The organism is Oceanobacillus picturae, from assembly GCF_000612865.1.
Lineage (GTDB): Bacteria > Bacillota > Bacilli > Bacillales > Amphibacillaceae > Oceanobacillus_B > Oceanobacillus_B jordanicus.
The window spans coordinates 230,687-692,059 of the sequence record NZ_CCAX010000001.1; the positions used below are offsets into that span (position 1 = coordinate 230,687).

Genomic DNA, 461,373 nt, shown 5'->3' on the forward strand with positions numbered 1-461,373 from the left:
TTGTTGATACGGATGCCGATCTACGAATTATTCGTAGACTATTAAGGGATATTAAGGAGCGCGGCAGAACACTTGATTCCGTGATTGATCAATATATTCAAAATGTCCGACCATCTCACCTGCAATTTATTGAGCCAACGAAGCGTTATGCCGACATTATTATTCCAGAGGGTGGGCAGAACCATGTTGCAATAGATCTTATGGCAACAAAAATTGAGAATATATTAGAAAAAAACAAGCAACTTAAGTAAAATTTTATATACTCAGAAAGACAAACTAAGGAAAATTTTAGAAAATAATAAGAAAAGTATTGAAAATATAAATAAAATCTGCCATAGTATTGTTTAGTATATTTTTACTTATCATGAGAATTATTCTCAATTGATATAGCTAATCATTTCCAAGGAAGTCAGAAAAGGAGTGTTTTTTTAATGGCAATAGAGAAAAGCTTTTATATGACACAAGAGGGGAAAGAAAAGTTAGAACAGGAATTACATCATTTAAAAACAGAGCGTAGACAAGAGGTTGTGGAACGGATTAAAGTTGCTCGTGACTTTGGTGATCTTTCTGAGAACTCCGAGTACGATGCAGCAAAAGACGACCAAGCCTTTGTTGAATCTAGAATTGCTCAAGTTGAAAAAATGATACGCAATGCTGTTATTATAGAAAATGATAACGATAACCCAGACATTGTTTCACTAGGTAAATCTGTAACGTTTCAAGAACTACCAGATGGTGATGAAGAAACGTATACTATTGTAGGTAGTGCAGAAGCCGATCCGTTTGAAGGGAAGATCTCGAACGATTCTCCGATGGCGAAAAGTCTTTTAGGACATGAAATAGGTACAGAAGTTTCAGTTGCAACACCTGGTGGGGACATTCAGGTTAAAATTACAAAAGTAGAATAGAGAAAAAGCGGGGTGCATCCCCGCTTTTTTTATGTTTTAAGGATTTTATAGTAGCATTTAACTACAGGTCAAACGCTTTTTCGTCACTTGAAGTAATTATAAAATACTCGTTTTCATAAGTATCCAGTTTCCATTGCTCCGCATCCTCATCGTAAACTAACTCCAATTCTCTACTACGCGTATATTCATCTTTCTCCCTGTCAGCTAGCAACCACCCAAGGTTTTCTACTGGTTCATAAAAAATATAGTGGGCTCTCATTGTAATTGTGTAGGCATCTAATTTCTCGTCAAATTCAGGGTTTGAGATTTTAGAGAGGTCATATTCTGCGCGTATAAGTTTACCTTGATATTCAGGATATTTTTTTGCAATATTTTTCTGTCTCTCCTTTAGTGTATCCTTCATTTTATTGGTAACACCAGTTTTCATTATGGATACGTCCTTTTCAGCTAATGCCTGATGGTATTCCGCAATTGTAGTATTAAGTTGTTCCATTATGTTTGTTTGCATTTCAGGCGTTAAAGCATTTACTGTATCAAGTCCAACATAATTACTTTCCAATGGCTCTTCCTCACTGCTTACCTCTCCCCATGGGAAATCTTTATGGAAAGAATAAGAAACGGATCCATCTGTTGGGAATATTCCCACGGTCTGTTCTCCCTCTTGTATTTCAATATCAGTTTTCTCCCCGTTGACAGCTAATGTATAGCCATCTAATAAGGATTCAACAGAAATCTCGCTTATTGGTAACTTAAAAGACTCTTCTACAGTGTCCTGTCTCATTGTAAAGAGTTCTATTTCAACTTTTTCCTCTACTTGAGAATAATCATTTTCAAAATTGGCCATTGCTTCATAGGATCCAGGCATAAACGGTCCGTATGTATCCGTAAAATCTTCTTCAGTTGATGTTCCTGCCACTTCTCCGTTAATAAGTAATTGGACATCTTTATTTGCTGTATTTAATTTTATAAATGCTGGAACGACTTGTAACTGGTAGCCATCAAATAGGAGCCATTCCTTACCATCTTGTCTAATATTAACGGTTCCATACATATCATCTAAGTAGGCTGTCCCATTACTCTTTTCCGGCGTAGACTTGATGAATTCTACCTGGTTATGTAGTCTACTTAAAAGCTCTTCATAAGCAGTAGGGTGATCCTTTAGATAAGTTATGAATAGAGCAGTATTCTCTTCTGTGATTTCAAGAGAATCGTGTGCTGGAGTCAACAAATCAGCTAACATGCCGGCATCTTCCTGTTCAACTGCCTCTTCAAACGAAGCTACAGTATTTTCTGGTGTGAATTTCCCCTTCGCTATAAAAAAGAAAACAGAAAGTACCGCAACGAGAACCAGAACGGGGACAATGATGAATAAAATCTTTTTACTTCTTCTTTTTGCCTTTACTTTTTGTTCTGTAATATCTGCTCCACATTCAGGGCAAAATTTACTCGTATTGCTTTTTAAAGCGGCACCACAATGGTTACATTTCACTTGATAAATCCCTCCTTAAACGAATTGTAATAGTATGTAATTAATCGTAACATATTCAAGTTGATTAATTATGAACCAATTTTACTGTTTAGAAGTTTTTTATCTGGGTATATATTATTAATCTCGAAAACACCTGGCACTTTCTAAAAGGGTAATAGGTAATGCTACTACACATTTTTTATTCTACAACAGGTATAAAACTTCAATTTTTCTCCTTTGAAATATTACATTTTTGTTACAATCCCGGTTTATTTTTACTTCAAAACAAAATTAGATAAAAAGAATCAGGCATATGGTCTCCATAGACTTCCATTAAATTACATTCTTGCTTTTTTGATTAATTATTCAAAATTATTAATTATTCAGTTAAAGACGGTTATTAAGTTAAAAACGCTTTTAATCCGAACGTTATTCCTTATATTTTATAAAATTATACGTTTTTTGGATTAAATTCTCTAAAATAAGCCAGAAAATTATCTTGAATTTAAGATAATAAACTAATGACAATGGGTAAATCGAACTGTTTTTGCTTATAGCTCTTAATTTCATGTTACAAATTTAGTAATATTTAGAAGTAACGAAGACGATAGTGAAATGACGGTGGTGAATGCATGAAAAAGTTACGTGTAGTCATATTGGATGATAATAAAGATTACTTGGAGTCATTATCCGCATTTATGCGGACCTCAGAAGAGACAAATCAGTTTATTGTAACGTGCTTTACGGAAGCTACTAATTTACACACATACATACATCAAGGTCAACAGATCGATATCTTATTGATTAGTACTTCTTTATTAACAGAAAATCTTCAAGTGAATCCTGGAACAACGATTATGACGTTAGAGGATGATGAAGTTAAAGGAGAAAATGGAACGAATGCTATATATCGATATCAAAGATTAAACCAACTCATATCCTCCATGTTAGCTATTTATTATGAGCACAATGAAGTAGCTGGAAGACTTCTGAGTAGAAGTAAGCAAACAAGGGTTATTGCATCTTATTCAACAAGTGGCGGAGCTGGTAAAACAACCGTTGCAGTAAATCTAAGTAAACAGCTTGCACTTACAGATGCAAAAGTTTTCTATCTGAATCTTGAGTTATTTAATTCAACAAGCCTGTATTTTACATCAGCAGAAGATAGACCATCTTTGCAAATATTTTATTATGTAAAGGCAGAGACAGAGCAACTTCGCTCAAAATTAGAAGCATTAAAAAAATATGATCCCTATTCCATGGTTGATTACTTCGATTTGGAAATAAGTGCTGATGAGATGCTGGAAATGTCCGAAAAGGATGTAGGTAAATTAGTGAACGGGATTGTAGAAACTGGTACTTACGATTACGTGGTAGTGGATCTTGACAGTTCATTGCATGAACGCAATATTGCCGTGTTGAAGGAAGCAGATCATGTCATCTGGACAATCGTGAACGATGTACAAAGTCAATTAAAACTTAAAAGCTTCTTTGCAGAGGAAGAGAAGTTAGTAGGGAAAGAAAATCTTGTGAAGGATAAGACGCATGTTCTTCTAAACAAACATATAGGAACGCCTGTGCAACATATTGAAGCTGCAGAAATGAGCATTGATGGTTATCTCCCTTACATTGAAACCTGGTCTAGTATGCAGTCAAGCTCCGAGATCTTAGGAAATGAGCTATTTAATCAGGAACTACAAGCCATTATTCAGGACAAAATCATCCCAGTAAGGGAGGGTGTCGCAATTGGAAACAGAGAAGGTAATTAAAGAACTAATCCAGCATTTACGCGAAACCCTTGATTTAATGCATTCTATCAAAAATGATGAGCTACGAGAATATGTAGAAGCCGCTGTTTTTGATTATGCAAGTGAACACAAGTTGAAATCTAGTGAGATAAAGTATCTTGTAGAACGAATTTACAATGCATTTAGAGGCTATGATGTTCTTCAACCATTAATAGACGATAGAAGCATTACAGAGATTATGGTCAATAACCATAAAGAAGTATTTATCGAAAAAGATGGCTCTACCTCTCAGGTAGACATACAGTTTGAGAGTGAACAAAAACTGGAGGATATAATCCAGGCAATTGTTTCTAAAGTGGATCGTGTGGTTAATGAATCTTCTCCAATTGTGGATGCAAGGCTTCATGATGGATCGAGGGTGAACGTGGTCTTACCGCCAATTGCATTAAAAGGACCGGTCATGACCATTCGGAAATTCCCGGAAAAACCACTTATGATTGAGGATTTAATTGAGAAGAACTCTATCTCGAAGGAAGCATCCGAGTTTTTACAAAAGCTCGTTGTCTCAAAATACAATATTTTCATTGGTGGAGGTACCGGTTCTGGTAAAACGACCTTCCTTAACGTACTATCTAACTTTATTCCACAGGATGAACGGATTATCACAATTGAGGATTCAGCAGAATTGCAAATCAAAAGTGTCCCAAACCTCGTAAGTTTGGAAACTAGAAATGCCAATACAGAAGGAAAGGGCGAAATTTCAATTAGAGATTTGATCAAATCTTCTCTAAGGATGCGTCCTGATCGGATAATTGTTGGGGAGGTTCGTGGTGCCGAGGCATTGGATATGCTTCAGGCCATGAATACAGGCCATGATGGCTCGCTTTCTACGGGTCATGCGAACTCAACGAAAGATATGCTCAGCAGACTGGAAACAATGGTGTTAAGTGGTGCATCTTTACCAGTAGAAGTTATTCGCCAGCAAATCAGCTCTTCTATCGATATTATGGTTCACCTCATGAGACTTAGGGACAATACGAGGAAAGTAGTCGCCATAAGTGAAGTGATTGGGGTAGAAAACGGTGAGGTCCTTCTCAACCCGCTTTATGAATTTGTTGAAGAAGGAGAAACGGATACAGGAAAAGTGATTGGGGAATTGCGGGCAACAGGTAATGACCTTCTGAATGAAACAAAAGCACAGTTGGCTGGAATTTCTGTTAATCAGGAAAGGCTGAGTGGGTGAACACATGACAGATATTATACTAATTCTCCTATTACTTTGTTTGGTTGGAGCCTATTTTTACACCGTAAGAAAAAGAAAAAAACAGGAAGCGGCAATACCGCTAGACAGTAAGCTAGCTGAGGCAAAAAACAAAGAATTGGAAATGCTGAAAAAAAAGCATTTCATGGAAAAACACAAAGAGAAGCAAAACAAAGAAGTAGAAGGCCATCTGGTTAATTACGCTGTTTATCGGCTTTCAGTGAAGGAATTTGTGTTTTACGCCGTTATAGCGGGAGCTTTTTTTGCCTTCGTAGGATACCTTTTTTATGAAAGTATAATCGCTGCTATTGTACTGGGAGCATTAGGACTACTCTATCCAAAAGTCCAACGGAAAACCTTATTAAACAAACGTAAAGAAAAGCTAAAAGTACAGTTCAAAGAAGCCATTGCCTCTTTGTCTTCTTCCCTAGCTGCGGGAAGATCCATCGAGAATAGCTTTCGAGAAGTGGTTACAGATCTGTATTTGCTCTACCCTGATCCTAATACATTAATCATTCGTGAGTTTGAGGTTATTAACCGACGTATTGAAAACGGGGAAACGATTGAGAACGCACTGCTTGATTTTAGTAATCGTTCCGACATGGAAGATATACAGAATTTCACTAACGTATTTATTACATGTAAACGTACTGGCGGGAACCTTGTAGAAGTAATTAGAAGAACATCAGACATTATCAGTGAAAAAATTGATATACAGCAAGAAGTTGCCGTTATGGTATCGCAGAAAAAATTCGAGTCCCGAATTATGAGTATTGCTCCTATAGGGATGATTCTTTTACTAAAATACAGTGCAGAAGATTACTTGGCCCCCATGTATCAATGGAGTAGCAGAGGTCCGGTATTTATGACCATCTGCCTTGGTTTGCTCGTTTTCTCATACTGGTATGGACAGCGAATCATGGATATTAAGGTGTGATAAGTATGGTTATTTACGCAATATTAACGTTTATTATAATTGGTATCTATTTTGGATTATCTTTAAAGGTCGGAAAACGCTACGATGTTGTGGTAGAAAGCTTTAAGAACCAATACCCGCTTTTATTTATGGCTCCCGTTTCTTTATATTTAATTGATCATTTTAAGATCATGGAGCGGTTATATAGTCAAATTGCTAAAATTCAACAGAAAATGATTAGTCTTTATGGCAATCGTACAGCATTACAGCATACAAGAATGTATGTCGCGCAATTAATTTCCACATCGCTTGTCTGCTTATTGGGAACATTTCTTTTCACATTGCTCTCTGAAGGAGATACGACGATCTTATTTGTCGGTATTATCTTTACGGTCATGATTCCATATGCGATGGTTGCTAAATTGGCCAGTCAGGAAAAGGAAAGAAAAGAGGATATTTTGACAGAGCTTCCTGAGGTGGTAAATAAAGTTATTCTCTTAGTTAACGCAGGGGAAACGGTACAACAGGCACTTATTCGTTGTGTTACCACAACCCAAAATCCAAACTCTCCGCTTATTCGAGAATTAACAGAGACAGTAAATAAGATGGTAAGTAATGAGCCATTCCACCAGGTCCTAAACGACCTAAGTAAAAAGTGTGGGATACAAGAAATTTCTATTTTTACTACAACCATTCTATTAAACTATCGAAAAGGTGGAAATGATTTAATACTTGCACTCCGAGAGTTGTCTCATGATTTATGGGAAAAGCGGAAAAACATTTCCAAAACAAAGGGTGAGGAAGCATCATCCAAAATGGTGTTTCCCTTAATCATTATCTTTGTAGCTGTCATGATTATAGTGGGTTACCCCGCGATTACAATAATGTAATCAGGTTATATATAAAATTTTAGGAGGAATCATAAATGAAAAAGTTTAAAAACGTTTGTAAGAAGTTTTGGAAGGATGAAGATGGTCTACAGACCTTGGAAATTATGTTGATTATTGCTGTTATCGTTGTTATTGCTTTGTTGTTTAGAGATAACATTACAGATTGGGTAGAAAGGCTTTTGGATTTTGGTGATGGTGAAATTAAAAAATTCGAAGGTGAAGGTGGAGAATAGAAGCTTTTATAACAAGAAAGGACAGCAATTTATGAAAACAGGCAGTCTAAGCTTTCGTAAGTTTAAAGAGAGTGAGAAGGGAAGCTTCACCATTGAAGCATCCCTAGTTTTCCCTATCCTTTTGATGCTCACGCTCTGTTTTATATTCTTTGCCCTGGTAATGTACCAGCAATCTGCCTTACATTACAGCGCCAATTCGGTAGCTGAAAAGCTTGCCTTTGTATGGAACAACAGCGACAAAGACATTAATACGGGTAAATTTGATAAGTATACTTCCTTTGATGGCGGAGATGGACTTTACTGGCGTGTTACAGATGACCAGTTCCTCTCGCAGTTCGGGATTGATTTCTTTTCAAATGGAGGAGCCAGCATTCCTATTGGCTCAGGGGGAGGCGGGGGCCTCCCGCAAGAAAAGCTAGGGAGAGTCTCGTCTGGTATTCTACCGGCGGGTGCAACTGGGGAAGTTAGGTATGAAAATAATCTGACAGGTAGCCAGATTGTCGTCCATCTAAATAGTCCTTTAAACTTCCCTTCTTATGTTACGAATTTATTTGGAATCGACCAAATAGAAGTGGAAGTGAGTCAATCTGTGGTTGACCCTACAGAATTTATTAGAACAACTGATCTTGTTATGTATGCAGTAAAATCACTGACAGAATACTCGAATTATATTACACAATTTATGTCTCGCAGGTAAGGAGGGTGACACTTGAAAAGCAGGTTCAAAGCGGCGTTTCGTCGCTTCGTTATAAAAGAAAATGGAGCTGTTTCGATCTATGTAATTATCGTTACCCTTCTATTATTTTTATTTAATGCTGTACTAATAGATTTTGTACGTATTATGGTAGCAGAGTACCAGGTAGACCAGGCTTCGAAATCAGCAATTAGGTCCTCGTTTTCTTCGTTTAATAAAGATGTCCAAAACAAAGGATTGTTTGTGGTAAACGAAGGGGCAGAATCACCTGACCAGATCTTTTCAGAAGTATTTGAGAAGAACCTGACTGTTGATGAAGGAAGCTATTATAAATTTGTCGATACCCGGGTGGAAGATGCCTCATTTGAAATGAATGATCAGCGTACTTTTTCCAACACGGAAATTGTAAAACATCAAATATTAGAAGATATGAAATATACTGCACCAATCGAGTTTGGAAAGATTATTGTAGATGGTATACTTCCATATACTTGTACGATGATGGAAGCAGAAATTTATGTTGACATTTCAAAAGATATTAATGATTTGATTAAAGACAGAGATGAGGAAATGAATCAAGCTGTTACACATTTGAGAAATGCGCATCAGGATTTAGAGTCAGTAGAAGGCAAGCTTAACAACAATTCATCTTCCACCTATCCAAATGTAAATAACTTAAATGATGCCAAGAAGCATTTTCCTGAATACTTAGAGGAAGAAGACGGGGAATTTGAACAGGATTTAAGAAGGCTGCTAACCGATATTCGCAGTGCTGCAGATGATGGGCATGGAGATCTGGAAAAGGCTAGAAAAGCTCTTAGAGATGCTCAAACCATTAATAATTCAATTGAGAAAAAAATATCTGATACAAGAAAAGAAGTAGAAGAAAAGTATACTAACCTTTCTAATGGTGATTGTAGTCAGGAAGCTATGTCCGAGGTGGAAAATGAACTTGATGGTTTGACAGAGCAAATCAACGATTACGTTATAGAGGATAGCTTTTTTACAACTGCACTACAAAGAGCGGATGATGCAATGGAATCTGTAGACTGGGGATCCCCAGGAAGTTCATCATCATTACGCCCGTATGTTCAATACCAAATCACTCACTTTGACGAACTTTTGTTAGGGGAAGATATAGCATTTACCCCGGTAATGAACAGAATTCAGTCACATTATAGAACAGCACTTGATGATACGAAGGATGCCCGTAATTACGCAGATGATAATTATGAAGAGACAGATACGGGCGATACAGGGGATAGTGGTGGGCTTTCTGACGCTTTTCAAGCTTTAAATACGTTAAAAGATATAATAAATAAAGGGAATGGCCTAGTAACAGATACTGAAAAGTATTCAACACTTCAAGGGTTAGTAAATGATTATGGTTCCTCATCAGAAGCAAGCACAGGAGATTTAGATATGGATGATCCAGAGGAAGGTGCCTCTGATGCGTTTGATATGATTGGAAGTCTTTTTCATAATCTTGGTGATATAGCGTTGGAAATGCGTGATCATGCCTATATTAATGAATATATTTTAACAAGATTTAAGGCAGATGATACCCTCGGTGTCATGGAGGGATCAAGCTACCCAGATAATTTTCTATTTATAAATAGAGAAGTAGAATACATTCTATATGGACATCATGTGACAGGAGCGAATTATTTAAATGCTTTACTTGAACTGTCAGCCACCAGATTTGCTTTTAACTTTGTCTCAGCGTTTACACAACCTGCAATCAAGGTAATACCGCATCCTCTTCCTAAGTTTCTATCTGCAACTAGTTGGGCCTTTTCAGAAACAGTAAAGGATATTAGGAATTTGACGACTGGCAATGAAGTACAGTTATTAAAAATTAGAGGGGTTAAGCCGTTTGCAACTGATTATAAGTTTTATTTAAGGTTGTTTTTATTTCTTCATCAAGATCCAAATGATGAAAGAATTAATCGAATTCAAGCAGTGGTGGATGACAAAACAGGTGAAGATATTATCGACGCTCCCACTTATGCAACCGGAAAAGCAGAAGCTTCCATAGATCTATGGTTTATACCATCTGTAATAGATATGTTAGGGGCTACAGGTGTTTTGGAAGGGAAAGTGCGTAACGGCAGGTATTATATCGAGGAACAAATAGATTACTCATATTAAAAGATAAACTAAATGGAGGAATGAGATAAATGAAACGAATAATGTTAAGTATAAGCATCCTTTTCCTATTAAGTCTTCTGTTAGTAGCCTGTAACAGTGATGAGGAACAGCAAGAAGCAGGGAATGAAAATGATGAAGTATCAGAAAGCGAAGATGTAAGTGAAGAAACAGATGAAGAGGAATCAAATGAGAGTAATCAAAAGGATGAAACTACTGAAGGCGATTCTGAGAAAGCTAATAGTGATAATGGGGAGATCTCAACGGAAGATCAACTGGATCTTAATATTGGCGACACTGCTAAGGTAGAAAATAATTTCACAGAATTTGAGGTTACATTAGATGCTATAGAAGTCACAGAAGAGGCAGGGGACACTCCGTCGGAACAAGGAAATTACGTCATAGTAGATTTAACTGTTAATAATTTAAGTGACGACCCTTTAACAGGCGAAGATGCATTCGGTAGTACCAGTCTAGAAACAAAGGAAAACTCTAGTGGATTCACCTGGTTTTATATTGATGGCGTGGTCGAGGCATGGGATAGCGAAATAGCACCAGGTGAATCGCAATCTGGCTCTCTCTTATTTGATGTAGCTAAGAGTGAGGAGTATATGTTGACAATGGGACAAAACCTTGATGGTTTATCTAATTATGTAACTTATACATTCACACCAGATGAAGCCAAGTAGTTAGTAGAAAACGAAGCGCTTGAGGAACTATTCAAGGAAATAGTTCCTCTCAGCTGCTTCTGCTCGGAGGCGCTAAAATTGCACGTTAGAAATGAGAATGGAAGTATTACATTAGAAGCTGCTCTTGTGTTACCTGTTTTTATGCTTTTTATTGTTTTTATGGCTTCTATAATTCGTATCTCTATAGCAGAGATTGCTTTAAACAAATCAGTAAATGAGACTTCCAAAATTATAGCTACACATGTTTACCCTGCAACTATATTGGCTGAAGAGGCCAGTAGTCTGGTTTCAGGAAAACTTTCTGGTTTAACTTTAGGAGAAATTAACTTAACAGATGTGGAAGAGTTGGTTGGCACCTCTATGAGAGAATTTTTAGATCTAGATGTATCCGGGGCCAATTTCCTAAGCGATTTAGGGACGTCCGCCATCTCCCCAATCATTAAAGATAAATTTGCCGAAAATATGAATGCCGACTCAGGTAGTATTGACAATTTAACCGTTGAAGTGGAGATGCCAGGTTCGCTTAATGGTGGAGAAGATTCATATCTAGGTATTACAGCCAGCTATGATCTGGATCTTATTGTTCCATTTGTGGAAAAAACAATTACTATCAAAAAGCAGGCTTATGAAAGATTATGGGTTGGCGGGTATTAATAAATCTTCACACAACAAAGTGGGTAGGGGAATCAATTGACTGACATTATACAATATCTATTATTTATTTTTATTATTACTGCATTCATTTGGGATGTGAAATATCAACGAATTCCAAATTGGCTTACCCTCGGAGGTATGTTGTTTGGAATGGTTTTTCATCTCATCAATGGGGCAATTCAAGGCTTTTTATTTTCTGTATCTGGTCTATTAGTAGGTGGAGTAATATGCCTTGTTCTGTATGGACTTAAAGCAGTTGGGGCAGGTGACGTAAAATTGTTTTTTGCAATAGGTGCATTTGTAGGCATAGAAATAACCTTATATATACTTATGTATTCCATCATTTTTGGAGGTCTAATCGGCATTGTATTATTAGTGCTATCAAGAACGAGCCTATACAAAGTCTATAACAGAGGTGTTGGGAAGTTAAATAAGTTATTTGGTAAAAGTTGGGGATTGTTAAACAAAGAAAAGAAAATAATTACATTTCCCTTTATGTATGCTGTACTACCAGCAATCATTACAACTTACTATTATACATTTTTTTAAACGCTTTTACATTAGTCTAAATAAGCTTAAAAGGGAGCATTACGATGACAGAAATAATAGATTTTTTGTCAAATATAGCCTCGAAAATAATGGAATTTATTTTGGTAGCTTTTTTCTGGTTAGCCGATGTACTGGCCAACCTGTTGATAAAGATTGGTTTAGTTGAAAAGGAAAGTGATGCAATAGTTATTGGTATCATTATAATGTTTATTATCTTCGTCATAATTATGGGTGCAACTATAGGGTCCAAATACCATAGTCGAGGCCCTTATGATGGCGGAGGGGATGATTGACTGCATATAAATTTAACAAACACTTGTCATATAAAACTTATTCAATAAGCCAGGAGGGAAAAGAATGGGTGAAATTTATGGCCTTCACTATGATTATTCGAATCATAACGGTCAATCAATTGTGTTCACAGAAAAAAATGGTAAAAGTATTACTTCGGGAGACTTAAATGAGGTTCAACTGAAGATGATTCAGTCTAATTCAATACCACATTTGCTTTCCCTTTCCGTAGAAAATATGGACTTGAAAACGAAGCTATTTTACGATCTTACCTCAAAAAGTAAGCTGACATCTTATTTTCAAAAAAAGAACGCAACAATGAATGACTATTATCAAGTGTTTCTGTCTATTATATCTACTTTGGAAAGCTGTTCTTCCTATATGCTAGATCAAGAGAAATTTATCCTCAAACAGGATTTTATTTATATTGGAAAGAACCCCGGTGATATCTATATCGCCTATTTGCCTGTGAAAAAATTAGACAAAGAGACCAATGTTACAGAGGATATGAAAAAACTTTTAACCGATGTTGCTGGAGAGGTAGAAGGGCTTCAAGGGAACGAGTTTAAAAGCATCTTGAACTATATTAAAAACGATGGTTTTAGTGTAAGTGGTCTGAAAAAGCTTTTGTTAGAGTTAATCTCCTTACGGTCAAATGTGAACCATTCTAGCCAGGTTAGTGGATTTTCGAATGAAGCGGGAATAAATGAGAATCCGGTCCATTCATCGTCCAATACACAGCAACCGTCCAGCAATAATGGAACTAAAGTAACTACCTCACAAAATGAACAGTCAACTGTGACTCAAACTCAGTTTAAAACAAAAAAGAAGCTGCCAAAACTAACATCAAGAGAAAAAGTCTATATATTCTCTGGGACGTTATTAGCCTTAGCTTTAATATGGAAGCTATACGATTCAGTGACTACACAGGCTATGCTAGGAGTAAGCAGTGGACTTTCTATTATCATTGTAGTTGCAGTTGTTACTTACATTAAATGGTGGCGCCCTGGAGTGAAGCCAATAGAAACACAAACTTCGAATCCAGTCAAAAAACAAAAAGGGAATGGCAAACAGTCACAGCCAGAGACGCAACAACCCCAGTCAAAGCCATATAGCCAACAAGCACCTGTTAGTTTCCAACAACAGGCACACTCACAGCAACCAGCATATGCAAGTCAACAGTTAGCCGCTGCAACAGCAATGGATACCACACTATTGACAACCCCATCGGATGATACGGTGTTATTGGAAGATGAAGCTAATCTATCGGCCACATCAACTGCTCCATCAAATGTAACAGCTATATTATCTAAAACTTCCCCTGATGGACAGGAGGAAACAATTGAACTGAATCGAAATAACTTTCTTATTGGTAGAAATGCAGACGCTGTAAGCTATGCGGAGGAAGCAACCGGGGTATCCCGATTACACGCAGAAATTATCCAGATTGATTCCACTTCTTATGGCATAAAGGATTTAGGGTCGAAAAACGGCTCGAAGCTAAATGGAAATACCATGGTCCCATACAAGGTGTATGCACTTCAGGAAGATGATGAAATTATGCTTGGAAAAGCCACTTATATTTTTAAATGGAGTCATTCCTCGTGAGCAGAAGATGGCAAACTGGTAAAGCTACACACAAAGGGACTAGAAAAAATAAGAATGAAGACTCCTATCTGCATCGTCATGCCATTGATAGCGAAGGAAACGAAATTGCGATGTTCGCTGTGGCAGATGGGATGGGTGGCTATGAGGTTGGAGACACCGCCAGCAAATTAGCAATATCTTTTTTTCAAAGATGGTGGGATAAGCGCATCATCAAACTATTAAAAAAGCGAGATATTATGGAACGAATTGCCCGAGAGGGTGCATCGACCATGAAACAGATAAATACTTCAATTAAAGCAACGAGTTTGCATACAGGGAAGAAGATGGGAACGACACTCTCCTTGCTCATTATGTTTAAAGGCCAATATGTTGTTCTCCATGTTGGGGATAGTAGGATTTATCAGATGAGAGGCTGGAATTACGGGTTACAGCAATATTTTCATCATGCTAACCAGGAGGACCTTACTAGTCTCCTGCAAGAACAGAGCACAGAAATTTTGGAATCAAACCCTGAACTAGTGAAGCTAACAGAGGATCATTCATGGGTGGAAAGACAAGTAAAGGATGGAATCTTAACAGATGAGGATGCCCGCAATCACCCGAAGCGAAATGTATTGACACAATGTCTTGGAATAGAGGATGAAATAAACCCGCAAATAAAAATAGGGCAATATCAATCAAGTGATATGTTTCTTGTATGTTCGGATGGTTTTCATTCCTTGTATTCTAATGAAGAGATCTTAACCATGTTAATAAATCTGGAGAAGGAATACACAAATCTACAAATGATGTGTGAGTACTTAATAAACTTTTGTAATTTTTCCAATGCTGAAGACAACATTACACTCATGCTTATTCGGAACTTATATGTGGAGAAAACAGAAACAAAAGGAAAACGAAATTTGTTATCAATACTGGGAATGAAATGATAGTGGAGGCATGGGGTGTTAACAATGAGTAAACATAATATCTTCGTGAAGCCAGGTGACATTTTGCGTGAGAAATACAAGGTAGTAGAGCACATAGCAACTGGTGGTATGTCAGAGGTATATCGCGTCCAAGAGGTGAACAATTCATTTCAAGAGTGGGCTGTGAAGATCTCAAATATGTCTAGTAAGCTATCGAGAAAGCTGATAGATGAGACAAAGCTATTAAGTGAACTAGATCACCCTATTTTGCCGCGTGTGGCTGACTTTTTTCAGGATGATAATTATTTCTACCTTGTGTTGGAGTATGTGGAAGGTGTATCCTTAGCAGAATTTCTGGAAGACGACTCTAATGAACTTAAGCTTGAGGATATTGTAAACATTGGGGTACAGCTCTGTGATGTATTATATTACTTACATACTCGCAAACCTCATCCGATTATATATCGTGATCTGAAGCCAGGAAATATTTTATTAAAAAAAGATGCTCAGATCACATTGATTGACTTTGGAATTTCTCGTAAATACCAGGAAAAACAGATGAGGGACACTGTTCAGATTGGAACAGTAGGTTTTGCAGCGCCCGAGCAATTCGAAAAAAAGCAGACGGATAAACGTACCGATTTATTCTCTCTTGGAGCATTGCTTTACTATCTTTTATCTAAAGGGAAATATGTGTATATCACACAAGAGCCAATAAAATCACTCAATTCATCTATCCCGAAAAGTCTTGAGACCTGTGTTGGCCAACTTGTTGAATTGGATCCCGAAGACAGACTGCAGGATGTTAGAGAGGCGAAGATACTCTTATTAAAAGCTAGAGAAGAATGGGAACATCGAAAATCAAAACAGTACTCAAAAAAGAATCTTTTGCCATATGTAATTGGTTCTTTAGCCGTAGTTGCAACAATTATATTATTTTCTTTGTAAGGAGGCGAAAAAATGAGTGAGTATAGTAAGCTACCATATGGTCGGATAATGGAGAACGAAGGGTTGGTTACATATCAGATTTCCAGAGAAGAGACGAACATTCAAGATGTAGAACAACTTGAAGAATTAAAACGCGATGAACTGCTGTTTTTCTCATGCCAGCATTATCAAGTAAAGGAAGATCTTGTTACCATCTTTTATAAGAAAAAAGCAGGATATGTATGCTTGGACCAAATTAAGACGATGGACGACAAGAAGAAGAAAAAGGTGACTGATATACTCTTGCAAACAGAGAGCTTAGTTGGTACACAATTCAGCACTTTTCTACATCCTTCAAACATTTATGTAAATGAGCGAGGGGATGTAAACTTTGCACATCGAAGTATCCGGTCTGTTTTACCACCAGAGGAATTTACTGAGCAAGGCTTATTAAACGAGCTAAAGCCAATATTAATAGCATTACACAGCAATCATACTTTTGAAGAAATAGTTGAAGATAAGCAGCTTTTGGTGTCAGGAAACAATAGCTTACTGAATGCAATTAATGTAGCCACTTCTATCGACCAACTTCGTAAGCTCTTTGCCACACATGTTCCAGCTGGCTCTTCAGAAGATAAGAAAACCCATAATGTTAGTCATAAACCAACAGAAGTGAAACAACCGAAAAAGATAAAACTATCCCTTATGTCAGGTGTGCTAATTGGTGTTTTAATTGGCATGCTCGGGTTGTACCTTATTAAAGTGGTACCTTTAGCAGATTCAGCCAGCGCTCTTGAGAGTGAAATGAGTGAGCAAGAGAATAGTTTAACGGAAGAAAATCAGGAGCTTCAAGAGCAGGTAGATCAAAACCAACTTATTATAAAAGGATATCAAGAGGCAATGGCAGGCAATACAGAAGCAGCAATTACCAACTTGGAGAAAGTTAATAGTCCTGACAAAAATGCTGAGCAAACGTTAATCGAGCAGTATATCAAGTTGAATACGGTAGAGAGTTTGACAAAAGCTGCTGGAATGGGCGATGCCTATCAAGCTGAAGTCGTAGAAAAATTAGCTCAGCTTGAAAGTGATGAAGCAAATGACGTCATTCTATCACTAACTTCCAGTGCACCAGAAGTATTAATTGAACAAGCATGGCTAGAGAAAGATTATGAAACAGTATTAGAAGTATATAAGCAAATTTCCGACAATGGTCATGCTAAACTCTTAGCTGCTAATAGCTATCTTGAACTTGAAAACAATAAAGAAGCAATGAAGTTAGGAAAAGAGCTTAAGAACAAACAGGTCCAAATTGGTAGCTTAGAAATAGAAAAGAAAAAAGCAAAAGATAACAAAGATATGGACAAAGAAGAAAAAGAAGAGAAATTGGATGAATTAAATAAAAAGATAAAAGAATTGAAGGATTAATAGCATATGCTGTGTAGGTTAGTTGAAACTATACAGCATTTTTCTGATTGCGAAAACCATTTTATTACATATCTAGAAGACTTATAACAACTAAAAATTAACGTTACGTTAAAAAAAAGTATAGAGGTGGTAGAAATGAAGAACGGACTAACAAGTGTATTACTAATCGTAGTTATTACTTTCATTTTAGGTGCTTGCGGGAATGAAGAGGTTACAAAACCCAATGAAGCTGAACAAAATTTAAATGAAACGATTGAAGGAGAACAGAAAGATAATGAAGAAGGCGAGGATTATGGTACTTCTAGCACTCACGATGAAGAAGATACTGACAGAAGCGTTCGGTTCGAAACAAGTACCGAAGACCAGTTGGATTTGAGAATTGGTGACAAAGGTAAATTTGATACAGATTTAACTACCTTTGAAATAACCTTAAATGGCGCAGAAATTATCGATGAAGTCGATGATATTTCATCTCAACTAGATAGTTTTATACTATTAGATATAACGTTAAAAAACACTGGGGAAGAAACTTACACGGCTCAAGATTTACTTTACGGTTTAGAGGTTACAGCTTACTTGGATTCAACTGGCTACCAAGATTATTCAGAAGACTTCGAGAGTGTGAAAGGGTTGGAAGGTGACATATCTCCAGGAGAAGAGTTGTCAGGTGAATTTATTACAGAAATACCTAAAGCAGAAGAATATTTTTTCCACTTAAGATCTGGGATCACAGGTACTGGTGCAAGTAATGAGGTTGTCTGGACTATTCCTGCAGAAGAAGCAAGATAAATAACAAATTGGAAAGGTGGATGTTGATGAGAAAGAACTTGATTATAGGCATAACACTATTATTATCCATCGTGCTGACTGCATGTAATGGAGAAAACGATGAAGCAAACAGCGAAACTGCAAATAAGTCAATTGAGAGTAATAGTAATAACTCGATGGAAGGATCTGAAAAAAGTGGTGAAGATAATAAAAATGATGATACTACAAATAATGAGACCACTAAATCAGTAACAAAGGATCAACTAGAATTAGGCATTGGGGATACGGGGAAATTTGATACTACCATAGGTAAGTTTGAAGTAACGTTAGATAAAGCCAAGGTCTTGGAAGAACTCGATGGAGAAAGCTCTCAATTAGATGTCTTAATCTTAATGGACCTAACTGTTAAGAATACGAGCGATGAAACGCAACTAGTAGAAGATCTCTTAGAAAGTACCGTTGCTTCAGATGATGTTGATGCGACAGGTTCTTCTAATTCAGCGGAATACTTTGATAGTGTTGAAGCATTAAAAGGCGAACTTGCCCCGGAAGAAGAAATATCAGGTCAATTTATTGCTGATGTATACGAAAGTGATGAATACTATTTAATGCAGAGGGCAGGGACTCAAGCTGCAGAAACAAGTAATCAAGTGATCTGGACTATTCCTGCTGAGAAAGCTGAATAACAGAATGACTAAGAAACCTGTAGAGGTGTTTGGAGTTAACTTCTATAATACTGCAAAATCTCCATTTAAAACTAAATACATAACTATCTGAGGTTAACTAATTTAAAAAACAGATACACATTAAAGGGAGTGGAAGACTTGAAAAAGAGGTTAGTTGTTTTATTCGTATTATTGGTAATGGTATTCAGCGCATGTAGTAATGAAGAAGGAAGCTCAAATGAGGAAGAACAAAAATTGGATGAGAGTATAGAAGGAAATAACAATGGAGAAGAGAAAGAAGAAGAAATAGATAATGATACTTCAGAAGAAGACGAGGATTCAGAAGGTGTCAGTGGGGGATTTGAAACGCAAACAGAAGACCAATTGGACCTGACAATTGGTGACACAGGTAGGTTTGATACAGACTTAACTACATTTGAAATTACGCTAGAGGATGCTGAAATAATAGAAGGAGAGTTGGATGGAGTAGAGCCACAATTTGATAGTCTAATTTTGTTAGATATCACTTTAAAGAATACAGGAGAAATGGTTTATCCAGTTCAAGATCTTATGTATGGATTTGAAGCCACAGATTATTTAGAAGGTACTGGAGTGCAGAATGCAGCGGAGTTTTTTGATAGTGTTAAAGAAATGACTGGTGAATTAGCACCAGGAGAAGAAGTATCAGGTCAATTTATTACAGATATACATGAAGCAGAAGAATACTATTTCCGCTTAAGGTCTGGAATAACAGGATCTGGAGCAAGTAATGAGGTGATCTGGACTATTCCTGCAGAAGAAGCTAAAAAATAAAAAGACTTGTAAACTCTGCTGTTGAATTTTTAATACTATAATTCTGTTAGTTGAAATAATTTGTACATAAATATAACTGTTGCAAATCACCGAGGTAAGTAATAAGGAGTGAGAAAGTTGAAAAAGTCCTTAGTTGTTTTATTAGTATTAATCACGTTGATAATTAGCTCATGTAGTAATGAAGAAGGTAGCTCAAGCTTAAATGAGGAAGAACAAAATTTGGATGAAACTATAGAAGAAAATAATAATGGAGACGAGAAGGAAGAGGAAGAAGAAATAGAAAATGATAATGATAGTTCAGAAGACGAATTAGAAGGTGTCAGTGGAGGTTTTGAAACACAAACAGAAGATCAATTGGATCTGATAATTGGTGACACTGGTAAATTTGATACAGACCTAACTACATTTGAAATCACATTAGAAAATGCGAAAATTCAGCAAGAAGTAGAAGGTAAAAAATCTGAACTCTATGGCTATATAATTCTGGATATTACTGTAAAGAATACGGGTGAAACCTCTCAACCTGTACAAGATTTACTATATGGGTTTGAAGTTACGGATAATCTCGAAATGACTGGATATCAAAATTATTCCGAAAGTTATGAAAGTATAGATCATATGACTGGGGAATTAGGTGAAGATGAGAAAGTTTCTGGACAGTTTATTACAAAAATTTACGAAGCAGAAGAATACTATTTCCGCTTAAGATCAGGAATTACAGGCTCTGGTGCAAGTAATGAGGTTATCTGGACTATTCCTGCAGAAGAAGCAAGATAAACACTATAAATACGAAGGTGGGTACTTATGAAAAAGAGTTTTGTAATTTCGACAATACTGATACTAACTATCGTAATCACTGCCTGTAATGGAGAGAGCGAGGAAGCAAATAATAATGAACCAAATGAGAACTCAACACCAGCTGAAAATGAATCAACTAAAAGTAATAGCAGCATCACAACTGAAGACTCTGAAACAAGCGAGGAAATAAGTGATAATGAAAAAACTACAGACAATGAGACCTCTGAACAGACTATAGAAGATCAACTCAATCTAGCTATTGGAGATACTGGTACATTTGATACTACATTAGGGACTTATGATATCACGCTTAACTCTGCTAAAATAATCGAGGAAGAACTTGATGGAGAAGCTTCGCAATTGGATAATTTGATACTTTTAGATATAACGGTTAGAAATACAAGTGATCGTAGTTTACAAGTAGAAGATTTGCTTGCTAACTTGGAAGTCACACATGATTTAGAAGGAACAGGTTCTTCTAACGCAGCGGACTATTTTGATAGTGTAGATGAAATAGCTGGCGAGATCGCTCCTGAAGAAGAGGTGAATGGACAGTTTATAGCAGATATTTCAAAAGAAGAGAAATATTTTTTCAGAAAAAAAGTCGGCAATATTGCTGCGGAGACCAGTAACCAGGTTATCTGGACTATTCCTGCAGAAGAAGCAAAGGAGTAACCTTATTATTGGAACTGTAATAAAACACGAGTAAAAATTACTTTTGTAATATCCCTATCATATTATTCTATCTTAAAAATATGATACTATAGTAGAGTAAACATAGGGAGGGAAGACCATGAATGATTTCGATAAACATTCCAGAGTTGATAAATTTGAAAAAAGAAGGAAGAATACAAAATCTATTTCTGTTCTAATGATAGCAGGTTCTCTTCTTGTTATAGTTTTGCTTGGTATGTGGATTTTTGGTGGTGGTGACGAGCAAACGTCAGAAGAAGAATCTACCAATACGGAATCAACAAATGAATCAAATAATAATGACACTGAAGAATCAAATGAAGAGCAAACCGAAACAGATGAAAACAATTCCTCTAATTCAGATGAACAAGCAAATGAAGCCAACGAAGAAGAATCAGATGCTGAAACGGATGAAGAAGAGAGCCAGTCTGCAGAAGATATTGAAACAGAACAGGTTGAACCTTCTGGAGATAATGTAAAAGAAGCTTATACTGGAAACTGGGAACCAATTGGAACAGAACAAGAAGGTCCCCATACAACGAATTACAGTGACGGCTCACAGGATAGACAAGAAATTGTAAGAGCTGCTGCCCTGGCAACAGGACTTAATGCTAGTACGTTGACTACACATTGGGTCGGAAATGGTGGGGATCAGAAAGTAGAGACTACTGTATATAATGAGGATCAGTCAGAGATCTATCGTGTTTATTTATCATGGGTTGATAATGAGGGGTGGCAACCAACCAAAGTAGAGGCCTTGAACAACTTACCACCTATTAACTAATCGCACAAATCGGAGGCATAATCATGACAATAGGTATTATAGGAGCAATGGATGAAGAAGTTGCATTACTTTTGCAAAATGTATCAAACCAAAATGAGGAAACCATCGCCGGATGTAAATTTGTAAAAGGACAAATAAACGGAAAAGAAGTTGTCATTCTTCAATCTGGTATAGGAAAAGTGAACGCAGCAATGGCGACGACCATTATGCATGAAAGATACGAACCTTCGCATATCATCAACACAGGTTCCGCAGGTGGATTTGCTGAGAAATTGGAAGTAGGCGATGTTGTTATTTCCACTCAGGTAGTACATCATGATGTCGATGTAACGGCTTTCCAATATGCATATGGCCAGGTGCCTGGCATGCCGGCTATGTATGATGCCGATACAGAGCTTGTATTAAAAACAATCTCTTCAGTAAAAGAAATGGGCTTAAATTATCAAGAGGGGATCATTGCAACAGGTGATTCCTTCATGCAGGATCCAGAACGAGTAGCGTTCGTTAGAGAGAAATTTCCTGAGATGATCGCAGCAGAAATGGAAGCAGCTGCAGTCGCACAGGTTTGCCATCAATACGGAAAGCCGTTTGTTGTTATTCGTGCACTATCAGATATTGCTGGCAAAGAATCATCTGTTTCCTTTGACCAGTTTCTTGAGAAGGCAGCGAAAAATGCAGCTACTTTAATTATGACCATGCTCAAAAGTATGTAATTTGTCCAATATTTACCTTCCAAAAGGATGCATAATTTATGTTATGATGCGTTATAGAGGAGGGGACGTATTGGATCAACAAAAGAAATTAGAGTTGAAATGGAAAGATTATCAGCGTTTTACTGCAGTTCTACTAATATTAAGCAGTTACCTATATATGGGTGCCATCATTAATACGTATATGCAACCCTCAAGCAATGGGGATATGCTATTCGTATTGTCACTTGCTGGTATTATAACGGGAATAATTTTAGCGGTTAAGCAACTTAATATAAAGAAAGAAATAGAGAATGAGCGCTGATTCATATCAGCGCTCATTTTTTAACTTCTACGTTCTTTACGGTAATATTCATGAAACACTTTCATTAGGGCCCGCTTTTCAATACGTGATACATAACTTCTTGAGATATTCAGCATCTTGGCAATTTCTCTTTGGGTCATTTCTTTATGATCATTTAAGCCATAACGGTAGATAATGACTTCTTTTTCCCGTTTATCCAAAATTGTAAAGTATTCCTGCATCTTGGCAATTTCCATATTTAACTGGATGTATTCGATAATATTATCGTTTTCAGCCTCTAGAATATCAATAAGGCTGATTTCATTTCCTTCTTTATCCTGCCCGATCGGATCATGGAGGGAAACATCTTTTTTTACTTTCTTTAATGCTCGTAAGTGCATTAAAATTTCATTTTCGATACAACGGGCTGCATATGTCGCAAGCTTTGTGCCTTTATCAACAGAAAAACTCTCCACGCCTTTGATTAAACCAATGGTACCTATGGATATCAAATCTTCTACATCTTCACCTGTATTCTCAAACTTTTTAACGATGTGTGCCACTAAGCGTAAATTATGCTCGATAAGCTTGTTACGAGCAGTCTCACTTCCTTCTTTCATTTCTTTCAAATATTTTATCTCATCTTCTGGGGGAAGCGGCTGGGGGAAGGCATGGTTTTTCACATACGAGACAAAGAAAAGGGTTTCTTTTATTAGAAGAGCAAGCACGCTTAATATTCCGGACAAATATATCCACCTCCTAAAAGTGCCGGCTGGGCTATTGCCTATAATTCGATTTTATGTAGATAAGGGGCTTTTCGTGTCTGTCCTTCTAAAGATAATTAGAAAAACTCGCATTCGCTCGTCTATTAGAGAATGTGTACGTTTTTCTTATACTTGGGACTTCAAAATTTTAACTACGTCGACATTGCTTCCTAGCTGAAATTTTATACTTTTCTAACGTGTAAAAAAAGCACTTCCCGAAAGAAGTACTTGGTATTTCATTTATTATATTTTCGGTTTAAGCACTCTGTTACTACCGTTTCATCACTATGGGGGTGTTTTGTATTTCCTGTGATTTGGTAATGCTCTTTACCTTTCCCCGCAATGATTAGGATGTCACCAGGTTCGCTAATCTCTACCGCATGTTCAATAGCCTCTTTACGCTCGGCAATCATACCATAATTCTCGTGTTGCATTCCTTGTTCCATATCTTCAAGGATACTTGTAGCATCTTCGTTCCGTAAATCATTAATAGTTAAAATGACGATGTCTGCTGTGGATGCTTCTTTGGCCATAAGAGGCCGTTTTTCTTTATCTCGGTCGCCGCCTGTTCCAGCTACATAGATAAGGCGATTTCGTTTAAATGTTGAGACGGATGTAATGGAACTCCGGATAGCATCAGGCGTATGCGCATAATCAATAAAAACCTTAAGTGGCGCATTGTGCTTTACTTTCTCCATTCTTCCCTCAATTGGATTAATCGACTTGAGTAGATTCACGGCTGCTGACACCTGGATACCTTTGACGAATAAAGTAGATAACGCTGCAAGAACATTATATACATTAAACTCTCCGAGTAATCTAGTCTCTACAGGATAATTTCCTTCAGGGCTCTGAAGGGTAAACAAGGTCTTATCCTCAAAATATTGGATTTGTTTGGCTTGAAAATCGGCTTCTTCTGATATTCCATATGTCAAGACCTCAGCTGGTGACATGTTTTCATAAATTTTTGACCATGCATCGTCTTTATTTAGGATGGCATATTTACGTTTTGTTGCATCATTACCTAATTGGGCAAATAATAAGCCTTTAATATATCCATACTGTTCCATACTTTGATGGTAATCAAGATGGTCTTGAGTTAGATTGGTAAAGATAGCTATATTGAAATCAATGCCCCATACTCGGCCCTGCGCTAACCCATGTGAAGATACTTCCATAACTACATCTTCGACTCCAAGATCCTCTGCCTCTTTTAACAATTTCTGATTTCCTAACACATCACAGGTCGTATTGTCCGTATGTTTGACTCCACCATTAATTGTAATTCCGTTTGTTCCAGCTAGAGCCGTTTTACGCCCTGAATTTTCAAGTAACTTATTTATAAGTGTTGATACACTTGTTTTACCATTTGTTCCAGTAACCCCGATAATATCCATATCTATAGAGGGGTAGGAGTAAAATCTATTTGCGAGATGAGCAAGTGCTTTAGTAGTATTTGGTACGATAACTAGTGTTGTGTTGGGTAAATCCATGTCAGGTTTCTCTTCCGCTACTATAATAGTTGCACCACGATCAATAGCATCTTTTATGAAGTGGTGGCCGTCAACGGTATACCCCTTTATGCAAACGAACATCGAACCATCTTCCACTTTTCTTGAATCCTGCTGAATTGATTGGATGTGTAGTGGAAGGGGGCCAACTATTTGTTTGACATGGAGACATTCTAGTAAGTTTTCTGTATTCATTGACCGTCACCTCTAATTCTTCTTATTACTTATTTTATCCGTATGTAACATTTTCTATTTATATCTACTGAATAGATATCTTGAATTTTTTAAGAAAAAAAGCAACTAGTTATAGTCGCTTTTAACTTTTATCTGATGATTGTTGCTTGATATACGCATCTTTCGCTTCCTGATATGCATCTCCTCGATTTTTCAGGACTGGTTTTACCCCATTAGCATGTGCGGCTCTTCCGATCATGTGGGCCGATACTGGTGCCGTTAAAAGAATAAATACAATTGCAAGTAGTAATTTACCACTCACAATGGAGTGTGCAGCGTAGAGATATAAGAACGCTGCGATTAATATAAAAGCAATGCCTAAAGTGGAGGCTTTGGTAGCAGTATGCAGCCTCGTATAAACATCTGGAAATCGCACAATCCCTATGGAGGAAGACAGGATGAAGAATGTACCTGCCAACAGGGAGATGATAACAAGAATGTTAATGATAATATTAATCAACGTCTCTATCAATGATAACACCCTTTTCTAAATATTTTGCAATGGAAAGTGTTCCAAGGAATGCAAGAATTCCAACCAATAAAATAACATCATTTAGTTTGGATGTTACCAGATAGACTGCCATGATCCCGGCTAAGGCCATAATGTTAATTCCGATTGCATCTAGCGCAACAGCACGGTCCGGTTGGGTTGGACCGACAATGACCTGATAGAGAAGCAATAGAAGTGAAATAGCTATACCTGCAAAACTGATGGTGACAGCTATGTCTAGAATATTTTCGGTGATGGATAAAACCTCCGTCATCTTGACACCTCCAGAATTGCTTTCTCAAATGTATTTTTAATTGAAGAAATGGCTTCCTCGCTGTCTTGTATGTGCATTGCATGGATAAATATTTTCGTGTTATCACGAGAAATAGCTACGGATAGGGTACCAGGCGTTAAGGAAATTAGATTTGCTAGCAACGTAATTTCCCAATTGCTTTTTACATCAATAGGCAATGCAAAAATACCTGGCTCAAAGTCCTGCTTCGGTTTGTATACAAGTTTTACAATTTCCCAGTTTGAAGATAACAATTCTTTTATAAAGAGGAGGAGCAGGGCTCCAATCTTAAAAATTCGCCTCAGATAAAAGGTATCAGGAACAAAACGGCGCAGAAGGAAAAGCAAAAGTATACCTAACAAGTAACCAGCAATAAAGCTGGGAGCAGAATACGATTCACTTAAGAACATCCATAAAAATGCGATGATTAAATTTATAACAATCTGAAATGCCATTAGTTCACTACTCCTTTAACACAGAATCAATATAAATTTGCGGATCCATCAGGTATGCAGCTATTGAGTCTGCAATAGGGTAGAAATATTCAGCTCCGACGCCCATTATGACTGAAAGAGCTAGCAAGAATACAATCGGAGCTACCATCCCTTTGGTAGATTTTTTCTCTATTGGGCCCATTGCATCTTTGTCACCCCAGAAAGCATGGATGAAAATTTTTGCAACAGAATATAGGATAAGCAGACTTGTTAAAAGTCCGATAAGGATGATAATGATATGCTCACCCTCAAACGCTCCTTGTAATAATAGAAGCTTTCCAATAAAGCCACTAAACGGTGGAATACCGGCTAGCACAAACGCTGCAATAAATAAGAGCCAACCTAGTAGGGGATAAGTATGAATAAGCCCTCCCATTTTCTTTAAGTCAGATGTACCTGCAACATAGGCGATAACACCAACAAGTAAAAATAATGCTGATTTAATAATCATATCATGTACTAAATAATAGACGGACCCACTTATAGCTGTCTCGTTCATAACTCCTATCCCAAGGAGTATAAACCCAATTGCTGGAATTATATTGTATGCAATAATTAGTTTAATATTGGAAGTTGAGAGCGCTCCGATTATACCGAAGACCATCGACAACCCTGCAAACCAGATAAAGACTTCGTGGGTTAAGTCCACTCGATGGACGAAAATTAGTGTGAAAACACGGAAGATCGAATAAATACCTACTTTTGTTAACAGGGCACCGAATAAAGCAGAAATAACTGGATTCGGAACGACATACGATTTCGGAAGCCAGTAGTAAAGGGGGAATAAAGCCGCCTTTGTAGCAAAAACAAAGAATAGTAGGATACCTACAGTTGTTAGTATTCCTTGTTGATCTGCTTCTTGAACGCGCTGCGCTATCTGTGCCATATTAACGGTCCCAACTGCACCATAAACGAAGGCCACTGCCGTAACGAAAAGCATGGAGGAAAATAAGTTAATAAGTAAGTACTTTAGTGATTCCCTTAATTGTACTTTGTCACCACCAAGTACAATAAGTGCATAAGATGCCATTAACAATACTTCAAAGAATACAAATAGGTTAAATAAATCGCCAGTAATGAAAGCCCCTGAGACACCCGTGATTAAGAAAAAGAAAAAGGGATAAAAATAGTAATTTTCTTTTTCTCCAAGTCCGGCAGAAGGGGCATAAAAAGCACAGGCAACTGCAATGATGTTCGTAGTCATCACAAGGACAGCTGCAAGGGAATCCATTACAAGGACAATACCGTACGGTGCTACCCAGTCACCTGTCTCGAGTATAATCGTACCATTCTTTAAAACTTCCCACACAATGTATCCACTTAAACCAAGCCCAATTAGAGAAAAAACTTTTGTTAAGGTACGGGAAACGTTCACTTTAGAATTGAAAAATATTAACACAATGGCTGCCACGAGTGGCAGGATGATTGGTAGAACTGCTAAATTACTCATTTGCCTTACCCCTTAATTGTTCCATATTATCTGTTTTGTTTTCCTGTGTCGTCCGGTATGCAAGTACGAGAAGCAGACTGGTCACACCAAAGCTGATTACAATGGAAGTTAAAATTAATGCTTGGGGAAGGGGGTCCGTGTAGTCGGAAACCCCTTCCGTAAGAATCGGGGGCTGCCCTGTTTTTAGCTTTCCCATTGTTAAAATGAACAAATGGGCACCATGAGATAGAAGAGCAGTTCCGATTACAATTCGTAGTAATTGTTTTTGCAGTAAATTGTAAATAGCCGTTGCAAATAATATACCTGATAAGATAAGGATGATTATTTCCATTATTCTGCCTCCTTGTTTTTCTTAAGTTTAATGAGGCTAAAGATGGCGAGTGCAGCAATACCTAGAACTGCAATCTCGAATAAGGTATCCAGTCCACGCATATCGACTAGGATAACGTTCACGACATTATCACCGCCTCCTAGTTTGTAGGAGGTTTTTAGGAAGTAATCCGAAATGGAGTCAAACCAGTTCGTGCTATAGGCAGATATACCAATTAAAGTCATCATGGCACCAAACCCAATTGCCAATACAGCATTTAAAGTTTTGGATCCACTTGAATCGTCTGTTTTTCTTAACTTCGGCAAATGGTAAAAACATAGAATAAACAATGCTACTGTAATGGTTTCTACAACAAACTGTGTAAGTGCTATATCCGGTGCTCGGTAGATAACAAATAGTAGAGCAACCCCATAACCAACCACTCCAAGTATAAGAAGAGCAGCCATATTATGTTTTGTAAATATCGTTGCGATGGCAGCCGCGACCATGATAATGACAATAGACACTTCAATAATGGTAATGTCAGCAAGGTTATTTGAGCTAATTGTAAATCCATCTGTTAGCAACATAAAGCCGGTTGTCACGATAATCATCGTAGCGAGAATCAAGGACATGTACAGCTTTAATGAACCAGTCATATATGAATTCGTAATACCTGCAGAGTAGGTATCCAGCTTGTTAACAAGACCGTCATAAACTCGGTTAAAACTTAACTTGCCAGGTAGAACTTTGTAAACGCCACTCCACTTTTTCCTTGTTAGGAACAACACGATTCCAAGAGCAACAACGATTAGAGACATATGAAGTGGAGTGAAATCCCAACCGTGCCAGAAACCAATTTTATGGTATTCTGCATTACTGTTAACCGCTTCTGCAGCATGTTGAATGAAAGGTGCATTAACCATGTTAGGAAATAACCCAATTAAAATTACACCAAGGACGAGAATAATTGGTGATAGTAACATTCCAACAGGTGCTTCATGTGGTTTCTTCGGTAATTGATTAAGCTTTTTAGGTCCTGTGAAAACACCAAAAAAGAAATACATAGAGTATACAAAGGTGAAGATACTTCCGAGAATAGCTAAATAAGGAATTAGTTCAGCTAATAAAGAAGCACTCTCCAAATCCAAGGTAGCTTCAAAGAACAATTCTTTACTATAAAAACCATTTAGGAATGGGAACGGAACACCTGCCATAGAAAATGTTCCAAATATAGCCAACGTTGCAGAGATAGGAAGAAGTGTAAACAATCCACCTAATTTCCTAATATCCCTTGTGCCTGTTTCATGATCGATAATTCCTGCGATCATGAAGAGACTTCCTTTAAATGTGGCATGGTTTAAAATATGAAAGACCGCAGCAAAGACTGCCGCTGGTGTTCCAAACCCTAGCATTGCCATGATCATACCTAGCTGACTAATGGTTGAAAATGCAAGGATTGCTTTTAGGTCTGTCTGTCTCACTGCCATGTATGAGCCCCAGCAAAGTGTTACGATTCCAACGAGGCTAACTGTAATAAAGAAACCTTCATAACCAGAGAATATTGGAGAAAACCTTGCTATCAGGAAGATTCCTGCTTTAACCATGGTAGCCGAGTGAAGATAGGCACTAACCGGAGTAGGAGCTTCCATAGCGTCTGGTAGCCAGATGTGAAATGGAAACTGAGCGGATTTAGTAAAAGCTCCAAGCAGAATTAATGCAAGAATTAATGGGAGATAATTACTTGAAAGTATGACATCTGTTTGGCTGATCATCTCTTGAATACTTGTTGAGCCTGTTATAACGGAGAGCAGAATGAAACCGCCGAACATGCTCAAACCACCAAAAATGGTAATTAGCATTGATTTTAATGCACCATATCTCGATCTTTCTTTAAAATGCCAATAACCAATTAGCAGGAATGAAGAAATTGATGTTAACTCCCAGAAAGTATATAAGACAAATACATTATCTGAAAGAACAACTCCAAACATTGCCGTCATAAAGAGCAATAAGTAAACGTAAAAATGTCCTAGTCGTTCTTTTTTATCCAAATAGAAGATAGAATAAAGGACAACAAGTGATCCTATCCCGCTTATCAATAAAACAAATAATAAGCTCAACCCATCAAGATAGAAATCCAAATTAATTCCTAGAGAAGGGATCCAATTGTAGGTTTGTCGAATAGGTGTAAAGTCTTTTCCTACAAGTCTAATAAAATACAGAAAGATAAAGAATGGCACAAAGAAAGTGAATATCCCAGTATGTATCTTATTTTTAGCCTTGCTGAGTGTGGGAATAAAACAAGCAACAAGAAGTGGTATTAAAACAGCAAATATCATCTAACGGTATTCCTCCTTATAAAATCTTAGTTGTATCTCTATGTGTAAATTCTCTGCTCTTCCATTGAGTAATTGGTTTTAATTCAAAATCTACTAGACCCTTATATTTTCTCCAAACACATTTTTAATACAAATGATGGTCTGCTGTAGGCTATGTAAGTTCCAATATTCAAGGATTAGTTTAACACAATATAAATTTAAGAAAAATAAATAACCCCTGTTATTTCGCAAAATAATAGGGGTTAACGCGTTTCTTCATATTTAAATATAAAATTTTTTAGACAGGTCTTTTTTCTGTGATTTTATGGGACAATCTCCTTCTGTGAATTTCCTCTTCAATTAAGTTTAGAAAGTCAGGGCTCAAATTTAATTCATTTGCTGTGTAATAAGATTCAATTAATAGTTCATCTGACAAATGTTCCATCAACTCAGCCCTCCTAAAGTTTGTAATTTTCCCAATTAGGTTATTAATAACTTACCACTTTATATATGGCAGGACAAGGCGAAAGTTATCTACAAACCCTTGTAGATAAGGTGTGTATAATTACTTTTTTATATCGACAAATGTTGTTACAACAACTTTTCTTATGTTAGTAAAGTTATCCACAATTGCGGATTTTAGGGATATTTGTCGAACGATTCTTGGAATATTTATAGCTATCTACAAGATTCAACACAGATATGTTTCGTTTTTATAATGAAAGGAAGACGATTTATGCAAAATTCCATGAAATTCCTCTAAAGAACTTTTTCTTTTAATTCACACTGCATTCTATGCCCAAGTGGTGAGAAGAAAATGGATCTAACTCCCAGTAATCGTCCGATCCTTTCCAATTCCTTTTTGTTCATACCCTCATAGTATTACCAAGCAAACAAAAGAAATCCCCCACAGATTGAAGTTTTAGTTTATGGAATGTTATTATAGAATGGTTTATAATGGTGATTCGTATGAAGTTCGAACTGATGATTGAGAATATGAGGTGTGAAGGTTGTTAAAAAAGTTTTTGCCGAACGAACATGTGAAAAGCGTTTTTGATATTAATCCAGAAGTTTTAAAAAGCAAAGGTATTAAAGGTATTATTACAGATCTCGACAACACGCTAGTTGCTTGGGATGTGAAGGATGCTACTCCGGAAGTAATCGAATGGTTCAAACAAATGAAAGAAAATGACATTAAAGTAACGATTATTTCAAACAATAAGCAGGAGCGAGTCAAAGTATTTTCTGAGCCATTGGAAACGCCATTCGTTTTTAGTGCTAGAAAGCCTTTGAGTAAAGCCTTTAAGTCGGTAGCAAAACAAATGGGAATGAAGAAAGAAGAAATTGTAGTGATTGGTGATCAGTTGCTAACAGATGTTTTAGGTGGGAACTTTGCTGGTTTCTATACCATTTTAGTTGTACCGATAGTTCAAACAGATGGAAAAATAACGAAGATTAACCGGAAGATTGAACGCAGAATATTACATTATATGAGGAAAAAAGGAAAAATCACCTGGGAGGAATAGGGATGGAAGAATTATATTGTCAAGGTTGTGGTGTCCTTATTCAAACGTCAGACCCACAAGCCCCTGGTTACACACCAGCATCTTCATTGGAAAAGGAGAACATACTCTGTAAACGTTGCTTTCGATTGAAGCATTATAATGAAATTCAGGACGTAGCTATTACAGACGATGATTTCTTGAAGATGGTTAGCTCGATTAGAAGTGCGAATGGGCTGGTAGTACATGTTGTAGATATATTTGATGTGCATGGCAGCCTGATTAAAAGTCTACCAAGAATTGTAGGAGATAATCCCATTGTATTGGTCGGTAATAAGGTAGATCTGCTGCCTAAATCAACAAACAAGCGAAAATTGGAACAATGGCTTCGGTCTTCGGCCAAGGATGCTGGTATTAATGTCAAGGAAGTTTGCTTAATTTCCTCAACAAAGGGATACGGTATGAAGGACCTGACTGAAGTTATTGAGGAACAACGTAAAAACCGAGATGTATATATAGTAGGGACGACTAACGTTGGGAAATCCACGTTTATAAATCGCTTGATTAAACAATCGACCGGGTATGGAGAAGTAATTACCACTTCTTATTTCCCTGGCACAACCCTTGGATTCATTGAGATTCCTCTTGATGATGAAACATCATTAATCGACACACCTGGTATTGTGAACAGGCAGCAAATGGCCCATTATGTATCTGAACAAGATTTAAAGCTTATTACACCGAACAAGGAAATTAAGCCAAGAGTGTATCAATTGAACAGTGGGCAAACTCTTTACTTTGGCGGATTGGCTAGATTGGACTTCGTAAAAGGAAAACGAACTTCCTTTGTATGTTATTTCTCTAATCAAGTTCCTATACACCGAACAAAATTAGAAAATGCAGATGAATTATATGGACAACATATTGGGGAGTTACTGTCACCACCTGATCAAAAGACATTAGAGGTTCTACCAGAACTAAAAGAGAATGCTTTCCGGCTAACAGGTGGAGAAAAGACGGATATCGTATTTCCTGGCCTGGGTTGGGTAAGTGTGATCGCAGAAGATGTAACAGTTGCGGCTCACAGTCCAAAAGAGGTTTCCGCCTCTATTAGAAAATCATTATTATAGGGGGGAGCTTATGGTATATCGTCTTGGGTTAATTGGATACCCGATTGAACATTCTCTTTCTCCATGGATTCATGAGTCCTTTATGAATCAAGTTAGAGTAAATGGTAGCTATAGACGAATAGAAATTTCGCCAGATACGAACTTTCAGGATGAGATTTCCATGCTAAAACAGGAGAATTTAAATGGCTTTAATATTACAGTCCCTTATAAGCAGAAGATTCTTCCCTTTTTAGACCAGGTCGATCCCGGAGCAGCTGATATTGGTGCTGTTAATACAGTTTGTGTTAAGGATGGGGAATGGATAGGATATAACACAGATGGCATGGGTTATTTACGTTCGCTTGTAGAAGAATATCCAGAAATAATAAAACAGGATAAAGTACATGTCTTACTACTTGGTGCAGGTGGGGCTTGTAGGGGAATCTATCATGCTTTTGTGAATGCAGGTTTTACAAACGTCGATATTGCAAATCGGACAATAGAAAAGGCAGAGGAAATTGCACTTCTTCAAGGTGGGGGAACCGTGACAGAAGTGTTCACATTAGAAGAGGCAACAAGACTCACTGGACGGTACGATCTCATTATCCAGACCTCTTCAGTGGGGATGAAACCAGAGACGGATACATCAATTATTCCATTAAACCAAATAAAAAAGGGCGCAATCGTAAGCGATATCGTTTACCAACCGATTAAGACTGCTTTTTTACAGCAGGCTGATGATCTTGGAGCGAAACTCCACTACGGGCATACCATGTTATTGTACCAAGCACAGTATTCTTTTGAAATTTGGACAGGCAAGCGCGTACCGATTGGTGAGATGGATAGGGAATTAAAAACAATATTGGAAGGATGATACGATGTTAACAGGTAAGCAGAAACGATTTTTGCGGGCTGAGGCGAATCAGCTTAAGCCTATTTTCCAAGTAGGAAAAGATGGGGTAAATGAAAACATGATAGAGCAAATAGGAGATGCACTTGAGAAGAGGGAATTACTAAAGGTAAGTATTTTACAAAATTGCCTTGAGGATAAGCATACTGTTGCGGAAAAACTAGCAGAGGGAACGGGAGCGGAAATTGCTCAAATAATTGGAAACAATATTGTGCTTTACCGCGAGTCTGAAGAGAACAAGCAGCTTTTACTTCCCTAATGAAGGGGTGTTTAAAATGAAGAAAGTAGGTATCCTAGGAGGAACGTTTGATCCTCCGCATCTCGGTCATCTCATGATTGCTGAGGAAGCGCGTGAAAAACTTGAATTAGAGGAAGTTTGGTTTATTCCTTCTTTTACTCCGCCACATAAAGCGGATCTAGGCACAACTGCAGATGATCGTATGAAGATGGTTAATTGTGCAATTAGTAATAATCCTTTTTTTAAGCTGAATACAATAGAAATAGATAGGACAGGAAAATCCTATACAATTGATACCATCAAGCGTTTAAAGGAAATACATCCTGATCATAACTTCTATTTTATTATCGGCGCAGATATGGTGGAATATTTGCCGAAATGGTATCAAATTGAAGAGTTAGTTAACTTAGTACAGTTTGTAGGAGTAAAAAGAGCAGGATCGACATTAGATACAGATTACCCTGTAATCATCGTTGATGTTCCTAGTGTTGACATTTCTTCAACAGATTTGAGGCAAAGGGTAAAATTCAATCAACAAATCACTTATCTAACCACAGAACGTGTGCAAGCGTATATTAAGGAGAATCATTTATATGGAAATTAGGAAGGCGAAGGAGCTTGTAGAGCCTCACTTAACAGAGGCAAGGTTTGACCATTCACTTCGGGTAGCAGAAACAGCGCGCTATCTAGCTGATCTCTATGGTGGTTCAAAGGAAAAGGCGGAGTTAGCAGGAATTTTACACGATTATGCTAAATATCGTCCTTTAGAAGAAATGGAACAGCAAATCAAAGCATTTAACCTGCCTAACGATTTATTGGACTTTCATTCTGAGCTATGGCATGCACCAATTGGAGCAATTTTGGTTGAAGAGGAATGTGGCCTAAAAGACGAAGATATTAAGGGTGCTATCAAATACCATACAACTGGAAGAGCCAATATGACGAAGTTAGAAAAAATTATTTTTTTGGCTGACTATATTGAACCTGGAAGAAGCTTTCCTGGCATAGAAGAAGTTAGAGAGTCCGCGAAAACAAATTTGGAGCATGCCTGCTGGCTAGCAGTTCGAAATACAATACAATATTTAATAAGAAAAAATGCTAAAATCTACCCGGATACATTCCATGCTTATAATGATTTAAGCAGTCACATAAACGGAGGTAATGAATGAATGGAAAATAAGGAAATTGTAAAATTAGCAGCAAAGGCTTGTGATGACAAGCGTGCAGAAGATATTACGGCACTTGATATGAATGAGGTGTCATTAGTTGCAGATTACTTTTTAATTTGCCATGCAAACACAGAAAGACAGGTTCAGGCAATAGCGCGAGGCATTAAAGAAGCGATGGATGAGGCAGGTGTAGCTGTTAGTCGAATTGAAGGCCTAGAACAATCCAGATGGGTACTTGTTGATTTAGGTGACGTTGTATGTCATGTGTTCCATAGAGAAGAGCGTGTTTATTATAATCTTGAAAGACTCTGGGGAGACGCAGAACGCCTTCAGTTTGATCATGAGGGCTAGATAGATGGCCTATAAACAGATGGCTAACGTATACGATCGCCTCATGGAGAGTGCACCGTATGATGCCTGGCTTGAATTTACGAAATACATCTTTAAAGAATATGGAAAATCCGTTCAAAAAATCGCTGATTTAGGTTGTGGCACTGGTGAGATAACCAAACGACTTGCGATGGAGGACTATCAGGTGGTAGGTGTTGATTATTCCTCTGATATGCTAGCATATGCGGAACAAAAGTGTAGTAATGCAGGCCTTAAAGTCCAGTGGTTAAATCAGGATCTAAAAGAATTACAAGGCCTTGGGGATTTGGATGCAGCTATAAGCTATTGTGATGTAATCAACTATATTACAGAGGAAAATGATTTAACAAGCGTCTTTCAAGGAGTGGCGGATAGCCTTAAAGAAGATGGGCTGTTCGTTTTTGATGTGCATTCCATCCATCAAGTCGAAAATAACTACGTAAACCAAACCTTTGCAGATGTACTGGAAGATGCTTCCTATATTTGGTTCTGTCATCAAGGAGAGGTACCTGGTGAAATGTTTCATGAGTTGACTTTTTTTCAGTCGCAAGAGGACGACACATATGTACGATTTGATGAAACGCATCACCAACGTACATATGAACCGAATTTTTATATAAATTTATTAAAGAGGACTGGCTTTAAAAACATAAAAGTACATGGTGATTTTCAGCAAATTGATGAATTTGACTTGGAACATGCAGAGAGAATCTTTTTTTCAGCTGAAAAAGGGAAGGATAGTTAAACTATCCTCCTCTTTTTTTGTTTGAAGGAATACGAAAGTTGGTATCGAATATAAAAGATATCCCCTAATTTTAATGAAAGGAGATGGAAAGCGTTGTTAAAAACAGTAAAAAAAGCGGGGATCTTTATTGTCGCGGCTGCTGTTATGATCCTGTTTCTGTTTCTCTCAAGAGATAATTCTACTACAGCTGATAAAACCCTCAATCAAGTGAACCCCTCCCAAACGGATGATCCTCCGGACGATACTGAAGATGCCTTTGTCGAGGATGTTTCAATCTATGTCGATATTAAAGGAGCGGTAAACAATCCTGGTGTCTTTGAAGCTAATCCAGGGGAGCGAGTCAATGATATGATACAAAGAGCTGGTGGCTTCACAAATGAAGCTGATCAAACTCAAGTAAATCTTGCACAGAAGGTACATGATGAGATGAGTATTATTGTCCCGACAACCGGAGACGTTATTGAAAATGTGTTTAATAACGAGATAGGCTCAGAAAAGGTACATCTTAATTCGGCTAGCAAAGAAGAAATTGAGACACTGAGTGGGATTGGTCCGAGTAAAGCAGAGGCGATCATTGCTTATCGAGAAGAAAATGGACTTTTTCAATCGTTGGAAGATTTACTTAACGTTTCGGGAATTGGTGAAAAAACAATCGAACAGTTAGAAGATTCTATTCAAGTGCCATAACCACTTTATCCCGATGCAACCGTCCGTAAGACTCCCACTTCCAAACATGAAGTGAAACTGTAAGTTTATAGTGGGAATAAACGGACGCTAACACCCCGATTCGTTCAACTAACAATCAGTGGGGGAAGAACAAAAACCCCCACTGATTGGAGTTTCACTTTATTGACGAACAGAAATAACGAAAGGTAAACTACTAATAGCATATTGAAAAAGGGGACTTAATAATGGAAAGAATATCGTGGGATCAGTATTTCATGGCACAAAGTCAGCTACTTGCATTGAGAAGTACCTGTACTAGATTGATGGTAGGTGCGTCCATTGTAAGAGATAAACGAATTATTGCTGGTGGCTATAATGGGAGTGTCTCCGGAAGTATCCACTGTATTGATGAAGGCTGTTATGTAGTCGATGGCCATTGCGTACGAACTGTGCATGCGGAAGCAAATGCTTTATTACAATGTGCTAAATTTGGGGTGCCAACCCAAGATGCGGATGTCTACGTGACTCATTTCCCATGCCTCCAATGTTCTAAGCAATTAATCCAAGCAGGTATTAAAACGATCTATTATAAAGAAGATTATCGAAACAATGAATATGCCATTCAGCTATTTAAAGAAGCTGGCGTTTCTGTGAAAAAGGTTGCCTTGGATTACTTAGCTGTAGATTTAAATTATCAAGAAAAACAAAACTATGTTGACGAGTTGCTTGCTATGTTGTCGGATAGTACCGATCATAAGGAATTTGAAAAACTAAAAGAGAAAGCGGATGCCTTATTTTCCGCAACAACTAGTAGGGGTTAAGCTTGAAAGGAAACTGGCATATCGTAGCGATTGCTGTCACGGTTAGTATTATCACCGTTCTGACATCGAATTATCTCTTTGTTGCCTGCTATATTATATGGCTTGGATACTTATTATTTCAAAGAAGGCTGAGGAAGGTTGCGTTACTTCTGGGGTCAGCCTTCCTTTGCTTTTTTCTCCTCTACATTCCAAAGATCCAAGATTCCCAACCTGGATTCTCAGAAACCTCGCTTCCTGAACAAAGCTTTATTGGTCAAATTAACGGGCCGATCGAAAAGAAACCAACACACATCCAATTCACCTTTGAAGATAACGCCACTAATCAACGTTTCCTCGTTATGTACTTCCAAAATGATGCTTCAGAAACATTAAACTCATCTCATTTAAAGTCTGGCGCTACTTGTGAATTTCTGGGGGTTCCAGAACGCCCTAATCCGAGTACGAATCCTGGAGAATTTAACTATCGGGACTATTTAGCTTCGAAGAAAATAACGTATCAAGTAAATTTAAACGCTTTACATGACGTTATCTGTACAGGCCAAGACTTATTTCACCGCTTTTACACCTTACGTGAAAATTTATCCACCTATATAGATAAACGAGTATCTTCAAATACGAGTGCCTGGATGAAGGGCTTAGTACTGGGAGATGATTCCGCAATCCCTGAAGATACCATTGAACTTTTTCAACGATGGAGTCTATCTCATCTTTTGGCAATTTCAGGTTTACATGTTGGTTTATTTGTGGCATTTTTGTATTTCGCCCTACTAAAACTCAATTTGCTTACAAAAGAAAAAGCACAGTGGCTTATACTATTTTTACTTCCTGCCTATGCAGTAGTAGCTGGAGGAGAGCCTTCGATTTGGCGTGCAAGCATGATGGTACTATGTTTTATCCTCTTAAGAAAATTTAAGAGAGCCTTTAGTTACACCGACGTCCTTAGTTTTGTGTTTCTACTATTTGTTTTAATCAATCCTTATATGGTTTACCATGTTGGGTTTCAACTTTCATTCCTCGTTACGCTAGGATTACTTCTCTCACAAAAATGGCTTTCTAATTCAAATTCACTGATAGAACAAGGGTTAAAGATTAGCTTTGTAGCCCAAATGATGATCCTTCCATTGTTGTTCCATCATTTCTACACTTTTCAGCCGCTCTCTCTCTTGGTCAACACGCTTGTCGTTCCATATTTCTCTGTTCTGATCATTCCCTCCATGTTCCTTTTTCTTCTCATTTCTCCTTTCCCGATTATCAATGTCTTCGATAAGTTATTTTCAATGGCGCAAAATGTACTTTTAACTTTGCTTAGGTTCTTTAACGAGCATGTTAATTATCCATGGACAATGGACGGAATGGCAATTGAGTTTGTTGCTGTCTATTACGGGTTATTTTTTGTTTTTATGTATTATGTACAAAACAAAGACAATAAAAATGCATTTATCGCCGGCTCAATTGTTGTGATTTTTGTTTCGTGCTTTGTAGCTATACCCTATTTCTCGCCGTATGGAGTGATTACAATGCTTGATATTGGGCAGGGAGATGCATATGTTGTTGAATTGCCATACCGCAAAGGAGTTTTTCTAATAGATGCGGGCGCTGGTGTATCGTTTCCTGAACGAACACCAACCAACTCGAAATATAAACAAATCATTCAGCCCTATTTAAAATCGAGAGGGGTTACCAAGCTTGATGCCATTATAATAACGCATAAGGATATTGATCATTCCGGTAGTGTCCAATATTTGGCAGAGGAGTATAAGACAGATCAGATTATAGTGAGTGATTATTATGAGATTGATCAGAGCTCAAAAGAATTATGGAACCAGAAAAATATTGCAGTTCAGCGTGTTAAACAAGGTGATCAACTTAATTTGGGAGGACAACAGCTACATGTGCTGGCACCTATGAGTGATAAAGGATCTCCAAATGAAAATTCAATCGTACTACTAGCAGAATTTGGAGGGCAATCGTGGCTATTCACAGGTGACATTGGCAGAGAGGAAGAAAAGGAGCTTATGCGTTCTTACGAGCATTTATCTATTGATGTATTAAAAGTTGCGCATCATGGTAGTAGTTCATCATCGGATGATGCATTTTTAGACCATATCGAGCCAGAAATCGGGTTGATATCAGCTGGAAGGAATAATAGGTATGGCCATCCAACTGAGGAAGTCATTGCTGGATTGGAGAATGTTGAAGCTACGGTCTTACGAACTGATAAAGATGGAGCGGTACAGTTTGTATTTACCCAAGAAGCAGGAACCTTTTATAAATTTCTACCATAGGATAACATATGACCAAAAGCGCAGCGTAAGGTTTAGAAGCAAAGCTAGCCTGATGGTGCTACTTTCATTAAAGAATGCTACGTGCTCATTTTATAACTCCAAGAAAAAAGAGACTGTATCGGAGCAGTCTCTTGGTTAATCAGCACGGCACATTGCTGACTACTTATTACTTTATTCACGTCTAACGGCCGGCTACGCTGATAATGACACCGATCGCAAAAATTAAAGTGAAGAAAATAAATGAAAAAGCAAAGCCTTTAATGGAATCAACTACATCATTGTTTTTGGATTGTACATTCTTTTCAAAATCATTCACTTTTACCCCTCCTATATCACCATTTAGTATAAATTAAAAACGTTAAAAAATCCACTTATGGCTAAATATTTGTTACAGACAATTTATACGTCTCCAATTATAGAAAGACTTAACAACCATACTTTAAGACATGATGGATACTCTATAAAGGAGAACAAATATCGTTTTGCTGATAGTTCCTAGGCCTTGAAGCAAAGCGTTTATATAGATATCGGAGGGAAATAATGAAGTTTATTTCCCTCTAAAAATTCCTTGCTATTCCACCTTTGAAGACGTACCATTATGGTATACATAGTAGTGGAGTGAGTGGAATGAGTTATCTGGAAGTCATGAAAAGTTTGAAAACAGAAGTTACTCCGGTTTATATGATTTACGGAACGGAAACATATTTTATCGAGAAACTTAAAAAGGAACTAATAAAGCAAGTGTTGGGCCAAGAGAAGGAAAATCTTTCGATATATGAATTAGATGAGACACCAATTCAAGAAGTCGTTACGGATACGGAAACCTATCCTTTTTTTGGTGGTAGGAAGTTAGTTTTTGCAAATAATCCAGTCTTTTTAAAAGCAAAGCCTGATAAATTATCCTTTGAACACGAGGTAAGTACATTAGAAAGATACCTTTCTAACCCTGTTGATTACACGGTTCTGGTGATCATAGCACCATATGAAAAAATCGATGAACGAAAGAAAGTAAGTAAGCTACTTAAAAAGCAAGCAACAGTTGCAGTATGTAACCCGGTAAAAGAGTATGAAGTCAATAAATGGATTAAAGACTTAGCTGTTCAATTTAAAGTGAGCATTGCTCCTGATGCATTGGAAATTTTTGAATCAGAGTTGTCAACAAACCTGCAGATGCTAGAGAATGAATTGACGAAGTTGGCTTTATATGTAGGGGAGAATGGGGTTATTACCAGGGAGATTGCAGAACAGTTAATTGCACATACTGCAGATAACTCATCTCTTCGTTTGGTTGATGCTGTAATAGAAGGAGATTTGTATAAGGCAATCTCTATTTCTAAGGATTTGCAGAAATTGAAAGAAGAACCAATTGCCCTAATTGGGTTGCTTAGTTTTCAGTTTCGCACCATCTTAAGAGTAAAACTGTTAAAACAGAAGGGGTATACACAGTCCCAGATGCAAAAGCAACTTGGTGTACACCCTTATGTTATTAAAATTGCCTTAAGCAGGGAGAAGAAATTTCAGCTTCATGTGTTGCAACGTATAATGGACAAGCTTGCTAATGCAGATGCAGCAATGAAAGTTGGCGGAATGGAAAAAGAGCTTACTCTGGAGCTTCTGCTCTATGATTTAGTGCAAATAAGATGATGGGCTCAGTGGGGAACTTTGGTCTAAGTAACGAACTATGTTTTGGAAAGTAAAAAAACGATCCTTAGGGGATCGTTTTTTATTTGGTCTATTAAGCACCAATTGTATTAACTTTTTTAGTCAAACGGGATTTTTGACGATCACCGTTATTTTGATGAATAATTCCTTTTTGAACAGCTTTGTCAATATGCTTAATTGTTGTTTGTAAAGCAGTTTTTGCGTTTTCCGCATCATTTGCTTCTACAAGACGTTCAACACGTTTAATCTGAGAACGCATTTCTGATTTCTGAGCGTTATTTTGCAAGCGTTTTTTGCTGCTTGTTTCTACGCGCTTCATTGCAGATTTAATATTAGCCATTATTTCACCTCCTAAAAGAACTTCAACTTACATTCCAATTCTAATGTATCCCAATCTAATTTAAGCAAAGGCATTGGCCTTCATTACTTTGTTAGTGGACAAGAGACATTTTACCAAAGGAACCGATTGTTTTCAATAGCTTTGTTGTCTTCTTCGTCAAATTGTATGTTTTAGGTGAATTTGTTCATTCTAATTACTAATGAGTTCTGAAAGGATGAGAGACATGAAGGAGCAACAAGATATCGTATTTCAAGTCCGTACAGACCTTGCTATTGAAGCAAAGGATATGTACGTGGAAAAGGATCAATCAGATGAAAGAAAGCTAACAGGGGTGACCATTAAAGAGAGAGAGCAAGACAACATAAAGATATCCTATGTTGATATAGACGAAGAGGGGGCCAAAATGCTTGGAAAGAAACCTGGTTCATACATTACCATTTATGCTGATGGCGTAAAAAAACAGGATACAGCCAGGCAGGAAGCAGCGGCTAAAATTTTGGCGAAGGAGTTAGAAGAACTAATTGCCAAAAATAATATAGGGCCCGACAGTACTGGTTTAATTGTTGGGTTAGGAAATTGGAATGTTACCCCAGATGCGCTAGGGCCGATGACAGTTGAGAAAATACTTGTGACGAGTCACTTGTTTAAGCTTCAGCAGGAAACGGTCTCTGAAGGATATCGCCCTGTTGCTGCAGTTACGCCAGGAGTGATGGGTGTAACAGGTATAGAAACGAGTGATATCATCTTTGGAATTGTAGAGAAATTAAAACCGGATTTTGTTTTAGCGATTGATGCATTAGCTTCACGCTCTATTGAAAGAGTAAACGAGACAATACAGCTATCTGATACTGGGATTCATCCAGGTTCAGGAGTGGGGAATAAAAGGAAAGAACTAAGTAAAGATACACTTGGTGTTCCGGTAATGGCAATAGGTGTTCCGACAGTAGTAGATGCCGTAACTATTACGAGTGATACAATCGATTATATTTTAAAGCATTTTGGTAGGGAATGGAATGAGAAAGACAGACCCTCTAAGGCGCTCGTACCGGCAAGTATGAACTTTGGGGCCAAAAAATTTACGGAAGAAGACCTTCCAGATGAAAAACAGAGGCAAACCTTTCTTGGTATTGTCGGCACACTGTCTGATGAAGAAAAGCGGAAATTAATTTCAGAAGTGCTGACACCGATTGGTCATAATCTGATGGTAACACCAAAAGAAGTAGATGGATTTATGATTGATATGGCAAGTGTTATTTCTAATGGCGTTAATGCTGCGCTTCATGAAAAGGTCAATGTCGACAATTTCGCTTCCTATTCGAGATAGTGAAAAATCTCTCTATTAAAGTCATTGCATTCTAAAAGAATTAGTTCTACTTCCGAAACACAGCTCATAGAGTGAACTATAGAGTTGGATTTCGGGAGGTTAGATGTATGCTGCGGAGAAATAGAGGGATACAGACTTTATATAAAAGAGGTGGGCTATATTTGCTCGGTATCATCGTACTATTTATTAGTATCGGGATACTCACCACCATAAAGCCAGCTTACCGCTTATCATCAGAAGTCATTACCAATTTGACCAGTGATATCGATAGCTCTACCTTCCTCTATCTACTTGGAATGGAAAATAGAGTCTATAGAGAAGCATATCCAGATGACAAAAGGATGCCAAATATATCTTCAGCATTATTGCAAGTTGCAACTAGTGTTAAACCAAATGATCCAAGGAGCCTCCTTGGCAATGAACTGCCTGGATTTTCGGAGTTTGACAGCCGTATTCTAATCGCTGGGGAAGGAACTAACTATACAAATTTACCGATGGAATCATCTCCTCCATTAGAGGATGTTCTAAAAGATCGTGATGCAGTAGTCAAAGAAACTGAAGAAGACGAAGAAGTGGACAAGGAGCAAAACGAGGAAACAAAAGATACGCCTACCACTGGTGATCGAGATGTGGTTTATATATATAACACGCACAACAGAGAGTCCTTTTTGCCGCACCTTCCTGGTGTGACAGATCCAAATCAGGCGAGTCACAAAGAAGTTAACATAACGATGGTAAGTGATCGTCTTGCCGAATCATTAGAGAAAAATGGTATTGGAACCAGTGTAGATGATAGTGACATTATGAGTATACTGAATGGCAAAGGCTGGGGCTTTGGAAAGTCATACGACGCTTCTCGAGAAGTGGCAGCTGAGGCGCTGGCAACAAATAAGGAGATCCAATATGTCTTTGATTTGCATCGTGATTCGATAGGAAGGGAAAAAACAACCAAAAAGTTAAATGGAGAGAATTATGCCCGAATTATGTTTGTAGTGGGATTAGAGCACCCAAATCATGAAAAGAATCTAAAAATCGCCACAGAACTTCATCACCTCATAGAGAAAAAATATCCTGGTCTAAGCCGTGGGGTAATTACGAAAGCTGGCGCAGGTGTGAATGGTATATATAATCAAGATCTTACGGAAAATGCGCTGTTAGTAGAGGTTGGTGGAGTGGAAAATAATATGGATGAGCTTTATCGATCAGCCGATGCAATTGCCGATGTTTTTAGTGAATTTTATTGGGATGCCGAAAAAGTGGATGCCAATGCGGAGGGAGAGTAATCGATGTTACGTTCAATCGTTGTCTTGTTATTGCTCGCTGTCTTTTTCCTTACGGGGATGCTATATGGCTTGAATAAGGACGAAGCAATCATCCTTGAAGAACCGAAGGCAGAACAGCTTGATGAATCAAAGGATGAGCTACCTGTTTCGGGGAATGAGAAAGAGAAAGAAGAGTCACCTGACAATTCTGCTACCTCTCTCCAAATGGAAGAACCAACAAATCTCACCCAAAAGACGGCCTCTATAATGGAGGCCGGGGTCAAAGGCTTTTATGAAGCAATTGTACAGATTATGTACCAAATATCACAGATCTTTTTTTAGGGGGGAGCAAGGATGCTTATAACATCTTTGCTTTTTTTGTTTGTACGAGGATGCTTTTCACACTTGCCTCCGTCCAATATTAGCGAGACTTTCTCAACTTAGCAAAGAAGATTTGCTATAGATTTCAGTCAGAGACTTTCTTTTCATTTTACAAGTAAAGGTGATGACGCTTTATTCCTATTTCGATATTTCTTGAATATAAGACAGGCTATTGCTATAATCAATGCTAGCCCTTATCGTTGTTAGAAGTGGAGCTTTTAAGAGGTTGCTCCATCCGAGTTATAGATTATTATTTGATAGTGAACTTAAAGGGATTCATAATCCTAATATAAAGTGAAACTTCAATTAGTGGGGGTTTTCATTCTTCTCCCACGGGTTGTTAGGTGAGCGAATCGGGGTGTTAGCGTCCGTGTACTCCCGCTAAACGGTTTTACTTCATGTTTTGAAATGGGAGTCTTACAGACGGTTGCACCGGAATAAATTACAGCGATAAATTTGGAACTATTATCTAATTTTAGATAATAGTGTGTAGGAGTGAACACCAATAATGGCAAAAAAACAGAGAAATGTCCGTAACTTTTCAATTATCGCCCATATTGACCACGGTAAATCTACGTTGGCTGATCGGATTTTGGAAAATACCAAAGCGATAACGCAACGTGAAATGAAGGATCAGTTACTGGACGCAATGGACCTTGAAAGAGAACGCGGTATTACAATTAAATTAAATGCAGTTCAGTTGGAATATACAAGCAAAAGCGGAGAAGAATTTATATTTCATCTAATTGACACTCCGGGACATGTGGATTTTACATATGAAGTTTCTAGAAGTTTGGCTGCCTGCGAAGGAGCGATCCTTGTAGTGGACGCAGCCCAAGGAATCGAAGCACAGACGTTGGCGAATGTTTATCTAGCATTAGATAATGAACTTGAAATAATTCCAGTCATTAATAAGATTGACCTCCCAAGTGCGGATCCAGACCGGGTGAAGCAGGAGTTGGAAGATGTTATCGGCATTGATCAGGATGACGTTATTCTAGCAAGCGCTAAATCAAATATTGGCATTGAAGACATTTTGGAAAGGATTACTGAAGCAGTTCCTGCGCCAGCGGGAGATGTGGAAGAACCCCTTCAAGCATTAATTTTCGATTCATTGTATGATCCGTATCGTGGGGTTGTTGCCTATGTATGTATTAAAGAAGGGTCTGTCAAAGTTGGAGACAAAATACAGATGATGGCAACCGGAAAAACATTCGAAGTGAATGAGCTAGGTGTTTTCGGACCGAAGCCTATTAGCAAAAAGGAACTTACAGTAGGAGATGTTGGTTTCCTAACAGCCTCCATTAAAAATGTTGGGGATTCTAGAGTGGGGGATACCATTACACTTGCTAATAGACCTGCTGCAGAACCATTACCAGGCTACCGCAGACTGAATCCTATGGTATTCTGTGGTCTTTATCCAGTCGATTCGAATGATTATAATGACCTTCGAGAGGCACTTGAACGACTTGAATTAAATGATTCTTCTTTACAATACGAGCCTGAAACCTCACAGGCATTAGGCTTTGGTTTCCGCTGTGGTTTTCTTGGTCTATTGCATATGGAAATTATTCAGGAACGAGTTGAAAGAGAATTTAATATTGATTTAATTACAACTGCTCCTAGTGTAATCTACGAGGTTGAGCAAACAAATGGGGAACTGATGGAGATAGATAATCCATCTTTAATGCCAGATCCTCAACAAATAAGTCAAATTCGAGAGCCATTCGTCAAGGCTACGATAATGGTACCTAATGAATATGTCGGTGCGGTTATGGAAATAACACAGAAAAAGCGCGGTCAATTTATTGATATGGAATATTTAGATGATATTCGCGTTAATGTAGTATATAACATTCCTTTATCAGAAATAGTGTATGATTTCTTTGATCAACTAAAATCTCAAACAAAAGGGTATGCATCTTTTGATTATGAGTTAATCGGTTATAGAGAATCTACCTTGGTTAAAATGGATATTCTTCTAAACGCAGAAACGATTGATGCGCTTTCCTTTATTGTTCATCGTGATTTTGCCTATGAAAGAGGAAAGCAAATTGTCGACAAATTAAAAGAACTTATTCCACGCCAGCAATTTGAGGTCCCTGTTCAAGCGGCGATTGGTAATAAAATCGTAGCCCGTTCAACTATTAAAGCAATGCGTAAAAATGTGCTAGCTAAATGTTACGGTGGGGACATTTCACGGAAACGTAAATTACTAGAGAAACAAAAAGAGGGTAAAAAACGTATGAAGATGGTAGGCTCTGTTGAAGTGCCACAGGAAGCATTTATGGCCGTCTTACAAATGAATGATGATTAATCGTAAAGGGAGGGAGAACTTGTGGGTGTTAAAGCCTGCGGGTTTCCCTTTTCCTTTTACACTGGAGGATTTACATTGAAAAACGAAATTCAATCGGTTTATATTCATATTCCGTTCTGTGAGCAGATTTGTCACTATTGTGATTTCACCAAGTTTTTCTTTAATGAAAAGCTGGCTACAGAGTATATAGAGGCGTTAGCAAATGAAATTAATACGAATGTGCCAGGTGAGAAAAACAAGATTAAAACAATCTTTATCGGCGGAGGAACCCCTACTGCATTGACTTTAACGCAGCTTACATCCCTTTTAAAAATTATTGATACAAAATTTGATGTTTCAAGTTGCGAAGAATATACGATTGAAGCAAATCCAGGTGATTTTGATGAACAAAAGATACAGCTTCTTGCAGCATATGGTGTCAATCGAATCTCTCTAGGAGTACAGGTGTTTGATGACCAAAAGTTAGAAGAACTGGGACGGCTGCATAAGATTAAAGATGTTTATCAAACTGTAGATAGATTAAAACAACATGGATTCTCAAATATAAGTCTTGATTTGATTTATGCTTTGCCGAACCAGACGGTAGACCAGTTCAAGGGATCATTAGAAGAAGCTATGTCTTTTGGACTTCCACATTTGTCTACCTATGCATTGCAAATCGAACCTAAGACAGTATTTTATCAGAAGCATAAAAAAGGGAAACTTCATCGCCCAGCACAGGAAGAAGAAGTAGACATGTACCATTTATTAAGGGAGACGACGAAAGCTTATGGGATTGAGCAATACGAAATAAGTAATTTTGCGAAACCAGGCTACGAAAGTAAGCATAATTTAACTTACTGGGGTAATGAATATTATTACGGCTTTGGGGCTGGGGCATATGGCTACCTACCAGGTAAACGATACGGGAATATCAAGCCACTTCCAGCTTATACAAAGCAAGCAATGAATGATGGGCACCCAATTCTTCATGTAGATACTATTACTAGGAAAGAAAGAATTGAAGAAGAAATGTTCCTAGGTCTTCGTAGAACAAAAGGGGTAAGTAAGAAGCATTTTCAAAATAAGTTTGGCATTGCCCCAGCAGATCTTTACAGTAAATCGATTGAGGAGCTTATTCGTAGAGATTGGTTGGCTGAAGATAAAGAATCGTTGCGTCTAACAGATGACGGTCTTCTTCTTGCAAACGAAGTATTTGAGCGTTTCTTACTTGACGATCCGGTTACGATATAAGAAATGAAGAAATCCAATCTTTTCAAAAATGTTGGTTCTTATGTGGAATTTTTAATTTGTGAGGCATGGTCGTTGACAAAAAAATTATGATTTGATAATTTAATATTAGAATTAGCACTCGCGGCAATAGAGTGCTAACAGGGGTGATCATCATGTTAACAGAAAGGCAGTTATTAATACTACAAGTCATTGTTGATGATTTCATCGAGTCAGCTCATCCTGTTGGGTCTAGAGCTATTTCAAAGAAAGAGCATATACCATTTAGTGCTGCAACAATTCGCAATGAAATGGCAGATTTAGAAGAGCAAGGCTACCTGGAAAAGACACATTCTTCCTCTGGGAGAGTCCCATCTGAAAAGGGTTATCGCTATTATGTTGATCATTTGATTTCTCCCGCGGGCCAAACTCACAAGGGAAATGTGATCAGCCATATGTTAAAGGATGGGTTTTTCGAATTTGAACAGATTGTTCAAATGTCAGCCGAAGTACTGTCTGAGTTAACCAACTATACATCCATTATTTTGGGGCCGGAACTATTCGAAACAAAGTTAAAGCAAGTACAGTTGATTACGTTATCAGCACATACAGCTGTAGCTATCCTTGTTACGAATACAGGTCATGTTGAACACAGATCGTTTTCCATTCCGGCTGAGGTAAACCCGTCAGATTTGGAAAGAATGGTAAACATCTTGAATAATCGGTTGCATGATGTACCTATTTTAAAGTTGCAAGAGATTTTCAACACAGAAATTGCAGCTATGATGAAGATGTATGTAGAGGATTTTGATCGATCCTATGATTACCTTAAAGCAGCATTTTTGTCAGATCACCCGGTCAAACTTTATATTGGTGGTAAATCCAATATTTTAAGACAGCCTGAATTTAATGATGTGGATAAAATCCGCTCTTTCTTTACCATGATGGATAAAGAAGAGGAAATAATTAGCCTGCTCAAACATACAGACCATGGTATTAATGTCTCGATCGGCAAAGAAAACGAAGTAGATGCCATTAAAGATTTCAGCTTAATTACCTCCTCCTATCAGTTAGGGGATGGCCAGCTTGGAACGATTGCATTACTAGGCCCGATGAGAATGGAATACAAGAAGGTCATTTCGCTGCTGAACATTGTATCGAATGAAATGACAGATGCTTTGTACATGTGGTATAAAAACAATGAGTAAACAGGTGAAGGCAGACCATTTTATCTACCGTACATGAAGTGGTATAGTTTAACAGGATGATTTAATAGGAGGTGGCACATAGTGGAAAGCGAAGATAAAAACGTTATAAATGATAATGAAACCGAAAATAATGAATCAGAACATATAGAAGTGATTGATTCAGAAGAAAGTATCATGGAAGAAGCAGGAAATGCAGGAAATGCAGGAGAAAGTCCGGACCCCTTACAACAAGAAGTGGACAAACTAAAGCAAGAAAAAGATGAAGTATACGGACGCTTTTTGCGATTGCAGGCTGAATTCGATAATTTTAAAAAGAGAACACAAAAAGAAAAAGAAGCTGACCGTAAGTACAAATCACAAGACTTGGTAAATGATTTGTTACCAGCGGTTGATAACTTCGAAAGAGCCCTTCAGGTAGAAAGCTCTGAAGAAAATGCGGGGCTGGTTGAGGGGATTACAATGGTTTACCGTCAACTTAAGGATGCATTGAAGTCAGCTGGTGTGGAAGAAATTGAAACAACCGGCAAGGAATTCGATCCTAATCTTCATCATGCTGTAATGCAAATTGAAGATGCTGAATTAGAAGCAAATACCGTAGTCGAAGAGCTACAAAAAGGTTATATGCTTAAAGATCGTGTTATTCGACCAGCAATGGTTAAAGTGAATAAATAAAGAGAAGCGCAGTTAAGGAGGAAATGGAAGATGAGTAAAATTATTGGAATTGATTTAGGTACTACTAACTCATGTGTGTCTGTAATGGAAGGTGGAGAAGCAGTTGTTATTCCTAACCCGGAAGGCAACCGTACTACACCATCTGTTGTAGCTTTTAAAAATGGTGAACGTCAAGTAGGGGAGGTTGCGAAACGTCAAGCAATCACTAACCCTAATACGATTCAATCCGTTAAGCGTCATATGGGAACAGATTATAAAGTTAAAATTGAAGACAAAGAATATACACCACAGGAAGTATCAGCAATTATTCTTCAGCATATTAAATCTTATGCAGAAGACTATATTGGTGAGAAGGTAGAAAAAGCTGTAATTACTGTACCTGCTTACTTTAATGATGCAGAGCGTCAAGCAACAAAAGATGCTGGTAAGATTGCTGGATTAGAAGTAGAGCGTATCATCAATGAACCAACTGCTGCAGCACTTGCATATGGTATTGATAAAGAAGACCAAGATCAAACTATCCTAGTTTACGACCTTGGTGGCGGCACGTTTGATGTGTCCATTCTCGATATTGGTGATGGTACATTTGAGGTTGTTTCAACTGCAGGTGATAACAGACTTGGTGGAGACGACTTTGATAATGTAATTATTGATTACATGGTACAAGAATTCAAAAAAGAAAATGGCATTGATCTTTCAAAAGATAAAATGGCGACACAACGTCTTAAAGATGCAGCTGAAAAAGCGAAAAAAGATCTTTCTGGTGTGTCACAAACGCAAATTTCACTACCATTTATTACAGCTGGTGAAGCAGGGCCACTTCATTTAGAAATGAACATGACACGTGCTAAATTTGAAGAACTATCTTCAGAATTAGTTGAACGTACAATGGTACCGACAAGAAAAGCATTGCAAGATGCAGATCTTTCATCAAATGAAATTGATAAAGTTATCCTTGTTGGTGGTTCTACACGTATCCCAGCAGTACAAGAGGCAATCAAACGAGAAATCGGTCAGGATCCTTCAAAAGGAGTTAACCCTGATGAAGTTGTAGCACTAGGTGCAGCAATTCAAGGTGGCGTACTTCAAGGTGATGTGAAAGATGTTGTTTTACTTGATGTAACACCACTATCTCTTGGTATTGAAACAATGGGATCAGTCTTTACAAAATTAATCGAGCGTAATACAACAATTCCAACAAGTCATTCACAAGTATTCTCTACTGCTGCTGACAACCAAACAGCTGTTGATATTCATGTGTTGCAAGGTGAACGTGAAATGGCTGCTGATAATAAAACACTTGGCCGTTTCCAACTAACAGATATTCCACCAGCACCAAGAGGAGTACCTCAAATCGAAGTATCTTTCGATATTGATGCTAATGGTATTGTTAATGTACGTGCTAAAGATATGGGTACGAATAAAGAGCAATCTATTACCATTAAATCTTCTTCTGGTCTTTCTGACGATGAAGTAGAAAAAATGGTTCAAGAAGCAGAAGAAAATGCTGAAGCTGACAAAAAACGCCGTGAAGAAGTAGAGTTGCGTAATGAAGCAGATCAACTTGTCTTCACTACTGATAAAACAATTAAGGATCTTGGAGACAATGTATCTGACGAAGAAAAACAAAAAGCAGAAGCTGCAAAAGAAGAATTAAAAACTGCATTAGAATCTGATGATCTTGATCAAATTAAAGAGAAAAAAGAAGCATTGCAGGAACAAGTTCAACAGCTATCTGTTAAGATGTATGAGCAAATGCAAAAAGATGCAGAAGCTCAACAAGGTCAAGAAGGCCAAGAAAACAGCGGCGATGATGTAGTAGATGCTGACTATCAAGAAGTAGATGATGAAGAAGGTAAAGAAAATAAATAATGCAGGATATCTCGCTATAACATAAATATAGTGGGGAGAGATCTTACCCTGTAATCCAAAGTCAAAGTCAGGATTCTCTTGGCTTTGACTTTTTTACACATTGAGAGAGTAAAAAATTCACCTATATAGGTTTTTGTTATTTCAAGTGTTCAGATTCATTTTGTTGTAAATGCGGTTCTTTCAGAAAGCCAAAACCGATTTGCCATGCGAGTTAACTTGATGATATGATAAAATTTATGCAATAGTGTGTGTCGGGAGAGTGATGAAGTTGAGTAAGCGAGATTATTATGACGTTCTTGGGGTAAGTAAAGAGGCTCCAAAAGAAGAAATAAAGAAAGCTTATCGTAAATTGGCAAGAAAATATCATCCAGACGTCAATAAAGAAGCAGATGCATCAGAAAAATTTAAAGAAGCAAAAGAAGCTTATGAGGTGCTCAGTAATGAGCAGAAACGTGCACAATATGATCAATTTGGTCATGCAGATCCTCAAGGACAGGGATTTGGAGGATTTGGCGGTGGAGCACAAGACTTTGGTGGCTTCGGAGATATCTTTGATATGTTCTTCGGCGGCGGGGGTAGACGAAGAGACCCCAATGCACCGCAACAAGGCGCTGATTTACAATATACTATGGTTCTGGATTTTAAAGAGGCCATATTTGGCAAGGAAACAGATATTACAATTCCTAAAGAAGAAAACTGTGATACATGTAATGGGTCTGGAGCTAAACCTGGCACTAAAACAAAAACATGTTCGCACTGTAACGGTTCTGGACAGTTAAATATGGAACAGAACACTCCTTTCGGTAGGGTTGTAAACAAAAGAGTTTGTAATTACTGTAACGGTACCGGTAAAATAATTCCTGAGAAGTGTAATACTTGTGGAGGAAATGGAAAAGTCAAGAAGCATAAGAAAATCCATATTACAATACCAGCCGGAATAGATGAAGGACAGCAAATTCGAGTTTCTGGTAAGGGTGAAGCAGGCGTAAACGGAGGACCTCCAGGCGATTTATATGTCGTAGTTCAGGTGAGAAGAGATGAATTCTTTGAACGTGAAGGAGATCATATTTTCTGTGAACTGCCACTAACCTTTGCACAGGCTGCACTTGGTGATGAAGTAGAAGTGCCGACGGTTCATGGAAATGTAATGCTTAAAATACCAGCCGGAACCCAAACAGGAAAAACTTTCCGTATGAAAGGGAAAGGGGCACCGAATGTTCGTGGTTATGGACAAGGTGACCAACATATTAAAGTCAAAATAGTTACTCCTACCAAGTTAACTGAAAAACAAAAAGAATTATTAAGGGAATTTAATGATATAGCTGGGAATGAAGCTACAGATGAGCAGGAGAGTTCTCTATTCCAGCGATTTAAAAAAGCTTTTAAAAGTGAATAACGGTGCATTAAGCACCGTGTACATATTATGAGAATAGGAAAGATTGAAAGCTGTTGCTTCTAAAATAAAGTTTCTTAATTTCTCAAGAGAAATGGGTGAGCGGTAATGAAATGGTCAGAGGTCTGCATTCATACAACAAATGAAGCAATTGAGCCAATATCTAACATTCTTCATGAAACAGGGGCAAGTGGCCTGGTGATTGAAGACCCAATGGACTTAGTGAAAGCACATGCGACTCCATTTGGGGAAGTATTTGAACTTGACCCTTCTGAATATCCTGAGGAAGGAGTCTACATTAAGGCATACCTTCCAGTTAATAGCTTTTTTGGAGAGACAGTTGAAGAGATTAAACAGGCGATTAATGAATTAATGCTTTATGATATTGACCTCGGAAAGAACCAAATCTCTCTAAGTGAAGTAAATGAGGAAGAGTGGGCTACTGCTTGGAAAAAGTATTACAAGCCTGTTAAGATCTCAAAAAGAATTACGATTACACCAACTTGGGAAGAGTATGAGCCCGTATCTAGTGATGAGATTATCATTGAGTTAGATCCAGGGATGGCTTTTGGTACAGGTACCCACCCAACTACGGTCTTAAGCATCCAAGCCTTAGAGCAATTTTTGGCAGAAGGAGATAACGTGATCGACGTTGGTTCAGGTTCAGGTGTGTTGAGTATTGCTGCTGCTTTGTTAGGAGCAGAAAAAGTAGATGCCTTTGATTTAGATGATGTAGCGGTGACGAGTACACGATTAAATGCCAAGCTAAATAAGTTAGGAGAGAAGATACATACAAAGCAAAATAATCTTCTTGACCATGTGAACGACCAGGCTGACATCATTGTTTCGAACATACTCGCCGAAATTATTGTACGCTTTGTTGATGACGCGTGGAGAAACTTGAAACCAGGTGGCTACTTTATTACTTCAGGAATAATTCAAAATAAAAAGCAACTTGTAAAAGATAAATTAGAGGAACAAGGCTTCACAATTATCCAAGTCAATGAGCTAGAAGACTGGGTCTCCATTGTAGCAAGAAAAGCATAGAGCGCCGCTAAGAAACTTAGCGACGGGAGTGAATTAACTGAGATAAAGGAATCATGCCCCTGCAAAAGGGGTATGTCGGCGTTGGCCGCAAAGGCCGTTTTTAGTCGACCCACTTAAATCTCGAACTGATGATGACTTTCACCTTCCAGGCATAAGTGCGACTATGCTTCTGGTTAATACCATTCAGCAAGTCTTCTATATCGCAAGGCGATTTACGAAGTAGCCTAGTTTCTGGCGCGCGGAGCTAGACAATAAGAAAAGCATAGAGCGCCGCATAGAGTTAAATATAAGAAGAAAAGAATATTTACATGGAGGTAGGTGTGTAAGGCATGCAGCAATACTTTGTTCCTGAGGAAAATTGGCAAGCTGAATCCGTAACAATTTCCGGTGATGATGTCCATCATATTAACAGGGTTGTCCGTCTAAAAGCAGAAGATGAAATAATTTGCAGCCACCCAGCTGGACATGCCGCACGCTGCATTATAGCTTCCGTTGAGTCAGACGCTGTTCATGCTACCGTGATAGAGTGGCTAGACAATTCTGTTGAACTACCAGTTGATGTTACCATTGCGCAAGGCTTACCCAAAGGAGATAAATTGGACCTTATCATTCAAAAGGGAACCGAACTAGGTGCCAAGGCTTTTATACCTGTTCAGGCTAAACGCTCTGTAGTGAAGTGGGACGATAAAAAACGTCACAAGAAAAAAGAGCGGTTTGAAAAAATAGCGAAAGAAGCAAGCGAGCAAAGCCATCGAAACCTTATCCCTGAGATAAAAACAATTTTGTCACTATCAGAGCTAATCGACGAAAGCAAACAATATGATGTGAAAATTTTTGCCTATGAAGAAGAAGCAAAAACAACCAATTATCAATCGTTTAGTACGATTTTGCAGGGGATGAAAGAAGGGCAAAAATTGTTAGTGCTTATTGGTCCTGAAGGCGGTATTTCGGAAGATGAAGCAGAACAGTTAAAAGAAAGTGAATTTAGCCCAGTTCGTTTAGGGCCACGTATTTTACGTACTGAAACAGCTGCCCTGTATATGCTTGCGAGTGTTTCTTATCATTTTGAAGAATTGAGGTGGAATGAATGCCAACAGTAGCATTTCATACATTAGGGTGTAAAGTGAATCATTACGAAACAGAAGGGATTTGGCGAATGTTCATGGATAACGGCTATGAGCGAGTGGATTTCGACCATGACTCAGATGTTTATGTAATTAATACTTGTACTGTAACCAATACAGGAGACAAAAAAAGCAGACAGATAATTAGACGTGCAATTCGGAAAAATCCGGAAGCCATTGTTTGTGTAACGGGGTGTTATGCGCAAACTTCTCCTGGTGAAATCATGGAAATACCTGGAGTCGACGTTGTTGTCGGCACACAGGACCGTAAGAATATGATTAAATACATCGAAGAACATAAAGAGACTCGTGAACCAATTAATGGTGTCACCAACATAATGAAAAACCGTGTTTTTGAAGAAATGGATGTTCCTGAATTCACGGATAGAACACGTGCCTCACTGAAGATTCAAGAGGGTTGTAATAATTTCTGCACCTTTTGTATTATTCCTTGGTCTCGAGGCTTACTCCGTTCAAGAGATCCTGAAAGTGTAATTAAACAGGCCCAGAACTTAGTAGATGCTGGTTACAAAGAAATTGTGCTAACAGGAATTCACACAGCAGGGTATGGGGAAGACCGTAAAGATTATAACTTTGCAATGTTGCTTAAGGATCTGGAAACAAAAGTGGAAGGGTTAAAGCGTATCCGCATTTCTTCAATCGAAGCCAGTCAAATTACAGACGAAGTAATTGAAGTGTTAGATCAATCTGAAAAAATCGTTCGCCATTTGCATATTCCCTTACAATCAGGCTCAGATACTGTTCTTGCCAGAATGCGTCGGAAATATTCTAGCGATTTTTATAAAGAGAAGGTTATGAAAATACGTAAAGCCTTGCCAGGACTTGCAATTACATCAGATGTTATTGTTGGGTTCCCGGGTGAAACGGATGAAGAGTTTCAAGAAACCTATGCGTTTATTAAAGAAATTGGATATTCTGAGTTGCACGTATTTCCTTTTTCCAGAAGAACGGGTACACCTGCCGCAAGAATGGACAACCAAGTGGAAGAGGATGTTAAAAACGAACGTGTTCACAAACTCATTGAGCTATCAGATCAACTTGCAAAAGAATATGCTTCAGAATACGAGGACGAGGTACTTGAAGTAATACCTGAAGAGCGAGTCCATGATGAAAACAATCCGGAAATGCTTGTAGGTTATACTGACAATTATCTCAAAGTACGTTTTGAAGGAACGCACGATATGATAGGAAAGCTTGTTCGAGTGAAAATCAACCAATCCGGCTATCCATATAACGAGGGAACCTTTGTTAGGGTGCTGGAAGATGTCCCGACAGTAGCAGGGAAATAAAAAACCGGTCTGCGGACCGGTTTTCTTATTCGTTGTTTCTCATAAAATTAGATTTCTACTATGCTACATGATATTATGGAAGAAAAGCACGTGCTGCAAAAGAGGAAGGATGACACGATGAGTAAAAATTTAGCAAGCTATATAGATCATACCCTATTAAAACCGGCTACAACTCAAGAACAAATTGAAAAAATTGTGGAAGAAGCAAAGGAGCACCACTTTGCATCTGTTTGCGTAAACCCATATTGGGTTCCGCTTTGTTATAAGCACTTAAAAGACACGGATGTAAAGGTTTGTACTGTGATTGGCTTCCCACTTGGTGCTAATTCGACACAGACAAAAGTATTTGAAACAAAACAAGCTGTTATCGATGGGGCTACAGAGGTAGATATGGTAATCAATGTCGGTGAACTAAAAGCTAAGCATGATGACATAGTAAAAGAAGATATTCAAGCTGTTGTTGAAGAAGCTAAAGGAAAAGCGTTAACGAAGGTTATTATTGAAACATCATTGCTTACGGAGGAAGAAAAAGTACGTGCATGTAAGCTTGCAAAACAGGCCGGAGCTGATTTTGTTAAAACATCCACTGGTTTTTCTGGGGGTGGAGCATCAGTAGAGGATATTAAACTTATGCGCGAAACGGTTGGCCCAAATATGGGTGTGAAAGCTTCCGGTGGTGTTAGAGACCTAGCTTCCACGGAGGCGATGATAGACGCTGGTGCAACTAGAATAGGCGCAAGCGCTGGGATTGAGATCATTAAAGGTAAAACTGGAACTTCCGATTATTAAAGTTTTTATGCAAAAGTTTAACAGAATGTAAATAATTTGTTGACCAATAACTAGGAATATATTATACTTTAACAAGGCATGTGATAGCAGATTACATATGCCGGTACAATTCTTTTTTGTGCTTCGGAGGGAGGGAAATTAGCATGTCAAATACAACTCGCGTTCGTAAAAACGAGTCTCTTGAGGATGCTCTTCGTCGCTTCAAGCGTAGTGTGTCAAAAAGTGGTACACTGCAGGAATATCGCAAGCGTGAACATTATGAAAAACCTAGTGTTAAGCGTAAGAAGAAATCTGAAGCTGCTAGAAAGCGTAAATTCTAAAGTGGGTGCAAGAGCATGGGATTACTTGAACAGCTGAATCAAGATATGAAGCAAGCAATGAAGCAGAAGGATAAAGAAAAACTGAGCGTTATCCGTATGGTTAAATCTTCATTGCAAAATGAATCAATTAAGCTTGGTAAAGACTCAATTAGTGAGGATGAAGAATTAACAATCCTTTCAAGAGAGTTAAAGCAAAGAAAAGATTCCCTCCAAGAATTTAAATCAGCTGGACGCGAAGATCTTGTTAAAAAACTTGAAGTTGAAATCAATATTTTGCAAGAATATATGCCGAAACAGCTTACAGAAGAAGAGCTTGAGGTAATTGTTCAGTCAACGATTCGGGAAGTTAACGCAACATCTAAGAAAGATATGGGTAAAGTGATGAGTGCTGTCATGCCAAAGGTTAAAGGTAAGGCAGATGGCTCTCGGATAAACAAACTCGTACAACAGCATTTGGACTAATCTAAATATAAAAAATCCCTGCTAGCAATAGCAGGGATTTTTTATATACGAACTTTTCTTCTCAACCATAATATTTGTAACTTATATCAATTATTAATAGTCTAAGTAAGTTTGTTTAAAATTTACAAACAGTCTCGAATGTATGATACTATTTAAAGGAGTATAAAGAAAAATGAAACTTTACGCCTTACTATTCCGTATTTAAAGAGGAACCGTTTAGAGGAGGTGAATCCTATATTGTCAAGAAAGAGGCTGCTACCATACATAGTACTAATATTTACCGTTTTATTTTTATGTAGCCCTTTTATAAAAAGCATTGCTCATGCTGATAATGGGGCAGGTAAAACAGTTTATGTGATTCCTATTGAAAAGGAAGTAGAACGGGGTCTGGAAGCTTTTTTGAAAAGAACGACAGATGAAGCTGTTGAACAGGGTGCAGATCATATTATCTTTGAAATAAATACACCAGGCGGTCGAGTGGATTCTGCTGGTCAGATAGCAGGCCATTTGCAGGCGTTGGAAATTCCAACTACATCATTCGTAGTAAATGAAGCATTGTCCGCTGGCTCATACATTGCATTAAATACGGATACAATATACATGCGTCCACAAGCGACCATGGGTGCAAGTGGTGTTATTACTTCTGATGGAAATGCTGCAGATAAAAAAGCACAATCTGCGTGGCTTGCATCGATGCGAAGTGCTGCGGAGTCTAAAGGCAGAGATCCGCTATATGCAGCTGCCATGGCAGATCCAAGTATTGATCTATCCGAGTACGGTGCAGGAGAGGGAGAGTATTTAACCTTAACTCCAAGTATTGCAATAGAAGTTGATTATTCAGAGGGTACGGTTGATGACAGAGTAGAACTATTAAATGAGCTTGGTCTTTCTGACGCTACTATTGTTGAAAAAGAAACAACAATTGCTGAGGAGGTAGCTAGATTTCTGACCAATCCAATTGTCATTCCGATCCTACTATCTGTAGCCAGTCTCGGCTTGATTGTAGAACTTTATTCTCCAGGTTTTGGTGTGCCAGGATCCATGGGTATTATCGCGTTAATCTTATTTTTCTATGGCCACTTTGTAGCAGGTTTGGCGGGTATGGAAGCCATGATCCTTCTCCTACTAGGAGTTGTGCTACTAATTGTAGAATTTTTTGTCCCCGGGGGAATTCTTGGGTTATTAGGAATTGGCGCTATCATTGGATCTCTGTTGATGTCTGGGTACGACATTGGCCATATGTCTATGAGTATCGCAATAGCCTTTATGGTCGCTGTTATTGCCTCCGTCATTTTATTTAGAAGAATTGGCCTAGACAAAGGGGTCTTTCGCCATATTATTCTAAGAGACCAAACAACTACTGAACTGGGATATGTGTCGACTGCAAATCGCTTAGAACTATTAGGGCTGGAAGGTAAGACGGTTACACCACTTCGTCCTGCCGGTACAGCAGTGTTTGACAACGAGCGTCTCGATGTAGTGTCAGAAGGTAGTTTCATTGAAACAGACCGTAACGTGAAGATCGTTAAGGTAGAAGGAGCTCGTATTGTAGTTAGAGAAATCTAACTTTAATAAATAAAACAATTAACAGGAGGAACTTACATGGAAATACAAGATCTAATGCCGTTAATTATTATAGCGGTAATATTGATTGCTGTAGCAATTTTATTTACTTTCATCCCCGTGATGCTATGGATTAGTGCACTAGCTGCCGGTGTGAAAGTGGGCATCTTTACATTGATTGGTATGCGTCTTCGTCGCGTTGTGCCAAATCGTGTTATTAACCCATTGATCAAAGCACATAAAGCCGGGCTTAATGTGAAAACAAACCAACTTGAAAGTCATTACCTTGCTGGTGGTAATGTGGACAGAGTAGTTAATGCGCTAATTGCTGCTCACAGAGCAAATATCGAGCTTCCTTTTGAAAGGGGTGCAGCTATTGACCTTGCTGGACGTGACGTATTGGAAGCTGTACAGATGAGTGTAAACCCTAAGGTTATTGAAACGCCATTTATTGCCGGTATTGCGATGGATGGGATTGAAGTAAAAGCAAAAGCGAGAATTACAGTTAGAGCAAACATTGACCGTTTAGTCGGTGGTGCTGGTGAAGAAACTGTCATTGCTCGTGTTGGTGAAGGTGTAGTAAGTACTATTGGTAGCTCAGAAGCTCATACAAAAGTACTGGAAAATCCGGATTCCATCTCACATAATGTGTTAAATCGTGGACTTGATGCTGGTACGGCGTTTGAAATCCTTTCGATCGATATTGCAGACGTGGATATCGGGAAAAATATTGGAGCCATCCTGCAAACTGATCAAGCTGAGGCTGACAAAAACATCGCGCAAGCAAAAGCAGAGGAACGCCGTGCAATGGCTGTTGCTCAAGAACAGGAAATGGTTGCTAGAGTACAAGAAATGCGTGCTAAAGTGGTTGAAGCCGAAGCAGATGTTCCATTGGCTCTTGCAGAAGCATTGCGTTCAGGAAATCTTGGAGTAATGGACTATATGAATTACAGAAACATCGATGCTGATACTGACATGCGTGACTCGCTTGGTAAACTGTCTGATAATCACGATGAAAACGACCAAAACTAAGCGCTTTGGAAATAAAGGAGGCGTTTCATAAATGGATGCCATATCCAACTTAATGGAAGCAATTTTTGGTAATATTTTTATCATAATTGCCATTGTCGCCGGTATAATTGGCTTTTTCAAAAATGGTTCTGAAAATAAGGGGGAGCAACAGTCTCCCAATCAGCCCCGACCAACTTCAACGCCGTCGGGAAGAACGAATATGCCGAGCCAGAGAACATCTACTACTTCCACAAACTCTCAACAGAGCAGAGTGGACACTTCTTCTGTTGAGGAGAAGCATCAGAGCCAGCTTGATCAGTTGGCTGATAGGTATGCTACAACTACACGCTCTGCAAAAAGCATTCCAGATAATCTGCAGAGAAACACCTCGTTGAGGGAAGGAAAGGAAAAGAAAGAAGAACTGTTATCTACCAAACAAAAAAAGTTTAAGAAACGGTTCGACCGCAACCTCACAAAGCAAGGTGTCGCAAATGGGGTAATCATGGCTGAGATACTTGGACCACCAAGAGCTAAGAAGCCTTATCGAAGTGTAACGTCAGAAAGAAAATAAGAGATAATCCAGAATGAGGAGTATAACTTTCCTTGTTCTGGATTTTTTTATTGGAATTTTAACCTAGTGCAACCGGAGAAGAATGAAAACTCCCACTAATTGAAGTTTCACTATATTAGTAAATGCCCCATAAGACAAGTTGTTTTCTACGTTTCCAGTTCTTATTAAAGTATTGGAAACATAAATATGTAGAGGAGAGGGGGCTGCATCTGTGAAGAAATTGCAACAAGGGATTCGCCCATGGTTAATAAAATATCTTGCGCTTCCTTCTGATATAGTGCTTGAACTTCCACGCATCACCATTATAGGACAGTTACATGTCTACATTGAGAATCATAAAGGCCTGGCCACATATTCAGAAACGGAGCTTAAGCTGAAAATAAATAAAGGATTTATTCAAATAACTGGATCGGGCTTTGTATTAAAGATGATGCTACCGGAAGAAATCTTATTAGAGGGCACCATTCAAGAAGTGAAGTTTGTACCAGAATAACTAGGGTGTTAAGGGGGAAAAAATGAAACAGGTACAAGATTCTTATCTGACAGGTTATGTAACATTATCCGTCACAGGTGAAAAGCCTGAGCTTTTTTTTCAACATTGTACAAGCGCTGGTATAACGGTCTGGAATGTTAGAAAGAAAGCGCCTGATAGGTGTGATGGTAACTTAAAGCTACGTGATATTAAATATATTCGTAAACTTAATAAACAAACCAATTACAAATTAAAGTTTACCGATAGAAAAGGCTATCCCTTTTTGTTTCGAAGGTTTGTTAGACGGAAGGAATTATTGCTTGGCATGATCCTTAGCATGTTTCTTATTTTATTTCTCTCTAATATTATCTGGGAGGTAAAAATAACGGGGGTTCCTAAGGATATTGAAGAAAAAATTAGCAAGCAGCTACAAAGTGATGGTATACATCCAGGTGCTTGGATTTTCTCATTAAAGTCTCCGAATGAGATTCAACAGAAATTAGTTAAGGATGTTCCTGAGTTATTATGGGTAGGTGTGGAGCAAAAAGGGACAACCTTCTCTCTTGAAGGTGTAGAGAAAATCATTGTCGAAGAAGAAAAGCCTATAGGACCAAGGGATCTAGTAGCAACCAAAAAAGGGGTCATCAAGAAGATGTATGTCTCAAATGGGCTAGCAAAGGTTCAAGTCAACGATTATGTGGAACCTGGTGATAAGCTTGTTTCAGGTGTTATAAACGAAACAACTACAGAAAATAATGAGGAAGAAGATAAAAAGAAAGAAGCAAAAAAAGAGCTAGTGGCAGCTGAAGGTGAGATTATTGCAACTACATGGTATGAAGTGAACGTAACAGCTCCATTGGAAACAAGCTATGAGAGCTTAACAGGGAATAAAGAAAAAAAATTCTTCTTAAAAGCTGGGAATTTCCATTTGCCAGTATGGGGATTTGGCACACCAAATTACAAACATATTCATAGGGAAATAAACCAGAACAAGATCAAATTCTTAAAATGGGAGTTGCCTGTACAATTTGTTGAAACCACTTTGAATGAAAAAACGTATACTAGTGTAGAACGTTCTCAAGAGGAAGCGGTTAAAGCAGGAATAGAGCAGGCAAAACAAGAGTTGACACTCCAACTTGGCCCTGATGCCGTAATCGTTTCCGAAAAAGTTTTGCATGAAACAATCGAGAATGGTAAAGTTAAATTAAACTTATATATTAACGTTGAAGAGAACATTGCAAAAGCCCAACCTTTAACCCAAGGAGATTGATTATGTCAGAGAACCTAACGGAAATTGATTTACAACTCAACAGTCCAAATGAAGCATTAGCCTTGTTTGGGACAAACGATAAATATCTTCTTCAATTGGAAGAACAGTTAAATGTTTCTATTGTTACAAGGGGAGAAGTCGTTCGCGTATCAGGAGATGAGACCAATATTACGCTTGTTCAGAACATACTCTTAATCATGTTATCTCTTATTAGAAAAGGGTTAACCATTTCTGAACGCGACGTCGTATATGCTGTTGACCTGGCAAAAAAAGGTAAGATTGATCAGTTTGAAACTTTATTTGAGGATGAGATAACTAAAAATGTTAAAGGGAAATCCATCCGTGTCAAAACACTTGGTCAAAAGAAGTATATTGCATCCATTAAAGCAAATGACCTTGTGTTTGGTATTGGCCCAGCTGGAACTGGTAAAACGTATCTAGCTGTTGTAATGGCTGTACATGCTCTAAAAAATGGCAATATCAAGAAAATCATTCTAACACGACCAGCTGTGGAAGCTGGAGAAAGCCTAGGTTTCTTACCTGGTGACTTAAAAGAGAAAGTTGATCCATACCTTCGTCCGTTGTATGATGCTTTGCACGATGTTTTGGGAGCAGAACATACGCAAAGGTTAATTGAACGTGAAACAATAGAAATTGCTCCTCTTGCTTATATGAGGGGGAGGACATTGGATGATGCTTTTGTCATTTTAGATGAGGCGCAAAATACAACACCTGAACAAATGAAAATGTTCTTAACAAGATTAGGCTTTGGTTCAAAAATGGTAATTACAGGTGACGTCACTCAGATAGATCTTCCAAAAGGAAAAAAATCCGGATTACAGGCTGCTGCACAGATGCTTGATCAAGTAAAAGGCATTTCTTTTACTTACCTGGAGCAAACCGACGTTGTCCGTCATCCTCTTGTACAACGTATTATAAATGCGTACGAAAAAGGGGAATCAAGCTAAGTAAGACCCTGAGAAGGGTCTTATTCTCTATTCGTTTTAAAATACAAACTATACAGAACTACTACAAAGGGGTATTTCAGTTTTTCTATTGAAGTGGATGTGGGGGGGAGAAATTGAAAAAGAACAAAGGGTTAAATAAGAGGGTTTATCGAAGTTTAAGTAAGAACTGGTTTCTAATATTAATAGCTACAGTGCTGATTGCAGTTTTCTTCTTTTTCATAACATTGGGAAACGTACATACAGAAGTATACAATATAGAACGGTTTGCAAATGCAACGGAAACAATTCGTTCTCCAATCACCATAGAAAATGAACAGGAAACACAGAGAAAAACAAGAGAAACCGTCCAGTCTGTTGAAGACAGGTTCAATATCTCAGAAGAAATTACGGAAGAACGCCTATCATATACGAACGAGGTTTTTGAAGCGATTTCAAAGCTTGAAGAAGAGAAGTCCAATACCGAAGAGAATAATGAAGATGCAACAAGGGTACCGCTGACTAGTCAGGAAAAAGTGCAACGTTTAAAACAGATTCTTTCAGATGAAATTACAGAGGAGTTAAGTGATGCTACGCTATCAAGTCTAGTGAACATGCCTGAAGCGGAGCGTGAGAAAGGCAAAGAAGTACTCCTTGAAGCATTAAAAGCTACCTTTCAAACGGGTGTGAGAACAGAAAGCTTAGCAAGTGCAAGATCAAATGCCAAGGAAATTATTGCGTATTCTTCGTTTAATGAGGATGTTACAAAAGTATTATCAGAATTAGCAAACTTCGCTGTAGTGGAAAATTCTATCTATGATGCGGAAAGTACAAGCGAAGCACGTAAAAATGCTGCTAGTAGTGTAGAGCCGGTGATGATACGAGCTGGTGAAGTGATCGTGCGCGAAGGACAAACCATTACAAATGAAGTATACGAAGAAATGAAGCTTGTTGGATTGCTAAATAATGAGCGTAATATTTACCCAATCATTGGCTTAGGTTTATTGGTTACTTTACTATCCTGTTTTGTTGCATATGAAATGAATTGGGTTACAAGGAAGTTTCATGCAGATAAGCGCAAAATTGCTTCCATTGTGTTGATAAGCGTCATTGTTGTTTCCTTGATGAAAATTGTTAGCTTATATACGACACAAAGCAATCAGTTATTCTTTGTAGTCCCGTTGGCGACGGGCGTGCTGCTCATTAAACAATTAATCCATGAGCGATCGGCTATTGTTTTAAGCGTCATATATGCCATTTTGGGGAGCATTATTTTCAACTATCAAATCCCAGGCTCACTTAATATTGAAGCTGGTATTTATTTTCTGCTATCACAGCTAGCAGCTATCATTTTCCTAATGAATGTGAAGGATCGCTTGGCGATTTTGAAGGCTGGAGCTGGAATGTCAATCGTAAATATTGTAACACTACTATCATTTGTATTTCTATCCTTCGAAAAATATGCTCTTGGAGATATATTTATTCAAACAGCATATGGAATCGGAGCTGCTTTCTTGTCAGCAGTATTAACTATAGGGTTGTTACCATTTTTTGAGACTGTCCTTGGTATCCTTTCTGATATCAAGTTATTGCAGCTTTCTAGCCCTAATCAGCCCCTACTTAAAAAGCTTTTAACAGAAGCGCCCGGGACCTATCATCATTCGATTATGGTTGCTAATCTCAGTGAAACAGCGTGTGAAGCGATTGGAGCAAATGGTTTGTTAGCGAGGGTCGGGGCATATTATCATGATATGGGGAAAACTGTAAGGCCACATTATTTTATTGAAAATCAGCTAGCCATTAAAAACCCACATGATGTAATTAGTCCAAAGCAAAGTGCAGAAATCATTATTAGCCATCCATATGATGGAGCTGAAATGCTACAAAAGTATCAGATACCTAAAGAGATCATTGATATTGCATCCCAGCATCATGGAACCACATTACTGAAGTACTTTTATTACAAAGAAAAGGATAAAAATAAAGATGTGAAGGAATCCGACTATCGTTATCCCGGGCCCAAACCCCAGACAAAAGAAGCTGCCATTATTTGTATTTGTGATTCTGTTGAGGCAGCGGTTCGATCTTTAAAAGAACCGACTGAGGAAAAAATTGAGGATATTGTGGCCTCCATTATTAGGGATAGAATGACAGATGGTCAGTTGGATGAAAGTCCATTAACCTTACAAGATTTAAATTTAGTACAACGCACCATCTGTGATACACTCAAGGGGATATTCCATTCAAGAATTCAATATCCAATGAAGGAGGCAAAATAGTATGTATATAGATTTTCATGACAGTACGAATACAGTGAATAGTGATTATATTGATATGCTTCAACAACTTATAACATTTGCAGCAAAAGAGGAAAAAATCTCTACTGAGGCGGAGATGTCGATTAATTTTGTAGATAACGAAGAAATTCAGGAGCTGAACAGAAATTATCGACAAAAGGATGTACCTACAGATGTCATTTCTTTTGCAATGCAGGAAACGGTTGAAGGCGAGTTAAACATTGTTGATGATGAAATGCCACTTATTCTTGGTGACATCGTTATCTCTGTTGATAAGGCGAAAGAACAGGCAGAGGATTATAATCATTCATTTGAACGTGAATTAGCATTTCTCACATTGCATGGGTTTCTTCATTTACTAGGATATGACCACATAAGAAAAGAAGACGAAGTGGTTATGTTTAAAAGACAAGACGAAATTTTGGGTGCATTTGGTATTGAAAGATAATCAAAAGTCCATTGGCTTTAAATATGCATGGAACGGTATTATAAGTGTGGTGAGGTCGGAGAGAAATTTCCGAATTCACCTGCTTGTAGCTATTATCGCCATCACGGCTGGATTGGTCATGCAATTGAATCAGATAGAATGGTTATTTATTGTAGTAGCGATAGGGAGCGTTCTAGTGACGGAATGTGTAAACAGTGCAATAGAAAAAATGCTTGACTACCTTAACCCAGAGATTCACCCGAAAGCAAAGATAGTGAAGGATATGTCTGCGGGAGCTGTGCTGCTTTGCTCTATCATGGCGGTAGTGATAGGGCTGATTGTTTTCATCCCTAAAATAGTGGGTATATAAAGTCCCGAGGAGGGGCTTTTTTCACGTTGGTAAGTAAAAACATTTTATCTTGGAGAAAACTCTAATAAGCAAGAGGCAAACTCAAAATAGGAGTTTATTCGCTAAAAATCGAGCGAAACCCTGTTTTTCTAATTTAACGAATAATTATCAGCTTTTCAAAAGGAACTGACGTAATAAGAGAACGTGTAATATTCTTGCAGAAGATAGAAAGTTTTTAAAGGTTTTGTCGATTATATGAAAGTAGTTAGTATTTGTAGTATGATAATAAAAAGAAATCTCGTCTTGGAGGACACATCATGGAAAATTTCAAATCAGGATTTGTAGCAATCATCGGTAGACCCAATGTAGGGAAATCAACGTTTATGAACAAAGTAATTGGACAAAAAATTGCTATTATGAGTGACAAAGCGCAAACCACAAGAAATAAGATTCAAGGGGTACTCACACAGGATGACGCCCAAATTGTCTTTATCGATACTCCAGGGATTCACAAACCAAAGCATCGCCTGGGTGATTTCATGGTCAAAACAGCGGAAAACACGCTTAATGAAGTGGATTCCATTTTATTTATGATTAATGCAAAAGAAGGGTATGGCAGAGGAGATCAGTATATCCTCGATATGCTCCAAAATGTAAATCGACCAGTCTATCTTGTTATAAATAAAATAGATCTGATTCACCCTGATGACCTTTTCCCTTTAATTGAGCAATACAAAGGGAAATTGGCGTTTGAAGAAGTCATCCCTATCTCGGCACTTGAAGGGAATAATGTGACCCATTTACTCGATGTTTTGAAAGGTAATTTGCCTGAAGGCCCTCAGTACTATCCCGAGGATCAAGTGACGGATCACCCTGAGCGTTTTATTATTACAGAATTGATCCGAGAAAAAGTATTGCAATTAACAAGAGAAGAGATACCTCATTCCATAGCTGTTGTCATGGAAAACATGGAAGAACGGGATAATAACTCGCTGTTTATTCAAGCGACCATTGTGACAGAAAGAAAGACCCAAAAAGGCATTCTAATTGGTAAACAGGGAAGCATGCTGAAAAATATTGGAAAATATGCTAGACAAGATATTGAAGCATTACTTGGATCAAAAGTTTATCTCGAACTTTGGGTAAAGGTAAAAAAAGACTGGAGAAACAAACAAAATCAGCTTCATGAATACGGGTTTAGAAGCGACGAATATTAAACATGGTAAATTTTTATACTAATTGTTTTAGCCTGTGTGGTCATTCTAATTAATGAGTTACATTTTCAAACTAAAAAGAAAGGTGGGGTTTCTTGTGATCGACTTAACCTGGAGAGTTTTTAGTCAAACGGGAAACATTGAAACCTATTTATTAATGAAAGAGTTGGAAAATGAACCAAACAATACTATTACTGGACAGACGGAGCAGGAAGAAACTTCAATGGATTCACAGCTTTAGTAAAAAAACTTGGGCACATTCCGTTAGAAAAGGGGAAGGTCTGTGTTAGAGAAAATAAATGGCTTCGTAATTAAAACGACGGATTATGGTGAAACCAATAAGATAGTCACGATCTTTAGTAAAAAGGTAGGCAAGTTCTCTCTCTTGGCAAAGGGTGCTAAAAAACCTAAAAGCCGAATGGCTGCCGTAACGCAGCCATTCATTTATGGAGAATTTTTCGTTTATCTAAACAGTGGGTTAAGCACCCTGCAGCAGGGAGAGGTACTTCATTCGCTGCGCGCGATACGAGAAGATATAGTAAAAACCTCTTATGCCGCTTATATCTCAGAATTGCTGGATAAATTAATGGACCAAAAAAGTCCGGACATCAATATATATGATGAATTCGAGCGGACTATGCATTGGATTGCAGAAAAAGAAGATCCTGTAATCCCCATAATGATGCTGGAAATGAAACTCTTTCAAAAAGGTGGTTTTGCTCCAACCGTTGACCGTTGTGCCAATTGTGGGCAAAAGCGAAACCCCTATGCTTTTTCAATACAAGAAGGTGGACTTCTCTGTAGACAATGTCGTTATTTAGATGACGCTGCAGTAGAGCTTCCGGATTCCGTCACACGGCTTTTGTATGTATTTTCAGCAGTTAATTTAGACCAAGTTGGATCTATATCGGTAAAAGAGGAAAATAAAAATCTCCTTCGACAGTTGTTGAACAGCTATTATGATGCATATGGAGGATTTTATTTAAAATCTAGAAAATTCCTCTCTCAGATTGACATGTTTTCATAATCATTCAACTTGACAAGATAGGAGTTAATGACGTATTATTTTTACATATTTCAATGTGAATAATAGCTACAGTGAAAGAGATTAGTACTTTTTGTAAACTGTGATCAGCGAATTCGGGATCGTGTAAGCCGAATGACAGTACATAAAGGAATGGCAACTCTGGAGTAGCTCCGATAAAGTGGCTCATTCTTGCTTGAGCAAATAGGGTGGAACCGCGGCTAAAACCCGTCCCTATGTCTACACAATAGACATAGGGACGGGTTTTTTGTACGTTAGGAAAGGAATTTTTTAGCCAAAAACAATGACATGACAATTGAGAAAACGGAGGTTTTGTGACAATGAATATTCAAGAAATGATTTTGACATTGCAAAAGCACTGGTCAGACCAAAATTGTATTATCATGCAAGCATATGATGTGGAAAAAGGTGCAGGTACGATGTCACCCATGACATTATTAAGAAGCCTTGGACCTGAACCATGGAATGTAGCATATGTAGAGCCATCAAGACGGCCAGATGACGGTAGATATGGAGAAAACCCGAATCGCCTTTATCAGCACCACCAGTTTCAGGTAATCATGAAACCATCACCTGATAATATTCAGGAGCTATATCTAGAGTCACTTAAAAAACTTGGTATTGATCCTTTAAAACATGACATTCGCTTTGTGGAAGATAACTGGGAAAACCCTACATTGGGTGCAGCGGGGCTTGGTTGGGAAGTTTGGTTAGATGGAATGGAAATCACACAATTCACGTACTTTCAACAAATTGGTGGTTTAGAAGCGAGTCCGGTTACAGTAGAGCTTACTTATGGCATTGAGCGCCTCGCATCATACATCCAGGATAAAGAAAATGTTTTTGACCTTGAATGGACAAATGGTGTAACAGTAAAGGACATCTTTTTCCAGCCAGAATACGAGCATTCTGTCTATACGTTTGAGCAGTCGAACACAGATATGCTGTTTCAGTTATTTGAAATGTACGAACAAGAAGCAAAGGTAACAATGGAGAAAGGTTTAGTCTTTCCTTCCTATGATTATGTCCTTAAGTGTTCACACACCTTTAATTTACTTGATGCCAAAGGAGTCATATCCGTGACCGAAAGAACAGGGTACATTGGAAGGATACGTAATCTTGCTCGAAGCATTGCAAAGGCATATGTAGCGGAACGGGAAAGACTTGGTTTCCCTATGCTTCAAAAGGAGGAGAAGTAAATGGCAAAGGATATTTTACTTGAAATCGGACTAGAAGAACTACCTGCCAGGTTTGTCGATGATGCAGAAACCCAACTAAAAGAGAAGACGGCCAGCTGGTTTAAAGAACAACGGATTGCTTTTAATTCTATTAATAGCTATTCTACTCCTAGAAGGCTTGCAGTCCACATTACAGGTGTAGCTGAAGAGCAGGAAACGATCGAAGAAGAAGCAAAAGGACCTGCTGAGAAAATTGCCAAAGATGAGAATGGTAATTGGTCTAAGGCAGCTATAGGCTTTACTAAAGGACAGGGGAAAGATATCTCCGATATTTATATCAAAGAAATAAAAGGAACAAACTATATTTATGTCTCAAAAGTTATTAAAGGAAAGCCAACATATGAGCTACTTCCGGCATTTCAGTCCATTATTGAGTCCATCCAATTTGGTAAAAACATGCGTTGGGGAACGCAATCATTACGTTATGCAAGACCGATTAGATGGATTACTGCTTTATTTGGCAGTGAGGTCATTCCATTTGAAGTAGCAAGTGTGGTTACAAGTAATGTCACATACGGCCACCGCTTTCTAGGAGATAAAATCACACTAACAAATCCAGAAGAGTATAAGGGAAAACTAGAAGAGAGTTATGTGATTGTTGATTCACGTGCAAGGGAGAAGATGATTCTAGATGAAATAGAGTCAGCTGAAGAGGAGAATGGTTATCAAATACCAGTCGATAAAGAATTACTTGCAGAGGTTCGAAATCTTGTTGAATACCCAACACTATTTATTGGATCTTTTGAAGAACAGTATTTAAAGCTTCCTTCTGAAGTACTCATCACTTCTATGAAGGAACACCAACGATACTTTCCAGTTAAATCAACGGAAGGCGAACTATTGCCTCATTTCGTAGGAGTACGTAATGGTGATTCAAACGGCTTAGAGACTGTAATAAAAGGAAATGAGAAAGTGCTACGTGCTCGTTTATCCGATGCAGCTTTCTTCTACAATGAAGACAAAAAGCATTCCATAGACTTTTTCCAAGAAAAATTGGGTAAGGTTGTTTTCCAGGAGAAACTTGGCACAATAGGTGATAAAACAAAACGCATTATCGGAATCACAGGTGAGTTAGCCAAACAGCTAGAAAGCGACGAAGAAATTACAAAGCAAGCATTAAGAGCTGCAGAGATCTGCAAATTTGACCTTATGACGAATATGGTAAATGAATTTACCAAGCTTCAAGGGATTATCGGCGAAAAGTATGCCCTCCACTTTGGAGAAAAAGATCAGGTTGCCAGTGCAATAAAAGAACATTACTTGCCTGTCCAAGCAAATGGTACACTACCTGATAGTCAGATTGGCGCAATGGTTAGTGTAGCAGATAAATTAGATACCATAGTCGGTTGCATTGCCATAGGACTTACTCCAACCGGCTCACAGGACCCATATGCACTAAGGCGTCAAGCTCTTGGAGTAATGCGTATTCTTGAAGCAAAAGGATGGAATATTACGCTTGAGAAAATGCTGACTATCACCTTACAGCTACTGAAGGAAACCGGTATTCAGATAAAAGAAGAAACCGATGTGCACAATGAACTACATTCTTTCTTTACTGCTCGCGCCAGCTTTATCTTGAAAGAAGTAGGAGTCGAACAAGATATTACACAGGCTGTATTGCATCAGGAAATTGGTAATGTGTCTTACACTATTTCAAAAGCGCAAGCATTGTCTGCAGTTAGAAATGATGAAGCATTCAAGCCAGTGCAAGAGGCGCTTGTCCGTCTTCTGAATCTTGCCAAGGAAGAAAAGCATGGTAATGTGGATACAAGTTTATTTGAAACAGATTCTGAAAAAGAATTGTATCAGCACTTCCAATTAGTGCAAGAGAAATATCAGGATAAAAAAGATAGGAAAGAGGCAAAAGCTGCATTAGATATTCTTTCTCCCCTTTCTGACTCTATCCATGAATTCTTTGAACATAACATGGTCATGGCCGATGATGAAAATATCCGTGCCAACCGCTTAGCACTTGTTGAGCAGATCGCAAAGCTGATTAGAGATTATGCTGATCTCGCGAATATCGAATGGAAGCAACATTTCTAGTCACATTTGGTACTACATTTTCTTTTTCCTTGTGTATAAGCTATAATATGATGCAAGTATGCAATATTGATCGCCAGGTGGTGGCTTGATGGAATTATCGAAAAGACAGGAACGCATTATAGAGATTGTAAAAGAAGCTGGACCGATAACTGGTGAAAACATCGCGGAAAAGTTAAGTCTAACACGTGCAACATTAAGACCAGATCTGGCCATCCTGACGATGGCCGGGTTTCTTGATGCTAGACCGCGGGTAGGCTATTTTTTCACAGGGAAGACAGGATCGGAGTTACTTACAGAACAAATCAAAAAATTTAAGGTTCAGCAGTTCCAGCATGTTCCGATAGTGGTAAAAGAAAGTGTGTCTGTGTATGACGCTATATCAACCATGTTTCTAGAAGATGTGGGGACATTGTTTGTCGTTGATGATCATTCTTGTTTAACTGGTGTTTTATCTCGTAAGGATTTATTGCGAGCAAGCATTGGACAGCAAGATTTAAACAGCGTGCCGGTACATATTATTATGACCAGGATGCCGAATATAACAGTCTGTAGAAAAGAAGATTTATTGATTGATGTTGCGATGAAGCTGATAAATAAGCAAATAGATGGAATTCCTGTTGTACGGGACACAGAAGCAGGCCTTGAAGTCATTGGCCGAATTACCAAGACTACTATTACTAAAGTATTTGTCGAGCTGATTACCAATGACCAAGTTTAATATATGAAGGGGGCATATGGATGACATTGGCACCGGTTGTATACGTTATTTCAGACTCTGTCGGAGAAACCGCTGAACTTGTAATCAAGGCGGGGCTTAGTCAGTTTAATAATGGAGAGTATAAAATACATCGGATCCCTTATGTAGAGGATACTGGTACGATAGATGAAGTAATGCAACTGACGAAAGAGAATAAAGGAATGATCGGTTTTACTTTAGTTGATCCAGTTTTAAGGAAGTACGTAAATGATCAGGCAGTGAAGATGAATATTGAAGCAATAGATATCATGGGCCCTATGCTTGCTTCTATGGAACGTGTTTTTGATAACTTGCCAAGGATGGAAGCAGGGCTGGTTCATAAACTCGATGAAGATTACTTTAAGAGAGTTGAGGCTATTGAATTTGCTGTTAAGTATGATGATGGGCGTGATGCAAGAGGAATTTCACGTGCTGATATCGTCCTGATCGGTGTTTCAAGAACATCCAAAACACCATTGTCACAATTTCTTGCTCATAAGCGGTTAAAGGTAGCCAATGTTCCTATTGTTCCAGAGGTTGATCCACCAGAAGAACTTTTTGAAGTGCATCCTGATAAATGTATCGGACTGCGAATTAGTCCAGATAAATTGAATGAAATAAGAAAAGAGCGATTAAAGGCACTCGGACTTGGTGGTCAGGCTACATATGCCAACATAGAAAGGATACACCAGGAACTACGTTATTTTGATGATGTGGTCAATCGGATTGGTTGTAAAGTAATTGATGTTTCGAATAAGGCTGTCGAAGAGACAGCAAATAATATATTACAATTAATTCAAGACTAGGGAGATAACAACTTAACATTCTATTCATTAGATAGGATGTTTTTTGTTACGACTTAATTATTAAATTAATGTGCTAAATTCTGGCTTTTTTGGTTAAAGTGTATTATAATCGTAATTTGTGTAAAGATATATATAGAAACAATCGTTCTATTTATATGACTGTTGCATATTCTGAAAAGTAAAACATTCAATTAAAAGAAGGATTCTTTATGGAATATGTAGAAATAGTGTAAAGCAAGCAACTATTAAGTTCGTTTTAATTCGTTTAACCTTGTTTTAGGATAGTCATTATTACGGAGCTTCATACCTGTATTTGGTGGAGTAAGTAAAATAACAAAATAATCGCATGTGTTATTTGCAACTAATCCTTCTAAGAAATACTTCTCAAATGAAGGAATTTTTTCTCCGTAAAGAAAAAATATTGTCGAATAATGAAGGATTTTCTTTCTTATGTGACGAATAGTAATGATAGTATGGTGATGACAATGGCAAATCAAATTCCCGAAACAGTAATCGAAGAAATTCGACAAGCTAATGATATTGTGGATGTTATCGGGGACTATGTTCAATTGAAAAAACAAGGTCGAAATTATTTTGGACTTTGCCCATTTCATGGAGAAAAGTCTCCTTCCTTCTCCGTTACACAAGAAAAACAGATATTTCATTGTTTTGGTTGTGGTAAGGGAGGCAATGTTGTAACCTTCCTAATGGAAATGGAAAGTTATTCTTTCTATGAAGCACTACAATTCTTAGCAGATAGGGCTGGCAAGGAATTACCTGACACGGAGATTAAAAAGGAATCCTCCTTATCTCAGGAAAGCCAGAGTGTTCTGTCTGCCTATGAGTGGGTTACAAAGCTTTACCATCACTTATTGCGATATGCGAAAGATGGCAAAGAGGGATACCACTATTTACAAGCTAGAGGGTTAGCTGAAGAGGCAATTGATGCATTTCAGTTAGGTTTTGCACCAAATGCTAAGGATTTTACTGCTGAATTCCTAGAAAAAAAAGGGTTTCATAGGCAAATCCTTGTCAAAGCAGGTTTAGTTTCGCTTCTGAATGATAATAGTGTAAGTGACCGGTTTCGGGGCAGGGTGATCTTTCCCATCCGAAATCATTTAGGGAAAACAGTTGCGTTTGGCGGGCGAGCTCTAGGGGAAGGTCAAGAACCAAAGTACCTAAATAGCCCAGAAAGTGATTTATTCCAAAAAGGTAAGCTACTGTTTAACTTCGATTTAGCTAGGAAGTACATTCGTAAAGAAGGCGAAGCAGTTTTGTTTGAGGGGTATATGGACGTTATATCCGCCTATCAGGCCGATGTCAGAAATGTAGTTGCTACAATGGGAACATCGCTGACGGAATATCAAGCAAAATTGTTAAAACGTTATGTGAACACGGTTATTATTTGCTATGACGGGGATAATGCTGGTGTCGAAGCAACGAGCAAAGCCGCTGATTTGTTGCGCACTGTTGGTTGTGAAGTGAAAATAGCAAGATTAAAGGATGGACTTGATCCAGACAGCTTTATTCAGAAATACGGCAAAGAAGCCTTCCAGAATGAAGTGATAAAAGCAAGTGAGACCTTTATCGCGTTTTATATGCGATTCCACCGGCAAGCGTATAATCTAAACCTTGAAGGTGACCGTATTAAGTATATTGAAAAAATGCTTGAGCAGCTTGCAATGATTGATAGTCCAGTGGAACGGGAATATTACTTAAAAGAGTTAAGTAAGGAATTTGACATATCACTGGATACTTTAGCTGGTGAGTTACAGACATACCAAAGTAGAAACGGCAGAGTGAAGGATAAGAGCGAAAAGAACAGATATACTAATAACGGTACAGCATCTGTTCGAAGCAAAAAATTACTACCTGCTTTTCAAAATGCTGAAAAAAAACTCATTTCATATATGTTACAGGATGCATCCATTGCGGAAAATGTTCGTGAAGAGCTTGGGGCGGCATTTAATGTGGATGAGCACAAAATTATTGCTACCTATTTATATGCTTTTTATGAAGATGGTCATACAGCTGATGTAAGTTTATTCATTGAACGGCTAACTGACCAAAAATTAAAGCAGATGGTGATTGAAATTGCAATGGCCCCTGTTTTTGAAGATATCAGTGATAAAGAGATCAACGATTATATAAGAGTGATTCGTACCCAAGCGAATGATGTGACGGACATTCAATCGTTGAAAAATCAACAAGTAATGGCTGAGAGGCAGAATGATCCATTAAAAGCAGCTCAGATTGCTAAACAAATTATGGAAATACGAAAACAGTTAAAGAATACGAATTAATTTAACGTAGTCTGGAAGGAGGGGGACTCATGGCCGAAAACAAGCCTTCAGAAACCAAAGAAAATAATGAGCCTGAACTAACCATTGAACAAGCAAAAGATCAATTACTTGAGATGGGGAAAAAGCGTGGTGTGCTGGCATATGAGGAAATAGCTGATCGCCTATCCAATTTTGTAATCGAATCTGATCAAATGGATGAATTTTACGAGTACCTTGGAGAACAGGGTGTCGAGATAATTGGCGAATCCGAAGAAGATCCGAACATGCAGCAAATTGCTAAGGAAGAAGAATTTAACCTTAATGATCTGAGTGTCCCGCTAGGAATCAAAATTAATGATCCTGTTCGTATGTACTTAAAGGAAATTGGACGAGTGGATCTATTATCTGCTGCGGAGGAAATTGACCTTGCAACAAGAATTGAAAATGATGAAGACGAAGCAAAGAGACGACTTGCTGAAGCAAACCTTCGCCTAGTTGTAAGTATTGCTAAACGTTATGTTGGACGAGGTATGCTGTTTCTCGATCTAATCCAAGAAGGAAACATGGGTTTGATGAAAGCTGTTGAGAAATTTGATTACCGAAAAGGATTCAAATTTAGTACGTATGCAACCTGGTGGATCCGCCAAGCAATTACGCGTGCAATTGCCGACCAAGCTAGAACAATCCGTATTCCGGTTCATATGGTTGAAACCATTAACAAGCTTATCCGGGTACAACGTCAATTACTACAGGACTTGGGTAGAGAACCTACACCAGAAGAAATTGGTGAAGAAATGGAACTCTCGCCAGACAAAGTTCGTGATATCTTGAAAATTGCTCAAGAGCCCGTATCATTAGAAACACCAATCGGTGAAGAAGATGATTCACATCTTGGCGACTTTATAGAAGATCAGGAAGCTGTGTCACCATCTGATCATGCTGCCTATGAATTATTAAAAGAACAGCTTGAAGACGTACTTGACACACTAACGGATCGTGAAGAGAACGTATTACGTTTACGTTTTGGACTTGACGACGGACGAACTAGAACGCTTGAGGAAGTCGGAAAAGTCTTTGGAGTAACACGTGAGAGAATCCGTCAGATCGAAGCTAAAGCTCTAAGAAAGTTAAGACATCCTAGCCGAAGCAAACGATTAAAGGATTTCCTTGATTAAATAGTGGTACGGTCATTGTACATGCTGCATGTTCAATGACCCCTCCTATTATTACAAGGAAAAACGCTCTTTTAGCATTCTTTTATAGGAGTGTGAGGGATGTCAGAGGATAGAATTGCTACAATTGTGAGAGAGATTAACTACTGGAAAGAACACCACCTGCTTCCTGATATATACTGTGATTTCTTACTTGCATTATATACCAATGGAGAAGGGGTTACAGAGACGGAAAATAACGCTAAAAAACGACATAAAAATAGCTTGCAAATAATTTTAGTGTCTATTTTGTTACCGTTCTCATTCTATGTAATTTATTTTACGCAAGTAGAACTGTTTTTGCAACTTGGTATGCTACTCCTTTTTCTATGCTATAGTGGCTGGACGTATGCCTCTATGAAAAACAGGTATAATGCACTCTATCATGCAGGTTTAATTACAAGCTTATTTCTTATCTTCTTAATAACGTTGACGCTTGGGAAGTTATTTCAATTCCACAATATTTATACTAGTTTGTTTTTTACAGTAAATTTCTGCTCCTGGATCTTAATAGGAAGACGTCAACGACTTAAATATTTAGTTTTTACTGGTATAGTTGCTCTATTATTTACTTGCCTTTACATTATTTTGTGAATTTTAATAGGTAAACTCTTTAAACAATTTGGTTTTTCGAGTAAAATATAAATAGTCTTTTCTAGCTAAATAGAACATGGGGATTACATAAGGAGGAAACGCAATGAGAAGAAACCCAGTTGTCCCATATGCATTAATAGCTCTATTGGGAATACTTGCTGTAATTGTTATATCTGTTATTGGTTTGGACCAACGTGAACAAATTCACCAGGCTGAAGAAGGAGAACAAACCGAAGAAGGCGGTGAGTCTTCTGAGGGAGAGTCTAGTGAAGGGGAAACATCTGACGACCCAGAAGCGATCTTTGAATCTAATTGTTCAAGCTGCCACGGTGCTGACCTATCCGGTGGGGTAGGACCGGATTTAACACAGGTAGGAAGCAAATTGTCAGAAGAAGAAATACATGATGTTATTATTAATGGTCGCGGTTCTATGCCAGCAGGAATGGCAACAGAACAAGAAGCGGAAGTCTTGGCTGCTTGGCTTGCCGAGAAAAAGTAGTTTTAACGATATGAAATCCAGATAGTTAAGCTTTCTGCCAATTACGACAGAAAGCTTTTCTTATTACCTAGAAATTACGATATAATAGAAAGTTGAGATAGTTATGTCATCTAATATTAATTTATCTGAAAGATTAAAGAAAGTATCTTCTCTATTACCAAAAGGAGCGTTTTTTGCAGACATAGGTTCGGACCATGCCTATTTACCGTGCTATGTATGCCTGCAGGATCATTCTTCTCAAGCGATTGCTGGAGAAGTAAATGTAGGTCCCTACGAGAGCGCAGTAAAAACAGTAAAGCAATTTAACATGAATGATCGTATAGATGTACGGTTGGGAAATGGATTGGCAGTACTTGAAAAAGAGGAAGTAGACCAATTAGTTATAGCAGGGATGGGCGGTTCACTTATTCGTAGTATATTGGAAGACGGTAGAGACAAGCTTGGTTCGGTTAAGCAAATTATCGCGCAGCCAAATATAGATGCGAGAAGTGTAAGAAAATGGTTTCTAGACAATGATTACATAATTGAAAATGAAGGTATTCTAGAAGAGAATGGTCATATATACGAGATATTATCCGCCAAACGAGACGATACGTCTTCACCTTACCAAGATGAGCTACTTGAAAGACAACTGCTCTTTGGACCATATTTGATGAAGGACCGGAACGTAGCGTTTTTTAAAAAATGGCGTCACGAGTATGAGAAGCTACAACGCGTTCTTTTGCAAATGGAGGGAGCAAAAGTGAAAGACGAGGTTAAAATAAAACAATTTACTCAAGAGTTAAAATGGATGGAGGAGATAATCAATGACGAAAACAAAGATCACTAATAAAAATGTTTTTGCTGCGATGGAAAGACTTGCTCCAAAATCACTAGCTTACGATTGGGATAATGTCGGTTTGCAAGTTGGCTCTTTTAGTACGCCTGTTAAAAAGATTATGGTAACATTAGATGTATTGGAAGAGGTAGTGGACGAAGCTATTGCAAAAAATGTGAGCTTAATCATTGCTCACCACCCATTGCTGTTTAAACCAGTCAAACAGCTCAATACAGATAAACCACATGGGCGTGTGCTGCACAAGCTATTACAACATAATATAACCGTCTATGCTGCACATACAAACTTGGATATTGCCGAAGGTGGAGTGAATGATGTACTTTGTGAGAAACTAAAAATAAAAAACACAAAGGTTCTTATAAAGGAAAGGACAGAAACACTTTATAAATTAGTAGTTTATGTACCTCAAACACATCAAGAAGAATTACGTGAGGTCTTAGGAAAAGCAGGAGCTGGTCATATCGGTAATTATAGCCACTGTACCTTTCAAACTATGGGGGAAGGGACATTTAAACCATTAAAAGGGACAAACCCTTATATTGGGTCCCAAGATAAAATGGAGTTTGTGCCTGAGGTTAAAATAGAAACCATTGTTCAAGAGAGTCTGCTTAATAAGGTTCTTGCTGCCACAATTGCCACACACCCATACGAAGAGGTGGCTTATGATATCTTCCGATTGGAGAATGAAGGAAAGAAATATGGCCTCGGCAGAGTCGGCACATTGGAAGCGGAACTAAGTCTACAAGAATTTAGTTCACTAGTTAAGAAGCAATTAGACATACCTGGGGTACGTGTTACCGGTGACCTTGACCGTCCGGTAAAAAAAGTTGCTGTTTTAGGCGGAAGTGGAGAAAAATATATACGGGCTGCACGTAACGCTGGAGCGGATACATTTATTACAGGTGACATGACCTTCCACACTGCTCAGGATGCTTGGCAAACAGGTCTTGCTATTATTGACCCGGGTCATTACGCTGAAAAAGTAATGAAAGAAGCTGTTGTTCAATATTTGGAAAATGAATTTAGAGAAAATGGTATTGAGCTATTGGCATCTACTGCCAACACAGATCCTTTCACGTTTATTTAAAATAAAAATATGTATAAAGGAGTTCTATTTGAATGGAACAAAACAACTTTAGCGAATTCTCTTTTCACCCAATCATGCAGAATGTTATAGAGCGATTGGGTTTCAAGGAACCGACAGAAATACAGAAAAAGGCTATACCATCTATTTTAAAAGGGACCAGTGTTATTGGACAGTCACGTACTGGTTCTGGTAAAACCCATGCTTTTCTACTGCCCATGTTTAATCAGATTGACACGAACAAGAAAGAAGTACAATTTGTCATTACTGCCCCCACTAGAGAGTTGGCAACACAGCTTTACGATGAAGTGAAACGTATTATCCATTATGCGGATAGGGAAAAGCAATGGGTTGCGAAATTATTAATTGGCGGAACAGATAAACAGAAAATGGCGGAAAAATTAAAACAGCCACCACATATTATTGTGGGAACGCCTGGTAGAATTCTTGATTTAGTTAAAGATGAAGCAGTATCCATTTATTCTGCAAAATCTTTTGTCGTGGATGAAGCAGATTTAATGTTAGATATGGGCTTTATTACGGATGTCGACCAATTATTGGTTCGGTCAGCAAAAGATATCCAACTTTTAGTATTTTCAGCGACTATTCCCCAGCGCCTACAGCATTTCTTTAGAAAATATTTAGAGAATCCGTTATATATAAAAGTTAAAGACCATTTTTCGCCTGAAACGATGGAGCATCAACTAGTTGCTCTTAAACACCGTGATGAAGCACAACTTCTTTTTGAAATTTCCAAAACAATTCAGCCCTATTTAGCCATTATTTTTACAAATGGAAAAGAAAAAGCGAACCAGTTGGCAGAGTCATTACAACAAAAAGGGTTAAAAGTTGGTCTTATTCATGGTGGGTTAGCACCAAGAGAGCGTAAAAGGGTGCTTAAAGAGATCCAAAATCTTCGCTATCAATACATCGTTGCAACAGATTTAGCATCACGTGGGATTGATATAAAGGGTGTCAGCCATGTGATAAATGCTCAGCTTCCAAAAGAAGAAGATTTTTATATTCATCGAGTTGGACGAACTGCTAGAGCTGGTATGGAAGGCACAGCGATTAGTATTTACCAGGATGATGATATAAAACTAATTCAAAAGCTAGAACAAAAAGGACTTACTTTCACTTATACTGATCTCCGAAAAGGGGAGTGGATGGAAGCAAAACCTTGGAATCAACGTAAACTTCGAACGAATACAACGACTGATGTGGAACAAGAAGCCTGGAAACGTGTTAAAAAGGCTAAAAAAGTAAAGCCAGGGTACAAAAAGAAAATGAAATATCAACAGACCAAGATAAAGAGAGAGATGACACGTAAAAACAAATTTAAAAAATAAAATAACGTGGAGAGGTGCTTAAGTTGTTGAAGATAGGATCACATGTTTCAATGAATGGGAAGAAAATGTTATTAGGATCAAGTGAGCAAGCAGTTTCCTATGGGGAGAACACGTTTATGATATATACAGGAGCCCCACAGAATACAAGAAGAAAGCGCATCGAAGAATTAAATATTTCCGAAGGGCTCGAACATATGAAGCAGCACGGAATACAAGACATTGTAGTACATGCTCCATATATTATAAATATTGGCAACACAACAAAGCCACAAACCTTTGATTTAGGTGTTAACTTTCTGCGTAGCGAAATTGATAGGACTGCAGCACTTGGTGCAAAACAAATTGTATTGCATCCAGGGGCCCATGTAGGTGCGGGGCCTGAACAGGCAATCAAGAAAATAGTCGAAGGTTTAAATGAAGTATTAGAAAAAGAGAAAGATGTACAAATTGCGTTGGAAACGATGGCTGGCAAAGGGTCTGAGATTGGACGCACCTTTGATGAAATCGCCAAAATAATTGATGGTGTCACCCATAATGAAAAGCTCTCTGTATGTATGGACACCTGCCATATCCACGATGCAGGATATGACATTGTTAATGATTTTGATAGTGTATTAAATGAATTTGATAAAATTATCGGAGTCGATCGCATTAAAGTTGTCCATGTAAATGATAGTAAAAACGAAAGAGGGGCACATAAAGACAGGCATGAGAACATCGGCTTTGGCCATATTGGGTTTACGGCTTTACATAAAGTCATACACCATCCGCAATTAGAAGAATTACCAAAGATTTTAGAAACACCTTTTGTTGGCGAAGATAAAAAAGATAAAAAAGCTCCATATAAACATGAGATTGACATGATTAAGTCCGGCAAATTTAATGATAATCTAAAAGAAGAAATAATGGGAAACTAACATGATTGGCAGGAACGCTTAAAGGAGCTTCCTGCCTTTTATTATTCAAATAAATGTTCAAGTCCATAGGAGGTAATAAGCTCTTTAAAAAGCTTGTGTGCCTTTTTGGCTGTGGCAACATCTGTTCTCTTAGCTAATTCTTGCAGCATTGTATTGCGACCTTTCTCCGTAAAGGGGTCTACACTATGTGATTTTAAGTATTGAGCTATAGAATTAGCTTCTTCTTCTGTGATCGTGAAACCATATTGCTTTGCGTATTTAAATAATTCCTGAGGTGAGAGTTGTTTTAATTTAGAAGTTATCATTTGTTTTATAAAAAAAGACATGTTGTTCCTCCTTTTGTTTTTGTTTTACCTCGTAGCTTATGCTCTAATTGCAGAAATCGTTAACAAAAAGTAATGCTCTCCAAAAAATACCATAGGTAATTCAGTTAAATATCCATAGACTAAGACTGCACCTCAAGTAAATAAAGGAGGTTTCCTTTAATATGGATGAGTTCAAATCTTATCAAAATAAGAACCAAGTTGAGCAAGCGCCAAATCATGGTGAAAACCGTAAAAATGAAGATTATGTTGGGGTAGAACCAGATAGCACCAGAGACGAAGAGTACGCTGCTGAATTAACCGCAGATGACTATAATGCCTCTTTAATGGAAGATGCTAATACAACCTCTGAGACGGAATCTGATGTGAATTACACATATGGATGGATTGCAATTGCGCTCTCAGTTATTTCATTTTTTGTATGGCCAGTTATTATGGGGGCTGCGGGTATTATTTTCGGTTTTGTCTCAAGGAGCAAAGGTGCAGACACATTGGGCAATATAGCAATAGCTGCAGGAACTATTTCAATCGCCATTACGTTATTTGTACTGCCATTTATTTAAATAACTGTATGGTAAAAAGGGCTGAGGGTATCAGCCCTTTTTTTCTTGTCATAGAATCTTTGTGGATACACTGTATTAATATGTATATGAGTTTTGTACTCATTCATAAACAGGAAAATAATAGTAACGGTCTACTTGTAAGTTAAATGGATCAGCTTCCGCATTAAGTACTTGAAAATCTTGTACAAAATTATCGACACTTACTTGGGTTAAAGTAGGGTTAATTTTCTCAATTATAGAAAGAACTGTTTCACCTTGCTGTACTTTTAATTGTTTGGCAGTATAATTTGTATTAGTCTCGTTATTTTCAGGAGCCGTAGGTAAACTTCCTTTTGTTAAATCTGTATAGACAGCTGCAATGAGGAATACACATAATAGAAAAAGTGTACATCTTTTTAAAAATGACATACATTTTGCCCCCTTTTTTGAAACTTAACCGCTCTGTCAAACGTACCATTAGATGTAGGGAGGAGGATTTCTCTTGGATATATTAAATCTAGAATGGATTGCACTTGTAATTACTGGTTTTGGTACTTTGTTTCTAATTGGTGAAGTACTGGTTAATATGCGTGGTTTTTTTGCACTATTGGGAATTGGATTTATTACAGTATATTTTGGTGCTTATGTTGAGACAGGTTCTGTTATTCTTATGCTTATTATCTACTTTATAGGATTATTACTTATCATCATTGATGGTAAACTTCTAAACGATGGCACGCTTGCCACCATCGGACTTGCAGCTATGTTAACAGCAGTGGCTTTACCTGCACCTAATTTGACGGCCGGTTTATATGCTGTATTAGGCGTGTTGCTAGGAACTGGAGCATCATTTCTATTTTTAAAAGTATTTAAACGTAGGGATATGTGGAATAAGTTAACATTAAAGGATCAGCTTTCAACGGAAGCGGGCTATAATTCGATAAATGAAACGTATGCCACACTTGTTGATCAGGAGGGTGTAACACTGACTGACTTAAGGCCAGTAGGGACAATTAGGGTTAACAATAAGGACTATAGTGCAGTGTCAAATGGGCAATGGATAACAAAAGGGACTTCAATCCGAGTAGCGATGGTTGATGGAACAAAAATTCTAGTTGAAAAACAATAATGTTACTATTAAAATCTTTTATGGACCATTCGGTTTGTAAAAGATTTTTTATTTGCCTATTGGTTGCATTTTAACAAGAGGAGTAGGGAACTAAATAAAAGGGAAGCGATAAACGGTTTGTAAATTTAATGTTAAATTTGTACGCAAATCCTTTACAAAGTATTTATATTTATTAATAATAGTCTAAGTGTGCGACAAATTTCTACATGAATGAAGGGTGGTAAAAGGGATTGGAATTAGATCTGCAAACACTGTTATTTGAATTTATCGGGGGATTAGGGATCTTTCTTCTTGGTATAAAATACATGGGAGAGGGACTTCAAAAATCGGCAGGAGATCGGTTAAGAAACATTCTTGATAAATTTACAAGCAATCCTTTTATGGGAGTTTTAGCTGGAATTATTGTAACTATCCTGATTCAAAGTAGTTCAGGTACAACCGTTTTGACGGTTGGTCTAGTAAATGCAGGTTTTATGACATTCAGACAAGCAATTGGTGTAATAATGGGTGCGAACATCGGGACAACCGTAACCGCGTTTATTATTGGGATTGACATTGGAGAATATGCACTGCCAATTATTGCGGTGGGCTGTTTCTTACTGTTTTTCTTTAAGAACACACTGGTTAATGCCATTGGACAGACTATATTTGGTTTTGGTGCCTTATTCTTTGGCTTAGAACTAATGAGCAGTGGTATGTCACCATTAAGAGAACTGGAATCCTTTCAGCAGTTGACTTTAAATATGAGTGATAGTCCAATACTAGGAGTGGTGATTGGAACAGTATTTACCCTAATTGTGCAAAGTTCAAGTGCCACTATTGGGATTCTGCAAGGTCTATTTTCAGAAGGTGCAATTGAGCTTAAAGCAGCTATACCTGTTCTTTTTGGGGACAACCTTGGTACAACGATAACCGCAGTTCTTGCGTCTATTGGTGCATCGGTAGCAGCAAAGCGTGCTGCATACACGCACGTTATTTTTAATCTGGTTGGTGCAACTATATTTATTGTTTTTCTCGGAGTATTCACCCAGGTAATTACTTATCTACAAGGACAATTTGACTTGAATGCGGAAATGACAATAGCATTTGCCCATGGTACTTTTAACGTAACAAATACGATTATCCAATTTCCATTTATCGGTGCATTAGCATGGCTTGTAACAAAAATCATTCCTGGAGAGGATACGATAGTTGAATATAAACCAAAGCATTTAGATCCTATTTTTATTCAGCAATCTTCCACCCTGGCATTGGACCAAGCCAAAGCCGAAGTTATTCGGATGGGGGAATATGCATCTCAAGGATTGGAAGAGACAAATCTCTATTTAAACAATCATTCCCAAAAACATTCAGATATGGCTATGCAGGTAGAGGGTGCTCTAAATAATCTCGACCGCAAGATTACCGAGTATTTAGTAAGTATTTCTGCAGGCTCTCTAACAGAGCTAGAGAGTAACAAGCATACTGCACTCATGGACTCTGTACGAGATATTGAACGGATTGGTGACCATTTTGAAAACATTATCGAGCTTATTGACTATAAGATTTCCAATAAAGTAAATCTTACTGATAAAGCGAATGAAGATCTTAACGAAATGTTTGAGCTGACAATTGCTACAGTGAAACAGGCTATTCGTTCTCTTGAAAAAACAGATCGTGAAGAAGCTCTGGCAGTTGTACAAAAAGAAGATGAAATTGATAAGATGGAGCGGAAGTTTAGGAAAAAACATATCATTCGAATGAACGAAGGGTTATGCAGTGGTTCTGCAGGGATCGTTTTCGTAGATATTATCAGCAATCTTGAACGAATAGGTGATCATGCCGTTAATATTGCGGAAGAAGTGTTAGGAGAAGAGTAAGGATGAGAAGAAGGGTCTGTTGAGGCTCTTCTTTTCTATTTTAGATGGCATCATTAATTGTTTAATGTTCAAAATAAAATAAAAATAATTTTATTATTGAAATCAAGTTAAGAAAGTGATATATTATATATTGTCGTTTCCGAGGACAAACTACATAGATTGTAAAAAAGAAAAAAATCTTTTAAAAAAATGATTGACAGTTTTTGTCGAACGTGGTAAATTATATCTTGTCGCCGAAACAATGTGTAACAAAAAAAGACAAGGTGATCGGGTTACAATGTATCCTACCAGTTATTACTAACAAGATAAACATGGCGGTGTAGCTCAGCTGGCGAGAGCGTACGGTTCATACCCGTGAGGTCGGGGGTTCGATCCCCTCCGCCGCCACCAATATCATAATTTTATGGCGGTCGTGGCGAAGTGGTTAACGCACCGGATTGTGGCTCCGGCATTCGTGGGTTCAATCCCCACCGGTCGCCCCATAAATATAAAAGCAAAGGACCCTTAGCTCAGTTGGTTAGAGCTATCGGCTCATAACCGATCGGTCGCAGGTTCGAGTCCTGCAGGGTCCACCATAAAAACTCGGAGGTATACCCAAGTCTGGCTGAAGGGATCGGTCTTGAAAACCGACAGGCGGGTCAAACCGCGCGGGGGTTCGAATCCCTCTACCTCCTCCATACATACTCAAACAAAAAGGAAACAATTTATAGTCAATTCCTTAATGGCTCGGTAGCTCAGTCGGTAGAGCAAGCCGTAACTTCATCGAAAAACTGCTATGTGCAGGCTTGCGAGGAGTGCGACTTCATCGAAATAGCATGCAACACGACGAGCACAGAACTACGAAGCAACGCATCGAAACTTCTTAAACTGAAGGAAACAAAATAATAATATACTATAACAATGGCTCGGTAGCTCAGTCGGTAGAGCAAGGGACTGAAAATCCCTGTGTCGGCGGTTCGATTCCGTCCCGAGCCACCATTTTAAATGATATACAGGCGAAGGCCTGTTTTTTTGTGTTTTCAAAAGTTATCTACATAGAAGCTATGTAAATTTTGAGTAGAACTAGGGGGTTTGTTTTTTGAAGGCTATATTTGATACTCATGCATATTAGTTGCAACTGTATGCGTGCTTTGATACTCTTTCCATAAAGGGTGGATACATTCCTTTTAATAAACATATTTATTAGAGGAGGAACATTAATTATGGCAAAATTTGAATTACCAGAACTACCATACGCATACGACGCGTTAGAACCAACTATCGACAAAGAGACAATGAACATTCACCACACGAAGCATCATAACACTTATGTTACGAAGCTTAACGGAGCATTAGAAGGGCATGCAGATCTTCAAAATAAATCATTAGAAGACCTTTTAAGCAATTTAGATGCTGTACCAGAAAGCGCACGCACTGCCGTTCGCAATAATGGTGGCGGACATGCAAACCATACTTTATTCTGGAACGTATTATCTCCAAATGGTGGCGGCGAGCCATCAGGTGAGCTTGCAGATAAACTAAACAGTAAGTTTGGCAGCTTTGATAAATTCAAGGAAGAATTTGAAAATGCTGCAACAACTCGCTTTGGATCCGGCTGGGCATGGCTAGTTCTTAACAATGGAGAGCTTGAAGTAACAAGCACGCCAAATCAGGATACACCTCTAATGGATGGAAAAACTCCACTATTAGGTCTTGATGTTTGGGAGCATGCTTATTACTTGAAATATCAAAACAAACGCCCTGACTATGTATCTGCATTCTGGAATGTAGTTAACTGGGATCAAGTAAACAAAAACTACAACGAAGCAAAATAAAAATAGTCTTTAATTCAAAGAGCGCAAGGCTTAAAGCCCTGTGCTCTTTTTATATGGATTAGTAAAAAGCATACTGCATATCTCCATTACTTCTGTTCAAACTAAGAAAGGATTCATGAAGGAGTATGATTCATGCGGAAGGCTATACAATTTTACCAAGAGAAATTAGATATAAATAAAGATCTACTTTTTTTGCTTGTTATTGGCGGACTGTATTCTCTGGGAATATTCTTGTCCAATACTTTTGTTAACATATATTTGTGGAAGCAGTCGGGTGATTATATTACGATTGCCATCTACAACCTGGCCATATACCTATTTCAACCCGCTACATTTATTTTAGCGGGGAAATTAGCTAAAAAAGTGGATAGGGTGATCGTCCTCCGGCTTGGAGTAATCTTTCTGTCCATATTTTTTCTAAGTGTTCTTCTTATTGGAGAACAAGCTTCAAAGTACAATTTTTTATTAGGGAGCCTACTAGGGATTGGTTATGGCTTCTATTGGCTTGCTTTTAATGTACTAACTTTTGAAATTACGGAACCTGAAACACGTGACTTTTTTAATGGCTTCCTAGGGGTGCTTCAGTCCTTTGGTGGTATGATTGGCCCGTTGCTGGCCGGGATAATTATTGCTCGTATGGAAGCAAATATTGGGTACACGACCATTTTTACAATTTCCTTTATCCTGTTTATTTTGGCGGTCGCTTGTAGCTTTTTTCTTAATAGGCGAAGAGCTGAAGGAAGCTTTCACTTTAGAAGAATCTTACAGGAGCGTCATCATAATAAGAATTGGCGAAGAATCTTATATGCGCACACTTTTCAGGGACTTCGTGAGGGTATTTTTGCTTTTATTATTTCTATATGGGTTTTCTTGATAACCCAAAGTGAATTTTCACTTGGTATGTTTAACTTAGTCTTATCAGGGCTCTCTTTTGTGTTTTATTTCATCGCAACAAAGTTTATTAAAAATAAACTGCGCAAAAAAGCGATTTTACTTGGTGGACTAATTCTCTTTTTCTCCACCTTTATTATCCTGTTTAATTTAGGTTATGTCCAATTAATCATATATGCTGTTTTCATTGGAATTGCTTACCCGATTATTAATGTCCCATACGTTTCCATGACGTATGATGTGATTGGTAAGGCTTGGAAAGCCAAGGAGATGCGCGTAGAGTACATTGTTGTAAGAGAACTATTCGTGAATTTAGGGAGAGTTGGTTCTATTGTCCTCTTCTTGGGAGCAGTCATGCTGTTCCCAGCAAAGCAAGTGATACCTGTCTTGCTTATAATTCTTGGGAGCGGACACTTGATCATTTACTTTTTTGTTAAGAATATTTACCTCGGAACAAAGCAAAAGAAAGAGGTCTTAATAAAAGATCAAATAACAGATGAAAAAAACCGATAAATTCACTTAGATTATACTATCTGACATGTTATAATAAAAATATATGACTATTTTTATTATGGGGGAGAAGCGATGGGTAATAAGAAAAGAAAGAAAAAAGCACAACTTCCTTTCCGGATTAACATATTGTTCTTTGTTGTGTTTCTTATGTTTTCTGTATTAATTATGCAGCTCGGTGTTGTGCAAATACTTAATGGGGAAGCATTTCAGGAGGAAATTGACAGAACGATTCAAGATACCACAAAAATACCAGTTCCACGCGGGAAAATTTACGATACTAATCACAATGTGGTGGTCGATAATAAACCACTTTATTCCATTACTTATACCCCAGCAAAAGGGACACAGGCCGAAGATAGGCTAGAGGTCGCCGAAAAACTTGCAACGTTTATTTCAATGGATAGTGAAGAATATATCGATGGGATAACAGATAGAAACAAACAGGAATATGTATATCTACAAGACATAGAAAAGGCTGAGGATCGTGTAACCGCTGAAGAGCAAAAGGAGCTTAGTAATTCTGATTTCTATAAGCTTGTTTTAGAACGCATTCCAGAGGAAGATTTAAAAGGATTCTCTAAGCAAGAGTTAGAAGTGATTGCAATTAAAAAAGAGTTAGACAAAGCTTATTCTCTAACACCACAAATTGTTAAAAATGAAGATGTTACAGCCGAAGAATATGCCCAAGTAGCTGAACATCTCAGTGAGCTGCCTGGAATTAATGCAACGACTGATTGGGATAGAGAATATCCTTATAAGGACACTTTTAGAGACTTAGTTGGTTCTATTACTTCACAGGAACAGGGCATCCCAGCCGAAAGTGAAGACTATTACATGACTAGAGGGTATAGTAGAAATGACCGTGTGGGCAAAAGTGGTCTGGAAGAATATTATGAAGAATCTCTTCGTGGCAGAAAAGAGCAGATTCAATATACGACAACCAAGTCAGGAAGAGTTATTGACTCTAAAACAATTGTAGAAGGGGAACGAGGAAAAGATCTAGTACTCACAGTTGATATGGAGTTTCAAGAAGAAGTTGACAAAATTGTTCGTGAAGAATTAAAAGCTGCTAAGAGTAAGCATCCATACGCAAACAGGTATATGAAAGATGCCATGGCTGTTGTACTTAATCCACAAACAGGAGAAATACTAGCAGTTAGTGGCCAAAGTTATGATGAAGAAAATGATAAATATATTAGTAATCCCTTAAAAACATTGTATGACGCACATCGACCGGGTTCTATTGTCAAAGGTGCAACTGTATTAGCTGGGTACGAATCAGGTGTTATTTCACCCGGGCAAACTTTTAATGATCAAACCATTAAAATTGCGGACACACCTTCCAAAAGTTCTTATTCGAACTTAGGCCCAGTAAATGATTATGCAGCATTAAGAAAATCTTCCAACGTGTATATGTTTTATATTGCACTTAAAATGGGGGGAGAGAATAGATATCCTTTCCCTAATGATAGTAAGGCCGCTTTTGATACAGCGGCATGGCAACAAATACGAAATTATTTTCAGCAATTTGGCCTTGGAGTAAAAACCGGTATTGATTATCCTTACGAAAGTACGGGTTATGTTGGGGATAGCTCATATGATCCTGGTCTCTTAATGGATTTTGCAATCGGCCAGTATGATACTTATACAACAATGCAAATGGCGCAATACGTATCAACTATTGCCAATGATGGATACCGCGTAAGTCCACATTTTTTGAAAGAAATTCGTGAACCAGGGGAATCTGATGAAAAGTTAGGCTCTGTATCTAAGAGTGTTAATACTAACGTTCTGAATCGTATTCAAATGGACCAAACATTAATTGAGCGTGTCCAAGAAGGGTTCCGACAAGCATACCAAGAATCGGGTGGTACAGCAGTTAGCTATTTCGGGGATAAAGATTATAACCCAGCCGGAAAAACTGGAACTGCTGAAAACGAAGTATATGAAGATGGGAATAAAACCGATGTAAACAATCTCTCATTAGTCGGGTATGCTCCCTTTGATGAACCTGAAGTAGCCTTTGCAGTAATTGCACCAAACACTGGAATAGTATCTAATCAATATAATATTAATAAATATATTGGCGAACGTATTCTTGATGCATATTTCGATTTAAAAGAAGAACGTAGCGAAGATAATGAGGAAGAAGAAAACTAAGTAGAAAAACAGCTCTCCTGCGGAGGAGGGCTGTTTTTTGTTTACGAAAATTTTACAAAGAGTAAATAGTAGCTTAATACTTACCTGTTACCCTTATAGTATGTTAGACAGAATAGGGGGGGATTCCATGGCAACACGTGGACAGTTTCACCATGAACTGGAAGAGATAAATAATGATATCATCCGGTTAGCAGATGCAGCCGAGGAAGCATTAGAGAATGCAATTAACGCATTATTTAACAAAGACACAGAGCAAGCTAAGGCAATTATTGAACAGGATCATAATATTGACAGGTTGGAAATTGAAATTAATGATAAAACCATTTTACTTATTGCTAAGCAACAACCGGTAGCAACAGACTTGAGAAGGCTCATTATTGCTTTAAGGATTGTAACAGATTTGGAACGTATGGCAGATAACGCAAAGAATATTGCCAATGCTACGATCTATTTAGGTGAATATAATGAGGTTGTATTACCAGAAGGTTTAAAGAAGATGCATGAAATTGCTAAAGACATGCTTCACACGGCTTTAAAAGCCTTTAGAGAAGAAGATATAACACTTGCAAGCAGTCTATCTGCGATGGATGATAAAGTGGACCGATTGTACAAATTAATTATCAGTGAATTGCTCGGTGAAACAGCAACGAATCCTGACAAAATTCAATATGTTATGCAAGTCTCCTTTTGCGCTAGATATTTGGAGCGCTATGCGGACCATATCACGAACATCGGGGAAAGTATTTTGTTCCTAGTTAAAGGTGAGAATTATAATTTAAATTAAAAGCAGTATGGCAGTTAAAACCTGCCATACTGCTTATTTTGTAATTGCCTCAGCTACTTCATAATGGCTCATGCCAGTGGTAAGTTCATATTCACCTATTTGTACTTTCAGGTGATAATCATTATCGATCAAGTATTCATTAAACTCTCCTGCATCATCAATAATATCGTTATTTTCTAATACAGAGCTGATATCAGATGAAGCCATTCCTTCTTGTATCTTTAACGTATAGGAAGTTTTTTCCTTTTCTTCTTCCTTTTCTGCTTTTTCGCTATCATTTTCATCAGAGTTTTCTTCTTTGGCTTTCTCAGTTGCTTCGTCTTCCTGATCTTTCGAGGCGTCCTCTTCTTTATTGGAAGATTCCTGTTCGGAATTTTCTTCTTTAGAAGTAGACTCAGCGGAAGCTGTTTTACTTTCATCTCCAACCGAAGCAGCAATATATTCTTCTTTATTTAAGACATAGTAGCCTTTTTGTTCAACAAGGTCGATTAGGTCCTCTGCAGCTAAATCCTCTACTTTCTCTCCACCGGTACTAAAAAAGAATATCCCGCCAAGTAGCAGTATACCTGCAGTAAATAACCCTATAGCAAACGATCGTACACTTTGTTTCATTGGTTTCTCCTTTTCAAATACAGATTGTTACCTTTTGATCAATTGCTTTTAGTTAAGTCTTCTGGATAGTTTTCAGTAAGTAATTCTTCTTCCAAAATCTTAATCTTCTTCTTCATTTGATATGTATCTTGCATTGTTGAAATAGAAAATTGCTCGAGCTGGCTTTCCAAATCTTCCAAACGGTCATTCATAAAGAAAGACAGAACGAATAACACAATAGCAACCACAAGAATAGCAATGACTGCGAATAACATTTTTCAACCTCCTTATTATCAGCAAATGCTTAATTTGAGTCATTTCGCTTTTATTCTACATTACTAGTTATATCATATAAACAAGCTCTAGACCATAGTAAATATATGGTTTCAAAACGAAAGCCGAATAAACAATGTTCGGTGGAATCATAGATTGAGCTAAATAATTTCCCGCTCCTATTCTATCATAAAGGCTTTTTAAAATAATAAATGTAATTGAAATGAATAATAATAATGAGAAATATGTTTGCCATCTAAATAAAAAAAGATGTGGCTGTAATCCACGTAAAAGAATTATAGTGAGTTAAAATATTTTTTGTTACTTCTTGATAGTTTGGCGAATTTCTGCTATTATTATTAAGTCTGAAATGAATGCTGAGCTGCCTATAAGCAAGTTTCTTATAGTTTGGAGGGAAAATTATGCGCGTAAACATTACATTAGCTTGTACTGAAACAGGTGATCGTAACTATATTTCAACAAAAAACAAACGTACGAACCCTGAACGTATCGAGCTTAAGAAATATAGTCCACGTCTTAAAAAACACACTTTACATCGCGAGACTAAATAGTTTTAAACGAAACTCCTGTCATTGATGGCAGGGGTTTTATTTCTATTTTAGGGAGCTGATTGTTTTGACCAAAGCAGAATTGCGTGCAAACTCGATAGAATTTTTAAAAGGGATTAGTAAAGAGGACAGATACATAACAGAAAAGAAACTTAAGGATCAATTAATTTCCAGTTCTATTTGGGAGCAAGCAACTACTATTGGGTTAACCGTCTCCCAAGCAATGGAGTGGGATACCAAGCCTATTATTGAAGAAGCTTGGAAGGCTGGAAAAACGGTGTGTGTTCCAAAATGCTCGCCAAAGGAAAAGATGCTTACCTTTTATAAGTTAGAGTCATTTAATCAATTAGAGGTAGTTTACTATAATTTGCTTGAGCCAAATCCAACTGTCACACAACCAGTGGCTAAAATGGAAATTCAGCTATTATTAGTCCCAGGTCTCGTTTTTGACAAACGGGGTTACCGAATTGGTTTTGGTGGAGGATATTATGACCGTTATCTTGCCGATTATCCAAATGTAACAGCTTCACTCATGCATTCTGAGCAACTTGTTGATCAAGTACCAGCAGAGTCCTTTGATATTCCAGTTCAACATATCATAACAGCAGAGAAATCTTGGTAGAGAGCAAATAAGCTAGATGTATAAATATTGATGAACCACCTCAAACTAAGTTCACCATCTAAAGAAAGAGAAGGTGAAAAGTGTATGCGAGTTACGACAATTGTTTTAGGAATATTAGGTATTATAGGTATTGTATATAAATGGCGATACAGAATCGTTAATACATTACTGGCAATTAGTTTTTTACGACGTCTTGCTGTTACCTTATCCATGAATATGCCAACTATTCGATCGAAAATATTACCTGGTTTGTTTGGAAAACAACAATCAAATGAGATGTAAAAAAAGAAGCTGCCATGTCAGCTTCTTTTTTGTAATTTACCAACAAAAAATCAAGAGCATGAAGGGACCTTTATCAGGATATGTATATGAAAGTTTGGTATGATGGAAAGGCAGGAGGGGAGACCATGTACTTAGATGAACAATTTTCAATGTATCAACTGGCACATCACTTGGTAACGAAACACCAGTTCGAGGTACTATATATAAATAATAAAGAGGAAGAAATTTGGCTAGAGCAAAATGTGAAGCGAAACTCCAATGTGATTAGACTTATACATAAAGGATTCGACTGGAAAAATCATTTACGTAATGATATAGCAATAACATTTCAACGATGTAAAGCATTGAGTAAAGTAATCACTGGAAAATTTATTACAATACATAATGTTTATTTTTCTTCACACCCACCAGTTGATGATTGGGAATTTCTAAAAAAGCCTATGCAATTAAAAGAGAAAAATGCCACGAAAATGAATGTCTATTATATTACTAACGAAAACACCCAAGAAGAAAAATCACGATTGTTAAGTTCCCTTGAAATGGATTCGACGTTAGAAGGGAAGTCCAGTGAAGAGAAGGAAACTGCTGTTTTAATCTATAAAAAGGCATTAGAGGATGCACTTTTTGCAAAGAAAAAAGAAGTGGATAATTTATTTTTTTATGGTAAACCATTCTTAACGTATTTGTTGTTAGCTATAAATATTATTTTATTTATTTGGTTGGAAGTACGAGGTGGCAGTGAAGATATTCACAATCTTATTGCATCTGGGGCAAAATACAATCCGGCAATTATTGAGGGAGAATGGTGGAGAATAATAAGCTCGATGTTTTTACATATCGGGGTTTTGCATTTAATGATGAATATGCTGGCTGTTTATTACCTAGGTTCCACTGTAGAAAGAATCTATGGATCAGCAAGATTTTTATTCATCTACTTCCTAGCAGGTATTGGAGGGGGACTTGCAAGCTTTGCCTTTTCCTATAATATTTCTGCCGGTGCTTCAGGTGCATTATTTGGTTTATTTGGCGCCTTATTGTTTTTCGGAGTAATATATAAGAAAGTCTTTTTTCAAACAATGGGGCGTGGCGTCTTAATCATTCTAGCTATTAATATTGTTTTTGGATTCTTAGTGCCTCAAGTTGATTATAGTGCACATTTAGGTGGACTTGCTGCAGGGTTTATTGCTTCTGCCATTATCCATTTGCCACACAAGAAAAAGATTGCACTCCAACTTAGCGCATTGGTAATCTATTTTTTACTGTTAAGTGGGCTGGTAGCTTTTGGTATCCAGCATAACGAAACTAGTCAAGAATATTATTTAATGCAAATAGATGAACTTTTACAGCGGGAAAAGTATCAGGAAGTTGTAGAGGTTGCTACTGAGGGACTGGCAAAAGAGGGAGAATTGGAGGCGAATCTCCTTTTTCAACGGTCGTATGCTTATATACAATTAGATCGATCAGAAGAGGCGGAGAAAGACCTTGAACAAACAATAGAAATTGACAATAGCTTGTCAGAAGCTCACTATAACTTGGCAGTGCTTTATGCGAATAAGGGAGATTTGACAAAGGCGAGAGAAGCAATTGAACGTGCTAGTCAACTTAAACCTAAAGATGAAAATATTAAAAGTTTATATGATCAATTAATGGAACAAAGTCCTTAAAAAGTATCTATTGTTTTTTCAACTAAGCTAGCAGTCAATAAGAGAATAAGGCATTCACTTAGAAAAAATTAGAGATGGGGGTAAATCTGTTGCAAATCGTAGAAATAAAAGATATAGCTGCCTATCAGGACGAATTGGCAACTTTGTTTCAAGAAGTAGTTGCTGAAGGTGCTGCACTTAATTATTTATATCCCATGCATTACGAAACAGCCATTCATTACTGGAAACATGTTGTATCGGAGCAGGTTCGATTATTTATTTGTCTCCTTGACGGTAAGCTGGTAGGTACAGTTCAGTTACACCTCGCAAATAAGGAGAATGGACTGCACCGAGCCGAAATTGCCAAGTTAATGACACATCCAGAAGCACGTAGGAAGGGTGTAGCGAGAAAACTCCTTCAGTCTGCCGAACAAGCAGCCAAGCATGAAAAAAGAACGCTTCTATTATTGGACACAGCCAAGGGATCTTCAGCTAATATGCTTTATCAATCAGAGGGGTATGAACTATACGGAGAAGTACCAGCTTATTCGCAGGATGCCTTCGGTAATTACAAAGATAATAACTTTTATTATAAGATAGTAAAATAGTGAAACCTTCATTTACGGAAGGTTTCCCAGCAAAGGATAGATTAACGAATCAGACCTACACTGGCAGTTGTCTCTTGCTTAGAATACTTGTATTTCCCTCGGATTTTTGGCGGGGAGCTTACTTCAAATCAAAGAGAGGATATTTCCTTAGAAAACCTATGGGGATAAACTAAAAAAGTGCCATAGGCACTTTTTTAGCTTTCAGTAAGACTGTACTTCTGTATAAGCTGATTTTTCCTTCCATTTAGCTCAAAAAGGACAAGTAAATGATCCTGGTCTTTACTAAAAAGAATAATGGGGATGTAGCTAGTAGGTTTTTTGTTGTTTTTCGTTGTGGCGGGTACAATATAATTCTTATAGAGACCCTCCCATAACTGCCCCATGATTTTGTCTGTTTCCTGCTGTGTTAAAGATGGTAGTGGTTTTGTTTGATAAGTAGCCAGGCTCGTCAAAGGGACGGATAGATAGTTGCTACTATCTATATCAAAATGAGTAAATAGTTGATTCCAATGGTATAAAAGCTGCTGACGGGTGGTTTTTTCCAAGAGGTTTTTCCACTCCACCTCATAATTATTCTGTGGTTTTTTAAATGATTCTAAAGCAGTAGTTGGAGAATCAATGACATATAGTTGATCTGCAGTTATTTGTTGCATACTATGAATGGATTTATCTTGTTTATGAATCTCACCGTGGTGAAACGTGATGGCTTGGAATAAGCTGCTGTCTTCATGGAATAACCGTTCTTTCATTATAATACTATCTGTATCTTGCTTCCATATACTTCTTAACCCACGTAGTCTCCCATTATCGAATAATAAAGAAGCGTCTTGCCTAAGATAGGTTGGAGCATCGCTTACAGAGGTTGCTGACCAAATAATTTCATATGAATCATTCCCATTTTCCGAAAACAGCGATATATCTGTTTGTACTTTCTCAAAACGTTGATCCTCTGTTATAGGAAAATAGGTTATGGCAGGCAATGTATGAATGTTTATTATATAAATGCTGACAGCAACACTTATTGAAACAATAATAATCGAAAGAAATCCCCATTTATTCATCAACTATTCACCCTCTAGAGTAGCTTGTCTAATCCATTGTATGAATTTTGGATAGAAGATATGTTAGATGTATAGAAAACAACCCACCTTGTCAAACTACCATTATGAAGAGAAAGAGAGTTGGGTGAGGATATGTCAGAAGAAATAAACAAAGAAAAAGTCATGTATACCAGCTATGATAAAAATGTAGAATATTTATCAAAAAGACTCGGTGTAGATAAAAGCTTTGATATTATACAACTGGATTTAGAGTACGCGGGAAAAAGAATGGCACTGTTTTTAATAGATGGATTTGCAAAAGATGACATTCTTCACCTTTTGATGAAGTTACTTGCTAAGTTGGAGCCAGAAGATATTGAACCAGATCCATTAGCCAAATTACTTAAAACGTATATTCCCTACGTAGAGATAGAACAGGTGGATGATCTCAACCTGGCTACTAAGCAAATACTTGCTGGTCCTTCCGCATTGATCGTAGAAGGTATCAATAAAGTAATCATGATCGATGCCAGAACATATCCCGCTAGAACCCCTGCAGAACCAGATTTAGAAAGAGTAGTACGAGGATCAAGGGATGGATATGTGGAAACGCTTGTATTCAATACGGCTTTAACAAGAAGAAGAGTACGTGATCGAACGCTAAGAATGGAATATACCCAGGTCGGGCGCCGTTCTTTGACAGATGTTTGTATTTGTTATATTGAAGATATTGCAGATATGGATAGAGTCGAACATTTGAAAGGCGTATTAGATAAAATCGATACAGACGGACTACCGATGGCTGAAAAAACAATAGAAGAATTTCTTAGTGGGCGTTATTGGAACCCATACCCAACAGTTCGATACACGGAAAGACCTGACACTGCTGCATCTCACCTGTATGAGGGACATGTATTGCTTATCATCGATGGCTCACCAAGTGTCATGATCACACCCGCAACGTATTGGCATCATCTGCAACACGCGGAAGAATATCGGCAGAAACCATTGGTAGGTGCCTATTTACGTCTAATAAGGTTTATTGCTGTATTCGCTTCAATTTTTATTCTTCCACTATACTATTTATTTTCTGTAAACCCTGAACTGCTACCAACTGGATTAGAGTTTATTGGTCCAAACCAAATGGGGGTTGTGCCTATAATTGCACAGTTTATAATTGCAGAAATAGGAATTGATGTCTTGCGCATGGCTGCCATTCATACACCATCTTCTTTAGCCACTGCTCTGGGACTAGTGGCAGCCATACTGATTGGACAAATTTCTGTAGAAGTTGGATGGTTCTCTAATGAAGTTGTTTTATACTTGGCCGTAGCTGCTATTGGAACTTACGCAACACCGAGTTATGAAATGAGTTTAGCAAATCGGCTCGTACGTATCTTTTTATTAATTTGCACTTCTTTGTTCGGTGTAATGGGATATGTAACTGGAATTACACTTTGGATTCTTTATCTTGCCAGAATGCAATCGTTTCATATACCTTACTTTTGGCCGTTCCTGCCTTTTTCCTATCGTCCATTTCGGGACATTTTTGTACGGACACCAATCCCATTAAAAAATAGAAGACCTCTCTTTTTGAACCCGCAGGACCCTGACCGCTAACAGGGTACTTGCGGTTTTTTATGAGAAATGAAACGAGTTATGCCGACATGGAACAAGGATAAGGTGTATTAGACTGTTTCCCCGGGGGTAACCGCCTTTAATGTAGTTCCTATTACAAAAAAAGTTTGCTATAATTAAATTTGGTGATTTTTATGAAAACAATTTATGATGTCCAACAATTACTTAAACGATACGGTACATTTGTATATACTGGTAATCGGTTGGGAGACTTAGAATTAATGGACATGGAACTAACTGAATTGTATAAGTGGGATTTTATTAATGGAGAAGATTATACAATGGCCAAGTTACTTTTGCGAAGCGAAATATCTAAAGTAGAAAAAGAAAAAAGGGGGAACGTTTAACATGACTGAGAGCAAATGGATTGTTGGTGTTGATGTTGGAGGAACGAGTGTAAAGATAGGTATTATTTCAGCAAAAGGGGATATTTATAAGAAATGGGAAATTAAAACAGATAAATCAAATGGTGGGCAGCGTATTATGGAGGATGTCTGGAACTCTGTCCAACAAAAGCTATCTGAATCAAATATCTCATCAGATAATATATTAGGGATTGGTTTAGGCGCACCTGGGTTTATTGACGGAGATACTGGATATATTTACGAAGCAGTCAATATTGGCTGGAAGGAATATGATTTACCAGGTCATTTGAAACAACTTTCAGGACTCCCAGTTTTTGTAGAGAACGATGCAAATGTTGCTGTGCTAGGAGAGAATTGGCAGGGAGCGGGTCGTCAAGAGAAAAATGTTATCGCCATTACACTTGGAACTGGTGTAGGGGGCGGCATTATTGCGAACGGTGAGATTGTAAACGGTGCAAATGGGATGGCTGGTGAGATTGGACATATGACGATTGAAACAGCTGGAAGACCTTGTAACTGTGGAAGAGCAGGTTGCCTAGAAACAATTGCTTCAGCCACGGGAATTGTAAGACAGGCGATGGAGTTAATTGAAGCTGGTAATAGTGAAAGTAAACTAGTGGAACATTTTGAAAATCACGGTGTCTTAACTGCTAAAGATATTTTCAACTATGCGTCATTGGGAGATCAAGAAGCTAGTTCTATTGTTCACTATACTGCCGATGTACTTGGTTTAGTTATAGCTAACATGGGTGCCCTCCTTAACCCGTCGAAAGTATTAATTGGCGGCGGCGTATCAAAAGCTGGAGACCAATTACTTGATGCGATTAAGGCATCATTTGAAAAATATGCCCTTGAAAGGGTAAGCTCCATTTGCGATATGAGGGTTGCAGAGTTGGGAAATGATGCGGGCATTATAGGGGCGGCCTTCCTTGTAAAACAAAAAGTTCTTCATGTTTCTTTCTAATTTTTTTACCTTTTCCTGTGAATTATTATAATCCGTCATTTTTTTATGTAGCTTTGAAACTTTTATTATATTCAATACGTCATATACTTATATGTGCTTTACAAAAAACATACATGAATTTCCTTGCGTTTATAATGTAAAGGCAGGGGAATTGATAAGTAGTGATAGTAATACATTCGTAATGTACAAATATGTTATTTTGACAACATTGAAAGGGAAAAGCAGGAGGAAACAAAGATGAATTTTATTCAAAAGAAAATGCCTTTTTTTATCATTGCGACTATATTATTTGGGATAAAAACATACATTGTTTACCGATTTATATTTAACATCGACCTTGAAAATATAATGCAAGCGTTGATCCTATTTATAAATCCATTTGTTTCAACCTTTTTGTTGTTTTCGATTAGCGTCTGGTTCAGCAAAAAATCAAGACAAATGAAGTATATACGGTATACAGCATTACTTGCTTCCCTATTAGTGTTTGCTAATATTGTGTTTTATCGATCGTTTGCTGATTTTATTACCATTCCCCAGTTATTACAGGGAAGTAATGCCGCTGACCTAGGGAAAAGTATTTTATCCTTAATGAGACCATATGACATTTTATTGTTTATCGACGTAGCAGTAATATGGCATTTAAGCAAAAGAAGAGCAGATAGTTTCATTATAGATTTTTCAAGGAGAGGAAAAGTATTTGCTTTAGCAATGTCTCTTGTACTACTCGCAGGAAACTTTTTTTTAGCAGAGATGGAGCGTCCACAGCTTTTCACGCGTGCATTTGACCGCGAATATCTTGTGAAAAATATAGGGCTATTTAACTACCATATATACGACATTGCAATTAATACAAAAGCAACTACACAGAAAGTTTTTGCGGACGGCAATGAAATCCCAGAAATTAAGAAATATGTAGAGAATAACGTTAAGGATGATCAAAAATCAGAGATGTTCGGGGTTGCGGAAAATAAGAACGTCGTCTTTATCAATGCCGAGTCTTTACAAAGTTTTGTAATCAATAATGAAGTAAATGGGGAGGAAGTTACGCCATTTTTGAATAGCTTAACAGAAGACAAAGACACGTATTACTTTGAAAATTTCTATCATCAGACAGAGCAGGGAAAAACATCTGATTCTGAATTCTTGATTGAAAACTCCCTGTATCCTTTGTCACGAGGGGCTGTGTTCTTTACACATGGACAAAATGAATACAATGCAATGCCTGAAATTCTAGGTCAAGAAGGTTACACTTCGAATGTTTTCCATGCGAATAACAAAAGTTTCTGGAACAGGGACCAAATGTACGAAAGCCTAGGTATTGATGCGTTTTATGGGAAAGAGGCTTATGAGGTAACAGACGATAATTCTGTGGGCTGGGGATTAAAAGATAAACCTTTTTTTGAACAATCTATTGAACATATTAAGACATTGAAGGAACCATATTACTCTAAATTTATAACGCTGACGAATCATTTCCCTTTTGAGTTAACGGATCAAGATAAGTCTATAGAATCTTATGATTCTAACTCAACTACTTTAAATAATTTCTTCCCAACAGTCCGTTATATGGATGAATCCATTGAACAGTTTTTCGAACAGTTAAAGGCTGCAGGATTATATGAAGATTCGATTATCATCATTATGGGAGATCATTATGGGATCAGCGCCAATCATAATAAAGCAATGAGTCAGTATCTAGGAAAAGAAGAAATTACTCCTTTTGATCATGTTCAGCTTCAGCGTGTTCCTTTCTTTATTCACATTCCTGGTCACGGGAAAGGGGAAGTACGTTCTGAGGTATCAGGGCAGATTGATGTTAAACCGACTATGCTAAGCTTGCTGGGGATTGAAAATGAAGATGATATATACTTTGGAAATGATTTGTTCTCAAATGAACGAAAAGATTATATTGCCTTAAGAAATGGCGATTTTATAAATGAAGATTTCGTTTATACAAGCGGTATTTGCTATGATCGCCAAACAGGTGAGCCAGTAGAAGGGGAAAGTGAAGTCTCTCTAGATGTTTCAATTGATGAAGAGGTGACTGCTTGTACTCCTATTGCGGATAAAGTAGATCGGGAACTTGCTTATTCAGATGACATGATTTACGGAGATCTATTTCGGTTTATTGAATTTGAGGATAAAGAAAAATAACAATAAAACGGAGGACCATGGACTGTTGAGCAGTCACAAGGAAACCTCCGTTTTTAAATAGGTTAATCTGATTAAATAAAAAAGTCCGGACGAGTTAAATACCCGTACGGACTTTTTGTTGTTCACCCTTATTTTAATTCATTCCCGAAATCTCAGTGATAAGCGTTGCTATAGAGAAAAATCCAAATGCAACAGCAGCTATTGCGGAAAAAGCTAGAGCGAAGAAATTTTTGTATTTAAGCTGACGAATAACAGATACAACTGCAAGTAGTGCAACCAATAATAATAATATTGCCAAAACGATATGCATCTTAGTTAACCCCCTTGTTCAGTTCATAAAATTGATAGTGACTACCGTTTATATTATTATGTAACTAACCCAATATATTATTTATTTTATAGTATTTCGTATCATTTGTCGAGAAATACATGGACTAAAAATTAATGAATAGCTATAACCAGTTGGAGGGATAGGAATGGAAGTAAAAGCGCTACCATTAGGGCCAATAGGAACAAATTGTTACATCATACATAACGAAGGAAATGCATTGATTATCGATCCAGGAGGAAATCCAGAAAAAGTAATGGCACTTATGGAAGACCTTATACTAACTCCGAAAGCCATTTTATTAACACATGCTCATTTTGACCATATAGGAGCAGTCCAAGAATTAAGAGAAAAATACCAAATAGATGTTTATTTACACTCTGAGGAAAAAAATTGGCTACAGGATGCTTCATTAAATGGTTCACTAGGTCTTATGGGGCAAGAAATAACCACTTATGAGGCAGAAAATGAGCTCCAAGAAGGAGATACGGAGATGTATGGCTTTACGTTCGAGATTAGACATACACCAGGACACTCACCAGGGAGCGTAAGCTTTGTTTTCCATGATCAGTCTATCGTGATTAGTGGAGATGTACTATTCAAGCAAGGGATAGGAAGAACGGATCTAACTGGCGGAGACATAAATGTGCTAGAAAACAGCATCCGAAACAAGTTATATAACCTGAGTGACGGCTATACTGTCTTTCCAGGTCACGGTCCGGAAACCACTATTGGGTTTGAAAAGCAACAAAATCCTTTTTTCCCTGACCATTAAAAAACAGGGCATCGGTCAAAATAATTGACTGGATGCCCTGCTTTTTAATGTCCGAAGCCTGGTACTAGTATAAACTCCGAGTACCATGTAAAGCCGATAAAAAATACCGTACAATAAGCCCCGAATAAATACATATACATACGCTCAGATAATTTCAAATAACTTACTGTAAGGAAAAATGCCGTTTGAACCAGGAAAAGAAGAGCTGCTCCATGCATATCACCGATAAATAACATGACGGTGAAAATGCCAGTCCAAAAGGCAAGCACGCGAAACATACGATCCATGCTTCCCCCTCCTTCTAGGTAACCTTTTCATTGTTATTATAAACGACCTTCTGCTACTTGTAAACGAATCTTGCTAAACAAAAGAAAGATTTGCAAAATAAAGGGAAATTTAGCCGTAAACGATTGCATCTGCATCGTTAATCCTTCCTTTGTTTAGTATAACCCACTCATACTAAATTATGATTTTTGAATTACCTAATCCAATATTCTGCTTAGCACAAGTGGACTTTCAATATTTTTTACAGCATTTCCTTTAGTTGTAATGGTAAAGGCCAATAAACAGGTAGCTTCATTAATTCGCTCTATATTAATAAATACCTCTCCATGTGGAAAATGATAGGAGGCGTGATCTGTTACATTTCCGGTAGCTTTAATCTCTTCAATCAGTAGTTGCCTTGAAGATTGAAAAAGTGTTTCTATTCTTGTTTGCTCCATTTGCATATCAGTCATGTGAAGTTCATTACGATAACCTGCAGTTCCGTGAAAAAGCAAAAGGAAAATGATTGAAAGAACTACCAGTACATAGGGAAGAATAAAACCCCTTTCATTCTTCATCGTACCATATGATCGTCTTTTCAAATGTTTCACCATCCTCCATCGTAACAAATATGGAAAATCCGTAAGCTGCTGGTTCAAAGCGGAGACTTGCTATATTTCTTAAATAAACCTCATGTCCCGTGCCGTTTACCCTGCGACGAATCAAGTTACCATATTTCTCAAGTGTGGTAGTCGATCCGCCGACAAGGTTGAGTTCTAATATCTTACCAGCATCTTTTAATTTAAAACTAGTTGCATTTTTTACATCGTCTTGTAGAAAGGTAAAGAATTGTTGGATAGAAAGCTCCTGTTCGTGAAGAGGTATGTCGGCAGCTTTCAGAAGGGAGGCAAGAAAAGGGAGGCTTAAGGCGAGAAAGCTAATTGCTAACAATGATTGGATCATGGTGAATCCACTACTTTTTTCTAGGAACACCATATAAACAGATTGTTTCTCTTTTTTCTTTAACATTCGTCCATTCGACACATCCTTTTATCAATTCACGCTCTTGCGTAAAATGGTATACGGCTTTCATTCCGTTTGCTTGAAAGGTTGTATGTTGAGATTGGGGGAGAGGACGGCCAGGTGACCATAGAAAGGGCTGTAGCTCATCAAATAATTCTTGGTTCATATATCGTCTGTCTGTAAGGGTCTCGCCTTCAAGTATTAGTAACTGAAGTAAGGGGATCACTGTAATAACAACACCTAATAGGATTGATACTGTAATAAGCACTTCAATTAAGGTAAAACCTTTATTGTCTCTCAAGATAAAATCTTCCCTTCCCAAATGGAAACACCATCCGATAGCTGTTTAGCGATGAGACAAGATAAAGTGTTCTTGGGTTTTTTATATTCCCATTATAATTGAAGGTGATATTTCTGTCTGTTCGTGTATCAATAGTCAGTCCTTTAGGATAGGCACGATTCATACTAGGTCGTCCATCTACTGTGATTCGATAGCTGTTTTCATTAAAAGTTATCCGATTCATCCCACTTGTTAGGGTGGAACGTTGCTGGATATATAAAACGTCAGACGCTAATGTTTTTAAAAATTGTTTTTCTTCCTGTTCTTTTAATACATTAAACTGTAGGGGGAAAGCGAGTAAAACTAAGGTTGAGATTATACCTAACACCATAAGCATCTCAATTAGTGTAAAGCCGTCCTCTTTCATATCAAAGCCCTACAAGCTAGGCGCTGTTACCTTGCCATCCGCATATCCTAAAGAAAGGTTATTACTACAAGTTGTTTGTTCTGTTGTTATATAATCTCCTTCTACAAGGATAGCAAGTGTAGCAGGATATTCTCTTTCATTTAAATAGTATGCATCAACCTGGGCTTGGACTAATGCTACAAGTGCTTCACAGCCTGTTGAGTTCACTTCTTCGCTCTTCCCACTAAGACTAGGTATAAAGAGTAATATTAATACCGAAATAATCATTAATACGATTAGCATCTCAATTAGTGTAAACCCACGCTCGTTTTTTAACATGATAAGTCTCCTTTTATATTGTTTTAATTAGTTCGTACATTGGCCACATGATTGTTATATAAATAAAAATAATGAAGCCTGCTAGTACGAGGAAAAATACTGGCTGGATATATGTCACAAGTCTAAGGGCTCTCCGCTTCATTTCTTCTGTTAATACTTCTGTAAACATATCAAGGTCTTTTGTTAAGTGCATTGAACTTGCATCTTGATTAAATAATGAAGATAGTTTTTTATCAAGAAACGGTAAAGAAGCTAGTAAGGAAGACATCGTATAGCCTTTTGATAGTTCTTCTTTTAAGTAAGATGCATAGAAAGAAATGATACGTTGTTTCTTTAATCCTGACATCTCCTGAACTATGTCATAATAAGAAATGCCTGTTTTAAGAAGAGAACTGAAATGTGCTGCAAAGAGTAGGGATGTCTGGGCCTTAATATAGATTCGACATAGGGGAAGGGATTGATAAATTTTGATAAGCGTATTTGTGGTTACTTTCCTCGTGTAAATTGGCCAAAGGAAAACAATGAACAATCCAATGAATGCCATTGTGACGAGGAGATAAACTACATAATCCACTAGGAGCATAAAGAGAACAAGGGTGGAAGAGGCGGAGGTTGATTGGAACAGACTCGAAAAGGAAGGAAGTACGATCTGTTTCATGAGAAATAACAGAATGCAAAAGATGAATAGAAGTAGTAGAGGATATCTAGTTATTTGTTTGATTTTATTGAAATAAAATATACGATCTCTGAATGTGTCTGCTGCCTTATTTATGCTTTCCTCTAAATTCCCCGTCGTTCTGCTCAGATAAAGGTGGCTGACTATATGCGGGTGGAATGCTGCCAATTCAAACGCTTCATCAATTGTTTTCCCAGCTGTTAATGCCTGAGTTATTGTGTCAGCTAACTTTATAAACCTATCTTCCCACTTGGTTCGCTCCAATGCAGGCATGAGAGGGTACCCTATCGATAATAGCCGATGCAATCTGGTTAGGAATGCCAATTGTAGCTCATGAGTAGGTTTGTAATTCTTTATAAACACTTTCGGAAATAAATCCATAAGCAAGAGCCTTCTTTCTTAAATGGTCGAAGGAATGAAGTCGTTCTACCATATTACTGCTTCTATTAAGAATCGACTCTTCCAACTGTTTTCCTTCAAGTAATTCCATAATAGCTCCGCGCCGCTTGGTTGTTCCGTTGATCTGTAAAGGCAGTAGCTCCAGTGAAGCTACGGCCAGCAAGGATTGCTCCAAGTCACTTTGTTTTAACCCCATTTCCAGCAATCTATGGATGGTCCCTGTGGTATTTTTGGCATGAAGCGTACTGAAGACTAAATGCCCTGTTAGAGATGCGTCAAATGCAAATTTAGCCGTGAAGGAATCACGTATCTCGCCAACCATAATAATATCTGGATCATGCCTTAGAGCTGCTTTAAGACCTGCTTGATAAGTAACTCCAGCCTTTTCGTTTACCTGAACCTGAAGCATATTATCCATTTTTCTTTCTATTGGGTCTTCTAAAGTGATGGTTTGGTAGGATTTTTCTTGAAGAATGGTCTGAAGTAATGCGTAAAGAGTGGTCGTTTTTCCACTACCTGTCGGGCCAGTAAATAGAATGATACCAGAACGGTTAGACACCCATTTTTTTAATTTTTGTAATTGGTAAGAAAAGAGAAAGAGCTGATCAAGTCTCAATAGATTTTGCTCGGGAAGTATTCGTATTGCTAAACTTTCATGTTCTTTTACAGGGAGGGTGGAGAGGCGAAGGGAAATTAATTTATCTATTGCTTGGTGGGTAAGTGTACCGTTTTGTGGTTTTCTAATCTCACCAATGTCCATACCTGAAGCAAATTTGTAATAAGAGAGTAAGGAACGATAAGTGAAAGTGGGGAGCGAAGTGTGATACACACGTTTGCCGTGAATTCGAAAATAGACATCTGTACCTGTTTCAAAAGGATAGAAGTGAATGTCTGTGGCTAACTGACGGAATGCTTCGTTGAAGAGCTTTTTGGATAGTGCGGTGGCGTGGTTCAAAGGACTCACCTCCTGCATATTATTGCACCATACCGATTAGATTCGACATGTTTAGTGAGATTCCTTCTTTTAATTAAATTTTTTTAGCATAAATCGTGAAGGGTTGGGACAAGCTGATCAAAACAAGATCTGTAAGGGTGATGAGCGTGTCTGGTAACGATTATTTAAAATTTATGACTGAACAGGTTGTAGCCTATTTGGATTTGCCGCAGGAGGAACGAAAAAAAAGGAAGAAGCAAGAAAAGGTTCCTAGGCCAGTATACAGCTCACGCTGGCTTGGTGTTTTGCCTTTCGCAGTCAAAACCTTTCTGAGAAAATAATTAAAGTAACATGCATAACACCGTTCTAATTTATCGCCACCAGAAAAGTTATTATTCCTTGTCTGGTGGCTTTATATATCCACTAACTCGAGCGCAAGTCTCTGGGGGAGCAAAGGGTCTAAAAAATATGCCTAACCTTAGAAGAAATTTTTGTTTAAATTATCTTTTCTTACTACGCAGCTCTCACATTTGGTTACACCTTGGAAAGATAAAACATGCCTCCATTTATAACCTCATAGGAGATAACAGGTCGATATCTCTCTTCAATCTCTGCAATTTCTTTTTCCATTGTTTCTGTCTCTATATCGTTTTGTTCTACATAAAAGTGTTTTAACGTGTCAATATCTTCCTTCATAGCTAAAAGGGAAGCTTGTGCCCACTCATGAGTTTGGTTCTCAATGTAGTTGTCTATTACAACCTCCATTCGCTTAAAACCACTGTTCAGACGAATAATTGGTGATATCGTATAACAATAGTCAGAAATAGTTTGCTGTAGAGGTATGGTTCGAAGTGTATTCATCATCTCTGCTCTCATTTCACCTGTCACCATTTGTAAACCTAGAGAGAATATTTCTTCTTTTTTCTGCTTGCCCTTATAACTTATTTTCAAATTGACGACAAGCCAAGGGTACATAGGGGTATTAACTTGTGTATTAACACGCTGAAAGAGCTTTGTGTACTTCTCATTTTGTTTTAAGTGACGAAGGATTTGTTGCAGGCGAGGACTGCCAAAATGAATCCATTCACCTTGTTCTTCTCTTTTGTCCGGGTTTGTTATAAATGTAAGTTGCTTTGGTTCACCTTCACGGCCCATCTTTTTAATATAATGCCAATAAAAAGGTCTGTTCATTAATGCTCGGTCCATCTGTTCGGTTAGTTGAACCTGCAGGATACCATTCTTATTACTGAGCAACTGACAATGATGGGCTCGGAAATAACCAGCTAGAAATTCATTTAAGTTTTCAATTGCCATATTGCTCCTCCTCAGATTCGGCATGGAACGTGTTTTTTAATACATGTGAAAGATTATCAAGCTTAATTTTTGCTTCACCCATGGACTCTGATTCGGAATAAATGGTTGCAATTTCTTTTTCCATGTTGGTTATTTCTAGTTCAGCTAATATATTATCGAGATGTCCAATAACCTTCTCAAATAGTTCTATTTTTTCATAAAGTAAGGTCATTATATGTTCCTCAATTGTTCCTCTGATGGCAAAATTATATATGTGGACGTCATTCTCCTGTCCATAACGATGGATTCTACCAATTCGTTGCTCCAATCGCATTGGATTCCATGGTAAGTCATAATTAATCATATAGTTACAAAATTGTAGGTTAATTCCTTCTCCTCCTGCTTCCGTTGCGATGAGCACTTGAGCATGGTTTTCAAACAATTGACGCATCCAATCTTTTTTTCCACGTTTAAAGCCCCCGCGAAATGGGACAGAAGAGATACCATGCTGTTGCAAATACCATTGCAAATACAATTGGCTAGCACGATATTCCGTAAACACAATGACCTTCTCGTCTCCAATATCCTTTATTAACTCAACCAACTTCTCAGCTTTCTTATGGTGTGGTAGTGCTTCGATTTTGCTGGTGATTGTTTGAAGTATCTCATTGGGATTATTTATGTCATTAAGTTTTGCTAATGAAAGGTAGCATGCCTCTCTTGAGGAACAGAACTCTCTTAAATAGGTTATTTTTGCGAAAGAGCTTTTGTGAATACTATTCTCCAGTAACTGGTATACTTCTTTTTCAGGTTCAGAGAATTCCAGCCAGACTGTTTCGATATTCCGTTTTGTGTTTTTAATGGTGGTTTCCGCTCTTGTGTTCCTAACCATCACCTTTTGAACTAATTGCTTAAGAAATAGATCGTCCTTCATCTTTGTTCTATCTTTGCCAAACTTAGAAAGGAAGTCATCATAATTACCAAGATGCCCTGGTTTAAGAATGGAGACGAGGTTAAATATCTCTACAAGCTTATTTTGCACTGGTGTAGCGGTTAGTAATAAACAATATTTCTTTTTTAAGGAACGTACAAATTCATAGTTTTTTGTTTTGTGGTTCTTTAGCTTATGTGCTTCATCTATCAGAATTAAATCATAATCAATATCAAGTATTTTCTCTCTATGTGGAGAACGCTTCGCTGTGTCCATCGATGAAATTAAAATATCGTATTCTTCCCATGCATAGTTTCTCCGATGACCTATAGCAGGTATGTAAAACTTTTCATTTAATTCTCTTTCCCATTGATTAACAAGGGAAGCGGGAACTAAGATTAAAATCTTTTTAACTAATCCCCTGATCATATACTCTTTCATGACTAAGCCAGCTTCTATCGTCTTTCCAAGTCCAACCTCATCTGCTAGTACGGCCCGCCCATTCATCTGTTCAATAACCTGTTGAGCCGTTGAAACCTGGTGACTCATAAAATTCATATGCGGTAAGAAATCGAGCGACCGGAGACCATGGAATTCAGGTGTCATCGAGGTTAATTCAGCTTCGTACGTCATTGAAAACAGTTCCCAAGAAGATAAGGCTTCTCCTTTTTCGAGCTCAGCTTGTAATTGATCGATATAGTTAGAATCCTTTTGGATTGATATTTTATTCATAAGATACTTCCTTTATAAATAGTTTATTAAGAGTTTCTTCATAATTTCTACTTTATAAAACATTTCTATGCTATAATGAATTTGAAATTAGAGCATTCCCTGTAATAAGTAGTACATAGTATATCCAACTTCAACTATTTCATAAAAGCGAATGATTACATGGGGAGAGATTATCGTTCCATTTCGTTGATCAATTTGGAAAGATAACGCCGAAGGAGCAAGCAAACATGCGAATCTCTCAGGCAAAAAGACTCTTGTAGGACGCACCTCTGGAGAGAGTTTACATAAGTAAACCACCCACGAAGCAAGTAGCTGTATGTACATAATAGGGACAGCTATGCAACTTTCTGGTCTAAGGACAGAGATTTCATTGATAACAGTGGAATCTCTGTCTTTTTTTGTACGCTTGGAATGAATGCATAATAGCAACCAAGTTTATAGAAACATTCATCGTCGCTAGAAGTAATAAATGTAAATTTTTTACTGAAAAATGGTGAAAAGGAGTGAAGATAATGACTGATTTACAGCGTACCCCATTGTATTCCGAGTATAAAAAAAGCGGGGCAAAAACAATTGATTTTGGTGGGTGGGACCTTCCAGTTCAATTCTCAAGCATTAAGCAAGAACATGAAGTTACAAGGACGAAAGCAGGGCTGTTTGATGTATCGCATATGGGCGAAATACACGTAACAGGACCAAAAAGCAAAGAATTCCTCCAGGGGATCACGACAAATGACGTTACAAAACTTGTTCCAGACAGAGCACAATATACACTAATGTGCTACCCAGACGGTGGAACAGTAGATGATTTTATTATTTATATGCTTGCAGAAAATGATTATCTACTCGTGGTAAATGCTGCAAACACGAAAAAAGATTATGAATGGTTAATAGAAAATAACACCTACTCAACAGAGGAGGTTTCGATTAGCAATGTGTCTGATGATTATGCACAAGTAGCCTTACAGGGACCATTGGCAGAAAGAATTTTACAGCAACTGACTGACACTGATTTAGGTGCAATAAAATTCTTCCGATTCGCACAGGACGTTAAGATCGGCAATATTCCAGGACCTGCCCTTGTTTCTAGAACAGGGTATACAGGGGAAGACGGCTTTGAAATTTATATTAATAAAGATTATGCACCAAATCTATGGAATCTTTTATTAGAAAATGGGACAGACCAAGGACTTGAACCAATTGGCCTTGGAGCAAGAGATACCTTGCGTTTTGAAGCAAATCTAGCACTCTATGGGCAAGAGTTATCCGCAACCATCACGCCAATTGAAGCTGGCTTAACATTTGCTGTGAAAGTGGATAAAGGAGACTTTATTGGTCGTGAAGTTTTAAAGAAACAATTAGAAGAAGGACCTGATCGTAAACTTGTCGGTATTGAAATGATAGATAAGGGGATTCCGAGACATGGTTACAAAGTTCTCTATGAGGGAGAAGAAGTGGGATTTGTGACATCTGGAACACAATCTCCAACTTTGAAAAAAAACATTGGTCTGGTACTAGTCAAACGAGAATTAGCTCAATTAGACCAACAATTGACTGTTCAAGTAAGAAACAGAGAATTAAGTAGTGTTGTAATTAAAACACCTTTTTATAAAAGAGAGAAATAGGGAGGGACCGAGATGGAATTTAGATATTTACCGATGACAGACTCAGACAAACAAGAGATGTTGGCAACAATTGGTGTGGACTCTACGGAAGAATTATTTGCTGATATACCAGAACAGATTCGCTTTAGAGGAAGTTTAAACTTAAAAAAGCCAGCTAATGAAGCACAATTAAAGAAGGAACTTGCCGATATGGCAAATAAAAATGTAAATCTTAAAACACATGCTTCTTTTTTGGGAGCTGGTGTTTATGATCATTATATTCCATCTGTTGTAGATCATGTAATTTCACGGTCCGAATTTTATACAGCTTATACGCCCTACCAGCCAGAAATTTCCCAAGGCGAACTACAGGCAATTTTTGAATTTCAAACTATGATATCCGAATTAACTGGATTACCTGTAGCCAATTCGTCGATGTATGATGGTGGAACATCTCTAGCAGAAGCGGTTAATTTAAGTGCAGCTCATACTAAACGGAAAAAAATTCTCGTTTCCAAAGCAGTACATCCAGAATCACGTGCTGTTATCGAAACGTATGCAAGAGGACCAGAACTCGAAATTGTGGAAATTGACTGTGAAGGTGGGTATACGAACTTACAGCAATTGGCAGACGCAATCGATGAGGATACTGCAAGTGTGGTTGTGCAATATCCAAACTTCTTTGGTCAAATAGAACCATTGGAAAAAATAAATGAGCTGGTAAAGAGTCAAACCAAAACAATGCTCATTACTTCAAGTAATCCACTTTCACTTGGCTATTTAACACCACCAGGGGAGTTTGGCGCTGATATTGTGGTAGGTGATACGCAGGTCTTTGGTATTCCTGCGCAATTCGGTGGGCCACATTGCGGATATTTTGCAACCACGGATAAATTAATGCGCAAAGTACCTGGACGCTTAGTTGGTCAAACTGTCGATGAGGACGGTGCCCGAGGGTTTGTTTTAACATTACAGGCAAGAGAACAGCACATTCGAAGAGATAAGGCTACGTCGAATATCTGTTCCAACCAGGCATTAAATGCACTTGCAAGCTCTGTTGCTATGAGTTCGATTGGAAAACATGGCTTAAGAAAAATGGCTGTTTTAAATATGAAAAAAGCTCGATACATGAAACAGAAGTTGAGAGAGACAGGCCTGCGAGTTGTTCACGAAGGAATGTTCTTTAATGAATTGGTAGTGGATATTGGGTCCAACGTAAGTGAAATTAATAAACAGCTTTTAAATAAAGGATTTATCGGTGGATATGATTTGGAAATGAACTATCCTGAATTAAAAAATCATATGTTGATTGCTGTTACGGAGAGCCGTACAAAAGAGGAGATAGACATCTTTGTGAAGGAATTGGGGGATTTGCATGAATAAGAAAGATTTTCCGTTAATGTTTGAACGTAGCAAGGAAGGACGTACAAGCTATAGTTTACCTGAATTAGATATCCCGGATTTTGATTTGGATGCTGATATAGAAAGTAATTATATCCGAACTACCCCAGCAGATTTACCTGAAGTAAGTGAATTGGACATCATGCGCCATTATACAGGTTTATCAAATCGAAATTACGGTGTGGATTCTGGTTTTTATCCACTAGGTTCTTGTACAATGAAATACAACCCAAAAATGAATGAAGATGTAGCACGATTTGATGGATTTAGTCATATCCACCCATATCAGGGAACAGAAAGTGTTCAAGGAGCGATGGAAATGATGTATGACCTGCAGTCTTCTCTTAAGGAGATTACAGGGATGCATGAAGTTTCTTTGCAATCAGCTGCCGGAGCTCATGGCGAGTGGACGGCCCTCATGATGATCCGTGCTTTCCATGAAGCAAATGGAGACATGAATCGAACAAATATTATTGTGCCAGACTCAGCCCATGGTACAAATCCTGCATCCGCAACAGTAGCTGGCTTTAAGGCTATAACGGTAAAAACGAACGAAAAGGGTTTAGTTGATTTAGATGACTTAAAACGTGTTGTGGATGAAAAAACAGCTGCACTTATGCTGACAAATCCAAATACGCTTGGGTTATTTGAAACAGAGATAATAGAAATGGCTGAGATTATACATGAGGCAGGAGGGAAATTGTACTATGATGGTGCAAACCTTAATGCCATAATGGGTTATGCAAGACCTGGGGACATGGGATTTGATGCCGTGCATTTAAACCTTCACAAAACATTTACAGGTCCTCATGGCGGGGGTGGGCCTGGATCTGGACCAGTAGGTGTATCGGAGGAACTTGCGGCCTATTTACCTAAACCGCTACTTACCAAAAAAGATGAAAAATATGTATTTGAATATGATCGTCCTTCTTCTATTGGTAGAGTAAAACCTTACTATGGCAATTTTGGAATCAACCTTCGTGCCTACACATATATTCGAACAATGGGTGCTGAAGGGCTTAAGAAAGCAAGTGAATATGCAGTTCTTAATGCAAATTATATGATGAGAAAATTGCAAAAGGAATATGATTTACCATATGACCAGCACTGCAAGCATGAATTTGTATTATCCGGGAAGCGGCAAAAGAAGCTAGGTGTTCGAACACTCGACATTGCTAAAAGGCTACTTGATTTTGGTTACCATCCACCAACCATTTATTTTCCACTTAATGTGGAGGAAGCGATGATGGTGGAGCCAACAGAAACGGAGTCTAAAGAAACTTTAGATGCGTTTATAGATTCCATGTTAGCTATTGCAAAAGAGGTAGAGAATAATCCAGAAAGAGTTCAGGAAGCCCCGCATAATACGATTGTGAATCGAATGGATGAAACGCTTGCTGCAAGGAAACCAGTTTTAAGATATCAAAAATAGAAGCATTTTCTATGGAAAGTAACTATCCGCCCGTAAAACGGGCGGTTTTAGTTTCGCCCTATAAGGGCACTTTACCAACGATGCCCCTAAAGGGGCTTCGAAATTGACCGTCAACCGTTTATATTCCTATCTATTTTTTAAATGGATCGACGTATTCACGTTTACTCATGTTGTCTCTTAGTCTATCCTCAGATTCCTGTTCACGAATGTACTTTGCCACCGTTTTTTGATTGAGCCCTACTGTACTGACATAGTAACCTTTTGCCCAAAATGTGCGGTTCCCATGATTGTACTTTGGTTTGCATGTCTGTCGTGAATCATTAAAGAGCTTTTACCTTTTAAGTAACCCATAAAGTAAGATACTGACATCTTTGGTGGTATCTTCAACAGCATATGGATGTGGTCGGGCATGGCATGAGCCTCGATAATTTCTACATCTTTCATCTCACATAAACGTCTTAAGATCGCCCCGATGTCTCTTCTTAACTTGCCATAAATTAATTTCCTTCTATACTTGGGTATAAAGACTAAGTGATACTTACAATTCCATCGGGTGTGTGATAAACTATTGTCACTCGACATGAGTAGTTCTCCTTTCTGTATATAGAGTCGGTTTGACGGCCAACTCTATTATATCGAAAGGAGATTTTTTCTGTTACAACTCTACAAGTTGAATTCTCACACAGGCAGAGCCTGTGGTTTTAAAACCAGTAATAAATAAAAATCCTGGGGTCATTTGTACCCCAGGATTTTTTTACTTGGCTTTAATTTTACCTGTCCATTTTTTGAATCCGCCTTTTAGCTGATAAATATCTGTATAGCCTTTTTTATTTAGAAGTTGAGCCGCACGCGCTGATCGTGATCCGCTTTGGCAGTATAGATATACAGGCTTGTCCGGCCTCATCTCAATTAAACGTTGTTTCATTTGTGTCAATGGTATATTTCTTGCGCCAAGGATATGCCCCTTGTCAAATTCCTGTGGCTCCCTGACATCGATTAATTGTGCTTTCCGATAGCCTTCTCTAAACTGTTGCTCTGTAAGTACCTTTAGGTAGTTTTTCTGTCTAAAGTAGCGAAATACGCCAACAACCAATAAAGCAACAATAGCGATTACTAAAAATTCCATGCTAGTTTTTCCCCCGTCTGTCCGTATACTTCTTCTCTATTATATGCGCAAACAGCTATTTTTTCAAAGTATTTTCGTTCTTATGAACCAAGTCAATAGAGTTGGTATATTTGCAACCACTTGTATAACAATATTATTTCATGTATCCTTTTATTAGAAACAGTTTTGCGTTAGATAAAAAAAGATTCTTGAAATGAGGAGAATACATGCCTACACCAAGTATGGAAGATTATATAGAGCAAATCTACAACTTAATGGAATCGAAGGGATATGCAAGAGTTTCCGATATTGCCGAAGCACTGGAAGTACACCCTTCTTCCGTTACAAAAATGGTACAAAAACTTGATAAAGATGATTATTTAAATTACGAGAAATATAGAGGCTTCATTCTTACAGCTAAAGGGAAAAAGGTTGGAGAAAGGCTAGTCTTCCGCCACGAATTATTAGAAGACTTCTTAGAAATCATCGGGGTTGAAAAGGAAAATATTTATGAAGATGTTGAAGGGATTGAGCATCATCTAAGCTGGAATTCCATTGACCGTATAGGTGACCTAGTGAACTACTTTAAGCAAGATAGTAAGCGGGTTAATCAATTAAGAGACATCCAAAAGCAAGCTGAGAAATAAAAAATAGTTCTATTATGTCATCCTTATGCTTAAAAATGTATAAACATCATTTGTCAGGCATAAGGGAGTGGTGTCATGAAAATCGATGGCGTTTTTTCAGGCGGCGGTGTAAAGGCCTATGGATTTCTTGGTGTCTTAGAAGTGTTAAAAAGTAAGGAATTGAAGCTTGAACGTGTAGCTGGGACATCGGCTGGCGCTATTGTTGCTTCTTTTTTGGCTTCTGGATTTGACGTCGATGATATTCGTTTGAAGTTAGATGAACTTGATCTTAAAATGTTCCTTGACCCGCCTCTCATTACAAAGTGGTTACCGTTTAGTAAGTGGGTATTTCTCTATTTTCAACTTGGCATTAACAAAGGGGACAAATTAGAAAACTGGTTATATAGCCAGCTTGCTGAGAAAAACATTTATACATTTAACGATATCCCCAGGGGGTATTTAAAAGTAGTGATAAGTGATTTGTCTCTAGGTAAGCTTGTCGTTATACCAGATGACTTGGAAAGAGTTTATGGTATCAACCCACTTCATTTTCCTGTAGCAAAAGCTGTCCGCATGAGCGCAGGATTTCCTTATTTTTTTATGCCTAAAAAGCTTCCAGGGAAAAGTAATACTAAAAGTATTATTGTGGACGGTGGGCTGTTAAGTAATTTTCCATTATGGATATTTGATAACCAAAAAGGAAAGCAGGATAGACCAATTCTCGGTGTTAAGTTAAGTGAGACTGTAGAAAATACAGAGCCTAGACGAATACGAAACGCACTGGATATGTTTCAGGCGCTTTTTGCCACAATGAAAATGGCCCACGATACACGTTACATATCTACAGCGCAAAAAAGAAACATTATCTTTGTCCCTGTAGAAGGAATTGGTGCAATTAACTTATCTATTAATGAAGCAACGAAAGAGAACCTTATAAATATAGGAATGGAAAGCGCTGAGGTTTTCTTACAAAAATGGCCAAAATAAAAATGACCCTACTACTTAGAAAGTAGCGCGGTCATTTTTTTTCTGTTTATTTCCTTCAATTACTCTAAGGTGAGAAGCTCGTTTTGACACTTTTTTTCTAGTCGGTGCTGCAACTGGTTTGGTTCCCTTTGACTGTGTTTGGAAAACGGGCCGATTGTCCTTGTATTTTGCTTTCGATTGCTTTACTGCCTGCTTGTATTTTTTCATGTCATCCGAAGTAGTTCGTTTACGCAAGAATAAAAAATAAATAACACCAAAAAAAACAATTCCAGTACCAATCATGACAAAGACGTTAGTAAAAAAACCACTTGCATTTGTCAAAAGTTGGGATACTAAACCAATGGCAGCTAATCCAATAATGAGATAAATAAATATGGAGATTTTTTTCCGTTGCATTGTTTTTCCTCCATTCTGTATTTAATTCCAATTCCTCCTTACGAAGTTATCGCACTATTTATCCCGGTGAAACCGTCCGTAAGACTCCCACTTAAGTGTGAGTAGACGGACGCTAACACCCCCGATTCGTTCAACTAACAATCAGTGGGGGAAAGAGTGAAAACCCCGATTAAAGTTTCTCTTTATTCTTAAAGCCTATTTTTTATATGCTCTTATTCTTTATTATTTCCTATAACACTAAAAAGTATTCAGTTTTACTAGAATGGTTTGTTTTTATTTTACTTGATTTTAATGTTAAAAACCAGTTACACAGGAAGAAAATATCATACTATTTTGGATTGCAGATACGCATATTGGTCATAATATTAAGCGAGGTGATCAAATGAGCGATATGAAACAATTGGATCAGAATAAAAGAGAAGAGCCCTTAACATTATTTAGCCGATCCGCAGTAACCGGATTTGTCGGTGGTGTATTCTGGGGGCTTATTGCTACAATTTTAGCCTACTTTAACTTTACAGAGGTTGCACCAAAATCATACGTGTTACGTTCATGGACAACAGCTACATGGACTGATGGATGGCTTGGCACCGTAATCACGATTATGATCCTAGGTGGTTTATCTGTTTTGGTAGCATTTATCTATTACCTTTTCATGCGGAAAATAAACTCCATGTGGATGGGGGCTGTTTATGGTGTGATTTTATGGGGGATCTTGTTTTTAATATTAGATCCAATTTTCACTAATATTAAACCTATTCAGAAATTCAATCAAGAAACCATTGTGACAACTATTTGTCTGTATGTCTTATATGGAACATTTATCGGATATTCATTATCTTATGATTACCATGATAAAGTAATGAAAGAGAAGAATGAACATAACAAGCAGGCATAACAGGCTAAATTGCAGAGCAAATGAACGTAAATACTTATTAATTACGAAGGTTTATGATAAACTGAAGTCATCCATCGTTTTACGTATAGAAATGTAATAGAGAAAGGGATGATTTTTAGTGGGGAAGCTAACAAAATTACGTGAATTGTTAGAAAAAAATGAGTTGGATGCAATTCTTATCACTAGTTCTATTAACAGACGATACGTGTCTGGATTTACTGGAACTGCCGGAGTAGCACTTATTAGTAAAGAGCATGCACGCTTTATAACAGATTTTCGTTACACTGCTCAGGCTACTGAACAAGCAACTGAATTTCAAGTTGTAGAGCATAAACAATTAATTGAACAAGAAATACGTGACCAGCTAAAGGAAATGGGTATTAAACATCTTGGTTTTGAAAAGGATCATGTAACCTTTGCCCAATATGAAAATTATAAAAAAGTATTTGATATTGACATGAAGCCTGTTAGTGGTCTTGTTGAAGAGATGCGGCTTATAAAAACAGCTGATGAATTAGCTGTGATGAAAAAGGCTGCAAAGATTGCGGATGATGCTTTTGTACATATACAGTCCTTTATTAAGCCAGGAGTTAAGGAAATTGATGTCTCGAATGAACTTGAATTTTTCATGCGTAAACAGGGTGCTATTTCCTCCAGCTTTGATATTATTGTGGCATCTGGATTTCGTTCAGCATTACCGCATGGCGTGGCTTCAAACAAAGAAATTAACTCAGGTGAGTTGGTAACGCTTGACTACGGAGCATGGTATGAAGGGTATTGTTCAGATATTACAAGAACCTTTGCAGTAGGAGAAATCAGTGAAGAACTCACTACCATTTATAATACAGTCTTAGAGGCACAGCTTCTTGGTGTAGCGGGTGTTAAGCCAGGTATCACGGGTAAAGAAGCAGATGCACTGACACGGGACTATATTACAGAAAAAGGCTACGGAGACTATTTTGGCCATTCAACTGGACATGGTCTTGGTCTAGAAGTACATGAAGGTCCTGGATTATCCTTTAGAAGTGATAAGAAGCTAGAAGCTGGTATGGTAGTAACGGTTGAGCCAGGAATTTATATTCCAGAGGTTGGCGGATGCAGGATTGAAGATGATATTATTGTAACCGAGACGGGTAATGAACGCCTCACACATGCACCAAAAGAATTAATACATTTATAAGTTGAGCTTTGATGAGGAGGAAAAAATAAGTATGATTTCAGTAAATGATTTTAAAACAGGACTAACAATTGAAGTTGACAATGATATATGGCAGGTTTTGGAGTTCCAACACGTAAAGCCTGGTAAAGGAGCAGCCTTTGTTAGATCTAAGCTACGTAATCTCCGTAATGGGAATATTCAAGAAAAAACATTCCGCGGCGGTGAGAAAGTAAGTAAGGCACATATTGAAAATAGAAAGATGCAATATCTTTATGCTTCAGGGGATGCTCATGCATTTATGGATACCAATTCGTATGAACAAATTGAGCTAACAACTGATCAAATCCAACATGAATTAAAATTCATTAAAGAAAACATGGAAGTATCTATTATTACCTATAATGGCGAAATATTGGGTGTAGACCTTCCAAATAACGTAGAGTTAGAAGTTATTGAAACAGAGCCAGGGATAAAAGGAGATACAGCAAGTGGTGGATCTAAACCAGCAAAACTAGAGACAGGCCATTCTGTACAAGTTCCATTTTTCATTAATCAGGGAGACGTGCTAGTAATCAACACCTCTGACGGAAAATATGTATCAAGAGCATAAATTTCAAAGCATGAAGAAATAAAAAAGAGGCTGTACCAATTCATTTTGGTACAGCCTCTTTTTTATTTTGTGCTGATATCTAGCATTAAACGACTTCGGTTTCACTTAAATAGACTTACTGTATGCTGAGCTACTTTCTAAGTCATAAACGTTTAACTTCATCATACATTTAGTAATAAGCTATCAAGCAAAGTGAGGAAGTTTTATATGAAAGAAATAATCCGGTTGTTTCCAGAAGGATTGCAAGCACCCCTTCAGAAACATATTGCTGGCAGGTGGAATGAACTTCAAGAAATACGATGTCGACTGAATAAGCAGTTAGAAATCATCCTAAACACCAGGAACGAATGGGATACAGCGATCACGCTAACTAAACAGGATTTTACCTATATGGTAAATCAACTTAGTGAGTTCTCTTTATATCGAATGGAGGACGAACTACGCGAAGGCTATATTACGATTGAAGGCGGACACAGAATCGGAATTGCTGGGAAAGTTAATACAATGCAAGGAGCAGTAAAAGCGATTCAGCATATAACCTTTCTAAATATTCGTGTAGCAAAGGAAAGAATTGGCTGTGCAGATAAAATTATGCCTTCTCTTTACCATCAAGACTATCTTAATACATTATTCGTTGGTCCTCCACAAACAGGAAAAACGACACTTCTCCGTGATACTGCAAGGCAAATAGCTTCAGGTTGGAAGAATATTTCAGCAAGGAAAGTTGGGATTGTCGATGAACGCTCCGAGATTGCCGGCTCAATCAAAGGGGTGCCACAACATAATATAGGTCCTAGAGCTGATGTCATGGATGCTTGTCCAAAAGCAGAGGGAATGATGATGATGATACGCTCCATGTCTCCGGAAGTCTTAGTCGTCGACGAAATTGGTAGCAAAAAAGATGTACAAGCATTACTAGAAGCGATAAATGCGGGTGTTATTATTATTAGTTCCATCCATGGAAAAAGCCTTGAGGAATTAAAAAAACGACCATCTTTGTACAATCTTTTTGAGCAACATGTTTTTCAACGATTTATTTTATTGGACAGGAAACAAATTCCTGGACAAGTTAGCAAAGTGTATAACGAGTATGGTGAGATTATTTCAGAGGTAACGGAGGACAGGCCACATGCAATGGATTGGGGCACTTCTTTTCGTCATAACAAGCACATGGGTAGGATTTGAGTGGAGTAGCAGACTTTCTAATAGACCAAAGCAAATAAGACAACTAAAGAATGCATTGCAAATACTTGAGGCTGAGATTTTATATAGTCAGCTTCCACTAAATGAGGCGTTCTTGGTAATTGCCAAACAAACACCTCAGCCAATCAGCAAGTTTTTTGACACCTTGTATTACGAATTAGAGCAGGATAAGCGCGACCTATTTTCTGTATGGGAACAATCAGTTAATGGGCTGATGAAGTACTCGAGTTTAGGCAGTAATGAGCAAGAAATAATCAAGCAATTTGGAAGAACCCTGGGGCAACATGATTTTCACCAACAACAAAAGCATATTCAACTCACGCTCAGTCACCTTGAACGCGAGTTAGAAGAAGCAAGGGATCACCATTTGAAATACGGCAAGATGGCGAAAAGTCTCGGCGTTTTGTGCGGACTGTTTGTTGTTTTACTTCTTTTATAAGGAAACACACGAAGCTCCAAATTAATGAGTATTGTGCGTTTGAAGTAATATTTTTCAACCAACATTGGAACAACATGATCGATCTTTATGGACACGCATTATTAGTGAAAGGAGCCAGTCCATGTTTACAGATGCATCCATTCTATTTCAAATAGCTGGCATTGGTATTATTGTTGCGCTTATTCATACCATTTTAAAACAGATGGGGAAAGAGGAAATTGCTCAATTTGCTACACTGATAGGTTTTATTATCGTACTCGTTGTGGTTATTAACGGACTATCAGATCTTTTCCAGCAAATTAAATCAGTCTTTCTCTTTCAAGGGTAATCGTTAATGGATATTGTACAAATCGTAACACTTGGTATCGTTGCTAGCATTTTATATATCATTTTAAAAGAGATAAACAGCTCCATAGCGTTTTTTGTCATTCTGATTACCGGCATAATCATCTTCTTTTCGGTCATCCAGCAGATTAGCAGTATTTTTCAGCTGATTCAATCATTGGGTACAAAAGCGAACGTGGAAGGTATGTATATGGATACCATTCTAAAAATAATAGGAATTGCTTATATTGCCGAACTAGGGGCGGGGATTACCAAGGATGCTGGGTTAGGTTCAGTAGCTGCAAAAATTGAACTGGCAGGGAAAATATTTATCCTTTTACTTGCGGTTCCAATTATTAGCGCTGTAATTGAAGCCATTATTCGCTTTCTACCTACAACGTAGTCAAATCCCTCCATTTCCTGTGAAGGGGGAAGTTATAGTGAATGAAGCCAAATAAGAAGTCGATCCTATTCCTAACCGTTTTTTTCTGTTTATTTTTTGGACAAGCCTCGGTAAGTGCATCACCTGCAGTTAACGTGGAAGATCCTAGCGATAAGGTACTTAAAGAAGTCTCCTTAACAGAGGTACAGAGTTATTGGACAGACTTGGTAAGTGAATATGGTGGTTACCTTCCAGAATTAGAGAAGACAAGTGTATATGAATTTATTAAAAATAACGGTGAACTTTCTATAAAAAATGCAATAAATGGGCTACTAGAATTTTTATTTCATGAACTGATTGTAAACGGAAAATTACTAGGTCTGTTAATTATGCTTATCTTATTTTCGGTACTTTTGCAAACAATGCATAATGCTTTTGAAAAGAGCTCTGTTAGTAAAATTGCCTACTTTGTGGTCTATATTGTTTTAATATTCATTGCATTGAACAGCTTTTATCTCGCTGTTTCCTATGCCAAGGAAGCCATTGACACGATGAGTAGCTTTATGGTTGCCTTACTTCCATTAATGCTTGGCTTAATGGCTACTTTTGGGAATATAGTATCCGTATCGTTCTTCCATCCAATCATTATTTTTCTAGTGAATTTTAGCGGTATTCTTGTCTCCACTATTATTTTACCGCTTTTATTTTTATCAGCACTTTTGCTAATTGTTAGTAGTCTTAGTGAGAATTATAAAGTAACACATCTAGCAAATCTCTTCAAAACAGTTGGATTGGGTATTCTTGGTGTATTTTTTACGATATTTCTTGGGGTTATGTCCGTCCAAGGCGCGACCAGTGCAATTCAGGATGGTGTCGCGATGAAAACTGCAAAATTTATTACAGGTAATTTTATTCCAGTCATTGGCAGAACATTTACGGACGCAGCGGACACCATTCTTAGTGCCTCTTTATTATTGAAAAATGCAGTAGGGTTAGTCGGGTTACTACTCATTATATTTATTGCTTTATTCCCTGCATTAAAAATATTTGCGATTGCGCTCATTTATAAAATTGCAGCGGCAATATTACAGCCGCTAGGCGATGGGCCAGTTATTTCAAGTATCAATACGATCAGTAAATATATCGTATACATTCTAGCATGCATGCTGGCTGTATCGTTTATGTTTCTATTAGCAATTGTGATTATAGTCATAGCTAGTAATTTAACGCTGCTTTTACGATAGGATGATGAAAAATGGATGCTTTAATCCAATGGGTTACCCAAATTATTATATTTGTACTACTAGCTACCATAATAGATTTATTAATGCCCTCCACCTCCATGAAGAAATATATCAAGTTAATTGTAGGATTAATTTTAATTTTGATCCTTTTAAAACCTGTTTTCTATTTGTTTCAAATTGATATTGGAAGCCAGTTAAACCGTTCATTTCAGCAGGTGATACAGCAGGGAAATGAGGGAGAAGATGTAGAAAGTTTGATCGAATTTCAAAAAAGTGAAATAGAAACATCTCAGTCTGCATATATTTTAGAACAAATGGCTGTCCAACTTACGGATCTTGCAGAGGATCCATTACTGGAGGACTATCAGGTCGAGATTACAGATATAAGCTTCTTGTTTTCTCAGGAAGATGAAATATCGTTTGAGGTTCTCGATGAAGTCATTGTTAGTATAAGAGAAATAGAAGAAGATGGGGAGGGAGCAGTGAGTATAGTTGAAGATGTGGTAATTAACACGGAAGAGCCAGCAGTCACAAAAGATAATGAAGAAGAAGAAAAACAAATAGTAAGTATGTTAAGAGATGTTTGGGATTTACAAGAGAAAGAACTGACCATCATTTGGGAGGGAGGGGCATCTTGAAACAACTACTTGATAAACTTTTTAAAAATGGAGCAAAAGGAACTTCGAAAAAGACAGGCTATATGCTTATTCTTGCACTTGGTGGTCTGATGTTAATCATTGTAGGCAATTTATTTACTTCTTCTAATGAGACACCACCACAGCAAGAGATAACGCACAACCTGGATGAAGAATCAGAAGAAACTGCTAAACAGGTTAAATCAAATGAGGACATGACCTCAGACATCTCCGAATTGGAAGAAAGTTATAAAAAAGATCTCGAATCCATGCTAAACAATATAAAAGGTGTATCTGAGGCTGAGGTAATGGTAAATCTTGAATCAACTAAAATTAAAGTCTATGAAAAAAATCTTATTTATGGCCAGCAATCAACCGATGAGTCAGACAAAAATGGTGGCACAAGAAAGGTACAGGACAGTACGGAAGAAGCACAGACCGTATTAGTCAGGCAAGGTGAAGGGGAAGTCCCATTGCTTATCCAAACAAAGAAACCGGAAGTAAGAGGTGTGTTTGTAGTCGCCAAAGGGGCAGACCACGCCTCAGTAAAGAAATGGATAATAGAGTCAACATCTCGCGTACTTGATGTTCCAACACATAGAGTATCAGTAATGCCAAAGAATTAAAGGGAGGAAGAAATAATGTTAAAAAAGCAAACGGTTTGGTTACTAACTATGTTGAGTCTCATGATTGTGTTGAGTGTGTATTACATGACTTCACCTGATAGTGAAGATCTGGCTTACCTAAATAATGGACAAGATGATTCAGAAGAAGCAGCATCAACTGATCCTACTGAGGATGAGGGAGAAGCAGATGGTAACCTAGATGAGACAGAAGTGGATAGCATCTCAAACCTTGGGGAAAATGAACTATTTACAACAATTAGAATGGAACTCACCGATCAACGAAGTAAAACAAAAGATCGACTTACTGATGTAGTTGCATCAAGTTCAAGCTCACCTGAAGAAAAAGACGAGGCACTAAAAGAGATTGACGTTATTGAAGAAGTTGAAACAAAAGAAACAATTCTGGAAGGAAGTATTGCAGAATCTGGTGAATATCCAGATGTTCTCGTTCGCTCTGAGGATGATAAAGTACACGTGCATGTAAGAGCTGAAGAACTATCACCGACTGAGGCAAATAACATTATGCAAATGGTAAGGGATGAATTTGATAGAGATGTGGTTGTAGATGTAAATTATCAGCCAGCAAGCAGTGAAGAAGAGTAATAAGGAAAACCGGACACTTTAGGTGTTCGGTTTTTTATGTTCCGTGAAGCGTTAGCAGCAGTTAGGCGAAAAGAAAATCTTTCTAAAAATATACAGCATAGTACTCCAGTTTCTTCCAAAGATCGTTTATACTTAGAAGCAGAAGGATCCCATAATAGTTTATTCCATCAAAGTAAATAAGAATAATAAATGTAATTTATGGAAAAAAGTTATCAAGAAAAGGGAATTTGTTTGCAAACCATGCTGATCGTTTTATTTCTAATACTTAATACTTACCAAATGATGCGGCACATTCAAGTTTTAGTGAAGATGAGAAAAAAAGCCATTTTCCCAGTTGAGGAGAAGGATATTATGGCGATCAGAAAACATCCAGTAAGGCCAGTACTCCGGTCAACTTATAAGGACCAGAAAAATGGTATCATAATATATGGAGTATTCCTTTTGTTTATGCTGGCATTATTTATATATACAGTATCTCTTGAAAACTGGCCACTACTTCTGACACCGGCTATTTCGCTTTTATACTTGCATAATTTATTCAATATGTTCTCTATTGTAAATGACGGTCTGTTGGTTGGAGGACGGTTTGTACATTGGAAAGACATAAAATCCTACCAGTTCAAACCAATTGATATCGACCATCGTTTCTATGGCCATACTAAAGAGGTAAACGAAGCAGGATATGAATTAGTCTTCAATCGACGTCTTTTTAGTTCCTACTGCATTGTGATATCTGAAGAAACAAAAGAGAAGATTACGGAGATTCTTAGAGAGTATGGGAAGGTGGCAGAAGAGCCGTTGAAGCCTCAAGAAGCATAGTAAAAGAAGTGTGTTTTTAGTCAAACCCTGTATTAACTATAATGGACTACGAAGAGTGCAATAGTTAAATTATCTTGATGTTTACCATACATTTATCGTACTATATTAAGAGGAGTTATTAGTACCTAATATTAAAGTTATAGAAATGAAAGGGTGCCTGTAAATATGTTAAAGGTAGAAGAAATACGTGAAATAATTAAACTAATTGATGAATCATCTATTGATGAATTTTCGTATGAAACGAACGGAACTACCGTGAAAATGAAGAAAAATAATGAGACTGGTGTCCCAGCAGTAACTGCGCCAGTGCCTAATGTATCAGCGCCAGTCGCAACACAAAGTGAAAAACTTGTTAATACAACAGAAAATCAAGCACCAACAGAAGCAGAAACATCAAACAATGAAACTGAAAGCAAGGATTATGACTATGAGATTGTTTCCCCAATGGTGGGAACTTTCTACATGGCACCTACGCCTGAAAGTGATCCTTTTGTGAAAAACGGCAGTAAAGTTGATCCTTCTACTGTTGTGTGTATTGTAGAAGCAATGAAATTATTTAATGAAATTGAAGCCGAAGTAAAGGGAGAAATCGTGGAAATTCTTGCAGATAATGGCGATCTAGTTGAATACGGACAGCCGTTGTTTAGAGTAACCACAAAGTAAGGGGATGTATGGTGTGATTAAAAGATTATTGATTGCTAATAGAGGAGAAATAGCTGTTCGGATTATTCGTGCTTGTAAGGAAATGGGCATTGAAACAATCGCTGTTTACTCTGAAGCAGATAAAGAAGCACTTCACGTGCAAATGGCAGATGAAGCATATTGTATTGGACCAACTTTATCGAAGGACAGTTACCTTAACTTTACAAATATTATGAGCGTGGCTACATCTACTAAAGTAGACGCCATTCATCCAGGATACGGTTTTCTAGCAGAAAATGCCGATTTCGCTGAGATTTGTAGAGCATGTAATATTACATTCGTAGGACCAACCCCTGAAGCGATTCAAAAAATGGGGATTAAGGATGTTGCAAGAGAAACAATGAATCAAGCAAATGTTCCGATTGTTCCTGGTTCTAATGGTATTATTGAAAATGAGGAGCAAGCGAAAGGGTTAGCTTTAGAAATTGGTTATCCAATTATTATTAAAGCGACTGCTGGTGGTGGCGGTAAAGGGATCCGTGTTGCACGAACAGAGGAAGAGTTAGTTAAAGGAATCCAGATTACCCAGAATGAAGCAGAAACAGCATTTGGAAATCCTGGTGTCTATCTTGAAAAGTATATTGAAGATTTTCGTCATGTAGAAATACAGGTGTTGGCCGACAGACACGGTAATGTAGTACACTTAGGGGAAAGAGATTGTACAATACAACGACGTCTTCAAAAGTTGGTTGAAGAATCACCATCTCCAGCCTTAACGGAAGAAATACGACAAAAAATGGGTGAAGCATCTGTGCAAGCTGCAAAGGCGGTTAATTATGAGGGTGCAGGAACCATTGAATATATCTTTGACAGAAAATCAAATGAGTTCTATTTTATGGAGATGAATACTCGGATTCAGGTTGAACATCCAGTAACAGAGCAGGTAACAGGTGTAGATTTGATTAAAGAGCAAATTAAAATTGCAAATAATGAAGAACTCTCTTTTAAACAAGAAGACATCCAGTTTAATGGTTGGGCACTAGAGTGTAGGATCAATGCAGAAAATCCGTTTAAAAATTTCATGCCATCTGCTGGGGAAATTAACATGTATTTAACGCCAGGTGGTCTAGGTGTTCGAGTGGATTCTGCGGCATACCCTGGTTATTATATTCCACCGTATTATGATTCCATGGTTGCTAAGTTGATTACATATGGTGCAACACGTAAAGAAGCGGTTGACCGTATGAGAAGAGCACTTGATGAATTTGTTATCGAGGGAGTTCATACAACAATCCCGTTCCATCGTCAACTAATGGAACATGAAATTTTCATCGAAGGTGATTTTAATACAAAGTTTCTAGAAGATCACCCAATCCTCGAAAAAGGTGAATAGAAGAAAGTATTAATAAAGGAGTGATGAGACGATGAGTGAACAGCCTTTGTTAAATGTGAGTGATGATACGAGCCTTGGTGGTGTAGAAATTGCGCCTGAAGTAATAGAAGTAATCGCTGGTATTGCAGCTGCCGAAACCGATGGATTATATGCAATGCGTGGAAACTTTGCATCCGGAGTAGCAGAACGTTTCGGAAAAAAAGCACATAGTAAGGGTGTCAAAGTAGAGCTGACAGAAAGCGGCATTCTGATTGATATCTACGTAATATTGCATTTCGGCGTCTCCATTCCACAGGTTGCTCAAAATTTACAGACAAATATACGTCAAACACTGATGAACATGACAGCATTAGAAATTGATGAAATAAATATTCATGTTGTTGGCATACAGATGGATATTAAAGAAGAGCAAGACAATTCCGAAGAATAGGGATATGCTTTAGACAGGATCAGAAAGGAACTTCTTCTGATCCTGTTTTTAATTTTACTTAGCCTAATGGCGCTAAGTTGTTTTGGACGTGTGGATTAATAGTTTGATTCTAGCATTGGAATTTCAATCATGTTATGATTTGTAGGAGATAAGGATAAAAGGAGCTAATATAGAATGAATAGACATGCAGCAAGGGAGAAAGCATTTCAAATACTCTTCCAATTGGATATTAATGATAATGAACCGAAACAGGCTATCGCTGAGTTTCTTGAATCAGAGGAGAATGATGCTTTTTTAACATTGCTCGTTGAAGGAGTAGCATCACATAAAACGGAATTGGACGAGATCATTTCCGAAAACTTAGAGAACTGGAGTCTACAACGGATCGCTTCTGTTGAAAAGACAATTATTCGAATCGCTGCATTTGAGATGAAGTATCTCGAAGACATTCCAGTTAATGTATCCATAAATGAAGCCGTGGAACTAGCTAATACATACGGCGATGATAAATCTGGTAAATTTATTAACGGTGTACTATCTAAAATAAATAAATAAAGGGGAAGTAATCAATGGCTGCAGAAATAATAAGCGGAAAAGACTTAGCACACGAATTGAGACTGGAAATGAAACAGAAGGTATCAGAGCTAAATGATCGTGGTATTTATCCCAAACTAAGCGTTATTTTGGTTGGTGACAATCCTGCTTCAAAAAGCTATGTTAACGGCAAAAAGAAAGCGTGTAAGGAGACAGGGATCCTTTCGGATGTAATCGAAATGGATAGTGACACGACGGAGGCACAATTGCTGCAGCAAATTGAACTACTTAATGAAGACCCATCCGTTCACGGTATTCTTGTACAATTACCACTTCCTAAACAAATCCGGGAACAAAAGGTAATTGATACAATTTCCTTTGAAAAAGATGTAGATGGTTTTCATCCCATCAATATTGGCCGGATGATGACTGGTGAAGATGCATTCTTACCATGCACCCCGTTCGGCATTATTACAATGCTTAAATCAAAAAACATTCCTATTGCTGGAAAGCATGCAGTTGTAGTAGGACGAAGTAATATTGTCGGAAAACCAGTAGGTCAATTATTGTTAAATGAACATGCTACTGTTACATATTGCCATTCAAGAACATCCAATTTACAGCAATTGACACAACAAGCGGACATCCTTATTGCGGCAGTTGGCAAAATAAATGCGATTCGTGCAGAGCATATTAAGGAAGGAGCTGTTGTGATCGATGTAGGGATAAATCGATTGGAAGATGGATCCCTGACAGGAGATGTAGATTTTGAGGCAGCAAAAGAGAAGGCATCTTACATTACGCCTGTTCCTCGTGGAGTTGGTCCAATGACGATCACAATGTTGCTTGAAAATACGATCAAAGCTGCAAAAGGGCTGGCATAGACGTGAAAGACAAGTATTTAACTGTTACTGCATTAACTAGATATTTGAAGCGTAAAATGGATACAGATCCTCACTTAAGAAATGTATGGCTAAGAGGGGAAATTTCTAATTTCAAGCAACATAGTCGTGGACATATGTACATGACAATTAAAGATGAACAGGCCAGAATGCAGTCTGTCATGTTTGCTGGCAATAATCGGTCTTTAAAATTCAGGCCAGAAAATGGAATGAATGTGCTAATCAAAGGTGAAATAAGTGTCTATGAAGCCCATGGACAATACCAGCTTTACATACAGGATATGGAACCGGATGGAATAGGGGCATTATATCTTGCCTATGAGCAGTTAAAAGAAAAGCTAAGCAAGCAAGGCTACTTTAACCCAGAATATAAAAAAGCTCTGCCGCTTTTTCCTGAGCGTATTGGTATCATAACATCACCAACAGGTGCAGCGGTTAGGGATATTATCACCACAATTAAAAGAAGATATCCCATTGCTGCATTAACCGTTATCCCTGTTTTGGTCCAAGGACCTAATGCTGCTAAGTCAGTAGTGGAAGCAATAGAAACAGCAAACAATAGACTCTCCCTTGATGTGCTTATTGTAGGCAGGGGCGGTGGCTCAATTGAAGAACTTTGGTGCTTTAACGAAGAAATAGTGGCAGAAGCTATTTTTAAGTCAACGACCCCTATTATATCGGCGGTTGGTCATGAAACAGACACAACGATTAGTGATTTTGTTGCTGATTTACGTGCTCCAACCCCAACTGCTGCAGGAGAAATTGCCGTACAATCTCAGGATGAGTTGTTTGAAAGCATTAGGAAAAATAGAAAAACGGTACAAAGAGAGCTAGAAAGACTACTAACTACCCACCAGAAAGAGTTGAAGCAATTAAAACAGTCATATGCTTTCAGGTACCCTGAACAGCTTATTAAACAAAAGGAGCAAGCACTAGATACTGCAGTAGACTCTTTAACAAAAGGGGTATCCAACCAGGTTAGAACCCTGCAAGAGCGTTATCGGAATTTGCATAATCGCATTGCCCTCCAACATCCAAATGAAAAAATTAACCGTGCAGGTGACCGTCTTATTGAGATGAAAAAACGGCAAAATGCTAGTATGTCTCAAATATTACAGAGAAAAACCACCGAGTGGAGTAGTCTAATTGACAAATTGACCTTGCTTAACCCGTTAGAGACGATGAAAAGAGGATTCGCCCTTCCATACAGTTCAAAGGGTGAATTAATTAAGTCCGTTAAAGATGTTGAGAAAAAGGATTATATTGAAGTAACATTAGCAGATGGTAAATTAAACTGTCAGGTACAGGATATTGAGGAGGAGAGCAATGACAGATAAACAAGAACTTTCATTTGAAGAGGCAATGAAGGAGTTGGAAAGCCTAGTTGAAAAATTAGAAGAGGGAGATGTCCCATTAGAAAGAGCCATCACGTATTATCAGGATGGAATGAAGCTTTCTAAACTTTGTAATGACAAGTTAAAAAATGTGCAAGAAAAGATGACAACTATTATGAATGAGCAAGGAGATTTAGAACCTTTTCATGTAGAGGGGGAAGAGTGATTTTGACGGACTTAAGTTTATATATCGATCGTAATAAGGAACTGGTTCAAAAAGAATTAATAAACCAGCTTGATCAACAAACAATTCCTGAGGTACTTAAAGAATCTATGCTATATTCTGTGGAAGCTGGCGGGAAAAGACTTAGACCAATCCTGCTATTAGCAAGCTACGAGGCTTATGCGGATAAACTTGAGAAGGCCTTGCCAACTGCTGTTGCCCTTGAAATGATTCATACCTACTCCCTTATCCACGATGATTTGCCAGCTATGGATAATGATGATTTTCGGAGAGGGAAACCTACGAACCATAAAGTCTTCAATGAAGCCACAGCAATTTTAGCTGGTGACGCTCTTCTTACATACAGTTTTGAAATAGTGGGAACTGATACAGGTCTCTCTGATGAACAAAGAATTCGCTTAGTCAGAATGCTTGCACAAGTAAGTGGTCCTACTGGGATGGTAGGTGGACAATTACTTGACATGGAAGCAGAAGATCGCGCGGTTTCTCTAGAAGAGTTAGAACGGATTCATACATTAAAGACAGGGGAATTGTTAAGGTTTGCTGTCTTTGCAGGCGCATATATTGCTGGTGCGAATGAAAAACAACTTGCAGCATTAGAAAAATTCGCATATTATCTTGGTCTTATTTTCCAAGTGCAGGATGATATTCTTGATGTCACAGGAGACCAAGAAAAACTAGGAAAGCCTGTTGGAAGTGATGAAGAAAATCAAAAGAGTACTTATCCAAAATTACTGGGACTTAAAGGTGCTCAAAATAGAAAAGACTACTATGTAATTGAAGCAAAAAAAGCATTGCAGCTTGCTGGAGCTGAAGGCTCGACTCTAATGGAATTAACCGATTATTTTAGCAATCGTGATTATTAATTTTTCCTTTTTTAATAAACCGTACAGTAAATCAGCAGCAGTATGAAACTTACTGGAAAAACAGCTTAAATAAATGAAAAACGTGCGAGTTTGTGCTATAATAATATTATAAAAGGAATGGTGCAGTATTCTAGTCAGTCTTCCGTTTCTGAAGGCGGGCCTAAAAATTCGCCAAAGGGCACATCGATGAAGTTCCTTGTGTAGGCTTGAGGCGCCCAGCCTTGGGTTTATGCTGGGAGTTAAGGTTTTTGGGCGATCCACAAAGGCATGTGGGCGTTGACCCGATTACCGCGGAGGCCCATCTCTGTAGTAGCGACTAAGCCTAGGAGCTATTATGGAATGGGGTATGAACCTGCACAATATGGTAAGGGACATCATATTTGCAGCGTAGCCTGCCTTGAGTGGTGTTTGAGGGGATTAGAGTCATAGGTAGCAACTCATATGGCCAATGGGTTGACTATTTTCATCTCTATGAAATCAGCACTGCAAAAGAGGCTAGGGGACGGTTAAAGGCTGCTGAGGAAATCTCCTAGACTGTTCGAAGACTTTTAAAAGGGATTATAGTGTGGACTAAGTGGTAATCCAGTCTAGCAATTGGTGACAATGCTAAGATGATTTTAAAGGGGAACCGCCTACATGGCAACATGAGGTAATCATCTGGGAAAACCTACTGGACCTAAGCCACAGTTTTTACCTTTTAAATGACCATTCCTTACTACATATTTTAACAATAAATCGAGGTATGAAATGAATCCCAATATAAAGCGTTCTTTGAAGTTTAGCTTAACCATTGCCGTTATCACTTTTGTGCTAGCGGCTATTTTTTCAGTTATCTCTTCCTCTATTTTAGGAGGGGTAGTTTGGTTTGTAGGATTGTTCATTGTCCTATTAATTGTTCTCATCGGTATTTTATTTGATATGATGGGGATTGCAGCAACAGCAGCAGATGAGACACCTTTCCATGCAATGGCAGCAGAAAGGGTACCTGGAGCTAAGGAAGCAGTTATGATCGTAAGGAATGCTGACAGATTTGCGAGTTTCTGTAATGACGTGATCGGAGATATCTCCGGGATTGTCAGTGGTACGGCTACAGCTATCGTGGTTTTACAGATCGCCAACCTGTTTGGCGAAGGTGATGGTTCTACCCTACAAATTATTCTATCAGTTGTCTTAACAAGTATTGTAGCTGCATTAACAGTAGGTGGGAAAGCATTAGGGAAATATTTTGGGATTAATGCCTCCACAAGAATCATTTTTTTTGCTGGGAAAGTAATATCCCTAGTGGAAAACAAATTAAAAATCACTGTGTTTTCTAACACTACAAAAAATAAGACACGTAATAAAGGACAGACAAGATGACAAAAACAAGATTAGACATACTATTGGTTGAACGGAATTTAATTGAATCTAGAGAAAAGGCAAAGCGAGTCATAATGGCGGGATTGGTTTACTCGGAACAGGAACGCCTTGACAAGCCTGGTATGAAAGTCGATAGTACTATTCCCCTTACTGTAAAAGGTAAGCTTATTCCGTATGTCGGAAGAGGCGGACTAAAGCTTGAAAAGGCTTTAAAATACTTTGGTATATCAGTAAAGGATAAAATAATGGTGGATGTAGGTTCTTCTACAGGTGGTTTCACAGATTGTGCATTACAAAATGGGTTGAAGCGTAGCTATGCAATCGATGTTGGCTATAATCAACTTGACTGGAAGCTACGAAACGATGATCGTGTCGTTGTAATGGAACGAACTAATTTTAGATATGTCACCAAGGATATGCTTCAGGAAGGTACTCCTAATCTTGCTACAATTGATGTTTCCTTTATATCGCTAAGACTTATCTTACCTGTACTGCGCCAATTGCTTGCAGAAAATAGTGATGTAATCGCGTTAATTAAACCGCAATTCGAAGCGGGAAGAGAACAAGTGGGGAAAAAGGGAATTGTTCGTGACAAGAAAGTCCATAAACAGGTATTAAAGGATATTATCCATTTTGCAACAGAGGAAGAGTATGAATTAATTGACCTTACATATTCTCCTATTACAGGTGGAGATGGTAATATAGAATTTCTTGCGCACTTTGGCTGGCGAAAAGAAAAGGAAGGAATACCTGAGTCTCCTGTCGAAATAGAAGAGGTAGTAGAGCATGCACACCATGAGTTCCATACATCACAAGAAAAATAACGGGCTACTGATGTAGGCCGTTTGAGTTTATCCCGGAGCAAGCGTCCGTAAAACTCCCACTTCGAAACATGAAGTGAAACCGTTAGTTTTTAGTGGGAGTAAACGGCCGCTACCCCCCCGATTCGTTCAACTAACAACCAGTGGGGGATGAACAAAAACCCCCACTGATTGAAGTTTCACTTTATAGAAAATGAAGAGGTGTTATATGAGTAAAATACAACGTCATATTAAAATACGTGAGTTAATAACAGAAAATGAAATCGAAACACAGGATGATCTAGTTGATCGTCTAAAGAGATTAGACTATAAAGTCACCCAAGCAACGGTTTCACGTGATATAAAAGAACTCCATCTAGTAAAGGTACCTGCTTCCAACGGAAAATATAAGTACAGCCTTCCAGCAGATCAACGATTTAACCCACTAGATAAGCTAAAAAGGCTCGTCATGGATGCTTTTGTGAAAATTGAACATGCGAGTCATCTGATTATCCTTAAAACACTCCCAGGAAATGCACAAGCAGTTGGCGCTTTAATTGATAATTTGGATTGGGAAGAAATTATGGGGACAATTTGTGGTGACGATACATGCCTAATAATTTGCAGAACAGAGGAGAATGCAGCACTAATTAAAGAACGATTTTTAACGATGCTCTAATGATTATTTCTAAAATGGAGATGAATGTTATATATGTTAACAGAATTATCTATTCGGGATTTTGCAATTATTGATCAAATATCCATAACATTTAATGAAGGGCTAACTGTGCTGACAGGAGAAACGGGTGCTGGTAAGTCTATTATCATTGATGCAGTTCAATTATTAGCAGGTGGCAGAGGATCTGTTGAATTTGTTCGCCATGGAGCAAAAAAGGCTGAGATTGAAGGTTTATTTACTCTAGATAGAAAAGAGCACCCCATCTATCAAGTGGGCAGGGATTTTGGTATTGAGATATCTGATGAACAAGTCGTTCTTCAGCGGACCATTACTTCGAACGGTAAAAGTATATGCCGGGTCAATAGTAAGCTTGTGACTTTAGGTATACTGCGTGAATTTGGAAAAACATTAATCGATATTCACAGTCAGCATGAAACACAGTCTTTAATGGACCCTGAAAGCCATTTAGAATTACTTGACCTTTATGATCCGGAAGCGATGAAAGCTACCAAGAAAGAATATAGCTACCTTTATGAACGTCTTAGTAGTTTAAAGACAAGGTATAAAGAATTAAGCGAAAATGAACAAGAAATGGCACACCGTTTAGATCTACTGGAGTTCCAGCTCCAAGAGCTAGAACAGGCAAACTTGGAACCGAATGAAGATACGGCACTTGAAGAGGAACGAATGTCTTTAGCTAACTTTGAAAAAATTTATACTGCTTTGCAAGATGCTTACAATGCATTATACGGTGAACAAAAAGGACTTGAATGGGTCAACACTGCCCGCACAGCCTTAGATGTAAGCAGTAATTTTGATTCGTTTATTAGTGATAAAGCGGAGGAAATTTCCAATCATTATTATGCCCTGGAGGAATTAACCTATTCTTTGAGGAACTATAGTGAATCACAGCAATATAATCCGGAAAGGCTAAACGAAGTAGAATCCAGATTAAATGAAATCAACAGATTAAAGAAGAAATACGGACCTACCGTTAATGATATTCTTCATTATATGGCGAAGATAGAAGAAGAAATGGAGGAAATCACCAATAAAGATTCCCATCTTGCTAAACTTTCCGAACAAATAGAGGAAGTGAAGAAAGATGCATATCTTGAGGCCAAACAGTTGCATGACATGCGAGTAGAGAACGCGAATGCTCTAATGGATGAAATTAAGAACGAGTTAAAAGATCTATATTTGGAGAAGGCGACCTTTTCAATATCCTTTCAACAAACGAATCACGATGAAGCTAAATTCGGTGAGCAAAAGTTGCATAAGAATGGCTTTGATAGAGTGCGCTTTTTAATTTCTACAAATGCAGGCGAGCCGTTGAAAGATCTTCATAAAGTAGCATCAGGTGGTGAATTATCACGGATTATGTTGGCGCTTAAGAAAATATTTGCCAAACATCAGGGTGTAACTAGCGTTATATTCGATGAAGTAGATACAGGAGTAAGCGGACGTGTGGCTCAAGCTATTGCAGAAAAGATTTATCAAATATCAAGTAGTTCTCAGGTGTTATGTATAACTCACTTGCCACAAGTAGCAGCCATGGCTGATACCCATAAACTCATTGAAAAAGCTGAGAGTAACAACCGTACTGCTACAAAAGTTGAAGAATTGACGACTGATCAACAAGTGGTGGAATTGAGTAGGATGATTACTGGCACAAAGCTTACTGAAACTGCCAAAGACCATGCAAAGGAATTACTTGACATGGCTCTTACATTTAAATCCAAATAAAAAGGATATTTTTTCTTAAAAAGTCAGATGCTATAATAACTGGCTTTTTTATTTTGCTTTAATTAAGTCTTCCGGAACTAATAAGATTTTAATACATATGCAAATTTCTTCCAACCTGTTGTCAATACATACGAGAAAAGCTCCTTTATAAAAGGTTATACCAAAATTAAAGGTGATAAAAAAGGAAATGTTACACATCTTGCTTAGGTTTCACCAGTTTAAAACAAGTCTTGTTCGGTCAAATTAGAAGTACAGAAATAAATAAGTTGGTATGGGTTAGGAACGAGGAGAGTGAATGGAAACTTGAAACCACAAGAAAATAAAATACGACTATGGGTTGGCTCGATATTGTTTGCTTTCGTATTATCCATACCCTTTATATCCCCTGTAAAGCAGTACCTATCCATTCCCGATGAAATCGTTACTTTTCATAACGAGTCTCCGATTGAACTGCCTAATTTAGGAGAAAAATCGCACATTGCCTCAAGCAGTCAAGCTGTACAGGCCGTAGATAGTTCTGTTTTTGAAACGAAAGATTCTGGAAATAGTCAGCTGATGTATGAAGTTGCAGGCTTGCCAATAAAAAAAGTTGATGTCTCTGTCTTAGATGATATGAAAGTAATTCCAGGAGGGCAATCTATTGGGGTACAACTTCACACCCAAGGTGTTTTGGTTGTTGGACATCACTTGGTAAACGTCGCAGATAAGTCATTATCTCCAGGAGAAGAAGCAAAAATTAAGGTAGGCGATATTTTGTTGGAGATTGATGGGAAACCGATAAAAGAAATGAAGGAAGTAAGGCCATTTGTAGAAAAAGCTGGTCAACAAAATAAGTCATTAGATGTAAAAATAAAAAGGGGCAAGGAAATAATTGATACGAAACTGACTCCAGTATTAGACGATAAGGAAGAAGATTATAAAATCGGTCTATATATCAGGGACTCGGCAGCCGGAATTGGTACAATGACGTTTTATGAACCAAAATCGAAGAAATATGGTGCTTTAGGGCATGTTATATCAGATATGGATACGAAAAAACCTATTGAGATACACGACGGTACCATTGTAAAATCAACTGTTACGGCTATAGAAAAAGGAAATAATGGTGTCCCCGGTGAAAAGCAAGCAAGGTTTTCTGTGAAGGAAAACCAAATTGGATCCATCACAAAAAATACACCGTTTGGCATATTTGGTAAGTTGGAAGAGACCATTAAAAATGGTAAAAACGACAAACCTCTGCCAGTAGCTTTATCACACGAAGTAAAAGAAGGTCCAGCAAAGATACTGACCGTACTTGAAGACGAAAAAGTGGAGGAATTTGATATTGAGGTAGTAAGCTCTGTACCTCAAAAATTCCCGGCAACAAAAGGTATGGTCATTCAGGTAACGGATAAGGAGCTCCTGAAAAAGACAGGAGGGATTGTGCAGGGCATGAGTGGGAGTCCTATCATACAGGATGGTAAGATTATTGGGGCTGTTACGCACGTTTTTGTCAATGATCCTACATCAGGATATGGGGTTCATATTGAATGGATGCTTCAAGATGCAGGGGTTAATATTTATAAACAAACTAGGGAAGAGCAAAAGGCGGGCTAAAGTAGTGACTTGTATGGATTAATTCCATTCAAGTCACTTTTTTTGTAATTAACAGAAAACATAACGCCATTATGATATACTTACATTGAAAATATTATTCGACAAATTATGTATAACTTTATCGAATAATATCGTAAATCGTAGTAAAACTTTGATATTTTTAGTATTTGCAAAAAAAGCCAAAGTTTTTTAAATAAATAAAGGATATTTAGAAGTTGTGTAGAATAAGTAAGAATAAGAAGAGTTACTACATAAAGGAGGAGCTTTTGAGTGGATAAAATATCAGTATGTTTGGTCGATGATAACAGGGAGTTAGTGCAGTTAATGGAGGATTACTTTGAAGAGCAAGAAGATATCGAGGTAATTGGTACAGCATTTAATGGCAGAGATTGTCTTACAATGTTAGAAGACCATGAACCCGACGTGTTAATATTAGATATTATTATGCCACATGTTGACGGTCTTGCCGTTTTAAATACAGTTCGTGGAATGGATGGCAATAAGCCAAACGTAATTATGCTAACGGCATTTGGGCAAGAGGAAGTAATGAAAAAGGCCGTAGATTTAGGTGCATCCTATTTTATATTAAAACCATTTGATCTTGACAATTTAGCTGATCAGGTTCGTCAGGTTCAAGGAACAAACTCAATGCCTTCTGCCGCCAAAAAGGTGGTACGTAAAGAGAAAAAGAAGCAAGACCTTGAAGCTAGTATAACCAATATTATTCATGAAATTGGTGTGCCAGCACATATTAAAGGCTACATGTATTTGCGAGAGGCAATTACAATGGTATATAACGACATAGAATTACTTGGTTCTATCACCAAGGTTCTTTATCCGGATATTGCTAAGAAATTTAACACAACAGCCTCCCGTGTTGAGAGGGCGATTCGTCATGCGATTGAAGTAGCTTGGAGCAGGGGAAATATAGATTCAATTTCCGCTTTATTTGGTTATACTATCTCCATTACAAAAGCAAAGCCAACCAATTCCGAATTTATCGCGATGGTTGCAGATCGTTTGAGATTAGAGCATAAAGCGAGTTAAAATAACTTGATAAAAGAAAAAGATGATTCGCCTGCTAGCGAATCATCTTTTTTCTTTAAAGAGTTAAGTGAGTCTGCAAATTATTGCAGTGGTATACTACTTAATCAAAAAACACATGATATAGCGATTCTACAGAACGGTTAAGGTCCTCTGCTTTTATCCCAAACATCATAGAAACCTCGGAAGAACCCTGGTTAATCATTTCAATATTCACATTTGCACTTGCAAGCGCGGTAGTTGCCTTTTGTGCAACACCAACAGTGCTGACTAAGCCTTCACCTACCACCATAATCATGGCTAAGTCCCTGTGCATGATGATCGTATCAGGATGTAGCTCATCGTATATACGCTTCGTTATATTAGCTTCTTTCTCTTTTGTTAGCTTGCTATCACGTATAATGACGGACATATCATCAATACCAGAGGGTGCATGCTCAAACGAGACTCCTTCATCCTCTAAGATGTTCAATAGTTTTCTACCAAAGCCAATTTCTCTGTTCATAAGGTATTTACTTACATACAAACTGCTAAACCCGGTGTCACTTGCAATACCAACGACACACTTTTCATCTTGTTTTTTCTCAGCTACAATATTTGTTCCTGGCAAGTGTGGTTTATTTGTATTTTTAATACAGACCGGAATCTGTTCTTTAAAAGCTGGTATAAGTGCTTCATCGTGAAAAACAGAGAACCCCGCATAGGAAAGTTCCCGCATTTCTTTATATGTTAATGTCCTAATTTCCTTTGGGTTTGCTACAATGGTTGGGTTAACCGCATAAACGGAATCCACATCTGTAAAATTTTCATAGAGGGTTGCTTTTACTCCTGCTGCCACAATGGATCCCGTTATATCAGAACCACCTCTAGAGAAAGTCATCAATTCGCCTTGCTCTGTGTATCCGAAAAAACCAGGTATAACTAATATTCCGACTTTTTCACGTAAATTGTATATTCTTGCAAAGCTATCATCCAGAATTTGTGCATTACCTGGGTCATTACTCACAATAATGCCAGCATCCTTTGGGTTAATATAAGAAGCAGCTAACCCAATCGAACAAAGATAAGCGCTAAGAATTTTTGCCGAACTATCTTCCCCAATAGACTTTAGGGCATCTAGTTTGGAGATTGAAGATGTGTCTTGACCTATTACGGATTTAATTGTTTGTTCAATGTCCTCTAACAGAGTTATATCAAGCGAAAGTTCTTCTGTTATCTCTCTAAACCGATCGATGACTCTCTCATAGCATTGCTCATATGATTCACCATTTATGTATGCTTCACCGAGCTGAATTAACAAATCGGTTATTTTTACATCATCAGGTGTCCTTTTACCTGGAGCAGAGACGACAATAATTTTTCTTGCGGGGTCCTCTTGAATTATATTACCCACTTTTTGAAGTTGGGTTGCTGTTGCCATCGAGCTTCCCCCAAATTTTGCTACTTTCATAAAAAGCCTCCTGAATCAATAATTTTTATATAAAATAATAACACATATCAAGAAATATGGACACTAAAAAATTTACCGCTTTGAGCTAGAAGTTTAAAGGTAGAACCTTGTCCCCATAAAAAAAGATGGCTACTTGTCCATCTTTTTTGTTTGTTCTTTGCTTTTTTGTCTTTTCCGATCTCGATAAACAATAAAACCTCCGATAAAACCTAAGCCTGCAATGAAAAAGAGAAGACCGACGACAAATTGTATACCTGTATGTAGGAAAATAGGATAGAATTCAGAAAAAAGTGCGTCTCTCATAAGTTTAATGCCAAATGCGGCAATAATACCTGGAATAAAGAGAACAATTAAAGCAAGTGATCTACTCATATGGTGATTTCTCCTTGGATATCTTATTGCTTTCTATTATATCAGAGGTTGTACGCTAAATGTACCCTTAAGGTATTTGCCAAATTATGCAGGATAGCGTATTATAGAACTGTGCAAATTAATGCAAGGTGGGATGAGATGAAGCGTGTACTTATCGTTGGGGCAGGTAAAGGCGGTAGTATTCTGTTAAACATACTATATCAGGCAAACCAGATGAATATTGTAGCAGTAATTGATGTTGACAAACAGGCTGAAGGTTTAGAAGTTGCCCAAAAGTATGGAATTGAAATAGGTCATGACTGGAAAAAGTGGATAGATAAAGATATAGATATTGTGATTGAAGCAACAGGTAAAGAACAGATACTGGATGAAATCGTTGACAAACGTAACAGAAAAACTGTTGTGATCCCAGGAAGTGTTGCATACATAATTTCGGAGCTTTTTAACGAGAAAGAAGCCTTGCTTGAACGCATAAAGCTCCAGATGAACAATCAACATCTTATTTTAAATAACATTCGAGACGGAATGATTGTTGTTAATAACCAAGGTGTTGTTCAGTTTGTGAATAAAAGTGCTGAACAAATTGTTGGCCTAGCGAAAAAACAAGTAGAAGGGAAATATATCCAGACCGTTATACCAAATACTCGTCTGCCAAAGATTCTTCGTAATAAGCGTAAAGAGGTAAACCAAAAATTAACGCTTGATAACGGGAAACAGATCATTACTACGAGAATTCCTGTTATAGACGCTGAGCAAAATTTGGTTGGTGCGTTTGCTGTTTTTAAAGATATTACAGAGGTTGTGAACCTTGCTGAGGAAAATACGGACCTAAATGAGATAAAAACGATGCTTGAGGCAATTATTCATTCTTCTGATGAAGCCATCACCGTCGTGGATGAAAACGGGAATGGGATGATGATTAACCCTGCATATACACGAATCACTGGATTAAAGGAAGCTGATATAATCGGTAAACCGGCAACAGTGGATATTTCCGAAGGGGAAAGCATGCATTTAAAGGTACTCCAGACCCGAAGAGCTGTTAGAGGGGTTAGAATGAAAGTTGGCCCCGGACGTAAGGATGTTTATGTTAATGTAGCACCTATCATCGTGGATGGCAAAATTAAGGGTAGCGTCGGTGTTTTACATGATGTCTCAGAAATTCAATCACTTACCAGTGAACTAAGACGGGCCAGACAAATCATTCGTAACCTTGAAGCAAAATATACATTCCGAGACATTCTTGGGGATTCAGTAGAAATGAAGCTAGCTTTGGAGCAGGCAAAGGTAGGGGCAAAAACACCAGCAATTGTACTGCTAAGAGGTGAGTCAGGTACTGGGAAGGAACTATTTGCCCATGCAATTCATAATGAAAGTGACAGGAAGCATAATAAATTCATCCGAGTAAATTGTGCAGCTATTGCTGAATCAATTTTGGAAAGTGAGTTATTTGGTTACGAAGAGGGAGCGTTTTCAGGAGCAAAGCATGGTGGGAAAAAGGGCTACTTTGAAGAAGCAAATAACGGTAGTATTTTCCTTGATGAAATCGGGGAGCTATCATTAAATATGCAAGCGAAATTATTGCGTGTGTTACAAGAACAAGAGATTGTGCGGGTAGGTGGCACAGAGCCAATTAGCATAAACGTTCGTATTATTGCTGCGACAAATGTTAACCTTGAAAAAGCGATAATAAAAAAATCATTTCGTGAAGATCTCTATTATCGGTTGAACCGCCTTCCAATTTATATCCCTAGACTAAAGGAGAGGTTATCGGACCTGCCCGTGCTTGTTCAGCATATGATCTTAAAAATCAATGAAGATTATGGACGAAACATCCAATCGATTTCGGATGAAGCACTGAGTAAGTTAAAGAACTACCATTGGCCAGGTAATATTAGAGAGCTAGAAAATGTAATTGGACGTGCCATGATATACATGGATATGTCGCAGGAAGAGATAAAAGCAAAAGATCTTCCTGATCTTCAGTCAGCTCGGATAGAAACAGACACTCAGAATTTTATTCCAAGGCAAGGACAACCGCTCCAAGAGGCCATGGAAAAATTTGAACGTACTTATATATATGAAACATACAAACAAAACAACTTTAATAAGACAAAAACAGCTAAGGATTTAAAAATTTCCATTCGTAATCTTTATTACAAAATGGAAAAATATAAAATTGAAAAGAACGACATGCAATAGTTTGCATGTTTGCATGCTCGCGTCAAGTCAACAATACCTTGATTTCGCATTAATACGGCAAAAGAAAGTTGGCATGAAATTTGCTACATATTTAATGGGCAGACAGGAGGGCAAACGTGAAAAGTTTAGTTACGCTTATATCAACCAATCGAAATACAGAAAACAGAAAAACCGTTTCCATTGCAAATGCAGGAGATAAAGAAGTGTTACTGGCTGTACGTGATGCTTTAGAACAAGATTTATGTTCATTTATACTATTCGGTAGCGTGGAGAAAATCAAAGATGCAGCGAAAAAGGTTAGCCTTGATTTAGACAATCCTTTTATTATTGTTAAAGACACTGCAACACGTGAGGAAGCGGCACAAGCTGCTGTTAAGGCAGTTTCACGACAAGAAGCAGATGTTTTGATGAAAGGAAATATTGCCACAAATATCCTATTAAAAGCTGTTTTAAATAAGGAATTTGGACTCAGAACAGGAAACATTTTATCACATGTTGCGCTTTTTGAAATTCCTGGTCGTGAACGTTTGGTATTTTTGACAGATCCAGCAATGAACATCGCTCCAAATTTGAAGGAAAAAGCCGAAATCATTAAAAATGCTGTAATGGTAGCGAGAGGCATCGGTTTAGAGACACCAAAGGTCGCGGTTCTAGCTCCTGTTGAAACAGTGAACGAAGCGATGCAGTCTACTGTTGATGCAGCATTACTTACACAAATGCAAAAACGTGGCCAAATTAAAAATTGTATTGTTGATGGTCCATTAGCTTTTGATAATGCTGTTTCTACTGAAGCAGCTAAGCATAAAGGTATCCAATCTGAAGTAGCAGGGGATCCAGATATTTTGTTGGTACCGACAATTGATGTTGGCAATGCACTTTATAAATCATTTATTTATTTTGCAGGTGCAAATGTGGCAGCTATGGTTAGTGGTGCAAAAGCACCAATTGTTTTACCGTCGAGATCAGATGATGCAAAGAGTAAATTATACTCATTGTCTTTAGCTTTAGCTACTACAACTACTTTTTAGGAGGAATTTGTAATGGAAATATTTACTTATATGGAGAAATATGATTATGAACAACTTGTTTTTTGTCAGGATAAGAGCTCTGGATTGAAGGCTATTATAGCTATACATGATACAACATTAGGACCTGCACTTGGTGGTACAAGAATGTGGACATATAAATCTGAAGAAGAAGCGATTGAAGATGCACTTCGACTTGCTAAAGGCATGACATATAAAAATGCAGCTGCAGGATTAAATCTGGGTGGAGGGAAAACCGTTATTATCGGGGATCCGAAAAAAGATAAAAATCCAGAAATGTTCCGTGCCTTTGGTAGATATATTCAGGGGTTAAATGGTCGTTATATTACGGCGGAGGATGTTGGAACTACTGTCCATGATATGGATTTAATTCACCTTGAGACAGATTTTGTTACAGGAATTTCACCTGAATCAGGTTCATCAGGCAATCCTTCACCTGTCACTGCATACGGCGTTTACAAAGGAATGAAAGCAGCAGCTATGGAAGCTTATGGTAGTGATTCATTAGAAGGCAAAACAGTTGCTATACAGGGAGTAGGTAATGTTGCATACGCGCTCTGTGAATTCCTACATGAGGAAGGTGCGAAACTTATTGTAACGGATATCAATAAACAATCTGTTGAGAGAGCCGTAGAGGCATTTAATGCAACAGCGGTTGACCCGGATGACATCTATGATGTTGATTGTGATATTTATGCACCTTGTGCATTGGGGGCAACGGTTAACGATGATACAATAAATCGATTAAAAGCAAAAATTATAGCTGGATCAGCAAATAATCAACTTAAGTCTTCTAAGCATGGTGACATCATCCATGAAAAAGGTATCGTTTATGCCCCTGATTATGTTATAAATTCTGGCGGTGTTATTAATGTTGCGGACGAACTCGTTGGATATAATCAAAAACGGGCCATGAAAAAAGTTGAAACAATATATGATAGCTTAACTAGGGTATTTGAAATTTCCAGAACAGATAATATCCCAACATATGTTGCTGCTGATCGTATGGCAGAAGAGCGTATTGAAGCGAAAAAAAATTCAAGAAGCCAATTCTTACTAAATGACCACCATATCCTGAGCAGAAGGTAATCGTGTGTGCAATGGAGGGTAATAACTTGGAATCAAATTACAGAAACTTAGTCATTAATCCTGGCTCTACTTCTACTAAAATTGGGGTTTTTGAGAATGACATATGTATTTTCGAAAAGTCAATACGACATAGTGGGGAAGATTTAAGCCAGTATTCCAATATCATGGATCAATATGATTTTAGAAAAAACGTTATTCTTGAACAATTGGACTATGAAGGCATTAACATTTCCAAATTGAGTGCTGTTTGTGGCAGGGGTGGTTTATTACAACCTATTGAAGGTGGAACTTATAAGGTGAATGACATCATGCTACATGACTTGCAAACAGGTTATAATGGGGAACATGCTTCAAACCTTGGAGGGATTATCGCTAATGAAATTGCCAGTGGGTTAAACATCCCTGCATTTATAGTCGACCCGGTGGTTGTCGATGAACTTGCTGATATCGCACGATACTCCGGAGTGCCTGAAATACCAAGAAAGAGTATTTTCCATGCTTTAAACCAAAAAGCTGTAGCGAGAAAAGCTGCCCATGATGCGGAAAAAGCATATGAAGAGATGAATATGATTGTCACACATATGGGCGGTGGAATAACCATAGGGGCCCATAAAGGTGGCAAAGTAATAGATGTGAACAACGGACTACATGGGGATGGCCCATTTTCTCCAGAACGTGCAGGAACTGTTCCAGCAGGTGACCTCGTTTCCCTATGCTTCTCTGGAGAGTACTACGTTGATGAAATTATGAAAAAAATAGTAGGGCAGGGTGGCCTAATGGCATACCTTGAAACAAACGATGCAGTAGAAGTAGAAAAGCGAATTGCAACCGGAGATACATACGCAGAAGAAGTATATGAAGCGATGGCTTATCAAATCGCAAAGGAAATCGGGTCCATGGCTTCCGTTCTTCAGGGTAGAGTAGATTTAATCGTACTTACGGGTGGGTTGGCTTATGGGAAAACCTTCACCGAAATGATTATGAAACGGGTAAAGTGGATTGCTGACACAGTCGTATACCCTGGTGAAAATGAATTAGAGGCACTTAACGAAGGTGTTCTTCGAGTGCTTCGGGAGCAAGAAGAACCTAAAGTTTATCCTAATGATGACAAAGAGGAGCGATTCTTGTATGGCAAAAGAATATGATTTAGTCATTCTTGGCGGAGGAACGGGCGGCTATGTGGCTGCTATTCGTGCTTCCCAACTAGGAATGCAAGTAGCAGTCGTGGAAAAAGGAGAATTAGGTGGAACATGCCTGCATAGAGGCTGTATTCCATCAAAAGCTCTTTTAAGAAGCGCAGAGGTATTTAGACAGACAAAAGAAGCTGCCGAGTATGGTGTGGAAACGAAGGATCCGAGCTTAAACTTTAATAAAGTACAAGAACGAAAGAATAAAATTGTTGATACATTGCATAAAGGTGTACAAGGATTAATGAAAAAAGGGAAAATTGATGTTTTCCAGGGCTATGGCCGTATTTTAGGACCAAGTATTTTTTCTCCAATGCCTGGAACCATATCCATTGAATATGCTAACGGCGATGAAAATACTATGATCGTCCCTAAGAATGTTCTTATCGCAACTGGCTCTAAACCTAAATCACTTCCTGGATTGGAACTGGACGGGGAATTGGTCATGAGTTCTGATGATGCTTTAAAAATGCAAACTCTCCCTGAGTCTATTCTTATTGTTGGAGGCGGCGTTATTGGCGTTGAATGGGCTTCTATGCTGACTGACTTTGGGGTAAAGGTGACTGTCTTGGAATATGCGACACAAATCTTACCAACAGAGGACAAGGATGTTGCTTCAGAGGTTGAAAAGCAATTGAAAAAAAGAGGAGTAACGTTTGTTAAAGGTGCAAAGGTTCTTCCTGATAGTCTTGAACTTAACAGCAATGTAACTATTTCAGCAGAAAAAGCGGATGCCGTGGAATCCTATACTGCTGATAAAATGCTTGTGTCTGTCGGACGTGAAGCAAATACAACCAACATTGGAATAGAAAACACGGACATTGTATTAGAAAATGGCTTTATCAAAACAAATACATTCTTCCAAACGAAAGAATCACATATATACGCAATTGGAGATGTTATTGGTGGAATGCAACTTGCTCATGTGGCATCACATGAAGGTATTGTAGCTGTCGAGCATATGGCAGACGAAAAACCTCTTGCATTAGAATATGATAATATTTCTTCTTGTATCTATTCAAGCCCTGAGGCGGCAAGTGTAGGTCTAAGCGAGAAACAGGCTACTGAAAAAGGGTATGACGTAAAGGTTGGAAAGTTTCCTTTTAAAGCAATTGGTAAAGCATTGGTTCACGGGGAATCAGAAGGCTTTGTGAAAATAGTTGCAGACAAGAAAACCGAGGACTTGCTTGGTATCCATATGGTTGGTCCTCATGTAACGGATCTTATCTCAGAAGCTGGACTTGCAAAAGTGTTGGATGCTACACCATGGGAGTTAGCTCATACAGTACACCCGCATCCGACACTTTCCGAAATAGTTGGAGAAGCTGCTTTAGCAGTAGAAGGAAAGCAGATACATGGGTAAAAGATAGTTTTAATGAAAAAGGAGGCTATTAAGTTGGGAAAAAAACGTCATGAAGCGTTAGGATTGACTGATGATCAGGTTATTGAAATGTTTAGAACCATGCTGCTTGCTAGAAAATTGGATGAGCGTATGTGGCTTTTAAATCGTGCTGGTAAAATTCCGTTTGTTATTTCCTGTCAGGGACAGGAGGCCGCTCAGGTAGGGGCTTCCTTTGCACTAGATCGGGAAAAAGATTACACGGCACCATATTATAGAGATATGGGTGTGGTTCTAGCATTTGGTATGACCGCAAAAGAGTTGATGTTATCAGGTTTTGCAAAAGCTGAGGATCCTAACTCGGGTGGAAGACAGATGCCTGGACATTTTGGCCAGAAAAAGAACAGGATTTTAAGTGGTTCTTCCCCAGTAACTACACAAGTACCACATGCAGTAGGCGTGGCACTAGCTGGAAAAATGGAAAAGAAGGATTTTGTTTCTTTTGTAACTCTTGGAGAAGGTTCATCTAATCAAGGGGACTTTCATGAAGGATTGAACTTTGCAGGGGTACATAAGCTCCCTGTTATTACAATGGTAGAAAACAATAAATATGCGATATCTGTTCCAATAGAGAAACAAATAGCGAGCAAAAATGTTTCTGACCGTGCGATTGGTTATGGGATGCCTGGAGTGACGGTTGACGGTAATGACCCGTTAGCTGTATACGAAGCTGTTAAAGAAGCAAGAGAAAGGGCGATCAACGGAGAAGGCCCGACCCTAATTGAAGCAGTTTCATACAGACTTACTGCACATTCAAGTGATGATGATGATCGTCAGTATCGCGAAAGTGATGAAGTGGAAGAAGCAAGGAAGAAGGATTCTATTATTACTTTTGCTGCGTACTTAAAGGAAAATGGTGTGTTAAGTGATGAATCGGAAAAAGAAATGATAGACGAAATTAACTCTATTGTAAATGAAGCAACTGACTATGCTGAGAACGCAGCATATGCTGAAGCGGAACATGCATTAAAATATGTTTATGAAGAGTAGGGAGGGAATAGAAACATGCCAGTAATGTCGTATATTCAAGCAGTGACAGCTGCACTAAAAGAAGAAATGCAACGCGATGAAAAAGTATTTGTTTTGGGAGAAGATGTAGGGAAAAAAGGCGGCGTATTCCGCGCAACAGATGGACTTTATGATGAATTTGGAGAAGCGCGCGTGCTTGACACACCGCTTGCTGAGTCTGCAATTGCAGGTGTAGGGATTGGGGCAGCAATGTACGGAATGCGTCCAGTTGCGGAAATGCAATTCGCTGACTTTATTATGCCTGCCGTCAACCAAATTATCTCAGAAGCTGCAAAGATGCGCTACCGTTCAAATAATGATTGGAATGTTCCGATGACGATTCGTGCCCCATATGGCGGAGGAGTCCACGGAGCGCTTTATCATTCTCAGTCGATTGAAGCGGTTTTTGCTAATCAGCCTGGTTTAAAGATTGTTATGCCCTCTACTCCTTATGATGTAAAAGGACTGTTAAAAGCATCTATTAGGGACAATGATCCTGTCCTTTTCTTAGAGCATAAAAGAGCGTACCGGTTACTTAAAGGTGAGGTTCCTGAAGATGACTATGTACTCCCGATCGGCAAGGCAGATGTGAAGCGAGAAGGCTCTGATATAACCGTTATTACGTATGGTTTGTGTGTCCATTTCGCTCTACAAGCTGCTGAAAAACTTGCAGAAGAAGGAATCGATGCTCATATTCTAGATTTACGAACTGTTTATCCATTAGATAAAAAAGCCATAATAGAGGCAGCTCAAAAAACGGGTAAAGTACTTCTTGTAACGGAAGACAATAAAGAAGGAAGCATTATTGGGGAAGTAGCAGCTATTGTTGCCGAAAACTGTTTATTCGATCTTGATGCACCAATTAAGCGTCTTGCTGGCCCAGATGTGCCATCCATGCCTTATGCCCCAACTATGGAGAAGTATTTTATGATGAACCCGGATAAAGTAGAAAAAGCGATGCGAGAACTTGCAGAATTTTAAACTTGAAGGAGGATTGAATAATGGCTTCGGAAAAAATTAACATGCCCCAGTTAGGGGAAAGTGTAACAGAGGGAACAATAAGCTCTTGGCTTGTCCAAGTAGGCGACAAAATAAATAAATATGACCCAATTGCAGAGGTACTCACAGATAAAGTGAATGCAGAAGTACCTTCTTCTTTCACTGGTACCATTAAAGAGCTCGTTGCCGAAGAAGGGCAAACCATTGCAGTCGGTGATTTAATGTGCTACATCGATACAGAAGACGGTGCAGTCGATGCAACACAGGCTGTGAATAAAGAAACGGATGAAGCTCCAAAAGAAACGACAGAGGAACCGAATCAAGATCAATCCATGAAAAAACGTTATTCACCTGCAGTGCTCCGCCTAGCACAAGAGAATGATATTGATCTTGACCAAGTTACTGGTTCTGGTCAAAAAGGTAGGATAACACGGAAAGATATTGAAAACTACTTGTCAAATGGAAAACCAAAAACGACAAGCAGTAATCAAGAAGTTTCTTCTAAGCCTTCTCAAGCTCAGTCAGTGCCAGTTGTAGAAAAAGCTCCTTCTTCCGCACCTGTTTCAGATATGCAACAAGGAGATATTGAAATCCCTGTAACAGGGGTACGAAAAGCAATTGCGCAAAACATGGTACGATCTAAACAGGAGATTCCTCATGCATGGATGACTGTGGAAGTAGATGTTACAGATTTGGTCACATATCGTAACCAAATTAAAGATGATTTTAAGAAGAAAGAAGGATTCAGCCTTACGTTCTTTGCTTTCTTTGTAAAAGCAGTTGCTCAGGCTTTGAAAGAATATCCTCAATTAAACAGTATGTGGGCTGGAGATAAAATCATACAGAAAAAGGCAATCAACCTCTCCATTGCTGTAGCAAAAGATGAAGAATTATTTGTCCCGGTAATAAAGAATGCTGACGAAAAGAGTATTAAAGGAATTGCCAAAGATATTACTGAACTGGCAGGTAAAGCGAGGAAAGGTAAATTAACAGGGGACGACATGAAAGGTGGTACATTTACGGTAAATAATACTGGTTCGTTTGGGTCAATTAGTTCAATGGGTGTCATTAACCACCCGCAGGCTGCCATTTTACAAGTAGAATCGATCGTAAAGCGTCCAGTTATTGTCGACAATATGTTTGCAGCTAGAGATATGGTTAATCTATCTTTATCCCTTGACCATAGAGTATTAGATGGTTTAGTTTGTGGGAATTTCCTCTCCTATCTGAAGACAACGTTAGAAAATATGAATGAAAAGACAATGAGTATTTACTAAATCAGCGAGCATAGTATTTTGTTAATCTTAATAAATTGATAAATCAAGTGAAACTTGGTATGCTGTTTACAAGATTTGATAGAACTAATTTAACGTAAGGGGTTGGATTTCGTATGGATTTCAACATTTTTATGAATGATGTTGTCAATGCAGCACGTGAAGATATAACTGAAGCAGGATACGAAGAGTTGAAAACACCAGAAGATGTAGATCAAGCAGTTGCTCGTAAAGGGACGACCCTTGTGATGGTGAATTCTGTTTGTGGATGTGCTGGAGGAGTAGCTCGCCCAGCTGCAGCTAATTCTGTTCATTATGACAAACGACCAGATCATTTAGTTACTGTTTTTGCCGGTCAAGACAAGGAAGCTACGGAAAAAGCACGAAGCTATTTTGAAGGATATCCTCCTTCATCACCTTCCTTCGCATTTTTGAAAGATGGGGAGATTGTAACCATGTTAGAAAGACATGATATAGAAGGTCATAGCGCGATGGACGTTGTAGGCAGATTGCAATCCATATTTGATGAACACTGTGAAGAAATTTAACGCTCTTTTTGCTTGTTTTAATAAGCAAAAAGTGTATATTAGAAAGAGGCTGTCGCTATTTATTTAGGTCAGCCTCTTTTTTCACGTTTCATGCATAAGAGAAACGTGAATATTCGTTACAAAACGAATATGCCGTAAAGCATTGCGAGTTAAAGGAGTTATAAAAGTGAAGATCGGCTATAGAACGATAAAAACGGCAATAGGTACACCTCTTGCCATATCTATTGCTCAATTTCTTGGTTTATCAAATTTTGTTTCAGCAGGAATTTTAACTATTCTTTGTATCCAGCCCTCAAGGAAACAATCTTTTCTAAGTGCCTGGAACCGTTTTTTGGCTTGTGTACTAGCAAGTGTTTTTTCATTAGTATTCTTCGAGATCATTGGCTACCATCCTGTTTCAGTGGGTTTGATGCTAGCGGTATTTATACCGACGACTGTTTATTTGAAAATCACCCAGGGAATTGCTACAAGCTCTGTAATTATTTTAAATTTATATAGTGCCTCTGGGATAGATTTGAATTTTTTAACAGATCAGTTTGTCCTGATCATTGTGGGAATCGGTACAGGGCTATTGTTAAATTTATACATGCCAAGCTTGGATAAAAAGTTAAAAAATAAGCAAAACAGAGTGGAAAGTAACTTCCAGACTATTTTGTATGAGGTAGCTTTATATATCCGGAATAAAGAGATACATTGGGATGGCAAGGAAATATCCGAGACAGAACAGCTTCTTGAGGAAGCTTTTGATCTAGTAGAGCGGGACAAAGAGAATCATCTATTGCGAAACAAGCACCCATATAAGGATTATTTTTATATGCGACAGCGACAATTTGAATTATTGAAAAGGATGTTACCACTCGTAACGAAATTACCAAATAAAATTTCCATCTCTGAGAAAGTTGCTGTTTTCTTTGAAAGCTTATCAAAGGCTGTTCATCCAGGTAATACAGCCATCTTGTACTTAGAGGAACTAACTAAACTACAAAAAGAGTTTGATGAGGAAGAACTGCCTGAAACACGCGAGGAATTTGAAACCCGTGCTAATCTGTTTCGCCTTCTCCATGAAATAGAAGACTACTTAGTATTGAAACAGAAATTTAAAAAGAGCGACATCCAACATAAAAAAGAGGCAAAATCTAAAGCAAAAGCGTAATGCGCCGTTAAAAAAGTGTCGTTGCTATTTTTCTCATTAAAAAAGACTGAAATCCATTTGATTTCAGTCTTTTGCCGATTAATTATATAAACATTGCCAGTCCAGCAGTTAATGTTGAGAGTACCATTGCAATAATCATAATGTAAACGATGACTGTAGTCCTTCTTTGACGCTTTGATTTTTTTGCAGCCATTTTCTTTCCCCCTTTGAACCCTTCTGTTACTTGTATTTTATCGTGAAAACCGGATTTGGACAAGTAAAAGTTGAAAAGAACTAAATGTTGCAAAATATAAAGTTATCCTCCAAGAATTTGAAGCATATTAATCTTCTTATAGTAGAGAAAATTTTAGGAAGAAGCAGAAATAGGAGGGAGAACATTTTTATGGACTTTTGTGCGAGAACAAAAGCTACAGCCGACGACAGAACTATGTCTCTTCCACCAAAGATTTCTCATATTGCAATTGCAGTAAGAGATCTGGATAGAGCATTGCCCTTTTATACAGAAGTCTTAGGATTACAAGTTGTGAGCAAAGAAGAAGTACTCTCTGAAGGGGTTAGAATTGTTCACTTAGAAGCTGAAAATATTTTGATAGAATTATTGGAGCCAAGCCATACAAATTCCCCTGTTCAGTCATACTTAAACAAATATGGTGAAGGCCTTCACCATATTGCCTTTGAAACAAACGACATAGAAAAAGTACTTATAGACTTAAAAGCAAAAGATCTGCCAATAGTCAATGAAGGTGTGAAAAAAGGCGCTAGGAACAGTGATGTTTTATTTATCCATCCAGATGCTACAAATGGTACATTAGTTGAATTCTGCCAATATAGAAGGCGTAGAGAACAATGACCCCATCCAAGTACATAAAAGAGCTAGCTAGCAAACGAGAACAAGTGGAAACAGGTGGAGGAGAAAAGCGAACTTCAAAGCAACATTCTAAAGGGAAGTGGACAGCAAGAGAACGTCTGACCTATTTACTTGATCCGGGTAGTTTTATAGAAATCCAGCCTTTTTTAACAGAACGAAAATCTAGCAATGATTTAGAATCTTTAAATGGCGATGGGGTTGTTGGTGGCTTTGGTAAAATAGCTGGAAAGGCCGTATATGTTTATGCGCAAGATTTTACAGTATTAGGTGGATCTCTAGGTGAAATGCATGGGAAAAAGATAGCAACAATTCTTGACCTTGCTGGTAAAAATCGTCTTCCTATAATTGGTTTAATTGATTCTGGTGGGGCACGTATTCAAGAAGGGGTTTCCTCATTAGATGGATATGGTCAGATTTTTTACCGAAACGTCCTTTATTCTGGTGTTATACCCCAGATTTCTGTCATAATGGGACCAAGTGCGGGTGGGGCAGTTTATTCTCCAGCATTGACAGACATTGTCATCATGGTAGAAAAAATCTCTCAGATGTTTGTGACAGGACCTAAGGTGATGCAGGAGATTACAGGAGAGCAAATCACGGCCGAGGAACTGGGCGGCTCTTTTATTCACAGCCAAAAAAGTGGAAATGCCCATCTCACAAAACCAACAGAATGGGAAGCATTGGACGCGGTTAAGGAGCTTTTACTGTTTCTACCTGAGCAAAACCAACAAAAAACAAAGCCATTACCAATTAGTGAAGAAAATCATGAGCGACCTAAATTACTCGAATTGGTTCCCTCTGATAGCAAGACAGCCTATGACGTAAGGCGAATAGTTGAGCAAATAGTAGATGCGGATTCCTTTATGGAGATTCAAGACAAATTTGCAAAGAATATTGTAGTAGGTTTTGCTAGGGTGCATGGAATAGCTATTGGATTGGTTTGTAACCAGCCGAAGTATAAAGCCGGGGGACTGGACATCGATGCTAGTGATAAAGCAGCGCGATTTATACGTTTTTGTGATTGCTTTCATGTCCCTCTCATTACTTTAGAAGATGTTACGGGCTTTTTACCTGGGGTAAAGCAAGAGCACGAGGGAATTATTCGGCATGGAGCAAAAATTGCCTATGCCTATGCAGAGGCAACTGTTCCTAAAATCACGGTTATTTTACGTAAGGCATATGGTGGTGCTTTTGTCGCCCTTAATAGTAAATCGCTCGGTGCCGATGTAGTCTACGCTTGGCCGCAGGCTGAAATTGCTGTCATGGGACCAGAAGGTGCAGTGAGTGTTTTAAACAGTGATGAAATAAAGAAATCCCAAAACCCAGAGAACACTAGAGAAGAGAAGATAGTTGCTTATCGAGAAAAGCACGCTAATCCTTATAAGGCTGCTGCCTTAGGGATGATTGATGATGTGATTTTTCCAGAGAAAACGCGCATTAAACTTATTCAAGCTTTAGAAATGATGTATAATAAACAAGTGGAACGACCAGAGAAAAAACATGGTAACATGCCATTATAGTAACTATTGGAGGACTAAAATTTATGACTACAGTAAACCAGGAAAGATTAATCAACGAATTTTTTGAACTTGTCCAAATTGACTCAGAAACGAAATATGAAACAGAAATTGCGGCAGTACTGAAGCAAAAATTTACAGACCTTGGTGTTGAGGTAGCGGAAGATAATGCATCAGAAGTGACTGGCCATGGAGCTGGAAATCTTATTTGCACCTTAAAGGGAACGAAGCCAGGAGTAGATCCAATTTATTTCACTTCCCATATGGATACAGTAGTACCAGGTAAGGGAATTAAGCCTTCAATTGAAGGTGACTATATTGTTTCGGATGGAACAACAATCCTTGGAGCAGACGATAAAGCAGGCTTAGCGGCAATGCTAGAAGCAATCCGTGTACTTAAAGAGAACAATATAGAACATGGAGATATTCAATTTATTATTACTGTTGGTGAAGAATCAGGATTAGTGGGGGCAAAAGCATTGAACCCAGAACACATTAATGCGAAGTATGGCTATGCACTGGATAGTAATGGGGATGTAGGAGATATTATCGTCGCTGCCCCAACCCAAGCAAAGGTTTTCGCCGTTATAAAAGGAAAAACAGCTCATGCAGGTGTAGCGCCTGAAAAAGGAATTTCCGCTATCACATTAGCAGCAAAGGCTATTGCTAAAATGCCTTTAGGACGAATTGATGAGGAAACTACAGCTAATATCGGGCGCTTTGAAGGTGGCAAGCAGACTAATATTGTCGTAGATCATGTGGAAATTCTTGCTGAGGCAAGATCTCTTGTACCAGAGAAAATGGAAGCGCAAGTTGCCAAAATGAAAGAAGCATTCGAAAAAACGGCACAGGAACTTGGTGGTTCAGCTGATGTTCAGATTAACGTTATGTATCCAGGGTTTAAACAAAAGGCAGGAGACCAGGTCGTTGAGGTAGCTCGTCGTGCAGCAAAGGCAGTAGGACGTGAAAGTAAACTATTACAAAGCGGTGGTGGAAGTGATGCCAACGTAATAGCTGGTCATGGCATCCCTACGGTTAACCTTGCTGTGGGATATGAAGAGATTCATACGACTAACGAACGTATTCCAGTAGCAGAACTTGTGAAGATAACAGAGCTTGTCGGATCTATTATAACAGAAGCAGCTAATGAAGCGTAAAGGTAGATTGAACAGCAATTACTTTCGACAACCTCGTTTTATAACTAATTCTGAGAAACCCTTTTGAGGTGAAGCCTTAAGAGGGTTTCTCTTTGGATGGTTCATTTGGAGGAACTGGGTCATGCCGGTGTTGACCCAGGACGGGTCGTTTTTAGCCGGCGTTCTTTTGACTCAGCGCTCTTCGCTTTTCTTGTGTTATAATTGTTAAAGATAATAATAAAGGGTGTATGAAATTGACAGCAAACAATCCTCACAAAGGACGGGTTATTTTCCATATAGATATGAACTGTTTTTATGCCTCTGTGGAAGCTGCTTACAACCCGGATTTAAAAGGTAAAGCCTTGGCTATTGCGGGTAATCCGGAGGAACGGAAAGGGATTGTTGTGACAAGTAGTTATGAAGCCCGTGCAAAAGGTGTTAAAACAACCATGACAATTTGGCAGGCAAAAAGGAATTGCCCTGAACTCATTGTGATGCGTCCAAACTTTGAACGGTACCGCGCAGCATCAAAAGCGCTATTCCGTATTCTATCAGAGATCACGCCAGATGTTCAGCCTGTTTCCATTGATGAAGGGTATATGGATATAACCCATGTAACCAGTGATCTTACTCCATTACAAATAGCCGATTCATTACAAAAAAGAGTACTTGATGAATTAGACTTACCCTGTAGTATTGGGATTGCACCTAATAAATTTCTAGCCAAAATGGCCTCCGATATGAAAAAACCATTAGGCATAACGGTTTTAAGGAAAAGGGAGCTGGCTTCAACACTTTGGCCACTTCCCATAGGGGAAATGTATGGCGTGGGGGAAAAGACAGCAACGAAATTGATTGAAAAAGGAATAAAGACTATTGGTGATCTGGCAAATTATAATACGTATGAATTAAAGCAAGTACTCGGTATAAATGGAGAACGACTAAAAAACAGAGCAAATGGAATAGATAACAGACCAGTTGATCCAGATGCCATTTTTGAATTTAAAAGCATTGGAAGCTCACAAACCTTACCTTATGATACTGTTGATGAACAGGAAATAAGAAGGCTACTTGCAATTCTTTCAGAGAACGTAGAGCGCAGAATGAAAAGAAAGAATGCAGCAGGACAGAGTATACAATTAATGATAAGATACCAAGATCGTAAAACGATTACACGGAGTAAAAAGCTTTATCGGTATATTGATGGAAAAGATGAAATTATGTATGAAGCAGAAGAACTTTTCCATAAGCATTGGAATCAAGAGCCTGTTAGATTGCTCGGCATCACGCTTCAAGATGTGGAAGTGAAAAAGAATATTGCAAAGCAATTAGACCTGTTTACGTATGAAAAAGAGGCAGGGAAAGAAAAGCTCTATGAAGCAATAGAAGGATTAACAGAGAAGTATGGCGAGGATGTATTTAAAAAACTAGAAGCGGTTAAAGAAGATCAACCAAGAACTAGTTTTCAAAAAGACTTTCTTGATGACTATAGAAAAGAATAGCTCCCATTTTCACTAGGTGAAAAATGGGAGCTTTCTTGTGTTACTTCATGATTCGTTTGATTACAGCTTTGCCAAGTTTACTTCCAGGGTAACGGAAAGGCACATCAAATTTAGTTGATTGCTTTAGAATACTTTTTTGGTGGGAAAATGTCTTAAAGCTAGATTGACCATGGTACTGGCCCATTCCACTATTGCCAACACCTCCAAATGGTAGATGGGGGTTTGCTAAATGAAAGATTGTATCATTAATGCTTCCACCACCAAAAGAAAGATATTGAATGACCTGCTCTTGCGTCTTAATATTTTCACCAAAATAATAAAGTGCCAGTGGCTTTTCCTGCTTACTAATCATTTCCACCGCTTCTTCTACGTTTGTGAAAGATAGAACCGGCAAAACAGGTCCGAATATTTCCTCCTGCATAACGCTGTCTTCCCATGATATTTTATCAAGAATAGTTGGTTCGATCATAAGTGATTGTTTTTCTGCATTTCCACCATGAAGAAGGGTACCATCTGTTAGATAACCTAAAATCCGTTCAAAATGTCTTTCATTAATGATTTTAGTATAATCAGGATTATTTAAAGGTTCTTTTCCATAGAAGGACTTAATATATTTTTTCATTGCCTTTAACAGCTTAAATTTAACTTTTTCGTGAACATAGACATAATCTGGAGCTACACAAGTTTGACCAGCGTTTGTAAATTTACCCCATACTATACGTTTTGCAGCCAAATTGATATTAGCATCCTTATCTACAATGGCTGGACTCTTACCACCTAGTTCAAGTGTGACAGGGGTAAGATGTGTGCTGGCTTGCTTCATCACAATCTTTCCAACTTCTGTGCTACCAGTAAAGAAAATGTAATCAAAACGCTGGCGTAGCAGTTCTTGATTCGTTTCTTTTTCACCTTCAATAACCGTGATGTAAGAAGGGTCAAATGTTCGTTTTATCATACTTGCCAATAAGGAGGAAGTTGCTCTAGCGTGCTCCGACGGTTTTATTACCACACAATTTCCCGCAGCAATAGCACCAATTGCTGGCGCGAGCGCTAGTTGGAGTGGGTAGTTCCATGGCGAAATAACTAAGCTAACGCCATAAGGCTCGTGCACGATGTAGTTTTTCGTTCCTTTATGGGTAATAGGAGCAGTAACTTTCGTTGGCTCCATCCAATTCATTAAGTTTTTTAAAGTAAAATCGATTTCCGAATAAAGGAAACCAATTTCAGTTGTATAGGCTTCGTGCTCAGATTTGTTCAGATCTGATCGCAAGGCATGATATACTTCTTTTTCATGCTTTTTAAGCATCCTTTTTAAGCTTTCTAGTGATGCTTTACGAGTCTGATAGTCTCTTGTATTTCCATTTTGATAAAAAGCTCGCTGTTCTTCTACGATTTGTTTGATTGTAGTGATGTTGATCTCCCCCTTATGAATGTGCTGTGATGTCTAGTTTGAAGAAGTCCGTAGCAAGCTCTGTATTGGAAAATATTTGCTTTGCTTCTTGGAGCAAGCGATGGTTATCTTCACCTTGGTAACGAGATGAAATATGTGTCAACACTAATTTCTCAACATTAGCTTGCCTTGCGGCTTCGGCTGCTTGTGTAGTAGTAGAATGGAAATAATCCCATGCCATCTGTTCCTTTTCCCTTTCAAAGGTAGCTTCATGCACAAGGACATTCGCATCTTTTATGAATTCATGGTGTGTTGCCATCGCACGAGTATCTCCAAGTATAGCTAGAACTCTTCCAGATTTGTTTGGCCCAATAAAATCTTCACTTATTAGCCGCTGTCCGTTAGCGATATCCACAAAGGGGTTCTCTTTTATTTGGCTATAGATGGGACCAGGGTGAACGCCATGTGCTTTTAGCCGATCTACAAGAAGTTCTCCTGGTCGGTCCTTTTCTACAATACGATAACCATAACTGGTTATACCGTGATCGAGCTGTTTGGCAAACACGGTGAACTGATCGTCTTCATAGATTTTCCCTTCAGCAATTTCCTGAATTTCGATAGGGTAACGTAAATGGGTTCCACTGACCTTTAAAGAAGTAGTAACAAAATCCTTTAACCCCTCTGGTCCGTATAACGTGACTTTTTCTTCGCCTCCTTGAAAAGATCTACTGCTTAGAAGACCTGGTAAACCGAATACGTGGTCGCCATGTAGATGGGTAATAAAGATTTTATTAATCTTTCTAGGCTTAATCGAGGTGTTTAGTATTTGATGTTGGGTTGCTTCACCGCAATCAAATAGCCAAACACTGTTTTGCTCTTGTAAGAGAGTTAAGGCTATGGACGTTACGTTCCGTTCCTTTGAGGGAACACCTGCGCCAGTCCCAAGAAAAACGAGTTCCATAAGTTATTCCTCCATGATTTACCAGCCACGCTCATATTGTTTAGGGGCAGATAGTTTTTCGTTTAATTCAGCAGCAGCCGTTCTTGGCCAATACGGATCTCTCAACAATGCTCTAGCTAGGAAGACTAGATCGGCACGTTCATTCTGCACAATTTCCTCAGCCTGCACGCCTGTAGTAATGAGACCTACAGCGCCTGTGGAAATGTTTGCTTCTTTTCTGATCGTCTCACAGCGTGGAATCTGATAGCCTGGATAGACAGAGATAGAAGCTGGCACAACACCACCAGAACTGCAATCAATCAACTCAATTCCTTGGTCACGCATTCTACGAGAAAAATAGACAAAATCATCCAGACTGTTTCCTCCCTCTGCGTACTCATCGGTAGATATCCGTACAAACAATGGGCCATTCCACGCTTGTTTTACTGCAGAAATAATTTCCTCGAGTAAACGGTAGCGATTTTTTCTATTACCGCCATAGGAATCTTCACGCTTATTAGTTAATGGAGAAAGAAATTGATTAATTAAATAACCATGAGCTGCGTGCAGTTCTATAATGTCAAAGTTTGCCTGTTTTGCTCTTTTGCTTGCAGCTTTAAACGCTTCGATCGTTTCCTTGATATCTTCTACAGTCATTTGTTGAGGTGTTTTATAGGAATCGTTGAAGGCTAGGGCAGAGGGAGCAAAGATGTTGGAATCTAATTGTGCTTTTCTACCAGCATGCGCCAGCTGTATAGCTGTTTTGGAACCATAATGATGAATCTGATGGTTTAAATTTGTAAGCCCTTCTACATGATCATCATCCCAAATACCAAGGTCCTGAGAAGAAATGCGACCTTCCGGTTGAACAGCTGTTGCTTCAAGCATGATTAATCCAACTTGGCCAACAGCCCGTGAAGTATAATGTGTTACATGGAAAGGAGTAACCTTGCCATCTTCTTCGCTACAGGAGTACATACACATTGGTGCCATTACAATTCTGTTTTTTAAGGTTACGTTTTTAAAGTTAATTGGTGAAAATAGTTTAGCCATGCTTTCTTCCTCCCGTTATAAAAGATCAGGTGAATAATCTACGATAATCCTTAGCAATATCTGGCACATCAGTAAAAATCGCATCGCATTCCTGGTTGAAACAGCGTATTAAGTGTGACGGTTTGTTCACGGTATAGACACGAACATTCAGGTGATGCTGTTTGCTTTTCTCCATTAATCGAGAATTTAGCAAGCGATACTTAATATGGATAGAGGAAGCGCCAAGATTATTGGCATACTTAGTAAAATATTTCATTCGCTTTGAATTTAAAAATGCAATATCGACCTTACTAGTAAGCTCATGCAACCTCTTTACGCTCTTTGGATTAAAGGTAGATAGTGTGGTACGATTTAATAACTGATAGTTGGTTAATAATTCTAGTACAATTTTTTCTAAGTCCTTATAATCTATTTTATTATTTTTTAGTTCAATATTTAAATGTAACGGTTTGTCTTGGACCCATTGTAGGAAATTTTCTAATGAAACTATTTTTGTTCCAATGAATTTAGTGGAGAACCAAGAACCCATATCGAGATTGATTAATTGTTGATAGGTTAAGTCCTTAACGTAGCCTTTTCCATCGGAGGTCCGCTTTACGTTTTCATCATGAATTAATACAGGTATTTTATCCTTTGTTAACTGAACATCTGTTTCGATACCATCAGCGCCAAGCTCAAGCGCTAGTTCAAAGGCTGGCATCGTGTTTTCTGGTGCGTATTTACTTGCACCTCGATGCGCAATAATTTTTGTTTGCAATGGTTTCACCTCTATATTTAATTGTGTTTTATTTTAGGGCAAAAGTCAATTTAGACAGGGGGATTTAAATTGAAAAAGTGGCAAACGAAAGAAGAGTTAACGGATTTACTTTGCTCCATAGTACAATATCAAAGTATAACTGGTTCAACTGCTGAGATTGCAATTGCGGAATATCTTTATCACATCCTATCCCAAAAGGAATACTTTCAAAAGAACGCATCTTCTTTGAATCTTCATCCGTTAGAAGATGGGAGGAGACTGTTAACAGCACTTGTGAAAGGAAAGAAAAAGAAAAAAGAAACAGTTATCCTGCTGAGCCACTTTGACGTGGTTGGTGTTGAAGATTATGGCTCACTTAGAAATTTGGCCTTTCATCCAAAGGAACTGACAAAGGAACTCTTCCAATCAAAGGATCAACTCCCTGAAAATGTTAGAAAGGATTTAGAAGCGGGGGATTGGTTGTTTGGGAGAGGGACAATGGATATGAAGGCAGGGTTAACACTTCAACTAGCAATGCTAGAACGAGCTATTGAAGGGGAGTTTGATGGGAACGTGTTGCTACTTTCTGTACCCGATGAGGAAGTGAATTCGAGTGGTATGCTTACAGCTCTTCCCGTGTTAAATCACTTAAAAGAAACCGAAGAAATAGAATATATTGCTTGTTTAAATAGTGAGCCTATGTTTAGCAAATACCCTGGAGATCCTGCTCATTATGTATACACTGGATCGATTGGAAAAGTGCTTCCTGGATTTTATTGTTATGGAAAAGAATCACATGTTGGGGAGCCATTTGCAGGGATTAACCCCAATCTAATGATTAGTTTCTTATCACAGCAGATGGAATTAAATGAGGCATTTATTGAGCAGATAGAAGATGAGATCACGCCACCGCCTGTGAGTTTAATGCATCGGGATTTAAAAGGGGAATATTCTGTACAGACCCCTCAAGCTGCCATCGCAATGTATAACGTTCTTTATTTAAAACAAAGCTTTGAAGAATTAAACAAAAAGCTTCTGGTTAGTGCGAATCAAGCTGTAAAGCAAATTGAAGCATATGTAAAAAAGAAAGCTGAGCATTTTGCAACAGTAGCAAAGGACTTTACCATGCCCGCTTCAAAAGTAAGTGTATATATGTATGAGGATTTATACCAAGAGGCGGTTAATAGGTTTGGCCAAGAAGAAATAAATCGCCGGCAAAACCTGTTAGGAAGTCAACGGGAACAGGGAGACCGCGACTTTTCCACGTTATTAGTTCAGGAATTAGCAGCAATGTGTAATGACTTAGCTCCCATGATCGTATTGTTCTACAGTCCGCCATTTTATCCTGCCGTATCTTCCCACCAAGACCCGTATATACAATATGTTATGGAAGATATAAAAAAGTTTACAAAAGAAAAATATAGTATTGATTTAGTTAATTCCGAATTTTTCACTGGTTTATCTGACTTGAGCTTTGTAGGTCCTGTTACCTCTAATAGCAAAATAAAACAGCTTACAGAAAACATGCCACTTCAGCATAATGGTTTTGTCTTTCCCGAGGAAATGATGGAGCAATTAAAAATGCCTATTCTGAATATTGGACCATTGGGAAAAGACCCTCACCAATGGACTGAAAGGCTAGAGCTGAATTATAGCTTTAATTCTTTACCTACTATTATGTTTAGAGCCATCCAAAAGTTGCTGGCAAACTCCCCGAAAAGACAGTAAGCTAAAAATAGTGTAAAATAGCAATAATGAATAGCTATTCATTATTGCTGGGTTCGAGAACGAGGCGGCACACTATGCTTATCTTAAAGGGTGAAAATCATGAATATTATTGACAATACATTATATCAAATCACTGTTCCAACTCCTTTTGCAGTTGGGGATGCCCATGTTTATTTATTAAAAGGAGATGTGTTGTCTCTTATTGATGCAGGTGTAAAGACAAAAGAGGCTTATGAAGCACTACTAATACAATTAAAACAAATTGGCTATCATCCAAGGGATGTCGATCAGATTATATTAACTCACCATCATCCAGATCACACTGGATTGATTGAGGCATTTCCACGTGCTAGGGAAATAATGGCTAATAATCTTGTTGACCTATGGATTAGAAAAGATGAACAGTATTTCAATAGATATGAGGATTTCTTCAAAGAATATTTTAAGCAATGTGATATTCCTCAACGTTTTCAGGGTATAGGGAAAAAGTTACGGTCTTTATTAAGCTATGCTGGAGAGGGCCATTTAACCAAAACTCTTGAAGAGGGGGATAAACTACCAGGACATCCTGATTGGCAGGTCCTTAACACGAAGGGGCATGCACAGAGCCATGTGTCTTTTTATAGGGAGTCTGATGGAATTTTCATTGGCGGAGACCATTTATTGAAAAACATTTCTTCCAATCCTGTAGTCGAACCCCCCATACATGAAGGGGAACGTAGAGCATCTCCTATGCTACAGTACAGAGATAGCCTTCTAAAGTGTCTATCTATCGAAATCAGTCAGGTTTTACCAGGTCATGGAGAGATCTTTTCGAATGTATCGGAGATCGTCCAGTCTCGTTTTAATAAACAGGAAAGACGTGCTGCTAATGTATTAGCTTTCCTTCAAACAGGTAAACAAACTGCTTTTCAACTATGTCAAAAAATATTTCCGGTGCGTTATGAGAGCCAGATTGATTTGACTATGTCAGATATTATTGGCCAGCTCGACTATCTTGAAGCGAGTGGGCTTGTTAGCAAAAGTACAGAGGGGACGACAGAGTTTTATGAAGCAACGAAGGCTGCAAAATAAAAAAGTAATTGTTACTGGCGCCTCAAGTGGAATTGGGGAAAGCATCGTATGGCAGATCGCTGCAAGTGGAGGGATACCACTTCTAATAGCACGTTCCACTGCTAAAATGCAGGAGCAGTGTGATAAAATAAAACAAACTTTTAACACCGATTGTTATTACTATACTTGTGATTTATCGAATAAAAACGAAATGATGCGGACAGCGGACTTACTCTTACAGGACCATCCTATTATAGATGGACTAATCAATAATGCTGGTTTTGGCAAATTTCAGCTTGTTGAAGAAATTTCTATGCAGGACGTAGAAAGCATGTTTCAAGTTAATGTTATCTCTTTAATACACTTTACAAAAATGCTCCTCCCACATTTTCAGCAAAACCAACAAGGGCACATCGTAAACATTGCCTCGCAGGCAGGAAAAATATCTACTCCTAAATCGGCTGTCTATGCTGCAACGAAACATGCCGTTATTGGTTTTACTAATAGTTTGCGTATGGAAACTGCAAAAGATCACATTTTTGTTACAGCAGTAAATTTAGGACCTGTAGATACAAACTTTTTTACTCAGGCAGATCCTAAAGGGGCGTATAAGAAAAATGTTGGCCGTTATATGCTAGACCCTAATCGTGTTGCAAACAGAGTTACGCGCAACCTGTTCAAGCAGAAAAGGGAAATTAATATGCCTGGTTGGATGGAAGCAGGGAGCAGACTGTACCATGTTTTTCCTAGTATGATGGAGAAACTCCTTGAAACGCAATTTAATAAAAAGTAAACAAAGATCAATTGGAGGGAATAGTATGGAACTTCATATCACCCCAGCAGCAAAAGAGGAATTGGAAAAAAGAAACATAAGTCAAAATCGTTATGTTGTTCTCTGGTATGACACAGAGGGATGTGGTTGTGGTGTAAATGGCGTACCTACAATAAGATTTACTAATGGCTATACAAATGACTATTTTGAGATAGAAAGTGACAGCTTCCCTGTTTTAATACAGGAGCACCAAAAAGTATTTTTTGCTGAATCAATGAAGCTTGATGTAATAAATGGCATGCTTCGTTTATCGAGTCCTGAAGGCATCCTAAATCCATTTATCGCACCACAAAGCATATGTGAAATATAAAGTGAAACTTCAATCAGTGGGGGTTTTCGTTCTTCCCCCACTGATTGTTAGTTGAACGAATCGGGGTGTTAGCGCCCGTTTACTCCCACTAAAAACTAACGGTTTCACTTCATGTTTCGAAGTGGGAGTTTTACGGACGGTTACACCGGGATAAAACCCAGGGGATGACGTATTGACCATCCCCTGGGTTGATTTATACTATAGAAAGATAAAAGCTGTGTGATTATAGTTACCGATGGTTTTCATATTGAATAGGTTTAACAAGTTGTTGAATTTCCAAATAAGTTTCATTTGAAAGTTCTTCTAAGGAGAATCCAGTGTTAGCCTTTAGTTGTTCGATAGAACTTGATCCAAATACTGCACTGGCAACAGCTGGGTGTTTGAGTACATACTGTAGAGCAAGTTCTTGTAGGCCACCTTTAAACGTGAGCTTCGATAATGTCTCATAGTATTTCTGTAAGTCATCATAGGAGTGGGTGAGGTACCCTTCACTCCCTTTTGCCTCGATCTTTTGTTTAGCTTGATTACTCAACATTCCTTTGGCTAGTGGACCTCTTGCAAGTACACTGATTCCATTTGCGTGAAGTAGATCAAGTAGTTCCTCCTCGGGCCGGCGATCAAAAATACTATATTGCATCATAACAGCATCAATCGTTGAACGCTTTACATATTCACGAATAACATTAGGACGTATCGAGGAAATTCCATAACTTCGTATATAACCTTCTTCTTTCAAGCGTTCAAATGCTTCAATTGATTCATCTATTGGATCATCGAGCGTACCACCATGCAACATATAGAAGTCAATATAATCTGTCTGTAGACGACGTAAACTGTCTTTTACCCCTTCCGTTATATGTTTAGCTGATGGGTCCCAGTGCCAGTCTTTTGTTTCCTTATTAAAATGATTTCCTACTTTTGTAGTGAGAACAACCTTATCTCGGTTTCCTTTAATTGCTTTTCCTACGATTTCTTCATTTGTACCAAAATCATATAGATCTGCCGTATCAAGATGTGTTATTCCTCTCTCAAGTGCCATGTCGATTATATTTTTTGCCTTTTTTTCATCTGTACCAAGTGACATACAACCTAATGTGAGGGCAGAAATCATAATTCCCGATTTACCCAATTGATTTTCTTTCAAACGAATCATCCTCCCAATTTCATACTATTCCCATTGTAAAAAGTGCTTAAACACAATACAACTATTTTGCGGTGGGCTTTATAATATCTTATACTAACAGAAGAAACTTAACTAGATGCTTGTGCTGAGGGGAATCATACTAACGAAATAGTCGTGAATGAAAGAAACAACTTAAGAAAGAAGGATTATATATGAAGAAGTTTGAAGAAAAAACAATAAACACAACCTCTATTTATGAAGGAAAAGTCGTTGATTTGCGGGTAGATGAAGTAAGTCTTCCTAACGGGAGAACAGCGAAAAGAGAATTAATTAAACACCCAGGAGCAGTTGCAGTAATTCCAATTACAAAAGATAATAAAATTGTGTTAGTAGAACAATTTCGTAAGCCACTTGAAAAGTCACTGGTTGAAATCCCAGCTGGAAAAGTGGAAATTGGTGAAGCGCCCGAAGTTACTGCCAGACGTGAATTAGAGGAAGAAACAGGTTATACAACTAACGAGCTTTCATTCGTTACATCATTTTACACGTCACCCGGTTTTGCAGATGAATTAATGCATATCTATATAACGGATGAGCTTGAGAAGATGGATACGCCACCCGCAAGTGACGAAGACGAGTTTGTCGAGGTTCTTGAACTGACATTAGATGAGGCAAAAGAGCTTGTAGAGCAAGAAAGAATTCATGATGCTAAGACAAACTATGCAATTCTTTACTTGCATGCATTGGGGAGATAATCATGCTATCAAATTATTATGTTGACATGCATATTCATATTGGTAGAGATATGGATAATAGGCCAGTGAAAATAACTGGTGCAAAATCGCTAACGTTAACGAACATTCTTATAGAAGCAAGCAGGAATAAAGGGATGGGCATGATTGGTGTAATTGATTGCCATACCCCAGCGGTTCAGAGAGAAATCGACATGCTGATTAAATCTGGGGAAGCACGGGAATTAGAAGACGGTGGGATACAATTTGAAGGGGTTACCTTAATACTTGGATCGGAAATTGAAATATATGACGCTTCCTGTCAGGGACCGATTCATGTATTATGTTTTCTTCCTAATCTTAAAAGCATGTCTACGTTTACCGAATGGCTCACACAGCGAATGACAAATATTAATCTAAGCTCACAACGCTACTATGGAACTGGAAAAGAACTACAATACAAGATTAAAGAGCTAGAGGGTATTTTCATTCCCGCGCACGTCTTTACCCCGTTTAAAAGCTTGTTCGGAAAAGGAGTAAAAAAATCGCTGACCGAGGTATTTGATTCAGATCTAATTGACGGGATTGAACTGGGACTTAGTTCTGACACCGAAATGGCGGATCAGCTTGCTGAACTCCACGCCTATACTTTTTTAACAAACTCTGATGCACACTCACTGGCTAAAATCGCGCGTGAATATCAAGTAGTGCGAATGGAAAGCCCATCGTTTAAAGAGTTTCTATGGGCCTTACACAATGTGAAAGGACGGGCTATCTCTGCTAATTATGGTATGAATCCAGCGCTGGGCAAGTACCATCTTACAGTTTGTAATGAGTGTAACCAACATACTCCCTCAAAATCGGCCCATTGTATCCACTGTGGTTCTAACAAAATAACGAAAGGTGTGGCAGATCGAATCGATGAATTAAGTAACGGTATAGCGAATAAGCAGAACCGGCCACCCTACGTTTATCAAGTACCGCTTGAATACATTCCATTTCTTGGAAAGAAAACGTATGAGAAGCTGCTAAAGCGATTTGACAACGAAATGAATGTGATACACCGCGCTCCGTTAGAAGAAATGGAAGAGATCGTACAAGGAAAGATTGCCAAATCTATCATCCAAATGCGAGAGGGGAAATTAGGGATAAAAGCTGGTGGCGGTGGGAAGTATGGAAAGATAATTTCGGATGAGACATGAATTATAAGAAAGTAATAATAGTAAAGTGGTATTTTTAACAGGAATTCTTCATAGTTTTTAGTATAGCAGTACTCTTGAATGGAGGATTCCGATGTATAAAAATAGAGCTATTATTACAGACCACCTAAAAGATCATGCCACCATCTACTTGTTTATGATTATCCTGTTCATGACAGGGATCGTATTTGGTGCCATTCTTGTTAATAGTATGAGTGTCATTCAAAAACAGGATCTCATTTTTTATTTGGAACGTTTTTTCGGTCAACTTCACAATCAGCAGCTAACTGAAAATACAACCATCTTAAAAAATAGTTTCTTCTATCATGTAAAATATTTACTCTTACTATTTATCCTTGGGCTTTCCGTAATCGGTCTTCCGATTGTATGGATTTTATTGTTTATTAAAGGCCTTGTTGTAGGATTTTCAGTTGGGTTTATCGTAAATCAACTAGGAATGGATGGCTTTTTACTAGCTACTTTTTCCATAGCACCACAAAATATTCTAATTATACCTATATATATTGTTGCAGGTAGTTTAGCCATGATCTTTTCTCTCAAATTGCTAGGCAAATTATTTACTCGTAAAGTGTCGCAACCAGTCTTCCAGCCTTTTGGGAGATATGCTATGATATTTGGTTTTCTCTTGATTCTTTCATTCGCAGCTGCATTATTAGAGACCTATGTATCGAATGAGGCAATGACATATATAGTCAAATCATTTTACCAATAATAAAACTTAAACTATAATAATTATAAATATAAAATAATAATCAAATTATATTTTGACACGTTCTAATTCCATGCCTATAATAAAGATGGGATACGAGGGAGGGAACCTGCCATGGAACATCGCATAGACCAAATAAAAAAACAGCTCCATGCACAGAGCTATAAGCTTACTCCACAACGGGAAGCCACGGTTAGGGTTTTGCTTGAAAGAGAAGAAGACCATCTTAGTGCAGAAGATATCTATCTACTGGTAAAGGAAAAAGCACCTGAAATCGGTTTGGCAACAGTTTATCGTACATTAGAGTTATTATCAGAACTAAAGATTGTAGATAAGATTAATTTTGGCGACGGTGTGTCTCGTTATGATCTAAGAAAAGAAGGAGCAGAGCACTTCCATCACCATCTTGTTTGTATAGAATGCGGTTCAGTTGAAGAAATTGAAAATGACTTATTGGGTGATGTAGAGAAAATTGTGGAGCGAGACTGGGGATTTCAAGTAAAAGATCATCGATTGACTTTCCACGGCATATGTAGGAAGTGTCATGACGGAGCCACTACATTAAAAAAATAATCCGGGTGCCTTTTTTCAGCTGAAGAAAGGCATTTTTGATCGACTAGTAAATTATAAAATTTAGTTGCTGTGTTTAACTAAACAACTGAATCTGCCACGTCCAGCTCCAGCACCCAGAAACTAGGCGACTTCACGAAATCGCCCTACGATAAGTCATCATCGGTTCGTTACCTCACCGTGATTCCTTTATCTTAGTTGATTCGTTCCACTCGCTACGTCTCTAAACGGGCGCTTGCGCCTTTGTTCTTTGTTAACTATAAGTAAGCATTTACAAAAGCTATTAAAAAGGGTAAATTGTAGGCAGTGTTCTTTTTAAAACTTCTATGTTTCTATGTATAATGTTAATCTTTTTTGGCATATCTTCTAATAATAGAAGATAACAGAAGGGGAGTTATACATTTGAAACGATTAGTATGGGACACGTTAAAGGTTTTCATTATCTTTACTGCCTGCACCTGTTTATTTTATTTCGGGCTTAAAGCTATGCATACGGAGTATGAAGAATTTCATCGTTATGATCAACCGGATGGCCCTGCAGTTAAAGTGTTTCAACAAGAATCAAGTCTGCTAGACAGATTAAATCTATTTTTTCGCTTGGGGGAGTAATCGGATGCTGAAAGATGCTTTAGAGGATTATTATCATTTTTTGCGCATAGAAAAGGGACTTTCAGATAACACATTACAGTCGTATAATCGAGATCTTTCTCATTATCTCTACTATACGGAAAAAGTGCTAGAAAAAACGGATTGGAATCAAATAAGGCGCTCTGATATTGTCGGCTTCTTACATATTTTAAAGGATGATAATAAATCCTCCTCAACGATTGCCAGACATGTATCGTCCATTCGATCCTTCCATCAATTCCTCGTTAGAGAACAATTGGTTAACCAGGATGCTAGTCTTAATATTGAAACGCCTAAGAAAGATCAGAAGCTTCCTGACATTTTGTCATTAAAGGATATTGAAGCACTTCTACAAATTCCTGCTGCTACCCCGTTGCATATTCGAAACAGAGCGATGTTTGAACTGCTTTATGCTACAGGGTTAAGGGTGAGTGAACTTCTTTCTCTAAAAATTGGTGACTTGCATCTAACAATGGGTTTCGTCCAGTGTTTTGGAAAGGGATCGAAAGAACGGATTGTCCCACTAGGCAATGTGGCAATTAAAGCAATCGAGACCTATTTACAACAGGCAAGACCAACTCTAGTTAAAAATAAAAAGGATGACCAGGCTGTTTTCGTAAACCAGCATGGACGACCACTGAGCAGACAGGGTTTCTGGAAAATACTAAAAGCATCTGCACAAACTGCGGGGATAAAGAAAAGTATTACACCACATACATTACGCCATTCTTTTGCAACCCATTTACTAGAGAATGGGGCAGACTTGCGTGTAGTGCAGGAAATGCTGGGACATGCTGACATTTCTACTACCCAAATTTACACACATGTTACAAAAGCTAGATTAAAAGATATTTATGATTCTTATCATCCAAGAGCCTAATTACATTTTTAGTTGTCTGACATCCTACAAGTGGGTCGAATCACATATAAGTATACATAGCTAACGAAAATAAACATATAACAGCAGAAATATGGGAAGATAAAGTACAGGAGGTATCAATATGGGAAATTTTAAACGTGTATTTTTAATCGTAATGGATTCAGTTGGGATTGGTGAAGCGCCAGACGCTGAAAAATTTAATGACAAGGGTGCCGACACGCTTGGACATATCGCCGAGCATATGAATGGGCTTAAGATGCCGAATATGGGATCGCTTGGATTAAGTAATATTAGAGAAATTAAAGGAATTAATAAGGCAGAAAAGCCGAAAGCTTATTATACAAAAATGCAGGAAGCGTCTAATGGAAAAGACACGATGACAGGGCACTGGGAGATTATGGGTCTACACATCGAGCAACCTTTCCGTACTTTCCCTGAAGGTTTTCCTGATGAACTAATTAATGAATTAGAAGAGAAGTCCGGCCGTAAAATAATCGGTAACAAACCTGCATCGGGAACAGAAATCCTCGATGAACTTGGGCAGGAACATATGGACACAGGAGCTCTTATAGTCTATACATCTGCAGACTCGGTTCTACAGATAGCTGCACATGAAGCGATTATCCCAATCGAAGAACAGTACCGTATATGTGAAATAGCCAGAGAGTTAACACTTGATGAAAAATATATGGTTGGCCGTGTGATAGCTAGACCGTTCATTGGTTCACCTGGCGCGTTTGAAAGAACCTCTAATCGCCATGATTATGCACTAAAACCATTTGGTCACACAGTGATGAATGAGTTGCAGGATCAAAAGTATGACGTAATTGCGATAGGAAAAATTTCAGATATTTACGATGGTGAAGGTGTCACTGAAGCGATTAGGACGACAGACAATGAAGATGGCATGACTAAAATAGTGGAAAGCATGGACAAAGATTTTACTGGTATCAGTTTTCTAAATTTAGTGGATTTTGATGCCAAGTTTGGCCACCGCCGTGACCCTAAAGGGTATGGAAAGGCGCTAGAAGCGTTTGATTCCAGATTACCAGAAGTGTTAGACAAAATGAAAGAAGATGATTTGCTATTGATAACAGCTGATCATGGAAACGATCCAGTTCATCATGGAACTGATCATACACGGGAATACGTACCATTACTGGCTTATCATACCGGCATAACACAAGCCACTGAACTCCCGATAAGAAAGACATTCGCTGATATTGGTGCAACGATTGCAGCTAATTTTGAAGTAGCTACACCAGAACATGGAGAAAGCTTTTTAAAAGATATAATAAATTAAGGGGATGACATGATGAATCAAATGGAATTAAAAGAAGCTACAGCATTTATTCAAGATAAATTGGAAGTGAAACCAACACTAGGGTTAATCCTTGGATCTGGTTTAGGTGTGTTGGGTGAAGAGATAGAAAACCCAGTTAATATACCCTATGAAGAGATTCCGCATTTCCCTGTGTCCACTGTATCTGGTCATAAAGGCCAGCTTGTAGTTGGTACCTTAGAAGGGAAACAAGTTATTGCAATGCAAGGGAGATTTCATTATTACGAAGGCTACAGCATGACACAAGTAACCTTTCCTGTTCGTGTCATGAAACAACTTGGGATAGAGGCTGTTATTGTGACAAATGCTGCCGGAGGAGTTAATGAAACCTATAATCCTGGGGATCTGATGATTATCTCAGATCATTTTAATAATATGGGTGATAATCCACTAATCGGAAAGAATGATGATAGTTTAGGGGGACGTTTTCCAGATATGTCACAAGTTTATGATAGGGAATTTATTAAATGTGCCCTAGCTAGCGCTAATGAATTAGGGTTATCAGTACGTGAAGGTGTCTACGCTGGAAATACTGGTCCTTCCTATGAAACACCTGCCGAAGTTAAAATGCTACGTACGATTGGCGCAGATGCTGTGGGCATGTCTACGGTACCAGAAGTAATTGTTGCTGGGCATGCAGGGCTTCGTGTCTTAGGAATTTCATGTATCTCAAACATGGCAGCTGGTATATTGGATCAACCTCTGACCCATACAGAGGTGATCGAAACAACTGAAAAAGTAAGAGAAGACTTTTTACGCTTTGTAAAACTGATTGTTCAGACATTACCACTATCATAAAATGAGGTGAACAAAATGAGAATGTATGACATTATAGAAAAAAAACGAGATGGTCATGCACTGACAAAAGAAGAAATCTATTTCTTTATTGAAGGGTATACCAATGGAGAAATTCCAGATTATCAAGCAAGTGCGCTGTTAATGGCGATATACTTTGAGGATATGACTGTTGAGGAACGTGCAAATCTAACTTCCGCTATGGTCGAATCGGGTGATCAAATAGATTTATCTGAGATTTCAGGTGTAAAGGTAGATAAGCATTCCACTGGAGGGGTTGGCGATACAACTACGCTAATACTTGCACCGTTGGTAGCGTCTGTAGGTGTACCAGTAGCAAAAATGAGTGGAAGAGGGCTTGGGCATACTGGGGGAACGATAGATAAGCTTGAAGCGGTTCCCGGTTTTCACGTGGAAATAAGCAACGAGAAGTTTATTGAACTTGTAAACCAAAATAAAGTTGCTGTAATCGGCCAGTCAGGGAATCTAACACCAGCTGATAAAAAGTTGTATGGTTTACGCGATGTTACGGCAACCGTCAATTCCATACCTCTTATTGCCAGCTCTATTATGAGTAAAAAAATTGCATCAGGAGCAGATGCAATTGTGCTGGACGTGAAAACAGGTGCTGGGGCATTTATGAAAAACCTAGAGGATGCCAAAAAGCTTGCGGAAGCAATGGTTACAATAGGGAATCGAGTAGGCAGACAAACGATGGCAGTAATTTCTGATATGAGCCAACCGCTTGGGTATGCAATTGGTAACGCGCTTGAAATTAATGAAGCAATTGATACATTGAAGGGTCGAGGTCCTGAAGATTTAACCGAGCTTTGTCTTACTTTAGGAAGTCAAATGGTTGTTTTAGCTAATCAGGCTGAAAGTATGGAGGAAGCAAGATCGAAGTTAAAGGAAAGTATTGCAAATGGGAAAGCGTTTGAGCAATTTAAAACCTTCCTTGCTTCACAAGGTGGAGATGCATCTGTCGCAGATTATCCTGAAAACCTGCCACAAGCAGAGTACAAGATAGAATTACCTAGTTTATCAGCCGGTACGGTTTCTAAAATTATTGCCGATGATATTGGCACTGCTGCAATGATGTTAGGAGCAGGTAGAGCAACAAAGGATTCGGAAATTGATCTTGCTGTTGGGATTGTGCTTCATAAAAAAATCGGTGATAGTGTAAAAGAGGGCGAAGCGTTACTAACAATTCATGCTAATCAGGAAAATGTAGATGAAGTCCGCGCTAAACTTTATGATAGCATTGTAATAGCTACTGAAAATGTACCTGCACCAACGTTAGTATATGATACTGTTACAAAATAACTTTATAAGCAACATAGGAAAAGTTTTTTTCAGGAGCATGGCCTTATTTATATGGCCATGCTTTTTTATATTGTATATAGCTGACAACCAACCAACAATAATAGGTCAATTTCCAGTGGCTTGTATCCATCGTCAGTGAAACGTTAGCGCGTATAAATCCACTAATGATTGTCAATCCTAACTATATATTGATTGTTGGAGGGATAGCTATGAAAAAAATTGTACTACTAAGCATCATGCTTTTATGTGTTTTTGCAATGACTTTACCAGTAGCAGCAGAAGAAAAAAGTAGTGACAATAGCAAGGCAAACCTTGCTAAAGGTGCTGATTCAGCCATTTTACTAGAACGTGATACAGGAAAGCTTTTGTTCGATAAAAACGCCCATGAAAAGCTTCCTCCTGCGAGCATGACTAAAATTATGACATTGCTTTTAATCATGGAGCAGTTAGAGAAGGGAAGCTTAAAATTAGATGAGACGGTTCGAGTAAGTGAGCGCGCGGCCTCTATGGGTGGATCACAAATTTTTCTTGAAGCCGGAGAGGAAATGACTGTAAATGATCTGCTGAAAGGGATCGCAATAGCCTCCGGAAACGATGCTAGTGTAGCCATGGCTGAAAGAGTTGCTGGCAGTGAAGAAGAATTTGTCAGCTTGATGAATAAAAAGGTAAAAGAATTAAAACTCAAGGATACAAAATTTCAAAACACTACTGGTCTCCCTGCTGATGATCATTACAGTACAGCCTACGATATGGCGATAATTGCAAAAGAATTATTAAAATACGAATCTATAACAAACTACACTTCCGTTTATGAAGACTACTTAAGAAAAGGACAGGAAAATGAATTTTGGCTAGTTAATACAAATAAACTTGTACGATTTTACCCAGGTGTAGATGGGCTTAAAACTGGCTTTACCAATGAGGCAAAATACTGCTTAACTGCGACTGCTGAGAAAGACGGAATGCGGGTTATTGCAGTAGTAATGGGAGCAAAAACAACGAAAGAACGAAACGCATCGGTATCAGAGATGCTTGATTATGCTTTTAATAAATTTCAGACGAACAAGCTTTTCAAAAAAGGAGACGTAATCACAACACTCCGACTGACGAAAGCTGAGAAAAAGAAGAATGACGTAGTGGCTTCTGAATCCATTAGTACTTTACATGCAAAAGGGGATTCAGTTGATAGCATAACAACAGAGGTGAAAATGAAGCAAGACCTAGTCCTTCCTATAAAAAAAGGAGACCACGTTGGAACTTTGATCGTAAAAGATGGAGACAAGGTGTTATCTGAATCACAACTAACCGTAAAAGACACAATTGAAAAAGCCAGTTACTATACATTAATGAAAAGATCATTGCAGAAATTGGTGAAGTTTGACTGATATCCACTGATTTAGTACCTTTCCTTCTTCTTTTGTCATCATGCAGGAATTATTGCAAGGAATGGAGAAAAAGAAGTACATGAAGGATAAATAAGGAGGAATACAGATGGGTCTTCAGGCAAACTTTGCAGTGAAAGAAGAAGTACTAATCGTTCGATTGTCCGGAGAACTGGACCACCATGAGGCAGAAGGGCTGCGTGATCAGTGGAAGGATACAATGTATACGAATCCGGTGAAGCACGTCATTCTAAATCTTGAGGATGTAAGCTTCATGGATAGTTCTGGACTTGGAGTCGTATTAGGTAGATATAAAGAAGTGTTACAGTTAGGCGGAGAAATGGTTGTCTGTTCTGTATCGCCACCTATTAAACGGCTATTTGAGATGTCTGGTTTGTTTAAAATCGTTCGATTAGAGGAGAACGAATCATTTGCCTTAATGACTTTGGGGGTGGCTTCATGAGAAATGAAATGAGTTTGGAATTTTCTAGCATTAGTGAGAACGAGGCTTTTGCGCGTGTTACGGTGGGCTCTTTTATAACACAAATTGATCCTACAATGGACGAATTAACCGAAATAAAGACAGTCGTTTCCGAGGCTGTCACAAATTCCATTATACACGGGTATAATAATGATCCGAATCAAAAGATCTTTATTTCCTGTACTATCACAGAAGATGGAATAGAGTTGTCGATAAAGGATGATGGCATTGGAATAGGCGATGTTGAGGAAGCGAGACAGCCGCTGTATACGTCCAAACCAGATATGGAACGTTCTGGTATGGGATTTACCATTATCGAGAATTTTATGGATACAGTAGAAGTTATCTCCTTACCCAACGAAGGAACTACAGTTCATATGACGAAGCAACTCGCCAAAACAAAGTCTGTTTGTAAATAGGGGTGGGGTGCCTATGAATGTAAATGTTGAGCGCCAGAAGCGGAAAGAAACACTAACAGATGATCAGGTTAAAGAATATATTAAACGTAGCCAGCAGGGCGATAAACTGGCTAGGGATATACTAGTTGAAAAGAATGTACGTCTAGTGTGGTCAGTTGTACAGCGTTTTATTAATCGTGGTTATGATCCAGATGATTTGTTTCAGATTGGTAGTATCGGTTTAATTAAATCGATTGATAAGTTTGATCTCTCCTATGATGTTCGCTTTTCTACCTATGCTGTACCTATGATTATTGGGGAGATTCAACGTTTTATTCGAGATGATGGTAGTGTTAAAGTAAGCAGGTCTTTAAAGGAAACGGGTAATAAAATTCGAAGGAAAAAAGACGAACTAACAAAAAAATTCGGCCGTTCACCTACTGTTAAAGAATTAGCAGAGGCTATGGAGCTCTCGCCGGAAGAAATTGTCCATGCACAGGAAGCGGCAAAGTCACCCCATTCTATTCATGAAACCGTATTTGAAAATGATGGGGACCCAATTACCTTACTTGATCAAATTGCTGATCAGGATACAAGATGGTTTGATAGGATTAGCTTGCAAGAAGCTATTCGTTGCCTGAATGAGAGGGAGCGCCTAATTGTATACCTGCGTTACTACAAAGATCAAACACAGTCTGAAGTAGCTGATCGGTTAGGAATCTCACAAGTACAAGTCTCGAGATTAGAGAAGAAAATCTTACATGATATGAAAGTAAACTTAGACTTTACATCCTGATAGTTTTTAAAAAAAGTTGCACAATACGTATAGCTAACGCTAATTCCGAATAACCAATCGTTTCTTACGGGGGATTGACGCCTTGTAAGCAAAATTCGAGAGGTTGTTCGGTTTTTTGTGTCCATATTATACGCCTTGATTTATTTATATCAACATGCTTTTTTTAATTACCAATCATAAAAACCATTGTTCTGTAAATAATACATTATAAACGATTCTGGTAGAGGGTGATTAGCTGTGAGTGAGATGATTTACCTGAGAATGAAGAAGCGCTTAGAAGTTACGACACTAAAGGAATTAAAGCTAAAAGATATCGCTCATATTTCTGCACAACCAGTATGGAAGAAAAAGCTAGAATCCGTACCAATCTACCGTCTGTCTAAAAAGGACCAATCGATCGTAATAATTGATGGTTTTGTTATTATTGACCATTTAAGTCAACTGTTTGAAGATATGGAATTTCAGTTAATTGGCCCGGAGCAAACGATCATCCGCATTCTTAAAAAAAGTAAGTCGCCTAGCGTATTATTTGCAACAGTAGTCTGGCTCATTCTGTTTATTGGTACCGCAATGACGTTAATGAATTTTCATTATGATGTAAGCATGCAGGAGGTACAACAAAAATTACATTTTCTATTAACAGGTAAGGAAAATGAATATCCTTTATGGATACAAATACCATATTCTCTAGGATTAGGGTTAGGGATGCTACTGTTTTTTAATCACTGGTTTAACAGACGGTTTAACGAGGAACCAAGTCCGCTTGAGGTTGAAATTTATAAATATCAGCAAGACCTTGACAATTATGTCATTCAATATGAGAGCGAATTAAATGATCGTAAGCCTTTTGAGTAATCTAATACAAGTAGTTATCGGACTATCAAGCGGAATGGCTGTAGGAGGAGGTTTTGTTGCCTTTCTTACTGTTTTAGGCGTTATACCAAGATTAATACAATTGAGTAAAACAGGCAGAATGTTAAAAGTATACATTGGTTGTGTTATCACAGGCAGTTTGTTTGGGACCTATTTATCCTTTACATCGATAAACTGGGACCAGCCACTTATATTCTTAGTCATTTGGGGTCTTTTCCATGGAATATTTAATGGCATGCTAGCTGCAGCTCTAACTGAAGTTTTGAATGTATTCCCCATTTTATCTAAGAGGATTGGGATGGATGGCTATCTCTTGTGGATGCTAATGGCTATTTTATTTGGAAAAGTCGCAGGCTCGCTTTTTCAATGGATTTATTTTGTAAAGTAACTCTGCAGGTGGAAGGTGTGAAAGCATGCGTCAAAAAGATGATAAAATAGAAATTGCAGCAAATATAAAAGAAAACAAGGCTTATATGGAAAAGCGTCTTGGAATGGACGTTTCATTTGACCTTGGTTTTAGAGAAGTTATTATATTAAAAAGAAAAGTGCATGTTTATTATCTAACAGGGTTGTGTGACTCCATTATAATTCAGGACCTATTGAAGGAACTGGTTAACTTAAATGATCACGAATCCAACAGTAAGAAGCTACCTGAAATAATTGAAAATCGTCTCTTGCATCAACAAGTTGAATCGGTTAAAACGATGGATGAATCAGTAGATCAGGTTTTGTCTGGACTTATAGTTGTATTTATTGATGGGGAAAGGTTTGCCTATGTTGTAGATGTTCGTCATTACCCAGGACGGACCCCAGAAGAACCAGATACAGAGCGCGTTATCCGTGGTTCGAGAGATGGCTATACTGAAAATATTATTGAAAATACCGCCCTTACCAGAAGAAGGTTACGTGATGCAAGGCTTAGACACGAAATGCTTAAGGTAGGGGAAAGGTCCAAGACAGATGTCTGCGTAAGCTATGTAAAGGATATCGCAGATGAAGGGCTAGTCCATTTAATAAAGAAAAAAATACAGGACATCGAAATTGACGGAATTAGTATGGCAGATAAAACCATTGAAGAGTTTATCATTGATCGAAAGTGGAATCCATATCCTCTTGTCAGATATACGGAAAGACCAGATGTTGCTGCAAATCATTTACTAGAAGGGCATGTCCTCATTTTGGTTGATACTTCCCCGAGTGCGATAATATTGCCAACTACTTTTTTTCATCATTTACAGCATGCTGAAGAGTATAGACAGGCACCAGCGATTGGAACATTTGTAAGATGGATCCGTTTCTTAGCAATCCTTGCTTCCATGTATCTCTTGCCACTTTGGTTACTTTTTGTACTCGACCCTACGATCCTTCCGAAGGCACTTGCTTTTATCGGGCCGAATGAGGAAGGAAATATTCCGATTACGATCCAAATTGTAATGGCTGTTATTGGGATCGAATTTCTGAGAATGGCTGCCATCCACACACCGACTCCCTTATCCACTTCCATGGGTTTAATTGCGGCTGTGTTAATAGGACAAATAGCCATTGATGTGGGGATGTTTAGTCCAGAGGTCATTCTCTATGTATCGATCAGTGCGATAGGATCATACGTTACTCCAAGTTACGAATTAAGTGTTGCAAATAAAGTAGTCAATATTATGATGGTGATTTTCACCGGTTTATTTGGCGCAATTGGGTTTGTGATCGGGATAACCCTTCATATTATGTACCTTGTAAATCTAAAATCAATTAAGACACCTTATTTATGGCCTTTTTTGCCATTCAATCCAAAAGCTATGCTACAAATTATCTTCCGTATTCCTGTACCATACTCGAACAGCAGACCAAGTATAGTACATCCGAAAAACAACTACCGCCAGCCAACAAAAAAATAATCCACCTTTCCATTTTAGAAGGTGGAATGAAGACAATTGAATACTGTTACGAAAATGCCGAACGATCATTCGATACTTTTAGACAAAGTAGGAATATTGTTCGGTATCTTTATAGTCATTCATTCGCTTTGAACATAGCAATAGCAAAATGCGTAGCTTCAATAGCCATTACCAAACTACTTTTTTTATTTTTTTACATTTATTCCCGCCATTGCGATAAGTATTGCTCTTGTCCTCTTTTCAATTTAGCTTTATTATGATAAAGTTTTAAATTATATTTAGTAACGGAGGACGCTTTATGATCATCGATAGACACCCATTCACTGTTAATAGTCATGGCCATCTAGAAATTGGAGGAGTAGATGCCATTAACTTGGCAAACGACTTCGGTACACCACTATATGTATATGATGTTTCCCTCATAAGGAAGAATGCCCGATCATTTGTTGATGCTTTTGAAGAATTGGGTGTTAAAGCAAAAGTAGCATATGCAAGTAAAGCATTTTCATCCATTGCAATGCTGCAAGTAATACAGCAGGAAGGGCTGTGCCTTGATGTTGTATCAGAAGGTGAACTTTATACCGCGATTGAAGCAGGTTTTCCTTCTGAAAGAATCCACATGCATGGAAATAACAAAAGCAGACAAGAGCTACAAATGGCAATAGAACAAAATATAGGATGTATCGTCTTAGATAATTTTTATGAGATTGAATTGCTTGGAGAACTCCTAAATCTTCAAAATAAAGAAATGGATGTTCTAATGCGCGTTACTCCGGGGGTTAATTCAAAGACTCACCAGTATATTATGACGGGTAACGAGGACTCGAAGTTTGGCTTTAATTTGAAAAACGGACAGGCAGATGAAGCTTTCCAACTTCTTAAGAAGTATCCATCTATTCGCTTTAAAGGATTACATTGCCACATTGGTTCACAAATATTTGAAACAGACCGCTTTCTAAGTGCTACAGAAATATTATTTGCAGAGCTAGCCAAATGGAAGCGAAACGAAAACTATACCCCAGAAGTCTTGAATCTGGGAGGTGGATTTGGAATCCGTTATACTTCCGAGGAGGAGCCTATTCCATATGAACAATATGTCTATGCACTAGTGGAAGAGGTTAGAAAACAATCAGAAGAAATGGATATTCCTCTGCCAGAAATTTGGATGGAACCAGGACGGGCAATAGTCGGGAATACCGGCGTTACTTTATATACGATTGGATCGATGAAGTCGATTCCTGGCATACGAGAGTATATATCTGTAGATGGCGGTATGACAGATAATCTACGACCAGCATTATATGGAGCTAAGTATGAAGCGGTTGTCGCTAACAAAGCAGACCAAACTCCTATAAAAGAAGTTTCCGTTGCTGGAAAATGCTGTGAATCTGGAGATATGCTTATATGGGATTTACCGGTACCAGAAGTACAAACTAATGACGTATTAGCAGTTTTTTCCACAGGTGCTTATGGTTATTCCATGGCAAGCCACTACAATCGGTTTGCTAAACCTGCTGTAGTCTTTGTGGAAAATAAGAAAGCAAAGCTTGTTGTGAAAAGAGAAAGCTATCAAGACGTAGTTAAGAACGATTTGTCTTATTTGTAATTGCTTTTCAATTCATAGATTAAATGATAAACTTGTCGTGGTTTATTAAATTTAAAGGAGATGCAAATATGACTAAAAAAGGATATTTCCTAATGGAAAATGGTAATAAAATAGAATTTGAATTATATCCGAATGAGGCTCCAAATACAGTAGCTAACTTTGAAAAGCTTGCTAATGAAGAGTTCTATAACGGTTTAACTTTCCACCGTGTAATTGATGGCTTTGTTAGTCAAGGTGGTTGCCCTACTGGTAACGGTACTGGTTCTGCAGGTTATACAATCGATTGTGAAACCGAAGGAAACCCTCATAAACATGTCGAAGGCAGTCTATCTATGGCACATGCGGGGAAAAACACGGGAAGCTGTCAATTCTTTATTGTTCATGAGCCACAACCACATTTAAATGGCGTACATACCGTATTTGGGCAAGTTACGTCTGGAATAGAACATGCAAAAGCAATGAAAAATGGGGATGTAATGAAAGAGGTTAAAGTATTTTCTGAATAACCGCGTAAGCCCACGCTTACCTTAGGGAGTTCGAAATGGTGGATATTTATCTCATAACCTTTCTCCTGTTTGTTGCAGCACCTATTAGTATTTTCTTGCATGAACTTGGACATGCAATAGCAGGAGTTATTTTCAAGGCTGAACTTGTTTATCTAACTATTGGCCGGGGGAAGCGAGTGATCGAATACTCCTCCGGCAAACTCCATTTCATTATTCATGCTGGATATTTTATGGGGGGATATGCAAACAGTGAACGAGTTACACCTTTTAATCGTTTTGAAAGATTCATAATTAGTATATTAGGTCCGATTGTCAATATTGTTGTATTCCTTTCTGTCTGGGGGTTACAGAGCCATTTTAGGAGCGATTATTTACAATTGTTCGCTTTATTTAATCTCTGGTTGGTTATTATTAATTTAGTGCCATTTAAATTGAAAAATCAGAAGTCTGATGGATATAATATACTTGAAACAATCGTGCACAAAGACAAAATGAACAGCTAATGTATGCATTTTCTGTTTATTGTTCATGATGATACATAATAGATGAAAAGAACTAGCGGATTTGACAATTGTTGTCATATCGTGCATAAATATATATAAACACCATTTGGGTAACCGAAACCTAGGATACAAATCAGCCGTAATCGGTCATAAAAATAACAGCAAAATAGCGAACAGAGATATTTGGGAGCTTTTTTGTTAATGAGGGGTATCTATGTTAATTCGTTACAAAAAAAGTCTGGAGAAGATTGCGATGGGTCTTCTATCCTTTATGCCTGAGGAAAAAGACGTAAAGAAACTCCAGAACACAATAAAAGAATACGAGACGAATTCTGATTGGCATCTCTTCTTATGGAAAGAAGCTGATGATGTACTGGGAGCTATTGGAGTAAGACTGGAAGAGGATATTAATGCTGTCATTCAGCATATTTCCGTTAATCCTTCCCACAGAAATCAGGGAATTGGCAAGAAAATGGTAAACGAAGTGTCTAAGCTTTATGAGGAAAAATACGCAGTTTGTGCTGTGGATGAGATTCAGCAGTTTTACACAAAGTGTGACGATGATATAGAATAAATCATACCATCAAAAAAAGCCAGCCTCTAAGGCTGGCCTTTTTCTTCTTTCCAACAAGGAAATATTTTAGCGATGCAATTTTGGGTTTCGCTAGAATCTTAGAACCAAGAAGCACCAACAATAATTAAAAGAATAAACAATACTACGATTAACGCGAAACCTCCGCCATAACTATTACTCATAATGAAATTCCTCCTTTTTCTTCTTAACATAAATGTTTTATGGTAACATTTATCTTACGTTAATAACGTATGTCGAAATGCTCCAAGTTGTTTGGGCGGATGTTACATTGCTTTTTATTTTCATTATTCATGAGAGGAAGTTTGCTTATGAGCGAAGCTTATCAGGTTAAGCTGGAGGCATTTGAAGGACCGCTTGATTTGCTGTTGCATCTAATAAATAAATATGAAATTGATATAAATGATATCCCCGTAGCACAGATTACAGAACAGTATATGCACTACATACACACAATGCAGAAGTTGGATTTGAATATCGCAAGTGAGTATTTAGTAATGGCAGCAACTTTAGTCGCTATTAAAAGCCAAATGCTCTTGCCGAAACAGGAAATAGATGAAGAAATGGATGAATATGTAGAAGATCCAAGAGAGGAACTTATGCATCGATTAATTGAATATCGGAAATATAAAGATGCAGCAGAGAAACTAAAACAAAAAGAAGAGGAATCCAGTCATTTGTTTACAAGATCTCCTGTCATATTTGAGGAACTCACACAAAGCCCACAAAAGGTAGTTAAAGGGGAATTAACTATTTATGACATGCTCGGGGCTTTAGGGAAAATGATGGAACGGAAAAAATGGAAAGAACCGCTTGATACTAAGGTTCAGAGAGCTGAGATACCGATTGAACAGCGAATGGATGAGGTCATAGAGCTTGTTCGTGACAGACGTGAAGGCGTCTATTTTGATGAACTCTTCACTTATCAGTCACGAACTCATATTGTCATAACGTTTATGGCATTATTAGAATTAATGAAGTCTAGGAAAGTGTTTTGTGAACAAGAGAGGCATTTTGATGCTTTACTCGTTCACTATATGGAGGAATAGCAGTGGAAATTCAGCAAATGAAAGCAATATTGGAGGGCCTATTGTTTGCAAGTGGAGATGAAGGTATTACGGTTAAACAGCTATCGAATATTCTTGAAATAACAGAGGCCTCTGTGCATACCATACTAGAAGAGTTGAAGTATGATTATGAGAATAAAGAACGTGGGATAATGTTGATGCACTCACATGGGGCCTACCATCTTACGACAAAACCGGAACATAGTAAGTATTATCAAAAGTTTATTGAAACACCCCATTCCACTCGAATGTCACAGGCAGCTTTGGAAACATTAGCCATAATCGCTTATCAGCAACCTATAACTCGAACTGAAATCGAAGAAATTCGTGGGGTAAAAAGTGACCGTCCTGTGCAAACTCTCGTGGCAAGAATGCTAATCGAAGAAGTTGGCCGAAAGGAAAGTATAGGCAGACCTATTTTATTCGGAACAAGCAAGGAATTTCTAACATTTTTTGGGTTAACGTCCCTTGAGGACCTTCCACCATTACCGGAAGGGCAATCAAATAGTGAATTAGAAGAAGAGGCTGATCTTTTTTTCGAGAAATTTAATGAACAACTGAAAGAAGATGAACCATCTAATTAAAAAGCTGGCATAATTGCCAGCTTTTTTTGTTTAACTCCATATTAGTTATTGTTTCACCAATCTTATTAACTGGGCATAAGCTACAGCGAGGTGATGATATGAGTACAATTCAAAATTACTTACTAGAATTAGTTGAGTGGGGAGAAGAAGTGCAACGGAAAATAGATAGTCTAGAAATCAGCGCTGAAGAAAAGAATAGCTTAAATAAACAGATAGAAACATGGATAAAAAATGTTAAAGTCAATTCGAACCGTGATATTACTCATGATGATGAGATTATTGACGTGTTGCAAGGGGAGGCCCAACGGATCGTCCTGTCAATGAAACACAACCATAATAGTAATACCGAACAGGTTGGGTATGGAAAACACAAGCTTCCTCAGCTTCCCTATAATTATAATGCATTGGAGCCTTATATAAGTGAAGCAATCATGCGGTTGCATCATGATGTACACCATCAGGCATATGTCGATGGGCTGAATAAAGCAGAAAACGAACTATATGTAAAACAGCCTGATAAGAGTCTTGTAAAGCATTGGCTGAGAGAACAAGCCTTTCATGGCTCTGGCCATAATCTCCACACTATTTTTTGGTTTAATATGACTCCTAATTCAGACAAGAAACCTTCTGGAGACATATTAAAACAAATTGAAAGAGATTTTGGAACATGGAAGAAATTCAAAAACCTATTCAATAGTACCGCTTCCTCCGTTGAAGGAGATGGGTGGGCCGTGCTTTATTGGAATCCGAGAAATGGAAGGCTTGGTGTACAATCCTTTGAAAAACATCAACTGTTTCAAATAGCGGATATTATCCCATTACTTGTTCTGGATATGTGGGAGCATGCCTACTATTTGCAATATAAAACGGATAAAGAATCTTATATAGAAAATTGGTGGAATGTTGTTAACTGGCAAAATGTAAATGAGAGATTTGCTAAAGCCAAAAAACTAAAGTGGGCACTTTATTAATCTTTAAATTGGTAAGATTTCTTTTGTATTTTAATAAGCAGGATCCTCTTATAGTTAGTTTTTGTGGAATACTTACATGTCATAACTGATGTAGACATGCATAGACTATACAGACACCTAATCTGTGGGAGGAAGCCTGCTATGAGATTTATATCTACACTTCTTATCTTTTTTATAATTGTTTTTTTGTACCCAATTGCTGGACAAGCAGCACCAGGAGTTTCCGCAAATAATGCAATCTTAATCGAACAGTCTACCGGCAGGGTTTTATTTGAAAAGAAAGCACATGAAAAACAATCTATCGCTAGCATTACGAAAATCATGACGGCGATCGTAGCGATAGAGTCTGGGAAAATGGGAGAAATGGCAAAGACAAGTAGAAAGGCAATACATACAGAAGGATCATCTATTTACCTGGAACAAGGGGAAAAAATGCTTGTGGAAGACCTTGTGTATGGTTTGATGTTACGTTCTGGGAATGATGCCGCTGTTGTGATAGGAGAACATATTGGGGGAAGTGAAGAGGGATTTGTTCATCTTATGAACGAGAAGGCTAAATGGCTTGGGATGACAAATACGCACTTTGATAACCCGCATGGTCTTGATTCAGATACACACTATTCCACAGCTTATGATATGGCAATCCTTATGCAATATGCGATGGATAATGAGAAGTTCCAAGAGATTACAGGAGCAACATCATACCTTTCCAAAAGTAGGACGTACAGCTGGCAAAACAAGAATAAACTTCTAACCCAATTGTATGAATACTGTATTGGCGGGAAAACTGGCTATACAAAAAAGACAGGAAGAACACTAGTAAGTTCTGCAGAAAAGGATGGCATGAAGCTGATTGCTGTAACGTTAAATGCCCCTAATGACTGGCAAGATCATATCGGAATGTTTGAATGGGGATTTGAAAATTATTCCCTTGAGACGATTGATGATAAAGGAAAAGCTGCCTATACGCTGCCTGATTTCGAGGAACCTATTATTGGTCATATCACATCAGAAATACATTTTCCTTTAGCAAAATCAGAACGATCGCTCATTACGCAGCAAAATTACATTCTAAAAGACGAAACAAAGTCAGAGGATAATATTATCGGCAAGAAGGTCTACTATTTTAATGAAGATCAAATTGGCGAAGTATTTATTTATAAAGAAGACGAAGTAAAACAAAGAGATAATTTTTTTACCAGTACCCTAGATATTTTTCAAGACATTGTGGGATGGCCATAATATGGTTAATTTAATATGGGCAGGTATGGCTATTATCGGGATTGTTTATGCCATGCTTGCGGGGACAATGGATAAAGTAAATGAAGCTATTTTTAAAAGTTCTGGTGAAGCAGTAACCCTATCAATTGGCCTCATTAGTGTGCTAGTGTTTTGGTTGGGAATCATGCGAGTAGCAGAAGAAGCCGGGATTCTAAGGATTCTTGCCAAAGGTTTTCGCCCTTTGGTGAGTAGGCTCTTTCCTGAAATACCAAAGGATCACCCAGCAATGGGATATATCCTATCCAATTTAACAGCTAATTTGTTTGGGTTAGGTAATGCAGCTACTCCAATGGGAATAAAGGCGATGGAACAAATGAAGCAACTAAGTGGTACGGATACAGCCTCTCGGTCTATGATTACTTTTTTAGCCCTAAACACCTCTAGTCTTACGATTATTCCTACAACCGTAATAGCAATTCGAATGCAATATAACTCTGTATCACCGACCGAAATCGTTGGTACTACTATCATAGCAACCATTATTTCGACTACAAGTGCGATTTTAATTGATAGATTTTACTTTTATAAAAGTAATCGGAGGGGAAAATAAATGGGAATGGTAACCTCTGTTAGCGTTTGGCTCATACCGTCCTTTATTTTAATTGTACTATTAGTAGCATCGTGGAAAAAAGTGCCTGCATATGAAACGTTTGTAGAGGGAGGGAAAGAGGGTGTTAAGATGGCCTTTTCTTTACTTCCTTTTTTAGTTGGAATGATTGTTTCGATTTCTATTCTCCGAGCATCAGGGGCCATGGAAGCCTTTATTGGGCTCATAGCTCCCCTCTTAAGCCTAATAGGTATCCCGCCCGATATTATACCACTGGCTCTTGTTAGGCCAATTTCCGGAACAGCAGCGTTAGGCATGACTACGGAGTTAATTCAGACACACGGACCCGACTCTTTCATTGGTAGACTTGCTTCAACCATGCAGGGGAGCACAGATACAACACTCTATATATTAACTGTATATTTTGGTGCCGTCGGAATACGGAAAATGCGCTATGCCTTAAAGGTTGGCTTGTTAGCAGATGTAATTGGGATCATTGCTTCTATCATCGTGGTAGGGATCGTATTTGGTTAATGACATGTAGCATGTATCAGATAAATGTTCTTTCAATTTTTACTTATGAAAATTGCATAGCGTAATAAAGCCGAGTGGATTCGACTAGAAATTTAAAGGTCGAAGGTCATTCGGTTTTTTACTTATCTACTTTGGAATCCGAGTATTGTACTATAAATGTTATTCTCTTTATGTGTTTAAGAATTATTTTTAGTTTATAATATATGGTACAATTGCTTGGGAACGTTTTAACTCACATCTATAGAAACCTGGCAAAAGTCAAAAAAGTTCTGGACAAGTAAGTTAGCGTAAGTCTCACGCCATGTTAAATGGTTCGATACAAAAGGAAATGGTGATATAAATGTCAAACATGAATGAACGTCTTCAAAAGGTTATTGCCCAAAGTGGTCTTACCTCAAGAAGAAAAGCAGAAGGATTTATAACGGAAGGAAAAGTAAAAGTGAATGGCCGGATTGTAACAGAACTTGGTACAAAGGTAACACCGAGTGATAGCATAGAAGTGGATGGGGTTCCATTGGTGAAGGAAGAGTTAGTATACTATCTACTTTATAAGCCACGTGGCGTTATATCTAGTGTTAAGGACGATAAAGATAGAAAAGTTGTAACAGATCTACTTGTAGGCATTCCTGAACGCGTCTACCCTGTTGGTAGACTGGATTACGATTCGTCCGGCGTCTTGCTTTTAACAAATGATGGTGAATTTGCGAACCTTCTGATGCATCCAAAATACGAAGTTGATAAAGTGTATGTTGCCAAGCTCAAAGGCATACCATCTAAGACAGAATTAGGTCAGCTAAAAAAAGGAGTACAATCCGACAAGGACCTATTAAAAGCAGTTCAGTATAATGTTCTTTCCGTAGATAAGAAAAAGGACTCTATGCTGCTTGAATTAACTCTACGCGAAGGAAAGAACCGCCATGTAAGAAGAATGATGGAAAGCTTAGGCTACCCTGTTGAGAAGCTAAAACGGGAATCATATGGCCTTTTAAATCTTGATGGCCTACAGCCGGGAAAATATCGCGCATTGACGCCAAAAGAAGTTAAACAAATGCGGAACTTGGCGTTAAAATTGTAAGATAATAGTCAAAATTAGCTTCCAGGTCTAATGGTATAATAATTACTTGGAGGAGTGATCTGTTTGAGTCGGGATCAAGCAAAGAAAACAAAAGAGAACAAAAAGAGAAACCGCTTTATTTTCAGAATTAGCATCCTTGCCATTCTGGTCATTGCGCTTATCTTCGCATTGGTTTCTAATCTACAAAAAGATAATACCATTTATAATGTGGGAGACCAGGCACCAGATTTCAAGCTTAATCAAATTAGCCATAATAATGATTTGGAATCTTTTAGACTTAGCGACTACAAAGGCAAGGGCGTTATGTTAAATTTCTGGGGAACTTGGTGTAAACCGTGTAAGAAGGAAATGCCTTATATGGAGCAACTCTATCCTAAATATAAAGAAAAAGGAGTCGAGATCATCGCCGTAAGCTTGGATGCAACCGAGCTAGTTGTAAACAGGTTTATTGATGATTACAATTTGACATTTCCTATTCCATACGATGCTAAAGGCGAAGTGAAAGACCTTTATAAGATTGGTCCTATACCAAGTACTTTCTTTATAAACCCAGACGGCACAATAGAACACATTGTGGAAGGAGCATTATCACTGGAATCCTTAGAAAAGCATTTACAGGATATACAACCAAACGCATCGTGATAATGATTACAAATTGTGAGGGATTTTTATGAAAAAAATGAAGTGTGACTGCGGGCATATGAACCCAGACGGCACGATCCTGTGTGAAGCATGCGGGAAGCCGATTGAGGGGAACCAGCATATTGAAGGAAATGACGAAAAAAGTCTACTTAATATGCGTTATGATGGAACAGCTAGACGATCACAAACCTATAATAAATCTATAGTGGATAAAATTTGGAGCTTTTTTTCTTCCGTTAAAGTAGGCGTATGGCTTATTTTTATAGCTTTGGTCTCTTCGGCCATTGGCTCAATATTCCCGCAAGAAATATACATACCAGCAGACGCGCCGAATAGAGCTCCGGAGTTTTTCTATGAAGACAGATATGGAATTTTAGGTCTTATATATTACCAATTGGGCTTTCACCACTTATACAGCTCTTGGTGGTATATGATCCTTATAGGACTAATAGGTGTCTCACTTGTCATTGCGAGTCTTGACAGATTTGTTCCTTTATTCAAAGCGCTTAGACATCAAAAGGCAAAACGACATGAGTCCTTTTTGAGTCGACAACGCTTGTACAGTAAGTCGGACAATGTGTCGACCGAGGATTTGAAAACGTTAAAAGAGAATTTGAAAAAACAGCGTTATAAAGTAAGAGACGAAGATGGGTATGTACTTGCAGAGAAAGGCCGCTTTTCAAGATGGGGCCCCTATGTTAACCATATCGGATTAATCATCATATTAATTGCTGCTATCCTACGGTCAACACCTTTTTTCTATACGAATGAGTATGTATGGGTAAGAGAAGGTGAACAATTAGTCATCCCGGGAACCGATGGAGAATACTACATTGAGAATCGGGACTTTATCCTGGAAACATATGACGAAAATGATGAACGTTTTCGTGATGCTATCTCGTTAGAAGGAGCAGATGTACCTAGTAATTATCAAACAGATGTTACGATTTATAAGGCTGAAGACAATCCGTTGCCAGGAGCCGAAGCAGAGCTGAATCAAATCGCAGAAGGTTCGATACGAATGAATCATCCTGTAAAATTCGATGGCTATTCTGTTTACCAATCTGGATACCAAGCTAACGAATTTGAAAAAATGTCGTTTAAAATTCATAAAAACGACGACCCAGAGGAAGAGGCCCTTGATACGTTCACAATAAACCTGACTGATCCGGAATCAGACTACCAATTAGAAAATGGTTTTAGAGTTGAATTGCGAAATTATTATCCGGATTATTATTTACAGGATGATGGGACACCTGCTTCCGAGACAAATTATCCGAGAAACCCGGCGTTTGTTATGTTTGTATACCCTCCTGACAGTGATACACCTGAGATTAGCTTTCTCGGCATTGGAAAGAATATTGATGCCTCCGGAGAAAATCAATATAATGTTGGAATTACAGATTTTGAGATGCGTGATGCGAGTGGGTTAACTGTTCGAAAAGATTACTCTCTACCTTTTTTCGGGCTGGGCGCAGCAATCTTTATGATCGGTGTTATCCAGGGAATGTACTGGCAGCATAGAAGAATTTGGGTCAACCCGAAAGATGGCGGATTGTTATTAGCCGCTCATACGAATAAGAACTGGTATGGTGTTAAGAAGGATATTGAAAAAGTAATTTCAGGGACAACCATTAAAAATGTAGCAGATCAGCAGGAAATAAATGACTAATTAGTTGAACAGGAGGCTTGTCATGAGTGATTTAATACAGTGGAGTAGCGCACTACTTTACACTGCTTTTATTCTATATTTGATCGCAACAATCTTTTTCTCTGCAACAATCCGAGATAAACGAGGAAAAAACAAAAAAGGGAAAGCTGGAAGCATTGGGATCACATTAACTATCATGGGCTTGATCGCGCAAATAGGTTATTTTATCACCAGATGGATTGTTAGTGGACATGCACCAGTAAGTAATTTATTTGAGTTTATGACCTTTTTCGGAATGACGATCGTATTCGCATTCATTGTCATTTACTTTATATACAAGATCTCGGTACTAGGGCTTTTCGCATTGCCTGTGGCATTAATTATTATTGCATATGCGAGTATGTTCCCTACCGAAGTGTCGCCATTAATCCCTTCATTACAAAGTCATTGGCTATACATTCATGTGACTACTGTCTCTCTTGGACAAGGTATTTTGACAATCAGCTTTGTTGCAGGGTTAATTTATCTTATTAAAAAGATTGATCAGACTGCTAAAAGCAAGCAAACAACTTGGCTAGAAGTTGTATTGTATTCTCTTATATTGTTCGTTGGGTTTATTATCATCACGGTAGTATTCAACGTTATGAATTATAGTGCACAGTTTGATTATCCTGCTACTGGTGGCAACACCGTAACAACGGAATATCATCTACCTGCTATCGCTGGGCCGACAGATGGCACACTTTTGACCAATGATGTAATGGAACCACTATTTGATACACCAGCCTGGATGCATGGAGCAGATGCAGGTAGAAAATTGAATACTTTAATTTGGTCTATTCTAACTGGCTCTATTGTTTATCTATTACTAAGGCTCTTTCTCCGTAAGAGACTTGGTGCAGCAATACAGCCATTATTGAAGAATGCAAAGCTTGATCTCTTGGATGAAGTTGCATATCGTGCTGTTGCGATCGGCTTTCCTGTCTTCACACTCGGAGGCTTGATCTTTGCTGCTATCTGGGCGGAAGAAGCCTGGGGAAGATTTTGGGGTTGGGACCCTAAAGAAGTATGGGCGCTAATTACCTGGTTCTTTTACGCAGCATTTCTTCATCTTCGCCTCTCTAGAGGTTGGCATGGTGAGAAATCTGCGTGGCTTGCTGCAGTAGGTTTTGCAATTATTATGTTCAACTTAATTGTGGTGAACCTTGTACTAGCTGGCTTACATTCTTATGCTTAACAGTACTGATTCACAATTAACTTAACAAGGTATTCAACGTGGAATACCTTGTTTTACTGTTAACGTATATGTTTACAACCAATATGAGGTACATGCAGACTATGTTTATACTTAAAGTTAATAATTTGATAGGGGGAGCGAACAAATGTCACTTGGAAAGGTATTAATAGTAGATGATGAAGAACGCATTCGCAGATTAATTAGGATGTATTTGGAACGTGAAGAATATGAAGTGGAAGAAGCTGACAATGGTAAAGACGCACTTGAATTAGCTCTTTCCAATGAATATGATGTGATTTTGCTCGACATTATGATGCCAGAAATGGATGGAATAGAAGTATGTCAGGAATTAAGAAAAGAAAAATTAACCCCTGTCATTATGCTTACCGCTAAAGGTGAAGAAGCGAATCGAGTTCAAGGTTTTGAAATTGGTGCTGATGACTATATCGTCAAGCCATTTAGCCCAAGAGAAGTAGTGCTTAGGGTAAAGGCATTACTACGTAGAGTATCACCATCTTCTGTTAATCAAGGAAACGGAGCTGCAAAAAATGTATTGGTATTCCCACATCTAGAAATTGATGATGATGCACATCGTGTCATGGCTGAGGGACAGGAAGTCAACTTGACACCGAAAGAATATGAGTTATTATGCTTCCTAGCGAAATCACCGGACAAAGTGTTTAATAGAGAGCACCTTTTAAAGGAAGTATGGCAATATGAATTTTTCGGTGATTTACGGACTGTTGATACACATGTTAAGCGGTTAAGGGAAAAGCTCAATACGGTTTCCTCTGAAGCAGCAAAAATGATCGTAACAGTATGGGGAGTAGGCTATAAGTTCGAGGTAGAAGAAAGCTAATGTTTTGGAAAAGTGTCGTTGGTAAGCTTGCGATAACTATACTATTACTTGTTTCCTTTGTTCTATTTATTTTAACAATCTTGCTGTTGCAGTTCTTTGAGAACTTTCACATTGAATCTGCAGAAAGTGATATGTTACAGACAGCTACAAAGGTATCGGTACTTCTTGAACAGCATGAGAGTAGAGACTTGATTGCGGAAACGACGGAAAGAGTTAAAGACCCTGCTAGCCGTGTAGCCATTTTATATGAAGATAGTGATGTATGGGTATCCAAAGGTGGAGATGATAATCTATCAAGACTTGAGGAGACATGGCTACAAAAAGAGAAGTTATTAGAGGAACTTGAAAATAATAATGAAATTCGTAAGCAAATGCTGTTGCCTGATGGTAATACAGAAGCGATGATTGTTGGTATCCCTACTCCAGATAACCAAGGAGCTATTTTTGTATACCAGTCACTTGACGTTATTGATCAAACGAAAGCAGAAACTACAAAAATTATCTTCCTTGCAGCAGGAATCGCGATTATCCTGACTGTTATTTTTGCTTTCTTCCTCTCTACAAGAATTACTTCACCACTAATTAAAATGCGAGAGGCTGCTTTTGATTTGACAAGAGGAGAGTTTGACACGAAAGTTCCTATTTTAACCCATGATGAAATAGGGGAACTCGCGTTGGCCTTTAACCGTATGGGAAGACAATTGAAATTCCATATCAATGCTTTAAGACAAGAGAAAGAACAGCTCTCAAGTATTGTTAGCTCCATGGCGGATGGTGTTATTACTTTAAATCGAAATGGAGATATGATCGTAACCAATAGACCAGCCGAAAGATTTATTGAAAGCTTGTATTACGAGAATAACCGCGCAGTTAGTAGTGAAGATCGAAAACTACCGGATGAGCTAAACCAAATTTTGTTGCAAGTTATTGAAGGAGAAACAGAGGTACTTCATGAAATTAGTCTCCAGGGGCGGAACTGGGTAATGTTAATGACGCCATTATATGATCAAACATTTGTTAGAGGTGCCGTTGCGGTTATTCGGGATATGACTGAGGAGAGACGACTGGATAAACTGCGTAAAGATTTTATTGCAAATGTATCACATGAATTAAGAACCCCAATTTCGATGCTCCAAGGTTATAGTGAAGCTATAGTCGATGATATAGCTGAAACGAAAGAGCAAAAAAATGAGCTTGGACAAATTATTCATGAGGAATCATTACGAATGGGGAGGCTGGTAAACGAATTGCTTGACCTTGCAAGGATGGAAGCAGGACACCAGCAGCTTCAAGTGGAAGAGATTGAAGTAGAGCCATATCTTAAACGGATAGTGAAGAAGTTTAGTGGATTGGCAACAGAAGGAAAAATACGTATTGAGTTAAAAGACAACATAGAAAAGCAAACAGCACGCTTTGATCCTGATCGAATGGAACAAGTATTGATCAACTTGATAGATAATGCAATTAGGCATACCTGTGAAGAGGGACATGTTACCGTATATGCAAGCAATGATGATAGTGAGCTCTCTATCGAGATTAAAGATAGTGGAAGTGGTATTCCCGAAGATGATCTACCATTTATCTTTGAAAGATTTTATAAAGCAGATAAATCCAGAGCTCGTAATGAGAAGAAGAAAGGCACCGGTTTAGGGCTTGCTATTGCGAAAAATATCATTGATTCTCACCATGGAATTATTACAGTTAAAAGCAAGATAAACGAAGGAACTTCATTTACTATACGATTGCCACATAAACGGGGCAGCTAATCTAAATAGATATCAGATATTCAAGAAGTGGAGGAGATAAGATGCATAAAATACTTTGGAAAACAGGAGCTTTCTTACTTTTCTTTGTACTACTTACAGGTTGTGGTTCAGGTGAGAATCAAGAGACCGCACCAAATGCAAACTCTGACCAAACGGAGAGCAGCCAGTCCTCTGAACAAAGCGAAGACACGGTAAGAATTACGTTAACGAAAGATCAGGGTGAGGAATATATCCATGAAAAGGAAATACCGGTGGAAGAAGGGGATCTTCTTTTAGATGTATTAGAGGAGAATTTCTATGTAGAAACGGATGATACTGGCAAATTTATAACGTCAATTGAACGCGTTTCTTCAGACGATGATGAGGAAAGAGCCTGGATCTATACTGTAAATGGTGAATCTCCTAATGTAGGTGCAGCCGAGTATGAATTACAAGCTGGAGATGAAATCATTTTTGATTTTCAAAAATGGAAATAAAGTTAGTGAATAGTTATAAGCTTACTTTATTGGCGTTGCTAGCTTCGTTGGCAGTATTAGGCAGGTATGTATTTACATTCTTGCCTAATGTTCAACCAGTTACTGCACTTATCATTATATGTGGCTTAATGCTCGGACCAGCTTCTGCGATAATCCTAACAATGTTAGTGACCTTTCTTTCTAATATGCTTCTTGGGATGGGGATTTGGGCCATTTGGCAGTTGATATCTTGGGGACTCATCGGCTTCGTTAGCGGACTTCTTAGGAAGCAATTAATTAAAGCACCACTTTTCATTATTGCCATTTACGCTGCATTCTGTGGATTTCTATATGGGTTCATTATTTCCCTGACTAATTATCAAATTAGTGGACATTTTTGGCCTTATTACATGGCGGGAATACCTTTTGACACACAGCATGCTATTGGAAATGCTTTGTTTATCATGTTATTTTATCCGATCTTTTACTACCTTTTTAAAAACTACAAAAATAAACTTTTCACTTAAAAGGTAATTTCTTTTAAGAAGTTTTATTTACTATCAAAAATGATCCCTATTAAAGTGGATCATTTTTTAATTTTAAATCCTCTCATTAAACCTAATTAAAGATGGACTTGCTAAAAGCCAGCATACTGACATATAGTGTAGCTAGACTGTAACTTTTTAAAGAGCCAAACGACTATCTATTAGAACGGGGGATCTTGCATGAAGGTCGTTTTTGATGAAATCTATGATCAATACCATCAAGATTTGTATCAATTTATATTTTATATGGTAAAAGATAAGCAGATAACAGAAGATTTAGTGCAGGAGGTCTACTTGAAGGTACTTAAATCTTCTGAACGATTTAGGGGAGATAGCAGTATTAAAACATGGCTTTTTTCCATTGCAAGACATGTAAGCCTTGATCATTTTCGTAGGAAAAAACGTACCCGTGATCGAATTGCTGATTATTTTGATTGGGGTGAGAAAAGCCATATTATAAAAGATGAGCATCCACTCCCTGAAGAAATGGCAATTAAAAGTGAGGAAATTAAAAATCTATATACATACCTTGATTTTTGCACAGTAGATCAAAAAAGTGTTCTCATCCTTAGATATATCCAGTCATTTTCTATCCAGGAGACTGCAACTATTTTGAATTTCACTATTAGCAAGGTGAAAACAACTCAACACAGAGGGCTTAAGTTATTAAAAAAACTTATCATCGAAGAGCAGGAGAAAGGAGGGGGATCTAATGGATTCTAACCAGAATAAGTATGACGAAATTACTGAACAGCTTTCCCAATTTCCATCATTTACAGATAGGCGTGACAAAGAAGCGATTAGACAACAGATCTTTGCGCAAATGAAGCAGAATGAACCTACAAGACAATATAAGCCTAGAAAGAGATGGATACCTCTCGTGAGTACCCTGCTTGCGACAACCGTTCTGGTTTTTATTTCTTTCCTTTACTACACGAACACTAATGTCTTAAAAGAGAACAGTACGCAACAGGATGCGATGGAGTACGCTACAGAAGAAGAAACATTAATAGAGAAAAGCGCAGACCAAGAAAGTGGGGTCCAGTCTAATGGGAATATGGAATCTTCTAATCAGATGGGAATGTTTGTGCAACAGACGAACGAGCAATCTATGGTCATCCATGGGGCAACAAGTGACCCACAATTGCAGTTTGTCATCCCTGTTTCTTTTATTGCTCCAGAAGGGAAATCAAAAGAAACATATTATAACCAGCTAGAGACCTATTTACAGGAACATGTTCCGGTAAGTTCAAATTATTTATTTGAAGGGGTATCGTTTCAATTAGATGAGGAAAATAAAGAAGTGATTTTAGAGCTCCCAAAAAATTTTAGTATTAGTGAAGGTTCTACTGTTCCTAATATGTTCGAAGACCAGTTACGTTCTATGTTCTCGCCATACGGTGTTGAAACAGCCGTTTTTAATAATCAGGAGGGGATAGACTTCGGTCAATTTGGGACCATACATGAATTGGCTTTAACTAAAACGAAAGCCGCCTATAAACTATATAGCGACGAACAAAATAATTTGCTTGTCGAGGTACCGCTCGATGAATATACAACAATAGAGGAAGCACTTGCAGAGATGCAAATAGGGGAGGAAGACTATAATGTTTTTCCGACTGTTCCAGGTAAAATGGAATTCTCAGTCGTCACACGAGGTGAACAGCTTGATATATCCTTAGATAACGAGGTCGTTATAGAGGATAGTCGTACTGGCACCATCATGATTGAGGCGATCTTAATGACTGCAAAAAGCTTTGGGTATGACTTTGTTAAGATAAATAATATCTCCGGTGACAGAGTAGGTTATTACGATGTATCGGAACCACTGCGAGTTCCCGATGCTGTAAATCCGATTATGCTTCATTAAAGTTTTAGGGTAAAATAGGAGCCGAGCGAATCTGATAATAATCTATTCGCTCGGCTCAAAAAAGTATGTTGGCTATGAGCTAACATATGATAGCCTCCGGAAATGAGATCTATTTAGGTGTAACAAGGTTTAATCCTCTTCATATTTTAAGGGGTCACCGTTGAAAGGCTCTGAAGATATTTTTACTGAATCCGTTGGACAACCTTCAAATGCATCAAGCATGTCTTCTTCTAATCTAGGATCTACCTCGATCAATCCCTTATTATCATCCAGTCTAACATATGCAATTCCTTCGTCATCGTAATCATATATTTCTGGTGCAGCCGCACCGCACGCACCACAAGCAATACACGTTTCAATATCTACAATGGTGTACTTAGGCACTACTCCACCTCCATATGCTCTTATACTCAATCATTAATCCATTATAAACGGATTCCTTGTAATTTCAATAACAACAGCTTATCTTTCTTTTCACGTTACCATTCTTTATAATAGAATTATATATTCCTTATAGATAGAAGAGAGGAGGAGAAATGATGCTACTCAAAGGAATCGTGCTATTATGCTGTAAAACGTTATCCGTGGAAAGAACAGAGTCAGCAACCTTCCATATTCTTACAGGAAAAAAGTCTGTGCAAACAGTACAAGATATTCATCTGTATCAGCTAACAAAATATTACGGTGTCCACAGAAAATTAGAACGAACTGTTTACGACCGTATACTTAAAGAATTACATGAGGAAGGGTTTATAATACGGGATCATACTTCACTTACCCTTGAATTAACCAATCAAGGGGAGGCATGGCTTCAAGAAATTAAAGAGCAACTACCACTACATTATTTTAACGGCTTAAAGTTCAAAAGCAGTGCAGTGTTATTTCTTGAACGATTAATCTTGCTTGTCCAAACGTTTTCTAATGTAGGGATGAATCATTTCTCTTTTATCCCGGTACTTGACAATCCCTTGGTTGAAAACTGGGTGAAGGAACAGTATAGGTTAAATAAAGAACGAATTTCCATTTACCTGAACGACTTACATAGCGAACTTTTACCATTACTCCAGAGTATTAAAGGAAAGGAAGCCAGCATTTTTGTTGACAGGTTAAGTGGACACCAGTACTATGGCATGAGCTGGGAGCAATTAGCTAAAAATTATGATATGACAATTGAAGATGTCCAGTTACTCCTAACTGGGATTTCTCATAAAATGGCTCATCAAATCATGGAAAATAAAGCATCTTTCCCATTACTTTATCAGATGATAGAAGAAGGTAACCAAAAACGTCTCATGACAGAATCAGCTTATAAGACGTACCAGCTGCTTGAGAAAGACTATTCCATTGAAAATATTGCATTGGTACGCAATTTACGTATTAATACAATTCAGGACCACCTTGTGGAGATTGCGCTTTATCAAACTGACTTTCCTATTGAGCGTTATGTTCCTTCCGATGTTCAGAAAGACATTTTAGCGGCAATCGAAAAAGCATCTTCCAATAAATTAAAAGAAATTAAACGATTAACGGAAAAGGATACTACATATTTTCAAATACGGCTATTTATGGCAGGAATCGATTATGTAGAGCAAACAGGTGATATGAATGTCTACAATTAACTTAGAAAAGGAGCTTGATACGTATTTTGGCTATCAAGCTTTTCGTCCAGGTCAACGGGAAATTATTGAGGATGCCATGTTAGGAAACGATGTATTAGGAGTACTTCCAACCGGTTCAGGTAAGTCTATCTGTTATCAATTGCCGGCTATGCTTTTGAAAGGTGTGACAGTAGTTGTTTCACCACTGATATCCCTTATGATGGACCAGGTAAAACAATTAAAGGCGATAAACATAAAAGACGTTGTTGCCATCAATAGTTTTATGAATACGAAAGAACGAAGGGAAATATGGAATACAATACATCGGTACAAATTAATATATATCTCTCCAGAATTGCTTCAACGACCGGATGTTCAGCGGAAATTAAAGCACGTAGGAGTAGATCTTTTCGTTGTCGACGAAGCACATTGTATCTCGCAGTGGGGACATGAATTTAGACCTGACTATTTGAAACTAAAAAAAATCATAACATTCCTAGACCACCCTACTGTACTTGCATTAAGTGCTACGGCCACGACAAATGTCCAGCAGGATATCTTATCTTATTTGAATAAACCAAATATGAAAAAACATATCTACCCAGTTGACAAACCGAATATTACGTTTAATGTGGAACACTTATCTGGTGACAAGGAAAAACAGGAGAAAATTGTATCGTTGTTGAAAGCTTATTATGTTCCGACTATTATTTACTTTTCTAGCCGGTTAGAGGCAGAAAACATATCTGCGCTACTTAGCTTACAAACAGATCGTCGCGTAGCATTTTATCATGGTGGAATGGAGTCACAAGACCGAATTATCATCCAACAACAATTTATGAACGGTCAATTAGATGCTATTTGTTGCACAAGTGCTTTTGGAATGGGGATAAACAAAAAAGACCTTCGGTTAATCATCCATTATCATCTAACGCCACAGCTGGAAGCCTATATACAAGAGGTTGGCAGAGCAGGACGTGATAATAAATCTAGCGTTGGCCTATTATTATTTTCCGAAGGAGATATATTTTTACCAAAAAATATAATAAAAGGTGAACTGCCAACCAAAAATGAAATAACTACCGTGTTTCGCCAATTAAAAACGATGTATGATCAAGGACAGTCGCTTCCCACTACAGATCAAGAGAAATTAGCAGTGTTTCAAGTTTCCGAATCCAAGTGGCGTTTTTTACAGTATCAATTTGAAAAACATGATATCCTTAAAGAAAACAACGTTATAATATATGATTCACAATTATGGAAAGAAGCTTTTCTTGCTATTAGCAATAGGTGTGAGGAGCGATTGATCAAGAAGGACAAGCAACTACAGTCCGTCATTAATTGGATTTATCATACTGGTTGCCTCCGTAAAAAGCTTTATCAAGATTTCCAGCCGTCCTATACGGAAGCAGTAGATCAATGTTGCAGTAATTGTGGTTTTTCTTGGAGCGATTGGCAGCCTGAACAGCTAACACACAAGATAGAGAAGACATACTCCTGGGAGGAAAAACTTAAAAAACTCCTTTTGGTGGATGTGCAATGAGTCAAAGAGATATTATATTAGGAATGACTGATCGAGAACTAAGAAAGCAAGTTATACTTTCACAAGGTCTTCTCCTTGCTGCTAGCATTGTTTTAAGTTTGTTATTATTCGAATCAATCGGTGATTGGTTTCAATATTTAAACTGGAACCCAAAAGAGATTATTTATTTCGGGCTTTTGCCAGGTATTATAATTGTCTTAATTGACCTTATTTTGATGCGCTTCTTACCGAAATCTACCTTTTATGATGGTGGGGTTAATAAAAAACTATTTACGGGACAGCCCGTCTCCTCTATTTTTTTCCTTACGTTGCTTGTAGCATGGAGCGAAGAAATGTTATTTAGAGGTGTCATTCAGACCTCCTTTGGGTATGTTTTTGCAAGTGTTTTCTTTGCAATCATCCATTTACGTTATTTAAAAAAGCCTGTTCTCCTGGTTTCCGTTCTAATGATTAGTTTTTATATTGGTTATTTATTCGAACAAACCGGGAATTTGTTTGTTACCATTACGGCGCATTTTATTGTTGACTTTTTGTTGGGGTTAACCATTCGCTATTATAAGGGAGGAATAATCGGTGAAGCATAATACAAAAGAAACAGAAGATCAGGCTGATGAACTTCGAAGGATTTTTGTGGAACTAGAGAATTCTGTCGAACCAATGGAACCAAATGCAAGAGAAGAAACAGAAGATCATCACAAAGATGATGAGATGGACTTACTTAATTTACCTCCCAGAAAAGAAGTACATGATCAGAACTCAAAGCGCCCTAAATTAAAAATGAGTATGTCTTTATTTAGGTTAACAATTGTTGTTATCTTTTTATTTTGTATCCTGGCAGGAGTGTATTTTATATGGCAGGATGAAATAATACTATTTTTCACAAGCTAATAATAGGACAAGACGTTAAATTTGCCAGTTCTATAGGTAAACCAAGGCAAAATAATGGTACAATTTTAGAGCATTCTGTTGGGTCCCTACTCTTCAAGAAGATAGATGCCTATTTTTCCTAGGGGGAAAGAATGCTAAAACCCATCTAACGCTGATGGTCTAACACATTCCTTTACTATTTCAGATTGGGATAAATAGGCGAAAGCTTGAAAGTAGTGAAAAATGAGGCTGTCAAGTTCAACATACTAACGAAAAGCATATAGTATAGAGAAAGAGCTTTGTAAGGGAATAATAATTAGTATTAGACCGCTTTAAACAGATGATTATTTGGAGGAGGATGCTGTATGCGCATAGAAAGAGTGTCTGATGACCAGTTCACTATTTTTTTAACTTTTGATGATTTGATTGAACGTGGGTTTACAAAAGAAAATCTGTGGCATGATGCTACAAGCGTCCAGAACCTGTTTAGTGATATGATGTACGAAGCGAGTTCCGAACTGGATTTTGAGTTGGAAGGTGAACTTCTTGTTCAAGTTCATCTGATGCAGGCACAGGGCATGCATGTTATCGTCACACAAAAATTTGAAAATATGGATTGGGATGAGGATTTTATTGAGATGAAAGTGACACTGGATGAAAGTAAAGAATTAATTTTTTCTTTTTCAGACTTTGAAAACATCATTCAGGTTGCTTCTTATTTGAGCCAAATTGGCATCAATGGCGGTCAGGTGTACTTTATGCAAGGGAACTATTATATGCTTCTCAGTGATGATGATTTGGAAGATATGGATAAAGAAGACGTCATTGCCATCATGTCTGAGTACTCCAGTCCGAGCATTATTACTTCTTACCGCTTAATTGAATATGGGAAGCAAATTTACGTAGCAGATGCTGTTAAAAACATTATGAAAACCTTCCATATAGATTAAAAATGATAGAACATAACTGCTTAAAATGATACGATAGTATATGGTTTTTGCTAGAGAACTGAGATAAGGAGTGCACGGAATGAAAATTGCTGTACTATATGGAGGGACCTCAGGAGAACGAGAAGTTTCGCTCTCCTCAGGGAAAGGAATTATACAGGCACTAAAAAACAACGGGCATGAAGTTACAGGAATTGATTTTCACCCTGAAAGGCTTGAAGAAATCATTGAACTAAATGTAGATCTCGTATTTATCGGGCTTCACGGGAAATTTGGGGAAGATGGGCGAGTCCAAGGATTACTGGAAATGCTAGGATTGCCATATGTAGGATCAGGCGTGTTAGCATCTGCACTTGCTATGGATAAAGCGAAGGCTAAACAAATATTTGATTCGAACGATATCCCTGTAGCAAAAAGTAAAGTGTATACTATTACAGACAAGACAAATTTGCAGGATGTAGGAAAAGAAGTTAACCAAGTATTTAAGGTGCCGTTTGTTATTAAGCCAAATAGTGAAGGATCTACGTTGGGTTTGACAATAGTAGAGAACCCTGAACAAATATTGGATGGTTTAAAGAGGGCAGCTACTAGTGATGATACGATCTTGATTGAAGATTTTATTCAAGGTAGAGAGATAACAGTAGCGGTTCTTGGCGAGAAGGCACTTCCAATTATTGAAATCATTCCTAAAAATGCTTATTACGATTATGAGTCTAAATATGCTGCTGGTGGCAGCGAACATATTGTTCCGGCACCAATTGATGCCGAGACAACCAAGACCATCCAAGAGCTGGCTGTGAAAGCTCACAGCGTACTTGGATGTAAAACTTATTCTCGAGTAGATTTTATATTGACAGAGGAAAATCAGCCTGTGATTCTAGAAGTAAACACGCTTCCAGGTATGACACCAACTAGTCTATTTCCGGATGCTGCCAAGGTGATTGGGCTTGATTATGACTCTATGATTGAAACATTCGTTAAACGATCAGTAGGAAATAAAAACTAGAAAAAGTATCTTTCAAAATTAGTATATTTCTCGTATATTTTATTGCATATTTGCGATGAACGTGTATACTAATTTCTGAGAACAGCAATTATAAACTATTTACAGATATTATAGGAGGTAAATTCATGGTAGCCGATAACGCAGCAGATTCTACCAGAGAAAGTAATGAAAAAACGGATGTATTAAGTTCCACACAAACTGTTGTAAAAACTGCATTGGAAAAGTTGGGTTACCCTAATGAAGTATTCGAACTACTAAAAGAACCGATTCGTATGATGACGGTTCGTATTCCTGTTCGAATGGATGATGGATCAATCAAAATATTCACAGGGTACCGGGCACAACATAATGATGCGGTTGGACCTACAAAAGGCGGAGTAAGATTCCACCCAGATGTCACTGAAACTGAGGTGAAAGCTCTTTCCATTTGGATGAGTTTGAAGGCGGGCATTGTAGACCTTCCTTATGGTGGCGGAAAAGGTGGTATTGTCTGTGATCCTCGAGAAATGTCCTTTAGAGAGTTAGAGGGTGTCAGCAGGGGCTATGTACGTGCGATCAGCCAAATTGTAGGACCAACCAAAGATATTCCTGCTCCAGACGTTTTTACAAACTCTCAAATTATGGCATGGATGATGGATGAATATAGTCGTATAGATGAATTCAATAGTCCTGGTTTCATTACTGGTAAACCTATCGTTCTTGGTGGGTCGCATGGAAGAGAATCTGCTACAGCAAAAGGGGTTACAATTTGCATTAATGAAGCTGCCAAAAAGAAGGGATTAAAGGTAGAAGGCGCTCGCGTTGTTGTCCAGGGATTTGGAAATGCGGGGAGCTTCCTTGCGAAATTCCTTAATGATGCAGGGGCAAAAGTTGTCGGAATCTCTGATGCACACGGAGCATTGCATGACCCTGACGGATTAGACATTGATTACCTGCTTGATAGAAGAGACAGCTTCGGTTCTGTAACCAAACTCTTTAATAATACAATTTCTAATCAAGATTTATTAGAATTGGATTGTGATATTCTTGTACCAGCTGCAGTGGAAAATCAGATTACAGAGCACAATGCACATAAAATCAAAGCTAGTATTGTCGTCGAGGCTGCAAATGGTCCAACAACAATGGAAGCAACGAGGATATTGAGTGAACGAGGTATTTTACTAGTTCCCGATGTACTTGCTTCTGCAGGTGGCGTGACTGTTTCCTATTTTGAATGGGTACAAAACAATCAAGGTTACTATTGGACCGAAGAAGAAATTGATAAAAAGCTGCATGAAATTATGATTAAAGGATTTAATTCCATATATAACACAGCAGAGACAAGAAGAATTGACATGCGTCTTGCTGCATATATGGTCGGTGTAAGGAAAATGGCGGAAGCATCACGATTCCGTGGCTGGGTATAATACCTGTTTAGAAATCAATTGTATGACAAAAAAACTCTTATCCTGTATTATTAGATAGGAGTTTTTTTATGTTTTTTCTTATTGCTTGTAGATACCTTAAGTATTAAGATTAACTAAATAAATCTTCGGTATACAGCCTACGAGATAGAATTCTTCTAAAGGAAGTGCATATTGTGCCACATGAAAAAGTAATTATTGTAGGGGGAGGGCCTTGTGGCTTATCCTGCGCTTTGGAATTAAAAAAAGAGGGTTTTAGCCCGTTAATCATTGAAAAAGAAAATATTGTAAACACGATACACCAGTTTCCGACACATCAAACATTTTTCAGCTCCAGTGAGAAATTAGAAATAGGAAACATTCCATTTATTACAGAAAAACAAAAGCCTGTTAGAAATGAGGCGCTTGCATACTACCGATCCGTGGCTATGCGTGAAGAATTACGGATTAATGCCTTTGAAAAAGTTACGGAAATCACAAAAGGGGAAGGCTTATTTCGTCTGTCCACCATTACAGGCAGTGATCAGATAAACAACTATTCAGCTGATTATGTCATTATAGCAACTGGATATTATGACCAACCAAACTATATGAATGTTCCAGGTGAAAAGCTGAATAAAGTTACACATTATTTTAAAGAAGGTCATCCTTATTTTAACAAGGATGTTGTCATAATTGGTGGAAAAAATTCTGCAGTAGACGCCACGCTAGAGCTTCATAAAGCTGGAGCTAACGTGACCGTTTTATATAGAGGTGCAGAGTATTCGAAGAGCATCAAGCCATGGATATTACCAGAGTTTGATTCCCTGGTAAGAAAAGAAATTGTGAAGATGGAATTTAATGCCAATATAGTAGAAATCACAGAAAATAGTCTTCGCTATCGTGTTGGCGAAGAAGAAAAAACAATAAAGAATGATTTTGTGTTCGCTATGACTGGTTATAAACCAGATTTGGATTTTCTTAATAGCGCCGGAATACATGTTGATCCCGCGACAGGATCACCTTCTTATAAGGAAGACAGTTATGAAACCAATATTGACAATTTGTTTATAGCTGGCGTGGTAGCTGCCGGATACAATAATAATAAACTATTCATTGAAAATGGTCGCTTTCACGGAGGGGCCATTGCCAGAACAATTACAGGTAGAGAAGAGTAGCTATACAGCTGCTCTTCTTTCCTTTAACCTTGGTTTCTTAGTTTTCCTTTTCAAAAATATCTTTTAGTTTTGGTAAGTCCATTTTCTGTTCCAATGCGATCTGCAACTTAATTCGTGCTTTAGGACCTGTCAGCCCATTTGAAAAGATAATTCCCATTTCTTTTAACTTACGTCCGCCACCCTCATATCCATAAGTTGGCTGAACAATCCCCTGAAAACAACGTGAAACAAGAACAATAGGGATCTGAGAGTCCATAATCTTTGCTAAATAAGGAACTGATTCTTTTGGTAGATTTCCTTGGCCAAGTGCCTCAATAACTAATCCGTCTGGTTTAGCCGCTAAGACAGCCTCTAACAGACCATTATCCATACCCGCATAAGCTTTTAGTAAATAAACGCGTTGATTAATTGCATCTACATCGTAGCAATATCGCGAAGTAATCGTGTGATGAAAAATGATCGAATCCTTCGTTATGATTCCAAGTGGACCATATTGGGGACTTTGGAAGGTAGCAATATTACTTGTAGAAGTCTTTGTTACATTTCTAGCAGTATGTACCTCATCATTCATCACTACTAGTACTCCCTTTTTACTTGAATTGCCATCACTAGCTACGCGGATTGAACTTATTAAGTTATACAGTGCGTCTGAGCCGATTTCATTACTTGAACGCATGGCACCTGTTATAATGATCGGTTTATCAGTGTGAACGATAAGATCAAGGAAAAAAGCGGTTTCTTCTAATGTATCTGTCCCGTGTGTCACGACAATTCCCTCGTAGGAAGGGAGCTCTTCTTTTATTCGCTTGGCAAGTTGCAGCATGTGTCTTGGTTCAATATGGGGGGATGGGAGAGAAAACTCTGTCATTTCCTCTACATCTGCATATTGATTAAAATAGTAAGTTAGCTCTGATAATGGATGTTTTGTTGCTGTTGTAACTTCCCCAGTCGTTTTATTCTCCACCATTGAAATGGTTCCGCCTGTATGAATAATTAATATTTTCTTTTTCATTTTATTCTCCCTCACAAATGTTGTTTTCTTTATCCTTCTTTAGTGATAACATAATGATAGTAAATTAGGAAAGGGGCCGTTTGATGTTTGCTATATTTTCAGCTGGAATTGCACCGGCCATCGCACTCATGTCTTTCTTCTATTTGAAAGACCGGTATTCAGAACCCCTTCCATTACTTATACGTACGTTTGTTATCGGATGTTTACTTGTGTTCCCAATTATGTTCATTCAATATGTTCTTACTACAGAAGGCATAACAGATAATCATCTAGTTGAATCTTTTCTATATACCTCCTTAACTGAAGAGTTTTTTAAGTGGTTTTTATTTATTTATACCATCTATCATCATTCTGAATTCGACGCACATTATGATGGTATTGTTTACGCCGTGGCAATCAGCCTAGGATTTGCCACAGTAGAAAATGTATTGTACTTGTTTACAAATGGAATAGGATATGCCTTGAGTAGAGCTCTTTTCCCTGTCTCATCCCATGCCCTTATAGGAGTTATTATGGGCTATTATTTCGGTAAGGCGAAAACAAACAAAAAACATAAGAAACGTAACATTGCAATGGCTTTTATTATACCCTTTCTACTCCATGGAACCTATAATTATATCTTGAATATCGTTCCTGGTAATTGGCTCCTCTTCTTAGTCCCTTTTATGATCTTATTATGGATTCTTGGACTACGCCGTGTGAAAATAGCCAGTGAAGCTGCGCCATTAACGATGTTTCAGAAAAAAAAGCAAGGAGCCTAATATCCTCTGTCAGTGAATTGACAGGGGGTATTTTTTTATATCAGCCTATTTTATTTCCTCCTATAAAAAGATATTGGTATAAACAGGGTGAATAAAAAGTAGGTTTCTTCAAAAAATAGGTTTACAACATAATGAAATAACCAGGAGGATACCATATGAAGTATAAAAAGTTCCTATTCTTTATTATGATACCTATTTTATGTATAACGCTTCAAGCAACTCATCCGGAAAGTCCGGTACACGCTTTTAGCTCTCAAGTTATTCAACAAGGTGCAGTGGGAGATGATGTAATTGAATTGCAGGCTAGATTACAATATTTAGGGTTTTATAATGGCAAGATTGACGGTGTCTTTGGCTGGGGAACATATTGGGCTTTAAGAAATTTCCAATATGAGTTCGGCATGGAAATTGATGGGCTGGCAGGCCAGACCACCAAGGACAAATTAGCTCAAGCAAGTAATTATGATGAACAATATGTCAAAGAGCAGTTAAACCAGGGCAATAAATTTACTCATTATGGCGGTACGGATAACAAGAACCAAACAAATCAAGGCGAAGCGGACCAAAGTGAAGATGCCCCTGCTACAGGAAATACATCAGTAAATGTCCCACAGGGTTATTCTCAGAACGACATACAATTATTGGCCAATGCTGTATACGGTGAAGCTAGGGGAGAACCCTATGTCGGACAAGTAGCGGTTGCCGCAGTAATATTAAACAGAGTAGAAAGCCCTACATTCCCAAATAACGCATCGGGAGTAATTTTTGAGCCTAGAGCATTTACCGCTGTAGCCGATGGACAAATTTGGTTAACCCCGAATGAAACGGCAAAAGAGGCAGTGCTTGATGCTATAAATGGGTGGGACCCTACTGGTAATGCACTTTATTACTTTAATCCTGACACAGCTACATCAAGTTGGATCTGGACAAGACCACAGATTAAGCAAATAGGAAAACATATATTCTGTAAATAGAAAGGTGTGATGTCATTGATTAGGTGGATCATAATCGCTGTTTTGGCAATTGGAGTTACTGGAACTGCTTTTTGGGGTTACCAAGAACATCAAGAAAAAAATGCTGTCTTAATACAAGCTGAAAACACGTACCAAAGGTCTTTCCATGAGCTTTCCTATCATGTTGATTTACTGCACGATAAAATAGGTTCTGCGTTAGCAATGAATTCAGGCCAAAGTCTTTCCCCGCAAATGGTAGATATCTGGAGATTGACTTCAGAAGCCCTATCAAATGTTGGACAGTTGCCATTGGGACTTTTGCCTTTTAATAAAACCGAAGAATTTTTGTCGAATATAGGTGATTTTACCTACAAGACTGCCGTGCGGAATTTAGATGATGAACCACTTTCTGAGGAAGAGACAAATTCTTTTGAAGAGCTATACCAGCAGTCAGGCGATATTAAAGATGAATTGCGTCAAGTCCAGCATGTCGTACTTGATAATAACTTACGGTGGATGGATGTACAGCTAGCATTGGCAAATGGAGAAGAGCAAGTAGATAACACGATCGTTGATGGTTTTCAAACTGTGGAAAAGACAGTCGAGGGTTACTCTGAAAGTAATGTAGACTCTCCGATAGTTGGCACTTCCTCTCAAGATCATGCATTTAAAGGATTAAACGGAGAAAAAATTTCGGAAGAACAGGCACGTGAGAAGGGGAAAGAAATACTTGATGTGAAAGATGCCGAAAAACTACATGTTACCAAAAGTGGAGAGGGTGCGGACATTCCAACATATAGTATCTCTTATAAAGATAATAAAAAAAGCGCATATATGGATCTAACAGAACAAGGTGGACACCCCATTACAGTTTTAGTAAAAAGGCAAATCAAGGATAAACAGATTAGCCTAAATGAAGGTATGGAAAAGGCAAAGGAATACTTGGCGAAATACCAATTTAAAGACATGGAGTTGTTCTTGAGTAGCCAATATGACAACATAGGTGTCTATTCATTTCTTTATAACCAGGATGGAGTGAGAGTTTATTCTGACGCGTTAGAAATAAAAGTTGCATTGGATACCGGTGACATACTAGGTCTTACAGCGCGAGATTATCTGATGAACCATACTGAAAGAGAGATACCAGAACCAACACTATCAGAAGAAGATGCAAAGGAAGCAGTTAATCAAAAAGTTGAGATTCAAGAATCGTTTTTAGCAGTTATTGACAATGACCTTGGAGAAGAAGTTTTAACATATGAGTTTTTAGGTATTATGGGAAATGAAACATATCGAATATTTATTAACGCAATGGACGGAAGAGAAGAGAAGGTAGAAAAACTAGATGGTGCAGAAGCTAATTATGCAGCAAATAGCTAAAGAGAGAGACATTAGTCTTTCTCTTTTTTTCGTTTTCTGTGATAATAGGTATATCGAATTAGCGTAGTGATTTTTTACCAGTACGGGGGGGTTTTAAGTGAAAATTGGGAGCGTACTTACTCTTGAGTTGAAAAAAACAGGAAAAAAGATGGAGACATATCGATGCAAAATCATTGAAAAAAGTGAACATTATCTATTTATCGATTATCCAATAAACGAAAAAACTAAAAAGACAACCTTTATACCAAAGGGCACCGTGTTAAAAGCAATGTTTATGGACGAAAGGCAGAATTTATATGCTTTTAAGACAGAAATTGTTGCTAAAGTAAAATTAACTGTTCCAGGAATAGCCATTAAATTACCTGGTGATGATCTAAAACGAATACAAAGAAGGGAATTTGTAAGAGTAGAGGCAGCGATTGATGTTGCTATCCATTCTAAGAATAATTCTTTTTCACCAATTGTCACAGTGAGCACGGATATTAGTGGGGGTGGGCTCTCTGTCATCCTACCACATGGCAAAACAATGGAAGGTGATGGACCTCTAGATTTATGGCTCACTTTAGATATGCAATCAGGGGAATATTTCTATATTAATGCCGAAGCTGAGTTGGTTTTCATTAAAGAGCAAGATACACATGTACATACAGCATCATTGAAATTCATTAACCTCTTAAAAGAAGACCAACATAAAATAATTCGCTTTTCTTTTGAAAAACAGCGAGAGGCAAGGAAAAAGGAACTATCCATTTAAGTTGCAATTTGGTATTCGAATAGACCATTATTTTATTGGTATGTTATGATTTATATAGAATAGTTAAGATTTCAGCTATTGCCAGATCTTTTTCTCTAGCTGGCTATGTTCATTTAATGTTGGTCATGAGGCTGGATGATAGTTGAATGATAGTTGAGAGGAATGAGCTTTATAAATGGAAAATGAAATGATAGCCATCGCTATTGATGGCCCAGCAGCTGCAGGTAAGAGTACAGTAGCAAAGATAGTTGCAGAAAAACTTTCGTGTGTCTATATTGACACCGGAGCAATGTATAGGGCATTAACACTAAAAGCAATAAATAATCAAGTCGACTTACAAAATGAAGAAGTATTGGTAGGATTGCTAGCAAACACTACAATTAAATTAAAACAAAGCGCGACTGGTCAATTGGTCATTCTGGATACAGAGGATGTTACGGAGGAAATACGATCCCAAGAGGTTACAAACAATGTTTCCTATGTGGCGATGCACCCAGAGATCAGGAGAGAAATGGTAGCCCGTCAACAAGCATTGGCGGCCCATACAAGTGTGGTAATGGACGGACGGGATATAGGAACCCACGTTCTACCTAATGCAGAAGTAAAGATATTTCTCATAGCATCTGTCGAAGAACGGGCTAAACGGAGGTTTGAAGAAAATACTAAAAAAGGGTACAACGTTGACCTAGAGGAATTAAAAAAGGAAATTGAGCAAAGGGATTTAATTGATTCTCAAAGAGAAGCTTCACCGCTCATTAAGGCAGAGAATGCTGTGGAAATAGATACTACTTCTCTAACTATTGAACAAGTAGCTGACAATATCTTAAATGAAGCGTATAAGGTTCTCCAACGTTCCTAAGTGTTATATTGTTTATGTAAGATAAACTTCCAAGGTAACTTCTTCTGCTTTATCTTCCCATTCATTCGATAAGGGTAGGTAGTAGGGAAGTTACTTTTTCTTACATACAAGACACCAATAAGGTGACAGTTTTAAAAATCATTATTTGGGGAAATTTAATTGTATCTCAAGTTTTTCTATTTTAAGACGCAAAGTATTTGTAGTGAAATGGCTTGTAAGCAGCGCTTTAATGTCCATGAAGCTAACATTATGTCGTATGAATGAAAAAAATAAAATTATCAGAATCAAACAACATTACTTGACAAATAATTATAATTATTAGAAGTTATAGAAAAGGAACTTTCTATTTAATTCTAAATCTAAAAAGATAGAGTTAAATAATGTTACGTTAATGCGTTTTTTGATATGTACTTAGGAGGGCTAGGATATGACAGAACAAAACAATGAATTACCAGAATTACAAGTAGGTACTACCATTACTGGTAAAGTAATCAAGGTTGAAGAAAAACAGGTACTTGTAGACATTGGTTACAAAACAGAGGGCATAGTACCAATCGGTGAGCTATCCAGCTTGCATGTGGAACAAGCCGGCGACGTTGTGAATGAAGGAGACGAACTAACGCTTAAAGTTAAAAAAATAGATGATGATGAAGTTGTCCTTTCTAAGAAAGCAATAGATGCTGATCAAGCATGGGTAGAGCTTGAAGAAAAATACAAAAGCGGTGAAATCTTTGAAACAGAAGTAAAAGAGGTAGTAAAAGGCGGCCTTGTAGTGGATGTAGGAGTTAGAGGATTTATTCCTGCTTCATTAGTGGAAACATACTTTGTGGAAGATTTCTCAGATTATAAAAATAAAATGCTTGCCGTTAAAATTGCTGAACTGGACAAAGATCAGAATCGTATAATCCTTTCACACCGTGCTGTAGCTGAAGATGAAGCGCAGGCGAAAAAAGGTGAATTGTTACAGTCTTTAGAAGCAGGTCAAGTGCTTGAAGGAACAGTACAACGTATTACAAACTTTGGTGTATTTGTGGATCTAGGAGGAGTAGATGGACTTGTTCATATCTCCCAATTAGCTCATAAACACGTTGAAAAAGCTTCAGATGTAGTTTCTGAAGGAGAAAAACTAAAAGTTGAAGTCCTTTCAGTAGATATGGATAACGAGCGAATTTCTTTATCTCATAAAAATACAATCCCTGGTCCATGGTCAGATATTGAAAGTAGATTCTCTGCTGGAGATACAGTGGAAGGGACAGTCAGACGACTAGTTAACTTTGGAGCCTTTGTTGAAATTGAAGCTGGTGTAGAAGGCCTTGTGCATATTTCACAAATTGCCAACCGACATATTGGTACACCTCAAGAAGTACTAGAAGTTGGACAAAAAGTTAATGTGAAAATACTTGATGTAAATGAAAACGAAGAGCGCATTTCATTAAGTATTAAGGAGTTAGAACAAGAACAAGCTGAAAAGGAATATAAGCAATACGCAAAAGATGAGGACCAGTCTGGCTTCCAGCTAGGTGATTTCATTGGAGATAAACTAAATAAGTATAAATAATAATTATAGAGAAAAGCGTCTCCCAGCTTGGGAGGCGCTTTTTTCTATGAAAGAAAAACCAATTATGGTCCTTACTTTCACAAATTAACAAGTTTGTTAACTCGAATAGTTCCATTATACACAACTGTCTTTTTCACTATGAATCTTTGTATACATAGCAGCTAAAACACCCATAATGAAAAGGGGCAGGTGATTTTACTAATGGCAAACGAAGCATATTTTTATTGGGTTGGATGGATGCTTTGGATCATAACAACCTTTTTTATGAAGAGAGGGAAGAAAAGAGACTTATTTACACTATGGCTCTTGAGCATTTTAATATTATCTAATACCGATGTAATGATAGGAGAGATAGTATATAATGCCTCCTTCTTTCTTTTAATAATAGGTACCATTATTCTCCTCCTTCACCTTAAGCGACAAATTTACCTAACCATCTCTACCTTTACCATAATGCTCGGCTATGCTTCTCTCCTATTTTGGGAAAAAGCTGCTCCAATATGGCTTTTTTGGCCTAGAGAAGTGTTAGTTCCTCTTCTACTTGGTCTGACCGCCCTGCTGCTTGTGAGGGGACTTGAGAGCCGATTATGTGTGGTACTGCTTGGGACTAGCCTTGGTGAAGTTGTCTTTAGTTTTACTCTATCTACGTACGGACTTTCAAGAGGAACTGGTGAGCTTCCTTTTTTAGGCAATATTATGATTACAATAGTATTTATTGTGTTTTTAGACATAATACGAAAAAGCAGAACAAAAAAAGCCAAGCATCATAATATACCTATAGACCTGGAGGTAGCAAAATGAATGAATATACATACCCTATAATCTTTGGGGTGTTATTAGGAACACTCGCGAGAATTTTAATGCTTAGGACTGATTATCGACAGTACCCTACATACTTACATGGGAAAGTCATTCATTTATCACTTGGATTTATTGCTGCCGCACTTGGAGCAGTGGCTGTTCCTGCCATAATGGAAATGGAATTTACAGCTGTCACTTTTCTTACAGTAGCAGCCACTCAATTTAGAGAAGTTAGAAATATGGAGCGTAACACACTAACCGAAGTCGATGAGTTTGAACTGGTACCCCGTGGGAATACATATATAGAGGGCATTGCCATCTCATTTGAAAGTAGAAACTATCTTGTTATCATGACTGCATTTATTACCACTCTCTTGTATATTGTTTTTAACGCTTACATCGCGCTTGCTGGAGCAATTGTGAGCTTAATTGTGAATAAAGCCCTTATGAGTGGTTCTACAATCAAAGATATTGTCAACATAGAGTATCGAGAGCTTCGTTTTGAAGGGGCTGGTCTTTACGTGGATAATATTTATATTATGAATATCGGGCTACCTGAAAGGCAAAAGGAAATTCTTAAATATGGAATGGGTTTTATTTTGACACCGAAAAATATGAATGTCATAACGACGATTGGAAATCTTGGACAACGTCAGGCGATCCTTCATGATGTTTCTGTTTCACTAGGTGTTGTAAGGGATTCTGGGACACCAGCTCTAACGCCATTAATTAAGAGAGATTTAGACGATGGAAGAATTGGTATATTTATTCTTCCTCAGCTAAGGGAAAAACAAAAAGCGATTGAAGTAATAGGTGCCGTGCCAGTTTTGGAAAATGCAATCCGAATGCCATCAGAGTCAAAATCTCATAGTAAGGAGAAACAATAAAATATGAAGATTGAAAAAGCGATTTTGGCAGTAATAACAACAAACCAATCAAAAGTCGGTGGTGGCGCGCCTATTTTTTATTGTAATGATGCAAAAGAGTCAGCAAAGGTAGCTGCAAACCTTGAAGCGATAACGGATGGGATTGCGCATTCCCTCTCGGATGAGATGTACATCATTGTAAAACATTAAAAATAAATTGTTAATATGTGTTACTTTTGCTAGAATGAATAAATGTTAGGAAAATAAGAACGTATAGAGAGAGGATGCTCCTTTCATGAGAAAATCTGTTGTAGCAATCGTAGGAAGACCTAATGTCGGAAAGTCGACAATATTTAATAGACTAGTTGGAGAAAGAATTTCAATCGTTGAAGATATACCCGGTGTGACCCGTGACCGAATATATGCAGAAGCTGAATGGCTGACTTCCAAATTCAATCTTATTGATACTGGTGGAATAGAGATTGGGGATGAACCACTCCTAGTCCAAATGAGACAACAAGCTGAGATAGCAATTGATGAAGCTGATGTTATTATCTTTCTGTTAAATGGTCGGGAAGGCATAACTGGAGCTGATGAAGAAGTAGCCAAGCTGCTATTTAAATCCAATAAGCCAGTAGTACTTGGGATAAACAAAATTGATAATCCAGAAATGCGTGAAACTATTTATGAATACTATTCATTAGGTTTTGGGGAACCATTCCCTATATCAGGATCGCATGGGTTAGGGTTAGGAGACTTATTAGACGCAGTTGTAGGCCATTTCCCACAACGATCTGAAGAAGTCTATGATGAAGAGACGATTTACTTTAGCTTAATTGGTCGTCCGAATGTCGGAAAATCTTCCCTTGTTAATGCAATGCTTAACGAAGAACGGGTTATTGTAAGTGAAATAGAAGGCACCACAAGAGATGCAATCGATACCACTTTAACTCGAGACGAACAAGATTACGTAATTATTGATACGGCAGGTATGCGGAAGAGAGGGAAAGTTTACGAAACAACTGAAAAATACAGCGTTTTACGGGCATTAAAAGCCATTGAACGATCTGATGTCGTGCTCGTGTTAATTGATGCAGAAACCGGTATTAGAGAGCAAGACAAGAAAATTGCTGGGTATGCTCATGAAGCGGGAAGAGCTATTGTCATTGTAGTAAATAAATGGGATACCGTAGAATCAAACGAGAAAGCCATGAAGGAATTTGAGACAAAAGTTCGTGCGCATTTTCAGTATTTAGATTACGCACCAGTGGTCTTCCTATCTGCAAAGACCAAAAAGCGATTACACACCCTTTTACCTGCTGTTAAATTAGCAAGTGAAAATCATGCAAAACGTGTCCCTACCAATGTGCTAAATGATGTCATAATGGATGCAATTGCAATGAACCCTACCCCTACCTTAAAAGGGAAAAGGCTTAAAGTGCTTTATGCAACACAAGTTGCTGTCAAACCACCAAGTTTCGTGGTCTTTGTAAACGATCCCGAATTAATGCATTTTTCCTACGAACGTTTTCTAGAAAACAAAATTAGAGATGCCTTTGGTTTTGTTGGAACACCTATAAAACTGTTTGCAAGAAGAAGACAATAAGGAGGAAAGGCATATGGAGAAAGTAGCAGTTATTGGAGCAGGGAGCTGGGGAACAGCCTTAAGTATTGTCCTTGCTGATAATGATCATGAAGTGCGATTATGGACACACCGTATTGAGCAAGCTGAAGAAATAAATAACGTGCATCGAAATGAAAAATATCTTAAAAATGTGGAGATACCTAAACAAATTAGAGCATATCACGATCTAAGCGAAGCAGTGGATGGAGTATCTGCAGTAATTGTAGTTGTTCCTACCAAAGCAATTCGTGATGTTAGTAAGCAGCTTCAAGCTGTCTTAAAACAAAAAGTTACGATTATCCATGCAACTAAAGGGATAGAACCTTTAACACTTAAACGTGTATCACAGCTAATAGCTGAAGAAATGGAACAATACACAGAAGAAGAAATTGTTGTATTATCCGGACCTAGTCATGCTGAAGAAGTAGCATTAAGACAACCAACTACGGTAACAGTGTCTTCAAAAGACGCCAAAAATGCTTCATACGCACAAGATTTATTTATCAATGATGCGTTTCGTGTATATACGAGTCCCGATATATTAGGAATTGAACTAGGTGGCGCTTTAAAAAATATTATCGCGCTAGGAGCAGGGATTTCAGATGGTCTTGGTTATGGAGATAATGCCAAAGCTGCTCTAATAACGAGAGGATTAGCTGAAATTGCCAGATTAGGAACTTCCCTTGGTGCAAATCCTTTAAGTTTCTTAGGTTTACCTGGAGTCGGCGACTTAATTGTGACTTGTACCAGTGTGCATAGTAGGAACTGGCGTGCCGGAAACCTATTGGGCAAAGGTTATAAGCTGGATGATGTATTAGAACAAATGGGGATGGCCGTCGAAGGAGTTAGGACGGTTAAGGCTGCCTATCAATTTGCTGAAGAACAAGATGTGGAAATGCCTATTACAAAAGGCATATACCAAATTCTTTTTGAAGAAGAGAACCCTAAAAAGGTTGTCGAGCAACTGATGAGTAGAACGAAGCGAGAAGAAATGGACGACCTAGCTGCGCTCTTAAATGAGCGATATACCCAATAACACGGATTATACCTCCTTGCATATACTATGTTGAATAACACATGCAAGGAGGAGAATAGGTGAATAACTTTCAAAAAGGTCTGTTTGACAAAATACAGAAGAATGCAAATGTGAAGCCAGAGGATGTATATAAAGTTGCTGATTCTGTGAAGAATGCTGATTTTTCCAATGAGCAAACGGTGAGACAACTGGTTCGTCATTTGGCCAAGTTAGCTAATAAATCCATACCAAAAGAAAAAGAAGACAAGATAGTTGAGTCTATTACAAAGAACAATGTTCCAATGGATATGCAATCATTAAACAAACTTTTTAAAAAGTAGTAGGAGTATAGGCAATTGAGGATACAGTAATGCTTCCAGCTGCATACACTAAATCGCACAAGCATTCACAATAGAGCTGTAGCGGACATTATTTAGTCATTCCGGGATAAGGCTAGCCCTCTTAGTCCCGGTTTTTTTATTTCTTAATTAAACTTGTTCCCTACGTGTGTTCATAGACGAGTCATGCACCTCCGGCTCAGCAGGAGGCCAATCAGTTGGCGTTCCTCAATACGGTACTTTACGCTTTTCTTTATAAAAAACACAATTTTATGTTTGGTTTGATTACTCTATGGTATAATACTCCATGCATGAAATTTAAGAGAACGCATACAGGAGTGAAAAAAATTGTCTTTATCAATGCTTAAGATGTACATATCATTCGCTGGCATGATATTTTTATTTCTTGCTATAGGACTCATTCTGTTAAGTCGCTATAAGCTTAAAGGAATATTAGCCGTGATTGTGTCAATTCTTGCATACATATTTTTAATTTCGGGTGGACTTATTATCTTTTATATTGTATTCAGCGGACCAACAGGATAGTACATAGGGAGGGTTAATATGAAACACAACTACATACTTGTTTTCACTATGATTTGTATACTTGCCGTATTAAGCGGTTGCTTATATCCCCAAGGAGAACTTGCAAAGAACCAACCCCCTAATGAAGCACAACTTGATATGGTTCAGAGCGCGGTGGAGCAGTATAGAGAAATAAAGCAGGGTTTAGTTCCAATAAAAACAAAGGACAATGATACTCCTTTATTTCAAAAATACTTGGTGGACTTTTCCTTATTGAAGGAAAATAACATTCTACAGGAAATACCGGGTACAGCTTATGAAAATGGGGGTCTTTACCAATATACATTGATTACTCCGGAAGATGATCCTCGGGTAAAATTAATTGATTTGCGCATTACAGAGCAAATTAGAAGTGTCAATGTCAAATTAGATATATATCGAAACGAACATATATATCCACCTTTTAAACAGGAAATAGAAGAAGGGATATATACAATTGATTATGAGAAGTTAGGATTCGAAACACCACCACATGTTGTTAGTCCATATTCACAAGAAAATCTTCCTATTATTATGGATGTGGATGGAAATCTCTATGTTGATTACCGTATTGATCTTCTCAATGCATTAGAGGACTATGAGCACACATACCAGGAAGGGGATGACATCCGCTTTCTGCTTGCAGAGAACACCCCATTCGTCCCTGCATACTCGTTACCCTATACTGTGCGTTCAGGGGAACCAGTATTTATGAATGACAAATAAATATCATAAACATGCCCTTGTAACATATATTGTTGCAAGGGTTTATTTGTATACCGTCATACATTTGGATGCGAAGGGAATGAGTAATAATACTTTTACACATATTTAAGTCATATTTTGATAGGACAACATCATAGACTTGTAATGTCAATTAATCGCAGTCTGTACGTAAACAAATGCAAGGAGATCGGGAGGGGATCTTTTGGAAAGAGTTGATATTTTTAAAGATATTTCAAAACGGACAAATGGAGATATTTACCTTGGTATAGTAGGCGCTGTCCGGACTGGGAAATCAACATTTATTAAGAAATTCATGGAGCTGATTGTACTTCCTAGCATTGAGGATGACACAGACCGTGCTCGAGCGCTTGATGAACTGCCACAAAGTGCTGCTGGAAAAACAATTATGACGACAGAGCCAAAATTTATTCCAAACCAAGCAGTATCCATTAATGTCGAAGAAGGACTCGATGTAAATGTAAGGCTAGTTGATTGTGTAGGCTATGCTGTACAGGGCGCCAAAGGTTATGAAGATGAGAATGGCCCAAGAATGATTAATACTCCGTGGTATGAAGAACCTATTCCGTTTCATGACGCTGCAGAAATCGGAACAAGAAAAGTAATTCAGGAGCATTCGACAATAGGCGTTGTTGTTACAACAGATGGATCAATTGGCGAAATACCAAGAAGTGATTATATCGATGCCGAAGCAAAAGTAGTGGATGAATTAAAAGAAGTGGGCAAACCATTTATCATGGTTGTAAACTCGGTTAAGCCAACTAGCCAGGAAACAGAACTGCTTAGGCAGGATCTAGCAGAGAAGTATGATATACCCGTGCTGGCCATGAGTGTTGAATCTATGACAGAGCATGACGTATACAATGTCCTTAGAGAATCTTTATATGAGTTCCCCGTATTAGAGGTTAATGTAAATCTTCCAAGCTGGGTTATGGTATTAAACGAAAAACATTGGTTACGAAAAAATTACCAAGAAGCGATACAGGAAACAGTTAAAAACATTAAGCGTTTAAGAGATGTGGACCAAATAGTCGGTGAATTTAGGGACTATGAATATATTGATAAAGCTAACCTGGCGGGTATGGAGATGGGAGAAGGAGTAGCAGAGATTGACCTACATGCCCCTGACTATCTTTACGATAATATTCTTAAAGAAATTGTTGGAGAAGAGATTCGTGGAAAAGACCATTTGCTTCAATTAATGCAAGATTTTGCGCATGCGAAGAGAGAATTTGACCAAGTATCTGGTGCTCTAAAAATGGTAAAACAGACTGGCTATGGTATTGCAGCGCCATCCCTTGAAGACATGATATTAGATGAACCAGAGATAATTCGGCAAGGGTCACGATTCGGTGTCCGTTTAAAGGCTGTTGCTCCATCCATTCATATGATTAAAGTAGAGGTTGAATCGGAGTTTGCACCAATTATTGGTACAGAAAAGCAGAGTGAGGAGCTAGTTCGTTACCTAATGCAGGATTTTGAGGAAGATCCATTATCCATTTGGGAATCTGATATATTTGGCAGATCATTAAGTTCTATCGTGCGGGAAGGAATTCAGGCAAAAATTGCTCTCATGCCTGAGAATGCAAGATACAAATTAAAAGATACACTGGAAAGAATTATTAACGAAGGTTCTGGTGGATTAATAGCAATTATCCTTTAGCAGCTAATTTTAGCTGCTTTTTGTTTGTTTCTAAAAAGATAATTTTATTAGATAATTCGTCACTTTTCACTCTGTTCAAGATATTTTCTATGCAACGGCAGGAATTCTAATTTTCATGTCGTATATGTATAATAAGCTTTAAAGCCAGAGTTTCGCAGCAAATCAGACAAGTTATTAAAATAGGTTAATTTGGTAAAAATTAGGAGTTTATTTGGATATATTTTACTTTTTTTAAATAAAAACATAGAAATTCAGCACTAATTGTTGAATTTTGCAGCGAACTCGGTTAATATAAGCCTTGTCATCAAAAGAAAGTGATGGCTTTAAGTATAAAAACAGGCAGATTGGTAAACAAATGATGATAGTTTCTTTTTGTGAGCTAATCTCGATTGAAAAGATTTGGGAGGAGGTGAATGTCATGAACAAAACAGACTTAATTAATGCTGTAGCAGAAAAAAGCGATCTTTCTAAGAAAGATGCAACCAAAGCAGTTGATGCAGTTTTCGAATCTGTCATGGATTCACTAAAAGACGGTGAAAAAGTACAACTAATCGGATTTGGTAACTTTGAGGTACGTGAACGTTCAGCTCGTAAAGGGCGTAACCCACAAACTGGAGAAGAGATTGAAATCCCTGCAAGTAAAGTTCCTGCTTTCAAACCAGGAAAAGCCCTTAAAGATAGTGTAAAATAATTTTACATAGGGCGAAGGGAGAGGATACGCTTAGGCGTATCCTTTTTTTCTTACACATTAGGAAAGTATAAAAATTAGGAAAGTATAAAATTTTAGCTAGGAAGCAATTACGATGCAGTAAAAATTTTGATGTTCCAAGTATAAGAAAAACGTATACGTTCGCTATAAGAAGAGCGAATGCGAGTTTTTCTAAAATTTATCTTTCTATACTTAATAGCTAGTACCTGGATGTTTGACAATACAGGATAGATGGTAGATTATTTTAATGAGAATGCTAAGGAGGAATAAATATGGATGATTCAACTGCTAAATCAGACTTTTTCGTTATAAAGGCTTTGGAAGATGGTGTCAGCGTGATTGGATTGACTAGAGGGACAGATACTAGATTCCATCATTCCGAAAAGCTTGATAGAAATGAAGTGATGATTGCCCAGTTTACGGAGCATACTTCTGCCGTAAAAGTTAGAGGCAAGGCAATCATACAAACTAGCCATGGCGAGATTGAAAATACATAGTGATAAGGCTTTGTCGGATTGTTTGATTATCGATATCACTTAATTTATGCTATAATAACGAAAGCGTTAGGGAAACAATGAAAGGGCTATGGTGATATTTTGATGACTGCAAGATTAGACATTTACCACCTAAAAGAGCTACTCCGTGAAAAAATGAGACATGCTTACTTATATAAACATATTGAGAAGCCCATATTAGATCAAGCCAAGCTTATCCTTTTAACTGAGATAATAGATGAGACTTCCTTGACTACTTCGCAAAAAGAAAGCTACATTATTACAGCTATGCTCGTCCAGGTGGCTCTTGATACGCATGAAAAGGTTCCTGCGACTAGTAAGGTGGATGAAGACAAAGGAAGAAAAGTAGCTGGACAGCTAAATGTATTAGCTGGAGATTACTACAGTGGCCTTTATTATTTACTCTTATCCGAGATGAAAGAAATAGTTCTTATACATAAATTGGCAAATGCCATTAAAGAAATAAACGAAAATAAAATGAAATTGTACTATAATGAGGCATCTACTTTTGAAGATTACCTCAACATTTTAACAAACATAGAATCATTACTTATTACAAGTGTTGCAAACTATGTTGATAACAACGCCTACGAAAGTATTTACAGGGAATGGATTTTAACGAACTGTCTACTGCGGGAGAAGCAGAACTATTTGCAATATGGTAATTCACTATTGATTGATGCAGGATTTCATTATACAGATAAAGAAAACAAGGAAGACGTTCTTGCTATAGTAAACGAGAAAATTGGTGGAAGCCTTCAAAAGCTTTCTCTTTTTATGGAAAACTATGCAAATAAGGAGACAATACTTGGACAAGCAATTCAAGAACTCCTAAAAGAAAACAGCACGTTAGCGGAAGAAGGATAGATACATGAAGCCACAACAATCTAAAGAAGAACGAGTACACCATGTGTTCGAAAAGATTTATGGGAAATACGATAAAATGAATTCCATCATTTCCTTTCAGCGTCATAAGTCATGGCGAAAAGACGTTATGCGCCGGATGAAGATGGAAGAAGGCTCTCAAGTTCTTGACGTTTGCAGTGGAACAGGCGACTGGGCAATATCTTCAGCAGCTACTGTGGGCCCAAGTGGAAAGGTTATCGGACTAGACTTTAGTGAAAATATGTTATCGATTGCCAAAGCAAAGAAAAAAGATCTTCAATTAACCCAGCTTGAATTACTTCATGGGAATGCTATGGAGCTTCCTTTCGAGGATAATTCGTTTGATTATGTGACGATAGGCTTTGGCTTGCGCAATGTTCCTGATTATGTAACGGTGCTAAAAGAGATGTATAGGGTAGTTAAGCCAGGTGGGAAAGTAGTATGCTTGGAAACTTCTCAGCCGTCATTAGTAGGATTTCGCCAACTATACTATCTTTATTTCCGATTTATAATGCCATTGCTTGGTAGAATGATGGCAAAGAGCTATAAAGAATATGCCTGGTTGCATGAGTCAGCAAAGGACTTTCCGGATAAAGAAAAATTAGAACAATTATTTCACCAAGCAGGTTTTTCCCGTGTAGAAGTCAAAAGCTATACTGGTGGAGTAGCTGCCATGCATATGGGGCACAAATAAAGCAATCTTTTATGGATTAATAAATTTATACTTTTTAAGTGAAGTTAAAGGTGACACACATGAAGCTAGCAAGAATTTATAGTTTTTTAAAAAGAGATTTAGACATAATAGAGGAATCCCTTAATGAGGTATTTCAAGCAGAGCATCCTATTCTGCATGCTGCCTCTACTGAGCTTCTTAAAGCAGGTGGTAAAAGGATAAGGCCTGTTTTTGTGATACTATCAGGACAACTGGGAAGATATCAGCCAGACCGCGTCAAAACGGTTGCTGTATCGCTTGAACTCATTCATATGGCTACATTAGTCCACGATGATGTTATTGATGATGCATCGTTAAGAAGGGGGCAGCCAACTATCCGGGAACTATATGGCAATAGGGTTGCCATGTATACAGGTGATTATATATTAGCTAGAGCACTCGAAGAAATAACCCAGATTGAAGATGCTCCTGTTCACCAGCTTCTTTCACGAACAATCGTGGAAGTTTGTGTTGGAGAGATTGAACAAATAAAAGACAAATATAATTGGGACCAAGGGCTTCGAGATTATTTGCGTCGTATTAAACGTAAGACGGCCCTGCTTATTGCTACAAGTTGTCAATTAGGGGCCTTAGTTTCTGATTTAACAGAAGCGCAGGCTAACAACCTTTATAAATACGGCTATTATATTGGAATGTCCTACCAAATTATTGATGATATATTAGATTTCACTTCAACGGAAAAAGAATTGGGTAAGCCGTCAGGTAGTGATCTATTACAAGGGAATATAACATTGCCTGTACTATACGCAATGAAAGATAAAAAATTTGCTTCTGTTTTAAAAAGTGCAATTCAAGCCAACGATACTCTAGACGAAGAGCAGCTTGGTAATATTTTGTATGCTTTAAAAAATACCGATGCCATCGAGCAATCGTATCAACTTAGTGAACTTTATCTACAAAAAGCCTTAAAAGCTTTGGAGGAACTGCCAGAAGGGCGGGCAAAGCACACTCTAGAAAACATTGCTAAATATATCGGGAAAAGACGCTCTTGATAAATCTATTGTTATTTTTCAAAAAATTTGATAGAATTTTACGGTAGTCTATTAAGCCTATACATATTAGAGGGGTGAAAGCATGGAGAAAACTTTTTTAATGGTAAAACCCGATGGTGTACAGCGTAACTTAATTGGCGAGATCGTAAACCGTTTTGAGAGAAAAGGTTTTAAACTCGTTGGTGCAAAACTAATGGTAATTTCAGAGAACCTAGCAAAAAATCATTATGCTGAGCATAAGGAAAGACCTTTCTTCGGGGAATTGGTTGAATTTATTACCTCTGGCCCTGTCTTTGCAATGGTTTGGGAAGGGCATGATGTTATCCCGACTGCAAGAGAAATGATGGGGAAAACGAACCCTCTTGAAGCAGCACCAGGGACAATACGCGGTGACTTCGGTGTGACAGTTGGTAAAAATGTTATTCATGGCTCTGATTCATCAGAAAGCGCTGAAAGAGAAATAGCGTTGTTCTTCAATGAAAGCGAAACCACTTCTTACGAAAAACAGGATAGTGCTTGGATTTATTAAGCAGTTTAGCAAAAGCCTCCGTTTTAAATGCGGAGGTTTTTCATTTATAAAAAATTAAGCTGGCGAAAGAGGAATGAACATGATTGACGAATACGTTGGATTTACCGCAAATATAAAATCGAAACTTGGGATTGACCTTAATTTATATAAAGAGGCACAAATGAAAAGAAGACTTACCTCTTTACGAAATAAAAGGGGCTACTCTAATTTCAAATCATATTTCGAAGCTTTAAATCAAGAAGAATTATTATTAAATGAGTTCATAGATAGAATTACAATTAATGTATCTGAATTTTATCGCAATCCAAAGCGTTGGATAGTATTAGAAAAGGAAATTTTCCCATTGTTGCTAAAAAGCACATCTAAGTTATCTATTTGGAGTGCTGCATGCTCTACAGGTGAGGAACCTTATAGTCTAGCAATTCTTTTAAATGAATATTTTCCTGAGACAAATTTTCAGATTACCGCAACTGATATTGATCAAAACGCCTTAGAAAAAGCGAAGCAGGGGATTTACAGTGAGCAGTCCTTAAAAGAATTACCTGCTAAACTAAAAGAAAAATATTTTATTGAACAGCATGGCCTTTATACGGTAAAACCTATTCTTAAAGAAAAGATCATATTTAAGCAGCACAATTTACTAGCTGATAGTTATCCCAAAAACATGGACTTGATCGTATGTAGAAATGTCCTCATTTATTTCACTGACCCTGCAAAGGAAACCATTTATCATAATTTTAGCGCATCACTTAAAAATGGAGGCTTTCTGTTTGTCGGTAGCACGGAACAGATTTTTAGTCCAGCTACCTACAAGATGAGTTTAAAGGATACTTTCTTCTATGAGAAACGATAAGATGAGCTCTTTTATACATAAATTGAGCATTTCATGATTTTTTTTACCACAATTCTGTAAGATATGTTATAGTAGTTAGAAAAATCTTAAAGGAGTATGAATATGCGCTATTTAACTGCAGGAGAATCCCACGGAAAACAATTAACTACCATTATTGAAAATGTCCCGGCTGGAATGCCATTACAGAAAGAAAACATTAATGAATCCTTACTACGTAGACAGAAAGGACATGGGCGTGGTAAAAGAATGCAAATTGAAAAAGACCTTGTGGAAATTACGAGCGGAGTTAGACATGGCTACACTTTAGGATCACCGCTATCTCTCGTTATACATAATGATGATTTTAAACACTGGGTTGATATTATGGGTGATGACCCAATTGATGAAGATACAAAAATCAGAAGAGTCATAACAAGGCCAAGACCAGGTCATGCAGATTTAAACGGTGCTTTAAAATATGGACATCGCGATATTCGTAATGTATTGGAAAGATCATCTGCACGTGAAACTGCTGCTAGGGTGGCAGCCGGAGCTGTAGCAAAAACATTACTTAGACAGCTAGGGATAGAGGTAGCTTCCTATGTTAGGGAGATTGCAGGAATTGAAGCAGAGGAAAAGCCTGAATTAACTATGCAGGAAAGACAAAATACTGCTGAAGAATCCCCAGTTAGGGTTCTAGATAAAGAAGTAGAACAGCCTATGATGGATGCAATTGATCAGGCAAAGAAAGAAGGAGACTCGATCGGTGGAGTGGTAGAAGTCTACGTAGAAGGAATGCCTGCTGGTGTGGGTTCCTATGTACATTTTGATAGAAAGCTTGATAGCCGGATTGCAGGCGCTGTTGTCAGTATTAACGCATTTAAAGGAGTGGAGTTTGGCTTAGGATTTGAAGCAGCCCGCCGAAATGGCAGTAAAGTACATGACGAGATAGCCTGGGACGAAACTTCTGGATATTACCGTGAAACAAACCGTCTAGGAGGCTTTGAAGGTGGGATGACTACAGGAATGCCACTTGTGATTAAAGGGGTTATGAAACCAATCCCGACTCTTATGAAAAAGCCTCTTCAAAGTGTTGATATTGATTCAAAAGAGCCTTTCAAAGCAACGGTAGAGCGATCTGATGCTTGTGCGGTTCCCGCTGCGGCTGTGGTTATGGAACACGTTGTAGCGTTTGAGTTAGCCAATGCTTTAACAGAACAATTTACTAGTGATCAATTTTCTCAACTGAAAAAGGCAGTGGAGGAATATAGAGAAGAAATCAGGTGTTTTTAATGGAGGAAATCGTAATCAAATCAAGTATGCACGATTACACCATTACCATGGGAGAAGGAATACGATCCCAGCTCAGTAATTTTCTTAGCAAAGCCTATTCTTCCATCTTAATTGTGACAGATGAAAAAGTTGGTGAATTGTTCTTAGAAGATGTATTAGCAGGATTAGATAACGAACACATTTTTCACACAAGTATTAACGCAGGAGAACAATCGAAAGACATTGCAACATTCTATAAGTTGCAAACCATTGCTTTAGAATGCGGATTAGATAGAAATTCTTTAATAATAGCGCTTGGAGGTGGAGTAGTAGGTGATTTAGCAGGATTTGTTGCCGCCACCTTTATGCGTGGTGTCGATTATATCCAAATGCCAACAACAATTCTTGCACATGATAGTAGTGTTGGAGGTAAGGTTGCCATTAACCATGAATACGGAAAAAATCTCATCGGCAGCTTTTATCCTCCTACAGCAGTCATATATGACATGGAAACATTATCTACACTTCCTACAAAAGAAGTGCGTTCAGGTTACGCAGAGTTAGTCAAAGAAGCCTTGATTACGGATCATATTACTTTAGTCAATGTTTTAAAGGCAGACTTAAATAATCTCATCCCTAGCAAACTTAGCAGGGATTTACGAGCAGGAATTATGACGAAAGCAGCTATTGTGCAACAGGATGAGAAAGAAGCTGGAGTTCGTAAATATTTAAATCTAGGTCATACACTTGGTCACGCCCTGGAGTCTTATCATGGGTACGGTAAGTTAACCCATGGTGAGGCGGTTGCAATCGGTACATTATTCTCACTGCATATTAGTGAGGACCTTTTTCATACGAATCTTCCATATAAGGAAATATACGATTGGATGAAGGTAAATGACTATCCACTTCATGCGAAGTTACTTTCCGATACAGAAGTATTAATTAAAAAAATGAAAGCAGACAAAAAAACGGTCGATAACAATATACAAATGGTACTCCTAGAAACTACAGGAAAACCTGTGAATAGAATTGTTTCTGACGAAGCATTACAAACCTATTTACATTCATTTTCAAAAAGGTTGGTGGAAGTATGACGCGTGGTATAAGAGGGGCAACGACTGTAGTTCAAAATGAAGCAACTACCATAATAGAAGAAACACGTAGACTTATAGAAGAAATGGTTACAGCTAATAACATTGCACCAGAAGATATTTCCCATGTGTTTATCTCTGTTACACAAGATTTAAATGCAACCTTTCCAGCCAAAGGTTTGCGTGAATTGCCAGGTTACACGTATGTTCCTGTAATGTGTATGTCAGAAATAGACGTGCCAGGCAGTCTGACAAACTGTATCCGAGTTATGATGGTAGCCAATATAAAAACTGACCAGTCTAGAATTAACCACATCTTTCATAATGAAGCAATAAAGCTACGTCCTGATTTAACAGAGAAAGGCGGTTTGTGATTCATGCGAGGGAAAAAGATTCTAGATAAATTGACGCCATACCAACAAGGAAAACAAATGAAAGAAATTAAGGAAGCTTATGGTTTAGAGAGAATCATTAAGCTTTCCTCTAATGAGAACCCATATGGTTATTCTTCGACAATAAAAGCATATTTTAAAGAAAACCCGATCGATTTTAACATTTATCCAGATGGTTATTCTACTGAGCTCCGAAAAGCGATAGCAGAAAAATGTGAAGTAGAAGAAGATCAAATTATATTCGGGAGCGGATCTGAAGAAATTGTTCAAATGTTGAGCAGGGCTTTTTTATATTCAGGTGCTAATGTGATTATGCCTACACCATCCTTTCCTCAATATAAACATAATGCCTTAATTGAAGGAGCAGACATTAAGGAAGTCCCTACAGTTGAGGGGCTTCATGATCTTGATTCTATGCTTAAAGCGATTGATGATCAAACGAATGTTATGTGGCTTTGTTCTCCAAACAACCCTACTGGTAGCGTTATTGAAAAAGAGTTACTATATGACTTTCTTGATAAATGTCCACAACATGTCGTAGTAGCATTAGATGAAGCGTATTATGAATACATGGAAGAGGGGGAAGACCCTCAAGCAATAAAATTACTATCGCGCTATCCCAATTTGATCATCTTAAGGACATTTTCCAAAGCTTACGGGCTAGCGGGCCTGCGAATTGGATATGGACTTGCCAATCCAGAGCTAATTCGAAAGCTGGATGTGATTCGTGGCCCATTTAACACTACATCTATTGCCCAAAAAGCGGCCCAAATAGCAATAGAAGATGAGATATTTATGGAGGAAACTTATTCGAAGAATCTTTCAGTCAGGAAGTCCTTTGAAGCTTTTCTTGATGATCTCGGTTGGGGATATATTCCATCACAAACTAATTTCCTGCTCGTTTCTACCCCCGTTAGTGGGATGGAGGTCTTCCAACATCTAATTGAGAGTGGCTATATTGTCCGTCCTGGAGAACTTCTAGGTTGTCCACAAACAATTAGAATGACACTGGGTACGGAGAAGGACATGGAAACATTAAAAAATGTTCTTAGAAATTATAATGAACAATTAAAGAAGGAGCTTTCATTGTGAAACAAGTAATCGTAGTGGCAGGCCTTGGCCTAATCGGCGGATCCATTGCGAAGAGTGTGATTCGTGATAATGGTCATTATGTAATAGGTTATGATACAAACAACGAAACACTCCAGTTTGCTTTAGAAATGGGTATAATTCATGAAGCTGCTACTGACTTGATGACAGTCGCTAAAAGAGCTGACTATATCATTCTAGCAGCGCCTATTTCTGAGACAATTAGATTAATGGAGCTGCTTGATAATGTAAGTTTTGAAAAAGACATTATCATTACTGATGTGTCCTCTGTTAAAAGGCCAGTAATGGAGGCAGCTGAGAATTTAGTAAATCCACACCTATATTTTATAGGCGGACATCCCATGGCAGGGTCACATAAAAAAGGGGTACAGGCAGCAAAGGCTCATTTATTTGAGAATGCTATATATGTCCTCGTTTCGGGAAGTACTGTACATACGAAACAAGTTAAACAACTAAAAGAAATCCTATCAGCAACAAATTGTAAATTTATTGAATTGAATGCAACGGAACATGACGAAATGACAGGGGTTGTATCACATTTCCCTCATCTCATCGCCTCTTCCCTTGTTCACCAGGCTAGAAAGTGGCAAGAGACACATCAGTATTTACCAAATCTGGCAGCAGGGGGATTTCGTGATATTACACGTATTGCCTCAAGTAACCCAGTCCTTTGGCAAGATATTTTTCATCATAATCGAGAAAAGATGGTTCAATTACTAGATGAGTGGATTAAAGAAATGTCCTTTCTTAAGCAACTAGTGGAGCAAAAAGATAGAAAGACAATGATCTCCTATTTAGAAGAAGCCCAAGAATACAGAGACGGACTTGGTAAAAAAGAAAAAGGTGCCATTCCTTCTTACCATGATCTTTATGTCGATATCCGTGACCAAACAGGTGCTATTGCTAGTGTTACACAGCTACTAGCAGAGCATTCAATTAGTATTAATAATATTCAAATTCTAGAAATCAGAGAAGGGATCACGGGAGCATTACGTTTATCTTTTTCTTCCCAAACTTTTTTGGGCCATGCAAGCCAATTATTACGTGATCATGGTTATGAAACAATGGTTGAAAAATAATTAGAAACATAAAGTGAAACTTCAATCAGTGGGGTTTTCGTTCTTCCCACTGATTGGTAGTTGAACGAATTGGGGTGTTAACGTCCGTTTACTCCTACTAAAAACTAACGGTTTCTCTTCATGTTTTTGAAGTCGGAGTTTTACGGACGGTTGCTCCGGGATAAAAAGGAGGAAGGGCTATAATGGAAAAGCGATTAAAAGCTGTTAATCATTCTCTAGTTGGAGAAATAGAAGTTCCTGGAGATAAGTCGATCTCTCACCGTGCTGTAATGTTCGGCTCTATGGCACATGGTGTTACACATGTGCGGCATTTTCTTGATGGGGAAGATTGCATGCGAACTGTAAAAGCCTTCCAAGCGATGGGTGTTTCTATAAATAAACAAGGAGATGAACTCAAAATAGACGGCAGGGGAATAACAAACCTAAAGAAACCTACAGAAGAACTTGATTTCGGAAATTCGGGAACAACTGCTAGATTAATGCTTGGGGTACTTGCTGGAATGAAGTTCAACTCAACGGTTTATGGCGATGCTTCCTTAACGAAAAGACCTATGGATCGGGTGGTGAACCCACTAAAGAAAATGGGAGCAAAAATTGATGGGGCAGAATCTGGCAGTTATTTACCTTTAACCATTACAGGCCAGCCATTGATAGGAATTGATTACAGTTTGCCCGTTAAAAGTGCCCAAGTGAAGTCAGCGGTATTGCTGGCAGGTTTACAGGCAGAAGGAGAAACGATAGTTAGAGAGTCTAATCTAACCAGAAATCATACAGAAACAATGCTACAGGCTTTCGGTGCCTCCATTAAAACAGAAGGACTAAAAACTACGGTTACAAACGAAAAAATGTTGCAGGGTACAGACGTATATGTCCCTGGTGATATTTCGTCAGCCGCTTTTTTTATCGTTGCCTCAGCAATCGTACCTGGTAGCAAATTGACATTAAAGCGTGTTGGATTAAACCATACACGAACAGGTATACTTGATGTGATCCAAAAGATGGGTGTACGAATAAATATCTTGAATGAGCAAATGTTAGGTGGAGAAAGTTTCGGAGATATTATCGTTGAAGCCGGAGAACTAAGAAGTGTAACGATAGAGGGAGATTTGATCCCTCGCCTAATTGATGAAATTCCAGTGCTTGCTTTACTTGCCACCCAAGCTGAAGGAACAACCGTAATTAAAAATGCAGAGGAACTACGAGTAAAAGAAACGGATCGAATTACAGCTGTTACAAATGTATTAAACGGGTTAGGAGCATCAGTTGAAGCTACGGCAGACGGGATGCTTATTCATGGAAAAACCCAACTAAAAGGCGGGAAAGCAACCTCCTATAACGATCATCGTATCGCCATGATGAGTGCGATTGCTTCATTAATTACAGAAGAAGATGTTATCATAGATGATATATCTTCTATAGCCATATCCTATCCAAGCTTCTTTGAGGATTTACAAAGGATAAAATAAAAGGTAACGTTATATTACAATTCGTTGATATATACTAATCAACTAAAAGAATCTGCTTAAAGCGGATTCTTTTAGTTCCAGGAACATTTTTGTTATAAAGGAAATTCACATAGTTTATCTTTTTCTTCTCAAGCTATGGGATCGGTATAGATTTTTTATTCAACCGAATGGCTCTTCTGTGCGGCAAGGTTGGTTATAATGAAAAGGTACGGTAGGAAAGGATGCGTAATATATGGAAACAATTATGGAAGCTGTCCATTTAATGGAGGCAAAACAAACAGAAAAAGCAATACAACTCTTGGAGGGGTACTTACCAACTGCGGACGCTGAAGAAAAGTATACAATAGCAGAACTTTATATGCAGTGGGGATTTTTACAGGAGGCAAGCGTGATTTTAGATGAATTGCTTCAATTATACCCTGAAGAAAGTGAGTTAAAAATCACTTTAGCTGACATTTACATTGAATTGGAAAAAGATGAGTCTGCAATTGAATTATTGAACGAGGTTAAAGAAGATGATGAAGCCTATGTTCAGGTGCTGATCCAGCTTGCGGACTTATACCAGGCTCAAGGATTATTCGAAGTAGCTGAGCAAAAGCTATTGAACGCTAAGCAGGTTGCTCCTAATGAACCTATTATTGATTTTGCGCTTGCAGAATTGCTATTCTCGATTGGAGAATACCGAGGTGCGACCACCTATTATGATAAGGTTGCAAGTATGGATATTAAAGAGCTTGCAAATGTGTCCATTGATGATAGACGCGCAGAATCCCTTGCCGCGTCAGGTGAATATGAAAAAGCATTAGAGATATACCAAGGTCAAGAGATGGAAAACTCAGATTCTCTTTTCAAATATGGTGTGACCGCAAATCAAGCAGATCGGAAAGACATCGCTATCAAGGCATGGGAACGCGTGGTAGAAACAGATCCATATTACCACACAGTTTATCATAAGCTTGCAGGTGCTTATGAAGAAGAAGGCTTGGAAAAAGAAGCCTATGAAACAGCCATTAAAGGATTAAAGTATGATGAATTCAACAAGGAACTATATTTTATGGCGGGTCAGTTAGCACATAAACTCGATAAAAATGATGAAAGTGAAAAGTGGATGCGTGAAGCTGTGGCAATAGACCCAGATTATAAGGAAGGAGTCCTATTTTTAATAGAACTGTTAAAAAATAATGAGAATTTTAAAGGGATTATTGAGCTCGTTGGCGAAATTAAAAGTACAGGAGCTAGTGATCCTCTTTATGAATGGGAACTTGCCCGAGCTTATAATGAGGAAGAATTATATAAAGATGCATTAAACCATTATAAGGAAGCATATAATAGCCTTAATCAGGACAGTGACTTTATGAAGGAATATGGTTATTTTCTTACAGAGGAAGGGAGGGTTCAGGAGGCAATACCGGTATTGGAATCCTATATGGCGCAGCAACCCTTGGATGATGATGTGGAAGGATTTTTAAGTCGCTTGAAACAAGCGAATACTGAAGCGTAATGTAATGCAAGAACAGATAATTGAAGGGGGACTGAAAATAGATGCAAACTCCTATTTCCATACAAGATAAAAAAGGGTTTCTTCAGTGGTTTCTTAACCATTATCAACTGAAAAAAAGAGAAAGTGTATGGATCTTAAATTATTTGGTCAACCATGATGAAATTCTGGCGAATGTCCACTTTGTTAGAGAAGCTAAATTTTGTCCGCGAGGTATCATTATGACGAGCCACTGTTCCGAAGAGACACCATTTAGATTCTATAAAAACCAATTGGTGACAACAGATGCTGAAAAATCATTCCATGACATTCGACTTAACCATAACGAACCTTTATATTTACAATTAAATTTTAAGAAATCCTATCAAAACGCTGCGTATGTAGCGGTATTAGAAGAAAACCCCTACATTCCAGATGAATATTTTATAACAGAAAAGGATCAACAGATAGCTGAAGATTTACTAGAAAGATCAATTTACACATTTAAACGAAGCTATTTAACTCAGGAAATCGATCTGGCTCTAGATAAAATGGATCAGAAAAGGTTCCTTGACCTTTCCAATGAATTAAAGAAACTAGAAGACTCGTTTTCCAAAAATCAACCTTTGCAGGAGCAATAGGTTGATTTTTTTTGAACAGTTAAGATAAGATTTATGTAAGCATTTCGCATTTATAGCTATATTAATGAATCATCAAACGTGTCACCTATGACCTGAAAAAAGGGGATGCATTACAGTATCTACAAACCTCCTCTTTTTATCGTCTCATGAGGTTGAACTTATAGACTTTAAATGTTTAGCTACACATTGTAAAACAGAGAGAGGATGATGGGTAATAATGAAATGGAAAAAGAATGATATTATTCAGTATATGGAGGCAAAAGATTTTATCGATAGTGTGCTTATTCCATTGGTGCCTTTTCAGGTTTCAGATGACAATACCTTACCGTCAAGCACCTTTCAAAGTGAGGTCATTCAAATCCTGGCAAATGAAATTGAAAAAGAGCTAACGGGGAGAGTATTACTAACACCGCCTTTACACTACTTAAAAAATACCAACAAGGAAACAGAAGTATCTCGTCTTAATCAATGGGTTCAAGATGTAAAGCAACAGCCTTTTGAACATGTTTTCTTTCTTACCTTTGATTCTGGTTGGAAAAAGTTAGAGAAAGACTTGGATGGTACGCTTCTTTGGTTGCCCGGAAGTAAATCTGGAAACCTGCAATCAGCAGAAATGCGTGCCGTTATTAAAGATCAGGTAGACCAGTTAGGAGAATTGATCCGTTCCTATTGGGTATAATAAAAAATGTATGCATTTTCATTTAGAACAGTTAATTTTGTTATTAGGCTGAATATTTATTGACCGGACAAGCAGTTTGCGCTATCATGGTAATGTCCTAGTAATATGATAATTAACTAATAATTGTCCCGTGATTAATGTAAAGAGGGGGGAAACAGATGAGTGAGAAAAAGCAACAAGTATCCCGTAGACAGTTTTTAAATTATACGCTTACAGGCGTTGGCGGATTTATGGCTGCTGGTATGCTAATGCCAATGGTTCGTATGGCTGTAGATCCTGTCCTTAAAGAGTCTGGACATGGTGGGTTGACCAATGTCAGTCTGGCTGTAGAGGATATCACAACAGAGCCACAACGAATTGATTGGAAAATTGATCAGGTGGATGGATGGTATGAGTCTGAGGTAAGTAGGTCTGCATGGGTATTTAAGGATGAAAATGATGAAATTCAGGCTTTTTCCCCGATATGTAAGCATCTAGGATGTGTCGTATCCTGGGAAGGTAATGAGTCCTATCCGAATGAATTCTTTTGTCCTTGCCATAATGGACGCTATTACAAGAGCGGTGAAAACGTTCCAGGTACACCACCATTAGCTCCACTAGATGTTTATGAACAAGAAGTTAGAGACGGAATGTTGTTTCTTGGCGATGCAATTCCTAGAGAGGAGGCGTAATGATTTATGCTACAAAAAATTTATGATTGGATCGACGATCGTATAGATATTACGCCAATATGGCGGGATATTGCTGATCACGAGGTTCCAGAACATGTTAATCCGGCCCATCACTTCTCTGCATTTGTATATTGCTTTGGCGGTCTGACATTCTTTGTCGTGGTCATTCAAATCCTTTCTGGAATGTTTTTGACCATGTACTATGTTCCCGATATTGAGAATGCATGGAAGTCCGTTTATTACTTGCAGACAGAAGTTGCGCATGGACAAATTGTCCGTGGGATGCACCATTGGGGAGCTAGTGTTGTAATTGTCATGTTACTACTACATACATTGCGAGTGTTTTTCCAAGGGGCTTATAAAAAACCGCGTGAGCTTAACTGGATTGTCGGAGTATTAATTTTCTTTATTATGCTTGGACTTGGTTTTACAGGTTATTTATTACCATGGGATAACAAAGCATATTTTGCAACACAGGTTGGGTTAGAAATAGCGGAACAAGTTCCGTTTATCGGAACCCAGCTTAAAACATTACTATCTGGTGATCCATCTATTGTTGGTGCGCAAACATTAACTCGTTTCTTTGCAATCCATGTATTCTTCCTGCCAGCAGCTTTATTTGGATTACTGGCAGCACACTTTGTTCTAATACGAAGACAAGGTATTTCTGGACCATTATAAAAAGGAGGGAAAGCTGTGCATAAGGGAAAAGGCATGAAATTTGTAGGTGATTCTCGTATCTCTGCTGAGAGAAAACCTAATGTACCAAAAGATTATTCTGAATATCCCGGAAGAACAGAAGCTTTCTGGCCCAACTTTTTATTAAAAGAATGGTTGGTTGGTGCTGTCTTCCTTGCTGGATTTTTAACATTAACATTGGCTCATCCTTCTCCACTTGAAGGTGTAGCCGATCCAACGAATGCCGCGTATATCCCATTACCGGATTGGTATTTCTTATTCTTATATGAATTACTGAAATATGAATTTGCTAGTGGTGATTGGACGATCTTGGGCATTCTTGTCTTACCTGGTATCGCATTTGGAGGACTATTACTTGCTCCATTCCTTGATAATGGACCTGGTAGAAGGCCACATCAGCGGCCAGTTGCAGTTGGCATGATGATTTTAGGGCTTGCATCTGTTATGTGGTTAACCTATGAGTCAGCTGAACATGTTGACTGGGAAGCACGTGCAGAAGCGAATAAGCCTATTCCCGCCTCTGATGTAGAAATTGATACAGAGGATCCTGGCTATGCTATTTATGAAAATAACTGCATGCAATGTCATGGAGAAGACTTACAAGGTGGGGGAGCTGCACCTGCTCTTATAGGGACAGAGCACTCAGCTGAAGAAATAGCTACCATTGCGGTTGAAGGGATTGGTTCTATGCCACCCGAACAATTTCAAGGTAGTGATGAAGAATTACAACAGCTTGTAGATTTTATTGTTTCGGTTAATGAACAGGCTGAATAAAGATGACTAAAAAAAACGCCTTTGCCATGTAAACTGGTGAAGGTGTTTTTTTAGACATTAGGGATACATAAAATTTTGTTAAGGAACCAATATTGGAGCAGTTGAAATTTGTGAAGTCTCAAGTAGAAAAAACATACATTAACGAAAAAGATAAACGAACGCGAGTTATTCTAATTTATGATTCCGTAGAATAAAGGAGAAGCTATGGTTAACTACATATTACGTGATAAGCGCTTTTTAATTATATTGTTTATTATTAATTTATTAGGTACTATCTATGGCTATATATGGTACGAAAGTCAGCTTGCAATAACCCCTGACATCTTTCTTATTTTCGTTCCTGATAGCCCTACAGCGAGTCTGTTCTTTACCATTTTCCTCTTGTTTTTCATCTTTGGAAGGAATATTCCATATATAGAAGCACTCGGCATCATAATGCTATTTAAATATGGCGTATGGGCTGTGGTAATGAATCTTTTAACGTTAATTATAGATGGTTCGCTTTCACCAGCTGGTTATATGCTAATGGTTTCGCATGGCGCTATGGCCCTACAGGGACTGTTATACGCTCCATATTACAAAATAAAGCTTCGCCATATTGCCGTTGCAGGGATCTGGACATTGCATAATGATGTTATTGATTATGTTTTTGGAATGATGCCAATTTACTCATCCTTAACCGATTATATGAATGAAATTGGTTACTTTACGTTTTGGTTAAGTATTCTTTCGATATTTATTGCTTACAAATATACAGTAAATAGAAATAACCGTATAAGCGCCTGAGTTGTTGTTATATATTGAGGTCCCTCGCCATATAGTAGATGTAGAAGATATATACGAGGTGATCTCTATGGCTAAGAAAAGAATTTGCTGGTTACTGTTCATCCTCATAGGGATTAAGATAACATTGCTGACAACTTCAACCCGCGTTCTGGCCTATACATCTAGCGCAGCAGCACAGCAAAATGGAATGAAAACTGATTTTACTTTATTGTTTTGGACCATCGGAATTGTAGGTGGTTGTATTGCCATTACATTAACTTATGTAAGCTGGAGAAAATATAAAGGGGAAGAAAAGAAGAAAAAGCAACAAGACAATATAATTGACTAAATCCTCATTTTTGACTAAAATTGACCTTAAGGAATCTATTTTAAAACATGGAGGAATGTAGAATGTTTGGCGGGTTAGGTGGGTATCTCATTTACATTGCGCTCATTATGATTATCCCGTTGTGGGCACAATCAAAAGTTAAAAGTACGTACAAAAAGTATTCCAATAAAGCAACTTCTTCTGGAATGACAGGTGCTCAAGTTGCTCGAAAAATATTAGATGATAATGGATTATACAATGTTTCGATTCAAGAGACCAAAGGAATGTTATCAGACCACTACGATCCTCGGAAGAAAGTCGTTCGCTTATCTTCAGGCAACTTCCATAATCCTTCAATGGCGGCCTCAGCAGTTGCTGCTCACGAAGTAGGACATGCCATCCAGGATGAACAAGGGTATGCATTTCTGAAATTTAGAAGTGCACTTGTACCTGTAGCTAGCCTTGGATCAAATATGTCGTTCTTTCTAATCCTAATAGGGATCTTCACTCAGATATCTCAACTATTTCTTTTAGGGATTATTTTTATGGCAGCTGCTGTATTATTCCAACTTGTAACATTGCCGGTTGAGTTTGATGCGTCCAATCGGGCTATGGGTCAACTTGTTTCGGCAGGAATTATTCGGAATAATGAAGAGCGCGAAACCAAAAAAGTGTTAAATGCTGCCGCAATGACATATGTAGCCGCTGCACTTGTTGCTGTAGCCGAGCTTCTTCGCTTCATTCTAATGTATGCAGCTTCAAGAGATTAACGATAGCTTAAAAACAACACTAAATATGTTTTCCCATTAAACAAGCCAAGCGGCCATTATATGACCGCTTGGCTTTCTTTTTAATCATCATGTAGGGGGTTCTTATTTTCATCTAATGTAAATCCTTCACCTAAAACATCATGGACAGTACTTACTGCTACGAAAGCATGAGGATCGATGGAGTTAATGATACCTTTTAACCTGACTATTTCGTTCCTTGCTACGACACAGTAAAGCACATCTCTCTTCTCTCCTGAAAAACTGCCTCGGCCATCCAAGACTGTGACACCACGATCCATTTCCTTAAGAATTTTTCCTGCAATTTCTTCGCTTTGACTGGAAATAATGGTTGTCCCTTTTGCTGAATAGGCACCTTCTTGAATAAAGTCAATGACCCTCGCTCCAACATATACTGCAACGAGTGTGTACATGCCTTCAACAAGATCAAGAATAGCAAATACCGATGTTGCGATGACGACAAAGTCAAATAAAAACATCGTGCGCCCCATACTCCAGCCTGCATATTTATTTACAAGCCTCGCAATAATGTCAACACCACCAGTGGTTCCACCAAAACGAAAAATGATACCGAGTCCCACACCGATAAATACCCCTGCAAATAAAGCTACCAGTGTCATATCATTCTGTAAGCCTATTTGAAATTGGTATGCTTGGAAAATGCTTAGAAAGACAGACACTGCAGACGTCCCGATTATTGTGTAAAGAAACGTATTCCGGCCAAGAAATTTCCACCCTATAAAAAATAGAGGAATATTTAACAATATATTTGTAATGGCAGGATCCCATTCCCAAATAAAATATAGGAGTAGGGTAATCCCGGTAAATCCGCCTTCTCCGAGGTTATTTTGCATATTAAAATGAACAATACCAAAAGAAAAAATAGCAGAACCTAATAATATAAAGAGTATGTTTTTTAATTTTAATCCAAACATCATGGACAAGTCCTCCCTTCATTTATATGTAAATAATATATATCCACGCCCCAATTAAGGTATGTCAGAATAAAAAGTTTGTCAAATCACAGCCTATTAGCTAACATGTTAGATAGGATAAAGTGAAACTTCATTGGGTATGGACTTATCTAGCCAATGTTAGTTGGATGAATCGTATCAATATAAAGGGGTTTTTTATTATTCATACACATGACTATACCACAAAAGAAATGCAAAAACGTGTCGATGATTATATTTCCCAATTCAAGGAAGGATATTTCTCTCCATTAAGTTTGATGGCAAGACTTTCTGAAGAAGTGGGAGAGTTAGCACGTGAAGTCAACCATTATTATGGGGAAAAGCCCAAAAAGGAAAGCGAGCAGGTAAAAACAGTGGAAGACGAGTTAGGGGATATTTTATTTGTGCTTTCCTGCTTTGCTAATTCGCTAGACATTAATTTATCTGATGCGTTTAATACGTCACTAACAAAAATAGAGACAAGAGATAAAAATCGCTGGACAAAAAAGGAAACAACGTAGATTACCAGTCAGGGAGGAAGCAAAAAATGAAGAAGATAATTATTGCTGGACCACGTGGCAAAATGGGCTCTGAAGCTATAAAGCTTGTGCAATCTCATGAAGACATGCGTTTGGTCGCTTGTATTGACCGAAAGAACAATGGGAAAAAGCTAGCAGACATAGCGGAGTTACCTAACCTAGATGTGCCAATCTATGAAGATGCATTGGAGTGCTTTAGTGAAATTGATGCAGATATTCTAATTGAATTAACTATCCCTGAACAAGGATACAAACATACGAAAGCGGCAATGGAGCATGGTATTCGACCAGTTGTTGGTACTACTGGCTTTACTGAGGAACAAATTGATGAGCTAAGTTGGCTCGCTAGCGAAAGAAAAATCGGATGTATTATTGCGCCTAATTTTGCTATTGGGGCCGTTTTAATGATGAAATTTTCTCAAATGGCAGCACAATATTTTCCAGACGTTGATATTATTGAGAAGCACCATGATAACAAACTAGATGCCCCTTCAGGTACTGCAGTAAAAACAGCTGAAATGATAAAGGAATCTAGGGAATATAAAAAACAGGGCCATGCAGATGAAAAAGAGACCTATCCAGGTGCAAGGGGAGCAGATTATGATGGAATGCGAATCCATAGTGTTCGTTTACCAGGCTTAGTTGCCCATCAGGAAGTAATCTTTGGAAGCCCTGGGCAAACTTTAACAATAAAGCATGACTCAATTAATCGCGCTTCTTTTATGGAAGGGATTAAACTAGCCACTGATAAAGTAATGGAAATACAAGAAGTTATATATGGTTTAGAAAATGTTTTATAGGGGGAGAACACAATGAATATTGCTTTAATTGCACATGATAAGAAGAAACAAGAGATAATTGGCTTTACTGTGGCCTATACCTCCATTCTTAAAAGACATCAATTGTTTGCGACAGGTACAACTGGAAGCAAGATTTCGGAAGCGACCTCCTTACCTGTACATTTATTTCAATCTGGTCCGCTCGGAGGAGATCAGCAAATTGGAGCCATGATTGCCAATAATGAAATGGATATGGTTATTTTTTTCAGAGATCCATTAACTGCACAGCCACACGAACCAGATGTGAGTGCACTTATGCGACTTTGTGATGTTCATCAGATTCCACTTGCAACAAATATTGCAGCTGCAGAGATATTTATTCGAGGATTGGATCAAGGGAATTTAGATTGGAGAAAAATCATTAAAGACAGAGAGGAAGAGGATAAACAGGGATGAAGAAGATAGGAATTACCTGTTATCCCACTGTTGGTGGCTCTGGTGTTATTGCAACAGAGCTGGGGATACGGTTGGCAGAGGAAGGGCATGAAATCCATTTTATTACGTCAAGTTTGCCCTTTCGCTTAAATAAAGTATATCCAAATATTTTTTACCATGAAGTAGAACTTAATCATTATCCTGTTTTTCAATATCCGCCATATGACCTTGCCCTTGCAACTAAAATGGCAGAGGTTATTGACAGAGAGAAACTTGATATACTACATGTACATTATGCGATGCCACATGCTGTATGTGCTATTCTTGCCAGAGACATTGCGAAGCATGAGGTAAAGATCGTAACAACGCTTCATGGCACAGATATTACGGTTTTAGGTATAGATAACACTTTCCAAAAAATGATTAAGCATGGCATTGAGCAGTCAGATGCCGTCACGGCAGTGTCAGCAGATCTAGTTAGACAAACAGAAGAAATGCTACAAGTTAATAAAGAAATTGAAGTGATTTATAACTTTGTAAATGAAAATGAATACTATAAGCAGCATATTCCAGAGTTGAAAAAGCAATATGGGATCCAGGACGAAGAAAAAGTAGTCATTCACATCTCCAATTTTCGTAAAGTTAAACGGCTTGAGGATGTCATTCAAACCTTCTATAAAATCCAATCGGAGGTACAGAGTAAATTACTTTTGATAGGCGATGGACCAGAATATACAAATGCAGTTCAACTAGTAAAAAATCTGAATATAGAGGATAAGGTACTGTTTCTTGGTAAACAGAAAAATATTCGTGATCTTTTATCTATTTCAGATCTTAAATTACTCTTATCTGAGAAAGAGAGCTTCGGATTGGTATTGCTTGAAGGTATGGCCTGTGAAGTTCCTTGTATTGCAACAAATATTGGAGGCATACCGGAAGTGGTGAATGACGGTGAGACGGGCTATATCGTGGAACTAGGAGATACGAAGCGGGCTGCCGCACTAGGGATTGAACTATTACAGGATCCAGAGAAGTTAGAACAGTTTTCACAAAATGCACTTAATAGAGCCAACAGCTATTTCAATTCAGAGAGCATTGTACAGCAGTATATCGAACTCTATTATAGGGTGTTAAACTAAACACTAGTGGTGATTAAAATGCTTGATAGTCCATTTAAAGAAGCGACTGCCGTGTTAGAGCGGATTGAACAAAACGGGCATGAAGCCTATTTCGTTGGAGGTTGTGTTCGTGATCATCTGCTTGATAGAAAGATAAGAGATGTAGACATTGCAACATCGGCAACACCGCAGTTCGTCCAAAATATATTTGATAAGGTAATTCCAGTAGGGATAGAACATGGGACAGTTATTGTTCGACATCTGGACACTTCCTATGAAGTTACAACGTTTCGGATTGATGGAACCTATTCTGACAGCCGTCATCCTGACCATGTCGCATTTATTAATAAAATTGATAAAGACTTAGAAAGACGCGATTTTACAATTAATGCTATGGCAATGAATAAGCAAGGACAAATTATTGACCTCTACCATGGTAGAGAAGATTTAAACAAACGAATTATTCGCACGGTTGGAGATGGATATGAGCGATTTAAAGAAGATCCCCTACGGATGGTTCGAGCGGTGCGATTTGCCAGTCAGCTTGGATTTACGCTAGATATAGAAACGAAAAACCAGATCAGGTCATTAAATAAAGAAATAAATACTGTTGCTGTAGAACGTATTGCTGTTGAGATGGAAAAGTTTTTTGCAGGTGATTATATTTCCGAGGCGATGAAGGAGTTAAAAACAACCGAACTTTTTAATAATCTCCCTGTTTTTAAGTACCAACCTAGTCTAATAAATCTGCTTCCAGCGGAACAGACACCATTACATTCACTTGCAGAAATGTTTGCCTTTTTTCACTTCCTTTACCCACAAATTTCGGTAAACACATGGATAAAAGAATGGAAGGCCTCCAATCAATCGAAACGGAATACAATCAAACTAGTTGAAGCAGTGACAGAATTTAGAAACAATGGATTAGAAAACTGGATTGTTTATCAATTACCGAGTGACCTCTATGCAGGTTTTATTCGTGTATTAACCGCTCTTTCTGAACACGCCATACCAACTTTACAAGAAATGCGAACTATTGTATCTGGTCTGCCTATTGAAAATCGGCAAGAGCTTGAAATAGATGGGAATGATTTAATTAAATTATTTCCTGATGTAACAAAAGGCCCTTGGATGCAAAAGCTCCTTAACCAAGTAGAATATCTTGTTGTAATGAGAAAATTAACCAATAAGAAAGAAAAAATAAGGGAATGGTTAAAATGGAATCCACCAGAAGTAAATTGATTCGACTACTTGCAGATGCTAAAGAGTCTTATATTTCAGGTCAGCAGCTCTCGGAACAATTACATATTTCCAGAACGGCAATTTGGAAACACATGAAAGAGTTAGAAAAAGATGGGTACGTGATAGAGGCGAAACCTAAAACAGGATACAGAATTAAGAAATTTTCAGGAAACGTTAGTTCCAATACTATTACATGGGGTCTTAACACGTTGTGGATAGGTAAGGAGATTATTCATAAACCTACAGTCACTTCCACGCAGGTTGTTGCACACCAAGCTGCACGGGATAACTCACCTCATGGCACAGTGGTCATAGCTGATGAACAATCCAGTGGCAGGGGAAGAATGGAGCGCGTATGGCACTCCAAAAAAGGAAAGGGTGTATGGATGAGTATCATTTTACGTCCTAATATACCGCCATATATGGCTCCCCAGCTAACCCTCATGACAGCAACAGCTATTGCTGAGGTGCTGGATCAGTATGATGGCATACAACCTAATATAAAGTGGCCAAATGATATACTTATCCAGAATAAAAAGGTAGCTGGTATTCTTACAGAGATGCAGGCTGAACAAGATCGTATCCAGTATGTGGTAGTAGGCATAGGCTTAAATGTAAACCAAGACAATACAGAAATACCTGATGCCATCCATTACAGGGCAACTTCTTTGAAAATGGAGACAGAGAAGGAGTGGCCAATAATAGAGTTAGTGCAAAAAATTCTTGAAGGACTTGAAAAAGAATACGAATCTTTTCTCAAAAAAGGTTTTGGTGATGTAAAATCAAAATGGGAAAACTATGGATTTAGGATAGGCGAAATGATTTCTTTACATAGTGGTACTGAAAAGAAGGAAGCCGTTTTTTTAGGTATCGCAGAGGATGGTGCACTCCTAATTGAATCATCAAAGGGAGAAGCAGAAAAAATTTACTCAGCTGAAATTGATTGGTTTGTGGAAGACTAAGAAGTAGTCATATAATGAAAGCATAGATAGAGGGAAAGTGAGGTGGTCGAGTGGAACGATTTGTCGTGATCGACCTAGAAACTACCGGCCATTCAGCAGTAAAAAGAGATAAAATTATTGAAGTTGGTATTGTAGTTATCGAAGAGAATGAAGTAGTTGATAGCTATGGCACTTTCCTCAACCCGGGTAAATCCATTCCTGAATTTATATCAAGTTTAACAGGTATAAGGGATGAGGATGTTAAAGATGCACCGACATTTGAAGAAAGGGCAGAGGAAATTGCTGCTTTATTTGAAGACAGTTATTTAATTGCACATAACGTCCCATTCGATATGGGCTTTATAAACGCTGAATTTGCAGCAGTGGGGAGAGAATTACTTCAAAATCCAGTTCTAGATACGGTAGAATTGGCACGTGTTCTTTACCCTAAGGCTCCCAGCTATAAATTAGGTCAGCTTGCAGAGTACTTGGGAATTCACCATGAAGACCCGCATCGCGCATTATCTGACGCATACGTAACAGCAAAGCTATTTTTAAAGCTTAGGGAGCGACTTGATAACCTTCCTTATGAGACAATTACACATTTAATACGCCTTGAGAAAATGTTAAAATCAGATCTTTTCGCATTACTGGCTGATCGAGAAAATGAGCTTGCATTTTCTACCCAGGAAGATCCTGAGTTAGAAACATTTCAGGGTCTTGCATTTAAAAAAATCAAGGAGACAAAGAATACGCCACAAACGAGGATAGGCTCCTATGGAGATTTTTTAGATGCAATCTATGAAGAAGGCGGGACACTATCTCAGCAAATGGCTCGATATGAGAAAAGAACAGGCCAGCGTGAGATGTCAGAAACCATTTATGACGCATTTCAATCTCGACGTCATGCTTTAATAGAAGCAGAAACTGGTACAGGAAAATCACTTGCATACATACTTCCTGCTATTTATGATGCCGTTATATCTGGACAGCGACTGGTTATCAGTACCTTTACTACCCAGTTACAGACACAGCTATTAGAAGAGGAAATCCCGCTAATACGTAATCTTCTTCCATTTCCTTTTAAGGTAGCCTTACTAAAAGGGAAAAGCCATTATATCAGTTTGGAAAAATTTGAAAGGGAATTGCTTAGCACAGAGAAGGATAATTATGATATCACCCTCACGAAGGCCATGATTTTAGTTTGGCTAACAGAAACGCAAACCGGAGATATTGACGAGGTTCAGTTACCTTCAAGTGGTTATTTATTTTTTAGACGCGTATCTACAGATACAGAAGCCCATGTGGATCCCCAGTCTCCATGGTTCTTAAGATCCTATTACCAAAAAGCGAGAAAAGCAGCTCAACAGGCTGACATTGTGATTACAAATCATGCGCTTCTAGCTACAGATATCTTTAATGATTATCAATTATTGCCAAGCTACGATAAAGTGATCATTGATGAAGCACATCATTTTGAGGAAACCGCATCAAAGCACTATGGACTTAAGCTAGATTATATGAACATGCAGTATACGCTAAATCAGATAGGCGAGACCAATGATCCAAAATTTATTGGTCAATTGATTACGAAATACAGAGACTTTATAGAAGAGGAAATGATTGATAGATGGGATGATCTCATAATTGATGCAAAATATGAGACCGATGATTTGTTTCGGGGTATTTTCCAGTATGTGGCCGAACAAAATAAGCATCAAAAATCTTTAAGCGATATTGGTCGGACACAATACAGGTTTGAGAATAGCAAGGAAGATACGGCAAAATGGGACACTATTTTGGAGATGACAAACCGCTTGATGTTTTTCCTTCGTGATTTAATCTATATTTTAGCAAGGCTAGATCAGAATCTTGCGAAACAATATGAAGATAAATATGACAAAAATGAAGTTGAACAGTATATTGAGCAGCTACAACAATATATGGATCATCTTGAATCCCTCTTTCTTGCAGCCGATTCACCTAAGTTCGTTAAATGGGTGGAAGTGGAAACATATGGAGCAAAAAATGCAGTATATCTATATAGTGAACCAACGGATATATCTGGTTTTCTATCCACTGATTTCTTTGCAAAAAAAGAAAGTGTTATTTTGACCAGCGCTACCCTGACTATGAAGAATTCGTTTACTTTTATTAAAGAGCGATTAGGATTAACAGACGAAGAAATTGAAACCAAGAAGATTCCTTCTCCATTCTCTTATAAAGATCAGGTCCAACTGATGATTCCAACTGATTTTCCTGATATAAAACATGGCAATCAGGACGACTTTATTTATGCCACGTGTGAGGCTATCTTTTCGCTAGCTGAAATCACCAGTGGAAGAATGCTTGTTCTATTTACGTCTTATGATATGTTAAAGAAATCCTACTATCTGCTTAAAGAAATTATGGACACATCCACCTACGCTTTAATTGCGCAAGGCATATCAAGTGGAAGCAGGAGCAGGCTAAAAAAGAATTTCCAAACATTTGATCAATCCATATTACTGGGAACCAGTTCATTCTGGGAAGGTGTAGATATACCTGGAGAAGACTTATCCAGTCTGGTGATTGTACGTTTGCCATTTCAACCACCAGATCATCCTATTTTTGAAGCAAAATCTGCAAATTTAAAGGAAAATGGGAAGAATGCGTTCATGGAATTATCGTTACCAAATGCTGTTATTCGATTTAAACAAGGCTTTGGCAGGCTTATCCGTTCAAACACGGATAGAGGGATCGTATTCGTTTGTGATTCAAGGATCATTCAAGCGAGATATGGCAAGTATTTTCTTGATTCTATACCTGAGATTCCTTTAACGAAGGATACAACCCAACAGCTAATGCGAAAAGCAGAAGAATGGTTCTAATATATTTATCAGTGGATCATAAAAGGTAAAAAAACTACTGATGCGTCAATTGTGCATCAGTAGGAAAGATGGTATGGTATAGGTTGGAATAAATTTATTGAATTAAATAAAACACAATCCTTCGCTTACTTGGTATACTGTAATTGCGTTTCACCTTATATCAACATACTTATAGTATAAGCAATGAGCCCTACACTATGTCTAACAATATTTGATAAAACAAGCAGTTCTTTAACTGGAGGGGAAAAGATGGATAATAAAATACAAACCCTGTCAACAGTCAAGCTCCAATATTCATCAGATCTTTATAAAATTGTCGATTCATTAAATCGAACTCTTAAAGAGGATGATTTAATGTTTGGTCTAACATTGGATGAAAATGATGAGAATCAGGCAATCTTCACCATATACAAAACCTAGCTGGCTGAGATGGAGCTTGCTGCTAGTAGGCATTGTAGTAGTAGCAATAGGGATATATGCTGCATTTTTGTATCATGACATAAACGAAAATCGAACTGCAGGATTTGAAACAACAAAAAAGCAGGTCTTATCTGCTACATCTGTAACAGAGATTGAAAAAGTTGTCACCTTCAATGGGGCAGAGAGCTATCATGTAGTATTTGGGCAAACGGATGAGAATGAAGGCAGACTCGTTTTTTACCCTTTGAAGGGTAAGGAAAAGACCTTGACGACTATTAACGAACAAGAGATGATTAGTGAAGAAGATATGCTACGTAAGTGGAAAAGCAATTGTACCGATTGTGAATTTATTAAGATCGTACCAGGAATAGTCGATGAAGAGGTACTCTGGGAAATCACGTATCGGGATGCTTCTGACCGTTATGTTCTCGATTACTATGCAATCGAAGATGGTAGTCAATTCGAACAATATCGCTTAAAACAAATGTTTAAATAGAAAGGTGAAAAGTGAATGAACTTAGCTAAAAGAGTAAAAACATTATCACCCTCTTCCACACTTGCTATTACAGCAAAAGCGAAGGAGTTAAAACAGCAAGGACATGATGTAATTGGACTCGGAGCGGGGGAGCCGGACTTTAATACCCCACAATATATCCTCGACGCTGCAATGGAGGCAATGAATGATGGGAGAACAAAATATACACCATCTGGCGGCATTGTAGAATTGAAAGATGCGATTGTGAATAAGTTTCAAACTGATAATCAACTTCGTTATCGTCCTGACCAAATTATTGTAACAACTGGCGCTAAACATGCATTGTACACGTTATTTCAAGTGTTATTAGATGATAAAGATGAAGTTATTGTGCCAAAACCATATTGGGTAAGCTATCCGGAGCAAGTAAAACTAGCTGGCGGGCAACCTGTTTTTGTAACAGCTAAAGAAGACAATCATTTTAAAATGACACCACAGGAGCTTGAGGCGGCGATTACAGAGAAAACAAAAGCTGTTATTATCAACTCTCCAAGTAACCCAACAGGTATGATGTATACAAAAGCAGAGTTAAAGGCATTAGGCGAGGTATGCCTAAAACATAATATCCTTATCGTTTCAGATGAGATTTACGAAAAGCTAATATATACAGATGATGAACATGTATCAGTTGCTCAGTTGTCACAGGAATTATATGAACACACGATCGTAATCAATGGTGTAAGTAAATCCCACTCCATGACTGGTTGGAGAATTGGATACGCAGCTGGACCACAAGAAATTATTAAAGCCATGACAAACCTTGCATCGCATTCTACATCAAACCCCACATCTATTGCTCAATATGCAGCTTTGGCGGCGTATGAGCAAACCGGTGATACAACATTAGATGAAATGAAGAAAGTATTTGCAGAACGATTGGAAATGCTACACGCGTTGTTAAGTGATATACCTGGTGTTAGCTGCATTAAACCAAAAGGGGCTTTTTACTTATTTCCTAATGTTAAGGAAGCAGCAACCAATTGTGGCTATGCTAATGTAGATGATTGGGTAGCAGCTTTATTAGAAGAGGAAAAAGTTGCCGTTGTGCCTGGTTCTGGCTTTGGTTCAGAGGATAATATTAGGTTATCTTATGCTACTTCAACAGAAGCACTTAAAGAAGCAGCCGAAAGAATTAAACAATTTGTTATAAAACATCAATCATAGATGTGTAGGAGGTAGAAAAGTGAAAATTACTATATCGCAAGCACCAAAATATAATGAACAAACGGTTACTATGGGAGCATGGTTATCAAATAAACGCTCAAGTGGTAAAATTGCATTTTTACAATTACGTGATGGGACAGGTTTTATCCAAGGTGTTGTTGTAAAAAGTGATGTCAGCGAGGAAGCTTTTCAGCTCGCAAAAAATATCACACAGGAATCTTCCATGTACATAACTGGTAAGATCGTGGAAGATACAAGATCTCCTTTTGGCTATGAAATGCAGGTTAGTGATATCGAATTGATTCATGAAGCAACAGATTATCCAATTACACCAAAAGAGCATGGGACAGAGTTCTTAATGGACCATAGACATTTATGGCTTCGCTCTAAACGTCAGCATGCAGTGATGAAGATTCGTAATGAGATCATTCGTTCGACTTACCAATTTTTCAACGAAAATGACTATGTAAAGATAGATCCACCAATCCTAACTGGCTCTTCTGCTGAAGGGACAACAGAGCTTTTCCATACAAAGTATTTTGACGAGGAGGCATATCTCTCTCAAAGTGGACAATTGTACATGGAAGCAGCTGCAATGGCTTTTGGTAAAGTATTTTCTTTTGGACCAACCTTCCGTGCCGAGAAATCTAAAACGAGAAGACATCTTATCGAGTTCTGGATGATAGAACCCGAAATGGCTTTTGTAAATCATGAGGAAAGCTTAGAGATACAAGAGCAATATGTCAGCTTTATCGCACAAAATGTTTTAGAGAACTGTAAATTGGAGTTGGATGTTCTCGAGAGGGATACATCGAAATTAGAAGCTATTAAAGCGCCTTTCCCAAGAATTTCTTATGACGATGCGATTGCATTACTTCAAGAAAAAGGATTTACAGATATTAAATGGGGCGAAGACTTTGGTGCGCCACATGAAACGGCTATAGCAGAAAGCTTTGACAAGCCTGTATTCATTACAAACTATCCAAAAGATATTAAAGCCTTTTATATGAAACCACATCCGGATCGCTCGGATGTTGTGTTATGTGCCGATTTAATCGCTCCCGAAGGATATGGAGAAATCATTGGAGGATCACAACGAATTGATGATCTACAATTAATGCAGGAACGCTATGAAGAGCATGGTCTAACAGGACAAGCTTATAAGTGGTACCTCGAACTCCGTCAATATGGAAGTGTTCCACACTCTGGTTTCGGTCTTGGCTTAGAAAGAACGGTAGCCTGGTTATCAGGTGTAGACCATGTAAGAGAAACAATACCGTTCCCACGTTTATTAAATCGTTTGTATCCATAAGTATCGATTAAGTTTTAAAACGCAATCCCTTGCCTTTTACAGTGCAAGGGATTTTTATTCCGTTTATGAAAGAAAATGGTAGGGGACAGGCTACTTTAGTAAAATATCTCTAGTAACCAACTTTGATCTCTTTAGACATTTTACACTTTTAAAATGATGTGTCGAAACGGTAATAAATGGTGATGTGTCACACTGGAAAGTCTTAAACCAGCCGAATTCAATCGAGATTTTTCTAACATTAACATGCTATACTAACAATTGAGGTGCTAATATGAAGAAGCAATTGCAAGTTCAACAAATACTATTGGATCAAATAAATATACCAATAAAGCTTTTCACTTCTTTTCAAACGTTGGGGCTTGACGAAACAGACGTCATGCTTATTTTACAAGTACAGCAATTTCAACAAAAGGGAATTGGGTTTCCCACTCCAGCAGAACTATCAGATAATATGACAATAAATGAGGAACAATGCTCTAATTTATTACGCAAGCTAATTCAAAAAGGAGTACTGGTTATTGAAAAAAATAACAATAAAGAGACGGAAAAGATTAGTGAAGTATATTCTTTAAACGAGTTATGGGAAAAGCTCTATACAGAAAAGGAAGATAAAACGGAAGAACATGCGGATGGGACGATTTTTGTTCTATTTGAACAAGAATTCGGCAGACCACTGTCACCTTTTGAAATTGAGACAATCAATGGTTGGCTTGATGAAGATAAACAAGCCGCCTCTTTAATTAAGGCAGCCTTAAGAGAATCGGTTTTAATGGGCAAGTTGAATTTCAAATACATCGATCGTATTTTAAGAGAATGGCATAAGAAAGGAATCCACACGGTAGAACAAGCAAGAGATGCGAGTAAGAAGTTTCATGGCAATCAGACTACAAAACAAGAAGGCCATCGTACTAAACGGGATACATCCTTTTACTATAACTGGCTAGAAGGGGAGGATTAGGCAATGCTGAATAAAAAACAAATACGATACTGCTTGGATGAAATAACAAAAATGTTTCCTGATGCGGAATGCGAATTAAAGCACGCTAATCCTTTTGAGCTTGTGATAGCTGTTTTATTATCCGCGCAGTGTACAGATGTACTTGTAAATAAAGTAACAGCTGAACTCTTTAAAAAATATAAGACACCGGAGGACTATCTTGCAGTTTCCCTTGAAGAATTACAACAAGACATACGTTCCATCGGCTTATATCGTAATAAGGCGAAAAATATTCGTAAACTATGTGAAGTATTAATTGAGAATTATGGTGGGGAAGTACCGAGAACAAAAGCAGAGCTGGAGAAGCTGGCAGGTGTCGGTCGTAAAACTGCGAATGTTGTAGCATCTGTTGCGTTTAACGAACCAGCAATCGCTGTAGATACGCATGTAGAGCGGGTATCTAAACGATTAGGTATTTGTAGGTGGAAGGATTCAGTTGTTCAAGTTGAAGAGACGTTGATGCGGAAAGTACCTATAGAAGAGTGGAGCGATACCCATCACCGACTAATATTCTTTGGCAGATATCATTGCAAAGCGAGAAATCCTGAGTGCCCAACATGTCCATTGCTAGACCTATGTAGAGAAGGGCAAAAACGAATGAAAAAAGAAAAAGAGGTAAACGCATAGTAACTGCGTTTACCTCTTTTTAGATTCGAAGGGGGAGGGTTAATTCCCACTACCTTCCTCGTCATCATTTTCACTTTCATCGTCTGTACCTTCATCATTGTTTCCATTGCCATTGCCATTTCCGTTTCCGTTATTTCCATTACCCTCATTATTAGCTTCATCATTATTTCCCTCATCAGAGCCCTCATCACTTTGGTCTCCGCTATCCTCATCATCACCGTTACCTTCGCCAGTATCTTCTTCCGCCGCTGGTACCGTGACGCTTGTTGACTGAGATTCGCCCTCGACGCCTTCATTTGCGCCATTTTGACCAATAGGTGTCACGACAATATTATACGTTTCACCTGGTGAGGCACCACTAATTTCAATGCCGTTGGATTCAACGGTCTGGGTTTGACCGTTAACAGCTACCTCAAAAGAGGCTGGTGGCCCATTGTAATTCCATGACACATCGATAATGGAGTTATCTTTATTATATTTAGCAGATAACCCACTAACTGGCGGGATATTTCCTTCTTCTTCTTCCTCATCACCGCCAGGAACGGAAACCGAGGTCGTTGCCGGTTCACTTTGCATATCCCCGTCATTGCTTGTTGCAACTACCTGTATTGTATAGTCAGTACCAGGTTCTACTTCAGATATCTCCATAGATGTATCTTCGGTTGTAGAGAGACCTTGCATTTGACCATCATCTACCTGAGCACTAACTTCAAACGAAACATCTGCATCACCGTCGTAATCCCATGTAACTTCTATCGCGTTACTATCTTCGTTATAGCTTGCAGATAGCCCGCTTACAGGATCAAGTTCATCAAACTTCTCGGAGGTGTCATCTGGTTCTGTTCCCTTTACGAAGAGCTCCGTTACGATTTGGGAAGAAGGGGTGTAGTCACTTGGCTTCGCTGCAGGGCGCGAACCTTTTTCTACTGCCGCTTCTACTACTGAATCTGGCTTAACGAAGTCCGTGTTCTCCATGTCTTTGGAGATTTCTGCCATTGTATTACTAAACAGGGCATGTGGTATTTTCGTTTGACCATTCGGAATTGCTGCTCTTTGTCCATCCTCATTCGTGTAACCACCAGTCCAAACCGAGATCGTATAATTCGTTGAATAACCAGTAAACCAGGAATCCGGGCTGCCTGATTCGTCAGGTAAACTCGTTGTTCCAGTCTTACCTGCAACCGTCACACCTGGAACATTTGCTTGGGCACCAGTTCCGTCCGTAATTACGGTTTTTAGCATATCCGTAATCATGTACGCCGTGTAATCAGCCATCACGGCTTCTGCTTCCGGCTTTAATTCGACGGTCCTACCATCAGGGAATTCAACACTGGTAACAGCATACGGATCGTTGTATAGACCTTCATTACCGAATGCTCGATATGCTCCAGCCATTTGTAATGGGGTAACATTCGTTCCGGTTCCACCAATCGCATCACCTATTGTAATAGAATCATCGGCAAATTTTATACCTAGACTCTCAGCAAAACTTTGTGCTTTATCATAGCCAACTTCTTCTAATGTTTTAACTGCAGGAACGTTGAGCGATTGGTTTAGTGCATGTCTTGCACTCATCCAACCTGCATAGCTTCGGTTCCAGTTTCTAATTGGGCTGTCCCCACCATAATCATATGGTTTATCATCATTTATTTGATGATAAGTGGACATTTTATTAAACTCAATTGCTGGACCGTAAGCTACAAGTGGTTTCATGGTTGAACCAGGCTGTTGTCCACCTTGGATGGCATAATTGTATCCCGTACCATTCCCATTTCTGCTACCGCCAATTGCTCGAATGGCACCATTTTTTGTATCAAGCACTGTCATCCCTGCTTGCATTTCATCATCAGGGTAGGGGATAGGGTTCTCCTCACTATCAGTTAGTAAGAACTCAACATGTTCTTGAATACTTGTATCAATAGTAGTATGGATTTTCAGACCATCTGAATAAATGTCTGCACCATCTACTTTTTCATTCACTTCGCGCTGTACCTGTTTTAGAAATGCCTGATAAGGAACAGAGTCGTCACTTTTTCCTGCTAATAAAGAGGGAATATCGACTTCTCTCGCTTCTTCTGCTTGCTCTTCTGAAATCTTACCGTGTCTTACCATTAATGTAAGAACAGTATTCATTCGTTCCTTTGTCAGTTCTGGATTTTCATAAGGATTGTAAGCTGTTGGACGCTGTGGTAAGCCTGCTAAAATAGCTGCTTCTGGAAGGGTAAGTTCGCTTAAATCGTCCTTACCAAAATAAGTCTCAGCAGCTGTTGCTACACCATATGCATTACTACCATAAAAGATTTTATTTAGATACATTTCTAATATTTCTTCTTTGGAATATTCACGTTCCAGTTTAAGTGCAAGCCACTGCTCTTGAACTTTTAAACTGATTTTCTTCTCAGCAGATAAAAAAGACTTTTCTACAACCTGTTGGGTTATAGTACTCGCTCCTTCTGATCCAAAACCATTTTTAAAGTTAGCTAATACAGCACCACCGATACGGCGCAAATCAATTCCAGAATGCTCAAAGAACCGGGCATCCTCAGTAGCCGTGACCGCATCTATGAGTACCTGGGGCAGATCATCATAGCTGATTTTTGTTCTATTATCTTCACCCAGTGTTGCAAATACTTCTCCATCCTTATCTAGTATTTGAGAAGCAAGGGGATCGGATAATTTTGATTCATCAAGGTCGGGTGCTGTTGCAATCCAATAAGCTGCGGTTGCTCCAGCACCTATTCCCATAATAATAAAGATAAGTAGCATAATAAGTAGGATTTTTTTCCATAAAGGCTTTTTCGATGATTTCTTTTGTTTTCTTCTTGCTGTACGAGATTGGCTATTATTGGCCATAACTCATTCCTCCGTCTCTAAAAATAAAGCTTATCAATGATAGCTAAATAATCAATTCTTGCCTGATATTGAAAGGGGATCTGGTGCCCTTCCTGACATATCTGGTCGTAGCTTATCGACTTTCTTCCACCTTTTAATTTGTCGTCCCAGTGCTGAAAAAGTTTCTCAGCAGGTAAAAAGTACGTCTCTTGATATAAAGTAAATCGAATTAATAAGAAACAAATACCACCATGTTCCACCACAGAACGCATATGAGCAACTTGGTGATCATGGATATTTGCTAATGGAAATAACGTTTTGTTTTTCGTTTCTTTGGCTTCAAAGTCTATATGCTTGCTTCGGTATACACCATTATAGTCAGTGGTTGATGCTTGTTTGAAATATGCTTCTGTTATTACAGCAGCACTCCTTTTTGGGTAATTTACCTTAACAATTTGAACAGGTGTTGGTTTTTTATGAATAATCGCCTTGTCCGTATCAAGGTAAAAGCGGTTTGTTTCATTAATATCTTCTTCTAACGTCATTCCTCTGTTACTAAAAGCATGGTTTGCTGCACTGGAGGGTCTACTTTGAGAAGGTTGTGTTAACGATCCTCTTTTTCCATTTGGGTAGTTCATTAAAAAAATCCTCCTTGCATATTACAGTATCATATCAGATATAGTAGGAAATGATAACTGTAAAAGCATCAATTGGATGAGAATGAAACAAAATATAGTAAACGAAAGCAGGTTCATCCATGTACGGAGACGACTCATTCGATCCATATATCCATTATATAATAAACACCACAAGGAAGCATAATAAAGACAATATTTCTCGGACAAAGGCTTACCAGAACTTCTATTTAGAAAACCCGGAAATTAAATGGGCCTTTCTTGCAAGCATGGTTTCTAGAAATGCTGGCTGGAACATGACTGACCTTCATTTACAACCTTTTAAAAAAATCTTAGGAAAAAAAGAAAGAGACCAGTTATTTATGACGTATGAGCGAGCAAATTGGCTGATTTTTTCAGATGCTTTCCCTCAGTTACTAGTGTATAACCTTTCCAAGCAAGCAGAAAAACCGCTGTTTCATTTGTTGAAAAAGTTTCACGTTTCATCATTTATGATCGAGCAATGGATGTTATTTTGGGAAAGGCAGGAACGCGACAAGCTTATGATCGCCCTAATTATTAATGAACAAAATGTAATCCAAGGCCCCGTTGTGAAACAAACGTACTTTCAGTATCATGTTTTTAATCAACTTCCATACATAATGCAGAACTTTTTACGATTGAATGCTGTATTATTCCCAACTAGTTCCTCGGAAGTATTCGGATCGTATGTTCATGGATTTACAAATATCTCGAAACGAATAGGCTTAGGTGTTAGACTTGCTAATATACTCTATTCCCCGAATGTTTATGACAAATCCCTATATTTTGCTAAAACACAGGAACATACTGGCTCACGCAGGGATTATGAACCGTATTTATCTTCACATTATCCGTACGCTCCAATGTTACGCGTGCTCTACCCAGTAATTAAACATCAGGATAATATTCGTAAAGATTGGTGGAAGACAGGGGGTATTCCTAGTAAATGGTGGCAAACACCAAAAGAAACATCTTTGGAGGACATGAAAAAAACGTATTATAGGAGACGTGACTTACTATTTGGATACTATTATATGAAGTACGCAATGAGGCCCGACTGGTAAATTGTTATCCAGCCGGGCCTAATGCTTTTTATCCCGGAGCAACCGTCCGTAAGACTCCCACTTCAAAACCGGAAGTGGAACCATTAAGTTTTTAGTGGGAGTAAACAAACGCTAAGATCCCGATTCGTTCAACTAACAATCAGTGGGTGAAGAACGAAAACCCCCACTGATTGAAGCTTCACTTTATGTGGAAGGGCGATTCGGACCTTGTAGCTTCTTATCCCCAGTTTTTAGTGAGCGGGACTTTTCGCTTTCAGCTTTTTGCTTTTGCTTTTTCTTATTCATTTATATCCCTCCTTCGCTTATTAGTTTGTCTCATTATTGCTAAATGATAAGTAATTCCACTTCTTTTGTTGTGTTCTTACTTCTTTTGTCGAACAGGCAGGACACTTTCATTCTGAAGCGAATAGAACAATTACACAATGAAGAGGAGTGGGTGTATATGGGGCTGGCAATTAAATATGTAGAGAGTAGTGTAAATGGGGTAGAAAAGAATACGGTGGAACTGCACTTACAAGGATTAGCTGATCAAGTTAGAAGAATGGATCAGAAATTAACCACACGTGTGGATCGTACTATTTCTGAAGACTTTGAAACACAGCAGTTAAGGATAAGTCATACACGCTCCACTATCAGAGGCGCATTTTCGCTAAAGTAGAAGGTGCATTTTTTGTAAATTGATGATAAAGTATTGTTGTAGAGTTTGAAGGCAAAAGGCGGTTGTTTTAACATGAATTTACTCGAACAGACAGAGAAGCTTCAGCAATATTTAATAAGGCTGAAAGACAAATTTGAATACAGTGATCCACCTGAAAATAAAAAAGATAGAGAATTCTTTTTACAGGTGAAGCAGGAAACAGAACCTGTCTATGAGCTCCTTAACCAATGGGAGCAGTCCGCATTAGAGGCGGTAAAGAACAGGGAGGTACAAGTACATCCACACCAAGTAACTTCCACAAGAGAGAACATGGAGCTAATGCTTATGCATAGCTACTATATTGATGCGAGAAGGAAACGGTATATGGAATTAAACAATTCTATCCATTATGTACTGGATCAAATCCAGCGGGAGTTGTCCCAAGCATAATACCGTTTTACATAAATTAAGAATGATACTGGGGGATACAAAATGACGAAAGATAAATTGATTGAAGAAGCATTGAAGATGAGAGAAAAAGCTTATATCCCATATTCCTCTTTTCCCGTCGGGGCTGCTTTGTTAACGAAGTCTGGTAAGCTTTATACTGGCTGTAATATTGAAAATGCAGCTTATCCTGTAACCTGTTGTGCTGAACGAGTGGCCATTTTCAAAGCAATATCAGATGGCGAAAGAGAATTCACAGAAATGGCTGTAGCAGCTGATATGAAACGTCCAGTGCCGCCGTGCGGTTCTTGTCGACAAGTGATGAGTGAGTTTTTTGATAGTGAAATGGTGATCCACTTGACGAACAATGAAAAAATGGTTAAAACTGTGACTATGGAGGAACTGCTTCCATTCTCTTTTCACCAATCCGATATGGAGAAGTAATCGTATTTTCTTTACATAAATCTGCTATTAGGATTGAAGATATTCCTTTAATTAATAGTGCTATCCACATTATAGAACGAAAAGTAAAGGGAGCTGATCTTTCAGGTTCCTTTTTTATTGGTAAACTGGTACCATGTAGGTATGCGAAACATTCAATTTGGATATCGATGTATAAAATAAGTTTCGGATAAATAGACTTTACATTGACAATAAGTTTGTATTTTGGAAAAATAGGCATGTAAATAGGATGAGGTGATAAAATTGAGTTTAAGTCAAGTTCAATTTAGTGGGAAAGACATACTTGAGAAAGAATTTAAAACAGGTATGCGAGGATACAATCAAGAAGAAGTGGACGAGTTCCTAGACAAAATTATTCAAGATTACGATCTATTCAAGCAAGAAATTGACCGATTACAACAAGAGAATGAGCGACTTAAGAAAACAACATCAGATCAAACAAGAAGCCGATCTACACAACCAGCGCCACAAATGAATTATGATGTTTTAAAAAGATTATCCAACTTGGAGAAAGCTGTTTTTGGTAAAAAGTTTGCAGAAACGGATAACTAGGTTTATGTAAAGCAGAACTTGTCGAATCAGCAAAAAAATGATACAATAGTGAAACTGAATATAAATACTCAGGTAATCGCTGCATGCTACATGCAGAGGAAAGTCCATGCTCACACAGACTGCGATGTTTGTAGTGTTCGTGCTTGACGAATTCATAAGTCAAGGTAACCTTCAGGGTTAACGGCAGGAGGTATTCCTAAGTCTTCGGATATGGGATACGTACCTTGAAAGTGCCACAGTGACGTAGCTGAATGGGAAACTATTCAGGTGGAACGAGGTAAACCCCACGAGTGAGCAACCCAAATTTTGGTAGGGGCATCCTTCAGTAGGGAAATGAACCGAAGTAGGGACAAGTTTTTGCACTTGTAGATAGATGATTACAACCAATGTACGAGGCTGACCACCACTTGTAGTACGTTGGCGACAGAACATGGCTTATCGAGTATTTATTGGTCTATTATAACAGAAATGAAAACCTTGCTTACAGCAATACTGTGAGCAAGGTTTTTTTATTTGTTTTATGCGTTTTTATTGTACATGATTATATCATCTACCAATATGTCCACAATGAGTACCGATTAAGCTTTTAGTTAACTAGTTGTTTATAAGGAACTCCTCAAGCCCATCCCATTATGCCAGATGGTAAGCTGTTAACTCAATGGATATGGATTCATCTTTTACAGAGGATTATGATAAACTAAAAAAGAATTAATTTCGAGATATGAAAGGATATATTACATGCAGAATGTTACATTGATTGCAACTGCAGCAATGGGACTTGAATCAATTGTTGCAAATGAAGTAAAAAGCTTGGGGTATGAAGTAAAAGTAGAGAATGGCCGTGTTGTATTTGAAGCGCCGGTTTCTGCTATTCCACGGTGTAACCTATGGCTCAGAACGGCGGACAGGGTCCGATTACTTGTAGGAAGATTTAAGGCTTATACGTTTGATGAGTTATTTGAAGCGACGAAAGCCTTGCCATGGGAATACTATATTTCTGAAGAAGGACAGTTTCCTGTTTCAGGAAAATCAGTACAATCCAAATTATTTAGCGTTCCAGACTGTCAAGCTATTACCAAAAAGGCAATTGCTGAACGACTTAAGCTAAAGCATGGTGTTGCCTCTAAAATGCCAGAGACTGGGGCTCTTTACAAGGTTGAAGTTTCTTTGTTAAAGGATGAAGCAATGCTAACCATTGACACATCTGGTGTAGGTCTCCACAAAAGGGGCTATAGGATTGGCCAAGGAGAAGCTCCTCTTAAAGAAACAATGGCTGCAGCACTCGTATTGTTGACGAACTGGAAGGCCGAGTATCCATTAATTGATCCATTTTGTGGTTCAGGTACGATTCCAATTGAAGCTGCCATGATTGGACAAAATATCGCTCCTGGATTCAATAGAGAATTCGCTTCAGAAGGTTGGTCGCTTATTAAAGCAAAACATTGGGAAAAGGCCTTTGAAGAAGCAGAAGACAAGGCAAATTATGACCAAAAACTTGACATTACGGGGTCCGATATTGACCATAAGCTCATAAAAATCTCAGAAGGAAATTCCACAGAAGCAGGGTTTGGTGACTTAATTTCTTGGAAGCAAATGCAAGTAAAGGATTTATCTATTAAAAAAGAAAATGGATACATCATTGGCAATCCACCATATGGACAGCGACTTAGCGATAAGGAAGCGGTAGCGAAGATTTATCAAGACTTTGGAACTGTTATGCAAGAACATCCTAGCTGGAGTGTTTATATTCTAACTGCTTTTGAAAAATTTGAGAAACAGTATGGAAAAACCGCTACTAAAAAGCGTAAGCTATTTAATGGGTTTATAAAAACAGACTATTACCAGTACTTTGGAAAGAAAACCAAGGGGGAGAAGTAATTGGAGAACACATACTTAATTGAGAAGGACTTTAAAGAACTGTTAAAAGAACAGAGCGCTTATAAGGAAGCAATAGCTCTTGCACATTGGGATATGAGAACAAAGATCCCAAAGAAGGGAGTGGAGCAGCGCTCAGAAGTAGTTGGTTTCCTAGCTGAGAAGCTTCATCAGCTTGAAACCTCCGAGAAAATGAAATACTTCATAGACGTACTGAAGGATAATACAAAAGATGACATTATACGAAAAACGGTTGAAGAATGTGAGCAGAATTATGAGAGAAATCGCAAAATCCCGCATGATGAATTTAAAGAATATGTAATGCTTCAATCTAAATCCGAGGCAATCTGGCAAGAAGCAAGAGAAAAGTCAGACTTTACGCTTTTTCAGCCATACTTAGAAAAGCTTGTTGACTATAATAAAAAATTTGCTAATTACTGGGGATATGAGAAAAATATTTACGATGCATTGTTACATAATTATGAACCAGGTGTCACAACAGAAACTTTAGATCAAGTGTTCCCTGCGTTACGTAATTCGCTAACAGGTTTGCTGGATAAAATCAATCAAAGCAATGTGAAACCAGACCCACAAGTGCTTAAAGGACATTTTCCAAAAACAAAGCAGGAAGCTTTTACATTAGATATTTTAGAAAAAATGGGGTATGACTTCAGTTCTGGAAGACTTGATGAAACCATACATCCTTTTGCTATTTCATTAAACATTAATGATGTTCGCGTAACAACCAGATATGATGAAGAAGATTTTCGTATGGCTGTATTTGGTACAATCCACGAAGGCGGGCATGCGCTTTACGAACAAAATATAAATCGCAATTTGGCAAGTACTCCACTAGCTACCGGAACTTCTATGGGAATTCATGAATCACAATCCTTATTTTGGGAAAACTTTGTAGGTAGAAGTGAATCATTTTGGTCTAGTCATTATGAGTTATTTAAAAATTATGCACCAGAGGCTTTTCAATCTGTACCATTAAATCAATTTTATCGGGCTGTAAATGAAGTAAAACCATCCTTTATTCGCATAGAGGCAGACGAGTTAACTTATCCACTTCATATTATGATTCGATATGAACTTGAGAAAGCACTCATTAACGGTGAAATAGATGTGAAAGATTTACCTGGTTTGTGGAATGAAAAAATGAAGGATTACTTAGGAATAGTACCACCTTCAGATAAAGAAGGTGTACTACAAGACATTCATTGGTCTGGAGGAGATTTTGGTTATTTCCCATCCTATGCTCTTGGTTATATGTATGCTGCACAATTTAATCATACATTGAACAAGGAAATGAATGTGAACAACCTTATTGCTTCAGGGGAGTTTCACCAAATTAGAGAGTGGTTTACCAAACATGTCCATCAATTTGGGAAAATGAAAAAGCCGTTGGAAATAGTAAACGATGTGACTGGTGAATCATTGGATGCAAAGTATCTCGTCGACTATTTAACGAAGAAATATAGCGGTATCTACCAATTTTAAACGAATAAACTGTTGGAAGGTGCATTATGACATACATTTGTTCAACTGGGTTAGGAGTACCCCCAAATGCGATACAACAAGAAGAGATTACGGAACTAGTTCAAGATATTTTTCGTAGTTCCAGTAGGCATATCACAAGACTACTTCCTGTTTTTAAAAACGCTGAGGTTGCCATGAGACAATTTGTCGTTAATAGAGACTGGTTTCGATCAGATCACAGCTTTAAAGAACGAAACGATCTTTATCAACAACATGCTGTGACAACTTCCCTAGAAGCGATTGACAATTGCTTAGCAAATGAAACATTCTTAAAAAAGGAAGTTCCCCATGACGCTATTGATATGATTTTATTTGTTTCTAGTACTGGAATAGCGACACCTTCTATTGATACCTACTTGTATAATCAGCGAGATTTTCGCAGTGATATAAAACGCATGCCGTTATGGGGGCTAGGTTGCGCAGGGGGAGCTATTGCCCTGTCCCGAGCTCATGATTGGATTACAGCAAACCCAGATAAAACTGCACTTATTGTATGTTGCGAATTATGTAGTTTAACCTTTCAAAAAAGCGACCTGAAAAAAAGCAATATAATAGGAAGTGCTTTATTCGGTGACGGAACAGCCGCTGTCTTATTAATGGGAGAGACGTCTCCTTATCAAAGCCATCTTAAAACAGACCCTGCTAAAATCTTGCATACGAGTTCCCGGACGAAAAAATATAGCACGGATGTAATGGGATGGGATGTAACAGATCAAGGATTAGAAGTTATCTTTTCTAGGAGTATTCCATCCTTGGTACATTCTTTTTGGAAGGAACATAGTTTAGCCTTTTTTAAAGAGAGAGAGCTTGAAGAAAACATGATCCATTCCTATATCGCCCATCCTGGTGGTAAAAAAGTGCTGGAAGCGATGGAGGAGGTCCTGGAAACATCGAAAACAAAACTGAAGCATTCTTATCATGTTTTAAAAAACCATGGGAATATGTCTTCTGCTACCGTTTTCTATGTCTTAAATGAAGTGATGAAGGAGCAGAACCCTGCGAAAGCAAAAAGTATACTTTCTGCTCTCGGACCTGGCTTTTGCTCAGAATTGTTGTTACTGGAGTGGACATAAATGTTACCAGTATTTTTATGGGTCATATTTATTTATCTTGTTGTTCAAAGGCTAGTAGAGGTAAACATCGCCAAACGAAATGAGCTTTGGCTCAAAGCACATGGAGGGGTGGAAAAAGGGGAAGGACACTATAAATGGTTTATTATTGTCCATACTCTTTTCTTCTTGTCTATTCTTTTAGAAATTTATACAAGAAAAGCACCTGTACAAAATCCTGGGCTAGTATTACTAACTCTCTTTATCTTAACGCAAGTTTTACGAGTCTGGTGTATTACATCACTAGGGAAGTTCTGGAACACAAAGATTATTGTTTCACCAAACTACCCATTAATTAAAACGGGTCCATATAAATACATCTCACATCCTAATTACGTTGTGGTTGGGATAGAGCTCTTTATTATACCCATTATGTTTCAAGCCTATTTGACCAGTATTATATTCCCGATCCTGCATATTATCCTCCTCCTAATCCGTATCCCAGCAGAGGAGCGGGCATTAAGGGAGACATCGATTTCTAAATGATCTAAATGAGAGACAGTCAGCACTACGTTGACTGTCTCTTTTTATATGGATAATTTACAAATACAAAAGGAAACAAACACATTTGAAATTGCTTGTAATCCAACTTCATAAATTAACAACCTAATGCAAATACTAAACAGAAAAAGTAGAGGAGAGGGTTTTGGTGATCGTATCCTGGATGTGGATTGCAATCGTTGGATTAGTAGTAGAAAGAATTGCTACCAAAAAAATTTCTAGCAGAAATGAACGATGGCTTTTGGAAAAAGGGGGAAGAAGCTCCATCGAAAAGCATTATCGTGGCTTATTAATTGTGCAGTATATAAGCTATAGTGCCATTCTATTTGAATTGGTATTTTTACGACAATCAACCGTCACCTTTAATATGTTCTTCTTTGTTTGCTGTGTCATCATTCTCAGTGGGAAATGGTGGTGCATTCGATCTGCAGGAATGTTCTGGAACGCAAAGAAGATTACATTACCAAGGGTAAGATTGTTTAAACAAGGGCCGTACAAATATGTAAAACAACCTGAATATGTTATTACATTATTGGAAATTGCTTTTATTTCCTTCTTATTTGGAGCTTATATCACGGCGTGTGTTTTCCCCTTTTTATATATGATCTATTTTAAATCTATTCAAAGTGGAGCACAAAAGGTCTATACCAATGCTTAAAGCAAAAGGCCAGCATTAGCTGGCCTTTTCGTTGTTCATTCTTTTTGCAATATACATAAAAGGTGTGTCTAAGAGCGCGACGATAAATTTTATAACATATGTCGTTAAAAGTATTTCCAACCATACAGAAAACGGAAATTGTCCGTAGAAGGCTATTGTACAAAATACGACGGAATCCAACAATTGACTAATCACAGTACTACCATTGTTTCGAATCCATAGCTGCCGGTCAGAAGGAAAGAGTTTTCTTAGTTTGTCATATATCCATACATCAAAATATTGACTAATAATATATGCTGCGAGGCTTCCGGCAGCGACACGAACTACTAAGCCGAAGATGGTGGCAAGTGATCCTTGCGCAATATCATCAGCTGCTGGTTGAAACGCTAGTGCGAACTGCATTACAACGGTCATGGTAATTAAAGTAGCAAACCCAAGCCAGACGGCTTTTTTAGCTTCTTTCTTACCATATTTTTCGTTGATAATGTCGGTTGCAAGGTATGCTGTTCCATACATAATATTCCCTAACGTCGCTGTCAGACCGAGCAGTTCAACCGTTTTTAGTACTTGCATATTGGCGACAACAGTTGACATCCCAATCCATACAAATAGCCCCGTTTTACCAAATAAACGATAAAATAAGAGTAGACAAGAGAAATTGATCAGTGCAAACAAAATCCATATAAGTTCATTTGACATGTAAATGCCTCCTTAGTTTTGATAACGCGGGAGTTTGCGAACCGCGAAAATATTATTATAGCATATTTTTCGCTAAATGCACGAAAGAGATAAACCAGAAAAAGCGGTAATCCTTTTACAGATTACCGCTTCTATATACGTTCACTTATTTTTTTGTTACATTTGCAGCTTGTGGTCCACGTTCGCCTTCAACTATTTCAAAGGATACTTCTTGTCCTTCTTCTAATGATTTGAAGCCTTCCTCTTGGATTGCAGAATAATGTACGAATACATCATTTCCTTCTTCTAATTGGATGAAACCGTAGCCTTTCTCTGCGTTAAACCATTTTACTACTCCGTTTTCCATGAATATAATCCTCCTAGAAACTTTCACGTTCGAAATTAGAAACGTGTTAATACAAAGCAGATTTATAGAACATAAATGAAGGCAGCTTCTATAGAAGTGTAGGATCACGTTACATCCACTTCTATAGAAGCTGCCTGTGTGTCATAAAGGATCCATACATCTTCTTTGCTTGTGTCTAATATAGCTTATATAGACATGTCAGTCAAGAAATAGACTGTATATTTAAATGATTTTCTAGGAATTTTTCTTAAATACAGGTATAATGTAACCATTTCAAAATAATCTTCTACATTTCGACAAACCAGCAAATAGAAAAGAGGAGTAAGAGAGTGAAATCAGACATTGAAATTGCACAGGAAACAACTTTAAAACCGATTCACGACATTGCAACAGATCTTAGCTTATCAGAAGAAGACTGGGAACCATATGGTAGAACGAAGGCAAAGCTCTCCACAGGTCTCTTAGAAAAGTTAGAGGAAAAGCCCGATGGGAAAATCGTTTTAGTCACCTCTATTAATCCCACTCCAGCAGGTGAAGGAAAGTCAACCGTAACAGTAGGTTTGGGGCAAGCATTAAATAAACTTAATAAAAAGGCAATTATTGCCCTGCGTGAACCGAGTCTTGGTCCTGTTATGGGCTTAAAAGGTGGCGCTGCTGGGGGAGGATATGCTCAAGTTCTTCCAATGGAGGATATCAACCTGCACTTTACGGGGGACTTACATGCTATCACAACAGCGAATAACGCGTTGTCTGCGCTTATTGATAATCATATACATAGAGGGAACAATCTACAAATCGATCCAAGAAGAGTGGAATGGAACAGGGTACTTGATATGAATGATAGAGCATTACGCCAAGTTGTAGTAGGACTAGGTGGACCTACCAAAGGCGTTCCGAGAGAAGATGCTTTTAGTATTACGGTTGCCTCTGAAATCATGGCTGTTCTATGCTTGGCAAAGGACCTTCACGATTTAAAACGCCGGCTTAAGAAGATTGTAATTGGCTATACCTATGATGAAAAGCCAGTTACTGTTAAGGATTTAGATGCAGAGGGGGCATTAACTGTACTACTAAAAGATGCATTAAAGCCAAATCTCGTCCAAACAACCGAAAACACGCCTGCTATCATTCATGGTGGTCCATTTGCTAATATTGCTCATGGCTGTAATAGTATCATTGCAACCAAAACAGCAGCAAAGCTAGGAGACTATGTTGTTACTGAGGCCGGATTTGGAGCGGATCTTGGCGCAGAGAAATTTTTAAACATTAAATCACGAGCAGGAGGCATTCAGCCAAGTGCTGTCGTCATTGTCGCTACCATTCGTGCATTAAAAATGCATGGCGGTGTTGGGAAAAATGAACTAACAACCGAAAATGTTGAAGCAATTGCAAGTGGGATCGAAAACTTAAAGAAACATATAGAAACAATTGAATCATTCGGCCTTCCATATGTTGTAGCAATTAATAAATTCCCGACCGACTCTCAAAAAGAAATAGACTTTTTGAAAGAATGGTGCTCCACAAATAAAGTAGAAGTAGCACTAACCGATGTATGGAAGAACGGTGGAGCAGGTGGCGTAGACTTAGCAGAAAAAGTCATCAAGAAAGCGGAAGAACCGGCTAAAAACTTAGAATATACGTACAATTTACACGATCCTCTAGAAGAAAAAATAAGAAGTGTAGCCCAAACTATCTATGGAGCAGATGACATCGTATTAAGCGCAAAAGCTCGCTCCCAATTAGTATTTTTCGAAAATCTAGGGTGGGGAAAATTGCCTGTTTGTATGGCAAAAACCCAATATGCTTTGTCTAATGATCCTTCACAGGTCGGACGACCAACAGGATTTACAATTCACATACGGGAACTACGGGCTTCTGTTGGAGCCGAATTCATTGTGGTATTAACAGGGGATGTTATGACAATGCCAGGCTTACCACAGCATCCTGCTGCATTAAACATGGATGTGACAGAAGATGGCAAGATAGTAGGGTTATTCTAATGGAGAAACGTGAACTATTAACTGCAATTCGCCAGTATGTAACGAACTCCTTTAATAATGAACGAACAGGCCATGACCTTTATCATTTACAACGCGTCACCCGTATGGCGATCGAAATCGCTAGGGAAGAAGATGCTAATCTATTCCGTTGTGAGGCTATTGCATGGTTACATGATGTGACAGACCATAAGCTTGTTGAAAATGAAGAGGCAGCAATACAAGCATTAGAAGACTTTTTAGAGTCTCTTCCATTAACTAGACCTGATATTGAAGCTATTATCAAAGCAATCAACACCATTTCGTTTAGCAAAGGTAAAATACCACCCTCGCTGGAAGGTAAAATTGTTCAGGATGCCGACCGCCTTGACGCCATAGGTGCTATTGGTATTGCGAGAGCTTTTACTTTTGGTGGAGCAAGAGGGAAATTTATGTACCATGAACAGGATACTGATAATACGATTCAACATTTCTATGATAAATTATTAAAACTGAAATCAACCTTGCATACGAGTACTGCAAAATCACTAGCAGAGGATCGACATCAATTTATGCAACAATTTTTAGAGAAGTTTCATCAAGAATGGTAGTAGTAAAATTAGAAAGAGCAGGCATCCTCACAACGGTGCCTGCTCTTTCTAACATATACTTTTTCATCCTTATAGACCTTTTTAGCGTAAAATGCCTTCTTTCTTTATTCTTCCACTATTGATTAGCCAATTATGTTGAAAGATCTCAGTAATAACGAGAATGACTGCTGTTAGAATGGCTCCAAGTAAGGTTACGCCAGTGTTTGCAAACACCCATGCCCCAATATATATCCCGACAGCAGATATAACAAAATCCATTGCTAGAACAAAGCCTTTCGTTTTTCTGCCAAGAAACATGAGCTCTCCCATATAACCAATAACAGCTAACACTGCTCCCAACAAAATCGGCTGATACCAAGCAGCAAATTGCACATTTGGCAAGATCCAGGATGAAACAACAATTCCCAACGGTGTGATGATTAATTTCAATAAGAGGCCTGTCATAGAATCCACCTTTTACTCTTTTGATAGCTTAGTATATGTAATCTGCTATTTCTTATCCGAACATATTCTATCTATTGCATAACCCGTTTGGACCCAATATATCTTTCTTTCCAATACTCATTATCTAAGTTCGTGACCTCAACGCCGCGCGATTCACCAGCGTGAATGAATTTTCCATCGCCAATATATATTCCCATATGGGAAGGACCTGGTTTATAGGTTTCAAAGAAAACCAAATCTCCAACAGACTTTGAATCGACAGGTGTAGCAAAATTCCACATATCACTTACCGTTCTTGGAGTTTCAATCCCCTGCATGTTGAACACGTATTGGATAAAACCGCTACAGTCGAAACCTGCTGGTGTAGTGCCGCCCCATACGTAGGGAACACCAACAAAGGAGTGCGCTTGGGCAACGATGCTTCCACCGTTAATTCCTTCAACAACTACCTGCTTTTTTTCTTCCTCTTTTTCTTCTTTAGCATTTTCCTTTTCACCAGCGTTACTTGCTTGAGCCTTTAATGCTTCAGATTCAACCTTGTTTTGGACTGTCACCTTTACGGCTGGAGCTTCGGCCAACTCAATGCCATCGTGTTCATTGCTAGCGGTAATAAGTGCTTCTTTCGTAAGAGGTCCATATATACCATCGATATTTCCTTTATAATAACCAAAATACTGAAGGGCGTTTTGAACTGTTTCTACATTTTCTCCTGTTAATCCTGGATATACTTCTGTGGAAAGACTTTGGATTTGTTTTAAATAGATATCTTTTTCGGTATCTATCAAGGCCTGGATGGTTTGTTCATCTGCTTGGCCGTTGATTGTTATATTATAATCTGCCTGAAAATTTTTCAAAGCATGGGCAGTTAAAACACCATATTCTCCATCTAATTCAGAATCAAAATATTCTAGCTTATTAAGCTTTTTCTGCAGAAGTTTAATAGACTCTCCGTGTTCTCCAAACTCTAGCTGTTCTGTTTCCATTAATATTTTATTTTGCAGTTCAGGGTATGCATCGACGTACGTAACAAGCGGTTGACTAAGTACATAACTACACAATATGGAATGTTTTACCACATGTTCCATTGTTCCATTCAGCATGCAACAATCCCCTTTCCCGATATGAAAGCTCTTAACAGATTTATGTAGAAAATTATATTTTCATGCGTTACGTTTATGTTACAATAAACATTAATTTGAGATTATTGAAGTGGGGAGATCATAATGATAACTGGTGAACAAGCTTACTTAGATTTGTGCAGTCATATTTTGGAGCACGGAACAAAAAAGGAGGACCGGACAAACACTGGAACATACTCTGTTTTTGGTCATCAAATGCGATTTGATCTTAGTAAAGGATTTCCATTATTAACTACAAAAAAGGTTCCTTTTCGTCTTGTTGCTTCTGAACTATTATGGTTCATAAAAGGTGACACCAATATACGTTATCTTTTAGAGCATAATAATAATATTTGGAATGAGTGGGCCTTCGAAAAGTGGGTTAATAGCACAGAATATAAAGGACCTGAAATGAAGGACTTCGGAAACCGCAGTCAGGTGGACGATGCATTCAAAGCGCAATACTTGGAGCAAATGAATCTTTTTAAGCAAAAAGTATTGCAGGATGATGTTTTTGCTGCCAAGTATGGAAGTTTAGGGTCTGTATATGGGAAACAATGGAGAGAATGGAAAACCTCAAACGATACAACCATTGACCAGTTAAATGATGTCATTACATCTATTAAACATAACCCTGATTCCCGACGTCATATCGTGTCTGCTTGGAATCCTGAGGATGTACCAACAATGGCTTTACCGCCATGTCACACCTTATTTCAATTTTATGTAGCAGATGGAAAACTATCTTGCCAACTATATCAGCGAAGTGCCGACGTCTTTTTAGGTGTACCTTTTAACATCGCAAGTTATGCACTGCTAACACATCTTATTGCATATGAATGTGGCCTTGAAGTTGGCGAATTCGTTCATACCTTAGGGGATGCGCATATCTATCTAAACCATGTTGAGCAGGTAAAGACACAATTAGACAGAGATGTTCGGAGTATGCCTGAGTTAAACATTACGGGGGACAAGCAGTCTATCTTCGACTTTGAGATGAGTGATTTTGCTGTAGTGAATTATAATCCTCATCCGTCTATTAAAGCACCAATCGCAGTTTAGGGAAAAAAGGAGGGAATAGAATGATATCTTTGTTATTGGCGATGGATCGGAACAACTTAATTGGAGAAAACAATGATCTTCCATGGCATTTACCTAAAGATTTACGATTCTTTAAGGAAAAAACGTTAGGCAATACGATTATCATGGGTAGAAAAACCTTTGAATCAATAGGTTCTCCGCTACCCAAAAGAGAAAATATTGTGATCACGAGCGGTTCAGAGTTAGAAAAAGAAGTTACTTGTATTTCGAGCGTTGACACCATCATGGAATGGAACAAAAAGAACCCTGAAAAAGAGTACTTCGTCATCGGTGGTGGCCGTTTATTTGAGCAAGTACTGCCATTTGCTGACCGAATGTATATTACGTTAATTGATGAAGCCTTCCAAGGAGATACTTACTTTCCTGAAATCTCTTATGCGGACTGGGAAGAGACATCCAAGGTAAAAGGAGAAAAGGACGAAAGTAATCCTTATGATTACTACTTTATACAGTATGATCGAGTTAAATGATTGACTGTTAAAGTGAATGAAATAATTTAAAGTGATTAAACTAGGAAGAGAGACATAAAAGCTTGTTCGTCTATGGGCTTCCATGGTAAACTAAGGGAAACAAGTCTGTATCATCAAGACATAACTTTAAAGAGTAGAGAAGGTGTTTAGATGTTTTCAAGTATTGGATTTCCTGGATTGATTCTTATCCTTATCATAGCACTTGTTATCTTTGGTCCGAAAAAACTTCCAGAAATAGGGAAAGCAGCGGGACAGTCATTAAGTGAGTTTCGCAAGTCAACCCGTGACCTAACTAACGATGACTCATACGATGAAAAAGAAGTCACTAAAAGTGAAACAAAATAAAACTTGGGAGTGAAATGAAATGTTCAGTAGTATCGGCATCCCGGGCTTAATATTAATTTTAATTGTTGCTTTAATTGTTTTTGGACCTTCAAAGCTACCAGAAATCGGCAAGGCTTTTGGAAGTTCTCTGAAAGAATTTAAAAATGCTACAAGAGATATTGTTTCAGATGAAGAAACCACAAACAAAAGTAATAATCATACATCAACTAAAAATTAATGAATGAAGGTGTAAGGTACATACCCTTGCATCTTCTTTTGTGTCTGCTAAGATATAATTCAGGAGTGTGGAATATGTCAGACAACAGTACAGATTTACATGAGAAGGAAATGAACGTAACAGGACATCTAACAGAGTTGAGAAATAGAATAATTGTTACAGCGGTTTTCTTTATAGCTTTTTTCGCTTTGGGATTTATTTATGTGAAGGACATCTATCATTTTTTCACAGCAGATCTCAGTTTTCAGCTTAACATTATTAGCCCTGGTGAAACGATTTGGCTGTATTTTACCATGGCAAGCCTTGTGGCAATCGCTGGTACAATACCAGTCTTGACATACCAAATTTGGGCATTTATTAAACCTGGGTTAACAGACCTTGAGAGAAAAGCCTCCATGGCATACATACCTGCTGTATTTTTACTGTTTATTGCCGGTTTAGTATTTGGCTATTACTTATTCGTTGAATTAATACTGCCTTTTTTACTTGGTTTAAGTGAAGGTATGTTTAACGAGATGTTTACAACAGAAAAGTACTTTAAATTTATGTTACGCGTTACGTTGCCATTTGCAATCCTTTTTGAGATTCCAATCATTGCAATGTTTCTAACAACAATTGGCGTTCTAACACCAGAATTTATGCGCAAGAGCCGAAAATACGCCTATTTAATTTTGATTATTATAGGCACTATTGTCACGCCACCTGATTTCTTACTACAACTCGTTGTAGCAGTACCATTAATTCTTCTCTATGAAATCAGTATACGTCTTTCAGCATTCGTTTATCGGAAGAAATTAAAAAGGCATCAAGAATTTATGGATCAGGAGGAGCTGTAACAGAGGAGGAATATACATGCGCTCTTTTTATCATTATTTAATGACCTATCGTGGGAAGAAAAGGCCTGACGATAAATCACAGTTAGCGGACTGGGCATTTTACGACCATAACTTTCCACGTCATTCTACTGACTACGATGAGTTAAGTAGCTACCTCGAGTGGAACAGTCCGTTTGCTACGGCATTGGTGACCTTCGATGCGTTGTGGGATGATTATAAAAAATAAAAGTTACAATAGTGGAAGAGCTGTCTAAAAGGCAGCTTTTTTTATCGCGGTGCAACCGTCCGTAAGACTCCCACTTCAAAACATAAAGTAAAACGGAGATGTTTAAGTGGGAGTAAACGGACGCTAACACCCCGATTCGTTCAACTAACAATCAGTGGGGGAAGAATGAAAACCCCCACTGATTGAAGTTTCACTTTATTTTATAATACTTCAAACAAACGTTTGATTAAAAATTACACGAGTTTAGAAAAGTAGTAGTAGTCATTATAAATAAGGAAGGGATCATTGTCCGACCATAATTGTCCCCCTTTCGACAAATTAAGCCACTCCATCGGCGAGAAACTGTTGAATCATGCGGTTGCCCGGGAAATATTCCATTAAATTATTTCCCCAATTTCTTAGCCTACACCATTTTGATAATGCAACGTATTCTATTAGTGATGCAAAGTCAAAATTCATATAATAAAGGGGAAGTGCAGCATGGTATTTCCATCACCTCGGAACCAGCCATTCCATCGTCCATCAGGTCCAAGTTCTAATCCATTTATGTTTCCCAATCAAAATGCAGGTCCAACTAGACAAGGATTACCATCACTTTTAGGTAAATTTACAAACCAACAAGGCTCTGTGGGATTAATAAATAAAGGGGTGGGAGGACTATCTTCGACTTTAAATAATGTACAGCAGGTTTTGAAAGTCGTACAGTCTACCGCACCTATTGTGCAGGAATACGGTCCAATGGTAAAGAACCTGCCATCTATGTATCGTATGATGAAAGCTTTTAAAGATATGGAAGCAGATGATAAAGAATCCAAGGATGCTCCAAGCAATTTAGAGGATCAAAAGCAAAGGAAAGAACAAACCACAAATAATCAACCCAGCATACGAAAAAAGAAAGAAACGAGCGGTGATTCAAAGCCAATTCTATTTTTTTAAAAAAATAATGCCCCCGACTTGATTTTTTTAATAAGAAACGGAAAAATAGAGGTAAGCTGAAATCAGCAATGGAGGTAATAGTATGAGTTCAAATAAAGAAACTGCAACATTTGCCGGGGGTTGCTTTTGGTGTATGGTAGAACCATTTGATCAGAGGCCAGGGATTCATCGCGTAGTATCGGGATATACAGGGGGCCATGTAGAAAACCCAACATACGAACAAGTTTGTTCTGATACGACAGGCCATGTAGAAGCTATAGAAATTACTTTTGATCCAGAAGTCATGCCATATGAGCAATTACTTCGTACATTCTGGCAACAAATCGATCCAACTGATGCCGGAGGGCAATTTAACGATCGCGGGGAATCTTATCAAACCGCTATTTTTTACCATAACGAGCAACAAAGACAACAAGCAGAGCAGTCTAAAAAAGAATTAGAGCAGAGTGGAAAATTCTCTAAGCCCATTGTTACACCAATTCTTCCAGCAAAACCATTCTATTTAGCGGAAGAGAACCATCAAGATTACTATAAGAAACAGTCGTTTCATTATAGACTGTACAAAAAAGGATCGGGAAGAGAAGACTTTATAAAAAACACATGGAAGAAAGCTATTGACAAAGAGGAGCTTAAACAAAAACTCACTCCTATTCAATATCATGTTACCCAAGAAAACGGGACGGAAAGACCTTTTCAAAATGATTATTGGGATAATGAAGAAGAGGGAATTTATGTCGATGTTATTACAGGAGAGCCATTATTCTCTTCTAAAGATAAATATGATGCAGGTTGTGGATGGCCAAGCTTTACCAAACCAATTGATAAAAATCAAGTGGAGGAGAAAACAGATACTACTCACGGCATGAGGCGTACAGAAATAAGAAGTAAAGATTCCGATTCTCACCTTGGACATGTCTTCGAAGACGGTCCAATGGAAGCGGGAGGCCTTCGATATTGTATGAACTCAGCTGCTATGAGATTTGTACCTGTAAGCAAAATGGATGAAGAAGGTTACAAAAAGTTTCTATATTTATTCAAGTAAACCATAATAATATTATGTAAACAAAGAGAGGAAACAAACATGATTCATTTAGATTGGGATAAAAGACAAACACAAAAACAAATAAAATGTGTCCATGCGGATGCTAAAAAGTTTATCGTACATCATAAATTAACTCCAGGGGAAGTTTATGACGTAAAAAATGAAACAGATGAGTTTTATTTCATTATGGATAACAGTAATCGCATTGGCGGTTTTCGTAAAGATTACTTTGAAGAGGTAAAATAACAGGGGAGACCCCTTGTTATTTTACCTCTTATTTTTTTAACCGCGTCTCTTCGAACTGGTTTATCCCGGTGCAACCGTCCGTAAGACTCCCACTTCAAACATGAGGTGAAACAGTGATGTTTAAGTGGAAGTAAACGGACACTAACACCCCGATTCGTTCAACTAACAATCAAACATGAGGTGAAACAGTGATGTTTAAGTGGAAGTAAACGGACGCTAACACCCCGATTCGTTCAACTAACAATCAGTGGGGGAAGAATGAAAACCCCCACTGATTGAAGTTTCACTTTATAAATAAAGATTTGCAAGCATGATTCCGAGGGTTTCTTGGTAGATATCTTCATATTGTTCAATGGGTAGTGGGTTCACTCCACTACCTAATTCTATTGTAAATCCTGGGAGTTGAAACTCTTGAATAAACCAATCTTTATAGCCTGCATAACTATCTATATACTGGATAGGCTCGTAACCGCTAACTCGTGCGTATTCCATCACAATTTGTTCTGATTCTGGTGGTTCAAACCCTTCAAACCCCCAATAAATTTCTTCTCCCTGTGTGTGTAAAGCATTCACACGTACAAAATCACGTTGTCTTGCTAATTCTGCCATTGCAATCGCCTCAGGTTCAGTTAAAGGGGCATAGCCCGGGAAGTCCCTAGGCTCGGGGGACGTTGGTTTTCGTTCAGCTTCCACTTCCCAAAGTGCTGGGTATTGGTTATTTAGGTCGACTCCCCGAATATTCGCCTTCCAATTTGAAAAATCAGCCTGTTGACTATTTATCTCCAAAACTTCTTCTTCCCTGTCCTCAGCAGCACCAGCACCATTAAGAACTAGGTTTACACCATCTGGATTAACCATTGGAACGATAGAGAAAGTCGTATCTGTAAATAATGGTAATGCAAAAACCCCTCTTATGGGGAGATGATTTGTCAATGCAAGGGCATATTCGTTTAAGAAACGTATAATAACTGGTGTTGTAATCCACTCATTTGCATGAAAAGAGCCATTTAAATGGACTTGCTTTGCTCCATTACCAATCTGCAATTCAATTAGATCTTTACCCATTACAGAATTTCCAATAATGTTTTGCCGAATAAAAGGATATACCTCTTGTAATGCTTGGAGATCTTCTAACATCTTATCATACGTATACCTATCCGGATCAGTGAAGAGCATAGCGTTAACCTTTTGGGGGATCTGTAGTAATTGTCCCTGTTGCAAGTTGCTCGGATCCAGAGTACCATTTGCAAGAAACAACATATCCAAAGGGACGTTATTACGGATTGAAATAGAATACAATGTATCATTTTCCTGTATGTTGTAGGGATCATTTACATAACCAGGAATTTGAATATTCTGCCCTATGGATAATTGATTAGGGGATATTCCAAAATTGGATTGTTCTATTAAAACGAGGGGGATACCAAATAACTGGCTATAATACCATAATGAATCCCCTTGGCGGATTGTTATTTCCATGCAATTCTCTCCCTTATCATGTATTACTAAATAATATGGTTATACGTTTAAAAAGTGAATCGTACAAGGTATGTAGATTGTGTTACTTTATAAATAGTATGAATATTTAACTAATATGCTATAATATACAAAAAATGCGACCAATCGAACTAAGAAATACGTCAACAAGTATGCTCTGTTTCCAAGAATATCCCACTTCAATTATCCCGAAAGGTCGAAAAGTGTGGGTAGTTCAAACAACAGCCTAAGTAATAAAGATTTTCTACACATGGCGTGGTAGGAGGTTTGCTCTTTTAATTTTTGGTAAAAATAGTTATAATAGCTTGTAGCATACTTATTAGAAACGGATATGTAATGATTAGAGGAGGAAATAGTTTTATGGCTTTTGTAATAACTTCACCGTGTAAGGAAGAAAAGGCGGGCGAATGTGTAGAGGTTTGTCCTGTTGACTGTATAGAAGAAGGAAAAGATATGTTTTATATAGATCCAGAGATTTGCATCGATTGTGGTGCTTGCGAAGCAGTTTGTCCTGTAGAAGCAATTTATATGGAAGATGAGGTACCTGAGGAAGAGACCCCATATATCGCAATAAACCAAAAGTTTTTTGAGGAAAAATAATTCGTAACAAAAAGCTCAACCGGAGAAATTATCGGTTGAGCTTTTTGTGTATAAACAGAGGTAGAGTTAATTATCTTGTTTGAAAACTATCATACCCATAGTCTTCCATAGTTTCAATCTCCATGTGTTCTACGTTAATGAACTTATTTAAACCCTCATCAAGTTGTTGTATAAAGGTATTTAGCCGTTCTTCTTTCCCTTCAACTTCAAGTTCTACCGTACCATCATCATTATTTTGAACCCAACCATATAGATTCATTTCTTTTGCCCTCATCTGTGCTGAATTCCTAAAACCTACACCTTGCACTCGTCCACTAATAGTTAGATGCTTTCTCATCATTTCACCTCTCTACTTATTCTAATTACCTGTTTAACTGTTATTAAAACACATATATTCATCTAAAATAGTTCATAATAATGCTAATCTATAGTGTAGAAGAGGAGACAAAATAGTGAGTGAAATTCAACTTCCACAATTTCCAGAGCCTTATTGGCGTGAAATGAAACTACCCACATTTGAAAAATTGACCACTTCCATAAAAGCTGATGTTGGGATTGTAGGAGGCGGTATTACTGGTATCACTGCAGCCTATTTATTATCCAAACAAAATTTAAAAGTTGTTTTAATCGATTCAGATGAAATACTTAACGGTACTACAGGTCATACAACAGCCAAAATAACGGCACAACATGGTTTAATCTACGATGAATTTATGAAACATATGGGAGAAGAAAAAACAGCCAAGTATTATCATGCTGCTATAAAGGCGAAAGAATTCATCAAGAATACCATATTAGAAAATAAAATTGATTGTGATTATGAAACGCAAGATGCCTATGTATACACAAATGATGATAATTATATTATGCAGCTAGAAAATGAAATAAAGGCTTATGGGAAGTTAGAAATTAGTGGTGAATATTTATCGGAAATGCCTTTAAATCTGCCAGTAAAAGCGGCAGTTATGATGAAAGACCAAGCCCAGTTCCACCCTTTAAAATACTTAAAGGCACTCGTTCAAGCAAGCAAGGATAATGGAGTCGAGTTTTATGAGAATACGACAGCTGTTGATATTGAGTATAACAAACACCCAAATATTGTGACAAAAGATGGCCACCGTATCACTTGTAATCATGTAATTGCTGCATCACATTTCCCATTTTATGATAAGCAAAGCTTTTACTTTGCCAGAATGTACCCTGAACGATCATACGTTCTAGCTATCAACTCAAAGCTAAAATACCCTGGGGGTATGTATATTAACGCAGAAAGCCCTTCACGATCTGTTAGAAGTACACCAGGGGAGAAGGGAGCCTTATGGTTAATTGGAGGAGAGAATCACAAAACAGGTCAAGGTGAATCCGTTATTCATCATTATGAAAAGCTTGAGGATTTCTCATCGAAGCATTTTGAAATGAAGAATATTGCCTATCGTTGGTCTGCCCAAGATTTAACCACCATAGACAAAGTACCGTATATTGGTGCGGTATCCAAAGGGGAGAGTAATGTTTATGTAGCTACAGGGTACAGAAAATGGGGTATGACGAATGGTACTGCAGCAGCCATGATCCTTGCTGATAAAATAACAGAGACACCGAATGAATATGCGGATATATATGAACCATCGCGGTTTCAGCCAGATCCATCTGTACGTAAATTTATTGAAATGAATGCAGATGTAGCAAAGCATATGTTAAAAGGTAAATTGGATTTTTCTAATAATGAACTAGCACAAATAAAACCAGATGAAGCAATCGTTACTCGGATTAATGGTAAAAGAACTGGGGTTTATAAGGATAAAGAACAAACGTTGCATGCTGTAGACACGACCTGCACACATTTAGGCTGTGAGGTCGAATGGAATTCTGGTGACCGAAGCTGGGATTGTCCATGTCACGGCTCGAGATTTTCTTATGAAGGTAATGTAATGGAAGGTCCAGCAAAAAAACCTTTAGCTAAAGTAGACATTAAAAGTGAGCATGGTTGATTAGAAATAAAAACATAAAAAAACTACACGAAGAAAATTGTTTCTTGTGTAGTTTTTTTACAAAATATCTCACTATCTCAAGTATACTTTGATATTAAGATGAGATTTCAGATTTTTTCTATAACTTCCTATAATATATATTATGTCAACCCGTAGAAAATAAAAAATAAGTAGTCATCATTTCAATTAATTCTCTTCCCCAATAAGCTACTGGATTCGAAAAGTTACTTTTTTTCACCGAAAAAGTCTTGATTAGATTTAGAAATCACTTTATATTGAATCGTTGTTATTTTAACTATTTTCATTACCACCAGGCTTAATAAAACAAATTTAACCCGATTATAATAATCATTAAATCTGCGCAAATATGTATTATCCATGATGCCCAAATGGTTCTGTTCTTCTCATTAACCAAGTGGAAAACCAAACCAACTACCCATAACCCAATAAAGCAAATTAAAATAATTTCAGCTGTAAACCACAACATAATCATCGGTATATGGTAGCTTGCAAACAATAACGGGCTATATATATAGCCCCATTTACGCGGTAAATTAAAGAATATAAACCCTCTAAAGAAATACTCTTCAAGTAAAGAGTTACCAAAAGAAACATAAATCCCGACAAAAATAAAACCAGTTGCTGTAATGCCGAGTCTATCTGTTAAATCTTGCTGGATCAGGTTAAGATCAATTTGTGGTAAAAATAACAGATAAGCAGCAAGTACAATTCCTGCTGATGATATGCCAAGAATCGTAACTTTCAGCCATTCTCTCCTTCCCATCTTGGATAATGCAAGCACTTGTTTGAAATGAAAATCCTTAAATAACTTCATATAGACCCATACAACGATGAAAAAGAAGCTTATTTTACAGGCAGTCTTTATAACATAATTAATCTCTATCCCGTGCTCTATAAATGCCAATACTGCACAGGTAAAGAAACTACTTAACAAGATATAAGTCATTTTTTTATTCATGTTCTCCCCCATTTACCTTCAGAATGCTCTAAATATCAACATAAAAAAGACTACTTTTATTTTAACATAAGAAATATTCAAATGAGTTTACCAATAAAAAAGCCTGCTTTCCCCAAGGAATACAGGCTTTTTAAACATATATAAGAACACAGACTAAAGGCTTTACTTTATTGGGGCTTTTAAGGGACTGGAAAAACTATGCATCATCATCTTCAAACAAATTCATACTTAAGTACCTTTCTCCTGTATCAGGAGCTATACAAACGACACGTTTTCCTTTTCCTAATCGAACTGCTTCCTCTATGGCAGCTGCGACTGCAGCCGCTCCTGATAGTCCAATGAAGATACCTTCTTGTTGAGGTAACCTTTTATACATGGAAACTGCAGTTTCGTCTTCGATTTGTACAATTTCATCATATATAGATGTATTTAAAATATCTGGTACAAATCCTGGGCTTGTTCCCACCAGTTTATGACTCCCTGGCTCTCCACCAGAAAGAACAGGAGAACCTTTTGGTTCAACCACGGTTATTTTTAACTCTGGTAATTTCTCTTTTAACATTTCTCCAGTACCCGTTACCGTTCCACCTGTCCCTGCGGTGCATACAAATGCATCAAGCTTTCCATCCATCTGTTTGAGAATTTCAGGGGCTGTTGTCACACGATGTACGTCAGGATTGGCTACATTTTCAAATTGCTGAGGAATAAAACTGTTCGGTATATCCTTTTGTATCTCCAACGCTTTTTGAATTGCTCCAGGCATTTTTTCCTTGCTCGGTGTTAACACTACTTGTGCTCCAAAAGCCTGTAGAAGATTTCTTCTTTCCTGTGTACTATTGTCAGGCATAACAAGAATCGCTTTATAGCCCTTGGCAGCAGCATTCATTGCTAGGCCAATTCCGGTGTTCCCGCTTGTTGGTTCAATAATCGTGTCTCCTGGTTTAATGAACCCTTTTTCTTCTGCTACTCTAATCATATTATAAGCTGCTCTGTCTTTAACACTTTTACTCGGATTAAACATTTCCATCTTTATATACACATCTGCTGCATTCTCTGGAACGAGTCGATTTAATTTTACCATTGGGGTTTCGCCAATTAATTCTGTTATATTTTGAACAACCTTCATATAGATAACCTACCTTTTCGCACTCTCTTTTGTATTTCGATCATATCACCTTAAAGTTATGACAAACAAGTAAACTGCACAAGATAAATTGGTATTAATTGGTAGTATAATGAAATGTATAGGAATTGCATAAAGGGTTAAAATAATTTTTGTAATTGTTATGTGGCCTGCAAAAAGCAAACCACATATAAAAAAATAAAAGGAGTTTTAGCGATGAGCAATAATAACAACAACAATCGTCAGAACAACCGCAATAACAACCGTAATGAGAACAACAACAATAACAACAACCAGGATATTAACAACGTTGAATTTGCGAATGAATTTCTTGACGATAACAACAATAACAACAACCGTAACAATGATAATAACCGCAACAACAATCGTAACAACAACCGCAACAAATAGATTAACCTCAAAAAAAGCCGCTTCCATTGTGAAGCAGCTTTTTTGTATCCAATTCAGTATAAATAGCCCTTGGTAAAAATAACATCTTCTACTCATTCAAAGTCTTTAGCGACTCCACAGCAGGACCTTCAATTACCTCACCTGTTCCACTAAAACGTGATCCGTGGCATGGACAATCCCATGTATTATCACCGTCGTTCCATTGGACACCACAACCGAGATGCGTACAAGTAAGATCTACATAATGTAAATTGCCATTTTCATCTTTATAGGCTCCTACCTCTTCGCCGTCGCGCTTGGTGATCATCCCTTGATTATTTGACAGCTCTTCCGGATTATTTTCTTCACTGGCATCATCATAGTGATTATGATTTTCTTCCTGCGGTTCTACCGAAATGCTTTCCTGTATAATCCTTTCAGGAGTAAACATAGCTTTGTAAGGATTGTCTTTTTCAAGGATGGCATCGGTTAGAATTTTTGCACCGGTAGCAGAAATGGCCAGCCCCCACTTGCTTAACCCTGTTACTACATAAACATTAGGTTGATCTTCTGAAAGTGCGCCAATAAATGGGAGTCTATCTTCTGATATATAGTCATGGGCGGACCAGCGGTTTATAATCTCTTTTACTTCAAACAGCTCCTTGGCAAAAGATTCTAGCTCTTTATATCGCTCTGAGGAAGACTTTCCATCACCAGTCGAATGACTTTCTCCACCAACTAATACTACCCTTCCTGTTTTACTATCTAAGCCACGTAACGTCCTTTTTGGTAAGTCTGCATTAATGTATAATCCGTCTGGGAATTCATCCTTTGTTTTAACAGCAAGTGCATAAGAGCTCTCTGGATTATTTTGTTTTGAAAAGAATTTACTTTCAGGTTCTATAATTGGTAAATGCGTTGCCTGTACCACTTGGCTAGCTGTTACTTTTAGCCCGCTTTCTGTCGTACATTCTGTCTTATTGGCTTTATCCGCAATATCCATTACCTTTGTCTGGTCATATACTTTACCACCAAGGTTTACAAACTCCTCTAACAGCCCAGCTAAAAACTTAACCGGATGAAATTGTGCCTGATTACGCATCATAATTGCAGCTTCTACTTCCATATTTAGAGGAAGATCTTCAACAAACTCGCCTTCAATCCCTAATTTTTGATAGGCTTCTGCCTCTTTTGATATTTTGTTACGGTTCTCTGCTTTTTGAGTAAAAACAAAAGCTTCTCTTTCTTCGAGTTCACAATCAATACCAAATTGGTCGGCAAGTTCCTTAATAGAGGCAATCCCTTCCATATTCGCTTGATAGAACAGTTTAGCTGTTTCTTGTCCGTAACGATTTATTAATTCGTCATAAATGAGATTATGCTGTGCAGTTAGTTTTGCTGTAGTAAAACCGCTCGTACCACTAAATAATTCACGCGCTTCAAGCACTGCTACTTCTTTCCCTGCCTTGGCAAGCTGATAAGCAGTCATCACACCAGCTATTCCTGCTCCGACTACTACCGTATCCACATGAAGATCATTTTTCAGCTCACCATATGAAGGAACTTTTCCTGTGTCTCTCCAATAGGATTCATTTGCTTTAGGTAAAATAGATGTCGTCTCATTTTGTCTCAATGTTATACCTCCAGGTTAAACTTTGATTATGTTATTCTAATAACCTGAATTAGCAAGGTGTAAACACTAAGTCAGAACTTCTAATTTAATAAATGGTTTATATGAGAACGAATTCGTGCAACATAGGATGGTGATAAAATGTCTGCCGCTCCCCGTAATATTTCGTTTGCATATCTTTCAGTAGGCTTCGTTTCCTTATCCTTTTCTACGCTAACGAAGGTTAGGCCTTCTACTTCCACCCCGTAATTTAAAGCTAGCGTAATAACCGTCGGGCGGTATCTTTTAGAATACACTCCTTCTCGCTTATATAAATAATCAATCGCTTCTAAAGGCACTTTATAGACGACTCCTTCCACCTTTTCCATCTGGGATACAATAATATCTGCTTTCCCGCCGTCTTCACTGGATCTCGTAAAGCGAAATCCATAATTTTCAACGACCCCTTTTCCAGCAATAGATGTAAAGTATTGATCGACATTCGCCATTTTAAATCGATTATCATCCATACATGAGCCATATGCAAAGTAGTAAAGCGTTTCATTTTTTAAGTAACGGTATACTTTCCAGTCTCCAAATGGTACTTCTTCCAATTTATCTTCAATGTCTGCTTTTTCTTTATAAATAAATGCTTCATACTGATCATTTGTTGATGACAATACAGAAACGGTAGACCGGGAACAATTTAGTTGATTATCTAGTTCTACTAGCTTTTCATCGTTAATCTCGACTAGCTCCCCATATGTTAACGCTTCGGGATCGTCCACTAAATAAGGCACTCCATTCCGGTCAAAGAGTTTACCTCTTATCCAGACCTGTTCATCTATGCTAGTCGATTCTTTTCTAAGTACTTCCGCTTTTTCACCTATTCTTAGATCGCCATAAATAAATAATAAATGCATTTGAACTCCCCCTTTCTTTTTTCTATACCTTATGAAGGTTGCTATAAAACGATAAAGACATAAGGGTATAGATTCTTTACCTTAGATAAAAATAAGATAAACCTCAATACAAATTAGGAGTATGATAAATATGAAAGCCGTAACATATCAAGGAAAGTATGCCGTTGCTGTTAAGAAAACCCCTTTTCCCACAATACAGGATTCAGAAGATGTAATTATTCGAGTTACTTCTACTGCTATCTGTGGGTCTGATCTTCATTTATATCAAGGAAATTTCCCATTACCTATTGGCTATACTATTGGTCATGAGCCGATGGGGATTGTAGAGGAAGTTGGTCCTGATGTAACGAAAGTAAAAAAGGGTGACCGGGTCGTTATCCCCTTTACGGTAGCCTGTGGCTCATGTCCCTACTGTACGAATCATCAGGAGAGTCAGTGTGACAACTCCAACCCACACTATGATTCAGGAGGCTATTTTGGTTACTCCGAAAAATTCGGTGACTTTCCTGGTGGGCAAGCGGAATATTTACGCGTCCCTTATGGAAATTATACCCCCTTTTTAATACCAGAGGATTGTGAGTTAGAAGATGAGCAATTGCTTTTCTTATCCGATGTCCTTCCTACAGCATATTGGAGTGTGGAGCATGCCGGTGTTAAACAGGGGGATACAGTTATTGTCCTTGGTTGTGGACCTATTGGATTAATGGCACAGAAATTCGCTTGGCAAAAAGGAGCAGAGCGTGTAATTGCTATTGACTATTTTGATTATCGTCTTCAACATTCTAAGCAGACAAATAAGACGGAGATCTTTGACTTTACGAAATATGATGATATGGGTGAAACATTAAAAGAGTTAACAAAGGGTGGAGCTGACGTTGTAATCGATTGTGTAGGGATGGATGGAAAGAAGTCAGCTTTGGAATTTGCTGAGCAAAAGTTAAAGCTTCAAGGTGGAACATTAGGTCCAATTCAAATTGCTACAAAAGCGGTTAAAAAATGGGGTACGGTGCAATTGACAGGGGTATATGGAGGGCTCTACAATATGTTTCCATTGGGGCCATTCTTCACAAGAAATATTACGCTAAAAATGGGGCAAGCCCCTGCACGAAGTTATATGCAGGAGCTTTACCGACAGATTACAGCTAATGAAATTGATCCAACTGATATAATTACCCATAAGCTTCCCCTAAATGACGCTGCAGAAGGGTATAAGTTATTCCAAAATAAAGAAGATGACTGTATAAAAGTCATCTTAAAACCATAATTCTTAAATTAATTTGGCGAGATTTTTAAACTCCAGCTCGTCAAATTTTTTCTGTATCTTCTCTTTATCATAACTCCATAAGGCCCCGTCTAGTTCGCAAGTAACAGGCACATCACATTTAATTTCAGCGAGGGTTCTTGAAAGGTGTAGCATATCTAGGTTCGCTTTAATTTTAGTTTGTACACCTTTTGGTAATGAGTCTATATTAACAAGCAGTTCGTCTATTGTTCCGTGCTCTTTTATAAGCTTGAGTGCCGTTTTCTCCCCAATCCCTTTTACACCAGGATAGTTATCAGAGGTGTCTCCCATTAATCCTTTTAAATCTATGACCTGTCTTGGGGTAATTCCTTTCTTCTCATAAAAGTTTTCATTTGTGAAGACCTCATAATTGCCTTGTCCTTTTCGCATGATGGCAACTTGGATATGCTCTTCTACAAGCTGTAAAATATCTTGATCGCCCGTAAGGATCGTCACGTCATTCTCTTGAGCATATGTTCTGGCTAATGTCCCAATGCAATCATCCGCTTCAAAGTTTTCTAATCCGATGTTTGGCATATCAAATGCCTCGACAACTTCTTTTACTAGGTCAAATTGTGGGATCAATTCTACTGGTGGAGCATCACGGTTAGCTTTATAGCCTTCATACATGTCAGTACGGAAAGTCTTACTCCCCATATCCCAGCAGCACACTACATGGGTAGGCGTAAATGTTTGTACTGCATCTAGAAAATAGCGCATAAACTGGTATACCCCATTAGTTGGGATGCCTTGCTTTGTAATCATAAAGTTACCCCTGAAGGAAGTAGCAAAGAATCCTCTAAATAAGAGTGCCATTCCATCGACGAGTAAAACTTGTTTTCTATCCATCATTTCTCAATCCTTTGTATTGTGATTAGTTAGTATATCTACCAACTTTTGACGTTTCTCAGTAAGAATGTCTGTGTTCAGCGGGATTGTCAACGCAGCAAGGGACTCTTCTACATATTGTTCGACTCTAAATTGAAGCTGCTGCTGAATTTCTGAGACGTTTTCCTGCCATTGTATATCATATTGCTGCTCCAACACCAGTCTAATTTCGTCTAAATAAGTTGATGCCATTGGGCGAATCTGTTGGAAAAGTGCTTCTTTCATTTTTTCTTTTTCATTTTGTGCAAAGAAAGCTTTCGTGCCTCGATAAGATGCTAACACAGCAGAAAATTCCTTCGCACTCACAGATTGGAGCCCTTTTTCAAATACTGGCGTCTCTAGCGTTACCATTTCCAAATCTGCCACCTGAAATTGAGCGTCCCGCGCATTCAATCTGGTGTATAAATCGTGGTATATTTCCTGAAGCAATTTATTTACCAATGCTTCAATCCTCAATGCCACAGCCTGTACCTCTTGAAGTAACTCAAATGCTGTATATTCAAGCAGCTGTTGCAAGGCTAGTTTTAATTCTGGCTGTGCAGCTTTTCCAGACTGTGTAATCGTAGTGGGGTTAAATGTTTCTTTAAACATATCATGAAATCGAATGGTATAGCGTTCTAAAACATGAAAAAGTTGTTTGGTAATTTTTTGCTTCATTTGATTGGACAGGACATCCGTTTTGTACTCTTGAATATCCTGTATCATCTCATACTTCTTATTAGATAATGCTAGCTCGTACTGTTCTCTTTCCTTTTGATCAAGCTTGCTAGAGTTCAAGAAATGCGTCAATGTCGACAGAGCCCGCTCCATGTCTCTAACTGCAGAGGCTACAGTAAGTGAGCTTAGGTCATGTTTTATAAAGCTATAAAATGTTTCTTCAAATCGAGCCATCCCTTTATTTAAAGGCCTTGCCTGCTTCTTTTCTAACAGTGATACTTTACTTGATACAGGATAAAGCCTTGGGAAGCGAATTCCTAATTGTATTAACTGCTCTTGGACATAATCAGTAACCAGTTTTAACTCTTGTTCATTCTCTGCAAGATCAGCAGCATTTACTAAGAAGAACATTTTATCAAGTTCAAAAGTGTCTTTAACACGTCCAAGTTGCATCAGAAAGTCTTTATCTGCTCGGGATAAGGCATGGTTATAATATGTTACATACAAAATAGCATCCGCATGTTTAATATAGGTGAAAGCCGTATTTGTATGTCGAGCATTAACAGAGTCGGCACCTGGAGTATCCACAAGCGTAACACCCTGTCTTGTAATCTCACAATCATAATAAAGGTCTATCGCATCAATGTAACAGGCCTTTTTTTCATCTGTTATATAAGGACCTAAATCCTTTAACTGGAGATCAAGTTGTCCTCCGATATACTCCTTCATTTCATCATATCCATCTATCATTGCCTGGAGATAAGATTGATATAAAGGATTTAATTGGTTACTTTGTTGGTAGTTATGGTCTTTTACCCAATTAAGCAACTCTTCAAAATCTGTAACAGTAGGTTGAAATACCTTTAATATTTCAAGTAAGTCTTTTTCCAAATCTTTTCTTTTTTTCACACTTATATGAACCTCACCGTGTGCTATAGCACCAGTTACTGGCTTGATTCGGTTGACGGCAGCTGTTGTTGGATTCGGAGAAACAGGAAGCACATTATCACCAAGTAAAGCATTGGCAAAGGAGGACTTACCTGCACTAAAAGCACCAAATAATGCAACGGTGTACGATCTTTTTTCTAGACGTTGTTTTTTCTGAAGCAGGTCATCGACAAGAGTCTTCGTTCCTGGCACACCCTCTAAAATTTTCATCGCATTGTCTAAATGGGGAAGGATATCATTTTGAGATGCGACGCGGTTCTCATCAGGAAGTTTAATGGTATCTTCTTGGTATTCTACTTTCACCTCTTGACTCAATCCTTCTACAGAACCCTGCTTCCTTTTTTCGATTCGCTGGTGAAGTGCTTCCTCCAGCAATTCACTTGTCTTGAGGGGAGGCTGATCTGCTTCCAATTGTTTCTGAACGACAGCTTTTTCCTCCGCAAGGTCTTGCTCCAATTCTTGCAGACGTAATATGTTAGACGTTTCTCTTTCAAGCTCAGCAATAGTCGTTTCCCACTCCGTTAGTTGCTTGCTACTTTGTTCAAAAAGTTTAGCTTCTACCATATCTGCTACATGTTTCGCCTGTACTTTATATTTTGATTTAATATCTGCTGACACATCGTTTGTATAATGTAAAACGTAGTCACTGTTCATGGTGGCACCTGGTTTAATTAAACGAAGGAGGTCTTCTTTAGTATAGTCAACGTTCATCCCCTGTACAATGTGGATTAGCTCTGTATCATGAATTTGATATTCTGATAAAATAGTCGATAACTTTTCTTTCAAACGCCATTCTAACGAGGAATTTACCGACTCATTTAATTTTTGTAAAAAAGTAAGGAGTCTAGCTTCCTGCTCCTCTTTCGTTTTCTTTTTGGAACCAAAAAGCCCGACTTTAAAATTAGGCTGTTGTGAGGCAAGAAACTGTTCAGCTTTCTCTCTAAGTGTTGCTGGCATCAAGTATGCATTCTTTATCGTTTGCTGTGTTTCCAACATCATTTGATCCTTTACAGCCTTATGCTTCTCCGCTAACACGTCCTTTTGTATGATGAGATCCCTCTTCTTTTGAAGCAATTCTTCATACGTAAACTTATCATCTACAACAGGCATTTTTTCAATATAAAGACTATCTAAATATGTTTCATGTGCTTTTACAATGGTCTTAAGCGCGTTATACGTTGTATCGTAAGCTTTTGACTCTTCTTCAATCATGTTATTAATTGTTTGTTGCAATGCGCCAAATTCATTATAACGGGCCGACCTGTTAGTTAAAGAGGTGTAAAATATGCGCAAGGGAGAGATTCCCCACTGTTCAAACGTTTGTTTGATACTCGCCTCAAACAATGCAAACGGAAGTTCAGAATCATCATGTTTATCAACCTGATTAATGATGACATAGTAAGGAATACGTTTTTCCTGAAGAGATTCGAGGAATTGCAAATTCACTTCTGACTGAACATGATTATAATCCATAACATAGAACACAACGTCCACCAAATGCATAGCAGACTCTGTCATTAGCCGATCCGCATCATCCGCTGCATCAATACCTGGTGTATCCATAATTACGGTTCCTTTTGGGAGGACTGTATCATAAGAACGAATATCAAGTTGCTTTATTAGTTCCCTGTCTTTTGAATATTTTTTAATCAGTTCAAGATCATAGGGTTCTTTTATCTCTATTGTCTCACCGTCACGGTAATATACTCGAATAAGACCTTCCCCTCGAGAAATGGTCACAATATTAGCACTTGTGGGTACAGGGCTTTTGGGTAACAAATCTTCTCCCAAAAGCGCATTTATCATAGAAGACTTACCAGCAGAAAAATGACCAGCAAAGCTGATGATAAACTGAGCATTCTGTTGCTTTTCATAGAGGTCAACTAATTTCGCAACATTAACGTGATCCTGTTTGTCGAGTAAATGGTCATATATGGAAGCCATCTTTTGTAATATCAATTGTTTCTCTTCTTTTAGCATGATCAATTCTAAGACCCTCTCCGTAAACTTTCTCCTTCTCATTATACGCCCTTTAGGTACTATTTTCTACATTTGCTAACACTTACTTTTCAACAGCCTGATCGATCAATTGTGTAGTAATATAGCGGATTAAATCACCTCGGCTTATTACTCCAATGACTCGATTAGCCGGGTTTACGACAGGTATTTTTTTAATATGGTGTTTAGAGAAGACATTCATTGCTTCATCAATTGGGCTTTTGGGGTTAACTGTAAACACATTCTTTTGCATAATTTCTTTTACTTGTCGATTTAATGAATAGCTTAATCGTTCGGTCAGATCTGTTTGTTCACTAACTAAGATTAAAGAAAAGATATCGTAGACCGTTCTTCCTTTTGGTTGTATGTGTCGAATTACGTCTCCATCGGTAACCATCCCGAGCAGTTTACCTTCTCCATCGACCACAGGGACACCCGTAATTTTATTTTGTACTAGCTTTTCTAGAAGCTGCTTAATGGTTGTTTCCTTGCTAACACTTATTACATCTCTAATCATGAACTCTTCTATTTTCATATTGCACCCTCCATTTCAACGTACTATTACGGTTTATTATTCTATTTTCCTGGTAAATGTCAAATAAGAACCATCATTTAGCAGTTAACATAATAATATTATCGTAAACTTTTTCTTTAAAATACAGATTTTAATCCTATTTAACGATACAAAAAACCAGAGGCTATACTTTCCACCTCTGGTTAAAACATTAAACTATACAGGATAAACACCATGTTTCCTCTCTGTAAATGTCACATTTTTTGTCTCATAAAGAGAGAAACGACTAGACAGCTCTTCCCTTAGATGTTCTGGGTCTATAATCGCATCGACAACCATTTCTGAAGCCATCCGGTAAATGTCAATATTATCTTTATACTCATCTTGTTTTTCCTTAATAAAAGCAGGTCTTTCAGATTCAGGGAGTTCTGCGATTTTGTTCGCGTAAACCGCATTTACTGCAGCCTCTGGACCCATGACAGCAATATGGGCTGTTGGTAAAGCGATACAGCTATCCGGCTCAAATGCAGGACCTGCCATCGCATATAACCCTGCACCATAAGCTTTTCTTACAATAACGGAAATTTTCGGGACCGTTGCCTCACTCATTGTTGCCACCATTTTAGCTCCGTGTCGGATTATTCCTGCCCGCTCCACTTTGGTTCCAATCATAAAACCAGGAACATCTACTAGAAACAACAGCGGGATATGGAAGGCATCACAAAGCTGCACAAATTTTGCTGATTTATCTGCTGAGTCAGGAAAAAGAACTCCGCCCTTTACCTTAGGTTGGTTGGCAATAATCCCAACTGGTTTCCCATTAATCCTAGCTAAACCAGTAATTAATTCAGGAGCGAATTTTTTCTTTATTTCACAAAAGCTCTCCTCATCAATTAGCTTATCTATTAAGTCATACATATTAAAAGGTGCATTTTGGTTTTCGGGAATAATATCCGTAATACTTTTATCTATGAACTTTACTTCTCTTGCTTCTTTTGCTTTTGGGTTCTGTCTAAAATTAGTAGGAAAATAGCTTAAGTATTTTTGGGAGAACGAAATGGCCTCTTGCTCGGTCTGGACTAGTACATCCCCTACACCCGAAACACTGCAATGCATGGAAGCTCCTCCCATTTCTTCAAGACTCACCTTTTCTCCAATTACCTTTTCTGCCATTCTAGGTGAACCCAAGTACATTGAAGCATTGCCATCCACCATGACAACAATATCGCAAAATGCTGGAATGTATGCTCCACCTGCAGCTGATGGGCCAAATAATAAGCAAACCTGTGGCACACAGCCAGAAAGCTTAATTTGATTATGGAAAATACGACCTGCTCCCCTTCTTCCTGGAAACATCTCTACTTGGTCCGTGATTCTAGCACCAGCTGAATCTACCAAATAAAGCATCGGTATTTCTAGCTTCATAGCGGTCTCTTGAATTCGGAGAATCTTTTCAACAGTCCGTTTTCCCCAGGATCCAGCTTTTACTGTAGAATCATTTGCCATCACACAAACCGCTTCTCCGTTAATTCTTCCAATTCCTGTGACCACGCCATCTGAAGGGAGCGTATCATCCATACAATTGGCGAAAAAGGCGTCCTCTATATTAACATCTTCATCAAAGAGTAATGTGAGGCGCTCTCGGACAAATAATTTTCCTTTTTCTTCGTTTTGTTTATGATATTTTTCCTTGCCACCGCTTTTTATTGAATCGACTTTTTGTTTTAACGTATCTCTATAATTCATATCTGCCCTCCTGCGTAAACTAGTTCCCTTTATAGATAGGTTTTCTTTTTTCTTTAAATGCTGCAAGGCCTTCTATCCGGTCTTTTGTAGGGATTGTTTCCTTATATGCCAGGTGTTCTAATTTTAACCCTGTAGTAAGATCGGTCTGCAACCCTGAATCAATCGCAAACTTTGCCTGACGTATGGCAACAGGCCCGTTAGATGCAATCTTGATTGCCATTTCTGTTGCCCTTTCAACAACATCGTCCGGACTAGTTAATTCCTCTACTAGTCCGAGCGTATATGCCTCCTCTGTACTAATCGGTTTGCCTGTGTAAATTAAACGTTTTGCCTGACCAGGTCCAATTAAACGTGGTAAGCGTTGTGTTCCACCAGCTCCCGGGATAATGGCCAGCGTGGTTTCCGTCAGCCCTATTCTAGTTTGATTACTAGCTATTCTGATATCACAGGCCAATGCTAACTCTAAACCGCCCCCAAATGCCGCACCATTTATCGCTGCAATGACAGGGATACGAACGTTTTCCAATGCAGTAATAGTTTTGCCTATATAATGAACTGCTTGCACAACTTGGTCTTCTGACATCTCTTTGCGTTCCTTTAGGTCCGCACCTGCACAGAAAGCCTTGTTTCCAGCCCCTGTTATAATGAGGCAGCGAATAGTAGTGGATTGATTGATTTCGTATATATATTCATTCAATTCATCAAGAAGTACTTTCGATAATGCATTCGCTGCATTTGGCCGATTTAGTGTAATAATTGCAATACTATCGCTTAGTAGTCGATATGTTGTACCACGCATAAACACCCTCCCATTCAGCTATTTAGTAGTTTCATTTGATGGCTTGATAGTTCTGGTACATGCTTTGCAATATATGTTGCTGCCTCTCTAACCTTTTCCGTATCGATGCCTGTATGAATACCCATCCGGTGCAACATATATAAAAGATCTTCCGTTGCTAAATTACCTGATGCCCCCTTTGCATACGGACAACCGCCTAGTCCTCCAACTGCACTGTCAAATTTAGCAATACCTAAATTCATTGCTGTTAGGACATTAGCTAGTGCCGTCCCTCTCGTATCATGGAAATGCATGGCTAGGCGATCACTTGGAAAGTGGCTAAGTAAGGATTTAGTCACATTTTCTACCTGCAGGGGATCCGCAATCCCAATCGTGTCTCCAATCGATAACTCTTCAACTCCCATTTCTAATAACTTGTCACAAATAAAAAGAACTTGATCAATGGAAGTCTCTCCTTCATATGGACAACCGAAAACAGTGGAAATATAGCCCCTAATTCGCTTATTACTCTTCCTTGCTTCTTCAGCAACTTTCTCCATAATAGGGAGTGTATCTGCAATGGTTTTATTTACGTTTTTTAAATTATGCGTCTCACTAGCGGAAATAAAAACGCATACTTCATTTATGTCTACCTCTAACGCCCGCTCTAGTCCTCTTTGATTAGGGACAAGAGCTGCATACGTAACACCAGGGTGCCGTTTAATACTTTTTGCAACCTCTGATGCATCCTTTAACTGTGGTATCCATTCAGGTCTGACGAAGGAAGATACTTCGATATAGGAAACCCCGGTCTCACTAAGCATGTTAATCCATTTTACTTTTGCATCTAGCGAAACTAGAGCACTCTCATTTTGCAATCCATCCCTAGGACCGACCTCTTTAACCGTCACTTTTGGTGGAAAGTTCATATACAACCCTCCTCATAGTCAGCTTATTCAATTACCGCCAATACATCTCCTTCATTCACAAAATCCCCTTCAGCTACGTTTAATATCTCTAAGGTACCTGATTTTTCTGCAGGTATGGGGATTTCCATCTTCATTGATTCCAAAATAATTACGTCCTGGCCTTCGTTCACCGTATCTCCTAGGGCAACATTTACTTTCCATACACTTCCTGCCATACTTGCTTTTAATTCCATCTTTATATCCTCCTTATTTTGCTTTGATAGTAGGTAAATAGTGATCCTGAATATAGGCGGTGGTTACATTTCCTTTTCTAAAAATTTCATCCTCTGCAATGCGTTTAAGCATTGGTAGATTCGTTTTTATACCTTCCACTTTATATGCTTGCAAAGCCTCTGATAGTAAGGAAATTGCATCCTGTCTGTCCGTTCCGTGGACTACCAACTTTGCTATCATTGGATCATAAAATGGTGTAACATCACATGTTCCCGTGATAGCTGGTTCGTTTCGTATATGCTCACCCTGTGGAAATATCACTTGACTCACATGACCAGGCGAAGGTAAAAATGTCTCTGGATCTTCTGCATAAATACGTACCTCGATGGCATGCCCATTGATTACAATATCCTCTTGTGACAGGCCAAGGGGTTCACCAGCAGCAATTAAAATTTGCTTTTTTACAATATCAATTCCTGTTATTTCCTCCGAGACAGGATGCTCAACTTGGACCCGAGTGTTCATCTCCAGAAAATAAAAATTTTCCTTGCTATCTACTAAAAACTCGATTGTTCCTGCATTGGTATATCCTAGTGCTCTAGCTGCATTTATTGCAGCTTCAGTCATCTGGTTCCTTGTTTTCTCTGTTATAAAGGTAGACGGTGCTTCTTCAACTACCTTTTGATTGCGACGTTGAATAGAACAATCCCGTTCAAACAAATGAAGAACGTTTCCTGTATTATCAGCGAGAAGCTGCACTTCTATATGTCGAGCATCTTCAACTTTCTTTTCCATGAACATGTCACCATTACCAAAAAATGTTTTGGCTCGCTTTGTGTTACTTTCAAAGGCAAGAATTAGTTCCTCGTCGGAATTAACAACTTGCATTCCAATCCCGCCACCACCGGCGGACGCCTTTAGCATGACTGGATATCCAATATTGTGCGCAGCTATTAATGCTTCTTCTGTTGTACCAATAGCATTCTTTGTCCCTGGAATGGTAGGTACACCAGCTTTTTCCATTAACTGTCTAGCCAGAATTTTACTCCCCATTTCTCTTATTACAGAGGCAGGGGGACCAATGAAAATAATGCCTTGTTCCTCACATTGCTCGGCAAACACATCACTTTCACTTAGAAAACCATAGCCTGGGTGAATGGCATCTACATTCGCTTGTTTGGCTATAGAAATAATTTTATCTGCATTTAAGTAGCTTTCGTTTACCCGTGGTGGGCCAATTAGATAACTCTCATCTGCCATGTCTACAAAGTCTGCTTTTTGGTCAGCCTCTGAATATATTGCCACTGTCATAATGTTCATCTTGTTGCATGTTCGAATTATTCTAGCAGCAATTTCTCCTCTGTTTGCTATTAGTATTTTTTTTATCATGGTATCTCCCCTATTGCTTCAAGTTTTTTCATTGCATCCTCTCTCAATTTAAATTTTTGAATTTTTCCACTTGCTGTCATTGGATAGGAGCTAACGAATTGAACATATTGCGGGATTTTATGTCTAGCTATGTTTCCCCTACAATAAGTACGAATATCTTCTGCTGTTATTTTTTCTGTTTCTTTTAGGATAATCGAGGCTAATACCTCTTCTCCATATTTCTCATCTGGTACCCCAACGACCTGCACGTCAAGAACAGCTGGGTGCTGGTATAAGAACTCCTCTATTTCACGAGGATAAATATTTTCCCCTCCTCGGATGATCATATCTTTCATCCTACCGGTAATTTCCAAATATCCATTCTCATGCTGAATAGCTAAATCTCCTGTATGTAGCCATCCATCTTGATCTATCGCTTCAGCTGTAGCCTCTGGATTTTTATAATAACCTTTCATAACATGATAGCCTCTTGTAAGTAGTTCACCAGTCAGTCCTTTTTCTTGCTCTTCACTAGTTCCAGGTATTACAATTTTTACTTCTACATTAGGATGGGGCTTTCCTACCGTACTGACCTTTCTTTCAATTGGATCACTTGTTCTTGTTTGGGTAATTACTGGAGAAGATTCCGTTTGCCCATATGCAATGGTAATTTCTTTTGCCCCCATTTTATCCATTACCTTTGTCATCACTTCCATAGGGCAAGTAGAGCCTGCCATAATACCAGTTCGTAGTGAGGTTACATTATAATCATCAAATTCAGGATGATTTAATTCTGCAATGAACATGGTTGGTACACCATGCAAGGCCGTACATCTCTCGGATTCTACTGCTTTTAAAACTGCTACTGGATCAAACTGCTCGAGTAGCACCATTGTCGCTCCTTTAGACACTGCAGCCAATATACCGAGTACACAACCAAAGCAGTGAAAAAACGGAACTGGAATACATAACCTATCAGCTGGCGTTAATTTCATACAGTCCGCAATTTGATTTCCATTGTTAACTATATTATGGTGTGTGAGCATAACTCCTTTAGGGAAACCGGTAGTGCCTGACGTATATTGCATATTTATGACGTCAAATGGGTCTAGTGAACCACTCCGAACATTTAACTTTTGTGTGCTTACAGCGTTCCCTGCTTTGACAACCTCTTGCCAGTTATATGCATATTTTGGAGACTTATTATCTAAAACAATTATATTTTTCAAGTTTGGAAGGTTGTCAGAATGAACTTTTCCTTTGTCACTTGTCTCAAGTTGTGGGCATACCTTCTCCAAAATGTCCAAATAGGAAGTACCTTTAAAGGAGGATGCTAGTATCAACGTCTTTGTGTCAGATTGTTTCAGCAAATATTCAAGCTCCATTGCTTGGTAGTTTGTATTCACTGTTACAAGCACCGCGCCTATTTTTGCTGTAGCAAATTGGGAAATAAGCCACTCTGGTTTATTATCAGCCCATATTGCTACATGCTCTCCTTTTTCTATTCCTAGAGACATAAGTCCTTTTGCTGTTTCATTTACCATTTCATTGAACGCTTTATACGTTTTTCGAAAATTTAATTCTGGATAGACAACTGCCTCATGATGGGGATTTTCATTCACTTGTTTCTCCAATAGTTCACCAATTGTTAGAGACATTAGCCCCATGAATTTTCTCCTCTCATCTTTTTAATCTAGCAACCTAGTTGTCTAGCAATGACAAGGCGTTGAACCTCAGAGGTGCCTTCCCCAATTTCCAATAACTTTGCATCACGCAAATATCTTTCCACTTCATACTCTCTCATATATCCATAACCGCCATGTATCTGGATAGCTTGATTTGCTGCGCGAAAAGCTGTTTCAGTTGCATAAAGTTTGGCATACGCTGCTTCTTTACTAAACGGCTTCTCATTATCCTTTAACCATGCAGCCTTATGAACCATGTTTCGTGCTAATTCTATTTCCATCGCCATGTCAGCCAACTTAAATTGAATAGCCTGGAACTTGGATATTGCCTTTCCAAATTGTTTCCTCTCCTTTGCGTAGCTTAGGGCTTTATTCAAAGCCCCCTGTGCTATCCCTACTCCAAGGGCAGCAATCGAAATTCTGCCCCCATCAAGGGTATACAGGAATTGATTAAATCCTTTATTCGGATCACCAAGCAGGTTAGTTCTCGGAACCCGCACATCCGTTAGCACGATTTCCGCAGTATCTGAACCTCTAACTCCCATTTTTTTGTATTCACTTGTAATCGAGACGCCTTTCGTATCAGTAGGCACAATAATGGCAGAGATGATATTTCTTCCTTTTTCATTTTTGCCTGTAACAGCAGTAACGATAAGAGTCTTAGCAAAGCTTGCATTTGTGATAAAGCATTTTTCTCCATTTATAATATAATCATCGCCATCAATAACTGCAGTTGTTTTTGTTCCACCAGCATCTGACCCTGCATTAGGCTCTGTTAGACCAAAGGAGCCAAGCGCTTCCCCTCTTGCAAGCGGTTTCAAAAAAGTATCTTTTTGTTCCTCTGTTCCAAAATAATAGATAGGACTTGCACCCAAAGAGACTGCTGCTGCATAGCTTAGCCCAGTACTACCACAAACTCGCCCGATTTCTTCAACGGCAAGAGCGTAAGAAAGAGTGTCGCCTCCAGAACCGCCTATCTCCTCAGGAAAAGGAATACCGAGCAATCCGAGTTTCCCCATTTGCTCAAAGATATCGACGGGAAAGGCAGCCTCTTCGTCAATTTCGATGGCTCTTGGCTGGATAACCTCATCAGCAAAATCTTTAACCATTTTTTTAACCATTAATTGTTCCTTGGTAAGTTCAAAGTTCATAATATACCTCCCTTGAGTCAGACCGACTGGTTGGTCTGTTCACGCTATTAAAAAAGTATGCGAATAACCACATATTTAAAACACTTTTTCTAAAGAAACTTTTTCACTTTCTTTCTCTAATACTGCTCGTAAGATTAGATCAACGAAAATATCTCCGATTTCATTAATCGACTTTTCCCCTGACTGTTTATACCATTTGTATGTCCAATTAACCATTCCTAATATGGCCATACTTGTAATTTCCACGGAGAGATCTTGACGAAATTCTCCCGCTTTCTTTCCATCTTTTATGGCTTCCATAATCATTTTTTTATATGTGTCACGTTTTTCATTGATAAGCTTAGCATAATGTGGCTTTAAATAGATGTTCTCTTGATAGAACACAGAAATGTGTGGTTTGTAAAGATCAAACACCTTTACAAAATCTTTGATGATAGCACGCAGCTTAAGGGTTGGTGAGGTATGTATGGCGTTTGCTATGGATGCTTTTTCCAAAACATACGATATAAAGGTGTCATGAATTACAAACAACAACTCATCCTTTGATGAAAAGTGATGATAAAAACCACCTTTTGATGTCCCGACGTTTTCCACAATTTGTTTGACCGTTACACCATGAAATCCATTTTGTTCAAATAAGAGCAGGGATGATTGGATTATTCTTTGACGTAGCCCCGTTATGACCCCTCCTTTCTCTTAATACATATACTTTAGCATACTTTTCTGATAATAGAAAGCGTTTTCATTAGTGTAAAAATTAAAATCTACAAGATAGCTTGAATAAAGCAAACGCCGAACAAACATGCGTAAACTGTTATCAGTTTACCAAGTTTGTTCGGCGGGCTATTATCATTTAAGATACTTCATACAACTATTTTATAATACTCCCACTAAAATCGTCTTTAAGAAGGTTTTGAAACTATACATCATCATTCCTCTGTAATTAGTCGTTCATATCTTCAAAGGGTTTGATATATTCAGCTTGTTTCCATGCTTCTACAACTTCTCCATCATGATCGGCATCAATAACAAAAGAGCCATTACTGTATCGATCACTTGTAGAAAGTGCAAGTGGATAAATACTATGGGTTTCCCCATTTGCAGTATTGTAACAAATAGTATCGTTGTCATTTACTACAAAAAAGCCTTGTATTCGATGCGGTTTGCTTTTTAGCTCCCTGAGCATCAGCAATCCGCGTTTTGCCCTACTGGTCTTTTCAAATTCCTGTAGTTTCATGCGTTTGCATGCACCGCGCTGTGTAATAATCGCTAAAGATGGTGCGCTCATATCATTAAAAATCTGGCCATTTACGACATATTCTTCTTCTTTTAGCTGAATTGCTTTAACTCCGGCAGCACGCTGTCCTACAATCGTTACTTCTGATTCATGATACCAGAGTCCATATCCTTTGTTAGATGCCAGGAATATATCGGAATGTCCGTCTGTCTGGTAAACATTCACCACTTCGTCGCCTTTTTTTAAATTTAATGCAATTAGTGCTTTAGAAAAACGCTGCGAGTCGTATAAAGCAAGTTCACTACGTTTAATCATCCCATTCTTAGTAAAGAAGAGAAGGAAATACTTATCAGAAAATTCCCGAATAGGCAGGACTTGAATAATACGCTCATCTTTATCAATCGATGCGAAATTGGAAATATGCTGTCCAATATCTTTCCACCGTATATCTGGTAGTTCGTGTACAGGGATTGGCAGGTACTTTCCTTTATTGGTAAATAGAAGTACTTTATCGGTAGTATTCAGCTCGACAAGACCTACTAAGTGGTCTTCCTCTTTAATTGCTAAATCATCCCCATTTGAAGCACCATAAGATCGTAGACTTGTCCTCTTTATATAGCCATCTTTCGAGACAGACACAAGTACATCTTCGCTTGCTACCATTACTTCTATATTTATCTTCAGTTCTTCAATTTTATCCTCTATTACAGTTCTGCGCGGAGTATAAAAGGTTTTTTTAATTTGCTTTAGATCTTTCTTAATAGTCTGGAGAAGTTTTTTATCACTTTGCAGGATAGCTTCCAGCTCTGTTATATTTTTGCGTAATTCAGCTGCTTCTTTTTCAAGCGATGTTATATCTGTATTTGTTAATCGATATAACTGTAGCATTACAATCGCTTCTGCTTGAGCCTCGGAAAAATCATAGCTTGCAATAATGCGCTGTTTGGCATCCTGTTTGTCCTTAGATGCGCGAATTGTCGCTATTAGTTCATCCAAAATAGAGATTGCCTTAATTAAACCTTCGACAATATGTGCTCTATCCTTTGCTTTTCGCAAATCGTAATTTGTCTGTCTTGTTACAACTTCTTTCTGATGATCTATATAGGCATCAAGCATTTGCGGTAACGAAAGAAGCTTTGGTGTTTTATCTTGTATCGCTACCATATTAAAATGATAGGTAACTTGTAAATCTGTATTTTTAAAGAGGAAGTTTAAAATTCCTTCACTGTTAACATCCTTTTTGAGCTCCACTACTACACGTAAGCCAGTTCGATCCGTTTCATCACGTACCTCGGCTATTCCTTCAACTTTTCGGTCGATGCGTAGCTCATCCATTTTCTTCACCATATTAGCCTTATTCACTTCATATGGTATTTCCTCAATTACAATTTGCTGCCGGTTTCCGCGGACTTCTTCTATCGACGTCTTACCACGAACAATGATCTTTCCTCTACCAGTTTCGTAGGCTTTTTTTATCCCTTCAACACCCTGAATAATTCCACCTGTTGGAAAATCTGGTCCTTGCATCACATGCATTAATTTATCAACTGACACCTCGGGTTTGTCAATCTTCATAATGACAGCGTCAATCACTTCAGAGAGATTATGTGGTGGTATGTCGGTTGCATAACCAGCCGAAATCCCTGTAGAACCATTAACTAAAAGGTTAGGAAATTTAGCAGGCAAGACTACAGGCTCTTGGATCGTATCGTCAAAGTTAGGTATGAAATCTACAGTTTCCTTATCAATATCTCGTAACAGTTCCGAGGAAATGCTAGAAAGCCTTGCCTCCGTATATCTCATTGCTGCTGGTGGATCACCATCGATACTCCCGTTATTTCCATGCATTTCAACAAGCACATTGCGAATCTTCCAATCCTGGCTGAGTCGCACCATTGCTTCATACACAGAAGAATCACCATGTGGATGATAGTTACCAATTACTGTACCAACCGTCTTGGCAGATTTACGAAAATTTTTCTCAAACGTGTTTTTCTCTACATGCATGGCATACAAAATTCTTCGTTGTACTGGTTTCAACCCATCCCGAGCATCAGGTAATGCCCTATCTTGTATAATATATTTACTGTACCTTCCAAATCTGTCGCCAATTACTTCTTCTAATGGAAGGTCCAGAAATGTTTCCGGTTGTGACAAATGAAGTCCCCCCTATTTCTTTAAAACATTAGCTTTCCTCATGTATCCGTTCATTTTCTAGAATGTTGGAATCTTCTTGAAGGCCAAATTCTACATGTCCCTCAATCCATTTTCTCCTTGGTTCCACTTTATCGCCCATCAGAGTAGTGACACGACGTTCTGCTCTAGCAAGATCTTCAAGCGTTACTCTTATAAGCGTGCGCGTATCCGGGTTCATTGTCGTTTCCCACAATTGATCGGCATTCATTTCCCCAAGCCCTTTATATCGCTGGATCATATAACCATTTTTAAATTCAGCTACCGCTTTTTTCATTTCCGCTTCATCCCAGGCGTAAACAACCTTTTCTTTTTTACCTTTACCCTTAGAGATTTTAAACAATGGTGGTAGCGCTATATAAATTTTACCTGCTTCAACAAGCTGACGCATATAACGGTAGAAAAAAGTAAGCAGTAATACTTGGATATGGGCGCCATCTGTATCAGCATCTGTCATGATAACGATTTTATCATATTGCACGTCTTCTAAATCAAAGTCGCCGCCCACGCCTGCTCCAATTGTATGGATGATCGTAGAGATTTCTTCATTTTTAAATACATCCTGTAGCTTTGCCTTCTCCGTATTGATGACTTTACCACGTAATGGAAGGACCGCCTGGAACTTTCGATCTCTTCCCTGCTTTGCAGAGCCACCAGCTGAATCACCCTCCACAAGGTATAATTCGTTTCTCTTCGGATTTTTCGACTGGGCCGGTGTCAACTTTCCACTTAATAGCGTATCTTTTCTGCGCTTTTTCTTACCAGAACGGGCTTCATCTCGAGCTTTTCTCGCTGCTTCGCGAGCTTCCTTTGCCTTAATAGACTTTCTAATAAGTTGCCCTGAAACATCAGGGTTTTCTTGAAGAAAGTAGGCTAGTTTCTCTGATACAACACCATCAACCGCTGAGCGAGCCTCAGAAGTACCTAATTTCCCTTTGGTCTGTCCTTCAAATTGAAGCATTTCTTCGGGAACACGTACAGATACAACTGCTGTAAAACCTTCTCTAATATCCGTACCTTCTAAATTTTTCTCTTTCTCTTTTAAAAGTCCATTCCTTCTGGCATATTCATTAAAAGTCCTTGTAATTGCTGCACGTGCTCCAGATTCATGCGTTCCACCATCTCTAGTACGCACATGGTTAACAAACGAAAGCATACTTTCTGCGTACCCATCATTAAATTGAAATGCAAAGTCCACTTCAATGTTCTGTTGTACTCCCTCAAAGGAAACAACTTGATGTAGTGTATCCTTTTCTTCATTCAAATAACTAACAAATGACTCAAGGCCATCTGGATATTCGAATACTTCAGTAGTATCATGGCGAAGATCATCTAATTGAATCGTCAATCCTTTTAGTAAAAAGGCCGCTTCACGAAGTCGCTCAGATAACGTTTCGTAGTCATATACTGTAACAGAAAATATGCTTGGATCTGGTTTGAAGTGAATGGTAGAGCCTTTTTTCTTAGTAGGACCTTTTTTTTCCACTGATCCCACAGGCTTTCCACCGTTTTCAAAGCGCTGATAGTATGTAAAACCATCACGGTGAGTCGTTACATCAAGCCATTCTGAAAGTGCGTTCACTACGGACGCACCTACACCGTGAAGTCCACCACTTGTTTTATATCCGCCTTGCCCAAATTTACCACCTGCATGTAAAACAGTAAAAATTACTTCTATGGTTGGTCTGCCTGTACTATGCATTCCAGTTGGGATGCCTCGTCCATTATCTATGACAGATATACTGTTGTCTTTATGTATCGTCACTTTAATATTATTTCCATATCCGGCGAGTGCCTCGTCTACTGCATTATCGACAATTTCAAACACTAAATGATGTAACCCTCTAGTATCCGTGCTACCGATATACATACCAGGCCTTTTTCGGACAGCTTCTAGTCCTTCAAGCACTTGTATTGAATCATCACTATATTGTAATGGTTGCTTAGTCAAAATATTTAACTCCTTTCTAAAACCCGCTCTTTCCACACACGTATGTATTATAATAGAACAAATGTTTTACTTTTGTAAAGACTATAAACATATTCAAAAATACGTATATAAAATTGATTACCGGCCACCTAAGGCTCCCTCTATTTGTAGACATGTAATTAAGTATACTATAAAAGAAATCAGCTTGTATAGGTGAACCGTAGTGTCAGACCTTCTCTAGTCAAGCTAAATCGGTTAGAAAAACAGCAAAAAGGATGGTATTCTCTGATACCATCCCATGCAGTCTACCCTTTTACCAGTACGGCATGAACTACTTTTATACAAAGGTCCATTATAACTGTAAAGTTTTTTTCTTTAAGAAAATCGTAGGCTTCTTGATTAACTACCCCTTGTTGAGCCCAAAAAATCTTGCAGTTTGTTTGTGCTGCTTCTTCTGCTATGGCTGGCAGGTGTTCTGGTCTCCTAAAAACATTAATAATGTCTACGTCATGTGGTACGTCCTGCAAAGAAGAATACGCCTTCTCTCCTAAAACCTCATCCACTGTTGGATTAACGGGGATGATTCGATAGCCTTGTTTTTGCATTGCCTCCGAAATTTGGTAGGACGTTCTTTCAGGTTTGTCAGAAAGCCCGACCACTGCGATTGTTTTTGCATCTGTTAATAGTTGTTTTAATTGATCATTCGATGGATTTTCCCATGTCATGATGAATACCTCCCTAATTTCTATAATAAACCTTCATCTTGTAGAAATTCCTCAGCTACTTCCCTTGGAGAACGATCTTCATAATCCACTTCATAGTTCATCTCGCGCATTTGTTCATCTGTGATCTTTCCACCAAGTTGATTAAGAATATCTTTAAGTTCAGAATACTCTTTCATTGTTTCATTACGCAATAAAGGAGCACCTTGATATGGCGGAAATAGATTTTCCGGGTCTTCTAAGGTGACAAGATTTAATTCTACCATATAGCTATCTGTCGCATAAGCGTCAATGATATCAACCTCACTATTTGCTAAGGCGTCCTGTCTTATTCCTGGTTCCATGGTACGAATATTACTAATATCAAGGCCATAGACATCCTGCATGCCAACATATCCATCGTAGCGGTCATTAAACTCTAATGTGAAACCTGCCGTCACTTCATCCTCTACAGCTTGCAAGTCTCCAATTGTCTCTAAATTGTATTGATCAGCAAGTTCCTCTGTAGTTGCCACAGCATACGTATTATTAAAAGCCATTGGCTGTAGTAGAGCCATATCGTATCTCTCATCCATACCGATTTTAGCCTGTTCATAAACCTCTTTCGCATCATTGCTTTCCGCTTCTTCTTCCATAAGCGTCACAATTGCTGTTCCAGTAAATTCTGGATAGATATCAATACTCCCTTTATCTAAAGCACTAAACACAAAGGAAGTCTTCCCAAGCCCTGTTTCTAACTCAACATTTAAATCAGTATCTTCTTCAATCAACAACTTGTACATATTTGCTAGTATCGCTGGTTCAGAGCCGAGTTTACCGCCAATTATGATATCTGCTCTTTGAGAGCTGTTAAAAATAAACGGTGCGGTAACCACAAGCACTGCTATAAGTAACATGGCAACAAATGACTTAAAACCAGCTCTTTTTGAAATACGTTCAAATCCGCGCAGAATTAAATCGAGTATAATAGCCAGTAAAGCTGCCGGTATCGCCCCAAGTAGGATTAGATTGATATCTGCTCCTCGATCAATTCCTAAGAGAATCAGTTCGCCAAGCCCACCAGCTCCAATTAGTGCTGCAATTGTCGTGGTACCGACGATTAGTACCATAGACGTACGTATACCGGCCATAATTACCGGCATGGCAATTGGAAGTTCTACTTTAGAAAGTCGTTTAAACGAGTTCATCCCCATACCAATTGCCGCCTCTTTCAGTGCAGGGTCAACCCCGACGATTCCCGTATAACTGTTACGCAATATCGGGAGCAAACCATAAGCAGTTAGCGCAATGATAGCAGGTACTTTGCCTATGCCCAAAAACGGAATTAGGAATGCTAATACTGCCAGACTAGGTATGGTCTGCATTACTGCAGATATTCCTATTATTGGCTCAGCAACTCGGGGATATCTTGTGAGTATGAGTCCCAGTGGAACGGCTATTATAATTGCAATAACTAAGCTCAATAGGGAAATCTGTAAATGTTCCCATAACGTCTCTAACAATTGTCCTCTTCTATCTTGGAAAACGTTAATAAACTCCTGCATTACTGAATCACCCCGTTTTCGAGGGTTGTTTTACTTCTAAGGTATTCAACAATTTTCTTATTACTTAATACCCCAATTAGCTTCCCTTGTTTAATGACAGGGAATAGGTGTTGGGTATCCTGTTGTTGTATTAAAGCTGTAGCCTTATAAAGCGGGAGGTCATTCTCTAAGGTTAAAAATTCAGGCTTGATAGTACCCTTACTGACCACCCCTTCATACATGTTGTTTCTATCTGTAACAATATAGGTCACATTTTGATCAAAATTGCCTTGTTCAAATGCTTCTTTTGTAAGAACGTGACTTGATAATGGATCGCAAATAACGTCCACAGCTGTTTGCCAAGGTGATTTTCTTTCCCCAATAAAGTTCCTCACAAACTCTGTCTTGGGGTTTAAGATGAGCTGCTGCGGTGTGTCCAATTGTACGATTTCGCCATCCTTCATTAAACACACCCTATCACCAAGCGCCATCGCTTCATCCATGTCATGGGTAACAAAGAGAATAGTTTTCTTTATTTCCTTTTGCAATGTCTTTATGTCTGTCTGGAGTTGCTCCCTGCTGATCGGGTCAAGGGCACTAAATGGTTCGTCCATTAGAATAATATCTGGGTCAGCCGCCAAAGCGCGAACAACGCCGATCCGTTGTTGTTGGCCACCTGATAGTTCTCTAGGCATTCGTTTTTGATAAGTAGTAGGGTCTAATCCCACCATCTCCAATAATTCGTCGATTCTCTTTTTTACTTTTTTTCCTTTCCACTTTTTCATTTCGGGCACAACGGATATATTTTCTCCTATCGTCATGTGCGGAAATAATGCAATTTCCTGGAGAACATAGCCAATATTCCAACGTAGTTCATGTATGTTGTATGAATTTACTTTCTGTTCATTTATGTAGATGTCACCTGCCGTTGGTTCAATTAATCGATTAACCATTTTCATAGCGGTAGTTTTACCGCAACCACTCGGGCCGATTAACGTTACAATTTCACCGGCTTGCACCTTCAACGAGAACTCACGTATAGCCTCCGTTCCATCTGGGTAGATCTTTTTTACTTTATCAAATTCAATCATCTCTTGTTCCCCCTCAGCAATATACACAAACCATTTTCAATTTCTTAAAACCTTACCCTATCTTCGTGAAATAAAAACGTCAACTGGAATGTTTCTCTTTAAAATAATAAAAATGGTTCTTTCCCCACTTACTTCGTGCTAGAATGTAAATAGAATTTTTTTGCTACATACTAACCGGAAAGTAGGAATTATGATGGAATATATTATATTCGCTATTGTTGCTTATTTATTGGGTTCTATTCCAACAGCACTAATTGTTGGAAAACTGGGTTACAACCTGGATATACGCGAACATGGAAGCGGAAATCTCGGTGCGACCAATACATTTCGTGTGCTTGGATTCAAGGCTGGGAGTATCGTAATCGTTACAGATATTCTTAAAGGAACGATCGCTACATTAATCCCCCTTCTTTTTGACGCGGATGTTTATCGGTTGATAATCGGGTTATTTGCAGTAATTGGACATACCTATCCACTATTTGCTAAATTTAAAGGCGGAAAAGCAGTCGCTACTTCTGGCGGAATAATATTAGGGATTAACCCATTATTATTTGTCATTACGATAAGTACTTTTTTAGTTAGTCTTTATTTGTCAAAGTATGTTTCATTATCCTCTATCATCACCGGGGTGGTTGCAGTTATCGCTTCCTTTCTTTTTCAAGATACCGGACTTATTATTGTAACTGCACTGCTTATGCTATTTGTAACTTACCGACACAAAGCTAATATTAAGCGGATTAGAGAAAAGACCGAACCGAAGATCACATGGATGTAATTTCATCAAAACCAATAAATTGAATAATAAAAGGTGCTCACGTATACTTGTTTATACATGAATAGAAAGGGGACTGTGTCGTGAATACGAAATTCTTCCCACTAAAACAACTGCCATCCAAGGCAGAACGGCATAAATTATTCGGTTCAGTATTACCAGTTCCGAGAACAAAACCAATTGAAAAAAGTCAGATGGCTGACTTGCAAAATACAAAAAAAGATTTTCTTTTTGATTTAGATGCTGTAGGGATTTCAAATGTAAAACATCCTCTGTCAGTTACGGGGGACTTGGAACCAAAAATACAATCAAGTATAGCCAATATTTCCTTTTCAACTAGCTTGAAAAGCACAAGTAAAGGGACAAATATGAGTCGCTTTACAGAACAACTAAGTACCTATTACAGACAAGGTGTCTTCCAAGCTGATTGGCAACTATTAAAAACGTTCACAAAAGAATTAGCAGACCGACTCGATCAACAAGATGCGACAATTGAGTTGCAATTCCCTTGGTTCTTTGAACGACGTGGCCCTCAAAGTGATCTCGCAGGATTAAATCACGCGGATATAACCATGAAAGTAATCTATGACTATCAAACGGGTTATACCCTCTCCGCTTCTTTATCAGCATTAATTACTACACTTTGTCCATGTTCCAAAGAAATTAGTGAATACAGCGCACATAACCAAAGAGGTGTTGTATCAATAGATGTGGAACTAAATGAAGGAGCAGTTCAAGCAGAGATGGACTGGAAAACACTGCTCTTAGAAGCGGCAGAAAGTAATGCTAGTGCAAGGATTCACCCAGTGCTTAAACGACCAGATGAAAAAATGGTAACGGAACAAGCTTATGAAAACCCACGCTTTGTTGAAGATATGGTTCGTCTCGTTGCAGCTGACTTATACGAAATGGATATGGTTGATAAATTCCAAGTTGCTTGTCGAAATGAAGAGTCTATCCATATGCATGATGCCATTGCTTCTGTTACGTATGATAAGCGCACTGAGAATCTCGGGTAATATCGATGAAATATCTATTCATTGGGCTCATTACATTTTACCGGAAAGCAATAAGTCCATTTACTCCAAGAACATGTCGTTTCTATCCAAGCTGTTCGGAATACGGCCTTGAAGCGTTTAAAAAATTCGGTGCCATTAAAGGAACATATTTAACAGTAAAAAGAATTAGCAAATGCCACCCTTTTCATGAAGGCGGTGTTGATTTAGTACCGGAGAAAAAACAAAAGATCAGGAAATAGTTTCAAAAGGAGTTGTCACAATTGAAGTTGCAGGTTAGCAAGGAAGCTGCTAAATGGTATAAAGAAGAATTAGACTTAGAAGAGAATAGCCCAATACGTTTTTATGTTAGGTACGGCGGGGTAGGTGGAAATCTTCCTGGTTTTTCCCTCGGAGTTGCTGTTCAAGAACCAGAGAACAAGCATGCTTCTGTTATTGTGGAGGGAGTTTCTTTCTACGTAGAAACAAAGGACGCCTGGTACTTTGAAGACAAGGATTTAAAAGTACAGATGAATAATAAACTTGCAGAACCTGCCTTTAAATACACGTCGCTTAATAAGTAAACAATCTATCAAAAAACAACAGCACAGAGAAGTCCCACGTGCTGTTGTTTTCTTATTTAGTCAATAAATTAAATTGTTCTAGTTGCTTCCATTGCTTTTCGGAAAGTAATATATCCCGTTGTTTATCTCCAAACAAATCAAAATGGGGAAATTTTTGGTCCCTGTGAATCCATTCAGCTTCTAAACCATATTGTCTTCCCCATTTAGTTAGTTTCTGGAGATCATTACAACCAACCTTTGTAACGGTTGTACACCCAGGAAATCGATTATCGAGCCAATAGTGTGTTAAGATTGCAATTTCTCCAGCAAGTACTTTCTTCTTCCAGGAAGTTAACTCATCTCTTTTTAAACCAAACGCCATGCCTCTTATCCCTCTTTCAATTTGTTGCTGTATGCTTCATGCCATTCAGGAAAAGCTTTTCTAAGCGAAAGTGGTCGAAAGCTGTCTTTTTTCACAATCACATGCTCCGTCTTACCGCTAACTGCTACATGTTTTTTTGAATTGAGAATCTGATATCCATAGACTGTTCGTAATCCATCGTAACTTTCCAACCATGTTTCTACAACCGTTTCTTCACCATAACGAATGGGCTTTTTAAAGCTAATCGTAGCATCTGTAACAGGTGATACAACACCCTGCTCCTCCATCGCTCCGTATCGTAATCCTAGTGATTCTATAAATTTTGTTCTCCCTATTTCAAACCATACTAAATAATTGGCATGGTAGACGACACCCATTTGGTCGGTTTCCTGATAACGTACTTCAATTGGTGTTTGCACTTTATTCAACAATGATTCCTCCAATACAGCTTGTTACACTTTATATCCTACCATATCTACCAAAGTCTCTGCTTAATGAAACACTTATAAAGTGAAACTTCAATCAGTGGGGTTTTCATTCTTCCCCCACTGATTGTTAGTTGAACAAATTCGCATGTTAGACCGTCTACCCCCACTTAAACATCTTCGTTTTACTTTATGTTTTGAAGTGGGAGTCTTACGGACGGTTGCACCGCGATAAAAGATCAAGAAAAACGTTATATTAAAATAAAAGTCGAACGAAAGCTCAAGTCCTTTACCAAGGATTTGCATTCGTTCGACTTTAAATACTGTGTAAAGTTATGTGAAGCAATACAATATCTAGTCAAGTGCATTATATTCATCTTTGATTTCATTACGCATTGCATCAATTGCTTCTTCACGACGTTTATTTTTCGTTTCAATAGCTTGCTTTTCCTCACCATCAGTAAAACGCATGGTTTCATGGGACTTCTCAATGTTTTGAATTGTATCTTGCACCATATTTTGCAATTTCTCTACGTTATCACTACGGTCATCAGGTTTTGGTTTGTGTGAATGGTTATCAGTCAACTTCATGCTTTTATTCTAACTTATTATTAGAAAGCTATACGTCCTTTTTTATCAGGAAGATCATTTTAACGTTATCAAGGCATAAAAATACTCCTCTGAAATTTCAGAGGAGCTCATCTTTCTAAGATTCTTTCTTTTCTAGGGTTTGATTCATTTTCATTTCTAAATTCCGCTCTATTCTTTCTAATAATGAAGCGTCCTGCATAATTTGCTTTTTATTGTCCTGTACGAGTTGTTCAAATGATATTTTCTTTTTCAAAGAAATGGTAATTCACTCCTTTTTAAATAGAAGTATTACCATTCCTCTTTATTTTCATACTATTATTCCATTTGTGAAATACTTTCCACCATGAAATCATACGTCATGGGCCCTGATTTCCGAGGTAATGCGATCTTACCATTTGAACCAATAAAGTACGTTGTTGGGACATTATATACCTTATAAGCTGTACTTAATTCTCCATCTTCATCAAGTGGCATCGTGTAAGTATACTTGAACTTTTCTTGAAACTTTTGGACATCACTTATACCCTTCGCTTCTGAATCTGTCATATTAACAGCTAAAATCTCTACTTCATTCCCATATTCTTCCTGAATAGTTTGCATTTCTGGCATTTCTTTCTTGCATGGTGGACACCATGTCGCCCAAAAATTTAGAATGACCTTTTTCCCCTTAAAGTCTGAAAGCTGAATCGGTTCACCATTTAGCGTTTGTAGGCTAAAATCAGGTGCCGCTTCTCCTGGTTCTAGTCCAGCACTTTCGACTGGTGCAATTGCTCCGCCCTCAGAGCTTGTATTCATTTCACTCGCTTTTTCAGTCTCTGCTTCTTTTTGATTATCAAAGAAGTTAAATACAACAATACCTACCAATACAAGCAAAACACCTGTTGCAATTATATTTTTAATCATCTTTTAGCTCCTTTAATACACATTCCTGACAAATTGATTCTCTTCTTATGTTAGTTAGAAAAGAGCCTTTTGTAAAGTAAACTTTCTTATAATACTAGTTGACTTCTTCCCCCTATTTTTCACTTAGCATATAGTAAGAAAAGCTTGTTACACAAAAAAACCGCGCATACACAGAAATACTGTGAGGCACGGTTTCATTCTTAACAATTATTCATTACGTAAACAGTATTGTTATACGACTTGTTTACTGTAAGGAATTACGGCTTTTATTTTTTTAATTTGTCGCGAAGCACCATTTGTAGTATGCCACCATGACGGTAGTAGTCAATTTCCACTTCACTGTCAAAACGAGCAACTGCCTTGAATGTTGTAATATTACCATTTTCATCTGTTGCGGTAACATTTACAAGATCATGTGGTTTTACACTTTCGTCTACTTCAATATTAAAGGTTTCTCGACCAGTTAGACCAAGCTTTTCAGCACTTTCACCTTTTTCAAACTGTAGTGGTAAAACACCCATCATAACTAAGTTTGAACGGTGAATACGTTCAAAGCTTTCAGCAATAACCGTTTTAATACCTAAAAGGTTTGTACCTTTGGCTGCCCAGTCACGTGATGAGCCCATACCATAGTCTTTTCCACCCATAATAATAAGGCCAGTGCCATCTTGTTGGTATTTCATTGCTGCATCATAGATCGGCATTACTTCCTCAGTAGGCCAGTAAGTTGTATATCCACCCTCTGTCCCAGGAGCAAGTAAGTTACGAATACGAATGTTTGCAAATGTACCACGCATCATTATTTCGTGGTTACCACGACGGGAACCATATGAGTTAAAGTTACGAGGTGAAACACCTTTGTTCTGTAAATGCTTGCCTGCAGGCATATCCTTAGCAATTGCCCCAGCAGGTGAAATATGGTCTGTTGTTACAGAGTCGCCAAAGTGACCAATGGCACGTAAGTTTACTAATGGATTCACTTTGCCGGCGTCTTTGCTAAGTCCTTCAAAGAACGGTGGATTCTGAATGTACGTTGAATCATCATTCCATTTAAACAATGGTTCATCCGTTGTATCAATTTCATTCCAGCGTTCGTTAGATTGGAACACATTTTCATATTCTTTGCGGAAAATCTCAGGTTTGACAACATTTGCCACCTGTTCTTTAATATCTTCCATCGATGGCCATATATCATCCATATAAACTGGCTTGCCATCTTTATCTTCACCAATCGGCTCTTTGGTTAAGTCAACATCCACTGTACCAGCAAGGGCATAAGCTACTACAAGTGGCGGTGAAGCCAAATAATTCGCTTTAACTAACGGATGAATCCTTCCCTCAAAGTTTCGGTTACCTGATAGGACAGAAGAAACAAGCAAATCATTGTCCATGATGGATTGTTCTATTTCTTCACGCAAAGGACCTGAGTTCCCAATACAAGTTGTACAACCATAACCAACAAGGTTGAAGCCAAGTTTATCAAGATAAGGCGTTAAACCAGCATCTTCCAAATATCTTGTTACAACTTTAGAACCGGGTGCCAAAGAAGTTTTTACATAGTCAGGTACCTTCATACCCTTTTCAACAGCATTCTTCGCAAGCAGTCCAGCACCAAGCATTACGTATGGGTTTGACGTATTTGTACAAGAAGTAATAGCAGCGATTGCCAATGCGCCCGTTTTCATAACTGAGCTATTACCATTTGGATGATTAACTGTTACCTCTTTTTTAAATTCTTTTTTATCCATCCCGAAGCCTTGGTTGCCTGCAGGCGCGGTTACAGCTTTATTAAATTCTTTTTTCATGTTTGATAGTGCTATTAAATCTTGTGGACGTTTTGGACCTGAAAGGTTTGGTTCCAGTTCAGAAAGGTTAATTTCGACTAATTCGGTATATTCCGGATCTGCCTGATCTGGAGAATACCAAAGGTCATTTTCCTTACAATACGTTTCTACAAGATTTATTTGCTCTTCGTCCCGCCCAGTTAGGCGTAGATAGTTTAATGACTCTTCATCAACAGGGAAGAATCCACATGTTGCGCCATATTCCGGAGCCATGTTTGAAATGGTTGCTCTGTCTGCAAGTGGCATGTCTTGGAGACCAGGACCAAAGTATTCAACAAACTTGCCAACCACTTTCTTTTCACGAAGTACTTGTGTTACTTTCAAGGCTAAGTCTGTTGCAGTTGTTCCTTGAGGGAAACTACCTGTGAATTTAACACCAATTACTTCTGGAGCAGGGAAAAAGGACGGTTGACCAAGCATTCCTGCTTCAGCTTCGATACCTCCAACTCCCCATCCTAGTACACCAAGTCCGTTAATCATCGTTGTATGGGAGTCAGTACCTACCAATGTATCTGGAAATGCATCATACTCTCCGTTTTCATTTTCAATGCCATGTACTACATTGGCAATATACTCAAGGTTAACCTGGTGAACGATACCTGTTGCAGGTGGTACTGCACGATAATTTTCAAATGCTTTTTGCGCCCAATTCAAAAATTCATAGCGCTCGGCATTACGCTCAAATTCAAGATCCATGTTTGCTTTTAGTGCATTCGCTGTTCCGTATTGATCAACCTGTACGGAGTGGTCTATTACAAGATCAACTGGAACTTCAGGGTTAATTTCATTTGGCTCTCCACCCATATCTACCATGGCTTTTCGTAATGATGCCAAATCAACCACAGCAGGAACGCCTGTGAAATCTTGAAGTATAACTCTGGAAGGTTTAAAAGGAACATCTACACCTTTGCCTTCTTTTGTGCCCCATTTTGTTAGTCTTTCAACGTGTTCATTTTTGATTTGTCGTCCATCATGTTGGCGTAGCAATGACTCTAGTAATACGCGAACTGAAAACGGCAAACGGCCAATTTTACCATGGCCAGCTTCTTCAAGTGTTTTTAGACGATAATAATTGTACTTTTTCCCGTTCAAATCAAACTGTTTTTTCGCATCATAAACATTATGATTCCCCATTTTGTCTTCCCCTTTCAGACATACTTCACTTAATCATTTAATAAACTCTACAAATTTCGACTGCTTTTATACTATTACTCTATCATTCATATAAAAGCGATTTCCTTACAATTATATCTTAAAGGATAATCGAGGAGAAAACAAACCATTCCCTTTTTCTTGCATATACTAATATCTTATGTAGAGTGATAAGTTTTACTTATTAGTTTGTTTAAAAAAACCAAGTGCAACGAATAACCAGATCATTTATGAAAAATCATGTGGAACGTACTTCCACCCTTCTCGTTTTGACTGATCTCTAATCTTGCCTGGTGCGACGCAAGGATTTGTCTTGTAATCATGATTCCAAGTCCCGTACCTGTTTGCTTTGTTGTAAAAAAAGGCTCGCCTAACTTATGTATGATTTCTTCTGGAATGCCGGGACCCTCGTCGCTGATACTAATTTTAACTACTTCTTCACTGTCTTTTACGTAAAACGTAATAAAACCTGGTGATTCCATTGCTTCAATTGCGTTTTTCAGCAAATTAATTAGGACCTGTTTAATTTGGGAACGATCGCAGTTAATCTGTGCTTTATCTGCTCCATCCACTCTAATGTCTATGCCCTTTAATTTGGCTTGTGGTCCTAAAAGAACTGTTACATCGTGAATCATATCTTTAATAGATTCCATTTTTCGATTGTCCGTTAAAGGCTTTGAAATAAAGAGTAATTCAGATGTTATCGTTTCTATCTTTTCTATTTCTTCCACCATGATTTGATAATATTCCTCTTTACCCTTAACACCAGCTTGTAAAAGCTGAAGAAACCCTTTTAAAGAGGTCAAAGGATTACGTATTTCATGTGCGATCCCAGCAGCAAGCTGTCCAGCTACTGACATCTTTTCTGAACGGATCATCATTTCTTCTGCTTCTTTTTTATCTGTAATATCTTTTAAAGTCGAAATATAGTATTTTGTGTTGGTTGCATTATCCGTTAACTTCGCGACCTTGCATTCTGACCAAATGTATTTGCCATTATTATTTAATATATTTACATTAATTTTCTGAAAGGAATCAGAAGCATTCTCCAACTGTTCTCTAATATAACTCACATCTTCTGCCGATATTTTTTCGTACCAGTAGGTGCCTCTTAGATCAGAAGTTTGGTAGCCCAATAAATCCTCTATTGAGCTAGAGATGTAAATAACCTTACCACTCTCATCCCAGACTGTCACAATATCATGGTTGTTTTTTTCTACCCAATCTACCATGTATAGGGGTAGTTTCGATAATGCTTCAAAGGTATCCTGTGTATTGGCGGGTTCTGCTTTTTTTACAGTATGTTCAACTTGATATTTATCTTGATCTCTGTTCTTAAAAGCCATAGTACTCCCCCTCTTTGTCATAATGTAACAACCATTTGGCGTCTCATAATTCTAAATTATGATATATAATGCGATAATATGTCGCTTGTTTGCAGTAATTTTTCCTATTATAATATGATATAATTGTTGTACCTGTTATCTTTATGAATATATACCCAATTATTAGTAATATTACTATACCTGCGTAAAAAAATAAATTACTTATGTAAAATACTTGTAACAATTTGTAATTTCATTCGATTATTTGAAGAAAAAGGTGAAACGATGTCGGGATTTGTAGATTATTCTGTTATAATCATTTTATGGGGCTTTCTTATGATTATGTTTATGGCAATAGGCGGTTTTTTCATGTTTCGTAAATTTTTGAAACGACTCCCTAAAGAAGATGGTAAGTCCATTATGGACTGGGAAGAATACTACATGGAAAAAAGTCAACATATGTGGGAAGCAGAAGAGAAAGAACTCCTTGAAGAATTGGTTTCCCCTGTGCCTGAATTATTTAGAGATATTGCAAGACATAAAATCGCAAGTAAAATTGGAGAAATTGCGCTCAAGAGAGAAATGAGTGCTATCAATCAAGAAGTGTTAATTGAAGGATATATTCTAGCTACACCAAAGCGGGATCATAAGTTTCTAAGAAAAAAATTAAAAGAAAAGAACATCCAAGTTACTCCATATGAACATTTGTTTAACATGGCAAAAGAGGATTATACCCCGGATTGGGAAAAACGAATGGAAGACAATAATAAAAAGAAGTCCGAACACTAAACATTTCGGACTTCTTTTTATGCATTAACATGTAATTGCTTTTCAAGCTGAAGAAATTTATACAACATACAGCATCTCCAAGTAAATATCATCCCAAATGCCAAGATAAAAAACATTCCACTTGTTTCCCCTGCTGAAATACTGCTACCGATGATCAGTTTCATTACAATTCGAAAAAGCAGTAAACCAAAGAGAATAAAAACAAACGATTTTGAGGGAATCAAATAGATCGCTTCATGCCGAATCTCAAATCTGGAAGCTCTAACTAAGAAAAACGAGCAAATAACGCCTACGATAAGAGCTTCTAAAAACTGGCTTAAGCTAATCTGAAAAACAGGAAATATAAACATTAATGCACCTGTACTCATAAAAAGGGGCGGCAACATAATTTTTTTAACCGAAGCCGGCTTTTTAGCCCCCCTTAAGCGAACAAAAATCATAGTCACAGCCATACAGGCTGCAACAATAGTACTGGCTACCAACCAAAACATAATGACATTACCTCATACTTTCTATCAGGTTATCCCCTTAGTTATTACCGTTTCTCATTTCACTAAACGGTTAACGGTTTCCAACACCTGACTATCATCAAACGGCTTTACAATAAAGTCTTTTGCACCAGACTCGATTGCTTCCACTACAACCTTTTGTTGGCCCATAGCTGAACATACAATGATGGTAGCATGCGGGTCATATGACTTAATTTCCTTAATTGCATCAATACCATTCATGACAGGCATCGTAATATCCATTGTAACAAGGTCAGGATTCAATTCTTTATAGAGCTTCACCGCTTCTGCGCCATCTGCAGCTTCCGCTACAATATCATGGTTTTCTTTTTTCAGTATAGTGGACAAGGTTACCCTCATAAAGTTTGCATCGTCAACTACCATAACTCTGGCCATATTCTTCCTCCCCTAAATGTTACTGATCGTTTGCTATGGTTAGAATGATTGTCATCATTACTCCGATTACTGTGAAATAGACGCCTAAGTCAAAAATCATGGCTGTTGCCAACTCAATTTCACCAAATAAAGGTATTGTAAAGTAATCAAAGGTTTGGGATAAGAATGGTACACCAAATATAAATGAACCTATACCTGTACCAAGTGCGATAGCTAAACCAATTGGAATTAATACCAAGAAGTTTATTGGTAGTACTTTCTTTACAGCCTCGATTCCATAGGCTATATACATGAGCAAAATAGCCGCTGACGTCATAAGCCCACCGACAAAACCACCACCAGGTGAATTATGTCCTGCAAGCAATAGATAGACTGCAAAACCTAGCAGGATAAAGGCGATCAATGATGTGGTAGTACGTAATATTAAATCGTTTGTTTTGTACATGTAAAAAGCTCCTTTATACCTATATACTTTAAGTTTAATATACTATGCTAATAAAATCCATCAAAATCCTGTGAAACCAAACAACCCGCCCAAATAGGACGTCAATTTATAAATCCAGTCAAAAAACAATGCTATTCCTATCACAACCATTAGGTATCCACCGATCTTCACAATGATGGAACTGTGTCTTTTTATCCAACCTAATTTCCCAACGAAGAAGGATAATACAAAGAAAGGAACAGAAAAACCAAGAACATAACTGATCATCATCCACATCCCTGATTGTGGCTCTGTAGACGCAAGTGACAGGACGACACCTAGTATAGGACCAGTGCATGGCGTCCATCCAAGGGAAAATGCTAACCCGATGATAAAAGACCCTACGAAGCCAGCTGGGCGATTTTTAAACATAATTTGTTTATTCTTCATTAAGAACTCAAAGTTCAATACTCCTGCAATAACTAATCCAAAGAAGATAATTAGAATAGCACCCACTTGTCTAATTAAATCTTTGTATGTCATCAAAAACTCCGATATGTAGAGGCTCGTGAACCCCATCATGATAAACACAAAAGAAAAACCTAGTAAAAAGAAAAGGGTATGCATTGTACTCTTCACATTAAAATTTTTATTATCCTCTTTTAATTCGCTTACACTCATACCTGTAATATAGGATATAAAAACTGGAAATAACGGCAATACACAGGGAGATATAAACGATAAAAAACCAGCACTAAATGCAATAAAAATATTTACTTCAGACATATTCTACCTCCTCATAGCTAACTTATCACAGTGTAGCTAAAAATGTATTGTTCCATGCATTAAAATTATGACGAAAAACCGAAAATATTAGCCGTTGTAATAAAAAAGCCCCTTACGTTGTATGGTAAGGGGCTGATTCGCGCGGATGCTTTTTGCAAAATTATAAAATAATTGCTTATTTACCAGATTGATTATTCATAGAACGCATCATCTGATTAATTTTCTTCTGAGATGGTTTTTGTCCCATTTGCATCATTAACGTACGAAGCATTTGCTCATTAATTGGTGGATTCTTTTTTAAATAGCTCATCATATATTTTCTTGCAATAAAAAATCCAAGAGCAACACCAGCAATTAACGCTGCTATAGCAATTAGTACTACCCAAATCGTGCTCATGTCACGCCTTCCTCCTTCGTGTTGTCTCTTTAACAGTATAGTAAATTAATGATAAGAATACAATACTTGTCCACTTTTTGGTTCACGTATACGAATAACTGGTGATACCCAGCCATATTGCGCTGTATTTTCTCCAATGATAAAGAAGGTAGAATCAATCTCCCGTAATATTGGAAACAATATCTCTTCAGCTTCCAGTATTGTTTTACAACGAAATTTTAAATGTTTTTCACTTATATGTAAAGGAATATTAGTCGAATTTTTATATAATCGTAAAAAATCTGCTGTTTCATAAGAAAACATCGTCTTATCCAGCTTCTCTTCTACAATCTTACAAAACTGCGTTCCAGGAAAAGGATAGGTACTATAATCATATTGCATTTGTAGATCCGGTCTTTGCTGACATTCTTTCTGATAATGTTTAATAAAACGATAAAGAATATCACTTTTATGGAAATAATGCCAAGAAAACTCTTCTTTCATCCGGAATACAGTATATTCATACATACTAAGCTTCCCCCTTTTCCTTCTATTATACGGAAAGAAGCTTTAAAATAATGTCGGTTCATCGGAGATATTTTAACTTGTTTTGTCGAGAAAAGTTTATAAATAGACAAAAGCCCTAATACCGCTCTTAAACAAATAGTAGTTTTATTCTGTAAACTATCTCAAACAAAAAAATAGCCTACCATTCCCAATGCGAATTGGTAGGCTATTTCTTTTAATTTTTCTCAATTTATAGTGGATAATTCACCTTTTAAATTGAGCTATTTTGTTAGTGATTCTACATGTTCTACGACGTTCTCTACAGTGAAACCATATTCTTTGATAACTCTGTCACCATTAGCTGATGCACCGAAGCGATCAATAGCAATAATTTTTCCATGGTCACCTACATAACGATCCCAACCGAATGATGCTGCCATTTCAATTGCTACTCTGTTTTTGACAGAAGAAGGTATAACTTTTTCTTTATATGCTGCATCTTGTGCATTGAAACGATCCCAGGATGGCATGCTTACAACGCGAACGTCAATGCCTTTTTCTTTAAGAGCAGCTTGTGCAGAGACCGCCAACTGTACCTCGGAACCTGTTGCTAAAAGCAATGCATCCGGTGTTTCTTTGGTAGCATCACTAACAACATATGCACCTTTCTTAACACCTTCATATGCATACTCTTTTGTCCCTTCAAGAGTAGGAAGGTTTTGACGTGTAAGCACAAGTGCGGTAGGTTGATTTGTTGATTCAATAGCTAATCTCCAAGCAGCTTGTGTCTCATTAGCATCTGCTGGGCGAATTAATGACAAGCCAGGCATAGCACGTAAAGCTGCTAGTTGCTCAACTGGTTCGTGCGTCGGACCATCTTCTCCTACTGCGATGGAATCATGTGTGAATACATACGTCACAGGTGCATTCATAATGGAAGATAGACGAACTGCTGGACGAAGGTAATCACTAAATACGAAGAAAGTACCCGCATAAACCTTCAATCCACCATGAAGAGCCATTCCATTTAATGCTGCGCCCATCGCATGCTCCCGTACACCAAACCACACATTACGCCCAGCATGATTTTTACGAGAGAAATCCTCTTCATTATCCATCATTGTTTTATTAGATCCAGCCAAATCTGCACTACCGCCGAAGAAATTTGGTACAGCTTGGGCAATAGCATTCAATACTTTTCCGGAAGAAGCACGGGTTGCAAGAGTATCTTTACCTGCTTCAAAAACAGGAAGTGATTTTTCCCAATCGACTGGAAGTTCACCTTTCATTGCTAATTCTAATTGCTTAGCCAATTCAGGGTACTTTTCATTGTATGTTGACAACAAAGCATTCCACTTATCTTCTGCTTCAGCACCTTGCTTCCCAATTTTCTCTTTGAAGTCTTCATAAACTTCTTCTGGAACATGAAAGTCTTGTTCGTAAGTCCATTTATAATAATCTTTAGTTAGTTTAACTTCGTCTGCACCTAATGGAGCACCGTGAGAAGATGCTGATGCTGATTTATTAGGAGATCCATAGCCAATAATTGTTTTTACTTCAATTAATGTAGGTTGGTCCGTATTCTCCTGTGCTTGCTTAATTGCTTTTCTTAGAGCATTTATATCATTACCATCTTCAACGCGAATTACTTGCCATCCATATGCTTTAAAACGCTCTTCCGTGTTATCAGAGAAAGATTGATTTAAATCCCCGTCTAAGGATATATCATTGGAATCGTATAGTGCGATTAATTTGCCGAGTCCTAAATGGCCAGCAAGTGAAGCCGCTTCATGAGAAATACCTTCCATTAAATCTCCATCACTTACAAGTGCATAAGTGTGGTGATCAACGATTTGAAGATCTTCCTTGTTAAATTTCGCAGAGAGATGTGCTTCAGCCATTGCCATACCAACTGACATGGCAATTCCCTGACCAAGTGGACCAGTTGTCGCCTCTACACCGTCTGTGTGGTGTACTTCTGGATGGCCTGGTGTCTTAGAATCCCATTGACGAAATTCTTTCAAGTCATTCATCGACACGTTATAACCTGATAAATGAAGCAAACTATATAGAAGCATAGATCCATGGCCTGCTGAAAGAACAAAACGGTCTCTATTAAACCACTTTGAGTTTTTTGGATTGTGATTCATGAAATCAGTCCATAGCGTGTAGGCCATTGGAGCTGCTCCCATTGGAAGTCCAGGGTGACCAGAGTTCGCTTTTTCGATTGCATCAATAGATAATGTACGGATTGTAGTAATTGAATTTTGTTCTATGTTGTTTGACATATTGTTTAGCCCCTTTCAAAAATAACTACTGGTTGTTTCCTCCTCATTCTATAACGAAACCCATCCAGGAACAAGTTAAAACGGATAGGCTTCCTTATAAAAGGGCTGATTTTTGTCGTAGTTTGGTACAAAATTAATGTTTCTTATTTCTCTCTTGCAAGTCTTTCACTTTTTTTGGTGTAACATCGTTTCCTTTAGGATCCACAACTGTCATGGATTTAAACTGGTTTTTAAAAGAGCTTCTTACATTGTTTAGATATTCTTCACGGAGCTCTTTTTGTTCCTGTTTCTCTTTCTCAGTTAGACCTGTATCTTTAGCCTTTTTTGCCAGTGAATTAATTCGCTCAATTTTATCCTGAGATAACATAGCTCTACCTCCTTTTTAATTTTCTATTAATACCCTTATGACTTTTACAAACTTCATCGCCGTCTTGCGTATACATCATTAGCTGTATAAGATCTTATTAAGCTTTATCTTTAAAAAATCTATTTTACGTCTGAATACAACAAAAAACAAGAGCCATTAGCTCCTGCTTAGTTATTTTACGCCTATTAAGGCTTATATTCAAGTATCTTGCAGTTCCTTATACCTGCGATGGACCGTCGCTTTGGAGACAGGATATCCCATTCCGTTTAATGTACTCGTAATCTCTTCAAATGTAAGCTTTTTCTCTCTAAGTCTAACCACTTCTTCTATAGGAAAGGCAACTCTATCGCGCCCTGGAGCATGATGCTGGTTTTTGAGATTTTCAGCAGGATTATATCCTTGTTCTACTGCGCGTCTCATTCCTCTTTTAATTTTTGCATTGTGAATTTTGCGTTGGTATTCTTCCACTATCCCAACTATTTGCAAAACCATAGAGTCTGATTCTGATAGTTCAAGCTTCCCATCATGCATTGCAGTATATACATCTATATGGAGCTTTTGCAGCTGATGGAACAACGCAATTTTGGTATTTCCACGCCCTAGTCTTGTTTCATCCTGAATTAGTAAACAGTCAGCATCTTTAGCCGCAAATATATCGAGCATCTCAAATATGCCATTTCGCTCTATTTCATAGCCACTCTTCTTTTCTTCTATACAAGCTATTACATTAAAATTATAGCGTTCTGCTAATCCCATTAGCTCTATTTTTTGTCTAGCAAGAGAGGTCTCTTGGGTATGTTTGTCGGTACTCACGCGACAGTAGATAATTGCATTCAACACGCTTACTCCTTCTTAAACCAATTAACTCGTAATCATAGTAAAGTACAGGAATCCCAGCGTCAAGGCAAAGGCAACTATATAAAACAAATCCGTTTTTGTAAGTTTACTAAACATAGTTTCATTCCCTCCTTTTCTAAATAGGAACCTTTGTTCGCTTATTTGTAATTTTAATTATAGCAGAACATATGATCCTGTCAAGGCTTTTTCTCGAACGAATGTTTGCTTTATGTGGAATCAAATGGTAAACTATTAATAATTAATCTTATGGGCGAGGTGAAACATTTATGTCAAAACTATCAAAACGTCAGCAAATGATTTTAGATTATATTAAAGACGAAGTAACAAAAAAAGGATATCCGCCTTCCGTCCGGGAAATTGCCGAAGCTGTCGGACTTGCTTCAAGTTCTACAGTACATGGACATTTATCTAGAATTGAAAGCAAAGGATACATTCGACGAGATCCGACTAAGCCAAGAGCAATAGAAATACTTGATTTGTCGGAAGGAAATAATATCCCAAGAGAAGAAGCTCGCTATGCTCCTGTAATTGGGAAGGTAACAGCAGGACTACCTATTACAGCAGTTGAAAATATCGAGGAATTCATTCCTCTACCAACCACAAGTGCTGGACCTGATGATAATCTTTTCGTATTGGTTATCGAAGGGGAAAGTATGATAGAGGCAGGAATACTTGATGGGGATATGGTTATCGTTAAACAGCAGAATACAGCACAAAACAGTGATATAGTTGTTGCGATGACAGATGAAAATGAAGCAACAGTGAAAAGGTTCTTTAAAGAAAAAGACCACATTCGCCTCCAGCCCGAGAATGCAACGATGGATCCGCTTCTATATGATAATGTAACAATACTAGGTAAAGTAATTGGTTTATATCGTAATATCCATTAAATCGAGCAACGTGTAGTACCTAGTACTCACATCTCACCAACACCAAATTCTAGTAAAAAAACAGCTACCTCGAGGGCAGCTGTTTTTTATTGTTCCATTATTACTTTGACTGATTGGAAAAGAATGTTAACTGCAGGTAATAACGTGTCTTCTTTAATATCAAACTTTTCATTATGATGACCTGCAGCCAGTTCTGTACCGAATACACAGTAGGTTGCCTTTCCGCCATTTTTCTGTACTTCGTTCATAAAATAGGTGGCGTCCTCTGAACCTCCTGGCGTGTTATCTTCCAGTTGACTTATTTCAATATCCGGGGATGCTTCGGCACATTTGTGAAGGATACCTGCTAGGTCCAACGAACATTTACAACTTAGTGCCTCGCCTACTGTTTCAATATTATGTTCTACTTGATACATGGTAGCCGCTCCACTGACGACAGATGTCACCTGTTCTTTCACATAATCATTTATTTCAGAAGTCTCTCCTCGCGTTTCTACTTTCATGCTAGCATGATTGGCAATAATATTTCTTCCTGCACCAGCTTCTAGCTGCCCAACATTTATCCTGGTAGCTCCTCCTGAATGACGAGATATACCATGGAGGCTTAGCACACTAGCGGCAGCTGCTAAGAGTGCATTCTTGCCTTCTTCAGGGCTACCTCCGGCATGTGCTGCTGTACCGTCATAGGTGATATCTAATTTGGAGGTGGCAAGAAAACCGCTATTGGCGGCAACGAATTGCTTATGCGGAACACCGACCCCAATATGGGTGGCGATGAAATAATCGACATCTTCCACTATATTTGCTGCTGCCATAGCTTTTGCTCCTCGTGTGCCTTCCTCTGCTGGTTGAAATATTAATTTTATTTTTCCCTTAAGCTCTTCTTTATTCTCAATAAGCAGGGTGGCGAGGCCTAAACCCATCGAAGTGTGGGAGTCATGACCGCAGGCATGCATTTTCCCGTGAACTTTTGAACTGAATCCTTCATTGTGCGGGAAATGCTCGTTACTGTCTGACTCTAAAATATCCAATGCATCCATATCAAATCGATATGCAATAATAGGGCCTTTCTTACCTGTATCTAATGTGGCAACTATTCCTGTATAGCCTTCTGAAAAGGGATTAAGATAATCATCAATTGCCCCATTTTTCTGTGCCCATTGATAATGTTTCTTTGTTTCCTCTTCAGTGGGTTTTCCCATGCAATCTGCCTCTGACATAACTTCCTTTCCCATTTTCAGTTGGAAACCAAGTTTGTCTAAAATAGAAGCTACAATAGAAGCTGTTCTCATTTCCATAAAACCTGTTTCGGGATATTGGTGGAAATCTCGGCGCCACTGAATTAATTTATCTTCTAATTGTTGCATACTGCTCTCCTCCTTCTATAAGAACGGGTATATTCCTGGACCAAATGGTAGACCTGAATAGTAAAATACCAGAATTAATATAACCCAAGTAGTTAAAAACGCAATACTATACGGTAGCATTAATGAAATATAAGTACCTATACTTGCTTTTTTATCATATTTTTTTATAAACGCCAAAATGATAACCATATACGGGAACAATGGTGTAATAATATTTGTTGAAGAATCTGCCACCCTGTATGCAACTTGCGTAAAGGCCGGATGATATCCGAGTTGCATAAACATCGGAATAAACACTGGGGCTTCAATTGCCCACTTAGCAGACCCTGAAGTAATCAGGAAGTTCATTAATGCAGTAAATATGATATAGCCAATAATCAACCAAATACCTGTAAAATTAATATCCTTTAAATAATCAGCCCCGTTAACCGCTACCCATGTTCCTAGATTCGACCAATTAAAATATGCAATAAACTGTGCAATAGCAAATACTAAAACAATATAGCTTGACATGTCCTTCATAGACTCTGCCATATAGTCACTTACATCCTTACCAGTCTTAATTCTCCCTACTGTTATGCCAAAGGTAACAGCTACAATGATAAAGAAAAATAGCACAATAGGAATAATCCCGTCTAAGAATGGTGAGGGTACAATACTACCATCTTCACCTCTTAATGGGCTGTTTGGTAAAGAAATAACAATGACGATCAGTGCAATGTAGGAAAGCCCAGCAATGATCGAATTTCGGAATCCTTTGCCGCCATTCTGTAACTCCTCATTCTCCTCATCTTCAACAGCTTCGCCTTTATATTTCCCCAGCCTTGGTTCAACAAATTTAGTAGTTATGAGTCCACCAATAATTGTCATAACAAAAACAGATACAATATTAAAGTACCAGTTATCGACCGGGGTTACCACCATCGACTCGTCCACAATGGCTGCTGCTTCTGTTGAAATTCCTGCTAGTAATGCGTCTGTACCAGCAATAAAGATATTGGCTGTAAATCCAGCACCAGCCCCTGCAAAACCTGCAGCTAATCCGGCTAATGGGTGGCGTCCAACTTTATAAAACACCATTGCAGCAAGTGGTGGTATCAATACAACCGCAGCGTCAGAGGCAAGGTTTCCAAGAATCCCTACAAATACTACCGTATAAGTAACTAAACTTGGAGGTGAACTCAAGATAGTTTTTCTGATGGCATAATCCATTAGTCCAACCTTTTCAGCTAGACCAATTCCTAGCATCATAACAAGAACAAGTCCCAATGGAGCAAAACCAGTAAAGTTATCGAGCATGGAAGTTAGGATAAACTGCAAGCCTTCACCTGATAGCAAATTTTGAATCTCTAGCTCTTCTCCTGTACCTGGATGCACAACGGAAGCATTAAACAAACTAAATATATAGGAAACAACGATCATTAATAAGGATAGTCCAATAAATAAAATAAACGGATCCGGTAACTTATTTCCTACCTTTTCAACCAAATCTAAAAATCTTTGAAATAAACCACGCCTCTTTTCCATAATACCCCTCGCATTCTATACTAATATTTCGATTTAACTATTTGGAAAGCCTACTTCTCATGCAACTTTGAAGGAGTTACACCCTCAGGAATAGGATTGCTGTATGGATTGGCTTTCTTAAATGCCTCAAATTCTTCTTTTATATTTTGTAGGTCTTCTGGGTTGTCAAACAGCTGAATACCAGCTAAGGCCATTGTTTCTGCGGCGCGGAACATCCCGTTTAATGCATAGTTTCTTAATCCTTGTGTTGTCATTTGCCATGTGTGTAAAGCAGTACCCAGCACAGAAGTAGATGCTGATAATTGAGCTGTTGGGACGACCCAGCTTACATCTGAAACATCTGTAGAACCAGCAAGGATTTCCTTGGATTCATAATAAGGTGAAATAGAGTCAGAATAATACTTACCAGCAAACTCACTACCATCTCCAACATAACCAAAACCTTTCATTGGATCTAGGAAGTTTTCTTTTTCACCGTCTGTAAAGGTATTCCATATTTTCTTTGCAAATGCATTCTCTTCATCTGTAGGCTTTTGTACTCCAACCTCGGTAAATTTCTTATACAAGATTTTCTCCAGAGAACGATTGGGAATATAATTAGAACATGCCTTATCAAAATCAATTGTTACTTCAGTTTCTGTCATGAGTGCAGCACCTTCAGCAATTTTCTTTACTCTTTGAAAAATGCTGTCCACCTGTGCCACCTTTGGAGCTCTTACCAGGTATAGTACCTCGGCATTTGCTTGAACCACATTTGGGGATATCCCCCCTGTGTTTGTCACAGCATAATGAATACGTGCCTCTGGCACAATATGCTCTCGCAAATAGTTAACGCCCACGTTCATTAGTTCCACAGCATCCAATGCACTTCGACCCAAATGTGGCGTGTTTGCAGCATGAGATGAAATGCCTTTGAATTTAAATGAAACTTGATAGTTTGCCAAGCTTGATAAACTCATAATCGCATTTGCAGGAGAGGGGTGCCATGTAAGCGCAGCATCGAGGCCATCAAACACACCTTCTCTTACCATAAATGTCTTTCCTGAACCGCCTTCTTCTCCTGGACAGCCAAAAAATTTCACAGTACCTGGCAGGTTATTTTCTTCTAAGTATTTTTTTGCAGCACATGCAGCAGCAAATGCCCCTGTACCTAACAAATTATGACCACATCCATGTCCAATATCTTTCTCTAAAGGTTGATAACTCGTTTCATTAGGCTTCTGACTTAAGCCTGAAAGTGCATCAAACTCACCTAGATATCCTATTACAGGCTTACCTTCGCCATATGTAGCAATAAATGCCGTTTCTATCCCAGCAACATTACGTTCAACAAGAAAGCCTTGTTCCTCGCAAGCCTTAGCAAAATAGGAAGCTGATTCATATTCTTCAAATCTTGTTTCTGGATGGTGGTAAATAAAGCTACTCACTTGTTCAAAAGTATTCCGATTGGTAGATAAATAGTTTTCAACAAATTTATTCATGTTAGTTCCTCCTTAGTTGGCCTTAAAGATTGATTAACGACATAATTAATAACATTCTGAATTTTTATCTCGCAATTTAAGTCGAGAAATGTAGATTTATTTTACCATAAGTCTAAAATATTAGACAAACGAAATCGTTAGAATCATAGGAATGTTTTGACATTTAAACTAAAGGATAGAGTGCCTGCATTATGGGACACCTACTCTATCTCCCTTTAATCTCAAGAATTCAAGTGAATTTCTACGAAAAGTTATTTTTAAAAATACCGCCCATAGATGGACGGTATTTTTAATATACATTTAAAATAGTTGCGTACTTAAAAGCTTCTTTAAAGCTTAGTACGTGCTTAAATATTGTTCTCTTTCCCATGGGTGCACTTGCGTTTTGAACATATCCCATTCAATTTCTTTTGCTTCAACAAAATGCTCGAATAAGTGTTCACCAAGTGAGTTTACGATAACCTCATCTTTTTTAAGTTCTTCAAGTGCACCAGCTAATGTGCTAGGTAGATCCTCGATTCCAGCTTCTTCACGCTCTTCTTTTGTAAGAACATAAATATTGCGGTCTACGGCAGTTGGTGTTTTCATTTTCTTCTCAATCCCGTCTAGGCCTGCTGCAAGTAGGGATGATAATGCCAAGTATGGATTAGCAGATGGGTCAACACTACGCGCTTCTACCCGTGTGCTAATTCCACGTGAACTTGGAATACGCATTAGACAACTTCTGTTAGAACCGGACCACGCGATATAACTAGGAGCTTCATAGCCAGGAACTAATCTTTTATATGAGTTAACTGTAGGGTTCGTAACAGCAGTAAAGCTTTTCGCATGACTGATTGTGCCTGCAATAAACTGATAAGCCGTTTCGCTTAGTTGCATATCTCCTTTTTCATCGAAGAAGGCATTTTTACCGTCTTTGAATAGAGACATGTTAACATGCATCCCAGATCCGTTAACGCCGAATAATGGCTTCGGCATAAATGTAGCGTGTAAATTATGCTTTCTAGCAATTGTTTTAACTACTAGTTTAAAAGTTTGAATATCATCAGCATGTTTTACAGCATCAGAATATTTAAAATCGATCTCATGCTGTCCAGGTGCAACTTCGTGATGGGATGCTTCAATCTCAAAGCCCATTTCTTCAAGTTCAAGTACGATATCACGACGACAGTTTTCCCCTAAATCAGTAGGAGCCAAGTCAAAATAGCCACCTCTATCATTTAGTTCAAGGGAAGGGTCTCCTTTTTCATCTAATTTGAAAAGGAAAAATTCTGGCTCTGTACCAATATTAAAAGCATCAAACCCTAGCTCTTCCATTTTCTTAAGGTTACGCTTTAGATTATAGCGTGGATCCCCTTCAAATGGCGTGCCGTCTGGCTTGTAAATATCGCAGATAAAACGGGCAACTTTACCTTTTTCTGAAGTCCATGGGAATACAACGAAGGTATCCAGGTCAGGATATAAATACATATCAGATTCTTCAATGCGAACAAATCCTTCGATAGAAGAACCGTCAAACATCATTTTATTATCTAATGCTTTATCTAATTGACTTAGTGGGATTTCAACGTTTTTGATTGTCCCTAGCATGTCTGTAAATTGAAGACGGATAAACCTCACGTTTTCTTCTTTAATTTGTTTCATGATTTCATCTTTTGATAATTTCTTTCCCATTCCTTCTCCTCCTAATAATTTATATATTTGAATAAAAAATATGGTTATATAAGCTAAGCTATGTATCCATATTTTCTATACATTATTAATGATTGGTAAAGAATCTGGATAATTCACCTTGGCGCAGGTTTGTTTTACCATGTCTGCCCGCATCGGTAAGTTCTGTTCGTAAAATTTTTCGAAGTTCCTTGTCTGACAATTCGTTTGATGTTGGCTTTGGCAACACTTCTTTTGTCTCGACCATTTCCTCTTGAAGCATAAGCTTGATCCCTGCGATATTCAGACCTTTATCTAAGAGGTCTTTTATCTCAAGTAATCTGTCTACATCATTAAAAGAAAATAACCGTTGATTTCCACCTGTTCTTTCTGGATGGATTAGATCATGCTCTTCATAATACCTTATTTGTCTTGCAGTTAGTTCTGTAAGCTTCATTACAATACCAATTGCAAATAAGGGCATGGAACGTCTATCTTGATCATTCAATTCATGACCCCCTTGTAACGAATTAGTTATATTATATGAAATGTCAGGTAATATGTCAACCCGATGTAAGGTTTTCTCACACAATTAAGTTTCTACTTCTTTTTAATACCCTAACTTCTCTTTATTAAACCTTCTTTTGTCAATGTTTCCACAGATGCTACTAGCGCTAGCTTAACATGCGCATACGTTAAGCCTCCTTGAACAAAGGCTGTAAATGGGTGTCTTAAAGGGCCGTCCGCTGACAATTCAATGCTGGCCCCTTGAATAAATGTACCTGCTGCCATAATCACTTTATCTTCATAACCGGGCATTTCGCTAGGGTATGGAGTTACAAAAGAATTCACTGGCGAGTTCCGCTGTATTTCCTGGCAAAAGCGTACCATCGGCTGCTCTTCCCTGAAGGTAACGGATTGAATAAGGTCTGTTCTTTTCTCTTGGTAGTGCGGGCTTGTCTCAAAACCAGCCAGTTCTAAAAAGCGAGAAGTGAAAACTGCCCCTTTTAACGCTTCTCCCACAATATGCGGAGCTAGAAAGAAGCCTTGGAACATTTCTTGAAGCGTATGAAAAGTTGCCCCCGTCTCTTTTCCTAGACCAGGTGCTGTTAAACGGTTAGCACACTGCTCAATTAGTTCTTTACTTCCCGCAAGGTAGCCACCAGCTCTTACAATCCCCCCGCCTGGGTTCTTTATAAGAGAGCCAGCAATAATATCTGCCCCTACATGCAATGGCTCTCTACTCTCTACAAATTCCCCGTAGCAATTATCAACAAATATAATAAGATTTTCATTTATCCCTTTAACAAAAGAAATCATTTCTTGTATTTCATCAATCGTAAAGGAGGGGCGATCATCATAGCCTTTTGATCGTTGAATACCTATAACCTTCGTTTGATTAGAAATGGCTTCTTTTATACCCTGGTAGTTCACCGTTCCATTTTCCCTTAAATCGACTTGATTGTAATGGATTTGGAACTCTTTTAGTGAACCTGTATTTTCACCACGAATGCCAATAACTTCTTCCAACGTGTCGTAAGGTTTGCCCGTAATGTAAAGTAATTCATCTTGTGGTCTTAAGAGTCCAAATAATGCTGTTGTAATAGCGTGGGTACCTGATACAATTTGCGGTCTTACAAGCGCATCTTCGCCACCAAATACTTCTGCATAGACGGCTTCGAGTGTCTCTCTTCCTATGTCGTCGTACCCGTAGCCACTTGTTGAATGAAAATGGCTGTCACTAACCCGGTGTTTTTTAAAGGCATCTAGTACTCGTTTCTGATTTAACTCTCGAACTTCTTCAATACTTTTATGGTGAATAGCACAATCTTCTTCTGTCTTTTGTATCATATCTTTAATCATGTAATGTCTTTACTCCTCTAAAAAGCCCCTTAAAGGGTGATCTTGTTTAATATAGCCTTGTAATACATACCGGTTTGTTGTTTCCTCAAACTCTTTTCGTATAATAAGTGTTTCTTGCTCTAGTCTGTTTAATTGTTTTCCTTCCTCAGGACCCAGTTGGACGTTGTATGGTTTCCATATTTCTTGCAAAATCGTTTCTACTTTGGAGAGCATATTATCAATGTCTTTTTGTTGATAAGCACTCATGAAGAAGTAAGGATGCTGCATAGGGATAACTTCTTCCCCATTAAGACGGTCTTCTTTATTGTAGATAGTAAGCATGGGAATGGAGCCCGCATCCAATTCATCTAAAAGCTTGATAACCGTATCTTGTTGCTGTTCTTGATCAGGATGGGAAACATCCACGACATGTAATAAAAAGTCTGCCTCTTTCACCTCTTCTAACGTGGACCGAAAGGCGGCAATCAAGGCTGTTGGTAAGTCTTGCATAAAGCCTACTGTATCTGTAATAAGCGCTTGAAAACCAGAAGGTAATTGAATTTGCCGTGTTAGTGGATCCAATGTAGCAAACAATTGATTCTCCTCAAGCGATGAACTATTTGTCAAACGATTAAACAATGTTGATTTCCCTGCGTTGGTATACCCGACAATGGCAATTTGAAAAGCTTCATTTGATTTTCTTCGTTTTCTGTATTGCTCCCGTTGACGAACAATCGTTTCTAGTCTTCTTTTAATATCATAGATTCTTCTTCTTATGTGACGTTGATCGGATTCAAGTTTGGTTTCGCCTGGCCCTCTCGTACCAATACCCGCTCCCAGCCGGGACATTTCAATCCCCTGGCCTCGAAGTCTCGGCAAAGTGTATTCATGTTGCGCTAATTCAACTTGAAGTTTACCTTCCTTGGTCCTCGCACGCTGGGCAAAAATATCAAGAATTAGCTGACTTCTGTCAATTATCCGCACACCAAATTCTGCCCCTAGGTTCCGCAATTGGCCAGCTGACAATTCATCATTGGAAATAACTAAATCTATACCAAGTTCTGTGATGGCTTCCTTAATTTCTTGTACTTTTCCTGTACCAATATAGTGAGCAGGGTCGATTCGATCTCTATTTTGAGTCATTATAGACTCTACGTTCCCACCCGCTGTTTCACTTAAGGAAATAAGCTCATCTAAAGAGGACTGGAATTTTGCTTCATTTTGCTGTTTTTTATTTACGGCAATTATAAGAATTTTTTCGGACATAACTGCATCCTTTCTTTCGATGAGTGTATTGTTTTCAGTGTTCTCGCTAGTTTAATCTTACCAAAATTGGCAATCGAGCACAAAATTGAGACTAGCTAGTTATTGCTTGAAAGATCTTCTCGCGTTAGATGAATTAAATCGTGCGTTGTAAAATGTTCTTCTGTTAGAAGTCTTACAGCATGCATACGGATAGCATGCTCTATCACATTTCTAACATAACGTGCATTGGAGAAATTCCGCTCCTCCTCTTGCATCTTTCTCGTAAGCCGTTCCCTTAGTTCATATCTTGCTTCCTTTGTAAATCTATATTCACGTTCAGCTGCCATTTGGGTTGCAATCTCCATCAACTGGGAAACTTCATAGTTTTGGAAATCCAGAATGAACGGAAAGCGCGATTTAAGACCTGGATTTAAAGATAAGAATCGTTCCATCTCAGAAGGATAGCCCGCAAGAATAAGAACAAAGTCGTTTTGATAGTCCTCCATATGCTTAACTAACGTATCGATTGCTTCTTTCCCAAAATCCTTTTCTCCACCGCGTGCTAACGAATAAGCTTCATCAATAAATAGGATTCCACCCATTGCTTTTTGAATAAGCGCTCTCGTTTTTTGAGCAGTCTGCCCGATGTATTCTCCAACCAAATCTGCTCTTTCTGCTTCAATAAAATGACCTTTTGATAATTGGCCCATATCAAAATAAATTTTGGCGAGCTTGCGAGCAACGGTTGTTTTGCCTGTTCCGGGATTACCTTTGAAAAGCATATGAAGTACTTGTTTAGAACACGATAAACCTGCTTGCTTTCGTTTTTCATTGATTACTACCGTAGCATAGACTTCTTTTATTTTCTGCTTTAGCTCATGCAACCCGACAAATGAGGAAAACTCACTGTCAATGTGTTTAAAAGAATTACTCTCAGCAAAACGATTTTGCTTATTTGGAATTGCCTTAATTTCCTCTTTTCTATCCTGAAGAATGATGTTGATTTGGTTGCTTTTACTACGCATTAACTGTGTTTCCATGCCTTCATCCCTCCGTCATTTCATTATACGCGGAGGCATAAAAGTTGTGACATTAGCCCAATAATCTTAAGAATGCAGCTAATAAAAGAGCAAATGAAAAACGGGCGCCCTTAGCGCCCGTAAATTTACTTATTCTTTTTCCAACGTTACATTTTTGACAGGAGCGAATGTGGAAATTGCATGCTTAAATATCAGCTGCTGCTTTCCGTCGGTTTCTAAAAGAACGGTGAAATTGTCGAATGCTTTCACGACTCCACGTAATTGAAAACCGTTTGTCAGAAACACAGTCACCGCAATATGGTTCTTTCTCAATTGGTTTAAATATTGGTCCTGAATATTTACTGTTTGCGCCATTTTCCTTCCTCCTCTTTTCTATCTATATATTCATTTCTACTTTTCTTGAAGAAATCCTGCAATATCGCGTAAAATAAGTCTGGATTTTTCCCTAGCCTCTTCAGGTTTAATCGAATACCAGTTGACATCCATCTTGTTTCTAAACCATGTATACTGGCGTTTAGCAAACCTGCGAGAATTCTGCTTTAGTATTTCAATTGTTTGCTCAAGAGACTGGCGATTTTCAAAATAAGGAATAAACTCTTTGTAACCAATCCCCTTCATGGAAGGCTTATCTGTATATCCCCTTTGATATAGAGTTTGAACCTCTTTTACCAATCCCTGTTGCACCATGAGATCTACACGATGATTAATTTTGTCATATAAGAGCTCTCTATCCATCTCCAACCCAATTAAATAAAGCTGATATGGAGAAGTTAGTTGCTGTGTTTTTTGCCACTCTGACATAGTCATTCCCGTTGTTTCATAGATTTCAAGCGCTCGAATCACACGTCTAGCGTTGTTTGGATGCGTCTTTGCAGCCTGAACTGGATCCAATTCTTTTAACCTACTGTACAGGACATTCGCTCCATCTTCTTCCATTTGTTTTTCCAGCTTCCTTGAGATGGTAATATCTCGCTTTACATTGGCAAAATTGTAATCATATAAAGCAGCCTGTACATACAGACCGCTTCCTCCTACGAGAATGGGTAATTTATGTCTTGAGCTAATTTCCTCTATGTGTTCTTTAACGCTTGCTTGGAATTCAGCAACAGAAAAAGATTCCCACGGCTCCTTAATGTCTATCATGTGATGGGGGATACCTTCCATTTCATTTTTTGACACTTTGGCAGTCCCAATATCCATACCCTTATAAACTTGCATTGAATCCCCGCTAATAATTTCTCCGTCAAATTGCTTTGCTACCTCAATGCTGAGTTTCGTTTTACCAACTGCTGTTGGACCTATTATCGCGATTACTGTTTGTTCCATTATTATCCCCTAAATCCTAAATGTTTAATCATATGCCATATACGCTCTAAGCATCCAGCATCTTTTCTCCGTCTTTGCTTGGATCGTTAAAAGTAAATCCTCTGTCGGGCCATCTTCCAATTCTCTTGCAAGTTTAAGGCCACTTGAGCGTATTTCCTTATTAAGTTGTGTAAGATCATCATACAACTGACTTATTAATTCACTTTCTTTGTCATCTGCACTGGCTTCCACCAATGTCGCTTCTTTAATATACATACTCATAGTAGCAAGCGGCTTTCCCTCTATCATTAAAATTCTCTCGGCAATTTCATCCGAATCTTCCGCAACATCTGTGTACATCTCTTCAAACTTCTCGTGCAATGTAAAGAAATGTCTTCCTTGCACGTACCAATGATATCGGTGTAATTTGACATATAGGACAAAATGATTGGACAATAATTGATTGAGAAAATTAATAAGTCTTTGATTTTCCATTAAATCCACCTCGGTGATCGTTTTTTTCTATCATCGGCGAGGCGCATTCGGTTTATTCATTTTTACATAACTCTTTTAAACATTTTTTCAAGCTCGTAAGAAGAAAAATGCACAATAATCGGCCGTCCATGAGGGCAGGTAAATGGATCCGTCGTTTGTCTTAAGTCTTCAAGCAAGCGAAACATATCTTCCTGATTTAAATAATGGTTTGCTTTAATCGATCGCTTACAAGACATCATAATAGCAGCCTCTTCTCTAATCGACTCGATATTGATACGTTCGTCCGCCATTATTTGCTCCATCATTTCCCTAATAACCTCTTCTTCAAAACCTTTCGGAAACCAATTAGGGTGTGAGCGAATCACATAAGTATGCTGTCCAAAGGACTCAAAAAACAGGCCAACCTTTTCTAAATCTGCTTTATATTGCTCAATAAATATCGCTTCCTGTTTAGAAAAATCAAAGGTTAACGGCAACAAAAGCTCTTGCGCTTCGTTGTTCGTACTACCAAGTTTTGCTTTAAAAAACTCATATTTTATACGTTCTTGGGCAGCATGCTGGTCCACCATATAAAGCCCGTTTTCATTTTGTGCCATAATGTAGGTTCCGTGGAGTTGTCCAATTGGATACATCATTGGCACTCGTTGTGCTTGTTGTTTAGGTTCCGTGCTGTCCATTTCGGTTTCGGACAGTTTTTCCTCTGGCAATTCCTCTGTATACACGTTTCGATTCTTTTGCTCTTCGGTTTTTTCGAAAAGCTTGCTTGTCAGAGGTTCTGTTTTAACCGCTGCTTGCTCTTGATCAAAAATGTTTTCTCGAACTGTATCCATGTTGTTCCAAGTTTGGTCTGATACCGATTCTGCTTTTTTCTGTTCAAAATCCATCGTATTTTGAACTGTTTTTTCTCTTGCAATAGACTTTGATTGTAATTCAGGTATCAACGTTAGTTGTCTAAATCTTTCCCGTATGGTCTCTTCTATAAGCTGGAATAATTCTTTTTCTTTACTAAAACGTACTTCAAGCTTCGTTGGATGAACGTTTACATCGACAAGGATTGGATCCATCTTAATATCTAGTACAACGATAGGATATTTTCCAATTGGCAATAAAGTATGATAGGCTCTTAGAATTGATTGAGACAGTGGAATACTTCTAATATAGCGCCCATTGATCATGGTAGATATATAACTTCTTGATGCCCTTGTAACTTCAGGCTTGGCAATATAGCCTTTAATTGAAAAATCCAGTGTCTCCCGTTCTATCCAAAGCATTTGCTTGGCAATTCCCATACCATATACATTTGAAATGACCTGTAAATGATCACCTGTACCCGGGGATTTAAACAGGCCCTTCCCATTATGGGTGGCTTCAAAACGAATTTCAGGATGGGAGAGCGATAACCGGTTTAGTAGGTCTGTTATATGTCCAAGTTCTGTATGGATTGTTTTCATATACTTTAATCTAGCAGGCGTATTAAAGAATAGATCTTCAACAAGAATCTCCGAGCCTTTGCGCGCATCACTTTTCGCTTTACGTGTAACCTTGCCACCTTCTAGTTGGAGAAGTGTGCCCGCCTCCTCACCCTGCGACGTTTGAATGGTAAGTCTGCTAACAGAGGCAATACTAGCCAGCGCCTCGCCACGAAATCCTAATGTCCTTACATGAAAAAGATCGTTCTCATCTTTTATCTTACTTGTTGCATGGCGGAGGAAGGCGCGCTCACAATCATCCTCTGCCATTCCATCCCCATTATCGGTGATTTTAATTTGCTGAAGCCCTGCCTCCAATATATCTATTTTTATCCATGTGCTATTTGCATCGATGCTGTTTTCTACCAGCTCTTTTACGACAGAAGCAGGGCGTTCTACTACTTCACCAGCAGCAATCTTATTGGCTAACACATCGGGCATTTGCACAATGCTCATACTAACAATCCTTTCTATTTCGTGCTTTTTGCTTCTTTCTGTAATTGATACAAGGTATTCATGGCATCCATTGGTGTCATGTCAAATAAGTCTAGCTCTTGTAATTGTTTTATCAGCTTCGTATCTATCGGATTATTTTCACTACGGGAGTTCGAAGTTTCACGCTTTTCTTCTACGAAAAAGGACAGTTGATCAGACGCTGGTAACTCTTCTTTCGCTTTCGTTTCCTTTTGCTCCCCTTCTAGCTGTTGCAATATAAGATTTGCACGTTCAATTAAAGTTTCCGGAAGATTAGCAAGCTTTGCTACATGAATTCCATAACTTTCGTCTGCTGCACCTTCTTTTATTTGATGGAGAAAGACAACATTTCCTTCATACTCTTCTGCACGTACATGAATGTTCTTCAAGCGATCCAGTGAGTTTTCTAATGAAGTGAGCTCATGATAATGGGTGGAGAATAATGTTTTAGCATGAATATTATCATGGATATACTCGACTATCGCCTGGGCAAGCGCCATTCCATCGTAGGTACTTGTTCCCCGACCTATTTCATCTAGTAAAATCAAACTTTTATCTGTTGCATGCGAGATGGCATGGTTTGCTTCAAGCATCTCTACCATAAACGTGCTTTGTCCTGAGACTAGGTCATCGGCAGCTCCAATTCTAGTAAATATCTGGTCAAACAATAATAATTCAGCTTCATCACAAGGAACAAAGCAACCAATTTGTCCCATGATGACAGTTAAGGCAAGTTGCCGCATATACGTACTTTTACCTGACATGTTTGGACCAGTAATAAGGAGCACATTTTTCTCAGCATCTAATTCCACATCATTTGGTACGAAATTCCCGTCACGCATGACCTGCTCAATGACAGGATGACGGCCATTTTTGATAGCAAGCTTTTCTGTGCTAAAACTCGGTCGTTTAAAATTATTCACTTCACTAACTGTAGCAAAGGTTTGAAGAACATCTATCCTGCTTACTATGTCAGCCAAATATTGTATCTCTGGAATATGTCCCTTAATTTTTTCCCGAATTTCTAAAAAGAGCTGATATTCAAGTTCGACGCTTTTCTCTTCTGCCTCTAATATAAGTTGTTCTTTTTCTTTTAATTCTGGTGTGATAAATCTCTCTGCATTGGTTAGAGTCTGTTTCCGTTCATATTTATTTTCCGGTAGGAGGTGAAGATTCGCCCGTGTCACTTCAATATAATAACCAAATACACGATTATAGCCGATTTTAAGTGATTTAATATTCGTCTCTTGCTTCTCTCTCTGTTCCAGTTCAGCAATCCACTGTTTTCCATTTCGTGACGCATAACGATACGTATCAAGCTGTTCATTGTATCCATCTTTGATGATAGATCCTTCTTTTATTGAAACGGGTGGCTCGTCTACCAAGCTTTCATTCAATAATGCTACTAGATGTTCAGGGTAATGAAGGTCGTTTGCAAGGTTTACAACCTCTTTCTGATCTATTTGATTTAAGGTTTCCCTTATACCCGGGATTTTTTCTAATGATACTTTTAACTGTTGAAGGTCTCGGGCATTAACATTACCAAAAGCGATTCTACCAGCTAGTCTTTCAAGGTCATAGACAGATTTCAACGTTTCCCTTAATGTATCTCTTTCAAGAAAATGTTCATAAAATGCCGATACTGCATCAAGTCTTTCCTCGATTTTTTCCTTGTGTAGTAATGGGCGTTCAAGCCATTTCTTTAACATGCGGGATCCCATTGCGGTTACGGTCTTATCTAGAACCCAGAGCAAGCTTCCTTGTTTTCCCTTTTTCATTATCGTTTCGGTTAATTCTAAATTTCGTTTCGAGTACATATCCAATGAGAGATAATTTTTTCGATTAATGATTTCTGCTTGTTTTAAATGATCAAGGGACCGTTTTTGCGTGTCTTGCACATAATTGAGCAATCTGCTGAATGCTGTCATTAACCGTTCATCATTAAGATTCTCACTAAGGTCGCGATATTCCGCACTAAATTTGACTTCGTCCTGATAGGATAATGTGACCTGCAGGCGTGTTTGCAATTGACTTTGTAAACCTTCGGGTAGTGTGGATGGAATTACAACTTCTCTGATCGGCTGGTTGTAAAATTCATGGATGACCGCTTCAAATCCTTCCTCGATAAGGGCAAGTCGATTCTCTCCTGTAGATAAATCATTGTAAGCTATCACAAAAGAGCCATCTTCAAAGTGAGAGAGACTGGCAATATAATTATTTTCTCCCTCGGTAAGCATTGTGCTTTCCATGACTGTTCCAGGAGTTATAAGTTGAACAACTTCCCTTTTCACAACACCTTTAGCCGTCTTCGGATCTTCCACCTGTTCACAGATGGCAACTTTATAACCTTTTTCAACAAGAATTTTTATATAATTAGCTGCTGCATGGTATGGGATACCACACATTGGGATGGGCTCTTTCTGTCCAGGATCCCTTTTGGTCAAGGTTATCTCTAACTCTCTTGCAGCTTCTATTGCATCATTAAAAAACATCTCATAAAAATCACCTAATCTAAAAAATAAAAAGGCATCTTTATAAGCTGCTTTTATTTGTAAGTATTGCTCCATCATGGGTGTATATTTTGCCATGTTTCATCCTCCAAAACCTATCTTATACTAGCTATAGTATAGCATACATCCCCTTACTCATACGAATTTGCAAGAAGCTTCTAACTAGATAAAGTGAAACTTCAACCAGTAGGGGGTTCGTCCGCTACTCCCACTAAAAACTAACGGTTGCACCGGGATAAAACATTACATTATATTTGGCTAACTAGAAATCTTATTTACAAACAGCTTAAAAAACAAAAAATTACGAGAGAGACTATCCCTCGTAATTTTTATTAGTCTTTATGATGAAGGAAATCTGGTTCAACTTCTTCCAGTTCATCATCAGTTAATTCAAAATCCCAATTGTCTTCATCGTCATCAAAGTTGTTCTCAGAAGGATCAACACGGACAGCAATTTTTGTTTCACCGATAATTTGAACAACAAATTCTCTTTCAATCTCGACAACAATTTTGTGTCCCTTACTTGCAATTTTACATTCCAGGCAGTTTGGTTGCTGTGTAACTTTTGCGATTACGTCAAACTCATCATTGATACATTTATCATCTTTAACAGAAAGCGGGATTATGTCCGTATAGGTAACCCTCTCCGTTACGACCTCTGTTTTAGTATTATCATTATAGGAATACCATACATTGATGTCATAGCTCCCATTAATTTCAACAGTGTCTTCGGACTTCTTCTTAGCATTGTATAAATGATTGATCACCCAGCACCCCAGGATACTTGATGGTCTATGAGATGGCGTAATGGAATGAGAAGCTTGCGTGAATTTTTTTCCTTTTCCACAAACGGCTTTTGTAATGATTTCTCTATAGTCTTTTTCAAGAAAAGTCATAATTACTTTTACCTCCTCTTTTTTCATTCTCATTTTATGCAAGACAAATACCTAAAGTGCATAGCGATTTGTGAAAAAAGAAAAGAAACCAATTTTAAGGTGGGTGAGAAGTGTCAGGATGCGGTTTGGAAATAAAAAAAGAAAGAGACTGCTTCGTCTCTTTCATCATAATTAGTTACTGCAACCATGATTCTTTTTTGCTTTTGAGCCAGTTTCTCCTGCTAAAAGGTCACCGCCTGTTGATTCAATGACATTATTGGTAACTTCTCTGGCTATCGTTCCTGAAACGAGCTGTAATACATCATTTACAACAATTTGTGTTTCTTTAAATTCCTGAACTACTGGGATTTCGTCAATTTCATTTTGCAGACGATCAATTTCTTCCTCAATACGTTTTAACGCTTCTCTTTTCTCATAAGCCTGAAAGTTTACTGCTTGTTTCTGCAATGCTTTAATCTTTGTAATTAATTTTTGTACTTTTTGATTTTCATTTATTTTTGCTTCTACTTGCTTAAAGCGATCAATTTCTTCTGTATTTGCAAGCATTGATGCAAGTCTTTTTGCTTCTTCTAATACTTGTGTACGTGTATATTCTGCCATATTAGTTCACCTCAACTGTATTTTCTACCATCACACCGTTTAAAGACCATGTTTTTGCTTCTGTAATTTCAACTTCTACAATACTGCCAATAGCAGACTTCGGCCCTTTAAAATTGACTAATTTATTTTTTTCTGTATATCCTGCTAATACGTCAGGGTCTTTCTTACTCTCCCCTTCTACAAGCACTTTAACTTTATTATTTGTATAGGTTTTCATTGACTCTGCCGACTGCTTATTAACAAGATCGTTTAAACGATATAGGCGCTGTTTTTTCACTTCTTCTGGTACATCGTCTTTTTTTCGTGCAGCAGGTGTCCCTTCACGAGGTGAGTAGATAAACGTATAAGCTGCCTCAAATCCAACCTCTTCAACTAACGTCATCGTTTCCTCAAATTGTTCATCTGTTTCATTTGGGAACCCAACAATTATGTCAGTTGTTAATGTCGCATTTGGCATTGCTTCACGAATTTTCCTTACAAGTTCAAGGTATTCCTCTCTCGTATACTTGCGGTTCATTTTCTTTAAGATCTCACTGCTTCCTGATTGTACTGGCAAGTGAATATGATCTAGTAAATTACCGCCTTTGGCCAATACTTCAATTAGACGGTCGTCAAAATCGCGTGGATGGGAAGTTGTAAAGCGCACCCGCGGAATATTTATTTTGTGCATGTCATCCATTAAGTCACCAAGACCATAGGTTAAATCTTCAAAATCTTTACCGTAGGCGTTAACATTTTGCCCCAGCAATGTTACCTCCTGATAGCCTTGGGCAGCAAGGTGACGTACCTCTTGTATAATGTCCTCAGGTCGTCGACTTCTTTCTTTTCCTCGGGTCATGGGAACGATACAGTAGGTACAGAATTTATCGCAACCATACATGATATTTACCCATGCTTTGATTTTTCCTTTCCTTGCTTTAGGGAGATTCTCTATAACATCTCCTTCTTTTGACCACACTTCTACAATCTTTTCTTTGCCAAACATTGCTTCTTTCACTAAATGTGGCAAGCGATGAATGTTGTGTGTTCCAAAGATGAGGTCCACATGCTGATGCTTTTTCAGTATACGGTTTACAACAGATTCTTCCTGTGACATGCAACCGCAAACACCTAGAATAAGATCAGGCTTTTCTAATTTTAAAGGTTTTAAATGGCCAATCTCACCGAACACTTTGTTTTCAGCATTTTCTCTGATGGCACAAGTGTTTAGTAGAATAATGTCTGCTTCATTTGTATCAGAAGTTGACTCATATCCCATTTCGGTTAAGATACCCGCCATCACTTCTGTATCGTGTTCATTCATCTGACATCCATATGTACGTATTAAAAACTTTTTTCCCTCACCAATTCGCTCCATGTCTTCCGGAATAGCAAAATCATAGTGAACGTTTACTTTATCCCGACCACGCTTTCGAGCTTTATTTAAATTAGGTGGTTCATAAGTAGTTTCGAAGTATTTCGCAAAATCAGCGCTTGTTTTTTCATGTAAAGGTTTTTCCAGTCCGGATTTTCTGTCCGCGGCATCTGCCTGATTGACTATTTGCGACTGTTCTTTTCGTTGCTGTTCGTTCATTTAAAAGACCCCTTTCATGTGTTCCCACACCAAACTATACCTATACAATATTACAGTATAAATGCTACAAGCAAAATACACAATATTATAACTCAAAAGCATGGAGCACCTTTTCATCTTTTTGGCAAAGTGTTTGTATTAAAATTGTCCCACGCCATACTTTCTCCCTTAAACTATCTCTTTTAAGCTTATTTCTACCATAATAAAAACCTCCCTAAATTGCGGGAGGTAATATCGTTTATTCTATTTATCTCGGTTCTACAATAAGTTTAATGGCTGTTCTTTCTTCATTATCAATCATAATATCCGTAAATGCCGGTATACAGATTAAATCCACTCCACTTGGAGCTACGAAACCTCTTGCAATAGCTACAGCTTTTACCGATTGGTTTAGTGCACCAGCACCAATTGCCTGGATTTCCGCTGTGCCACGTTCTCTTAGGACATTCGCGAGTGCGCCCGCTACTGAATTTGGACTTGATTTAGCTGAAACTTTTAATACTTCCATTACTAGTACCTCCTTTATTTGCTATTGTAGTTCTATTGCTACTATATTCTTGGAGATGTTAGCTTATTACAGTATGGACAAATAATTCACAGATTCAAAGACTAGCCAAAAAATGGGTGATCCTCATTAATCATAATCCGCTCTACTTTAGTTGCTTTCCCACTATTCTTATCAATTGAAACAACGAATCCATTTAATTGTGTTCTTCCCTCTTTCGTGATTTCAAAACGTACCGGCATAGATGTAAGAAATCTTTTCATTACAGCTTCTCTATTTACTCCAAGGATTCCATCATATGGCCCTGTCATCCCAACATCTGAAATATATGCTGTACCCCCAGGCAAAATGCGTTCATCTGCTGTTTGTGTATGTGTATGCGTACCAACTATAGCACTTACCCTTCCATCCACATACCATCCCATCGCTTGCTTTTCACTTGTAGCTTCACCGTGAAAATCAACAAAAATAATATTCGTACGTTGCTTTGCCTCTTCAATTAAAAGGTCCATCTTTTGAAATGGATCATCTATAACAGGTAGAAAAGTGCGGCCCTGCATATTTATAACCGCTATTTCCGTACCATTTACATTCAAATAAACAATACCCTTCCCTGGGTTATTTTCAGGAAAATTCGCTGGACGTATCATATATTTTGCATCATCAATAAACTCAAAGATTTCTTTCTTATCCCATGTGTGGTTACCCATGGTAACGACTTGTGCGCCCCATTCTAAAAACTGCTTGTAAATTTTTTCTGTAATGCCCTTTCCAGACGCAGCATTTTCACCATTGATAATTGTCACGGTCGGGCGATATTTCTCTTTTAATTTCGGTAAATAATCCTGTACCATGTCTCTTCCCGGTGAACCTACTACATCACCAATAAATAATATCTTCATAATTAGTTCATCCCATCTATATTAATTATATTTAGTTTTTCATATAAACTTTCTATTGTCAAAACGTAGCCTTTTTTCTAATCCCTAAGGTATATAAGACAACTCAAATCGGCCAAAATCCAACAATTTTTCATAGAGTGTTATGAAACCAGAATAACTTTTTACCAAACAAAAAAAGCGGTCATTGACCGCTTTTTTTGATAGGCTATGCATTATTTTGCATATTCAACTGCCCTGGTTTCTCTGATTACCGTAACTTTTATGTGTCCAGGATAATCAAGTTCACCTTCAATTCGTTTTCGTATATCTCTAGCAATACGAACAGATTCGATGTCATCAATTTCGTCAGGTTTAACCATGATTCTTATTTCTCTTCCTGCCTGGATAGCAAAAGATTTTTCTACTCCCGTAAAGGATTCAGATATCTCTTCCAGTTTCTCCAACCTCTTAATGTAATTCTCAAGTGTTTCACTTCTTGCGCCAGGTCTAGCAGCAGATAGTGCATCCGCAGCAGCAACCAGGACAGAAATGATGGAGGTAGGTTCCTCATCACCATGGTGGGAGGCAATCGAGTTAATGACAACTTCGTGCTCTTTGTACTTCATTGCTAGTTCTTTACCAATCTCAACATGGCTACCTTCTACTTCATGGTCAATTGCCTTTCCGATATCATGAAGTAATCCCGCTCTTCTAGCCAATGTCTCATCTTCACCTAATTCAGCTGCAAGCAATCCAGATAAGTAAGCAACTTCTGTTGAGTGCTTAAGGACATTTTGTCCATAACTTGTCCGGTATTTCAGTCGACCAAGTATTTTAACCAGATCCGGGTGGAGACCATGTACACCAACTTCAAATGTGGTTTCCTCACCGATCTCTCTTATATATTCGTCCACTTCACGTCTGGATTTATCAACCATTTCCTCAATTCTCGCAGGGTGAATTCTACCGTCCTGTACAAGTTTTTCAAGTGCCAAACGGGCAGTCTCTCGACGAATTGGATCAAATCCAGATAGAATTACCGCCTCTGGGGTGTCATCTATAATAAGATCTATTCCAGTTAATGTTTCCAGTGTACGTATATTGCGTCCTTCTCTACCAATTATACGTCCCTTCATTTCATCGTTTGGAAGATTCACTACAGAAACGGTTGTTTCCGCAACGTGGTCTGCTGCACAGCGCTGCAGGGCAAGGGAAAGAATGTTCTTCGCCTTTTTGTCTGCTTCTTCCTTCGCACGATTCTCAGCTTCCTTGATCATTAGTGCGGATTCATGCGCAACATCTTTTTCAATACGCTCTAAGATAACCTGTCTTGCCTGGTCGGTCGTGTATCCTGAAATGCGCTCAAGCTCTGTTTGCTGCTCCTGCTTCATAGCCTCCACTTTGCTTTCCATTTCTTCAATTTGTTGTTGTTTTTCTGTTAGTGACTGTTCTCTCTTCTCTAACATGAGCTCACGCTTGTCTACTGTATCACTTTTTCTGTCCAGATTTTCTTCTTTTTGCATCAGACGATTTTCTTGCTTTTGTACATCTAAACGACGTTCTCGTAACTCGTCTTCTGTCTGCTGACGAAGCTTGTGATTTTCATCCTTCGCTTCAAGAAGTGCCTCTTTTTTAGCGGCATCTGCATTTCGATGTGCCTCATCCACTATTTGTTTAGCTAAGGTTTCTGCACTGGAGATCTTAGCTTCAGCAATAGATTTACGAATCAGATAACCAACAACAATACCGACGATTAGGAGCAAAATGGAGATGATTATAAAGATAGGATTGTCCATAATTTCACCTCCTATTGCTATTAAATTTTACAAATCATTATTGTCGGCATGTACCGTTTTCAAATGCAAAAGAACAATAATTCATATAATATAAATTATAAATTTATACATATTTAATTTTAATTGTCTATATAAGGAATGTCAAGGAAACGTCACAAACTATTTCGTTACCCTAATAGGAAATAGAAGAAACGCTTTTATTTCTCATATTTAATAGGAAGTAATTAGCTCGATATAGACCTCTATTCACCCACAATGACAAGAATATAGGCATATAGGGAAAATACTAAACTGTAACAATCAAACTTAAAACCTTATAAAGAAAACCGGACATATTCGAATTTGCTTCGAAATATTGTCCGGCATTTTTAATAGAATACTACTAAAGTTTTCAATTCCTGCTTACACATCAAAACTTTCCTGGCTAACCTCTTCTGCTTCCTCTTCTGGCTCTTCATCCAACTTATAATGTTGACGAATTGCTTCATGGATTTCAGCCGTTATGTCTGTGTTTTCCTTCAGGAATTGCTTCGCATTTTCGCGACCTTGGCCTAACCTTTCTTCATTATAGGAATACCAAGCACCGCTTTTCAGTACAATGTCCAGATCTGATCCAATATCAAGAATCTCACCTTCTCTAGATATACCTTCACCATACATAATATCTACTTCCGCCTGCTTGAAAGGTGGAGCTACTTTATTTTTTACTACTTTAATTCTAGCTTTATTTCCCATGATGTCGTTACCCTGCTTCAAAGTCTCTGCACGACGAACTTCTAGTCTTACAGATGAATAGAATTTTAGTGCACGACCACCTGGTGTAGTTTCAGGGTTACCGAACATGACACCTACTTTTTCACGGATCTGGTTAATAAAGATAGCAGTGGTTTTTGACTTGTTAATTGCTCCAGATAGCTTTCTAAGTGCCTGTGACATAAGACGAGCTTGAAGCCCAACATGGGCGTCACCCATTTCACCTTCTATTTCAGCTTTCGGTACAAGGGCAGCGACGGAGTCTACTACAACGATATCTACTGCACCACTTCGCACAAGCGCCTCAGCTATTTCCAGTGCTTGCTCCCCCGTATCTGGTTGGGATAACAACAATTCATCAATGTTAACACCCAGTGCTCTTGCATAGATTGGATCAAGTGCATGCTCTGCATCAATAAAAGCAGCCTGTCCACCTTTTTGCTGAGCCTCTGCAATGGCATGTAAAGCAACAGTCGTTTTACCTGAAGACTCCGGGCCATATATTTCAATAACACGTCCGCGCGGGTATCCACCTATTCCTAATGCAACATCTAAAGCAAGTGATCCACTAGGAATGGTTGCTATCTTCCTTTGTTCCTGCTCCCCAAGTTTCATTATTGATCCTTTACCAAATTGCTTCTCTATTTGTCTCAACGCCATATCTAACGCTTGTTTTCTATCGCTCACAACGTACTCCTCCTTCAGTTCTTCTATTTACATCATACATTGTTTTTTGCCTTTTGCCAAGAAAAAAACGAATAAATGTTCCCCTTTTTTAATATGGTTCTATTGGAAAAAACAGCATTTTACAGTATGAAGGCCAAGCTAGAATTAAATTATCTCCTCATACAACCTACTCAAGAGTGGATTTTAAATAATTAAAAAGAAATTCTAATCCCTTTATTGTCGCCCGATGTCTTACTGAATTGCGATCACCATGTAGATGATAACCTTTCGTTTCAGAACGTTTATTCATGTGGTCGTATATGGAAACAAAGACAGTACCTGGTTGTTGGTCCTCTATTGACATAGGTCCCGCAACTCCAGTAAATGAAATTCCATATGAACTACCCAGCAAACCACTTACCTTCTCAGCCATCTGTTCTGCACAAACTTCAGAAACGGTACCGTCTTCTACGAGGACTTCCTCTGATATTCCAAGTACATTCCTTTTTACATCCGTGTCATAGCATACAATTGAACCTTTACAGGCAGCTGAAGCACCAGAAACAGAGACGAGTTTATCAGTAAACATTCCGCCCGTCAGGCTTTCCGCTGCAGCTATCGTCTTACCACTAGATTTGAGTAAATCTATTATTTGTTGCTCGATCGTTTGCTCATCGACACCAAAAAGATATTCCCCGAGTCGATCCTCTACTTGTGCTTTTGTTTGTTCTAGCAAAGAATTGGCTTCTGTTTCGGAGTTATGTCTGGCAGTCAGCCTGATTACAACACCACTTTCTTGCGCTAGCGGTGCGAGAGTAGGGTTGCTTTGATTTTGAATTAAATCATATAATTCATGCTCAAGTTGGGACTCTCCGATTCCGATAAACTTTAAGATCATTGATTTGATAACTTGCTTTTCACCAGTCAAATTCTGCAAATATGGAAAAACAGAAGTACTGGCCAAATGCTTCATCTCTCTTGGGACTCCAGGAAGAAAAACCCATATTCTCTCTTCATGAGTGACAATCATACCAGGGGCCATCCCAGCATGGTTTTCCAATACGCTAGCTCCTGAGAAAACTCGCGCCTGCTTCCGATTATTCGGTGTCATATTGGTTCCGCGTTTAGTGAAAAAAGCTGTTATTTTATCCATGGAGGGCGCATGTTCTACAATGTCCATACCACTCATTGCTTGGAACGCCTCTCTTGTTAAATCATCATCTGTCGGGCCCAACCCCCCTGTCACAATAATCACATCTGAACGAGCATGGGCTTGGTTGAATATTGCTTTGACACGCTGCAAGTTGTCTCCTACAACAGTATGATGGTACACATTAACCCCGAATAAAGCGAGTTGTTGAGATAACCACTGTGCATTTGTATTCGAAATTTGTCCGAGCAATAATTCCGTACCTACTGCAACAATCTCTGTTTTTAATTGTTTCATCACTTCGAATCCCTCATAACATGCCAGTTTTTCATGAAGTAATCAACACCCGAAACTATGGTGAAGAATAGTGCAGCATAAAGCATTACCGTACCGAACGGAAAGCCTATGTAGGAAAACGGGAACTGATGTAGAAGTAAAATTGCAATTGCGACCATTTGTGTTGCTGTTTTAAGCTTCCCCATGCTACCAGCAGCAAGTACTATACCTTCCCCGGCCGCGACAAGTCGTAACCCTGTAACTGCAAACTCTCTGCTTATAATGACAATCACAAGCCAAGCTGGTGCCATTCCCATCTCCACTAACAGTATTAACGCTGCTGAGACAAGAAGCTTATCAGCAAGTGGGTCTAAAAACTTTCCTAGATTTGTTACGAGGTTATGTTTACGTGCATAATGACCGTCAACCCAATCTGTAGCAGCTGCTAATATGAACAGCAAAGCCGCTATGAAATCTGATACAGGTAGAGATGTTTCCCCAATATCCCAAGTGCCCCAATTAAATGGGATACTTAACAATAGAATAAAGATAGGGATTAGAAAAATTCGAGATAGCGTAATTTTATTAGGTACATTCATTCGTAAATCCTCCTATTATGTTTACTATTATGTGTAAGATAAGTGATAAAACCCTTCCGTAAGTATAAAAGGGAAGGGCTTCTCTACAATTATTCTGTTTCCTGGTTAATTTCCAGCCAAATATCCTGACGCACTTTTGCATTCGCGTCAACCGGATATTCCATCTCCATTCCATTTATCGTAATGGTTAAATTAGAGGCATTTCCGATCTTAAAGAATATGCGTCCTTTTCCACTTAAGTCAATTTCTAGTGGGGATTGGTCACTGGTAAACATTCCTTCTTCAAAAAATGTCTCCCCATCTTCAGATTCTACAAGAAGCCAAGTATCGCTTTCTGCTTCCAATGTTGCTGTTATTTCATCCCCAGCGTTATCTAATGCTACAGTTGAGACAGGTGTAGACCCCGTCCCCTCTTCCACTACAGAAAAAGAAGGCTCTGGCTGATTTTCTTCCTGTTCTTGTTCATCTGTTTCTTCCTGATCCCCATCGTCAGTAGTAGACTCATCTTCATTGCTTTCATTATCATCATTACCAGATGCATTCTCTTGTGAATTTTCTGGGTTGGTTATAATAATGTCTTCTTCCTCACTTGGCGCATTGCTTTCATCATTCCCCATGGATTGATTAATAAAATACCATGCAGCAAAAAGGATACCTATAACGAGTATAACTGTAATAATTGTTGGCAAAATGGAAGAATGGGAACTGCTTTTCTCAGCATTTCCAGATTTCCTTGTCCGTTGCATACGAGTATATTGTGCTTCATCTTGTTCTTCTGTTTTTGGTACTTCTTCTTTGTACTCCTCTAACAATTCATCTGGATCAAGTCCTACCGCATTGGCATATTCCTTAATAAATGCCCGTGCATAAAACTTACCGGGAAGGATTTTCATATTCCCTTCTTCAATCGCCATGAGGTAACGTTTCTGTATTTTGGTAGATTCTTGAAGACTTTCTAAAGAGATATTCTTCGCTTCTCTCGCTTCCTTTAACCGTACACCAATTTCCATATATAAACACCATCCATTTTAAAAATCAAACATTGTAAAGCCATTGTCCTGGCTAAAATCCTGCCTTTCGATAGGCTCATATGTAATTACTTCATCTTCATGGCTTCGAAGTTCAATGATATAGTCAAAATCATCTATTTTATACTCCGTCGCCTGTACAAAAATATCTGGATGCTCAACCACCTTTATAGATGGAAGTTGCATCACCTCTCGTATTAATTGCCAATGTTTCTCATTCGCTCTGTTCTTTGAAACCACGCCATCAATAATATATATATTATCGGGGTTATATTCACCTTCAATCAGTTTACTGCGCACCGTCTGCTTTAGTAATGTACTTGACACAAACAACCATCGCTTATTCGCACAGACACTTGCTGCCACCACTGATTCTGTTTTGCCAACCCGTGGCATCCCTCGAATACCTATTAGTTTATGGCCTTCTTGTTTATATAATTCCGCCATAAAATCGACTAATAAACCAAGTTCATCTCTCACAAACCGAATTGTCTTACGGTCATCAACATCTCTATGAATGTACTTCCCATGTCGAACAGCTAATTTATCCCGCAGTTTTGGCTTCCTGATCTTTGTCACATTAATTGTGTCCATTGTTTGCAAAATTGTCTTTAGTCTTGTAATGTTTTCATCATATTTAGAGAGCAGAAGCATTCCTCTCCTGGAATTCTCTACTCCATTTATTGTGATAATGTTGATTGACAACATTCCTAGCAATGAGGAAATATCACCAAGTAACCCAGGTCGATTTATTTGGATTTCATATTCAAGATACCATTCTGTTCTCTCCATAAGATTACTCCTTAGTAAATAACTTCCTAAAATCTATCATGTCAATCCCTCTCTATATAATAAAGGATTTTTACGAAAGTGAAAAGAGATTATCATCCATATGTGTAAATAAAGTTAGAAAAATGCAAAGCGCCGATTAGAAAAGTAGCGACTGGGGTGTTGTAAGCCTAGAAATTATACCCGCAATAGCAAAAAAGGAAAAAGGAATTGCACTATTTCTCTACAATCCCTTTTTCTTCATTCGTTTTATTTGCTTGTTACTTTTGGACAAGCTTAATCATTGTGTTTGCAAGTGCTTGTTGTTCCTCTTCAGAAGCAGCGTTCCATAGTTCACGCAACACAGCCTCTTCTTCATTCTTAGCTTCTACACTTTGTGAAAGGTAATCGCCTACTTCTTGTGCTACACTTTGAATTGTCTTTTCACTCATACCCTGTTGCTGGGCTTGCTGTAATTTATCCGATAAGAAACCCTTCCAGGAATCAAAATTATCCAATACTGACATACAGATGCCTCCTTCCATGTTATACACCTATAGTATTTGATGAAAAGCAGGCTTTATACATGGAATTTGTTAGATCACCAACCACCAGTCATGTTAATGATTTCACCGTGAATATAAGGAGAGTGCTTATCAAGTAAAAACGTGACTAAATTTGCTATTTCTTCTGGTTTGCCAGCTCGGCGTAATGGGATCTCATCCAAAATGGCTTCTCTCTCGTCTTCGTCTAGTTGCCCATTCATTTTTGTTTCAATAAAACCCGGACTTATCCCATTAACTGATATCCCTGTTGGTCCTACCTCTTTTGCAAGTGCCTTGACAAAACTGTTTTGTGCGCCTTTTACGGAAGAGTAAACCACTTCATTGCTAGCACCTTCTCTACCCCAAATAGAAGTAATAAAAATGATATTACCATCGCTTTTTTGAATCATATAGGGGAGTAGATGCTTGGTAAGCAACCAAGGGGCTTTGACGTGTATGGATAACATCTCATCCATTACCTTATCCGGCGTTTGCTGGAAGACCCCATAATAGGCATGGCCTCCAGCATAAATGACACTATCCACCGAATAAGCGAGTTGATTTATAAAATTCTGTATACCTTCTGGTTTTGCCAAATTTGCCTCGATTATATCTAAAACAGCTTCTGAATCATGCCGCCTTCTAAACTCGTGCAATCTTGCTTTATTTTGGTAACCATGCAAAAGAAGGGTATAGCCGCTTAGTACAAGTTTTTCAGCAATTGCCATTCCAATATCTCCACTTGCACCTATAATTAATACATTCTTCCCCATTGTATCTCCTTAGTCTCCTGTAATCACATGTACAGCTAATTGTTTTTCTGAAACCCATTCTTTTAAAAATCCATTGGCATCTTCTAAAGTAAGCGCCTGTATTTCCGGGATGAGGTTAAAGAAATCAATTCCCAGCATGTGATAATGCGTGTATTTACTTGCAATAAACTCAAGAGAGTTCATTGCCCTTAATAATTGTCCAATCTTTTTCTTTTTCATTCGGCTAAAATCTTCTTCTGCCAGGCCGTTATCTCTCGTTGAAAGCAACATTTCTTTCACTTTACTTGAAAAAACTTCAGGTTTTTGTGCATTACTCCCAATAAGGGTATAACCAAAATTCCTTTCAAGGTTCGTTTCATAAAAGAAACTATCATCAATTAACTCTGATTGATATAACTCTTGATAAAAGTCCCCACCTTTAGAGAAATAATGATCCATAACCATGCTCTGCAGAAGTTCTCGCTTTAAAAATTCTTCCTTCATCAATGTAGAAACAGAGTCTTTAATCCCGATCGTACATTTAGGTACGGACACGGACATCGTTTGCTTGGCTTCTCGCTTTGCCACTTCCATCTTTTCTTCTGGAAATTGTCGTTTAATTTCATCCATTTTTTGAAATGTTTTTGCGTTCTGATTAGCTTCAATTAGTTCCATCATGGAGCTAGGATCAAAATTACCAGCTAAAAAGAAGATCATATTTTCCGGATGATAAAATGTATTGTAGCATGTATATAAATCATCTTTGGTGATGGTATAAATCGAATCTACTGTCCCTGCTATGTCAATATTTACAGGGTGTTCCTTAAACATGCTTTTAATCGTGCCCATAAAAGATTGCCAATCAGGCTGGTCATCATACATCTTAATTTCCTGTGCAATGATGCCCTTTTCCTTCTCGACTGATTCCTCCGAAAAATAGGGATCCTGGACAAAATCTAATAGTGTCTCCACGTTTTTTTCAATATGGTTCGTTGCCGAAAACAAATAAGCGGTTTTTGTAAAAGAAGTATAAGCATTTGGCGAAGCACCCTGCTTACCAAAGTCTGCAAAAACATCTCTATCTTTTTTTTCAAAAAGCTTGTGTTCTAAAAAGTGTGCAACCCCTTCAGGTACGGTCACTGCCTCATCTGAACCTATAGGAGTAAAGGTTTGGTCAATGGACCCATAATTCGTGGTAAAGAGACCATAGGTTTTTGCCATCTCTGGCCTTGGCAATAATAAAACGGTCAGACCATTATCCATCTTTTTCGTGTATAGCGTTTCGGATATCTCCTCATAAACTTGCTTATTCATTTGCTTCACCGTCCTTGCTTGTTAACAGATAAAGGGTGTCAGCTTCCACTTTCTCAGCTGCTGAGATGACTTGTTCACGGTTGACTGCTTTTATTCCTTTGATTAACTGCTCAGGATTTCTTTCCTTCCCAGCAAGAACCTGCTGGTAAAGCAATTCAACTAAGCCTTGCGGATGGTCCATTGTTTCTCGTAATTGATTAACAATAAGATCTTTTGTCTCTTCCAATTCCTCGTCGGTAAAATCGCCCTTTTTCATGGCTTCAAGCTGCTCATTCATGATGTCCCTTGCCTGTTCATAGTCCTTTGGCGCAATGCCACTAAATACAATTAAGAGACCTTTTTGACTCTCCAGACGCGAGGAAGCATAATAGGCCAAACTATTTTTTTCTCTAACGTTAATAAATAATTTAGAGCTCGGAAAGCCTCCAAACATCCCATTAAACACCTGTAAGGCAAAATATGCCTCATCATGATACGTACAATTTGTACGGTACCCAATGTGTAGCTTGGCCTGCTGGATATTTTCCTTTTCCACTACCTCCGTTAATTCCCCAGAATTATTTTCATTAGGGGGGCTTACTTCCGTAGCCTGAGTATTCACTTGCTCACGCTTTAGCCTTGCGACAAGTTGCTGCTTTAATGCTTTTTCATCAAAATCTCCCTGTACATACACATCCAACTGGTCTTCTGAAATGGCTTTCTTATAGTAAGCGAATAAGTTTTCAGGTGTTATTCCCTCTAGATCTTCTTGGTAACCATGTACATGGAGGGCATAGGCTTCTCCTTTACACATTTCATCTATTAAGCGCATATTTGCATAACTCATTTTGTCATCTTTAATGGCATGAATCTTCTGCTTTAGTGTATCCTTCTCACGTTTAACTACTTTTGGGTTAAATGCATCATTCTCTGCATTTGGTTTAAAAAGAAGTTCACTTAGTAAGGATATGCTTTCCTCTACAATCTTTGATTCATCCGGAATAAACTTCTCATTTGGGACTTCCAAACGAAAGCTTATAATATGTTGCTCGCCTTTTTTTGAACCATCGACCGAGAGTACGGCACCATATAAGTCATCCAATTTTCTTTGTAGTTCCTTTTTTCCTGGATAGTTAAGCGTTCCTTGTTGCAAAATATACGGTAGTAATGCTCTTTTCGTGATCGTGTCTCTTTCTAGTGAAGCTTTCAGCTTTACAACAATATTAATTGTTTTGTATTTCTTATTATGGATAAAATGTAGGTTTAACCCATCTGTATGGACGACGTTTTCTTCAACAGCTTCCATCCTGTTTCCTCCCGTTCTTTTTATACGTGGCATTCTAGAGTACGTTGATTATTCTGTTCAATTTTACCAATTGTAATCCATTATAAAATAAAAAAATCTGACTTGCTACTAAATGCAAGTCAGATTTCTGAACAGATTTTATCTGCTTCCTTTTATATATGGCTCTCCATTAGCTCGTGGAGCTTCAGAACGACCGATAAACCCAGCTAAAGCTAGAATTGTCAGTACATATGGTGCAATTAATAAAAATACCTGTGGGACATCAGCAAGCAATGGAATTCCCGCCCCAATGACACTTAGGCTTTGGGCAAATCCAAAAAACAATGCTGCTCCCATCGCGCCAAGGGGATGCCACTTACCGAAAATTACTGCTGCTAAAGCCATAAACCCTTGCCCAACGATAGTAGCATGTGAGAAATTTAGTGCAATGGTTAAGGCAAAAACAGAACCACCCAATCCACCAAACGCTCCTGAAATAATGACAGCTACGTAACGCATCTTCGTAACGCTAATTCCATTGGTATCTGCAGCCATCGGATGTTCTCCCACCGCACGCAACCTTAAACCAAATGGCGTTTTATACATAATATACCAGCAAACTAGCGCTAATATAATGGATATATAGGAGATAACATAGATCCCTTCAAAGAAGATTGGCCCTAAAACTGGTATGTCTGATAAAAGCCAAACATCTGTCGTGTAAAAAGGTTGTGTAACCATGTCGGTCTGCCCTTTACCGTAAAATTGTTTGGTTAAAAATATACCAAGTCCTAGTGCCAAGAAATTAATAGCTACACCACTTACAACCTGATCTGCTCTAAACGACACAGCTGCTACAGCATGTATCACGGAAAAAATTGCGGAAACAACCATAGCAACTAGGATGGAAACCCACGGTGTCCATGGACCTAAAGCATCTGCGAAAGTTAAATTAAACACAATCCCAACAAACGCTCCCATTACCATTAGCCCTTCAAGACCAATATTAACGACTCCTGATCTTTCACTGAACACTCCGCCTAGCGCTGTAAAAATAAGTGGCGCAGAGAAGAAGAGTGCTGGTGGAATAACCTGTGCTAATAACTCAATAACCCCCATCTATTTCTCCCCCTTTTTTAAACGAAGCAATACCCAGCGAATAATATAGCTTGATGCAACAAAAAAGATAATGAGTGCAATGATAATATCAACTAACTCGTTTGGCACGCCAGCTTCTGTCGGCATGTTCAACGCTCCTACCTTTAATGCACCAAAAAGAAAAGCAGCTAAAATAACTCCAATCGCTGTATTAGCACCCAATAGAGCAACAGCTATTCCATCAAATCCAAGGTTTGTAAAGCCTGAACTTACAGACATGTTACCATAGGTCCCAAGCCCCTCCATCGCTCCAGCAAGACCTGCAAATGCTCCAGATATAACCATTGCAAGGATAATATTGCGTTGAACATTCATACCAGCATATTTTGATGCATGCTGGTTATAACCAACAGACTTTAATTCATAGCCAATAGAAGTTCGTTCAATTAAAAACCACATAATGATAGCTGCGAATAATGCAATTAAAATTCCATAATGCATTCTTGAGAAAAAAGTTAGGTTCTGCAACCATTCTGATGAAAGAGAAGCAGTTGCAGCAATTTTATCTGTTTTATCCTGATTATCGGATAGGACAGAACGAATTAAGGCATTTGAACTGTATAAAGCTACATAGTTAAGCATGATCGTAACAATAACTTCATGTACTCCAAGTCGTGCTTTCAAAAGACCTGGAATAAAGCCCCATATTGCACCGGCAAGAGCAGCAACGATAACCGCAAATGGGAGATGAATATACATTGGAAAATCAAATGTAATACCCACCCAAATTGCTGCAAGCCAACCCACAATAACCTGGCCCTCTGCACCGATATTAAATAATCCAGTTCGAAAAGCAAATGCTACGGCCAGTCCGGTGAGGATATACGGCGTTACTTGTCTGACTGTTTCACCTACAAAATACATATCACCAAAAGCGCCTTCCCATAATGCAGCATAGCCCTCAATAGGGTTATATCCAAATCCGAGCATAATAACGGCACCTGATAGAAGACCAATTAATACTGAAATAACCGGAACCAAGATGTTAAACATTTTATTCGAGGTCATTTACAACACCTACCTTTTCTTCTGAACTTCCGGCCATCAGTAGTCCCAATTTTTGTTCGTTTGTTTCTTCTGGTTTCACATTTGCGACAATTTCACCATCAAAAACAACTGCAATCCGGTCACTAACATCAAGGATTTCATCCAGTTCAAAAGAGACTAATAAAATTGCCCGCCCTTTATCTCTTTCTTCAATCAGCTTTTGATGAATAAATTCAATTGCTCCAACATCAAGACCTCGTGTAGGCTGTGCGGCAATTAATAGATCTGGTGAACGGTCAACCTCACGACTGATTATCGCTTTCTGCTGGTTTCCACCGGATAGAGCACGAGCTTTTGTATAAACACTAGGCGTTCGAACGTCGTATTCTTTAATCAATTTTTCTGCTTTATCGTAAATTTCTTTGTAATTTAATACCTTGTATTTAGAATATGGTTTTTTATAATAGGTTTGAAGTACAATGTTTTCGCCTATTGGAAAATCTAGGACTAATCCAAACTTATGCCTATCTTGTGGAATATGACCGACTCCACTTTCCGTCACTTTACGAGGAGATAAATTTGTAATCGCTTTTCCATTTAACTCGATGGAGCCTTTTTGAGCTTTTTTCAATCCCGTAATGGCTTCGATTAATTCACTCTGTCCATTACCATCTACTCCCGCAATTCCAACAATTTCACCAGCACGGACTTCTAAGTTTAATCCTTTAACCATTTCAACTTTTCGTGAATCCTTCACATGTAAGTTATTCACCTTTAATATGGTTTCTTTAGGTTGTGCAGGAGTCTTTTGTGTCTTAAACGAAACATCCCTACCAACCATTAAGGAAGCCAATTCATCAACAGACGAATCCGCCACATTGACTGTGCCAATACCTTTTCCTTTTCTTATTACAGTACATCGGTCGCATATTTGCATAATTTCTTTTAATTTATGTGTTATTAGAATGATAGATTTCCCTTCTGCAATTAGAGACTTCATAATCTGCATAAGTTCAATAATCTCTTGTGGTGTTAATACAGCAGTAGGTTCATCAAAGATAAGTACTTCAGCTCCACGATATAAGGTTTTCAAGATTTCTACCCGCTGTTGCATTCCAACAGAAATATCCTGGATCTTTGCTCTTGCGTCCACCTTTAAACCATATTTATTGGATAATTCTTGTACTTCTTTTTCTGCCTTTCGTAAATCAATTTTCCCCATGGAAGTCGGTTCAGCACCCAAAATAATATTTTGCGTTACGGTAAAAGGCTCTACAAGCATAAAATGTTGATGCACCATACCAATACCATGATCATTCGCGACGTTTGGGTCCGTCATGTTCACTGGTTTCCCTTTAACTCGGATTTCTCCTTTTTCCGGGTGGTATAATCCAAAGAGTACATTCATTAATGTTGATTTCCCAGCACCATTTTCTCCTAGCAATGCATGAATTTCACCTTTTTTTAGTTGTATGGTAATATCATCATTCGCTACAATTCCTGGAAATTCTTTTCGTATATTTAACATTTCAACAACATAGTCCACCAAAAATCAACCTCCTTATGAGCAGAATTATCTGAATAAAATCGTTATACTTAAAATGAAGATCGCCAACTGAAGGAGCGGGATACTACCCTTCAGTTGAAGATCTTCTTAATAGAACACCACATAATGGCATGGTTTAAATTTAAAACCTTGATTAGAGAGTGAAAAAGGCTGTTTATCAGCCTTTTTCACGTTTACTAAAACCTTATAATGCTTCTTCGAATGCTTTTAATTCGTCATGAGTTTTAGGGATCTCCACATCTCCATTAATGATTTTTTCTTTCCACTCATTAACTGCTGTTGCAATTTCTTCTGTGTATGCTTCTTCATTTGTTTCAGCAATCCCGATTCCTTCATCTTCAAGTCCAAATACGAGTACTTCCCCTCCAGGGAACTCTCCGTTAAGTCCTTGGTTACTTACTTCGATAACGGAAGTATCTACACGTTTAACCATAGAAGTTAATGTAACGTTGTGATCACCAATTGCACCTTCCTCATATTGGTCACGGTCAACCCCAATTACATAGATTTCTCTATCTGGATCTTTTTGTTTTAAATCTTTAGCCTGTGCAAATACACCATTCCCAGCAGCTCCTGCTGAATGATAGATTACATCTGCTCCATCATTGTACATACGTGTTGCAATTAATTTACCATCTGCAGCAGAACTGAAGTTCCCTACATATTGAATATCTACTTCAATGTCAGGGTTTACAGATTTAGCACCTGCTACAAATCCTGCTTCAAATTTATTAATTAATGCAGAATCTACTCCACCGATGAAACCTAGTTTATCTGTGTTTGTTTTCATTGCTGCAGCTACACCTGTAAGGAATGAACCTTCATGCTCCGCAAAAGTAATACTCGCTACATTCGGTGCATCTACTACTGTATCAACGATTGCAAAGTCCTTTTCTGGGTTTTGCTCTGCAATTTCAGCAATTGCATCCTCAAGTAGAAAACCAATTCCAAATACTAGATCATAATCATTCCGAACAAGACGCGTCATGTTCGGAAGGTAATCAGACTCATCTTCTGATTGTGCATAATCGAACCCATCTGCTTTTGATAGATCATGTTCTTCTCCCCATGCTTGTAACCCTTCCCATGCAGATTGGTTAAATGATTTATCATCTACGCCGCCTTCATCTGTTACCATTCCGACAGTATAATCTGCAGAATCCTCTTCAGAAGAACCCTCAGACGACCCTTCACCTTCGCTATTACCACTCGACTTTTCATCACCGCCACCACATGCAGCTAATACAAGACCAAGACTTAGCAATAATGCAAACAATAAAATAAATTTACGATTCTTCAACATTGTTACCCCCTGTTTTCTTTAATATTGTGAAAATTAAACTCGCAGTTATCTCGTTAACTATCACCTCCCCAAATGCTTTCTATTACGTCTCGCTACATTCTTTTACGTAACACATGGAAACTAAATACATCTGAACGAAAATAGTTTGCAGAATAGAGGACAGGTTCATCTAATTCGGTATAGTGCATTTGCTTTAAAAGTAATAGAGATTGCTCTGGTTCACAGTTAAGAATACTGTAAATTCTTTCATGATAACTAACTGGTTCGATATAGGTTACAGCATAAGCGACACGCTTATCTGTGTACTCCTCAAGTAATTGAAACAGTGAATCTTCTTCATGCACTCTCTCCAAGGGAATTAAATGTGAAGGTATTTTATCAATACAGAAAACCACTGGTATATTATCGGCAGTTCTAACTCGCTCTATCTTTGCAAGTATATCAATTTGCTCAGGTGCAAATCTCTTTCTCTCTTCATCTGTTGGATCTAGAAACTCTGTTGTCAAATACTGAGATGCTGCCTTTTTACCTGATTGTTCAATCATATCTGTGACACTATTTAACTGTTCAATGCCAGAGGAAAATATCGGCTTCTGATTAACGAAAGTTCCCACACCATGTCTTCTTGTAACAATATTATCTTCTTCTAGTATGCGTAATGCTTCCCTTAGCGTAGCTCTAGATACCCCTAAAAGCTTGGATAATTGAAATTCAGAAGGAAGCTTTTGCTTTTCTTTATATTTACCGCTTTCAATATCCCGTTTAATTTCATCGATTACTTGAAGGTATAAATGCCTAGCATCGATTTTAATAGACATGAAGAGCTTCCCCCATTCTCTCCGGTATGTAAAGTCTAGAGAGTTCAGACCTCTGACGTTTGACATATCTCTCATTTATTCGAGATAAATCATACCATTAATAGAAGAATAAATAAATAGTTATAGGACAAATTCCTTAAATAATTTGCTAATAATTCGACGTTTTTCTACAATAACCCTTTATAATTCATATACCACCTACCTTTTAACATGATAGCGTTCTCTTTATTTTGTTCAATTTAACGCTTCTATTACCTCGATGATATATAGGTTCCTTTTATACTACGTAATAAGATATCTTTTGCAGTGGAAACTACCAAATTATAACTGCAGCTAAAAACACAGCAGGTCACTATTGATAGTGCCTGCTGCTTTTATATATTTAAATAGATTCTACTAAGAAGATTTTTCTTCTGAGTGTGTAACGAGTACTGTGCGTGGTTTACTTCCCTCATATGGGCCAACTATGCCTCTGTCTTCCATCGCGTCTATTAACCTTGCAGCCCTTGTGTAGCCTATTCTGAACCTGCGTTGTAGCATGGACACACTAGCGCTTTGCATTTCAGTGATTAATTGGACAGCATCGTCAAATAATTCGTCACTGACTTCTTCACGAACCTCGTTCGTATCATCTGGAATCATTTCCTCCTGATACGACGCTTTTTGTTGATCAATACAATGATCAACTACTCTTTCTACTTCTTCATCTGAAAGAAAAGCACCTTGTACACGGGTCGGCTTGGAGGCACCCACTGGTAGAAATAACATATCTCCTCGACCAAGTAATTTCTCAGCACCGCCAGAGTCCAAAATTGTTCTAGAATCCGTTTGAGAAGAAACACTAAACGCAATCCTAGAAGGAATATTAGCTTTTATCACACCTGTTATGACATCAACAGAAGGACGCTGTGTGGCAATAATCAAATGAATTCCGGCCGCACGAGCCATCTGTGCAAGTCGAGTGATCGCATCCTCTACATCATTAGAAGCAACCATCATTAAATCTGCAAGTTCATCGACCAATACTACAATGTACGGAAGATTTGGCTGTGTATCCTCTGTGTTTTGATTAAACTTTCTTATATATTCGTTATATCCTTCAATATTACGTGTGCCAGTATCCGAAAACAACTCATACCTTCTTTCCATCTCGGAAACTACTTTTTGTAAAGCTCTTGATGCTTTCTTCGGATCTGTCACGACTGGTGCCAATAGGTGAGGAATGCCGTTATAAACATTTAATTCCACTTTCTTAGGGTCAATCATCATCATTTTAACTTCATGGGGTTTAGTCCGCATAAGAATGGTAGTGATAATTCCATTAACACAGACACTTTTCCCACTACCAGTTGCTCCTGCGATAAGCATATGCGGCATTTTATTAAGCTCGGCTACTACGGCTTCTCCTGAAATATCTCGTCCAAGTGCAAACAACAATTTTGCAGATGGGTTCTGTAACGTTTTATCTACCACTTCACGGAGGCTTACCATTGCAACTTCTTGGTTAGGCACCTCTATACCGACTGCTGATTTACCAGGAATAGGAGCTTCAATTCTTATATCCTTTGCTGCAAGAGCGAGAGCTAAATCATCATGTAATCCTACAATTTTACTTACCTTTACACCAGCCTCTGGGTATACTTCATATTTTGTTACAGCTGGCCCGACATGAACCTTTGTGACTCTTGCTTTTACTCCAAAACTATGAAATGTTTTTTCTAGCTTTCTAACAGTTGCTTGTATCTGGGACTTTTCCTGTTGCTGTGAGTTATTAGCAGGCTCTGCTAGCAACTTAGGAGATGGGAGTACATACTCATGATTCTCCGGCTCAGTCATTGGCATATTTTCCATAATATCGTCTACAATAGTATCTTCTTTTTCCGTATCATCCGTCTTTTCCTGAGGAGCATCCTGTTTTGATAGTTCTGAAGCAGCGTATGTAACATCAGTAAAGTCCTGGATTACCGGTTCATTTTCATATGCCTCTAACGGAGCTTCTGTTCCTTCAGTTGTATCAAGTTCTTCGATCTCTTTATCCTGTTTACGTTTACGTTTTGCTTCCTTATTATCTGCAGATTTATCTTTATAGTTGCTTATCATTTGTGCTAATTTTTTGCCAAACTTGGAAAATAAGTCTCCAATGGAGTATTCTGTCATAAAGATAATTCCGATTAAAATAGAAAACACGGAAACAATTTTTGCACCGACTAAGGAAAATAAATAATAGCAAAAGGTAAAGAGTAATGCTGCAATCATACCTCCCCCAAGCATAGCGTTACTCGTCTGCCCATTTAAACTGGAAATAAAATTATCCCAAGAAGCTGCCATAATGGAGACATTACCATTTTGCACAACTTGCTCGTATGCTTGTATATGTGTTAGCAATAAAACGCCACCAAATACAATATAGAAGCCTACCAATCTTTTGTTTGTCAAATCCGGATATCTTCTTTTAACAACCAGCAACACACCAGTTATGAGTAATAGAAGAGAAGCAACAAAATACCAGATTCCGAAAAAGAATCGAAATACATGTTCTAACCCACCAGGAATTGCCCCGTCGCTAATTGCGCCTGCTCCACTACCAAGTATTGCTAGAAAGATAAATAATAGACCTAATAGTTCATATTTTAGTTGTTTCTTTAACTTACTGTTTCTTTTTTTTCTTTTTTTTGCCATTTTTTCACCTCTGTTCTATCATGCATTATGACGATTAAACCCCTGCCGTTTACCGACAAGGGTTATTCCTTTATTTACTCTATTATACCATAAAAAACCTATCTAAGATAAAATCGTTCCGGGGCTATATGCGTCATTCATAAAATCCTCTGGGTCAGTGGAAAGCAATTGTAACAACTGATAGGATCCATCTTCTTTTTGCTCTACATACATGCTCTTCCCCTGAAAGACAACACAATGCCGATTTGCAATAGCTTCATCCTGCTGAGGAAAAATTTCTTCTTGAGACAATGGTGTATATAGGATCATTGAATCACCTGATTTTCTTCTGGTTTCGGACCTATCATTTCGTTAATCTTCTGCATAGCTTCTTTTACCCCACCAACGCGATCAATCAAGCCATACTCTACAGCATCTGTTCCCACTACATTCGTACCAATATCCCTTGTTAAATTTCCTTTGTCGAACATGAGGTCCTTAAATTTCTCTTCCTTAATATTCGAATGGCTGACAACAAAATTAATAACTCTTTCTTGCATCTTGTCAAGGTACTCAAAGGTTTGTGGTACGCCAATAACTAAACCAGTGAGCCTTACAGGATGTATGGTCATCGTCGCAGTAGGTACAATGAAGGAGTAATCTGTGGCAACGGCTATTGGTACACCGATGGAGTGACCACCACCAAGTACAATGGAGACAGTAGGCTTAGAAATAGATGCAATCATTTCAGAAAGGGCAAGCCCAGCCTCTACATCCCCGCCTACCGTATTTAGCAATATAATTAAACCTTCTATTTTAGGGTTTTGTTCAATTGCAATCAGCTGTGGCAATAAATGCTCGTACTTCGTTGTTTTGTTTTGAGGAGGTAGTTGTATATGTCCCTCTACCTGACCAATGATGGACAGCACGTGTATATTGGAGTCAGGGGCTTGCGGAACACTTGATTGTCCCAGCTGCTGAATCTTTTGCACCAAAGCAGAAGAGTTTTGTTGACCATCCTGATTTTGATCTTCTTTTCTACCTTCTTTATTCATTTACGAACACTCCTTATCACTAGTAACTATTCCTAGTATGAACGTAAATGAATAACTCCATGCAAAAAACAAAATACCAGCTAGAAGCTGGTATTTTGCACTACATATCGATTTTTTCTTTTAAAAGGTTACGTTCGTCATCTGTTAATGGGAGAAGAGGAAGACGCACACTACCTGTTTCAATTCCTTTCATTTGTAGTGCAGCTTTTACAGGTGTTGGGGATGGTGATGTAAACAAGGCATTCATAACAGGAACTAATTTCCTGTGTTTAGCCGCAGCCTGTTTTACGTCGCCGTCTAAATAAAGATTCACCATTTCCTGCATTTCATTGCCGACAATATGAGAGGCCACAGAAATAATTCCATCGGCTCCAATTGAAAGCATTGGTAGAGTCATGCTGTCATCTCCGCTATATAAACTGAAATCGTCACTTGTATTCTCAATAATTTCGGCTGCTTGATCAAGGTCACCTGTTGATTCTTTAACTGAAACGATATTAGAGATTTTACTTAGTTCAATAATCGTATCAGCAGTCAATTTTACAACAGATCGACCAGGAATATTATAGAGCATCACCGGGAGTGATGTGGCATTTGCTATCGTTTTAAAATGCTCATACATGCCTCTTTGATTCGGTTTATTGTAGTAAGGAGCTACAAGCATAACAGCGTCTACACCACTTTTTTCTGCTTCTTCGGTTAATTGAATAGAAGCTGCAGTGCTGTTACTACCTGTACCAGCAATTACCGGGACTCGCTTATTTACAACTTTAACTACATGCTTAAAAAGATTTACTTTTTCATCCACTGATAAAGTTGGTGATTCTCCCGTCGTACCAGCAATAACTAAACCGTCAGTGCCGTTCTCAAGTAAGTATTCAATTAGTATGTCAGTCTGATCATAGTCAATCTCTCCAGTATGATCAAAAGGGGTCACCATTGCTGTTAAAACACGACCAAATTTCATTTCTATCACCTTTCTCTTTCTTGTCTTATCTAGGATTGTTTCTGTAAACCGCTAAGCTCAAACACCTCATGCAATGCATTTACTGCAGCCTTTAAGTCCTTATTATTAACAAGTACCCAAATCGTTGTGTGACTGTCCGCTGATTGCAGGATCTGTACTCCGGCGTCAGTAAGTGCCTGCACAATCATGGAAGCAACACCAGGTACCCCAGTCATCCCTGCACCGACTGCAGAAACCTTCGCACAGTTTTCCGTAAATTCTGGATAAAATCCAAGTGTTTTAAGAATGTGCACAGCCTTCTCCGTATGTCTTTCGGGAACTGTATAGGCTACACCTGTTGGAGAGATATTTATAAAATCTACAGAGATTCCGGATTCCGCCATTGCTTTAAATACTTCTGATTGCAAGCGGTATGCTTCTTCCTTAGCTTGCACTCTTATCTGCGTTATCGAGGATATGTGTGCAATACCCGTGATAAGTCGTTCTGTAACATCCATGCCTGCTTCCTGCACTCTTGATGAAGTAACAAGTGTTCCTTCCTCCTGTGAATATGTGGATCTAACACGCATCGGTATTTTAGATTGCATTGCTATTTCGACTGCCCGTGGGTGAACAACCTTCGCCCCCTGGTATGCCAAGTTACAAATTTCCGTGTAGGTTACCACATCTAGCGGGCGAGCAGTTTCCACCACCCGCGGATCCGCGGTCATGATACCATTCACATCCGTGAAAATTTCAATACGCTCTGCTGCAAGTGCTGCTCCCAGCGCGGCGGCTGTTGTGTCACTTCCACCACGACCAATTGTTGTTATTTCACCATCTTCAGTTTGGCCTTGAAACCCAGCAACGACTACTACATCGTGCTTTTCCAGTTCCTTGATAATTCTTTCTGGATGTACTGCTTTAATTCTTGCCTGATTAAAATCATCATTCGTTATAAAACCTGCCTGCGCACCGGTTAGGGCTGTAGAAGAAATATGTTGCTTTTTCAGTTCATTAGACAATACGACTGACGAAATGACCTCTCCACATGAAAGGAGCATATCAATTTCTCTAGCAGAACTTTTCCCAGCAGGATAATTGACCAAACCCAACAATGTATCCGTTGCATAAGGGTCTGGCTTTCTACCTAGAGCAGAAACAACTACTACAAGCTTATATTCCTGCATTAATGCATTTTTTATATGTTTTACTACATGTTTTCTATTTTCTTCGGATTGGACAGATGTTCCACCGAATTTCTGAACAACTATTTGCATTGTAACACCTCAAGTACTATAGCCATTTATTTTCAACTAACGTTTCCGCAATTTGCACAGTATTCCAGGCAGCACCCTTCATAAGATTGTCGGATACGATCCACATGTGGAACCCATTCGCTAAGTCTGGATCCTTTCTAACACGTCCGATAAAGACTTCTTCTCTATTCGCTGCACTTAGTGGAGTCGGATATGTTTGTGTCTCTGGATTATCTTCTAGAATAACACCCTCTGCTTCGTTTAATACTTTCTGAATATCCGCTGCAGTTAAGTCATCTCTATTTAATTCTACATACACACTTTCGGCATGCGAAGTAAAAATCGGTAAACGAACACACGTTGCCGCTACCGATAGTTCGGGTGCATGCATGATTTTCTTCGTTTCATTAATCATTTTCATTTCTTCAAAAGTATAGCCATTTTCCTGAAAAACATCAATTTGAGGCAAGGCGTTAAACGCGATTGGATAATGTTTTTTATCCCCTTTTACTGGTAAGATCTCAGCGTGCATTTCTTCCTTGTTTAAATGGCTTGCTGTCTGATTTTCCAGTTCCTTATTGGCAGTCATACCAGCACCAGACACGGCCTGGTAAGTAGATACAATTACACGACTAAGGCCAAATGCTTCTTGTAACGGTTTTAATGCTGCCACCATTTGAATAGTTGAACAGTTAGGGTTGGCAATAATTCCTTTATGATTTAATAGGTCTTCTTTATTCACTTCTGGCACAACAAGTGGCACATCTTTATTCATTCTATACGCACTTGTATTGTCAACCACAACCGCACCATGTTTAACAGCTTCAGGAGCTAGTTGTTTTGATATAGAACCACCAGCAGAAAATAATGCTATGTCTACTCCTGCAAAGCTCTCAGGTAACGCTTCTTCCACTGTGACTTCTTCACCATTAAATGATATTTTTTTACCTGCGGATCTGCTTGAGGATAAAAGCTTTATTTGATCTATTGGAAATTTCTTTTCTTCTAATAGTTTTATTATTTTTTGACCTACTGCACCTGTTGCTCCTACTACGGCCACGTTGTATGCTGCTTTATGCGACATCCCCATTTCTCCCTTCACTCATAAAAAATATTTCTCTCCTAGCTTTTTATTCTACCACAATCTAATCGATATGCGGAACAATAACAGGCTGTAGTTGTCTATGTTCCAAAGCAGCCTCTACTGTTTCACTTAAAAGATCCATTTTGGCAACTAGTGAGTTAGGTTTTTTGTATGGGTCATCCTGTCCATATGGTATAAAGTAGATGTATTTACTGGCCATAAGCCGCATAAGGTTCACTCCGTTTAGGCCAAGTGCGTCATTAGTAGAGATTCCAAGGACCACAGGACTTCTATTACGCATTGTCGCTTTAGCGGCCATTAACACAGGGGAATCCGTTAAAGCATTTGCCATCTTGCTTAAAGAATTTCCCGTTAGCGGGGCAATTACCATGCAATCAAGTGGAGCAGTTGGGCCAAGTGGTTCTGCCTCCTGCATAGTGGAAATAACTCGTTTTCCTGTTATGGATTCAATTTTTTCAATATGATCTTCTGCTTTTCCAAACTTTGTACTAGTGTTTCGCACCGTATACGTTACAATCGGCACAACCTCTGCCTTTTGTTCCATTAACTTTTCCAACTGTGGAAAAACTTGGTCATATGTGCAATGAGAACCCGTAACTCCAAAGCCAATACGTTTTCCTTCTAAACTCATAAATCATACCCCTTTTCTACTAATTTCCTATAATTGCGTGTTTTCTTGAAGAAATTGCTTTATGACATCCGCTAGTATCCTACCCGATGTTTTTGGTGCCACAATGCCCGGTAAACTTCTTGCTAAGATTGCTTTAATGCCTCGTTGCTTTGCATAATCAAAATCTGTTCCACCTGGTTTTGATGCTAAGTCGATAATTATTGCATGGGTTGGAAGATGTTGAATGGTTTTTCGATCTATAACAGCTGCTGGAATCGTATTGATAACTACATCGTATTCATTAGCATAGTCGGCCATTTTATCAAGGTGAATAGCAGTTAGTGCCATTTCTGAAATTCTAGCAAGTTCTGCGCTACTTTTGGTTGCTACAGAAACCTTCGCACCCAACGCAGCAAACTTGTTGGCAATCGTTTTACCCACTCGACCAAAACCAGCAACCATGACACGAGATCCATGAATGGTATAGTCAGTATGTTCTATTGCCATCATAATGGACCCTTCTGCGGTAGGTATGGAGTTGTAAATCGCAACATCGTCTCTGTTTAATAAGGGAATTAATGAAATATCTTCTTCTGTCGTTACTTTTTTTAAATAATCACTTGAAATGCCAGTAAAAATAATAGCCGTATCCTTTAATTGTCCAAACCATTCTGGCGCTATGTGAATCGTCTCATGAGAAAATACGGTTTCTACGTTTCCTGTATTATCTGTCCCTGTAATTGGTAAAATCAGGACATCAAGTTCTTCTGGTTTTAGCTCACTAAACTCCAATTGTTTTAATCCGGTAAATCCTTGTTCCAATTTATCAAAGCCGACAAGGTTTATGTTCGCACCTGGAATAGCCTGTAATTGACGAATCAACTCCAGATAACGGGCGTCGCCTCCTATTACTGCAATTGTATGACTCATTATAATGAACACCCTCCAAACATCGAGTTCCTTAAATTATTTCTATATAGCTTATGAAACGGGAGAATGTTAGTGATTGGTTATTTTTAAAAAACAGGAAAAAGGCTGATACCCCGCTCTCCGGGTCAGCCTTTTTGATCAATTTTAATTCTTATTTAATACCTTAACCGAGCCTGTTTGTGTCAATAATAATCATGTCTTCCCCAATCTTTTTTATAGCATCCCACTTAATTTTCGTTTCCTCCCCCTCCTTTTTTAAACCAAACCATTTATAGTTTGGTATGATAAAGGATTCAATTTGACCAGTATGCTCATTTATCTCGAGGTCTGTTTGTCCCAATACTCCCAATCGTGACCCTTCATTCACATCCACAATTTCTTTTCCACTCATATCCTTATATCGCATCCTTGTCATCCTCTCAACTTATCGTTATTGTTCATACATAAAGCTATACTACAGTCTTGATACGTTTAAATAGCATGCTAGAAATTACGGCTTAATTAAAAAACATGTTAGGAAAAAGCTTATCCTTATTATTATAGTTACCGACATAAAAAAAAGAACCTATGGATTACATAGGTTCTCCTGAAGGAGCAATTAGAGCACTTGAAGACGGTTTTTCAAAAACGATGTCTATTACATTTCTGATTGATTCATGATCCACAGCATCGATTTCTTGTATCATGTGGTCCATCGTTCTGTGGCGTCCTAGAAGCAACTCATTTTTACCGTTTCGACTCATTCGGCTATTTGTGCTTTCCAAACCAAGCAAAAGGTTTCCTTTTAATTGCTCTTTATTGTTTTTTAGTTCTTTATCGGTAATACCATCTTGAATTAGCTTTTCCACTGTACTATCAATTGTTTTCCTTAACTGCGGTAATTGATCTTTACCTGTTCCAGCATAGATAGTAAGCATACCATTATCCAAGAAAGAAGAATGATACGAAAATACCGAATAGGCAAGTCCTTGCTTTTCTCTAATATCTTGAAACAGTCGAGAGCTCATACTACCGCCCAAAACATTATTCATAATAATAAGGCTGTAAATTTGCTCATGACCTGTTTGAAGTCCGTCATAGCCAAGGCAAAGATGCGCTTGTTCCGTATCTTTATGACGCTCAAGCTTATTGGTAAGGAATTGTGGTTTAATTAAAGAGCTAGGCTGGTGATTTGATTCATAGGAACCAAAATATCCATCTACCTTATCAATAAATGCACTATCTACATTCCCTGCGACAGAAACCACAACGTTTTCTGGATTATAAGCTTCCCGCATATAGTCTCTTAAAGATTGCGGCTTAAAAGAACGCAAGTGTTCCTCTGTACCTAAAATAGGATAGCCTAGAGGATGGGTCCCATAAGAAGCTGTTGCAAGCAGATCATGCACGATATCGTCAGGTGTATCTTCATACATTTTTATTTCTTCATATACCACTTTCTTTTCTCTTTCCATTTCCTCTTCATCAAATGCAGAGTTAAAGAACATATCAGCTAAAATTTCCAACGCTAAGTCTTTATGTGTATCAATGACCTTGGCATAATAGCATGTGTATTCTTTTGAGGTAAAGGCATTGACCTGCCCACCTATCGAATCAAATGCTTCGGCTATATCTTGAGCTGAGCGGGTTTTCGTTCCTTTAAAAAACATGTGCTCCAAAAAGTGAGAAATACCGTTATTTTTCTCTGTTTCGTTTCTCGAGCCAGTTAATACCCAAATACCTATCGTAACAGACCTTACTGCAGGTACGTTTTCGAGGACAACCCGCAAGCCGTTCTTACTTTTGTGTTTTTCAATCAATGTACTTCCTCCTATGCTAGATATGTAAGATGAACGCCAACTTGATTATCTTTCCGGGCTGACTAATTGTTCCATTGTACCTAGTTTATACCCTTTATCCTTTACAGAATCTATTAATTCATCAAGACCCGCAGCCGTTGCAGCAGTAGGATGCATTAGAATAGTTGCTCCCGGATGCAGCTTACTATTCACTCGGTTAATCATAACAGATACTGTTGGATTCTTCCAATCAATCGTGTCTACTGTCCAAAGCACGGTCTCCATTTTCTGGCTATGTGCAGCATCCACAACATATTGATTATAACTACCACTAGGTGGGGCAAACCAAGCAGGTGTAGCTCCAGTTATCGCTTTTAAAATATCATTTGTCTGGCTTATCTGTTCAACCATTTGTTGTGTAGTCAAATTCGCCATATTCGGATGATTATAGGCATGATTTCCAATTAAATGGTTCTGATTTTTTATCATCTTCACCAAGTCAACATTTTCCTTTGCCCATTTTCCCTCAATAAAGAAGGTAGCTTTGATGTTCTTATCTTTCAGTATGGCTAATATTTTGGGGACATATTCTGTTCCCCAGGAGACATTGATTAACAAAGAAACCATCTCTTTTTCTGGATTACCACGGTATATAGGCGACGAGGGCAAATCTTTTAAAGAAATATTTGGAGTGATCTGCTTATAAACAAGTAAGGCGTCATCAAACTCTCCCTTTTTGCTCATTCGTTCATACGATTTAGCAACATCGACCTCGAGACCATTACGCCCCGGTGTTTTCTTCCATACCTCATCAATATATGGATCCACAGGTTCTTCCTTATAGGCTTTTGCCTGCTTTTCTATTTCCTTGTATAAAGTATTACTTGGTTTTGTAACTTGCATAAAGGTTGTACTACTTTCCATTGAGAATGGATTATAAGTAGTATTGAATGAAATCGTAACGATAATTATAAAAACAATTACATGTATGATTTGTCTTAACTGATACATACTTACCCCCTCCTATTTCAAACTTATGATGAAACGGGACAAGGTATGCTTAAACTATGTAAGTAGTGAGCAGTCACTTTTTTCTTTTCTAACAAAAAAAGAGAAGCAATGGCAATTGCTCCTCTTTGTTACTTTAAAACAGCTGTAAAAACAGCCATCCTAAAACAGGCACTATTCAATTAAGAATTTGCTTTTTCCTGTCTTTCTTTTTCCTCTTTTAATACTGCTTTTCGGGAAAGATTTACTCTGCCTTGGTTATCAACTTCCTTAACCTTAACCATGATCTCATCCCCAATTGATACAACGTCTTCCACTTTATTAGTACGTTCCTCAGCCAATTCAGAAATATGAACTAGTCCATCTTTTCCTTTAAACAATTCAACAAACGCACCGAACTTTTCAATACGTTTAACTGTACCAAGATACATTTGCCCAACCTCTACTTCTCTCACAAGGTCTTCGATGATCTTTTTAGCTTTTTCATTCATCTTGGCATCTGTTGATGATATAAACACACTTCCGTCTTGTTCTATATCAATTTTTACACCAGTTTCATCAATGATTTGATTTATTTGCTTACCACTTGGCCCAATAACATCACGGATCTTATCTGGATTAATGGACATCGTAAGGATTTTCGGTGCATATTCAGATAATTCTTCTTTTGGCTCCTTAATCGTAGCAAGCATAGAATCAAGAATTTGCATTCTTCCTTTTTTCGCCTGGTTAAGTGCTTCTTCAAGAATCTCTCTTGATAAGCCATCAATTTTAATATCCATTTGTAAGGCCGTTACGCCTTTAGATGTACCGGCTACTTTAAAGTCCATATCCCCAAGTGCATCTTCCATGCCTTGAATATCTGTTAGGATGGAATAATCCTCACCAGATTTAACAAGTCCCATTGCGATTCCTGCTACAGGTGCCTTGATTGGTACACCAGCTGCCATCATTGCAAGTGTGCTTGCACAAATACTTGCCTGTGAAGTAGAACCGTTTGATTCCAAGACTTCTGAAACAAGGCGGATGGTATAAGGAAAGTCCTTATCAGATGGGATAACCTTTTCTAATGCACGTTCTCCTAATGCACCATGGCCAATCTCTCTTCGACCTGGCCCTCTTATAGGACCTGTTTCTCCCACACTATATTGAGGGAAATTGTAATGATGCATAAACCGTTTAGACTCTTCTAAATCAAGCCCGTCCAAGATTTGCACATCACCAAGGGCTCCCAATGTACATACGCTTAGTGCTTGTGTTTGCCCACGTGTAAATAATCCTGAGCCATGTGTTCTTGGTAATACATTAATCCTTGAAGACAATGGACGAATTTCATCTATCTTTCGGCCATCCGGGCGTACTTTTTCCTTCGTGATTAATCTGCGGACTTCCGCTTTAACCATTTTATCTAGCACAGATTTAACCTGTTTCAAAATGTCAGCATCTTCCTCATTTTCATAGGACGCAAGAACATCCTCTTTCACCTTACTAATAGCATCTTCTCTAGCATGCTTTTCTTTTACTTGAATAGCTGCTATAAGGCTTTCTGAAGCTTCTGCTTCTATCTTCTTAGAAAGTTCTTCATCTAATTCAAAAAGCTTCACTTCAGACTTTTCTTGTCCTACCGCTTTTACGATCTCTTCTTGGAATTCAACTAGACGAATAATTTCTTTATGACCAAACATGATAGCTTCAAGCATAACTTCTTCAGGTACTTCATCTGCTCCTGCTTCCACCATGTTAATTGCATCTTTTGTTCCAGCAACCGTTAGTTCAATATCGCTTTTTTCTTCTTGTTCAATGGTTGGATTGATAATAAATTCGCCGTCAACTCGGCCAACGTTTACGCCGGCAATCGGCTCTGCAAACGGAATGTCAGAGATGCTTAACGCAATGGAAGAACCGATCATAGCAGCAATTTCTGAAGGACAATCTTGGTCAACACTCATAACTGTGCTAATAACCTGAACTTCGTTTCGGAAACCGTCAGGAAATAAAGGTCGAATCGGACGGTCAATAAGACGTGAGGAAAGGATTGCTTTTTCACTTGGACGTCCCTCTCTTTTAATAAACCCTCCCGGTATTTTCCCAACTGCATAAAGACGTTCTTCATAGTTTACGGTTAATGGGAAAAATGGCAGATCTTTCGGTTCCTTTGAAGCTGTCGCAACAGACAAAACAGATGTATCGCCATAATGCATCATGGCAGCACCGTTCGCTTGCTTTGCTAATTCTCCGATTTCAACGGTGAATTTTTTACCTGCAATTTCTGTAGAAAATATTTGCTTCTCTTCTGGCATTTGTAGTACTCCTTTCAATGAAATCAAGCTCCATATGAGCTTTTGCAGCTTAGTTAATATTCATCACGGCACTTATAGCAAACAAAATGCTAGCCGTTATAAAAAACACTCCAATTATTATATTATAGTTTATAAGCAGGAATGTAAATTTTATGTAGAAAAATCTTGTCATAATATAGTAGCTTCTTTCTTCATTCATGTAAAAACCACTCATTTTTCATCAATATCTAAGGTTTAAATGAAAAATTTTTACTTATAAAAAAAGCAGGATTTCTCCTGCTTTTTGAATAATTATCGGCGTAAGCCAAGTTTTTTAATTAATTCACGATAGCGGGTAACATCTTTATTACGTAAGTAGTTAAGTAAATTACGACGTTTACCAACCATTTTCAAAAGACCTCTACGTGAGTGGTGATCTTTTTTGTGAACACGAAGATGTTCATTTAGAGTTGTGATTTCTTCCGTTAGTACAGCGATTTGTACTTCTGGAGAACCAGTGTCACTTTCATGAACCTTGTATTCACTAATAATTTCATTCTTACGTTCCTGTGTGATTGCCATATGGCGCACCTCCTGTAATTGTATTGAATCCCCATTCCCCTAGCAGTCGTCGGAGTTACGAATTGCCAAGCGATGGTTTTACGTTGTTAATACTACATGTTTTTATTTAAAAATGCAAGTAAAAGATAGTTAGAAGCAAGGTCGCTTATGAATTAAAGTACTTTCTGACTTTCTTTTCATCCTCCGCAATTTCGCTCACTAATTCTTCTACCCCGGAAAACTTCTTTTCTTCCCGAATAAAGGTATACCACTGTACTCTCAACTCTTCTTCATACAAATCATTGTTATAATCAAAAATGTTTACTTCCAGAACCGGTTCTACCAATTGGTCCGTAAAGGTTGGTTTGAAACCTAAACTAGCCATCCCTTCATAAACTTCATTTTTATAAAGAACTTTTACTGCATAGACGCCGACCTTGGGCAACAACGTTTCATCGCTCACCGCGATATTTGCTGTTGGATAGCCAATGGTTCTGCCACGTTGTTCCCCTTTAACTACAAATCCTGTAACAGATAACGGTCTTCCAAGTAATCTTGCTGCCTCGTCCATATCTCCTGCCTCTAGCAAATTACGAATTTTAGTGGAGCTAACCTTTTCTCCGTCTATTACTACTTTATCCACTTGCGTTACGGTAAACGCACCGGCCGCATGCTCTTGTATGGTTTGCATGTTTCCTTTTCCTTTGTGTCCATAAGAAAAGTCAAAGCCTGCTACCATATGTTTGATATGTAGCCCTTTTAGGAAATGATCCACAAACACTTGAGGAGTCAAGGATGCAAGCTCTTGATTAAACTGAATAATGTAAAGTCTATCCACCTCAAGCTTTTGCAGAATTTCTTGTTTTTCTCGAATTGGAGTAAGATATTTCACGTGTTGCACATCTTTTTTTAAAACAACAGAGGGGTGGGGATGAAAGGTAATTACTGCACTTTCCATCCCTCTTTCCTTTGCTTCTCTTACAGCTGTTTGAATGACTTTCTGATGCCCTTTATGTATTCCATCAAAAAAGCCGATGGCCGTAACCGTTTCAGGTAGTTCGTTCAACACCATAGAATGTGGATATGTTAATTCAAATGTTCTCATATTCCTCACCTGCACTTTATCCGTTAAAAACACGAACGGGTTTTATTTCCATTGGTTTATCCGGATGGGTTTGATATATTGCCAATAATTCTTGGTTAAACATCATTACAAATGGCTCTCTCATTATTTTATCAGGTTTTGAGAGTTTTTGCCCGTTTCGTACTTTCATCGCTGTTTGTTCATCAACATGATAATAGTCCAGATGCTCTAGCCCTCTTTGAGCAGCCAATAATACAGATTCTGGATGCGAGTCCTTTAGTTTTTCTTCAATTTGTTCAAATGTCACGGTTTCTTCCTTAGAGAAAGAAGCAACCTGTGTTCTTTCAAGATGCGCCATATGAGCCGGGTATCCTAATTTTTTTCCAATATCCACACAAAGCGTGCGAATATAGGTTCCTTTTGAGCATACAACTTCAAAGGAAATACTTTTCCTCTCCTCACATGACGAAATCTTTGAAATAGAGAAAACTTCAACCTGGCGTGTTGGTCTTTCCACCACTTGATTTTCCCTTGCATACTCATACAGTTTTTTTCCTTTAACTTTTACTGCAGAGTACATTGGTGGAACTTGGGTGATGATACCAGTAAACGCTTTTAGCACTTCATCAATCTGACCTTCAGTTGGAAATACAGTAACAGGTTTCTCTTCTATTATACTGCCATACGCATCTTCTGTTTCTGTAGAGACACCAAGTTTAAGCTCTGCAACATACGTCTTTCTTGTATTAGTTAGAAAGGGGACGATTTTCGTTGCCTGTCCAACACATATTGGTAAAACACCTTCTACCTCAGGGTCTAACGTACCAGTGTGACCTACTTTTTTGGTTTGTAATAATTTACGAAGCTTAAATACACAATCATGAGAAGTCATTCCCTTTGGTTTCCATAATGGCAAAATTCCATTCATTTTTTCACCTCCAATATATACATTAAACATACAGAAAGGTTTCATTGCTCTATTTTAAGCACTAAAGTTTTCTACGCACATGGAAAAAATCTGACTCGCAAAAAAGGAGTCAGATTATCCACCAAGCTTATTTGTTTAAATCACGTAGTATTGTTTCAATTCTATTTCCATATTCAAGTGCTTCATCAAATTCAAACAAGAGCTCAGGTGTTTTGCGAAGGCGAATTCGCTGTCCTATTTCGGAACGAATAAATCCTTTCGCTTTAGCAAGTCCCAATAGTGTGTCTTGTTTTTGATGTTCATCACCTAATACAGAGATAAACACTTTTGCTTGTTGTAAATCTCCTGTGACTTCAACATCTGTAACCGTAACAAATCCAACTCTAGGGTCTTTTATTTTTCGTGTTAAGATTTCTCCAAGCTCTTTTTTCATTTGTTCAGCAATGCGGTTTGCTCTTAATTCTGCCAACTTATTCACCTCTTTAAGAAAGCTTCGTGCTTCAATTAGAAAACTACATTCACTCGTCTTATCATCTTACAATGAAGCTTACATCCGTTCAACCGTTGTTTGTGTTCTTTCAAGTTCAACGAACGCATCAATAACCTTCATCACTTCTTGCATAACCTTTTCCGAGTGAACGTAATCATTAGAAATGGTTACAATGCCAAGCTTTGTTCGTTGCCATAGATCGTGGTAATCAAGCTCTGTTACCGCTACATTAAAGGTGTTCTGAAGCTTTGCGAGCAACCTTTTGAGCACAGACCTTTTTTGCTTAAGCGAATGCCCGTCGTACAACATACACTCTACTTCAGCATAAACGATCATTTGCGTTCTATTTCTTCCATTACATATGCTTCAATAATATCGCCTTCTTTAATATCATTGAAGTTCTTTATTGTAATACCACATTCGTAGTTTTGTGCTACTTCTTTCACATCGTCTTTAAAACGTTTTAATGCGTCAATTTCTCCTTCGAAATGAACAACACCATCGCGAATTAACCTAATACCGGCATCTCTTGTAATTTTGCCTTCTGTTACGTAGCTTCCAGCAATCGTACCAATTTTTGATACTTTAAAGGTTTCACGAACTTCTGCTTGACCCGTTACTTTTTCTTCATATTCTGGGTCGAGCATTCCCTTCATAGCAGCTTCTACTTCTTCAATAGCTTTATAAATCACACGATGTAGACGTACATCCACTTTTTCAGATTCTGCAGCTTTTTTAGCATTCGCATCAGGTCTTACGTTAAACCCAATAACAATAGCGTTTGAAGCTGAGGCTAAAATAATGTCAGATTCTGTGATTGCTCCAACACCAGTGTGAATGATCTTAATATTTACGCCTTCAACCTCAATTTTTTGTAAGGAGGAAGCTAATGCTCCAGCAGAGCCTTGTACATCTGCTTTAATAATAATATTAATTTCTTTCATTTCCCCTTGCTTGATTTGTTCAAACAAGTCATCCAAACTAACTTTAGTTTGTTCACTTCTGTTTTCCTGGATTTGTTTTTGTTGACGGGCTTCACCAATTTGTCGCGCTTTTTTCTCATCAGTAAATACAAGGAATTGGTCTCCAGCTTGTGGTACTTCATTTAAACCAGTAATCTCCACAGGAGTTGATGGTCCGGCTTCATTTACTCGTTGTCCAAGATCATTTACCATTGCACGAACACGTCCATGAGTATTTCCAACTACGAGTGAATCCCCTACATGTAGCATACCATTTTGTACGAGTAATGTTGCAACAGAGCCACGCCCTTTATCAAGCTGTGCATCAATTACAGTACCAAATGCATTCGCTTTAGGGTTGGCTTTTAATTCTTCTATTTCAGATACAAGAACAATCATTTCTAACAAGTCGTCGATACCTTCATTTTTAATTGCAGAAAGGTTTACAAAGATCGTGCTGCCGCCCCAATCTTCCGGGATTAATTCATATTCGGTTAATTCTTGCATAACGCGATCCGGATTGGCGCCTTCTTTATCCATTTTGTTAACTGCAATAATGATTGGTACTTCAGCTGCTTTTGCATGATTGATTGCTTCCACAGTTTGTGGCATTACACCATCGTCTGCAGCCACCACTAAAATAGCAATATCCGTAACTTGAGCTCCTCTTGAACGCATACTTGTGAAGGCAGCGTGACCAGGAGTGTCGAGGAATGTGATTTTCTTCCCATCATTTTCTACTTGGTATGCACCAATATGCTGAGTAATTCCACCAGCTTCACCAGCTGTAACTTTTGTATGACGGATCGCATCAAGCAAAGTGGTTTTCCCATGGTCTACGTGTCCCATGATCGTAACAACTGCAGGACGTTCTACAAGATCAGCTTCGGAGTCTTCTTCAAGGTATTTATCGAAGTCAGTATCTTCTAAGATGATTTCTTTTTCAACTTGCACGTCAAACTCAGCACAAATTAATTCAATTGCATCATCATCTAGATCCTGGTTCTTTGTTGCCATAACACCTAGGAACATTAATTTCTTAATAATCTCGGAAGCATCTTTGTTTAATTTAGCAGCAAGATCACTTACAGTAAGAGTTTCACTATAAGTAATATGTTTTGGTGTTTCTTTTACCACAGGTTGTTTAGGGGCTTGCTGATTCCCTCTTTTATTCCCTTTTTGTTTCTTATTATGCGGATTTGAATTTCCAGTGTTTCGCTGTTGATTGGAATTCGGTTTATTTTTCCCTTTATTGCCTTGATTATGATTCATTTTGGCTCCTGATGTATTCGAATTCGTATTTTGCGCTCCAGTATTGGCAGATGTCTGATTTGGTTTATCAGAAGTCTTAGGTTTGGAGTTAAACTTTTCATCCAGCTTACTAACGGTATCAGCTGAAATAGTAGACATGTGGTTAGACACTTCTACCTTAATTTCTTCTAAATAATTGATTACATCTTTACTAGGTTTATTTATCTTTTTTGCATATTCATATACACGCATTTTACTCATACGTTCACCCCCGAATTTAATTACCCGAGTAACGACTGTATTTTAGTAGCAAATCCTGCATCTAAAATAGCAACAGCTACTCTTTGGGATTTTCCAATAGCTTGTGATAGTGTCTCTCTATCATCTACTATTTCATATGGAACATTATATGATTTGCACTTGTCTGTGAGCTTTTTCTTCGTTTGTGGTCCTATGTCGCTAGCCAACAGAATAAGCTTTGCTCTATTTTGCCGAATATCCTTCACAATTGCCTCTTCTCCCAGTGAAATCTTTCGAGCACGGTAGGCAAGCCCAATCATATTTAAGTAAGAATTATTGTTATTATTAGTCATGTTTTTTACCCTCAACCAGTTTTATTAAATCCTCATAAATTGAGGAATCTACTTCTGTGTTCAACTGGCGACTTAAAACATTGGTTTTCTCAGCTTGGCGGATGATTTCAAGATCTCTAGTTAAATAAGCTCCGCGGCCATTCTTCTTTCCTGTTTCATCTACAAATACCTCGCCATCCTTATTACGAACAACGCGGATAAGCCGTTTCTTTGGTTTCATTTCATTGGTTACAACACATTTTCGCTCAGGTACTTTTCTTTTTTGCACCATTGGACAGCCCCCTACTCGAACAAGTCTTCCTCAGTGTCTGGTAGAACTTCTTCCTGCTCTATTAATAAGCCCTCTTCTCTCGCTTCAGATTCACTCTTAATATCAATCTTCCAGCCAGTAAGCTTAGCAGCAAGACGAGCATTCTGACCACGTTTCCCAATAGCTAAGGACAACTGGTAGTCCGGTACAATGACGGTGGTAGCTTTTTCTTCCTCATTAACAAGCACATCTACTACTTTCGAAGGGCTTAGCGCATTGGATACATATACCACCGGATCTTCTGACCACTCTACCACGTCAATTTTTTCGCCTTTGAGCTCATTAACAATCGCTTGGACACGCTGTCCTTTTTGCCCAACACATGATCCTACTGGGTCTATGTCTGGGTCTGGGGCATGAACAGAGATTTTAGAACGATCACCTGCTTCGCGGGCTACGGACTTAATTTCTACGATGCCTTCATATATTTCTGGCACTTCCATTTCAAACAAACGCTTTAGAAGGCCAGGGTGAGACCTCGAAATATATATTTGCGGTCCCTTGCTCGTATTTTCTACTTTGGTTACAAATACTTTTAAACGGTCATGAACGTAGTATTCTTCTGTTGGCATTTGCTCTGCTTCAGCTAATTTCGCCTCAATTTTACCAAGGTTTACATACACAAAGCGTGGATCTTTACGTTGAATGATCCCTGTCATAACATCTTCTTCACGGTCAGCATATTCGGAAAAAATAACTCCGCGTTCTGCTTCTCTAACACGTTGTGTTACGACTTGCTTTGCTGCTTGTGCTGCGATTCGGCCAAAGTCTTTTGGTGTCACCTCAACTTCCACAACATCTTCAAGTACGTAATTAGGATCAATCTTTTTTGCTTCTTCAAGCGAAATCTCTTCTTGATTGTCTTCTACTTCCTCGACAACTATCTTCCTCGAGAATACACCCATTTTTCCCGTTGCTTCATTAAGTTCCACACGGACATTCGTCGCAGATTTAAAATTCTTTTTATATGCTGAGATCAAGGCCGCCTCTAATGCCTCTAGAAGAATATCCTTATCGATCCCTTTATCTTTTGCCAAATAATCAATCGCGTCAAACAACTGATTGCTCACGTTCTTTTCCCCCTTCTAAAACATTACAGCAAGACGTGCTTTTGCTATTTTATCGTATGGTAGTTCTACTTGTTTTTTTCTTGTTTTCTCTTTGTACTCTATGGTTAAGAGATCGTTATCAAAGCTTTTTAGAATACCTTCATATTCCTTCTCGCCTTCAATCGGCTCGTAAAGTTTCACAAAGATATTGTTGTTAACATTATTTTTAAAGTCTTCTTGTGTCTTTAATGGCCGCTCCACCCCAGGGGAAGATACTTCTAGAAAATACGCTTCCTTTATTGGATCCGTATTATCCAATTTCTCACTTAATTCTTCGGAAACCTCACCACATTCCGTGATATCTACACCGCCTGGTTTATCAATATACACACGTAGAAACCAATTCTTTCCTTCTTTAACGTATTCAACATCAACAAGTTCCAGGTTTTTAGGTTCCAAAATCGGCCGCAATAATTCCTCTGTTGTTTTGATTACTTGAGAACTCAACATTCATCCTCCTTTATTCAGTTGTTTTGCTGCCTGTCAGCTAATAGCTGTCTTTCTGATAGTATGAACCATCATACTACTTTTCATTTGATCATTCTGTAAATCAATAGAAAACCCCTGCCGAATTCTGTGGCAAGGGGAAGTTTACGCGAAGTTGAAAAGAAGTATGAAGAAAGAGTGGGCGTTTACCCACTCTTTTAACCGTTCGTATCAATACTTACCAAAAAATAGTATATCATAAAGGGAAACCTATTGCAAGATAGTGGGTACGTTAGTAATATAACCGTAATTACTTCCTCTTAAACGAAAATTCTTTCGTCATTATCTTTATTGGAAAAAAGCTCAAGTGCCTGTTGTAAATTCCCTGTCGTTCTTACTTTATTTCCAAAAGAAACATCAAACGCTACAATTTCTCTAACTATATCAGGTCGCAACCCAGTAATAATTGTTTGGCATCCCATCATGGATACACCATCAAGTAGTTTTAGAAAATGATGAATCGCTTCTTTGTCCATTTCTGCAATTCCTGAAAGGTCTAAAAGCAATTTCCCTACATGGTTCTTGCCAATTTCTACGAGAACTTTTTCTTCGATAATTCCAGCTCGATAAGTATCAATGGTGCCAATTAAAGGTAATATGCTTATGTTATTGGAGATTGGAATAATCGGTACAGATAAGTTTTCAACGAGTTTTCGTTCCTTTTCCAGTAATTCATCCTTGTAATCAGAATAGGAAATAAAGAAGCCTTGAAAGAACTCGTCAATCAACTTATTAATTTTAATGACCATTTCATAAGAATTCTCTGTAATTCTCTTCATATTATGGGCTTGCTCATATTCATACAAGAAGCTCCAAAAAGCTTTTCTTATAGCTTTAACCCATTCAAGTTTAAACGAGAGTGTAAGAGAGGTTTTTGCCCAGGCAACCCCCTCTTTTTTGGCGAAATTTATCACTTCTTGCTCCTTATTATTCACAATCATGAGAATCAAATTATAGGCATTATCCACCAAGTGGATGCCGCCAACCACTTTTATCTCCTCTAATTTTTCTATATCAATGGATGCTTCACTAAGTAAAAGGGCTTCAAGTTCTTTTCTTTTTTCTATAATAAAGCTTTCTAATGCATTTTTATCATTGAAAATATAACTCATACAGCTGCATCTCCTTCAAGTCTCTTATAGTATAAGTAATGTGTAAATTCATTGAATATTCTGTACCGATTATAACACAATATCTAACACCACAAAAAAGAAATAGGCAGTGGCCTACTTCCTTTTTGTGGAAAACACACAGTTCACTTATCTGTAATTTCCCCATTTTTTAGTTATTAAAACAATGATAATTGATTTTTTTCTGCCATACCCTCAAGACAACCATGGTTATCCAAATATTCTAGTACTGTTTTAGAAATTTTACTTCTTTCACGTAAATCTTCTTTAGAAAGGAATTCCCCTTCTTCTCTAGCTTTTACTATATTAAGAGCAGCGTTTGTCCCTAGTCCATCTACCGCGTTAAATGGAGGTAATAACGAATCGCCATCGACAATAAACTCTGTGGCACTTGACTTATAAAGATCAACCTTATTTAAATGAAAACCTCGTTCACACATTTCTAATGATATCTCCAACACGGTTAGAAGACTTTTTTCTTTGGGCGGTGCTTCATTTCCTTTTGCAGTAATTGAATCAATACGCTGTTTTATCGCAGCGGGCCCTTTGATCATCGTATCTAATTCAAAGTCGTCAGCCCTAACAGTAAAATAAGCTGCATAAAAGAAGATTGGGTGATGAACTTTAAAGTAAGCAATTCGGACAGCCATTAATACATAGGCTGCTGCGTGAGCTTTAGGAAACATGTATTTTATTTTTTTACATGAGTCAATATACCAATCCGGCACACCATGCTTTTTCATTTCTGTAATCCATTCATCTTGAAGTCCTTTTCCTTTTCGGACAAACTCCATGATTTTAAATGCTAAAGAGGCTTCCAAGCCTTTATGCATTAAATAAACCATAATATCGTCACGACAACCAATTACATCTGGGAGCTCGCATATCCCATCATTAATCAGTTCTTGCGCATTACCCAACCAAACGTCTGTGCCGTGTGAAAGACCAGATATTATAACAAGTTCAGCAAATGTGCTCGGTTTTGTGTCCTCAAGCATCTGTCTAACAAACTTCGTCCCAAATTCAGGGACTCCTAATGTTCCTGTTTTACAATAGATTTGTTCCGGAGTAACACCTAACGATTCTGTACCAGAGAATATTTTCATCACATCTGGATCATCTGTGGGAATTGTTTTAGGGTCAATCCCACTTAAATCCTGGAGCATCCGTATTACCGTCGGATCATCGTGACCGAGAATATCAAGTTTTAGTAAATTGTCATGAATAGAATGGAAGTCAAAATGCGTTGTTCTCCACTCACTTTTCCGGTCATCTGCTGGAAATTGTATCGGTGTAAAGTCAAAGATTTCTTTATCATCTGGCACAACAATAATGCCACCGGGATGTTGACCAGTCGTACGTTTAACTCCAGTTGTTCCCTGTACTAACCTATCTACCTCAGCATTCTTATATACAAGCTGTTTATCTGAAGCATATCCTTTCACATATCCATAGGCTGTTTTTTCGGCTATCGTGCCAATAGTACCTGCTCGGTAAACATTATCAACACCGAATAATTCTTTTGTATAGTTGTGTGCTTGTGGCTGATATGCCCCTGAGAAATTCAAGTCAATATCGGGAACCTTATCCCCTTTGAAACCTAAGAATGTTTCAAACGGTATATCTTGTCCATCTTTCGTAAGAGGTATATTACAATGCGGACAATCTTTGTCTGCAAGATCAAACCCGCTCCCCACTGACCCATCTGTAATGAACTCATTATGATGGCATTCTAAGCATACATAATGAGGTGGGAGTGGATTCACTTCCGTAATTTCCGTCATAGTTGCAACAAAGGAAGAGCCTACTGAACCACGAGAACCAACAAGATAGCCGTCATCGAGAGACTTTTTCACAAGCTTGTGGGAAATGAGGTAAATAACCGCAAAACCATGCCCAATAATACTTTCCAACTCTTTCTCAAGTCGATCGGTAACAATTTTGGGTACTGGCTCGCCATATATTTTCTTTGCCCTGTTATAGCAAAGGTCACGCATCTCTTGATCAGCACCTTCGATCGTAGGTGTGAAGAGGCCATCTTTAACAGGTGAAATTTCTTCCATCTCATCCGCTATTTTATTTGTGTTATCAACAACTATTTCGTTTGCCTTTTCTTCACCAAGAAAGTGAAATGCTTTAATCATTTCAGTTGTAGTGCGGAAAGGTGTTTCAGGCAGTGTTTGACGATTTAGCGGATTTCCTGCTTGAGCGGCTATTAAAATTTGGCGATAGACTTTATCATGATCATCCAAATAATGGACATTCCCTGTAGCTACGACAGTTTTACCCAAACGGTCTCCCATCTCAACAAGTTTCTTAATTATATCTAGAATCTGGGCTTCATTTTGGACAAGATCTTTTTCTATTAAATGTGCATAGTTTGCAGGTGGCTGTACTTCAATGTAATCGTAAAATTCTGCCACACTCTCTGCTTCTTCAGCAGATTTCTGCATCATCGTTTCAAAAACTTCCCCTTTATCACATGCAGACCCTATGAGTAACCCCTCTCGATATTTTTTCAAAAGAGATCTCGGTATACGAGGCACCCGGTAAAAATAGTCAATATGAGCATGAGAGACAAGTTTGTAGATATTCTTTAAACCTACTTCGTTTTTTGCCATTATGGTGCAGTGAAAAGGTCGCGAGCGCTGATATGCATTTCCTTCTCCCATATGGTTATTCAGATGAAGATGATTTGCAATTTCTTTTTCCAAAAGCTTTTGCACTAACTTCCATAACAAATAGCCTGTGGCTTCAGCATCGTAAATTGCTCTATGGTGTTGAGTCAATTCAATATCTAAATGCTTACACAAGGTATTCAGCCGATGGTTTTTTAGTTCTGGGAATAAAAATCTTGCAAGTTCTAACGTATCCATTACAGCATTCTGAGCTTTTGGATAATCTATTTTTTGAAAGCCTTGATTTAAAAAGCCCATATCAAAGCTTGCATTATGAGCAACCAAAATATCATTTCCCATCCACTTATGGAAATCTTGAAGAACAGTGGATATTTCTGGGGCATCCTTTACCATGTCATCCGTAATCCCAGTCAAGTCTGTGGTTGTTTGAGACAAGGGATGGTGAGGATTTGCAAAGGATTCAAATCTGTCGATAATTTCCCCATTGTGTATCTTTACTGCAGCGAGTTCGATGATGGAGTCATATACTGCAGACAAACCTGTCGTCTCCACGTCAAATACAATATAATTGGCAGTCGCAAGATCAATATCTTGTTCATTATAGGCAATGGGAACTCCGTCATCTACGAGATTTGCTTCAACACCATACAAAACTTTTATACCATGTTTCTGACCAGCAGCATGTGCATCAGGGAAGCCTTGAACACCAGCATGATCGGTAATGGCCACTGCTCTATGTCCCCACTTTGCAGCTTGGGCAATTAAGTTACCTGGTGAAACAACAGCATCCATTTGACTCATCGTGCTATGTGCGTGCAGCTCTACCCTTCTGCTATCTTCGGGTGCCTCATCCATACGAGTCGCTACTTTTATCTCTTGAATGTCATTTGCCATCATAGCAAGCTCGTTGGTGTACATATCCGTTTGAATACTACCACGCGCCTTGACCCACATTCCTTTTTTTACTGTATCGAACTTATCAGCATCCTCATCACCTTTTGAGAACATTTTAATTTGTAAGGAATCAGTGTAATCTGTTGCTTTAATAATGAGTAGACTTCTACCAGAGCGAAGCTTGCGTATATCAACATCAAAAATATAGCCCTGGATGGTAACACGTCGTTCTTCATCCTGGATTTCCTGCATTTGAAGAGGTTCATCCTGTATCTTATAACCTAATGTTAGTGGACGGTTGTCCTGCTGTATTTTCTGGGTATCTCTTTTCTCTTTTTCCTGGACAGTCTTAAGAACAAGCTTCTGATCCTCTAAGGCTTTCTGCTCTTTAAATTTCTTCAATGCAGCTTCTTCGGCTTTGACTTCCGTTTCAATGGGATAATATCGTATTCCAGCCTTTAAGCAAAACTCTTTAAAGTCTTGGTCAAGGCGTTTTTTTAGCGCAGAACCTTCTGCTTCATTTCTTACAGTTAACATAATCTTATTATTGTAAACTTGCGGCGTTTGCTCATGGATTAGATCTTTATAAGCAGGAGATATGTCTGTTTTGCTACCAACAAACTGTTTCCAGTATCCTGTAATTGTCTCTTCATCACAGTTGTTGTCTCCCGTTAAAATGGTTAATTCTGTTGTAGCTACATGTTCAAAAGTATCCTTTAATTTACCAACCAAGAGTTGATAAACCTGCAACGGCAGAACACGTTCAACAAAAATATGAAAATGCCATTTTTTCGTTTTCTTATATATCTCAAGTTTTTCTAAATAACTTTCATTAAAAAAGGCTTCTACATCTTCTCCAGCTATTTGCAGCTGTTTTAAGAGTAAACGCAATTTTTCTTTTTTTGTTAAGTCCATCGTATATCCCCCTGTTACAGCTGTGCTTCATTTTTACTCCTGAACATATTTTACCAAAAATACGAGGTAAAATCAGCGAGAACCTTTGTCAATTTAAAGACAAAGGTTCTCTCCTTTTGTTACATTAGTATTTGCTTTATAAAAGAATTAGAATGTATTTTACTACGTTCAACGTAAACTCCATTTAGTAATCATATAACCTTCGAAAGTAGAATAGCATCCTTTCCGTGAGCAGCTGGTGAGCTTCATTGCAAGAACACTGCAGGGAGTCACCTATGATTATAATAGTAAATTTACCTTTATAAAAATAGTCGTTGGATATCGTTCCATGTTACGACGATCATTAGTAGCATGAGTAGTGCAAAACCGACGAAGTGAAAGATACCTTCTTTTTCGGGAGCAATTGGTTTGCCACGGATCGCTTCAATTCCTACAAATAATAGTCGACCACCATCAAGTGCCGGAAGTGGAACGAGATTAACAATACCAAGATTAATACTTAAGATTGCTGTCCATAGAAGAAAGTTCATAAACCCAGTTTGAACTACCTGATCTGTAGCATCATAAATTCCAACAGGACCCGACAGCATGTCAATGGGAACCTGCCCGGTAACGAGCATAGCAAGATTCGTTAAGATTAATTTTGTTGTGTCATAGGTTTGGGTGAAACCATATTTTAGTGTACCAAGTACTGATTTTTCATAGGCCAGGTTTACACCTAATTGGCCAATTGTTTCTTGACCATCTACTCCCTCAACTTCTACTGCGTTAGGCGTTACAGTTAGTGGAAGCTGTTCACCATTACGTTCTATGACAATATCCAGTTCCTGTCCAGGATTTTCTCTAACAATTGACGTAAACTCGTCCCAAGAAGATACCGACGTATCTCCTATTTGGATCACTTCATCATTCTCTTGTAGTCCTGCTGTTTCAGCTGGGCTATCTTCGAGAATTTTACCCATTTTAGCTTCATCAACAGGTGCCCCTTGGATGAGACCAAGAATGAAGAAAATTACCATTGCTAAAATAAAGTTCATCATAGGGCCAGCAAACAATTGCATTGCCCGTTTTCCAATACTCTTAGAAGCAAATTGGCGGTCGTATGGTGCAATTTGTGTCTCTTTTTCTTCCATAACAAAGAATGCTTTACGGTCTACTTCAAAGTGTAGTTTTTCATCATGCTCATCTGGCTCATAACCCTCGATAACCAAACGGTGATCCAAGTCTGCGTGTTCTATCTCGACAATCCTCGCATGGGGATGCTTAGACTTATTATCCACGATAATACGGTTTACTTTTCCTTGCTCGTTAAATTCAAGTCCAACATGGTAGCCTGGTTTTAAATCAATTATCTCTGGGTCTTCTCCTGCTACACGCACATAACCGCCAACCGGTAATAGACGTATTGTATATACTGTCTCATTGCGGGTAAAGGCAAAGATCTTTGGACCGAAACCAATAGCAAATTCTCGTGCCAACATGCCAGCACGTTTTGCAAATATGAGGTGGCCCCATTCATGTATAAATACGAGTAGCCCAAACATGAAGATAAATGCGATAACTGTGTTCAATAAAAACACCTTCCTTTAACCCGATACCAATAGTTGATATTCAGGAGATTGCCATTATTTAGATGGGTGACTTTTTTAGTATACGATGGCCGAGTCATAAATATTTCTAAAATTACACAAAGCCTATGAAATGCAGGACTGGTAAAACAAATAACATACTGTCAAAACGATCTAAGATACCGCCATGACCAGGCAGTATGTCGCCCGAGTCTTTCACACCATAATGTCGCTTGAACGCGGATTCTACAAGATCCCCAATTTGACCAAAAATAGAGGCTAGTACTGTCACCAGTACCATTACTAACATAGAATGATGTTGAATTGGACTAAACACATGGAATATAACTGCCACAATACATGCGAGTATTACACCACCAATAGCCCCTTCGACTGTCTTATTCGGACTGATCTTTGGCCAAAGTTTTTTCTTTCCAAATGCTCGTCCGAAAAAATATGCTCCTGTATCTGTTGCCCAAATAACAAGGAACACATACACAATCGTAGCCAGCCCATCATCTATATAATTTCTTGTTTCAATAAGGAACGAGAAACCCATTCCTACATAAATAGTCGAAAGTAAAATAAAACCTGCATGGTCGAAAGAAAATCTATTCTTTACAAGCACTGTGTAGGATAATAAAAGCAATACGACTAACATAATAACATCTGATTTATGGAAAAATGCTTCTGGTATAGAAATAAAGTCAAATCCAGCAGAAGGGAGCATGAGCATCCAAAGTAATAGTATTCCCAACGCTGAAGATACAGAATACTTCCCAATTTCTCTCATTCGCATTAGCTCAATTAAGCCTATTGTAGCCATGATATATACAAGTAATTCGAATGGTAATCCACCAAAGATTACAAATGGGACAAAGATAATAAGTGCGACAATTGCTGTCAGTATTCTTTGTTTCATAACGCTATAATCACCTAAATTCCTCCGTAGCGGCGCTTACGCTGCTGATATTCATGCAGTGCTTCAACGAAAACATCCTCGCTAAAGTCAGGCCAAAGCACGTCAGTAAACCAAAATTCTGTATAGGCCAATTGCCAAAGCAGAAAGTTACTCAATCTTTGCTCTCCACTTGTACGGATTAATAAATCCGGATCGCTTAATCCTTCTGTATACAAGTAATTGGAGAAAGCTTTTTCATCCAATGAATCAAGCGTAATCTTCGAGCAATCGATATCTGTCATGATTTGCTTAACTGCCTGCATGATTTCATACCTACTACCATAGTTTAATGCAAAATTTAATAATAATCCATCATTATTCTTTGTTTTGTCCTTTGCATACTGTACTGCTTTCTTTGTATGGGCTGGGAGTGCATCGAAATCTCCAATTGTTTCTATTCGTACATTTTTCTCCATTAGTTCTGGAAGGTAAATATGTAGGAATTCCTTTGGTAGTTTCATTAAAAAATCTATTTCTGATTTCGGTCTTTTCCAGTTTTCTGTGGAAAATGCATATAATGTGAGAACTTTAACGTTATAGTTACTCGCAGCACGTACAACTTTCATTACGGCATTTACGCCTTCCTTATGGCCCGCAATCCGTGGGAGTGACCGTTTTTTGGCCCACCTGCCATTCCCATCCATTATGATGGCAACATGGTTCGGAATATTTTCTATATCTTTATGTTCTTTATGATCATCTATTTGTTTCGTTTTAAAAAAAGGAAGTTTCATTGACATCTTATGTCCTCCGAATGCAATTGATTATCCATACCCTCACGCACATAATATATGTGTATGCGTGAATCAATACATTCTATTCAGTATAGGTGGTATGAATTATCATTATATCATTAAAAGCCAAGAGAATTATATCGGAATAAAGGAATACATTATGTATTTTTTAAATTAAATCCTTCATTCTAATTCGTCTCATACTTCTTTTTAGTTTTTATTTATAATTCTTTTCTATTCGTTTACTGGTGTTCACTTAACTAGCAGTGAGCCTCCCCTTCACTATATCATGATTTTGACAGATATGATATGATACGGGGACTACTTCTAGATATGATCCAGCATAACAGTTGAAAGAAAAGAAAAGCCCCCTTATAAGAAGAGGGCTATTACAACTTATTGAACAGAAAAGGGTATGAGTTAAACTTCCGTAATTTCTTTCTCTTTATCCTTTGCAAGTTGATCAATACGAGCAATGTGCTGGTCTGTTTCTTTTTGTACATCGTCCTGTGCAGCTCGCACATCATCTTCTGTTAGATCATCTGACTTTTTCAGTTGATCGTTAGCATCTCTACGGATATTGCGAATTTGAACACGGGACTCTTCCGCATATTTTCCAACAACTTTAATTAAGTCTTTTCGACGTTCTTCCGTCAAAGCAGGAATATTGATACGAATAACATTTCCATCATTAGATGGGGATAATCCTAAATCTGCTTTTTGGATTGCTCTTTCTACTTCTTGGATCGCTGATTTATCATATGGTGTAATAACAAGCAATCTAGCTTCTGGTGCATTAACTGAAGCGAGTTGATTTAATGGAGTGGAAGCACCATAATAATCAACATAAACGTTATCCAGAATCCCTGGATTAGCTCTACCTGCACGGACAGTTGCCAAACTTTTTGAAAAAGCCTGTACTGCCTGTGACATTTTATCCTTCATATCTTTCATAATTGACTCTGACATTTTTATTTCCCCCTTATTGTTGTACCAATGTTTTCACCTTGGACAACGCGTTTTATGTTGCCTTCTTCTGTGATTGAGAAGACAATTAGTGGAATATCATTATCCATACAAAGAGTTGAAGCAGTTGAATCCATTACACCTAAGCCTTCATTTAGCATTTCCATATAGGACAGTTGCTCATACTTCTCAGCATTTTTATTTAATTTCGGATCATCTGTGTAGACACCGTCAACATTATTTTTGGCCATTAGAATTACTTCTGCTTCGATTTCTGCAGCTCGTAACGCGGCTGTTGTGTCTGTAGAGAAATACGGGTTACCAGTACCAGCCGCAAAGATCACAACTCGCTTTTTCTCTAAATGGCGAATGGCTTTTCTTCTTATGTACGGCTCTGCAACTTGACGCATTTCAATGGAAGTCTGTACTCTTGTCGGAATACCAATGTTTTCCAATCCGTCTTGCAATGCCAGTGAGTTCATGATGGTAGCAAGCATTCCCATGTAGTCTGCTGTTGCTCGATCCATTCCCATTTCACTACCGACTTTTCCTCGCCAGATGTTTCCACCGCCAACAACGATCGCTATTTCTACATCTAGTGCTGAAATTTCTTTAACTTGCTCAGCGACGGATTTTATTATCTTTGGTTCAAGGCCATAACCCTGTTCTCCACTTAAAGCTTCTCCGCTTAACTTTAGTACAATTCTTCGGTAACGAGCTGTTGTCATAATAACCTCCATGAATAAATAAGATTTTATAGGGTTTCTACCACTAATAGGTCTTTGTTTTGCTTTTTTGTTGCACATATAAACAACAGAAGCAAAAGAAGAGTAAAGTAATTTGGAGAAATAGGGAACAACGAGTGCTCCCTATGTGGTTTATTATTTTTTAATTTGGCTCATTACTTCATCAGCAAAGTTTTCTTCGCGTTTTTCCATTCCTTCTCCAACTTCATAACGGATGAAAGTTTGAACAGTAGCACCTTTATCAGCTACAATTTTCTTCACTTTTTGGTCTGGATCTTTAACGAAGCTTTGTTCTAGAAGACAAATTTCTTCAAAGAATTTACCAAGACGGCCTTCTACCATTTTTTCAACAATATTAGCAGGTTTTCCTTCGTTTAACGCTTGTGTTTTTAATACTTCGCGCTCATGATTTACTTCTTCTTCAGATACAGCATCACGAGATACATAACGAGGGTTAACTGCAGCTACGTGCATTGCAACATCTTTTGCAAGATCTTCGTCTGTTGTACCTTCAAGTAAAGCAAGTACACCAATACGTCCACCCATGTGTAGGTATGAACCAAATGCATCATTATCTGTTTTAGTTAAAACTGTAAAACGACGTAAAGAGATTTTTTCTCCAATTGTAGCAACAGTAGAGTTGATATATGTTTCTACTGTATCGCCATTTCCATGAAGTTCTTGTTGAAGTGCTTCTTCAACAGTTTCTGGCTTCTGGTTAACGATATGTTTACCAAGTTCAGCTAACAAATTTTTGAATTGATCATTTTTAGTAACGAAATCTGTTTCACAGTTTACTTCAAGTAGTACAGCACTATTGTCTACAACTTCGATGTAAGTAGATCCTTCTGCAGCAATACGATCTGCCTTTTTAGCAGCTTTAGAAATACCTTTTTCACGAAGATAGTCTACCGCTTTATCAATATCGCCTTCAGTCTCTTGAAGTGCTTTTTTACAATCCATCATTCCTGCACCTGTTTTTTCGCGTAGTTCTTTAACCATTTTTGCAGTAATTGCCATTATAATTCCTCCTTGGATTAAGTCATTTTCTAGGTTTTTTGCTTTAAAAAAGGGTGATAAAAGGCTCTTATCCTCTTATCACCCTCACCTTTTACTTGAATTTACTCTTGATTTGATTCAGGAGCAGTCACTGCTTCTTCTTCAGCCTGCACTTCTTCTGTTTCTTCGCCTTGTTTCACTTCCAAAATAGCATCTGCCATTTTAGATGTCAAAAGTTTCACTGCACGAATAGCATCATCGTTTGCAGGAATGACATAATCGATTTCGTCTGGATCACAGTTAGTATCAACGATTCCGATAATCGGAATGTTTAACTTGTGAGCTTCTGCGATAGCGATGCGCTCTTTACGTGGGTCGATAACGAACAATGCATCAGGCAATTTAGTCATTTCTTTAATTCCACCAAGGAATTTTACTAGACGTTCTTTTTCTTTTAAAAGGTTTACTACTTCTTTTTTAGGTAGTACTTCAAAAGTACCATCTTCTTCCATACGCTCAATGTCTTTAAGACGGTTGATACGTTTACGGATTGTTTGGAAGTTAGTAAGTGTTCCACCCAACCAGCGCTGGTTTACATAAAACATACCAGAACGAGTTGCTTCGTCACGGACAGAGTCCTGTGCTTGTTTTTTTGTACCAACGAAAAGTACAGTCCCGCCATTTGACGCGATTTCCTTCACGTAATTGTACGCTTCATCAACCTTTTTAACTGTTTTTTGTAGGTCAATGATGTAGATGCCGTTACGTTCTGTAAAGATGTATTTTTTCATCTTTGGATTCCAACGGCGAGTCTGATGTCCGAAATGTACACCAGCTTCAAGTAGTTGCTTCATAGAAATTGCTGACATAATATCTTCCTCCTAAGGTTTTATTCCTCCGTTCAGGTCATTTTTATATAGAGACTGTTATACAGCACCCACTATACAAATCACGGAACGTGCGTGTTTTCGTACCTCGTTCATTAATATATGAACATAGTATTTACACCAAAAGTTAATATATCATACCGTTCGCCTCTAAGCAAGTATTATTCACCATTTTTTGCATACAATTTTATAATAAGCTCAACTTCTGTCTTGCCGCAGTCCAATTGCTTTGCGATTTCGGTATTGCTTTTTCCCCTATGGTGCAATTGGAGTATCCTACTTTGCAAGGATGCTTCCACTTGATCTTCCTCAATTGGAACTGGTGGAGTATACGATGAATTCTCTTGTTCACTGTAATCATAGTTTGCTTGAGAACGAATGGGTTCATAAGCAACTCCCTTAGGTACAGAAGTTACCTTATCTTCTTCGCTACTTATTGCTTCCTGTAATCGATTATTTTCCTCTTTTATTTCTTGTAGGTATGTTTCCAATAATGTGACTAGCTCTTCTGTTTGTGTATCAAACTTTGGCTGGGATCTTTGCCTAAATAGCTGGAATATAATGGTGAGTGTCACGAGATGTAATAAAAAACTGATAATCAGTAAAAAAGATTCCATATAATTATAATTCTCCCTACTATCCGTTGAAATCTATCCTCTTTCCTAAAAAAGGGTGGTCATTCTTGCTTATAGACCGCAGTTCCTGCTCTTTCTCATTCGGTTCGGAGCTATTAGTACGTTTTTCTTCCTTTTTAATTTTCTCCGCGTTTTCAGACTTATTCACCTGTTTTCGCTTTTCCAATTGTTGTTTTAACTGCACTCCAGCTAAGGACTCTTGAAAATGCTGGTTCTGTTTCATTTGTTGTTCTTGCATTTTACCTGCATCCTGTGTTCTTGGCAAGGCTACCTGCATTTCTATAGAACGCCAACTCATAACCACACTTCCCTTTTTGGGAAAATTCCCTGCATTAACTGAATAATGGATGTGTTACGATTTCGTTCTTGTTCATCTCTAATCTTACATAATGCGAATCTGACTTGATCGCTTTTTTATATTTCCCAAAAGCAATCCTAACGTTACGGTAAAGATTTTGCCTAACAGTAATGGAAGCTATTTGTTCGTTTCCTAGTGTGACTTTAACCATTTTAAGATTTTCCGTAACGGTGGCAAGTTCATTACTAGCTTTTTCATAAAGATTGCGCAGTCTAAGTTTTGTAATGCGTAATTTTGCATCGCTTGTTGTAAGAGATGTGTTTTTCATCCTTTTACCCAGTATAGAGAGTTTCGCTATCTCATCTTCTAATTCCTTCTTTTTTGTAACCAATACTTGCTCTTTTTCCATAGCTAGCTTGTTTATACCAAGGGAAATCTCTGTTTTTATATGTAGTCTGTTGCCAACATCCATCGCTTCCACAGATTTACCCGCGGATACACTGCCACCAATAATATTACCTTTTTGGCAATAGACCTTTTCACCTGCTGCACAAGTACTGTGAAGGATAGAGTTCTCTACGAAAATGTCCTTTTCTGCCACCACGCTGCCCTGATTAATATACCCAACCCTGACTGTTTCTCCTGCTACTACGGAACCTTCCTTTTGACCTGCAAGTCCCTCTGCAATAAAAACTGTCCCACCTGCAATGATGGTGGCCGCTTCCACTAGACCATAAATTTTGATGTCTGCTGTAGCTTTAACCGAAAACCCTGAGGGTACATCTCCATGAATAATAATGGTCCCAACAAAGTCAAGATTGCCGTATTTCATAGAAAGTGTCTCATGCACTTCATAAACTGGATAAACATGTAACGTATTCCCTATTATGCTCAGTTCCCCTTCCGCTTCTGCATAGAAAGATTGGTCTTCCTGATGAAATACAACGTTTTTACCTGGATTTAAAAGAGCCACCTTACCTGGCTTGGCTCTTATTTTCTTATTGAAAACATTAATTCCATCTTCCTCATTTGTCGGTGGTATTAATGTAGCAAGCTTCTGTCCAGTTGTTGCGGCAGGAATCCGCATAATATCGCGGAAATTCGCGCTGGAATCACGATCTATTTCCGTAGTTAAGTTAGAATGATAGACAATTTGCCCGTCTATTCCATTTATTGCTGGCTTACCTTTTGCAATCGTAATAGGGAAAGAAAGATCCTCTTTAGCTATAAGACGTTGAAAATAAGTTTCGTTAAGTCCATAGTGTATTTGATTCTCTTTCATTAGGCTGTTTAATATTTCCTCATCCATCTTTATTTCCTTGTACATCCCTCTATCGAGACAATCCAATTCAGCAGATAAGCCATCCTTCTTTAAAACGACTTGAAAGCATTCTCTTAACTGTTCCATCACTTCTTCTCCTTATCCTGTTTTTAAACTTCGACTCAGGCATATAGATGTAAGAAGAATGGTTTGTTAGTTAACAGCCTGGATTTTTTTGAGCGTACTTCTTAATTTGACGATAGACTTTTTATGAATCTGTGAGATACGGGAAGTAGTAAGGCCGAGTACCTGTCCAATTTCCGTTAAAGACAATTCATCCTGGTAAAACAAACTGATTACCATTTGTTCATTTTCATTTAAACTGCTAATACCTTCTGCTAGTTCTTTTTTTAATTCATTTGAAAGAACATTGAGCTCAGGTAAAACCGTTGTTTCATCAGGTACAGCATAGCCAATTCCCTCTTTCAATTCACTTCTTCCATCTTTTGGTTTCTCTTCGATAGATAGGACATTCGCAAATAATGAATCATTTAAGATGGTCTCCACTTCTTTCACTCCCAGTCCAGCCTTTTCAGCAATCTCTTCCATTGTTGGCATGCGTTGGAGTGCTTGTTCAAGTGAATGGGTTAGCTGCTCCAGTTTCTTCGTTTTCTCACGTAATGATCTAGGAAGCCAGTCTTCTCTTCTCAACCCATCCATAATCGCTCCTCTGATACGGAAGGATGCATATGTATCAAACTTAAGATCTCGTGCTGGTTCGAACTTTTTAAGTGCGTCATATAACCCGAGCAATCCAAAACTCTTAACATCATCCCTATTCACACTACTCGGCAAATGACTGGAGATTCGCTCAGTATGGTAGCTTACAAGATACATATATGTTTGAATGAGTTCATTTGCAGCATTGTTATCCTTTCGGGTCTGCCAATCATGCCACAACTTTTGTTCATGAGAAGACTTGTTCACCGTCATCATTAACTCCTCCCTCTCTACTATTAAACCAACTAGCTTCAATTAAATCAGTTGTTCCTCTTTACTAGCTTTTTTTATTTTCAATTTACTTGTTTCAGGATTAAACTCTATTGTTCTTCCAACGTTACCACCCGTATCGGCTGCGATAACAGGAATGCGTAAGTCTTGTAAAATAGCTAAAACTGCTTCAGAATTTCGTGGGCCAATTCGCATAATGTCAGAATTAGAAGTGAAGTGAAACATTTGCGCCCCACCAGCGAGTTTTGCTTTTAATGCATATTTTCTAGCACCCTCGTCAATTAATTTATTAACTAAGATCGGAATGGCAGTATCTGCATATTTATAAGCATTTAGTTCCGCCTGTTTTGCCATATTAGAATCTGGCAGAAGGATGTGGGAGAGTCCTGCTATCCGCTTAACATCATCATAAATTACTACACCTACACATGATCCAAGTCCAGAGGTCCGGATAACACCTGGTGCTGTTACCATATTTAAATCCGCTATACCAACTTTCACTATAGAGTTAACCTCAATCATATTCCGTAATTCCTAATGCATGAAATAACTTAGTGAGTGAAGCTGGATCTGGTATTAGCAAGAAATTCCCCTGAACACCTTTTTGATCTTCTTGCTCATTAATCTTGGTATCAATGATGATGGCATAATCTGAGACTTGCGATAACTCTAATAACCCTACTGTCAAAATAGCTCCAGCCATATCAATACTTAAATAAGGTACAGAGGGTTGCATATTGATATTAGTAAAGTCTGACAACGCGGATAAATAAGAACCAGTTAAAATATTCCCCGCCTCCTGCAATGCAGAGATAGCAAAGTCGTTGGCTGACTCACCGAGTAAATTCCCTTTATTTCCAGGTACTATTTCATTAACCAAGAATTCCGCCTCTTCAATAGATAATATAAAATACACTGTCCCAGGTGCTTCTCCCTGGATTCGGAAAAACACTGCAGCAATTAGTTCATCAGGTCCACCAATTAATTCCATTACTTCATCAAAACTTACCACTTTAACTGAAGGGACTTGCATATCAATTTTCTTATTAAGTAATTTTGCCATGGAGGTTGCTGCATTTCCTGCTCCAATATTACCTATTTCTCGAAGCACATCTTTTTGTACGTTGGTTAGGTTTGTAAAGTCGTTCATTTATTAAGACCCTTCCACTCCATGTAATTCCTTCACTTGATCAACCGTTAAAACCTTCTCAAGATCAAGAAGAATGAACAATCGATCTTCCATTTTTACAACACCTTCGATATAGTCTACATCTACAGTTCCAATTACTTCAGGTGGTGGTTCGATTGCATCTTCAGAAATATCCATTACATCATTGGCAGCATCTACGATCAAACCGACCTCCATATCTTCCAAATTAATAATAATAATTCTAGTAGATTCATTGTATTCTGTTGCTTCGAGATTAAATCTGACGCGCAAGTCAATGACTGGTGTTACAACTCCTCGCAGATTTATCACACCTTTAACAAAGTCAGCAGTTTGAGGTACTCTAGTAATCGGGAGCACCCTTTCTATTGCCCCTACTTGCTGTACTGATACTGCATACTCTTCATTCTGCAATTGAAATATAATAACTTTTCTATTAAGTGAAGTTCCTGTTTCCATTTTTCACGCCTCCGTTTTTCTTTTTTATATTTTGATAATAAGCCTAATTGGCAATTCTAAAAATACTTTTCGACTATGAAACAAAGTCTATATACTCTTATACGTTCACCAGATTTTCAAGCGTATCCGCAACTTGGTTTAATGCCACAATGTGATTAACACAGTTCGTTTTAACTGCAGACTTTGGCATTCCATAAATAACGGCTGTCTTTTCTGATTCCGCTATGGTTATGGTAGAAGGATCTATTGTTTTCATCCTCTTGATTCCGTTAGATCCATCGCTTCCCATTCCCGTTAGAATAACGGCAATTTTGTTTGTTTGATCTAAGTCACCTGCAGATTCAAACAACACATCAACAGAAGGCCTATGCCCATTAACTGGTTCTTTTTGAGATAATTCCACAACCATCGCTATTCCGCGTTTTTTTACATGCATATGGTAATTTCCAGGGGCAATATACGCTGTCCCATCCTCAAGGACTTCACCATGAACTGCCTCTTTGACATGAACTGCTGACATTGAATTCAGGCGCTCTGCAAGAGACTTGGTAAAGCCAGGAGGCATATGTTGAACAATCAATATCGGCGCTGAAAAATCAGCTGGTAGGCAAGGTATTACTTGTTGTAAAGCGCGTGGCCCTCCCGTTGACGTACCAATGGTTACAATCGTTCGGCTATATGTCTGTTTCCGGTTTTGGACAGGAATGTCAGTAGATTGTATTTTAGTCTCTTCAGGTTTTTCTGCAATAGATACACCAGACGCTGCTATTACTTTACTAATAATTTCTTTTGTTATCTGACCATTCTCTATCGATAAACTTCCTGAAGGCTTCGTTATAAAATCAACTGCTCCATTAGAAATTGCCTGTAAGGTTTTGTCTGCCCCCTCTGCAGTAGCGCTCGATAACATTACAACAGGAACTGGGCATTCACCCATAATATATTGAAGTGCTGTAATACCATCCATTACAGGCATATGAATATCCAATGTTACAACATCTGGTGACAACTTTTTTATTTTCCTAATCCCGTCCTCACCATTGCGGGCTGTAGCAATTACTTGAATACGTCGGTCTGATTCTAGCATATCCTTAATAACCTTTCGCATAAATGCAGAATCATCAATTACCAGCACACGAATAGATTTCATAATTCGTTACCTCTCTGTCATCAGTTGTTTTAGTTTTTGTAGGAAAGTCTTACGGCTAGATTGTTGAATATCGTGCGGTAAATTATCCGTATAATGATAGGCTAGTTGTTTCATAGCCTTACTAACAGGAGCATTCTCATTATATATAGTATAAGGAATCTGCCGAATAACGGCTTGGGATACATGCTTATCATCAGGTAATATGCCCAGTGCATTCACATTAACCTCAAGAAAACGCATCACCACTTCACGGAACCGCTGTAAAGCCCGTTCACCTTCTTTTGTACTTGAAGCTCTATTCATAATAACTTTCATGGGCATTTCCAGGTTGTTGGATACGATATGTTTAATCATGCCATACGCATCTGTAATGGATGTTGGCTCTGGAGTAGTTATAACAATACATTCATCAGAGGCCAAAATAAATGACATGGTATCCTTAGTTGCCCCCGCGCCCATATCGAAAATAATATAATCATAGGAAGAAACTAGCTTATGATACTGTTCAAAAAAATAATCTCTGCTTTCTTTATTAAGTGAAAACAATTCATTCAGCCCTGAACCTCCTGCAATGTATCCTAACCCCTTAGGTCCTGTTTCTATTATATCTTCAATTCTTTCATAATTTTGCAAGAGGTTAACAATTGACTTGCGTGCCGGCACTCCCATTAAAATGTCTATATTCCCCATGCCGATATCCAGATCGAATAAAAGGACACGGTTTTTCTGACTAACTAACTCTAATGATAAATTGAGTGCTACATTAGACTTGCCTACACCGCCCTTACCACTAATAATAGAAACAGTTTTTGCTTGTTTTAAATCATGTAAAGGGTTATCTTGTTTCAATTTTTTTCGAAGACTTGATGCTTGATCCTCAAACATCTCGCAAACCGTCCACAATGTAATCACTTATCAGCGAAGGTGACAATTTTAATAGATCTTCAGGAACGTCCTGTCCATTGGTTGCATACGCAATTCCAGTCTGTTTGCCAAGTGATATATTTAGAAAGCTACCATATTGTCTGGTTTCATCAGTCTTTGTGAATACTACTTCTTTGATACCAATCTGAGAAAACTGGTTATAAATGGTAGTAATATCTTCTGCTTTTGCCGTTAGAGCTAGTACGAGATACGTATCCATCTCCCATTCAGGACGAGTGGTTTCCTTTAGCTGTCTTATATACTGTTCATCTCGGAAATTTCTGCCGGCTGTATCAACAAGAATGACATCGTAATTGGCATATTTATCAAATGCTTGCCTAAAGTCATCTGCTGTATATGCAACTTCCATTGGCACATCTAATATCTTGGCATACGTTCTCAATTGCTCTACAGCTGCAATACGATAAGTATCAGAGGTTATAAGCGCAACTTTCTTCTGGTCCTCTAGCATACATTTTGCTGCGATTTTAGCGATGGTTGTTGTCTTCCCAACCCCTGTCGGACCTACAAACTGTGCAATTTTCTTCGTATCCTCTATGCCTTTATACGGAAATCCGGAAAGATCTGTCTTTAAAACCGTCGCTAAGGTGTCAACTATATCACGATAACCTACATTTTCTGATCCTAGATCGCTTGCCTTATCCAATACTTTATCCACAAGCTGTTTAGCAAGAATTGGCTCTACTTCTTGTGCAAGTAAGCCTTCATAAACAAGTCGATAGTTCATTGGATAATGACTGGTTTCATCTGTTGAGTAATGAAGCATTTTTTTTAGTTGCTTTATTTCCTCTAAGACAAGGTTATCAGAGTCCGATTTCGAAACATCTTGCTTCATTTCTCTTTTTGATGTATCGGCTACTTTGTTTGGTATCGTTTGGTTATTGCTTGGTCGAATTGGATCTGGATCATGTGCCGCGACCACTTCAATTCTGCTTTTTTTAAAAAGTCCTAAAAAGCCTTTATGCTTTACCTCTTTGGAATTTAAGATAACAGCTCCTGTACCCAATTCTTTCCTTACCTGCTTCATTGCTTCTGGCATGGTTGCCGCAGTATATTTTTTTACCTTCATTGAATATTCACCACCCCTACGCTTTGTACTTGTACTGTTGGCTCCAATTCATTGTATGATAGCACGACAACCTGTGGAAGGAAACGTTCAACAAGCTGTTTCAAATACATTCTAACCGCTGGGGAGCAAAGTACGATTGCAGTTTCTTCCTGTAATGATAACTTTTCAGCTTCATTGTGCAGAGATTTCACAATTTCTTGTTGGGAATCAGGGTCCAGCGCTAAATAATTCCCATGCTCTGTCTGCTGGATGTTTTCCGCTAGAAGTTTCTCGACTTTCCCTGAGACAGTCAATACCTTCAATGAAGAATCATCTTCTGCATATTGCTTAGTAATCTGTGGAGATAAGGCTTGTCTTACATATTCCCCTAGTAGTTCTGTATCATTTGTTAATTTTGAGAAGTCTGCTAGGGTTTCAAAGATTACTGGCAAATTTCGTATGGAAATATTTTCTTTTAAAAGTTTTGCCAATACTTTCTGAATGTCTCCAATAGATAAAGGCTCTGGCGTCACTTCCTCTACTAATATTGGATAACTTTCTTTTAGGTGATCAATTAATTGTTTTGTTTCCTGTCGGCCTAGTAAAGTATGTGCATGTTTCTTTATCACTTCCGTAATATGGGTCGATACAACTGATGGTGGATCTACAACAGTATAACCGGACAACTCAGCTTCATCTTTTACTTCTTCGTTTATCCATTTAGCGGGAAGACCGAACGCCGGTTCTTTTGTATCGATTCCATCGATGTCATCATCTGCAATATCAGGAGACATCGCAAGGTAATGATCAAGCAGCAACTCCCCTTCTGCCACTTCATTTCCCTTAATTTTCATTTGGTATTCGTTAGGGTTAAGTTGGATGTTATCACGAATGCGAACAACCGGTATGACGATTCCTAATTCGATTGCCAATTGTCGTCGGATCATAATTATTCTGTCCAACAAATCTCCACCTTGATTCGTATCCGCTAAGGGTATTAGAGCATAACCAAATTCAAACTCAATAGGATCCATATTAATTAAACTAACAACATTTTCCGAAGTCTTCATTGCACTGCTTTCTGTTTGAACCTCTTCTTCTACTTCATCGACCTCCGGCTCTTCAGCCTGTTTCAATAACAAATATCCACTCAATGCAAGGACTCCCGCAATGACAGTAGTAAGGAAGAAGTTAATCGGCGTTAAACCAAGCAAGAAGATCGTCCCAGCTGCAATAAATAATAGCTTTGGATATTGTAATAGTTGACCTGTAACATCACTTCCAAGGTTCCCTGTACCTGCTACACGTGTTACAACAATTCCAGTTGCTGTTGCAATTAATAAGGCGGGTATCTGACTAACAAGCCCATCCCCTACAGTCAATCTCATATATGTATTAATTGCTTCTTGAAACGGCATGTCCATTTGTACCATGCCAATAATGAGGCCAAAAATAATGTTAATGAGAACGATGATTATACCAGCAATAGCATCACCTTTTACAAATTTACTAGCTCCATCCATAGAACCGTGAAAATCCGCCTCATTTTCTACCTTTTCCCGCCTAGCTTTTGCTTGCTGCTCAGAAATCAGTCCAGCATTCAGGTCGGCATCAATACTCATTTGCTTTCCTGGCATTGCATCAAGCGTAAACCTTGCTGCCACTTCTGATACACGTTCTGAGCCTTTAGTGATTACAAGAAACTGAATGATTACAAGTATAATAAATACAACGAAACCTACAAGAGGATTATCACCAATAACAAATGTACCAAATGTTTCTACGACTCCGCCTGCCTCAGCTTCAGAAAGAATTGACCTGGTAGTAGAAACATTTAACCCTAAACGGAAAAGTGTTAAAAGCAGCAAGAGAGATGGAAATATGGAAAACTGCAATGCTTCCTGTGTGTTCATTGATACAAGTATAACGATTAATGCAAGGGTTATATTACATAAAATAAAAATACTTAATAGCCATCCCGGTAGTGGAATGACAAGCATTACGATTATTAATATAACACCTAAAAGGACGGATAAATCACGAGCTTTCATTATTGTCTCTCCTCATTGCTTAAGCTTTTTTCTCTAGTTTATATACATACGCCAACACTTCAGCCACTGCTTTGAAGAACTCTTCTGGGATGATATCCCCTATCTCCGCTGCTTTATATAGGGCACGGGCTAGTGGTTTATTCTCTACTGTGGTTACCCCATTTTTCTTAGCAACTTCTTTTATCTTCATTGCAATATCGTCTGAACCCTTTGCGACAATGTACGGTGCGTCTGCTTTGGTCTCATCATACTTAATCGCTATGGCAAAGTGAGTTGGGTTCGTGATGACGACATCTGCGTTAGGGACCTCACTCATCATTCTGCGCGTTGCCATTTGACGTTGTCTTTCTTTTATTTTGGACTTTATTAATGGGTCCCCTTCAATATTTTTATATTCATCCTTTACATCTTGTTTAGACATCTTCATATTCTTTTCAAAATCGTAACGCTGGTAAGCATAATCGAAAACAGCAAGAAAAAGAAGAGCAATGGTCGCTGATATAGCCATGATAACCGTTACCTGACCAAAGAAGGCTAGCGCACCATCCACCGTTTTAAACGATAGCATCATCATTTCATCTTTATTTATCCAAATCACAAGAAATGTGATGGTGCCGATGAAAACAATTTTAAGTAATGATTTGAGCAATTCAACAAGTGCTCTGATGGAGAATATTCTTTTAGCACCTTGAATTGGATCTATTTTCTTCAGATCAAATTTTAAAGGCTCTGTTGTAAACAAGAATCCAATTTGCAGAAAATTTGCGGCCAACCCAGCTATTATCGCGATTACCATAATAGGCGCCAGCATTTTGGCAGCTTCAATCGCTGCACCGGTAAAAACTTGATGAACTGTGTTTTCCGTAACATCCCATTGAATGTATTCCGTAAAAGTATGTGTAAAGAAATCCATCATACTATTCTTTATCGAGCTACCAAAAACGATGAGAATAATAAAGGTAAAAAGCAGCAATATTGCTGTATTAATATCCTGGCTCTTTGCAACCTTCCCTTTCTTTCGCTCATCCTGACGCTTTTTCGGAGTTGCTTTTTCGGTCTTTTCACCTGCAAAAAATTGTAAATCAAGCTTCAGCAAGTTACGCACCCCCGAATAATTGCATCAGTCCCTGCATTGTTTGGAACAGATATGTAAATAATTTTTTAACAAGTACAATATAGAGACTTAGAAAAACGAATAAAGTTAGGAAACTTACAAGTATCTTTAGTGGAAGTCCTACTACAAATACATTTAGTTGTGGGACCGTTCTCGCTATAATACCCAGTGCGACGTCAACTAAGAACAGGCAGCCAACAATTGGTATGGCAATTTGGAAAGCGATCAGAAACATCGTATTAAACGCATCGATAACAAAATCAGCAATAGATTGGTTGCCAAATGGTATAAATGTATCTACAGGAATAAACGAATAACTATTGTAAATACCGTCGATTAATAAATGATGCCCGTCTACAGCCAATAAAAAGAGTAAGGAAAAGATATAAAAATATTGACCCGTTAATGGACTTTGTGCGCCAGTTTGCGGATCAATAACATTAGCTATTGCAAATCCCATCTGAAAATCTATAAACCCACCAGCGATTTGAACTGCTGAAAGAATGATGTATGCAATTAGACCAATCAATAGTCCAACCAATACTTCTTTTATTAAAAGAAACAAGTACAATTCATCGAAAGCAATATCTGTGGTGCCAATTGTATAAAACATAATAAAAGCTAAAAAGAAACTAAGGCCGATTTTAAATGGTGTTGGTATAGTTCCGTAAGCAAATAGTGGCAACGTGACAAAAAAGGCTAGCACTCGAACAAAGACAAGAATAAAAACTGGCAAGCTATTAACATTAATTAATTCAAGCATGGGTTACCCTACAAACTGATTTAAATTTTGAAATATGTCGGAAGTAAATTTAACCATTTCTGTAAGCATCCATGGTCCAAAAAAAATGAGTCCAACCAATACAGCTACAATTTTCGGAACAAAAGCTAAGGTCTGTTCCTGTATTTGGGTTGTCGCTTGAAAAATACTTACCAGCAAGCCAACAGCAAGCGCTAGTATCAACAAAGGGCCTGTGATTAAGAGAATGGTATAAACTCCCTTTTCTGCGAGGCCTAATACAAATTCACTGCTCACCAAAATCACCTACTTTTCTTAAAATATCCAACTTAGAAACTATCCAACAGAGAATGTGTAATCATATACCAACCATCAACTAATACGAATAATAGAATTTTGAATGGCAGGGAGATCATTACAGGTGGCAGCATCATCATCCCCATTGACATAAGGACACTTGCAACAGCCATATCAATAATTAAAAAAGGAACAAAAATCATGAATCCCATTTGAAAGGCAGTCTTCAATTCACTGATCGCAAATGCTGGAACAAGGGTTGTCAGCGGTATCTCCTGAACTGTTTCTGGCTTTTCTAGCTGAGCATAATTCATAAATAAGGCAAGGTCTTTCTGGCGTGTATGCTCTGCCATAAAGTCCTTCATTGGAGCACTCGCTCTATCATAGGCCTCATCAAGGGTTATTTCTTCATCGAATAATGGTTGAAGTGCTTCATCATACACCTCTCCAAAAATAGGTGCCATAATAAAAAAGGTAAGAAATAAGGCAATACCAATAAGCACCTGATTTGGTGGCATTTGTTGCGTTGCAAGTGATGTTCTTACAAATGACAAGACTATAATAATTCTAGTGAAACTCGTCATCAATATTAATATACCTGGCGCAAGAGACAAGACTGTCAATAGGAGTAATAGTTTTACAGATGTCGCTACATTCGAAGGATCCGAACTAGAAAACATGTCTACGAATTCATTCATGTCTATCTTCCTTTTGCTTTTGCTGTTGAATCAATTTGTTGCGATTGCTCTTTAGCTTTTTCAATTCACCCGAGAAAAGATCTTTAAAATCTGGTCCATCTGATTTCATAGTTGATGTTGTAGACTTTCCTTTTGATTGAAATAGATCTGCAAGAATTCCACCTGTGCCTTGCTGCTGTGCTTCATCCTGCCTTATCAAATCTGCCTTCACATTTTCATCTGTGATTTCCTGTAAAAGTTCAACATTATCGCCCACACCAAGCAGGTAAAAACGGTCCCCTAAACGTACAATTTGAACAGATTTATTTTGTCCTACTGATACACCACCAAGGCTTTCAAGAGCTCTTACCTTTGTAAATAACTTGTTTCTCTTATTCAAAAACTTTAAAAGCACATAGATGAGTGCCAATACTAATACTAAAGCAAAGAACATTTTTATAAGATCAAACAGCATGGATCCACTTTCTTCCACTTGCCCCTGTTCCACCTGCTCTTCTTGATTGTTTCCTTCTTGTTCAGTTGGGCTATTTTCTCCTTCCTCTTCTTCATTTAGCCAGTCAGTCACATTAGAAGAACTAGCAGAGACTTCGTTAGATAGAATAGAAAAGGAGAAAATGGCGATGAAACAGATAACTAGACTTATTTTTTTAAATAACATACTCACTCGTTCCTAATTCAAAGCCTTTTGTATTGCTTCAATAACACGGTCTGACTGAAATGGTTTAACAATAAAATCTTTCGCACCTGCTTGGATGGCATCAATTACCATCGCTTGCTGTCCCATTGCAGAGCACATAATTATTTTTGCACTTGGATGCTTTGCTTTGATTTCCTTTAACGCGGTTATGCCATCTTTTTCGGGCATCGTGATATCCATTGTGACCAAATCAGGTTCTAATTCGTTATATTTTTCAACAGCTTGAACACCATCTTGTGCTTCCCCCACTACGTCAAAACCATTTTTAGTTAAAATATCTTTAATCATCATTCTCATAAAAGCTGCGTCATCTACAATCAAGATGCGTTGTCCCATCTAAAAATCCCCCTTTAGCAAAATGTTATTTAAGTTTGCGTAACCTATCTGACTGGCTTAGGATATCTGTAACCCGTACACCAAAGTTTTCATCAATTACCACTACTTCTCCTCTAGCAATAAGTTTTTCGTTTACTAGAATATCTACAGGCTCTCCAGCTAATTTATCTAGTTCTATAATAGATCCAGCAGATAAATCCAGAATATCCCGGATCGTTCGTTTCGTTCTTCCTAACTCAACCGTTACTTTTAAAGGAATGTCCATCAACATATCCAAGTTACGATGTTCTGATTTATTTAATTCTACAGGCTCAAAGTTAGAAAACGCTGCAGGTTGGACAGCACTATGTTGATTTGCGGTATTTCCTAACATGCTTGGATCCTCTTGACGATTTGTCTCATATTGATGTTTCACAGGCTGTTCCGTCTCGGTTTCAAAGCTTCTTTCTAGCTCTTCGACCGTCACAGCAGCTTCTTCCTCAGCTTTTCCATTCAGCAATTCATCCACCAATCCCTTTGCAAAGCTCATTGGCATAAGTTGCATAATATTAGAATCTATTAGATCGCCAACTTTGAGCTCAAAAAAGACCTTTACATAGGCATCTTCTGTAAATCTAGCTTTGGTGTCATCCTCGGGGTCTTCTAATAGTATATTGGGTGGTGAAATATCAACTTTCTTGTTGAAGACAGTTGACATGCTTGTTGCAGCTGCTCCCATCATTTGGTTCATTGCTTCCTGGACAGCGCTCAAATGAATTTCATTTAATTCCTCAGCAGGAGAAGTTCCATCTCCCCCTAACATAATATCAGAAATAATCGCTGCATCTGGTGATTTTAGTACAAATACATTTTTCCCCGTAAAGCCATCAATATAGCTTACTTCGACGCTGACTGGTTCAAAGTTAAACTCTTTTTCTAGATCTGCCTTCTGAATTACAGATACGGTTGGTGTTGTAATATCTACTTTTTGATTTAACAAAGTTGATAGTGTCGTAGCAGAACTCCCGAAGGATATGTTGCCAATCTCTCCTAATGTATCTTCTTCAATTGTAGTTAAAGACTGATGTACAGGTGAAGTGACTTCAGCATCGTCTGCATCATCTTCGCCAATCTTCAATAATGCATCAATTTCATCCTGTGACAGCATTCCATCATTCATCATCTATGTTCACCCCTTTAATTTCTTCCATTACTTGCACTGACAATTTATTTTTTAGCTTGCCAGGCTGTACATAAAATTTTGGCTTATTATTAACTTCCAGTATAAGTGGTTGATCTATTGTTTGATCTAGCCCAATTACATCATTTGGTTTAAGATTAAGAAATTGCTCAATGTTTATGTCTGTAGTCCCCAACAAAGTCTTTGCTTCTACTTTTGCTGTTTCCAAGTTCGTAGACAATTTATTGTATGCTTCATCGTCTCTTTCTTTAGTCGACGTCTGCATCCAATAGTGGACAGATAACTTTGAAATAATTGGCTCAAGCACGATATGTGGAATACAGATGTTAATTAACCCACTCGTATCACCAATAGCTGTGTTTAAAGAGACTACAACTACCGTTTCATTTGGTGAAACCATCTGTAAAAACTGTGGATTCACTTCGAATTCTTCCATTATAGGATCAATTTCTACAATAGAAGCCCATGCTTCTTGCAAGTTTACAATTGCTTTTTCAAATATTTGTGACATTAGTATCGTTTCAATCTCCGTCAAGTTGTCCACTTTATTGGCACTATACCCTTTGCCCCCGAGTATTCTGTCCAGTAACGCATAGGCAATGTTTGGGTTAATTTCCATAACGATCCTTCCCTCAAGCGGAGAAACACTATATGTATTAAGTACTGTCATTTTTGGAACTGATCTTATAAATTCTTCGTATGGGATTTGATCTACTGATGCCACATTGATATTCACATATGTCCGCAATTGAGCAGAGAAAAAAGTTGTAAGCATCCGAGCATAGTTTTCGTGGATTCTTGATATGCTGCGGATCTGATCTTTTGAGAAACGTAGTGCTCGTTTAAAGTCATAAACACGGACTTTTTTTTCTTTATCTTCTTTTTTAAGCTCTTCTGCGTCCATTTCACCTGACGTGATAGCAGACAAGAGGGCATCTATCTCATTTTGCGAAAGAACTTCATCTACCAATTAACTCACCTCCATGTTGGAGTATTACATCTATGTTTACTGCAAAATCTTATTGATTGTATAAACATCGGTAATTTTTCCATCTGTCATAACTTCATTTAACTTTATTTGGACGGTTTCTTCTAATTCAGATAAACCTGCTTTAAAATCCTCTTCACTCAACACGGCTAACTCTTTAATAAGGATATTTTTAAGCTGGAAATCTCGTTTAGCAATTTCTTCCTTGGCATCTTTACTATCCGTTATAATCTGGAATTGAATCCGTACAAAGCTGCCGTCATCCAGATCTGTTGTTACTTCAGGTGACTCATAGGAATACTCCACAATATCATCGATTGTTTTCGCTTCACCTTCTTTTTCATCATTGAAATTAAGGATAACCAGGAAAGCTATAGCTGCTCCAACAATCAGTATTGCTATGGAGGAAAGCATCACCTTAACTAACTTACTCATTTTTACCATCACCTGCTTTATTTAAAGATTGTTGCAAGCCAATTTTCTTATAAAATTCTGTTGCCAGTTCAATTACCGTATGTTCCCTGTCTTTTACAACAACCTTTTTACCGTTTAACAATGTTATCGTAGTGTCAGGAAATGATTGAATCTGTTCGATCAATAACGCATTAAGCGTAAATGTTTCATTATTTAAACGTCTTAACTCAATCATAAAATGGGCGGGAGTGCCCAGGATACGACACTCCCTACCTCCTTATCGTTTTAGATTTACTAGTTCCTGAAGTATTTCATCTGATGTTGTAATAATACGTGTATTCGCCTGGAATCCACGTTGTGCCGTGATCATCTCGGTAAATTCTTCTGAGAGATCAACGTTCGACATTTCCAGTGAACCACTTACGATGGATGCAGTTCCTTCCGTTTCAGGAGCAACTATACCGTTGTACCCAGCATTTTCACTATTAAGGAATAAGTTACTTCCTGACTTTTCCAAACCAGCGGCATTCGAGAAAGATGCAATCGCGATCTGACCAGCTTCTTGAGGGTCACCCTCTTCATCAATATAGGAAACTATTCCGTTGCTTTGAACACTGAAGCTTTGTGCAGTATCCGGAATACTTATATTACCGTCCATGCCTTGTAGGTAATAACCTTGCGGATTAACAATAGCTCCTTCACTATCTAGGTAAAAGTTTCCTGCTCTTGTGTAAAATGTTTGATCACCATTCTGAACAACAAACATTCCGTCCCCTTCTAAAGCAAAATCCAGTGGACTGTTGGTAGTCTGTCTGAACCCTTGTGTGTGGATGTTGTCAATTGTTCCAAGCTGTGAACCTAGTCCTACTTGCGAAGGGTTAACCCCTCCTCGTGTGCCTTCTATAGGACCCTGTGCTCCAGCTGTAGTTTGGCTCATCATATCCTGAAAGGTTACCCTTCCTTTTTTAAAGCCTGAAGTGTTCACATTGGCAATATTATTTCCAATTACATCTAATTTTGTTTGAAAACCTTTCATACCTGAAATTCCAGCGTACATAGAACGTAACATTTATCATTTCCCCTTTTTGGTTATATCGTTTTACGCTGTATCTATCCTTCAACAGCGGTTTGGCCTCCCAGAAGGGTCCAGCCTATTTATCCATCAGTATTGTTCCATTAATGTTTGTGAAAATTCGGCTTGTAGCTTCCTGCCTGTTCATCGCAGTTACAACCGTATTATTTTTTGCACTTACAAGTAGTGCTGCTTGCTCTGTAATGACCAAAGAATCTGTTATGCCCTTAGCTTTTGCTTCTTTTACTTTATCGTTTATTTGTTCCCATTGCTTTGTATCAATTTCAATGTTTCTCTCTTGAAGCCGCTCCGAGGCATGCTTACTAATTTTTAAACCTGTCTGTTCTGTAAGAACATCTTTAAAATTAACGTTCGATTTACTACTTGACTGCCTGACAGGCGCAGTGACATTCAGGGCATGCTGGTGCGGCAATTGATGAATCCGATGATCCATATGCTCACATCCTTTTTTGTGCCATTATCCTTCTTCTTCCACCTCTTCGGTTGGATCACTTACTTGAATAGCAGCATCCGCGTAAATTTTGTCCCCGTTTTTCAGTTCTAAAACAGCCCAGCCCTCATGCTGACTCACTGAAACCACTTGACTTGAAATCTCTTCCCCTTTTTCCCCTGTTTCTTCATCTACAGCCCGATAGCTTACTTCCTTTCCAATCATATGACTATACTTAATGACAGGAGAAATCATTTGACTCTCTACAAGACTATCTATTGATTTTGCCATATTCATTGTCTGCTCTAGCGAAGAAAATTGGGCCATTTGCGAAATAAACTGCTTGTCATCCATGGGGTTGCTCGGGTCCTGATTCTGTAACTGTGCCATAAGAATCTTTAGAAATTCATCTTTTCCTAGGTTTGTACTCGGGGTTCTTTCACTGCTTTGATTTTTCAAATACAATGAAGGGTCTAGGTTAACGGGCATTTTTTCCACCTACACTTTCTCATTCATTAATAATTCGTGAAACTGTGTTGCAAAATCATCTTCAGCATGACTTTCTTCATCCTGCCTAGTATCTCCAGATCGATCTTGTTGTTGCTCAGATTGCTGGTTATCCTGATCCTTTTGGAGATTTTGGCTTTGTTGAACAGCCATATCCTGTTTCTCAATCACCACTTGGTGCGGAGAGAACATATTACGTAGTTGATGAATATTCCCTTCCATCATCTCTTTTGTTGCCTGAGAAGAAACAAGTATTTTTACCGTCATTTCTCCATTTATCTGTGTTAATTTCACCATCATGTCTCCAAGATTTTCTGGTCGTAATGAAATGGACAGCTGTGTTGTTCCATTGGACTTGGCAGCAAACTTGCTTGATTGGATTAATTGCTGAAACTGCTCCAGTAATTGTTTATCCGGTGACTTCGTAGATTGGCTAGAATTAACATGGATAACAAGCTGTTCTACCTGGCTCATTGGTCCGCTTATGACAGATGCAGTATTGCTAAGGCCCTCTGTTTTTAAAGTAGGTTGTGCGTGCTGTTCCAATGCGCTTGAAAGCCACTTGGCAATATCACTAGTGGTGACCTTTGAATCAGTGTTGTATTGATGTTTTGTCGCCATCTGATTTCGCTTTTCAAAGGATTGAATTAGATCCTTCCAGACCCCTTGTAAACTAGTACCGTCTTTTTTCATAAGGTTAAGCACCGCGTCCCCACTATTCGCTGCGCCTGCCTTCTTTTCAAGCGAAGTCCATTGCTGCAACAGTTGTAATAATTTTGGCGCTGCCTTTTCAGCATCTTGTTTAGAAGTTATTTTCGATAAAACAGGAGCTACTTCACTTAACAGCTGGGCAAATTCGTTAAATAATGGTGGTAAATTCATCATCTCATCGAGTTTCATTCCAACTTCAAGTTTTTCTTGGTTATTCTCCGATTCCATTAGGGTGGTTAGCAGATCCATCAGCTTTTCCTGTTGTTCCTCGGTCAATTGAATTTTCTCTCCGTTGTTTTTCTCTTCACCAGACTGAAATATAAGCGATAAAGCAGGTTGTATAGATTTGGTCAGCGTATCCTGATCAGACGCTGTTGCTAGTTCAGAAGCATTATTATTACTATTCTGTCCTGCTAATAGAATCATTTCTTTTAATCCATTTGCTTCGTTACCGTGCTCACCATTTAGCATTGATTGAAATAAATCACTTCTGCTAGAGGTCTTCTCGGAGGTAGCAGGTACTTTTACAGATTGTATTTGCTGGATAAACATCCCAATCGCATTCATTAAATTTCACCCCCTTTCAAATTATCTAGTTTCCAGCATCTATGAATATTTTTGTTAATTCTGCCGCTTTAGCTGGCTCCATTTCTGCCAAAATGGCGCCTCTTACTTTATTTGAAACTTCTTCTAATATAGAGACAGCTGTCTGATTATCTAGATCCTGCATGATTAGAGCAGCCTGTTCACTATCCATGTCTTTAAAAGAGCTTGCAATTGTACTTATTGAACTATTTTCTGATTCACTATCAGCCTCCACCTCAGCCGTAGCTTCATTCTGTTTATTACGATTTTCTAGAATTACCGCTTCTTCTTCTAATCGATCAATCGTTGTTTCCATATCCTGTACTTGCTGGTTAAGTTGCTCAATCTGCTCATTTTTGGCAGCCAGCTGCTCTGAAGCATGATCTGGTGTTTGTTCTACTGACTCCCCTTCTGGCGATTCTATTAGAGAGGACACAACTGGAATATTACTTCCTTTTTCCTTTACCCATTCCATTACGTTTACTCCTGCCATACTAAAGGCAATTACCGCAATCACGACTGCAATCAATAGCGGAATTACGATTGCAAAAAGAAACCAGAGAAATGGATTCATTTTCTTTTTTTCTATTTTTAGGTCTTTTTCCATGTCATCACCTGTTTATATGGCTTAAATATTGTTGTATCGAGACTTCATCCATCGAGGATTTCTCCATTTTCTCCTGGATTGCTTTCTTCTCTTCTTGTCTCATTTCAATAATCTTATCGAATTTCTTCATTTCTACATGTGCTTCAGTAAGTAAACTCTGTTTCAATTCCATATCATTTCTTGCATGCTGAACGGCATTTTGCATGTCCATAATTTGCTTATTTAATCGCTCGATATATGCATTTTGCTCTCTTATTTTATCAAGCGTTATAGCTTGTTGAATTGCATCTTCATAATCTTTTTCAGCGTTTTCCTTCTTCTTTAATAACTGGAACATTTTTGTGGCGATATCCTCGAAAAATTCTGTCGACTGATGGTAGGCCTTTTGCGCATCATTTTTTTCTTGTTCTCGGACATTACGAATCTTTGATAATGCTAGTATTTCCGCCATTAATTCATGCCTCCATTTAATAATGCTGTCATTTGTTCAATTGATTCAGTACGTGATAATACTTCATGAACATCCTGCTTTAAAAAGGACTGTATCTTAGGTTGATAGGAAATTGCTCTGTCGATCATTTGGTCAGTGCCACGTTTATAAGCACCAATGTGAATTAATTCGCTATTCTCTTCATATTTTGCCATTAGAGAGCGAATTTCCTGCGCTATTTGTTTGTGGGAAGCTGCAGTAATTCCATTCATTACACGACTAATCGACTTGAGCACATTAATTGCGGGAAACTGGCCACGCTCTGCCAGTTTTCTATCCATAACAAAGTGACCATCTAATATCCCTCTAACCGTGTCTGCTATCGGTTCATTCATATCATCACCGTCTACCAATACAGTATAAAAGGCGGTAATGGTTCCATTCTTGTTTGTACCTGTTCGCTCGAGTAATTTAGGAAGGGTGGCAAATACAGAAGGGGTATACCCTTTTGTAGTTGGTGGTTCTCCTGTAGCAAGTCCAATTTCTCGTTGGGCCATCGCTACCCTTGTAACGGAATCCATCATCAGATTCACGCTATATCCCTGATCCCTGAAATACTCACTTATTGCTGTAGCTGTATAGGCACCCTTTATGCGCATTAATGCGGGTTGATCTGATGTAGCAACCACAACAATCGATCTCTTAAGCCCTTCTGGCCCAAGATCTTTTTCTATAAATTCTCGAACTTCTCTGCCTCTTTCTCCAATTAGTGCGATGACATTTATATCTGCGTCACTATTTCTAGCAATCATTCCTAACAGTGTACTTTTCCCAACACCACTACCTGCAAATATTCCAATACGTTGGCCTCTTCCTACTGTAAGAAGGGAGTCTATAGCCTTCACCCCTACCTGTATTGGTTCAGAAATGGGTGGCCTCTCCATTGGATTAGGCGGAGACTGGTCTGTTAAGTACCGAGTTAATCCTTTTGGAAGTGAAGAATGGTCCAGTTTCTCTCCTAGTGAGTCAACGACATTACCAATTAAACCTCTTCCCACTTTTATACTAAGGGGCTTCCCAGTCGATTCTACAAGACATCCAGGTCCGATTTCATTTACTTCTGAATAAGGCATAAGAATTATTTTTTCATTATTAAAACCAACAACTTCTGAGAGGATCGGAGAACGGCTCTCAGATGAATGAATATAGCATACTTCCCCTATATTGGCAGCAGGACCTTGTGACTCAATCATCAATCCAACCACTCGAAGCACTTTTCCATAACGTTTATATGTGTCTGCTTGTTCTACTGCTGATAGGTAGTCTGCGATATTCATTGCTTTTGCTCCAATACAATTTCATGTAATACTTCTCTAATTTGCTTTAACTGTGTATCAATTCCAATATCCAATTCACCAAACGGATGCTGGATTCGACAACCGTTTTCTTCAACAGTATCTTTTATATAAATTGCGAGCTTTGTGTCATCATCCAAAATTTGTAACAGTTCTTCCTTTTGCTGAACGACAAACTCGTAATTTGCAGGATTAAGGTAAATCGATATGATAGATTGGTCCTTTAATTCCTTAATCGCTTTATTTACGATGTGCAGAAAAGAGGTGGGCTCCTCTGTGATCTTTTGATCAATTATTTTCTCAGCGGTATTTAACGCGATATTTATAATTTCATCTGTACTTTTTTCTACTGTTTGTTGAAACTCTTTCATTGCCCGTTCTGTTAACTGGTTCAACTCATCTAACTTTGTTTGGTATACCAACAGACCTTCATCTCTACCTGAGTTAAACCCGTCTTGGTATCCATCCCTTTTTGCTTGTTCGACTAATTTTTTCTTCTCTTCTTCCCAGTTTAGCTTCGCTTGTTCGATCTTATCATGTGTCTGCTGTAGCATTTTGGCAGTGTTTTCCTTCACTTCTTCAAAAGTTTGTTGTGCCTTCCGAAGTTCTGCCTGCACTTGTTCTTCTGTCTCTACTCCTGCTGCTACATCATTTCGTGTTATGACTGGTTTGATTTTGATTACCTTACCACCCGTCACGTTAGAATCAGACAATGATATCATCTCCTCCACCTCTTGCAATGACAATCTCACCTATATCTTCTAATCTTCTAATAGACCCAACAATTCTTGTTTGTGCTTCCTCTACATCACGTAAACGTACTGGCCCCATATATTCCATCTCTTCTTTAAAGGACTCTGCCATCCTTTGTGACATATTTTTAAACACAATATCTTTTACTTCATCACTAGCTACTTTAAGTGACAATCGTAAATCGTCATTTTCAACTTCTCGTATTACCCGTTGAATTGCTCTGTTATCAAGAATAACAATATCTTCGAACACAAACATACGTTTTTTGATCTCATCAGCAAGCTCTGGATCCTGTATTTCAAGAGCATCTAAAATCGTACGTTCTGTACTGCGATCTACTCCATTAAGTACTTCTACAACAGCTTGGATTCCACCCGTTTGTGTGTAGTCCTCTGTTACAGAAGAAGAGATATTTTTTTCTAAAACTTGTTCAACCTGTGTAATGATCTCGGGTGATGTAGAATCCATTGTAGCAATTCTTCTTGCAATATCTGCCTGCATTTCTTGTGGCAGCGCTGATAAAATTTGCCCTGATTGCTCTGAATCTAAATAAGAGAGAACAAGTGCAATTGTTTGCGGATGTTCGTTTTGAATAAAGTTTAAGACTTGCTGTGGATCTGCCTTTCTCGCAAAGTCAAATGGTCTTACCTGCAAGGAAGATGTAAGTCGATTAATTATATTAGAAGCTTCCTGGCTTCCAAAAGCTTTTTCCAACACTGTTTTCGCATACCCTATCCCACCCTGTGAGATAAAGTCTTGAGCTACTGCAATTTGGTGAAATTGGTCTAAAACATCGTCTTTTAAAGAATTATCTACTTTTTTAACTGAGGAAATTTCCAAGCTGAGTTTTTCAATTTCCTCTTCTGTCAAATGTTTGTAAACCTGAGCAGAAACATCTGGGCCTAAGGAGATCAAAAGTATCGCTGCTTTTTGCCTGCCTGTTAAGGCGCCTTTTTGTCTTACCATTTAATCCCCTCCTAATCTTCCCCGATCCAGCTTCGTAAAAGTTTCGCGAAATCTTCCGGCTTATCTTTTGCAATTTTTTCTAATTGTTTTTTACGGACATCTGCCTCTGTCTGTTCATTTTCAGGTAATTCTGGAACCTCGGCAGGTAATTCTTCTGAGATATAGCTTTCTTCTATGATTTCTTCTTCTCCACGATTACGCAACAACATAACAACCAATACAATAATAATTAGTAGTAATGCTCCTCCTGCTATATACATCCAAGACGGAATACCAGCAGATGTGGCCGCAGCGCTATTCGTTTGTTTTCCACTAAATTCTTGGAAAGTGATGGATACATTGTCTCCTGGTGTAGCATTAGCTGGCTCAAATTCTGCATCAACCGTAGTGGTAACAATGGAACTTAAAATAGAAGAAATACCTTCTTCAACAGTGGTTTGTTCCTGCTGTGTTAAGTATTCAACGGTTTCGCCATCGTCATTTTTAACGTTGTTAACAGCTACCTGTATACCAAGATCACGTACTTTATAAGGACTTTCTACAATCTCTCTTTGAATACGGTTGTATTCATTGTTTACTGTTTCCTTAACTAGCTCATAATCTCCGTCTTCGCCTTCTTCCACACCTTCATAATTAGCTATGTCTTCATCACCAGTTCCAGCATTCCCACCAACAGGAGGGTTTCCACTATACGTTTCCTGGATTGTTTCAACGCTAACTGGCAGACCTTCCATATTTTCCTCATCAGCAGGTTCTACAAGATTTTCCGTTCTGTTTTCTTGCGTAAAATCAATATCAGACGTTACAGATACGATTACATTTTCGCCACCTACCATGGCACTAAGCATCTGTTGTAATCTTTTTTGGATATCTCGTTCTATGTCCTTCTTAACCGATTGCTGATATGTATGTGCGTCTTGCGAGCCACCAGCAGTCTGATTGTTTCTATCAAAGTATTCAAAGTACTGGTTCATAATCACGATGTTGTCCGCCGGCAGATTCGGTACTGCTTTTGACACTAAGTGGTAAAGCGACTCTATTTGGTTTCCTTCAAACTGATATCCAGGCTGCGTATTCAAGACGATGGATGCACTGCCTTCTTGTGCTGCGTCACTAACAAAAACGGGATCCTCAGGCATGTTAATCATGACCTCGGCATTTTCAATTCCATCAATCCCTTTCATTAAGTTAGCCAATTCGGTTTGCATCGCATCCAGTTTCATTACGTTAAACTCGTTGTCTGTTACTCCCCAAGATGCATTCTCACTGAAAAAGGAATAATCTATGTTCCCGCTATTTGGTAAACCCTGTCCGGCAAGATCAACAAGAAGTGAATCCACTCGCTCTTCTGGAACATTTACAGTTGTTCCACCGTCTTGTAATTCATACTGTATACCTCTTGTTTCAAGCTCTGTTTTTATTTGCCCTACTTCCTGCAAGGAAAGGTTGCTATATAATGGAACCAACCTGGACCCAGGCGACAAAAATAAGATCCCACCAATCAGTAGGATGACTAGTAATATAGATCCAAGAAAGACGCCCTTTTGTGTATTGGAGCGTTTCTTCCAGAATCCAGTCATTTTTTCTTTCCAGTTCATTATCTTCTCTTTCATATATTCCCCCACCATGATGCCAAAATTGATTCAAACATTTATTACATTGTCTAGATTTTGCAAATTTAAAGGATTCGAAATCCACTATTATTTCTGAAATTAGAATGTTTGTTAAGAAGTACACAAGTATAGTCTTGCTTTGAAGCGAATGAACTTAAACCTGCATTCTCATTATTTCATTGTAGGCATCTATGGCTTTACGTTGCATTTGTACGCTCGTCTCTAATGTAATGCTTGCTTTTTGTGCAGTAATCATCACGTCATGTAAATCATCAATTTGGCCATTGGCAAGTGCTTCTGTCTTTTTATCTGAAGCAATCTGGCTATTATTTACGTTATTAATCGCTGCTTTTAATGTATTTGCAAAACTTTCCTGCGCCTGCCCTGGTGATACTGCAGGTTTTGTAATCTGTTGATCCGCCATAGTTCCTAGCGTTATGTTATTTATCATTATTTAAAACTCCCAGCATAATTATTTACCGATTTCCAATGCTTTCATGAGCATACCCTTGCTTGCATTCAATGAAGTTATATTTGCTTCATAGGACCTAGTAGCACTCATTAGGTCAACCATTTCTTTTAATGGATCAACATTTGGCATCTCAACATACCCGTTATCATCTGCGTCTGGATGTGTTGGATCATATACTAATTTAAAAGGGGTTTCATCTTCTGTAATCCCAGTGACCTTAACACCGTTGCCGGTATTGTTTTGTGATGTTCCTGATGCTTTATGTAAAAACGATTTAAAACTTCCGCCGTTTGGCTCTACCGTAACCATTTTCCTTTTGTATGGCTCGTATTCCCCATTTTCGTTAATTGTCGCTCTTGTAGTCTGAGCGTTAGCAATGTTTGAAGACACAACATCCATTCTAAGGCGTTGAGCGGTAAGAGCACTCGCACTTGCGTTTATTGAATTAAAAATGGACACTTATTAGCTACCTCCTTGTAAAACTTTTTGCAGACTTCCAAACTTACCATTTATCCGATCTACTAATGCCTGATAATAGATTTGGTTTTTGGCAAGTTCTGCCATCTCCTTGTCCACATCCACGTTATTTCCGTTACTATTGTAGGATGTATTGTTTTTTGTAATTATTTGGTAAGATGAATCAGAAGTACCATTAAAAGATAAGTGCTTCTCGTGAGTCTTTTTTGCTTGTACGCTCGTTGACATACTTTCGTTTAATATATCTTTGAACACTGCATCCTTTGCTTTGTAGTTTGGTGTGTCAACGTTTGCGATGTTGTTTGATATAGTCTGGTTCTTTGCTGACGCGTATTGCAATGATTTTTCCAAAGTGGAAATAGTGCCTCCAAATAAGTCCATCCATTTCCCTCCTTACCCTTTTTATCAACGGTCATAAATATTAATATCCTACGAATATTGTAATTTATAAATACTGCAAAGTCTATCACTTTTCGACATTTTCCTTATTAAGAACATAATATAGTTAAATATAACTAGGTCTAATTTATCAATAAGATCGTATTTTGTTTGTTGATTTTCCATAACTTTTCTTTTTTCTCGACTTTCAATTGCTAATTCGTCGAATTTGATCGAAAACAGCAATTTATTTTTTCATTTTACAGATTATATTTACCCGCACAAAAAAAGCCCCATAAGACTAAAGTCTTACAGGGCTTTTTTTGTTTTATCTTGAACGAAGTTTCTCAAGCTCAACTAGAAACTTACTGTTTAACACTTTAATATATGTTCCTTTCATTCCTAAGGAACGAGATTCAATAACACCAGCACTTTCAAGTTTTCTAAGTGCATTTACGATAACAGATCTGGTGATACCTACTCGATCTGCAATCTTACTTGCAACAAGCAAGCCTTCATTACCATTCAGCTCTTCGAAAATGTGATCAATAGCTTCTAATTCACTGTATGAAAGAGAGCTTATCGCCATTTGCACAACTGCTTTACTGCGCGCTTCCATTTCAATTTCTTCCGTTTTCTCATGTAGAATTTCCATACCTACTACTGTTGCACCATATTCTGCAAGCAATAGATCATCATCATTAAAGCTATCTGTTAATCTTCCAAGTACCAATGTACCAAGGCGCTCCCCGCCTCCGATGATCGGAACAATTGTTGTTAACCCTGTTTTGAACAATTCACGATTTTCTACAGGGAATACAGTTTGCGGACTGTCAATATCCAAGTTTGGAGTAGTCTCATGAATGTTAAACAACCCCTCCGTATATTCTTCTGGAAATTGTCTTTGTTCTAGCATATCTTTCATACGCTCATTTTCTATTTCTTGGTTTATAGCAAAGCCTAATAATTTACCTCTTCTGCTTAGAATGTAAACATTCCCTTTAATTACGTCACGTAAAGAAGCTGACATATCATTAAAATTCACTGACTTCCCTGTTGCTTTTTGTAGCATTGCATTAATTTTTCTTGCACGTCCTAATAGTTCCATTAATAATCCTCCATTCAATTGTTTGGTATTATAGTATAAATTGACTTAAGTCCTTGTTTTTAGCAATAGTACTTAGTTTTTCATCCACGTAAGTTGGAGTTATTTCAATTTGCTCCATATTAATATCAGGCGCTTCAAATGATAAGTCTTCTAGAAGTTTTTCTAAAATGGTATGCAATCTTCTAGCACCGATATTATCAGTCTCTTGATTTACCTGATAAGCAATCTCAGCTAGTCTTTCTATAGCTTCGTCCGTAAAAACAACATTTATACCCTCTGTTTGCAATAAGGAAGAATATTGTTTGAGTAAAGCATTAGACGGCTCGCCAAGTATTCGTTTGAAATCTTCAACTGATAGTTTATCTAATTCCACTCTAATAGGAAATCTCCCCTGAAGTTCAGGAATCAGATCACTAGGCTTTGCCATATGAAATGCACCTGCCGCTATAAAGAGCATGTGATCTGTCTTTACAGGTCCATGCTTTGTGACGACAGTTGATCCTTCCACAATTGGCAAGATATCTCTCTGAACACCTTCACGCGACACATTTGCTGTGTTATCTTGCTTTCCGGCTACTTTATCAATTTCATCGATAAAAATAATTCCGGATTGTTCTGCCCTTTCCACAGCAATTTGGGCTGCTTCTTCCAAATCGATCAACTTCCCTGCCTCTTGTTGGGTCAGAACCTTTCTTGCCTCTGATACAGGTAGTTTACGCTTTTTCTTTTTCTTTGGCATGAATTGCCCAAATGCGTCTTGCATATTCATCCCCATTTGTTCCATTCCCGAACCTTGGAGCATGTCAAACATGGAAGGCGGCAGTTCCTCAATTTCAACGGAAACCATATGATCCTCTAGTTCACCTAGCGCTAACTGGTGCTCTATGCGTTTTCGTTTGTTTTTAATTTCCTCATCATTTTCTGCATTCGTTTCACTTTTGTCACTGTTATCATTGCCAGAGAAGAGCATTTCAAAAGGATTTTTCATAGAGGACTCTTTTTTAGCCTGAGGGACAAGTAATTTCACTAATTGTTTATTTGCTTCCTCTTCAGCCTTTCCCTTAACCTCTTTCATTTTCTCTTCTTTTACCATGCGCAATGACATTTCAACAAGGTCCCTGATCATGGATTCTACATCTCTTCCAACGTAACCCACTTCTGTGAACTTGGTCGCTTCCACTTTTATAAAAGGTGCGCCCACCAATTTCGCTAACCGTCTGGCAATTTCCGTTTTACCTACTCCCGTAGGTCCGATCATCAGAATATTTTTTGGAACTATTTCATCCTTTATCGAGTCATCAAGTTGCATTCTTCTATAGCGGTTGCGCAAAGCTATTGCAACAGATCGTTTTGCACTTCCTTGACCGATTATATATTTATCCAATTGACTGACAATCTGTTTCGGAGTGTAATCAATACCCATTGTCGAAAGGCCTCCTTTTAGTCAAGCACTTCTAAGGTTATCTGATCGTTCGTAAACACACAAATTTCTCCCGCTATTTCTAAAGCTGATCTTGCAATTTCCTCTGCAGTTAGATGATCCGCTTTTCTGGCAAGCGCTCTACCAGCACTTAATGCGTAATTTCCGCCAGATCCTATGGCGAGTATGCCATCATCAGGCTCAATTACTTCACCTGTACCTGAGACTAAAAACATATTCTCTTTATTCATTACAATCAGCATGGCTTCCAGTTTACGAAGAACTTTATCACTTCTCCATTCCTGTGCCAATTCAACCGCAGCCCGAGCTAAGTTACCATTAAAAGCTTCTAGTTTTCCTTCAAATTTCTCGAATAGCGTAAAAGCATCTGCCACAGAACCAGCGAAGCCAGCTAGAACTTGACCACGAAATAATGTACGTACTTTTTTAGCCTTATGTTTCATAACAACTGCGTTTCCTAGGGTTACTTGACCGTCCCCACTCATTGCGCATTGTCCTTTATGGCTGATGGCAAATATAGTCGTTGCATGCATCTCGTTTGCCAAAATAATCACCTCTTCTAATCGTTTGATTGATTATTTGCCCTTGGGTGGCTATTCATGTAGACACTTCGCAAATAATCCTTTGTAACGTGTGTATAAATTTGTGTAGAAGACAGATTTTCATGACCCAAAAGTTCTTGCACACTCCGCAAATCCGCCCCCTCATTTAATAGATGGGTCGCAAACGTATGCCGGAGCTTATGGGGGTGAACGTGGACTGTTAACGCAGCCTTTTCAACCATTTTATTAAGGATTAATCTTATCCCTCTTGCCGTTATAGGATTTCCACGTGCATTTAAAAAAACAGCTTCATTCTGCTGTTCCGCCTTTTTCAGTAACGCTGGACGCCCTTCAGTTATGTACGTTTCCAAAGCGATTTCTGCAAATCTTCCAAATGGAATGTACCGTTCCTTTCTCCCCTTACCTCGAACAAAGATAGTACCAATTGAAAAATCAATATCTTGAAGCCTTAGCCCCTGACATTCGCTAACCCTCATGCCTGTGGCATAGAGTAACTCAATTAATGCCTGATTCCGTTGTCCTGTCGGTTCATTAAGATCATTAATCTCAAACAGCTTTTCAAGTTCCTGTTTATATAAAAATCCAGGAACTGGACTCTCAGTCCTCGGTAGAGATATGTGGACAAAAGGGTTAGAGAATAAGACATTCTCTCTTTCTAAATATTTATAGAAACTTCTCAACGTTGAAATTTTTCGGGATACAGATCTTCGGCTTAGCTGTTTGTTATATAGCATCGTTAGATATATTCGTACAACTTTCTGGTCTACATCCCCAAGATCAGCAATGCCTTCCCCTTGCAAAAAAGCGAAAAATATTTCCAGATCATTCTGATAATATTTTACAGTATAGGGAGATGCATTCTTCTCAATCTGTAAGTAGGATGTAAATGCTTTAATTGCCTCATCAAAATTAAGCAAAACTTCACCCCATTGATTAGCGAATAAATCATATCATAGAAAATCAAGTAGCGCAATAAATTTAACAAAATTGCAACAAAATTCTGAATTACCTAGTGAGCAATTGTGTTTTTCCAATGATTTACCCTGTGTCATAGTAAATGAATGCTTTACTAATAAGGTTTTGACTGTCAAGGTATTACACTTACCAAGGCGTAATTATATCTGTTTCCAACTAAATAGTCAACAATCTTGCCTTGAGACAATACGAATACTTATTTTAAGCAATCTTTATATAACGTTTTGCCACTATAAATGGTACCAAGGTCGTTCCTGAGTCCGTTCATCTATTTATTTAGTAAAGTGGAAGAACTTTTTAGAAAATAGTCTATAGACACAATCTTCTCTTCATAATATTGCCAAATTATTGCTTCAGTATTCCTAACTCATTTATTTTTTCTTTGGTTTTATCAGTTCCTAATCTATATACATTACGATAAACGGTAATAAGATGATCATCATAGCTATTTCTTTCATCATCTGCTCCCCATTCATCAAACGGTTTGGATAAATACTCAACTGAGTTTTTTGCATTTTTGTTTTCTTCTAGGAAAAGTTCCCGTAACGCTTCAACCTCATCATGGGTTGCAACAATTTCATATTCAGTGGATCTATCCGGTATGGACATCTCATTAATTTCCTTTTCTGCTATCTTTACGAAATAATGCTGTTTGCGGTCCATTGGATTCCCTCCTTTTTTCTTCTATTATAGAGGTTCCCTTTATAATCAATTTAGAAACACCGAAAGAAGAAGGACTTAACTCTGTACCACAAACAAAAAACTGCCCGTTATTAGCTACGGACAGTTAATGACCTTTTCGTCTATGCTTGCGCTGATTCCTTATATTCACAATTTGTACATTGGATTTGTGTTTCTTTCTTACTTTTCTTTTCCACTAATAAGGAGTCACATTTTGGACATGGTCTTGAGATTGGTTTATCCCATGAAAGGAAGTCACATTCCGGGAATCGATCGCAACCATAAAAGACGCGTCTTTTTTTGGATTTTCTTTCCACCACGTTGCCTTCTTTACATTTCGGGCATTTCACGCCGATTTCTTTAAGGATAGGCTTCGTGTTACGACATTCTGGAAAATTAGAGCATGCTAGGAATTTTCCGTACCTTCCCATCTTATAAACCATCTCATGCCCACAGTTCTCACAGTCAATGCCAGCTGGCTCATCACGAATTTCAATTTTTTCCATTTCTTTTTCAGCTGTTTCTAGTCGCTTTTCGAATCCTTTATAAAATCCATCAATAATGGTAATCCATTCGGTCTTACCTTCTTCAATTGCATCGAGGTCCCCTTCCATTTTAACTGTGAACTCCACATCAATAATTTCGGGGAAAAACTCTTCGACAAGCTCTAATACTATGGTCCCAAGCTCTGTTGGAATAAAACGTTTGTTATCAATTGTTACATAACCTCTTCGTTGTATCGTATCAAGGGTTGGTGCATAGGTTGAAGGTCTCCCTATTCCTAACTCCTCCATAGTACGAACAAGTCTTGCCTCCGTATAACGGGGTGGCGGCTGAGTGAAATGTTGATTTGGCTCAATTTCTTCTGCCATAACCGTCTGTCCTTCGTGAAGGTCCGGTAAAAATTTGTTCTCTTCTTTTTTATCATCATCGGTTCCTTCTACATACACTTTCATGAAACCTTTGAACTTCACTTTTGATCCAGTAGCCCGAAACTCCACTTTATTATTTAGCATGTGAACGGTCATGGTATCCAATACTGCGGGAGCCATTTGACTGGCAAGAAATCGTTCCCAAATCAATTTATAAAGTCGAAGCTGATCTCTCGATAAGATCGCTTTTAAAGATTTTGGGTTGCGTAAGGCTGAAGTCGGTCGGATTGCTTCGTGTGCATCCTGAGCTCCTTCTTTCTTTTTGGCAGGTTTACTTGTCCCCAAGTACGCTTCCCCGTAATTTTCTTCTATATATTCTTTTACTTCCTTCTTCGCTGTATCAGAGATACGTGTTGAATCAGTACGCATATACGTGATAAGTCCAGTGATACCACCTGATTTTTTCCCTAAGTCTATCCCTTCGTACAATTGCTGTGCTACCATCATGGTTTTCTTCGCTCGGAAATTCAGCTTTCTGGCAGCTTCCTGTTGTAAAGAAGAAGTAGTAAATGGTTGAGATGGATTTCTTTTCCGTTCTCTTTTATTTACTTTATCAATCTTAAATGCCTTTTCATCTAGCTTACCAAGAATTTGTTTGACATCATCTTCTGTCTTTAACTCTTGTTTCTTACCATCAACGCCATAAAAAGACCCATTAAACAACTCATCGTCCTTTTTAAAACTTCCTTCAATTGACCAATATTCCTCTGGTTGGAAGTTTTCAATTTCTTTTTCTCGATCAATTATCATTTTGACAGCTACAGATTGCACACGGCCTGCACTAAGTCCTTTTTTTACTTTTTTCCAAAGTAATGGACTAATGTTATAACCGACCAGTCTATCTAAAATTCTCCGTGCTTGTTGCGCATCTACTAAATCTGTATCAATACTTCTTGGATTTTTAAAGGATTCTTTAATCGCTTCTTTCGTAATCTCATTAAATACGACACGACACTTCGACGTCTCATCAACATTTAGAATGTGGGCAAGGTGCCAGGCAATTGCTTCCCCTTCTCTATCGGGGTCGGCCGCAAGATAGATTTTTTTAGCTTTTTTTGCTGCAGAGCGCAATTCTTTTAGTACATCACCTTTTCCGCGTATCGTAATATACTTTGGTTTATATTCATCTTCTGTATCAACGCCCATCTGACTTTTTGGCAGATCACGTATATGTCCCATTGATGCTTTTACTTTATATTTCTTCCCCAAATAACGTTCAATCGTCTTCGCTTTTGCCGGCGATTCTACGATTACTAGATAATCTGACATTATATTTCCTCCCACAATGAGGTTACAACTAATTTAAATTGGAAATCTTCACTAATAGTAAATATATACGTTTCATTTGTCAAACATACAATTTAAAGAAGAGTATAACATTATCTTCTTTTCCTAACCATTATCCCTTCCATGCGGAAGCCAAATGTGCTCCTTGATCGTTCCAGTCTTCTAGGATACATTTTGCATCCATTACAAGCTTTGCACCTTCCTGTATCATACGATGGCAACCTTTTGTTTGTGCCACTAATGGAGACCCTGGCAGGGCATATACTTCCCTTCCCTGATCTAATGCTTGGTCTACTGTAATTAATGTACCACTCTTCTCTGTGGCCTCTATCACTACCGTTCCAAACGTTAAGCCACTTATAAGTCGGTTACGTTCAGGAAAATGGTGCCGACTGGCTGGTACGTTGGGAGGGTACTCAGAGAGGACTATACCACTTTTACAAATTTCTGTAAATAAATCCTCATTTTCCTTTGGGTAGATATGTTCAAAACCACTACCGAGCACAGCAACTGTTTTTCCGTTTTGAGCTAATGCTACCTTATGAGCATAAGTGTCTATTCCTTTCGCCATTCCACTTATAATAACCCAGCCCTCCTCCACTAAAGGCTTCACAATAAAGTGTGTTTTTTGTCTTGCTTCTCTTGTTGGCCTTCTAGTTCCAATAACACTTATGCAAGGAGAGCAAGATAACAATTCATTATTGCCTATTGTATATAAGACTAGTGGTGGGTCTTTTATTGTTTTTAACATGAAGGGGTAAGCTTGATCAAGAATGGTAATGATGGAGCATTGTGTTTTATCCTGTTTAATTTGTTCAATGAGGACAGGGTTATGAAGGTCATGATAAAGAGGGACTGCTTTCTGTTCGGGGATGTGGTAAATTTGGGTTAATTCTTTAGGGGAAAGATAGTAAATCTCTTTTAGTTCCGTGTCATTTTGGATAATATACTGCATTATACGTCTTGTAATGCCTTTGCATCTTGATAAATGTATTAACCTGTTACTGCGCCGACTCAATTTTAACATCCTCTCATGGAGAAAAAGCCCGGGAATTTCTTTATTCCAGGGCTTCTTCACTATCAAATTTTTAATGTGTTTTACACTTCTCTTTCAAATCATTTTCTTCCAATACTCGAATCATGGTCTCACCCATTACAGCAGGTGTTTCTGCAACTTGGATACCACATTCATTCATCACGCGGATCTTTTCGTCAGCAGTACCTTTTCCGCCAGAAATAATGGCACCAGCGTGTCCCATTCTTTTTCCTGGAGGGGCTGTAGCTCCACCAATAAATCCTACTACAGGTTTTTTCATATTGGCTTTTACCCACTCTGCTGCTTCTTCTTCAGCAGTACCACCAATTTCACCAATCATTATGACGGCTTCTGTTTCACTATCTTCATTAAATGCTTTTAATGAATCGATAAAGTCCGTACCATTTACCGGGTCTCCACCAATTCCTACAGCAGTAGACTGACCATAGCCAGCTTCAGATAATTGATGCACGGCTTCATAGGTTAAAGTTCCTGAACGGGAAACCACACCAATATGACCTTTTTTATGGATATAGCCAGGCATGATACCAATTTTACATTCTTCCGGAGTGATGACTCCTGGGCAGTTTGGTCCAACCAGGCGAGTCTTTTTGCCTTCCATATAACGTTTAACTTTTACCATATCCATTACAGGAATATGCTCTGTAATACATATAGCTAAATCTAGCTCGGCATCTACTGCTTCTAATATTGCATCTGCCGCAAATGGTGCCGGAACATAAATAACGGAAGCGTTTGCGCCAGTTTCTTCAACTGCTTCTTTAACTGTATTAAATACAGGAACGCCTTCTACTTCTGAACCTCCCTTTTTGGGTGTAACACCTGCAACGATATTCGTACCATACTCTAGCATTTGCTTGGTATGGAATTTCGCTGTACCACCAGTAATTCCTTGTACAACTACTTTTGTATCTTTATTAACAAATACACTCATACTTGTCCGTCCTTTCCATGCAAACTATTACGTTTTTATTTTACTAGAGAAACAATTTTCTCAGCGCCGTCTGCCATAGATCCAGCAGATGTAATATTTAAGCCTGATTCTTCGAGAATTTTCTTTCCTAATTCAACGTTTGTTCCTTCCAGACGAACAACAAGCGGAATTTCCAAACCAACTTGCTTAGTTGCTTCCACAACACCTTCAGCAATTACATCACATTTCATGATTCCACCGAAGATGTTAACAAAAATCCCTTTTACATTGGCATCAGATAAAATAATCTTAAATGCTTCTGTTACTTTCTCTGCTGTAGCGCCGCCCCCAACGTCAAGGAAGTTTGCGGGGTCTCCGCCATAATGTTTAATAATATCCATTGTAGACATAGCAAGTCCTGCACCGTTAACCATACAGCCAATATTCCCATTCAGCGAGATATAGCTAAGATCGTATTTGCTTGCCTCAATCTCTTTTTCATCTTCTTCATCTAGATCACGCAATTCCTGAATATCCTTTTGGCGGAATAAAGCGTTATCATCAAAGTTCAATTTAGCATCAAGGGCAAGGACTTCTCCATCGCCTGTTGTTACTAATGGATTAATTTCCGCGATGGAACAATCCTTTGCAACAAATGCTTCATAAAGCGCCATCATAAATTTCACAGCCTTGCCCATTAATTCATCTGGAATATTAATATTGAATGCAAGTCTACGAGCCTGATAGCCTGATAGTCCTACCACAGGGTCAATTACTTCTTTAAAAATCTTTTCTGGCGTAGCTTCTGCTACCTCTTCAATCTCAGTTCCACCTTCTTCAGATGCCATCATGACAACACGAGAAGTGGCACGGTCAAGAACCACACCGACATAATATTCTTTTTTAATATCGCAGCCCTCTTCAATAAGCAAGCGTTTTACTTCTTTACCTTCTGGGCCAGTTTGATGTGTTACTAATGTCTTTCCAAGTATCTCATCAGCGTATGTACGCACTTCATCCAAGCCTTTGGCAACTTTAACGCCGCCCGCTTTACCGCGGCCGCCGGCATGGATCTGAGCTTTTACTACTGTTACATCAGTACCTAGTTTTTCAGCCGCTTGTACAGCTTCATCAACTGTATAGGCAACATAACCATTAGGAACGTTTACACCATACTGACGCAAGACATCTTTGCCTTGATATTCATGAATGTTCATCCTTTATCCTCCCATCAAAATTCACTGCATTTCCATTGTATTAAAAAAAACGAACTTTCACAAGAATAATAGAATACTTGCAATTACAATCTTTGAAATGAAGTTACGTTTTATCCAATTTGCGGTCCACTCTATAGACGAAAGCAAACACTTCTGCGACTGCTTGGTATAATTCTTCCGGAATGGTTTCATTAATATTTAACTCTGCCAATATCTCTACCATGGAACTGTCTTCCATAATAGGTACATTGTGCTCTTCGGCCTTTTGTATGATCGCCTCAGCCCTCATTCCTTTGCCAGCAGCTGAAACGATTGGGGCAGTTCCTTTTTGCGAATCATAGGATAATGCGGCAGCTTTTTTTCTGTTTTCTGTCATATTCGAAAATCAACTCCTTGGTACGAGCTAGGATGTGATTGTTGTCGTTTTGACCCAGGTAATTCTTCTTCTCGAACAGGCTTAAACATCACACTTGATAAATGATAATCTAGTTCGTTTAGCCCTTTTTTTAAAACAGCCTGATAGTCTTTGGCTAAAGGTCTCAACTCTTCTTCACTTTGATTGTATATTGTAACGGATATATTTCTGTTTTGTACTGTCATATCAATAATCGTTTGATTTAAGTTAGTTAAATCCAAATAGAACAAAACCCGACAATGACTAGAATCTATTTCCCCATCTTCGGTTTTTCTCCCCTCAAACTCTAGCTGAAGATCTTTAGCTAATCCTAACTTTTCGCCCGGAAGTTGCAAACTAGCATACAAAAAATTACCCGTATCCTGCACAGATTGTAACTGAAGACCGTTAATAAAATGAAGGAGTTGTTTGCTTTGTTCAGTTGTATTGTTATTGTGGTCGCCCTGTTGCATGAGCTGTAGGAGCACACCTTTTAAAGAGGTTTGCTCCTGTATTACCTTATTTGCCAGATCATGCTCATACGAATATCCTGTGAACGAAAGCGTGTGTTTAAGATGCTGCAAGAATTGATCCTTTGGAGATGCTGCCATCAGTAGGTTTACATCTCGTAGCTGCTTCATTGTGACTTCTATGTTTTCCGGTGTAGCGGAAGCCGCGTTTTGCAAAAATTCATATACCTGTGATAAAGCATGCCGATTGTTTTGCAGCATAGAAGATGCTGGGTAGGTAGTATTCTTTGGCAGATATGGTAGTACCGACTGGGTAAACTGCTCCTTTAACCGGGAAAAAAGTTGGGTATCTAAGTTTCCTTCATTAGCAATGGACTCAGGTAAATTATGGAAACTATTTAAAAGAAGCTTTGCATTCTGCTGCAAAGTAGCTCTATCATCTATTACAGTTTGCAAATTCCGCAACTGTGCTTCTGAGAGTTGGAAAGGTATATTTATTTGTCTTCCACTTTGTTCAGTTGTAATATTCGCTTTCCATGTATCAAATGTTTGGGCAGGTTCAATCGTACCTGAAAGTTTCAGTAGGTGAAATAGATTCTGATTGTTTATTCTCTCCCCCATTAACTGGCTTTCTGTTGAAATGGCTGCATGATTGCTGACTAACTTTTGTAGATTTTGGCTTATGTTTGATTGGACATTAGCCTGATCTAATTCTGGCATAGCGCTTGCTAAACGACCTGAAAAGCTAGAATTGGCTACAGACTGAAGAGCTTCCAGCACATTTTTTGTAATGGGCAAACGATTTGAAATCATTTCTACAAGCATCTTTCCTGTCAGTTGTTTATCCTTGGAACTTTCAAGAAGATGCAAAGATTGTGTGAGTTGAGGTTTTTCAAATGGAATCTTCTTTGCGATAAGCTGTTGCAGAAAAACAATATTCCGCTTGGATGCCTTTAATCCAAGCTGTTGGAGCAGGTTAAGACTATTAAGATGGTCTTGCTGTTGTAATTGCTCCCCTATCACTTTTAATTGGATGACAGGATCTGTTGATTGCACCATAAAATGATACTTCCCACCAGCAGAGAGGGAAGCCTCTAATTGAGCAACCATTTTTTGCGATCCCAGCTGTATTTCAGCCTTATTTTCTGGATAGATCTTTAAAATACTACCCTTAATAACTTGTCCGGGTTTAATTGTATTCGGCGTTGGTTGAAGCACACGCAAACTTTGGCCTGTTTTTTGAATGCCCAATGGATTGTCCTCCTATTTCACTTCTACATTACCGACCGGTGCAAAAGATCTACGATGATATGGTGTTGCACCTTGATTGCTTAATGTCTCCATATGGTGTTTCGTTCCATAGCCCATGTTGGAAGCAAAATCATATGCAGGATAGCTCATATGTATCTCTTTCATAAAACGGTCCCTTGTTACCTTCGCTAGAATGCTGGCAGCTGCAATAGATATACTCTTCGAATCTCCTTTTATGATGGATTCAGATGGGCAACTTAGCTCTTTCAATGGCACAGCATCTACTAACACAAAATCGGCAATTGGATCCAATTGATTAATTGCGTCGTGCATAGCAAGCTTGGTTGCTTCATAAATATTCACGCTATCGATTACGTCATTATGAATAATCCCAATCCCATAGCTAATAGAATTATCTTTAATCACTTCATAATAAGCTTCTCTTGTAGACTCACTTAACTGCTTAGAATCATTCAAGCCTAGTAGCTTAAAGTCATGCGGCAAAACTACGGCAGCGGCAACAACTGGTCCTGCCAATGGGCCTCTTCCCACTTCATCTACTCCAGCTATGTTTACATAACCACTATTCCGGAGTTTAAGTTCGAATTCTGACATTGCTAAAAATTGTTGTTCTAATGCTTTCATTCTATCCTGCTTAACGTCATATCGTTTAAGCAATGTTTGAACGCCTTTGCGCTCATCCTGCCGCATTTCGGCTATCTTTTGCTCCGTTAGTTTATCTTCTTCAAATAACTGTTTTAGCAAAGCTATTGAATCTTTTTGCATACGTCTACCTGCTTTCTTCCTTATATCGGTTAATAAGAAGTAAAAATAAAACAAAATGCTATATTTCGAAACCTCAAAGCTGAAATAACTATTAACATAAAAATATAATTTTAGCTCTAACAAGATTGGTTGTTAACGGACAAATGAAAAAGACATGCATCCAGTAGATGTATGTCTCTATTCTTCAGGGTTCTCTAGTGTAATATTACCGAGTCTTCCTGTACGTAAGTCACGTATCACTAGATCTGACACTTTCTCAAAGTTAACGCTCCCGCCACTTTCCAAGGCTCCACGTTGTTTTCCTATCGCTTCAAAGATCTCCCACATATCCGTCATTTCACGGTCTATCGGATAGCGTTCCTCTAATCTTTCAGGATAATGTTTTTGTAGATAAGAAATCACAAAAGCGACGATATCCTGCATGGAAAGAAGCTGGTCTTTGATTGTACCTATTGCGGCTAATCTATATCCAACAAGCTCATCTTCGAATTTTGGCCATAAAATACCTGGTGTATCAAGTAACTCAAAATCTTTTTTTACTTTAATCCATAATTGTTGCTTCGTAACACCCGGTCTGTCACCTGTCTTAGCAATTTTCTTGTTGGCAAGTCGATTAATCAAGGTAGATTTACCAACGTTTGGTATCCCCACAATCATGGCTCTTGATGGACGCGGATGGATTCCTTTTTTAATAAGTTTATCCAGTTTTTCTTGTCCAAGATCTTTCGCAAGTTGAATCACTTTTTTTATATCTGATTTGTCATTTACATTAATTGCTATAGCGGGGATGGACTGTTCCTTAAAGTATGAGATCCATTCCTCAGTTTGGCGATTGTCTGCCAAATCCTTCTTCATAAGAACGACCATTTTTGACTTCTGTTGTAGAACTTGCTGAAGCATAGGATTTTGCGAGGATAGAGGCGCACGTGCATCCACTAGTTCCATGACAAAGTCAACGAGCTTTAATTTTTCTTCTACTTCCCGGCGCGCTTTTGCCATATGTCCGGGAAACCATTGTATTGTCATAATTATTCTACTCTCCCAATTTCATAATATCTATACGGTCAAACGGCCAGTATCGTACACTCGTTTTCCCTACAATTTGATCCATTGAAATCATTCCTAAAATACGGCTATCTGTTGAGTTCCCACGGTTATCACCTAATACTAAGACTTGGTCTTCTGGAATTGTTTTATATTCTCCCGGCAGTTCTTCCAGCTCAAAATCATTAGTTAGAATTTCATTGTTATATTCTGTTAAAAAAGGTTGCTCTACAGGTTGGTCATTAACATAAAGGACATTATCTCTTACGGCAATATGTTCCCCTGGTAGACCAATCACACGTTTTATGAAATCCTTTTGATCTGAAGCATGAAAAACGACAATTTCAAAACGTTCTGGATCACCAAAACGATAGCCAATTTTATTAACAATCATTTGATCCCGATCATGCAGTGTTGGGAGCATGGAAGGTCCATCCACTACAATAGGGGCAAACAAGAAGGTACGCACAATAAAAGCTAATCCAAAAGCTATTAAAAGAGCCTTCAGCCAATCCAACCACTCACTTTTTTTCTTTTTCTGCTTTCCCATCCAATCCCTCCATGCCAGGCAATCTACTATTAGTTTAATCCGACATTACGCTGATAATACAATATAAAGTTCATTTCATTCTATACTAGCATATATGTATAATCAAAATTTCATGTAAATAAGCAAAAAGGAGCTTGTGCATATTGCCAAGCTCCTTTCCAATGGTTTTTGTTACAACAGCTGTATTCAGCTTTAACGGCGTTCTTTAATACGTGCAGCTTTACCACGTAGATTACGTAGATAGTAAAGTTTAGCACGACGTACGATACCGCGACGAGAAACTTCGATTTTATCAATACGAGGGGAATGTACTGGAAAAGTACGTTCAACACCTACACCATAAGAAATTTTTCTTACAGTAAATGTTTCACTAATTCCACCGTTTTGACGTTTGATGACAACACCTTCGAATACCTGAATACGTTCACGAGTACCTTCCACAACTTTAACGTGGACTTTTAAAGTATCTCCTGGACGAAAATCTGGATGATCCGTACGAAGCTGATCTTTTGTAATGTCTTCAATTAGTTTTTGCATCCTGTTACACTCCTTCCAAACCAATGCTCTTTCTCAGTAAATGACAGCGGAACATCGTTTATAGTACAAAAAGTCGACACTTTTAGCACAAGATTAAATATACCATAACCTTAGGTATACTTCAAGTTGTTTTGCAGCAAATCTTTTAGATTATGACTCAGAGTTTTCTCCTAAGTCTAGTTGCTTTAAGTAGAGAGCTTCCTCTTTGGATAGAACCTTATCTTCAAGTAGCTCTTTTCGACGCTCATAGGTTCGTTTCAGCGCCTGCTGTTTTCTCCACACCTCAATTTTTGCATGATCACCAGACAATAAAACATCTGGAACCTTCATTCCTCTAAAATCAGCTGGTCTAGTGTAATGGGGATGCTCCAGTAACCCTGTTGAGAAGGAATCCTGCGGTGCCGACTCTTTGTTACCTAAAGCATCTGGGAGCAGGCGAATAACACTGTCCATCACTACCATGGCACCTAATTCACCACCAGTTAACACATAATCTCCTATGGAAATTTCATCTGTTACCAGGTGCTCTCGTATTCTTTCGTCAAATCCTTCATAATGCCCACATATAAAAACTAAATGATCTTCCTCAGCCAATTCTTCTGCCTTCTCTTGATTGTATGGTTCACCCTGTGGGCACATTAACACGACACGTGGCTTCGCAGTACTTTTGCTGGTAACGTCTTCCACCGCATCAAATAAAGGCTGTGGGGTGAGTACCATCCCAGCTCCTCCGCCATATGGATAATCATCTACCTTGTTATGTTTGTTCGTTGTGTAATCCCGAAAGTTAACAAGCTTGTAGGAAAACGTCTCCTTTTCATGCGCCCTTTGAAGAATAGAAGAGTGAAAGACCCCGTCAAACATTTCTGGGAAAAGTGTTAAAACATCGATATGCATTAATCAAGCAACCCTTCCATTGGCTCAATAACAACCTTTTTATTCTCAATGGAAACTTCTTTCACTACTTCATCGATGTATGGTATTAATAAATCTTTCTCTTTTGGACGCTTTATCACCCATACATCATTAGCACCAGGAGAGAGAATCTCTTTTACAACACCTAAGCTTTCGCCAGAAGCTGTCATGACGTCACATCCAATTATCTCGTGGTAATAATATTCGCCACTTTCCAGTTCGGTCAATTGCTCTTCTGTAATTTTGAGATAGCCCCCTTTGAAGTGCTCAACATCATTAATGTTTGCATATCCTTCAAACTGAAGCAGATCAAAACCTTTGTGGATTCGATGTGTAGCTATTGTTAGAGCAACCGGTGCTGCTTTCTCTTTTACTGCGTAAACCTGGTTTCCAACTGCAAAGCGTTCTTCAAAATCGCTAATCCTGACTACTTTTACTTCACCACGTATGCCATGTGTATTCACGATTTTTCCAATATTGTACATTTTTTGGCTCATTAGTATCACCTACTATTCGTCAATTCTGATTACCACATTATCTTTTATTATAATGGTTTTTTCTCCTATGATCTCATCCCAATGCGAGCCTTCGGAAACTTCAACAAGAGCTTCAACTTCTTTTTCTGTGATCTCACTGCCCAACTCCAACATCTCCAGTTGTTCCAGTTTAAAATCAGCAAGTTTAATTTTTTCTTTGCGATTATTTATTTCTTGTTGAAACCTGTGACTGACATCCTGTTTGGAAGCCCTCGATTTATTCTCAAATTTTCGCTGTTCAAACAACAGTTGTTGACACTCTTGTTCAAGCCGCATTTTATGATTATAGAAGTTAGTCTGCAATGTTTCCTTGCTTTTTTCTGTGACTACTTGCTTCACAATAACTTTCGTAATAATTTTCACAATTTATCCTCACTCTCAAAAATGATCTTTTGTTCAGAAAATCCTGAGGTGTTAAGAAAAGCGTAACGCGCCTGCTATTAGGGTCCACACGTATACTTCCTTACATGTGTAAAAAGGGAAAGGTTCCCCTTTCCCTTTACATAATATCCAAATAAATACGTTTCTTAGCGTCTGTCTTTGCAGCGTAGACTACTGTGCGTATCGCTTTGGCAATACGTCCGTTCTTGCCGATAACCTTTCCGACATCATCCGGGTGAACAGTTAAATGATAAACCAGCTTGGCCTCTTCTTCTGTCTCCGTTATCTTAATATCGTCAGGATGATCTACCAATGACGAAACGATTGATTCAATTAGGGCTTTCATGATATCACACTACTTTACTGATTTTTCTGTTCGTGGAATTTCTTCATGATGCCTTCATTTGAAAATAGGTTACGTACTGTATCACTTGGTTTTGCCCCATTAGTCATCCAGCTAAGTGCTTTCTCTTCATCGATTTTCACTTCAACCGGGTTTACAACAGGATTATATGTTCCAATTTGCTCAATTTGACGTCCGTCACGAGGAGAACGTGAATCAGCTACAACGATACGATAGAAAGGATTTCTTTTTGATCCCATACGCTTTAAACGAATTTTAACAGCCATTTATTTTGCACCTCCAAATATTAATGTTTTACACAATTTTAGATTCTATCAGAAACAATGAAGTCTGTAAAGTGTTTTTACATTACAATGTAAAATTCCTTATAAATAAGGCGTTTTTTACATAAACGGGAACTTCATCCCTTTACCTTTTTTCCCTTTTTGCATGTTTGTCATTTGTTTCATCATTTTTTTCATTTCATCAAACTGTTTAAGCAATCGGTTTACCTGGGAAACAGAAGTACCAGAACCTTTTGCAATTCTTTTTTTGCGACTTGCGTTCATCAGACTTGGGTCCTGACGCTCTTTTTTTGTCATAGACTGAATGATTGCTTCTACATGAGAAAGTTGTTTCTCATCAAGTTGTGCGTTTTTCAGTCCTTTCATTTTGCTAGCTCCAGGAATCATAGCCATTAAGTCATCTAATGGTCCCATATTTTTGACCTGTCCCATTTGTTCAAGAAAATCATCGAAGGTAAAGGACATTGTCCGCATTTTTTCTTCTAATTCCTTCGCCTGCTTTTCGTCTACATTGGTTTGCGCTTTCTCGATTAAGGATAATACATCACCCATTCCAAGAATTCGCGATGCCATTCGTTCAGGGTGGAATGCTTCCAGCTGGTCTAGTTTCTCCCCCATCCCGGCAAACTTAATAGGCTTATCTGTTACGGCTTTAATAGAGAGGGCTGCACCACCTCTAGTATCACCATCTAGCTTCGTTAACACGACACCTGATAAATCAAGCTGTTCATTAAAGCTTTCTGCAACATTAACAGCATCTTGACCAGTCATGGAATCGACTACGAGAAAGATTTCATCTGGCTTTACATTTGCTTTAATTTCTTGCAGCTCATCCATAAGTTCATTGTCAACATGTAAACGACCTGCTGTATCAATGATCACATAATCATGATGCTCTTCCCTAGCCTTTTCAATAGCTTTTGTCGCAATATCAACAGGATTAGCCTCTGTTCCCATGGAGAATACAGGCATAGTTAATTGCTCTCCGAGTGTTTCTAATTGCTTAATCGCTGCAGGACGATAAACGTCACATGCAACAAGTAATGGGGAGCGGTTATGCTTTTTACGTAGTAGGTTTGCTAGCTTCCCAGTAGTTGTTGTTTTACCTGCACCTTGAAGTCCCACCATCATAATAACAGTCGGAGCCCGGTCAGCTACCGCAATTTTACTGTTTTCTCCACCCATTAATTCCGTAAGTTCTTCTTTAACGACCTTAATAACTTGTTGTCCAGGAGTCAGGCTGTCCATTACTTCTTGTCCAATTGCCCGTTCTTTAATGCGCTTTATTAAATCCTTGACTACTTTGAAGTTAACATCTGCCTCTAATAAAGCAAGACGAACCTCACGTGTCATTTCTTTTACATCCTGCTCACTAACTTTCCCTTTACCTGTAATCTTCTTTATCGTACTCTGCAGGCGGTCGGCCAGTCCTTCAAATGCCATAGAGGGTGTCCTCCTAATCTAATTCTTTTAGTTGATTCAATTTATCAAAAAATAGCTTCTCTTCTTTATTTACAATAACCGACTCTAATTCTTTGATTAAAGTAAGCCGCTGTTGGAACTTTTCATATAAGTGAAGCTTTTCTTCATATGTTTCTAACATGGATTCGGTTCTCTTAATATTATCATAAACTGCTTGTCTGGAAACCTCTGCTTCTTCAGAGATTTCTCCAAGCGAATAGTCTTCTAGATAGTACATCTCCATATAATTTCGTTGCTTTTGGGTCAGTAATGCCTGATAAAAATCAAATAAATAATTCATTCGCGTTGTTTTTTCCAGCATAAGGCACTTCCCTTGTTAAGTGAATTTGCTTTACATTCCATGATATCGAAGTATTGCCGGAATTGTCAAGCCATCTTCTATTCTGTTTCTTCAAGCATATCCGCAAATAAACCATAAACAAACGCGTGAGCATTAAATTCTTGAAGATCGTCTATTTTTTCACCAAGACCTACATACTTCACAGGAATATTGAGTTCTTTACGGATCGCTAACACAATTCCACCCTTTGCAGTACCATCCAATTTAGTAAGAACAATACCGGACACATTTGTTGCTTCAGAGAATGTCTTCGCTTGGTTAAGTGCATTCTGACCTGTTGTCGCATCAAGAACAAGGAGTACTTCATGGGGCGCATTTGGTACTTCTCGCTCGATCACACGTTTCACTTTAGAAAGCTCATTCATTAAGTTGATCTTATTTTGTAGCCTACCCGCTGTATCACATATTAGGACATCTGCATTTTTAGCCTTCGCTGATTTTATGCCATCAAAGATAACGGCTGCAGGGTCACTTCCTGCCCCTTGCTTAATGACATCTACGCCTGCTCGTTCTCCCCATACTTCCAGTTGTTCAATCGCACCTGCACGAAACGTATCCCCTGCAGCTAGAACAACCTTTTTGCCTTGTGACTTTAACTGATTCGCGAGTTTGCCGATGGAAGTGGTCTTTCCAGCCCCGTTCACACCAACGACCAAAATAACAGAAAGATCTTCTTCATCTAGTTTTAAGCCCTCAATCTTTTCGTCATCATCACCGTAATAAATTTCGACAAGCTTTTCAGAGATGACTTCCTTAATATCCTTTGTATCTTTAATGTTTTGTCGCTTTACTTCCATTTTAAGTTCTTCCACCAGATCCATAACAGTGGTTACACCTACGTCTGCAGAAATAAGAACCTCCTCAAGCTCCTCAAAAAAGTCCTCATCTACTTTTCGATAACGTGCAATTAAATCATTAATTTTCCCCGAAAAGGTTTGGCGTGATTTTTTCATTCCCTCTTTATATTTCGTAGAGACTTCTTCTGCGTTCTCGTCTTGTTTAAAGCGGTTTTTTAATTTATCCATAAAACCCATGATTGTAACCCCCTTATGATTTAACTAATGCTTTCGTATCCTCAAGCCGGACAGAAACCAGTCTAGAGACGCCTGATTCCTGCATGGTAACACCATACAACACATCGGCTTCCTCCATTGTACCCTGACGATGTGTAATCACGATGAATTGCGTGTTCTTACTATAATGATTTACGTATTTTGCGAAACGGGCGACATTTGCTTCATCCAAGGCTGCCTCTACTTCATCCAATACACAGAAAGGAACAGGACGCACCCTTAGAATAGCAAATAATAAAGCAATAGCAGTTAACGCCCTTTCACCACCAGATAATAAACCAAGGTGTTGGAGTTTCTTACCAGGTGGTTGCGCGATAATGTCCACCCCTGTATCCAACAAATTTTTTGGATCTGTTAACTTCAATTCAGCATTGCCTCCACCGAATAACTGGCGGAACACCTCAGTAAACTCTGCTTTAATTTTGGAAAACGTATCGTCAAAACGTTTTTTCATCTCCTCATCCATTTCTGCAATAACTGCATATAGCGTTTGTTTAGCCTCCACAAGGTCTGCCTGCTGATCTGTTAAAAAGGAATAGCGTTCTGAAATTCGTTCATACTCTTCAATTGCTCCTAGGTTTACCGTGCCCAGTCGATCAATTTCCTGTTTTAATTGCTGTACATTTGCTTTGGCTGCTTCCATATCCACTGCCTTCTCATATGATGCCTGCGCTTTTTCGAATGTAATGGTATATTCTGTCTGTAAATGAGAAAGGCGATTTTCTAAATCAACATCAACTCGGTTAACTTTCACTTCCAGTTCATTTATCCGCTTTACCTGCCCTTGATGTGCATAATTCTCTTCTTTCAGCTCTTTATCCTTTTCCTGCAGTAATTGTGTACGTCTTAGACGTGCAGAACGCTCTGTTTGTATATCGGCTGTGAGGCTTTGTTTTTCTTCGCTTTTTCGTTCAATTGTGGTTTCAATCTCTTGTTCACTTTCCTCTGACAGCTCGTATTCCAATAAGTCATTTAGTTCGCCAGCATAACGGTCGTACTGCTGCTTTGCTTCAGATAATTGCTTTTCAACGCTGTCTGACTTCTCCCGCTGATTTTTCAACCGCTCTTCCTGCTCAGCTAACAGTACTTGTTTTTCATGAAGCTCTTGTTGCAACTCCCCATGATTTTCTTTCATAATGGCTTCTTTGCTTGATAGCTGATCGATTTCCGACTGTATGTTTTCTAATGCGCTCTTTATCTGTGTCAATTCTTCTGTTAGCTTTTCTTCTCGTTTCCGGAAATGCTCTGTATCCTCATTGAATTGTTGTTTGTCTTGATCATAAATCGTTAAGTTGTCATCCAGCGTTTCTTTTTTTAATTGCAATTCACGTAACTGAGCATGTGTCTCCTGCAATTGTCTCTGCTTTTGGGATAACTCCTCTTCTTTACTAGGAAGTTTCTTTTCAAGCTTAGCAACGTTTGCTTTTTGTTCTGCAACCTGCTTTTCAAATGCAATGGTTTTCTCCTGGAAAGCAGTTAGTTTTTCTGTCATTTCTTGTAAATCTTGTTCTCGGGAGAAAAGGGATTGGTTCGTCTTCTTCTGTGCACCACCTGACATGGAACCCCCAGGATTTACTACATCACCTTCCAACGTCACAATACGGTACCTACGCATAACCTGTTGGGCAATGTCATTAGCATCTTTTAACGTATTCGCTATAATAACGTGCCCCATCAAGTGGTTAACTGCACGCTGATATGCAGGGTCTGTCGAAACAAGCTGCGAGGCAACCCCAATAAAACCAGGATGATTCTCTATTTTTGTTAACAGATCCTTTGAAACAAAGCGTTCTTGAATAGACTCCATTGGAAGAAAAGTAGCACGGCCATTATTTGTTTGTTTAAGCCAGGAGATTGCTCTTCGGGCAGCTTGGTCATGCTGAACCACAATATGTTGTGATTGCCCTCCTAATACTGTTTCCATTGCTGTAATATATTTCTTAGGCACATCAACAAGCTCTATTACCGCACCGTGAATATCTTGTAACTGTTTCTCTTCGCGCGCTTTTAAAACTGCTTTTACGCCTTGGAAAAAGCCTTGGAAATCTTCCTTCATTTCCTCAAGCATTTCTTTTTTTGATTTCAATTTTTCAATATACTGATACCCTTGATAAAGCTTTGTCTGCTGTTCTTGAAACGTGTTTCTTGCGTTTCGTAGCTCTGTCTTAATTGATTCGATTTCCGCTTTATGATCTTTGACGTCTTTTTCTTGTTTTTGATAGTCGGCTTCATATACTTCTAAACTGCTAAGCAGTTCTTGCCGTGATTTAACAAGGTCTTGAAATTTCCCATCCTGCTTATCCTTTTTGCCGTTCATTTGTTGCATCTGTTGGGCAATGGATTGTTTTTCATTACGTTTTGCTGCTTGCTTGTTAAGATACTCGATGTATTCTGATTTTAAGTCCTCAATTTTTTCTGCTATGTCCTCTTGGTTTGTTGTTAAATCCTTTTCTAACTGTTTAACACGTTTCAGCGTTTCTTTTCGCAATTCCTGTAGCTCATGCAAACTTTTTCGTTCTACAACCAATTGATCATGCAATGTCCCAACACGAGTAGAGGACTCTTGTTTTTGTGCTTCTAGTTTTTCTTTATTCTCAGAAAAATGCTTCGATCTCTCAAAGAGGAGCTGCTTTTTCCCTTCATTCTTCTCAAGCTCTTCTGTAGCAGAAAGAAGCTGGGCTTGCATTTTTTCAATTTTGTTGTCCAACCGGTTTATTGCCTGTTGTTCTTCCTCCATTGCAGCCTCTTTTTGCTGAATGTTTCGTTTCATTTCCGACTCGATACGTTTGTCCTTTTCTACGTCATCCAGCAGATGTTGCCACTCATTATGCAGGTTTTCAATCTCGGTAATTAGAAAGGCAATTTCTTCTTGTTTTAGCTTTTCTTTTAAACTCACATATCTTTCTGCCTTATCTGCCTGAGCCTTTAATGGGTTTACTTGTTGCTCTATTTCATGAATAATATCTTCTACACGATTAAGATTCTCCTGCGTTTCAGCCAGTTTGTATTCTGCTTTTTTCTTTCTTTGTTTGTACTTAAGTACACCTGCAGCCTCTTCGAAGATAGTACGTCTTTCTTCCGCCTTAGAGCTCAATATTTCTTCCACTTTCCCCTGGCTAATGATAGAAAAGGCTTCCCTACCAAGTCCTGAATCCATAAACAGATCAACAATATCCTTTAACCTACAGGCTTGTTTATTCATGTAAAATTCACTATCCCCTGATCGGTAAACCCTTCTCGTAACACTTACTTCCTCATAATCAACCGGCAATGCTTGGTCCTGATTATCAAGGACCAGGGTTACCTCTGCGACGTTCAATGCCTTTCTAGAATCACTACCTTGAAAAATAATATCTTCCATTTTTGATCCGCGCAGTGATTTAGCTGATTGTTCGCCCAGTACCCAGCGAATCGCATCTGTTATATTACTTTTCCCGCTGCCGTTTGGCCCTACTACTGCCGTAACTCCTGGAACAAAGTCCACAGAGATTCGTTCAGCAAATGACTTAAAGCCAACACTTTCCAGCCTTTTTAAATACATATACATTCTCCTATTTGAAAAACCGGGTAAAAGGTACATGGGAAGGTTTTTAGAAACACTGATATTCGTATTCGATGTTTACATTTTTACCAGTTTATAAAGTCAAACTCCTTGTCCCCTATGCTTCCAACAGTTTTACTGTCTTATCTACCGGCTTTTCGTCCTCTTTATTGAACACGTACATTTATATAAAACACTATTACGTTACTTCTTAAAAATTTATCATTGCTTTCTGTTTTCAATCGATTTTTGGCTACAAATAATTCCCACTATAGTGCCGTCTACCAGAATAGCGAAAGCGTCTTTTATATGCTTGTCATGTTATTATGTAGTTTTTTACCGCATTTATTTTACCACAATCATAGCATACTGACATGTTTAGAAGGAAAAAAAGGATAATGTTCGAATGTTCATTCATAAGATAATCGCAATCTTTGTACTTCCATATGTTCAATTATGTTATGATAAAAAGAAAATGAGATTATTATTTATACGGGGTGTTATTATGAATTTAGAAAATCCAAGTAAAGAGAATATGTCTTACATTCTAGAGCAATTAGGCGAACGGCTTGATGTAGTGAACCGGACAATTTTAGATCCGGAAGATTATGATTTAAATAAATATGATGAGCTTAAACTGATGTACGAGATCGTCGTCCAAAAAGGCCGTCTAAGTGCTTCAGAGGCACAGGCGTTTATAGAAGAATTACGTTCCGTAAGAAAGAACTAATAAACCGGATAAAGGCTGTGAGCAAATAAATCTCACAGCCTTTTCAAATTGTATAAAAGTGCAAAGAATGTGCTTCCTTGACCTACCTTTGCATTATATTATGGTTGATATTTGTCTAAGGCTGCCTTTGCTGCCCTTTGCTCGGCTTCTTTCTTCGTTCTTCCCTTACCTGTACCTGTAACCTTTTCACTTATTTGTACTTCGGCTAAAAATTCCCTGTCATGGGAAGGCCCTGTTTCATCAATAATCCTATAGGTAATCGTTTGATGTCTATATTGCTGTACAAGCTCTTGTAGCTGGCTCTTATAATCCATCGCATGCGAAAAAGCACCTGTAGTGATCTTTGGAAACACATGACGTTCCAAAAAGGCTAATGCCTCTGAATAGCCTTTATCCAAATAAAGGGCTCCCAGAAATGCTTCAAAAACGTCTGCTAGTAAGGCAGGTCGTTCTCTTCCACCAGTTTGTTCTTCCCCTTTGCCAAGACGAATGAACTTACCAAAATCTAAATCCCTCGCAAAATTTACTAAGGATGGCTCACAAACAATTGCTGCTCGGAGCTTTGTCATTTCTCCTTCTGGCATTTCTGCATTCTCGTTAAAAAGATACTGTGATACACCAAGTTCGAGTACTGCATCACCCAAAAATTCCAAACGTTCGTTATCTACAACCGTTTCATTACGATGCTCATTCACATAAGATGAATGTGTAAAGGCTTGTTTAATCAGCTCATGATTGTCAAACCGTATAGCTAATTCTTTTTCTAATTGCTGAATTTCCACTGTTTTTCACCCCCTAAGTTTATTGTTATATACGAAAGTCTCGCTAAAACGCGAGACTTTCAATTTTTTTATAATTTTTAGGTTTGTGGGGACTATAAACTGTTTATGTAGTTTACAGCGTCACCCACTGTATTAATTTTTTCAGCTTCTTCGTCAGCGATTTCCATATCGAATTCGTCTTCCAGTTCCATAACTAATTCTACTACATCTAAAGAATCTGCCTCTAGGTCATCTTTAAATGAAGCTTCCATTGTTACTTTTGACTCGTCAACGTCTAAACGATCTACGATAATAGCTTTTACACGATCAAACACGTCTGCCATTCTCTCTTCACCTCCTTTCAAAGAATGTTACGAAAGTATTTTTTACATAACCATCCCACCGTCGATATGAATGGTCTGGCCAGTAATATAAGAAGCATCTTCTGAAGCAAGGAATCGAACAACTTTGGCCACTTCTTCAGGTTTCCCTAATTTTCCTAGTGGAATCATATCTAGCATTCCTGCTTGCTGTTCATCAGTCAATGCATCTGTCATATCAGTGGATATGAAGCCTGGAGCCACTGCGTTTACACGAATATTACGTGAAGCAAGTTCCTTAGCGGTTGTTTTGGTTAACCCAATCACGCCTGCTTTTGCTGCTACATAGTTAGCTTGTCCAGGATTACCACTTACTCCAACAATGGAAGAAACATTTATAATTTGGCCAGCTTTTTGTTTCATCATCTGACGTGTTACCGCCTTTGTACAAACAAATACACCTTTAAGATTTGTGTTAATAACCTGATCAAATTCTTCTTCTTTCATACGCATCAACAGATTATCTCTGGTTACACCAGCATTGTTGACAAGGATATCTAAGGTGCCAAACTCACCGATTACCTCTTTAACCATTTCTTTAACACTTGTTTCATTTGCTACATCTGCTTGTACCTTAATAGCTTTACGGCCTATTGCTTTAATCTCTTCAACGACTTGCTGAGCTTTTGCTTCGTTACCAGAAAAATTAACGGCAACATTCGCTCCTTGTCTTGCCAGTTCCAAAGCGATTTCCCGTCCAATACCACGCGAAGCTCCGGTAACCAATGCATTCTTTCCTTGTAACATTATGCGTCCTCCTTGTACCACGAAATAAATTCATGAAGGGATGCTGTATCTTGCACAGCAAACGTCTTAACGCTTTTATCAATTTTTTTCACAAGACCACTTAGCACCTTACCATTTCCTACTTCAACTAATGCATCTACACCTTCATCAAGCATATGACGAATAGATTCCTCAAAGCGAACTGGTGAATATAATTGTTCGATTAATAATTCTCTAATCTTCCCGCTTTCAGTCACAGGTGTGGCAGTGACATTTGCGTATACAGGAATAGAAGCATCGTTGATTTTCACTTCATCCAAGTACTTAGAAAATGCTTCACTTGCTGGTTGCATTAATATGGAATGGAATGGACCACTCACATTAAGAGGAAGCACCCGTTTAGCACCACGCTCTTTTAAAAGAGACGTGGCTAGCTCTACACCTGCTTGTGAGCCCGAGATCACCACTTGCCCTGGACAATTCAGATTAGCGATATTAACTGTTTCATCTTCCACTTTGGCAAGTGTTGAAGCTATTGCCTCTTCGTCAAGACCTAAAACCGCCGCCATGGTACCTTGTCCTTTAGGAAAGGCTTCTTCCATTAACCTACCTCTTGTAGCTACTAACGGCAATGCTTCTTCAATGGATAAAGCGCCCGCAGCAACTAATGCACTATATTCACCTAAACTGTGACCAACAGCCATTACAGGTTGGATTTCTTCTTTAAGCAATAACGAGTGCAAAGCAATACTTGATAGAAGGAGGGCAGGCTGTGCGTTCTCTGTTTCGGTAAGTTCTTCTTTTGGTCCCTTAAACATTAATTCGGACAGATTTTTATTCAGTACTTGATCAGCTTCCTGGTACAACTGTTGCGCGTCGGAAAACTCATCAAAGATATCTTTTCCCATACCAACAGCCTGTGACCCTTGTCCCGGAAACATAAATGCTACTTTTTTCATACGTTATCCTCCTTATCTATTTCCATTGCTTCAATTGTTTCTATTATCGTGTCTGTTACATTAAATTCCACCATATGGCACGCTTGCTTTATTGCATTAAATATTGCTCTGCTATTGGATGAGCCATGGGCTTTAATAACAGGTGCACCAAGTCCAAACAATCCAGCCCCACCATATTCTGAGTAATCAAGTTGATTTTTCAGTTCAGTTAAATCTTTCTTCATCACGCCGGCGGCAAGTTTTGTTTTGAGTGATCCCATAAACACTTGCTTAAGCATAGAAAACATCGATTCAGCAGTTCCTTCAATTGTCTTTAAAGCGACATTCCCACTAAATCCATCCGTAACAACAACATCAGCTACACCTGACAATAAATCACGTGCCTCTACATTGCCAACAAAGTTAATTGGTGCTTCCTTCATGAGAGAAAAAGCTCGTTTTGTCAGATCGTTTCCCTTGCCGTCCTCTGTTCCAACATTAAGCAAACCGATCTTTGGTTCAGCAATCCCTCTAACTTTCTGTGCATAAACAGAGCCCATTATGGCGTATTGTAAGAGATGTGAAGGCTTCGCATCAACATTCGCCCCTACATCTAAAAGCAAAAATCCTTTTCCATCAAGCGTTGGCAGCGTTGGACTTAGTGCAGGTCGTTCGATACCCGGGATTCTACCAATGACAAATAAACCTGCACTCATTAAGGCACCAGTATTGCCCGCAGAGATACACGCATCTGCTTCGTTGTCTTTTACTGCTTTCGCCATTACCACTAAAGAAGCATCTTTTTTCTTACGTACTGCTCTTACTGGTTCATCATCGCTGGTTATAACTTCGGTTGTATGTACAACATCAATATTTTCGTTCGTAGATAAGTATTGGTTAATTTTTGCTTTATCACCATATAACGTGATATGCAAATTGTCAATTTCGGATACTGCTTCGACCGCCCCATGTACGATTTCTTCTGGTGCGTGATCCCCACCCATTGCATCAATTGCTAATCTCATCATCTTGTTCTCCTTTGCGTCCACTAGTTTGGTACATATGGAATACACCTGTAAAAACCAGTTCGTTTTCTACAAAGCTGTTAACGTGAACAATTGACTTGCCACTATCATCTTTACCTTCTACCGTCGCCTTGGCTATCACTCGTTCTCCCTGTTTGACCTGACGAATGAATTTAAGCTCTGTTTTAACAGTTAGTGCAAGTTCATCATTGATAACGGCAACAGCAAGTGAATTAGCTTGGGCAAATAAATGATGCCCCCGTGCTATTTTATTTCTTGAAAATACAAGATCACTGCTAATATCCAAAATTGAGATAGCCCGCTGATCTAGTTCAAGGTCAATAACTTCACCAATGACTTCCTCGAGCGGTAGAGCTTTTACCGTTTCGTTCCACTGATCCGTCGCAACCGACTTTATACGTTGGCGCAGTTCTGGAATCGATAACTCCAATCTATCTAGCCTAATTGTTTGGATACTAACAGAGAATTTCCTTGAAAGCTCTTCATCTGTGATAAAAGGTGTTTGTTCAATTGTTTCTTTCAGCATCCGCTGACGTTCTGTTTTCGTTCTTCGCATTGATACACCGTCCACATCGAATTAATTACGTAGAAACTACATATTAAGACTTGGTCCTAATAGTAATATATAATACCTTGTGCATTTATGCAAGGATCTAATCTAACTTATCCGTGAGTGCAGCGTCCCTTTCCAAAATTCTTTTCAGTGCAGAAAAAGCTGGATTTGTATCCAACATTCCTTGCTCAATAATTTCCTGAGCGTCATTTCGGGCAGTTTCTAAAGCGCGGTAATCATGGACCATGTCAGCAACTTTAAATTCCGGCATCCCACTTTGTTTTCTACCAAAGAAGTCTCCTGGCCCTCTTAATTTCAGGTCCTCTTCAGATAGTTCAAATCCATTGGTCGTTTCTGTCATAATACGCATACGTTCTTTTCCTACTTCACCTTTTGGATCAGCAATTAAAATACAATAACTTTGCTTATCACCACGACCGACTCTACCTCGGAGCTGATGTAATTGGGACAGCCCAAACCGTTCCGCATCATAAATTACCATAATGGTTGCATTTGGAACATTTACGCCTACCTCAACAACGGTTGTAGACACAAGAATCTGGATTTCATTTCTTGAAAACTGTTGCATGACGGCATCCTTTTCTTCTGTATGTAAACGCCCATGCATTAAGCCTACTTTCACCTCAGAAGGATAAAATGCTTCAAGCTGTTGATGTAGTTCTACTGCGTTTTGAATGTCTAGCTTGTCCGACTCTTCAATTAACGGACAAATGACGTAAGCTTGCTCTCCTGCTGCTACTTGTTTTTCAATAAAACGAAGCACTCTATCTAACGTATTTTCTTTTGTCCAGTATGTCTCAATTTCTTTTCTTCCGACAGGCATTTCGTCGATAACGGATACATCCATATCACCAAATGCTGTGATCGCGAGTGTACGAGGGATTGGCGTTGCAGTCATAAACAACACATCAGGATAAAGACCCTTTTCTCTTAACATCCGTCGTTGTGCTACTCCAAATCGGTGCTGCTCATCAACAATGACAAAACCTAGGTTGTGATAGGTGACCTCTTCCTGAATAAGAGCATGCGTCCCGATCACAATATCCACTTTTTTCTCTGCAATAGCTTGTAAGACCTCTTTTCGCTTTTTCCCTTTTACAGAACCGGTTAATAAGGTGATGTTTGCACGTTCCCCAAACAATTCACATAAAGACTGATAATGCTGCTCTGCTAAAATTTCCGTTGGTACCATTAATGCGCCTTGCTTTCCTGCTGTAATGGATGCCAGTAAGCAAATTGCAGCAACAGCTGTTTTACCTGAACCTACATCTCCTTGCAGCATACGACTCATCCGATATGGTGACTGCATATCATTTAAGATTTGTGCCAATGCTTTTTGTTGTGCATTAGTTAACGGAAATGGAAACGAGCCAATAAAATCTTCAACCTGTTGTTTGTCATATTGCTGTGCATTGCCATCCGTTGCTTCCCTTTTCCATTTTCGCAAAAGTTGCATTTTGAGTTGAAAAAGTAAAAATTCTTCGTATATAAACCTCCTACGCGCATGTTTAAGAGCCAACCTATTGGCCGGGAAATGCATGGAGGTAACAGCCTGTTTTCTATCCGGAAGCTTATACGCGTTTAAATAGTTTTCTGGCAAAATCTCGTCCAACTGATCACCGTAAGTTTCTAGTGCTGTTTTCACTGTTTTTTTCAAACGAAAAGGCGTAATATCACCCTTCACAGCGTAAACAGGTTGAATTTCTGCTTGTGAAGCTGCCGGTCCTTTTTTATATTGACTTACGGTTATTTGTAAGCGATGGGCATCCCATTTTCCCACCAGGGTAACCGTATCGCCTGCATTTATTTGTTTTTTTGCAAAGGCACGATTAAACATGACCGCTTTCACTGCTATATTTTCCACCTCTAGTGTAAAGGATAAACGCGATTTCTTTTTCCCAAAGAAAGAGAGGGAAGGATCATGTACTACCCTTCCCTCAATCGTTACCTTGTCATCATGCACCAGTTCAGCAAGCGGCTTAACTTCAAACACATCAAAGCGGTATGGAAAATAATACATCAAATCCTCAATTGTTCTTATTTCGAGAGATGCCAGTGACTCGGCATACTTCTCACCGACACCTTTTAAAACTTCTATTGATTCATTCAGCATATGGCTAACACTTCCTATACAGACATACCAAATATTTTTTCTTTTAATAACCGGCCAGTCGGCGTATCCGCTAATCCGCCTTCCCCTGTTTCTCTTAAACTAGAAGGCATTTGCTTTCCAATTCGGTACATGGCGCCTATTACTTCATCACACGGAATACGACTTGTTACACCGGCTAAGGCCATATCCGCTGAGACAATTGCTAAGGATGAGCCTGCTGCATTACGTTTAACACAAGGAACCTCAACCAAACCTGCAACCGGATCACAAACCAAGCCCAGCATATTTTTCAGCGTCATTGCAAAAGCATCTGAAGACTGCTGTGGAGTACCGCCAGCCATTTCAACTATAGCTGCTGCTGCCATCGCACCGGCTGATCCTACCTCTGCTTGGCAGCCTCCTGCAGCCCCTGAAATAAAAGCGTTATTTGCAACAACAAAGCCAAATG

At 38.2% G+C, this 461,373-nt stretch carries 484 protein-coding genes, 5 tRNA genes, 1 other RNA gene, 2 pseudogenes and 2 riboswitches (2 of these 494 only partly in view); of the genes and pseudogenes, 274 read left to right on the forward strand and 218 right to left on the reverse strand.

Annotated features, from left to right (window positions below):
• A protein-coding gene (gene udk / locus BN988_RS01125) for a uridine kinase (RefSeq protein WP_036572385.1) crosses the window boundary here: on the forward strand, window positions 1-251 show its final stretch. 388 nt of this gene lie to the left of the window's left edge; the window shows 251 of its 639 coding nt (coding positions 389-639); the start codon falls outside the window, past its left edge; its stop codon occupies window positions 249-251.
• Between the two features lie 180 nt (window positions 252-431).
• Window positions 432-908 carry a transcription elongation factor GreA gene (gene greA, locus BN988_RS01130; RefSeq protein ID WP_036572387.1) on the forward strand — a complete coding sequence of 159 codons (477 nt, stop codon included), beginning with the start codon at window positions 432-434 and terminating at the stop codon, window positions 906-908.
• 61 nt (window positions 909-969) lie between these two features.
• Here greA and BN988_RS01135 read toward each other — a convergent pair whose 3' ends face one another.
• Window positions 970-2,397 (reverse strand): zinc ribbon domain-containing protein, encoded by a 1,428-nt coding sequence (locus BN988_RS01135; RefSeq protein ID WP_036572389.1) that lies wholly within the window; start codon window positions 2,395-2,397, stop codon window positions 970-972.
• Window positions 2,398-3,008: 611 nt separating this feature from the next.
• On the opposite strand from BN988_RS01135, the gene BN988_RS01140 reads away from it, so the two are divergent.
• The 23 genes from BN988_RS01140 to BN988_RS01250 all read left to right on the forward strand — a co-directional run bounded on the left by BN988_RS01140 (window position 3,009) and on the right by BN988_RS01250 (window position 22,852).
• A complete protein-coding gene (locus BN988_RS01140) occupies window positions 3,009-4,145 on the forward strand; it encodes an AAA family ATPase (RefSeq protein WP_036572390.1) in 1,137 nt (378 codons plus the stop codon).
• The gene (locus tag BN988_RS01145) at window positions 4,123-5,367 is read left to right on the forward strand and encodes a CpaF family protein (protein ID WP_231495181.1); all 1,245 of its coding nucleotides are present in this window, start codon (window positions 4,123-4,125) and stop codon (window positions 5,365-5,367) included. The genes BN988_RS01140 and BN988_RS01145 overlap by 23 nt, the downstream gene beginning before the upstream one ends.
• A gap of 4 nt (window positions 5,368-5,371) precedes the next feature.
• Complete coding sequence (locus tag BN988_RS01150) at window positions 5,372-6,322, forward strand: type II secretion system F family protein (RefSeq protein WP_051557833.1); 951 nt, start codon at window positions 5,372-5,374, stop codon at window positions 6,320-6,322.
• A 5-nt stretch (window positions 6,323-6,327) separates the two neighbouring features.
• On the forward strand, window positions 6,328-7,191 hold the full coding sequence (locus BN988_RS01155; protein WP_051557602.1) for a type II secretion system F family protein: 864 nt from the start codon (window positions 6,328-6,330) through the stop codon (window positions 7,189-7,191).
• Between the two features lie 35 nt (window positions 7,192-7,226).
• Complete coding sequence (locus BN988_RS01160) at window positions 7,227-7,424, forward strand: Flp1 family type IVb pilin (protein ID WP_036572395.1); 198 nt, start codon at window positions 7,227-7,229, stop codon at window positions 7,422-7,424.
• A 31-nt stretch (window positions 7,425-7,455) separates the two neighbouring features.
• A complete protein-coding gene (locus BN988_RS01165; RefSeq protein ID WP_182858766.1) occupies window positions 7,456-8,121 on the forward strand; it encodes a TadE/TadG family type IV pilus assembly protein in 666 nt (221 codons plus the stop codon).
• Between the two features lie 12 nt (window positions 8,122-8,133).
• A complete protein-coding gene (locus BN988_RS01170) occupies window positions 8,134-10,269 on the forward strand; it encodes a DUF5702 domain-containing protein (protein ID WP_036572399.1) in 2,136 nt (711 codons plus the stop codon).
• 29 nt (window positions 10,270-10,298) lie between these two features.
• A complete protein-coding gene (locus BN988_RS01175; RefSeq protein ID WP_036572401.1) occupies window positions 10,299-10,955 on the forward strand; it encodes a DUF4352 domain-containing protein in 657 nt (218 codons plus the stop codon).
• A 78-nt stretch (window positions 10,956-11,033) separates the two neighbouring features.
• Complete coding sequence (locus BN988_RS01180; protein WP_036572404.1) at window positions 11,034-11,609, forward strand: TadE/TadG family type IV pilus assembly protein; 576 nt, start codon at window positions 11,034-11,036, stop codon at window positions 11,607-11,609.
• A 36-nt stretch (window positions 11,610-11,645) separates the two neighbouring features.
• Window positions 11,646-12,158, forward strand: a complete 513-nt coding sequence (locus tag BN988_RS01185; RefSeq protein WP_051557605.1) for an A24 family peptidase — start codon at window positions 11,646-11,648, stop codon at window positions 12,156-12,158.
• A 44-nt stretch (window positions 12,159-12,202) separates the two neighbouring features.
• The gene (locus BN988_RS01190; RefSeq protein ID WP_036572408.1) at window positions 12,203-12,451 is read left to right on the forward strand and encodes a hypothetical protein; all 249 of its coding nucleotides are present in this window, start codon (window positions 12,203-12,205) and stop codon (window positions 12,449-12,451) included.
• A 64-nt stretch (window positions 12,452-12,515) separates the two neighbouring features.
• Window positions 12,516-14,057, forward strand: a complete 1,542-nt coding sequence (locus BN988_RS01195) for a DUF6382 domain-containing protein (RefSeq protein WP_036572412.1) — start codon at window positions 12,516-12,518, stop codon at window positions 14,055-14,057.
• Window positions 14,054-14,986, forward strand: a complete 933-nt coding sequence (locus tag BN988_RS01200; RefSeq protein ID WP_036572414.1) for a PP2C family protein-serine/threonine phosphatase — start codon at window positions 14,054-14,056, stop codon at window positions 14,984-14,986. Before BN988_RS01195 ends, BN988_RS01200 begins: the two co-directional genes overlap by 4 nt.
• A 24-nt stretch (window positions 14,987-15,010) precedes the next feature.
• Entirely contained in the window at window positions 15,011-15,913 is a 903-nt protein-coding gene (locus BN988_RS01205; RefSeq protein ID WP_147380249.1) for a serine/threonine protein kinase, read from the forward strand.
• Between the two features lie 12 nt (window positions 15,914-15,925).
• A complete protein-coding gene (locus tag BN988_RS01210; protein WP_036572419.1) occupies window positions 15,926-17,317 on the forward strand; it encodes a type VII secretion protein EssB/YukC in 1,392 nt (463 codons plus the stop codon).
• A gap of 135 nt (window positions 17,318-17,452) precedes the next feature.
• A complete protein-coding gene (locus BN988_RS01215; protein WP_036572421.1) occupies window positions 17,453-18,106 on the forward strand; it encodes a DUF4352 domain-containing protein in 654 nt (217 codons plus the stop codon).
• 26 nt (window positions 18,107-18,132) lie between these two features.
• Window positions 18,133-18,771 (forward strand): hypothetical protein, encoded by a 639-nt coding sequence (locus BN988_RS01220; RefSeq protein WP_036572424.1) that lies wholly within the window; start codon window positions 18,133-18,135, stop codon window positions 18,769-18,771.
• 138 nt (window positions 18,772-18,909) lie between these two features.
• Window positions 18,910-19,563 (forward strand): hypothetical protein, encoded by a 654-nt coding sequence (locus tag BN988_RS01225; protein WP_036572425.1) that lies wholly within the window; start codon window positions 18,910-18,912, stop codon window positions 19,561-19,563.
• Window positions 19,564-19,680: 117 nt separating this feature from the next.
• Window positions 19,681-20,340: a hypothetical protein gene (locus BN988_RS01230; protein WP_036572427.1), complete on the forward strand. Its 660-nt coding sequence runs from the start codon at window positions 19,681-19,683 to the stop codon at window positions 20,338-20,340.
• Window positions 20,341-20,367: 27 nt separating this feature from the next.
• Complete coding sequence (locus BN988_RS01235; protein ID WP_036572429.1) at window positions 20,368-21,036, forward strand: hypothetical protein; 669 nt, start codon at window positions 20,368-20,370, stop codon at window positions 21,034-21,036.
• Between the two features lie 118 nt (window positions 21,037-21,154).
• Window positions 21,155-21,838 carry a YrrS family protein gene (locus tag BN988_RS01240; RefSeq protein WP_036572431.1) on the forward strand — a complete coding sequence of 228 codons (684 nt, stop codon included), beginning with the start codon at window positions 21,155-21,157 and terminating at the stop codon, window positions 21,836-21,838.
• 23 nt (window positions 21,839-21,861) lie between these two features.
• On the forward strand, window positions 21,862-22,551 hold the full coding sequence (gene mtnN / locus BN988_RS01245; protein ID WP_036572433.1) for a 5'-methylthioadenosine/S-adenosylhomocysteine nucleosidase: 690 nt from the start codon (window positions 21,862-21,864) through the stop codon (window positions 22,549-22,551).
• A 70-nt stretch (window positions 22,552-22,621) separates the two neighbouring features.
• Window positions 22,622-22,852 carry a YrhC family protein gene (locus BN988_RS01250; protein ID WP_036572435.1) on the forward strand — a complete coding sequence of 77 codons (231 nt, stop codon included), beginning with the start codon at window positions 22,622-22,624 and terminating at the stop codon, window positions 22,850-22,852.
• Window positions 22,853-22,872: 20 nt separating this feature from the next.
• On the opposite strand, the gene sigK is transcribed toward BN988_RS01250, so the two are convergent.
• The 9 genes from sigK to BN988_RS01295 all read right to left on the reverse strand — a co-directional run bounded on the left by sigK (window position 22,873) and on the right by BN988_RS01295 (window position 31,142).
• Window positions 22,873-23,577, reverse strand: a complete 705-nt coding sequence (gene sigK, locus BN988_RS01255; protein ID WP_036572438.1) for an RNA polymerase sporulation sigma factor SigK — start codon at window positions 23,575-23,577, stop codon at window positions 22,873-22,875.
• Window positions 23,578-23,831: 254 nt separating this feature from the next.
• The gene (locus BN988_RS01260; RefSeq protein ID WP_036572440.1) at window positions 23,832-25,301 is read right to left on the reverse strand and encodes a UDP-N-acetylmuramoyl-L-alanyl-D-glutamate--2,6-diaminopimelate ligase; all 1,470 of its coding nucleotides are present in this window, start codon (window positions 25,299-25,301) and stop codon (window positions 23,832-23,834) included.
• A 121-nt stretch (window positions 25,302-25,422) separates the two neighbouring features.
• Entirely contained in the window at window positions 25,423-25,812 is a 390-nt protein-coding gene (gene mnhG / locus BN988_RS01265) for a monovalent cation/H(+) antiporter subunit G (protein WP_036572443.1), read from the reverse strand.
• Window positions 25,793-26,104, reverse strand: a complete 312-nt coding sequence (locus BN988_RS01270; protein WP_036572444.1) for a Na(+)/H(+) antiporter subunit F1 — start codon at window positions 26,102-26,104, stop codon at window positions 25,793-25,795. Before BN988_RS01270 ends, mnhG begins: the two co-directional genes overlap by 20 nt.
• Window positions 26,101-26,577, reverse strand: a complete 477-nt coding sequence (locus tag BN988_RS01275; RefSeq protein ID WP_036572447.1) for a Na+/H+ antiporter subunit E — start codon at window positions 26,575-26,577, stop codon at window positions 26,101-26,103. Before BN988_RS01275 ends, BN988_RS01270 begins: the two co-directional genes overlap by 4 nt.
• A 7-nt stretch (window positions 26,578-26,584) precedes the next feature.
• On the reverse strand, window positions 26,585-28,066 hold the full coding sequence (locus BN988_RS01280) for a Na+/H+ antiporter subunit D (protein ID WP_036572449.1): 1,482 nt from the start codon (window positions 28,064-28,066) through the stop codon (window positions 26,585-26,587).
• Window positions 28,059-28,397: a Na(+)/H(+) antiporter subunit C gene (locus BN988_RS01285; RefSeq protein ID WP_036572450.1), complete on the reverse strand. Its 339-nt coding sequence runs from the start codon at window positions 28,395-28,397 to the stop codon at window positions 28,059-28,061. Before BN988_RS01285 ends, BN988_RS01280 begins: the two co-directional genes overlap by 8 nt.
• The gene (locus tag BN988_RS01290) at window positions 28,397-30,718 is read right to left on the reverse strand and encodes a Na+/H+ antiporter subunit A (RefSeq protein ID WP_036572453.1); all 2,322 of its coding nucleotides are present in this window, start codon (window positions 30,716-30,718) and stop codon (window positions 28,397-28,399) included. Before BN988_RS01290 ends, BN988_RS01285 begins: the two co-directional genes overlap by 1 nt.
• Window positions 30,719-30,995: 277 nt before the next feature.
• Window positions 30,996-31,142: a sporulation histidine kinase inhibitor Sda gene (locus BN988_RS01295; RefSeq protein WP_036572456.1), complete on the reverse strand. Its 147-nt coding sequence runs from the start codon at window positions 31,140-31,142 to the stop codon at window positions 30,996-30,998.
• Window positions 31,143-31,707: 565 nt separating this feature from the next.
• Here BN988_RS01295 and BN988_RS01300 point away from each other — a divergent pair.
• The 11 genes from BN988_RS01300 (at window position 31,708) to BN988_RS01350 (ending at window position 40,511) form a co-directional block, all read left to right on the forward strand.
• Window positions 31,708-32,223: a YqeG family HAD IIIA-type phosphatase gene (locus BN988_RS01300; RefSeq protein WP_036572458.1), complete on the forward strand. Its 516-nt coding sequence runs from the start codon at window positions 31,708-31,710 to the stop codon at window positions 32,221-32,223.
• A 2-nt stretch (window positions 32,224-32,225) separates the two neighbouring features.
• Window positions 32,226-33,329, forward strand: coding sequence for a ribosome biogenesis GTPase YqeH (yqeH, locus tag BN988_RS01305; protein WP_036572461.1), 1,104 nt, complete (start codon window positions 32,226-32,228; stop codon window positions 33,327-33,329).
• Between the two features lie 10 nt (window positions 33,330-33,339).
• Complete coding sequence (gene aroE, locus BN988_RS01310; RefSeq protein WP_036572463.1) at window positions 33,340-34,182, forward strand: shikimate dehydrogenase; 843 nt, start codon at window positions 33,340-33,342, stop codon at window positions 34,180-34,182.
• Between the two features lie 4 nt (window positions 34,183-34,186).
• A complete protein-coding gene (yhbY, locus tag BN988_RS01315; protein ID WP_036572466.1) occupies window positions 34,187-34,477 on the forward strand; it encodes a ribosome assembly RNA-binding protein YhbY in 291 nt (96 codons plus the stop codon).
• 16 nt (window positions 34,478-34,493) lie between these two features.
• Complete coding sequence (locus BN988_RS01320) at window positions 34,494-35,060, forward strand: nicotinate-nucleotide adenylyltransferase (protein ID WP_036572469.1); 567 nt, start codon at window positions 34,494-34,496, stop codon at window positions 35,058-35,060.
• Window positions 35,050-35,625 (forward strand): bis(5'-nucleosyl)-tetraphosphatase (symmetrical) YqeK, encoded by a 576-nt coding sequence (gene yqeK / locus BN988_RS01325; protein ID WP_036572471.1) that lies wholly within the window; start codon window positions 35,050-35,052, stop codon window positions 35,623-35,625. The genes BN988_RS01320 and yqeK overlap by 11 nt, the downstream gene beginning before the upstream one ends.
• A complete protein-coding gene (rsfS, locus tag BN988_RS01330; protein WP_036572473.1) occupies window positions 35,626-35,976 on the forward strand; it encodes a ribosome silencing factor in 351 nt (116 codons plus the stop codon).
• 4 nt (window positions 35,977-35,980) lie between these two features.
• The gene (locus BN988_RS01335) at window positions 35,981-36,739 is read left to right on the forward strand and encodes a class I SAM-dependent DNA methyltransferase (RefSeq protein ID WP_036572476.1); all 759 of its coding nucleotides are present in this window, start codon (window positions 35,981-35,983) and stop codon (window positions 36,737-36,739) included.
• A 93-nt stretch (window positions 36,740-36,832) separates the two neighbouring features.
• On the forward strand, window positions 36,833-37,426 hold the full coding sequence (locus BN988_RS01340; protein ID WP_036572478.1) for a helix-hairpin-helix domain-containing protein: 594 nt from the start codon (window positions 36,833-36,835) through the stop codon (window positions 37,424-37,426).
• 224 nt (window positions 37,427-37,650) lie between these two features.
• Window positions 37,651-38,226 (forward strand): ComE operon protein 2, encoded by a 576-nt coding sequence (locus BN988_RS01345; RefSeq protein WP_036572480.1) that lies wholly within the window; start codon window positions 37,651-37,653, stop codon window positions 38,224-38,226.
• A gap of 2 nt (window positions 38,227-38,228) precedes the next feature.
• Entirely contained in the window at window positions 38,229-40,511 is a 2,283-nt protein-coding gene (locus BN988_RS01350) for a DNA internalization-related competence protein ComEC/Rec2 (RefSeq protein ID WP_036572482.1), read from the forward strand.
• A gap of 181 nt (window positions 40,512-40,692) precedes the next feature.
• Here BN988_RS01350 and BN988_RS18490 read toward each other — a convergent pair whose 3' ends face one another.
• On the reverse strand, window positions 40,693-40,827 hold the full coding sequence (locus BN988_RS18490) for a YqzM family protein (protein ID WP_036572483.1): 135 nt from the start codon (window positions 40,825-40,827) through the stop codon (window positions 40,693-40,695).
• 311 nt (window positions 40,828-41,138) lie between these two features.
• On the opposite strand from BN988_RS18490, the gene holA reads away from it, so the two are divergent.
• Complete coding sequence (gene holA / locus BN988_RS01360; protein ID WP_036572485.1) at window positions 41,139-42,155, forward strand: DNA polymerase III subunit delta; 1,017 nt, start codon at window positions 41,139-41,141, stop codon at window positions 42,153-42,155.
• A gap of 91 nt (window positions 42,156-42,246) precedes the next feature.
• Here the strand turns inward: holA and rpsT are convergent, their stop codons facing one another.
• Window positions 42,247-42,513, reverse strand: a complete 267-nt coding sequence (gene rpsT, locus BN988_RS01365; protein ID WP_036572487.1) for a 30S ribosomal protein S20 — start codon at window positions 42,511-42,513, stop codon at window positions 42,247-42,249.
• Window positions 42,514-42,736: 223 nt separating this feature from the next.
• Here rpsT and gpr point away from each other — a divergent pair, with 223 nt between their 5' ends.
• The 39 genes from gpr (at window position 42,737) to BN988_RS01555 (ending at window position 83,966) form a co-directional block, all read left to right on the forward strand.
• Window positions 42,737-43,837 (forward strand): GPR endopeptidase, encoded by a 1,101-nt coding sequence (gpr, locus tag BN988_RS01370; RefSeq protein WP_036572488.1) that lies wholly within the window; start codon window positions 42,737-42,739, stop codon window positions 43,835-43,837.
• A gap of 107 nt (window positions 43,838-43,944) precedes the next feature.
• Window positions 43,945-45,120, forward strand: coding sequence for a stage II sporulation protein P (spoIIP, locus tag BN988_RS01375; protein WP_036572490.1), 1,176 nt, complete (start codon window positions 43,945-43,947; stop codon window positions 45,118-45,120).
• 3 nt (window positions 45,121-45,123) lie between these two features.
• Window positions 45,124-45,441, forward strand: coding sequence for a hypothetical protein (locus BN988_RS01380; protein ID WP_036572491.1), 318 nt, complete (start codon window positions 45,124-45,126; stop codon window positions 45,439-45,441).
• 547 nt (window positions 45,442-45,988) lie between these two features.
• Window positions 45,989-47,797 (forward strand): translation elongation factor 4, encoded by a 1,809-nt coding sequence (gene lepA / locus BN988_RS01385; protein ID WP_036572493.1) that lies wholly within the window; start codon window positions 45,989-45,991, stop codon window positions 47,795-47,797.
• 75 nt (window positions 47,798-47,872) lie between these two features.
• Window positions 47,873-49,030: a radical SAM family heme chaperone HemW gene (gene hemW / locus BN988_RS01390; RefSeq protein WP_036576263.1), complete on the forward strand. Its 1,158-nt coding sequence runs from the start codon at window positions 47,873-47,875 to the stop codon at window positions 49,028-49,030.
• A 152-nt stretch (window positions 49,031-49,182) separates the two neighbouring features.
• Window positions 49,183-50,214 (forward strand): heat-inducible transcriptional repressor HrcA, encoded by a 1,032-nt coding sequence (hrcA, locus tag BN988_RS01395; protein ID WP_036572495.1) that lies wholly within the window; start codon window positions 49,183-49,185, stop codon window positions 50,212-50,214.
• Between the two features lie 81 nt (window positions 50,215-50,295).
• Window positions 50,296-50,886: a nucleotide exchange factor GrpE gene (gene grpE, locus BN988_RS01400; RefSeq protein WP_036572497.1), complete on the forward strand. Its 591-nt coding sequence runs from the start codon at window positions 50,296-50,298 to the stop codon at window positions 50,884-50,886.
• Window positions 50,887-50,916: 30 nt separating this feature from the next.
• Entirely contained in the window at window positions 50,917-52,758 is a 1,842-nt protein-coding gene (gene dnaK, locus BN988_RS01405; protein ID WP_036572499.1) for a molecular chaperone DnaK, read from the forward strand.
• A gap of 268 nt (window positions 52,759-53,026) precedes the next feature.
• Window positions 53,027-54,154, forward strand: a complete 1,128-nt coding sequence (gene dnaJ / locus BN988_RS01410; RefSeq protein WP_036572500.1) for a molecular chaperone DnaJ — start codon at window positions 53,027-53,029, stop codon at window positions 54,152-54,154.
• A 105-nt stretch (window positions 54,155-54,259) separates the two neighbouring features.
• The gene (gene prmA / locus BN988_RS01415; protein WP_036572502.1) at window positions 54,260-55,198 is read left to right on the forward strand and encodes a 50S ribosomal protein L11 methyltransferase; all 939 of its coding nucleotides are present in this window, start codon (window positions 54,260-54,262) and stop codon (window positions 55,196-55,198) included.
• 329 nt (window positions 55,199-55,527) lie between these two features.
• Window positions 55,528-56,298 carry a 16S rRNA (uracil(1498)-N(3))-methyltransferase gene (locus tag BN988_RS01420; protein WP_036572504.1) on the forward strand — a complete coding sequence of 257 codons (771 nt, stop codon included), beginning with the start codon at window positions 55,528-55,530 and terminating at the stop codon, window positions 56,296-56,298.
• Window positions 56,286-57,632, forward strand: a complete 1,347-nt coding sequence (gene mtaB / locus BN988_RS01425) for a tRNA (N(6)-L-threonylcarbamoyladenosine(37)-C(2))-methylthiotransferase MtaB (protein ID WP_036572506.1) — start codon at window positions 56,286-56,288, stop codon at window positions 57,630-57,632. Before BN988_RS01420 ends, mtaB begins: the two co-directional genes overlap by 13 nt.
• A 117-nt stretch (window positions 57,633-57,749) precedes the next feature.
• The gene (gene deoC / locus BN988_RS01430) at window positions 57,750-58,421 is read left to right on the forward strand and encodes a deoxyribose-phosphate aldolase (protein WP_036572507.1); all 672 of its coding nucleotides are present in this window, start codon (window positions 57,750-57,752) and stop codon (window positions 58,419-58,421) included.
• Between the two features lie 143 nt (window positions 58,422-58,564).
• Window positions 58,565-58,741, forward strand: coding sequence for a 30S ribosomal protein S21 (gene rpsU / locus BN988_RS01435; RefSeq protein WP_010650937.1), 177 nt, complete (start codon window positions 58,565-58,567; stop codon window positions 58,739-58,741).
• Window positions 58,742-58,756: 15 nt separating this feature from the next.
• Window positions 58,757-59,203, forward strand: a complete 447-nt coding sequence (locus BN988_RS01440) for a GatB/YqeY domain-containing protein (RefSeq protein ID WP_036572509.1) — start codon at window positions 58,757-58,759, stop codon at window positions 59,201-59,203.
• 237 nt (window positions 59,204-59,440) lie between these two features.
• Window positions 59,441-60,769, forward strand: coding sequence for an NfeD family protein (locus BN988_RS01445; protein WP_036572510.1), 1,329 nt, complete (start codon window positions 59,441-59,443; stop codon window positions 60,767-60,769).
• A gap of 36 nt (window positions 60,770-60,805) precedes the next feature.
• Window positions 60,806-61,798, forward strand: a complete 993-nt coding sequence (gene floA, locus BN988_RS01450; RefSeq protein ID WP_036572512.1) for a flotillin-like protein FloA — start codon at window positions 60,806-60,808, stop codon at window positions 61,796-61,798.
• A gap of 31 nt (window positions 61,799-61,829) precedes the next feature.
• Window positions 61,830-62,348, forward strand: coding sequence for a hypothetical protein (locus tag BN988_RS01455; protein ID WP_036572513.1), 519 nt, complete (start codon window positions 61,830-61,832; stop codon window positions 62,346-62,348).
• A gap of 211 nt (window positions 62,349-62,559) precedes the next feature.
• Window positions 62,560-62,841 carry a sporulation protein YqfC gene (gene yqfC / locus BN988_RS01460; RefSeq protein WP_036572516.1) on the forward strand — a complete coding sequence of 94 codons (282 nt, stop codon included), beginning with the start codon at window positions 62,560-62,562 and terminating at the stop codon, window positions 62,839-62,841.
• 22 nt (window positions 62,842-62,863) lie between these two features.
• Window positions 62,864-64,090 (forward strand): sporulation protein YqfD, encoded by a 1,227-nt coding sequence (gene yqfD / locus BN988_RS01465; protein ID WP_036572519.1) that lies wholly within the window; start codon window positions 62,864-62,866, stop codon window positions 64,088-64,090.
• A gap of 2 nt (window positions 64,091-64,092) precedes the next feature.
• Entirely contained in the window at window positions 64,093-65,058 is a 966-nt protein-coding gene (locus BN988_RS01470; RefSeq protein WP_036572521.1) for a PhoH family protein, read from the forward strand.
• A gap of 113 nt (window positions 65,059-65,171) precedes the next feature.
• Window positions 65,172-67,313, forward strand: coding sequence for an HD family phosphohydrolase (locus tag BN988_RS01475; protein ID WP_036572523.1), 2,142 nt, complete (start codon window positions 65,172-65,174; stop codon window positions 67,311-67,313).
• 1 nt (window position 67,314) lies between these two features.
• Entirely contained in the window at window positions 67,315-67,779 is a 465-nt protein-coding gene (gene ybeY, locus BN988_RS01480; RefSeq protein ID WP_036572526.1) for an rRNA maturation RNase YbeY, read from the forward strand.
• The gene (locus tag BN988_RS01485) at window positions 67,769-68,128 is read left to right on the forward strand and encodes a diacylglycerol kinase family protein (protein WP_036572529.1); all 360 of its coding nucleotides are present in this window, start codon (window positions 67,769-67,771) and stop codon (window positions 68,126-68,128) included. Before ybeY ends, BN988_RS01485 begins: the two co-directional genes overlap by 11 nt.
• 293 nt (window positions 68,129-68,421) lie before the next feature.
• A complete protein-coding gene (gene era, locus BN988_RS01490; protein ID WP_379550714.1) occupies window positions 68,422-69,324 on the forward strand; it encodes a GTPase Era in 903 nt (300 codons plus the stop codon).
• 94 nt (window positions 69,325-69,418) lie between these two features.
• Window positions 69,419-69,562: a YqzL family protein gene (locus tag BN988_RS18495; RefSeq protein WP_081779328.1), complete on the forward strand. Its 144-nt coding sequence runs from the start codon at window positions 69,419-69,421 to the stop codon at window positions 69,560-69,562.
• A gap of 42 nt (window positions 69,563-69,604) precedes the next feature.
• Window positions 69,605-70,348 (forward strand): DNA repair protein RecO, encoded by a 744-nt coding sequence (gene recO / locus BN988_RS01495; RefSeq protein ID WP_036572534.1) that lies wholly within the window; start codon window positions 69,605-69,607, stop codon window positions 70,346-70,348.
• A 338-nt stretch (window positions 70,349-70,686) separates the two neighbouring features.
• Entirely contained in the window at window positions 70,687-71,565 is an 879-nt protein-coding gene (gene glyQ / locus BN988_RS01500; protein ID WP_036572536.1) for a glycine--tRNA ligase subunit alpha, read from the forward strand.
• A complete protein-coding gene (gene glyS, locus BN988_RS01505) occupies window positions 71,566-73,650 on the forward strand; it encodes a glycine--tRNA ligase subunit beta (RefSeq protein WP_036572539.1) in 2,085 nt (694 codons plus the stop codon).
• Window positions 73,651-73,738: 88 nt separating this feature from the next.
• On the forward strand, window positions 73,739-74,368 hold the full coding sequence (locus tag BN988_RS01510; protein ID WP_036572542.1) for a helix-turn-helix transcriptional regulator: 630 nt from the start codon (window positions 73,739-73,741) through the stop codon (window positions 74,366-74,368).
• A gap of 20 nt (window positions 74,369-74,388) precedes the next feature.
• The gene (locus BN988_RS01515; protein WP_036572546.1) at window positions 74,389-75,192 is read left to right on the forward strand and encodes a pyruvate, water dikinase regulatory protein; all 804 of its coding nucleotides are present in this window, start codon (window positions 74,389-74,391) and stop codon (window positions 75,190-75,192) included.
• A 485-nt stretch (window positions 75,193-75,677) separates the two neighbouring features.
• Window positions 75,678-77,495 carry a DNA primase gene (gene dnaG, locus BN988_RS01520; RefSeq protein ID WP_036576264.1) on the forward strand — a complete coding sequence of 606 codons (1,818 nt, stop codon included), beginning with the start codon at window positions 75,678-75,680 and terminating at the stop codon, window positions 77,493-77,495.
• Between the two features lie 29 nt (window positions 77,496-77,524).
• Window positions 77,525-78,649, forward strand: coding sequence for an RNA polymerase sigma factor RpoD (gene rpoD / locus BN988_RS01525; RefSeq protein ID WP_036572549.1), 1,125 nt, complete (start codon window positions 77,525-77,527; stop codon window positions 78,647-78,649).
• 99 nt (window positions 78,650-78,748) lie between these two features.
• A complete protein-coding gene (locus BN988_RS18255; protein ID WP_051557609.1) occupies window positions 78,749-79,279 on the forward strand; it encodes a hypothetical protein in 531 nt (176 codons plus the stop codon).
• A gap of 103 nt (window positions 79,280-79,382) precedes the next feature.
• Window positions 79,383-79,778 (forward strand): cytochrome c550, encoded by a 396-nt coding sequence (gene cccA, locus BN988_RS01535; RefSeq protein WP_036572551.1) that lies wholly within the window; start codon window positions 79,383-79,385, stop codon window positions 79,776-79,778.
• A 103-nt stretch (window positions 79,779-79,881) separates the two neighbouring features.
• The gene (locus tag BN988_RS01540) at window positions 79,882-80,607 is read left to right on the forward strand and encodes a tRNA (adenine(22)-N(1))-methyltransferase (protein ID WP_036572553.1); all 726 of its coding nucleotides are present in this window, start codon (window positions 79,882-79,884) and stop codon (window positions 80,605-80,607) included.
• Window positions 80,585-81,703 carry a Nif3-like dinuclear metal center hexameric protein gene (locus BN988_RS01545; RefSeq protein WP_036572555.1) on the forward strand — a complete coding sequence of 373 codons (1,119 nt, stop codon included), beginning with the start codon at window positions 80,585-80,587 and terminating at the stop codon, window positions 81,701-81,703. Before BN988_RS01540 ends, BN988_RS01545 begins: the two co-directional genes overlap by 23 nt.
• A gap of 32 nt (window positions 81,704-81,735) precedes the next feature.
• Window positions 81,736-83,049, forward strand: a complete 1,314-nt coding sequence (locus BN988_RS01550; RefSeq protein ID WP_036572556.1) for a DEAD/DEAH box helicase — start codon at window positions 81,736-81,738, stop codon at window positions 83,047-83,049.
• A gap of 23 nt (window positions 83,050-83,072) precedes the next feature.
• On the forward strand, window positions 83,073-83,966 hold the full coding sequence (locus BN988_RS01555) for a deoxyribonuclease IV (RefSeq protein WP_036572558.1): 894 nt from the start codon (window positions 83,073-83,075) through the stop codon (window positions 83,964-83,966).
• 41 nt (window positions 83,967-84,007) lie between these two features.
• Here BN988_RS01555 and BN988_RS01560 read toward each other — a convergent pair whose 3' ends face one another.
• Window positions 84,008-84,292, reverse strand: coding sequence for a DUF2624 domain-containing protein (locus BN988_RS01560; RefSeq protein ID WP_036572561.1), 285 nt, complete (start codon window positions 84,290-84,292; stop codon window positions 84,008-84,010).
• A 161-nt stretch (window positions 84,293-84,453) separates the two neighbouring features.
• Between BN988_RS01560 and BN988_RS01565 the strand changes: the two genes are divergently transcribed.
• On the forward strand, window positions 84,454-84,852 hold the full coding sequence (locus BN988_RS01565; protein ID WP_036572563.1) for a hypothetical protein: 399 nt from the start codon (window positions 84,454-84,456) through the stop codon (window positions 84,850-84,852).
• A 99-nt stretch (window positions 84,853-84,951) separates the two neighbouring features.
• On the opposite strand, the gene BN988_RS18260 is transcribed toward BN988_RS01565, so the two are convergent.
• Window positions 84,952-85,260: a hypothetical protein gene (locus BN988_RS18260; protein ID WP_051557611.1), complete on the reverse strand. Its 309-nt coding sequence runs from the start codon at window positions 85,258-85,260 to the stop codon at window positions 84,952-84,954.
• Window positions 85,261-85,333: 73 nt separating this feature from the next.
• Between BN988_RS18260 and BN988_RS01575 the strand changes: the two genes are divergently transcribed.
• The 11 genes from BN988_RS01575 to phoU all read left to right on the forward strand — a co-directional run bounded on the left by BN988_RS01575 (window position 85,334) and on the right by phoU (window position 93,981).
• Window positions 85,334-85,960 carry an NfeD family protein gene (locus BN988_RS01575; protein WP_036572564.1) on the forward strand — a complete coding sequence of 209 codons (627 nt, stop codon included), beginning with the start codon at window positions 85,334-85,336 and terminating at the stop codon, window positions 85,958-85,960.
• 230 nt (window positions 85,961-86,190) lie between these two features.
• A complete protein-coding gene (locus tag BN988_RS01580; RefSeq protein WP_036572567.1) occupies window positions 86,191-87,819 on the forward strand; it encodes a Na/Pi cotransporter family protein in 1,629 nt (542 codons plus the stop codon).
• 313 nt (window positions 87,820-88,132) lie between these two features.
• Window positions 88,133-88,209 (forward strand) — tRNA-Met (locus BN988_RS01585).
• Window positions 88,210-88,225: 16 nt separating this feature from the next.
• Window positions 88,226-88,301: transfer RNA gene (locus BN988_RS01590), tRNA-His, on the forward strand.
• A gap of 16 nt (window positions 88,302-88,317) precedes the next feature.
• Window positions 88,318-88,394, forward strand: a tRNA-Ile gene (locus BN988_RS01595).
• Between the two features lie 9 nt (window positions 88,395-88,403).
• Window positions 88,404-88,496: transfer RNA gene (locus BN988_RS01600), tRNA-Ser, on the forward strand.
• 225 nt (window positions 88,497-88,721) lie between these two features.
• Window positions 88,722-88,797 (forward strand) — tRNA-Phe (locus tag BN988_RS01605).
• Between the two features lie 224 nt (window positions 88,798-89,021).
• On the forward strand, window positions 89,022-89,633 hold the full coding sequence (locus BN988_RS01610; RefSeq protein ID WP_036572569.1) for a superoxide dismutase: 612 nt from the start codon (window positions 89,022-89,024) through the stop codon (window positions 89,631-89,633).
• Window positions 89,634-89,765: 132 nt separating this feature from the next.
• The gene (locus BN988_RS01615) at window positions 89,766-91,037 is read left to right on the forward strand and encodes an MFS transporter (RefSeq protein ID WP_036572571.1); all 1,272 of its coding nucleotides are present in this window, start codon (window positions 89,766-89,768) and stop codon (window positions 91,035-91,037) included.
• Window positions 91,038-91,109: 72 nt separating this feature from the next.
• On the forward strand, window positions 91,110-93,197 hold the full coding sequence (locus tag BN988_RS01620) for a peptidoglycan D,D-transpeptidase FtsI family protein (protein ID WP_036572573.1): 2,088 nt from the start codon (window positions 91,110-91,112) through the stop codon (window positions 93,195-93,197).
• Window positions 93,198-93,324: 127 nt separating this feature from the next.
• The gene (gene phoU / locus BN988_RS01625) at window positions 93,325-93,981 is read left to right on the forward strand and encodes a phosphate signaling complex protein PhoU (protein ID WP_036572576.1); all 657 of its coding nucleotides are present in this window, start codon (window positions 93,325-93,327) and stop codon (window positions 93,979-93,981) included.
• Between the two features lie 33 nt (window positions 93,982-94,014).
• Here phoU and BN988_RS01630 read toward each other — a convergent pair whose 3' ends face one another.
• Window positions 94,015-94,593: an MltG/YceG/YrrL family protein gene (locus BN988_RS01630; RefSeq protein ID WP_036572579.1), complete on the reverse strand. Its 579-nt coding sequence runs from the start codon at window positions 94,591-94,593 to the stop codon at window positions 94,015-94,017.
• A 38-nt stretch (window positions 94,594-94,631) separates the two neighbouring features.
• A complete protein-coding gene (locus tag BN988_RS01635) occupies window positions 94,632-94,847 on the reverse strand; it encodes a hypothetical protein (protein ID WP_036572581.1) in 216 nt (71 codons plus the stop codon).
• A 420-nt stretch (window positions 94,848-95,267) separates the two neighbouring features.
• Between BN988_RS01635 and rpmG the strand changes: the two genes are divergently transcribed.
• The 5 genes from rpmG to BN988_RS01660 all read left to right on the forward strand — a co-directional run bounded on the left by rpmG (window position 95,268) and on the right by BN988_RS01660 (window position 98,569).
• Window positions 95,268-95,417, forward strand: coding sequence for a 50S ribosomal protein L33 (gene rpmG / locus BN988_RS01640; protein ID WP_011066322.1), 150 nt, complete (start codon window positions 95,268-95,270; stop codon window positions 95,415-95,417).
• A gap of 64 nt (window positions 95,418-95,481) precedes the next feature.
• Window positions 95,482-96,036, forward strand: coding sequence for a 5-formyltetrahydrofolate cyclo-ligase (locus BN988_RS01645; RefSeq protein ID WP_036572584.1), 555 nt, complete (start codon window positions 95,482-95,484; stop codon window positions 96,034-96,036).
• An 84-nt stretch (window positions 96,037-96,120) separates the two neighbouring features.
• On the forward strand, window positions 96,121-96,318 hold the full coding sequence (locus BN988_RS01650) for a hypothetical protein (protein ID WP_036572586.1): 198 nt from the start codon (window positions 96,121-96,123) through the stop codon (window positions 96,316-96,318).
• A gap of 125 nt (window positions 96,319-96,443) precedes the next feature.
• The gene (locus tag BN988_RS01655; protein WP_036572587.1) at window positions 96,444-97,982 is read left to right on the forward strand and encodes a rhomboid family protein; all 1,539 of its coding nucleotides are present in this window, start codon (window positions 96,444-96,446) and stop codon (window positions 97,980-97,982) included.
• 89 nt (window positions 97,983-98,071) lie between these two features.
• On the forward strand, window positions 98,072-98,569 hold the full coding sequence (locus BN988_RS01660) for a GNAT family N-acetyltransferase (RefSeq protein ID WP_036572589.1): 498 nt from the start codon (window positions 98,072-98,074) through the stop codon (window positions 98,567-98,569).
• Window positions 98,570-98,763: 194 nt separating this feature from the next.
• Here the strand turns inward: BN988_RS01660 and BN988_RS01665 are convergent, their stop codons facing one another.
• Window positions 98,764-99,630, reverse strand: a complete 867-nt coding sequence (locus BN988_RS01665) for a hypothetical protein (RefSeq protein WP_036572592.1) — start codon at window positions 99,628-99,630, stop codon at window positions 98,764-98,766.
• A gap of 132 nt (window positions 99,631-99,762) precedes the next feature.
• Between BN988_RS01665 and BN988_RS01670 the strand changes: the two genes are divergently transcribed.
• The 4 genes from BN988_RS01670 to BN988_RS01685 all read left to right on the forward strand — a co-directional run bounded on the left by BN988_RS01670 (window position 99,763) and on the right by BN988_RS01685 (window position 104,730).
• A complete protein-coding gene (locus BN988_RS01670; RefSeq protein WP_036576270.1) occupies window positions 99,763-101,229 on the forward strand; it encodes a spore germination protein in 1,467 nt (488 codons plus the stop codon).
• A gap of 152 nt (window positions 101,230-101,381) precedes the next feature.
• Complete coding sequence (locus BN988_RS01675) at window positions 101,382-101,594, forward strand: YqgQ family protein (RefSeq protein WP_036572593.1); 213 nt, start codon at window positions 101,382-101,384, stop codon at window positions 101,592-101,594.
• Between the two features lies 1 nt (window position 101,595).
• On the forward strand, window positions 101,596-102,576 hold the full coding sequence (locus tag BN988_RS01680) for an ROK family glucokinase (RefSeq protein ID WP_036572597.1): 981 nt from the start codon (window positions 101,596-101,598) through the stop codon (window positions 102,574-102,576).
• Between the two features lie 237 nt (window positions 102,577-102,813).
• Window positions 102,814-104,730, forward strand: a complete 1,917-nt coding sequence (locus tag BN988_RS01685; RefSeq protein WP_036572600.1) for an LTA synthase family protein — start codon at window positions 102,814-102,816, stop codon at window positions 104,728-104,730.
• Window positions 104,731-104,863: 133 nt separating this feature from the next.
• Here the strand turns inward: BN988_RS01685 and BN988_RS18500 are convergent, their stop codons facing one another.
• Window positions 104,864-105,040 carry a DUF2759 family protein gene (locus BN988_RS18500; protein ID WP_081779330.1) on the reverse strand — a complete coding sequence of 59 codons (177 nt, stop codon included), beginning with the start codon at window positions 105,038-105,040 and terminating at the stop codon, window positions 104,864-104,866.
• Between the two features lie 166 nt (window positions 105,041-105,206).
• Between BN988_RS18500 and BN988_RS01690 the strand changes: the two genes are divergently transcribed.
• Window positions 105,207-105,833 (forward strand): MBL fold metallo-hydrolase, encoded by a 627-nt coding sequence (locus BN988_RS01690; RefSeq protein ID WP_036572603.1) that lies wholly within the window; start codon window positions 105,207-105,209, stop codon window positions 105,831-105,833.
• Between the two features lie 44 nt (window positions 105,834-105,877).
• Here BN988_RS01690 and BN988_RS01695 read toward each other — a convergent pair whose 3' ends face one another.
• The 8 genes from BN988_RS01695 to comGA form a co-directional block, all read right to left on the reverse strand.
• Window positions 105,878-106,120 carry a DUF2626 domain-containing protein gene (locus tag BN988_RS01695; protein WP_036572606.1) on the reverse strand — a complete coding sequence of 81 codons (243 nt, stop codon included), beginning with the start codon at window positions 106,118-106,120 and terminating at the stop codon, window positions 105,878-105,880.
• Between the two features lie 195 nt (window positions 106,121-106,315).
• A complete protein-coding gene (locus tag BN988_RS01700) occupies window positions 106,316-106,699 on the reverse strand; it encodes a hypothetical protein (RefSeq protein WP_147629681.1) in 384 nt (127 codons plus the stop codon).
• Window positions 106,665-107,126, reverse strand: coding sequence for a ComGF family competence protein (locus BN988_RS01705; RefSeq protein WP_081779331.1), 462 nt, complete (start codon window positions 107,124-107,126; stop codon window positions 106,665-106,667). The genes BN988_RS01700 and BN988_RS01705 overlap by 35 nt, the downstream gene beginning before the upstream one ends.
• Window positions 107,071-107,421 (reverse strand): type II secretion system protein, encoded by a 351-nt coding sequence (locus tag BN988_RS01710; protein WP_036572615.1) that lies wholly within the window; start codon window positions 107,419-107,421, stop codon window positions 107,071-107,073. Before BN988_RS01710 ends, BN988_RS01705 begins: the two co-directional genes overlap by 56 nt.
• Entirely contained in the window at window positions 107,408-107,827 is a 420-nt protein-coding gene (gene comGD, locus BN988_RS01715) for a competence type IV pilus minor pilin ComGD (protein ID WP_036572617.1), read from the reverse strand. Before comGD ends, BN988_RS01710 begins: the two co-directional genes overlap by 14 nt.
• A gap of 9 nt (window positions 107,828-107,836) precedes the next feature.
• Entirely contained in the window at window positions 107,837-108,145 is a 309-nt protein-coding gene (gene comGC / locus BN988_RS01720) for a competence type IV pilus major pilin ComGC (protein WP_036572619.1), read from the reverse strand.
• 13 nt (window positions 108,146-108,158) lie between these two features.
• Window positions 108,159-109,202 carry a type II secretion system F family protein gene (locus tag BN988_RS01725; RefSeq protein ID WP_036572622.1) on the reverse strand — a complete coding sequence of 348 codons (1,044 nt, stop codon included), beginning with the start codon at window positions 109,200-109,202 and terminating at the stop codon, window positions 108,159-108,161.
• A complete protein-coding gene (gene comGA / locus BN988_RS01730) occupies window positions 109,153-110,175 on the reverse strand; it encodes a competence type IV pilus ATPase ComGA (RefSeq protein WP_036572624.1) in 1,023 nt (340 codons plus the stop codon). The genes BN988_RS01725 and comGA overlap by 50 nt, the downstream gene beginning before the upstream one ends.
• A gap of 140 nt (window positions 110,176-110,315) precedes the next feature.
• Between comGA and BN988_RS18505 the strand changes: the two genes are divergently transcribed.
• The gene (locus BN988_RS18505; RefSeq protein ID WP_315970402.1) at window positions 110,316-110,495 is read left to right on the forward strand and encodes a YqzE family protein; all 180 of its coding nucleotides are present in this window, start codon (window positions 110,316-110,318) and stop codon (window positions 110,493-110,495) included.
• A gap of 193 nt (window positions 110,496-110,688) precedes the next feature.
• On the opposite strand, the gene BN988_RS01735 is transcribed toward BN988_RS18505, so the two are convergent.
• Together BN988_RS01735 and BN988_RS01740 are read right to left on the reverse strand one after the other, a co-directional pair.
• Window positions 110,689-111,468, reverse strand: coding sequence for a YqhG family protein (locus BN988_RS01735; RefSeq protein ID WP_036572627.1), 780 nt, complete (start codon window positions 111,466-111,468; stop codon window positions 110,689-110,691).
• Window positions 111,458-113,110 carry a DEAD/DEAH box helicase gene (locus BN988_RS01740; RefSeq protein WP_036572628.1) on the reverse strand — a complete coding sequence of 551 codons (1,653 nt, stop codon included), beginning with the start codon at window positions 113,108-113,110 and terminating at the stop codon, window positions 111,458-111,460. The genes BN988_RS01735 and BN988_RS01740 overlap by 11 nt, the downstream gene beginning before the upstream one ends.
• Before the next feature lie 151 nt (window positions 113,111-113,261).
• Window positions 113,262-113,374: riboswitch (glycine riboswitch) on the forward strand.
• Between the two features lie 3 nt (window positions 113,375-113,377).
• Window positions 113,378-113,474, forward strand: a riboswitch (glycine riboswitch).
• A 148-nt stretch (window positions 113,475-113,622) separates the two neighbouring features.
• Here BN988_RS01740 and gcvT point away from each other — a divergent pair.
• Genes gcvT through gcvPB form a run of 3 tightly spaced genes read left to right on the forward strand, consistent with a single transcriptional unit; the run spans window position 113,623 to window position 117,547 of the window.
• Entirely contained in the window at window positions 113,623-114,735 is a 1,113-nt protein-coding gene (gcvT, locus tag BN988_RS01745) for a glycine cleavage system aminomethyltransferase GcvT (RefSeq protein ID WP_051557613.1), read from the forward strand.
• 12 nt (window positions 114,736-114,747) lie between these two features.
• Window positions 114,748-116,097 (forward strand): aminomethyl-transferring glycine dehydrogenase subunit GcvPA, encoded by a 1,350-nt coding sequence (gcvPA, locus tag BN988_RS01750; RefSeq protein ID WP_036572630.1) that lies wholly within the window; start codon window positions 114,748-114,750, stop codon window positions 116,095-116,097.
• Window positions 116,090-117,547 (forward strand): aminomethyl-transferring glycine dehydrogenase subunit GcvPB, encoded by a 1,458-nt coding sequence (gcvPB, locus tag BN988_RS01755; protein ID WP_036572631.1) that lies wholly within the window; start codon window positions 116,090-116,092, stop codon window positions 117,545-117,547. The genes gcvPA and gcvPB overlap by 8 nt, the downstream gene beginning before the upstream one ends.
• A gap of 130 nt (window positions 117,548-117,677) precedes the next feature.
• On the opposite strand, the pseudogene tnpA reads toward gcvPB, so the two are convergent.
• Window positions 117,678-118,129 (reverse strand): annotated as a pseudogene (gene tnpA, locus BN988_RS01760) (IS200/IS605 family transposase).
• Between the two features lie 172 nt (window positions 118,130-118,301).
• Window positions 118,302-118,673 carry a rhodanese-like domain-containing protein gene (locus BN988_RS01765; RefSeq protein WP_036572633.1) on the reverse strand — a complete coding sequence of 124 codons (372 nt, stop codon included), beginning with the start codon at window positions 118,671-118,673 and terminating at the stop codon, window positions 118,302-118,304.
• A 206-nt stretch (window positions 118,674-118,879) separates the two neighbouring features.
• On the opposite strand from BN988_RS01765, the gene mntR reads away from it, so the two are divergent.
• Together mntR and BN988_RS01775 are read left to right on the forward strand one after the other, a co-directional pair.
• Window positions 118,880-119,299, forward strand: a complete 420-nt coding sequence (mntR, locus tag BN988_RS01770; protein ID WP_036572634.1) for a transcriptional regulator MntR — start codon at window positions 118,880-118,882, stop codon at window positions 119,297-119,299.
• 75 nt (window positions 119,300-119,374) lie between these two features.
• Complete coding sequence (locus BN988_RS01775; protein ID WP_036572635.1) at window positions 119,375-120,265, forward strand: patatin-like phospholipase family protein; 891 nt, start codon at window positions 119,375-119,377, stop codon at window positions 120,263-120,265.
• A 15-nt stretch (window positions 120,266-120,280) separates the two neighbouring features.
• On the opposite strand, the gene BN988_RS01780 is transcribed toward BN988_RS01775, so the two are convergent.
• Window positions 120,281-120,661: an SA1362 family protein gene (locus tag BN988_RS01780; protein ID WP_036572636.1), complete on the reverse strand. Its 381-nt coding sequence runs from the start codon at window positions 120,659-120,661 to the stop codon at window positions 120,281-120,283.
• A 382-nt stretch (window positions 120,662-121,043) separates the two neighbouring features.
• On the opposite strand from BN988_RS01780, the gene BN988_RS01785 reads away from it, so the two are divergent.
• From BN988_RS01785 to spo0A, 26 genes are all read left to right on the forward strand, one after another.
• Entirely contained in the window at window positions 121,044-121,559 is a 516-nt protein-coding gene (locus BN988_RS01785; protein WP_036572637.1) for a YqhR family membrane protein, read from the forward strand.
• A gap of 118 nt (window positions 121,560-121,677) precedes the next feature.
• A complete protein-coding gene (locus BN988_RS01790; protein ID WP_036572638.1) occupies window positions 121,678-122,739 on the forward strand; it encodes a M24 family metallopeptidase in 1,062 nt (353 codons plus the stop codon).
• 31 nt (window positions 122,740-122,770) lie between these two features.
• Window positions 122,771-123,328, forward strand: coding sequence for an elongation factor P (efp, locus tag BN988_RS01795; protein ID WP_036572639.1), 558 nt, complete (start codon window positions 122,771-122,773; stop codon window positions 123,326-123,328).
• Window positions 123,329-123,535: 207 nt separating this feature from the next.
• Window positions 123,536-124,513, forward strand: a complete 978-nt coding sequence (spoIIIAA, locus tag BN988_RS01800) for a stage III sporulation protein AA (protein ID WP_036572641.1) — start codon at window positions 123,536-123,538, stop codon at window positions 124,511-124,513.
• Window positions 124,458-124,970, forward strand: a complete 513-nt coding sequence (gene spoIIIAB / locus BN988_RS01805) for a stage III sporulation protein SpoIIIAB (RefSeq protein WP_036572642.1) — start codon at window positions 124,458-124,460, stop codon at window positions 124,968-124,970. Before spoIIIAA ends, spoIIIAB begins: the two co-directional genes overlap by 56 nt.
• 121 nt (window positions 124,971-125,091) lie before the next feature.
• Window positions 125,092-125,298, forward strand: a complete 207-nt coding sequence (gene spoIIIAC / locus BN988_RS01810) for a stage III sporulation protein AC (protein ID WP_036572644.1) — start codon at window positions 125,092-125,094, stop codon at window positions 125,296-125,298.
• A 6-nt stretch (window positions 125,299-125,304) separates the two neighbouring features.
• On the forward strand, window positions 125,305-125,697 hold the full coding sequence (gene spoIIIAD, locus BN988_RS01815) for a stage III sporulation protein AD (protein WP_036572645.1): 393 nt from the start codon (window positions 125,305-125,307) through the stop codon (window positions 125,695-125,697).
• A 41-nt stretch (window positions 125,698-125,738) separates the two neighbouring features.
• Entirely contained in the window at window positions 125,739-126,920 is a 1,182-nt protein-coding gene (gene spoIIIAE, locus BN988_RS01820) for a stage III sporulation protein AE (RefSeq protein WP_036572647.1), read from the forward strand.
• Between the two features lie 11 nt (window positions 126,921-126,931).
• Window positions 126,932-127,558 (forward strand): stage III sporulation protein AF, encoded by a 627-nt coding sequence (gene spoIIIAF, locus BN988_RS01825; protein WP_036572648.1) that lies wholly within the window; start codon window positions 126,932-126,934, stop codon window positions 127,556-127,558.
• Window positions 127,555-128,181, forward strand: a complete 627-nt coding sequence (spoIIIAG, locus tag BN988_RS01830) for a stage III sporulation protein AG (RefSeq protein WP_036572650.1) — start codon at window positions 127,555-127,557, stop codon at window positions 128,179-128,181. Before spoIIIAF ends, spoIIIAG begins: the two co-directional genes overlap by 4 nt.
• A 15-nt stretch (window positions 128,182-128,196) precedes the next feature.
• Window positions 128,197-128,784 carry a SpoIIIAH-like family protein gene (locus BN988_RS01835; protein WP_036572653.1) on the forward strand — a complete coding sequence of 196 codons (588 nt, stop codon included), beginning with the start codon at window positions 128,197-128,199 and terminating at the stop codon, window positions 128,782-128,784.
• Between the two features lie 351 nt (window positions 128,785-129,135).
• Window positions 129,136-129,603, forward strand: coding sequence for a hypothetical protein (locus BN988_RS01840; protein ID WP_147629683.1), 468 nt, complete (start codon window positions 129,136-129,138; stop codon window positions 129,601-129,603).
• A gap of 165 nt (window positions 129,604-129,768) precedes the next feature.
• Window positions 129,769-130,266, forward strand: coding sequence for an acetyl-CoA carboxylase biotin carboxyl carrier protein (gene accB, locus BN988_RS01845; protein WP_036572657.1), 498 nt, complete (start codon window positions 129,769-129,771; stop codon window positions 130,264-130,266).
• A gap of 13 nt (window positions 130,267-130,279) precedes the next feature.
• Window positions 130,280-131,638 (forward strand): acetyl-CoA carboxylase biotin carboxylase subunit, encoded by a 1,359-nt coding sequence (gene accC / locus BN988_RS01850; RefSeq protein WP_036572659.1) that lies wholly within the window; start codon window positions 130,280-130,282, stop codon window positions 131,636-131,638.
• 31 nt (window positions 131,639-131,669) lie between these two features.
• Window positions 131,670-132,068 carry an Asp23/Gls24 family envelope stress response protein gene (locus BN988_RS01855; protein WP_036572661.1) on the forward strand — a complete coding sequence of 133 codons (399 nt, stop codon included), beginning with the start codon at window positions 131,670-131,672 and terminating at the stop codon, window positions 132,066-132,068.
• A gap of 174 nt (window positions 132,069-132,242) precedes the next feature.
• The gene (nusB, locus tag BN988_RS01860; RefSeq protein ID WP_036572663.1) at window positions 132,243-132,623 is read left to right on the forward strand and encodes a transcription antitermination factor NusB; all 381 of its coding nucleotides are present in this window, start codon (window positions 132,243-132,245) and stop codon (window positions 132,621-132,623) included.
• A gap of 14 nt (window positions 132,624-132,637) precedes the next feature.
• Window positions 132,638-133,486, forward strand: coding sequence for a bifunctional methylenetetrahydrofolate dehydrogenase/methenyltetrahydrofolate cyclohydrolase FolD (gene folD, locus BN988_RS01865; RefSeq protein WP_036572665.1), 849 nt, complete (start codon window positions 132,638-132,640; stop codon window positions 133,484-133,486).
• Between the two features lie 2 nt (window positions 133,487-133,488).
• Window positions 133,489-134,841 (forward strand): exodeoxyribonuclease VII large subunit, encoded by a 1,353-nt coding sequence (gene xseA / locus BN988_RS01870; RefSeq protein ID WP_036572666.1) that lies wholly within the window; start codon window positions 133,489-133,491, stop codon window positions 134,839-134,841.
• Window positions 134,831-135,064 carry an exodeoxyribonuclease VII small subunit gene (locus BN988_RS01875; RefSeq protein ID WP_036572668.1) on the forward strand — a complete coding sequence of 78 codons (234 nt, stop codon included), beginning with the start codon at window positions 134,831-134,833 and terminating at the stop codon, window positions 135,062-135,064. Before xseA ends, BN988_RS01875 begins: the two co-directional genes overlap by 11 nt.
• Entirely contained in the window at window positions 135,064-135,948 is an 885-nt protein-coding gene (locus BN988_RS01880) for a polyprenyl synthetase family protein (protein WP_051557837.1), read from the forward strand. Before BN988_RS01875 ends, BN988_RS01880 begins: the two co-directional genes overlap by 1 nt.
• Before the next feature lie 747 nt (window positions 135,949-136,695).
• On the forward strand, window positions 136,696-137,307 hold the full coding sequence (locus BN988_RS01885; RefSeq protein WP_036572673.1) for a membrane protein: 612 nt from the start codon (window positions 136,696-136,698) through the stop codon (window positions 137,305-137,307).
• Window positions 137,304-138,131: a TlyA family RNA methyltransferase gene (locus BN988_RS01890; protein ID WP_036572676.1), complete on the forward strand. Its 828-nt coding sequence runs from the start codon at window positions 137,304-137,306 to the stop codon at window positions 138,129-138,131. Before BN988_RS01885 ends, BN988_RS01890 begins: the two co-directional genes overlap by 4 nt.
• 205 nt (window positions 138,132-138,336) lie before the next feature.
• Window positions 138,337-138,786, forward strand: coding sequence for a transcriptional regulator AhrC/ArgR (gene ahrC / locus BN988_RS01895; RefSeq protein ID WP_036572680.1), 450 nt, complete (start codon window positions 138,337-138,339; stop codon window positions 138,784-138,786).
• A 33-nt stretch (window positions 138,787-138,819) separates the two neighbouring features.
• On the forward strand, window positions 138,820-140,532 hold the full coding sequence (gene recN, locus BN988_RS01900; protein ID WP_036572683.1) for a DNA repair protein RecN: 1,713 nt from the start codon (window positions 138,820-138,822) through the stop codon (window positions 140,530-140,532).
• Between the two features lie 303 nt (window positions 140,533-140,835).
• Window positions 140,836-142,128 (forward strand): SpoIVB peptidase, encoded by a 1,293-nt coding sequence (gene spoIVB / locus BN988_RS01905; protein ID WP_036572685.1) that lies wholly within the window; start codon window positions 140,836-140,838, stop codon window positions 142,126-142,128.
• Window positions 142,129-142,398: 270 nt separating this feature from the next.
• Window positions 142,399-143,175: a sporulation transcription factor Spo0A gene (gene spo0A, locus BN988_RS01910; RefSeq protein WP_036572687.1), complete on the forward strand. Its 777-nt coding sequence runs from the start codon at window positions 142,399-142,401 to the stop codon at window positions 143,173-143,175.
• Window positions 143,176-143,275: 100 nt separating this feature from the next.
• Here spo0A and BN988_RS01915 read toward each other — a convergent pair whose 3' ends face one another.
• Both BN988_RS01915 and BN988_RS01920 read right to left on the reverse strand, forming a co-directional pair.
• Window positions 143,276-144,622, reverse strand: coding sequence for an aspartate kinase (locus tag BN988_RS01915; RefSeq protein WP_036572689.1), 1,347 nt, complete (start codon window positions 144,620-144,622; stop codon window positions 143,276-143,278).
• Window positions 144,623-144,751: 129 nt separating this feature from the next.
• Window positions 144,752-144,994, reverse strand: coding sequence for a DUF2627 domain-containing protein (locus BN988_RS01920; RefSeq protein ID WP_036572691.1), 243 nt, complete (start codon window positions 144,992-144,994; stop codon window positions 144,752-144,754).
• A gap of 138 nt (window positions 144,995-145,132) precedes the next feature.
• Between BN988_RS01920 and BN988_RS01925 the strand changes: the two genes are divergently transcribed.
• The 10 genes from BN988_RS01925 (at window position 145,133) to BN988_RS01970 (ending at window position 156,899) form a co-directional block, all read left to right on the forward strand.
• Window positions 145,133-147,196 carry a sigma 54-interacting transcriptional regulator gene (locus BN988_RS01925; protein ID WP_036572692.1) on the forward strand — a complete coding sequence of 688 codons (2,064 nt, stop codon included), beginning with the start codon at window positions 145,133-145,135 and terminating at the stop codon, window positions 147,194-147,196.
• A gap of 116 nt (window positions 147,197-147,312) precedes the next feature.
• Entirely contained in the window at window positions 147,313-148,224 is a 912-nt protein-coding gene (yqiS, locus tag BN988_RS01930; protein ID WP_051557615.1) for a phosphate butyryltransferase, read from the forward strand.
• Between the two features lie 12 nt (window positions 148,225-148,236).
• Complete coding sequence (gene bcd / locus BN988_RS01935) at window positions 148,237-149,331, forward strand: branched-chain amino acid dehydrogenase (RefSeq protein WP_036572693.1); 1,095 nt, start codon at window positions 148,237-148,239, stop codon at window positions 149,329-149,331.
• A gap of 11 nt (window positions 149,332-149,342) precedes the next feature.
• Window positions 149,343-150,476, forward strand: coding sequence for a butyrate kinase (gene buk, locus BN988_RS01940; RefSeq protein WP_036576278.1), 1,134 nt, complete (start codon window positions 149,343-149,345; stop codon window positions 150,474-150,476).
• Window positions 150,460-151,881, forward strand: coding sequence for a dihydrolipoyl dehydrogenase (gene lpdA, locus BN988_RS01945; RefSeq protein ID WP_036572694.1), 1,422 nt, complete (start codon window positions 150,460-150,462; stop codon window positions 151,879-151,881). The genes buk and lpdA overlap by 17 nt, the downstream gene beginning before the upstream one ends.
• A gap of 12 nt (window positions 151,882-151,893) precedes the next feature.
• Window positions 151,894-152,907, forward strand: a complete 1,014-nt coding sequence (locus BN988_RS01950; protein ID WP_036572695.1) for a thiamine pyrophosphate-dependent dehydrogenase E1 component subunit alpha — start codon at window positions 151,894-151,896, stop codon at window positions 152,905-152,907.
• Window positions 152,908-152,922: 15 nt separating this feature from the next.
• Window positions 152,923-153,906, forward strand: a complete 984-nt coding sequence (locus tag BN988_RS01955) for an alpha-ketoacid dehydrogenase subunit beta (protein WP_036572696.1) — start codon at window positions 152,923-152,925, stop codon at window positions 153,904-153,906.
• A 20-nt stretch (window positions 153,907-153,926) separates the two neighbouring features.
• Window positions 153,927-155,201, forward strand: coding sequence for a dihydrolipoamide acetyltransferase family protein (locus BN988_RS01960; protein ID WP_036572698.1), 1,275 nt, complete (start codon window positions 153,927-153,929; stop codon window positions 155,199-155,201).
• A 113-nt stretch (window positions 155,202-155,314) separates the two neighbouring features.
• Complete coding sequence (locus BN988_RS01965) at window positions 155,315-155,746, forward strand: BrxA/BrxB family bacilliredoxin (RefSeq protein WP_036572699.1); 432 nt, start codon at window positions 155,315-155,317, stop codon at window positions 155,744-155,746.
• A gap of 166 nt (window positions 155,747-155,912) precedes the next feature.
• Window positions 155,913-156,899 carry an aromatic acid exporter family protein gene (locus tag BN988_RS01970; protein ID WP_036572701.1) on the forward strand — a complete coding sequence of 329 codons (987 nt, stop codon included), beginning with the start codon at window positions 155,913-155,915 and terminating at the stop codon, window positions 156,897-156,899.
• Window positions 156,900-156,981: 82 nt separating this feature from the next.
• Here BN988_RS01970 and prli42 read toward each other — a convergent pair whose 3' ends face one another.
• The gene (prli42, locus tag BN988_RS18770) at window positions 156,982-157,092 is read right to left on the reverse strand and encodes a stressosome-associated protein Prli42 (protein WP_119574645.1); all 111 of its coding nucleotides are present in this window, start codon (window positions 157,090-157,092) and stop codon (window positions 156,982-156,984) included.
• A 189-nt stretch (window positions 157,093-157,281) separates the two neighbouring features.
• Here prli42 and mce point away from each other — a divergent pair, with 189 nt between their 5' ends.
• The 4 genes from mce (at window position 157,282) to BN988_RS01990 (ending at window position 161,922) form a co-directional block, all read left to right on the forward strand.
• Window positions 157,282-157,749 (forward strand): methylmalonyl-CoA epimerase, encoded by a 468-nt coding sequence (gene mce, locus BN988_RS01975; RefSeq protein ID WP_051557617.1) that lies wholly within the window; start codon window positions 157,282-157,284, stop codon window positions 157,747-157,749.
• Window positions 157,746-159,287 (forward strand): acyl-CoA carboxylase subunit beta, encoded by a 1,542-nt coding sequence (locus BN988_RS01980; protein ID WP_036572703.1) that lies wholly within the window; start codon window positions 157,746-157,748, stop codon window positions 159,285-159,287. Before mce ends, BN988_RS01980 begins: the two co-directional genes overlap by 4 nt.
• 23 nt (window positions 159,288-159,310) lie before the next feature.
• On the forward strand, window positions 159,311-160,441 hold the full coding sequence (locus BN988_RS01985) for a M20/M25/M40 family metallo-hydrolase (protein ID WP_036572704.1): 1,131 nt from the start codon (window positions 159,311-159,313) through the stop codon (window positions 160,439-160,441).
• Window positions 160,442-160,674: 233 nt separating this feature from the next.
• A complete protein-coding gene (locus BN988_RS01990; protein WP_259343633.1) occupies window positions 160,675-161,922 on the forward strand; it encodes a DNA polymerase IV in 1,248 nt (415 codons plus the stop codon).
• Between the two features lie 40 nt (window positions 161,923-161,962).
• On the opposite strand, the gene BN988_RS01995 is transcribed toward BN988_RS01990, so the two are convergent.
• Genes BN988_RS01995 through BN988_RS02010 form a run of 4 tightly spaced genes read right to left on the reverse strand, consistent with a single transcriptional unit; the run spans window position 161,963 to window position 166,062 of the window.
• Complete coding sequence (locus tag BN988_RS01995) at window positions 161,963-163,333, reverse strand: aldehyde dehydrogenase (protein ID WP_119574276.1); 1,371 nt, start codon at window positions 163,331-163,333, stop codon at window positions 161,963-161,965.
• Between the two features lie 13 nt (window positions 163,334-163,346).
• Window positions 163,347-164,273 (reverse strand): ribonuclease Z, encoded by a 927-nt coding sequence (rnz, locus tag BN988_RS02000; protein ID WP_036572709.1) that lies wholly within the window; start codon window positions 164,271-164,273, stop codon window positions 163,347-163,349.
• Between the two features lie 18 nt (window positions 164,274-164,291).
• On the reverse strand, window positions 164,292-165,305 hold the full coding sequence (gene namA, locus BN988_RS02005) for an NADPH dehydrogenase NamA (RefSeq protein WP_036572710.1): 1,014 nt from the start codon (window positions 165,303-165,305) through the stop codon (window positions 164,292-164,294).
• A 25-nt stretch (window positions 165,306-165,330) separates the two neighbouring features.
• On the reverse strand, window positions 165,331-166,062 hold the full coding sequence (locus tag BN988_RS02010) for a glycerophosphodiester phosphodiesterase (protein ID WP_036572713.1): 732 nt from the start codon (window positions 166,060-166,062) through the stop codon (window positions 165,331-165,333).
• 69 nt (window positions 166,063-166,131) lie between these two features.
• On the opposite strand from BN988_RS02010, the gene BN988_RS02015 reads away from it, so the two are divergent.
• The 4 genes from BN988_RS02015 to BN988_RS02030 all read left to right on the forward strand — a co-directional run bounded on the left by BN988_RS02015 (window position 166,132) and on the right by BN988_RS02030 (window position 169,964).
• Entirely contained in the window at window positions 166,132-167,769 is a 1,638-nt protein-coding gene (locus tag BN988_RS02015; RefSeq protein ID WP_036572715.1) for a M20/M25/M40 family metallo-hydrolase, read from the forward strand.
• Window positions 167,770-167,868: 99 nt separating this feature from the next.
• On the forward strand, window positions 167,869-168,843 hold the full coding sequence (locus BN988_RS02020; RefSeq protein WP_036572716.1) for an MBL fold metallo-hydrolase: 975 nt from the start codon (window positions 167,869-167,871) through the stop codon (window positions 168,841-168,843).
• On the forward strand, window positions 168,818-169,615 hold the full coding sequence (locus BN988_RS02025) for an SDR family NAD(P)-dependent oxidoreductase (protein ID WP_036572718.1): 798 nt from the start codon (window positions 168,818-168,820) through the stop codon (window positions 169,613-169,615). The genes BN988_RS02020 and BN988_RS02025 overlap by 26 nt, the downstream gene beginning before the upstream one ends.
• Before the next feature lie 25 nt (window positions 169,616-169,640).
• On the forward strand, window positions 169,641-169,964 hold the full coding sequence (locus BN988_RS02030) for an iron-sulfur cluster biosynthesis family protein (protein WP_036572720.1): 324 nt from the start codon (window positions 169,641-169,643) through the stop codon (window positions 169,962-169,964).
• A gap of 229 nt (window positions 169,965-170,193) precedes the next feature.
• On the opposite strand, the gene BN988_RS02035 is transcribed toward BN988_RS02030, so the two are convergent.
• Complete coding sequence (locus BN988_RS02035) at window positions 170,194-171,108, reverse strand: aldo/keto reductase (RefSeq protein WP_036572722.1); 915 nt, start codon at window positions 171,106-171,108, stop codon at window positions 170,194-170,196.
• A 191-nt stretch (window positions 171,109-171,299) separates the two neighbouring features.
• On the opposite strand from BN988_RS02035, the gene BN988_RS02040 reads away from it, so the two are divergent.
• From BN988_RS02040 to BN988_RS02135, 20 genes are all read left to right on the forward strand, one after another.
• Window positions 171,300-171,842, forward strand: coding sequence for an NUDIX hydrolase (locus tag BN988_RS02040; protein WP_036572723.1), 543 nt, complete (start codon window positions 171,300-171,302; stop codon window positions 171,840-171,842).
• Between the two features lie 2 nt (window positions 171,843-171,844).
• Window positions 171,845-173,020, forward strand: a complete 1,176-nt coding sequence (locus BN988_RS02045; RefSeq protein WP_036572724.1) for an endonuclease Q family protein — start codon at window positions 171,845-171,847, stop codon at window positions 173,018-173,020.
• A gap of 91 nt (window positions 173,021-173,111) precedes the next feature.
• Window positions 173,112-173,750, forward strand: a complete 639-nt coding sequence (gene spoIIM, locus BN988_RS02050; protein WP_036572725.1) for a stage II sporulation protein M — start codon at window positions 173,112-173,114, stop codon at window positions 173,748-173,750.
• A gap of 111 nt (window positions 173,751-173,861) precedes the next feature.
• The gene (fur, locus tag BN988_RS02055) at window positions 173,862-174,320 is read left to right on the forward strand and encodes a ferric iron uptake transcriptional regulator (RefSeq protein ID WP_036572726.1); all 459 of its coding nucleotides are present in this window, start codon (window positions 173,862-173,864) and stop codon (window positions 174,318-174,320) included.
• A 399-nt stretch (window positions 174,321-174,719) separates the two neighbouring features.
• A complete protein-coding gene (locus BN988_RS02060) occupies window positions 174,720-174,926 on the forward strand; it encodes a YqzK family protein (RefSeq protein WP_036572728.1) in 207 nt (68 codons plus the stop codon).
• A 4-nt stretch (window positions 174,927-174,930) separates the two neighbouring features.
• Entirely contained in the window at window positions 174,931-175,824 is an 894-nt protein-coding gene (gene xerD, locus BN988_RS02065; RefSeq protein ID WP_036572729.1) for a site-specific tyrosine recombinase XerD, read from the forward strand.
• Between the two features lie 121 nt (window positions 175,825-175,945).
• Window positions 175,946-177,127, forward strand: coding sequence for a phosphopentomutase (gene deoB / locus BN988_RS02070; protein WP_036572730.1), 1,182 nt, complete (start codon window positions 175,946-175,948; stop codon window positions 177,125-177,127).
• Window positions 177,128-177,139: 12 nt separating this feature from the next.
• On the forward strand, window positions 177,140-177,964 hold the full coding sequence (locus BN988_RS02075) for a purine-nucleoside phosphorylase (RefSeq protein WP_036572732.1): 825 nt from the start codon (window positions 177,140-177,142) through the stop codon (window positions 177,962-177,964).
• Window positions 177,965-177,979: 15 nt separating this feature from the next.
• Complete coding sequence (locus BN988_RS02080) at window positions 177,980-179,284, forward strand: pyrimidine-nucleoside phosphorylase (RefSeq protein WP_036572733.1); 1,305 nt, start codon at window positions 177,980-177,982, stop codon at window positions 179,282-179,284.
• A gap of 209 nt (window positions 179,285-179,493) precedes the next feature.
• On the forward strand, window positions 179,494-180,669 hold the full coding sequence (locus tag BN988_RS02085) for a D-alanyl-D-alanine carboxypeptidase family protein (RefSeq protein ID WP_036572734.1): 1,176 nt from the start codon (window positions 179,494-179,496) through the stop codon (window positions 180,667-180,669).
• 106 nt (window positions 180,670-180,775) lie between these two features.
• A complete protein-coding gene (spoIIAA, locus tag BN988_RS02090) occupies window positions 180,776-181,129 on the forward strand; it encodes an anti-sigma F factor antagonist (protein WP_036572737.1) in 354 nt (117 codons plus the stop codon).
• A complete protein-coding gene (gene spoIIAB / locus BN988_RS02095; protein ID WP_036572738.1) occupies window positions 181,126-181,566 on the forward strand; it encodes an anti-sigma F factor in 441 nt (146 codons plus the stop codon). Before spoIIAA ends, spoIIAB begins: the two co-directional genes overlap by 4 nt.
• A 13-nt stretch (window positions 181,567-181,579) precedes the next feature.
• Complete coding sequence (gene sigF / locus BN988_RS02100) at window positions 181,580-182,341, forward strand: RNA polymerase sporulation sigma factor SigF (RefSeq protein ID WP_036572739.1); 762 nt, start codon at window positions 181,580-181,582, stop codon at window positions 182,339-182,341.
• A gap of 246 nt (window positions 182,342-182,587) precedes the next feature.
• Window positions 182,588-183,196 (forward strand): stage V sporulation protein AA, encoded by a 609-nt coding sequence (locus tag BN988_RS02105; protein WP_036576281.1) that lies wholly within the window; start codon window positions 182,588-182,590, stop codon window positions 183,194-183,196.
• Window positions 183,174-183,602 carry a stage V sporulation protein AB gene (locus tag BN988_RS02110; protein ID WP_036572742.1) on the forward strand — a complete coding sequence of 143 codons (429 nt, stop codon included), beginning with the start codon at window positions 183,174-183,176 and terminating at the stop codon, window positions 183,600-183,602. The genes BN988_RS02105 and BN988_RS02110 overlap by 23 nt, the downstream gene beginning before the upstream one ends.
• A 25-nt stretch (window positions 183,603-183,627) precedes the next feature.
• Window positions 183,628-185,106: a spore germination protein gene (locus BN988_RS02115; RefSeq protein WP_036572743.1), complete on the forward strand. Its 1,479-nt coding sequence runs from the start codon at window positions 183,628-183,630 to the stop codon at window positions 185,104-185,106.
• A gap of 298 nt (window positions 185,107-185,404) precedes the next feature.
• Complete coding sequence (lysA, locus tag BN988_RS02120) at window positions 185,405-186,712, forward strand: diaminopimelate decarboxylase (RefSeq protein WP_036572744.1); 1,308 nt, start codon at window positions 185,405-185,407, stop codon at window positions 186,710-186,712.
• 68 nt (window positions 186,713-186,780) lie between these two features.
• Window positions 186,781-187,218 (forward strand): peptidylprolyl isomerase, encoded by a 438-nt coding sequence (locus BN988_RS02125; RefSeq protein ID WP_036572746.1) that lies wholly within the window; start codon window positions 186,781-186,783, stop codon window positions 187,216-187,218.
• 35 nt (window positions 187,219-187,253) lie between these two features.
• Entirely contained in the window at window positions 187,254-187,721 is a 468-nt protein-coding gene (locus tag BN988_RS02130) for a M50 family metallopeptidase (RefSeq protein WP_036572747.1), read from the forward strand.
• A gap of 214 nt (window positions 187,722-187,935) precedes the next feature.
• Window positions 187,936-188,295: a GNAT family N-acetyltransferase gene (locus tag BN988_RS02135; protein WP_036572748.1), complete on the forward strand. Its 360-nt coding sequence runs from the start codon at window positions 187,936-187,938 to the stop codon at window positions 188,293-188,295.
• 98 nt (window positions 188,296-188,393) lie between these two features.
• Here BN988_RS02135 and BN988_RS02140 read toward each other — a convergent pair whose 3' ends face one another.
• Window positions 188,394-188,477: a YjcZ family sporulation protein gene (locus BN988_RS02140; RefSeq protein ID WP_036572750.1), complete on the reverse strand. Its 84-nt coding sequence runs from the start codon at window positions 188,475-188,477 to the stop codon at window positions 188,394-188,396.
• Between the two features lie 147 nt (window positions 188,478-188,624).
• Here BN988_RS02140 and BN988_RS02145 point away from each other — a divergent pair, with 147 nt between their 5' ends.
• The 16 genes from BN988_RS02145 (at window position 188,625) to BN988_RS02220 (ending at window position 203,397) form a co-directional block, all read left to right on the forward strand.
• A complete protein-coding gene (locus tag BN988_RS02145) occupies window positions 188,625-189,362 on the forward strand; it encodes a segregation/condensation protein A (RefSeq protein WP_036572751.1) in 738 nt (245 codons plus the stop codon).
• Window positions 189,363-189,364: 2 nt separating this feature from the next.
• Entirely contained in the window at window positions 189,365-189,964 is a 600-nt protein-coding gene (gene scpB / locus BN988_RS02150; protein ID WP_036572753.1) for an SMC-Scp complex subunit ScpB, read from the forward strand.
• Between the two features lie 98 nt (window positions 189,965-190,062).
• The gene (locus tag BN988_RS02155) at window positions 190,063-190,935 is read left to right on the forward strand and encodes a superoxide dismutase (RefSeq protein ID WP_036572754.1); all 873 of its coding nucleotides are present in this window, start codon (window positions 190,063-190,065) and stop codon (window positions 190,933-190,935) included.
• Window positions 190,936-191,076: 141 nt separating this feature from the next.
• Window positions 191,077-192,177: a D-alanyl-D-alanine carboxypeptidase family protein gene (locus BN988_RS02160; protein ID WP_036572755.1), complete on the forward strand. Its 1,101-nt coding sequence runs from the start codon at window positions 191,077-191,079 to the stop codon at window positions 192,175-192,177.
• Between the two features lies 1 nt (window position 192,178).
• Window positions 192,179-192,766, forward strand: a complete 588-nt coding sequence (locus BN988_RS02165; protein ID WP_036572756.1) for a nucleoside recognition domain-containing protein — start codon at window positions 192,179-192,181, stop codon at window positions 192,764-192,766.
• Window positions 192,767-193,297 (forward strand): spore maturation protein, encoded by a 531-nt coding sequence (locus BN988_RS02170; RefSeq protein WP_036572757.1) that lies wholly within the window; start codon window positions 192,767-192,769, stop codon window positions 193,295-193,297.
• 340 nt (window positions 193,298-193,637) lie between these two features.
• Window positions 193,638-194,372, forward strand: coding sequence for a pseudouridine synthase (locus tag BN988_RS02175; RefSeq protein WP_036572759.1), 735 nt, complete (start codon window positions 193,638-193,640; stop codon window positions 194,370-194,372).
• A gap of 63 nt (window positions 194,373-194,435) precedes the next feature.
• Complete coding sequence (gene resA / locus BN988_RS02180) at window positions 194,436-195,014, forward strand: thiol-disulfide oxidoreductase ResA (protein WP_036572761.1); 579 nt, start codon at window positions 194,436-194,438, stop codon at window positions 195,012-195,014.
• Between the two features lie 28 nt (window positions 195,015-195,042).
• On the forward strand, window positions 195,043-196,686 hold the full coding sequence (gene resB / locus BN988_RS02185; RefSeq protein WP_036572763.1) for a cytochrome c biogenesis protein ResB: 1,644 nt from the start codon (window positions 195,043-195,045) through the stop codon (window positions 196,684-196,686).
• A 22-nt stretch (window positions 196,687-196,708) separates the two neighbouring features.
• Window positions 196,709-197,902, forward strand: a complete 1,194-nt coding sequence (ccsB, locus tag BN988_RS02190) for a c-type cytochrome biogenesis protein CcsB (protein ID WP_036572765.1) — start codon at window positions 196,709-196,711, stop codon at window positions 197,900-197,902.
• A 145-nt stretch (window positions 197,903-198,047) separates the two neighbouring features.
• Window positions 198,048-198,761: a response regulator transcription factor gene (locus BN988_RS02195; RefSeq protein ID WP_036572767.1), complete on the forward strand. Its 714-nt coding sequence runs from the start codon at window positions 198,048-198,050 to the stop codon at window positions 198,759-198,761.
• Window positions 198,761-200,527, forward strand: coding sequence for an ATP-binding protein (locus BN988_RS02200; RefSeq protein ID WP_036572769.1), 1,767 nt, complete (start codon window positions 198,761-198,763; stop codon window positions 200,525-200,527). The genes BN988_RS02195 and BN988_RS02200 overlap by 1 nt, the downstream gene beginning before the upstream one ends.
• A gap of 41 nt (window positions 200,528-200,568) precedes the next feature.
• Entirely contained in the window at window positions 200,569-201,003 is a 435-nt protein-coding gene (locus BN988_RS02205; RefSeq protein WP_036572770.1) for a DUF4430 domain-containing protein, read from the forward strand.
• A 5-nt stretch (window positions 201,004-201,008) separates the two neighbouring features.
• A complete protein-coding gene (locus BN988_RS02210; RefSeq protein WP_036576283.1) occupies window positions 201,009-201,509 on the forward strand; it encodes an ECF transporter S component in 501 nt (166 codons plus the stop codon).
• Between the two features lie 198 nt (window positions 201,510-201,707).
• Window positions 201,708-202,250, forward strand: coding sequence for an RNA polymerase sigma factor SigX (locus tag BN988_RS02215; protein WP_036572771.1), 543 nt, complete (start codon window positions 201,708-201,710; stop codon window positions 202,248-202,250).
• Window positions 202,240-203,397 (forward strand): hypothetical protein, encoded by a 1,158-nt coding sequence (locus BN988_RS02220; RefSeq protein WP_036572772.1) that lies wholly within the window; start codon window positions 202,240-202,242, stop codon window positions 203,395-203,397. The genes BN988_RS02215 and BN988_RS02220 overlap by 11 nt, the downstream gene beginning before the upstream one ends.
• A 129-nt stretch (window positions 203,398-203,526) precedes the next feature.
• On the opposite strand, the gene BN988_RS02225 is transcribed toward BN988_RS02220, so the two are convergent.
• Window positions 203,527-203,781: a ferredoxin gene (locus BN988_RS02225; RefSeq protein ID WP_036572773.1), complete on the reverse strand. Its 255-nt coding sequence runs from the start codon at window positions 203,779-203,781 to the stop codon at window positions 203,527-203,529.
• A 155-nt stretch (window positions 203,782-203,936) separates the two neighbouring features.
• Here BN988_RS02225 and BN988_RS02230 point away from each other — a divergent pair, with 155 nt between their 5' ends.
• From BN988_RS02230 to BN988_RS02265, 8 genes are all read left to right on the forward strand, one after another.
• The gene (locus BN988_RS02230) at window positions 203,937-205,016 is read left to right on the forward strand and encodes a helix-turn-helix domain-containing protein (protein ID WP_036572774.1); all 1,080 of its coding nucleotides are present in this window, start codon (window positions 203,937-203,939) and stop codon (window positions 205,014-205,016) included.
• Window positions 205,003-206,538 carry a RecQ family ATP-dependent DNA helicase gene (locus tag BN988_RS02235; protein WP_036572775.1) on the forward strand — a complete coding sequence of 512 codons (1,536 nt, stop codon included), beginning with the start codon at window positions 205,003-205,005 and terminating at the stop codon, window positions 206,536-206,538. Before BN988_RS02230 ends, BN988_RS02235 begins: the two co-directional genes overlap by 14 nt.
• Window positions 206,535-207,122, forward strand: coding sequence for a CPBP family intramembrane glutamic endopeptidase (locus tag BN988_RS02240; RefSeq protein ID WP_036572776.1), 588 nt, complete (start codon window positions 206,535-206,537; stop codon window positions 207,120-207,122). The genes BN988_RS02235 and BN988_RS02240 overlap by 4 nt, the downstream gene beginning before the upstream one ends.
• Window positions 207,112-207,426, forward strand: a complete 315-nt coding sequence (locus BN988_RS02245) for a hypothetical protein (protein ID WP_051557621.1) — start codon at window positions 207,112-207,114, stop codon at window positions 207,424-207,426. Before BN988_RS02240 ends, BN988_RS02245 begins: the two co-directional genes overlap by 11 nt.
• A 344-nt stretch (window positions 207,427-207,770) precedes the next feature.
• Entirely contained in the window at window positions 207,771-208,355 is a 585-nt protein-coding gene (locus BN988_RS02250; protein ID WP_036572777.1) for a genetic competence negative regulator, read from the forward strand.
• Between the two features lie 79 nt (window positions 208,356-208,434).
• Complete coding sequence (locus tag BN988_RS02255; protein ID WP_036572778.1) at window positions 208,435-209,358, forward strand: D-alanine--D-alanine ligase; 924 nt, start codon at window positions 208,435-208,437, stop codon at window positions 209,356-209,358.
• Between the two features lie 125 nt (window positions 209,359-209,483).
• The gene (locus BN988_RS02260; protein ID WP_036572781.1) at window positions 209,484-210,764 is read left to right on the forward strand and encodes a Glu/Leu/Phe/Val family dehydrogenase; all 1,281 of its coding nucleotides are present in this window, start codon (window positions 209,484-209,486) and stop codon (window positions 210,762-210,764) included.
• Between the two features lie 173 nt (window positions 210,765-210,937).
• Window positions 210,938-211,918, forward strand: coding sequence for a YpdA family putative bacillithiol disulfide reductase (locus tag BN988_RS02265; RefSeq protein ID WP_036572782.1), 981 nt, complete (start codon window positions 210,938-210,940; stop codon window positions 211,916-211,918).
• 37 nt (window positions 211,919-211,955) lie between these two features.
• Here BN988_RS02265 and BN988_RS02270 read toward each other — a convergent pair whose 3' ends face one another.
• Window positions 211,956-212,930, reverse strand: coding sequence for an asparaginase (locus tag BN988_RS02270; protein ID WP_036572784.1), 975 nt, complete (start codon window positions 212,928-212,930; stop codon window positions 211,956-211,958).
• An 83-nt stretch (window positions 212,931-213,013) separates the two neighbouring features.
• Between BN988_RS02270 and prsW the strand changes: the two genes are divergently transcribed.
• The 37 genes and pseudogenes from prsW (at window position 213,014) to BN988_RS02455 (ending at window position 245,222) form a co-directional block, all read left to right on the forward strand.
• Window positions 213,014-213,691, forward strand: coding sequence for a glutamic-type intramembrane protease PrsW (prsW, locus tag BN988_RS02275; protein WP_036572786.1), 678 nt, complete (start codon window positions 213,014-213,016; stop codon window positions 213,689-213,691).
• Between the two features lie 185 nt (window positions 213,692-213,876).
• Window positions 213,877-214,665: a spore cortex-lytic enzyme gene (gene sleB, locus BN988_RS02280; protein WP_390620590.1), complete on the forward strand. Its 789-nt coding sequence runs from the start codon at window positions 213,877-213,879 to the stop codon at window positions 214,663-214,665.
• A gap of 15 nt (window positions 214,666-214,680) precedes the next feature.
• Complete coding sequence (gene ypeB, locus BN988_RS02285) at window positions 214,681-216,024, forward strand: germination protein YpeB (RefSeq protein ID WP_036572789.1); 1,344 nt, start codon at window positions 214,681-214,683, stop codon at window positions 216,022-216,024.
• A 97-nt stretch (window positions 216,025-216,121) separates the two neighbouring features.
• On the forward strand, window positions 216,122-216,778 hold the full coding sequence (locus tag BN988_RS02290) for a flagellar brake protein (RefSeq protein ID WP_036572791.1): 657 nt from the start codon (window positions 216,122-216,124) through the stop codon (window positions 216,776-216,778).
• 175 nt (window positions 216,779-216,953) lie between these two features.
• Window positions 216,954-217,637, forward strand: a complete 684-nt coding sequence (gene cmk / locus BN988_RS02295; RefSeq protein ID WP_036572793.1) for a (d)CMP kinase — start codon at window positions 216,954-216,956, stop codon at window positions 217,635-217,637.
• A 427-nt stretch (window positions 217,638-218,064) separates the two neighbouring features.
• Entirely contained in the window at window positions 218,065-219,195 is a 1,131-nt protein-coding gene (gene rpsA / locus BN988_RS02300; RefSeq protein ID WP_036572794.1) for a 30S ribosomal protein S1, read from the forward strand.
• 201 nt (window positions 219,196-219,396) lie between these two features.
• On the forward strand, window positions 219,397-219,996 hold the full coding sequence (locus BN988_RS02305; RefSeq protein ID WP_036572796.1) for a YphA family membrane protein: 600 nt from the start codon (window positions 219,397-219,399) through the stop codon (window positions 219,994-219,996).
• Window positions 219,993-220,883, forward strand: a complete 891-nt coding sequence (locus BN988_RS02310; RefSeq protein ID WP_036572798.1) for a YIEGIA family protein — start codon at window positions 219,993-219,995, stop codon at window positions 220,881-220,883. Before BN988_RS02305 ends, BN988_RS02310 begins: the two co-directional genes overlap by 4 nt.
• Before the next feature lie 3 nt (window positions 220,884-220,886).
• Window positions 220,887-221,072, forward strand: coding sequence for a capping complex subunit for YIEGIA (locus tag BN988_RS02315; protein ID WP_036572800.1), 186 nt, complete (start codon window positions 220,887-220,889; stop codon window positions 221,070-221,072).
• Between the two features lie 85 nt (window positions 221,073-221,157).
• On the forward strand, window positions 221,158-222,468 hold the full coding sequence (gene der, locus BN988_RS02320) for a ribosome biogenesis GTPase Der (RefSeq protein WP_036572801.1): 1,311 nt from the start codon (window positions 221,158-221,160) through the stop codon (window positions 222,466-222,468).
• Window positions 222,469-222,481: 13 nt separating this feature from the next.
• Window positions 222,482-223,522, forward strand: a complete 1,041-nt coding sequence (locus BN988_RS02325) for an NAD(P)H-dependent glycerol-3-phosphate dehydrogenase (RefSeq protein ID WP_036572803.1) — start codon at window positions 222,482-222,484, stop codon at window positions 223,520-223,522.
• Window positions 223,523-223,581: 59 nt separating this feature from the next.
• Window positions 223,582-223,842 (forward strand): stage VI sporulation protein F, encoded by a 261-nt coding sequence (locus BN988_RS02330; protein WP_036572804.1) that lies wholly within the window; start codon window positions 223,582-223,584, stop codon window positions 223,840-223,842.
• Window positions 223,843-224,187: 345 nt separating this feature from the next.
• Window positions 224,188-224,385: a DUF2768 domain-containing protein gene (locus tag BN988_RS02335; RefSeq protein WP_036572806.1), complete on the forward strand. Its 198-nt coding sequence runs from the start codon at window positions 224,188-224,190 to the stop codon at window positions 224,383-224,385.
• An 18-nt stretch (window positions 224,386-224,403) separates the two neighbouring features.
• Complete coding sequence (locus BN988_RS02340; RefSeq protein WP_036572807.1) at window positions 224,404-225,129, forward strand: hypothetical protein; 726 nt, start codon at window positions 224,404-224,406, stop codon at window positions 225,127-225,129.
• A 202-nt stretch (window positions 225,130-225,331) separates the two neighbouring features.
• On the forward strand, window positions 225,332-226,810 hold the full coding sequence (gene spoIVA, locus BN988_RS02345; RefSeq protein WP_036572808.1) for a stage IV sporulation protein A: 1,479 nt from the start codon (window positions 225,332-225,334) through the stop codon (window positions 226,808-226,810).
• A gap of 418 nt (window positions 226,811-227,228) precedes the next feature.
• Complete coding sequence (locus BN988_RS02350) at window positions 227,229-227,501, forward strand: HU family DNA-binding protein (RefSeq protein ID WP_036572809.1); 273 nt, start codon at window positions 227,229-227,231, stop codon at window positions 227,499-227,501.
• Window positions 227,502-227,791: 290 nt separating this feature from the next.
• A complete protein-coding gene (gene mtrB / locus BN988_RS02355) occupies window positions 227,792-228,016 on the forward strand; it encodes a trp RNA-binding attenuation protein MtrB (RefSeq protein WP_036572810.1) in 225 nt (74 codons plus the stop codon).
• 102 nt (window positions 228,017-228,118) lie between these two features.
• A complete protein-coding gene (locus BN988_RS18265; RefSeq protein WP_051557623.1) occupies window positions 228,119-228,901 on the forward strand; it encodes a heptaprenyl diphosphate synthase component 1 in 783 nt (260 codons plus the stop codon).
• A 4-nt stretch (window positions 228,902-228,905) separates the two neighbouring features.
• On the forward strand, window positions 228,906-229,613 hold the full coding sequence (menG, locus tag BN988_RS02365) for a demethylmenaquinone methyltransferase (protein WP_036572811.1): 708 nt from the start codon (window positions 228,906-228,908) through the stop codon (window positions 229,611-229,613).
• 59 nt (window positions 229,614-229,672) lie between these two features.
• A complete protein-coding gene (gene hepT, locus BN988_RS02370; RefSeq protein WP_036572812.1) occupies window positions 229,673-230,644 on the forward strand; it encodes a heptaprenyl diphosphate synthase component II in 972 nt (323 codons plus the stop codon).
• Between the two features lie 82 nt (window positions 230,645-230,726).
• The gene (gene ndk / locus BN988_RS02375; protein WP_036572814.1) at window positions 230,727-231,173 is read left to right on the forward strand and encodes a nucleoside-diphosphate kinase; all 447 of its coding nucleotides are present in this window, start codon (window positions 230,727-230,729) and stop codon (window positions 231,171-231,173) included.
• Window positions 231,174-231,255: 82 nt separating this feature from the next.
• Window positions 231,256-232,026, forward strand: coding sequence for a CheR family methyltransferase (locus BN988_RS02380; protein WP_036576286.1), 771 nt, complete (start codon window positions 231,256-231,258; stop codon window positions 232,024-232,026).
• A gap of 102 nt (window positions 232,027-232,128) precedes the next feature.
• Entirely contained in the window at window positions 232,129-233,298 is a 1,170-nt protein-coding gene (gene aroC / locus BN988_RS02385) for a chorismate synthase (RefSeq protein WP_036572815.1), read from the forward strand.
• Window positions 233,298-234,374 (forward strand): 3-dehydroquinate synthase, encoded by a 1,077-nt coding sequence (aroB, locus tag BN988_RS02390; RefSeq protein ID WP_036572817.1) that lies wholly within the window; start codon window positions 233,298-233,300, stop codon window positions 234,372-234,374. The genes aroC and aroB overlap by 1 nt, the downstream gene beginning before the upstream one ends.
• A complete protein-coding gene (gene aroH, locus BN988_RS02395; RefSeq protein WP_036572818.1) occupies window positions 234,371-234,745 on the forward strand; it encodes a chorismate mutase in 375 nt (124 codons plus the stop codon). The genes aroB and aroH overlap by 4 nt, the downstream gene beginning before the upstream one ends.
• 3 nt (window positions 234,746-234,748) lie before the next feature.
• Complete coding sequence (hisC, locus tag BN988_RS02400) at window positions 234,749-235,855, forward strand: histidinol-phosphate transaminase (protein WP_036572820.1); 1,107 nt, start codon at window positions 234,749-234,751, stop codon at window positions 235,853-235,855.
• Window positions 235,852-236,952: a prephenate dehydrogenase gene (locus BN988_RS02405; protein WP_187120229.1), complete on the forward strand. Its 1,101-nt coding sequence runs from the start codon at window positions 235,852-235,854 to the stop codon at window positions 236,950-236,952. Before hisC ends, BN988_RS02405 begins: the two co-directional genes overlap by 4 nt.
• 179 nt (window positions 236,953-237,131) lie before the next feature.
• A complete protein-coding gene (gene aroA / locus BN988_RS02410) occupies window positions 237,132-238,418 on the forward strand; it encodes a 3-phosphoshikimate 1-carboxyvinyltransferase (protein ID WP_390620591.1) in 1,287 nt (428 codons plus the stop codon).
• A gap of 232 nt (window positions 238,419-238,650) precedes the next feature.
• On the forward strand, window positions 238,651-239,919 hold the full coding sequence (locus tag BN988_RS02415; protein ID WP_036572824.1) for a tetratricopeptide repeat protein: 1,269 nt from the start codon (window positions 238,651-238,653) through the stop codon (window positions 239,917-239,919).
• 41 nt (window positions 239,920-239,960) lie between these two features.
• Window positions 239,961-240,536, forward strand: a complete 576-nt coding sequence (locus tag BN988_RS02420) for a ReoY family proteolytic degradation factor (RefSeq protein WP_036572827.1) — start codon at window positions 239,961-239,963, stop codon at window positions 240,534-240,536.
• Window positions 240,537-240,753: 217 nt separating this feature from the next.
• Window positions 240,754-241,215 (forward strand): YpiF family protein, encoded by a 462-nt coding sequence (locus BN988_RS02425; RefSeq protein WP_036572828.1) that lies wholly within the window; start codon window positions 240,754-240,756, stop codon window positions 241,213-241,215.
• Between the two features lie 158 nt (window positions 241,216-241,373).
• Window positions 241,374-241,886 carry a QcrA and Rieske domain-containing protein gene (locus BN988_RS02430; RefSeq protein WP_036572830.1) on the forward strand — a complete coding sequence of 171 codons (513 nt, stop codon included), beginning with the start codon at window positions 241,374-241,376 and terminating at the stop codon, window positions 241,884-241,886.
• A 6-nt stretch (window positions 241,887-241,892) separates the two neighbouring features.
• Window positions 241,893-242,567 carry a menaquinol-cytochrome c reductase cytochrome b subunit gene (qcrB, locus tag BN988_RS02435; RefSeq protein WP_036572831.1) on the forward strand — a complete coding sequence of 225 codons (675 nt, stop codon included), beginning with the start codon at window positions 241,893-241,895 and terminating at the stop codon, window positions 242,565-242,567.
• Window positions 242,568-242,582: 15 nt separating this feature from the next.
• Window positions 242,583-243,359 carry a menaquinol-cytochrome c reductase cytochrome b/c subunit gene (locus tag BN988_RS02440; RefSeq protein ID WP_036572833.1) on the forward strand — a complete coding sequence of 259 codons (777 nt, stop codon included), beginning with the start codon at window positions 242,583-242,585 and terminating at the stop codon, window positions 243,357-243,359.
• A 204-nt stretch (window positions 243,360-243,563) separates the two neighbouring features.
• On the forward strand, window positions 243,564-244,145 hold the full coding sequence (gene lhaT / locus BN988_RS02445; RefSeq protein ID WP_036572834.1) for a lipoprotein heptaprenylglyceryl N-acetyltransferase LhaT: 582 nt from the start codon (window positions 243,564-243,566) through the stop codon (window positions 244,143-244,145).
• Window positions 244,146-244,353: 208 nt separating this feature from the next.
• Window positions 244,354-244,473, forward strand: a pseudogene (locus BN988_RS19380) (sporulation protein YpjB); the annotation flags it as partial.
• Window positions 244,474-244,535: 62 nt separating this feature from the next.
• A complete protein-coding gene (locus BN988_RS02455; RefSeq protein WP_036572838.1) occupies window positions 244,536-245,222 on the forward strand; it encodes a zinc metallopeptidase in 687 nt (228 codons plus the stop codon).
• An 80-nt stretch (window positions 245,223-245,302) separates the two neighbouring features.
• Here the strand turns inward: BN988_RS02455 and BN988_RS02460 are convergent, their stop codons facing one another.
• Window positions 245,303-246,178 (reverse strand): YitT family protein, encoded by an 876-nt coding sequence (locus tag BN988_RS02460; RefSeq protein ID WP_036572839.1) that lies wholly within the window; start codon window positions 246,176-246,178, stop codon window positions 245,303-245,305.
• 227 nt (window positions 246,179-246,405) lie between these two features.
• Here BN988_RS02460 and BN988_RS02465 point away from each other — a divergent pair, with 227 nt between their 5' ends.
• From BN988_RS02465 to nth, 13 genes are all read left to right on the forward strand, one after another.
• Complete coding sequence (locus BN988_RS02465; RefSeq protein WP_036576287.1) at window positions 246,406-246,714, forward strand: nucleotide pyrophosphohydrolase; 309 nt, start codon at window positions 246,406-246,408, stop codon at window positions 246,712-246,714.
• 26 nt (window positions 246,715-246,740) lie between these two features.
• Complete coding sequence (dapB, locus tag BN988_RS02470; protein WP_036572841.1) at window positions 246,741-247,532, forward strand: 4-hydroxy-tetrahydrodipicolinate reductase; 792 nt, start codon at window positions 246,741-246,743, stop codon at window positions 247,530-247,532.
• Window positions 247,533-247,544: 12 nt separating this feature from the next.
• Window positions 247,545-247,967 carry a methylglyoxal synthase gene (locus tag BN988_RS02475; RefSeq protein WP_036572843.1) on the forward strand — a complete coding sequence of 141 codons (423 nt, stop codon included), beginning with the start codon at window positions 247,545-247,547 and terminating at the stop codon, window positions 247,965-247,967.
• Window positions 247,964-249,085, forward strand: coding sequence for an N-acetyl-alpha-D-glucosaminyl L-malate synthase BshA (gene bshA, locus BN988_RS02480; protein WP_036572845.1), 1,122 nt, complete (start codon window positions 247,964-247,966; stop codon window positions 249,083-249,085). Before BN988_RS02475 ends, bshA begins: the two co-directional genes overlap by 4 nt.
• A gap of 18 nt (window positions 249,086-249,103) precedes the next feature.
• On the forward strand, window positions 249,104-250,306 hold the full coding sequence (locus BN988_RS02485; RefSeq protein WP_036572847.1) for a CCA tRNA nucleotidyltransferase: 1,203 nt from the start codon (window positions 249,104-249,106) through the stop codon (window positions 250,304-250,306).
• Complete coding sequence (locus tag BN988_RS02490) at window positions 250,282-251,268, forward strand: biotin--[acetyl-CoA-carboxylase] ligase (RefSeq protein WP_036572848.1); 987 nt, start codon at window positions 250,282-250,284, stop codon at window positions 251,266-251,268. Before BN988_RS02485 ends, BN988_RS02490 begins: the two co-directional genes overlap by 25 nt.
• A 50-nt stretch (window positions 251,269-251,318) precedes the next feature.
• Window positions 251,319-254,117, forward strand: coding sequence for an ATP-dependent DNA helicase DinG (gene dinG / locus BN988_RS02495; protein WP_036572850.1), 2,799 nt, complete (start codon window positions 251,319-251,321; stop codon window positions 254,115-254,117).
• A 249-nt stretch (window positions 254,118-254,366) separates the two neighbouring features.
• Window positions 254,367-254,537, forward strand: a complete 171-nt coding sequence (locus BN988_RS18515; RefSeq protein ID WP_081779338.1) for a YpmA family protein — start codon at window positions 254,367-254,369, stop codon at window positions 254,535-254,537.
• Window positions 254,500-255,033, forward strand: coding sequence for a cell wall elongation regulator TseB-like domain-containing protein (locus tag BN988_RS02500; RefSeq protein WP_036572851.1), 534 nt, complete (start codon window positions 254,500-254,502; stop codon window positions 255,031-255,033). The genes BN988_RS18515 and BN988_RS02500 overlap by 38 nt, the downstream gene beginning before the upstream one ends.
• A gap of 15 nt (window positions 255,034-255,048) precedes the next feature.
• Entirely contained in the window at window positions 255,049-256,236 is a 1,188-nt protein-coding gene (locus tag BN988_RS02505; protein ID WP_036572852.1) for a pyridoxal phosphate-dependent aminotransferase, read from the forward strand.
• A 19-nt stretch (window positions 256,237-256,255) separates the two neighbouring features.
• Window positions 256,256-257,548: an asparagine--tRNA ligase gene (asnS, locus tag BN988_RS02510; RefSeq protein ID WP_036572853.1), complete on the forward strand. Its 1,293-nt coding sequence runs from the start codon at window positions 256,256-256,258 to the stop codon at window positions 257,546-257,548.
• Window positions 257,549-257,819: 271 nt separating this feature from the next.
• Window positions 257,820-258,506 carry a DnaD domain-containing protein gene (locus tag BN988_RS02515; protein ID WP_036572854.1) on the forward strand — a complete coding sequence of 229 codons (687 nt, stop codon included), beginning with the start codon at window positions 257,820-257,822 and terminating at the stop codon, window positions 258,504-258,506.
• Between the two features lie 3 nt (window positions 258,507-258,509).
• Entirely contained in the window at window positions 258,510-259,172 is a 663-nt protein-coding gene (gene nth / locus BN988_RS02520) for an endonuclease III (protein ID WP_036572855.1), read from the forward strand.
• A gap of 39 nt (window positions 259,173-259,211) precedes the next feature.
• On the opposite strand, the gene BN988_RS02525 is transcribed toward nth, so the two are convergent.
• Window positions 259,212-262,025: a transglycosylase domain-containing protein gene (locus BN988_RS02525; protein ID WP_036572856.1), complete on the reverse strand. Its 2,814-nt coding sequence runs from the start codon at window positions 262,023-262,025 to the stop codon at window positions 259,212-259,214.
• A gap of 17 nt (window positions 262,026-262,042) precedes the next feature.
• Window positions 262,043-262,642: a Holliday junction resolvase RecU gene (gene recU, locus BN988_RS02530; RefSeq protein ID WP_036572857.1), complete on the reverse strand. Its 600-nt coding sequence runs from the start codon at window positions 262,640-262,642 to the stop codon at window positions 262,043-262,045.
• Window positions 262,643-262,761: 119 nt separating this feature from the next.
• Here recU and BN988_RS02535 point away from each other — a divergent pair, with 119 nt between their 5' ends.
• The 11 genes from BN988_RS02535 (at window position 262,762) to BN988_RS02580 (ending at window position 271,507) form a co-directional block, all read left to right on the forward strand.
• The gene (locus BN988_RS02535) at window positions 262,762-263,724 is read left to right on the forward strand and encodes a DUF2515 family protein (protein ID WP_036572859.1); all 963 of its coding nucleotides are present in this window, start codon (window positions 262,762-262,764) and stop codon (window positions 263,722-263,724) included.
• Between the two features lie 442 nt (window positions 263,725-264,166).
• On the forward strand, window positions 264,167-264,382 hold the full coding sequence (locus BN988_RS02540; RefSeq protein WP_036572861.1) for a hypothetical protein: 216 nt from the start codon (window positions 264,167-264,169) through the stop codon (window positions 264,380-264,382).
• A gap of 72 nt (window positions 264,383-264,454) precedes the next feature.
• A complete protein-coding gene (locus BN988_RS02545) occupies window positions 264,455-264,811 on the forward strand; it encodes a DUF1798 family protein (RefSeq protein ID WP_036572862.1) in 357 nt (118 codons plus the stop codon).
• Between the two features lie 42 nt (window positions 264,812-264,853).
• Window positions 264,854-265,252: a cytidine deaminase gene (locus BN988_RS02550; RefSeq protein WP_036572864.1), complete on the forward strand. Its 399-nt coding sequence runs from the start codon at window positions 264,854-264,856 to the stop codon at window positions 265,250-265,252.
• A gap of 261 nt (window positions 265,253-265,513) precedes the next feature.
• Window positions 265,514-265,822 (forward strand): cell division regulator GpsB, encoded by a 309-nt coding sequence (gene gpsB, locus BN988_RS02555; RefSeq protein WP_036572866.1) that lies wholly within the window; start codon window positions 265,514-265,516, stop codon window positions 265,820-265,822.
• 64 nt (window positions 265,823-265,886) lie between these two features.
• Window positions 265,887-266,265: RNase P RNA component class B (rnpB, locus tag BN988_RS18520), an RNA gene on the forward strand.
• A 295-nt stretch (window positions 266,266-266,560) separates the two neighbouring features.
• Window positions 266,561-267,700 (forward strand): THUMP domain-containing class I SAM-dependent RNA methyltransferase, encoded by a 1,140-nt coding sequence (locus BN988_RS02560; RefSeq protein ID WP_036572867.1) that lies wholly within the window; start codon window positions 266,561-266,563, stop codon window positions 267,698-267,700.
• The gene (locus BN988_RS02565) at window positions 267,701-269,200 is read left to right on the forward strand and encodes a carboxypeptidase M32 (RefSeq protein WP_036572869.1); all 1,500 of its coding nucleotides are present in this window, start codon (window positions 267,701-267,703) and stop codon (window positions 269,198-269,200) included.
• Window positions 269,201-269,226: 26 nt separating this feature from the next.
• The gene (locus BN988_RS02570) at window positions 269,227-270,312 is read left to right on the forward strand and encodes a type III polyketide synthase (RefSeq protein WP_036572871.1); all 1,086 of its coding nucleotides are present in this window, start codon (window positions 269,227-269,229) and stop codon (window positions 270,310-270,312) included.
• Window positions 270,313-270,834, forward strand: coding sequence for an isoprenylcysteine carboxyl methyltransferase family protein (locus BN988_RS02575; protein WP_036572873.1), 522 nt, complete (start codon window positions 270,313-270,315; stop codon window positions 270,832-270,834).
• A 163-nt stretch (window positions 270,835-270,997) separates the two neighbouring features.
• Window positions 270,998-271,507: an isoprenylcysteine carboxylmethyltransferase family protein gene (locus tag BN988_RS02580; RefSeq protein ID WP_036572875.1), complete on the forward strand. Its 510-nt coding sequence runs from the start codon at window positions 270,998-271,000 to the stop codon at window positions 271,505-271,507.
• Between the two features lie 15 nt (window positions 271,508-271,522).
• Here BN988_RS02580 and BN988_RS02585 read toward each other — a convergent pair whose 3' ends face one another.
• Entirely contained in the window at window positions 271,523-272,206 is a 684-nt protein-coding gene (locus tag BN988_RS02585) for a queuosine precursor transporter (RefSeq protein ID WP_036572877.1), read from the reverse strand.
• Between the two features lie 145 nt (window positions 272,207-272,351).
• Window positions 272,352-272,552 (reverse strand): cold-shock protein, encoded by a 201-nt coding sequence (locus BN988_RS02590; RefSeq protein WP_036572880.1) that lies wholly within the window; start codon window positions 272,550-272,552, stop codon window positions 272,352-272,354.
• 329 nt (window positions 272,553-272,881) lie between these two features.
• On the opposite strand from BN988_RS02590, the gene BN988_RS02595 reads away from it, so the two are divergent.
• Both BN988_RS02595 and BN988_RS02600 read left to right on the forward strand, forming a co-directional pair.
• Complete coding sequence (locus BN988_RS02595; RefSeq protein WP_081779339.1) at window positions 272,882-274,552, forward strand: formate--tetrahydrofolate ligase; 1,671 nt, start codon at window positions 272,882-272,884, stop codon at window positions 274,550-274,552.
• On the forward strand, window positions 274,552-275,139 hold the full coding sequence (locus BN988_RS02600) for an HD domain-containing protein (protein ID WP_036572884.1): 588 nt from the start codon (window positions 274,552-274,554) through the stop codon (window positions 275,137-275,139). The genes BN988_RS02595 and BN988_RS02600 overlap by 1 nt, the downstream gene beginning before the upstream one ends.
• A gap of 81 nt (window positions 275,140-275,220) precedes the next feature.
• Here the strand turns inward: BN988_RS02600 and BN988_RS02605 are convergent, their stop codons facing one another.
• Together BN988_RS02605 and BN988_RS02610 are read right to left on the reverse strand one after the other, a co-directional pair.
• Window positions 275,221-275,583, reverse strand: a complete 363-nt coding sequence (locus BN988_RS02605) for a DUF2512 family protein (protein WP_036572886.1) — start codon at window positions 275,581-275,583, stop codon at window positions 275,221-275,223.
• A 71-nt stretch (window positions 275,584-275,654) separates the two neighbouring features.
• Window positions 275,655-276,683 carry a C40 family peptidase gene (locus tag BN988_RS02610; RefSeq protein WP_036572888.1) on the reverse strand — a complete coding sequence of 343 codons (1,029 nt, stop codon included), beginning with the start codon at window positions 276,681-276,683 and terminating at the stop codon, window positions 275,655-275,657.
• A gap of 123 nt (window positions 276,684-276,806) precedes the next feature.
• Here BN988_RS02610 and BN988_RS02615 point away from each other — a divergent pair, with 123 nt between their 5' ends.
• The 9 genes from BN988_RS02615 to BN988_RS02655 all read left to right on the forward strand — a co-directional run bounded on the left by BN988_RS02615 (window position 276,807) and on the right by BN988_RS02655 (window position 282,120).
• A complete protein-coding gene (locus BN988_RS02615; RefSeq protein ID WP_036572889.1) occupies window positions 276,807-277,763 on the forward strand; it encodes a thymidylate synthase in 957 nt (318 codons plus the stop codon).
• 20 nt (window positions 277,764-277,783) lie between these two features.
• Complete coding sequence (locus BN988_RS02620; protein WP_036572890.1) at window positions 277,784-278,272, forward strand: dihydrofolate reductase; 489 nt, start codon at window positions 277,784-277,786, stop codon at window positions 278,270-278,272.
• 150 nt (window positions 278,273-278,422) lie between these two features.
• Window positions 278,423-278,617: a twin-arginine translocase TatA/TatE family subunit gene (gene tatA / locus BN988_RS02625; RefSeq protein ID WP_036572891.1), complete on the forward strand. Its 195-nt coding sequence runs from the start codon at window positions 278,423-278,425 to the stop codon at window positions 278,615-278,617.
• A gap of 19 nt (window positions 278,618-278,636) precedes the next feature.
• Window positions 278,637-278,834: a twin-arginine translocase TatA/TatE family subunit gene (locus BN988_RS02630; protein WP_036572892.1), complete on the forward strand. Its 198-nt coding sequence runs from the start codon at window positions 278,637-278,639 to the stop codon at window positions 278,832-278,834.
• A 74-nt stretch (window positions 278,835-278,908) separates the two neighbouring features.
• Window positions 278,909-279,670: a twin-arginine translocase subunit TatC gene (gene tatC / locus BN988_RS02635; protein WP_036572893.1), complete on the forward strand. Its 762-nt coding sequence runs from the start codon at window positions 278,909-278,911 to the stop codon at window positions 279,668-279,670.
• A 16-nt stretch (window positions 279,671-279,686) separates the two neighbouring features.
• Entirely contained in the window at window positions 279,687-279,896 is a 210-nt protein-coding gene (locus tag BN988_RS02640) for a YozE family protein (protein WP_036572894.1), read from the forward strand.
• A gap of 480 nt (window positions 279,897-280,376) precedes the next feature.
• Window positions 280,377-280,832 (forward strand): VrrA/YqfQ family protein, encoded by a 456-nt coding sequence (vrrA, locus tag BN988_RS02645; RefSeq protein ID WP_051557626.1) that lies wholly within the window; start codon window positions 280,377-280,379, stop codon window positions 280,830-280,832.
• A gap of 82 nt (window positions 280,833-280,914) precedes the next feature.
• On the forward strand, window positions 280,915-281,874 hold the full coding sequence (gene msrB / locus BN988_RS02650; RefSeq protein WP_036572895.1) for a peptide-methionine (R)-S-oxide reductase MsrB: 960 nt from the start codon (window positions 280,915-280,917) through the stop codon (window positions 281,872-281,874).
• Window positions 281,875-281,913: 39 nt separating this feature from the next.
• Entirely contained in the window at window positions 281,914-282,120 is a 207-nt protein-coding gene (locus tag BN988_RS02655) for a DUF6501 family protein (RefSeq protein WP_036572896.1), read from the forward strand.
• A gap of 288 nt (window positions 282,121-282,408) precedes the next feature.
• Here the strand turns inward: BN988_RS02655 and BN988_RS02660 are convergent, their stop codons facing one another.
• Window positions 282,409-283,599, reverse strand: coding sequence for a M14 family metallopeptidase (locus tag BN988_RS02660; protein ID WP_036572898.1), 1,191 nt, complete (start codon window positions 283,597-283,599; stop codon window positions 282,409-282,411).
• A 378-nt stretch (window positions 283,600-283,977) separates the two neighbouring features.
• Between BN988_RS02660 and BN988_RS02665 the strand changes: the two genes are divergently transcribed.
• Window positions 283,978-284,217 carry an indolepyruvate ferredoxin oxidoreductase subunit alpha gene (locus tag BN988_RS02665; protein WP_036572900.1) on the forward strand — a complete coding sequence of 80 codons (240 nt, stop codon included), beginning with the start codon at window positions 283,978-283,980 and terminating at the stop codon, window positions 284,215-284,217.
• A gap of 70 nt (window positions 284,218-284,287) precedes the next feature.
• Here BN988_RS02665 and BN988_RS02670 read toward each other — a convergent pair whose 3' ends face one another.
• Entirely contained in the window at window positions 284,288-284,554 is a 267-nt protein-coding gene (locus BN988_RS02670; RefSeq protein WP_051557629.1) for an acylphosphatase, read from the reverse strand.
• A 163-nt stretch (window positions 284,555-284,717) separates the two neighbouring features.
• Between BN988_RS02670 and BN988_RS02675 the strand changes: the two genes are divergently transcribed.
• Window positions 284,718-286,205: an FAD-dependent oxidoreductase gene (locus BN988_RS02675; protein WP_051557842.1), complete on the forward strand. Its 1,488-nt coding sequence runs from the start codon at window positions 284,718-284,720 to the stop codon at window positions 286,203-286,205.
• A gap of 316 nt (window positions 286,206-286,521) precedes the next feature.
• Here the strand turns inward: BN988_RS02675 and BN988_RS18270 are convergent, their stop codons facing one another.
• The 5 genes from BN988_RS18270 to BN988_RS02700 form a co-directional block, all read right to left on the reverse strand.
• On the reverse strand, window positions 286,522-287,184 hold the full coding sequence (locus BN988_RS18270) for a CPBP family intramembrane glutamic endopeptidase (RefSeq protein WP_051557630.1): 663 nt from the start codon (window positions 287,182-287,184) through the stop codon (window positions 286,522-286,524).
• Between the two features lie 196 nt (window positions 287,185-287,380).
• On the reverse strand, window positions 287,381-288,310 hold the full coding sequence (gene cysK, locus BN988_RS02685; RefSeq protein WP_036572905.1) for a cysteine synthase A: 930 nt from the start codon (window positions 288,308-288,310) through the stop codon (window positions 287,381-287,383).
• Window positions 288,311-288,517: 207 nt separating this feature from the next.
• On the reverse strand, window positions 288,518-288,745 hold the full coding sequence (locus tag BN988_RS18775; RefSeq protein ID WP_058949792.1) for a hypothetical protein: 228 nt from the start codon (window positions 288,743-288,745) through the stop codon (window positions 288,518-288,520).
• Window positions 288,746-288,806: 61 nt separating this feature from the next.
• Complete coding sequence (locus BN988_RS02695) at window positions 288,807-290,330, reverse strand: FAD-dependent oxidoreductase (protein ID WP_036572908.1); 1,524 nt, start codon at window positions 290,328-290,330, stop codon at window positions 288,807-288,809.
• An 80-nt stretch (window positions 290,331-290,410) separates the two neighbouring features.
• Window positions 290,411-291,229, reverse strand: coding sequence for a gamma-glutamylcyclotransferase (locus BN988_RS02700; protein WP_036572909.1), 819 nt, complete (start codon window positions 291,227-291,229; stop codon window positions 290,411-290,413).
• Between the two features lie 130 nt (window positions 291,230-291,359).
• Between BN988_RS02700 and BN988_RS02705 the strand changes: the two genes are divergently transcribed.
• Complete coding sequence (locus BN988_RS02705) at window positions 291,360-292,493, forward strand: zinc-dependent alcohol dehydrogenase (protein ID WP_036572910.1); 1,134 nt, start codon at window positions 291,360-291,362, stop codon at window positions 292,491-292,493.
• A gap of 3 nt (window positions 292,494-292,496) precedes the next feature.
• On the opposite strand, the gene BN988_RS02710 is transcribed toward BN988_RS02705, so the two are convergent.
• The 16 genes from BN988_RS02710 to BN988_RS02785 form a co-directional block, all read right to left on the reverse strand.
• Window positions 292,497-293,360: a 5'-3' exonuclease gene (locus BN988_RS02710; protein ID WP_182858727.1), complete on the reverse strand. Its 864-nt coding sequence runs from the start codon at window positions 293,358-293,360 to the stop codon at window positions 292,497-292,499.
• Between the two features lie 6 nt (window positions 293,361-293,366).
• Entirely contained in the window at window positions 293,367-296,984 is a 3,618-nt protein-coding gene (locus BN988_RS02715) for a dynamin family protein (protein ID WP_231495219.1), read from the reverse strand.
• An 82-nt stretch (window positions 296,985-297,066) separates the two neighbouring features.
• Window positions 297,067-297,537, reverse strand: a complete 471-nt coding sequence (locus BN988_RS02720; protein ID WP_036572912.1) for a CBS domain-containing protein — start codon at window positions 297,535-297,537, stop codon at window positions 297,067-297,069.
• A 195-nt stretch (window positions 297,538-297,732) separates the two neighbouring features.
• Entirely contained in the window at window positions 297,733-299,262 is a 1,530-nt protein-coding gene (locus BN988_RS02725; protein WP_036572913.1) for an acyl-CoA carboxylase subunit beta, read from the reverse strand.
• Window positions 299,263-299,281: 19 nt separating this feature from the next.
• Window positions 299,282-300,061, reverse strand: a complete 780-nt coding sequence (locus BN988_RS02730; RefSeq protein WP_036572914.1) for an enoyl-CoA hydratase — start codon at window positions 300,059-300,061, stop codon at window positions 299,282-299,284.
• Between the two features lie 14 nt (window positions 300,062-300,075).
• Window positions 300,076-300,969, reverse strand: coding sequence for a hydroxymethylglutaryl-CoA lyase (locus tag BN988_RS02735; RefSeq protein WP_036572915.1), 894 nt, complete (start codon window positions 300,967-300,969; stop codon window positions 300,076-300,078).
• Between the two features lie 23 nt (window positions 300,970-300,992).
• The gene (locus BN988_RS02740) at window positions 300,993-301,202 is read right to left on the reverse strand and encodes an acetyl-CoA carboxylase biotin carboxyl carrier protein subunit (RefSeq protein WP_036572917.1); all 210 of its coding nucleotides are present in this window, start codon (window positions 301,200-301,202) and stop codon (window positions 300,993-300,995) included.
• Between the two features lie 13 nt (window positions 301,203-301,215).
• A complete protein-coding gene (locus BN988_RS02745) occupies window positions 301,216-302,571 on the reverse strand; it encodes an acetyl-CoA carboxylase biotin carboxylase subunit (RefSeq protein WP_036572918.1) in 1,356 nt (451 codons plus the stop codon).
• Complete coding sequence (locus BN988_RS02750) at window positions 302,568-304,217, reverse strand: AMP-binding protein (RefSeq protein WP_036572920.1); 1,650 nt, start codon at window positions 304,215-304,217, stop codon at window positions 302,568-302,570. The genes BN988_RS02745 and BN988_RS02750 overlap by 4 nt, the downstream gene beginning before the upstream one ends.
• A gap of 26 nt (window positions 304,218-304,243) precedes the next feature.
• On the reverse strand, window positions 304,244-305,386 hold the full coding sequence (locus BN988_RS02755) for an acyl-CoA dehydrogenase family protein (protein ID WP_036572921.1): 1,143 nt from the start codon (window positions 305,384-305,386) through the stop codon (window positions 304,244-304,246).
• A 75-nt stretch (window positions 305,387-305,461) separates the two neighbouring features.
• Window positions 305,462-306,067 (reverse strand): TetR/AcrR family transcriptional regulator, encoded by a 606-nt coding sequence (locus BN988_RS02760; RefSeq protein ID WP_036572922.1) that lies wholly within the window; start codon window positions 306,065-306,067, stop codon window positions 305,462-305,464.
• A 262-nt stretch (window positions 306,068-306,329) separates the two neighbouring features.
• Window positions 306,330-308,780 carry a DNA topoisomerase IV subunit A gene (parC, locus tag BN988_RS02765; protein WP_036572924.1) on the reverse strand — a complete coding sequence of 817 codons (2,451 nt, stop codon included), beginning with the start codon at window positions 308,778-308,780 and terminating at the stop codon, window positions 306,330-306,332.
• A 28-nt stretch (window positions 308,781-308,808) separates the two neighbouring features.
• On the reverse strand, window positions 308,809-310,767 hold the full coding sequence (gene parE, locus BN988_RS02770) for a DNA topoisomerase IV subunit B (RefSeq protein WP_036572926.1): 1,959 nt from the start codon (window positions 310,765-310,767) through the stop codon (window positions 308,809-308,811).
• Window positions 310,768-311,051: 284 nt separating this feature from the next.
• On the reverse strand, window positions 311,052-311,471 hold the full coding sequence (locus BN988_RS02775; RefSeq protein ID WP_036572929.1) for a CoA-binding protein: 420 nt from the start codon (window positions 311,469-311,471) through the stop codon (window positions 311,052-311,054).
• Window positions 311,472-311,491: 20 nt separating this feature from the next.
• Window positions 311,492-313,012 carry an ABC transporter permease/substrate-binding protein gene (locus tag BN988_RS02780; RefSeq protein WP_036572931.1) on the reverse strand — a complete coding sequence of 507 codons (1,521 nt, stop codon included), beginning with the start codon at window positions 313,010-313,012 and terminating at the stop codon, window positions 311,492-311,494.
• Window positions 313,012-314,082, reverse strand: a complete 1,071-nt coding sequence (locus BN988_RS02785) for an ABC transporter ATP-binding protein (RefSeq protein WP_036572932.1) — start codon at window positions 314,080-314,082, stop codon at window positions 313,012-313,014. The genes BN988_RS02780 and BN988_RS02785 overlap by 1 nt, the downstream gene beginning before the upstream one ends.
• A gap of 193 nt (window positions 314,083-314,275) precedes the next feature.
• On the opposite strand from BN988_RS02785, the gene plsY reads away from it, so the two are divergent.
• The 4 genes from plsY to BN988_RS02805 all read left to right on the forward strand — a co-directional run bounded on the left by plsY (window position 314,276) and on the right by BN988_RS02805 (window position 316,433).
• Window positions 314,276-314,857 (forward strand): glycerol-3-phosphate 1-O-acyltransferase PlsY, encoded by a 582-nt coding sequence (plsY, locus tag BN988_RS02790; protein ID WP_036572933.1) that lies wholly within the window; start codon window positions 314,276-314,278, stop codon window positions 314,855-314,857.
• An 80-nt stretch (window positions 314,858-314,937) separates the two neighbouring features.
• Complete coding sequence (folE2, locus tag BN988_RS02795; protein ID WP_036572934.1) at window positions 314,938-315,873, forward strand: GTP cyclohydrolase FolE2; 936 nt, start codon at window positions 314,938-314,940, stop codon at window positions 315,871-315,873.
• Between the two features lie 5 nt (window positions 315,874-315,878).
• A complete protein-coding gene (yidD, locus tag BN988_RS02800) occupies window positions 315,879-316,112 on the forward strand; it encodes a membrane protein insertion efficiency factor YidD (RefSeq protein ID WP_036572935.1) in 234 nt (77 codons plus the stop codon).
• A 21-nt stretch (window positions 316,113-316,133) separates the two neighbouring features.
• The gene (locus BN988_RS02805) at window positions 316,134-316,433 is read left to right on the forward strand and encodes a HesB/YadR/YfhF family protein (RefSeq protein ID WP_036572936.1); all 300 of its coding nucleotides are present in this window, start codon (window positions 316,134-316,136) and stop codon (window positions 316,431-316,433) included.
• Between the two features lie 52 nt (window positions 316,434-316,485).
• On the opposite strand, the gene BN988_RS02810 is transcribed toward BN988_RS02805, so the two are convergent.
• From BN988_RS02810 to BN988_RS02835, 7 genes are all read right to left on the reverse strand, one after another.
• Window positions 316,486-316,794, reverse strand: a complete 309-nt coding sequence (locus BN988_RS02810) for a hypothetical protein (protein WP_036572937.1) — start codon at window positions 316,792-316,794, stop codon at window positions 316,486-316,488.
• A 5-nt stretch (window positions 316,795-316,799) separates the two neighbouring features.
• Window positions 316,800-317,222 carry an acyl-CoA thioesterase gene (locus tag BN988_RS02815; RefSeq protein WP_036572938.1) on the reverse strand — a complete coding sequence of 141 codons (423 nt, stop codon included), beginning with the start codon at window positions 317,220-317,222 and terminating at the stop codon, window positions 316,800-316,802.
• A 351-nt stretch (window positions 317,223-317,573) separates the two neighbouring features.
• Complete coding sequence (gene tlp / locus BN988_RS02820; RefSeq protein WP_036572939.1) at window positions 317,574-317,810, reverse strand: small acid-soluble spore protein Tlp; 237 nt, start codon at window positions 317,808-317,810, stop codon at window positions 317,574-317,576.
• 115 nt (window positions 317,811-317,925) lie between these two features.
• The gene (locus tag BN988_RS18530) at window positions 317,926-318,063 is read right to left on the reverse strand and encodes an FbpB family small basic protein (protein WP_231495182.1); all 138 of its coding nucleotides are present in this window, start codon (window positions 318,061-318,063) and stop codon (window positions 317,926-317,928) included.
• Window positions 318,064-318,125: 62 nt separating this feature from the next.
• Entirely contained in the window at window positions 318,126-318,713 is a 588-nt protein-coding gene (locus BN988_RS02825; protein WP_036572941.1) for a TlpA family protein disulfide reductase, read from the reverse strand.
• Window positions 318,714-318,979: 266 nt separating this feature from the next.
• On the reverse strand, window positions 318,980-321,691 hold the full coding sequence (gene acnA / locus BN988_RS02830; RefSeq protein WP_036572942.1) for an aconitate hydratase AcnA: 2,712 nt from the start codon (window positions 321,689-321,691) through the stop codon (window positions 318,980-318,982).
• A gap of 242 nt (window positions 321,692-321,933) precedes the next feature.
• Window positions 321,934-323,055: an ATP-binding protein gene (locus tag BN988_RS02835; protein WP_231495183.1), complete on the reverse strand. Its 1,122-nt coding sequence runs from the start codon at window positions 323,053-323,055 to the stop codon at window positions 321,934-321,936.
• Window positions 323,056-323,319: 264 nt separating this feature from the next.
• Between BN988_RS02835 and BN988_RS02840 the strand changes: the two genes are divergently transcribed.
• Window positions 323,320-323,823, forward strand: a complete 504-nt coding sequence (locus BN988_RS02840) for a DUF2621 family protein (protein ID WP_036572944.1) — start codon at window positions 323,320-323,322, stop codon at window positions 323,821-323,823.
• 17 nt (window positions 323,824-323,840) lie between these two features.
• On the opposite strand, the gene BN988_RS02845 is transcribed toward BN988_RS02840, so the two are convergent.
• The 9 genes from BN988_RS02845 to BN988_RS02885 form a co-directional block, all read right to left on the reverse strand.
• Window positions 323,841-324,314: a CcdC family protein gene (locus BN988_RS02845; protein ID WP_036572945.1), complete on the reverse strand. Its 474-nt coding sequence runs from the start codon at window positions 324,312-324,314 to the stop codon at window positions 323,841-323,843.
• A gap of 54 nt (window positions 324,315-324,368) precedes the next feature.
• Entirely contained in the window at window positions 324,369-324,728 is a 360-nt protein-coding gene (locus tag BN988_RS02850; protein WP_036572946.1) for a response regulator, read from the reverse strand.
• Window positions 324,729-324,747: 19 nt separating this feature from the next.
• Window positions 324,748-325,173 carry a Na(+)/H(+) antiporter subunit B gene (locus BN988_RS02855; RefSeq protein WP_036572947.1) on the reverse strand — a complete coding sequence of 142 codons (426 nt, stop codon included), beginning with the start codon at window positions 325,171-325,173 and terminating at the stop codon, window positions 324,748-324,750.
• Window positions 325,174-325,233: 60 nt separating this feature from the next.
• Window positions 325,234-325,938 carry a cytochrome c biogenesis CcdA family protein gene (locus BN988_RS02860; protein ID WP_036572949.1) on the reverse strand — a complete coding sequence of 235 codons (705 nt, stop codon included), beginning with the start codon at window positions 325,936-325,938 and terminating at the stop codon, window positions 325,234-325,236.
• A 175-nt stretch (window positions 325,939-326,113) separates the two neighbouring features.
• The gene (locus tag BN988_RS02865; RefSeq protein WP_036572951.1) at window positions 326,114-326,335 is read right to left on the reverse strand and encodes a YneF family protein; all 222 of its coding nucleotides are present in this window, start codon (window positions 326,333-326,335) and stop codon (window positions 326,114-326,116) included.
• 45 nt (window positions 326,336-326,380) lie between these two features.
• A complete protein-coding gene (gene sirA / locus BN988_RS02870; protein WP_036572952.1) occupies window positions 326,381-326,842 on the reverse strand; it encodes a sporulation inhibitor of replication protein SirA in 462 nt (153 codons plus the stop codon).
• A 260-nt stretch (window positions 326,843-327,102) separates the two neighbouring features.
• Window positions 327,103-329,109, reverse strand: a complete 2,007-nt coding sequence (gene tkt / locus BN988_RS02875) for a transketolase (RefSeq protein ID WP_036572954.1) — start codon at window positions 329,107-329,109, stop codon at window positions 327,103-327,105.
• Window positions 329,110-329,242: 133 nt separating this feature from the next.
• Window positions 329,243-329,476 (reverse strand): DUF896 domain-containing protein, encoded by a 234-nt coding sequence (locus BN988_RS02880; RefSeq protein ID WP_036572956.1) that lies wholly within the window; start codon window positions 329,474-329,476, stop codon window positions 329,243-329,245.
• 198 nt (window positions 329,477-329,674) lie between these two features.
• Window positions 329,675-330,313, reverse strand: coding sequence for a YneB family resolvase-like protein (locus BN988_RS02885; RefSeq protein WP_036572958.1), 639 nt, complete (start codon window positions 330,311-330,313; stop codon window positions 329,675-329,677).
• Between the two features lie 287 nt (window positions 330,314-330,600).
• On the opposite strand from BN988_RS02885, the gene lexA reads away from it, so the two are divergent.
• Window positions 330,601-331,224, forward strand: coding sequence for a transcriptional repressor LexA (lexA, locus tag BN988_RS02890; protein ID WP_036572960.1), 624 nt, complete (start codon window positions 330,601-330,603; stop codon window positions 331,222-331,224).
• Window positions 331,225-331,310: 86 nt separating this feature from the next.
• Here the strand turns inward: lexA and BN988_RS02895 are convergent, their stop codons facing one another.
• The 122 genes from BN988_RS02895 to smc all read right to left on the reverse strand — a co-directional run bounded on the left by BN988_RS02895 (window position 331,311) and on the right by smc (window position 453,657).
• Window positions 331,311-332,591 carry an amidohydrolase gene (locus BN988_RS02895; RefSeq protein WP_036572962.1) on the reverse strand — a complete coding sequence of 427 codons (1,281 nt, stop codon included), beginning with the start codon at window positions 332,589-332,591 and terminating at the stop codon, window positions 331,311-331,313.
• Between the two features lie 15 nt (window positions 332,592-332,606).
• On the reverse strand, window positions 332,607-334,118 hold the full coding sequence (locus tag BN988_RS02900) for an AbgT family transporter (RefSeq protein ID WP_036572963.1): 1,512 nt from the start codon (window positions 334,116-334,118) through the stop codon (window positions 332,607-332,609).
• A gap of 50 nt (window positions 334,119-334,168) precedes the next feature.
• Complete coding sequence (locus tag BN988_RS02905; RefSeq protein ID WP_036572964.1) at window positions 334,169-335,599, reverse strand: M20 family metallopeptidase; 1,431 nt, start codon at window positions 335,597-335,599, stop codon at window positions 334,169-334,171.
• A 336-nt stretch (window positions 335,600-335,935) separates the two neighbouring features.
• Window positions 335,936-337,273 (reverse strand): type I glutamate--ammonia ligase, encoded by a 1,338-nt coding sequence (glnA, locus tag BN988_RS02910; protein WP_036572965.1) that lies wholly within the window; start codon window positions 337,271-337,273, stop codon window positions 335,936-335,938.
• Between the two features lie 85 nt (window positions 337,274-337,358).
• On the reverse strand, window positions 337,359-337,733 hold the full coding sequence (locus BN988_RS02915) for a MerR family transcriptional regulator (protein WP_036576294.1): 375 nt from the start codon (window positions 337,731-337,733) through the stop codon (window positions 337,359-337,361).
• Window positions 337,734-337,867: 134 nt separating this feature from the next.
• Window positions 337,868-339,112, reverse strand: coding sequence for a methionine gamma-lyase family protein (locus BN988_RS02920; RefSeq protein WP_036572966.1), 1,245 nt, complete (start codon window positions 339,110-339,112; stop codon window positions 337,868-337,870).
• 9 nt (window positions 339,113-339,121) lie between these two features.
• The gene (gene hflX, locus BN988_RS02925; RefSeq protein WP_036572967.1) at window positions 339,122-340,357 is read right to left on the reverse strand and encodes a GTPase HflX; all 1,236 of its coding nucleotides are present in this window, start codon (window positions 340,355-340,357) and stop codon (window positions 339,122-339,124) included.
• 95 nt (window positions 340,358-340,452) lie between these two features.
• Window positions 340,453-341,376, reverse strand: a complete 924-nt coding sequence (spoVK, locus tag BN988_RS02930) for a stage V sporulation protein K (RefSeq protein ID WP_036572968.1) — start codon at window positions 341,374-341,376, stop codon at window positions 340,453-340,455.
• Window positions 341,377-341,505: 129 nt separating this feature from the next.
• Window positions 341,506-341,730, reverse strand: a complete 225-nt coding sequence (gene hfq / locus BN988_RS02935) for an RNA chaperone Hfq (protein WP_036572969.1) — start codon at window positions 341,728-341,730, stop codon at window positions 341,506-341,508.
• 36 nt (window positions 341,731-341,766) lie between these two features.
• Window positions 341,767-342,702, reverse strand: a complete 936-nt coding sequence (gene miaA / locus BN988_RS02940; protein ID WP_036572970.1) for a tRNA (adenosine(37)-N6)-dimethylallyltransferase MiaA — start codon at window positions 342,700-342,702, stop codon at window positions 341,767-341,769.
• A 24-nt stretch (window positions 342,703-342,726) separates the two neighbouring features.
• On the reverse strand, window positions 342,727-343,176 hold the full coding sequence (locus tag BN988_RS02945; protein WP_036572971.1) for a Dps family protein: 450 nt from the start codon (window positions 343,174-343,176) through the stop codon (window positions 342,727-342,729).
• A 62-nt stretch (window positions 343,177-343,238) separates the two neighbouring features.
• On the reverse strand, window positions 343,239-345,101 hold the full coding sequence (gene mutL / locus BN988_RS02950; protein WP_036572972.1) for a DNA mismatch repair endonuclease MutL: 1,863 nt from the start codon (window positions 345,099-345,101) through the stop codon (window positions 343,239-343,241).
• A 14-nt stretch (window positions 345,102-345,115) separates the two neighbouring features.
• Window positions 345,116-347,707, reverse strand: a complete 2,592-nt coding sequence (mutS, locus tag BN988_RS02955) for a DNA mismatch repair protein MutS (protein ID WP_036572974.1) — start codon at window positions 347,705-347,707, stop codon at window positions 345,116-345,118.
• A gap of 254 nt (window positions 347,708-347,961) precedes the next feature.
• The gene (locus BN988_RS02960) at window positions 347,962-348,525 is read right to left on the reverse strand and encodes an outer spore coat protein CotE (RefSeq protein ID WP_036572975.1); all 564 of its coding nucleotides are present in this window, start codon (window positions 348,523-348,525) and stop codon (window positions 347,962-347,964) included.
• A 171-nt stretch (window positions 348,526-348,696) separates the two neighbouring features.
• Window positions 348,697-349,125, reverse strand: coding sequence for a RicAFT regulatory complex protein RicA family protein (locus tag BN988_RS02965; RefSeq protein WP_036572976.1), 429 nt, complete (start codon window positions 349,123-349,125; stop codon window positions 348,697-348,699).
• A gap of 1 nt (window position 349,126) precedes the next feature.
• Window positions 349,127-350,698 carry a tRNA (N6-isopentenyl adenosine(37)-C2)-methylthiotransferase MiaB gene (gene miaB, locus BN988_RS02970; protein WP_036572977.1) on the reverse strand — a complete coding sequence of 524 codons (1,572 nt, stop codon included), beginning with the start codon at window positions 350,696-350,698 and terminating at the stop codon, window positions 349,127-349,129.
• Window positions 350,699-350,945: 247 nt separating this feature from the next.
• The gene (locus BN988_RS02975) at window positions 350,946-351,206 is read right to left on the reverse strand and encodes a stage V sporulation protein S (protein WP_036572979.1); all 261 of its coding nucleotides are present in this window, start codon (window positions 351,204-351,206) and stop codon (window positions 350,946-350,948) included.
• A gap of 101 nt (window positions 351,207-351,307) precedes the next feature.
• Entirely contained in the window at window positions 351,308-352,105 is a 798-nt protein-coding gene (locus BN988_RS02980) for a TIGR00282 family metallophosphoesterase (RefSeq protein ID WP_036572980.1), read from the reverse strand.
• Between the two features lie 212 nt (window positions 352,106-352,317).
• Window positions 352,318-353,880 (reverse strand): ribonuclease Y, encoded by a 1,563-nt coding sequence (gene rny / locus BN988_RS02985; RefSeq protein WP_036572982.1) that lies wholly within the window; start codon window positions 353,878-353,880, stop codon window positions 352,318-352,320.
• A 402-nt stretch (window positions 353,881-354,282) separates the two neighbouring features.
• A complete protein-coding gene (gene recA, locus BN988_RS02990; protein WP_036572983.1) occupies window positions 354,283-355,320 on the reverse strand; it encodes a recombinase RecA in 1,038 nt (345 codons plus the stop codon).
• A gap of 166 nt (window positions 355,321-355,486) precedes the next feature.
• Window positions 355,487-356,746, reverse strand: coding sequence for a competence/damage-inducible protein A (locus BN988_RS02995; RefSeq protein ID WP_036572985.1), 1,260 nt, complete (start codon window positions 356,744-356,746; stop codon window positions 355,487-355,489).
• On the reverse strand, window positions 356,746-357,324 hold the full coding sequence (gene pgsA / locus BN988_RS03000) for a CDP-diacylglycerol--glycerol-3-phosphate 3-phosphatidyltransferase (protein WP_036572987.1): 579 nt from the start codon (window positions 357,322-357,324) through the stop codon (window positions 356,746-356,748). Before pgsA ends, BN988_RS02995 begins: the two co-directional genes overlap by 1 nt.
• Before the next feature lie 89 nt (window positions 357,325-357,413).
• On the reverse strand, window positions 357,414-358,334 hold the full coding sequence (locus BN988_RS03005) for a helix-turn-helix domain-containing protein (RefSeq protein WP_036572988.1): 921 nt from the start codon (window positions 358,332-358,334) through the stop codon (window positions 357,414-357,416).
• A gap of 18 nt (window positions 358,335-358,352) precedes the next feature.
• Window positions 358,353-359,144, reverse strand: coding sequence for a DUF3388 domain-containing protein (locus BN988_RS03010; RefSeq protein ID WP_036572989.1), 792 nt, complete (start codon window positions 359,142-359,144; stop codon window positions 358,353-358,355).
• 257 nt (window positions 359,145-359,401) lie between these two features.
• On the reverse strand, window positions 359,402-359,647 hold the full coding sequence (locus tag BN988_RS03015) for a DUF3243 domain-containing protein (protein ID WP_036572990.1): 246 nt from the start codon (window positions 359,645-359,647) through the stop codon (window positions 359,402-359,404).
• Window positions 359,648-359,721: 74 nt separating this feature from the next.
• Window positions 359,722-360,438: an elongation factor P 5-aminopentanone reductase gene (gene ymfI / locus BN988_RS03020; RefSeq protein WP_036572991.1), complete on the reverse strand. Its 717-nt coding sequence runs from the start codon at window positions 360,436-360,438 to the stop codon at window positions 359,722-359,724.
• A 9-nt stretch (window positions 360,439-360,447) separates the two neighbouring features.
• Window positions 360,448-361,731: an EF-P 5-aminopentanol modification-associated protein YfmH gene (yfmH, locus tag BN988_RS03025; protein WP_036572992.1), complete on the reverse strand. Its 1,284-nt coding sequence runs from the start codon at window positions 361,729-361,731 to the stop codon at window positions 360,448-360,450.
• Entirely contained in the window at window positions 361,724-363,016 is a 1,293-nt protein-coding gene (gene yfmF, locus BN988_RS03030) for an EF-P 5-aminopentanol modification-associated protein YfmF (RefSeq protein ID WP_036572993.1), read from the reverse strand. The genes yfmH and yfmF overlap by 8 nt, the downstream gene beginning before the upstream one ends.
• Window positions 363,017-363,154: 138 nt before the next feature.
• Window positions 363,155-364,114, reverse strand: a complete 960-nt coding sequence (locus BN988_RS03035; RefSeq protein WP_036572994.1) for an ABC transporter permease — start codon at window positions 364,112-364,114, stop codon at window positions 363,155-363,157.
• On the reverse strand, window positions 364,115-365,161 hold the full coding sequence (locus tag BN988_RS03040; protein ID WP_036572995.1) for an ABC transporter permease: 1,047 nt from the start codon (window positions 365,159-365,161) through the stop codon (window positions 364,115-364,117).
• Window positions 365,148-366,686 (reverse strand): ABC transporter ATP-binding protein, encoded by a 1,539-nt coding sequence (locus BN988_RS03045; protein ID WP_036576297.1) that lies wholly within the window; start codon window positions 366,684-366,686, stop codon window positions 365,148-365,150. The genes BN988_RS03040 and BN988_RS03045 overlap by 14 nt, the downstream gene beginning before the upstream one ends.
• A gap of 205 nt (window positions 366,687-366,891) precedes the next feature.
• A complete protein-coding gene (locus tag BN988_RS03050; protein WP_036576300.1) occupies window positions 366,892-368,007 on the reverse strand; it encodes a BMP family lipoprotein in 1,116 nt (371 codons plus the stop codon).
• Between the two features lie 95 nt (window positions 368,008-368,102).
• Entirely contained in the window at window positions 368,103-368,828 is a 726-nt protein-coding gene (locus tag BN988_RS03055; RefSeq protein ID WP_036572996.1) for a GntR family transcriptional regulator, read from the reverse strand.
• Window positions 368,829-369,224: 396 nt separating this feature from the next.
• A complete protein-coding gene (locus tag BN988_RS03060; RefSeq protein WP_036572998.1) occupies window positions 369,225-371,507 on the reverse strand; it encodes a DNA translocase FtsK in 2,283 nt (760 codons plus the stop codon).
• 102 nt (window positions 371,508-371,609) lie between these two features.
• Window positions 371,610-371,816, reverse strand: coding sequence for a YlzJ-like family protein (locus BN988_RS03065; protein WP_036572999.1), 207 nt, complete (start codon window positions 371,814-371,816; stop codon window positions 371,610-371,612).
• Window positions 371,813-372,541 carry a ClpP family protease gene (locus BN988_RS03070; protein WP_036573000.1) on the reverse strand — a complete coding sequence of 243 codons (729 nt, stop codon included), beginning with the start codon at window positions 372,539-372,541 and terminating at the stop codon, window positions 371,813-371,815. The genes BN988_RS03065 and BN988_RS03070 overlap by 4 nt, the downstream gene beginning before the upstream one ends.
• A 100-nt stretch (window positions 372,542-372,641) precedes the next feature.
• The gene (gene dapA, locus BN988_RS03075; protein WP_036573001.1) at window positions 372,642-373,508 is read right to left on the reverse strand and encodes a 4-hydroxy-tetrahydrodipicolinate synthase; all 867 of its coding nucleotides are present in this window, start codon (window positions 373,506-373,508) and stop codon (window positions 372,642-372,644) included.
• 29 nt (window positions 373,509-373,537) lie between these two features.
• Complete coding sequence (gene dapG, locus BN988_RS03080) at window positions 373,538-374,767, reverse strand: aspartate kinase (RefSeq protein ID WP_036573003.1); 1,230 nt, start codon at window positions 374,765-374,767, stop codon at window positions 373,538-373,540.
• Window positions 374,768-374,783: 16 nt separating this feature from the next.
• Window positions 374,784-375,830 carry an aspartate-semialdehyde dehydrogenase gene (asd, locus tag BN988_RS03085; RefSeq protein ID WP_036573004.1) on the reverse strand — a complete coding sequence of 349 codons (1,047 nt, stop codon included), beginning with the start codon at window positions 375,828-375,830 and terminating at the stop codon, window positions 374,784-374,786.
• A 61-nt stretch (window positions 375,831-375,891) separates the two neighbouring features.
• Window positions 375,892-376,482 carry a dipicolinate synthase subunit B gene (dpaB, locus tag BN988_RS03090; protein ID WP_036573006.1) on the reverse strand — a complete coding sequence of 197 codons (591 nt, stop codon included), beginning with the start codon at window positions 376,480-376,482 and terminating at the stop codon, window positions 375,892-375,894.
• 27 nt (window positions 376,483-376,509) lie between these two features.
• Window positions 376,510-377,391 carry a dipicolinic acid synthetase subunit A gene (dpaA, locus tag BN988_RS03095; protein WP_036573008.1) on the reverse strand — a complete coding sequence of 294 codons (882 nt, stop codon included), beginning with the start codon at window positions 377,389-377,391 and terminating at the stop codon, window positions 376,510-376,512.
• Between the two features lie 163 nt (window positions 377,392-377,554).
• A complete protein-coding gene (locus BN988_RS03100; RefSeq protein ID WP_036573009.1) occupies window positions 377,555-377,797 on the reverse strand; it encodes a YlmC/YmxH family sporulation protein in 243 nt (80 codons plus the stop codon).
• Between the two features lie 166 nt (window positions 377,798-377,963).
• On the reverse strand, window positions 377,964-379,190 hold the full coding sequence (locus BN988_RS03105; protein ID WP_036573010.1) for a M16 family metallopeptidase: 1,227 nt from the start codon (window positions 379,188-379,190) through the stop codon (window positions 377,964-377,966).
• A 45-nt stretch (window positions 379,191-379,235) separates the two neighbouring features.
• Window positions 379,236-380,180: a polysaccharide deacetylase family protein gene (locus tag BN988_RS03110; protein ID WP_036573011.1), complete on the reverse strand. Its 945-nt coding sequence runs from the start codon at window positions 380,178-380,180 to the stop codon at window positions 379,236-379,238.
• 179 nt (window positions 380,181-380,359) lie between these two features.
• On the reverse strand, window positions 380,360-382,477 hold the full coding sequence (pnp, locus tag BN988_RS03115; RefSeq protein ID WP_036573012.1) for a polyribonucleotide nucleotidyltransferase: 2,118 nt from the start codon (window positions 382,475-382,477) through the stop codon (window positions 380,360-380,362).
• A gap of 291 nt (window positions 382,478-382,768) precedes the next feature.
• Complete coding sequence (rpsO, locus tag BN988_RS03120; RefSeq protein ID WP_036573013.1) at window positions 382,769-383,038, reverse strand: 30S ribosomal protein S15; 270 nt, start codon at window positions 383,036-383,038, stop codon at window positions 382,769-382,771.
• 145 nt (window positions 383,039-383,183) lie between these two features.
• Window positions 383,184-384,122: a bifunctional riboflavin kinase/FAD synthetase gene (locus tag BN988_RS03125; protein ID WP_036573014.1), complete on the reverse strand. Its 939-nt coding sequence runs from the start codon at window positions 384,120-384,122 to the stop codon at window positions 383,184-383,186.
• A 16-nt stretch (window positions 384,123-384,138) separates the two neighbouring features.
• Window positions 384,139-385,029: a tRNA pseudouridine(55) synthase TruB gene (gene truB, locus BN988_RS03130; protein ID WP_036573016.1), complete on the reverse strand. Its 891-nt coding sequence runs from the start codon at window positions 385,027-385,029 to the stop codon at window positions 384,139-384,141.
• Between the two features lie 127 nt (window positions 385,030-385,156).
• The gene (rbfA, locus tag BN988_RS03135; RefSeq protein ID WP_036573017.1) at window positions 385,157-385,498 is read right to left on the reverse strand and encodes a 30S ribosome-binding factor RbfA; all 342 of its coding nucleotides are present in this window, start codon (window positions 385,496-385,498) and stop codon (window positions 385,157-385,159) included.
• 78 nt (window positions 385,499-385,576) lie between these two features.
• Window positions 385,577-385,855: a DUF503 domain-containing protein gene (locus tag BN988_RS03140; protein WP_036573019.1), complete on the reverse strand. Its 279-nt coding sequence runs from the start codon at window positions 385,853-385,855 to the stop codon at window positions 385,577-385,579.
• Window positions 385,852-387,993, reverse strand: coding sequence for a translation initiation factor IF-2 (gene infB, locus BN988_RS03145; RefSeq protein ID WP_036573021.1), 2,142 nt, complete (start codon window positions 387,991-387,993; stop codon window positions 385,852-385,854). The genes BN988_RS03140 and infB overlap by 4 nt, the downstream gene beginning before the upstream one ends.
• A 20-nt stretch (window positions 387,994-388,013) precedes the next feature.
• Window positions 388,014-388,325, reverse strand: a complete 312-nt coding sequence (locus BN988_RS03150; protein WP_036573023.1) for a YlxQ family RNA-binding protein — start codon at window positions 388,323-388,325, stop codon at window positions 388,014-388,016.
• Window positions 388,318-388,596 carry an RNase P modulator RnpM gene (gene rnpM, locus BN988_RS03155; protein WP_036573025.1) on the reverse strand — a complete coding sequence of 93 codons (279 nt, stop codon included), beginning with the start codon at window positions 388,594-388,596 and terminating at the stop codon, window positions 388,318-388,320. Before rnpM ends, BN988_RS03150 begins: the two co-directional genes overlap by 8 nt.
• An 11-nt stretch (window positions 388,597-388,607) precedes the next feature.
• Window positions 388,608-389,705, reverse strand: a complete 1,098-nt coding sequence (gene nusA, locus BN988_RS03160) for a transcription termination factor NusA (protein ID WP_036573026.1) — start codon at window positions 389,703-389,705, stop codon at window positions 388,608-388,610.
• A 15-nt stretch (window positions 389,706-389,720) separates the two neighbouring features.
• On the reverse strand, window positions 389,721-390,191 hold the full coding sequence (gene rimP, locus BN988_RS03165; RefSeq protein ID WP_036573029.1) for a ribosome maturation factor RimP: 471 nt from the start codon (window positions 390,189-390,191) through the stop codon (window positions 389,721-389,723).
• Window positions 390,192-390,490: 299 nt separating this feature from the next.
• Complete coding sequence (locus tag BN988_RS03170) at window positions 390,491-391,342, reverse strand: STAS domain-containing protein (RefSeq protein WP_036573031.1); 852 nt, start codon at window positions 391,340-391,342, stop codon at window positions 390,491-390,493.
• Window positions 391,343-391,518: 176 nt separating this feature from the next.
• On the reverse strand, window positions 391,519-395,808 hold the full coding sequence (locus BN988_RS03175; protein ID WP_036573033.1) for a PolC-type DNA polymerase III: 4,290 nt from the start codon (window positions 395,806-395,808) through the stop codon (window positions 391,519-391,521).
• Between the two features lie 299 nt (window positions 395,809-396,107).
• The gene (gene rseP / locus BN988_RS03180) at window positions 396,108-397,379 is read right to left on the reverse strand and encodes an RIP metalloprotease RseP (protein WP_036573035.1); all 1,272 of its coding nucleotides are present in this window, start codon (window positions 397,377-397,379) and stop codon (window positions 396,108-396,110) included.
• 112 nt (window positions 397,380-397,491) lie between these two features.
• Entirely contained in the window at window positions 397,492-398,298 is an 807-nt protein-coding gene (locus BN988_RS03185) for a phosphatidate cytidylyltransferase (protein ID WP_036573036.1), read from the reverse strand.
• Between the two features lie 14 nt (window positions 398,299-398,312).
• Window positions 398,313-399,077, reverse strand: coding sequence for an isoprenyl transferase (locus BN988_RS03190; RefSeq protein WP_036573037.1), 765 nt, complete (start codon window positions 399,075-399,077; stop codon window positions 398,313-398,315).
• Between the two features lie 414 nt (window positions 399,078-399,491).
• Complete coding sequence (gene frr, locus BN988_RS03195) at window positions 399,492-400,040, reverse strand: ribosome recycling factor (protein WP_036573038.1); 549 nt, start codon at window positions 400,038-400,040, stop codon at window positions 399,492-399,494.
• A gap of 2 nt (window positions 400,041-400,042) precedes the next feature.
• Window positions 400,043-400,765, reverse strand: a complete 723-nt coding sequence (gene pyrH / locus BN988_RS03200) for a UMP kinase (RefSeq protein ID WP_036573039.1) — start codon at window positions 400,763-400,765, stop codon at window positions 400,043-400,045.
• A gap of 153 nt (window positions 400,766-400,918) precedes the next feature.
• Window positions 400,919-401,803: a translation elongation factor Ts gene (gene tsf / locus BN988_RS03205; RefSeq protein WP_036573040.1), complete on the reverse strand. Its 885-nt coding sequence runs from the start codon at window positions 401,801-401,803 to the stop codon at window positions 400,919-400,921.
• Window positions 401,804-401,904: 101 nt separating this feature from the next.
• The gene (gene rpsB, locus BN988_RS03210; protein ID WP_036573041.1) at window positions 401,905-402,651 is read right to left on the reverse strand and encodes a 30S ribosomal protein S2; all 747 of its coding nucleotides are present in this window, start codon (window positions 402,649-402,651) and stop codon (window positions 401,905-401,907) included.
• Window positions 402,652-402,830: 179 nt separating this feature from the next.
• The gene (locus BN988_RS03215; RefSeq protein WP_036573042.1) at window positions 402,831-403,286 is read right to left on the reverse strand and encodes a DUF6115 domain-containing protein; all 456 of its coding nucleotides are present in this window, start codon (window positions 403,284-403,286) and stop codon (window positions 402,831-402,833) included.
• Window positions 403,287-403,305: 19 nt separating this feature from the next.
• Window positions 403,306-403,602, reverse strand: a complete 297-nt coding sequence (locus tag BN988_RS03220; protein WP_036573043.1) for a hypothetical protein — start codon at window positions 403,600-403,602, stop codon at window positions 403,306-403,308.
• 34 nt (window positions 403,603-403,636) lie between these two features.
• On the reverse strand, window positions 403,637-405,010 hold the full coding sequence (locus BN988_RS03225) for a DUF342 domain-containing protein (protein ID WP_036573044.1): 1,374 nt from the start codon (window positions 405,008-405,010) through the stop codon (window positions 403,637-403,639).
• Window positions 405,011-405,076: 66 nt separating this feature from the next.
• On the reverse strand, window positions 405,077-405,856 hold the full coding sequence (locus BN988_RS03230) for a FliA/WhiG family RNA polymerase sigma factor (protein WP_036573045.1): 780 nt from the start codon (window positions 405,854-405,856) through the stop codon (window positions 405,077-405,079).
• Between the two features lie 42 nt (window positions 405,857-405,898).
• Entirely contained in the window at window positions 405,899-406,396 is a 498-nt protein-coding gene (locus BN988_RS03235; RefSeq protein ID WP_036573046.1) for a chemotaxis protein CheD, read from the reverse strand.
• Window positions 406,389-407,024, reverse strand: coding sequence for a chemotaxis protein CheC (locus tag BN988_RS03240; RefSeq protein ID WP_036573047.1), 636 nt, complete (start codon window positions 407,022-407,024; stop codon window positions 406,389-406,391). Before BN988_RS03240 ends, BN988_RS03235 begins: the two co-directional genes overlap by 8 nt.
• A 3-nt stretch (window positions 407,025-407,027) precedes the next feature.
• Window positions 407,028-407,501 carry a chemotaxis protein CheW gene (locus BN988_RS03245; protein ID WP_036573048.1) on the reverse strand — a complete coding sequence of 158 codons (474 nt, stop codon included), beginning with the start codon at window positions 407,499-407,501 and terminating at the stop codon, window positions 407,028-407,030.
• A 97-nt stretch (window positions 407,502-407,598) separates the two neighbouring features.
• Entirely contained in the window at window positions 407,599-408,651 is a 1,053-nt protein-coding gene (locus tag BN988_RS03250) for a protein-glutamate methylesterase/protein-glutamine glutaminase (RefSeq protein WP_036573049.1), read from the reverse strand.
• Between the two features lie 6 nt (window positions 408,652-408,657).
• Window positions 408,658-409,536 (reverse strand): MinD/ParA family protein, encoded by an 879-nt coding sequence (locus BN988_RS03255; protein WP_036573050.1) that lies wholly within the window; start codon window positions 409,534-409,536, stop codon window positions 408,658-408,660.
• On the reverse strand, window positions 409,529-410,665 hold the full coding sequence (gene flhF, locus BN988_RS03260; protein ID WP_036573051.1) for a flagellar biosynthesis protein FlhF: 1,137 nt from the start codon (window positions 410,663-410,665) through the stop codon (window positions 409,529-409,531). Before flhF ends, BN988_RS03255 begins: the two co-directional genes overlap by 8 nt.
• On the reverse strand, window positions 410,662-412,695 hold the full coding sequence (gene flhA, locus BN988_RS03265; protein ID WP_036573052.1) for a flagellar biosynthesis protein FlhA: 2,034 nt from the start codon (window positions 412,693-412,695) through the stop codon (window positions 410,662-410,664). The genes flhF and flhA overlap by 4 nt, the downstream gene beginning before the upstream one ends.
• Window positions 412,696-412,714: 19 nt before the next feature.
• Entirely contained in the window at window positions 412,715-413,791 is a 1,077-nt protein-coding gene (gene flhB / locus BN988_RS03270) for a flagellar biosynthesis protein FlhB (protein WP_036573053.1), read from the reverse strand.
• Between the two features lies 1 nt (window position 413,792).
• Entirely contained in the window at window positions 413,793-414,572 is a 780-nt protein-coding gene (gene fliR, locus BN988_RS03275) for a flagellar biosynthetic protein FliR (RefSeq protein WP_036573054.1), read from the reverse strand.
• Between the two features lie 3 nt (window positions 414,573-414,575).
• Window positions 414,576-414,845 (reverse strand): flagellar biosynthesis protein FliQ, encoded by a 270-nt coding sequence (gene fliQ, locus BN988_RS03280; RefSeq protein WP_036573055.1) that lies wholly within the window; start codon window positions 414,843-414,845, stop codon window positions 414,576-414,578.
• A 32-nt stretch (window positions 414,846-414,877) separates the two neighbouring features.
• Window positions 414,878-415,543 carry a flagellar type III secretion system pore protein FliP gene (gene fliP, locus BN988_RS03285; RefSeq protein ID WP_036573056.1) on the reverse strand — a complete coding sequence of 222 codons (666 nt, stop codon included), beginning with the start codon at window positions 415,541-415,543 and terminating at the stop codon, window positions 414,878-414,880.
• Window positions 415,536-416,201 carry a flagellar biosynthetic protein FliO gene (locus BN988_RS03290; RefSeq protein ID WP_036573057.1) on the reverse strand — a complete coding sequence of 222 codons (666 nt, stop codon included), beginning with the start codon at window positions 416,199-416,201 and terminating at the stop codon, window positions 415,536-415,538. Before BN988_RS03290 ends, fliP begins: the two co-directional genes overlap by 8 nt.
• Before the next feature lie 12 nt (window positions 416,202-416,213).
• Window positions 416,214-416,576, reverse strand: a complete 363-nt coding sequence (locus tag BN988_RS03295; protein ID WP_036573058.1) for a response regulator — start codon at window positions 416,574-416,576, stop codon at window positions 416,214-416,216.
• A 25-nt stretch (window positions 416,577-416,601) separates the two neighbouring features.
• Window positions 416,602-417,738, reverse strand: a complete 1,137-nt coding sequence (gene fliY / locus BN988_RS03300; RefSeq protein ID WP_036573059.1) for a flagellar motor switch phosphatase FliY — start codon at window positions 417,736-417,738, stop codon at window positions 416,602-416,604.
• Window positions 417,728-418,726: a flagellar motor switch protein FliM gene (gene fliM, locus BN988_RS03305; RefSeq protein ID WP_036573060.1), complete on the reverse strand. Its 999-nt coding sequence runs from the start codon at window positions 418,724-418,726 to the stop codon at window positions 417,728-417,730. Before fliM ends, fliY begins: the two co-directional genes overlap by 11 nt.
• 36 nt (window positions 418,727-418,762) lie before the next feature.
• Window positions 418,763-419,179: a flagellar basal body-associated protein FliL gene (gene fliL / locus BN988_RS03310; RefSeq protein WP_036573061.1), complete on the reverse strand. Its 417-nt coding sequence runs from the start codon at window positions 419,177-419,179 to the stop codon at window positions 418,763-418,765.
• A complete protein-coding gene (locus tag BN988_RS03315) occupies window positions 419,172-419,393 on the reverse strand; it encodes a flagellar FlbD family protein (protein ID WP_036573062.1) in 222 nt (73 codons plus the stop codon). The genes fliL and BN988_RS03315 overlap by 8 nt, the downstream gene beginning before the upstream one ends.
• A 42-nt stretch (window positions 419,394-419,435) precedes the next feature.
• A complete protein-coding gene (gene flgG / locus BN988_RS03320; protein WP_036573063.1) occupies window positions 419,436-420,227 on the reverse strand; it encodes a flagellar basal body rod protein FlgG in 792 nt (263 codons plus the stop codon).
• Between the two features lie 82 nt (window positions 420,228-420,309).
• Window positions 420,310-420,684, reverse strand: a complete 375-nt coding sequence (locus BN988_RS03325) for a TIGR02530 family flagellar biosynthesis protein (RefSeq protein WP_036573064.1) — start codon at window positions 420,682-420,684, stop codon at window positions 420,310-420,312.
• A 24-nt stretch (window positions 420,685-420,708) separates the two neighbouring features.
• On the reverse strand, window positions 420,709-421,170 hold the full coding sequence (flgD, locus tag BN988_RS03330; RefSeq protein WP_036573066.1) for a flagellar hook assembly protein FlgD: 462 nt from the start codon (window positions 421,168-421,170) through the stop codon (window positions 420,709-420,711).
• Between the two features lie 9 nt (window positions 421,171-421,179).
• Window positions 421,180-422,466 carry a flagellar hook-length control protein FliK gene (locus BN988_RS03335; RefSeq protein WP_036573068.1) on the reverse strand — a complete coding sequence of 429 codons (1,287 nt, stop codon included), beginning with the start codon at window positions 422,464-422,466 and terminating at the stop codon, window positions 421,180-421,182.
• A 25-nt stretch (window positions 422,467-422,491) separates the two neighbouring features.
• Window positions 422,492-423,091, reverse strand: coding sequence for a MotE family protein (locus BN988_RS03340; protein ID WP_036573070.1), 600 nt, complete (start codon window positions 423,089-423,091; stop codon window positions 422,492-422,494).
• A 4-nt stretch (window positions 423,092-423,095) separates the two neighbouring features.
• Complete coding sequence (gene fliJ, locus BN988_RS03345; RefSeq protein WP_036573071.1) at window positions 423,096-423,542, reverse strand: flagellar export protein FliJ; 447 nt, start codon at window positions 423,540-423,542, stop codon at window positions 423,096-423,098.
• On the reverse strand, window positions 423,542-424,858 hold the full coding sequence (gene fliI / locus BN988_RS03350) for a flagellar protein export ATPase FliI (RefSeq protein WP_036573072.1): 1,317 nt from the start codon (window positions 424,856-424,858) through the stop codon (window positions 423,542-423,544). Before fliI ends, fliJ begins: the two co-directional genes overlap by 1 nt.
• Window positions 424,855-425,589: a flagellar assembly protein FliH gene (gene fliH, locus BN988_RS03355; protein ID WP_051557634.1), complete on the reverse strand. Its 735-nt coding sequence runs from the start codon at window positions 425,587-425,589 to the stop codon at window positions 424,855-424,857. The genes fliI and fliH overlap by 4 nt, the downstream gene beginning before the upstream one ends.
• A complete protein-coding gene (gene fliG / locus BN988_RS03360; protein ID WP_036573075.1) occupies window positions 425,582-426,595 on the reverse strand; it encodes a flagellar motor switch protein FliG in 1,014 nt (337 codons plus the stop codon). Before fliG ends, fliH begins: the two co-directional genes overlap by 8 nt.
• 11 nt (window positions 426,596-426,606) lie before the next feature.
• Window positions 426,607-428,208: a flagellar basal-body MS-ring/collar protein FliF gene (fliF, locus tag BN988_RS03365; protein WP_036573076.1), complete on the reverse strand. Its 1,602-nt coding sequence runs from the start codon at window positions 428,206-428,208 to the stop codon at window positions 426,607-426,609.
• A gap of 154 nt (window positions 428,209-428,362) precedes the next feature.
• Window positions 428,363-428,659, reverse strand: coding sequence for a flagellar hook-basal body complex protein FliE (gene fliE, locus BN988_RS03370; protein WP_036573077.1), 297 nt, complete (start codon window positions 428,657-428,659; stop codon window positions 428,363-428,365).
• Window positions 428,660-428,680: 21 nt separating this feature from the next.
• Window positions 428,681-429,139 (reverse strand): flagellar basal body rod protein FlgC, encoded by a 459-nt coding sequence (flgC, locus tag BN988_RS03375; protein WP_036573078.1) that lies wholly within the window; start codon window positions 429,137-429,139, stop codon window positions 428,681-428,683.
• Window positions 429,140-429,142: 3 nt separating this feature from the next.
• Entirely contained in the window at window positions 429,143-429,538 is a 396-nt protein-coding gene (gene flgB, locus BN988_RS03380; RefSeq protein WP_036573079.1) for a flagellar basal body rod protein FlgB, read from the reverse strand.
• A 325-nt stretch (window positions 429,539-429,863) separates the two neighbouring features.
• Complete coding sequence (codY, locus tag BN988_RS03385) at window positions 429,864-430,643, reverse strand: GTP-sensing pleiotropic transcriptional regulator CodY (RefSeq protein ID WP_036573080.1); 780 nt, start codon at window positions 430,641-430,643, stop codon at window positions 429,864-429,866.
• A gap of 28 nt (window positions 430,644-430,671) precedes the next feature.
• On the reverse strand, window positions 430,672-432,066 hold the full coding sequence (gene hslU, locus BN988_RS03390; protein ID WP_036573081.1) for an HslU--HslV peptidase ATPase subunit: 1,395 nt from the start codon (window positions 432,064-432,066) through the stop codon (window positions 430,672-430,674).
• Window positions 432,067-432,083: 17 nt separating this feature from the next.
• Window positions 432,084-432,629: an ATP-dependent protease subunit HslV gene (hslV, locus tag BN988_RS03395; protein WP_106896644.1), complete on the reverse strand. Its 546-nt coding sequence runs from the start codon at window positions 432,627-432,629 to the stop codon at window positions 432,084-432,086.
• 14 nt (window positions 432,630-432,643) lie between these two features.
• Window positions 432,644-433,564: a tyrosine recombinase XerC gene (gene xerC, locus BN988_RS03400; RefSeq protein WP_051557636.1), complete on the reverse strand. Its 921-nt coding sequence runs from the start codon at window positions 433,562-433,564 to the stop codon at window positions 432,644-432,646.
• A gap of 403 nt (window positions 433,565-433,967) precedes the next feature.
• A complete protein-coding gene (locus tag BN988_RS03405; protein ID WP_036573082.1) occupies window positions 433,968-434,285 on the reverse strand; it encodes a hypothetical protein in 318 nt (105 codons plus the stop codon).
• 140 nt (window positions 434,286-434,425) lie between these two features.
• On the reverse strand, window positions 434,426-436,504 hold the full coding sequence (gene topA, locus BN988_RS03410) for a type I DNA topoisomerase (protein ID WP_036573083.1): 2,079 nt from the start codon (window positions 436,502-436,504) through the stop codon (window positions 434,426-434,428).
• A 130-nt stretch (window positions 436,505-436,634) separates the two neighbouring features.
• Window positions 436,635-437,540, reverse strand: a complete 906-nt coding sequence (gene dprA / locus BN988_RS03415; RefSeq protein ID WP_231495184.1) for a DNA-processing protein DprA — start codon at window positions 437,538-437,540, stop codon at window positions 436,635-436,637.
• Window positions 437,541-437,610: 70 nt separating this feature from the next.
• Complete coding sequence (sucD, locus tag BN988_RS03420) at window positions 437,611-438,513, reverse strand: succinate--CoA ligase subunit alpha (RefSeq protein WP_036573086.1); 903 nt, start codon at window positions 438,511-438,513, stop codon at window positions 437,611-437,613.
• Window positions 438,514-438,548: 35 nt separating this feature from the next.
• Window positions 438,549-439,709 carry an ADP-forming succinate--CoA ligase subunit beta gene (gene sucC / locus BN988_RS03425; RefSeq protein ID WP_036573087.1) on the reverse strand — a complete coding sequence of 387 codons (1,161 nt, stop codon included), beginning with the start codon at window positions 439,707-439,709 and terminating at the stop codon, window positions 438,549-438,551.
• A gap of 103 nt (window positions 439,710-439,812) precedes the next feature.
• Window positions 439,813-440,085 (reverse strand): EscU/YscU/HrcU family type III secretion system export apparatus switch protein, encoded by a 273-nt coding sequence (locus tag BN988_RS03430; RefSeq protein WP_036573089.1) that lies wholly within the window; start codon window positions 440,083-440,085, stop codon window positions 439,813-439,815.
• Window positions 440,082-441,824, reverse strand: coding sequence for a hypothetical protein (locus BN988_RS03435; protein WP_036573090.1), 1,743 nt, complete (start codon window positions 441,822-441,824; stop codon window positions 440,082-440,084). Before BN988_RS03435 ends, BN988_RS03430 begins: the two co-directional genes overlap by 4 nt.
• Before the next feature lie 12 nt (window positions 441,825-441,836).
• Window positions 441,837-442,610, reverse strand: a complete 774-nt coding sequence (locus BN988_RS03440) for a ribonuclease HII (protein WP_036573092.1) — start codon at window positions 442,608-442,610, stop codon at window positions 441,837-441,839.
• A gap of 177 nt (window positions 442,611-442,787) precedes the next feature.
• Entirely contained in the window at window positions 442,788-443,636 is an 849-nt protein-coding gene (gene ylqF, locus BN988_RS03445; RefSeq protein ID WP_036573094.1) for a ribosome biogenesis GTPase YlqF, read from the reverse strand.
• Window positions 443,637-443,643: 7 nt separating this feature from the next.
• Complete coding sequence (gene lepB / locus BN988_RS03450) at window positions 443,644-444,204, reverse strand: signal peptidase I (RefSeq protein ID WP_036573095.1); 561 nt, start codon at window positions 444,202-444,204, stop codon at window positions 443,644-443,646.
• A 192-nt stretch (window positions 444,205-444,396) separates the two neighbouring features.
• A complete protein-coding gene (gene rplS / locus BN988_RS03455; protein ID WP_036573097.1) occupies window positions 444,397-444,741 on the reverse strand; it encodes a 50S ribosomal protein L19 in 345 nt (114 codons plus the stop codon).
• Window positions 444,742-444,891: 150 nt separating this feature from the next.
• A complete protein-coding gene (gene trmD, locus BN988_RS03460) occupies window positions 444,892-445,638 on the reverse strand; it encodes a tRNA (guanosine(37)-N1)-methyltransferase TrmD (RefSeq protein WP_036573098.1) in 747 nt (248 codons plus the stop codon).
• A complete protein-coding gene (gene rimM / locus BN988_RS03465; RefSeq protein ID WP_036573099.1) occupies window positions 445,638-446,153 on the reverse strand; it encodes a ribosome maturation factor RimM in 516 nt (171 codons plus the stop codon). Before rimM ends, trmD begins: the two co-directional genes overlap by 1 nt.
• 12 nt (window positions 446,154-446,165) lie before the next feature.
• On the reverse strand, window positions 446,166-446,555 hold the full coding sequence (locus BN988_RS03470; protein ID WP_036573100.1) for a YlqD family protein: 390 nt from the start codon (window positions 446,553-446,555) through the stop codon (window positions 446,166-446,168).
• Between the two features lie 136 nt (window positions 446,556-446,691).
• Window positions 446,692-446,919 carry a KH domain-containing protein gene (locus tag BN988_RS03475; RefSeq protein ID WP_036573101.1) on the reverse strand — a complete coding sequence of 76 codons (228 nt, stop codon included), beginning with the start codon at window positions 446,917-446,919 and terminating at the stop codon, window positions 446,692-446,694.
• A gap of 14 nt (window positions 446,920-446,933) precedes the next feature.
• A complete protein-coding gene (gene rpsP / locus BN988_RS03480) occupies window positions 446,934-447,203 on the reverse strand; it encodes a 30S ribosomal protein S16 (protein ID WP_036573102.1) in 270 nt (89 codons plus the stop codon).
• A gap of 117 nt (window positions 447,204-447,320) precedes the next feature.
• The gene (gene ffh / locus BN988_RS03485; RefSeq protein ID WP_036573104.1) at window positions 447,321-448,664 is read right to left on the reverse strand and encodes a signal recognition particle protein; all 1,344 of its coding nucleotides are present in this window, start codon (window positions 448,662-448,664) and stop codon (window positions 447,321-447,323) included.
• Between the two features lie 13 nt (window positions 448,665-448,677).
• On the reverse strand, window positions 448,678-449,004 hold the full coding sequence (locus BN988_RS03490) for a putative DNA-binding protein (RefSeq protein WP_036573105.1): 327 nt from the start codon (window positions 449,002-449,004) through the stop codon (window positions 448,678-448,680).
• Window positions 449,005-449,081: 77 nt separating this feature from the next.
• Window positions 449,082-450,077 carry a signal recognition particle-docking protein FtsY gene (ftsY, locus tag BN988_RS03495; protein WP_036573107.1) on the reverse strand — a complete coding sequence of 332 codons (996 nt, stop codon included), beginning with the start codon at window positions 450,075-450,077 and terminating at the stop codon, window positions 449,082-449,084.
• 13 nt (window positions 450,078-450,090) lie between these two features.
• A complete protein-coding gene (smc, locus tag BN988_RS03500; RefSeq protein WP_036573108.1) occupies window positions 450,091-453,657 on the reverse strand; it encodes a chromosome segregation protein SMC in 3,567 nt (1,188 codons plus the stop codon).
• Window positions 453,658-454,162: 505 nt separating this feature from the next.
• On the opposite strand from smc, the gene BN988_RS03505 reads away from it, so the two are divergent.
• Complete coding sequence (locus BN988_RS03505) at window positions 454,163-454,387, forward strand: DUF1128 domain-containing protein (protein WP_036576309.1); 225 nt, start codon at window positions 454,163-454,165, stop codon at window positions 454,385-454,387.
• A gap of 98 nt (window positions 454,388-454,485) precedes the next feature.
• Here BN988_RS03505 and rnc read toward each other — a convergent pair whose 3' ends face one another.
• The 8 genes from rnc to sdaAA all read right to left on the reverse strand — a co-directional run.
• A complete protein-coding gene (rnc, locus tag BN988_RS03510; RefSeq protein WP_036573109.1) occupies window positions 454,486-455,169 on the reverse strand; it encodes a ribonuclease III in 684 nt (227 codons plus the stop codon).
• Between the two features lie 92 nt (window positions 455,170-455,261).
• Window positions 455,262-455,492: an acyl carrier protein gene (acpP, locus tag BN988_RS03515; protein ID WP_036573112.1), complete on the reverse strand. Its 231-nt coding sequence runs from the start codon at window positions 455,490-455,492 to the stop codon at window positions 455,262-455,264.
• 42 nt (window positions 455,493-455,534) lie between these two features.
• Window positions 455,535-456,275, reverse strand: a complete 741-nt coding sequence (gene fabG / locus BN988_RS03520; RefSeq protein WP_182858730.1) for a 3-oxoacyl-[acyl-carrier-protein] reductase — start codon at window positions 456,273-456,275, stop codon at window positions 455,535-455,537.
• On the reverse strand, window positions 456,275-457,213 hold the full coding sequence (gene fabD, locus BN988_RS03525) for an ACP S-malonyltransferase (protein ID WP_036573114.1): 939 nt from the start codon (window positions 457,211-457,213) through the stop codon (window positions 456,275-456,277). The genes fabG and fabD overlap by 1 nt, the downstream gene beginning before the upstream one ends.
• Complete coding sequence (gene plsX / locus BN988_RS03530; RefSeq protein ID WP_036573117.1) at window positions 457,210-458,217, reverse strand: phosphate acyltransferase PlsX; 1,008 nt, start codon at window positions 458,215-458,217, stop codon at window positions 457,210-457,212. Before plsX ends, fabD begins: the two co-directional genes overlap by 4 nt.
• Window positions 458,201-458,794, reverse strand: coding sequence for a transcription factor FapR (gene fapR / locus BN988_RS03535; RefSeq protein ID WP_036573120.1), 594 nt, complete (start codon window positions 458,792-458,794; stop codon window positions 458,201-458,203). Before fapR ends, plsX begins: the two co-directional genes overlap by 17 nt.
• 97 nt (window positions 458,795-458,891) lie before the next feature.
• Window positions 458,892-460,925 (reverse strand): ATP-dependent DNA helicase RecG, encoded by a 2,034-nt coding sequence (gene recG / locus BN988_RS03540; protein WP_036573122.1) that lies wholly within the window; start codon window positions 460,923-460,925, stop codon window positions 458,892-458,894.
• Between the two features lie 14 nt (window positions 460,926-460,939).
• Window positions 460,940-461,373, reverse strand: the end of a protein-coding gene (gene sdaAA / locus BN988_RS03545) for an L-serine ammonia-lyase, iron-sulfur-dependent, subunit alpha (RefSeq protein ID WP_036573124.1). Its footprint extends 442 nt past the window's final position; the window shows 434 of its 876 coding nt (coding positions 443-876); its start codon lies beyond the right edge, outside the window; it ends in the stop codon at window positions 460,940-460,942.

Bases quoted from the DNA above. Each gene is read 5' to 3' on its own strand.
- greA (WP_036572387.1), top strand. From the start codon at position 432: ATGGCAATAGAGAAAAGCTTTTATATGACACAAGAGGGGAAAGAAAAG.
- BN988_RS01140 (WP_036572390.1), top strand. From the start codon at position 3,009: ATGAAAAAGTTACGTGTAGTCATATTGGATGATAATAAAGATTACTTG.
- BN988_RS01150 (WP_051557833.1), top strand. From the start codon at position 5,372: ATGACAGATATTATACTAATTCTCCTATTACTTTGTTTGGTTGGAGCC.
- BN988_RS01155 (WP_051557602.1), top strand. From the start codon at position 6,328: ATGGTTATTTACGCAATATTAACGTTTATTATAATTGGTATCTATTTT.
- BN988_RS01160 (WP_036572395.1), top strand. From the start codon at position 7,227: ATGAAAAAGTTTAAAAACGTTTGTAAGAAGTTTTGGAAGGATGAAGAT.
- BN988_RS01165 (WP_182858766.1), top strand. From the start codon at position 7,456: ATGAAAACAGGCAGTCTAAGCTTTCGTAAGTTTAAAGAGAGTGAGAAG.
- BN988_RS01175 (WP_036572401.1), top strand. From the start codon at position 10,299: ATGAAACGAATAATGTTAAGTATAAGCATCCTTTTCCTATTAAGTCTT.
- BN988_RS01190 (WP_036572408.1), top strand. From the start codon at position 12,203: ATGACAGAAATAATAGATTTTTTGTCAAATATAGCCTCGAAAATAATG.
- BN988_RS01195 (WP_036572412.1), top strand. From the start codon at position 12,516: ATGGGTGAAATTTATGGCCTTCACTATGATTATTCGAATCATAACGGT.
- BN988_RS01205 (WP_147380249.1), top strand. From the start codon at position 15,011: ATGAGTAAACATAATATCTTCGTGAAGCCAGGTGACATTTTGCGTGAG.
- BN988_RS01210 (WP_036572419.1), top strand. From the start codon at position 15,926: ATGAGTGAGTATAGTAAGCTACCATATGGTCGGATAATGGAGAACGAA.
- BN988_RS01215 (WP_036572421.1), top strand. From the start codon at position 17,453: ATGAAGAACGGACTAACAAGTGTATTACTAATCGTAGTTATTACTTTC.
- BN988_RS01220 (WP_036572424.1), top strand. From the start codon at position 18,133: ATGAGAAAGAACTTGATTATAGGCATAACACTATTATTATCCATCGTG.
- BN988_RS01235 (WP_036572429.1), top strand. From the start codon at position 20,368: ATGAAAAAGAGTTTTGTAATTTCGACAATACTGATACTAACTATCGTA.
- BN988_RS01240 (WP_036572431.1), top strand. From the start codon at position 21,155: ATGAATGATTTCGATAAACATTCCAGAGTTGATAAATTTGAAAAAAGA.
- mtnN (WP_036572433.1), top strand. From the start codon at position 21,862: ATGACAATAGGTATTATAGGAGCAATGGATGAAGAAGTTGCATTACTT.
- BN988_RS01260 (WP_036572440.1), bottom strand. From the start codon at position 25,301: ATGAATACAGAAAACTTACTAGAATGTCTCCATGTCAAACAAATAGTT.
- BN988_RS01270 (WP_036572444.1), bottom strand. From the start codon at position 26,104: ATGACGGAGGTTTTATCCATCACCGAAAATATTCTAGACATAGCTGTC.
- BN988_RS01275 (WP_036572447.1), bottom strand. From the start codon at position 26,577: ATGGCATTTCAGATTGTTATAAATTTAATCATCGCATTTTTATGGATG.
- BN988_RS01280 (WP_036572449.1), bottom strand. From the start codon at position 28,066: ATGAGTAATTTAGCAGTTCTACCAATCATCCTGCCACTCGTGGCAGCC.
- BN988_RS01285 (WP_036572450.1), bottom strand. From the start codon at position 28,397: ATGGAAATAATCATCCTTATCTTATCAGGTATATTATTTGCAACGGCT.
- BN988_RS01290 (WP_036572453.1), bottom strand. From the start codon at position 30,718: ATGATATTTGCTGTTTTAATACCACTTCTTGTTGCTTGTTTTATTCCC.
- BN988_RS01295 (WP_036572456.1), bottom strand. From the start codon at position 31,142: ATGGAACATTTGTCAGATGAACTATTAATTGAATCTTATTACACAGCA.
- yqeH (WP_036572461.1), top strand. From the start codon at position 32,226: ATGGAAGAATTATATTGTCAAGGTTGTGGTGTCCTTATTCAAACGTCA.
- aroE (WP_036572463.1), top strand. From the start codon at position 33,340: ATGGTATATCGTCTTGGGTTAATTGGATACCCGATTGAACATTCTCTT.
- yhbY (WP_036572466.1), top strand. From the start codon at position 34,187: ATGTTAACAGGTAAGCAGAAACGATTTTTGCGGGCTGAGGCGAATCAG.
- BN988_RS01320 (WP_036572469.1), top strand. From the start codon at position 34,494: ATGAAGAAAGTAGGTATCCTAGGAGGAACGTTTGATCCTCCGCATCTC.
- yqeK (WP_036572471.1), top strand. From the start codon at position 35,050: ATGGAAATTAGGAAGGCGAAGGAGCTTGTAGAGCCTCACTTAACAGAG.
- rsfS (WP_036572473.1), top strand. From the start codon at position 35,626: ATGGAAAATAAGGAAATTGTAAAATTAGCAGCAAAGGCTTGTGATGAC.
- BN988_RS01335 (WP_036572476.1), top strand. From the start codon at position 35,981: ATGGCCTATAAACAGATGGCTAACGTATACGATCGCCTCATGGAGAGT.
- BN988_RS01345 (WP_036572480.1), top strand. From the start codon at position 37,651: ATGGAAAGAATATCGTGGGATCAGTATTTCATGGCACAAAGTCAGCTA.
- holA (WP_036572485.1), top strand. From the start codon at position 41,139: ATGAGTTATCTGGAAGTCATGAAAAGTTTGAAAACAGAAGTTACTCCG.
- rpsT (WP_036572487.1), bottom strand. From the start codon at position 42,513: ATGGCTAATATTAAATCTGCAATGAAGCGCGTAGAAACAAGCAGCAAA.
- gpr (WP_036572488.1), top strand. From the start codon at position 42,737: ATGAAGGAGCAACAAGATATCGTATTTCAAGTCCGTACAGACCTTGCT.
- spoIIP (WP_036572490.1), top strand. From the start codon at position 43,945: ATGCTGCGGAGAAATAGAGGGATACAGACTTTATATAAAAGAGGTGGG.
- BN988_RS01380 (WP_036572491.1), top strand. From the start codon at position 45,124: ATGTTACGTTCAATCGTTGTCTTGTTATTGCTCGCTGTCTTTTTCCTT.
- lepA (WP_036572493.1), top strand. From the start codon at position 45,989: ATGGCAAAAAAACAGAGAAATGTCCGTAACTTTTCAATTATCGCCCAT.
- hrcA (WP_036572495.1), top strand. From the start codon at position 49,183: ATGTTAACAGAAAGGCAGTTATTAATACTACAAGTCATTGTTGATGAT.
- dnaK (WP_036572499.1), top strand. From the start codon at position 50,917: ATGAGTAAAATTATTGGAATTGATTTAGGTACTACTAACTCATGTGTG.
- prmA (WP_036572502.1), top strand. From the start codon at position 54,260: ATGAAATGGTCAGAGGTCTGCATTCATACAACAAATGAAGCAATTGAG.
- BN988_RS01420 (WP_036572504.1), top strand. From the start codon at position 55,528: ATGCAGCAATACTTTGTTCCTGAGGAAAATTGGCAAGCTGAATCCGTA.
- mtaB (WP_036572506.1), top strand. From the start codon at position 56,286: ATGCCAACAGTAGCATTTCATACATTAGGGTGTAAAGTGAATCATTAC.
- deoC (WP_036572507.1), top strand. From the start codon at position 57,750: ATGAGTAAAAATTTAGCAAGCTATATAGATCATACCCTATTAAAACCG.
- rpsU (WP_010650937.1), top strand. From the start codon at position 58,565: ATGTCAAATACAACTCGCGTTCGTAAAAACGAGTCTCTTGAGGATGCT.
- BN988_RS01440 (WP_036572509.1), top strand. From the start codon at position 58,757: ATGGGATTACTTGAACAGCTGAATCAAGATATGAAGCAAGCAATGAAG.
- floA (WP_036572512.1), top strand. From the start codon at position 60,806: ATGGAAATACAAGATCTAATGCCGTTAATTATTATAGCGGTAATATTG.
- BN988_RS01455 (WP_036572513.1), top strand. From the start codon at position 61,830: ATGGATGCCATATCCAACTTAATGGAAGCAATTTTTGGTAATATTTTT.
- yqfD (WP_036572519.1), top strand. From the start codon at position 62,864: ATGAAACAGGTACAAGATTCTTATCTGACAGGTTATGTAACATTATCC.
- BN988_RS01470 (WP_036572521.1), top strand. From the start codon at position 64,093: ATGTCAGAGAACCTAACGGAAATTGATTTACAACTCAACAGTCCAAAT.
- ybeY (WP_036572526.1), top strand. From the start codon at position 67,315: ATGTATATAGATTTTCATGACAGTACGAATACAGTGAATAGTGATTAT.
- glyQ (WP_036572536.1), top strand. From the start codon at position 70,687: ATGAATATTCAAGAAATGATTTTGACATTGCAAAAGCACTGGTCAGAC.
- glyS (WP_036572539.1), top strand. From the start codon at position 71,566: ATGGCAAAGGATATTTTACTTGAAATCGGACTAGAAGAACTACCTGCC.
- BN988_RS01510 (WP_036572542.1), top strand. From the start codon at position 73,739: ATGGAATTATCGAAAAGACAGGAACGCATTATAGAGATTGTAAAAGAA.
- BN988_RS01515 (WP_036572546.1), top strand. From the start codon at position 74,389: ATGACATTGGCACCGGTTGTATACGTTATTTCAGACTCTGTCGGAGAA.
- dnaG (WP_036576264.1), top strand. From the start codon at position 75,678: ATGGCAAATCAAATTCCCGAAACAGTAATCGAAGAAATTCGACAAGCT.
- rpoD (WP_036572549.1), top strand. From the start codon at position 77,525: ATGGCCGAAAACAAGCCTTCAGAAACCAAAGAAAATAATGAGCCTGAA.
- BN988_RS18255 (WP_051557609.1), top strand. From the start codon at position 78,749: ATGTCAGAGGATAGAATTGCTACAATTGTGAGAGAGATTAACTACTGG.
- cccA (WP_036572551.1), top strand. From the start codon at position 79,383: ATGAGAAGAAACCCAGTTGTCCCATATGCATTAATAGCTCTATTGGGA.
- BN988_RS01540 (WP_036572553.1), top strand. From the start codon at position 79,882: ATGTCATCTAATATTAATTTATCTGAAAGATTAAAGAAAGTATCTTCT.
- BN988_RS01545 (WP_036572555.1), top strand. From the start codon at position 80,585: ATGACGAAAACAAAGATCACTAATAAAAATGTTTTTGCTGCGATGGAA.
- BN988_RS01550 (WP_036572556.1), top strand. From the start codon at position 81,736: ATGGAACAAAACAACTTTAGCGAATTCTCTTTTCACCCAATCATGCAG.
- BN988_RS01560 (WP_036572561.1), bottom strand. From the start codon at position 84,292: ATGTCTTTTTTTATAAAACAAATGATAACTTCTAAATTAAAACAACTC.
- BN988_RS01565 (WP_036572563.1), top strand. From the start codon at position 84,454: ATGGATGAGTTCAAATCTTATCAAAATAAGAACCAAGTTGAGCAAGCG.
- BN988_RS18260 (WP_051557611.1), bottom strand. From the start codon at position 85,260: ATGTCATTTTTAAAAAGATGTACACTTTTTCTATTATGTGTATTCCTC.
- BN988_RS01610 (WP_036572569.1), top strand. From the start codon at position 89,022: ATGGCAAAATTTGAATTACCAGAACTACCATACGCATACGACGCGTTA.
- BN988_RS01615 (WP_036572571.1), top strand. From the start codon at position 89,766: ATGCGGAAGGCTATACAATTTTACCAAGAGAAATTAGATATAAATAAA.
- BN988_RS01620 (WP_036572573.1), top strand. From the start codon at position 91,110: ATGGGTAATAAGAAAAGAAAGAAAAAAGCACAACTTCCTTTCCGGATT.
- phoU (WP_036572576.1), top strand. From the start codon at position 93,325: ATGGCAACACGTGGACAGTTTCACCATGAACTGGAAGAGATAAATAAT.
- BN988_RS01630 (WP_036572579.1), bottom strand. From the start codon at position 94,593: ATGAAACAAAGTGTACGATCGTTTGCTATAGGGTTATTTACTGCAGGT.
- BN988_RS01635 (WP_036572581.1), bottom strand. From the start codon at position 94,847: ATGTTATTCGCAGTCATTGCTATTCTTGTGGTTGCTATTGTGTTATTC.
- rpmG (WP_011066322.1), top strand. From the start codon at position 95,268: ATGCGCGTAAACATTACATTAGCTTGTACTGAAACAGGTGATCGTAAC.
- BN988_RS01650 (WP_036572586.1), top strand. From the start codon at position 96,121: ATGCGAGTTACGACAATTGTTTTAGGAATATTAGGTATTATAGGTATT.
- BN988_RS01655 (WP_036572587.1), top strand. From the start codon at position 96,444: ATGTACTTAGATGAACAATTTTCAATGTATCAACTGGCACATCACTTG.
- BN988_RS01665 (WP_036572592.1), bottom strand. From the start codon at position 99,630: ATGAATAAATGGGGATTTCTTTCGATTATTATTGTTTCAATAAGTGTT.
- BN988_RS01670 (WP_036576270.1), top strand. From the start codon at position 99,763: ATGTCAGAAGAAATAAACAAAGAAAAAGTCATGTATACCAGCTATGAT.
- BN988_RS01675 (WP_036572593.1), top strand. From the start codon at position 101,382: ATGAAAACAATTTATGATGTCCAACAATTACTTAAACGATACGGTACA.
- BN988_RS01680 (WP_036572597.1), top strand. From the start codon at position 101,596: ATGACTGAGAGCAAATGGATTGTTGGTGTTGATGTTGGAGGAACGAGT.
- BN988_RS01685 (WP_036572600.1), top strand. From the start codon at position 102,814: ATGAATTTTATTCAAAAGAAAATGCCTTTTTTTATCATTGCGACTATA.
- BN988_RS18500 (WP_081779330.1), bottom strand. From the start codon at position 105,040: ATGCATATCGTTTTGGCAATATTATTATTATTGGTTGCACTACTTGCA.
- BN988_RS01690 (WP_036572603.1), top strand. From the start codon at position 105,207: ATGGAAGTAAAAGCGCTACCATTAGGGCCAATAGGAACAAATTGTTAC.
- BN988_RS01695 (WP_036572606.1), bottom strand. From the start codon at position 106,120: ATGGATCGTATGTTTCGCGTGCTTGCCTTTTGGACTGGCATTTTCACC.
- BN988_RS01705 (WP_081779331.1), bottom strand. From the start codon at position 107,126: ATGTTAAAGAAAAAAGAGAAACAATCTGTTTATATGGTGTTCCTAGAA.
- comGD (WP_036572617.1), bottom strand. From the start codon at position 107,827: ATGAAAGAGGACGGCTTTACACTAATTGAGATGCTTATGGTGTTAGGT.
- comGC (WP_036572619.1), bottom strand. From the start codon at position 108,145: ATGTTAAAAAACGAGCGTGGGTTTACACTAATTGAGATGCTAATCGTA.
- BN988_RS01725 (WP_036572622.1), bottom strand. From the start codon at position 109,202: ATGGATTTATTTCCGAAAGTGTTTATAAAGAATTACAAACCTACTCAT.
- BN988_RS18505 (WP_315970402.1), top strand. From the start codon at position 110,316: ATGAGCGTGTCTGGTAACGATTATTTAAAATTTATGACTGAACAGGTT.
- BN988_RS01735 (WP_036572627.1), bottom strand. From the start codon at position 111,468: ATGGCAATTGAAAACTTAAATGAATTTCTAGCTGGTTATTTCCGAGCC.
- BN988_RS01740 (WP_036572628.1), bottom strand. From the start codon at position 113,110: ATGAATAAAATATCAATCCAAAAGGATTCTAACTATATCGATCAATTA.
- gcvT (WP_051557613.1), top strand. From the start codon at position 113,623: ATGACTGATTTACAGCGTACCCCATTGTATTCCGAGTATAAAAAAAGC.
- gcvPA (WP_036572630.1), top strand. From the start codon at position 114,748: ATGGAATTTAGATATTTACCGATGACAGACTCAGACAAACAAGAGATG.
- gcvPB (WP_036572631.1), top strand. From the start codon at position 116,090: ATGAATAAGAAAGATTTTCCGTTAATGTTTGAACGTAGCAAGGAAGGA.
- BN988_RS01765 (WP_036572633.1), bottom strand. From the start codon at position 118,673: ATGGAATTTTTAGTAATCGCTATTGTTGCTTTATTGGTTGTTGGCGTA.
- mntR (WP_036572634.1), top strand. From the start codon at position 118,880: ATGCCTACACCAAGTATGGAAGATTATATAGAGCAAATCTACAACTTA.
- BN988_RS01775 (WP_036572635.1), top strand. From the start codon at position 119,375: ATGAAAATCGATGGCGTTTTTTCAGGCGGCGGTGTAAAGGCCTATGGA.
- BN988_RS01780 (WP_036572636.1), bottom strand. From the start codon at position 120,661: ATGCAACGGAAAAAAATCTCCATATTTATTTATCTCATTATTGGATTA.
- BN988_RS01785 (WP_036572637.1), top strand. From the start codon at position 121,044: ATGAGCGATATGAAACAATTGGATCAGAATAAAAGAGAAGAGCCCTTA.
- efp (WP_036572639.1), top strand. From the start codon at position 122,771: ATGATTTCAGTAAATGATTTTAAAACAGGACTAACAATTGAAGTTGAC.
- spoIIIAA (WP_036572641.1), top strand. From the start codon at position 123,536: ATGAAAGAAATAATCCGGTTGTTTCCAGAAGGATTGCAAGCACCCCTT.
- spoIIIAB (WP_036572642.1), top strand. From the start codon at position 124,458: ATGCAATGGATTGGGGCACTTCTTTTCGTCATAACAAGCACATGGGTA.
- spoIIIAC (WP_036572644.1), top strand. From the start codon at position 125,092: ATGTTTACAGATGCATCCATTCTATTTCAAATAGCTGGCATTGGTATT.
- spoIIIAD (WP_036572645.1), top strand. From the start codon at position 125,305: ATGGATATTGTACAAATCGTAACACTTGGTATCGTTGCTAGCATTTTA.
- spoIIIAE (WP_036572647.1), top strand. From the start codon at position 125,739: ATGAAGCCAAATAAGAAGTCGATCCTATTCCTAACCGTTTTTTTCTGT.
- spoIIIAF (WP_036572648.1), top strand. From the start codon at position 126,932: ATGGATGCTTTAATCCAATGGGTTACCCAAATTATTATATTTGTACTA.
- BN988_RS01835 (WP_036572653.1), top strand. From the start codon at position 128,197: ATGTTAAAAAAGCAAACGGTTTGGTTACTAACTATGTTGAGTCTCATG.
- BN988_RS01840 (WP_147629683.1), top strand. From the start codon at position 129,136: ATGGCGATCAGAAAACATCCAGTAAGGCCAGTACTCCGGTCAACTTAT.
- accB (WP_036572657.1), top strand. From the start codon at position 129,769: ATGTTAAAGGTAGAAGAAATACGTGAAATAATTAAACTAATTGATGAA.
- BN988_RS01855 (WP_036572661.1), top strand. From the start codon at position 131,670: ATGAGTGAACAGCCTTTGTTAAATGTGAGTGATGATACGAGCCTTGGT.
- nusB (WP_036572663.1), top strand. From the start codon at position 132,243: ATGAATAGACATGCAGCAAGGGAGAAAGCATTTCAAATACTCTTCCAA.
- folD (WP_036572665.1), top strand. From the start codon at position 132,638: ATGGCTGCAGAAATAATAAGCGGAAAAGACTTAGCACACGAATTGAGA.
- BN988_RS01875 (WP_036572668.1), top strand. From the start codon at position 134,831: ATGACAGATAAACAAGAACTTTCATTTGAAGAGGCAATGAAGGAGTTG.
- BN988_RS01885 (WP_036572673.1), top strand. From the start codon at position 136,696: ATGAATCCCAATATAAAGCGTTCTTTGAAGTTTAGCTTAACCATTGCC.
- BN988_RS01890 (WP_036572676.1), top strand. From the start codon at position 137,304: ATGACAAAAACAAGATTAGACATACTATTGGTTGAACGGAATTTAATT.
- ahrC (WP_036572680.1), top strand. From the start codon at position 138,337: ATGAGTAAAATACAACGTCATATTAAAATACGTGAGTTAATAACAGAA.
- recN (WP_036572683.1), top strand. From the start codon at position 138,820: ATGTTAACAGAATTATCTATTCGGGATTTTGCAATTATTGATCAAATA.
- BN988_RS01915 (WP_036572689.1), bottom strand. From the start codon at position 144,622: ATGAAAGTAGCAAAATTTGGGGGAAGCTCGATGGCAACAGCAACCCAA.
- BN988_RS01920 (WP_036572691.1), bottom strand. From the start codon at position 144,994: ATGAGTAGATCACTTGCTTTAATTGTTCTCTTTATTCCAGGTATTATT.
- BN988_RS01925 (WP_036572692.1), top strand. From the start codon at position 145,133: ATGAAGCGTGTACTTATCGTTGGGGCAGGTAAAGGCGGTAGTATTCTG.
- bcd (WP_036572693.1), top strand. From the start codon at position 148,237: ATGGAAATATTTACTTATATGGAGAAATATGATTATGAACAACTTGTT.
- buk (WP_036576278.1), top strand. From the start codon at position 149,343: ATGGAGGGTAATAACTTGGAATCAAATTACAGAAACTTAGTCATTAAT.
- lpdA (WP_036572694.1), top strand. From the start codon at position 150,460: ATGGCAAAAGAATATGATTTAGTCATTCTTGGCGGAGGAACGGGCGGC.
- BN988_RS01950 (WP_036572695.1), top strand. From the start codon at position 151,894: ATGAAAAAGGAGGCTATTAAGTTGGGAAAAAAACGTCATGAAGCGTTA.
- BN988_RS01955 (WP_036572696.1), top strand. From the start codon at position 152,923: ATGCCAGTAATGTCGTATATTCAAGCAGTGACAGCTGCACTAAAAGAA.
- BN988_RS01960 (WP_036572698.1), top strand. From the start codon at position 153,927: ATGGCTTCGGAAAAAATTAACATGCCCCAGTTAGGGGAAAGTGTAACA.
- BN988_RS01965 (WP_036572699.1), top strand. From the start codon at position 155,315: ATGGATTTCAACATTTTTATGAATGATGTTGTCAATGCAGCACGTGAA.
- prli42 (WP_119574645.1), bottom strand. From the start codon at position 157,092: ATGGCTGCAAAAAAATCAAAGCGTCAAAGAAGGACTACAGTCATCGTT.
- mce (WP_051557617.1), top strand. From the start codon at position 157,282: ATGGACTTTTGTGCGAGAACAAAAGCTACAGCCGACGACAGAACTATG.
- BN988_RS01980 (WP_036572703.1), top strand. From the start codon at position 157,746: ATGACCCCATCCAAGTACATAAAAGAGCTAGCTAGCAAACGAGAACAA.
- BN988_RS01985 (WP_036572704.1), top strand. From the start codon at position 159,311: ATGACTACAGTAAACCAGGAAAGATTAATCAACGAATTTTTTGAACTT.
- rnz (WP_036572709.1), bottom strand. From the start codon at position 164,273: ATGGAACTCGTTTTTCTTGGGACTGGCGCAGGTGTTCCCTCAAAGGAA.
- namA (WP_036572710.1), bottom strand. From the start codon at position 165,305: ATGGCTAAACTATTTTCACCAATTAACTTTAAAAACGTAACCTTAAAA.
- BN988_RS02020 (WP_036572716.1), top strand. From the start codon at position 167,869: ATGAATATTATTGACAATACATTATATCAAATCACTGTTCCAACTCCT.
- BN988_RS02025 (WP_036572718.1), top strand. From the start codon at position 168,818: ATGAAGCAACGAAGGCTGCAAAATAAAAAAGTAATTGTTACTGGCGCC.
- BN988_RS02030 (WP_036572720.1), top strand. From the start codon at position 169,641: ATGGAACTTCATATCACCCCAGCAGCAAAAGAGGAATTGGAAAAAAGA.
- BN988_RS02040 (WP_036572723.1), top strand. From the start codon at position 171,300: ATGAAGAAGTTTGAAGAAAAAACAATAAACACAACCTCTATTTATGAA.
- BN988_RS02045 (WP_036572724.1), top strand. From the start codon at position 171,845: ATGCTATCAAATTATTATGTTGACATGCATATTCATATTGGTAGAGAT.
- spoIIM (WP_036572725.1), top strand. From the start codon at position 173,112: ATGTATAAAAATAGAGCTATTATTACAGACCACCTAAAAGATCATGCC.
- fur (WP_036572726.1), top strand. From the start codon at position 173,862: ATGGAACATCGCATAGACCAAATAAAAAAACAGCTCCATGCACAGAGC.
- xerD (WP_036572729.1), top strand. From the start codon at position 174,931: ATGCTGAAAGATGCTTTAGAGGATTATTATCATTTTTTGCGCATAGAA.
- deoB (WP_036572730.1), top strand. From the start codon at position 175,946: ATGGGAAATTTTAAACGTGTATTTTTAATCGTAATGGATTCAGTTGGG.
- BN988_RS02075 (WP_036572732.1), top strand. From the start codon at position 177,140: ATGAATCAAATGGAATTAAAAGAAGCTACAGCATTTATTCAAGATAAA.
- BN988_RS02080 (WP_036572733.1), top strand. From the start codon at position 177,980: ATGAGAATGTATGACATTATAGAAAAAAAACGAGATGGTCATGCACTG.
- BN988_RS02085 (WP_036572734.1), top strand. From the start codon at position 179,494: ATGAAAAAAATTGTACTACTAAGCATCATGCTTTTATGTGTTTTTGCA.
- spoIIAA (WP_036572737.1), top strand. From the start codon at position 180,776: ATGGGTCTTCAGGCAAACTTTGCAGTGAAAGAAGAAGTACTAATCGTT.
- spoIIAB (WP_036572738.1), top strand. From the start codon at position 181,126: ATGAGAAATGAAATGAGTTTGGAATTTTCTAGCATTAGTGAGAACGAG.
- sigF (WP_036572739.1), top strand. From the start codon at position 181,580: ATGAATGTAAATGTTGAGCGCCAGAAGCGGAAAGAAACACTAACAGAT.
- BN988_RS02105 (WP_036576281.1), top strand. From the start codon at position 182,588: ATGATTTACCTGAGAATGAAGAAGCGCTTAGAAGTTACGACACTAAAG.
- BN988_RS02110 (WP_036572742.1), top strand. From the start codon at position 183,174: ATGATCGTAAGCCTTTTGAGTAATCTAATACAAGTAGTTATCGGACTA.
- BN988_RS02115 (WP_036572743.1), top strand. From the start codon at position 183,628: ATGCGTCAAAAAGATGATAAAATAGAAATTGCAGCAAATATAAAAGAA.
- lysA (WP_036572744.1), top strand. From the start codon at position 185,405: ATGATCATCGATAGACACCCATTCACTGTTAATAGTCATGGCCATCTA.
- BN988_RS02125 (WP_036572746.1), top strand. From the start codon at position 186,781: ATGACTAAAAAAGGATATTTCCTAATGGAAAATGGTAATAAAATAGAA.
- BN988_RS02130 (WP_036572747.1), top strand. From the start codon at position 187,254: ATGGTGGATATTTATCTCATAACCTTTCTCCTGTTTGTTGCAGCACCT.
- BN988_RS02135 (WP_036572748.1), top strand. From the start codon at position 187,936: ATGTTAATTCGTTACAAAAAAAGTCTGGAGAAGATTGCGATGGGTCTT.
- BN988_RS02140 (WP_036572750.1), bottom strand. From the start codon at position 188,477: ATGAGTAATAGTTATGGCGGAGGTTTCGCGTTAATCGTAGTATTGTTT.
- BN988_RS02145 (WP_036572751.1), top strand. From the start codon at position 188,625: ATGAGCGAAGCTTATCAGGTTAAGCTGGAGGCATTTGAAGGACCGCTT.
- BN988_RS02155 (WP_036572754.1), top strand. From the start codon at position 190,063: ATGAGTACAATTCAAAATTACTTACTAGAATTAGTTGAGTGGGGAGAA.
- BN988_RS02160 (WP_036572755.1), top strand. From the start codon at position 191,077: ATGAGATTTATATCTACACTTCTTATCTTTTTTATAATTGTTTTTTTG.
- BN988_RS02165 (WP_036572756.1), top strand. From the start codon at position 192,179: ATGGTTAATTTAATATGGGCAGGTATGGCTATTATCGGGATTGTTTAT.
- BN988_RS02170 (WP_036572757.1), top strand. From the start codon at position 192,767: ATGGGAATGGTAACCTCTGTTAGCGTTTGGCTCATACCGTCCTTTATT.
- BN988_RS02175 (WP_036572759.1), top strand. From the start codon at position 193,638: ATGTCAAACATGAATGAACGTCTTCAAAAGGTTATTGCCCAAAGTGGT.
- resB (WP_036572763.1), top strand. From the start codon at position 195,043: ATGAAAAAAATGAAGTGTGACTGCGGGCATATGAACCCAGACGGCACG.
- ccsB (WP_036572765.1), top strand. From the start codon at position 196,709: ATGAGTGATTTAATACAGTGGAGTAGCGCACTACTTTACACTGCTTTT.
- BN988_RS02195 (WP_036572767.1), top strand. From the start codon at position 198,048: ATGTCACTTGGAAAGGTATTAATAGTAGATGATGAAGAACGCATTCGC.
- BN988_RS02200 (WP_036572769.1), top strand. From the start codon at position 198,761: ATGTTTTGGAAAAGTGTCGTTGGTAAGCTTGCGATAACTATACTATTA.
- BN988_RS02205 (WP_036572770.1), top strand. From the start codon at position 200,569: ATGCATAAAATACTTTGGAAAACAGGAGCTTTCTTACTTTTCTTTGTA.
- BN988_RS02215 (WP_036572771.1), top strand. From the start codon at position 201,708: ATGAAGGTCGTTTTTGATGAAATCTATGATCAATACCATCAAGATTTG.
- BN988_RS02220 (WP_036572772.1), top strand. From the start codon at position 202,240: ATGGATTCTAACCAGAATAAGTATGACGAAATTACTGAACAGCTTTCC.
- BN988_RS02230 (WP_036572774.1), top strand. From the start codon at position 203,937: ATGCTACTCAAAGGAATCGTGCTATTATGCTGTAAAACGTTATCCGTG.
- BN988_RS02235 (WP_036572775.1), top strand. From the start codon at position 205,003: ATGTCTACAATTAACTTAGAAAAGGAGCTTGATACGTATTTTGGCTAT.
- BN988_RS02240 (WP_036572776.1), top strand. From the start codon at position 206,535: ATGAGTCAAAGAGATATTATATTAGGAATGACTGATCGAGAACTAAGA.
- BN988_RS02250 (WP_036572777.1), top strand. From the start codon at position 207,771: ATGCGCATAGAAAGAGTGTCTGATGACCAGTTCACTATTTTTTTAACT.
- BN988_RS02255 (WP_036572778.1), top strand. From the start codon at position 208,435: ATGAAAATTGCTGTACTATATGGAGGGACCTCAGGAGAACGAGAAGTT.
- BN988_RS02260 (WP_036572781.1), top strand. From the start codon at position 209,484: ATGGTAGCCGATAACGCAGCAGATTCTACCAGAGAAAGTAATGAAAAA.
- BN988_RS02270 (WP_036572784.1), bottom strand. From the start codon at position 212,930: ATGAAAAAGAAAATATTAATTATTCATACAGGCGGAACCATTTCAATG.
- prsW (WP_036572786.1), top strand. From the start codon at position 213,014: ATGTTTGCTATATTTTCAGCTGGAATTGCACCGGCCATCGCACTCATG.
- sleB (WP_390620590.1), top strand. From the start codon at position 213,877: ATGATACCTATTTTATGTATAACGCTTCAAGCAACTCATCCGGAAAGT.
- cmk (WP_036572793.1), top strand. From the start codon at position 216,954: ATGGAAAATGAAATGATAGCCATCGCTATTGATGGCCCAGCAGCTGCA.
- rpsA (WP_036572794.1), top strand. From the start codon at position 218,065: ATGACAGAACAAAACAATGAATTACCAGAATTACAAGTAGGTACTACC.
- BN988_RS02305 (WP_036572796.1), top strand. From the start codon at position 219,397: ATGGCAAACGAAGCATATTTTTATTGGGTTGGATGGATGCTTTGGATC.
- BN988_RS02310 (WP_036572798.1), top strand. From the start codon at position 219,993: ATGAATGAATATACATACCCTATAATCTTTGGGGTGTTATTAGGAACA.
- BN988_RS02315 (WP_036572800.1), top strand. From the start codon at position 220,887: ATGAAGATTGAAAAAGCGATTTTGGCAGTAATAACAACAAACCAATCA.
- der (WP_036572801.1), top strand. From the start codon at position 221,158: ATGAGAAAATCTGTTGTAGCAATCGTAGGAAGACCTAATGTCGGAAAG.
- BN988_RS02325 (WP_036572803.1), top strand. From the start codon at position 222,482: ATGGAGAAAGTAGCAGTTATTGGAGCAGGGAGCTGGGGAACAGCCTTA.
- BN988_RS02340 (WP_036572807.1), top strand. From the start codon at position 224,404: ATGAAACACAACTACATACTTGTTTTCACTATGATTTGTATACTTGCC.
- BN988_RS02350 (WP_036572809.1), top strand. From the start codon at position 227,229: ATGAACAAAACAGACTTAATTAATGCTGTAGCAGAAAAAAGCGATCTT.
- mtrB (WP_036572810.1), top strand. From the start codon at position 227,792: ATGGATGATTCAACTGCTAAATCAGACTTTTTCGTTATAAAGGCTTTG.
- BN988_RS18265 (WP_051557623.1), top strand. From the start codon at position 228,119: ATGACTGCAAGATTAGACATTTACCACCTAAAAGAGCTACTCCGTGAA.
- menG (WP_036572811.1), top strand. From the start codon at position 228,906: ATGAAGCCACAACAATCTAAAGAAGAACGAGTACACCATGTGTTCGAA.
- hepT (WP_036572812.1), top strand. From the start codon at position 229,673: ATGAAGCTAGCAAGAATTTATAGTTTTTTAAAAAGAGATTTAGACATA.
- ndk (WP_036572814.1), top strand. From the start codon at position 230,727: ATGGAGAAAACTTTTTTAATGGTAAAACCCGATGGTGTACAGCGTAAC.
- aroC (WP_036572815.1), top strand. From the start codon at position 232,129: ATGCGCTATTTAACTGCAGGAGAATCCCACGGAAAACAATTAACTACC.
- aroB (WP_036572817.1), top strand. From the start codon at position 233,298: ATGGAGGAAATCGTAATCAAATCAAGTATGCACGATTACACCATTACC.
- aroH (WP_036572818.1), top strand. From the start codon at position 234,371: ATGACGCGTGGTATAAGAGGGGCAACGACTGTAGTTCAAAATGAAGCA.
- hisC (WP_036572820.1), top strand. From the start codon at position 234,749: ATGCGAGGGAAAAAGATTCTAGATAAATTGACGCCATACCAACAAGGA.
- BN988_RS02415 (WP_036572824.1), top strand. From the start codon at position 238,651: ATGGAAACAATTATGGAAGCTGTCCATTTAATGGAGGCAAAACAAACA.
- BN988_RS02420 (WP_036572827.1), top strand. From the start codon at position 239,961: ATGCAAACTCCTATTTCCATACAAGATAAAAAAGGGTTTCTTCAGTGG.
- BN988_RS02425 (WP_036572828.1), top strand. From the start codon at position 240,754: ATGAAATGGAAAAAGAATGATATTATTCAGTATATGGAGGCAAAAGAT.
- BN988_RS02430 (WP_036572830.1), top strand. From the start codon at position 241,374: ATGAGTGAGAAAAAGCAACAAGTATCCCGTAGACAGTTTTTAAATTAT.
- qcrB (WP_036572831.1), top strand. From the start codon at position 241,893: ATGCTACAAAAAATTTATGATTGGATCGACGATCGTATAGATATTACG.
- lhaT (WP_036572834.1), top strand. From the start codon at position 243,564: ATGGTTAACTACATATTACGTGATAAGCGCTTTTTAATTATATTGTTT.
- BN988_RS02455 (WP_036572838.1), top strand. From the start codon at position 244,536: ATGTTTGGCGGGTTAGGTGGGTATCTCATTTACATTGCGCTCATTATG.
- BN988_RS02460 (WP_036572839.1), bottom strand. From the start codon at position 246,178: ATGATGTTTGGATTAAAATTAAAAAACATACTCTTTATATTATTAGGT.
- BN988_RS02465 (WP_036576287.1), top strand. From the start codon at position 246,406: ATGCAAAAACGTGTCGATGATTATATTTCCCAATTCAAGGAAGGATAT.
- dapB (WP_036572841.1), top strand. From the start codon at position 246,741: ATGAAGAAGATAATTATTGCTGGACCACGTGGCAAAATGGGCTCTGAA.
- BN988_RS02475 (WP_036572843.1), top strand. From the start codon at position 247,545: ATGAATATTGCTTTAATTGCACATGATAAGAAGAAACAAGAGATAATT.
- bshA (WP_036572845.1), top strand. From the start codon at position 247,964: ATGAAGAAGATAGGAATTACCTGTTATCCCACTGTTGGTGGCTCTGGT.
- BN988_RS02485 (WP_036572847.1), top strand. From the start codon at position 249,104: ATGCTTGATAGTCCATTTAAAGAAGCGACTGCCGTGTTAGAGCGGATT.
- BN988_RS02490 (WP_036572848.1), top strand. From the start codon at position 250,282: ATGGAATCCACCAGAAGTAAATTGATTCGACTACTTGCAGATGCTAAA.
- BN988_RS18515 (WP_081779338.1), top strand. From the start codon at position 254,367: ATGGATAATAAAATACAAACCCTGTCAACAGTCAAGCTCCAATATTCA.
- BN988_RS02500 (WP_036572851.1), top strand. From the start codon at position 254,500: ATGAGAATCAGGCAATCTTCACCATATACAAAACCTAGCTGGCTGAGA.
- BN988_RS02505 (WP_036572852.1), top strand. From the start codon at position 255,049: ATGAACTTAGCTAAAAGAGTAAAAACATTATCACCCTCTTCCACACTT.
- BN988_RS02515 (WP_036572854.1), top strand. From the start codon at position 257,820: ATGAAGAAGCAATTGCAAGTTCAACAAATACTATTGGATCAAATAAAT.
- nth (WP_036572855.1), top strand. From the start codon at position 258,510: ATGCTGAATAAAAAACAAATACGATACTGCTTGGATGAAATAACAAAA.
- BN988_RS02525 (WP_036572856.1), bottom strand. From the start codon at position 262,025: ATGGCCAATAATAGCCAATCTCGTACAGCAAGAAGAAAACAAAAGAAA.
- recU (WP_036572857.1), bottom strand. From the start codon at position 262,642: ATGAACTACCCAAATGGAAAAAGAGGATCGTTAACACAACCTTCTCAA.
- BN988_RS02535 (WP_036572859.1), top strand. From the start codon at position 262,762: ATGTACGGAGACGACTCATTCGATCCATATATCCATTATATAATAAAC.
- BN988_RS02540 (WP_036572861.1), top strand. From the start codon at position 264,167: ATGGGGCTGGCAATTAAATATGTAGAGAGTAGTGTAAATGGGGTAGAA.
- BN988_RS02545 (WP_036572862.1), top strand. From the start codon at position 264,455: ATGAATTTACTCGAACAGACAGAGAAGCTTCAGCAATATTTAATAAGG.
- BN988_RS02550 (WP_036572864.1), top strand. From the start codon at position 264,854: ATGACGAAAGATAAATTGATTGAAGAAGCATTGAAGATGAGAGAAAAA.
- BN988_RS02560 (WP_036572867.1), top strand. From the start codon at position 266,561: ATGCAGAATGTTACATTGATTGCAACTGCAGCAATGGGACTTGAATCA.
- BN988_RS02570 (WP_036572871.1), top strand. From the start codon at position 269,227: ATGACATACATTTGTTCAACTGGGTTAGGAGTACCCCCAAATGCGATA.
- BN988_RS02575 (WP_036572873.1), top strand. From the start codon at position 270,313: ATGTTACCAGTATTTTTATGGGTCATATTTATTTATCTTGTTGTTCAA.
- BN988_RS02585 (WP_036572877.1), bottom strand. From the start codon at position 272,206: ATGTCAAATGAACTTATATGGATTTTGTTTGCACTGATCAATTTCTCT.
- BN988_RS02590 (WP_036572880.1), bottom strand. From the start codon at position 272,552: ATGGAAAACGGAGTAGTAAAATGGTTTAACGCAGAGAAAGGCTACGGT.
- BN988_RS02600 (WP_036572884.1), top strand. From the start codon at position 274,552: ATGGAGAAACGTGAACTATTAACTGCAATTCGCCAGTATGTAACGAAC.
- BN988_RS02605 (WP_036572886.1), bottom strand. From the start codon at position 275,583: ATGACAGGCCTCTTATTGAAATTAATCATCACACCGTTGGGAATTGTT.
- BN988_RS02610 (WP_036572888.1), bottom strand. From the start codon at position 276,683: ATGCTGAATGGAACAATGGAACATGTGGTAAAACATTCCATATTGTGT.
- BN988_RS02615 (WP_036572889.1), top strand. From the start codon at position 276,807: ATGATAACTGGTGAACAAGCTTACTTAGATTTGTGCAGTCATATTTTG.
- BN988_RS02620 (WP_036572890.1), top strand. From the start codon at position 277,784: ATGATATCTTTGTTATTGGCGATGGATCGGAACAACTTAATTGGAGAA.
- tatA (WP_036572891.1), top strand. From the start codon at position 278,423: ATGTTTTCAAGTATTGGATTTCCTGGATTGATTCTTATCCTTATCATA.
- BN988_RS02630 (WP_036572892.1), top strand. From the start codon at position 278,637: ATGTTCAGTAGTATCGGCATCCCGGGCTTAATATTAATTTTAATTGTT.
- tatC (WP_036572893.1), top strand. From the start codon at position 278,909: ATGTCAGACAACAGTACAGATTTACATGAGAAGGAAATGAACGTAACA.
- BN988_RS02640 (WP_036572894.1), top strand. From the start codon at position 279,687: ATGCGCTCTTTTTATCATTATTTAATGACCTATCGTGGGAAGAAAAGG.
- vrrA (WP_051557626.1), top strand. From the start codon at position 280,377: ATGGTATTTCCATCACCTCGGAACCAGCCATTCCATCGTCCATCAGGT.
- msrB (WP_036572895.1), top strand. From the start codon at position 280,915: ATGAGTTCAAATAAAGAAACTGCAACATTTGCCGGGGGTTGCTTTTGG.
- BN988_RS02655 (WP_036572896.1), top strand. From the start codon at position 281,914: ATGATTCATTTAGATTGGGATAAAAGACAAACACAAAAACAAATAAAA.
- BN988_RS02660 (WP_036572898.1), bottom strand. From the start codon at position 283,599: ATGGAAATAACAATCCGCCAAGGGGATTCATTATGGTATTATAGCCAG.
- BN988_RS02665 (WP_036572900.1), top strand. From the start codon at position 283,978: ATGGCTTTTGTAATAACTTCACCGTGTAAGGAAGAAAAGGCGGGCGAA.
- BN988_RS02670 (WP_051557629.1), bottom strand. From the start codon at position 284,554: ATGAGAAAGCATCTAACTATTAGTGGACGAGTGCAAGGTGTAGGTTTT.
- BN988_RS02675 (WP_051557842.1), top strand. From the start codon at position 284,718: ATGAAACTACCCACATTTGAAAAATTGACCACTTCCATAAAAGCTGAT.
- BN988_RS18270 (WP_051557630.1), bottom strand. From the start codon at position 287,184: ATGAATAAAAAAATGACTTATATCTTGTTAAGTAGTTTCTTTACCTGT.
- cysK (WP_036572905.1), bottom strand. From the start codon at position 288,310: ATGAAGGTTGTTCAAAATATAACAGAATTAATTGGCGAAACCCCAATG.
- BN988_RS18775 (WP_058949792.1), bottom strand. From the start codon at position 288,745: ATGGAAGCGGCTTTTTTTGAGGTTAATCTATTTGTTGCGGTTGTTGTT.
- BN988_RS02700 (WP_036572909.1), bottom strand. From the start codon at position 291,229: ATGCATTTATTATTTATTTATGGCGATCTAAGAATAGGTGAAAAAGCG.
- BN988_RS02705 (WP_036572910.1), top strand. From the start codon at position 291,360: ATGAAAGCCGTAACATATCAAGGAAAGTATGCCGTTGCTGTTAAGAAA.
- BN988_RS02710 (WP_182858727.1), bottom strand. From the start codon at position 293,360: ATGGATAGAAAACAAGTTTTACTCGTCGATGGAATGGCACTCTTATTT.
- BN988_RS02715 (WP_231495219.1), bottom strand. From the start codon at position 296,984: ATGCTAAAAGAAGAGAAACAATTGATATTACAAAAGATGGCTTCCATA.
- BN988_RS02720 (WP_036572912.1), bottom strand. From the start codon at position 297,537: ATGAAAATAGAAGAGTTCATGATTAGAGATGTAATAAGTGTTAGCAAG.
- BN988_RS02725 (WP_036572913.1), bottom strand. From the start codon at position 299,262: ATGAATTATAGAGATACGTTAAAACAAAAAGTCGATTCAATAAAAAGC.
- BN988_RS02730 (WP_036572914.1), bottom strand. From the start codon at position 300,061: ATGCGTGGTACAACATATCGACTACTAAGCGATAGTATTGCAATTATT.
- BN988_RS02735 (WP_036572915.1), bottom strand. From the start codon at position 300,969: ATGAACTTTCCACCAAAAGTGACGGTTAAAGAGGTCGGTCCTAGGGAT.
- BN988_RS02740 (WP_036572917.1), bottom strand. From the start codon at position 301,202: ATGGAATTAAAAGCAAGTATGGCAGGAAGTGTATGGAAAGTAAATGTT.
- BN988_RS02745 (WP_036572918.1), bottom strand. From the start codon at position 302,571: ATGATAAAAAAAATACTAATAGCAAACAGAGGAGAAATTGCTGCTAGA.
- BN988_RS02750 (WP_036572920.1), bottom strand. From the start codon at position 304,217: ATGGGGCTAATGTCTCTAACAATTGGTGAACTATTGGAGAAACAAGTG.
- BN988_RS02755 (WP_036572921.1), bottom strand. From the start codon at position 305,386: ATGAACTTTGAACTTACCAAGGAACAATTAATGGTTAAAAAAATGGTT.
- BN988_RS02775 (WP_036572929.1), bottom strand. From the start codon at position 311,471: ATGACATGGGAAAATCCATCGAATGATCAATTAAAACAACTATTAACA.
- BN988_RS02780 (WP_036572931.1), bottom strand. From the start codon at position 313,012: ATGCAGGAGTTTATTAACGTTTTCCAAGATAGAAGAGGACAATTGTTA.
- BN988_RS02785 (WP_036572932.1), bottom strand. From the start codon at position 314,082: ATGATTGAATTTGATAAAGTAAAAAAGATCTACCCAGATGGAACGGAG.
- plsY (WP_036572933.1), top strand. From the start codon at position 314,276: ATGGAATATATTATATTCGCTATTGTTGCTTATTTATTGGGTTCTATT.
- yidD (WP_036572935.1), top strand. From the start codon at position 315,879: ATGAAATATCTATTCATTGGGCTCATTACATTTTACCGGAAAGCAATA.
- BN988_RS02810 (WP_036572937.1), bottom strand. From the start codon at position 316,794: ATGGCGTTTGGTTTAAAAAGAGATGAGTTAACTTCCTGGAAGAAGAAA.
- tlp (WP_036572939.1), bottom strand. From the start codon at position 317,810: ATGAAGTTGACTGATAACCATTCACACAAACCAAAACCTGATGACCGT.
- BN988_RS02825 (WP_036572941.1), bottom strand. From the start codon at position 318,713: ATGATTAAAAATATAATTGCAACAGGTGTTTTGCTTGTATTGGTAGGT.
- acnA (WP_036572942.1), bottom strand. From the start codon at position 321,691: ATGGGGAATCATAATGTTTATGATGCGAAAAAACAGTTTGATTTGAAC.
- BN988_RS02835 (WP_231495183.1), bottom strand. From the start codon at position 323,055: ATGGCTTTTAAGAACAGAGATCAAGATAAATATCAAGTTGAACATACT.
- BN988_RS02840 (WP_036572944.1), top strand. From the start codon at position 323,320: ATGTCGGGATTTGTAGATTATTCTGTTATAATCATTTTATGGGGCTTT.
- BN988_RS02845 (WP_036572945.1), bottom strand. From the start codon at position 324,314: ATGTTTTGGTTGGTAGCCAGTACTATTGTTGCAGCCTGTATGGCTGTG.
- BN988_RS02850 (WP_036572946.1), bottom strand. From the start codon at position 324,728: ATGGCCAGAGTTATGGTAGTTGACGATGCAAACTTTATGAGGGTAACC.
- BN988_RS02855 (WP_036572947.1), bottom strand. From the start codon at position 325,173: ATGTACAAAACAAACGATTTAATATTACGTACTACCACATCATTGATC.
- BN988_RS02860 (WP_036572949.1), bottom strand. From the start codon at position 325,938: ATGTCTGAAGTAAATATTTTTATTGCATTTAGTGCTGGTTTTTTATCG.
- BN988_RS02865 (WP_036572951.1), bottom strand. From the start codon at position 326,335: ATGAGCACGATTTGGGTAGTACTAATTGCTATAGCAGCGTTAATTGCT.
- sirA (WP_036572952.1), bottom strand. From the start codon at position 326,842: ATGTATGAATATACTGTATTCCGGATGAAAGAAGAGTTTTCTTGGCAT.
- tkt (WP_036572954.1), bottom strand. From the start codon at position 329,109: ATGTCAAACAACATAGAACAAAATTCAATTACTACAATCCGTACATTA.
- BN988_RS02880 (WP_036572956.1), bottom strand. From the start codon at position 329,476: ATGTTATCTCAGGATAAAATTGAGCGAATTAATTCACTGGCAAAAAAG.
- lexA (WP_036572960.1), top strand. From the start codon at position 330,601: ATGTCAAAACTATCAAAACGTCAGCAAATGATTTTAGATTATATTAAA.
- BN988_RS02895 (WP_036572962.1), bottom strand. From the start codon at position 332,591: ATGCAACAATTAGAAGATAAATTAATTCAGTGGCGCCGAGATTTCCAC.
- BN988_RS02900 (WP_036572963.1), bottom strand. From the start codon at position 334,118: ATGGAAAAGAGGCGTGGTTTATTTCAAAGATTTTTAGATTTGGTTGAA.
- BN988_RS02905 (WP_036572964.1), bottom strand. From the start codon at position 335,599: ATGAATAAATTTGTTGAAAACTATTTATCTACCAATCGGAATACTTTT.
- glnA (WP_036572965.1), bottom strand. From the start codon at position 337,273: ATGGGAAAGAAATTATCAAAAGATGAAATCATGAAACAAATTAAAGAA.
- BN988_RS02915 (WP_036576294.1), bottom strand. From the start codon at position 337,733: ATGCCCTTATTTGCAATTGGTATTGTAATGAAGCTTACAGAACTAACT.
- BN988_RS02920 (WP_036572966.1), bottom strand. From the start codon at position 339,112: ATGATTAAAGATATGATACAAAAGACAGAAGAAGATTGTGCTATTCAC.
- hflX (WP_036572967.1), bottom strand. From the start codon at position 340,357: ATGTCCGAAAAAATTCTTATAATTGCCGTAAATAAAAAACAGCAAAAT.
- spoVK (WP_036572968.1), bottom strand. From the start codon at position 341,376: ATGGAAACACAGTTAATGCGTAGTAAAAGCAACCAAATCAACATCATT.
- hfq (WP_036572969.1), bottom strand. From the start codon at position 341,730: ATGGCGCAAACAGTAAATATTCAGGACCAATATTTAAACCAATTGAGA.
- miaA (WP_036572970.1), bottom strand. From the start codon at position 342,702: ATGGAACAAACAGTAATCGCGATAATAGGTCCAACAGCAGTTGGTAAA.
- BN988_RS02945 (WP_036572971.1), bottom strand. From the start codon at position 343,176: ATGGAAAATCAAAGACTTATTAATTTTCTCAATCAATTATTGTCCAAT.
- mutL (WP_036572972.1), bottom strand. From the start codon at position 345,101: ATGAGCATTGTGCAAATGCCCGATGTGTTAGCCAATAAGATTGCTGCT.
- mutS (WP_036572974.1), bottom strand. From the start codon at position 347,707: ATGGCAAAATATACACCCATGATGGAGCAATACTTACAAATAAAAGCA.
- BN988_RS02960 (WP_036572975.1), bottom strand. From the start codon at position 348,525: ATGACTTTTCTTGAAAAAGACTATAGAGAAATCATTACAAAAGCCGTT.
- BN988_RS02965 (WP_036572976.1), bottom strand. From the start codon at position 349,125: ATGGCAGAATATACACGTACACAAGTATTAGAAGAAGCAAAAAGACTT.
- miaB (WP_036572977.1), bottom strand. From the start codon at position 350,698: ATGAACGAACAGCAACGAAAAGAACAGTCGCAAATAGTCAATCAGGCA.
- BN988_RS02975 (WP_036572979.1), bottom strand. From the start codon at position 351,206: ATGGAAGTATTAAAAGTTTCAGCTAAATCAAGTCCAAATTCAGTAGCG.
- BN988_RS02980 (WP_036572980.1), bottom strand. From the start codon at position 352,105: ATGAAGATATTATTTATTGGTGATGTAGTAGGTTCACCGGGAAGAGAC.
- rny (WP_036572982.1), bottom strand. From the start codon at position 353,880: ATGGACAATCCTATCTTTATAATCATCTCCATTTTGCTCCTAATCGTC.
- BN988_RS02995 (WP_036572985.1), bottom strand. From the start codon at position 356,746: ATGAAACAATTAAAAACAGAGATTGTTGCAGTAGGTACGGAATTATTG.
- pgsA (WP_036572987.1), bottom strand. From the start codon at position 357,324: ATGAATGTACCTAATAAAATTACGCTATCTCGAATTTTTCTAATCCCT.
- BN988_RS03005 (WP_036572988.1), bottom strand. From the start codon at position 358,334: ATGGAAATTGGTGTACGGTTAAAGGAAGCGAGAGAAGCGAAGAATATC.
- BN988_RS03010 (WP_036572989.1), bottom strand. From the start codon at position 359,144: ATGGAGAGAACAGAATGGTATCTTGAATATGAAATCCAAATAAATCGA.
- BN988_RS03015 (WP_036572990.1), bottom strand. From the start codon at position 359,647: ATGTCAGTATTGGATAATTTTGATTCCTGGAAGGGTTTCTTATCGGAT.
- ymfI (WP_036572991.1), bottom strand. From the start codon at position 360,438: ATGGGGAAGAATGTATTAATTATAGGTGCAAGTGGAGATATTGGAATG.
- yfmH (WP_036572992.1), bottom strand. From the start codon at position 361,731: ATGAATAAGCAAGTTTATGAGGAGATATCCGAAACGCTATACACGAAA.
- yfmF (WP_036572993.1), bottom strand. From the start codon at position 363,016: ATGGAAGCTGTTGAAGAAAACGTCGTCCATACAGATGGGTTAAACCTA.
- BN988_RS03035 (WP_036572994.1), bottom strand. From the start codon at position 364,114: ATGGGGGTTATTGAGTTATTAGCACAGGTTATTCCACCAGCACTCTTC.
- BN988_RS03040 (WP_036572995.1), bottom strand. From the start codon at position 365,161: ATGACCTCGAATAAAATGTTTAACATCTTGGTTCCGGTTATTTCAGTA.
- BN988_RS03055 (WP_036572996.1), bottom strand. From the start codon at position 368,828: ATGTCTATTAAAATCGATGCTAGGCATTTATACCTTCAAGTAATCGAT.
- BN988_RS03060 (WP_036572998.1), bottom strand. From the start codon at position 371,507: ATGGCAAAAAAAAGAAAAAAAAGAAACAGTAAGTTAAAGAAACAACTA.
- BN988_RS03065 (WP_036572999.1), bottom strand. From the start codon at position 371,816: ATGATCCTATATACACCATTGTCTCAAGAAGAAATTTTTCCTCAGCAG.
- BN988_RS03070 (WP_036573000.1), bottom strand. From the start codon at position 372,541: ATGAATAAAGAAGGTAGAAAAGAAGATCAAAATCAGGATGGTCAACAA.
- dapA (WP_036573001.1), bottom strand. From the start codon at position 373,508: ATGAAATTTGGTCGTGTTTTAACAGCAATGGTGACCCCTTTTGATCAT.
- dapG (WP_036573003.1), bottom strand. From the start codon at position 374,767: ATGCAAATAGTTGTTCAGAAATTCGGTGGAACATCTGTCCAATCCGAA.
- asd (WP_036573004.1), bottom strand. From the start codon at position 375,830: ATGTCGCATAAAGCAGCATACAACGTGGCCGTAGTAGGAGCAACAGGT.
- dpaB (WP_036573006.1), bottom strand. From the start codon at position 376,482: ATGAGTTTAGAAGGAAAACGTATTGGCTTTGGAGTTACGGGTTCTCAT.
- dpaA (WP_036573008.1), bottom strand. From the start codon at position 377,391: ATGAGTCATACAATTGCAGTAATAGGAGGCGACGCCCGTTATCTGGAG.
- BN988_RS03100 (WP_036573009.1), bottom strand. From the start codon at position 377,797: ATGCGATATAAGGATATGAGTGGAAAAGAAATTGTGGATGTGAATGAA.
- BN988_RS03110 (WP_036573011.1), bottom strand. From the start codon at position 380,180: ATGTATCAGTTAAGACAAATCATACATGTAATTGTTTTTATAATTATC.
- pnp (WP_036573012.1), bottom strand. From the start codon at position 382,477: ATGCCAGAAGAGAAGCAAATATTTTCTACAGAAATTGCAGGTAAAAAA.
- rpsO (WP_036573013.1), bottom strand. From the start codon at position 383,038: ATGGCAATCACACAGGAACGTAAGAATGAAATTATTAGTGAATACAAG.
- BN988_RS03125 (WP_036573014.1), bottom strand. From the start codon at position 384,122: ATGAGAACATTTGAATTAACATATCCACATTCTATGGTGTTGAACGAA.
- truB (WP_036573016.1), bottom strand. From the start codon at position 385,029: ATGAATGGAATTTTGCCATTATGGAAACCAAAGGGAATGACTTCTCAT.
- BN988_RS03140 (WP_036573019.1), bottom strand. From the start codon at position 385,855: ATGATCGTTTATGCTGAAGTAGAGTGTATGTTGTACGACGGGCATTCG.
- infB (WP_036573021.1), bottom strand. From the start codon at position 387,993: ATGAGTAAAATGCGTGTATATGAATATGCAAAAAAGATAAATAAACCT.
- BN988_RS03150 (WP_036573023.1), bottom strand. From the start codon at position 388,325: ATGACTAATAATAACAATAATTCTTACTTAAATATGATTGGGCTTGCC.
- rnpM (WP_036573025.1), bottom strand. From the start codon at position 388,596: ATGGTGCAAAAAAGAAAAGTACCTGAGCGAAAATGTGTTGTAACCAAT.
- BN988_RS03170 (WP_036573031.1), bottom strand. From the start codon at position 391,342: ATGAGTTATATTTTCAATGATAAAAATGCATTAGAAAGCTTTATTATA.
- BN988_RS03175 (WP_036573033.1), bottom strand. From the start codon at position 395,808: ATGGACTTAACAAAAAAAGAAAAATTGCGTTTACTCTTAAAACAGCTG.
- BN988_RS03185 (WP_036573036.1), bottom strand. From the start codon at position 398,298: ATGAAACAAAGAATACTGACAGCAATTGTCGCACTTATTATCTTTGTC.
- BN988_RS03190 (WP_036573037.1), bottom strand. From the start codon at position 399,077: ATGTCAATGAAACTTCCTTTTTTTAAAACGAAACAAATAGATGATCAT.
- frr (WP_036573038.1), bottom strand. From the start codon at position 400,040: ATGTCAGAGTCAATTATGAAAGATATGAAGGATAAAATGTCACAGGCA.
- pyrH (WP_036573039.1), bottom strand. From the start codon at position 400,765: ATGACAACAGCTCGTTACCGAAGAATTGTACTAAAGTTAAGCGGAGAA.
- tsf (WP_036573040.1), bottom strand. From the start codon at position 401,803: ATGGCAATTACTGCAAAAATGGTTAAAGAACTACGCGAAAAAACAGGT.
- rpsB (WP_036573041.1), bottom strand. From the start codon at position 402,651: ATGTCAGCAATTTCTATGAAGCAACTACTTGAAGCTGGTGTACATTTC.
- BN988_RS03215 (WP_036573042.1), bottom strand. From the start codon at position 403,286: ATGGAATCTTTTTTACTGATTATCAGTTTTTTATTACATCTCGTGACA.
- BN988_RS03220 (WP_036573043.1), bottom strand. From the start codon at position 403,602: ATGAGTTGGCGTTCTATAGAAATGCAGGTAGCCTTGCCAAGAACACAG.
- BN988_RS03225 (WP_036573044.1), bottom strand. From the start codon at position 405,010: ATGGAACAGTTAAGAGAATGCTTTCAAGTCGTTTTAAAGAAGGATGGC.
- BN988_RS03230 (WP_036573045.1), bottom strand. From the start codon at position 405,856: ATGACGGTGAACAAGTCTTCTCATGAACAAAAGTTGTGGCATGATTGG.
- BN988_RS03235 (WP_036573046.1), bottom strand. From the start codon at position 406,396: ATGATTGAGGTTAACTCTATAGTGAAAGTTGGTATAGCGGATTTAAAT.
- BN988_RS03240 (WP_036573047.1), bottom strand. From the start codon at position 407,024: ATGAACGACTTTACAAACCTAACCAACGTACAAAAAGATGTGCTTCGA.
- BN988_RS03245 (WP_036573048.1), bottom strand. From the start codon at position 407,501: ATGGAAACAGGAACTTCACTTAATAGAAAAGTTATTATATTTCAATTG.
- BN988_RS03250 (WP_036573049.1), bottom strand. From the start codon at position 408,651: ATGAAATCTATTCGTGTGCTGGTAATTGATGATTCTGCATTTATGCGA.
- BN988_RS03255 (WP_036573050.1), bottom strand. From the start codon at position 409,536: ATGTTTGAGGATCAAGCATCAAGTCTTCGAAAAAAATTGAAACAAGAT.
- flhF (WP_036573051.1), bottom strand. From the start codon at position 410,665: ATGAAGGTAAAAAAATATACTGCGGCAACCATGCCAGAAGCAATGAAG.
- flhA (WP_036573052.1), bottom strand. From the start codon at position 412,695: ATGAAAGCTCGTGATTTATCCGTCCTTTTAGGTGTTATATTAATAATC.
- fliR (WP_036573054.1), bottom strand. From the start codon at position 414,572: ATGCTTGAATTAATTAATGTTAATAGCTTGCCAGTTTTTATTCTTGTC.
- fliP (WP_036573056.1), bottom strand. From the start codon at position 415,543: ATGAATGAATTCGTAGACATGTTTTCTAGTTCGGATCCTTCGAATGTA.
- BN988_RS03290 (WP_036573057.1), bottom strand. From the start codon at position 416,201: ATGTTATTTAAAAAAATAAGTCTAGTTATCTGTTTCATCGCCATTTTC.
- BN988_RS03295 (WP_036573058.1), bottom strand. From the start codon at position 416,576: ATGGGACAACGCATCTTGATTGTAGATGACGCAGCTTTTATGAGAATG.
- fliY (WP_036573059.1), bottom strand. From the start codon at position 417,738: ATGATGAATGATGGAATGCTGTCACAGGATGAAATTGATGCATTATTG.
- fliL (WP_036573061.1), bottom strand. From the start codon at position 419,179: ATGAGTAAGTTAGTTAAGGTGATGCTTTCCTCCATAGCAATACTGATT.
- BN988_RS03315 (WP_036573062.1), bottom strand. From the start codon at position 419,393: ATGATTGAGTTAAGACGTTTAAATAATGAAACATTTACGCTTAATGCG.
- flgG (WP_036573063.1), bottom strand. From the start codon at position 420,227: ATGTTACGTTCTATGTACGCTGGAATTTCAGGTATGAAAGGTTTTCAA.
- BN988_RS03325 (WP_036573064.1), bottom strand. From the start codon at position 420,684: ATGGATCATCGGATTCATCAATTGCCGCACCAGCATGCCCTGAATGTC.
- flgD (WP_036573066.1), bottom strand. From the start codon at position 421,170: ATGCCCGTTAACCTAGACCCTTCATTGTATTTGAAAAATCAAAGCAGT.
- BN988_RS03335 (WP_036573068.1), bottom strand. From the start codon at position 422,466: ATGAATGCGATTGGGATGTTTATCCAGCAAATACAATCTGTAAAAGTA.
- BN988_RS03340 (WP_036573070.1), bottom strand. From the start codon at position 423,091: ATGGAAAAAGACCTAAAAATAGAAAAAAAGAAAATGAATCCATTTCTC.
- fliJ (WP_036573071.1), bottom strand. From the start codon at position 423,542: ATGGCGGAAATACTAGCATTATCAAAGATTCGTAATGTCCGAGAACAA.
- fliI (WP_036573072.1), bottom strand. From the start codon at position 424,858: ATGAATATCGCAGACTACCTATCAGCAGTAGAACAAGCAGACACATAT.
- fliG (WP_036573075.1), bottom strand. From the start codon at position 426,595: ATGGTAAGACAAAAAGGCGCCTTAACAGGCAGGCAAAAAGCAGCGATA.
- fliF (WP_036573076.1), bottom strand. From the start codon at position 428,208: ATGAAAGAGAAGATAATGAACTGGAAAGAAAAAATGACTGGATTCTGG.
- fliE (WP_036573077.1), bottom strand. From the start codon at position 428,659: ATGATAAATAACATAACGCTAGGAACTATGGCGGATCAACAGATTACA.
- flgB (WP_036573079.1), bottom strand. From the start codon at position 429,538: ATGGACTTATTTGGAGGCACTATTTCCACTTTGGAAAAATCATTGCAA.
- codY (WP_036573080.1), bottom strand. From the start codon at position 430,643: ATGGAACTATTAGGACGTGCAAGAAAAATTAATGCAATGCTACAAAAA.
- hslU (WP_036573081.1), bottom strand. From the start codon at position 432,066: ATGGGTATTGATTACACTCCGAAACAGATTGTCAGTCAATTGGATAAA.
- BN988_RS03405 (WP_036573082.1), bottom strand. From the start codon at position 434,285: ATGGACCGCAAACAGCATTATTTCGTAAAGATAGCAGAAAAGGAAATT.
- topA (WP_036573083.1), bottom strand. From the start codon at position 436,504: ATGTCAGATTATCTAGTAATCGTAGAATCGCCGGCAAAAGCGAAGACG.
- sucD (WP_036573086.1), bottom strand. From the start codon at position 438,513: ATGAGTGTATTTGTTAATAAAGATACAAAAGTAGTTGTACAAGGAATT.
- sucC (WP_036573087.1), bottom strand. From the start codon at position 439,709: ATGAACATTCATGAATATCAAGGCAAAGATGTCTTGCGTCAGTATGGT.
- BN988_RS03430 (WP_036573089.1), bottom strand. From the start codon at position 440,085: ATGACAGAAAACAGAAAAAAAGCTGCCGCATTATCCTATGATTCGCAA.
- BN988_RS03440 (WP_036573092.1), bottom strand. From the start codon at position 442,610: ATGCAAAAAGATTCAATAGCTTTGCTAAAACAGTTATTTGAAGAAGAT.
- ylqF (WP_036573094.1), bottom strand. From the start codon at position 443,636: ATGACAATACAATGGTTTCCCGGACATATGGCAAAAGCGCGCCGGGAA.
- lepB (WP_036573095.1), bottom strand. From the start codon at position 444,204: ATGGGAAAGCAGAAAAAGAAAAAAAGTGAGTGGTTGGATTGGCTGAAG.
- rplS (WP_036573097.1), bottom strand. From the start codon at position 444,741: ATGCAAAAACTAATTGAAGACATTACAAAAGATCAGCTTCGTACGGAT.
- trmD (WP_036573098.1), bottom strand. From the start codon at position 445,638: ATGCATATCGATGTTTTAACACTTTTCCCAGAAATGTTTGACGGGGTC.
- rimM (WP_036573099.1), bottom strand. From the start codon at position 446,153: ATGAGCCAAAAAATGTACAATATTGGAAAAATCGTGAATACACATGGC.
- BN988_RS03475 (WP_036573101.1), bottom strand. From the start codon at position 446,919: ATGAAAGCCCTAATTGAATCAATCGTTTCGTCATTGGTAGATCATCCT.
- rpsP (WP_036573102.1), bottom strand. From the start codon at position 447,203: ATGGCTGTTAAAATTCGTTTAAAGCGTATGGGATCAAAAAGAAATCCT.
- ffh (WP_036573104.1), bottom strand. From the start codon at position 448,664: ATGGCATTTGAAGGACTGGCCGACCGCCTGCAGAGTACGATAAAGAAG.
- BN988_RS03490 (WP_036573105.1), bottom strand. From the start codon at position 449,004: ATGCTGGAAAAAACAACGCGAATGAATTATTTATTTGATTTTTATCAG.
- ftsY (WP_036573107.1), bottom strand. From the start codon at position 450,077: ATGGGTTTTATGGATAAATTAAAAAACCGCTTTAAACAAGACGAGAAC.
- smc (WP_036573108.1), bottom strand. From the start codon at position 453,657: ATGTATTTAAAAAGGCTGGAAAGTGTTGGCTTTAAGTCATTTGCTGAA.
- BN988_RS03505 (WP_036576309.1), top strand. From the start codon at position 454,163: ATGAATTTAGAAAATCCAAGTAAAGAGAATATGTCTTACATTCTAGAG.
- acpP (WP_036573112.1), bottom strand. From the start codon at position 455,492: ATGGCAGACGTGTTTGATCGTGTAAAAGCTATTATCGTAGATCGTTTA.
- fabG (WP_182858730.1), bottom strand. From the start codon at position 456,275: ATGTTACAAGGAAAGAATGCATTGGTTACCGGAGCTTCGCGTGGTATT.
- fabD (WP_036573114.1), bottom strand. From the start codon at position 457,213: ATGAAAAAAGTAGCATTTATGTTTCCGGGACAAGGGTCACAGGCTGTT.
- plsX (WP_036573117.1), bottom strand. From the start codon at position 458,217: ATGAGATTAGCAATTGATGCAATGGGTGGGGATCACGCACCAGAAGAA.
- fapR (WP_036573120.1), bottom strand. From the start codon at position 458,794: ATGCGAAGAACGAAAACAGAACGTCAGCGGATGCTGAAAGAAACAATT.
- recG (WP_036573122.1), bottom strand. From the start codon at position 460,925: ATGCTGAATGAATCAATAGAAGTTTTAAAAGGTGTCGGTGAGAAGTAT.